This window comes from Yersinia enterocolitica (genome assembly GCA_002082245.2).
In the GTDB taxonomy this organism is placed as follows: Bacteria; Pseudomonadota; Gammaproteobacteria; order Enterobacterales; family Enterobacteriaceae; genus Yersinia; species Yersinia enterocolitica_E.
The window spans coordinates 2133843-2595215 of record NBTC02000002.1 but is presented as its reverse complement, the minus strand read 5'-3'; the positions used below and the strand labels follow the sequence as shown (position 1 = coordinate 2595215).

Sequence of the window (461373 nt, the reverse complement as noted above, 5' to 3'; positions counted from 1 at the left end):
TGTGCCTTATTGCATTCAACTACTGGACGGGCCTTATATAGAGACCAATGCTGAAGTGGTAGCGGCTTTTCGCCCGAAGAATGCCATTATCGATATAAAAAACTAAATTAAAATTTTTTACAACATAAGGCACCATTCTAACCGTGTGGGGAATTTTGTACGGTATAGTCCTATTAATTTTACAAAAAGCTGAAAATATTTTTCTTCCCCAACTCTGGTTTATTACGGTGTCATATGTCTCAAGAACACAATTCATCTCAAGTCGACTTATCGCAACCTCATGTTGCTCAAGAGCATAATCCTAACCGTCGATTGAATAAGCAAGATTATAAAACGCTCACTCTGGCTGCATTAGGGGGCGCTTTGGAATTTTATGACTTCATTATTTTCGTCTTCTTTGCTGCGGTTATCGGCGATCTTTTCTTCCCGGTAGATATGCCTGAGTGGCTGCGCCAGGTGCAGACATTCGGTATTTTTGCGGCCGGTTATCTGGCCCGCCCACTGGGCGGTATCATCATGGCGCATTTTGGCGACCTGGTTGGCCGTAAGAAAATGTTTACTCTCAGTATTCTGTTAATGGCTTTACCTACACTGGCGATCGGTATGTTGCCGACTTATGCTTCGATTGGTATCGCGGCCCCATTACTGCTGCTCTTGATGCGTGTGTTACAAGGTGCGGCAATTGGCGGTGAAGTCCCCGGAGCATGGGTTTTCGTGGCTGAACATGTACCGCGTCGGCGCATTGGGATTGCCTGCGGTACGTTAACGGCGGGCCTGACTGCGGGGATCTTGCTGGGGTCGCTGGTGGCTACTGCTATGAATACCGCCTTAAGTCATCAAGCCATCTTAGACGGTGGCTGGCGCGTGCCATTCTTCCTGGGGGGGATTTTTGGTCTGTTCGCGATGTATCTGCGCCGTTGGTTGCAAGAAACACCTATTTTTAAAGAGATGCAGGCACGTAAAACTTTAGCTGATGAGTTGCCACTGAAATCTGTCGTGGTTAACCATAAGAAAGAAGTGTTTGTTTCCATGCTGTTGACCTGGTTGCTCTCTGCCGGGATCGTGGTGGTTATCCTGATGACCCCGACGTATTTACAAAAGCAGTTCGGTGTACTGCCCGCGCTGGCATTGCAGGCCAATAGTTTGGCGATTGTCGCACTGGTGTGTGGCTGCGTGATTGCCGGGCTGGTCATTGACCGCTTTGGTGCCAGTAAAACCTTTATCGTTGGCAGCCTGATGTTGGCGGCATCGACATGGTCGTTCTACCACACTAATTTAACTGATCCAACTCAACTCATTACGCATTATATGATGGCTGGATTTTGTGTCGGCATTGTCGGTGCGGTACCTTATGTGATGGTCCGTGCATTCCCAGCAGAGGTCCGTTTTACCGGGATATCCTTCTCTTACAATGTGGCCTATGCCATTTTTGGTGGTCTGACACCGATTGTGGTGACCCTATTAATGAAAATGACACCGATGGCCCCGGCCTATTACATGCTGTTGTTATCGCTGGTAGGATTGTTGCTGGGGATTTATCTGCGTAATGATATTAATAGCGATGTGAAAGTGCATCTGCCAAAGAAGGTTTTGGTTGAGTAAGAGAGCGGGTAAATAGATCTCATCTTCAAAAATAGCCCATACAATTTATGGGCTATTTTTTGACCCATATAGTTTAAAATTCATTCTTAAAATTAAAGCCGACCTTCTGTTTGACGCGAGCAGAAGGTTGAGAAATGACTTCAGAGTACAATGTACGAGCACCCTGTTGTTGTAAATATCGGCTCAGTTCTCTGACTGCCGCTGTACCAGCACCTCTTACGGTTCCTTCTCGGCCGGGAAATAAGACATAGTCTGGCAGGGTTGCAGATGCGACCAGTTCAACTTCATCCAGGTTATTAAAACGGTCAGCAAGTACTATCGCGATAACTCTTCCCTGCAGTTTAACAATTACATATATTTCACTGGGGCGATGAAGAGTGAGCCTTCGATTGATAATACCCGTCACAATATTTCCTGCACGAAGCAGTTTTATGCGGGCATCATTCATTTCATCTGTAGCTGCATCTGCACTAGCAGCGAGGTCGGGGTAACTTCGGTCATACTGCTGCTCCCAGTGAGTAATGGTTTCTTTCAGCTTTTTCCGCATCGCTTGGGCATTACTCACTGCTACACCTGAAAGTTTTTCCTCCTCCTCGGGGGTTGGTGTTGGGAGCACTTCTATTTCGAATTCCAATTCAGTTTGCTCGACGGGTTCACCTTGTGAAATGATTATTGGAGTCGTCGGTCTAAAGACGAAAGTCTCTAATAACAACTCATAAATGCCTAATGGTAAGAGCTCCACCTGTGATGGTGATTCATTAGATGAAGAAACAGAACTGTAAGATATATAACTAAGCTGAGCATAATCAAAAGCGGTTTTAATATCGGCAAAGGCATTATTAGTGGTTCTATCGGTTATTTTTTCTGTTATAGCATGGATGAACCTATTTTCTACTGCTGCATGTTCGACGGTGACGCCGGTACTTCCTGTTCTTATTATTGAATCTACTATTTGGCCAAAAAATGCAGTATTCCAGGTTGCTAAGCTATTACCAAACAACAAGGTAAAGTCAGTCATAATTTCCAATGTCCAATCAATACAATGGGGCCTTATTTGACGTATTGGACGAGAGTTAAGTAACGAGTGGAACGAAACCATGCAGGCTTTGGCTACCGCTGGGAGACTGAGAGATTGTCTACGTTGGCTGTTATCCATATAAGTTAATGTCATGTAGTTATCGACATCATCAGGCATCTGTAACTCTTCTTCTTTGGCGGACTTTGGTTTTAGTGGGGGGCTGTTTCCGGCAATATGTAATGTTTTTCCTTTTGTATTATGGTTAAAAAAATCATCTGCACTGAATACAATGCTATTCAATTGTTGGCATTTACCTCGAACAATATAATTATAAATATTTAAAAAAGGAGTAAAAGCACAGAGTATTTTACTTGTTTGTACTAAATCTCTTTTTTCCCAATCTTTATCTCCTGTATCTGCGGTAAGTATGGTTTTTGCGATAACTAAAGGTTTATCTTTATTGTAGTTGGTTATTACTATCTCTGGAGTTGCACTAATGCCATTATCCCAATCAAATAAAATTATTGGGGATATATTTACTAAATTATTTCGCAATGTTTGAATATATTGTACTTGTACAATATCTTTTTTCATTTGTATAATGAAAGATAGGTTGTCGCTGCGTTTATAATATTCAAAATAAAACTTAGTGTTCATTTTTTTGTTGTAGAATTCAATTCTACTATTATTAATGTTAATGTTAGCGCCGTTAAATAGCGATAGAACATAATTATCACCTTCGCCTAAATTCATAGTATTAAAAACCAATAAAATTTGCTTATTCTTCAAGCGTTCATCATTCCAGTATTTTTTAAATACACTAGCGATTTTTATGGTATAACTATTTATAATGACACATTGTTGATCACAATTAAGGCCTTTTATTTCTGCTACCTTGATGCTAGTAATTGCATTACTCATTTCCAGTGCTTTTAAACTATTATCAGTAATGCTTTCTGTTAACTTAAAAAAAGGAGCATTGAAATTATCATTCTTGTAGATTGTTGCTATCATTCCTTGGGGTATGGTTATGGATTGAATACTATCATTATGAATAGGTAGTACTTCTCTGTCCGACTCAAGGATGTTTTCTGTATCGTGATAAAAATCTATTTGTTGATTGGATGCTAAACAAGTAGTGTCACCCTGAAACTGATCTTCTGTATAAAAACAGATTGCCGGTGCTATTTGATATGATTTTATTCTTTTATAAAACCCTGATGATTTTAGTTGCCGTAGATTAATATCATTCTTTAATGTTATTTTTTTACCAGAAAGATCAATATCATCATAAAGGGTTACAATCATGCCCAGCGGGACCGAAATTGATTCTATTTTATTATTGAATGCATCATTATAAGCAGACATTGATTCATTCTCTGCTGAGCAAAATGATTCCCCACTAAAATCTGCTAGCTCATAAAAACAGACTTTCCCCTCACTTGAATAGACTGATTCTGATATTATTAATATAGCGTTTATCAATAGTTTTGTGACTATTCTCATAGGCTAGCCCTTAAGTCTATTAACTTGAATGTTTCATGTTACTTACCTCATCTTGATGTTATATGATTTGTTTTTTCTTTACTCTATCTATTTTAATTCTTCTATTTAATTATTTTGTAATGCTAATTTTAATCAAGTAATCCATTTTTTTAGACGTAATAAGTAAACATAAAAAAGCCCCTGAAACATGAATGCTCCAGGGGGCTTTAAATCTAAATTTCCTAATTAAACTACATGTTGCGCTTGTAAAGTTGGGCTTGGTTCACCAATAGGCAATACGGTACGGCCATATTGTTCGTTCAATACTTCTGCCATTGCCAGGTAAATTGCACTTGCACCACAAATGATGCCTTCGAAACCGGCGAACACCAGCAGTGAATGGTTGCCGGTGAAGTTACCGACGGCCAGCAGCGCAAACAGCAGCGTCAGGCTACCGAAAACAAACTGCAAAGCACGGTTAGCGGGCAAAGTCCCGAAGAACATAAACAGTGTGAAGATGCCCCATAAACCTAAATAAACGCCGAGGAATTGTGCATCAGTTGCGTCAGCCATACCCATCTTAGGTAACATCAGCAAACCGACCAGGCTCAGCCAAAATGCGCCATAGGAGGTAAATGCAGTGGCCGCGAAAGTATTACCCTTCTTATATTCCAGCATACCCGCCAGAATTTGTGCCAGACCGCCGTAAAAAATCCCCATACTCAAAATAACAGAGGTCAGGGGGAAGAAACCTGCATTGTGTAGGTTGAGCAAGACGGTTGTCATCCCAAAACCCATCAGGCCTAACGGGCCAGGATTTGCCAACTTGGTGGTGTTCATAAGTCCTCTGCAATTAACAGAATGCTAAAAAATGGATAGTTATCCGAATAAGTATCAAACGCCTGAATGACCAAAAAGTCGTCGATTCCCTCAGTGCGCGCCGCATCATAATGATCCACGCGGTTGGAAACAATGATCTCGAGGGTGATAAAAAGTAATTTTTTTTCATCTCCCCCCTTGATGCTGCGTTTCGTGGCCCCATCTTATTCCCAACCGCAGGGACTAATCGTGGATCAGCGGACACATGCATCAGTAAAATATTGGGCATGAAAACATTGATTAACAAAATACGGGCAGTTGAAAACAAACAATCCGCCCACATATAGATTAGTAACTTGACCGAATATGACTTTTTAGTGGAGGCGTTTTAGATGGGTAAAATTATTGGTATCGACTTGGGTACTACCAACTCTTGTGTAGCAATTATGGATGGCACTAAAGCTCGTGTGCTGGAAAACAGCGAAGGCGACCGTACTACGCCTTCTATCATCGCTTATACCCAAGATGGTGAGATTCTGGTTGGTCAACCGGCTAAACGTCAGGCTATTACTAACCCACAAAACACACTGTTTGCCATCAAACGTTTGATTGGCCGTCGTTTCCAGGATGAAGAAGCGCAGCGTGATAAAGATATCATGCCGTACAAAATCGTGGCAGCCGACAATGGTGATGCTTGGGTTGAAGTAAAAGGCCAGAAAGTTGCACCACCACAGATTTCTGCTGAAGTTCTGAAGAAAATGAAGAAAACAGCGGAAGATTTTCTGGGTGAACCAGTAACTGAAGCGGTTATCACTGTACCGGCTTACTTCAACGATGCTCAGCGTCAGGCAACGAAAGATGCTGGCCGTATCGCCGGTCTGGAAGTAAAACGTATCATCAACGAACCAACCGCAGCGGCACTGGCCTACGGTTTGGACAAAGAAGTCGGCAACCGTACTATCGCGGTTTATGACCTCGGTGGTGGTACTTTCGATATCTCTATCATCGAAATCGACGAAGTTGACGGTGAAAAAACCTTCGAAGTTCTGGCAACCAATGGTGATACTCACTTGGGTGGTGAAGACTTTGATAGCCGTCTGATCAACTATCTGGTTGACGAATTCAAGAAAGACCAGGGTATGGATCTGCGTACCGATCCACTGGCAATGCAGCGCCTGAAAGAAGCCGCTGAAAAAGCAAAAATCGAGCTGTCTTCAGCTCAACAGACCGACGTTAACCTGCCGTATATCACGGCTGATGGCAGCGGTCCAAAACACATGAACATCAAAGTGACCCGCGCTAAATTGGAGTCACTGGTAGAAGATTTGGTTAATCGTTCTATTGAACCACTGAAAGTGGCTTTACAAGATGCTGGCCTGTCTGTTTCCGATATCCAGGACGTTATCTTGGTTGGTGGTCAGACTCGTATGCCAATGGTTCAGAAGAAAGTTGCTGATTTCTTCGGTAAAGAACCACGCAAAGACGTTAACCCAGATGAAGCTGTAGCCATTGGTGCGGCAGTGCAGGGTGGTGTTCTGTCTGGTGAAGTGAAAGACGTTCTGTTATTGGACGTTACCCCACTGTCACTGGGTATTGAAACCATGGGTGGTGTGATGACCCCACTTATCACTAAAAACACCACTATCCCAACTAAGCACAGCCAGGTGTTCTCTACTGCAGAAGACAACCAGTCTGCGGTAACCATCCATGTGCTTCAGGGGGAGCGTAAACGTGCTCAGGATAACAAGTCTCTGGGTCAGTTCAATTTGGACGGTATCCAGTCTGCTCCTCGCGGTATGGCGCAAATCGAAGTGACTTTCGATATCGACGCCGATGGTATTCTGCATGTGTCTGCTAAAGACAAGAATACCGGTCGTGAGCAGAAGATAACCATCAAGGCATCTTCTGGTTTGAACGAGGAAGAGATCCAGAAAATGGTACGTGATGCAGAAGCTAACGCAGAAGCAGACCGTAAGTTTGAAGAACTGGTTCAGACTCGCAACCAGGCTGACCATCTGATTCACGGCACCCGTAAACAGTTGGAAGAAGCCGGCGACAAACTGCCAGCAGAAGACAAAACTGCGATCGAAGATGCTTTGAAAGCGCTGGAAGCTGCTCTGAAAGGCGAAGACAAAGCTGAAATTGAAGCGAAAACTCAGGCTCTGGTGCAGGTTTCTGGCAAATTGCTAGAAATGGCTCAGCAGCAGCAAGCAGCCGCAGGCGGCGATGCTGGTGACACCAGTGCCAAGAAAGAAGACGACGTGGTAGACGCCGAATTCGAAGAAGTAAAAGACAAAAAATAATCGCCCTTAAGCGGGCACAGCAGTGGTAGGCCTTACTGTTGCTGGAAACCAGCACGGGCGTCGAGGAAACTCTACGCCCGTGCACGCATGTTAAGGGTAGGAAAAAAAGAGAATGGCGAAGAGAGATTATTACGAGGTTTTAGGCGTCAGTAAGGGCGCCGATGAACGTGAAATCAAAAAGGCCTATAAACGCCTGGCAGTAAAGTATCACCCGGACCGTAATCAGGACGAGAACGATACCGGTGAAAATTTTAAAGAAGTTAAAGAAGCTTACGAAATTCTGACTGACCCACAAAAACGTGCAGCATATGATCAATATGGTCATGCAGCCTTTGAACAAGGTGGCATGGGCGGCGGCGGTTTTGGTGGTGGCGGTGGTGCTGATTTTAGCGACATTTTTGGTGATGTTTTCGGTGATATCTTTGGTGGTGGCCGCCGTCAGCGTGCTTCCCGTGGTTCCGATCTACGCTACAACATGGATCTGACACTGGAAGAAGCCGTACGCGGCGTGACTAAAGAAATTCGCATCCCAACGCTGAATGAGTGTGATGTTTGCCACGGTAGTGGCGCTAAGCCGGGGAGTTCACCTGTCACTTGTTCGACTTGCCGTGGTGCAGGTCAGGTACATATGCGCCAAGGGTTCTTTACCGTCCAGCAGGCATGTCCTACTTGTCAGGGTAATGGTCAAATCATTAAAGATCCTTGCAACAAGTGCCATGGGCATGGCCGTGTTGAAAAATCCAAAACACTGTCGGTTAAGATCCCCGCCGGTGTTGATACCGGTGACCGCATTCGCTTAAGTGGCGAAGGTGAAGCGGGTGAACATGGCGCGCCAGCAGGTGATTTATATGTTCAGGTGCAAGTTAAAGCGCACCCAATCTTCGAACGTGAAGGCAATAACCTGTATTGTGAAGTGCCAATTAACTTTGCTATGGCAGCCTTAGGCGGCGAGATTGAAGTCCCAACGCTGGATGGCCGGGTTAAGCTGAAAGTCCCAGCAGAGACCCAAACCGGCAAGCTGTTCCGCATGCGTGGCAAGGGTGTTAAATCTGTGCGTGGCGGAAGTCAGGGTGACCTGTTATGTCGTGTTGTGGTTGAGACACCAGTCCATCTGAGCGAAAAACAGAAACAGCTACTGCGCGAACTGGAAGAGAGTTTCGTCGGTGCTGCGGGTGAGAAAAATAGTCCCCGATCTAAAAGCTTCTTAGATGGCGTTAAGAAATTCTTTGACGATTTGACTCGCTGACCAATGAGTTGTTAATCGGCTAAGAACGTGCAAGAAAACGAAAAATCCTCGATTAACGTCGGGGATTTTTTTCATCGCCAACTAAATATATATGTGAAGTAAATCATTAATAGCTCGGTTTTTTCGATCATTTGATGCCATAAAAACGACTTTTTTCGAGTTGAAGACTATCTTAAAATTGATGCATTGATTCGCCGAGCACAGGCTCACTGTCCGATGTAAGGAGTTATTCATTGTGACAAACATGATCCGTCAATTTTTACGCCAAGAGGCCGCAGGTGGGCTGATTCTAATTTTAGCTGCCACCGTCGCCTTATTTATGGCTAACAGCCCCCTATTTAGCATTTACCAATCATTTCTTGATGTACCGGTATCGGTAAAGATAGCCTCGCTGGATATCAGCAAGCCACTATTACTGTGGATTAATGACGGTTTAATGGCGATATTCTTCCTGATGATTGGGTTGGAGGTTAAGCGCGAACTGATGGAAGGTTCGTTAGCTGGCCGCGATAAAGCGGTTTTTCCGGCCATAGCAGCATTAGGTGGTATGCTGGCACCGGCTTTGATTTATCTATTATTTAACGGTGCTGATGAGGTTACCCGCCAGGGCTGGGCAATTCCTGCGGCTACTGATATCGCCTTTGCGTTAGGGGTGATGGCTCTGTTGGGAAATCGGGTTCCAACCAGTCTTAAAGTCTTTTTACTGGCACTGGCCATTATTGATGACTTGGGTGTCATCATCATTATTGCGTTGTTCTATACCCACGAGGTTTCACTGCAAGCCTTAGGCATAGCTGCTGCGGCTATTGCGCTACTGGCTTACATGAATTGGCGTGGGGTAGGGAAAACCTCTGCCTATCTACTGGTGGGATTGGTATTGTGGGTCTGCATCCTCAAATCAGGTGTGCATGCGACCTTAGCCGGGGTCATTGTCGGCTTTATGATACCGCTGCACACTAAAGATAAGCGTTCACCGTCAGAATCGCTCGAACATGGTTTGCACCCATGGGTTGCTTATTTGATCTTGCCACTGTTTGCGTTTGCCAATGCGGGGGTTTCACTGCAAGGCGTTTCACTCGCTGGATTGACATCGCTATTGCCTCTGGGGATTGCGAGCGGTCTGTTTATTGGTAAGCCACTGGGGATTTTCCTCTTTAGTTGGCTCGCGGTTAAGTTAGGGGTGGCTAAACTACCTGATGCGATAAACTTTAAGCAGATTTTTGCGGTGTCGGTGCTATGCGGTATCGGTTTTACTATGTCGATATTTATCGCGTCGCTGGCATTTGATGGCGCCGATCTCGCTTTGCTTACCTATTCTAAGTTGGGCATATTATTAGGCTCTACCACCGCAGCCATTGTGGGTTATAGCTTGTTGCGTATGGCCTTGCCAGCAACAAGAAAAATAACTCGCTGATTAATATTTGAATGACCAGTGCCGCTCATAAAGGTACTGGTGTTCTACCTGATGGATTTCTAGGCTTACCGTCAGAACAGGGAACGTTTAGTCGTGCATGAGGTTATATACACCCTAAATAATTCGAGTTGCAGGAAGCCGGCAAGTGAAAGGCAGATTGGTTGTAAACCATTTTGAACGCTGCCAATGCACATGCAACTTGAAGTAGGACGGGTATATCTGGCTCGCCGATATGTTAAGGGGATAACAACATGCGAATGTCACATATCAATTTCAATCATCTTTATTACTTTTGGCAGGTCTGTAAAGAAGGTTCAGTCGTCGGTGCAGCAGAAGCATTATTCCTGACGCCACAAACAATTACCGGGCAAATTAAAGCGTTGGAAGAGCGTCTGGGGGGGAAGTTATTTAAGCGACAAGGGCGAGGCTTGGTGCCATCAGAGTTGGGGCAGTTGGTCTTTCGTTATGCGGATAAAATGTTCATGCTTAGCCATGAAATGCTGGATATCGTTAATTATCGCAAAGAATCTAATCTACTTTTCGATGTTGGTGTTGCCGATGCATTATCCAAGCGTTTGGTGAGCCAGGTTCTGGAAACGGCTGTCGTTGAGAACGAAAAGATTCATCTGCGCTGTTTTGAATCGACCCACGAAATGCTGCTGGAGCAGTTGAGTCAGCACAAACTGGATATGATTCTGTCCGATTGTCCGGTTGACTCCAGCCAACAAGAAGGGTTGTTCTCTGTCAAACTGGGCGAATGCAGTGTGAGTTTTTATTGTCGTCAGCCCATCCCTGATTTACCTTTCCCTGCTTGTTTGCAGCAAAAGCGTTTGTTGATACCGGGCCGTCGTTCCATGCTTGGGCGCAAATTGCTGAACTGGATTAACAGTAAAGGGCTACAGGTAGAGATTTTGGGTGAGTTTGATGACGCGGCCCTGATGAATGCTTTCGCTATTTATAACAATGCTATTTTTGTTGCACCGACAATGTACGCTGCTGATACCTACGCTAAAGATGACCAGATAGTCGAAATTGGCCGCTTAGACAGTGTGCAGGAAGAATATTATGTGATTTTTGCCGAGCGTATGATCCAACATCCGGCAGTGCAGCGGGTATGTAACAAAGATTTTTCCGCGCTCTTTAGTGGCTAAATAGCCACGTTACCTTGCAAACTACAGCTGTGTTGATTGCACTCGTTGATAAATATGTCAGCTTATCGGGATTAATGAGTGCCACCCTAGGGGCTGACATAAATGCTGTTACATCGGGCTTATACCAATTTGTCATTTGATGGCTGACTTTCTGCGTTTTGAAGTCTATAGGCTATAAATGGGTCTTGCCGTGAATAGGCTAAATTATAAGCAATTCAAAAAATAGATATAAAAAAACCGGCCTGGGCCGGTCTTTTTACTAAGCAGTCGACGTAATGCAATTACTGCATTGCGTTGATTTGCGCGACTAAGTTAGACTTATGACGTGCTGCTTTGTTTTTGTGGATCAGACCTTTACAGGACTGACGATCCACGATTGGTTGCATTTCATTAAATGCTTTTTGCGCTGTGTCTTTATCGCCAGCTGCGATTGCCGCATACACCTTCTTAATGAAGGTACGCACCATTGAGCGACGGCTAGCGTTATGCTTGCGGCGTTTCTCAGACTGTACGGCGCGTTTCTTAGCTGATTTGATATTAGCCAAGGTCCAACTCCCAAATATATTCTATTGAGGACAATTCAAAGGCCAAGGAATATGCCCTTTCAGCCTTCGTTTGTCAATGGATTTGTGCAAATAAGCGCCGTTTGTACGGGCGGCACTTGCTACGTTGTGATGGAGCGGGATTTTACCAGCTTCGCGCTGCGGAATACAGTCTTTCGAAAGAAAAATCCACAGTTCACTGCCTTGAAGGGATTCGACGGTGGTTCTTGTAAAAATCTCAGCCTGCTTCTGTATTCAAACTCCGTGCGCATTCTACAGGATAAAGTCAGTAAAAGGGATTTTACCTGCACAATATTGGCAAAATGGTATGACTTTCGGTTAAAGGTGCCAATCGCGGGTTAACCTTAACGGCTGTACAAGGTATAATCCGGCGATTTCCACTGTTTTGAGCCAGCTATGGAGCTAATTCGCGGTATACATAATATCCGGGCACGCCACCATGGTTGCGTGCTAACTATCGGTAACTTTGATGGTGTCCATCGTGGACATCAGGCCTTATTGGAGCAGCTAAAGTGTGAAGGTCAGCGCTTGGGTTTGCCCGTAATGGTTATGATATTTGAACCGCAACCACTGGAATTGTTTGCAGCGGACAAAGCACCAGCAAGGCTAACGCGCCTGCGGGATAAAGCCAGATATCTGGCTGAGGCCGGCGTTGATTATCTGTTGTGCGTAAAATTTGATCCGCGTTTTGCGGCTAATACTGCGCAAGCTTTTGTTGCTCAGTTGCTGGTAGAGAAGTTGGGTGTTAAGTTTTTAACTGTTGGTGATGACTTCCGCTTTGGCGCAGAGCGTCAGGGGGATTTTCAACTGTTACAGCAAGCCGGTGCTGAATTTGGTTTCGATGTTATCAGCACAGATAGCTTTTGTGATGGTGGGTTACGCATTAGCAGCACCGCAATTCGTCAGGCACTTTATAATGACGATTTGGTGTTGGCTGAGGCGTTGCTTGGCCACCCCTATAGCATTTCCGGCCGAGTGGTTCATGGTGATGAACTGGGGCGTACGATTGGTTTCCCCACGGCGAATTTGCCATTAAAACGTTTAGTCGCTCCGGTGAAAGGAGTGTATGCGGTTGATGTGTATGGCTTGGGTCCAAAGCCATTACCCGGAGTTGCCAATATTGGTACCCGGCCTACCGTTGCTGGTGTTCGCCAGCAACTAGAGGTTCATCTGCTGGATGTAACTATGGATCTTTATGGGTGCCATATTGACGTGGTGCTCCGCGCGAAACTGCGCAACGAACAGCGTTTTGCTTCGCTCGATGCCCTGAAGCAGCAAATCGCCCATGATGTGGTGACGGCCCGAACATTTTTCGGGCTAAAGACACCGGTTTAATATTTCTAGCCGAAACGGAACCGAGAATCTAATGAGTGACTACAAGAATACCCTGAACTTGCCTGAAACAGGGTTCCCGATGCGCGGCGATCTGGCTAAGCGTGAACCTGACATGCTGAAACGTTGGTATGAGCAGGATCTGTACGGGATTATTCGTACGGCCAAGAAAGGTAAAAAAACCTTTATTTTGCACGACGGCCCTCCTTATGCGAACGGCAACATTCACATTGGTCACTCTGTTAACAAAATTCTCAAAGACATTATTGTTAAATCGAAAGGAATGGCGGGTTACGACTCCCCTTATATTCCAGGGTGGGACTGCCATGGTTTGCCGATCGAGTTAAAAGTTGAACAGTTAATTGGTAAGCCGGGCGAGAAAGTCAGTGCCGCAGAGTTCCGTGCTGCCTGCCGTAAATATGCTGCTGAACAGGTTGAAGGCCAGAAGAAAGACTTCATCCGCCTGGGAGTATTGGGCGATTGGGACCATCCTTATCTGACGATGGATTTCAAAACTGAAGCCAATATCATTCGTGCATTAAGCAAAATCATTGATAACGGCCACCTGCACAAAGGCGCGAAGCCAGTGCATTGGTGTACCGATTGCGGTTCGTCACTGGCTGAAGCAGAAGTTGAATATTACGATAAAACCTCACCTTCTATCGATGTGCGCTTTAATGCCGTCGATGTAGCGGCTGTTGCCGCCAAATTTAATGTTTCGGCGATTAACGGCCCGATTTCACTGGTTATCTGGACGACAACTCCGTGGACCTTGCCCGCTAACCGTGCGATTTCACTGAATGCTGAATACATTTACCAACTTGTCCAGGTCAATGGCGAATGCCTGATTCTGGCAGAAGAGCTGGTTGAAAGCGTCATGAAGCGCGCAGGGATTGCTGAATGGGCGGTATTGGGGAGCTGCAAAGGCTCTGATTTGGAACTGCTGCGTTTCAATCATCCGTTTATGGGCTTTGATGTGCCGGCAATTTTAGGTGATCACGTTACACTGGATGCCGGTACTGGTGCAGTTCACACAGCACCTGGTCACGGCCCGGATGACTTTGTTATCGGTCAGAAATACGGTTTAGAAGTTGCCAACCCGGTTGGTCCGAATGGCTGTTATTTGGCGGGGACGTATCCTACTCTGGACGGCATGTTCGTCTTTAAAGCCAACGATGTGATTGTTGAGCTGCTACGTGAAAAAGGCGCACTGCTGAAAGTTGAAAAACTGGTTCACAGCTACCCGTGCTGCTGGCGTCATAAAACACCTATTATCTTCCGTGCTACACCACAATGGTTTATCAGCATGGATCAGAAAGGCCTGCGTAAGCAGTCGCTGGAAGAGATTAAAGGCGTGCAATGGATCCCCGATTGGGGTCAGGCGCGTATCGAAACCATGGTGGCAAACCGCCCTGATTGGTGTATCTCGCGTCAGCGTACTTGGGGCGTGCCGATGTCCCTGTTTGTGCACAAAGAGACTGAAGCACTACATCCACGTAGCACTGAGCTGATGGAAGAAGTCGCCAAACGCGTTGAGCAAGACGGTATTCAGGCATGGTGGGATCTGGATCCTGCGGAAATCCTCGGTGCTGATGCCGCCGATTACACCAAAGTGCCAGACACCTTGGACGTATGGTTTGACTCCGGTTCAACTCATTCGTCGGTGGTTGACGTGCGTCCTGAATTTGGTGGTCATAGCCCGGATATGTACCTGGAGGGTTCTGATCAACACCGTGGCTGGTTTATGTCTTCACTGATGATAGCAACCGCGATGAAAGGCAAAGCGCCTTATCGCCAAGTGCTGACCCATGGTTTTACCGTTGATGGGCAAGGGCGCAAAATGTCCAAATCCATCGGTAACACGATCAGCCCGCAAGATGTGATGAACAAACTGGGTGGTGACATTCTGCGTCTGTGGGTGGCATCAACCGATTACACCGGTGAGATCGCGGTTTCTGACGAAATCCTGAAACGCTCTGCTGACTCTTATCGCCGTATCCGTAACACTGCGCGCTTCTTGCTGGCGAATCTAAATGGGTTTGATCCTGCGCTGCATCAGGTGAAACCGGAAGATATGGTAGTAGTGGACCGCTGGGCAGTCGGCCGTGCCCAGGCAGCTCAAGCTGAGATCATGGCAGCGTACGAAAGTTACGATTTCCACTTGGTGGTGCAGCGCTTGATGCAGTTCTGCTCGGTTGAAATGGGATCCTTCTATTTGGATATCATTAAAGACCGCCAGTACACCGCGAAAGGCGACAGTGTTGCCCGCCGCAGTTGCCAGACTGCGTTGTTCCATATCGCAGAAGCATTGGTGCGCTGGATGGCACCTATTATGTCCTTTACCGCAGATGAGATCTGGAACCAACTGCCAGGCAGTCGTCCACAGTATGTCTTCACCGAAGAGTGGTATGACGGTCTGTTCGGGTTGGCGGGTGATGAAAGTATGAACGATACTTTCTGGGCCGAGCTGTTAAAAGTCCGTGGCGAAGTCAACAAGGTGTTAGAGCAGGCCCGTAGTGATAAGCGTATCGGTGGTTCATTGGAGGCGGCAGTTACCTTGTTCGCCGAACCTGAACTGGCTGCGCGATTGAACAGTTTGCAAGATGAATTGCGTTTTGTGCTGTTGACCTCAGCTGCGAAAGTTGCCCCTTATGCTGATGCGGGTGATGATGCGCTGCAAAGTGAGTTGATTGCCGGGCTGAAAATCACCTTTAATAAGGCTGATGGTGAGAAGTGCCCGCGTTGCTGGCATTACACTCAAGATGTCGGTTTGGTAGCGGAACATGCTGAATTGTGCGGCCGCTGTGTCACTAACGTTGCCGGAGACGGCGAAGAGCGTAAGTTCGCCTAATGAGTAAACCTATTTGTTCGACCGGATTGCGCTGGTTATGGCTGGCGGTATTGGTGGTTATTTTGGATCTCAGCAGCAAACAGTGGGTCATGACCCACTTTGCCCTGTATGAGTCAGTGCCGGTGATCCCGTTTTTTAACCTGACCTACGCACAGAATTTTGGCGCAGCCTTTAGCTTCCTTGCCGATAAAAGTGGCTGGCAGCGTTGGTTCTTTGCGGGCATAGCTATCGGTATTTCAGTGGTATTAATGGTGCTGATGTATCGCTCTACTGCCAAACAACGCCTGCTCAATTGTGCTTATGCTCTGATTATTGGTGGGGCATTAGGTAACTTATTTGATCGCATGGTGCATGGTGCGGTGATCGATTTTATCGATTTCCACGTCAATAACTGGCATTTCCCAACCTTTAACATCGCCGATACCGCTATCTGTATCGGTGCTGCGTTGGTTATCTTTGAGGGTTTTTTAAGCCCTGCTGAAAAAACGGCCATGAATAAAGGTGAATGAGATGTCCGAGCGTGTACCAGCTAATCAAGTACAAGACCATTTTGTACAAGACCATGTTATACAAGATAAAAGCGCCGTATTGGTGCACTTCATTCTGAAACTGGAAGATGGTTCAACGGCGGAATCAACACATATTCACGGTAAACCTGCGCTGTTTCGTTTAGGTGATGACAGCCTTTCTGATGCACTTGAGCAGCAGTTAATTGGTTTGAAAGTAGGTGATAAGCATGCTTTCACTTTACAACCTGAAGATGCGTTTGGTTTGGAAAGCCCTGATTTGATTCAGTACTTCACCCAGCGTGACTTTGCTCAAACTGGCGTGCCAGATGCCGGTACTATTATGCTATTTACCTCCCGTGATGGCAGTGAAATGCCAGGTGTGGTGCGGGAAGTGGCGGAAGAGTCTATTACTGTTGATTTTAATCACCCGTTGGCAGGGCATTCCATTAGCTTTGAAATTGAAGTGTTGGAGATTGACCCGCAACAGGAGGCAATGCATGCAGATATTGCTGGCTAATCCACGCGGCTTTTGTGCCGGAGTTGATCGGGCTATCAGTATTGTTGAACGCGCGATCGAAATGTATGGCGCGCCAATTTATGTGCGCCATGAAGTGGTACACAACCGTTATGTGGTTGATAGCTTGCGTGAACGTGGTGCTATCTTTATCGAGGAGATTTCAGAAGTGCCAGATGGCTCTATTCTGATTTTCTCGGCCCATGGCGTGTCGCAGGCTGTGCGAGCAGAAGCTCGTGAGCGCAAGCTTACTATGCTGTTTGACGCAACCTGCCCATTGGTGACCAAAGTTCATATGGAAGTCGCACGTGCTAGCCGCAAGGGTAAAGAAGCCATCTTGATAGGCCACGCCGGTCACCCGGAAGTGGAGGGTACCATGGGGCAATACAGCAACCCGAAAGGGGGGATGTATCTGGTTGAATCACCTGATGATGTATGGGCTTTGCAGGTTAAAGATGAGAACAATCTGTGTTTTATGACACAGACGACCTTGTCGGTTGATGATACCTCTGCAATTATCGATGCCTTACTCCAGCGTTTCCCGAAGATTGTCGGTCCACGCAAAGATGATATCTGCTATGCCACGACCAACCGGCAAGAGGCGGTGCGCAATCTGGCTAATGATGCCGATGTGGTCTTAGTGGTTGGCTCGAAAAACTCCTCTAACTCTAATCGGTTGGCTGAGTTGGCACAGCGGATGGGTAAGCCTGCTTATCTCATTGATTCAGCGGCCGATATACAAGAGTTATGGTTACAGGGGGCTGCGTGTATCGGTGTTACCGCTGGCGCATCTGCTCCCGATATTCTGGTACAGCAAGTTATTGCGCGCTTGCAAGCTCTCGGTGCTGGTGGGTCTATCGAACTTAGTGGCCGTGAAGAGAGTATCGTCTTCGAAGTACCTAAAGAATTACGTGTCGATGTAAAACAGATCGACTGATTGATATCGTGCTTCAGCGTTAAAAAGCAGCCCTCAGTGGCTGCTTTTTTATGGGTGTATTTCACCATAACTGCATGAATATGCGAAATAACCGCATTATGCCAGATGAAGTGTTTCCGAGTATTTTACCCTAAATAATTCGAGTTGCAGGAAGGCGGCTTGTGGCGGCCTTAACGAGGCGAGGCCCAAGGGTGGGCCGAGTAACGAACGCAGTCAACGCACATGCAGCTTGAAGTATGACGGGTATGTAAGGAATTAAGTGGTTTCACTGATAAAAGCATGCGTATATCATTTTTTTCTAATACAGATTAAATAGGCTGGCAGAGTCCATAGCGGGCGGCTAATCTGAACCTTAGTCAGGGTAGATGACACAATATGAGAGGAAGTATGACTGATTCAACAATTCGTATCGCTGTTGTCGGCGCGGGTGGCCGTATGGGCCGACAACTTATCCAGGCAATTACTCACACTGAAGGTGTGGTGCTGGGGGCTGCTGTTGAACGTGTCGGATCCACATTAGTGGGGAGCGATGCCGGCGAACTGGCTGGAGCGGGGTTGTTAAACATCACAGTAAGTGATGATTTATCTGACGTAGTTGATCATTTTGATGTGTTGATCGATTTTACCCGGCCTGAAGGCACGCTGGAGCATTTAGCCATTTGTCGTCAATATGGTAAGGCGATGATAATTGGCACTACTGGCTTTGATGATGCAGGTAAAGAAGCCATCAGGGCTGCGGCAACGGACATTGCTATTGTGTTCGCTGCCAATTTCAGTGTTGGGGTTAATGTGGTGCTAAAGCTGCTAGAAAAGGCAGCGAAAGTGATGGGCGACTATACCGATATCGAAATAATCGAGGCACATCATCGGCATAAAGTTGATGCACCTTCAGGTACCGCGCTGGCGATGGGGGAGGCAATTGCTGACTCACTAGGGCGTTCACTGAAAGATTGCGCGGTTTATAGCCGTGAAGGTCATACCGGCGAACGCAAACCCGGCACTATCGGTTTCGCAACCGTGCGTGCTGGCGATATTGTTGGAGAGCATACGGCTATGTTTGCTGATATTGGCGAGCGCGTTGAGATCACACACAAAGCGACCAGCCGTATGACTTTTGCCAATGGTGCGGTTAAATCGGCTATTTGGGTGTCAATGCGGGATAATGGCTTGTTTGATATGCGTGATGTATTGAATTTGAATGAACTTTAAAGGTGTAAAGCACAGCCAGTGATGTGGTTGTTTTTATCATAATCGTTTGATAACAGGGCAATATTTTATTGTCCTTTTTTATTTTTTTTAATAAATAATTATTTCATCAATAATTATTGATATAACCTTTATTTATCTATGTTTTTGTCTATTTTTTTGTCTTTTAATCCCTTCCTTGGTCATTGGTTCTGATTTTTACTGCTCTGGAACGATATTTCTCAGTCACTACACCTCGCAACCGTTTACTATGTTAAGTTAGCATGTGTTTTTACCGCTATAATCCACTCATTTTAATGAGAACGGTAAAAAACAGAGAAAAAATGGCACTTTGGCTAGACAAAAGCGTCACTCATCATTAAAATGCGCCCAATTTGCCAAAAATTAGCTTTGAGGGCGGTTTTTGCATTGATTTAGATCGCTAGATATGAATTAATATGCAAATAATGTGACTGTTTATTCCTTGGAGGATGTTTTGATTAAGTCAGCGCTATTGGTTCTCGAAGACGGAACCCAATTTCACGGTCGGGCCATCGGGGCAGAGGGTACGGCAGTGGGGGAAGTGGTCTTCAATACGTCGATGACCGGTTATCAAGAAATCCTCACTGATCCTTCCTACTCCCGCCAGATCGTTACTCTTACTTATCCTCATATCGGCAATGTCGGCACTAATGCTTCCGACGAAGAATCCTCCGCAGTACACGCCCAAGGTCTTGTTATTCGCGACCTGCCTTTGATTGCCAGCAACTACCGTAATGAAGAAGGCTTAGCTGAGTATCTCAAGCGCCACAACATTGTTGCGATTGCTGATATCGATACGCGTAAGCTGACACGTTTGCTGCGTGAGAAAGGGGCACAAAACGGCTGCATTATTGTGGGTGACTTGTCTGATGCCACTTTAGCACTAGAAAAGGCGAAAGCATTCCCGGGCCTGAAGGGGATGGATCTGGCAAAAGAAGTGAGCACGAAAGAGCGTTATGACTGGTTGCAAGGTAGCTGGACTCTGGAAGGTGACTTACCTGCGGCAACGCCACCAGAAGATTTGCCATTCCATGTGGTGGCATACGACTACGGCGTGAAGCGCAATATTCTGCGCATGCTGGTGGATAGAGGCTGTCGCCTGACGGTAGTTCCGGCACAGACACCGGCAGAAGAGGTGCTGAAGCTGAACCCAGATGGCATTTTCTTATCCAACGGCCCAGGTGACCCAGAGCCATGTGATTATGCTATCGCGGCCATTAAGCGTTTTCTGGAAACCGACATTCCGGTGTTCGGCATCTGTTTAGGCCACCAATTACTGGCGCTGGCCAGTGGTGCAAAAACGGTAAAAATGAAGTTTGGTCACCACGGTGGCAACCATCCGGTGAAAGATTTAGATGCCGATTGCGTGATGATCACCGCACAGAACCACGGTTTTGCGGTAGATGAAACCACATTGCCATCCAACCTGCGAACGACACATGTTTCTTTATTCGATGGTTCTCTGCAAGGGATTCACCGCACTGATAAAGCCGCATTTAGCTTCCAGGGGCACCCAGAGGCCAGCCCAGGTCCGCATGATGCAGCGCCATTGTTTGATCACTTTATCGAACTGATTGAAGCTTACCGCGCAACAACTGCAAGCCGTAACAGTAGCCATACCAATAAATAATCAGGAGCCTCAAACCATGCCAAAACGTACAGATATAAAAAGCATCCTGATTCTGGGCGCTGGCCCAATCGTTATCGGCCAGGCCTGTGAGTTTGACTACTCAGGGGCTCAGGCTTGTAAGGCACTGCGTGAAGAAGGTTACCGTGTCATTCTGGTGAACTCCAATCCGGCAACCATCATGACTGACCCGGAAATGGCCGACGCCACTTATATCGAGCCAATCCACTGGGAAGTGGTACGCAAAATTATTGAAAAAGAGCGTCCAGATGCCGTTTTGCCCACTATGGGTGGCCAAACCGCACTGAACTGTGCGCTGGAGCTGGAACGCAAGGGCGTTCTGGCTGAGTTTGGTGTCACCATGATTGGTGCCACTGCCGATGCTATCGATAAAGCAGAAGACCGCCGTCGCTTTGATATCGCGATGAAGAAAATTGGTTTGGACACTGCACGTTCTGGTATCGCGCACAATATGGAAGAAGCACTGGCCGTAGCGGCTGATGTGGGCTTCCCTTGTATTATCCGCCCTTCCTTTACTATGGGCGGCACCGGCGGCGGTATCGCGTATAACCGTGAAGAGTTTGAAGAGATTTGTGAACGTGGGCTGGATTTATCGCCAACCAAAGAGCTGTTGATCGATGAGTCGCTGATTGGTTGGAAAGAGTATGAGATGGAAGTTGTGCGTGACAAAAACGACAACTGCATCATCGTCTGCTCCATCGAAAACTTCGATGCGATGGGTATCCACACCGGTGACTCGATCACCGTTGCTCCAGCTCAGACGCTGACTGATAAAGAATACCAAATCATGCGTAATGCCTCGATGGCAGTGCTGCGTGAAATCGGCGTAGAAACCGGTGGCTCCAACGTGCAGTTCTCGGTTAACCCGAAAAATGGCCGTTTGATTGTTATCGAAATGAACCCACGGGTATCCCGTTCTTCCGCTCTGGCCTCTAAAGCAACCGGCTTCCCGATTGCTAAAATTGCCGCCAAGCTGGCAGTAGGTTACACGCTGGATGAGTTGATGAATGATATCACTGGTGGTCGCACGCCGGCCTCCTTTGAGCCATCTATCGACTATGTTGTGACCAAAATCCCACGTTTTAACTTCGAAAAATTTGCCGGTGCGAATGACCGTCTGACCACACAGATGAAATCGGTTGGCGAAGTGATGGCAATTGGCCGCACCTTGCAGGAATCGCTGCAAAAAGCCTTGCGCGGTCTGGAAGTGGGCGCGACCGGTTTTGACCCGAAAGTGAGTTTGGATGACCCAGAAGCACTGACAAAAATTCGCCGCGAATTGAAAGAGGCCGGCTCTGATCGTATCTGGTATATCGCCGATGCTTTCCGTGCAGGCATGTCGGTTGATGGCGTTTTCAATCTGACTAACGTTGACCGCTGGTTCCTGGTGCAGATTGAAGAGTTGGTTCGTCTGGAAGAGAGCGTGGCAGAGTGCGGTATCAATGGCCTGAATGCTGATTTTATGCGCCAGTTGAAGCGCAAAGGCTTTGCCGATGCCCGTTTGGCAAAATTGGTCGGCGCGGCGGAAAGTGAAGTGCGTAAGCTGCGTTACAAGCAGGGTTTGCATCCGGTTTACAAGCGTGTAGATACCTGTGCGGCTGAATTCTCTACCGATACCGCCTACATGTACTCAACCTACGAGGAAGAGTGTGAATCCAACCCAACCAGTGATCGTCCGAAAGTGATGGTACTGGGCGGCGGCCCGAACCGTATCGGCCAGGGTATTGAATTCGACTACTGTTGTGTACATGCGTCACTGGCGCTGCGTGAAGACGGTTACGAGACCATCATGGTGAACTGTAACCCTGAAACGGTTTCGACCGACTACGATACCTCTGATCGCCTCTATTTCGAATCTGTCACCCTGGAAGATGTGTTGGAAATCGTGCGTATTGAGAAGCCGCAAGGCGTTATCGTACAGTACGGTGGTCAGACTCCATTGAAATTAGCACGTGAACTGGAAGCTGCCGGTGTTCCTGTTATCGGTACCAGCCCGGATGCTATCGACCGTGCAGAAGACCGTGAGCGTTTCCAACAGGCGGTAAATCGTCTGGGCTTGAAACAGCCCGCGAACGCGACGGTTGCTACTATCGAACAAGCCGTAGAGAAAGCCACGGGTCTGGGTTATCCGCTAGTGGTCCGCCCATCGTATGTCTTGGGTGGTCGCGCGATGGAAATCGTTTATGACGAAGTTGACTTGCGCCGCTACTTCCAAAATGCAGTGAGTGTCTCCAACGATGCACCCGTGCTGTTGGATCGTTTCCTCGATGACGCTGTTGAAGTGGATGTTGATGCCATTTGCGACGGTGAGCGCGTGTTGATCGGTGGCATTATGGAGCACATTGAGCAAGCAGGGGTGCACTCCGGTGACTCAGCCTGTTCATTGCCCGCTTACACCCTGAGTAAAGAAATTCAGGATGTGATGCGCCAACAAGTTGAAAAACTGGCGTTTGAACTCTGCGTGCGCGGTTTAATGAATGTGCAGTTTGCCGTAAAGAATAACGAAGTTTATCTGATTGAAGTTAACCCTCGAGCAGCCCGTACCGTACCATTTGTGTCTAAAGCCACCGGTATGCCACTGGCAAAAATCGCCGCACGCGTGATGGTGGGGCAGTCATTGGCAGAGCAGGGTATTCTGGAAGAAATTATCCCGCCTTATTACTCGGTAAAAGAAGTGGTATTGCCGTTTAACAAGTTCCCAGGTGTGGATCCGATTTTAGGACCAGAAATGCGTTCTACCGGTGAAGTGATGGGGGTCGGCCGGACCTTCGCTGAAGCTTTCTCTAAAGCCATGCTGGGCAGTCAATCTGGTATGAAAAAGAGTGGCCGCGCATTGTTATCGGTTCGTGAGGGAGATAAACACCGGGTGGTTGACTTGGCTGCCAAGTTGCTCAAACAGGGCTTTGAATTGGATGCAACCCACGGTACTGCGGTGGTTCTAGGCGAGGCAGGGATAAATCCACGCTTAGTCAACAAGGTACATGAAGGCCGTCCACACATTCAGGACCGTATCAAGAATGGCGAATATACTTATATTGTGAATACAACGGCAGGGCGTCAGGCGATTGAAGATTCTAAACTGATCCGCCGTAGTGCTTTGCAATATAAAGTGCATTACGACACCACCTTGAATGGTGGCTTCGCAACCGCAATGGCTTTGAATGCGGACCCTACCGAGCAAGTGATTTCAGTACAAGAAATGCATGCCAAGATTAAGAATATGAAAGCTTAATTTGGGCGCTAAGAAAGGGGGCGATGGAAACATCGCCCTTTTTTATGCTTACTATTTATAAAATCGCGCTTTTTACCCGCATAAACAGTATTTTTTATGCGCAGAAGTATTATTCATAAACGATAGTATTGTTCATAAACAATATTGGTGAAGATCAATGTTCGTGCGGGTTGTGGATAGTAGCTTATAGCCAGGCGTTAACAATCGGCGCAGCTAGCTTAATGCAACTTTGATACCCAGGCCGATCAACAGGCCGCCCAGTAATTTATCGACAACTTTTTGCACTTTCGCCAAACCGCGGCGTACGGGCGCACTTTGAATCAGAATTACCAGTAGGGGCCACCAGATAACGGCCAGTAGCCAGATGATTGAGGCGTACCACAGTTTCTCACCCACGCCGGAGTCTATCTGTAATATTTGTGTGAAAACGGCGAGAAAGAAAAGAGTCGCTTTGGGATTCAATAAATTGCAAAGATATCCCTGCAAGAATGCGGCTTTCAGCGTGACGGGATATTGTGCAGTGTTATCGATACTAAGCTTACTATCTCCTCGTGATAGCAGTGCCTGGATACCAATCCAGATCAAATAACAGGCTCCGGCATATTTCAGCAGGTTGAATAGCCATGGTGTGGTAGTGATAACAACTGCCAGGCCAGCCACGCAATAAGACATATGTGTCGCAACACCCAAAATTACACCAAGGGCTGTCATCATGGCTGCGGGGCGGCGATAGCGGGCAGCATTTTTGATTACCAGAAAGAAATCTGGCCCAGGGGAGAGCATGCCCAAGGTAGCAAGGGTGGCAACAAATATAGAGGTTTCAAGCATAAGGATTACCGAGTGATAGTGGTGCTGTCTGGCGATCATAACGCCACTTGGCTCCCTCTGCATTATTCTTATTTGTTATCTGTGGTGGTTTGGTTATCAGTAGTGATGGGATTGCAACAGATGTCTTTTACTTTTTGACGGATAGCGATGCACGAATATGAGCCTGGAAAATGTAATAAACAGTGATGTTTCGCATCAACAGCAGCGAGAGATTACGCGATTGTGCATCAAATGCGCCCTAATGCTGTTGCAGCATGGGGCAGAAAGTATGCTAGTTGAGCAGCTATCTGCACGGCTTGGTATGGCTCTGGGGATGGACAGCGTTGAGAGTTCTATCTCGGCTAACGCAATCGTGTTGACCACTATCAGCGAAGGTAACTGCCTGACATCTACCCGTAAAAATACCGATCGTGGCATCAATATGCAGGTAGTCACTGAAGTGCAGCATATTGTGATTATGGCGGAGCATCGCTTATTGGATGCAAAAGATGTGGAAAAACGCTTCGAGCATATCAAACCTCTGCGTTATCCGCGCTGGCTGGTCGTTGTGATGGTGGCGCTCTCTTGTGGTTGTTTCAGTAAATTAAACGGTGGTGGTTGGGATGCGTTTTCCATTAGCTTTTTAGCCAGTGGGTTGGCGATGTTTGTTCGCCAGAGTCTGACGATTAATCATATGAATCCGCTGATTAATTTCTGCATCACTGCTTTTGTTGCCACATCCGCATCCGGTTTGTTGATGCGTTTACCGTTTTTCCAGGAAGCATCCAGCGTGGCGATGGCGGCCAGCGTACTGCTACTCGTGCCTGGGTTCCCGTTGATTAATGCGGTAGCCGATATGTTTAAGGGCCACGTTAATACCGGTTTGGCCCGTTGGGCGATGGCAAGTTTATTAACGTTATCAACCTGTATTGGGGTGATATTCGCGATGGCGTTATGGGGATTGCGGGGGTGGTAATGAATTTACTCTGGGCATTATTACAAGACATGGTGTTGGCGGCTATCCCGGCACTGGGTTTTGCTATGGTATTTAATGTGCCGGTGCGGGCATTGCGTTACTGCGCATTGCTGGGAGCGGTCGGGCACGGTTCGCGTATGTTAATGATCCATTTTGGTATGAATATCGAGCTGGCTTCATTATTGGCTTCAATTATGATTGGCGTCATCGGGATTAACTGGTCACGCTGGTTGCTGGCACATCCAAAAGTTTTCACTGTCGCGGCTGTTATTCCTATGTTTCCGGGTATTTCCGCCTATACCGCAATGATATCGGTCGTTGAGATTTCTCACTTGGGTTATAGCGAAGCGTTAATGTCCACGATGGTGACCAATTTCTTGAAAGCGTCATTTATTGTTGGAGCGTTGTCGATTGGTTTATCTTTGCCAGGATTATGGTTATATCGCAAACGTCCTGGTGTATAAGACTTTTTTTCTGCTCTGTTCTTGTATCAGGCTAAGAGCAATCTTATATGTGTGATTAGCCTGCTTATCGCTATCGACGCTTGATTAGGCTTTACGTATAGTGTGAGCAATTTTTCGGTACTGGCTCTTGTAGCCTACAGGGTTTAAAAATGATTATCAGCCTGATCGCTGCGTTGGCGGCGGATCGCGTTATTGGTATGGAAAACGCCATGCCATGGCACCTACCGGCTGATTTAGCGTGGTTCAAACGTAACACGTTAAATAAACCGGTAATTATGGGTCGTAAGACCTTCGAATCAATCGGTCGTCCTTTGCCGGGGCGGTTGAATATTGTTATCAGTAGCCAGCCGGGTACTGATGAGCGCGTGACCTGGGCTACGTCAATTGAAGAAGCTCTCTCTTTCGCAGGCGACGTAGAAGAAGTTATGGTTATGGGGGGCGGACGGGTCTATAAGCAATTCTTAGCTCGCGCGAATCGTATGTATCTTACCCATATCGATGCGGAAGTAGGGGGGGATACTCATTTCCCTGACTATGAGCCGGATGAGTGGGAAAGCACATTCAGTGAGTTTCATGACGCAGATGAAGCGAACTCGCACAGCTATTGTTTTGAGATCCTTGAGCGCCGCTGATTATTGCTACCATCCCAAATAAGACCTGTCTGCCTCAAACAAGAACGTCACCAAAAATAAAGGCGCATATTATGCGCCTTTATTTTTTAACATCTAATTATCAGTATATTACAGATAACTAAAGGGATCTTTTGCCGCTGCTATTTCATCAGTGTTACTTACTTCTGCTTCCACTTTGAATGCATGCTGTGTGAAATAGCGTTTATCTTCCCAGCGTAGCAGCGTTAAATCGCCGCCCCAGCAACAGCCGGTATCCAAGCCATAAATACCTTCAGGAACACCTTTCCCTTCCAGCGATGCCCAGTGACCAAAAATAATTGAATAGTCAGGGGAGACCAATCTTGGCAACTCGAACCAAGGCTTGAGTGGAGCGGGGGCATTTTCTGGCGTATCTTTACAGATCATATCCAACTGCCCGTTCGGGAAACAAAAACGCATGCGGGTCAGTGCATTAGTACTAAAACGCAAGCGTGCTAGCCCGGATAGCTCTGGTGACCAGTTATTCGGCATATCGCCGTACATGGCATCGAGGAAGAGTGGATAGCTATCACTACTTAATACCGCCTCCACTTCACGTGCACACATTTGGGCGGTTTCAATATCCCATTGAGGTGTTATCCCGGCATGAGCCATGATCAATTTTAATTCATCATCAACTTGTAAGACCGGTTGGCGACGCAGCCAATTAATCAACTCATCAGCATCCGGCGCCTCAAGCAGTGGAGTAATACGATCTTTGGGTTTATTACGGCTGATACCGGCATAAACGGCCAGTAAATGCAGGTCATGGTTACCCAGAACCATACGAACAGCAGGCCCTAATGAGCGGACATAACGTAAAACATCCAGTGATGCTGGGCCACGGGCAACTAAATCACCGGTTAACCACAAAGTATCCTGCTGCGGATCAAAGCTCACCTGTGCTAATAGCGCAAGCAGCTCATCGAGGCAGCCATGAACATCGCCAATAAGATAAGTAGACATAGTTGAAAGGTCAGAGTTAATGGATCAGTGCTGGGATCGCTAAGCGGAACACCGGAATTGCAGTACGGAAGGGCTGACCAAGGTGATCAACCATCTCATAATGCCCTTCCATGGTACCCAGCGGGGTTTCCAGTACAGCACCGCTGGTGTATTGAAACTCATTACCTGGCTGGATCAACGGCTGTTCGCCGATGACCCCTTCACCCTGAACTTCAGTCTGCCGGCCATTACTATTAGTGATTAACCAATAACGGCCAATCAGTTGCACATTTGAACGACCCAAATTGCGTATCGTCACGGTATAGGCGAAGACGAAACGTTCTTCATCAGGTATCGACTGGGTTTCCACATAGATACTCTGCACCTGTACACAAACGCGGGGCTGTTCAATCATAATGTGCTCCTGCTTATTCTTGCGGTGTCGATTGAGCTGAAAGCCAGTTAGCCAGCTTACAGTATTGCGCTACCGAAATATTCTCTGCCCGTAATATCGGGTCAATACCTAATTCGATTAACTGCTCTGGAGTGAATAGATCACCTAAGCTGTTACGCACGGTTTTTCTGCGCTGATTAAATGCTTGCGTGGTAATGCGGCTAAGCATACGAACGTCACCAACCGGATTCGGCATGTTGACATGCGGAATCAAGCGCACCACGGCCGAATCAACTTTTGGCGCGGGGGTAAACGCCGTTGGCGGTACTTCTAGCACCGGGATAACATTGCAATAGTATTGCGCCATCACCGTCAGTCGGCCATACGCTTTACTATTAGGTCCTGCGACCAGACGATTAACCACTTCTTTTTGCAACATGAAATGCATGTCACGAATAGCATCAGTATAGCTGAAAAGATGGAACATCAGCGGGGTGGAAATGTTGTATGGCAAGTTACCAAACACACGTAATGGCTGCCCTGCAAGCTCTGCTAACTCAGAAAAATTAACTTTCATCGCATCTTGTTGATGGATGGTTAGCTTGTCTTTCAGTTGCGGATGGCTGGCTAAACGAGCCGCCAGATCGCGATCAAGCTCGATCACCGTCATATGATCCATACGCGCAGCAACAGGTTCAGTCAATGCCCCTAAACCGGGACCTATTTCAACTACGGCTTCGCCAGGAACGGGGTGAATTGCAGAAACAATACTGTCGATGACAAACTGATCGTTTAAAAAGTTTTGTCCAAAGCGTTTGCGGGCAAAATGCCCTTGGTGGACTCTATTATTCATTGCTGTTATTTATCATTTTAATGGCTAAGTTTAATGCCGTAATGAAACTGCCAACATCGGCAGAACCGGTTGCGGCGAGTTCTAAAGCGGTACCGTGATCCACAGAAGTGCGGATAAAAGGCAAACCGAGAGTGATATTTACTGCTCGGCCAAACCCTTGATACTTCAGCACTGGCAATCCTTGATCATGATACATCGCCAGAACCGCATCTGCATGTTGTAGATATTTAGGCTGAAATAGGGTGTCTGCTGGTAGAGGGCCGATAAGATTTATACCTTGCTGACGCAGTGCATCTAGTGCAGGAATAATGGTATCGATCTCTTCATGGCCCATATGGCCACCTTCACCTGCGTGAGGATTCAGTCCGCACACGTAAATCTGTGGTTGGCTAATGCCAAATTTGGTTTTCAGGTCACTATCAAGAATGGTGATCACTTCATGCAGGCTAGCTTGAGTGATTGCGCCAGGTACGGCCAGCAGAGGTAAGTGGGTTGTCGCCAATGCCACACGTAACTCTTCAGTTGCCAGCATCATCACTACCCGTGGGCAGAGGCTGCGATCTGCAAAAAACTCGGTGTGTCCGATAAAAGGGATGCCAGCATCATTGATAATACTTTTTTGTACCGGGCCGGTGACCAATGCAGAAAATTCCCCGCTTATCGCGCCATCACAAGCCTTGGCCAATGTTTCCACAACATAGTGGCTGTTTTGGATGTCGAGTTTGCCGGGGATCACTTCTGTGGCCGTTTTTACTGGTAAGATAGTCAGTGACCCCGCTTGTTGCGCTAACGCAGGCTTGCTGGCTTGATATTCACGCAACTGCAAAGGCAGGTTAAGCTGACGGGCCCGAGCAAGTAGCAAGGCCGGATCGGCACACACCACTAACTCAACAGGCCAATCCTGTTGAGCCAGGGCGACGACTAAATCGGGCCCGACCCCGGCTGGCTCACCGGGGGTAATAACAATACGATTATTATGGTTGTGCATTACTACCATCAAGAATTTTTACATAAGCAGCAGCACGCTGCTCTTGCATCCAAGTTTGAGCTTCTTCAGCAAATTTACGGCTAAAGAGCATACGGTATGCCTTGTCTTTTTGTGCTGCATCAGTCTTGTCTACCTGACGTGTATCGACAACCTGAATTAAGTGCCAGCCGAAAGAAGAGTGAACCGGTGCACTGATCTCACCTTTTTGCAGTTTCATCAGCGCATCACGGAACGCCGGGTCATAAATATCTGGTGATGCCCAACCTAAATCACCGCCTTGCATTGCAGAACCAGGATCCTGAGAGATCTCTTTGGCAATAGTGGCGAAGCTGGATTTACCACTCTTAATATCTGCCGCCGCTGCCGCTAACTTGGCACGAGCCTGATCGTCGGTCATTACCGGTGAAGGTTTCAGCAAGATGTGGCGGGCGTGAACTTCAGTCACGGAAACGGTCTTATCCGCACCACGGATATCATTTACTTTCAGGATGTGGAAACCGACACCAGAACGGATTGGCCCGACAACATCACCTTTGTTCGCAGTTTGTAATCTTTCAGCAAACAAAGAAGGCAGTTCCTGTAATTTGCCCCAACCCATCTGGCCGCCTTTCAGCGCCTGAGAGTCCGCCGAGTTGGCGATAGCCAATTTACCAAAATCAGCGCCGCCTTTAATGTCGGAGACTAATTTGTTAGCCAGCTCTTCAGCCTGATCAACTTGCTGCTGAGAGGGATTTTCTGGCAATGGGATAAGAATGTGGCTGAGGTTCAGTTCAGCATCACCGCTGGTCTGGTTCCCAACTTGTTTGGCCAGTGACTCAACTTCCTGTGGCAGGATAGTTATTCGGCGGCGTACTTCGTTGTTACGCACTTCAGAAGTCAGCATCTCTTTACGGATCTGCTCGCGGTAAGTGTCATAATTCAGGCCATCAGCAGCCAGACGACTACGCATCTGAGCCGGAGTCATGCGGTTTTGCGCAGCGATATCAGCAATGGCTTTATCCAATGCTTCATCACTGATAGTAATGCCCATCTTCTTCGCCATCTGTAACTGGATATTATCCATGATCAGACGCTCAAGAATCTGATGACGTAACGTCGCATCATCAGGAACTTGTTGCCCAGACTGCTGTGCATTCAGTTTCACGGATTGTAACAGACCGTCAACGTCACTTTGCAAAACGACGCCGTTATCAACCACTGCGGCAACTTTATCAACTTCTTGTGGTGCTGCGAACGCGGTATTGGCACAGACAACCAATCCGAGAATAAGCGTTCTCCAGTTCTTCATACCTTTTCCATTTATGTAATCCGCTTTAGCGGGTTAAAATTCACTGTATTCAGTGTGTTACACAGTATCAGAATGCACTTTGATAAGGCAGAATGCCTGAGCGCAGCATTTGTGCAGTACCCAGGTTGTGGTCGCTGCTCAGACCACGTAATTCAATGTTAAAACCAATCTTGTTATCATACTTACTGGCTTCTGTTTGTGAATTCCAGCCAGTAATTTTACGTTCATAGCCCACGTTTATAGCCCAGCAACACGTGTTGTATTGTAAACCAACTAACTGGCTAGCGGGCTGATTGGCTTTGGTATCGTAGTAATAAGCACCGACTAGTGCCCAACGATCCGCAATCGGCCAACTGGCGGTAGCACCAATCTGAGAAATGCCTTGCTGATAACCAGGACTTTTTACATTCGGTACTGCTGCCTGAATATATTCTGGGCTGGCATAGCGGTAATTCAATTGAATCATACGCTCTGAGTCTTTTCTATACTCCATTACCGCGTTACCCAGGGTCAAACTCCCCAGACGGGTATCATACTGCACGCCACCTTTTAGACCCACTTGATCACTGATACGCCAGAATGTATCACCAGCCCAAACAAGGCTACCAGTATCATCACTGTTATCAATTGTTTCGCTATTACCGGTACGCGAACGGCTGAAGTAATAGATTTGACCCACAGAAGCATTAAAACGTTCAACCAGCGCATCATCATATATGCGTGAAGTTAAACCGGTAGATACCTGATTCGCAGACGCTATACGGTCCAAGCCACTATAGGTACGGTCACGGAACAGTCCCGAGTAGTCTGACTGCATCAGCGTGGTGTCGTAAATATAGATATCATCCTGATTGCGGTATGGAACATAGAGATACTGCATCCGTGGTTCGAGTGTCTGGGTGAAGCCTTCACTCCAATCCATTGGCCGATCAAATACCACTTTGCCATCAATTTTAAATTGCGGCATCACCCGGTTAATCGAGTCTTTCAGGTCAGGAACCGTCGCATCCTGCCCATTCTGGTTTTTGTAATTATTGGCAAATCCTGTCGGGATATCCTGCTGATAATGGGTTGCCAGTAATTTGGCTTCGGTATTCAGGCTACCCCAACCGTTGGACAGTGGTAGGTTAATCGCCGGTTCAATGTGGAAGCGGCTGGCTTCTGGGTTTTCTGGATTGACGCTGGTGAATTTGGCGGCTTGACCGTAAACATGCAGATCAAACGGGCCAATATCATTTTTATAGTAGTTCATATCCAACTGAGGTTGGGCCCGGTAAGCATTATTATTACCGGCGTCAGTAAAGACTTGGAACTGTTTAGAGGCCAAGGTGGCATCCCAGTTTTGATCAGCATAGCCAACGCTGAATATTTGGGTTGCATAGCCGTCAGTGGTCGATCCGTATTGCGACGTTAAATCAGTAAAGTAATCTGGGTCACTAACACGGGTATAGTTGACGTTGAAACGCCAGACTTTATCCATCACACCGGAATGGCCCCAGTAGTACAACCAGCGGGTGGCATCTTTATCGGTACCATCGGTGCCGTGGTATAAGCGATCACTCGGTAGCCAGTCTAATGCCATGGTGCCGCTGCCCGGAGCCAGCAAGTAGCGGAACTCGTTTTGCCACTGTAACCCACGCCGTTCCATGTAGTGAGGCGTAATTGTAGCATCGAAGTTGGGCGCAATATTCCAGTAGTATGGCAGCATAAATTCGATGCCGTTATTACTGGTATATTTAGCATTAGGGATCAGGAAGCCTGAGCGGCGTTTATCACCAACCGGTAATTGCATATAAGGACTGTAGAACACCGGTACTTTGCCAATCTTAAAGCGGGCATTCCAGATTTCTGCTACTTCTTCTTCGCGGTCATGAATAACCTCAGAGCCCACGACACTCCAGCTATTATCACCTGGTAGACAGGAGGTAAACGTCCCATTTTCTAAAATGGTGTAACGGTTCTGACCTCGTAACTTCATTAAATCCGCATCACCACGCCCTTGACGGCCGACCATCTGATATTTGCCTTTATCCATATCAGTGTCTTTGGTATTCAAGTTTGACCAGCCTTTCGGGCCTTTCAGCTTGATTTGCGGATCGTCATAATTAACGTCGCCAGTGGCCGTGACAGTACGAACTGGGATAGCTTCACCGGGTTTTTGTACCTGCGTCAGTTCAACCTGATTCGCGGTCAGGGTGCTATTGCCTTGCTGGACAATGACATTGCCGGTGAACAAGGCATTATCGGGATAATTGGCTTCGGTTTTATCCGCATTAATACGGACCGGTAGCTGATTCGGATCACCGCTGACCAATGGCTGATCATAGGTGGGTACACCAAGCATACATTGCTCAGCGAGGCCGGCCAGCGATTGCTGGCTATATAGTGCCGTCCATATCAATGTGGCCAGCAGTGTTGGGAATCTTTTTTTCATACGCGGTTTTGGTGTTCCGTCATCGGGGGGCATCATGCCGGCAAACGGTCTGAGACTATATTACTCATCACAGTTGCGCTAGCGTTAAATCCGGCCGTTTGCACGTCTCGTTGTTAGGCGCTGAGCTGAATGCCGAGTATGATAATGCAAATTTTGACTGACGGCATGATGAATTGAGGAGTATATGCGGTATTGGGGAAAACTGCTCGGTCTGGTATTGGGCTTAATGTCTGGTGCTGGTTTCTGGGGTGTGGTACTGGGGTTGCTTGTCGGCCATATGGTAGACAGGGTGCGAAGCACGAAGCGCCGCGGCTATTTTGCCGATCAACAAACACGACAATTAATTTTTTTCCGCGCCACTTTTCAGGTCATGGGGCATTTAACCAAGGCCAAAGGGCGGGTTACGGAAGTTGATATTCAACTCGCCAGCCAGTTGATGGATCGAATGCAATTGCACGGTGAAGCTCGAACTGCCGCACAGCAAGCGTTTCGCGAAGGGAAAGAAAGTGATTTCCCGTTGCGTGAAAGATTGCAGGAATTACGTGGTGTCTGCTTTGGGCGTTTTGATTTAATTCGGATGTTTCTGGAAATTCAATTACAGGCCGCATTTGCTGATGGATCTTTGCATCCTAACGAGCGGCAAGTGTTGTATGTCATTGCTGAAGAGTTAGGGATTTCGCGCGGCCAGTTTGATCAGTTCTTGAGCATGATTGAAGGCGGCCGTCAATTTGGTGGTCACGGCGGTTGGCAGGGCCAGCAAGGTGGATATTCTCAGGGGGGCTATCAGCAAGCCTCGAATGGCCCGACTTTAGAGGATGCCTGCAAAGTGCTGGGTATTAGCAATACTGACGACAGTGTGACCATCAAGCGTGCTTACCGTAAGTTAATGGGGGAACATCATCCAGATAAGTTGGTGGCAAAAGGTCTGCCACCTGAAATGATGGAGATGGCGAAGCAAAAAGCCCAAGAGATTCAAGCTGCGTATGATTTGATTAAGCGCGAAAAGGGATTTAAATAGGTTTTGTTTCAACAGTGCCCACCTCAGATCGGCGTTAATGCGCCGTTCTGAGGTAATTTCGGGCCAATACTCTTACGACAAAAATTAAAATTCCGCCTCACATTTAAAATGCATCGCCGTTCCAAACTCAGGGTGAGTAATACACAGCTCCTGCGCATGTAACTGCAAGCGGGATGCCATCGCTTTGGCCTCTGGATGGGCGTAGAAGCCATCACCAAGGATTGGGTGACCCATCGCCAGCATATGGACCCGTAATTGGTGTGAGCGCCCTGTGATGGGCGATAACTTCACTCGCGTGCTGCCATCAGTATCGCGTGACAGCACCAGATACTCAGTTTGTGCAGATTTACCGGTTTCATAACAGACTTTCTGCTTTGGCCGGTTTGGCCAGTCACAGATTAACGGCAGATCTATCAGCCCTTCATCTTCGGCCAGATGCCCCCAGACGCGGGCAATATAAGACTTTTTCGGTTCACGTTCGCGAAATTGGCGCTTCAGCTCGCGCTCAGCCGCTTTGGTCAGTGCCACGATAATTACGCCACTGGTGGCCATATCCAGCCGATGAACGGACTCTGCCGCCGGAAATTCAGCCTGAATACGAGTCATCACACTGTCTTTATTCTCCGGTGCGCGACCGGGCACAGAAAGTAGCCCACTAGGTTTGTTGACCACCATGATGTGCACATCCTGAAACAGGATGTGCAGCCAAGGGTCGCGTGGGGGATTATAGGGTTCCATTGGTGCTCCATTTATGCCCTGCATTGTTCAAGTCGCAGGTGTGTTGGCTGCTCTCGTTAACCCGAATCATTTGACTGCATAAGCTCATCGGGATTAATGAGCCTCATCCTTGAGGCTAGCATAAATGCTATTCAAATCGGTTCCCAACCGATTTGTCTCTCCTTTGCCGCCTGCCTGCATCTTGAGATCTATGGGGTATATTGCAGAAACTGATTATTACTCAGGATTACTGATGTGTGACCACCACCAGGCGGATAGCATCTAAACGCCAGCCCGCTTGATTGAGGTTTTCCAGCACCATTTTACGGTTATGCTCCAGTGCTTCTATTTCGTCATCACGAATATTTGGGTTAACCGCTTTCAGGGCTTCCAAACGTGCCAGTTCGGTACTCAGCTTATCATCAGCTTCGTGCTTGGCCGATTCAATCAACAGTTTTGCCTGCTCTTCAACCAGTGCCTCTGCTTGTTGCAACATGGCGTGGACTTCTTGTTGCACTGCATTGACCAGCTTGCTGGAGGTATGACGGTTTACCGCATTCAACTGACGGTTAAAGGTTTCAAATTCAACCTGTGCCGCCAGATTGGTGCCATTTCTGTCCATCAGCATCCGCACTGGGGTGGGTGGCAAGAAGCGGGTTAATTGCAGGTGTTTTGGCGCTTGAGCTTCTACCACATAAACCAATTCAGCCAGCAGTGTTCCTACTGGTAATGCTTTGTTTTTCAATAAAGAAACCGCACAGCTTCCGGTATCGCCGGACAAGATCAAATCCAAACCATTACGGATGATCGGGTGCTCCCAACTCACAAACTGGGCATCTTCCCGCGATAACGCCTGTTCACGATCGAATGTCACGGTACAGCCGTCTTGCGGCAGCCCAGGGAAGTCCGGTACCAGCATATGATCAGAGGGGGTCAGTACGATCAGGTTATCACTGCGATCTTCTTGGTTAATCCCGACAATATCGAACAGGTTAAGTGCGAAACTAACCAAATTAACGTCATTATCTTGATCTGCAATGATCTGCGCCAGTTGTTGACCATGCTCGCCACCGTTGGAATGCATCTCCAGTAGCCGATCACGACCTTGTTCCAGTTGCAGTTTCAGCTCTTCGTGCTGTAGACGGCAGGCGTGAATAAATTCATCTAACCCTTCTTGTTCACTTGGCGTTGCCAGATAGCCGATCAGTTCTTGATAGCCGCTGTCATAAATGGTGCGCCCGGTCGGACAGGTGTGCTCAAAAGCATCCAAACCTTCATGATACCAACGCACCAATATCGCCTGTGCGGTATGTTCCAGATAAGGCACCATGATCTGGATTTCGCGGTTTTGACCGATACGGTCCAGACGGCCAATACGCTGTTCCAGCAGGTCCGGGTTAAACGGCAGGTCGAACATCACCAACTGGCAGGCAAACTGGAAATTACGGCCTTCTGAACCTATCTCAGAACACAGTAATACCTGAGCGCCATCTTCTTCAGAGGCAAAATAGGCCGCAGCACGGTCACGCTCTATCAGTGATAAACCTTCATAGAACACGGCGGCGCGAATAGCTTCACGTTCACGTAGCACTTGTTCAAGCTGTAAGGCAGTGGCTGCCTGGGCACAGATAACCAACACTTTCTCATTGCGGTTAGCAATCAGATAGTTAAGTAACCACTCTACCCGTGGGTCAAAGTTCCACCAGGTGGCATTTTCGCCTTCAAACTCCTGATAGATTTGTTCCGGGTAAAGCATATCTTTGGCGCGCGCTTCCAACGTTTTTTTGGCACCCATGATGCCTGATACTTTAATCGCCGTCTGATATTGGGTTGGCAATGGCAGTTTGATTTGATGCAGGACGCGGTGCGGGAAGCCTTTCACCCCATTGCGGGTATTACGGAACAAGATCCGGCTGGTACCATGTCTGTCCATCAGCATTGTTACCAACTCTTGGCGAGCGGCTTCGCTATCTTCACTTTGGCTATTTGCCGCTTTCAGCAAGGGCTCAATATCCTGCTCATCAATGAGTTCGCCCAACAGATTCAGTTTATCGTCAGTTAAGCGCTCACCACCCAGCAGCAGCGTCACAGCATCTGCAATCGGACGATACTTCTGCTGTTCATTGACGAATTCTTCGTAATCGTGGAAGCGATCGGGATCCAGCAAACGCAGACGAGCAAAATGGCTCTGCTGGCCCAATTGCTCTGGTGTTGCGGTCAACAGCAGCACACCTGGGATATTCTCAGCCAATTGTTCAATGACTTGATATTCACGACTTGGGGCTTCTTCGCTCCAGGCCAGATGGTGCGCCTCATCCACCACCAACAGATCCCAAGACGCATCTGCCAGTTGTTCCAGCCGTTGTTTATTGCGGCGCACAAAATCCAGTGAACAGATAACCATCTGCTCGGTTTCAAACGGATTGGTGCTGTCAAGCAGGGCTTCGGAGTAGCGGCTGTCATCAAACAGTGAGAAGCGCAAATTGAAGCGGCGCAACATTTCCACCAACCACTGATGTTGCAGGCTTTCCGGCACTACAATCAGGATACGTTCAGCACGGCCTGATAACAGTTGTTGGTGAATGATCATCCCGGCTTCGATGGTTTTACCTAAACCCACTTCATCGGCCAGTAATACCCTTGGTGCATGGCGCTGACCCACTTCATAGGCGATATGTAATTGGTGTGGGATCAGGCTGGCACGGATACCGCGTAACCCACTCCATGGCAGACGGAACTGCTCACTTTGATATTTACGAGCGCGAAAACGCAGGGCAAAGCGATCCATACGATCGATCTGACCGGCAAATAGCCGATCCTGCGGTTTGCTAAACGTCAGTTTGCTATCGAGCAACACTTCACGCATTGAGACGCCGGTTTCCTCAGTGTCCAAACGGGTGCCGATATAAGTAATCAGCCCATTTTCATGAGTCACTTCTTCCACTTTTAGCTGCCAGCCTTCGTGGTTGGTGATGGTATCGCCCGGATTGAACATGACGCGGGTGATTGGCGAATCATTTCTAGCGTAAAGGCGGTTTTCACCGGTTGCGGGAAACAGTAAGGTAATCATGCGTACGTCGATGGCAACGACAGTACCCAATCCAAGTTCGCTTTCTGTGTCGCTGATCCAGCGTTGACCAAGTGTAAAAGGCATAAATTATCGGCTCGATTTTTTGTTGGACAGTTAAGGAAATGCTTTTTAAATTATCTGGTTATAAATAATTAGTGGCAGCCAAATATCATAAAACCACTGGCAATAGTCTACCCGCCGCACAGGCGATGCGGCCTGAGAGTCTGTCTGAAAATGTGGCATCTACAGGCAGCACCCAATAAGAAGGAGTATTACGGCTAGCGGTTATGTAAATGTGATTAATGCGAATTTTGGCAAGGGCGCTATGGTAATGGAAGCGGAGCGTTTCGTCACCTGTAAAATACCCGTCATACTTCAAGCTGCATGTGCGTTGGCGGCCGCAGTTTACCCCAGTCACTTACTGCTCTTGATCTTAAAATTAATAAGCTCTTGGGGACTCGCTCACTTGCTGCCTTCCTGCAACTCGAATTATCTAGGGTATAAGGTATCAGAATAGCCCCATCTGACCTGTTATTAACGTTGTGAAGTCATCGTGCATAAAAGGAAGTATAGCGTCTGCTACCGGTTGCAACTGTCGTGTCAGGTAGTGATCGTAGTCGATAGGGGATTGCCGAATCTCAAGGGGTTCGGGGCCAGCGGTGGTCATGACATAGCTTATCCAGCCCCCATTTTGATATTGCAGCGGGCGACCGAGTTTGCGGTTAAACTCATCCGCCAAGCGTGCCGCTCTGGCGTGTGGTGGCACATTGCGCTGATAGTCATCTAGCCGTCGGCGCAGGCGTTTGCGGTAAACAAGCTGCTCGTCTAATTCGCCACTAAGGGTGCGTGCTACGTAGTCCCGCAGATAATCCTGATAGGGTTGCCGCTGAAAAATGCGCAGATACAATTCTCGCTGAAATTGCTGGGCCAGTGGTGTCCAATCAGTGCGCACGGTTTCCAGCCCTTTGTACACCATCTGATCACCCTCAGAGGTAGAAATCAACCCGGCATAGCGTTTTTTACTGCCTTGCTCGGCACCCCGGATGGTAGGCATCAGAAAACGCCGATAGTGAGTTTCAAATTCCAGTTCCAGGGCGCAGGGTAGATTAAAGGTTTGTTGTATATGATCTTTCCACCATAGATTGACCTGACGTACTAACTCTTTACCTATCTGTGATGCCTGCTCTTCACTGTGAGCATTTTTCAGCCAGACGAAGGTTGAATCGGTATCACCATAAATCACCTGATAACCCTGTACTTCAATGAGCTCGCGGGTCTGGCGCATGATGTCATGGCCGCGCAAGGTGATCGATGAGGCCAGTCTGGGATCGAAAAAGCGGCAGCCGCTGGAACCCAATACGCCATAAAAGGCGTTCATAATGATCTTCAGTGCTTGTGATAACGGTTTGTTTTTCTGACGTTTAGCCGCTTCCCGGCCCTGCCAGATTTGGTTAACGATGGCGGGCAAACAGTGTTTCTCGCGCGAGAACCAGGCACCGCGAAACCCCGGCACCGAGTGCTGTTCATCAGGCAGAGCCATACCTGCCACTAAACCGACCGGATCGATTAAAAAGGTGCGAATAATCGACGGATACAGGCTTTTATAGTCAAGTACCAATACCGAGTCATATAAGCCGGGTTGGGAGTCCATCACAAAACCACCGGGGCTGTGCTCTTCTGGTAACTCACCTAAATTGGGGGCGACGTAACCGATGCGGTGCATACGCGGCAGGTAAAGATGGGTAAACGCCGCCACGGAGCCACCGCTACGATCCGCTGCTAACCCCGTCACTGTGGCGCGTTCCAGCAGGAAGCTGAGCAGCTCGGTCTTGGCAAAAATCCGCGTCACCAGCTCGCAATCTTTCAGGTTATAGCGCGCCAGTGCCGGTTTGTCATGGGCGAAACGTTGATTGATTTCATCCATTCGTTGATAGGGGCTGTCGCTGGCTTTGCCTTCGCCCAGCAGGGTTTGCGAAACAGATTCCAGACTAAATGACGGGAAATTCCAGGTGGCGGATTTTAGCGCCTCGATGCCGTCGATAATCAGCCGACCGGCTGCCGAGGCAAAAAAGTGCCCTTGTTTAAAGCCGTGTTCACGCCATTCCAGCAGGTTACCACCACGGCCAAAGCGCAGTGGGATCTGATAACGGTCAGCGTGTTTTTGCAGAACACGTAAGTCGAACTGCACCAGATTCCAGCCGATAATGGCATCGGGATCATGCACTGCCAGCCACTGGTTTAGTTTTTCCAACAACTGCGGGCGGCTGGCGACGTATTCCAGATTGAAATCCAGCGCCGCACTTTCAACCGTATCACCGTTAGGTGGCCCCAACATGTAAACCTGGCGCTGGCCGCAACCCTCCAGCCCAATACAGTACAGCTCGCCATGTTCGCTGGTTTCGATATCCAGCGACAGCAGTTTTAGTGTTGGACGATAATCCTCGGCCGGTTTCATTTGGGTGTTAAGCAGCGGGCCATGGTTATTGTCATCACCGCTGAACCACACCGGCGCGGTAATAAATCGTTCCATCAGAAACCGTTCTGGTGGGCGAATATCGCCTTCATAGACATTCACACCACTTTCGCGCAGCAGTTTTTCCAAACGAATTAATTGACGATGTTGACTGCAATACAGGCCCAGCACTGGGCGTTGGTGGAAGTCAGTCAGTTCAAGTGGGCGCAACTGCCAGCGGCGTTCATCACGCAGCACGGTTTCAGCCCGTTGCCGTTGTTCGGCCGGGATAAATGCCACTGAGGGTTGCGGCGGCAGCCTGACCTGCTGTGGCCCTTCATCGGTGGCTAACCAGAATTCAACTTCGGTGCCTGCCTGCGTGTCGCGCCAGTGGCGAGTGAGCAGGAAGCCCTGACGGTGTTGCGCCACGGTGCTAACCTTTATAGGTAATGTACAGGCTATTTTATTTGTCATTTTGAACTTGGGCAGTGCTCGATATCCTCACGTACTACGTGTACGCTCCGGTTTCTCCGCGCTGTCCGCATCCAAACTGACTGCAACAATAACGCCTGAGAATTTATGCTATCTTAGTATGGTTATTTATACAGTATTTGTCTATTTTAATGATGATTTCCATTCGCTCCATGTATACCCAAAGTCATTGGAGTTGCAGGTAGGCAGCAAGTGGTCTAATCCCGATGAGTCTATTCATTTTAAGGTCAACGGCCAGTAAGTGATTTGGGTGAGTAAGCGCAGCTAACAACCCTGCGGCTTCAAGGACGAAGGGGAAATTTGTTGATTGACTCATTTCACGACACACCGGACAATCCTCCGCCCTGAACCTTGGGTGTTACCAACGGACAACTTTATGGAAGCCTATTTATTACATTTATTGACGCAATCTCTGGCTTTCACGCTATTTATCGTCATGTTCGTCACTTTTCTCGAATCATTAGCGCTGGTGGGGATGTTACTTCCCGGCACGGTGATGATGACCAGTGTGGGGGCGTTGATTGGCAGCGGCGAAGTCGGTTTTTACTCGGCCTGGGCCGCTGCAACTGTCGGCTGCCTATTGGGGGATTGGATCTCGTATTTTATCGGTCGGCGCTTCAAAGAACCACTGCACCGTTGGTCCTTCCTGAAAAAGCATAAGTCGATGCTGGATAAAACCGAACACGCATTGCATAACCACAGTATGGCAACCGTCCTACTTGGGCGCTTTATCGGCCCGGCACGGCCGATTGTCCCGATGGTGGCTGGTATGTTAAACCTGCCACCGGCAAAATTTGCCTTGCCCAACGTGATTGGTTGCCTGACCTGGCCACCGCTCTACTTCTTCCCAGGCATACTGGCAGGTGTTGCTATTGATATCCCACCGAGCGCCAATAGCTATATGTTTAAGTGGTTGCTATTTGTGGTGGTGATGCTGATTTGGCTGGCACTGTGGCTATCATGGCGCTGGTGGCGGTTTGGCAAGCGTAGCCCGGACCGCCTGAGCCAATGGTTGCCACTGGCTCGCCTGCGCTGGGTGACCGTGCTGGCTATGGTGGCGGCGATTGCCAGCTTTGCCTGGCTGCATATGCAGCCCATTATGCCGATTTATCGTCATTTGTTGTGGAAGGTCCTCGCTGGGTAATCCCCCTTGGGTATACAAGTTATTATGGTCGGGTAGTAATGCCCAACACACTGGCTTCGGGGGCGGTGCCGTTAACCAGCGCTTGTGTCGGGCCGTCGTAGTAAATACGGCCATCGACAATGAGCAATGTCCGATCGGCGATGCGGGCAGCATCATCCAAATTGTGTGACACCATCAGTAATGTCAGTTGCCGGTGGGTACAGACATGATCGACCAATTGCAGCATCTCATTGCGCAACGCAGGATCGAGCGCGGAAAATGGCTCATCCAGTAGCAGGATTGGCTGACTGCGCACTAAACAGCGTGCCAATGCTACCCGCTGACGTTGGCCGCCGGAAAGTTGTGCGGGTAGTCTCTCAAGGCAATCTTCCAGTCCAACCTGCTGGGTAATCTGGCGTAACAGTAACTTTTGCTCATGGCTGAGTTTCAACCCCGGATGTAAACCCAACCCGATATTCTGTGTGACGGTCAAATGTGAGAACAGGTTGTTCTCCTGAAACAGCATCGATACTGGCCGCTCGGCGGGGGCTGTTGCCGTGTGATCCTGATTATTCAGTAGCATACGGCCACTGGCGGGGGCGAGAAAACCAGCAATCAGGCTTAACAGGGTACTTTTGCCAGCACCACTTGGGCCAAGAATCGCCACCCGCTCACCGGGCTGAATATGCAAATCGAAACGCATCGGTAAGTGGTCGTATAAATAGGTGATTTTCTCAAGCTTTAACATGGCGGCTCGGCAGTCGTTCAATAAGAGTAAACAGCAAGAAACAGAGTAACAACAGCAGTAGGGCGGTAACTGCGCCGTCGTTGCTGCGATAAGAACCTATCTGCTGGTAAAGGTAAAACGGCAGCGTGCGGAAGTGCTCATTGCCAAACAGTGCCACCACACCAAAATCACCAATCGATAGCACACAGGCAAAGGCAAGTGCTTGAGCCAGCGGGTGTTTTAGTGCCCTTAACTCAATCAGGCGCACACGGTGCCAGCCACGAATATCCAGTGATAAACACAGCGGCGTGTAGCGTTCAGCCAGATCCCGCATTGGGTTATCCAACACTTTTAGTGCGTAGGGCACAGCCATCAGTGCGTTGGTGAGGATCACCAGCCCGTAAGGGGATTGTGGCAAGCCAAAGGTATCGTTGAGCAATAAAAAGAAGCCGGTCGCCAGGACAATGCCCGGCATCGCCAGAATCACCATACCACTGACTTCCAGTGCCTGCCCACAGGCCATCCGTTGGCGCAGTTTCAGTTCACGGCTGCTCCACAACAACATCATCGTGAGTGTCACGCACAGCAACCCCGCCCCGATAGCGATAGTCAATGAGGTAAAGAAGGCTTGCCATAGCGCAGTTTGTTGTAGCACCGCCAGCATAGTTTGATTACTGCCATCAATCACTACCGCTAGCAATGGCGGCACCATCAATAGCAAAGCAGTACCAATTAACAGGGTGTCGCTGATGCGAGACCAATAGCTATCCTGCTGACTACGCCAGATTTGACTGTGAGTATTACCTACCGCCAATACTGTGTTTAACCGCAGGCTTAGCACCACTAAACCCAGACAGCAACCCAGTTGGATTAGCGCTAATAAGGCCGCACGCCCCAGATCGTAGTCATAACTGAGTGCCTGATAGATGGCCAACTCGATAGTGGTGGCTTGCGGCCCGCCACCCAGTGACAGCACGGTGGCAAAACTGGCAAAACAGAGCATAAAAATCAGCGCCGCGGTTGGCAGAATTTGGCGGCGCAGATAGGGCCATTCAACCCAGCGCAAGTGCTGCCAGCCATTCATCCCCAGTTGTGCGGCTAACTGGCGTTGTTCAACGGCGATGCTTTCCAGTGACTGCAATAGCAAGCGAGTCGCCAGTGGCATATTGAAGAAGATATGCGCCAGCAAAATGCCCTGTAAACCATAAGGTGAGAAGCGGTAATCAACCCCCAGCCAGCTAAACAGGGTCGCCAGCCAACCCTGACGGCCATAAACCGTCAGAATACCAAACAGCGCCACTAACACCGGTAGCACCAGTGTCATAGCGCATAAACGCAACATCAGTTGTCGGCCGGGAAAGCGGCGGCGATACAGGGCTCGCGCTAAGAAAATGGCAGGGATGACTGACAGCAGGGCGGATAAGAATGCCTGCCAAAAGGTAAAGCGGATCACATGCCACAAATAGCGGTCATGCCAGATACTGTGCCAGTCTGCCGCAGGCGCGTGACGCCAGATAGCGGTGAACGCCAGTAAGGCGACACCGACTATCAGTAAGGCAGCCAGTAGCCCTGGCCACAACCATGGAGGGATCAGTGGCTGACGGCGGATTGCCATGCCTGAATCCATTTGCCGCGATTATCTGCCACATCTTTAGCATCAAATTGCAACGCTTTTTGCGGCACGGTAAGGGTTTCAAACCCAGCCGGTAAATCCATTTTAATCACCGGATACATCCAATTACCGGTGGGAATATGGTTCTGGAATGCTGGCGTCACAATAAATTGCATAAAGCGCTGTGCCAGTTGCGGCTGTTTGCTCGAGGCAACCAAGCCTGCGACTTCGACTTGCAGATAGTGGCCTTCGCTAAAATTAGCCGCTGCATAGTTGCTTTTCTTCTCTTCAATCAGATGATAAGCCGGGGAAGTGGTATAGCTCAGCACCAAATCCCCTTCACCTTTCAGGAACAAGCCATAAGCTTCGCTCCAACCCTTGGTAACGGTGACGGTTTTTTTCGCCAGTTGCTGCCACGCCTGCGGCGCTTTATCACCATACACTTTCTGCATCCACAGCATCAGACCAAGACCCGGGGTACTGGTGCGCGGGTCTTGATAAATCACTTTCCACGGCTCTTTGCTATCAACTAATTCTTGCAAGCTCTTTGGCGGATTTTTCAGTTTATCTTTGTTATACACAAAGGCGAAATAGCCATAATCGTACGGGACGAAAGTCTTATTCTGCCACTTCTCCGGGAGAGTAAGGTTCGCGGTATCCACCTGACTTGGTGCGAATAATCCAGTTTGTTCTGCCGCCTGCACCAGATTATTATCCAATCCTAAAATCACGTCAGCCTGACTGTTTTTACCTTCCATCCGCAGGCGATTAAGTAATGAAACACCGTCTTCCAGCGCCACAAATTTAAGCTGGCAATCACACTCGGCTTCAAAGGCTTTTTTAATCGCAGGCCCTGGACCCCAGTCGGCGGCAAAGGAGTCATAGGTGTAAACCGTCAGTGTCGGTTTATCGGCGGCCACCGCAGCGGCAGATAGCAAAAACAAGCAGGGAATAATGCGTTTAAACACTTTGCACTCCTTAACAATAAAGGTGGCAAAGGTATCTGAGGCGGTAAATAACAGCGATATCATGATAATGCAGCGTTATTTTTCTCAAATCCCTCCGCCGGGGTTAGCCGGATCAGGTTCGACGGGTTTGCTCTCAGCGAAAAACTTGCTGCGGTTAGGTTGATCCGGTGTTGGGCAGTACTCGAAATCCTCACGTACTACTTGTACGCTCCGGTTTCTGCGTGCTGTCCGCCTCCGACTGAACCTACCTCGCGACGTTTTTGTTTCATTGTTAATGGAACGAACCAGCATGAATTCTGGACACGACCACAACAGTTTTTCCGCACCCCGTTGAGACGGTGCCATTGTAGAGACTAATCTGGGCGGATGAAAGCAGGTTAGCCCTCTGGTGGGGTAAACCAGGCCGATTTGAAATCAAACCAGCCGAGCGTGTTCATGCGCACCCCGCGCATACTGTGCTGCCCATATAATTCTAACCAATGATGGAACAGCGGGTGGAATTGATTCTGGCTAACCAACCGTTGGCTCCAATCCGCCATCGGCAGGGTATTATTTCGCCATAATTCAACATCCTGATGCAGTTTTTCATCCAAACAATGTTGTAGTAGCGGCAGTTCGTACAGGGTGGCAAACAGGGAGAACTCCAGTGGCAGATAGAAATTCGCGCTGCCAAGCCAGATATCACTCTGTGCATCGCCCTGATACCAACTGACATAATCCAGCACTTGTATCACCAGTGTGACGCCGTGTGCGGCCAACAATGTGGTTAATGTTTGGCTGATGGCGTCAAATTCGGAATGCTCGCTGTAAAATGTCAGCGTCAATTCGGTCAGCCCTGCGGGCTTTGGCTCAAGGGTAGTTAGCCGGTTGTGATGCCAGCGGGGCAGCATGCCGTAGGCCGGTGACCAGTAGCGTTGATAGAAAGGATCTGCATGGCTGAGCAGGGCGACCGGTGTTATCAACTCACACAACCAGCGGCGGATCTCTGGGTTACTGGTCTGAGGCGATCGCTGATCAAACAGTAAAAAATAGCAGCCTTCCTCCAGCCGACTTTCCAGCTCGTTTTTACTGGTATCGTCAGCCTGCAATTGCACACCGGAATAAACCAGCTCCTCAGACAACTCAGGTAGCACCCAGATATTGACCTCATCAATCAGTGCGCGGAAACCAAAATAGTTATCAAAAGCCTGTATCTTCAACTGATTATGGTGATTTCTAATCACCGAGTAGGGGCCGGTACCAATAGGATGGCGGCGGAAGTCGGGTTGATTCTCCCATTCTTGCGGCAAAATCATGGCGTGAACACTACCCAACAACCATGGCAACCAGTGATCCGGGCAACTTAGATGGATATCAATCACATAGGGCGTTGGTGAGCGCACGGCGGTGATATGAGAGAACAGGGGCTGCGGAATCAGCCGGGTCAGGCTGCTGATGACATCATCCATTTCCAGTTCACGCCCATGGTGAAAATGGATGGCAGGGCGCAAATAAAAACGCCAATGCAACGGGCTAATAGCTTGCCAGTGATGGGATAAATCCGGTTCCAGTTCCCCATTTTCCTCATTTATGCGTGTCAGGCCATTAAAAATCTGCCGCACCATATGCGTTTCGGAGCGGCGCAACGCGGTACCGGGCAGCAGGTTTTGTAGCGGGCGATAATAGAGCACCCGCAGGATGTGTTTTCCTTGGCGGAAACTGCGTCCCAACTGGGATAGCAGCATTTGGCGCACTGCTTTTTTATCCCCTACCAACTGCACTAACTGATCGATATGGTCCTGTTCCAGCAGCTCTTCGGCCCGCTGTTGTTGCAGTGCCAACCCGGAGTAGAGGAAGGCCAGTTGTGAGCGTTTACCGCGACCCGCTTCAGCCTGCCAGCTTAGCCAACCCTCTTGTTGCATGCTACCCAGCAAGGATCGTACATGGCGGCGTGAACAACTGAGCACGTCTGCCAGCTCCTGCAAGGTGGTTTCCGTCGGCTGGCCATTAAAACGTTGCCAGAGGCGAATAAACTGCTGTTGTAGACGTGAGGCAGACATAAAAGAGGAACTCCACGGCAAATTTCATCAATTTTTCTTTCCCTATATTACGCAGATACTGATTGCCAATGAAAGCGGGTTATCGTGGCAATGCCGCCAACGGGAGGAATAAATGATTTTTAATTTACAGCGTTATTCCACCCATGACGGCCCCGGTATTCGCAGTGTGGTATTCATGAAAGGCTGTTCGCTGAGTTGCCGTTGGTGCCAAAACCCGGAAAGTCGATCACGTAAAGCGGAGGTGCTATTTGACTCGCGCCTGTGCTTATCAGGTTGTGAGTTATGCCAACAGACCTGCCCGCAGGCAATAGAGCGCATTGACGATTGCATTGTTATCACGCGCCAACGGCTGGAAGAGGATGACCTTCAGGCACTCACCGTGCGTTGCCCGAGTGGTGCACTGACGGTGTGTGGTAGCCCGATTGATATTGATACCACTATGGCAACACTGTTGCGCGATATGCCGTTTTATCGGCGCAGTGGCGGTGGTGTGACGCTATCCGGTGGTGAGCCATTTATGCAACCCGATGTAGCGGCTGAGTTATTGCAACGCTGTCATCTGCTTGGTATCCACACGGCGGTTGAGTCTTGTCTGCATACGCCGTGGCATTACATCGCGCCCTCTTTGCCGTGGCTGGATCTGATGCTGGCGGATTTAAAGCACACGGATGAAAACCGTTTTCGCCAGTGGACTGGAGGTTCGGCTAAACGGGTGATGGACAACTTTCGTCAGTTAGCGGCAGCGGGCACCAACATCACAGTACGGGTGCCGTTGATCCCAGATTTCAATGCAGATCGCCACTCTATACAAGGGATCGTCGATTTTGCGGCTGATGAGATAGGCGTTAAAGAGATTCACTTTTTGCCTTACCACACGTTGGGTATCAACAAATATTCGCTGCTGGGTGAAGAGTATCGGGCAGCAAGCACACCGTTGGACGCTCCTGAACTGCTTCACTTCGCGGAAAGCTATGCCCGTGATAAAGGCTTGACCGCAATTTTACGAGGATAATGCTATGACCACCCTTGATTTGGTAACGCTAAGCGAACGGACGAAACAGCATAAAAACGCACTGATCCACATTGTGAAGCCGCCGGTTTGTACCGAACGAGCTCAGCATTATACCGAGGCTTATCAGCAGCATCAGGACAAACCTCTCCCCGTCAGGCGCGCGCTGGCGCTGGCGCATCACTTACAGCTTCGCACCGTCTGGATCAAAAATGATGAGCTGATTATCGGTAATCAGGCCAGCCAACTGCGCGCCGCGCCAATTTTCCCTGAATACACCGTGAGTTGGATTGAAAACGAAATTGATGAGCTGGCCGATCGCCCCGGTGCGGGTTTCTCGGTCAGTGCAGCAGATAAAGCGGTATTGCACCGTATCTGCCCGTGGTGGCGCGGCCAAACAGTGCAGGACCGCTGCTACGGCATGTTTACCGATGAGCAAAAAGCGTTATTGGCTACCGGCATTATAAAAGCCGAAGGTAATATGACCTCCGGCGATGCGCATTTGGCGGTTAACTTCCCGTTATTGCTGGAAAAAGGACTGGATGGTCTGCGCAGCAAAGTGGCAAGTCGCCGCGAACGGTTACAACTGACGGACTGGAGTGACCTGCATAAAGAGCAATTCCTTAAAGCCATTGATATTTCATTGGCGGCGCTGAGCGAACATATCGAACGTTATGCGGCGGTTGCGCGGCAAATGGCAGAAGAAGAGAGCCGTGATTGGCGGCGCATTGAGTTACAAACTATCGCCACAAACTGCGAACTGATTGCTCACCAACCGCCACAGACCTTCTGGCAAGCCTTGCAGTTGTGCTATTTCATCCAATTGATGCTGCAAATTGAATCTAACGGCCACTCGGTTTCCTTTGGCCGCCTCGACCAATACCTCTATCCGTGGTATCGCCGTGACGTGGAGCTGGAAAATACCCTCAGCCGCGAAAAAGCCATTGAGATGTTGCATAGCTGCTGGCTCAAGTTGCTGGAAGTGAACAAGATCCGTTCCGGTTCGCACTCCAAAGCCTCGGCGGGCAGCCCGTTGTATCAGAATGTCACTATTGGTGGGCAGAAGCTGGTGCAGGGTAAAGCGATTGATGCGGTTAACCCGCTCTCTTATGCGGTGTTGGAGTCTTGCGGCCGTTTACGTTCAACTCAGCCGAATCTCAGCGTGCGCTACCATGCCGGTATCAGTGATGATTTCCTCGATGCCTGTGTGCAAGTCATTCGCTGCGGCTTTGGTATGCCTGCGTTTAATAATGACGAAATTGTTATTCCTGAATTTATCAAATTGGGTGTAGAGCCACAGGATGTTTACGATTACGCTGCCATCGGTTGCATTGAAACTGCGGTGGGGGGGAAATGGGGCTATCGCTGTACTGGCATGAGTTTTATTAATTTTGCTCGCGTGATGCTAGCGGCGCTGGAGCAAGGTAAAGATGCGACCTCTGGGCAAGTATTCTTGCCGCAAGAGCAGGGGTTATCGAAGGGTAACTTCACTGATTTCTCACAAGTGATGGCGCAATGGGATCAGCAGATTCGTTACTACACGCGAAAATCCATCGAAATTGAGTGTGTGGTAGATACGGTGTTGGAAGAGAATGCCCACGATATTGTCTGTTCTGCACTGGTGGATGACTGTATTGAGCGCGGTAAAAGTATTAAGCAGGGCGGCGCGCGTTATGACTGGGTTTCCGGCTTGCAGGTGGGCATTGCCAATTTGGGTAATAGTCTGGCAGCGGTACGAAAACTGGTGTTTGAACAACAGCTTATCGGACAGCAGCAACTGGCAACGGCGTTAACAAATGACTTTGCTGGCCTGAACGGTGAGCAATTACGCCAACATCTGATTAATTCAGCACCGAAATACGGTAATGATGTTGATGATGTAGACCAACTGCTGGTGCGCGCTTATCAGACGTATATTGATGAGTTGAAGCAATATCACAATACCCGCTTTGGTCGCGGCCCGATAGGCGGTACCTATTACGCCGGGACGTCCTCTATCTCTGCTAACGTGCCGTTTGGTGCGGCAACGATGGCAACACCGGATGGCCGTAAAGCGCACAGCCCGCTGGCGGAGGGAGCAAGCCCTGCTTCTGGTACTGATCATCTGGGGCCAACTGCGGTGTTTAACTCCCTGTCAAAACTGCCGACAGCCTCTATTCTGGGCGGGGTGCTACTGAATCAAAAACTGAATCCGTCAACTTTGGATAACCCGCGTGATCGCGAAAAGCTGATGATGATGTTGCGTACCTTCTTCGAGGAGTATCTGGGCTGGCATGTGCAATACAACATTGTATCGCGTGAGATATTGCTCGATGCCAAGCAGCACCCAGACCGCTACCGTGATCTGGTGGTGCGGGTTGCCGGTTACTCGGCATTCTTTACCGCGCTATCGCCAGATGCACAAGACGATATCATCGCCCGAACAGAGCACACTTTGTGAGCTGTGGTAGATGATAATTGATGTTGATGTCTGTTAAATGAACCAAGTCTTGCCTTGCTGTGTACCAAAAATTTCTGAGTAATGGTGACTTTCACCAGCCAGTAGGCTTAACAACCTGCTGGCTTTTTTTATCCTGCCTCCTTGAGGCTACAGCGTTGTTAGCTGCGTTCACGCACCCGAATCACTTACTTGAGTAAGCTCATCGGGATTTGTTCGCTTGCTGCCTAGCTATAGCCCCAATGACTTTGGATAATATCCTGTCTCCTTGAGGCTACAGCGTTGTTAGCTGCGTTCACGCACCCGAATCACTTACTTGAGTAAGCTCATCGGGATTTGTTCGCTTGCTGCCTAGCTATAGCCCCAATGACTTTGGATAATATCCTGTCTCCTTGAGGCTGAAACACGGTCAGCCGTATCCATTATTCGGATGTGAAATTTATGCGGCTGATATACTTTTCTCTATATAAATCTACCCGCTTCTGTAGCATAGCGTTTAATTGTTATTTCTGGCGCTGGAGCCTGGAATGAAATCTGCTTTGATCTTTTCCCGCCGTATTAACCCGGTGTTTCTCGCTTTCTTCGTGGTGGCTTTTCTTTCCGGTATCGCCGGCGCGTTACAGGCACCGACATTAAGCTTGTTCTTAAGCACTGAAGTGAAAGTACGCCCACTGTGGGTGGGATTGTTTTATACCGTCAATGCCATTGCCGGGATTACCGTCAGCTTTGTACTGGCCAAACGATCAGATTTACGTGGTGACCGCCGCAAGCTAATTATGGTCTGCTACTTGATGGCGGTGGGGAACTGCCTGCTATTTGCTTTTAATCGTGACTATCTGACGCTAATCACTGCCGGTGTGCTGCTGGCAGCAGTAGCAAATACCGCCATGCCGCAGATTTTCGCCTTAGCGCGAGAATATGCCGATAGCTCGGCGCGGGAAGTGGTGATGTTTAGTTCGATTATGCGTGCGCAGCTTTCATTGGCTTGGGTTATCGGCCCGCCGCTGTCGTTTATGTTAGCGCTGAATTATGGCTTTACGCTGATGTTCAGTATCGCCGCCGGTATTTTTGTCCTCAGTGCGCTGGTGGTGTGGTTTATTTTGCCCTCGGTGCAGCGAGCAGAGCCAGTAGTAGATGCGCCAGCGGTGGTGCAGGGCAGTTTGTTTGCCGATAAAGACGTTTTGTTGCTGTTTATTGCTTCAATGTTGATGTGGACCTGCAACACCATGTACATCATTGATATGCCTCTGTATATCACAGCAAGCTTGGGATTGCCTGAGCGGTTGGCTGGTCTGTTGATGGGGACTGCTGCCGGGTTGGAAATCCCTATTATGCTGCTGGCGGGTTACTCGGTCAGGCGTTTTGGTAAGCGCAAAATTATGCTGTTTGCGGTGCTGGCGGGTGTGCTGTTTTATACCGGATTGGTGTTATTCAAATTCAAAACTGCACTGATGCTATTGCAGATTTTTAATGCCATTTTTATTGGTATTGTCGCCGGGATTGGCATGCTCTATTTTCAGGATTTAATGCCAGGCAGAGCCGGGGCAGCAACCACGCTGTTTACCAATAGCATTTCCACTGGGGTGATTCTGGCGGGGATTCTGCAAGGGGTATTGACCGAAACCTGGGGCCATAATTCGGTATATGTGGTGGCGATGGGATTAGCTATTCTGGCGTTAATCATCTGTGCACGGGTGAGAGAGGCATAGCGCCCGGAAGGGCGCTAAGGGTAATGACTAACCTATTTGGCAGCAATATTCCCCCAGCCTGAAGTGAGCAGGGGGAGAGTGGCAGTCGCGCTTTATTCGACCGGTTTTAATCGCGCAACAAAGTGGCGCAGAACCGGGGGTTCGTAGGTAAAGGTTAAGCCTTTGATATCATGAGCGCGTGACTTGAGCGAGATCAGGGCATCAGCGATGTAATCCATATGGTCGTTGGTGTAGACCCGGCGCGGGATAGTCAGACGCAGCAGTTCCAGCGGTGACGGTTTTTGTTTACCCGTTTCTGGATCTCGTCCCAACAGTAGCGAGCCAATTTCCACACTGCGGATACCCGCCTCCAGATACAGTGCGTTATTTAAGGCTTGGGCTGGGAATTGCTCCGCCGGAATATGTGGCAGCAGAATCTTGGCATCGACAAATACCGCGTGGCCGCCGGTAGGATACTGAATTGGAATCCCGCCCGCCCGCAGGCGTTCACCCAAATATTCGACTTGTCCGATGCGGTACTTCAGGAAGTCCTCGTTCATCCCTTCTTCCAGCCCGATAGCCAGCGCTTCCATATCACGACCGGCTAAACCGCCATAGGTGACAAACCCTTCCATTGGTACACAACGGATGCGAACATCGTCAAACAGGTGTTCATCGGTACGGAAACAACACAGCCCGCCAATATTCACCATGGGATCTTTTTTGGCAGACATGGTTAACATATCACCATATTGGTACATCTCCAGAATGATCTCTTTGACCGACTTATCTGCGTAACCCGGCTCTCTTTGTTTGATAAACCAGGCATTCTCACAGAAGCGAGCCGAGTCGATCACTACTGGAATATTGTGCTGCTGAGCGATGCGATACACTTCACGCATATTGCTCATGGAAATAGGTTGGCCGCCGGAGCTATTACAGGTCACGGTGGTAATAATAGAAATTACGTTTTCTTCACCATGTTCAGCGATGGTTGCCTTTAACTGATCTAAATCGAAATCCCCTTTCCAGTCATAATACGTAACGGTATCAAAGGCTTTCGGTGTGACTACGTTAATTGCCTTCGCGCCGTTCATCTCAACATGGGCGGCAGTGGTATCAAAGTGGAAGTTGGAAATAAAGACCGGTTTCTTGCCACCACCGGTTTTTTGTTTTTTCGCAATCAGGCAAGGGAATAATATTTGCTCCGCGCCACGCCCCTGATGGGTTGGGATAGTAAATGGATAGCCAATCAGTTTCTTCACTTGGTCACACAAGTGATAGTAGTTACGCGAACCGGCATAGGCCTCATCGCCCATCATTAATCCGGCCCATTGGCGGTCACTCATCGCACCGGTGCCAGAGTCGGTGAGCAAATCAATATAGACATCTTCACTCGGCAGTAAGAATGGGTTATAGCCTGCCTCGATTAATGCTTTCTCACGATCTTCCCGGTTGGTCATCCGAATATTTTCAACCATTTTAATACGGAAGGGCTCTGGGATACGTTTCATGGCTTATGACTCCAAATACCCTTGGAACTTGAAGTCGCAGCTAACGTCTCTGCAACGCCAATCATTTTGGGTATTTTTATTATTAATATTTAAAATGCAGTCATATTTTGGCGAGTGAAAATAGCCATTCACATTACCAATGACGGCAACAAAATAAAGAGATGAGTTTTTTCAGCCTAAGCTGAATAAGCAATGGGGGAGTTAACGCGGGAAATCGTTGGCGAGGCGGTAATCTATATTAAACCAGGCTCGGCTATCGCCGGAGATGCGTGCTTCGTAACGCAGTATAATGCGTATCATAAGGCGCCCTCTAGTTGTGGATGGTGAATAATAGCATACCTTGGTTGAAAAAATAAAAAGTGACCGCCAGCACAAAATATAATCAAATAAATCAATATCAGAATAATTAATATCTAGTTAAAATAATGACTTGAGAATATATCATGTAACATATTGATTGATATGGGATTTGTTTTGTGAATAATGAAAAAAGGAAGGGTGCGTTTTAAAATGGGATTTTTATCTATTTTGAATTGTTGGGTCAGGGCTTACCTGACACCAACAATATACTCACAAAATGAACTTAAAATAAATTAACGTAAAAATGCTGGTTGCTGTTTTTCATATGCAGAAATATTACTTTCATGCTGCAACGTCAGGCCAATACTGTCCAAACCATTAATCATACAATGGCGGCGGAAGCTGTCTATTTCAAAAGAATAACTATTGCCACCGGCATTCACTGTTTGCTGTTCCAAATCAACAATAAACTCGATGCCTTCATTATCGTTAACCAATTGGAATAAGGTATCGATATCTGCTTCGCTTAAGGTCACTGGTAATAATTGGTTATTAAACGAGTTACCGTAAAATATATCAGCGAAACTAGGGGCAATAACCACTTTGAAACCGAAGTCGGTCAATGCCCACGGCGCGTGTTCCCGTGAGGAGCCACAACCGAAATTCTCACGCGCTAACAAAATGGTTGCACCCAGATAGCGGGGTTGGTTCAGCACAAATTCAGGGTTTGGCACTTTGCCTGCGTCGTCGAGAAAACGCCAATCGTTAAACAAGTGTTGGCCAAAGCCAGTGCGCGTCACTTTTTGTAAAAATTGTTTTGGGATAATCGCGTCGGTATCGACGTTTGCCGCATCCAACGGAGCAACCAAACCCGTGTGTTGAGTAAATTTAGCCATAATGGTGTCTCCGGTTAGTGGGTGGCGGCTTCTAAGTCGCGAACATCAGCAAAATGACCACTGACAGCGGCGGCGGCGGCCATTGCCGGGCTAACCAAATGTGTGCGGCCACCACGGCCCTGACGGCCTTCAAAGTTACGGTTGCTGGTGGAGGCACAACGCTCTCCGGGTTCCAGACGGTCGTTGTTCATCGCCAAACACATGGAACAACCAGGCAAACGCCACTCAAAACCGGCCTCGATAAAGATCTTATCCAAACCTTCCGCTTCTGCCTGCGCTTTTACCGGGCCTGAGCCGGGTACCACAATAGCTTGCACGCCAGTCGCGACTTTACGACCTTGCGCCACCGCTGCTGCGGCACGCAAATCTTCAATGCGTGAGTTAGTGCAGGAACCGATAAAGACTTTATCAATGGCTACCTCGGTCAACTTAATGCCGGGGCGCAAATCCATATATGCCAACGCTTTTTCCGCCGAGGCACGTTCAACGGGATCACTGAAGGACTCAGGCGCAGGAATCATGTCATTAACCGCAATAACCTGGCCCGGGTTGGTGCCCCAAGTGACTTGTGGCGCGATGTCGGCGGCATCCAGGGTGACGATAGTGTCAAATTTAGCATCAGCATCAGATTTCAAGCTGCGCCAATAGGCCACGCCTTGTTCCCACTGCTCGCCAGTTGGGGCGAACTGACGACCTTTCAGGTAGTCGAAAGTGGTGTCATCCGGGGCGACTAAACCGGCTTTAGCACCCATCTCGATCGCCATATTACATAATGTCATCCGGCCTTCCATGCTCAGCGCTGCAATCGCGCTGCCACAGAACTCCACAACATGGCCGGTGCCGCCCGCGCTGCCGGTTTTGCCGATAATCGCCAAGACGATGTCTTTGGCGGTAATCCCTGCACCGACAGTGCCGTTAACTTCGATTTTCATGGTTTTGGCACGGCCCTGTTTCAGGGTCTGGGTTGCCAGCACATGCTCAACTTCTGAAGTGCCGATACCGAAGGCCAATGAGCCGAATGCACCATGGGTCGCGGTATGTGAGTCACCACAGACGATAGTCATGCCCGGTAAAGTCATACCTTGTTCAGGGCCAATCACATGGACGATGCCTTGGAACGGATGATTCAGGTCATATAAAGAGACACCGAACTCAGCACAGTTCTTAATCAGCTCCTGCATCTGAATCCGCGCCATTTCGCCGCTGGCATTGATATCTTTGGTCTGGGTTGAAACGTTGTGGTCCATCGTGGCAAAGGTTTTACCCGGCTGACGCACCGGACGACCCATGGCGCGCAAACCATCAAAGGCTTGCGGCGAAGTAACTTCATGCACCAGATGGCGGTCGATGTACAACAATGGGGTTTCATTTGGCGCTTCGTAAACGATGTGCGCATCGTACAATTTTTGATATAAGGTCTTGCCCATTTTACACCCCCTCCATCACGAATTTAGCGATAATATCGCCCATTTCGTTGGTACCGATGGCTTTACCTTCGCCTGCCAAATCAGCCGTGCGATAGCCTTGTTCCAATGCCTGATTGATCGCATGCTCAATAGCATCGGCGGCATCGTCTTTACCTAAACTGAAACGCAACAGCAGAGTTAATGACAAAATCTGGGCAATTGGGTTGGCGATATTTTTGCCCGCGATATCGGGTGCGGAGCCACCTGCGGGTTCGTATAAACCGAAACCTTGTTCGTTCAGGCTGGCCGACGGCAACATCCCCATTGAACCCGTTATCATGGCGCACTCATCAGACAAAATATCGCCAAACAAGTTAGAACACAGCAATACATCAAACTGGGCAGGGTCTTTGATCAACTGCATGGTGGCGTTATCGATATACATATGGGACAACGCAACATCTGGGTAATCGGCCGCAATGGCAGTTACCACTTCACGCCACAGAATAGAGCTTTGCAACACATTGGCTTTATCAATAGAAGTAACTTTGCCACGACGTTTACGCGCAGATTCAAAGGCAATACGGGCAATACGTTCAATCTCAAAGCGATGATAAACTTCGGTATCAAAAGCACGCTCGTGCTGGCCTTGGCCTTCACGGCCTTTGGGTTGGCCGAAGTAGATACCGCCGGTTAATTCACGCACACACAGAATATCAAAACCTTTGGCAGCAATATCGCTGCGCAATGGGCAGAAGTCTTCTAACCCTTGATACAACCGCGCCGGGCGCAAGTTGCTGAATAATTTGAAGTGCTTGCGCAAAGGCAACAACGCACCACGCTCGGGTTGTTCAGCCGGTGGCAAATGTTCCCATTTCGGGCCGCCTACCGAGCCAAACAAGATAGCATCAGCCTGCTCACATCCGCTGACTGTCGCTGCCGGTAACGGGCTGCCGTGACGGTCGATGGCTGCACCACCTACATCATAAACGCTAGTTGAAATCTTGATGCCGAAACGTTGACGCACCGCATCCAATACTTTATTTGCCTGAGTCATTACTTCAGGGCCAATACCGTCTCCGGGCAAAACGGCAATATGATAAGTCTTAGTCATGTTCACACCATTTCCTGATTATTTTGTTGCAAGCGCTGCTTCTCAATCTCTACCTGATGAGCGCGGCAGATGTTATTTAATACGTGAACCAACGCTTTAGCGGATGACTCGACAATATCTGTTGCCAGACCCACGCCGTGGAAGCGGCGGCCCTTATGATCAACCACGATATCAACCTGACCCAATGCGTCTTTACCCTGACCGTTGGCAGACAGTTGATATTTCACCAGTTCAATTTCATAACCGGTAATGCGATTGATGGCCTGATACACCGCATCAACCGGGCCATTACCTGTGGCCGCTTCTGATTTAATGTCTTCGCCACAGACCAATTTCACGGATGCTGTTGCCATTACGCTGGAACCCGACTGCACGCTGAAATAGTCTAAACGGTAGTGTTCCGGCTCTTCCTGTTGTTTATTAATGAAGGCTAACGCTTCTAAATCGTAATCAAATACCTGGCCCTTTTTATCTGCCAGCTTCAGGAATGCGTCGTACAAAGAGTCCAAATTGTAATCTTTATCCTGATAACCCATCTCTTCCATACGGTGTTTGACCGCCGCGCGACCAGAACGGGAGGTCAGGTTCAACTGCACTTCTTTCAAGCCAATGGATTGTGGTGTCATGATTTCGTAGTTTTCACGATTTTTCAGCACGCCATCCTGATGAATACCGGATGAGTGAGCGAAAGCATTACTGCCGACAATGGCTTTGTTAGCGGGTATTGGCATGTTGCATAACTTACTGACCAACTGGCTGGTGCGGTAAATCTCTTGATGATTGATATTGGTATGCACGCCCAACATCTTTTCACGCACTTTGATAGCCATGATCACTTCTTCCAGTGAACAGTTACCGGCGCGTTCGCCCAAACCATTAATCGTGCCTTCTACCTGACGCGCACCGGCTTGTACTGCGGTGATGGAGTTGGCAACGGACATGCCCAAATCGTCATGGCAATGCACCGAGATAATGGCTTTATCAATATTTGGCACCCGCTCATACAAGTCGGTGATAATTCCGCCGAATTGATAAGGAGTGGTGTAACCGACAGTATCAGGGATATTGATGGTAGTCGCGCCGGCATTAATCGCAGCTTCTACGATGCGGCACAGGTTATCAATAGGGGTACGGCCAGCATCTTCACAAGAGAATTCAACATCATTGGTATAGTTGCGAGCGCGTTTCACCGAGTGCACTGCCATCGCCAACACATCATCAAATGAGCGCTTTAATTTGGATTCGATATGTAAGGTGGATGTCGCCAAGAACACATGAATACGGAAGGCTTCAGCAATACGTAAAGCTTCGGCGGCGACATCAATATCTTTGTCTACACAGCGAGCCAGAGCACACACGCGGCTGTTTTTGACTTGCTGAGCGATGGTGCGCACTGACTCAAAATCGCCAGGGGAGGAAACCGGGAAACCGACTTCCATTACATCGACACCCATTCTTTCCAGTGCAAGCGCGATTTGCAGCTTCTCTTTAACACTCAGGCTGGCTTGCAATGCTTGTTCACCGTCGCGCAATGTTGTATCGAAAATAATGACTTGTTGGCTCATGGGTTGTTCCTTGTCGTGTTTACATTTGCGCTTAGCGGGTAAAAAAAAACCCGCGCATTTGCGCGGGCTTGTTAATCTTGATGACTGAATCAGTTCTGATTTCCGTCCACCAACATACCGCGCAAGTGAGATGCGTTAAGTAGTAGGCTTAGTAGGCGGGTTGAGTAGAACATAATTTTTCAGTTTCTCATGGGTTAAAATAGTGCGTTGCCTAAATTGATACGTGAATTTTGTGGTCATGTCAACTTTTGTTTAAAATGGCCAGTTCAACTGGTTGCACGGGTTATCAATTCCTTATAACGACACAAAAAACCTAAAAATTAAAAATATAGGATTTTTAATCTAAAAATAGATGCTGATGATTTTGTTTTATTTGGCATAGTCTTAATAATATGGATTATTGTGCTTTTTTGATATTTGGATCATAAATTCTCTAGCTAGAGAGGTGAACATCAGTTTTGGGACGTTATATTTAAGTCTCCCAGAGATGGAATGAGGTAAGTAAGAGTAATCCATAATTATAAATTCACAATAAGCCTTATTATCTTCCTATTATATATTTGTTGAATATAAATATTCATCACTCTAATAAATGCTATTATTTATTGGCTTTAGATGTTATGAATATGGCGTGAATTCATACTTAAGTGTGGTTAGATCTAATCCACTATTTAATATATTCATACTAATAAATAAGAACTAATAAGTTTCAATTGATGAATTTATTATTTATTAATGGCATAGTTGTCAACTATCCCATTTTGTGATGTGATCATCTTGTTGATTTTATTACTGGTGCTTATAATTTGATGGTTTGATATTCCTGATGTAAATTACTGTATGAGCATATATAAGATACTTTATGTGAATATCTTGTTCACGCACTTATCTATGGGCGTTATTGACTGAAAGGTAGGGAGGGAATTAATACTTTTGCATTTATACAAGGATGAGACTCATTTTACCTGACAAGAGTAATGATGAGAACATTGGCATCGTTAATAGTAAGAGAATAAAGATATTTTGAGGTATGTAAAAGTATCAGCAGGATTCTTCTATTAATCATGTCATCTGCATAAAGATCAGTGGAGTTAAGCATGCTTGAACACAACTTAGTAGCCGACGACCAAGTAACTAAAAAAGAAGGTAGTGATGTTCACTTAAGAAGTGTCGATCTCAATTTATTAACGGTTTTTGATGCGGTGATGCAAATGCATAATGTAACACGTGCAGCCCAGTCACTGGGGATGTCCCAGCCTGCGGTGAGTAACGCAGTCGCTCGCTTGAAAGTGATGTTTAATGATGAGCTGTTTGTTCGTTATGGCCGTGGTATCCAGCCTACCGCCAGGGCTCGTCAGTTGTTTGGCCCGGTTAGACAAGCTCTGCAATTAGTTCAAAATGAGTTACCCGGTGCGGGCTTTGAAGCCAAAAAAAGTGGGCGAATCTTTAATCTATCTATTTGTAGCCCGTTAGATATTAGATTGACGGCACAAATAATAGAAAGTGTTAAGCAATTAGCGCCTAATGTTCAACTCATTATCAAATCCTATTTGAATGATAATATTGAGCATCAGTTACGTTATCAAGAGACCGAGTTTGTGATAGGTTATACCAAGTTTGAGCGCCCAGACTTCCATTACTTATCAATATCTAATGATGAGTCCGTTTTGGCGGTCTCAAAAAATCACCCCCGTATTGATAATTCAATTACGCAAGAACAGCTCCTTTCAGAGTCACACGCGGTAGTGTCATTGGATAAAGTAGGTTCTTTCAGTGAGCATTATTATGAATCAGAGATAAGTGCTCAAACTATTGTATATGAAAGTACCGATATGAATAGTGTGCTTAATATTGTATCCCAAACTTGCTTTGTGGCGATTGCTCCTCGCTGGCTTGTTCAAACATACAGTGAAGCACTTAATCTGAAACTTATCTCTTTACCTTGGAAGGAAACATGCCGCCCATGTTATCTCACGTGGCACGAATCTACTGATAGAGATAAAGGCCATCAGTGGATGAAAGAGTTACTCAGCCAATTGGATACTCCTGAGTAATTACTTTTGTTAACCCCTGCTGCTGGAATCATATTATTTTCAGTGGCAGGTAAAGGTAACAACTAAATTAAAACATGTTTTGTTTCCAGCCATTGGTCAGTTCAATACAACGTTATTGCCGTGTTTACCCCTCACTCTTATGGTTCTAAACGCTCTCTTTTTCATCAAAGTCAATTTCAGCTCACACTTCTACTCTGAATTTTGTTTGCCATAGCCAATAGAGCAGGTAGACTGCGCGAAAAAAAGTGAACACATGTAAGCTGAATGCCAATTAGTGGTAAGTTACAGTACACTTTAATGAATAATCAATACCCAATAGATTTCAAGGTGTAGCAAGGCGGTAAATGAAAGGCTCCCAATGAACGGACTCCGTCATGTGATTTGGATGAGCACCCGCCATCACACAGTAGCAACTTGGAAGACAGCAAGTATATAGCGAGCGGCGATGTTATGACCCACACATTAGAGCAATACCACCTTGTGCGCCGTCTGCGCCAACAAATCAGCCACCGTGCTGACCAGATAGCTTTGCGTGAATGGTCACCCGAGGGTGAAAAACAACTAAGCTGGCAGCAGGTTGACACGCATGTCACCCGGATTTCAGCAGCTTTGTTATCCCTCGGGGTTGCCATTCAGGAGCGTATTGGGATTTTTGCCAACAACAGTATGACTTGGTCGTTGGCGGATTTAGCTATTTTACAGTTGCGTGGCGTCAGCGTCCCACTGTATGCCACCAATACCAGCACTCAGGCTGCTTATGTGCTCAATGATGCCGATGTGCGTATTTTATTTGTCGGTGGACAGACACAATTTGATGTTGCTGCAACACTAAAGCCGCTGTGCCCGCAACTTGCTCAAATTATTGTATTAGACCCCGCAGTCGATTTGCGCGGTTGTGAATATGCCCAACACTTAGCTGATTTTGAGCAACAACCTGATGCGGTCCAACAGCACCTACTCACTACGCGTATAGATAGTTGCGACTTAAATGATTTATTCACACTGATTTATACCTCGGGTACCACGGGTGAACCTAAAGGTGTGATGCTGGATTACCGTAATATGGCAGCCCAGCTTTATTTGCACGATCAGCGCTTAACCCTGACAGCAGAGGATGTCTCTCTTAGTTTCCTGCCGTTATCCCATGTGTTTGAGCGGGCGTGGAGCTTCTATGTAATGCATACCGGCGCGCAAAATGTCTATATCAGCGACACTGATTGGGTGCGCTCGGCAATGCAGGCAGTAAAGCCGACAGTGATGTGTGCCGTCCCTCGTTTTTACGAGAAGGTATTCAGTGCCATCAATGACAAAGTTGCTCTGGCAAAATGGCATCGCCGGCTATTGTTTCGCTGGGCGGTAGGTCGGGGTGAGCGCAAATTCCAAAGCCTGCAACGTGGGGAAACATTATCATTGCTATCCGAACAGATGTACCAGTTGGCGGATCGTCTGGTGTTGAGGAAATTGCGAGGGGTGTTGGGGGGTAGAGTGCGCTTTTTACCGGCCGCCGGTGCTCGGTTAGATGACAATATCATCCTGTTTTTCCAGTCCATCGGTATCAACATTAAGTACGGCTATGGCATGACCGAAACCTGTGCCACCGTCTCTTGTTGGGAAGAGCACGACTTCCGGTTCGGCTCTATCGGTAAGCCATTACCGGGGATTGATGTGCGTTTGGGCGCAGAGAATGAAATTCAGGTACGTGGCCCGATTGTGATGCGTGGTTACTTTAATAAACCGCAACAGACGGCAGAGTCGTTCACCGAAGATGGTTGGCTCAAAACGGGGGATGCCGGGGCGTTGGATGCTCAGGGTAATTTGTTTATCACCGAACGGCTGAAAGATTTGATGAAAACCTCCGGCGGCAAATACATTGCGCCGCAAATGATTGAGGGCACACTCGGTCAGGATCGTTTCATTGAGCAGGTCGCGATTATTGCCGATACGCGCAAATTTGTCTCAGCGCTGATTGTGCCCTGTTTTGAATCACTTGAAGAGTATGCCCGTTCGATAAACCTGAAATACCATGACCGGTTAGAGTTGTTACGCCATAGCCATATTGTCGGTTTGTTTGAACAAAGACTGAAAGATATGCAAAAAGAGTTGGCGATGTTCGAGCAGGTTAAGCGCTTTACGTTGTTACCACAGGCATTCACCATGGAAACCGGTGAACTGACACCGACGATGAAATTGCGTCGCAAAATCATTCTCCAGCGTTATCAGAATGAAATTGATTCGATGTACCGTGATTAATCGATAGTGTTATTACGTTGCTGTCTGTTGTTAACAGGCAGCCGCTGTTTTTCTGAACGTTCAGCACTTTCGCCACCTGGCTCGGTATCGCCCCCTGTTTTTCTTCCTCCGATGCATAAAAATTATCAGCCTAATTAAGTTCTATGATTGGTCATCTTGGCGGTGTTTAAACGAAGGTCACTCCTTAACAGGCAGTGTTTTATGTTTGGAATGTAAGCAAAAACAGAGCACGACCAACAGAATTGTCTTTAGCGCAGCGAATTGCCATTTGCCTGCCAGAAAATCTGACGTTATGTTAATAAGTTGGTTACGTTAAAAATAATAAATATAGGAATCAGGGCGTAGTGCCTTTCCTACAGGATCCCGTGGAAATGACTTCCCGTTATCCAATGAGCAAACAAAGCCTGGAGGCAAAACCCATGGAGATGTTGTCAGGAGCCGAGATGGTTGTCCGGTCGTTAATCGACCAGGGCGTGAAGCATGTATTCGGTTATCCCGGCGGGGCCGTACTTGATATCTACGATGCCCTGCATACGGTCGGCGGCATCGATCACGTGCTGGTACGCCATGAACAAGGCGCGGTTCACATGGCCGATGGTTATGCTCGGGCAACCGGTGAGGTTGGCGTGGTGCTAGTCACTTCCGGCCCTGGGGCGACCAATGCCATTACCGGTATTGCTACCGCGTATATGGATTCTGTACCGATGGTGGTGCTTTCCGGTCAGGTACCTAGCTCATTGATAGGTTACGATGCTTTTCAGGAATGTGACATGGTGGGGATCTCCCGCCCAGTGGTGAAACACAGTTTTCTGGTGAAGCGCACTGAAGATATTCCAATGGTACTGAAAAAAGCCTTCTATCTGGCATCGACTGGCCGCCCAGGTCCGGTCGTTATAGATTTGCCAAAAGATATCGTTGGCCCTGCGGTAAAAATGCCTTACGCCTACCCGGATCAGGTTAGCTTGCGCTCTTATAACCCCACGGTACAAGGCCATCGTGGGCAGATTAAACGCGCGCTGCAAACTATTCTGACGGCTAAAAAACCCATCATGTATGTCGGCGGTGGGGCGATTAATTCTGCCTGCCACGAAGAGCTGCTAGCTCTTGCTGAGCAACTGAATTTGCCGGTGACCAGCTCTTTGATGGGGCTGGGGAGCTTCCCAGGCACTCATCGCCAAAGCGTGGGTATGTTGGGGATGCACGGGACATTCGAAGCCAATATGGCGATGCACAATACGGATCTGATTTTTGCCGTTGGCGTGCGCTTTGATGACCGAACCACCAATAATCTGGCGAAATACTGTCCGAATGCCACTGTGGTACACATTGATATCGACCCGACTTCAATTTCGAAAACCGTAAATGCCGATATTCCGATTGTTGGTGATGCCAAACAAGTCTTGGTACAGATGCTGGAGCTGCTGTCTCAGATTGATTGCACACAAGATTGCGATAGTTTACGTGATTGGTGGCAATCCATCGAACAATGGCGTGCCCGTAATTGTCTGAGTTACAACAAAGACAGTGGAAAAATCAAGCCGCAGGCAGTGATCGAAACCCTACATCGCCTCACCAGCGGTGATGCTTATGTCACCTCTGATGTCGGTCAACACCAGATGTTCGCCGCACTTTATTATCCGTTTGATAAACCACGCCGTTGGATTAACTCAGGAGGCCTTGGGACGATGGGCTTTGGCCTGCCGGCAGCGCTTGGCGTTAAACTGGCGTTACCAGACGAAACGGTAGTTTGCGTTACCGGTGATGGTAGCATCCAGATGAATATTCAGGAGTTATCTACTGCACTGCAATATAACTTGCCAGTGCTCGTGCTGAACCTGAACAACCGCTATCTCGGCATGGTGAAACAGTGGCAGGATATGATCTACTCTGGCCGCCACTCACAGTCTTATATGGATTCGCTGCCTGACTTCGTCAAATTGGCTGAAGCCTATGGTCATATTGGTGTTTCCATCCGCACGCCGGATGAGTTGGAAAGCAAACTGGCTGATGCCCTGACACAATTATCCGAGACCAAGCGTTTGGTATTTGTAGATGTGACGGTTGATGAAACGGAGCATGTTTACCCGATGCAGATTCGTGGTGGTGGCATGGACGAAATGTGGCTTAGCAAAACGGAGAGGACATAATTATGCGCCGCCGGATTTTATCAGTTCTACTGGAAAACGAATCAGGTGCCCTCTCAAGAGTGGTGGGCCTGTTTTCTCAACGTGGTTATAACATTGAGAGTTTAACGGTTGCGCCGACCGACGATCCTACACTTTCCCGCATGACGATTCAGACTGTAGGTGATGCCAAAGTTCTGGAGCAGATAGAAAAACAGCTACATAAATTGGTGGATGTACTGCGCGTCAGTGAGCTGGTTTCTGGCTCGCATGTTGAACGTGAGATTATGCTGGTAAAGTTGCAGGCCAGTGGTTACGGGCGTGAGGAAGTGAAACGATGTGCGGAAATATTCCGTGGGCAAATTGTGGATGTTACCGCCACGCTCTACACCGTCCAACTGGCGGGCACCAGTGATAAACTGGATGCATTCCTCAATGCGGTGCGGGAAGTGGCAGAAATTGTTGAAGTTGCCCGCTCAGGCATTGTCGGTGTGTCACGTGGTGACAAGATTATGCGTTAATGAAACTTATTAACACTGACTAATCTCCAATAATCAGGCTCGGCAGGTGTGTCGGGCTTTTTTTTTCTTATTTTTTAACCGAGATAGCGTTATAGGGCGGTTAAAGCGGTTGCTCAATAGTGAGTTCTGCGGTTAGATCTACGTTGTGCTATATCCGTAGTTAAACTATGTCTATAAATCGTGTGTTTTAGCCTGTAACACTGCGGTTTATTGGCGTATTGAGAAATGCTGGGATATTTAGCTCTGGCAGACATCATGCCTTTCATCACTTTATTGGGTTTATAAGGGGTTAATGTGAAACTGGATGAAATCGCGCGTCTTGCGGGTGTTTCGCGTACAACGGCCAGTTATGTCATTAATGGCAAAGCGAAACAGTACCGAGTCAGCGATAAAACAGTAGACAAAGTTATGGCGGTTGTCAGGGAACATAACTATCACCCAAATGCTGTTGCGGCAGGATTGCGCGCGGGCAGAACCCGCTCCATCGGTTTGGTGATCCCGGATCTTGAGAATACCAGCTATACCCGCATTGCAAATTATCTGGAACGCCAGGCGCGCCAGCGCGGTTATCAACTGTTGATAGCCTGCTCGGAAGATCAACCAGATAACGAGATGCGTTGTATCGAACACCTGTTACAGCGTCAGGTTGATGCCATTATCGTTTCTACCGCATTGCCCCCTGAGCACCCTTTTTACCAGCGCTGGGCTAATGATCCATTGCCAATAATTGCATTGGATCGGGCGCTAGATCGGGAGCATTTCATTAGCGTCGTCGGCGCGGATCAAGAAGATGCACTGATGTTGGCACAAGAACTGCGTGCCTTCCCGGCGGAATCTGTATTGTATTTAGGCGCGCTGCCGGAACTATCAGTCAGTTTCTTGCGTGAGATGGGATTCCGTGAGGCGTGGAAAGATGATCCACGTAAAGTCGATTACCTGTATGCCAATAGCTACGAGCGCGAAGCTGCCGGTGTGCTGTTTGCGCAGTGGCTTAAGACCCACCCAATGCCACAGGCGTTGTTTACCACCTCATTCCAGCTACTACAGGGCGTTATGGATGTTACCTTAAAGCAAAGTGGGCGTTTACCCAGTAATCTGGCGATTGCTACTTTTGGTGATAACGAGCTGCTGGACTTCCTTGAGTGCCCAGTACTGGCGGTGGCACAGCGTCATCGCGATGTTGCCGAGCGCGTACTGGAGCTGGTATTAGCCAGTCTGGATGAGCCACATAAACCGAAACCGGGTTTAACCCGTATTCGCCGCAACTTGTTCCGCCGTGGCAGTTTGAGCCGCAAGTAACCGGGTAATAAACATTTCGGTTAGGACGCTTAATACCCAATAGATTTTATGGTGCAGGAGGCAGCAGCGGCCTCAATGAGGTGAGGCCCATGGATGGGCCGAATAGTGAGCACAGCCAACACACCTGCACCATGAAAGATGGCGGGTATTCAAATATAGCCCGCCACGCGGAACAATCGACGGCAATATTCCAGGAAATAGCCGTAAGCCACACCCATCGCCATTGAAACCAACGCGTTACTGGTAACCGCTGTAGTGATTTGCTCTAAATCAGCCCCGACCGACCACAAAATTATGGCATAAACTGGAGACTGGAAGCTGACATAGGCCAGTAAGTCTGCCAGATTCCTTGCCCAAAAATACTTGCCGGCATGATGACGCGCAAAGCGGATAAAAGCATCCCGATACACCCCATAAGGCCAGGCAATAAGGATATTGACCGGTATTGAAACCAGGCGAGAAGAAAGAGACTGCTGGAAGGTCATTCCCGAGATCACGATTTCAATTATCATGCCGATGACAAAACAATACACTACCAGTGCAAAAGTATCGGCTGCGGCACTACGCAGACGGGACCCAGTTGAAAACATTGTCATTAACTCCCTACTTGGGGGAAAAATCTGCCAAAACGCCAATTGATGAGATTATTGGCAGGGTTTATATATTGCTAATCATTTTAATGGCAGGTGATTGTATTGCTTTTTTGCTTTTAATGTAGTTTACAGTGCTATTGTTTGTAATATAACCAGCTCAAAATTTTTATTTTTAACATTTGGCTGATTTTTATACTTTGTACTGTGAGGAATTGAGCTTTTGGTGGTTTTTTAAATGGTAAGGTATCTTGTTTTACTTTAAAAACAGATAGTTGTGTTTCTCCGTTATCAGCAGAGGGGGGCCGGCAAAGGTCAGTCAAATTTAAAATAATGAGTGAGACAAAAACTAAATCATTCAATTTTGCTAATTTAAGATTTATCTGTCTGAAGGCATTCATATTTCAGTGATACTCGGAAATAGACACCAATAATTTATTTCAAAATAGATTAATCCCCGTCGGTTAATTGAAGTAAAATGTCGCGCCAGTAACACTTGTTGTTCTCAAGGTTATTATTGTGTTGCTGTGGGTTTTGCCGTCGATTACCGCTGTTTTTCCTTAGGAGACGCCAGCGGCAGCGGGTTTTGTGCTCAGGCTGTTTATTTTTAGACCGTACAATTTTCATACTAAAAATGAGACATTCCTTGCAGAAGGAAATAATGAGACAATTAATCGACAATTAATTATTTATTTAAGTAGCTGGAATTACTGGCGGAAAAATAGCCCGTTTATCATGACGTTAATTTCTATTACAACCACTAAAATAGCCCCTTCTACGAGATATATCTCAAAAACGGCCCATAAATATTGTCAAAGCGCATCGGCTCTGGCTTGACAAGGTTTTCATACCATCCGTAAACTCTTTAATGTGGGGATTTGTGGGGTAAAGTGGCGAATTGGGTCATGAAGGGGTAACTCAGTCATGTTTCGTGGTGCAACGATGGTTAACCTCGACAGTAAAGGGCGGCTTGCCGTACCTACCCGTTATCGGGATTTACTGAATGAGGAATCGCAGGGCCAGATGGTCTGTACCATAGACCTTCACCAACCATGCCTGTTGCTTTATCCACTCCCTGAATGGGAAATCATTGAACAAAAATTATCCCGTCTGTCGAGCATGAATCCGGCTGAACGTCGGGTTCAGCGTTTGCTGTTAGGGCACGCCAGTGAATGTCAGATGGATGGTGCTGGGCGCTTACTGATCGCAGGAACACTGCGACAGCATGCCGGGCTGAATAAAGAAGTGATGCTGGTTGGGCAGTTCAACAAGTTTGAACTGTGGGATGAACAGACCTGGTATCAACAAGTCAAGGATGACATCGACGCAGAACAGTCCACTCAGGAACCATTGTCTGAGCGGCTACAGGACTTATCGCTATAAGCATGGTAGATAACAACAAAATTGTAGATAACAACTACAAGCATACAAGCGTATTGCTGGATGAGGCGGTAAATGGCCTGAACATCCGCGATAACGGCATCTATATTGACGGAACTTTTGGCCGTGGTGGCCATTCGCGTCTGATTCTGTCCCAGCTTGGGCCAGAAGGGCGTCTGATTGCAATTGACCGTGACCCACAAGCTATCGAAGCGGCAAAATCTATTACAGATCCGCGTTTCTCTATCGTACACGGTCCTTTTTCCGAGTTAGCACATTATGTGCGAGAGCTGGACTTAGTGGGCCGGATTGACGGTGTATTGCTGGATCTCGGGGTTTCATCACCACAGTTGGATGACCCTGAGCGTGGTTTCTCTTTCATGCGTGACGGGCCGTTGGATATGCGCATGGACCCCTCCCGTGGATTATCAGCTGCTGAATGGTTGATGAAAGCCAGCGCTGATGATATCGCGTGGGTGCTGAAAACCTTTGGTGAAGAGCGTTTTGCCAAGCGTCTGGCCAAAGCCATTGTTGAGCGCAACCTTACTCAACCGATGACTCGTACCAAAGAGCTGGCGGATTTGATTGCCAACGCCAGCCCATTTCGCGAAAAGCACAAACATCCTGCTACCCGTAGCTTCCAGGCTATTCGTATCTATATCAATAGTGAGTTGGAAGAGATTGAGCGCGCACTTGATGGCGCACTTGAAGTCCTGGCCCCTGCGGGCCGTTTGTCAGTAATTAGCTTCCACTCTCTTGAAGATCGTATTGTTAAAAACTTTATTCGTCATCACAGCCGTGGACCACAGGTGCCGGCGGGGTTGCCATTGACGGAAGCGCAGTTGCGCAGCATGGGTGGGCGCACATTGAAATCGGTTGGCAAGATGATGCCTCCAGATGCTGAAGTGGCTGAAAACCCACGGGCACGAAGCTCGGTATTGCGTTTTGCCGAGAGGATTAAAGAGTGATAGGCAGCGAACGCCACGGTTTAGTTGGGGTCATCGGCGGTGATTTAATCCGCAATGCGAAGATCCCGTTGATTTTACTGATCGCGGTGTTGGTATCTGCTGTTTTCGTGGTAACCACCGCCCACCGTACACGCTTGTTGACCGCAGAGCGTGAGCAGTTGGTGCTGGAGCGGGACGCGCTCGATATCGAGTGGCGTAACCTGATTCTGGAAGAGAATGCGTTGGGTGACCACAGTCGTGTGGAAAGTATCGCGACTGACAAATTGAAAATGCAACATGTTGATCCATCACAAGAAAATATTGTGGTTAAACAATAAATTTCTCCAATAAATAAAGGAATGAGTCGCCACCATGACGCCTAGCAGCCAAGGTAACGGATGAAAGCAACGCGCCCCGGGAAGTTAAAGCGCCAGGAAGAACAAGCCAGCTTTATTAGCTGGCGTTTTGCGTTGCTGTGCGGCTGTATTTTATTGGCATTGGTCGGTTTGATGTTACGTACTGCATACCTGCAAGTGATTAACCCTGACAGACTGGTGCGTGAGGGTGATATGCGCTCGTTACGGGTACAGGAAGTGCCGACAGCCCGTGGCATGATCAGTGACCGTTCAGGTCGCCCGTTGGCGGTTAGCGTGCCGGTTAATGCGGTTTGGGCAGATCCGAAAGAGCTGACCGAGCGCGGGGGTATTACGTTAGATACTCGCTGGAAAGCGCTATCGGATGCACTGGAAATCCCACTGGATCAATTGGCGGCCCGGATTAATGCTAACCCGAAGGGACGTTTCGTTTATCTGGCGCGTCAGGTTAATCCCGCGATTGGCGACTATATCCATAAACTGAAACTCCCCGGTATCTATTTGCGCCAGGAATCACGCCGTTACTATCCGGCAGGCCAAGTGATGGCACACATTATCGGTGTGACCAACATCGATAGCCAAGGTATCGAAGGGGTTGAGAAAAGCTTTGACCGTTGGCTTACCGGGCAACCGGGTGAACGTACGGTACGTAAAGACCGCTATGGCCGTGTCATTGAGGATATCTCTTCTGTCGATAGTCAGGCAGCACATAATCTGGTGTTGAGTGTTGATGAGCGTTTACAGGCGCTGGTGTATCGCGAATTGAACAATGCGGTGGCATTCAACAAAGCAGAATCAGGCACTGCGGTGCTGGTAGATGTGAGTACCGGCGAAGTATTAGCCATGGCGAATAGCCCGTCTTATAACCCGAATAACCTGACCGGAACGCCGAAAGATGCTATGCGTAACCGGGCGATAACCGATATTTTTGAACCCGGCTCCACAGTGAAGCCCATGGTAGTGATGACGGCATTGCAGCATGGCGTTGTGAAAGAAAACAGTGTGCTGAACACCTTGCCGTACTTTGTTAACGGTCACCAGATTAAAGACGTGGCCCGTTATGCAGAACTATCTGTGACCGGGATCTTGCAGAAGTCGAGTAACGTCGGCGTTTCTAAGCTGGCGTTAGCGATGCCATCCTCAGCGTTAGTAGATACTTACTCACGGTTTGGGTTTGGGAAAGCGACCAATTTGGGGTTGGTCGGAGAAAGCAGTGGCTTATATCCTAAAAAACAACGGTGGTCTGACATAGAGAGGGCCACCTTCTCTTTCGGCTACGGGCTAATGGTAACACCGTTACAACTAGCGCGAGTCTATGCAACCATCGGCAGCATGGGGATTTATCGCCCGCTGTCGATCACTAAAGTTGACCCGCCAGTGGCCGGTGAACGCGTTTTCCCAGAACCGTTGGTTCGTACCGTGGTTCATATGATGGAAAGCGTGGCATTACCTGGCGGCGGGGGCACCAAAGCCGCCATTAAAGGCTACCGTATTGCCATTAAAACCGGTACCGCCAAGAAAGTTGGCCCGGACGGTAAATATATGGACCGATACCTCGCTTACACCGCCGGCGTAGCGCCCGCGAGTAACCCTCGATTTGCTCTGGTTGTGGTCATCAATGACCCGCAGGCAGGGAAATATTACGGTGGTGCGGTTTCTGCACCGGTGTTCGGTGCCATCATGGGCGGCGTCCTGCGTACCATGAACATTGAGCCAGATGCGTTACCCACCGGTGATAAAAGCGAATTAGTGATTAATACAAAAGAGGGTTCAGGTGGCAGATCGTAACTTGCGCGACTTACTCGCTCCTTGGGGGCTAGACGTCCCGGAGCGGGCGCTACGGGAAATGACATTAGACAGCCGTGTTGCCGCTGCCGGGGATTTGTTTGTCGCCATTGTCGGCCACCAGACGGACGGGCGTCGCTATATCCCGCAAGCCATTGCACAAGGTGTTGCGGCAGTGGTCGCTGAAGCCGATGGTGTAGCGCCGGATGCCAGTGTGGTAGAGATGCACGGCATTCCTGTTATTTATTTGCGTAATTTGAATCAACATTTATCCAAGCTGGCGGGGCAATTCTACCATCAGCCGGGTACAGCATTACGTTTGGTCGGTGTGACGGGGACCAACGGCAAAACCACCACCACCCAACTACTGGCACAATGGAGTCAGGCACTGGGGGAAACCAGCGCGGTAATGGGTACAGTTGGCAATGGTCTGTTAGGGCAAGTGATTCCGACGGAAAATACCACCGGTTCAGCGGTTGATATTCAACATTTACTGCGCAATTTGGTTGAGCAAGGGGCTACTTTTGCGGCGATGGAAGTTTCTTCCCACGGTTTGATTCAGAACCGCGTAGCCGCATTGCCGTTTGCAGCAGCAGTGTTTACTAACTTAAGCCGCGATCATCTGGATTATCACGGTAATATGGCGGGTTATGAGGCGGCAAAATGGTTGCTGTTCTCCACCCATCAATCCGAACATAAAATTATCAATGCTGATGACGAAGTCGGTCGCCGCTGGTTAGGGCAGTTGCCGCAAGCTGTTGCTGTCAGCATGGAAGACAAAGTTCCTACGGGCTGGAATGGCCCATGGTTATCGGCGAGTAACGTTGATTATCACGATAACGGTGCCAGCATCACTTTTGACTCAAGCTGGGGCGAAGGCCAATTAGAAAGCCGTCTGATGGGGGCGTTTAACGTCAGTAATCTGCTGGTGGCACTGTCAACCCTCCTTTCTCTGGGGTATCCGTTAGCACAATTATTAGCAACAGCACCAAGCCTGCAACCGGTGTGCGGGCGTATGGAAGTGTTTAACGCGCCCGGTAAGCCGACGGTGGTCGTGGATTATGCCCACACCCCGGATGCCTTGGAAAAGGCCCTGGCTGCGGCCCGCTTACACTGTAAAGGCCAGTTGTGGTGTGTGTTTGGTTGCGGTGGTGATCGTGACAAAGGTAAACGCCCACTTATGGGCGGTATCGCAGAACAACTGGCGGATCGGGTGGTCATCACCGACGATAACCCGCGCAGTGAAGAGCCGCAGGCTATCGTGGCGGATATTCTCAGTGGCTTGCTGGATGCCGGGCATGCATTGGCAATTCATGGCCGTGCTGAAGCGGTGACCAGTGCCATTATGCAAGCCAAAGAAGAAGATGTCGTGCTGGTGGCGGGTAAAGGACATGAAGATTACCAATTAGTGGGTAATCGCCGCTTGGATTATTCAGACAGAGTTACCGTCGCCCGTTTATTGGGGGTGATGGCATGATTAAGGTCTCACTGCATTTCCTGTCTACGCTGCTTAATGCTGAATATATTGGCAGTGAAAACGTCGACATCACCGAAGTGACCATTGATACCCGTAAGGTCACACCGGGGTGTTTGTTCGTGGCGCTGAAAGGCGAGCGTTTTGATGGGCATGATTTTGCAGAAGATGCTGTTGCCGCAGGTGCAGGCGCTTTGCTGGTAAGTAAACGCTTACTGGTGGGAGCCCCTCAGTTAGTGGTCAAAGACACTCGTCTGGCACTGGGGCAATTTGCTGCGTGGGTGCGTGAGCAAGTGCCTGCTCGGGTGGTGGCTTTAACCGGCTCATCCGGTAAAACCTCGGTAAAAGAAATGGTTGCCGCCATTTTGCGTCAATGCGGCAATGTGCTGTATACCGCCGGTAACTTCAATAACGATATTGGGGTGCCACTGACTTTACTGCGTTTGACGCCTGAACATGATTTTGCCGTGATTGAGTTGGGTGCTAATCATGTGGGCGAAATCGCCTACACCACGGATTTAAGCCGCCCTGAAAGTGCTTTGGTTAATAATTTAGCGGCCGCTCATCTGGAAGGTTTTGGTTCACTGGCAGGGGTGGCGAAGGCCAAAGGTGAAATTTTTGCCGGGTTGCCTGCTAACGGGACGGCAATTATTAATGCTGACAGCAATGACTGGCCGCATTGGCAGGAAATGCTGCACAACAAGCGCGTTTGGTATTTTTCACCTCGCGGCGCAGAAGATATCGATTTCTATGCCAGTGATGTGCGTATTACACCACAGGCGACACATTTTACCCTGCATTCGCCATTTGGCACTATAGCCATCGAATTACCACTGCCGGGGCGGCACAATATTGCTAACGCCTTGGCTGCAACGGCGTTAGCCATGTCGGTTGGCGCTGATTTAGCTGCCGTCCGCCAAGGGCTGGCACAATTACAAGCTGTACCGGGCCGTTTATTCCCGATTCAATTATCGGCAGGTAAATTGCTGCTCGATGACTCCTACAACGCCAACGTCGGTTCTATGACTGCCGCGGCCCAAGTGTTGGCAGATATGCCCGGCTACCGTGTGTTGGTGGTGGGGGATATGGCCGAATTGGGTGATACCGCTGTGGATTGTCATCGCCAGGTGGGTGAGGCGGCCAGACAGGCGGGAGTCGATAAAGTGCTGAGTGTTGGCACATTGAGTCAAACACTGAGTGATGCGAGCGGTAACGGCGAACATTTTCAGGATAAGAACACATTGGCAGCCCGTGTGAGTGAATTGCTGCTCGAACATCCGGTTATCACCGTCTTAATTAAAGGTTCACGTAGCGCCGCCATGGAAAATGTCGTGCGTGCGTTACAGGAGAATGCATCATGTTAGTTTGGTTGGCTGAATACTTAGTAAAATTTTACTCGGGCTTTAACGTCTTTTCCTATTTGACGTTCCGAGCGATTGTCAGTCTGTTGACGGCACTGTTTATTTCTTTGTGGATGGGGCCGCACCTGATTGCTTATTTGCAGAAATTGCAGATTGGCCAGGTAGTACGTAACGATGGGCCAGAGTCACACTTCAGTAAACGCGGCACGCCGACCATGGGCGGCCTGATGATTCTGTTCTCTATCACCATTTCAGTGCTGATGTGGGCTTACCCCTCCAATCCGTATGTCTGGTGTGTACTATTCATTCTTATCGGTTATGGCATCGTCGGCTTTATCGATGATTATCGCAAAGTAGTGCGTAAAAACACTAAAGGGTTGATCGCCCGCTGGAAGTATTTCTGGCAGTCAGTGATTGCCCTAGCTGCAGCATTCGCCATGTACAGCATCGGTAAAGACACCGCGGCTACCGAGCTGGTGGTGCCATTTTTCAAAGACGTCATGCCGCAACTGGGTTTGATGTATATCTTGCTGGCTTACTTTGTGATTGTCGGTACCAGTAACGCGGTGAACCTGACTGACGGATTAGATGGTTTGGCCATTATGCCGACCGTGTTCGTCGCCGGTGGTTTTGCCTTGGTTGCCTGGGCGACAGGTAACGTGAATTTCGCCGCATACCTGCACATTCCTTATCTACGCCATGCCGGTGAACTGGTGATTGTCTGTACCGCGATTGTGGGGGCTGGGCTGGGCTTCTTATGGTTTAACACCTATCCGGCACAGGTCTTTATGGGGGATGTCGGCTCGTTGGCCTTGGGCGGTGCGTTAGGCACCATCGCGGTGTTACTGCGCCAAGAGTTCTTATTGGTGATTATGGGCGGGGTATTCGTGGTTGAAACGCTGTCGGTGATCCTACAGGTAGGTTCCTTTAAGTTGCGTGGGCAGCGTATTTTCCGCATGGCCCCGATTCATCACCATTACGAACTTAAAGGCTGGCCAGAACCACGGGTTATCGTGCGTTTCTGGATTATCTCGCTGATGCTGGTGCTGATTGGCCTAGCGACGCTGAAGGTGCGGTAATTATGGCTGATTATCAGGGTAAAAAAGTAGTCATTATCGGGCTGGGGCTAACCGGCCTTTCCTGCGTTGATTTCTTTATGGCGCGTGGTGTTACGCCGCGTGTGATGGATACCCGTATTAATCCACCAGGCCTGGATAAATTGCCTGAAAGCGTTGAGCGCCATGTCGGTGACCTTCATCAGCAGTGGTTATTAGATGCAGATTTGATTGTGGCCAGCCCAGGCATCGCGCTGGCACATCCTGCCTTGAGTGACGCTGCCGAGGCCGGTGTCGAGATTGTCGGCGATATCGAGCTGTTCTGCCGTGAGAATCAGGCGCCTGTAGTGGCGATTACCGGCTCTAACGGTAAAAGCACGGTGACCACGCTGGTGGGCGAGATGGCTAAAGCGGCGGGCTGGCAGGTAGGCGTCGGTGGCAATATCGGTGTTCCGGCACTGACGTTATTGAAACAAGAAAACCAACTGGTAGTACTAGAGCTGTCGAGCTTCCAGTTGGAAACCACTTCAAGCTTGCATGCCAGTGCGGCCACCATCTTGAACGTAACAGAAGATCATACTGACCGTTATCCGTTCGGTTTGCAGCAATATCGCGCAGCTAAACTGCGAGTTTATGAAAACGCTAAAGTCTGTGTGGTGAATGCCGATGACGCGCTTACCATGCCGGTGCGTGGCGCTGATAGCCGCTGTATTAGCTTTGGTGTGGATGTGGGTGACTACCATCTGAATAAGCAGCAGGGAGAAATCTGGCTGCGGGTTCGGGGTGAAAAAGTCTTGAATACCCGCGAAATGAAATTGACCGGTCGCCATAACTATACCAATGCGTTGGCAGCACTGGCGCTGGCTGATGCTGTGGGGATTCCCCGCTCGTCAAGTTTGAAAGCATTGACCACCTTTACCGGTTTATCACACCGCTTCCAACTAGTGTTTGAGCACAATGGCGTGCGTTGGATTAATGACTCTAAAGCCACCAATGTTGGCAGTACGGAAGCAGCGTTGGATGGCTTGCAGGTTGACGGTACCTTGCATTTATTGTTGGGCGGCGACGGTAAATCCGCTGATTTCTCTGGGTTGACGCGTTTTCTACAAGGCGACCATATCAAAATTTACTGCTTTGGCCGTGATGGTGAGCAACTGGCTGAACTGCGCCCTGAGGTCTCTCAGCTTACCGAGACGATGGAACAGGCCATGGTACTGCTGGCGCAGAGACTGGCTCCGGGGGATATGGTGTTGCTGTCTCCTGCTTGCGCCAGTTTGGACCAATTCCGCAGTTTTGAACAACGTGGTGATGAGTTTGCTCGCCTGGCAGAGGAGTTGGGCTGATGCGCATGCCGGGGCTGGGGCTGTTTAATACCGTAAAACATTTTGTGATGGGATCGCGCGAAAGCGACACCACCAGCATGGTGCTTTACGACAGAACCTTGCTGTGGCTGACATTCGGTTTGGCGATTATCGGTTTTGTGATGGTGACATCGGCATCAATGCCGATTGGTCAGCGTCTGGCTAGTGATCCCTTCTTATTTGCCAAACGTGATGCTCTCTATCTGGCACTGGCATTGGGTTTGTCGCTAGTGACATTACGTATCCCGATGGAGGTTTGGCAGCGCTATAGCAATATTATGTTGCTGATTTCGATAGTAATGTTGCTGGTAGTGTTGGTGGTGGGTAGCTCGGTAAACGGGGCATCACGCTGGATTTCATTGGGGCCGCTGCGTATTCAGCCAGCGGAATTATCCAAGCTGTCACTGTTTTGTTATCTGGCCAGCTATCTGGTGCGTAAGGTTGAAGAGGTTCGCAGTAATTTCTGGGGCTTCTGTAAACCGATGGGGGTCATGGTTATTCTGGCGGTGTTACTGCTGGCACAGCCTGATCTAGGCACGGTGGTGGTGCTGTTTATTACCACGCTGGCGATGCTGTTTCTAGCTGGCGCGAAAATGTGGCAGTTTTTGGCGATTATCGGCTCTGGTGTGTTTGCGGTTTGTCTGCTGATTGTTGCTGAACCCTACCGTATGCGCCGTGTGACATCCTTCTGGAATCCATGGGCGGATCCGTTCGGTAGTGGTTATCAGTTAACCCAGTCGCTGATGGCTTTTGGCCGTGGTGAATTCTGGGGGCAAGGCTTAGGTAACTCAGTGCAGAAACTGGAGTATTTACCGGAAGCGCATACCGACTTTATTTTCTCGATTTTAGGCGAGGAGCTGGGGTATTTCGGTGTGGTTCTGGCACTGTTAATGGTATTCTTCGTCGCTTTTCGTGCTATGTCCATCGGCCGTCGCGCGTTGGAGATAGATCAGCGATTTTCTGGCTTTTTGGCTTGCTCAATTGGCGTCTGGTTCAGTTTTCAGGCTCTGGTTAACGTTGGGGCTGCTGCCGGAATGTTGCCGACTAAAGGGTTGACCTTACCACTGATCAGTTACGGTGGTTCGAGCTTGATTATTATGTCAACGGCAATTGTGCTGTTGCTACGCATTGATTTTGAAACACGCCTGGCAAAAGCCCAGGCGTTTGTAAGGAGTGCCCGATGAGTGGCAAGACCAAGCGTTTAATGGTGATGGCTGGTGGCACCGGGGGGCATGTCTTCCCCGGATTGGCCGTGGCACATCATCTGATGGCGCAAGGCTGGCAGGTGCGTTGGCTCGGCACCGCAGACCGAATGGAAGCGTCATTGGTACCCCAAAATGGCATTGAGATTGATTTCATCCAGATTTCTGGTCTACGCGGCAAGGGGCTAATGGCGCAACTGATGGCACCAGTGCGGATTTATCGTGCGGTGCGTCAGGCCAAGAAAATCATGCGTGACTACCAGCCGGACGTGGTGCTAGGCATGGGCGGTTATGTTTCCGGTCCCGGTGGTTTGGCGGCATGGCTGTGCGGTATTCCAGTGGTGTTGCATGAGCAAAATGGCATTGCCGGTTTGACTAATCGCTGGCTAGCCAGAATTGCCAAAAAGGTGTTACAGGCCTTCCCCGGCGCATTCCCAAATGCTGATGTGGTGGGTAATCCGGTTCGTACCGATGTTCTTGCGCTGCCATTGCCGGCGCAACGTTTGGTCGGCCGTGAAGGCCCGGTTCGTGTGTTGGTTATCGGTGGTAGCCAAGGCGCGCGGGTGCTAAATCAGACAATGCCGCAGGTTGCCGCACAGTTGGGTGAGAAAGTCACGCTGTGGCATCAGGTAGGTAAAGGCGCATTGCCAGAGGTATTACAGGCATACCAGCAAGTCGGGCAGGGCGATGATAAGCATAAAATTACTGAGTTTATCGACGATATGGCAGCCGCTTATAGTTGGGCCGATGTGGTGGTGTGCCGTTCAGGTGCGCTGACGGTCAGTGAAATTGCCGCCGCAGGTTTACCGGCGATTTTTGTGCCGTTTCAGCATAAAGACCGGCAGCAATATTGGAATGCACTGCCTCTGGAAAAGGCCGGTGCGGCCAAGATTATCGAGCAGCCGCAATTTAGCGCCGAGGCGGTCAGCAGCTTATTGGAACAGTGGGATCGAGCAACCTTACTGACTATGGCTGAACAGGCAAGGTCCGTGGCTATCCCGGACGCTACTGAGCGCGTAGCTGCTGAAGTGGTCGCGGCCAGTAAGTAATAGTAAAAATAGATAATGAACAGCAGGTAGTTAGGTTAATGCGGGCTGTGAATATGCAACAGACAAAAAAGTGAAGAGAAACGTGAATACACAACAACTGGCGAAACTACGAACTATCGTGCCCGAGATGCGTCGCGTCCGGCACATTCACTTTGTTGGCATCGGTGGTGCCGGCATGGGTGGTATCGCTGAAGTGTTGGCTAACGAAGGTTATCAGATTAGCGGTTCAGATTTGGCACCTAACCCGGTCACTCAGCATTTGGCCTCTTTGGGCGCACAAATCTATTTCCATCACCGTCCTGAAAACGTTCTGGACGCCAGTGTGGTCGTGGTTTCAACTGCAATCTCTGCGGATAATCCAGAGATAGTTGCGGCTCGCGAGGCGCGTATTCCGGTGATCCGCCGCGCAGAAATGCTGGCAGAGTTGATGCGTTTCCGTCATGGCATTGCGGTTGCAGGCACTCACGGCAAAACCACCACCACGGCGATGGTTTCCAGTATCTATGCTGAAGCCGGTCTGGATCCAACCTTTGTTAACGGCGGGTTGGTGAAAGCGGCAGGGACCCATGCTCGTCTTGGGTCCAGCCGTTACCTGATAGCAGAAGCCGATGAAAGTGATGCGTCATTTTTGCATCTGCAACCGATGGTGGCGATTGTCACCAATATCGAAGCCGACCATATGGATACTTATCAGGGCGACTTTGAGAACTTAAAACAGACGTTTATTAACTTTTTGCATAACTTGCCATTCTATGGCCGTGCGGTGATGTGTATTGACGATCCCGTGGTGCGCGAGTTGCTACCGCGAGTAGGCCGCCACATTACCACCTACGGTTTCAGTGATGATGCCGATGTGCAGATCGCCAGCTACCGGCAGGAAGGCCCACAGGGGCACTTCACGCTCAAACGCTTGGATAAGCCATTGATGACGGTGACCTTGAATGCACCGGGTCGTCATAACGCGCTGAATGCAGCGGCGGCGGTGGCTGTGGCGACAGAAGAAGGTATTGAAGACGAAGATATTCTGCGCGCGTTGGCAGGGTTCCAGGGGACTGGTCGCCGCTTTGATTTCCTCGGCAACTTCCCGCTGGCACCGGTCAATGGCAAAGAAGGCAGTGCGATGCTGGTTGATGACTACGGCCATCATCCAACTGAAGTGGATGCCACTATTAAAGCTGCGCGCGCGGGTTGGCCGGATAAGCGCATCGTGATGGTTTTCCAGCCGCACCGTTATACCCGTACCCGTGACCTGTACGACGACTTCGCCAATGTGTTATCGCAGGTTGATGTGCTACTGATGTTGGATGTGTACGCTGCCGGTGAACCGCCGATCCCTGGGGCTGATAGCCGCTCGTTGTGCCGCACCATCCGTAATCGTGGCAAGTTAGACCCAATTTTGGTTTCAGACAGTGAAACCGTGCCTGAAATTTTGGCGCAAGTGCTGAACGGCGATGACCTGATTCTGATTCAGGGCGCAGGTAACATTGGTAAAATTGCCCGTAAATTGGCTGAGCTTAAATTGCAGCCACAGATAAAAGATGAGGAACATCATGGCTGAGAAAGTCGCGGTACTGCTGGGTGGTACCTCCGCTGAACGTGAAGTGTCATTGCTATCAGGTCAGGCGGTATTAGCGGGCTTGAGAGAAGCAGGTATCGATGCCCATGGGATTGATACCCGAGACTTCCCAGTGACTCAGCTTAAAGAACAGGGCTTCGATAAGGTCTTTATCGCTTTACATGGCCGTGGTGGTGAAGATGGCACCTTGCAAGGGGTACTGGAATTCCTGCAACTGCCTTATACCGGCAGTGGCGTGATGGCGTCAGCCCTGACGATGGACAAATTACGCACCAAATTGGTGTGGCAGGCTTCAGGTCTGCCGATTTCGCCTTATGTCGCGTTGAATCATCAACAGTTTGAAACACTTTCGTCAGAGGAATTAGCGGCGGGTGTCGCTAAGCTTGGCCTGCCATTAATTGTTAAGCCAAGCCACGAAGGCTCCAGTGTTGGCATGAGTAAGGTTGATCACGTCGATCAATTGCAGAGTGCCTTGGTTGAAGCTTTCCGTCACGACAGTGATGTGCTGATAGAGCAATGGTTGAGTGGCCCGGAATACACCGTCGCGATCCTCGGTGATGATGTTTTACCATCAATCCGTATTCAGGCCCCCGGCGTGTTCTATGATTATGAAGCCAAGTATCTGTCTGACGAAACACAATATTTTTGCCCAAGCGGTTTGAGCAATGAGTTGGAGCAACAATTGGCGACGCTGGCATTGCAGGCTTATCAGGCGCTGGGTTGCAGCGGTTGGGGCCGGGTAGATGTCATGCAAGACAGTGACGGCAGTTTTTACCTGCTTGAAGTGAACACTTCACCGGGTATGACTAGCCACAGTTTAGTGCCGATGGCAGCCCGCCAGTCAGGGTTGAGTTTCTCCCAACTGGTCGCTCGAATTTTGATGTTGGCTGACTGATATGTCGCAAGCTGCCCTGAATGCGCGTGAACGTGCGGCTGAAAACAGCGTGGCCCGACGCAGTAACGGAGGCCAACTAGCAGGTCTGATTTTCCTGCTAATGGTTCTGGGTACCATGCTCTGGGGTGGGTGGGTCGTAGTGGGGTGGATGAAAGATGCCAGCCGACTGCCACTGTCAAAACTGGTGGTGACCGGTGAGCGCCATTACACCACCAATGATGATATTCGCCAGGCAATTCTGGCATTAGGCGCACCGGGTACCTTTATGACGCAGGATGTGAACATCATCCAGCAGCAGATTGAAAGGTTGCCTTGGATTCAGCAGGCCAGTGTGCGTAAACAGTGGCCGGATGAGCTGAAAATCCATCTGGTGGAGTATGTGCCTTTTGCTCGCTGGAATGATTTGCATATGGTTGATGAGCAAGGGCGGTCATTTAGTGTGCCGTCCGAGCGGGTCGGCACACAGAAATTGCCATTACTGTATGGTCCGGAAGGCAGTGAACAGGATGTCCTGGAAGGCTACCGGGCAATAAATAAGGTGTTAGCGGCCAATAAATATCAGCTAAAGATGGTGGCGATGAGCGCCAGGCATTCTTGGCAGTTGGCCTTAGATAATGATGTTCGGCTGGAGCTGGGACGGGATGACCGGATGGGGCGTTTGCAACGTTTCATCGAGTTATATCCGATGTTGCAACAGCAGCCAGATAAACGAGTCAGTTATGTTGATTTGCGATATGAGACAGGGGCTGCAATAGGTTGGGCTCCGGTATTTATCGGCAGTCAGGGTGGTGAGCCACCAATAAATGGCCAGCAGAACAGTAATCCGCAACAGAATCAGGCACAGGCAAAACAACAATGATCAAGTCGACGGACAGAAAACTGGTAGTAGGTCTTGAGATCGGCACGGCAAAGGTCTCCGCATTGGTAGGGGAAGTTCTGCCCGATGGCATGGTCAATATTATTGGGGTCGGCAGTTGCCCATCCCGTGGCATGGATAAGGGTGGGGTTAATGATCTTGAATCGGTAGTGAAATGCGTGCAGCGCGCTATCGATCAGGCTGAGTTAATGGCGGATTGCCAAATTTCATCTGTTTATTTGGCGTTATCGGGTAAACATATCAGTTGCCAGAATGAAATAGGGATGGTTCCTATTTCAGAAGAAGAAGTAACTCAGGAAGATGTAGAGAACGTAGTGCATACCGCGAAGTCGGTGCGTGTGCGTGATGAGCATCGTATCCTGCACGTTATTCCACAGGAATATGCCATCGATTATCAGGAAGGCATCAAAAATCCTGTTGGTCTGTCTGGCGTGCGGATGCAGGCTAAAGTGCACCTGATTACCTGCCATAACGATATGGCGAAGAATATTGTTAAAGCGGTGGAACGTTGTGGTCTGAAAGTGGACCAACTGATTTTCGCCGGTTTGGCAGCAAGTTATGCAGTATTGACTGAAGATGAGCGTGAGCTGGGGGTCTGTGTCGTTGATATCGGCGGTGGCACCATGGATATGGCGGTTTATACCGGTGGCGCTTTACGGCACACCAAAGTTATCCCTTACGCCGGGAACGTGGTCACCAGCGACATAGCTTATGCTTTTGGTACGCCGCCTACAGATGCGGAAGCGATTAAAGTTCGGCACGGCTGTGCGCTCGGGTCGATAGTCAGCAAGGACGAAAGTGTAGAAGTGCCAAGTGTTGGCGGACGCCCTCCCCGTAGTCTGCAAAGACAGACACTCGCTGAGGTTATAGAACCACGCTACACCGAGTTGCTGAATTTAGTTAATGACGAGATTTTACAATTGCAGGAGCAGTTGCGTCAGCAAGGCGTGAAGCATCATCTGGCAGCCGGTATCGTGCTGACTGGCGGTGCTGCACAAATTGATGGGCTGGCTGAATGCGCACAACGGGTGTTCCATGCCCAGGTTCGTATCGGTCAACCGCTCAATATCACCGGGCTGACGGATTATGCACAGGAACCTTATTACTCCACTGCTGTTGGGTTATTGCATTACGGTAAAGAATCTCATCTCAGTGGTGAGTCAGAAGTAGAAAAACGTGCCTCAGTGGGCAATTGGTTTAAACGTATCAATAGCTGGCTGAGAAAAGAGTTTTAATGTTTCAACAAAGAGATCATGCTGAACATATTTTTTGATCTCGAAGCGACAGGCACAAAACGGAGAGAAACTATGTTTGAACCTATGGAACTAACCAATGACGCGGTGATTAAAGTCATCGGCGTCGGTGGTGGCGGTGGTAATGCCGTCGAACACATGGTGCGCGAGCGCATCGAAGGTGTTGAATTCTTCGCCGTTAATACAGACGCTCAGGCGCTACGTAAGACGGCTGTTGGCCAAACCATCCAAATTGGTAGCGGTATTACCAAAGGGTTGGGTGCTGGCGCGAACCCAGAAGTGGGTCGTAATTCAGCCGAAGAAGACCGTGAAGCTCTGCGTGCAGCTCTTGAAGGCGCGGACATGGTCTTTATCGCCGCAGGTATGGGTGGTGGTACCGGTACTGGTGCTGCTCCTGTTGTTGCCGAAGTGGCAAAAGAACTGGGTATTCTGACAGTCGCCGTGGTTACCAAGCCTTTCAACTTCGAAGGCAAGAAACGCATGGCATTTGCTGAGCAGGGTATTGCTGAGTTGTCCAAGCATGTGGACTCACTGATCACTATCCCGAATGACAAATTATTGAAAGTTCTGGGGCGTGGCATCTCTTTACTGGATGCATTCGGTGCAGCGAACGACGTATTAAAAGGTGCTGTTCAGGGGATCGCCGAATTGATTACCCGCCCAGGCCTGATGAACGTTGACTTTGCCGACGTGCGCACAGTGATGTCCGAAATGGGTTATGCCATGATGGGCTCCGGTGTGGCTTGTGGTGAAGATCGTGCAGAAGAAGCAGCAGAAATGGCTATCTCCAGCCCGTTGTTGGAAGATATCGACCTGTCTGGTGCTCGTGGTGTGTTGGTTAACATCACTGCTGGTTTCGATTTACGTTTGGATGAGTTCGAAACTGTGGGTAATACTATCCGTGCATTCGCGTCCGACAATGCCACCGTTGTTATCGGTACATCGTTAGACCCGGAAATGAACGACGAACTGCGCGTAACTGTTGTTGCGACCGGTATCGGCATGGATAAACGCCCAGAAATTACGCTGGTTACCAACAAGCAGACTCAGCCTGTGATGGACCATCGTTACCAGCAGCATGGCATGTCACCTTTACCTCAGGAAGTTAAACCTGCGGCTAAAGTGGTCAATGACCCGACTGCTCAAACCAATAAAGAGCCCGATTATTTGGATATCCCGGCATTTTTGCGTAAGCAAGCCGATTAATTTTCGAATATTTGGAATCTCCGCTCTTTGTGCTAAACTGTCCCACCGATCTTGTTATAAGCTTGGTCGGTAGGATGGATAACATTGCGAGATAAAACGATGATCAAACAAAGGACTTTAAAACGTATTGTTCAGGCGACTGGCGTCGGTTTGCACACCGGTAAGAAAGTCACGCTGACAATGCGACCCGCGCCGGCTAATACCGGGGTCATCTATCGTCGCACTGACTTGAATCCACCGGTTGATTTTCCGGCAGATGCAAAATCCGTGCGTGATACCATGCTCTGTACTTGCCTGGTCAATGAGCATGACGTGCGTATTTCTACTGTTGAGCATCTCAACGCTGCTTTGGCAGGGTTAGGGATTGATAACATTATTATTGAAGTTAACGCTCCCGAAGTGCCGATTATGGACGGTAGTGCCAGTCCATTCGTGTACTTGCTGCTGGATGCCGGTATCGAAGAGTTAAACTCTGCGAAGAAATTCCTGCGTCTGAAAGAGACTGTGCGGGTTGAAGACGGTGATAAATGGGCTGAATTGTCTCCATTCAATGGATTCCGTTTAGATTTTACCATTGATTTTAATCACCCGGCGATTGACTCAAGTACTCAGCGTTACCGTCTGGATTTCTCGGCCGATTCATTCGTCCGTCAAATCAGTCGTGCGCGTACTTTTGGTTTCATGCGTGATATCGAATATTTACAGTCCCGTGGTTTGTGCCTGGGCGGTAGTTTCGATTGTGCCATTGTGGTAGATGATTACCGCGTGCTTAATGAAGATGGCTTACGCTTTGAAGATGAGTTTGTTCGTCACAAAATGCTGGACGCGATTGGCGACCTGTTTATGTGTGGCCACAATATTATTGGCGCATTTACTGCGTTCAAATCGGGTCACGCCTTAAATAACAAGTTGTTGCAGGCTGTTTTAGCTAAGCAAGAAGCTTGGGAATTTGTGACGTTCCAAGACGAAGCCGAAATGCCACTGGCATTTAAAGCTCCGTCTACAGTATTAGCTTACTAAGTACTTTTGTACCCAAACTCATTGGCATTACAGCCAGCTAACATCGCTGTAAGTTCAAGTGTGAAGGGAAAAGCTACTTATCACTTTTGGTTGCGTTGGCACTCTCTCCGGCCAACGCAGCCAATCGTTCCAATATTATCCTAAGTTTTTCAGGGCTACGGCTCGCTAATCCTCTTAATTCCTTAGCACTTTCCAGACTTAAATGACGTAATGGCGGCGATTTTTCAGGATCTTGCGCCGATTTTGCCACATCTTGCGTAATGTTATGGCCCTTGGCCATTAACGACGGATTAATCCTGATGTCGATTGAAGACAATGATGGTAGAATTTGTGCTCGTAGTGCAGAGAGCAGAGCGGGTTGTTCATAACGTAAGCGCATTAACCAGCTAGCGTTCGCAGTCTCTAGCACTAAAACACTCTGTCGATAGTTAGCGACACGGCACCACGGCTGCATTTGTGAAGGGAGCAATCCTTTTACCGCACGGTTAAGTTTTAACAGTGCAGTAGCGCGTTGTTGTACGTTATGTAGCGGTCCGTTTTCTGCTGCAATGGCATCATCGAACAGAACATCTAATAATTGTGGGCGGTTTTCACGCATTGACAAGGCTCCGGCGGATTTTAAACTTGTGATCGGTATTCTAAATCGTTGGCGACAATTTGGTAGACGTTATTTCTGGCCGCATCTCTTGTTAGGGATGGTAGCGGCGAGTCTTGGCGTGCCATCAAACCTGTCTGGCGTTCCAGATCAAACTGCAATACCGAATACATCATCAAGCCAAAGCCGTCAGAATTACGGTGTGACAAACTTTAACAGTTTGGCATTGTTGCATGATATGCATCGCCGTCCTTCATTCAGCGTAGACTACTGGCAACAGCATGCACTGCGCACGGTTATTCGTCACCTCTCATTTGCGTTGGCACCTCAGGTCGCTTATGCGCGGGTGCAAGAAGTTACAGCAGTCGAGCAAGCTCAGCCATCACAAATTCAGCAGCTTGCACTGTTGGATACCCTCAATGCGCTGTTGACACATGAGTTTAAGCCACCGGCTATCATTCGTTACACCGAGCAAGTTAAGCGGCCTGTTCTTTCGTTACACAAACCTGGACTCTGGCTTGCACAAGTGCAAGGCATCCGTGCCGGGCCTCCTATCCTATACCTTAAATAATTCGAGTTGCAGGAAGGCGGCAAGCGAGAGACAAATAGGTCCGGAACCGATTTGAACAGCATTTATGCTAGCCCGTAGGGTGAACCTCATTAATCTCGATGAGCTTACATAAGTAAGTGATTCGGGTGATTGAATGTAGCCAACGCACATGCAGCTTGAAGTATGACGGGTATAAGCTAATTATTCTCTTGGTTTACCTCAATTTTATACAACCTTTGGCCGCCGGTTTGGTGGTCTTGTAAGAGATATTAAGAATCATGCTAATCAAATTATTAACCAAAGTCTTTGGCAGCCGTAACGATCGTACTCTGCGCCGTATGCGCAAAGTGGTTGATCAAATCAGCCGTATGGAACCAGAAATTGAAAAACTGACCGATGCTGAGTTGCGTGCCAAAACAGATGAATTCCGCGAGCGTCTGGCAAAAGGCGCGGTGCTGGAAACCTTGATCCCTGAAGCTTTTGCGGTTGTTCGTGAATCAAGTAAACGCGTGTTTGGTATGCGTCACTTCGACGTGCAGTTGCTCGGCGGTATGGTATTGAATGAGCGTTGCATCGCAGAAATGCGTACCGGTGAAGGTAAAACGCTGACTGCAACGCTGCCAGCTTACCTGAATGCGTTGAGTGGCCGTGGTGTTCACGTGGTTACCGTCAATGACTATTTGGCTCAACGTGACGCCGAAAATAACCGCCCATTGTTCGAGTTCCTCGGTCTAAGCGTCGGTATCAACTTGCCGAATATGACAGCACCAGCCAAGCGTGCCGCTTATGCTGCTGACATCACTTATGGTACTAACAACGAATACGGTTTTGACTATCTGCGCGATAACATGGCTTTCAGCCCGGAAGAGCGTGTGCAGCGTAAATTGCACTATGCGCTGGTGGATGAGGTTGACTCCATCTTGATCGATGAGGCCCGTACCCCGCTGATTATCTCTGGTCCGGCGGAAGACAGTTCCGAGATGTATATTCGGGTTAACAAACTTATTCCAAAACTGATTCGTCAGGAAAAAGAAGACTCGGACACCTTCCAGGGTGAAGGCCACTTCTCGGTCGATGAAAAATCACGTCAGGTTCACTTAACTGAACGTGGCCTGATTCTGATTGAACAAATGTTAGTGGAAGCGGGCATCATGGAAGAAGGCGAGTCGCTGTACTCTCCAACCAACATTATGCTGATGCATCACGTCACGGCCGCGCTGCGCGCCCATGTGCTGTTTGCCCGTGATGTTGACTACATTGTGAAAGATGGTGAAGTTATCATCGTCGACGAACACACCGGCCGTACCATGCAAGGGCGCCGTTGGTCAGATGGCTTGCATCAGGCTGTTGAAGCAAAAGAAGGTGTGGAAATCCAGAACGAAAACCAAACACTGGCTTCCATTACCTTCCAGAACTATTTCCGTCTTTATGAAAAACTGGCCGGGATGACCGGTACGGCGGATACCGAAGCGTTTGAATTTAGCTCAATCTACAAGCTCGATACCATTGTTGTACCCACTAACCGCCCAATGATTCGTAAGGATTTAGCTGATTTGGTCTATATGACTGAACAGGAAAAAATTGGTGCGATTATCGAAGATATCCGTGAGCGTACTGCGAACGGTCAGCCAGTATTGGTTGGTACTATCTCGATTGAGAAATCTGAAGTGGTATCTGCCGAATTGACCAAAGCGGGCATTGAGCACAAAGTTCTGAACGCCAAGTTCCATGCCATGGAAGCAGAGATAGTCTCTCAGGCGGGTCAACCAGGTGCGGTAACTATCGCTACCAACATGGCTGGTCGTGGTACCGATATCGTGTTGGGGGGGAGCTGGCAGAGTGAGATTGCTTTGCTGGAAGATCCGACCGAAGATCAAATTGCCGCCATTAAGGCCGCCTGGCAGATTCGCCATGATGCCGTGCTGGCATCTGGTGGTTTACACATTATTGGTACCGAGCGTCATGAGTCACGCCGTATTGATAACCAGTTACGTGGTCGTGCGGGCCGTCAGGGTGATGCCGGTTCTTCACGCTTCTACTTATCAATGGAAGATGCCTTGATGCGTATTTTTGCCTCTGACCGTGTGTCTGGCATGATGCGTAAATTGGGTATGAAACCGGGCGAAGCCATTGAACATCCATGGGTGACGAAGGCCATTGCTAACGCACAGCGTAAAGTTGAAAGTCGTAACTTCGATATTCGTAAGCAATTGCTTGAATATGATGATGTCGCCAGTGATCAGCGTCGTGCCATCTATAGCCAGCGTAATGAACTGCTGGACGTATCTGATGTTAGCGAAACCATTAACAGCATTCGTGAAGATGTATTCAAAACAGTTATCGACAGCTACATTCCTACCCAGTCACTGGAAGAAATGTGGGATGTTGAAGGCCTTGAACTGCGCCTGAAAAATGATTTCGACTTGGATATGCCAATTGCACAATGGTTGCAAGATGAGCCACAACTGCATGAAGAAACGTTACGTGAGCGTATTCTTCAACAAGCAATTGAGGTGTATCACCGCAAAGAAGAAGTTGTTGGCATCGATATGATGCGTAACTTCGAAAAAGGCGTGATGCTACAAACGCTCGACTCCTTGTGGAAAGAACACTTGGCTGCAATGGATTATCTGCGTCAGGGGATCCATCTACGTGGTTATGCGCAAAAAGATCCTAAACAGGAATATAAGCGTGAATCTTTCGCCATGTTCGCTGCCATGTTGGAATCACTAAAATATGAAGTGATCAGTGTGCTGAGCAAAGTACAAGTGCGGATGCCAGAAGAGGTAGAAGCGCTGGAAGTACAACGTCGTGAAGAAGCCGAGCGTTTGGCGAAACAGCAGCAACTAAGCCATCAGTCTGACAACAGTGCCTTGATGTCAAAGGATGAAGTCAATGTAGCCGCTAGCCTTGAGCGTAAAGTGGGTCGTAATGATCCGTGCCCATGTGGTTCAGGCAAAAAATACAAACAGTGTCACGGCAGCCTACAGTAATACTTAAGGCCATTGGTAATACTGAAAATGAGGGCGGCTTAAAAACCGCCCTTTATTTTGTCGTTCTTTTTAGGACAGATACCAAGAGGCCATATAACTTACTGTTTATGCTCTGATCAGGAGAAAGAGAATTGAAACATTTACAGATAGCGGTAGGGATTATCCGCAACGCCCAGCAGGAGATTTTTATTACTCAGCGCGCTGCTGATTCTCATATGGCAGGTTTTTGGGAGTTTCCCGGTGGTAAGGTTGAGCAGGGTGAAACAGCGGAACTTGCTTTAAAACGTGAGCTGTCAGAAGAAGTAGGGATCGTGGTACAAGAGGCTGTGTTACTCAACGTCTTGGAGCATACTTTTACCGACCGTATCGTGACATTAAGTTTCTATATGGTTGAAACGTGGGATGGTGAACCCTTTGGCCGCGAAGGGCAACCCATTCGCTGGGTTAGGCAATCCGAATTGGTTGCCGAGGAGTTTCCGCCAGCGAATGCCGCAATCATTGCATTACTCACCCGATAACTCCGTGTTGCGCTTAATAAAATTTTAATTAATATAATGGGAAGGGAGCAAAATAGGATTGCTCCCCAATGATATGCGCATCAATGCGTTGGGGGTTCTTCCTCACTCCATTCATCACTGTCAGATAACTCGCCATGGCTTGAAATACGCTTTTCTTCGTCAGCCCACTCGCCTAGGTCGATCAGTTGACAGCGTTTGCAGCAGAAAGGGCGATATGGGCTTTGCTCTCCCCAGATAACGATTTTCCCACAGGTAGGGCAGTTAACTTCGATTTCTTCTAAGTCCATATTCTCTCCTTAAAAACCAACTGATTGATTGCCACATCAGCAGCAGGCTAATTCAAACGATAAACGGGCCGGAACGGTACCATTTTCACTGTCGAGCGGTAAAAAGCGAATAGCATACCGTGTTTTATGACCAGAAATTTGTGGGTATAGTTGTGGGTCTAATGGCAAGCGCAGCCGGAGTAGGTCAGCACCTTCGGCATTATCTTGAAAGAATCCATTCAAGCTGATTTGTGCCCGTAACGGACCCGACTGGCGAATTAAATCTAAAATGATGGTCAGAGACTGATTGAGTGGCGCTAAGCTTACCAGCAATTTATCAATATGTTGGTCACGCTGCTCCTGTGGTTGATGTAGCCAGGTATGTAACGTGGGTAAATCAAAGCTACAGTAGCCACCGGGAATACTAAGACGTTGGCGAACGACAGCGATTAAGCGGTCTTCTTTTAATGATTGCCCGATACGTGGCGCGGACATTAATACTGTGGCATGGCTTTTTAGTTTACTGCGCAAGGAGTCCACTCGCGACATATCCACACCGGGTATATCGGCCCATTGCTGTAACTTCTGTTGTTGGCGCTCAAGCTCTTTGAGCAAATCAGTGCGGACTTCGCCGCGATCCAAAACTTCAATCAAATCGCATGCGGCGCGAAAAAACGTTAATGCAGTGGCAATATTATCTAACGAACGTTGGCTTTCTAATTGTTGTAATAAAAATTCTATTCTCAGCCAGGTACGCATTTTTTCATTCAGCGGATGTTCAAAAAGTATTGTTGAGGTGAGGTCACTCATTGGTGTAGATCCTGTTGGGCCGCGGCTGCCAATATTAAATACTGTTGGTGTAATGAAGCAACTTGCGAGGCGATAATGGATGGATCGCCGCTATTGTCAATAATATCATCGGCACAGGCTAGCCGTTGTTGCCGCGAAACCTGTGACGCTAAAATATGTTCTGCCTGTTGGCGGGTAATACCATCTCTTGCCATCGTGCGCGTGAGTTGTATTTCAGGTGCTACATCTACCACTAACACACGATTAGCACGGTGCTGTAAACCATTTTCAAGCAACAAAGGAACAATCCAAAGTGCATATGGTTTATCAATATTCGCTAATTGGTGCTCAGTTTCTTGCTGAATAAGTGGATGCAACAGTGAATTTAACCATGCTTTTTCCTGCGGCTCACTGAAAATTTTTGCGCGTAATGCACTTCGGTTTAATGAACCATCTGCTTGCAAAATAGTTTCGCCATAGCGGGATGCGATAGCTGCCAATGCTGGCATACCCAGTTCAACAACCTGGCGAGCGATAATGTCAGCATCAACAAGGGGCACCCCAAAATCGGCGAATGCATCTGCTACGGTACTTTTGCCGCTGCCAATCCCGCCGGTGAGAGCCACAATATAGGTCATTGCCTAGCCTTGTATACTGTCAGTGAGTGGTCGAATTGTATCTGAAAGCAGGTGGGAAGAGATAGTAAGGTATGCATTCTGTTTGAGCTACGTGGAAAAATAAGTGAAGTGAACGCGCAGATAAAAGAGTAGTTGCTATTCTCCAAGTAATTTGTGGGATTATAGCGTAAATAAAGGTGGATTCGCAGTCTTGCCGTAGAATTATTCATGCGTATGATAGCTTCACTGGGATGGCGTGATTTACGCCCGATCACTTTTTGCGATCTATCGCCACTAACCAGGAAATAATAAGCCATGCGTATTGAAGAAGGTTTGAAATTAGGTTTTAAAGATGTGTTAATCCGCCCTAAACGTTCCACACTGAAAAGCCGCTCTGAAGTAGAGCTCGAGCGCCAGTTTACCTTCAAACATTCAGGTTGGAATTGGTCTGGTGTACCTATCATCGCTGCTAATATGGATACTGTTGGCACCTTCCGCATGGCTGAAGTTTTGGCATCATTTGATGTGCTTACCGCAGTTCATAAGCACTACACGGTTGAACAATGGGCTGAATTTGTAAAACGGGTTCCTGAATCTGTATTGCGTCATGTCATGGTGTCGACAGGGACTTCCTCTGCCGATTTCGACAAAATGAAGCAAATTCTGGCATTATCACCGGCACTGAAATTCATCTGTATCGATGTAGCTAATGGCTACTCTGAGCATTTTGTTTCCTTCCTGCAAAAAGCTCGCGAAGCCTGCCCGGACAAAGTGATTTGTGCTGGCAATGTGGTGACTGGTGAGATGGTAGAAGAGCTTATCCTTTCTGGTGCAGATATTGTTAAAGTGGGTATTGGTCCAGGTTCTGTTTGTACCACGCGAGTTAAGACCGGTGTTGGTTATCCACAGCTATCTGCTGTGATCGAGTGTGCCGATGCTGCTCACGGTTTGGGTGGACAGATTGTCAGTGATGGCGGCTGCTCTGCACCGGGCGATGTGGCTAAAGCTTTCGGTGGTGGTGCTGATTTCGTGATGCTGGGTGGCATGCTAGCAGGGCACGATGAGTGTGAAGGCCGCGTGGTGGAAGAAAATGGCGAGAAATTCATGCTGTTCTACGGTATGAGTTCAGAGTCTGCTATGAAACGCCACGTAGGCGGAGTCGCTGAATATCGCGCCGCAGAAGGTAAAACAGTTAAACTGCCATTACGCGGTTCCGTTGATAACACGGTGCGCGACATTATGGGTGGCTTGCGTTCTGCTTGTACCTACGTGGGTGCTTCGCATTTAAAAGAACTGACCAAGCGCACCACCTTTATCCGAGTTGCAGAGCAAGAAAACCGCGTTTTTGGCAGTAACTGATTACGGATGGAAACAGGGCGTTATTTAACGCCCTGTTTCGACCTCCCTTTCCCCACGATACTTCGCCCTTAATACCCGTATTACCCAATAACATCCCCTAGTTGAAATATCGGTAAATACATTGCGATCACTAGAACCCCGACGATGCTGCCAATAATCAACATCAACAGTGGTTCCAACATTTGTGTGAGATTATCGGCTAAATCCTGTGTTTTTTGCCGATGCCAACCTGCTAGTTTTTCTAATAACACATCCAACGCGCCAGATTCTTCCCCCACCCGAACCATTTGTTGGCATAGCGGCGGGAATAGATGATGTTGTGCAAGAGCGATATGCAGAGGCTCACCTTGGCTGATCTGTTGTTGAATATGTTTTAATGCTTGCTGATAGGTACAGTTATTGATGGAAAGGAGTGCGGCATCCAATCCGGCAGTTAGCGGTAATCCGGCATGTTGAGTGATAGCTAATGTTTGAAAAATTTGGCTAAGGCAACTTCCTCGGATTAATGTGGAGATGAGTGGGAGACGTAATAACAGTGTTTGCTCCCATTGTTGCACGTGCGCCTGACGCCGCCGCGCATAAAGGTATCCTATACATATTGATGTTAATAACACCGCAATATATGGCCCGTAAGTAGTAAGAAATACTGACATCAGCAGCAGCGTGGCAGTCAGTGTGGGTAATGGTGTATCAAATGATTGATAGATTTGTGCAAATTCAGGCAGCACCATGACCAGCATAACGAGGCTAACAACCATCGCGATAACGCAGACAAATATTGGATATTTGAGTGCCTTAATTACTTTCTTTTGTAATTTTTGTTGCCGTTCTTGGTGCTGTACCAACTGAATACAGCACTGTTCAAGGTTACCTGTCAGCTCCCCCATTGCAATCACTGGGGGGTATAATCGGGGGAACGTGTGTGGGTAACTCGCCATCGCTTCAGATAGTGATTGGCCCTGTGAAACCAGTTGGCTTATGTCCTGCAATAAGCAGCGCCACGGTAATGCATCTATCTCTTTCGCTAGCAGTTGCAGGCTATTAACCAAAGGCAGTCCGGCTTGCAGTAGTGTCGCCAATTGGCGAGTAACAGCCACCAGGTGCTCACCTTGCCAATAACTCATTGATAATCGCTTACCACCCTTAACGTTTAATGGTTGTAACCCTTGGCGGAACATTTGTTCATAAACAATATTTCGCTCTGTTGCCAATTGTGCTCCAGTCTGTAACTGTCCTGTAGTATCAATGGCTTTCCAGTAAAATAAACGTTGATGACTCACAGGATTGCCTCGAATTCTTTCAGAGTTCCCACAACACGATTAATTTCACTAAGCGTAGTAACACCGCTTTCAACTAATGCCAAACCAGCAGAAAGTAATGTTACTTGTTCTTGCTCTTGTGCAATCTGAGTGAGCTTTGCCGGGCTGACATTGTTGAGCAAAGCTTGCTGGATTGGCGGGGTGACACTTAACATTTCGTAAATACCTGTGCGACCATAGTAACCTGCGCAACAGTGTTCACAGCCCACGGCGAGATAATGTTGCAATGGACTCGCCCAAACACCTGCCGGAACCTGAAAAAGAGTGGGAGATGCCTGGCGACAGTGCAGGCAGAGCCTGCGAACCAGTCGTTGGGCGATAACTAACGTCAGGCTCGATGCAATTAAGTGACGTTCTATTCCCATTTGTGTCAGGCGTATTAGGGTTTCAGATGTTGAGTTGGTATGCAGTGTTGAAAGTACCAGATGCCCCGTTAATGCGGCCTTAACCGCTATCTCGGCAGTTTCATTGTCGCGAATCTCGCCGAGCATAATCACATCAGGATCCTGGCGTAGCATCGCGCGTAATACGCAAGAGAAATCCAATCCAATTCTATTGTTAGTCTGAGTCTGATTTATGCCATCAACCTGGATCTCTATAGGATCTTCAACACTACAGATGTTTCTTTGCGGTTGATTGAGTTGGTCTAAACTGCAATAGAGCGTCACAGTTTTTCCACTTCCGGTAGGCCCAGTCACCAGAACTAAACCTTGCGGAGCAGATAATGCGCGCGTGAGTTGTTGGTGGGCCATGGTTGTCAGACCCAGACTGGCCAGCGTTGGTTGTTGATGAATATTCAGTATACGCAGTACCACTTTTTCACCGAACTGTACGGGGAGGGTGGCTATTCTTATGGAGTAGCGGGTGCCATTTAACACTAAAGCTAGCTGGCCATCCTGCGGTAACCGTTTTTCCGCGATATTCAATTTAGCCATAACTTTTAGGCAACTGCTGATACGGCTGGTTAATTCAGTTGTTGGAGGTGGGGATTCGTGTAAAACACCATCAATTCTTAAACGAATACGATAATGATGCTGATAAGGTTCAAAATGGATATCTGAGGAACGTTTCTGAATCGCCAATCTGAGTGTTTGCGTTATAAATTGAATAACGGGAATATCACTTTCATTATCCAGCAACGTCTCATCTAAATCCTGTTGTGGCAGAGAAGCTGAGCCTCCTCCTTGTCGTTTCCTCTCTTGTCGCGATACGCCTTGGCTATTTTCGGTAGATTCTACTTCTAGGTTTAGGTGCTCTTTTGCTGATGGCTCAAGGTTTAATAACTGTTCAATCTTAGCCTCAGGCCAGTATTCTACGGTAATTTTACGACCACAGGTAAAACGCAGAGCAGTTAATAATTCGTCATTCACTGGTTTGGATGACGCTATAGCGAGGTTTTTGCCATCGAGTTTTAAGGCTATTGCCCTATAACGACGACAGAGTTTGTGTAATTCAGCGCTGATTCGCTCGGGTTGGTGTGCCATGAATTCAGTCATTGGATTAGGCCTTATCATTGAAACGGAACACGGTCTTACAGCTATCAGCAAGGTTGTTATCTACGGTGGTACATGTTCTGGTCCAGACAATATTTCCACTACTACTAAGTGTGGGGGTCATCGAGAGAGTCAGGTCAGCAAGGGTATGTTGACCCGTAAGTGTAATCACACCTTGATCAATGGTTGTTGCACTGACATAACGCGATGGTTGCCCAGCCGGTACGCCGTTATTGCCCGCATTACAGCTATCGAACTTGGCATGCTCCAGAGCACAAAGTTCTACCGCCATTTTGTAGGGCACGATGGCTTGTAACATATCGGTGAGGGCTGCTTTTTGGATATAGCGCTGATAGGAAGGAATACCAATACCGCTAAGTACAGCAATGATGGCGATGGCAACCATTAATTCAATTAAGGTAAAACCCTGTTGCTTATTCATTTGTCACTCTCCTTGTGTGTGAGAAAACAAGGGAAGGGTGCAACTTTTTAATTGATGGCAACAGGGGCATTACATTGATTTGCGAAGCAGGCTGTCGAATATTTAGGTTGTTACAGTGAAGTCACAGATAACTTCGGCGATGCTCGCAAAAACAGAATTAGAGTCTGCTAATGGCTATCATCGGCCGAAGATAATTTGGTAGGCTTATTTAAATCGCATGGACAGGTCTAAAGCTGTCACGTGTTTTGTTAGTGCACCGACTGAGATGAAATCAATACCGGTTTCGGCATAGCTTCGCAGTGTTTCTAGCGTAACGTTGCCAGAAACTTCCAGTTGAGCACTCTCTTGGGTCTTAGCCAACTCATTACGCATGTGCACAGCATCACGCATCATTGGAATGGTAAAATTATCCAACATAATGATATCGGCACCAGCGGTTAATGCTTGTTGCAATTCATCAAGGGATTCAACTTCAACTTCGACGGGAACATCGGAATGAATCCAAAATGCTTTAGCAACAGCTTCTTTGATAGAGCCAGCAGCAATAATGTGATTTTCCTTGATAAGGAAAGCATCAGATAAGCCGAGTCGATGATTATTACCGCCACCGCAGAGGACGGCATATTTTAAGGCGGTACGCAGCCCTGGCAAGGTTTTCCTGGTATCGAGTAATTGTGTATGCAACCCAGAGAGCTCCGCCACATAACGGCTGACCTCGGTAGCGACACCGGATAAGGTTTGCAAGAAATTAAGTGCGGTGCGTTCACCGGTAAGTAGGATACGGGCAGGGCCAGTCAGATGGCAAAGTGTCTGATTAGCTATCAACTTGTCTCCATCGTTGACTAACCATTCAACTGTCACTTGGGCGCCAAGTTGAATAAACACTTCATTTAGCCAGCGCTGACCACAAAAGATACCAGCTTCGCGCGTAATAATCGTGGCATTAGCCTGTTTATCTGCTGGGAGTAATTGTGCGGTGAGGTCGCGATCTGCATTGACCTCACCACCCAGGTCTTCGCTCAAAGCTTGGGCAACAGTGAAAGGGATATCACATTGAATTCGTTCCAATAGCTCGGCACGGCGGCTGTCGGCATTATAGCTGCGGGTCGGCATATAAAACTCCGAAATGGCGGATAGATAATAGTTCAAACATGCTACTCTGTTGCTGGCTGAAGTGCCATAAAAGAGCCAGTTGAAGTGTACTATTAGGGGGCTTAGATAAACAATGCAGTTAGAAAATGGCTGGATTTTAGGGGTTAAACGGGTCGTTTCTCCCCATTTTGATCAACGGCCAGAATGCGAGGTACCTTCGCTGCTGGTAATTCATAATATCAGTTTGCCCCCTGGTGAATTTGGTGGCCCATATATCGATCAGCTTTTCACTGGCACACTAAATGCCGATGAACATCCTTATTTTGCTGATATTGTTCACTTGCGAGTTTCAGCCCACTGTCTGATTCGTCGTAATGGTGAAATTATTCAATATGTTCCGTTTGATCAACGCGCTTGGCATGCTGGAGTCTCAAGCTTTGGCGGGCGTGAGCGGTGTAACGATTTTTCTATTGGGATCGAGCTGGAAGGAACGGATGTGTTACCGTTTACGCCCGCACAATATCGGAGTTTGAATGAGATAAGTGTGCTGTTATTTGCTCATTATCCGATAACTGTTGATCGGGTGACGGGCCATAGTGACATTGCGCCACAACGTAAAACCGACCCTGGCCCCGCTTTTGATTGGGCTTTGTATCAGCAGAGTTTAGTGAAGTTAACATCGCCATCGTGATGCTGGTGATTCAGTCTTCACCACAGGTTTGTTGTCGAGCAGCTCAGCTGCTTGTTGCCTGGTTTTATAGTGTGGTTTATACATGCCGGGAGGCATATGCCCTGTTTCCAGGGCTGGTTAAGTGCAAAGGGAGAATAAGAGCTAATGACACTGTTTACGCTGTTGCTGGTGCTAGCATGGGAGCGCTTGTTTAAACTCGGCGAACATTGGCAGTTAGACCACCGCCTTGAAGTCGTATTCACGCGTTTACACCGTTTTTCGTTGGCACAAACTATTTTGCTGACTGCCGTGTGGATGGCCTTGGTATGGCTGATTTTGCAGTTAGTGCAGAATATCTTGTTTGGTTTCCCCCTGTTGTTGATTTGGATTCTGATTTGCCTGCTATGCATTGGTGCCGGGGGGATTCGTAAACACTATCGAGCCTACCTTAAAGCTGCCCGCCAAAATGATGCCCATGCCACCGATAAAATGGCAGAAGAGTTAGCATTAATCCATGGTTTACCCATGGATAGCGGAGAGAAAGCTCGCTTACAATCCCTACAAAATGCCTTGTTGTGGATAAACTTCCGTTACTATTTAGCGCCTATCTTCTGGTTTGTTGTATGTGTTAACTATGGCCCCGTGGCGCTAGCAGGCTATGCGATGTTACGCGGATATCAAACCTGGTTAGCCCGACACCATACACCTTTACAGCGTTCTCAATCTGGTATTGATCGTCTGTTACATTGGCTGGACTGGATACCTGTGCGGTTGGTGGGTGTGGCATATGCCTTGTTGGGGCACGGCGAAAGAGCATTACCAGCTTGGTTTGCCTCATTAGGCGATTTCAGAACTCAGCAGTATCAGGTTCTGACCCAATTAGCGCAGTACTCTTTGGCTCGTGAGCCTCATTTAGACCCAGTACAGACGCCAAGGTCTGCGGTCTCGTTAGCACGAAAAGTGACACTAACGGTGATTGTAGTAGTGGCTTTACTGACCATTTATGGTGCACTAGTTTAGTTTTCTGATTTATGGCACTGGCCGGAGAGTTTGTGCTCGGCCAGTACGGTCTTAACGAAATATGATTAATTAGCCCGCATACCTCATCCCCATCTCATATCTGATCTTTTCCTTCACTATTAGTTCTGTATTCATGGATATTCTCTCCGTTTTGGATCAAAAACAGTCATTGAAGATGGATTATTGCTGTTCAATCGGGGAGATATCAGAAGTTAATGGTTATAGAGATGCACAAATGTACCATCGCCATCAAAGTCTGAACCAGACGGCAAAAAAGGAAACGTGACAAATTCAATACATAAGTAATATCAAACTGTTCATTATCTGGTTTGTACTGTTGGGGCGCACAGCACTATAGGATCAATGGGTTATGGAAGATGGCGAGTCAGTCGAACACGGTTTTGTTAAACAATAAAATAAACGGGTCAGCGCTGTGGCTGACCCATTAGCTATGATGTCGTCAGATTCCCGAGAGAAATCTGCTATCAGGATTTGGCGCGTTGGTTACGATTTTTCAGGATGTAGCCAATAGCCAGTAGCAATACCCAAGCTGGAATCAATAGCACAGAAATCTGGATACCCGGTGTCAGATACATAATGACCAAAATGCCGGTGAGGAACAGCAAGCACAGGTAGTTGCTGAACGGATACCAGAAGGCTTTGAACTGTGGGATCACACCTTGGCGGTTTTTAGCGGCACGGAATTTAAGGTGCGCAAGGCTAATCATCGCCCAGTTGATCACCAGCGCCGATACTACCAGTGCCATCAGTAATTCGAAGGCTCGGCCTGGGATCAGATAGTTAATCAGTACGCAGAAAGCGGTGGCAAATGCAGAGACGGCGATAGCAATAACAGGTACCCCGCGACCATCGACTTTTAGCAGCATTTTCGGGCCGTTGCCTTGTTTGGCTAAACCAAACAACATGCGGCTGTTACAGTAAACACAACTGTTATAGACCGACAATGCTGCTGTCAGTACCACGATATTCAATACAGTTGCGACCACATTGCTGTTCAGTGCATGGAAGATCAGTACAAATGGACTACCGCCTTCGACCACTTTTCCCCACGGGTAGAGTGATAATAAGATTGCCAGAGAACCAATATAGAACAGCAAGATACGGTAGATAACCTGATTGGTTGCTTTGGGGATGCTTTGGGCTGGGTTTTCGGCTTCTGCGGCGGTAATCCCGACTAACTCAAGGCCACCGAAGGAGAACATGATCACCGCCATTGCCATAACCAAGCCCATGACACCGTTAGGGAAGAAGCCGCCTTGTGCCCACAAGTTAGTCACTGTGGCTTCCGGGCCGCCTTGCCCGCTAAGTAGTAACCATCCACCGAACAGAATCATTGCAATGATAGCGACCACTTTAATGATGGCGAACCAAAACTCCATTTCACCATACACTTTGACATTTGCCAGGTTGATGGCATTGATAGCTAAGAAGAATACTGCCGCTGACACCCATGTTGGGATCTCCGGCCACCAATATTGTACATAGATACCTACGGCGGTCAGTTCGGCCATCGCCACTAACACATATAGTACCCAGTAGTTCCAACCAGAAGCGAAACCGGCAAAGTTCCCCCAATATTTGTAAGCAAAGTGGCTAAAAGAACCCGCGACTGGTTCTTCGACTACCATTTCTCCTAACTGGCGCATAATCAGAAACGCGATAAAGCCGCCGATTGCATACCCCAGTAGCACTGAAGGCCCCGCCATTTGAATGGTTTGCGCGATACCAAGGAATAATCCGGTACCAATTGCGCCACCTAAGGCAATAAGCTGTATGTGGCGGTTTTTAAGCCCCCGCTTTAGCTCTGCACCTTCCTGTTGAACACTCATTGTTGCATCCTCTGTCGTTGTCACTTTTAGCGGGCAAACCCGTCATCTTTCAAACTGCAAATATATTGGCTGTACTCGTTACTCAGCCCATCCTTGGAATAATCTCTTACCGCCTTCCCGCAACTTGAAATCTATTGGGTATAAATAGGTGCCGCTTGCTATGCGTAAGGTTTTGATTACATTATTTGTATTATTTTGTTTACGGTGGCTTTTCTGGGAATTTTCTCTTTAGGCTACCGTTTAAAAGAGAATAGTGGTAGGCGAGAATTATTGCATCTGCTTTTTATTTTAATCGGTGAAGTTTTAGCCAAAACAGCAAGAAAAATGTTGATGCGTGATCAAGCTGTTGTTTTGAGGAAAAGCAGGAATGTGCTTTTTTGGGTTGAAAAGCCACCAGTAAGCCATTTTTATAATGGTCATACCAGTTTTAAGGCGAGAGACAGAGGGATACAGACTTCTCTTGTTTTTGTTTGAATATAAATTCAAATTTACAGGATTTATATTCACAAATAAAATCACTTTAACGCTTCAGCTTGCCTAATTACCCGTTTCATAAAAGTTAAAACTCGAGGCTGCCAGGTAATGGTATTACCACTGCTACGTTATCACTTTGCATTGCTTTATCAGTGAAGTTGTTAAAATGTGCTGGGTTTCATGATTTTGGTCAAGGTCCGTATGGACAGCTAGTGAATACTTTGTTACTTTATCGTCACGTTTTTGAAATTGGTATTACCAATTGACTCCGCGCTACTCGCAGAGACGATTCACTCAATACGGCTTACAGCGCGACTTACAACAAATTATGGCCTACAACAAAATACGTCAGCCCAAATTATCAGATGTCATCGAGCAGCAGCTCGAATACCTGATCTTGGAAGGGACGCTGCGTCCGGGGGAGAAATTACTGCCTGAACGCGAGTTGGCGAAGCAATTTGATGTTTCCCGACCTTCTTTGCGAGAAGCAATTCAGCGCTTAGAAGCTAAGGGACTGCTGTTGCGTCGTCAGGGGGGCGGGACTTTCGTGCAAACCAATCTGTGGCAAAGCTTTAGCGATCCGCTGGCAGAGCTACTGGCTGACCATCCAGAATCACAATTCGATCTGTTAGAAACCCGTCATGCTCTCGAAGGTGTTGCTGCCTATTATGCAGCATTGCGCGGCACTGATGAAGATCTGCAACGTATCCGTGAATGCCATACTGTTATTCAGCAAGCGCAGGATAACGGCGATTTAGATGCTGAGGCAGATGCCGTTATGCAGTATCAAGTGGCTGTCACAGAGGCTGCGCATAATGTGGTTTTGCTGCATTTACTGCGTTGCATGGGGCCGATGCTGGAACAAAACGTAAGACAGAACTTTGAATTGCTTTACTCGCGCCGCGAAATGCTGGCAACAGTAAGCAGTCACCGCGCCGGGATTTTTGAGGCGATTGTGGCACGCGAGCCAGAGAAAGCCCGCGAAGCTTCACACCGTCACTTGGCGTTTATCGAGGAAATTCTGTTGGATCTTAGTCGGGAGCACAGTCGCCGTGAGCGATCTTTGCGTCGGCTCCAACAGCGCAAGGACTAGAAACGAATCATTCAGGTTGCGCCTCTGCAAGACCTCAATAACTCGTTTTATACCCCTCGTACTTGAAGCTACAGGGTTGTCAGCTGCGTGAACTCACCCGAATCACTGACTTGGGTCAGCTCATCGAGATTCGTTCTCTGGCAGCGCTGCCGTAACTCCAATTTCGTTGGGTAGTTATTCTCATTTGAGAATTATTAGCGGCAACTATACCCAAAATAATTCGAGTTGTAGGTAGGCGGCAAGGGAATGACAAATCGGTCGTAGGCCGATTTGAACAGCATTTATGCTAGCCCGTAGGGTGAGTCTCAAAGAGACTCATTAATCCTCAGGAGCTTACTTGGGTAAGTGACTGGGGTGAGAGAGTACAGCCAACGCCTCTACAGCTTGAAGTATGACGGGGACAAACTGATGGGCCTATCTTCCGGTGTTTTCACCAGGGCACGTGCTTTAGCCTGGGGTTAAAGCACAGGAAGATAGGCTCCAAATAAACCATTAGAAACAGATAAGGAATACCACCATGTCAGAACGTTTAAATAATGACGTGGATCCGATCGAAACCCGCGACTGGCTACAGGCGATCGAATCGGTCATCCGTGAAGAGGGTGTTGAGCGTGCTCAGTATCTGATTGATCAGGTTTTGGGCGAAGCCCGTAAAGGTGGCGTGAGCGTTGCGGCAGGTTCTGCCAACCGTGATTACATCAACACCATCGCGGTAGAAGACGAACCCGCTTACCCTGGCAACCTGGAGCTTGAGCGTCGTATTCGTAGCGCTATCCGTTGGAATGCTGTGATGACCGTGTTGCGTGCGTCGAAGAAAGATCTGGATTTGGGCGGCCACATGGCATCCTTCCAGTCTTCCGCTACCTTCTACGAGGTTTGCTTCAACCACTTCTTCCGTGCTCGTAACCAAAAAGACGGCGGCGATCTGGTTTACTTCCAGGGCCACATTTCTCCAGGTGTTTACGCGCGTGCTTTCCTTGAAGGCCGCCTGACTCAAGAGCAAATGGATAACTTCCGTCAGGAAGTCGATGGTAAGGGTCTGTCTTCTTACCCGCATCCGAAACTGATGCCTGAATTCTGGCAGTTCCCAACTGTATCGATGGGCCTTGGCCCAATCAGTGCAATCTATCAGGCCAAGTTCCTGAAATACCTCCATCACCGTGGTCTGAAAGACACTGCAGCACAGACCGTGTACGCCTTCTTGGGCGACGGCGAGATGGATGAGCCGGAATCCAAAGGTGCGATCACCATCGCGACCCGTGAAAAACTGGATAACCTGGTCTTCGTTATCAACTGTAACTTGCAGCGCCTGGATGGCCCGGTTACCGGTAACGGCAAGATTATCAATGAGCTGGATGGTATCTTCAATGGTGCTGGCTGGCAGGTTCTGAAAGTGATTTGGGGTAGTCGTTGGGATGAGCTGCTGCGTAAAGATACCAGCGGTAAACTGATCCAATTGATGAACGAAACCCTGGATGGCGACTACCAGACCTTTAAATCCAAAGACGGCGCTTATGTCCGCGAACACTTCTTTGGCCGTTTCCCTGAAACTGCTGCATTAGTGAAAGACATGAGCGACGATGAGATCTGGTCTCTGAACCGTGGCGGTCATGATCCGAAGAAAGTCTTTGCCGCACTGAAGAAAGCACAAGAAACCACCGGTAAACCAACTGTTATCCTGGCCCACACCATTAAAGGTTACGGCATGGGCGAAACAGCAGAAGGTAAAAATATTGCTCACCAGGTGAAGAAAATGAACATGGAAGGGGTTCACCACTTCCGCGATCGTTTCAATGTACCAGTTGCCGATGCTGATATCGAAAAACTGCCTTACATTACCTTCGAGAAAGATTCCGAAGAGTACAAATATCTGCATGAACGTCGTCAGGCGCTGGAAGGCTATGTGCCAACCCGCATGCCTAAGTTCACCGAGAAGCTGGAAATCCCTGCGTTGTCAGATTTCAGCTCCTTGCTGGAAGAGCAGAACAAAGAGATCTCTACCACTATCGCCTTCGTGCGTGTGCTGAACGTGATGCTGAAGAACAAATCTATCAAAGACAGAATTGTTCCAATCATTGCTGACGAAGCGCGTACTTTTGGTATGGAAGGTCTGTTCCGTCAGATTGGTATTTACAGCCCGAATGGTCAGCAGTACACCCCGCAAGACCGTGAGCAGGTTGCTTACTACAAAGAAGACGAAAAAGGCCAGATCCTGCAAGAAGGGATCAACGAACTGGGTGCTGCCTCTTCATGGCTGGCTGCTGCGACCTCATACAGCACCAATGATCTGCCAATGATCCCGTTCTACATCTACTACTCCATGTTTGGTTTCCAACGTATCGGTGACCTGTGCTGGGCTGCGGGTGACCAACAGGCGCGTGGCTTCCTGATCGGTGGTACTTCAGGTCGTACTACTCTGAATGGCGAAGGTCTGCAACATGAAGATGGTCATAGCCACATTCAGTCACTGACTATCCCGAACTGTATCTCTTACGATCCGGCCTATGCTTATGAAGTTGCTGTCATCATGCATGACGGTCTGGAGCGTATGTACGGTGAAGCGCAGGAAAACGTCTATTACTACCTGACCACGCTGAACGAAAACTACCACATGCCAGCAATGCCACAGGGCGCAGAAGAAGGTATCCGTAAAGGTATCTACAAACTGGAAACTGTTGCAGGTAGCAAAGGCAAAGTGCAGTTGATGAGTTCAGGTGCAATCCTGCGTCACGTTCGCGAAGCGGCTCAGATTCTGGCTAACGACTACGGTGTTGGTTCTGACGTGTACAGCGTAACTTCATTCACTGAACTGGCTCGTGACGGTCAGGATTGTGAGCGTTGGAACATGCTGCACCCAACAGAAACGCCACGCGTTCCTTATGTGGCTCAAGTCATGAACGACGCACCAGCAGTTGCTTCAACTGACTACATGAAGCTGTTCGCTGAACAAATTCGTAACTTCATTCCTGCCAGCGAGTTCCGCGTTCTGGGTACAGATGGTTTCGGCCGCTCTGACAGCCGTGAGAACCTGCGTCACCACTTCGAAGTTGATGCTTCTTACGTTGTGGTTGCAGCTCTGGGTGAATTGGCTAAACGCGGTGACATCGACGCCAGCGTAGTTGCACAAGCAATTACCAAGTTTGGTATCGACGCCGATAAAGTTAACCCGCGTCTGGCATAAGAGGTAAAGAACAAATGGCTATTGAAATTAACGTACCAGACATCGGTGCAGATGAAGTGGAAGTCACCGAAATTATGGTGAAAGTAGGCGATACCGTTGAAGCGGAACAGTCGCTTATCACCGTTGAAGGTGATAAAGCTTCCATGGAAGTCCCATCACCGCAGGCGGGCGTAGTTAAAGAAATCAAAATTGCAGTTGGCGATACTGTCGCGACCGGCAAACTGATGATGATCTTCGAAGCAACAGGTGCCGCTGCGGCGCCTGCAACAGCCGAAGAAAAGCCAGCAGCCCCGGCTCAGGCAGCGGCTTCTGTGGCCAGCGCGGCGAAAGACGTTGCGGTGCCGGATATCGGTTCTGACGAAGTTGAAGTCACCGAGATTATGGTCAACGTGGGCGACACTGTTGCGGCTGAACAATCGCTGATCACTGTAGAGGGCGATAAAGCCTCTATGGAAGTGCCAGCGCCATTCGCCGGTACCGTTAAAGAGATCAAAATCAGCACTGGCGATAAAGTCAGCACCGGTTCTCTTATCATGGTATTTGAAGTAGCAGGTGCTGCGGCACCCGCTGCGGCAACTGAGTCAGCACCGGCAGCAGCACCGGCGGCGGCAACAGCCTCTGCGGTTAAAAATGTCGACGTGCCAGACATCGGCGATGATGAAGTTGAAGTGACTGAAGTGATGGTTAAAGTCGGGGATAAAGTTGCCGCTGAACAATCACTGATCACCGTTGAAGGCGATAAGGCTTCAATGGAAGTGCCAGCACCATTTGCCGGTACCGTTAAAGAAATCAAAATCAACACTGGCGACAAAGTTAAAACCGGCTCGCTGATTATGGTGTTCGAAGTGGAAGGCGCAGCCCCTGCTGCCGCGCCTGCCCAGCAAGCGGCTCCTGCTGCTGCACCGGCTAAAGCGGCCAGCGCTCCTGGCGCGAAAGCTGAGAGCAAAGGCGAGTTCGCTGAGAATGACGCTTACGTGCATGCCACGCCGGTTATCCGCCGTTTAGCGCGTGAATTTGGCGTAAACCTGGCGAAAGTGAAAGGTACCGGCCGTAAAGGTCGTATCCTGCGCGAAGACGTTCAGGCCTACGTGAAAGATGCGGTCAAACGTGCTGAAACAGCACCAACTGCTGCCACTGGCGGCGGTCTGCCGGGCATGCTGCCTTGGCCGAAAGTTGATTTCAGCAAGTTCGGTGAGATTGAAGAAGTTGAATTAGGCCGTATCCAGAAAATCTCTGGTGCGAACCTGAGCCGTAACTGGGTCATGATCCCACATGTAACTCACTTCGACAAAACCGATATCACCGATCTGGAAGCGTTCCGTAAGCTGCAGAACGACGAAGCTGCCAAGCGTAAGCTGGACGTGAAGTTCACCCCAGTGGTGTTCATCATGAAAGCTGTTGCTGCTGCTCTCGAGCAGATGCCACGTTTCAACAGCTCACTGTCCGAAGACGGTCAGAAGCTGACACTGAAAAAGTACATCAACATCGGTGTCGCGGTAGATACGCCAAATGGTCTGGTCGTTCCGGTATTCAAGGATGTGAACAAGAAAAGCATCACTGAACTGTCCCGTGAACTGATGGCTATCTCCAAGAAAGCTCGTGATGGTAAGCTGACCGCTGGCGAAATGCAGGGCGGTTGCTTCACCATCTCCAGCCTGGGCGGTATCGGGACAACTCACTTCGCGCCGATTGTTAACGCGCCGGAAGTGGCTATTCTGGGTGTATCCAAGTCTGCGATAGAGCCAGTCTGGAACGGTAAAGAGTTCCAGCCGCGTCTGATGATGCCGATGTCGCTCTCCTTCGACCACCGTGTGATTGACGGTGCTGATGGTGCGCGCTTTATCACCATCATCAACAACATGCTGGCCGACATTCGTCGTCTGGTGATGTAATCGTCAAGGCCGGCTTAGCGCCGGCCTTGTTATACCTTTCGTTCTTGAAGTCGCAGGGGTGTTAACGCGCCTACAGTTTGAAAGATGAAGGGTATTTCGCCGGACAAACAATTAAGAGGTCATGATGAGTACTGAAATTAAAACTCAGGTCGTGGTACTTGGGGCAGGTCCAGCAGGGTACTCTGCTGCTTTTCGTTGCGCGGATTTAGGTTTGGAAACCATTCTGGTTGAGCGTTACTCTACTTTGGGTGGTGTTTGCCTGAATGTGGGTTGTATCCCTTCCAAGGCATTGTTGCACGTTGCCAAAGTTATCGAAGAAGCTAAGGCGCTGGCTGAACACGGTATCGTTTTTGGTGAGCCTAAAACTGACATTGATAAAGTCCGTGTCTGGAAAGAGAAAGTTATCAATCAGTTGACCGGTGGTTTGGCAGGTATGGCTAAAGGCCGTAAAGTCAAAGTGGTTAATGGTTTTGGTAAATTTACTGGCGCGAATACCTTAGTGGTTGAAGGCGAAAATGGCCCAACTACCATTACCTTCGATAACGCGATTATCGCGGCCGGTTCTCGCCCAATCCAACTGCCATTTATTCCTCATGAAGACCCACGTGTTTGGGACTCAACTGATGCACTGGCACTGAAAACCGTACCTGAACGTCTGCTGGTTATGGGCGGTGGCATCATCGGTCTGGAAATGGGTACGGTTTACCATGCGCTGGGCTCGAAAATTGATGTGGTAGAAATGGCTGACCAGGTTATTCCGGCTGCTGATAAAGACGTGGTGAAAGTTTTCACCAAGCGCATCAGCAAGCAGTTCAACCTGATGCTGGAAACCAAAGTGACGGCGGTAGAAGCCAAAGAAGACGGTATCTATGTCACGATGGAAGGCAAAAAAGCGCCAGCAGAACCACAGCGCTATGATGCCGTTCTGGTGGCTATTGGCCGTGTACCTAACGGCAAATTGCTGGATGCCGGTCAGGCTGGTGTAGAAGTTGATGAGCGTGGCTTTATCCACGTTGATAAACAACTGCGTACCAACGTGCCGCATATCTTTGCTATCGGTGACATCGTGGGTCAGCCAATGCTGGCACATAAAGGTGTGCACGAAGGTCATGTTGCTGCTGAAGTTATCTCCGGCCTGAAACATTACTTCGATCCGAAAGTCATTCCATCTATTGCGTACACTGAACCTGAAGTCGCATGGGTGGGTCTGACTGAGAAAGAAGCGAAAGAAAAAGGCATCAGTTTTGAGACCTCCACCTTCCCGTGGGCGGCATCGGGCCGTGCTATCGCTTCAGATTGCGCAGACGGTATGACTAAACTTATCTTCGACAAAGAAACTCACCGTATCATCGGTGGTGCCATTGTTGGGACTAACGGTGGTGAACTGTTAGGTGAAATCGGTCTGGCGATCGAGATGGGTTGTGATGCGGAAGATATCGCGTTGACCATCCATGCTCACCCTACCTTGCATGAATCTGTCGGTCTGGCTGCGGAAATCTACGAAGGTAGCATTACCGACTTGCCTAATCCGAAAGCGAAAAAGAAATAATTTTCGCTAATACAGCAAGATAATGAAGCGGCTCCTTAACAGGGGCCGTTTTTTTGTTTAAAGGTTTTTATCACTCAGGTATTTTTTATCGATCAAAAATCGATCCCGCCCGTAGTTGACTGGGCGAGATATGAAAGGTCCGCCGCAGTGCGGTGGCAAAGTTGGCTGGGCTGGTATAACCAGCAATGGCGGCGGCTTGATCGATACTGACTCCTTCTTTCTGTAATGCCAGCATGGCCCGCTTTAAACGACAATGGCGCAGATATTCAAATACCGTAATGTGGTAACTTTCACGAAAACGTCGCTGCAAGGTACTCTGGCTCATATTCACCAGACCGGCTAATTCACTCATCGATAGGTGGTCAGCCTCACCACTTTCCAGCCAGTCACGTACCTGCTGGACTCGGTTCAATCCACGTAATGAGATTTTATTTTGCTGTTGAGCTTGCTGCTCCAGTGAACTGAACGCTTCAATGATCAGCCCAATACATTGTGTTTCCCATTGCAACCGCTCCAGCGGCGTTGAAAAGGGTGGGGCGCTCGCTATTTTCTGAGCAATGGCTTGCGAGTGAACTGATGGGCGCCATAAATGAATCGCCAGATGCTGTTGGGTAAAGTTATACAACGTATCCCATGCACCGGCTTGTGGCAGCAAATCGCCATACAGCCATTCACGGTCAAAAGTCAGTGTTAATGTGCGCTCGTGACTGTTGTTTTTACCGTGGCGAGTAAACAGGGTGCTTTCAGTTAATGAGACCAGCGAGGCATCGCCTTTTTCCTGCAAATGCAACTGTTGACCGCCGAATGAGATATGCGCGCTGCCACTAACCACAATAGCCAGTTTCAGTGCTGGATTAAGCCGGTTTTGTGTCTTGATATCACAGAGGTTGGTGACATTCGCGGTATGTAAAATCAGATGTGGGTTCAGACGCAATACTTGAAAGTCGCCAAACAATACCGGGTCAGTGGACAATGATTTCACGCTGCTCAGTTGATAATCACTGGCAACCAGATTCGATTGTTGCACAATTTGTTCACGATAAATCGGTTTGGATGAGGGAGAGACATTGCGTAATTTGTTTTGCTTCACCGTCGACATGACGAACTCTCTACTGACATTATGACAACATTGACGTTCTGACAAACAGATTTGCTGTTTGCACAAACCTTTTCCCTATATGCAAATGTAACAATTAACGCGATGAATTGATAATGGAAATAATTATCAATCTTGTTCGCCTTTATCGCCCAACGAATAGATTGCCAGAGATTTTACTCTGCGGATATTTGCTGTGGGCTTTTTTGCATCAGGGGAAAGTGTAATGAAAGTAAAATGGCAACGGCGTTCTCTGACGACATTGATCGGTATTTGCATATCGACTCCGCTCTGGGCACAAACTCAAGCGACAAATCAAGCTGAGTCCACAGCAGCGACACAGACGACAGCGCAAACAACCGCCACCACATCGCAGCAAGAGCCTGCTGTGGCCGGTGGGTCGGCAACCACCGGAGATACGCTGGTGGTGACCGCTCAACAGCAAGTTCGTCAGGCGCTGGGGGCATCCACTATCACCGCAGAAGATATCCGCAAACGGCCACCCGCGAATGACCTGTCCGAAATTATCCGCACCATGCCGGGTGTTAATCTTTCCGGTAACTCTGCCAGTGGTCAGCGTGGCAATAATCGCCAAATTGATATTCGTGGCATGGGACCTGAAAATACGCTGATTATGATTGATGGCATACCGGTCTCCAGCCGTAATGCGGTGCGTTATGGCTGGCGTGGTGAACGTGATACCCGTGGTGATACCAACTGGGTTCCCGCGAATATGGTTGAGAAAATAGAAGTTTTACGCGGGCCGTCAGCGGCACGCTATGGCAACGGTGCAGCCGGTGGTGTAGTGAATATCATCACCAAACAGCCGGACAAAGAACTACATGGTAGCTGGAACGCCTACATGAACCTGCCGCAGCACAGTGAGGAAGGCGCGACTCGTCGTACCGATTTCAGTCTGTTGGGGCCGCTAAGTGATACCGTCAGTTTCCGCTTGTATGGCGGATACAATAAAACCGATGCTGATGATTGGGATATTAACCAAGGCCATGAATCTGCCCGTACCGGTAACCAGGCCGGTACACTGCCTGCTGGCCGTGAAGGGGTACGAAATAAAGATATCAACGGGTTACTGCGTTGGGAATTTGCCCAAGGCCAATCTCTGGAGTTCGAGGCAGGTTATAGCCGCCAGGGAAATATTTATGCCGGTGATACACAAAACACAAACAGCAATGCCATAGTTCGCAGCTTATACGGTGCGGAAACTAACGTGATGTACCGCGATAATTTCTCGCTAACACACCGTGGCTTTTGGGATAACGGCGTCAGTACAACCTCCTATTTTCAGTATGAAGATACGCGCAACTCACGAATTAATGAGGGGCTGGCGGGCGGTACAGAAGGCATATTCTCAAATAAATATTTCAGTACTATCAAGCTGGACAACTATCTGGCCCACTCCGAGGTTAACCTGCCATTTGAATTGGGCGTTAATCAGGTGCTGACCGTGGGGGCGGAATGGAATGACCAGAAAATGAACGATCCAAGCTCTAATACCCAAACGACGAGTGAGGGTGGCAGTGTCAGCGGCTTGACGGGGACTGGGCGTAATACTCGTAGCTCGGCGCAGATAGCCTCGGTATTTGTTGAGGATAATATCGAGTTGACGGATACCACCATGCTCACCCCAGCACTGCGCTTTGATCATCACAGCACCGCGGGAAGCAACTGGAGTCCGGGCCTGAATCTGTCACAGGAACTGGGTGATTACTTCACCATGAAAATGGGTATTGCCCGTTCTTATAAAGCGCCAAATCTCTATCAAACCAACCCTAACTATCTGTTATATAGCCGTGGTCAAGGTTGCTATGGCGGTGGCGGCAGTTGCTACCTGATGGGTAATGATTCTCTGTCTGCTGAAACCAGCGTAAACAAAGAGATCGGGTTCGAGTTCCACGATGACGGCATTATTGCCGGTATCACTTACTTCCGTAATGATTATCGTAATAAGATCGAGCCGGGTTTGGTCTCCCTCGGGACTGCCAGTGGTGGTACCGGTGCTTATGCTAATTCCGATATCTTCAAGTGGAGTAACGTGCCGAAAGCGTTGGTGGAAGGGTTGGAAGGTAATCTGACCGTGCCCTTCACTGAGACAGTACAGTGGAGCAGCAATCTGACCTACATGCTGGAGTCGAAGAACAAAAGCACCGGCGATTACTTATCGATCACGCCGGAGTTTACTTTGAATAGTTCACTGAACTGGCAGGCAACTGATGATTTGTCACTGCTATCCACGGTGACCTGGTATGGGCGTCAGAAGCCGAAAAAATATGACTATCAAGGTCTGCCGGTTACGGGTACGGCACGCAATGAAGTCAGCCCATATGCCATCTTTGGTCTCAGTGCTAGCTATACAGTGACAAAAAATGTCAGTGTCACCACTGGGATTGAAAACCTGTTCGACAAACGCCAGTTCCGTGCCGGGAATGCTCAGAGCGTAGCCGGTATCGCGGGTGCAGGGGCAGCGACTTACAATGAGCCGGGCCGGACCTATTTTGTTAGCTTGAATACCCAATTCTAAATGCCCTTCATACTTGGGGCATAGAGTCTTTTATCAAAGCAGAAACAGTGGTTATCGGCTGTTTCTGCTTCATTTATCGCCACAATATCTTCCCTTCGTTATTTATCACCCTAAAAGTCATATCAATAGCACGAGATTCTCATAGAGAGATGGTATCCATTCATTTACTGTGGTTATCATACAGCGGTGTTTTTGCGGATATTGCCCTACGGTGAGAGGCTAACTGAGAGCCATTATCAATACTTCAGGTGATTACACTGCGCTCAACGATTCAGCAAAAATTTAATGTTGCTTTTATGTGAACGAATTAACACTGAGTTCAAATACTGGTATGCTGGCTGGGCAAACTGGGCATCTTACTTACACCTACTGCATCAGTGATGATGGCTGGTGGCTACTGATAGCCTGGAAATATACCCAATAGATTTCAAGGTGCAGGAAGGCGGCCAACGAGAGAGTCCCGATGAGCTTACATAAGTAAGTGATTCGGGTGAGCGAGAGCAGCCAACACATCTGCGGTTTGAAAGATGATGGGTATAAATGACAATAAAAGCGAGGAGAGAGTCGTGCTAGAAGAATACCGTAAGCACGTAGCCGAGCGTGCTGCTGAGGGTATCGTCCCCAAGCCATTAGATGCATCACAAATGGCCGCGCTGGTTGAATCATTAAAAAATCCGCCGGCGGGCGAAGAAGAATTTTTGTTAGATCTGCTGATCAACCGTGTTCCACCCGGTGTTGATGAAGCAGCCTACGTTAAAGCCGGTTTCCTGGCGGCGATTGCCAAGGGTGAAGCCAACTCCCCTCTGATTAACGCTGAAAAAGCGATTGAACTGCTTGGCACTATGCAGGGCGGTTATAACATTCATCCGCTGATTGATGCGTTAGATAACGAAAAGCTGGCACCGATTGCGGGCAAAGCGTTATCTCACACCTTGCTGATGTTTGATAACTTCTACGATGTGGAAGAAAAAGCCAAAGCGGGTAACCCACACGCCAAGAAGGTGATGCAATCCTGGGCTGATGCCGAATGGTATCTCTCCCGACCGCCTTTGGCCGAAAAAATCACGGTCACCGTATTCAAAGTAACCGGTGAAACCAATACCGATGATTTGTCCCCGGCGCAAGATGCCTGGTCGCGCCCTGATATTCCACTACATGCCTTGGCGATGCTGAAAAATGCCCGTGAAGGCATTCACCCAGATCAACCGGGTAGCGTTGGCCCGATCAAACAGATCGAAGAACTGAACAAAATCGGTTTCCCGCTGGCCTACGTCGGTGATGTAGTCGGTACCGGTTCTTCCCGTAAATCCGCCACTAACTCGGTGCTGTGGTTTATGGGCGACGACATCCCTTACGTGCCGAACAAGCGCGGCGGCGGTGTGGTGCTGGGCAGCAAAATTGCCCCGATCTTCTTTAACACGATGGAAGATGCCGGTGCTTTGCCAATCGAAGTGGATGTTGCCAATCTAAACATGGGCGACGTGATTGATATCTTCCCGTATCTCGGCGAAGTACGCCGCCATGATACTGGTGAGATACTCGCGACCTTCGAGCTGAAAACTGACGTGTTGCTGGACGAAGTCCGTGCTGGTGGGCGTATTCCACTGATTGTTGGCCGTGGCTTGACCACTAAAGCTCGTGAGTCGCTGGGTCTGCCAGTCAGCGAAGTATTCCGTGTGGCGAAGCCGGTTGCCAAAAGCAATAAAGGCTTCTCGCTGGCACAGAAAATGGTTGGCCGCGCATGTGGTGTTGAAGGTGTGCGCCCAGGCGAATACTGCGAACCTAAGATGACCTCGGTCGGTTCACAAGACACCACCGGCCCGATGACCCGTGATGAACTGAAAGACCTGGCCTGTCTGGGCTTCTCCGCTGATTTGGTGATGCAGTCATTCTGTCATACTGCCGCTTATCCTAAGCCCGTTGATGTGACCACTCACCATACTTTGCCTGATTTCATTATGAACCGTGGTGGCGTATCGCTGCGTCCTGGTGATGGCATCATCCACTCGTGGTTGAACCGCATGCTGTTGCCAGATACGGTTGGTACCGGTGGTGATTCCCATACTCGTTTCCCGATTGGGATCTCCTTCCCGGCAGGTTCTGGTTTGGTGGCCTTTGCGGCCGCAACAGGTGTAATGCCTTTGGACATGCCTGAATCGGTGCTGGTGCGTTTTAAAGGTAAAATGCAGCCGGGTATCACTCTGCGTGATCTGGTGCATGCAATTCCTTACTACGCGATTCAGGAAGGCCTGCTGACGGTTGAGAAGCAAGGCAAGAAGAACATCTTCTCTGGCCGAATTCTGGAAATTGAAGGCCTGCCAGAGCTGAAAGTCGAGCAAGCGTTCGAACTGGCTGATGCCTCTGCTGAGCGTTCTGCTGCCGGTTGTACCATTAAACTGGATAAAGCGCCGATTATCGAATACCTGCAATCCAATATCGTCTTGTTGAAGTGGATGATTGCGGAAGGCTACGGTGACCGTCGTACGTTGGAGCGCCGTGTTAATGGTATGGAAAGCTGGCTGGCGAATCCAAATCTATTGGAAGGCGACGCCGATGCGGAATATGCAGCGGTGATCGAAATCGATCTGGCTGATATCACGCAACCTATTCTGTGTGCGCCAAACGATCCAGATGATGCCCGCTTATTGTCTGATGTGGCGAATAGCAAGATCGATGAAGTGTTTATCGGTTCTTGCATGACCAACATCGGCCATTTCCGCGCGGCAGGTAAGTTGCTGGATCAACACAAAGGCCAATTGCCAACACGTTTGTGGGTTGCACCGCCGACCAAAATGGATGCCGCGCAGTTGACCGAAGAGGGCTACTACAGCGTCTTTGGTAAGAGTGGTGCCCGTATTGAGATTCCGGGCTGTTCACTGTGTATGGGTAACCAGGCTCGTGTGGCTGATGGTGCGACAGTGGTTTCTACGTCAACCCGTAACTTCCCGAATCGCTTGGGGAATGGGGCAAATGTCTATCTGGCGTCGGCTGAACTGGCGGCGATTGCATCACTGCTGGGGCGTCTGCCAACGCCTGAGGAATATCAAACTTATATGGCTCAGGTTGATAAGACCGCAGAGGATACTTATCGCTACCTGAACTTCGATCAGTTGAGCCAATATACGGACAAAGCTGACGGTGTTATCTTCCAAACCGCAGTCTAAACAGCTATACCCTTTGTCTTTGGAGTTACAGGGCTGTTAGCTTGCCGCCTATCTGTAACACCAATTACTTTGGGTATGATGTATAATACGTATCTGACGGGAGGCCTATGGCCTCCCGTTTCTATTTTAAACAAACCGTCTGGTAGTGAAATCTTAGTGGTATTTACCGGCTTTGCGAGCTTGCGCCAAGTGGGTGGGCTAAATACGGTTACAATAATTATAAGAGCATCAGGAGGGCATGCTATGGACTATGAATTCTTGCGTGATTTAACAGGGCAAGTGCTGGTCAGATTCTCCATGGGACATGAAGTGATCGGCCATTGGCTCAATGAAGAGATTAAGGGCGACCTGGCGAAACTCGATCAAATTGAAGCTGCCGCTATGGAAGTGAAAGGCAGTGAGCGCCAGTGGCAGTTGACCGGCCATGAATATACCTTGTGGCTGGATGGGGAAGAAGTGATGGTGCGTGCCAATCAACTGGATCTAGACGGCGATGAGATGGAAGAGGGCATGAATTACTATGATGAAGAAAGCCTCTGTCTGTGCGGGTTAGAGGACTTTCTGCTGGTATTGAAAGGCTATCGTAACTTCATTACTTCTAAATAAAATATTTACTCAAAGAACTTGGAGTTGCTGCCAACCTGCGGCTTCAAGTCCGAAGGGGATTGCGGCTGGCAGACCAGCACAGCAGAGAACCTACCACCACCATCGCCACTCCAGGCCAGAAAGCGGCTGAGGGCAGGGTATTGAGCCACAAGCTGGCAATCAATATCGATAGCAGTGGTGTGAAGTAGGATAGAGCAGCCACTAATGTGGCATTGCCCTTTTTCATGGCAATATCCCAACACAGATAGGCCAGCGCAGTGTTGGCTCCCATAAGTAACAGTTCAAATGTTGCCCGTGTGGTGAAATGCAACTTGCCGGGGGTCAGCATAAAGAACATGACCCACAAACACAGGGCGCAGGCGAGTAAAAACAGCGGCAACGCCCCTGGTCCACGGCTGTACAAACGGACCAGATTGGAATAAGCCGCCCAGGTAAACGCCGCGATGAGTGCCAGGCTGTAGGCCAGAGGGTTACTGCGAACATTGGTGCTCAATACGTTGATATCTAGTCCGTTTCCACCGCTGACTACCCAGATTACACCGAATAGAGCAAGTGCAACTCCCAGCCATAACCACCAACGGGCACGCAGCTTAAGTAATGGAACCGCTAACAGCAAGGTTAAACTCGGCCACAGGTAATTGATCAAGCCAATTTCCAGTGTCTGCTGACGGTCATTAGCCATACCAATAGCCAAAGCGAACGCCACCATATACACCACAAATAGTAAACCACAACCGTACAGATAAGCTGGATGCTGTCCACGTAACGTAGGTTTACCCGCCACCAACCACACCAAAACTCCACTCAGGCTGTAAATTGCCGCTCCGGCCCCAAACGGACCCAAGGTTTCAGATAGTCCGCGCGTTAAAGCGACACTCATGCTCCAAAGCAGGATTGCAATAATGCCATATAGGGTGGGGAGGCGGTTCATTCGCGGGGTCATTCCTTGAGTTGGAGGTATTAACCGGGCAAAAAGAGTTATGCCCGATTAATCGGTTTCTTGTCTGACTTATTACTGATTAATAACATATAAATACAGTGGTATTACCGGCAACGTATCACATTTCTGGCACATTGCGGCCATAGTAGATTTCCTGCATCTCTTTATATAACAGGCGAGTAATACGTTCTCTTTCTGCGGCACTCAGCTCTTCCGGCTTGGCGTTAAACAGATAATGCTTCAAATCGAAGTCTTTCAACATCATCTTGGTATGAAAGATGTTTTCTTGATAAACATTCACATCCATCATGTGATACAGCGACTTCATATCGTCAGACATGAAATTCTGAATCGAGTTGATCTTATGATCGATAAAATGCTTTATCCCATTGATATCACGGGTAAAACCTCGCACGCGATAATCCATCGTAACAATGTCGGACTCCAACTGATGGATAAGGTAATTCAGGGCTTTCAGCGGTGAAATCACTCCGCAGGTAGAGACTTCGATATCTGCGCGGAAAGTGCATAACCCCGCTTCAGGGTGGCTTTCTGGGTAGGTATGAACGCAGATATGGCTCTTGTCCAAATGGGCAACCACTGCATTTGGCAGCGGGCCGGGGTGCTCAGAGGTATCAACATCGCGCGGATCGACCGGTTCTTCGCTGACGAGAATGGTAACACTCGCCCCCTGAGGGTCGTAATCCTGACGTGCGACATTCAATATATTTGCGCCAATGATCGAGCAGGTTTCGCTCAAGATCTCGGTCAGGCGGTTGGCGTTGTACTGTTCGTCAATGTAGGCGATATAGCCATCGCGGTCGTCTGCGGTCTCGGCATAACAAATATCGTAAATACAAAAACTCAGGCTTTTGGTCAGGTTGTTGAAGCCGTGTAGTTTAAGCTTGGACAATTTAGTTCACCTCCTTATTTGGCTGTTAAGGCATCCAGCAGATACTGCGGCAAGGCAAAGCTGCCGACATGAATGGCTGGGTTATAGTAGCGGCAGTTTAGGCCTGCTTCAGCAAAACGCTGTTGTAGCGTGGCAAGATCCAACTGACGCAGCGAGGGGTTCTGAGTCGCCCACGCGAAGGTCATAATACCGCCATAATAGGTCGGAATTGCGGCCTGATAAAAACTGACATCACTGAAATAGTGGTTAAGCTTATTGTGGCTGCCGACGGCTTCATCCTGTTGTAGGAAGCATACGCCGTTTTGCGCCACAAAAATGCCGCCTTGGTTCAGGCTACGGGCACATCCCTCGTAGAAAACTGAGGTAAACAGGCTTTCTCCTGGGCCGATGGGATCGGTACAGTCGGAGATGATGACATCGAATTTTTCAGTGCTCTGGTTAACGAAATTAACACCATCATCAATAACTAATGTGAAACGAGGATCGTCATAGGCACCCGCACTGTGATTCGGCAGATATTGGCGGCAGAACTCCACGACACCGGCGTCAATTTCCACCATGGTAATCTGTTCGATATTTTTATGGCGGCTGACTTCACGCAGCATGGCACCATCACCACCACCGATGATAAGTACCTTCTTCACCTGACCGTGGGCCAGTAACGGCACATGAGTCATCATTTCGTGATAGATAAACTCATCGCGCTCGGTCGTCTGAACCACGCCATCCAGTGCCATGACACGGCCCAGCACGGGATTTTCAAAAATCACCAGATCCTGATGCTCGGTTTTCTCGTGGTACAGCACATTTTCTACTGAAAAATACTGACCGAAGTTGGCATGCAATGTTTCATACCATAGTTCTTTCTGTGACATGTTCGGGGCTTCTCCTTCGCAGTAACAGCCATGAAAAATGGGGGCAACATCATAGCCAACTCTGGATGAGGTTGCACGGTGGAATTTCAGACTGAAAGGATAAAGGCGGGATTGTTAGTTCGCGTAAGCCAATAAACTCAACGAGTCACGGGCCAGAGACTTGCATTTGGTAGGAACTGGAATAGCAATACCACGCAGGTCGCGATAACTCTCTTCGCCCAACGCTTTCATATTAAAGCTATTATAGTTACGCAGGTCCCAGCGATTTTGCTGAGCAAAATAGACGATAGCCCGTTTGATTTCGTTATTGGGTAATTCGTTATAACCACAATCATTTTTCAGATAGACAAATACCGCAGTCAGATCCGCAAGATCTTCTGCTTCGGATTCACTTAATGCAGAACTGGCAGATGAAAATCCGCACAGAGTAAGCAGCAGCATAACTAACGTTGTTCTTTTCATAGCGGAAACAGGCTTGTTCATTGTTAACAGACGTTATCACACTGTGATGGTTCAGAGTAAATTTTATTATACCCTTCGTAGTTGAAGCCGCAGGGTTGTTAGCGATGCAGGTGACTCTCCCGCACCATGCGCCTTGCCAGGCGAGGTTACTGCAAGCAGATTTATCACCAGAATCACTTACCTGATTTGGATTGATTCACCAAGTGATTGATTACGTCTTGACCTTCCTGTAAGGGGAGGGTTTAAGCTCACAGACTGCTGTTTTTGTGTCTTGCAGGCACTCACTCATTATCAAGATGGAGACGACCATGCATCGCCGTGATTTTATTAAGTTAACGGCAGCTCTTGGAGCCGCCACTTCACTGCCGTTATGGAGCCGCGCGGCCTTGGCCGCAGATTTCTCACCACTGCCTATTCCACCTCTGCTCCAGCCCGATGCCAATAGCAAAATTAATTTGAATATCCAGACTGGTACTGTGGCCTGGCTACCCTCCGCAGCAACGCAGACCTGGGGTTATAATGGCAATCTACTGGGGCCTGCCATCCGTTTGCAACGAGGCAAACCGGTCACTATTGATATCACTAATTCCCTACCAGAAGCGACCACGGTGCACTGGCACGGACTGGAAATCCCCGGCGAAGTGGACGGTGGTCCACAGGCACTGATTCAACCCGGCACAACCCGGCAGGTTGTTTTTAGTGTCGATCAACCGGCGGCTACCTGCTGGTTCCATCCCCACACTCATGGGAAGACTGGCCAGCAAGTGGCCATGGGCTTAGGCGGATTGGTCCTGATCGATGACAGTGAGAGCGAGAAACTTCCTCTGCCAAAGCTGTGGGGTGTAGATGATATTCCGGTTATTTTGCAGGATAAATTACTGGGTAAAGATGGGCAGATTGATTATCAGTTAGATGTGATAACGGCGGCTGTTGGTTGGTTTGGCGATCGGATGTTTACCAATGGAGCACACTATCCGCAGCAAATCACCCCACGCGGTTGGGTGCGGCTAAGGCTGCTCAATGGCTGTAATGCCCGCTCCCTTAATTTGGCACTCAGCGATGGCCGCCCGATGTATGTGATTGCCAGCGACGGTGGCTTACTGGCCGAACCGGTAGCCGTGCGTGAGTTGCCAATACTGATGGGTGAACGTTTTGAGGTGCTGGTGGATACCGCTGATGGTAAGCCGCTTGATCTGGTTACTTTGCCAGTGAAACAGATGGGTATGACCCTGGCCCCGTTCGATAAGCCATTACCGGTATTGCGCATTCAGCCATCACTGGCCGCCGGTAGCAAGGTGCTCCCGGATTCGCTGGTTGTGGTACCGGCATTAGCCGATGCCACTGGCCTGCAAGAGCGCTGGTTCCAACTGATGATGGATCCGAAATTGGATATGTTAGGGATGCAAGCGCTGATGAGCCGTTATGGTATGCAAGCAATGGCTGGCATGAACATGGGTAACGGTGCCATGAATGGCATGGATCACAGTAATATGGCCGGTATGGAGAGTGGCAATATGAAAGGCATGGCGAGTGGCGCGATGAAAGGTGCGGCAGCTTTTGATTTCAGCCATGCCAATATGATTAACGGCAAACCGTTCTCGATGACTGAACCGGCGTTTGACGCGAAGCTCGGGAAATTCGAGAAGTGGACCGTTTCTGGTGAAGGCGACATGATGTTACATCCTTTCCATGTCCACGGGACACAGTTCCGTATTTTGACAGAAAACGGCAAACCACCGGCAGAGCATCGCCGTGGCTGGAAAGATATTGTACGAGTGGAAGGTGCTCGCAGTGAGATATTAGTGCGTTTTAGTCACCTCGCACCAGCCAGTATGCCTTATATGGCCCACTGCCATCTGTTGGAACATGAAGATACTGGCATGATGTTGGGTTTTACCGTCAGCGCTTAGGGGGTATCAACAGGTTATGTGTGCGGCGGGTGAGTCCGTCGCAACATCGCTTAGGCTATGGTAAACTCAGCGGCTTTCTTGTGGCAAGTAACGTAAAAAAGCGACGTAAATACTTATGAAACACACTGTAGAAGTCATGATTTCCGAGCAGGAAGTCAAAGCCCGAATTGCCGAATTAGGCCGCCAAATCTCCGAACACTACCGCGACAGCGGCAGTGAAATGGTGCTGGTCGGGTTGCTCCGTGGCTCATTTATGTTTATGGCTGACTTATGCCGTGCCATTGATGTTTCCCATGAAGTCGATTTTATGACGGCCTCCAGCTACGGCAATGGCATGAGTACCACGCGAGATGTGAAAATCCTGAAAGATTTAGATGAAGATATCCGTGGTAAGGATGTGCTGATTGTTGAAGATATAATCGACTCCGGTAATACATTAAGTAAAGTGCGTGAAATTCTGCAATTGCGTGGGCCAAAATCATTGGCTATCTGCACGTTGCTGGATAAACCAGAGCGTCGCGAAGTTCAGGTGCCGGTTGAGTGGGTCGGCTTCGCCATTCCTGATGAATTTGTGGTGGGTTACGGTATCGATTATGCTCAAAGATATAGACATCTTCCTTATGTAGGAAAGGTTGTCATGTTTGACGAGTGATCAGGAACGGCTACTGTGCGTCGCCATTTTGAGATTACGCAGTACTTAGAATCCTCACGTACTACGTGTACGCTCCGGTTGTTGCGTGCTGGGCGCACTCAAACTGACTTAGCTCGCTACGCCTTATTTGCCGCTGGTCACTGCACGTCAATATTTTGAGTTCGAGTGTCTTTAGCAGCATTTAGGGATGGGAGAGGGTGTGCTTGAACACCCTCCCTGGCGACTGTTCAGTCTTTTCTATTAGGTTGCAGTAACTTTGCCATCGCTTCACGGTAAAGGACTTCAAGGCTACTGAGGCTGGTGGCCGAGACTTTCAAATCAGTCAGTTTGCCATCTTCAATACCATAGACCCAGCCGTGAATCATGGCTTTCTGCCCACGCTTCCAGGCGGACCGGACAATAGTCGAATGACCCAGGTTATAGACTTGTTCTACGACATTGATTTTACATAACATATCGCTGCGTTCTTCTTGTGGTAGCTCACCCAGCAGTGAGCTGTGCTTATACCAAAGATCACGAATATGCAGTAACCAGTTATCGATAAGGCCCATCTCTTCACCTTTGATCGCCGCTTCGACACCGCCACAACCAAGGTGACCACAGATAATGATGTGTTCGACCTGCAAAACATCGATGGCGTATTGCACCACGGACAAGCAGTTGAGATCCGTATGGATAACCAGATTGGCTACATTGCGGTGAACGAATAATTCACCCGCTTTTAGACCAGTTAGTTGCTCTGCGGGGACGCGGCTGTCTGAACAGCCAATCCACAGAAAACGGGGTTTCTGGGCTTGCGCCAGGTGTTCAAAAAAATCGGGGTCATCTTTACTGATAGAGTTTGACCACATGTCATTATTCGCGAGGAGCTTCTCTATTTCTTTCATTAATGTAAATAGCCTGTAATGAACGGATTGCGATAAGATAATATACGGCAAGGATGACGATTTTGAAATCGGAACAGTGACCCTGTTGATCGCGCAATTTTCGTCTGCGTAACATCTTCTCGGTATCGACCCATGATCCCTTCTGCTCCCCGTAACTTGCCCTGACAGGCGAGCTAAGCAAGGCATGGGTATGCTGTTATCGCTGAGAAACTCATAGAATAAGGTTCTTTTTTACTTATGACATATGCACTGGAAATAACGCAACTAACCAAAACCTATGCAGGTGGCGTTCAGGCACTACGTGGCATTGATCTGCGCGTAGAGGCAGGTGATTTTTATGCCCTGCTTGGGCCGAATGGTGCGGGTAAATCGACCACCATTGGTATTATCAGTTCATTAGTGAACAAAACGTCCGGTAAGGTACAAGTTTTTGGTTACGATATTGATAACGATATCGTGAATGCCAAACGCCAACTTGGGTTAGTACCACAGGAGTTTAACTTCAACCCATTCGAGACGGTGTTGCAGATTGTGATTACCCAAGCGGGGTATTACGGCGTCACGCGGCGTGAGGCGTTACAACGTGCCGAGAAATACCTCACTCAGTTGGATTTGTGGAGCAAACGCAATGAGCGCGCTATCCGGCTGTCGGGCGGGATGAAGCGCCGTTTGATGATTGCGCGTGCGCTGATGCATGAGCCGAAGTTGCTAATCCTTGATGAACCTACCGCTGGGGTGGATATCGAGTTACGCCGCTCGATGTGGGGGTTCCTGAAAGAGCTGAATGCGCAGGGGACCACCATTATTCTGACTACTCACTATCTGGAAGAAGCAGAAATGCTGTGCCGTAACATTGGTATTATCCAGAATGGTGAACTGGTGGAAAATACCACCATGAAGCAGTTGCTTGGCAAACTTGAGTCAGAAACCTTTATTTTTGATTTGGGTATTAAAAGCCCGCTACCTAAGCTGGAAGGTTATGGCTATCGTCTGACGGACACCTCAACGCTGGAGGTTGATGTTAAGCGTGAGCAAGGTCTGAATGGTTTATTCAGTCAATTGAACGCTCAGGGAATTCAGGTACAAAGTATGCGCAACAAGGCTAACCGTCTGGAAGAGCTATTTGTCACCTTGGTTAATGGTAACGGGGGAGAGAAAGCATGACCCGCCTATATTGGGTAGCATTACAGAGTATTTGGATCAAAGAAATCACGCGTTTTGCTCGTATCTGGATTCAAACACTGGTACCACCGGTGATTACTATGTCGCTCTATTTCGTTATTTTCGGCAACCTGATTGGTGCCCGAATTGGTGATATGGGCGGTTTTAATTATATGCAATTTATCGTTCCCGGCTTGATTATGATGGCGGTTATCACCAACTCATATGCCAACGTCGCTGCATCGTTCTTTGGTGCTAAATTCCAGCGCAGTATTGAAGAGTTGCTGGTAGCACCGGTACCCACACATATTGTGATTATCGGTTATGTCGGTGGTGGGGTCGCCCGTGGGATCTGTGTCGGTATTCTGGTAACGATTATCTCACTGTTCTTCGTACCGTTGCATGTCCACTCTTGGTCAATGATTGCACTGACATTGATGCTGACGGCCATTCTGTTTTCCCTCGGTGGGTTACTGAATGCGGTATTTGCCAAAACGTTCGATGATATCAGCCTGGTGCCTACTTTTGTGCTGACCCCCTTGACGTATCTGGGCGGGGTCTTTTACTCGCTATCATTACTGCCCCCTTTTTGGCAGGCGGTATCGAAACTAAATCCCATTGTGTACATGATAAGCGGGTTTCGTTATGGCTTCCTTGGGATTTCTGATGTGCCATTGGTATTGACCATTGGTGTTTTGGTGGTATTCATCGCGGTGTTTTATGCGTGGGCTTGGTATTTGATAGAGCGTGGTCGTGGGCTACGCACCTAATACCCTTCGGCCTTGACGTTACAGCGGTGTTGGCTACGTTCACTTACCCGAATCACTTACTACTGTAAGCTCATCGGGATGCGCTGACTTGCCGCCTTGCTGTAACGCCAATGACTTTGGGTATTCTTTTCGGCCTTGACGTTACAGCGGTGTTGGCTACGTTCACTTACCCGAATCACTTACTGCTGTAAGCTCATCGGGATGCGCTGACTTGCCGCCTTGCTGTAACGCCAATGATTTTGGCTATTAGCAGAGATTGATCGTGAATTATTAGTTAGTTAATTGTTGTTAATACTGGAATTTAAACGTAATAAATAATGTCCCCATCTAATATCGTCTTTCTCAACTTCTGGCGTCTTGTGCTATGCTGGCGCACCAGATTTTCCCCTTTTCAATTCAGCGCCAAATGCGCATAAGTAGAACGATAATGTGGCATAAAAACAGAATAGCTATTGGGATGCTACTCGGTCTTGTCATGTCGGTAATGATACCGGCAACCCATGCAGATCTCTTACCTGATGAAGCAACACTTACGCCTAAATATATGGTTGCACAGCGTGATAGCGAAATATATTCACTGGTTGGTGAGAAGGTCATTCCTGTCGGTGAGATTAAAGAAGATCAACTTATTCAGGTTTTACCCGCCGCGGCAGAATACTATGAATTTAAATTTGGTAATGGCATCGGCTTTATTGATAAGGACGATTTAGAAGATATCAACAAAGCACGAAAAACCAACGATATCTTGGGTGATTTGAATAAACCCCTGCCCAATCAAAATATATTGATCAAGCGCGAAACTCCTGTCTATCTGGCGGCGGATGTGCGCAGTGAGCAGTTTGCTACGCTGGTAGATAACTTGCGTTATCCTATCGTGGGTAAATTGAAAGACCGGTTAGGGAATACCTGGTATCAGGTCAATATTGGTGATCGCTTAGGCTATGTCAGTAGCGTCGATGCTGAAATCGATAACGGCATCCCGATCCTGACCTATCACCATATGTTGAAGAATGAGGAGAATAAACGTTTCCTCAATACATCAACCACCACCTCTGATGCGGCATTCAGTAACCAGATGACCTATCTCAAGCAGACAGGTTACGACACGATTTCGCTCTATCAGCTTGAAGGTTATCTCAATAACAAGATTAATCTGCCCGCAAAAGTTGTAGTACTGACCTTTGACGATGGTCTTAAATCGGTCCACCGCTACGCATATCCTATATTGAAAGAAAATGGCTTCCGGGCTACGGCGTTTATTATTTCATCACGAATTAAGCGCCATCCACAAAAATGGAACCCTGATTCATTACAGTTTATGAGTATCTCTGAATTGAAAGAGATTCAGGATGTATTTGATGTTCAGTCTCATACTCATTTTTTACACCGGACTGATAATAAACGTAACCCTATCTTATTGAGCCGTTCTTATCACAATATTGTTTTTGATTTTGAACACTCACGACGAGCGTTATCTCAATTTAATCCGCACGTGATCTTTCTGTCATATCCCTTTGGTGGCTTTAACCAAACCGCTATCGATGCGGCTAAAAATGCCGGTTTCCATTTGGCGGTGACCACCATACAAGGCAAGGTTAAACCCGGTGATAATCCGTATACCCTCAAACGGCTTTATATTCTGCGTACTGATTCAATACCGACTATGGCAGAGCGTATTGCCAATGAACCTGGCCAGCCGGTTGCCCCTGCACCTGCGGTGATGGAGTCGGATTAACAACTCGATGGTATGAAGAGGATATGAAAGATGGTGCTCTGGTAAGGCACCATTTTTTATCTTGAAAGACCAAGAATACAGGTGAGCAAACGTGGCTAACCTGAGCCTTCAGTAAGAAGGATATTACCCAAAGTAATTGGAGTCGCAGGTAGGCCAGCAAGTAAACGCATCCCGAGGAGCTGACTGAAGTCAGTGATTCGGGTAAGTGAACGTAGCTAACACCCCTGCGGCTTCAAGTACAAAGGGTAATTAAGCGACTTGAACCGGTACCGCTTTAGCTTTGCGTTGCAGTTGATTCTGACCTTCAAAATACGCCACTTTAGGGTGGTGCAATCGGGCATCAGCATCAGACATCTGTACGTAGGAACAGATGATCAGCTTATCACCGACACAAGCACAACGCGCCGCGGCACCGTTCACCGAGATAATCCGTGAACCGCGTTCGGCGGCGATAGCATAAGTGGAAAAACGCTGACCATTATCAACGTTATAAATATCAATGGCTTCGTATTCCAGAATGCCAGCGGCTTCCAGAAAATCCTGATCGATAGCGCAGGAACCTTCATAGTGCAAATCAGCTTGAGTGACTTTGACCCGATGCAGTTTGCCTTGCAACATAGTGCGTATCATAACTCTTACCTTTGACCCCGGTTATTACCCAGAATAAGTCTGGCATCCTATCCCATCATCGATTGATTTAGGGAGAAGCATCCAGTTTTGCTGATTTTATACCGCTTGTCTATGGCTCAGCGATTGAGTGATAAAAACAGGAGACTAAAACGGGTCTGCGGCTAGCGGAACAGGGACTTGCTATCAAGCCCCCGATCCCATCGGTCTATCGGTTGCTTGTGCAGACTTTGGTCGCAGATATAGGCATACTGGGTCGCCACTAGGGGTGGAGATTGTGTATTTATTGGTGTTAATGTTCATTCTTATATTTAATATAAATTCGTCATTTTTATCAGTAATAGTGAAATGTTGCTCTTGGTTATTAGACCCCTTAGGCTGAGAAAATCTCTCTTCATATCCTGGTGCTGCTAACTGTTTTAATTGATTAAATGCTTTTGCTATGTTGCCGCGAATTTCCTCCGGGTTCATTGCATCGGTATTATTCAGAGGATGGTACAGTTGATAGAGACAATCCAATGCTTCAGCATGATGGGTACAACAGAAAAAGTCCTTTATTATCTCCCATAAACTCATCGATGGTGGTAGTGTTTTTTCCGCTATATTTGCGATGACTGAGTGACTAATCTCAGTGGAAAACAGATGATTTCCAACCCTAATTCCCATCTTCAACCCCCTTTTATTTATGCGATGTATTACATACAAAAGGCAGAGAAAATGCTTTCGGGTTAACACCTTGTTTGGTGAAGAATAAGAGGAGCAGGGAAGGGGGATGTGCGGTGAAAACCGGGCTCGGCCGCTATTCACCGCAGTCAGGGGTTAACTACGCAAATCAACCTGTTGGTTATCAATCAGGCGTGCTTTACCCAGCCAGGCGGCCAGCAGGATAACGGCTTGTTTACTGTCGATGGTCAATGGTTGCAAAGTGTGGGCATCGCGGATAAACAGTTCATCCGGGGTAAAACCGGCATGACGTAATTGCTCTGCGGTGTCAGCCAGCAAATCATCAATCTGCCTTTCACCCAAGATCAGTTTCTCGGCCAGAGCTTGCATTATCTTATTGAGCTGCGGGGCGATTTTTCGCTCTTCAGCCGTCAGATAGCCATTGCGGGAACTCAGTGCCAGACCATCTTTCGCCCGCACAATCGGCACCCCGACAACATTGATGTCATAGCCCATATCCGCCACCATTTTACGGATCAGTGCCAGTTGCTGATAATCTTTTTCACCAAAACAGGCAACATCTGGTTGCACCAGATTGAACAGTTTGCTGACGATAGTGGATACACCACGGAAATGACCAGGGCGACTGGCACCTTCTAAAATAGTAGACAGGGCAGGGACGTCGACATAGGTCTGGCTTTCCAGACCGGATGGATAGACATCGACTGCCGCAGGGGCGAATACCAGATCCACACCGTGACGGGTCAACTTCTCGCAATCTTCCTGCAAAGTGCGTGGGTAGCGAGCTAAATCATCCGGGCGTTCAAATTGCAGCGGATTGACAAAAATACTCACGACCACCACATCGGCACGGGTTTTGGCATCTTCCACTAATGTCATATGCCCTTCATGCAGGTTACCCATGGTTGGTACCAGTGCAACTCGCTTTCCTTCCTGACGCCAACGGCGAATTTGCTGACGCAATAGCGGCAGGGTTTCAATAATCAGCATTCTTCTCTCCGATACCGGTCATCTTTCAAATTGCAGGTGTGTTGGCTGCGGTGATTACTCGACCCATTCATGGGCCTCGCCTCTGCTTGCCGCCTTCCTGCATCTTGAAATCTATTGGGTATAAATAGGATGTAATAGCAGCGTATTATCCGCAAAATTTACTGGAATGTATGTTCTTCCGCCGGATATAGGCCACTTTCAACTTCCTGAATATACAGCTTAATGGCGGCGCGAATATCACCGGCACTTTGTGCCAGGAAATTCTTACTGAATTTAGGGGTATGACCGCCAGTAATGCCCAGCGCATCGTGCATAACCAGTATCTGCCCGTCAGTGACATTACCAGCACCAATACCAATCACCGGAATAGCCAGCTCTTCGCTAACCCGTTTTGCCAGTTCTACTGGCACGCATTCCAGTACCAATAATTGCGCCCCCGCGAGTTCAAGTGCCAGTGCATCTTTCAGTAGCTGATTTGCTGCTACTTCTTCGCGGCCTTGTACTTTGTAGCCACCGAAGATATTAACTGACTGCGGGGTTAATCCCAGATGCCCGCATACCGGAACGGCACGTTCAGCGAGCATGCGCACGGTATCACATAACCAGCTACCGCCTTCCAGTTTGACCATATTGGCGCCGGCGCGCATCAACTCTGCGGCATTAGTAAATGTTTGCTCTGGTGTGGCATAACTCATGAAGGGCATATCTGCCAATAATAGGCAATGAGGCGCACCTCGGCGCACCGCACGGGTGTGATAAGCCACATCCGCGGTGGTTACTGGCAGAGTCGAGTCGAAGCCTTGTAACGTCATACCGAGCGAATCACCCACCAGCAGTACCTCAATACCTTGCTCGACAAACAACTGGGCAAAACTGGCATCATAGGCTGTCAGTGTGGCGAACTTACGCTTTTCTTGTTTCCATTGACGCAAGTGGCTCATGGTGGTGGCTTTCATCACTCTTTTCTCCTGAGACAAGGGGTTAAGATGGTGGGGATATCAGATAGGGATGCTATATGTTGAATTTGGCAAGTATGAGTTACCAAGGCACCAGACCGTTTTTATCCACCCATTTAAGGCGTTCTGATAATGCTTCGCCATCGGGGAAAATCAGGTCAGGTGCGATATCAGCCAGCGGATAGAGCATAAACTCGCGCTCTTTCAAACCATAGTGCGGCACAGTCAGGCGATCGGTTGTTATCACCTGTGAGCCATACAGCATGATATCCAGGTCCAGCGTTCGTGGCCCCCAGCGTTGTTCTTTCCTTACCCGGCCCTGATTGCGTTCAATGGCTTGAGTGTGGTCCAGCAGTTGCTCGGGTGGTAGTGAGGTATCTAACGCTACCACGGCATTAAGAAAATCTGGCTGATCTTGTGGGCCTAACGGTTTGGTGCGATAAAATGGCGAACATGCAACTAACCGGGTGCGTGGCAGATGCTCCAACGCTTCCAGGGCGGTTTTAACCTGTTGCAGTGGCATAGCCTGATTGCTGCCTAACGCGATATAGACCCGGATCATGATGCGAATTATGCCCCTTCTTTACGTGGTGCTGGCTTACGTGGGCGGCGGGGACGAGAGCGTCGTGGTGCCGGATCAGCCCCTAACGTATTCAGCATGGTTTTCTGCTGTAGCGGTGTGGCTTCCTGGAACTCCCCCCACCATTGTGTCAAACGCTGCAACTCATGGTTATTTTCCACTTCAGCCCGCAGCGCTAACAGATCATAAGCAGCACGGAATTTCGGATGTTCCATCAACTTGTGCGCACGTTTACCCTGACGGCGAGACAGGCGCAGTTGCAGCAGCCAGATATCTCGTACCAGTGAGGTAATACGTTTTGGAACGGCCAGCGAACGGCACTCTTCATCCAGCACATCATTCATTGCCAGCGCAAAGGCATCGTAATACGCCAAACCGCTTTCCTGCGTCAGTTTTTGCGCATGTTCAATCAACGGATACCAAAGCATAGCCGCAAATAAGAACGCTGGGTTGACGCGTTGATCATTATGCAAACGATGGTCAGTATTTTTTAGTACCTGAACCAGAATGCGCTCCATCGGAGAGTCATGCTGCTCAGTGAAATTGCGTGCAATCAATGGGAATAATGGTTGGAACAACTGATATTCACACAGTTTTAAATAGGTTTTATAACCATAACCCGATTGCAACAGTTTGAGTGATTCTTCAAACAGGCGCGCTGGCGGGATCTCGTGCAGTAATGAGGCCAGACGTGGGATCGGCTCAGCGGTTTCCTGGCTGATCGTCATATCCAATTTGGCGGCAAAACGCACTGCACGCAGCATGCGCACGGGATCTTCACGGTAACGAGTTTCAGGATCACCAATCAGCCGGATAATGCCTTCTTTCAGATCACGCAAGCCACCGGTGTAATCACGCAGGGCAAAATCAGAAATACCGTAGTAGAGGCTGTTAATGGTGAAATCACGGCGCTGAGCATCATCTTCGATGGTGCCAAAAATATTGTCACGCAGCAGCATGCCATTTTGCGCTTGCTGGGAAGAGTTCTTGTCGCTATCTTCCGCCGGTTGTTGCTCATGGTGACCACGGAAAGTGGCAACTTCAATGATCTCAGGGCCAAACATGACATGGGCCAGGCGAAAACGGCGGCCAACCAGACGACAGTTACGGAATAATTTCCGCACTTGTTCTGGTGTCGCGCTGGTGGTGATATCAAAATCTTTCGGTTTTTTGCCCAGTAACAGGTCGCGGACGCCGCCGCCAACCAGATAGGCTTCATAGCCTGATTTATTCAGGCGATAGAGAACCTTCAGCGCATTATCGCTGATTTCTCTACGGGAAATATTGTGCTGATCTCGCGGAATAATCGTCATCGCACTCTGTTGTGAAGCAGGCACCGCATGATTCTTGCGGCCAGTATTTGTTCTGGCAGGCCTTTTCTCTTTGCGGGCCACGCTATCTTCACCGGGCACTTTATCTTTACGGGCACTACCATCACGGGCCGTATCATCACGGACAGCTTTGTTATCGCGTTCTGATTTATCATCGCGAATCAGTACCTTACGGCAGAAATTGGCTACTCGGGTAAAAATGGTACACCTCGATAGTGGCTAATAAATAACAGAACTACAGAAAAACAGCGGCTAATCATAGCTCACCGTGCTTACTTTGAGAATGCCGTTGTGTTTTCAGTGACTGCTATTGTCCCGTGAAGCGGAATTGCTGCCAACGTCCAATTTTCGACTGCAAAACGTAATAATAACGGTAAATCAAGATCTTGCCAGCATTCTGGCAGCGGTTGATGTAAAAACTTCAATGCATCAACCAAAATCGGGCGCGGATCGCCATCCGGTAGCGGTGTTGCATGGTTTTGCTTGGATAACTTATTACCGTCATGATTCAGTGCCAATGGCAAGTGCAAATAGCTCGGAACGGGCTGTTGTAACTGTTGGTAGAAGGCTATTTGGCGCACGGTAGGTTCAATCAAATCAGCCCCACGCACAATTTCTGTCACGCCTTGAAAAGCATCATCAACCACCACAGCTAAATTATAAGCAAACAAGCCATCTCTGCGGCGGATAATAAAATCCTCTTGTGCCAGCGCAGATTCAACATGCAACTCACCCAGTAATTTATCATAAAAGGCATAAATCGGCTGTGTCTGTCGCAAACGAATGGCGGCACTATCAGCAGGTAAATGGCGGTCACGGCAATAACCGTCGTAGAATCCCCCTAGCTGTTGAATGCGGCTGCGTGTACACGTGCAGTAATAACTCAGGCCCTGCTGTTTCAACCAGTCTAATGTGGCGCGATAGGCTTCATGACGCTGGGACTGATAGATAACCTGACTGTCCCAATGGAGGCCATAGTGATCTAATGCCGCCAGGATACGGGAAGCAGCTCCGGGAATTTCTCGAGGGGGGTCAATATCTTCAATGCGAACTAGCCAGTTCCCGCGTTGAGCACGGGCTTGCAGGTAACTTCCGAGTGCGGCAATCAGTGAACCAAAATGTAAATCACCAGACGGGGATGGGGCAAAACGGCCCACGTACTTATGTTGCCGAACATCGTGTTGCTGAACATAATGTTGCAGCACACTGGGCTGTTGAGTACTGATATCTTCGGACATAAAAAGGGAAGGGAATTCCGCGTAATAGATACGGTGCCGGAGGTGACTCTGGCACCGTGTTATACCCTTCATATTTGGAGTTGTAGGGTTGTTAGCTACGCCTCTCGCCCGAATTACTTACGTTTGTTAGCGCATCGGGATTCGTTCGCTTGCTGCCTATCTACAACGCCAATTTCATTGGGTATGCAGTTAGCCTGCCATCTGCTTTTCGCGGATTTCGGCCAGGGTTTTACAGTCAATGCACAAATCTGCAGTTGGCCGTGCTTCCAGACGACGGATACCAATTTCTACGCCACAAGACTCGCAGAAACCGAAATCGTCATCCTCGACTTTTTTCAGCGTTTTTTCGATCTTTTTAATCAGTTTACGCTCGCGGTCGCGGTTACGAAGTTCAAGACTAAACTCTTCTTCCTGCGCAGCACGGTCTACCGGATCAGGGAAATTAGCGGCTTCGTCTTGCATGTGCGATACAGTACGATCCACTTCATCCCTGAGCTGGTTGCGCCATGCTTCAAGAATCAGCTTGAAATGCGACAGCTGGGCGGCATTCATATACTCTTCGCCTGGCTTCTCTTGGTACGGTTCTACCCCAGCGATGGCGAGAATGCTCAAGGACGAGGTTTTACGTTTTTGCCCTTCTTGCATGATGCTTCTCCTACATTCATACGCACTATCGAAATCCCCAATACGGGGAAAAATCAGGCCGCTATAAATACCAGAAGGAAGGTAGGTTAGCAATTATTCCTGTCGCCTGCTTGACAATGGTGTGAAGGAAGGCGTATTTGGCGAACAACTTTCTCCAATAATCGCTTCTTTATTCAGCGCTTGTTGGTGAGAGCGTTTCAGCCAGTAATAACGGTATGCGGGCGTCCAGCGCAATACCGTCAGGCGATAGTTGAAAACCGTAGCAAATAACCTCCACTCCTGCTTGCTGAGCCTGGGCCAGCAATTCTGCATAGCGATTGTCAATGTGTCGGGCCGCAGCGACTTGCCTGATGCCCGTATGCAATACGGCAAAAAAAAGTACCGCCCGGTGACCGTCGGCAACCATGCTTTGTAACTCCCTGAGATGCTTCTGACCCCGTAGGGTGACGGCATCCGGGAAATACCCACACTGTTGCTGTAATAAGGTAACCGACTTGACTTCAATATAGCAGTTAGACCTATTTTCTGCCTGCAATAACAAGTCTATACGGCTGTTCTCGTCTCCATATTTAATCTCTCTTTTGACAGAAGTGTAACCAGATAATTCAACAATATGGTTTTTATCTATCGCAGAGCTGACTAACTCATTGGCCCGTAAGGTATTTACGCAAATCCAATCACCACTTTGGGTGTGCGTTAACTCCCAACTGTGGGGATACTTACGTTTCGGGTTATCTGAGGTCGAATACCAAACTGTATCACCGGGCGTCGCGCAACCCGTCATTGCCCCAGTATTAGCGCAATGAATGGTTAATGATTCTCCAGCGGGTGTCACAATATCAGCTAAAAAGCGTTTATACCGCAGGATAAGTGTGGCGGGCTGTAACCGTGGGTTAAAAGATAACAATTGAGGGTTAGACGTCATCAAATTTCCTTTCGCCGCCAGCCAGCGGCCAGCTTTGTATCAGGGTATAGCGGGTGCGACCGCGCACCAATACTGACTCATACAGTGAGAAGTGGTCTACGCACAAGCGTTGATTATTGGTTTTGGCCGGTATAGCTACCGGGCGGGTAGCGCCACGCAACAAGGTCACATGGGGGTGGAATGGCAGTGATGTTTGGGCGCAACCACTGCGCGCAGCCTGAGATCGCAGCAACTGCGCCAACTGCAACAGGCCCCGGGGCGGATTTTTACAGCCAAGCCATATCACGCCCGAACCAGGCCAATGGCCGACATCATCTAAGGTTACGCTGAAGCCAGTCTGGCTGATACGCCCGGCTTGCTGCTGCAATACCTGTGCTTTAGCGGCACTTATATCGCCAAGAAATGCCAGTGTCAGGTGCATATTAGCGGCTTCGATAGGGCGACCGGCCTCGGGTGGGAAGCTCGCCGCCCGCCATTGCACAATATCCTGCTGCATGGTTTCAGGCAGTGTCAGGGCAAAGAACATGCGACGGAAACTTGTTTTAGTTTTATCAATGGTATTTATCATCTGGTTGGCATAATCACTCGGCTAAATACGCTCTACGGCCATGATGTTACAATGACTGATGATGAAAGTAGAGCATGGAGACAAATGTGGTGGTGAACCAGAAAGAGCGTGATGCGACAGTGATTGCTTTACCGGTAAGTGAAGTGCTCAGCGAGATACTCTCTGCGTTGCAAACCTCATCGCAAGTCTTACTCCATGCCCCGACCGGCGCGGGAAAATCGACCTGGTTACCGCTGCAAATCCTGCAATACAGTGGGTTGCCAGGGCGGATTATCATGCTGGAACCACGGCGGCTGGCGGCGAAAAATGTGGCTTACCGCCTGGCGCAACAACTGGGGGCACAACCCGGCCAGACGGTAGGCTATCGGATGCGTGCTGAAAGCAAAAGCGGGCCAGATACGCGTTTGGAAGTAGTAACCGAAGGCATTTTGACGCGCATGCTCCAGCAGGATGCTGAGCTAACGGGCGTCTCGCTGGTGATCCTCGATGAATTCCATGAACGCAGTTTGCAAGCTGATTTAGCGCTGGCGCTATTGCTGGATGTACAGCAGGGGCTGCGCGATGACCTAAAACTGTTAATCATGTCCGCGACTCTGGACAACCAGCGTCTTTCCTCGCTACTTCCTTGCGCGCCAGCCATTGTCTCGGCTGGGCGCAGCTTTCCCGTCGATCGTTGCTATCAGCCGCTATCAAGCCATGAGCGGCTTGAAGATGGGGTTGCCAGTCGGGTTAAGCGTTTATTAAATGAGCAAACCGGTTCTTTATTACTATTTTTACCCGGTGTCGGTGAAATCCATCGCGTGATGGAGCGCTTGCACGGTGCCGTAGCCAACGACACAGATCTTTGCCCGCTGTATGGTGCGCTGCCGCTCAATGAACAGCAGAAAGCGATTCAACCGGCTCTCGCCGGACGGCGCAAAGTGGTGCTGGCGACTAATATTGCCGAAACCAGTTTGACCATTGAAGGTATTCGGCTGGTGGTGGACAGTGGCCTGGAGCGGGTAGCGTGTTTTGATGTGAAAAATGGCCTGACCCGATTAGTCACCCAGCGTATCAGTCAGGCCTCAATGATTCAGCGTGCCGGGCGTGCCGGGCGGCTGGAACCGGGTATCTGCTGGCATTTGTTTGCTAAAGAGCAAGCCGATCGAGCAGCGGAATACAGTGAGCCGGAAATCCTCAACAGCGATCTATGCAGCTTATGGTTGGAACTGCTGAATTGGGGCTGTCAGGATGTGGCACAACTGAGCTGGCTGGATCAACCGCCGCAGGCGGCACTCATTGTCGCGCGCGAATTATTGATGCGACTCGGGGCCATCGACACCCATGGCCACCTTAGTGCTACGGGGCGCAGTATGGCGAGTTTAGGTTGTGAACCGCGTTTGGCGGCCATGTTGTGCTTTGCCGCTGAACAAAGCCCCGATGCGTTGGCAACGGCGGCATTGCTGGCCGCCATTTTGGAAGAACCACCCCGTTCTGGTCAGATTGATTTACACGATTGGCTTAGTCGGCCGCAACCTCACTGGCAGCGCCGGGCACGGCAATTGACGCAAAGAGTCAACCGCCGTTCAGGCAACGTGGACAGTAATCTCGCCGGCCAATTGCTGGCACTGGCTTACCCTGATCGCATCGCGCAGCAGAGAGGGCTGGATGGTCGCTACCTGTTGGCTAACGGTATGGGGGCTGCAATGGCTCAGGATGAGGCGCTGTCACGTACCCCCTGGCTAGTGGCCGCCAACTTATTACAAAGCAACAGCGGGCCGGATGCGCGTATTTTGCTGGCATTGCCGATTGATGTTGAACAACTGGTAAAACAATTACCCCGGTTAGTCGACGAGCGGACGGTGGTGGAATGGGATGAAGAAAAGGGTACGCTGCGGGCCTGGCGACGCTGGCAAATCGGGCGTTTGACCTTACGGGCGCAACCGTTAGCCAAGCCGAGCGATGAGGCATTGCAATCGGCATTACTTAACTGGATACGCGAGCAAGGGTTGCAGGTACTCAATTGGGATGAGCATGCCGAGCAGTTACGCGTTCGATTACAATGTGCTGCCCGCTGGCTACCTGAGGAGCCTTGGCCTGCGATGGATGATGACAGTTTGCTGAGCAAACTTGAGCTGTGGTTACAGCCGTCGCTGTCCGGCGTGCGGGCTTTCCGCGGATTGCGGCAAGTGAATATTAGCGAGGCATTAACCCGCTTGTTGAGCTGGCAGTTACGTCAACGGCTGGATACTGAGCTGCCAACTCATTACACTGTGCCCACGGGGAGCCGCCTGCCAATCCGTTATTATGTCGAGCGGCCACCGGTACTGGCGGTGCGTTTGCAGGAGGTCTTTGGCGAACAACACAGCCCGATGCTGGCCTGCGGGCGGGTGGCGGTGGTGTTAGAACTGCTCTCCCCGGCACATCGGCCATTACAGATTACGGGTGATCTAGCCGCTTTCTGGCAAGGCGCATATCGGGAGGTACAAAAAGAGATGAAAGGGCGTTATCCCAAACATGTCTGGCCGGATGACCCTGCCAATACCCGGCCAACCCGCAGGACCAAGAAGTATCAGAGCCAATAATTTCAGATGTTTCCCCTTTCTATTCGATAAATTGGGGAACACATTAAGCCGCAATAATCGCCAATGCGCGTGGAGATAAATACATGTCTGGGGATGACCGCGAGCCAATAGGGCGCAAGGGCAAGAAAGCCCTACCCAAAGTCGCATCGAAACGGCCACTGCGCCGGCGGCGTGATGAAGATGAGTTCGAAGAAGAAGACTATTTAGATGACGAAGAGCACGACGATGATGACTACGATGACGAGGAAGAGCCGATGCCAAGAAAGGTAGCATCACGTCCGCCCCGTAAAAAACGCCGCTGGCTCGGCTTATTTATCAAACTGTTTTTAGTCGGTGCCGTGGTGCTGGCTATTTATGGGGTTTACCTCGATTCGCAAATTCGCAGCCGCATCGATGGCAAAGTTTGGCAACTGCCAGCCGCTGTGTATGGCCGCATGGTTAACCTTGAACCGGGGATGTCCTACAGCAAAAAAGAGATGGTCGATTTGCTGGAAGGGATGCAATACCGGCAGGTTACCCGTATGACCCGTCCAGGTGAATTCACGGTTCAGGGCGATAGTATTGATATCTTGCGCCGCCCATTTGATTTCCCTGATGCGAAAGAGGGCCAGATCCGCGCGCGTTTGGTGTTTAAAAACGATCGTCTGGCCCAGATCCAAAATCTGGATAATCAGCGTGATTTCGGTTTCCTGCGCCTTGATCCTAAGTTGATTACCATGCTGCAATCACCTAACGGTGAACAGCGTCTGTTTGTGCCGCGTGCCGGTTTCCCTGATTTGTTAGTCGATACTTTGCTGGCAACCGAAGACCGCCATTTCTATGAGCACGATGGCATCAGCCCGTACTCCATTGGCCGCGCAGTAGTCGCTAACCTGACTGCCGGTAAAGCGGTGCAGGGCGGCAGTACCCTGACGCAGCAATTGGTGAAAAACCTGTTCCTGACCAACGAGCGTTCACTGTGGCGCAAACTTAACGAAGCCTATATGGCTCTGTTGGTGGATTACCGTTACAGCAAAGATCGGATTCTGGAACTGTATCTGAACGAAGTGTATCTCGGTCAAAGTGGTAGCGATCAGATTCGTGGTTTCCCGCTGGCAAGCCTGTATTACTTTGGTCGCCCGGTAAATGAACTGAGCCTTGATCAGCAAGCGATGCTGGTGGGTATGGTGAAGGGGGCGTCGCTGTATAACCCATGGCGTAACCCAACGCTGGCACTTGAACGTCGCAATCTGGTGTTGCGCCTGTTACAGAATCAAGGTGTGATTGACGCAGAGCTTTACACCATGCTTAGTGCCCGCCCGCTGGGGGTACAGCCAAAAGGCGGTGTTATTACTCCCCAGCCAGCCTTTATGCAGATGGTGCGTCAGGAACTGCAACAGAAACTGGGTGACAAGATTAACGATCTATCTGGTGTGAAGATCTTCACCACACTGGATCCAGTTTCACAAGATGCAGCAGAAAAAGCCATTGAAGACGGCATTCCGGCGCTGAAAGCCGCTCGTCATTTGGATGATCTGGAAGCGGCGATGGTGATTGTTGACCGCTTCAGTGGCGAAGTTCGTGCCATGGTGGGCGGCGCACAGCCGCAGTATGCAGGCTTTAACCGTGCAATGCAGGCTCGTCGTTTAGTCGGTTCTCTTGCCAAGCCACCCACTTATCTGACGGCATTGAGTGAGCCAGATAAATACCGCCTTAACACTTGGTTATCTGATCAACCGTTGTCGATCAAATTACCAAACGGTTCATCATGGCAGCCAAAAAACTATGATCGCCAGTTCCGTGGTCAGGTGATGTTGGTTGATGGGCTGGCTAACTCGCTGAACGTGCCGACGGTGAATCTGGGAATGTCGGTTGGGTTGGATCAAATCAGTGCGATGTTGCAGCGATTAGGGATCCCGAAAGCCGCTATTACTCCAGTTCCGGCCATGTTACTGGGGGCGATTGACCTGACTCCGGTTGAAGTGGCACAGGAGTATCAGACTATCGCCAGTGGCGGTAACCGTGCACCGTTATCGGCGGTGCGTTCGGTTATTGCCGAAGATGGCACCGTGCTGTATCAGAGCTTCCCACAGGCGGAACGTATGGTACCTGCTCAGGCGGCCTATTTGACACTTTATGCGATGCAACAAGGGGTGGCCCGTGGTACCTCTCGTTCGCTGTCAGTGAAATTCTCCAAATACACACTGGCGGCCAAAACCGGTACTACCAACGACCTGCGTGATAGCTGGTTTGCCGGTATTGATGGTAAGGAAGTGGCGATTGCCTGGGTTGGTCGTGACAATAACGGCCCGGCAAAACTGACCGGAGCTAATGGTGCGCTAACCTTGTATCGCCGCTATCTGGAGAACCAGACTCCACTGCCGTTGGTGTTGCAACCACCGGAAGGGATTAGCGAGATGAGCATTGATTCGGCGGGTAACTTTGTCTGTGGTGAGGCTGGTGGTATGCGCACCATTCCTGTCTGGACTGAAAACCCACAGGGGTTGTGTAAGGCGGCTCAGCCCGCTTCGCCACCACAAGCCGAAGGCGACGGTGTTGCCGGCTGGATAAAAGATATGTTCGGCCAGTAACAGTTAACCCACTGGCACGGTTATCGCGACCGTGCCAGTCTATTCATGCTCCACAGCTCCACTGTTTTGCCTCCGCACCTTATCCCCTCATTTCTTACTACTCAATCGGCTGGCTTAGCGCTTGCAGTTCGTCGCAGGTTACGCATAAACTACCTGCTTTGATAATTATTTCACTTTGATAATTATTATCGTTTCGATTCACTTTCTCGCTATTTTTCGATAACGTTCGGGTCGCAATAATTGTTAAACCCGTTAACTTTTAATCGCAGGGCACCATCTTGGACCAACAGGCAAGCCAATCCAGCACCTTTATCCTCCGTGAGCTGAGTTTTTCGGTTCCCGGCCGAACCTTATTACAGCCACTGTCACTGACATTCCCACAAGGCAAAGTCTGCGGACTTATCGGCCATAATGGTTCCGGTAAATCAACACTATTAAAAATGCTGGGTCGCCATCAGCCACCATCAAGTGGCGAAGCCTTACTCAATGATGTGCCATTAGCACTGTGGGACAGCAAAGCGTTTGCCCGTGAAGTTGCTTATTTGCCACAACAGTTACCGGCGGCTGAAGGGATGACGGTACGTGAATTGGTGGCGATTGGCCGCTATCCGTGGCATGGCGCGTTAGGCCGTTTTCGTCAGGAAGACCGCCAACAAGTGGAAGAGGCAATTGCATTGGTCGATTTAAAACCCTTGGCTAGCCGGTTGGTTGACAGTTTATCCGGTGGTGAACGGCAGCGTGCCTGGTTGGCCATGCTGGTGGCACAAAATAGCCGCTGCCTATTGCTCGATGAACCGACTTCGGCACTGGATATTGCGCACCAGGTAGAGGTATTAGGGTTAATTCAACATCTCAGTCGTGAACGCGGATTGACGGTCATTGCTGTGTTGCATGATATCAATATGGCCGCCCGTTATTGCGACCACTTAGTGGCATTGCGTGGCGGGGAGATGATTGCACAAGGGCCGGCTGACAGCCTGATGCAGGGAGAGGTATTGGAGCAAATCTACGGTATCCCAATGGGGATATTACCGCATCCGGCCGGTGGTGCGCCGGTAAGCTTCGTGTACTAATGACAACACATTTATCCATGGTTGAATCTCATTGCGCGATGCCAGATCACTCTCGGCGCAGACTGCTTACCGCATTAGCACTATCGCCGTTACTGCTGTCATTGCCCAGTTGGGCGCAGAATAGCGGCAAGATTGATGCTAATCGAGTTGTCACGTTAGAGTGGTTACCCACTGAGTTACTGTTGGCATTGGGGGTTACACCTTATGGTGTGGCTGACACCCATAATTACCGACTATGGGTTGAAGATCCTGAATTGCCTGCCAGTGTTATTGATGTGGGGCAGCGTACTGAACCTAACCTGGAACTGCTACAGCAAATGGCACCGTCGCTAATCCTGATGTCGCAAGGCTTTGGCCCTTCGCCGGAAAAACTCGCTCCTATCGCTCCCTCGATGAGTTTTGCCTTTAATGAAGAGGGCAGTTCACCGCTGGCAGTTGGCCGGAACTCATTGCGCACGCTGGGCCAACGGCTAGGGCTAGAAACGGTTGCGGAGCAGCATATTGCTGACTTTACCCACTTTATGCAGGTAGCTCGTCAACGTCTTTATCACACCAGCCAGGCACCACTACTGATGTTTACTCTGTTGGACACTCGCCATGCGCTGGTTATCGGCAAAGGCAGCCTATTCCAAGATGTATTGGACCAATTGAAGATTGAAAATGCCTGGCAGGGAGAAACCAATCTCTGGGGTAGCTCGGTTGTGGGTATTGAACGTTTAGCGACCATAAAACAGGGGCGCGCCATCTGCTTCGATCATGGTAATCGTGAAATGTTACAACAGGTTGCTGGCACTCCGTTGTGGCAATCTATGTCATTTGTGCGTCAAAACCAATTACGAATATTGCCGCCGGTGTGGTTCTACGGCTCAACGTTGTCTGCCATGCGTTTTGTGCGTCTTTTGGAGCAGGCATGGGGTAATGCATCATGATGGCAACCCATCCACGCAAGAGCGGGTTACTGCCCATTGGATTACTTGGGCTGTTATTGATAATTGCCGTGGCACTGACTCTATATAATCTGCGCCAATTATTGCCCGTTTCATTATGGGCTGAAGCGTTATGGCGGCCAGACAACAATGATGTGCGCCAGATGTTATTCCATTACAGCCAGTTACCTAGGTTGGTCGTCGCACTGCTCACCGGTGCTGGGTTAGGGTTAGTCGGTGTTTTATTCCAGCAAGTGCTGCGTAATCCATTGGCCGAACCCGCCACACTCGGTGTCGCGGCGGGTGCCCAACTTGGGCTGACAGTCGCTACCCTATGGATGTTACCCGGTGGCGAATTGACCCGCCAACTGGCAGCAATGGCTGGTGGTATGGTCATCGGTGCGTTGGTATTTGGTGTCGCTTGGGGAAAACGACTCTCGCCTGTCACTCTGATTCTGGCTGGCCTGGTTCTTGGTTTGTACTGTGGTGCAGTTAATGGTCTGTTGGCACTATTTAACTATGACCAGTTGCAGGGGCTGTTCTTATGGAGCAGTGGCGCACTGAATCAGCAGGATTGGAGTACGGTGCAATTTATTCTGCCACGCTTAGTGATTACCTGCATATTGGCAGCTTTACTGATACGCCCATTAACCCTATTGGGGCTAGATGATGGCATTGCTCGTAATCTAGGACTGGGGTTATCACTGGCGCGGTTGAGTGCGCTGGGCGTGGCAATTATTTTCAGTGCGATGTTAGTTAATGCAGTCGGAGTCATTGGGTTTATCGGTCTATTTGCGCCACTGTTGGCGAAAATTTTTGGTGCGCGGCGGTTATCTCAGCGCTTGATACTGGCACCGGTAGTCGGGGCGTTACTGCTCTGGGTTACCGATCAGAGCATCATCTGGCTGACGCAAGTCTGGCGGGAGATCCCTACCGGTGCGGCGACCGCCTTGATTGGTGCACCACTACTGTTGTGGCTACTACCACGTTTACACAGTGCGACCGCACCCAATATGGATTTTGGCGATAATGTTCCTGCTGAACGACAGCATTTAGGATTATGGATAAGTGTTGGTTTGCTGTTACTGCTGGCTGGGTTGACGGTAGCGCTTATGCTCGGCCGCGACAATCAGGGCTGGAGTTGGATTACCGGTGATGAACTTCAGGCAGTGTTACATTGGCGCTGGCCACGTGTGCTCGCGGCATTATCGGCCGGTATGATGCTGGCGGTGGCGGGGACCTTAATCCAAAAACTGACGGGTAACCCAATGGCTAGCCCCGAAGTTCTGGGTATCAGCTCTGGTGCTTCTTTCGGGGTGGTGGTCATGATGTTTATCGTGCCAGGTAATGCGTTGCTATGGTTGCTACCCGCCGGGAGCTTAGGGGCTGCGGCCACGTTATTGTTGATTCTGGTGGTTGCTGGTCGTGGCGGGTTCTCTCCAGGCAGAATGCTATTAGCAGGGATTGCACTGAGCACCGCCTTTACCACGGTAATCACTATGTTACTGGCCAGTGGCGACCCACGTATGCGCGGCTTGCTGGCGTGGATTTCTGGCTCTACCTACTCGGTTAATGGAACACAGGCAGTAACAACCGGTTTAGTTGCTTTGGTGCTGATTACATTAGCGCCACTGTGCCGCAGATGGTTAATGATTTTGCCATTGGGCAGTGTCACAGCCAGAGCACTGGGTATGGCGCTTGCACCTAGCCGGTTAGCCATTTTGTTATTGGCTGCCATCTTAACTGCCGCGGCTACCCTGACAGTTGGACCTTTAAGTTTTGTCGGGCTGATGGCACCACATATGGCGCGTATGATGGGCTTTCGCCGAGCCATTCCACAACTGTTTATCGCGGCTATTTTAGGTGGACTGCTGATGGTATTTGCCGACTGGTGTGGCCGCATGCTGTTGTTCCCGAACCAAATCCCCGCAGGGTTGTTGGCAACATTTATTGGTGCTCCTTACTTTGTTTATTTATTGCGTAAACAAGGGCGGTAAGCGGTTATTATGTCAATAATCTGCTTCGTTTGAATATGGATTCTGAACTGTAGTTAGATTTTTTATCAAATATATCATCGAGCTATTAATTATGAGTCGATGATATAGAGGATATTGGGTTAATTTATAGTAATATTATTTAATGATTATTGTATTTAAAATTATTATAAATAAAAATACTACATGCATTGTTAATTGTATTTAAACTCAGTTAAATTTAATAAGTAATAAAGTATTGCTCATGAGTTTTTATATGATAGTGTGAAAGAATCAGGCAGAAAATCCACCGCGTTACTTAGACGCTAATTGTGATTGTCAATTTGATAGTTACCTGTATATTATCAAACTAAATAATGCAATGTAAATTATTTTTAAGTTATTAGTTTGTCTGATTATTCTACTCATTATTTAGTGGTAATTAAATTGGAGAGAAATAAGATGACTGAATTAATTCATGAAAAAAGTAAGTTTTTTCTGCATGGAGTTAATGACAAGGTGTTGATTAATATCTTGTTAATATATGGCCTGATAGTGACAGGCTTTGGTGTGTTACTCATTTCCGATGTATTAACTTTTTCTCTGACGACGCACATTGATACTGTTCAACCAGTAACCCGTAATATAATAGATTATCACCCAGTTGAAGTTAAAATGCCTACACTTCCTATGGGGCCAAGTTGGAATGGTAGTAGTGGTGGTGATATTCCACAGTATGTAGAAATATCAGAATTACTTTATACCGTTAATCGGCATTAAATTAATTAAGCGCATTAAACCTCTGGGCTTTAATTTATAACCACCTCCAGCGTTTTGGCGGTGGTTATAGTATCTATAGATATTAAAGTTTGGCAAAGCACCGGCGGGCAGCATCGACGGTTCTCTGGATATCCTCTTTGCTATGTGCGACGGACATAAAACCGGCTTCAAACGCAGAAGGGGCCAGATAGACGCCTTCTGCCAGCATCAAATGGAAGAAACGTTTAAAGCGTTCAACATCACAATTCATGACATCCTGATAGCAGGTGACCGTTGGTGAATTGCTAAAGAAGATACCAAACATGCCACCAACGTGGTTAACCACCAGCGGGATATTCTCTGCTTGTGCTGCATCGAGCAGGCCAGTTGCCAGTAAATCGGTTAACTCGGTCAGGGTTTCATGAATACCTACCTGTGCCACTTCAGTTAAACAGGCATAACCCGCCGCCATAGCGATAGGGTTCCCGGAGAGAGTTCCCGCCTGATAAACTGGTCCAGTCGGTGCCAGTGCCTCCATGACATCACGGCGACCACCGAAAGCACCCACCGGCATACCACCACCGATAATTTTCCCCAGACAGGTTAAGTCAGGAATGACATGGTAGTAATCCTGCGCCCCGGCTAATGCCACCCGGAAACCCGTCATGACCTCATCAATAATCAGCAATGCACCAAATTCATCACATAGATCACGCAGCCCCGGTAGGAATTCTGGCTGCGGTAGTATGCAGTTCATATTGCCAGCGACAGGTTCAACAATGATACAGGCGATTTCTTGTGGGTATTGCTCAAAGGCTTCACGTACAGAGGCGAGATCGTTATAAATACAGGTCAGAGTGTGCTTAGCGAAATCAGCCGGTACCCCCGGAGAGTTTGGCTGACCGAGGGTCAATGCGCCAGAGCCTGCTTTTACTAATAGGCAGTCGGCGTGGCCGTGATAGCAGCCTTCAAACTTGATGATTTTATCGCGCGCAGTGAAACCTCGGGCTAGACGAATGGCGCTCATGGTGGCTTCGGTACCGGAGTTAACCATCCGTACCATATCCATGGTTGGCACTAATTCTGTCACCAACTCAGCCATTTTGACTTCCATCGCTGTCGGTGCGCCAAAGCTTAGGCCGCGCTCGACTGCTTCAATTACGGCCTGACGAATGGCGGGATGATTGTGACCAAGCACCATCGGACCCCAGGAGCCGACATAATCGATGTAAGCTTTACCATCGACATCAAATAGATAAGCGCCGTCAGCACGTTCAATAAACAATGGAACGCCACCGACACCGGTGAATGCACGCACCGGAGAGTTAACCCCGCCTGGGATCACCTGCTGTGCCTGGGCATACAGACTTTCGGACTTACTCATAAACTGGCTCCTGAATTGGGCTTGATGACATTGGCTGAGATGATATTATATTAAATAACAGTGAGTTATATAAAATTAATGTTGTTAACATCAGCTATGACCATAGACAATGGTGCCTATTCTAAAGAACTGGCCGCGGTTATCAAATGATTGGGCATAATTAACTGCTAGCTTGCGCGACGTGCCGCATATTCGAAACTTTCATCGCTAAACTTACATTCTAAGCCAGAGTGTTTCATCGACGTTTAAGCAGGCACATCATGATGATGTAGTCTAAACTCAGACTACTGTTCATTTGTATTACTTATTATTCAATTGATAAATAGACTAATCATGACTGATTCAACGCAACCAATGCCTGCTGAAGGCGTTACTGAACTCAAACGGGGTCGTTTTATCCGAGCATTGGTTAATCGTGATAAAACGCCGTTGGTTATTCTTATTATGGCTGGTGTGGTCGGGGTTGTTACCGGTTTGCTGGCTGTGGCTTTTGATCGCGGCGTCGATTGGATCCAACAACAAAGGTTGGCAACGCTGGCCAAAGTCGCGGATTACGCAATTTTGGTATGGCCGTTGGCTTTCGTTATGTCGGCGTTGCTGGCGATGGTAGGTTATTTTTTGGTGCGTCGTTTTGCTCCTGAGGCTGGTGGTTCAGGTATTCCTGAAATCGAAGGGGCAATGGAGGAGATGCGGCCAGTGCGCTGGTGGCGGGTTATTCCGGTTAAATTTATTGGCGGCCTTGGAACATTAGGGGCGGGCATGGTGTTAGGCCGGGAAGGGCCGATGGTACAGATGGGGGGTAATAGCGGGCGGATGATTGTCGATATCTTTCGTCTGCACAGCCCTGAAGCACGTCACTCATTGCTGGCAACAGGTGCAGCTGCCGGGTTGTCTGCGGCCTTCAATGCCCCGCTGGCGGGGATTTTGTTCGTTATTGAAGAGATGCGCTCTCAGTTCCGCTACAGTCTGGTGTCAATCAAAGCCGTATTTGTCGGGGTGATAACATCTACTATCGTCTACCGCTATTTTAACGGTGAACATGCGGTTATTGATGTCGGTAAAATGAGCGAAGTGCCACTGGACACATTATGGCTTTACCTTGTGCTGGGGATTATTTTCGGTGCCATCGGTGTGATGTTCAATGCGTTAATATTCCGCACGCAGGATATGTTCATGCGTTTCCACGGTGGTGATTGGCGCAAGTTAGTTTTGCTTGGCGGCCTGCTGGGAGGAATGTGTGGTTTATTGGCATTGTTTCATGGCGAGGCTGTGGGGGGTGGTTTTGCATTAATTCCTATTGCGACAGCCGGTAACTTCAGTATCGGCATGTTGCTATTCATTTTTATTGCTCGAGTTATTACGACACTATTGTGCTTTGGTTCTGGTGCACCTGGCGGGATATTTGCCCCAATGTTGGCTTTAGGAACTATTTTGGGTACTGCTTTTGGTTTGTCCTGCGCGTATTTTTTCCCCGAATACGGCATTGAGGCCGGGACTTTTGCTATTGCCGGGATGGGGGCGCTGTTTGCTGCATCGGTACGTGCACCACTGACTGGGATAGTTTTGGTGTTGGAGATGACCGATAATTATCAGCTTATTTTACCAATGATAGTGACCTGCTTGGGCGCCACATTAATAGCACAATTTATGGGGGGTAAGCCCTTGTATTCAGCTATTTTAGCCCGCACATTACAAAGACAAGAGCAGGCTGCATCTGCGAGTGAACAACAACAACCGGTGGTTGAAAATGATACTCAAACAGGTAGATAATATATAACATTAGCCAGCAATACTTGAATGAATTACTCAGGTATTAGATAATTGATGATTAGATCAGGCTGCCATTGTAGTAACCTGCAACTCGAACACCGGTTGGGAGTGATGAGTATGAGCGATGAAACAGTACTGCCCCTACAGTTTACTGAGGCAGCAGCTAAGAAAGTTAAACTGCTGATTTCTGATGAGGAAAATCCGAATCTGAAGCTGCGGGTTTATATTACCGGTGGCGGATGCAGCGGGTTCCAGTATGGTTTTACTTTCGATGATCAAATCAACGATGGGGATATGACCATCGAAAAGCAAGGCGTGGAATTGGTTGTTGATCCGATGAGCCTGCAATATCTGGTCGGCGGTGCGGTGGATTATACCGAAGGGTTGGAAGGCTCACGCTTTATTGTGACGAACCCGAATGCGAAAAGTACCTGTGGTTGCGGTTCTTCTTTCAGCATTTAATTTATCCTGTGTCCTTGATGCTACAACGACGTTAGCTGTATTCACTTAACCGAACCACTGAATTGCAGCTCATCGGGATTAGTGAGCCTCATTTTGAAGGCACACTCTACGGGCTAGCATCAATGCTGTTCAAATCGCTTCTGACTGATTTGTCGTTCGTTTACTGCCCTGCTGTAACACCAATGACTTTGGGTATAATTAGTCCACTCAATTTCCGATAAAAAACCGCAACTTTAATAGTTGCGGTTTTTTTCATCTGAATATTACCATTCTACAGTGATCAACTGTGTCATCTGGCTGTTACTGGTTTGGCTGAGTAATGAGCCATCTGTCGCAATAAAAGAATGGCTGATTTTAGGTTCGCTAACCAAGCCACCTCCTCGTTGGCAGTGTATTTGTGGATAATTTACTTTTGCATCGTTAGCTATGTGTTCATTTTGATTCGGTGATTGCACCTGACAAGATGGCACGATAGTTAAGCTTAATTCTATTGTGCCGCTTAGCCAGCGACGGACTGGCAATGAATGCCAGCCAAAACGTAAACAAAAAATATTTCATGATTTATGACTGCATTTTTATCTGTCGGTGTCCCATTCAGCCAGCTAAATGGGGATATCCTGCTTATTGACGCCGCAGCGTTGTTAGCTATCAGGGCCAATTATTTTGGATAGATATATCGGCTAATTATTTAAAAACTTGAAGATTTAGATCATACAAATTAGACCAATCACTCTATTAGTGCTCTATTTCAAATGTGGGTAGTTTTAAACGCCAGCGGATAGCTGCAAGCCGGATACCGAGCGTAATCACCATGCCCAGCATCATTGCTTGTTGTAAGGGCATACCAAAAGTATAGAACGCGGTAGCATGAACGATACCACCAATAATGCAGGCGGTAGCATAAATTTCAGTGCGCAGGATCATTGGGATCTCGCGGGCTAATACATCGCGGATAATCCCACCGCCGACTCCGGTTATAACACCCATACAGATAGCCACTAACGGGCTGGCACCAGCCGCAAAGGCTTTATTGACGCCGATACCGACGAATACTGCCAGACCAATAGCATCAAGCACCGGCAGGATCCATTTAGGTGTTCGACGAGGTTGACGCACCAACAAAATGGTTGCCAGACAGGTCACCATTGCAACCACTAAGTCAGTAGGATCTTTCACCCAAAAAACCGGGCCATTGGCCAAGGCCATATCGCGGATTGTTCCCCCACCGACAGCCGTCACCACCCCTAAAACCAGCACACCAAACGGGTCCATACGCAACTTCCCCGCTAGCAATACACCAGAGATAGCAAATACCGCAGTACCTAAAATATCCAGCCAATAAACCAGCATTAATGTGACTCCGCCACGGGGGATTGAAAGCTGGCCATTTGTTGGCACAACTGTTCAGCGGCCAGCAGGATACGCGGACCCGAACGATTAAACCAGTCCTCATTCAGCGTTATAACAGGAATTGCAAGCTGAGGTTGCCAGAAGGCTCTGACATTATCAGCTTGTGGCTGGTCACCGCTGACTACGATCACCTGTGGTTGGCGTGTCATGACTTGTTCCCGACTGACTTGAGGCCAAGGAACACGACTGCCAGCAAAAATATTTTCTCCACCACACAGGGAAATAACCTCACTTTGTAACGTATGCCCAGAGCTGGTAAACAGCGGCTGAGTACCAAACTGTAAAAAGGTACGCAAGGGCGTGTTACGGGCATTGTGGCGACGTAATTCAGTAACCTTCTGACGGAGTTGAGCTGCGGCTTGGTGGGCCTGTTCAGGATGCTGGCTGTATTGCGCCAATTTATCCAGATCACCAGCAATTTGATCAATATTTACCGGATCAGAATAGAAGATTGGAATACCAAAGGCGGCGAGTTGATCAAGCGGGCGTTGTGGATTACCGCCACGCCACGCGAGGATCAAGTCTGGCTTTAATGCCAAAATACGTTCGACATTCACGCCTTGCCAGGATGCAACTTGCTCAAGCTTTTTAGCCGCTTCCGGGTAATCAGAGTAAGCACTTACTGCAACCAGTTTATCGCCTAATCCCGCGGCATAAGCCAGTTCAGTGGTGCTGGGGGATAAGCTGATAATCCGCTCTACTGCCACTGCGTATGGTGCAAACAGGGCAAACGAAAACAGGCCGAGCAACAACGTTATTGCTGCTCGTGATAGGGAGAAAATACGGGAACGGACCATTAATTGCGGTTAGCCAGTGTGGTTAACATGGCTTCGATCATAAGCGTCGACTGCTGAGCGGCGACCACTAAGAACTCTTCAAAGCTCAGATGAGACTCCTGATCAGCCACATCAGAAATCGCACGAACCACAACGAAAGGTGTCTTGAACAGATGACAAACATGGCCGATAGCGGCGGCTTCCATCTCGACTGCTGCCACCGACGGGAAGGCCGCGCGGATACGGGCCAGGGGGGCTGAACCATTAATAAAGGCATCGCCGCTGCAAATCAGGCCGCGTACTGCATGTAAGTTCAATTGATTAATGCAGCTTTCTGCCAGTGCAATCAACTCAGCATCAGCAATGAAAGCGGGAGGGCAACCGGCCATTTGGCCTGCTTCATAGCCGAATGCGGTCACATCAGCATCGTGATAGCGAACTTCGTTAGAAACAACGATATCACCCACTTTCAAACTGGAGGCTAAACCACCCGCAGAGCCGGTATTGATTACCACGTCTGGCTGGCAATGCTCTAACAGCAATGTTGTTCCCATGGCCGCAGAGACTTTACCAATGCCGGATTTTAGTAATGCGACATCAACGCCATTGAGTTTACCGGTGTAAATTTCGCAACCTGCTCGTGTCAAGGTTTGGCGATTTTCAATTTTATCACGCAGCAACGTAACTTCTTGCTCCATCGCACCAATAATGCCTACTTTCATATGGATACCCGCTGATTTTAAAGAGTGGATTAGGTTGTAATTATCAACGCACAGTTTATCAGTTAAGTGAGATATCCGGGTAGCTCAGCAAAGATAATGCGTAATGTGCCGCAGTTCATGCGTAATCAATTGCATCTGTTGGCGGGAGTCGGTATCACTGTTTATATTAAATGATCAGGGGGATAACATGTCCGGGATCGACTTTAAGCAGAAAATCAGTTTTCAGCGGCCGTTTGGTAAATCCAGTTCGGCGGAAGATGAATATGAGATTACCCGAGTATTTGAAAGTGATCGGGGTCGGATTGTGAATTCTGCCGCCATTCGGCGTTTGCAGCAAAAAACACAGGTCTTCCCACTGGAACGTAATGCCGCTGTTCGTAGCCGTTTAACCCACTCGTTGGAAGTGCAACAAGTGGGGCGTTATATTGCCAAAGAGATCCTTAATCGGTTTAAGCAGGATAAAAAAATCACAGCTTATGGGCTGGATAAGCTGCTTGATCCCTTTGAAAGCATAGTGGAAATGGCTTGCCTGATGCATGACATCGGTAATCCTCCCTTTGGCCATTTTGGTGAATCAGCTATCAATAACTGGTTTACAAAACAGATGGACCCTAACGGCGGTGGTGCGGAACCTCGTGGTAAGGATCATTGTCAGGTTAATGCATTAAGGCTGCGGGAAGGGGAAACAGAACTTAATATCCTGCGCAGTAAAATCCGCCATGACCTAAGCCAGTTTGAAGGTAACGCACAAGCCATTCGGTTGGTTTACAGTTTATTAAAACTGAATCTGACTTATGCTCAGGTAGGATGCATTCTTAAATATACCAAACCGGCGTATTGGTCAGGCGATATTCCTGCTTCTCATCACTATTTGATGAAGAAACCAGGGTTTTATCTGGCTGAAGAAGACTATGTTAAAGATTTACGTCGTGAACTCAATATGGGAGAGTTCAATCGTTTCCCTCTGACATATATTATGGAAGCTGCGGATGATATTTCTTATTGTATTGCTGACTTAGAAGATGCAGTAGAAAAAAGTATTTTCAGCGTTGAACAACTTTATGATCATATGATGCAAGAGTGGGGCGAAGTTACCCATGGCGACTTGTTTGATAAAGTTGTTGGTGGCGCATTCCGGCAATTAGGTCGCGGGCAAGGCCGGCGCAGTTCGGAAGATCAATTCTTTATGTATTTACGGGTAAATACTGTCGGGAAGTTAGTTCCCCATGCAGCACAACGGTTTATTGAAAATTTACCCACGGTATTTTCTGGCTCGTTCAATCAGGCATTATTAGAAGACTCCAGCCCCGCGTGTAAATTACTGCAAATTTTTAAAAAGGTGGCAGTAAAACATGTGTTTAATCATCCTGAAGTAGAACAGCTTGAATTACAAGGATATAGAGTTATTAGTGGGCTACTTGATATTTACAGCCCATTATTATCTATGCCGCAAACGGCCTTTACACAGTTAGTGGCAGAAGACAGCCACCGCCAGTATCCTATTGAGACGCGGTTGTTCCATAAATTGTCTACTAAGCATCGCTTGGCTTATGCGGAATCGACAGAGCGGTTACGTAATTTATCGTCAGAACAACATGAGATCTATGAATATTATTATCGTGCTCGTTTAATTCAGGATTATATCAGTGGGATGACGGATCTTTATGCTTATGATGAATATCGGCGATTGATGGCTGCGGAATAGTATCCAAGCAAAGTGAGTTGTCCGTTTAATTAACTGTAGTTTTGTAAAGACGGACAATATTTTTTACTATTCCGATTATTGGTTCTATGAACTTCATCCCCCATATTTAATCTTACTATGCAAGACGGCTATATCCTTCTCTTGGCGTTGCCGCGTAGTGAGTGGCTTTCGTTACTCGACCCATCCCTATCGTTGAGCTTTAGTTCGCTCATTAGGATTCGCGCGATTGCTCACTGACTGCTACGTCAATTATTTTGGATATAAGTCAGTTATACCCTTTGTCTCTGAAGCTGCTAGGTTGTTAGCCGCAACTTCAATTTCTTTGGGTATATATACCATTTATTGACCCCTTATTAATTGTACAGCGAGAACCAGAATACATGAAAAAAACAACTTTAGTGTTAAGTGCACTGGCATTGAGCATCGGTTTAGCCATGGGGCCGGTTTCTTCTGCTATTTCGGCAGAGACGGCCTCTTCTAGCAGCCAGCAGCTCCCTAGCCTGGCGCCAATGCTAGAGAAAGTGATGCCTTCTGTTGTGAGCATCAACGTGGAGGGTAGCACCCAGGTTAGCAACTCCGGTGCTGGTGGCGTGCCACCACAGTTCCAGCAGTTCTTTGGTGATGACTCGCCGTTCTGTCAAGACGGTTCACCGTTCCAAGGCTCCCCGATGTGTCAGGGCGGGCAGGGTGGCAAAGGGGGATCACCTAGCAAGCAGGATTTCCGAGCGCTCGGTTCAGGTGTCATTATTGACGCTGCCAAAGGTTATGTCGTTACCAATAACCACGTGGTAGATAATGCGACTAAAATCAGCGTTAAACTGAGCGATGGCCGTAGCTATGAAGCAAAAGTGATCGGTAAAGATCCGCGAACTGATATCGCGTTATTGCAGTTAAAAGATTTTAAAAATCTGACTGCAATTAAAATCGCAGATTCTGATCAATTGCGTGTGGGTGATTATACCGTTGCTATCGGTAACCCATATGGTCTGGGTGAAACCGTAACATCCGGTATCGTGTCTGCTTTGGGGCGCAGTGGTCTGAACGTGGAAAACTACGAAAACTTTATCCAGACTGATGCCGCGATTAACCGTGGTAACTCCGGTGGCGCATTGATCAACCTGAACGGTGAGCTGATTGGTATCAACACTGCGATCCTGGCACCAGATGGCGGTAACATCGGTATTGGTTTCGCTATCCCAAGTAACATGGTGAAAAACCTGACATCTCAAATGGTTGAATTTGGTCAGGTGAAACGTGGTGAATTGGGCATTATGGGCACCGAACTGAACTCTGAGCTGGCCAAAGCCATGAATGTTGATGCACAGAAAGGTGCCTTTATCAGTCAGGTCTTGCCAAAATCTGCGGCGGCCAAAGCCGGGATCAAAGCTGGTGACGTGATTGTCAGCATGAATGGTAAAGCAATCAATAGCTTCGCAGGTTTCCGTGCTGAGATTGGTACTCTGCCAGTGGGCAGTAAAATGACCTTAGGTCTGCTACGTGACGGTAAACCTGTCAATGTGGAAGTGACCTTAGAGCAGAGCAGCCAAACTCAGGTTGATTCCGGTAATCTCTATACTGGAATTGAAGGTGCGGAGCTGAGCAACTCTGATGTTAATGGTAAAAAAGGTGTGAAAGTTGATAGCGTGAAAGCCGGCACTGCCGCTGCACGTATTGGCCTGAAAAAAGGCGATATCATCATGGGGATTAACCAGCAGTCAGTTCAAAATCTGGGTGAGCTGCGGAAGATTCTCGATACCAAACCATCAGTGCTGGCGCTGAATATTCAGCGTGGTGACACTTCACTCTATTTATTAATGCAGTAATCGGCATTAATAACGCCAAAAGGGCGCAGTTCATTATGACTGTGCCCTTTTTTTATGTTGAAGCGGGGGTGTGCTAAGCAGTACCTAAATAGCTTTTGGCAGCATAGCGAACATTCTCTATCTCATCTAATAATTCAAGCCATTCAGGTTGCAAGCCTTGTAAATCTGTTTGCTGGCGCAATTGCTGCTCAATTGTCATGCACAATTGCTTCAGTCGCGGCACACCGCTACATGCACAACTGCCATGGAACTTATGAATTAGGTTCAGAATATCGTTGTCATGACTACCTGCCAATATAGCCTGCACGCGACCTATCACTTGCGGCATAAATTCTAATAACATAGTTAACAGGTCTCTGGCGAGAGCCTCTTTATTGGCTGCTTGCCTGACTGCCAGTGGCCAATCTATCGCCCCGTCACATTCAGATTGAAGTACCGGCAAGTGAGCAGCCTGCACCAGAAGGGGGGCTGAACTATCATGCTGAAAGCGGGAAAGTGCCTGAATTAATCGAGCTTCATCAATCGGTTTTGCCAGATAGTCAGCCATCCCCAGTTTTAACAACTGTTCTTGCTGGCCTCTTACGGCGTGGGCGGTGACTGCAATAATGGGGGTATCCAGATGATGGGACATCTGATGAATGACTTCGCTGGCACGGATACCATCAATTTCAGGCATTTGAATATCCATTAAGATGATATCCAGCGTGTTTTCTCGGGCATAGGCAATGGCTTTTGCGCCACTGTCACACAACACGGTCTCTTCGACCTGTTCTTCAAGCAGGGTGCCAATGAGTTTTAGGTTAGCTGGATTGTCGTCAACTGCCATTACCTTAAACGGTAATTTAGCCAACTTGTCCGCTTGCTCCACTACGGGTAATTCACTGTGAGGTTCTTCAGATAACAGCAATGGAATCAATCTATTCGATGACAAAGGTTTGACCAGACATGCTTTGGCACCGAGCTGTTTAAGTTGCTCAGCCTCCACCTGTGACTGGCTTGGTAGAGCCAGAATTACGCGCTCGGAAATTTTCAGCGCCGCTACCAGTTTATCTTGATGAACCGCCATATTATTACGGAACGGAATGGGTACCCCCACCAGCAGGAAATCATAATGTTGGCGCGGTAATTGCGCTAACGTCGGGCTATGAGTGACCTGCAAGGGCGTGACACTCAGAATATCTAGCGTGGCCCTTGCTGCACAAGTATTGCGCTCAACATAGGCGAGTGTTTTCCCCTCTAAGTACGACATATCAGGATGGCGATAAGAGAGGGTTTCGTTAAGATCCAGTGTGAGATGGAACCTAAAGGTTGAGCCGCGATCTACTTGGCTGTGAAAGCTAATATCGCCCCCCATCTCTTTGACCAATCTTTCGGTAATGACCAATCCAAGGCCGGTCCCTCCGTGTCGACGCGAGATACTGGCATCCGCCTGACGAAAAGCCTGGAATAGCTGAGCCTGTTGGGATTCAGAAATACCAATGCCCGTATCGTGAATCTCTACTACCAGAGTGACTTGTTGTGCTGTCTTCGCCTGCACAGCAACCAGAATATCGATATTGCCCTGTTCGGTGAATTTAATCGCATTACCGAGCAAGTTCGTGACAATTTGCTGCAAACGCATCGCATCCCCGACTACCTGCTCGGGGACATCATTATTAACATGCAGTGTCAGCTCCAGCCCTTTCTCATGTGCGGTGTGTGCCAGTAAGATAATGACTTCATCCAGTGCACCACGTAGTGGGAAGGGAATGTGTTCAAGAATGAGTTTTTCGGCCTCCAGTTTGGAGAAGTCGAGAACATCATTAATGATGCATAACAGGTTGTTGGCTGAACGTTGGATAGTCTGCAAATAGTCAGTTTGTGTGGGGGTTAGCGAAGTTTTCAACGTTTGGCGCGTAAAACCAATGACACCATTTAGCGGAGTTCGTAGCTCGTGAGACATGTTAGCCAGAAACTCCGACTTAATGCGTGCCGCTTCCTGTGCCCGCTTTTTTGCCAGCCCCAGCTCAACATTTTGTATCTCCATCTGTTCCAGTGTTTCGCGTAAATCAGATGTCGCTTGATCGATATTTTGCTGCATCTCTTCGTGATAGGCCGCCAACGACATCGCCATCGAATTGATACCATTTTTCAGAATATTCAGCTCGCCGAGCATATGTCCTTCGACCCGGCTATCCAATTGCCCTCGACGAATACGGTCAACAGCATTCACCATGTTACGGATTGGGCCGGTAACATCGCGCATCAAACGATAAGCAAACAAAATCGCTACACACATGCAAAACAGCAACAGCAGGGTTGAAATAAAGATCTCTTTGTATTGCTGCAAACGCACCGATTGTAAATCCAAATCTATGGCGATATAGCCTAGTGGCTGATGGGTTATATCCGAATCCGAGACTCTGTCACTGGATAAGTTGGATTCCGAGACAATAGGCATTCGCATAATCAGCGAGTCGCCGCGATAAGAGAGCATCAGCGACTCAGGGATAGAATCACCTTTAGGTAACCTTAATTGTGAGGAATTGTAATTATAGTTAGATGTGACAAAAAGATTGTTATCTGCGTCGAAAACGGATATTGACCGAACAATATTCGAGTGACGGCGATGAAGCAGGTTAATCAACTGACGGACAGTATCGCGGTTACGAAAGGTCATGCCATATTCACTGGCAACCGCCAACGGTTCGATAATATTAGTGCCTGCATTAACTATTTGTTTTTGAAGCTCATTATAACGATTTACCATAAAGGAAGTACTGAGTAACAGCCCAAGAAGCAGCGTGGGGGCCAGGATTAAAATCATCATGCGCGCGCGAAGACTGTATTTGGTCATGGTATTCCAATGTGGGAGAATCGGCAGCTTACAAAACCAGTGCTTGATCAATCAATATGGCGCAATTCTACTCTCCAAACCGACGTGTGACGACCCGACAAACGATAACTGTGACAGTAAATTCTCTTGATCCCTTTGGTCAGGGGGTTGCACGCGATAAAGGCAAAGCTATTTTTATCCCCGGGGTTCTACCGGGAGAGCAAGCTGAAATTGAGCTGATCGAGCAAAAACGCCAGTATGGTCGCGGTAAACTTAAACGTTTGTTGAACCAATGTAGCGAAAGAGTGGTTCCTCCTTGCCCTCACTTTGGAATTTGTGGAGGCTGTCAGCAGCAGCACGCTTGTAGCCAATTGCAACAAGATAGCAAAGTAGATTCGCTCAGGCGACTGCTGGTGCAGGCAACGGGGGGTTGCCCTGCATTAGACTCGGTTATCTGTGGGCCAGAGTATGGTTATCGGCGGCGGGCGAGGTTGGGGTTGCTCTATCAGCCAAAACAGCAGCGATTACAAATGGGCTTCCATCAAACTGAATCTCACGACTTGGTTAGCATAAAACATTGTCCCGTCCTGCGGCCTGAATTGGAGCGCCTGCTACATCCGCTCTATCAATGTTTATCTGCCTTACAGGCTGTGCGCCGGTTAGGGCATGTGGAACTGGTACTGGCTGATAATGGGCCGTTGCTGGTTTTACGCCACCTTGATACCCTTAATGAGGTAGATCGTGCAGCGCTTATAGATTTTGCTCTGCGGGAGGGGGTTGCCGTTTATCTGGCTGCCGACAGCGAGAATCTGGAAAAACTCTTTGGTGAGGACCCCTATTACCAGATAGACGGTCTACGCTTAGCATTTCATCCACGGGATTTTATTCAGGTCAATGATACGGTCAACCAACAAATGGTGGCTCAGGCTCTGGCATGGCTTGATGTACAACCTGACGAGCGGGTACTGGATCTCTTCTGCGGTATGGGTAATTTTACATTGCCGCTAGCAAAGCGTGCGCGTGAAGTTGTCGGGGTGGAAGGAGTTGCGGAGCTGGTGGCGAATGGGCAGTATAATGCGCAGAACAATGCATTAGCCAACGTGTCATTTTTTCATGAAAATCTGGAATCCGATATCAGTCGTCAGCCGTGGGCGATACAAGGATTCGATAAAGTATTATTAGACCCCGCTCGCGCAGGTGCTGCCGGGGTGATGTCACATATAGTCAAACTGGCGCCAAAGCGGGTGGTGTATGTTTCGTGTAATCCCACTACGCTGGCACGGGATAGTCAGGTGTTGTTAGCCGCCGGTTACCGTCTTGCTCAGGTGCGAATGTTGGATATGTTTCCCCACACCGGGCATCTTGAATCTATGGCGCTGTTCATGCAGGAGCCAGGGGTCGCAAAGTAGGGAGAAGTTATGGTTGCGGTACGAAGTGCACATTTGAATCCGGCGGGTGAGTTTGCTCTCGACGACTGGATCGCCAGCTTGGGGCTTCCTAATCCGCAGTCAGGTGAGCGATTGGCCGAAACCTGGCGTTACTGTGAGCAACAGACGCAAAACCATCCTGATGCCTCGTTATTGTTGTGGCGCGGTCTTGAAATGGTTGAGATTCTTTCCACTCTGAGCATGGATAACGACAGTATGCGCGCGGCGCTACTGTTCCCGCTGGTGGATGCCAATGTGGTGGATGAAACCACCCTGACTGAGCAATTTGGCAAGGGTATCACCTATCTGGTGCATGGCGTGCGTGACATGGACGCTATCCGCCAATTAAAAGCGACTCACAACGACTCCATGAGCTCTGAGCAAGTGGATAACGTGCGCCGTATGCTGCTGGCGATGGTGGAAGATTTTCGCTGCGTGGTCATCAAACTGGCTGAGCGTATTGCTCATTTGCGTGAAGTGAAAGATGCACCGGAAGACGAACGCGTGCTGGCGGCCAAAGAGTGTTCCAATATTTATGCCCCGCTGGCTAACCGCTTGGGTATTGGTCAGATTAAGTGGGAGTTGGAAGACTTCTGCTTCCGCTATCTGCATCCCGATGAATATAAACAAATTGCTAAATTGCTTCATGAGCGTCGTATTGATCGTGAACAATTCATTGATGATTTTGTCGCTTCATTGCACAAAGCAATGGCGGATGAAGGTATCAAAGCTGATATTTATGGCCGACCAAAGCATATCTACAGTATTTGGCGCAAGATGCAGAAAAAGTCGTTGGCCTTCGATGAGTTATTCGATGTGCGCGCTGTGCGAGTGGTCGTCGAGCGTTTGCAGGACTGCTATGCCGCATTGGGGATTGTGCATACTCATTTCCGTCATTTGCCTGATGAGTTTGATGATTACGTCGCTAACCCTAAACCCAATGGCTATCAGTCAATTCATACTGTAGTCCTCGGGCCACGTGGGAAAACGCTGGAGATTCAGATTCGTACCCGCCAGATGCATGAAGATGCTGAATTGGGGGTTGCCGCCCACTGGAAGTACAAAGAAGGTGCTGTGGCGGCGGGGCGTTCTGGCTATGAAGGGCGCATTGCCTGGTTACGTAAGCTGATTGCCTGGCAGGAAGAGATGGCAGATTCTGGCGAGATGCTGGATGAAGTGCGCAGTCAGGTATTTGACGATCGGGTCTATGTGTTTACCCCGAAAGGCGATGTTATTGATTTACCTGCCGGTTCTACCCCACTCGACTTTGCTTATCATATTCACAGTGATGTGGGGCACCGCTGCATAGGTGCTAAAATCAGTGGCCGAATTGTGCCGTTTACCTATCAGTTACAGATGGGTGATCAGATTGAAATTATCACCCAGAAGCAACCCAACCCAAGCCGTGACTGGCTGAATCCTAACCTCGGTTATGTCACTACTAGTCGTGGGCGATCCAAGATCCATAACTGGTTTAGAAAACAAGATAGAGACAAGAATATTCTTGCTGGCCGGCAGATGCTGGACAACGAATTGGAACATATGGATATCAGCCTAAAAGAGGCTGAGAAGCTGCTAGTTCCGCGCTATAACATGAATTCGATGGATGAAGTGTTGGCGGCCATTGGCGGTGGTGATATTCGTCTGAATCAGATGGTCAACTTCCTGCAAGGCAAGCTGAACAAACCAACAGCGGAAGAGGCTGATTTAGAGGCATTGCGCCATCTGAATAATAAGCATCAGCCACCACCACGCAACGCCAGCAAAGACAGCGGGCGCATTGTGGTCGAAGGTGTTGGCAATCTGATGCACCATATTGCCCGTTGCTGCCAACCGATTCCCGGTGATGAGATTATTGGTTTTATTACCCAGGGGCGGGGGATATCCATTCATCGTGCTGATTGTGAACAACTGGCTGAATTGCAGTCTCATGCACCAGAGCGGATTGTTGATGCGGTTTGGGGTGAAAGCTACTCCAGTGGCTATTCATTAGTAGTGCGGGTGACCGCCAATGATCGCAGTGGCTTGTTACGTGATATCACCACCATACTGGCGAACGAAAAGGTCAATGTATTAGGGGTTGCCAGCCGCAGCGATACTAAAAAGATGCTCGCTACCATCGATATGGATATCGAGATTTACAACTTGCAGGTGCTGGGCAGGGTGTTAGCCAAGCTGAATCAGTTGCCGGATGTGATAGATGCCCGTCGGCTCCACGGCAATTAAGTTTTTGATCTGGACGGCTACTGCGCTTTGGCATATTGATATTGGGCAGTGCTCGCCCTCCTCACGTACTGCGTGTACGCTCCGGGGGCTGTGCGCTGGCCGCAATCAATCTGCCTGCGCTCGCTACGCCTCGAATTTTAAACAGCAAAAAAGTGAATAAATTGAGATGACCCAGCCAGTAACTACCCCTGATATCACCGCCTTAGCTCTGCAACGTTTGTTGGATATTATGCGTACCTTGCGTGACCCGGAGCACGGCTGTCCGTGGGATCGTAAACAGACGTTTGACACCATCGCTCCCTATACATTAGAAGAAACCTATGAGGTGCTTGACGCGATTCAGCGCAAGGATTTTGATGATTTACGTGATGAACTGGGCGATTTGCTGTTTCAGGTGGTGTTTTATGCCCAAATGGGGCAGGAACAGGGGTTGTTTGCGTTTGATGATGTTTGTCATGCCATCAGCGACAAACTGGAGCGTCGTCACCCGCATGTATTCCCTAATGCTGCGCTAAACGCCACTGACGTAGCGATTGGCAGTGAAGCGGCGCTGGCGGGTTGGGAATCGCGTAAAGCCGAGGAAAGAGCGGAGAAAGCCCTGTATTCGGCACTGGATGATATTCCCGATGCACTACCAGCATTGATGAAAGCCCATAAAATCCAAAAGCGCTGCGCAGTGGTTGGTTTTGATTGGGACACACTTGGTCCGGTTTTGGACAAAGTCTATGAAGAGATCGATGAAGTGATGTTCGAAGCTCGCCAAGCGGTGGTGGATGAAGAAAAACTGGGGGAAGAAATTGGCGATTTGCTGTTTGCTACGGTTAACTTATCTCGTCATTTAGGCCATAAAGCTGAAAATGCCTTACAGGCAGCTAACCGCAAGTTTGAACGTCGTTTTCGTCAGGTAGAACAAATAGTTATGGCATCAGGGAAGAGCATGGAGAGCGCGACGCTGGAAGAAATGGAAGCCGCCTGGCAGCAAGTTAAAAAGCAAGAAACTGAAATTTAAGGTGTTTTAATTCATTTGGCGGATGGTTGTTGGATTTTAATTACGTTAATATATTGAATTATAATGGATAGCAAGACGATGTTCCGTGCGGTTTTGGTAGCGAAAATGGCCACTGGCGCGGAGATAGTTTGTAGCGAAACCAAGGTTCGAGTATACTACTTTCCCGTCTTGGTTCTTCCATCGTCTTTAAACCTAAACTCTCAGGTTCAGCATGACAACTAATTATATTTTTGTGACCGGCGGGGTCGTATCCTCTCTGGGTAAAGGCATTGCCGCAGCCTCTCTGGCGGCTATACTTGAAGCCCGTGGCCTCAACGTTACCATCATGAAACTGGACCCGTACATCAACGTGGATCCGGGCACCATGAGCCCGACTCAACACGGGGAAGTTTTCGTCACCGAAGATGGTGCTGAAACCGATCTGGATTTAGGGCATTACGAGCGTTTCATTCGCACCAAAATGACCCGTCGTAACAACTTCACCACTGGCCGTATCTATTCTGAAGTTCTGCGTAAAGAACGCCGTGGCGACTATCTGGGTGCGACTATCCAGGTTATCCCTCATATTACCAATGCTATCAAAGAGCGCATCATCGAAGGCGGCGAAGGCCACGATGTGGTTTTGGTTGAAATTGGTGGCACCGTGGGCGATATCGAATCCTTGCCATTCCTGGAAGCTATTCGCCAGATGGCAGTTGATGTTGGCCGCGAGCACACGCTTTATATGCATCTGACGTTGGTTCCTTACCTGGCAGCTGCCGGTGAAGTGAAAACTAAGCCAACGCAACATTCGGTAAAAGAGCTACTTTCCATAGGTATTCAGCCAGATGTGCTGATATGCCGTTCTGATCGCGCAGTTCCTGCTAATGAACGGGCCAAAATTGCCTTGTTCTGTAATGTGCCAGAAAAAGCGGTTATCTCCCTAAAAGATGTTGATTCCATTTATAAAATCCCAGGGCTATTGAAATCACAGGGCCTTGACGATTATATTTGTAAACGATTCAGCTTAACTTGTCCTGAAGCAAATCTTGCTGAATGGGAACAGGTATTATACGAAGAGTCGAATCCAGGTGGCGAAGTGACCATCGGGATGATCGGTAAATACGTAGAATTGCCGGATGCTTATAAATCTGTGATTGAAGCACTCAAACACGGTGGGCTGAAAAATCGCCTGACTGTGAACATCAAGCTGATTGATTCGCAAGATGTTGAGACACGCGGCGAAGAGATGCTGAAAGGACTGGATGCTATTCTGATCCCCGGTGGCTTTGGTTACCGTGGTGTGGAAGGCAAGGTTCTGGCAGCGCGTTATGCCCGTGAACACAATATTCCTTATCTGGGTATTTGCCTGGGTATGCAAGTTGCACTGATGGAGTTTGCCCGCAACGTAGCGGGGATGGAAAACGCAAACTCCACCGAATTTGTGCCAGACTGTAAGTATCCGGTGGTTGCATTAATCACCGAATGGCGTGATGAAGACGGCAACGTTGAAGTACGCACGGAAGAGAGCGATTTGGGCGGTACCATGCGGGTGGGTGGGCAACAATGTCACCTGACCGAAGGTAGCCTGGTACGTCAGATGTATGGCGAACCTACCATCGTTGAGCGCCATCGTCATCGCTATGAAGTAAACAACATGTTGTTGAAGCAGATTGAATCCGCCGGGTTACGTGTAGCAGGGCGTTCTGCGGATAACAAACTGGTGGAAATTATTGAGTTACCAAACCACCCGTGGTTTGTAGCTTGTCAGTTCCATCCAGAATTTACTTCGACGCCACGTGATGGTCACCCGTTGTTCGCCGGCTTTGTTAAAGCGGCTGGTGATTATCAGAAGCGCCAGGTGAAATAAAATATTTGGTAGAAGGGGCGGCAGTGATGTCGCCCCCTCTGTCTGGAGTTTTAGTTTAACTTGTACTGAGGAAAATCTAATGTCCAAAATCGTTAAAGTCATCGGTCGCGAAATCATCGACTCCCGTGGTAACCCAACTGTAGAAGCTGAAGTTCATCTGGAAGGCGGTTTTGTTGGTTTGGCTGCGGCACCATCAGGTGCTTCTACCGGTTCCCGTGAAGCACTGGAACTGCGTGACGGTGACAAATCCCGTTTCCTGGGCAAAGGCGTTCTGAAAGCCGTTGCAGCAGTAAATGGCCCAATTGCTCAGGCAGTTATGGGTAAAGATGCTAAAGACCAGGCTAACATCGATAAAATCATGATCGATCTGGATGGTACTGAGAACAAATCCCAGTTTGGTGCTAACGCCATCCTGGCTGTTTCTCTGGCAGCAGCGAAAGCAGCAGCAGCGTCTAAAGGCATGCCTTTGTACGAGCACATTGCTGAACTGAACGGCACCCCAGGCAAATTCTCTATGCCACTGCCTATGATGAACATCATCAACGGCGGCGAACATGCTGATAACAACGTTGATATTCAAGAGTTTATGATTCAGCCAGTAGGCGCGAAAACTCTGAAAGAAGCGGTTCGCATCGGTTCAGAAGTGTTCCATACTTTGGCTAAAGTTCTGAAGTCTAAAGGCATGAGCACTGCGGTAGGCGACGAAGGCGGTTATGCACCAAATCTGGGTTCTAACGCCGAAGCACTGGCTGTTATCGCTGAAGCGGTAAAACAAGCAGGCTACGTGTTGGGCAAAGACGTTACTCTGGCTATGGACTGTGCGGCATCTGAGTTCTACAAAGATGGCAAATATGTTCTGGCTGGTGAAGGCAATAAAGCGTTCACTTCTGAAGAGTTCACTCACTTCCTGGAAGACCTGACCAAACAGTACCCAATCGTCTCCATCGAAGATGGCTTGGACGAATCTGACTGGGCTGGCTTCAAATACCAGACCGAAGTTCTGGGCGACAAAATTCAGCTGGTTGGTGACGACCTGTTTGTAACCAACACCAAGATCCTGAAAGAAGGTATCGAGAAAGGTGTTGCTAACTCTATCTTGATCAAATTCAACCAGATCGGTTCTCTGACCGAAACTCTGGCTGCTATCAAGATGGCGAAAGATGCAGGTTACACCGCGGTTATCTCTCACCGTTCAGGCGAAACCGAAGATGCTACCATTGCCGACCTGGCAGTAGGTACCGCAGCAGGCCAAATCAAAACTGGTTCAATGAGCCGTTCTGACCGTGTTGCTAAATACAACCAGCTTATTCGGATTGAGGAAGCGCTGGGTGACCGCGCACCATTCAACGGTCTGAAAGAAGTGAAAGGCCAGTAATTACTGCGCGTTACCTTCAGTAAAACAGTTTGTTGATAAAGCCCGCCTTAATAGGCGGGTTTTTTTATGGGATATGGCGGGGCAAGCTTCGGTAATATGCTGGCCGTGAGCTGTCATTGTTACAAATTAGCCTGTTATTACCACTTACTTACCTCTGCGGGATTAATCTGAATCTCACCCACCCCACACATCGGCTTCACATCTCTTACACCGCTGCCGTGCAGATAATTCATCACCCGTTATCATTAATGTGTACCCGAATGATTCGACAATAATGCATAAAGGAAGATAACGGATGAAACTGAAATACTTAATGTTGCCAGCGATGCTTTTTACCAGCAGTGTGCTGGCTGCAGGCGTTACTGTGACCATGAACGAAGCACTCCCTGAAGGTAATGGTAAAGCTCTGGGCACGGTGACAGTGACTGAAACACCTTATGGTTTATTGTTCACGCCCAATTTGACCGGGCTGGTGGCGGGGATTCATGGATTCCATCTGCATGAAAACCCAAGTTGTGCACCAGGGCAGAAAGACGGCAAACCCGTGCCAGCCCTTGCTGCTGGCGGCCATTTTGATCCACAAAAAACTGCCGTACACCTTGGCCCTTATAATGACAAAGGGCATCTGGGGGATTTGCCGGGACTGGTTGTGAATGCTGATGGCAGCGCGACTTATCAGGTATTGGCTCCACGGCTGAAATCACTCTCTGAACTGAAGCAGCATGCCCTGATGATCCATGCCGGTGGCGACAACTATGCCGATCATCCAATGCCGTTAGGCGGTGGTGGTGCGCGCATGGCTTGTGGCGTGATTGAGTAATACTCTGATACAGACAAACTGGCAGCATAAGCGTTGCCAGTTTGGTCACAGTCAGAGAATCTGCGATAATCGCCGATTGGCTTGAATGAATATAGAGAAACTGATGCTGTACCCGATTAATGAGATGTTCCAAACCTTGCAAGGCGAGGGTTACTTCACCGGTGTACCGGCGATCTTTGTGCGTTTGCAGGGCTGCCCGGTAGGTTGTAGCTGGTGCGATACCAAACACACTTGGGAAAAGGAAGCCGATCGGGAAGTCGATATGCAGCGCATTATGGTTAAAACCGCAGAAAGTGATGCCTGGGGGGAGGCCAGCGCACAGCAGCTATTAGATATTTTCTCTCAGCAGGGATATACCGCACGCCACGTTGTCATCACTGGTGGAGAACCCGCTATTTACGACTTGTTCCCCTTAACCTCATTGTTGGAGCAGGCCGGTTATAGCTGCCAGATTGAAACCAGCGGCACGCATGATGTGCGGTGTTCAGCGACGACCTGGGTGACGGTTTCGCCAAAAGTGAATATGCGCAGTGGCCTGAAAGTATTGCCTCAGGCATTGCAACGCGCCGATGAAATCAAACATCCGGTTGGCCGCATGCGTGATATCGAGGCATTAGAGGCACTGCTTGCCACGCTGGATGACGACAAAAAGCGGATTATTGCGCTACAACCCATCAGCCAGAAAGACGACGCCACTAAGCTCTGTATCGAAATTTGTATTGCCAAGAATTGGCGGTTGTCGATGCAGACGCATAAGTATTTAAATATCGCTTAATCCCCTTCGTCCTTGCCGCCGCAGCCGTGTTGCGGCGCTCATTCACCCAAATCACTTACTCATGTAAGCTCATTGGGATTCATTCACTTGCTGTCTTGCTGCAACATTAATGACTTTGGGGATCCCCTTCGTCCTTGCCGCCGCAGCCGTGTTGCGGCGCTCATTACTCGGCCCGTCCATGGGCCTCGCCTCTGTGAGGCCGCTGCAAGCAGCGTTCAAATCTGCTCCCGACAGATTTGTCACCCAAATCACTTACTCATGTAAGCTCATTGGGATTATGAGCCTTATAACAGGCTCACCCTGCGGGCCAGCGCATGCTGCCTTGCTGCAACATCAATGACTTTGGGGATCGATTTATTCGCCGCGATAAACGCAGCCCGCAGAACAGGTCTCTTTCACCATTACTGCGCTCAGTTCTGGTAGCTGCGGTTTAAGCTGTTGCCAAATCCAACTGGCCAGCACTTCACTGGTCGGGTTTTCCAAACCAGGAATATCATTCAGATAGTAGTGATCCAGTCGTTCCCAAATAGGTTTAAATGCTGCTTTCAGATCAGCAAAATCCATCACCCAGCCGGAGTGATCATCGACTTCACCGGTAACCTCGATACGGACCATAAATGAATGACCGTGCAAACGGCCACACTTATGACCTTCCGCAACATGGGGCAGTCGGTGAGCGGCTTCAAATTGAAAATCTTTAAATAGGGTGGTGCTCATAGTCCTGACCTTATTGACTCAAAAAACCGCCGCATAGTACCGGAAAGCACCTCTGCTGGCTATGAAAGCGCACAACGGGGAGCGCTTCTTGGCCCCTGCCAATCCAGTCTTTTACCCGTAGCTTACTGATTTATATGTAGACGTAGTAAATTAATAGCTTGATATGGGTTAGTGAAAATTTTCTTAATAAGTTGAACACTTTAACTCATATCCATTACCTGAAAAACCGCTTAGTCGTTTTGGTTATTTATTATTTCTATCGCTTCTTTAATTGTTATTATCGGGATGGTTAACCTTACAAACATTAAGAAATATGTGCTGAAAATAGATCGACTGACACTGGCTAAAGCTTAAGGGAATGCGTACTGCAATGACGACTCAGGTTCCTCCTACTTCTTTACTTCCGCTATCGCCGGAGCAGTTAGCCCGCTTACAGGCGGCGGTTGGTGAGTTTTCCCCAACCCAAATGGCATGGTTGTCCGGTTATTTCTGGGGCATGGTTAATCAACAGCCAGGTGTGGCTGCAACCCCAGCGGCAGTGGCTCCGCCAGCGCTGACGATTACCCTTATTTCTGCCTCTCAGACAGGTAATGCACGCCGCTTGGCGGAACAGCTACGTGATGACCTTCTGGCGGCTAAACTTAATGTCAATTTGGTCAATGCGGGTGATTATAAGTTTAAGCAAATTGCACAAGAACGCCTATTAATTGTCGTTGCCTCCACTCAGGGCGAAGGTGAACCCGCGGAAGAAGCGGTTGCATTGCACAAATACTTATTCTCTAAAAAAGCGCCTAAGTTGCCGGAAACCGCCTTTGCTGTGTTTGGATTAGGGGACACCTCTTACGAGCACTTTTGCCAAGCAGGTAAAGATTTCGACAGCAAATTGGCGGAACTTGGTGCTCAGCGCTTATTGGATCGTGTCGATGCGGATGTGGAATATCAGGAATCGGCACAGCAGTGGCGTCAGCAGATCGTTGCAGTGTTACAGGCTCGGGTGCCGGCACAATCGGCAACTGCGGCGGCGGTAACGCAAAGTGGTGTCGTGGATGAAATAACGTCCAGCCCATACAGCAAAACGGCACCACTGACCGCGCAATTATCGGTACAGCAGAAAGTGACAGGCCGTAACTCCGAAAAAGATGTCCGCCACATTGAAATAGATTTAGCCGATTCAGGTCTGCGTTACCAACCCGGTGATGCACTGGGGGTCTGGTTTGATAATGACCCGGCCCTGGTAGACGAGCTACTCGCTCTGTTGTGGCTTAAAGGCGACGAACAGGTCAGTGTCGACGGGCAGAATCTGCCACTGGCACAGGCATTGCGCAGCCATTTTGAACTGACACAAAATACGACGCTGATCGTTGATAAGTATGCGGCACTTTCCCGTGATGAGAAGCTGATTGCGCTGCTGGCAGATAAACCGGCGCTGCAACAATATGCCAAAAATACCCCGATCGTTGATATGGTTAGACAGGCCCCGTCTGATCTCAATGCTGATCAGTTGATTGCGCTGTTACGGCCACTGACGCCGCGTTTGTACTCCATTGCTTCCTCACAGGCTGAGACTGAAAACGAAGTACATATCACTGTGGGTGTGGTGCGCTATGACATTGATGGGCGACCACGTACTGGAGGGGCGTCAGGGTATTTGGCTGATCGGCTGGAAGTGGAGGGTGATATTCGTGTCTTTATCGAACATAACGATAACTTCCGCCTGCCTGCTAACCCGGAAACGCCAGTTATCATGATTGGCCCCGGTACCGGTATTGCACCTTTCCGCGCCTTTATGCAACAGCGTGAGGCCGATGGTGCGAGTGGCAAGAATTGGTTGTTCTTTGGCAACCCTCATTTCACCGAGGATTTCCTCTATCAGGTTGAATGGCAGCGCTATGTTAAAGACGGCTTGCTGACCCGCATTGATCTGGCTTGGTCGCGCGATCAGGCCCATAAAATATACGTACAAGACAAACTGCGTGCACAGGGCGCAGAACTGTGGAACTGGATACAACAAGGTGCCCACATTTACGTCTGTGGCGATGCTAACCGCATGGCCAAAGACGTTGAGCAGGTTTTACTGGACGTGGTGGCTCTGCACGGTGCAATGGATACCGAGCAGGCTGATGAATATTTAAGTGAGCTGCGCCTGGCGCGCCGTTATCAGCGGGATGTGTACTGATGAATGAAAAACACCCAGGACCATTAGTCGTTACTGGAAAACTGTCTGATGGCGAACGTATGAAGTCGGAAAGCAATTTCCTGCGTGGGACCATTGCCAAAGACTTGAATGACGGTCTAACGGGTGGTTTCAATGGCGACAACTTCCTGTTAATCCGCTTTCACGGTATGTACCAGCAGGATGACCGTGATATCCGCGCCGAACGCGCCGAGCAGAAGCTGGAACCACGTCATGCCATGATGCTACGTTGCCGCTTGCCGGGGGGGATTATTACCCCACAGCAATGGTTGGGAATTGATAAGTTTGCGGCGGATAACACCTTATACGGCAGTATCCGTATCACCAATCGCCAGACATTCCAGTTCCATGGCATTCTGAAAGGTAATGTTAAACCGGCCCATCAGTTGCTTAATCAATTGGGGCTGGATGCGTTGGCGACGGCAAACGATGTAAACCGTAATGTACTGTGTACGTCGAACCCGGTGGAATCGGTGCTACATCAGGAAGCCTACGAATGGGCGAAAAAGATTTCTGAGCATTTGCTGCCGCGTACTCGCGCTTATGCCGAAATTTGGTTGGATGCGGAAAAAGTGGCGACCACCGATGAGGAGCCGATTCTCGGCGCGACCTATTTACCGCGTAAATTTAAAACCACAGTTGTTATTCCGCCGCAAAATGATGTGGATCTACACGCCAACGATCTCAACTTTGTGGCTGTCGCTGATAAAGGCAAACTGATTGGTTTTAACGTGTTAGTAGGCGGTGGGTTATCCATTGCTCATGGTGATAAGAATACCTATCCCCGTAAAGCGAGTGAATTTGGTTACATTCCGCTGCAACACACGCTGGCTATCGCTGAAGCGGTTGTTACCACGCAGCGGGATTGGGGCAATCGTACTGATCGCAAAAATGCTAAAACCAAATATACGTTGGAGCGAGTAGGGGTAGAAACGTTCAAAGCGGAAGTTGAAAAGCGCGCAGGCGTCAGTTTCGGGGCTATTAAACCTTATCAATTTACTGGTCGTGGCGATCGTATTGGCTGGGTCAAAGGGATCGATAAAAAATGGCATTTAACCCTGTTTATCGAAAATGGCCGTTTGCTAGATTATCCTGGCCGTAGCCTGAAAACCGGTGTGGCAGAAATTGCTAAAATCCATCAGGGTGATTTCCGCTTAACTGCGAATCAGAACCTGATTGTGGCAGGGGTGCCGGAAAAAGATAAAGCCCGTATTGAGGCGCTGGCCCGTGAGCATGGCTTGATAGATGACAGTGTCAGCCCGCAGCGTGAGAACTCCATGGCGTGTGTTTCATTCCCAACCTGCCCATTGGCTATGGCAGAAGCTGAACGCTTCCTGCCAGAGTTTGTTACCCGTATTGAAGGTATTTTGCAGCAACACGGTTTGCCCAATGAACATATTGTGATGCGAGTTACTGGCTGCCCGAACGGCTGTGGCCGTGCTTTACTGGCAGAAGTAGGGCTGGTGGGTAAAGCCGTTGGTCGTTATAACCTGCATCTGGGTGGCAACCGGGAAGGCACTCGGATACCGCGGATGTATCGTGAAAACATCACCGAAGATGAAATTCTGTCAATTACCGATCAGTTGGTTGGGCGCTGGGCAAAAGAGCGCCATGCTGATGAAGGTTTCGGTGACTTTGTGATTCGCGTTGGTGTGATTGCTCCAGTGATTGATTCAGCCCGTGATTTTTATGACGTACAGGAGGCGGTGTGAGCCAATTTAACTTGAGTGAACTTAATGCCCTGCCGAAAGCAGAACAAGCGGCGGCACTGGCACTGGTTAACGGTCAACTTGAGCATTTAACCGCGCAAGAACGGGTGAGCTGGGCATTGGAAAATCTACCGGGCGAGTTTGTACTTTCTTCCAGCTTTGGTATTCAGGCCGCCGTTTGTTTGCATCTTGTTACGCGGCAACGTTCTGATATTCCAGTAATTATTACTGATACCGGTTACCTATTCCCAGAAACTTATCAGTTTATTGATGACTTGACTGAGAAGCTTCAACTTAACTTACAGGTATTTCGTGCCCCTCATAGCTCGGCTTGGCAGGAAGCCCGTTACGGTAAATTGTGGGAGCAAGGAGTCGAGGGTATTGAACGTTACAATGACCTGAACAAAGTGGAACCCATGAATCGGGCGTTGGAAACGCTGGGGGCTCAAACGTGGTTTGCTGGTCTTCGCCGTGAACAATCAGGCAGCCGGGCGCAGCTACCGGTGTTAGCCATTCAGCGCGGTGTCTTCAAGTTGCTACCGATTATCGATTGGGACAATCGGCAGATTTACCAATATCTGACTCAAAATGGCCTGAGCTATCACCCTCTTTGGGAACAGGGTTATTTATCGGTCGGGGATACTCACACCACCCGTAAATGGGAACCGGGAATGAGCGAAGAGGAAACTCGCTTCTTTGGTTTGAAACGCGAATGCGGCCTGCATGAAGGCTGAGGCTAATATCAACGCTATTGATAGCCCTGTGAGTGTTACAGCTCAGTGAGTGAAAAGTAGACCGCCCCCGATGGGCGCTCCGGCGATTGATGCGTAACGGCTACACCCAACTGCACGTTCTCCCTTTATTTGAATTTGTCTGTGGTCTGAGGGCGCTGCCTGCGCCCTCATTTTCATTATCTATTAGCTGATGATTCTCTCACGTGCCAATTCAGCCAGAAATTGGCTACGGTTCTTATAACCCCGGTGTGTGGCGATAAACTTATCAATGGCGGTCAGCAGATTTTGCGACATGGTCAGATTGAATTTGACCGCCTTACTTTCATATTTGGCCGGATCAATCTCAACAAACCCCAAAATCCCCCCTTCTTCTTTTAACCGGGGATCCCCAATGTAACGTTGTGGATCTTTCGGGGGCGTGGGTAATGGAAAACCTTCATCCATCAGTGCTTCAATATGAACAGCAAAGGCTTCTTCGGCATTTTTACTGATATCGGCAAAGGTATTGCCAGCAAAGAAACAACCGTCAAGATCGGGAAAATATCCATCGAATCCTTCAGTGGTACTGAAAATAAAAATAGGGTAGATCATGGTTAACTCCCTAAGCGTTTATACCCGCCATCATTCAAACCGTATGTGTGGAGGCGGTTCCCAGTGGGTGATTTCACACCTTCCAGCAACTTGAATGATTTAGGGTATGCGGCTTTGTTTAAATCAATTTAATTCCGGCAATCTGCTGAGCCTGCCGCAGAACACCTTTGGATGTATCCTTGCGCGGATGGGGCAGCGTAATGATCTTGCGTACACCCGGTTTGCACATCGTGACATGGCTACCGCCATTGGTTTTTTTACAACCCCTGATTTGCCAGCCCGTATCCTGCAATCGCTTTATTAATTCGCCACTCTCCATGTGACCTCCTGGTGAGTCGCTGGTGGGTATCATACCTACCAGCGAGATTGAGTCAATTAATTATGGGTGCCATACCCACCAAGAGTTATACGTGAAAAGCACGAAAAAGGGCGATCATAATGATCACCCTGACGTTGAATTTATTGGTTTTTATCGGTGTTTTGCGCGAAGTTACGCAAAGCCCATATTATTTTTTATCGGCAGCGAGCGCTTGTATCAGGGGCAACAATATTTTCACACTATCGTGTGAACGTTTACTAATACGACCCGGTAAGTACTTATCCAGATAATTTAAGTTATCTAGCTGGCTTTGATGACGGGTTATACCTTGAGGAAAGTGGCTACTGATGGCCCGTTGCTGACAACCCTCTTTGTTACCCAGGCTGTAGTTGCTTGCTTCGACAGACAACACCGGTAATCCGGCGCTATAGAAGATATTTTTATCCGCCCTACAGGGGGAGCTAATCTGGTTTTTAACTGTGGCGGCAGTAATGCCATACCGACGTGCCAACGCAAGTGCTTGATCCCTTGCAGCAATGGCTGTGGGCTGGTTACTGGCATTAAAATAGAGCCGGTCACCGGTTATCAGACTATCTAAGTTGATCACTAGCAGTGTGTTGGCTTTCTCCGTTTTACTCATTCGTTGCAGATAGTTCTCGGCACCTTGTGCACCTATCTCCTCGGCGCTGAGTGCCACAAAACGCAAATCATAGCGCAATGGTGTGTCTTTCAGATGTTCAGCCAGTTCCAGCATAACGCCGACCCCTGCCGCATTGTCATCGACCCCTTGTAGCGTCAGCCCACCCAGATTCTTATCTAAATCTTTATCACTTTGCGGTGTGTAGGTATCAAAGTGCGCCATGATAATTATCTGTTTCTGGTCATCCGCTTTGCCAGTCACCTGCTTTTTATCGAGAGTTGTCATGTTGCGAGCGGCAATCACCGAGGTGGCAGTCAGTGTGTGCCAGCTTGGTTTACCGTTTTTACTGGTATACAGATAACGGGTATTAAAACCCCGCAGGTTGCTTTGATAACCCATTTGCTGAAAACGGTGGTTGATATACTCAGCAGCCAGTAATTCTGCCGGGCTACCCGCCATACGGCCGGGAAAGTAGGTGCTGATATGGCGGATTTGTTGTTCAGCGATTCGACCAACGGCCTGAGTCGTAGCGGCATGCAACGGTAAGACGGTACTGAAACACAGGTTGAATAGTGCCCACTTTAGGCGACGGCGGGAAAACATACCGAAATATCCTTGTTATAGTCTGGGCCATGCCTCGCAGCATGGACAATACAGCTCTTTCCGGTGCTTAGTATGAAACTGTCTACACCAATAGACAATTTGTATACTTCCTAAAGTGTAGAAATTTTATGTCAGTAAGTAAGAAAATCGCCCTGAGTGCGAATTGGCTAACTTAGCTGCAAGCCATGCTGTTACGCCTATATATCATTATGGAACTTGTAATTACTTTTCGTCATTTCATAAGGCCATGCCCCCCCCCTATAGTCACCCTACGCTTTATCATGTAATTGAAGGACGTTGTGGACTATCTACCTCTATTTGCCGACTTGAAACAGCGCCCAGTATTGGTTGTTGGCGGCGGCGAAGTCGCTGCGCGAAAAATTGAATTACTCCACCGCGCGGGTGCACAGGTGAGGGTAGTGGCACAGACTCTTTCATCTGAACTGGAACAACAGCATCAGGATGGCCGCATTAACTGGCTGGCAAAGGTTTTCTTGCCGGAACAGTTGGATGATGTTTTTTTGGTGATTGCCGCCACGAACGATACCGTGCTGAATGCCGCTGTTTTTACTGCTGCGGATCAGCGACATCTTTTGGCTAACGTGGTTGATGACCAACCCCGCTGCTCGTTTATCTTCCCGTCGATTGTCGATCGCTCCCCTCTGGTGGTGGCTATCTCCTCTGCCGGTCAAGCTCCGGTGCTGGCGCGTTTACTACGTGAGAAGTTAGAGGCCCTGCTACCGGCCAGCCTGAGTGATATGGCCGCCGTTGCCGGGCGCTGGCGTGGTCGGGTTAAACAGCATATCGCCTCGATGGGAGAGCGCCGTCGCTTTTGGGAAAATGCGTTTAGTGGCCGCTTTGCGAGTCTGATTAGCCGTGGTCAGTTAGCCCAAGCCGAAGAGGAATTACAACGAGAGCTGGAGGGGCAGCGCAGCACTCAGGGTGAGGTTGCTTTGGTGGGGGCGGGGCCTGGTTGTGCAGGTTTGCTGACATTACGTGGTCTGCAAGTGATTCAGCAGGCTGATGTGGTGTTATATGACCATTTAGTCAGCCCGGAAGTGTTGGATCTGGTACGGCGTGACGCTGAACGTATCTGTGTCGGCAAACGGGCAGGAGCACACTCGGTAGCACAGGAAGAAACCAATCAATTACTTGTCTCGCTGGCGCAGCAGGGGAAACGGGTAGTGCGGCTGAAAGGCGGTGATCCGTTTATCTTTGGCCGTGGTGGTGAAGAGCTGCAAATGCTGGCGCGTGCGGGCATCGCGTTTCAGGTGGTGCCGGGAGTGACGGCGGCAAGTGGGGCGACAGCCTATGCGGGTATCCCCCTGACGCATCGTGACTATGCTCAGAGCGTGACCTTTATTACCGGGCATTGCCGCGCCGATGGCGATGATTTGGATTGGCAGGCACTGGCTCGAGGCCGCCAAACTTTGGCGATTTATATGGGAACAGTGAAAGCCGCCGAGATTAGCCGTCAGCTCATAGCCCATGGTCGGGCAAGCACCACCCCTGTAGCGGTAATTGGCCGGGGAACCCGTGCTGACCAACAAGTTCTGACGGGCACACTGGCCCAACTGGAATCATTAGCACATCAGGCGCCGACCCCAGCACTGCTGGTTATCGGTGAAGTGGTGGATTTACATCACCAAATCGCCTGGTTTGGGCAACAACCACAGACTGAACAGGCTATCAGCCCGTCAGTCGTGAATTTGGCATAAAGGATCTGTTATGGACGAAAAACGACTCACTCATTTGCGGCAATTGGAGGCGGAGAGTATCCATATCATCCGTGAAGTGGCCGCTGAATTCGGTAATCCGGTGATGCTCTATTCTATCGGTAAGGATTCCTCTGTGATGCTGCATTTGGCGCGCAAGGCATTCTTCCCCGGTAATTTGCCATTCCCGTTATTGCATGTGGATACCGGTTGGAAATTTCGCGAGATGTATGAATTTCGCGACCGTACCGCTAAAGCATTTGGCTGCGAGCTACTGGTCCACCGCAACCCGGAAGGGGTAGCGATGGGCATTAACCCGTTTGTTCACGGCAGCGCCAAACACACTGATATCATGAAAACCGAAGGCTTGAAGCAAGCGCTGAACAAATACGGTTTTGATGCTGCATTTGGTGGCGCCCGGCGTGACGAAGAGAAATCCCGCGCCAAAGAGCGTATTTATTCGTTCCGTGACCGCTTCCATCGCTGGGATCCAAAAAATCAGCGCCCGGAACTGTGGCACAACTACAACGGCCAAATTAACAAAGGCGAAAGTATCCGCGTGTTCCCGCTGTCCAACTGGACTGAGCTGGATATTTGGCAATATATCTTCTTGGAAAAAATCGACATTGTTCCACTGTATCTGGCAAAGCCTCGTCCGGTGGTTGAGCGTGATGGCATGTTACTGATGGTGGATGACGACCGAATTGATTTACAACCGGGTGAAGTCATTACTCAGAAGATGGTGCGTTTTCGCACCTTGGGCTGTTGGCCATTGACTGGCGCGGTAGAGTCCGAGGCTGAAACTTTACCTGCCATCATCGAAGAGATGCTTATCTCTACTACCAGTGAACGCCAGGGTCGAATGATCGACCGTGACCAATCCGGCTCGATGGAGCTTAAAAAGCGTCAGGGATATTTCTGAGGAGCGCCCAATGAGCACGAAATTACAAGATCAGCCCGTTGTTGATGAGCTGCCAGTTTCAGAGAACAAATCGATGATTTTACAAAACACCTCTATCGCCCAGCAGATTGCCAACGAGGGGGGAGTAGAAGCTTACCTGCATGCCCAACAGCATAAAACGATGTTGCGTTTTCTGACCTGCGGCAGTGTGGATGACGGTAAGAGCACCCTGATTGGGCGTTTACTGCATGATACCCGCCAAATCTATGAAGATCAGTTATCAACGCTGCACACTGACAGTAAACGTATTGGCACTCAGGGTGAAAAATTGGATTTGGCGTTATTGGTTGATGGCTTGCAGGCCGAGCGTGAGCAGGGCATCACCATTGATGTGGCTTATCGCTATTTCTCAACCGAGAAACGCAAATTTATCATCGCAGATACGCCTGGGCATGAGCAATACACCCGCAATATGGCGACCGGGGCTTCTACCTGCGATCTGGCGATTTTGTTGATCGATGCCCGCAAAGGGGTGTTGGATCAAACTCGCCGTCACAGCTTTATCGCTACATTGCTGGGGATCCGCCATTTGGTAGTGGCGGTGAATAAGATGGATTTGGTGGAATATCAGGAAAGCGTCTTCGAACAATTTAAAGAAGATTACCTGAGTTTTGCCGAGCAATTACCCACGGATCTCGACATCAAGTTTGTCCCTCTATCTGCGCTGGATGGCGATAATGTGGCATCACCGAGCGAGAAAATGAATTGGTATTCCGGCCCGACACTACTGGAAGTGCTGGAAAGTGTTGATGTGGTCAATGCCAGCCGGCAGCAGCCGCTGCGCTTCCCGGTGCAGTATGTTAACCGGCCAAACCTGGATTTTCGTGGTTATTCTGGCACCTTGTCTGCCGGTGTGGTGCGCGTTGGGCAGAGAGTAAAAGTGCTGCCGTCCGGTGTGGAATCAAGTGTGGCGCGCATTGTTACTTTTGATGGTGACTTGGAGCAAGCCATCCCTGGCGAAGCCATAACCTTGGTGCTGACTGATGAAGTGGATATCAGCCGTGGCGATTTATTGGTTGATGCCAGTGAAACCTTAACAGCGGCGCAAAATGCGCTGGTGGATGTGGTGTGGATGGCGGAACAGCCGTTAGTGGCTGGACAAAGTTATGACATCAAAGTAGCGGGGAAAAAGACCCGTGCGCGGGTGGAAAATATTCAATATCAGGTGGAAATCAACTCATTGACCCAGCGGGTAGTTGACAGCCTGCCGCTTAATGGTATTGGTTTGGTTGAACTGGCATTTGATGAACCGCTGGTGCTCGACAGCTATCAACGCAACCGGGATACCGGTGGCATGATCTTTATTGATCGGCTGACTAATGTCACTGTTGGTGCGGGGTTAATCCGCGAAACGCTGGCGTCGGTTTATCAGGAAAATACTGAATTCAGTACGTTTGAGCTAGAACTGAATGCTTTGGTTCGCCGCCATTTCCCACACTGGGGCGCGCGTGATCTGTTAGGGGGTAAATAACTTGTACGCCGATCCGTTGAAAACGCATGATGTTAATGAATCGGGCGCTCTGCCAGCTGATGAGAATATCATCTGGCATCCCCATGCGGTGACCCGAGAGGATCGGGAGCAACAGCATGGGCACCAAGGGGTGGTGCTGTGGTTTACCGGTTTATCTGGCTCAGGGAAATCTACCCTTGCCGGTGCGCTGGAACAGGCACTGTTTGCTCGCGGTGTTAGCACTTACTTACTGGATGGCGACAATGTGCGCCATGGTTTATGCCGTGATTTGGGTTTTTCTGATACTGACCGGCGCGAGAATATTCGTCGCGTCGGGGAGGTGGCCAAACTGATGGTAGATGCCGGGTTGGTGGTGCTGACGGCGTTTATCTCACCTCATCGGGTTGAGCGGGAAATGGTGCGCGATATGTTGGCATCAGGCCAGTTTATTGAGGTATTTGTCGATACACCGTTGGCTATTTGTGAGGCCCGTGACCCTAAAGGTTTGTACAAAAAAGCCCGTGCTGGCGAGCTGAAAAATTTTACTGGCATCGACTCTATTTATGAATCACCCGAACACGCTGATATTCATTTGCCGGGTGAACAATTAGTAACAAATTTGATTGAACAATTGTTAGACGTACTGCGTGGTCGAGCTATTATCAAATCCTAAATGATACCCTTTGTACTTGAAGCTACAGGGCCGTTAGCTGCACGCATTCACCCGAATCACTTGACTGTGTAAGCGCATCGGGATGTATTAGCTTGCTGCCTACCTGTAACGCTAATTACGCTGGGTATCTATACTAATGGCTATCGGCAAAACGCCCTTAGAGCGTGCTGGTAAACTGTGCCCACAGGATTGCTATGCAGAATATCACCCAAATTATTATCGACGAACAGCGGGAAAGGGAGGAGCCGTCATACTCCTTTCTCGGTGGCGTTACAGGCTTTGTTTTCTATTGGCTGGCGTTTGCGATACCTTTCTTTGTCTATGGTCCCAATACCGTCTTCTTCCTGCTGTACACTTGGCCGTTCTTTCTGGCCCTGATGCCGGTTTCAGTGTTGGTAGGTATTGCCTTGAGTGTGTTATCGCGCGGTAATCTCTTATTTACCATTGGTGGGAGTGGTATTGCAGTATTGTGTTTATTCTGGATGCTGTTTTCATTTCTTACTGGTTGGTGAGCAAATCGGCGGGCTATTCGGTTTCACCTGATAATAACCCGCTTCAATTTGTAACATCTTCAATGGGTAACCGTTTACCCTTGCGCTGAAAGCACCTTACTGAGAAATGCCTGAGTTCGCGGATTAGTAGGGGCGGTAAAGATTTTTTCCGGTTGCCCCTCTTCCTGTATCACCCCTTGATCAATAAACAGCACCCGGTCGGCCACATCTCGGGCAAAGCCCATTTCATGAGTCACTACCACCATGGTCATCCCTTCCAGTGCTAATGCTTTCATCACCGCTAGCACTTCACCGACTAACTCCGGGTCCAGTGCTGAAGTCGGTTCGTCAAACAACATGATTTTAGGTTCCATTGCCAAGGCTCGGGCAATGGCAACGCGTTGCTGTTGACCGCCAGAAAGACTGCTGGGATAGGCATCAATCTTATCGAGTAATCCCACCTTGCGTAACAACAATTCAGCCCGTTCTATGGCTTGTGCTCGTGGCAGCTTTTTAACATCCATAGGTGCCATGGTTAGGTTTTCCAACACCGTCATATGAGGGAAGAGATTAAAACGTTGGAACACCATGCCGACACTTTCGCGCATCCGGTTGAGATCGGTTTTCGGCTTATGGATCTCAAAACCATTAACGGTTATTTCTCCCCCGGATAACGTCTCCAACGCATTAATACAGCGCAAAAAGGTGCTTTTACCCGAACCGGATGGGCCAATGATGCAAACCACTTCTTTTGGCTGAATATCGCAAGAAATGCCACGCAACACATGGGTTTCGCCAAATTGTTTTTGTAGGTTATGTACGTGAATCACTTTTACCGAACCTCTTTTCCATATGCCGCACTAATAGCGAAAGTAAGAATGTGATAACCCAATAAACCAGTGAGATAGTCAGGTAGGGTTCCCAATAAGTCGCATAGGCACCAGAAACGGTGCGAGCAGCATAGGCTAAGTCAGCCAGGCCAATCGCAGAGGCCAGCGATGAATCTTTTACGATAGCGATGGCATTGTTACCCAGTGGCGGTAACATCCGGCGGAAAGCCTGAGGCAGAATAACCTTGCGCATCGTTTTGCCGTAGCTCATTCCCAATGAGCGCGAGGCTTCCATCTGGCCGCGATCAATTGACTGAATACCCGCGCGGAAAATCTCAGAAACATAAGCACCCGCGTTCAGCGTGATAGCCACGACACAGGATAAAAAAGCACCGTAATCTGAGCGCAGCATTCTGGCAAAATCAGAAGACATAATGCCATTGGTGACCAGAATGCCATCCCGTGGGTTAATAAACAGTGGCACCAGCGCGAAATGCACCACCATTATCTGCACAAATAAGGGGGTGCCGCGAATAGCACTAATATAGATGCGTACTGGCCATTGAACGAAATAGTACAATACTGGCTTCCAGATACCGTGAGGCGCTTGCGCCAGACGGCCCAGACCGAGGGTTAACCCCCAGGTTGTGCCCAAAATCACACAGATAATGGTGCACTTAATTGTCATCCAGGCACCGTCCATAAACAGTGGGGCGTATTCCTGAATGATTTCCCAACGAAATCCTGACATAGGGTGATCCGGTCAATCAAGCCACCGCGCATTCACGCAGCGGTGGCGTATATAAGAAAGGGTTATTTTGCTGGCTGGGTTGCGGCTGGCAGTGTTGGTACCTGTGCATCAAACCATTTTTCATAGATTTTGGCGTAAGTGCCGTCAGCAATGATTTTCTGCAAACCACTGTTGATTTTGGTGCGCAATTCTTCATTACCTTTCGCCACCGCAATACCGAAATATTGGCGCTCAAACTTGGTATCGGAAACCAGTTCAAATTCTTTTTCCGGGTGAGTTTTCAGGTAGAACTTGGCGACACCTACATCACCTACGGCGGCAGCGATGCCATCTTCGTAGAGTTCTTGCAGCATCAGTGGCGTGTTATCAAAGCGTTTGATCGCAGTGCTGTTTTTACCCAGAACATCGGATACCACGATGTCGCCGGTGCTTGAGTTCACCACGCCAACATTCAGATCTTTCAGTGCCGCAATGGAATCAACTTTAGAGCCTTTAGCCACGACGATAGTTTGTTCGGCAGGGAAATAAGGATCTGAAAAATCAACCATTTGTTTACGTTTATCGGTAATGGTGATACCCGAAATGATGATATCGCGATCACCGGAGCCTAATGTGGCAAAAATCCCTTCCCAAGGCGTATTCACCAATTTGACCTGAAAACCTTCAGCTTTACCGATAGCTTTGATGATATCTATATCAAAACCTTCCAGTTGTTTTTGGCTATTTTCATACTCAAATGGGCGGTAGGTACCACCGGAACCGACAACATAAGTCGGCTCGGCTGCAACAACGCTACCCGCAGACAATACGGCGGCCAGACAAGTTCCGACCAGCATTAAACGTTTAAACATGTGAATCTCCCGGTAAAAAGTAGCAACGAGTTAAGGTACATTTTTTATTTATGCAGTTTGAGTGCATAAAAATAAACTTTTATACATATAAACTCAACTGTAATGGGGTTTATTTGTTTTTGACGAGATTAAATATGCATTTTTAACTTGAGTGTTGGTATAAGCTAATGCCAAAAACAGTTTTTGCAGTGTTTATCTCTGCATGATTTGCAGGGGGGCAATAAGAGGTAGTGACAGCAGGACTTACCGTGCACTCAAAACCAGCAACTAATGACATTTTGTAGATTTGCATGGTATTTTTGCCGGAAATCATCCTTAATCTGAGCTTTATGACCTATTTCCTTCACAGAGTGGAGTCCGACGAAAAGTTGTGGGATGATTATACCCGTCATACTTCAAGTTGCATGTGTGTTGGCTGTCTTCGTTCACCCCAGTCACTTACTTGTGTAAGCTCCTGAGGACTCGCTCAGTTGCTGCCTTCCTGCAACTCGAATTATTTACGGTATAGGCAGTTTTTCAGGGGGCGGGAATGGGAAAACTTACACTACTATTGCTGATTTTACTTGGCTGGTTACAGTATTCACTGTGGTTGGGCAAGAATGGTGTTCATGATTTTGTTCGGGTTAAGGATGACGTGGCGCTGCAAGAGGCCAATAACGGCAAACTTAAAGCTCGGAACGATCAGCTATTTGCTGAAATTGATGATTTAAATGGTGGTCAAGAGGCTATCGAAGAACGCGCACGTAACGAACTGGGCATGATCAAGCCTGGCGAAAGTTTCTATCGTCTGGTTCCTGACCAATCCAGACGTAATGCGGGTATCCCTTCGTCGTCAAATAACGCGCAATAATAAATAATGAGTAATTTTGCAGTTTCCCTTCCTGATATCATTGCGGTATTACCGGCTGCAGGTATTGGCAGCCGTATGCAGGCTGATTGCCCTAAACAGTATTTAACTGTGGCTGGCAAGACAATCATTGAACATGCTATTTTTTCTTTGCTTCGGCATCCACGTGTCCAGCGGATTATTGTGGCAATACATCCTCAGGATACGCAGTTTTCAACGTTACCTATTGCGCAGGACCCGCGGATCACGCTTGTTCACGGTGGTGAGCAGCGGGCTGATTCGGTGATGGCTGGCTTACAATGTGCAGGGCAGACTGAGTGGGTGCTGGTTCATGATGCGGCTCGTCCTTGTTTGCATCTCGATGACCTTGAAAGGTTGTTGTCGATTATCGACCATAGCCATGTCGGGGGTATTCTGGCAGCACCAGTACGTGACACCATGAAGCGCAGTGAGGCCGTTGTCCAAATTGGCGATCATCCGGCCATTGCCCATACTGTAGGTCGTCAAGCGCTGTGGCATGCCCTGACACCTCAACTTTTCCCGCTTGAGTTATTAAAAACATGCTTGGCCCGCGCCTTGCGCGAAGGGGCGGTGGTCACTGATGAAGCTTCTGCATTAGAACATTGCGGCTATCATCCGATATTAGTGTCTGGTCGTTCGGATAATATCAAAGTGACGCGCCCTGAAGATCTGGCCTTGGCCGAGTTTTATTTAACCCAACGTCAATAGCCCAATTAATGGGTGTTGCAGCCAGTAAATTCCAGCAGGCTTGGCCCAGTCATTGTGATTCTGGTGAGTAAGAGCGGCTAATGCTGCTGCAACCTCAAGTAATAAAGGCATTATAAGGAGTGCAATTAATGCGAATTGGTCATGGTTTCGATGTTCATAAATTTGGCGGAGCTGGCCCACTTATTATCGGCGGTGTGCGTATCCCATATGAGATGGGCCTATTGGCACATTCCGACGGTGATGTCGCATTACATGCTGCTACCGATGCAATATTGGGGGCGGCTGCGTTAGGTGATATCGGCAAATTATTCCCTGATACCGATCCGGCATTTAAAGGTGCTGATAGCCGTGCTTTGCTGCGTGAAGCTTATCGCCGTATTCTGGCGAAAGGCTACCGGCTGGGTAATCTGGACATTACCATTATTGCCCAGGCACCTAAAATGGCTCCCCATATCCCGCAAATGCGCGTGCATTTGGCGGAAGACCTACAATGTCATATGGATGATATCAACGTAAAAGCTACCACCACGGAACAACTTGGTTTTACTGGCCGTGGTGAAGGTATTGCATGTGAAGCAGTGGCGCTTTTGGTTAAAGCATAACAGGGTTAAGGCATAACGATGGACATGGAAAATCTAACCTGGCTGCACGGCAAACCCAAAGCGAGTGGCATTTTAAAAGCCAATCCCGAAGATTTTGTGGTGGTTGAGGACTTAGGCTTTGAACCTGATGGCGAAGGCGAACATTTGCTGATCCGTATTCGCAAAAATGGCTGTAATACGCAATTTGTTGCTGACTATCTGGCGCGTTTTGCCAAGCTTCATCCGCGTTTAGTGAGCTATGCGGGTTTGAAAGATCGCCACGCTGTCACAGAGCAGTGGTTCTGTTTGCACCTACCGGGCAAAGAAGCACCGGATCTCGCTACGTTCGAGCTGGAAGGGTGTGAAGTGCTGGAAGCTGTGCGGCAGAAACGTAAGCTGCGTATCGGTTCACTGAAAGGCAATGCTTTTACCCTGGTGTTGCGTCATATCACTGATCGTCAGGATGTAGAACAACGGTTGCAGCAAATTGCCGCACAGGGAGTGCCCAACTATTTTGGCAGCCAACGGTTTGGCCGTGGTGGTAATAATCTGGTGCAGGCTCGTCTGTGGGCGAATAATGAGATTCGGGTCAAAGAGCGCAGTAAACGCAGCTTTTACTTGTCCGCTAGCCGTAGTGCAATGTTCAACCTGATTAGCAGTTGCCGTCTGGCGCAACAGCAAGCAACCACGGTGCTGACAGGCGATGCTTTACAGTTAACTGGTCGTGGCAGTTGGTTTGTGGCCAGTGCTGATGAATTGGTGGCGTTACAGCAGCGTGTTGATGCGGGTGAATTGAATGTGACGGCCCCACTGCCAGGCGACGGCGAACTGGGTACGCAGGATGAAGCATTGGCTTTTGAGCAGTCATGTATAGCGGATCAAAGTGAATTACTGGCGTTGATTAAGCGTGAACGTGTTGAGGGTGCTCGCCGGGCTGTACTGCTAAAGCCACAGAATATGGTGTGGAGCTGGTGGGATGACGTAACCCTTGAACTCAGCTTCTGGCTACCCGCGGGCAGTTTTGCCACCAGTGTGGTAAGGGAAATAATGAATCAGGATAATGCCGATGCTGCGGATATTGCTGAGTAACGACGACGGTATTTCTGCGCCAGGGATACAAGCGCTCGCCGCTGCATTGCGCGAGTTTGCGCAGGTACAAATCGTCGCCCCAGATCGTAATCGCAGCGGTTCTTCCAATGCACTGACTTTGGACTGTGCATTACGCATTACCACATTATCCAATGGCGATATTGCCGTGCAGCAAGGTACTCCGACAGATTGTGTCTATCTCGGAGTAAATGCGTTAATGCGCCCCCGGCCCGACATTGTGGTTTCCGGTATCAACGCAGGCCCGAACCTGGGGGATGATGTTATCTATTCCGGCACGGTGGCCGCCGCAATGGAAGGGCGGCATTTAGGCTTTCCTGCTCTGGCCGTGTCACTCAACGGTCATCAGCATTATGCTACGGCAGCAGCAGTCACTTGCCGTTTATTGCGTGCTTTACAACAAAAGCCGTTGCGTACCGGTAAGATACTTAATATTAATGTACCTGACTTACCCTTATCTGAAATTAAAGGTATTCGAGTCACACGTTGTGGTAGTCGCCATCCAGCAGAGCAGGTATTTTGTCAGCAGGACCCACGGGGGCAAGATCTCTATTGGATTGGGCCGCCGGGGGAGAAATTTGATGTAGCACCGGACACTGATTTTGCTGCGATTGAACAAGGTTATGTTTCTATAACACCACTTCAAGTTGATTTAACCGCCTATGCGGCGCAAGACGTGGTTGAAAACTGGTTAGCCAACATTACTGGTTAAAACACCTAGGGTGACGAGGAATGGTAAATAAACGCATGCAGACATTGTTGATGCTGTTACGTCAGCAAGGTATTCACGACGAGCGCTTGTTACAGGCGATCGAAGCGGTGCCGCGCGAGCGTTTTGTTGATGAGGCGTTGTCCCATAAGGCATATGAGAATACAGCTCTACCTATAGGTTCAGGGCAAACTATTTCTCAGCCGTACATGGTGGCACGGATGACCGAATTGTTGCAATTGACACCGACTTCTCGGGTATTAGAGATAGGTACCGGTTCTGGCTATCAGACCGCAATTTTGGCGCATTTAGTCGAACATGTCTGTTCAGTTGAACGAATCAAAGGGTTACAGTGGCAGGCAAAGCGTCGCCTAAAGCAACTGGATCTGCATAATGTCTCCACCCGCCATGGTGATGGCTGGTTAGGTTGGGCATCACGCGGGCCATTTGATGCGATCATTGTCACAGCAGCTCCACCAGAAATTCCAAGTGCCTTACTTGAACAATTGGATGAAGGTGGGATATTAGTTCTTCCCGTTGGGGAGCAGGCTCAAACCTTGAAATGTGTGCAACGCCGTAACAATGAATTCCAAATTGAGACGGTAGAGGCCGTGCGTTTTGTTCCTTTGGTTAAAGGTGAATTGGCCTGAATAAATGCCTTTAGACCCATCATACTTCAAGCTGCATGTGCGTTGGCTGCGCTCAATTGCCGCCTTCCTGCAACTTGAATTATTTAGGGTGTATTTCAGTCTTAATCTTTAACTAAAGTCGAAGTGCAGTTTTTTTGTGCTAAAGATTGGCCGAAAATCAGTAATATAAATTTTATGGTATGGCAGGCGCGGTATTGATAGCATGCGCGCTTCTGTATCTTGTTTCTTCAGTGCGAGTCAGCATGTGTCTTGGCCTGCACTGTGGAACCTTTTAATACTCGAAAATGAGTGGAATAGTCATATTCGGCATGGCGTTTTAACAGTCGTTAACTGACCACTTTAACTACAGTGTAAAAGGTATTTTGGATATATCGCTTATTATTGCTGTCATGGGGGAAGCATGAGCACGGGAAGCCCAATGATTACATTACGCCGGGTAGCGGCATGTACGGTTATGAGTTTATGGTTGGTAGGTTGTAGTAATGACTCCTCAACATCTGCGCCAATCAGCAGTGTTGGCGGTGATCGTTCAGGGACCATGCTAAGTGGCTCGGATACGAATAGTTCCGGTAGCCGCATCGTTTATAACCGTAGTTACAACAGTATCCCCAAGGGAAGTTACAACGGTAATACCTATACCGTTAAGCGTGGTGACACGCTGTTTTATATTGCCTGGATAACCGGGAATGACTTCCGTGATCTGGCAGCAAAAAACAATATTGCTGAGCCATATAGCCTGAATGTTGGACAATCTATCCAGTTGGGTAATGGGTCGGGTGGTGGAATGTTAGCCGCGACCGATGCCACATCAGGTGGAATGACAAAACCGCCGGCAAATATTCAGAACACAACTACAACGGTTGATTCTCAATCAACTAGCGCGTATTCTGGAAACTCGGGTAAACAGAATGTTGGTAAAATGTTACCAGCGTCAGGGGCAGTTGTCGCATCGACCGCACCTGTTACCGCGCCAAGCAGTACCATCAGTGATCCAACCAGTAATGGTGGTCCAGTCAGTAGCTGGAAATGGCCAACTGAGGGTAAAACGATCGATAGCTTCTCGGCTTCCGAAGGGGGCAATAAAGGGATAGATATCGCCGGTTCTCGTGGGCAACCCATCTTCGCTACAGCAAACGGGCGAGTTGTGTATGCTGGGAACGCACTGCGTGGTTACGGTAATCTTATTATCATCAAACATAATGATGATTACCTGAGCGCCTACGCTCATAACGATACAATGCTGGTCCGGGAACAAGAAGAAGTGAAGGCGGGTCAAAAAATAGCAACCATGGGTAGCACCGGAACCAGTTCAGTTAGATTGCATTTTGAAATTCGTTACAAGGGGAAATCCGTAAACCCGCTGCGTTACCTTCCGCAGCGATAGATTGGGCAGAATACGCTGTATTCTGCTCGCCGGATTCACGGGTAGGAGCAGCATATGAGCCAAAATACGCTGAAAGTTAACGAGTTGCATGAAGATGCTGATTTTGATGAAAACAGTACGGAAACTGAAATTTTCGACGAAAAAGCATTAGTAGAGGATGAACCTACTGAAAGCGAGTTAGCAGAAGATGAGCTGTTGGCGCAAGGTGTTACCCAGCGAGTGCTGGACGCGACGCAGCTCTATCTTGGTGAGATTGGTTATTCGCCGCTGTTAACCGCAGAAGAAGAGGTTTATTTTGCCCGGCGTGCATTGCGCGGTGATGTGCCTTCACGTCGGCGTATGATTGAAAGTAACTTGCGGTTGGTGGTGAAGATCGCCCGCCGTTACAGTAATCGCGGTTTAGCACTGCTGGATTTGATTGAAGAGGGAAACCTCGGTCTTATTCGGGCGGTGGAAAAATTTGATCCTGAACGCGGTTTCCGTTTCTCCACTTATGCCACTTGGTGGATTCGTCAAACGATTGAACGGGCGATAATGAACCAAACCCGGACCATCCGTTTACCTATCCATATCGTTAAAGAATTAAACGTTTATTTGCGTACTGCACGAGAACTTTCTCATAAATTGGATCATGAACCGAGCGCTGAAGAGATTGCTGAGCAACTCGACAAACCGGTTGATGACGTGAGCCGTATGTTACGTCTGAACGAACGTATCACTTCTGTTGATACACCGTTAGGCGGCGACTCAGAGAAAGCCTTGTTAGATATTCTGTCCGACGAAAATGAAAATGGTCCAGAAGATACAACGCAAGATGACGATATGAAGCAAAGTATCGTTAAATGGCTGTTTGAATTGAATGCTAAACAGCGCGAAGTGCTGGCCCGTCGTTTTGGTCTTTTAGGATATGAAGCAGCAACGCTGGAAGATGTTGGCCGTGAAATTGGTTTGACGCGTGAGCGTGTCCGCCAGATTCAGGTTGAAGGCTTACGTCGTTTGCGGGAAATTTTGCAAACACAAGGCTTGAGCATTGAGGCGTTGTTCCGTGAATAAATTTACCCGCCTTTCTGCAACACGAAATAGTTAGGGTATAGATAGTTATTCTTATAAAACACAAAAACGGTGAACAGATGTTCACCGTTTTTTTATGCCCGTTTACACCATATTCTTCAGGCGATAAATCCATTCCAATGCCTGACGTGGTGATAATGAGTCTGGGTCCAGTGCTTCCAATGCTTCAACCGCAGGTGGTGTCTCTTCATTTAACAACGTCAGTTGTGAGCCATCAATCTTACTGGCTGCGGCATTATTAGACAGGGACTCGAGCTCTTTCAGTTTTTGCCGTGCCCGCTTAATCACATCACGTGGTACACCGGCCAGGGCTGCGACTGCCAGACCATAACTTTTACTGGCTGCCCCATCCTGCACACTGTGCATGAAGGCGATAGTTTCGCCATGTTCCAGAGCATCAAGGTGGACGTTTACCACACCTTCCATTTTTTCCGGTAGGGTGGTTAACTCAAAGTAATGAGTGGCGAACAGCGTCATCGCTTTAATACGGCTCGCCAGATTTTCAGCACAAGCCCAGGCTAATGAAAGGCCATCATAAGTGGATGTACCGCGACCAATCTCATCCATCAGCACAAGACTTTGCTCCGTGGCGTTATGCAGGATATTGGCTGTTTCCGTCATTTCGACCATGAAGGTGGAACGGCCTGAAGCCAGATCGTCAGCGGCACCTACGCGGGTAAATATGCGATCAACCGGGCCAATGATAGCGCTTTCCGCCGGAACATAACTCCCCATGTGTGCCAACAAAACTATTAAGGCTGTTTGGCGCATATAGGTACTTTTACCCCCCATATTCGGGCCGGTAATGATCAGCATCCGCCGCTGAGGTGATAACGTCAGCGGGTTAGAAATAAAGGGCTCACTGAGAACCTGCTCGACGACCGGATGGCGGCCAGCGGTAATTTTAATCCCCGGTTTATCACTCAGGGTTGGGCAGTTGTAGTTGAGTGTTTCCGCTCTTTCAGCCAGATTCGCCAGTACATCCAGTTCCGCCAACGCATTAGCACTGATTTGCAATTCAGGCAGATGTGGCAACAGAAGATCGAAAATCTCTTCATATAACCCTTTTTCAATCGCCAGCGCTTTGCCTTTAGAGGTCAGAACCTTGTCTTCATACTCTTTCAGTTCTGGAATGATATAGCGCTCAGCATTCTTCAGGGTTTGTCTACGGACATAATGAATCGGAACCAAGTGGCTCTGACCACGACTTACCTGAATGTAATAGCCGTGGACGCCATTAAAACCGACCTTCAGTGTATCCAGGCCCAGCTTTTCACGCTCACGGATCTCCAGCCGATCCAGATAATCGGTAGCACCATCGGCCAGAGCTCGCCATTCATCGAGTTCAGAATTATAACCCGGCGCAATGACACCACCATCACGTACTAACACTGGCGGTGCTTCTACAATTGCCCGCACCAACAGATCCTGTAATTCATCAAACTGACCGACTTGTGACAACAAATTTTGCACGTGGGGAACATCCACCGATTGCAGTAGACGGTGAATCTCCGGCAATTGCTGGAAAGCATGGCGCATCCGCGCTAAATCTCTTGGGCGCGCAGTGCGCAGCGCCAAACGAGCCAGAATACGTTCTAAGTCGCCTACCTGACGCAACGGCGTTTGCAGTTCGGCGGTGATATCTTGTAAGCCGCCGATTGCTTGTTGGCGATCGCTTAATACCTTGATATCGCGAACCGGCATATGCAGCCAGCGTTTTAGCATGCGGCTGCCCATTGCGGTCACACTGCAATCGAGAATAGCAGCTAACGTATTTTCAGACCCACCAGACAGGTTCTGGGTCAGTTCAAGGTTACGACGGGTCGCGGCATCCATAACAATGCCATCTTGCTGGCGCTCCATGGTTAAACCGCGGATATGGGGTAGAGAGGTACGTTGGGTATCTTTGACATATTGCAGTAGGCAACCCGCAGCGCGCAGTGCTTGATGGGCTTGCTCTACACCAAACCCGATTAAATCACGGGTGCCGAATTGCAGATTAAGCTGCTGACGGGCGGTTTCTAGCTCAAACTCCCATAATGGACGGCGGCGCAAGCCATGCCGGTGTTCTATCAACGACATCTGCTCAAAGTTTTCTGGGTAAAGTAACTCTGCGGGATGCGTTCGCTGCAACTCGGCAGCCATGGTTTCAAGATCTGCGGGTTGTGCAACCCTAAAACGACCGGAGCTGATATCTAACGTCGCATAGCCAAAACCGCGCGCATCCTGCCAGATAGCCGCCAGCAGATTATCCTGACGTTCTTGTAGCAGAGCTTCATCACTGACAGTACCTGGTGTCACGATACGCACTACTTTACGCTCAACTGGCCCTTTACTGGTGGCGGGATCACCGATTTGCTCGCAAATTGCGGCAGACTCACCTAACTGGACCAGCTTCGCCAGATAGTTTTCTATCGAATGATAAGGTACCCCAGCCATCGGAATAGGCTCACCTGCGGAGGCTCCGCGTTTAGTGAGTGAGATATCCAGTAGCTGTGAAGCTCGCTTGGCATCACTGTAGAACAGTTCGTAAAAATCCCCCATCCGGTAGAACAATAGAATGTCAGGATGCTGGGCCTTGAGCCGAAGATACTGCTGCATCATCGGGGTGTGAGAATCGAGTTTATCGGTATTATTCATGTGGTTATGATTTATAGTCCATTGAATTTAAAGTTAATTGTGATTTTTATTATTATCGTTAGCTATCACATGATTTTACGGTTAACACGGAAATCTCGCTATCAATGCCGGCACAACAGCCGATAAAAATAAGCTATGAGCTTGAAACAGAAGGGCTGTAATTACAACCATTCATCAAGTCCTTTTTCCAGCCGATATACTAGCCCAGCAGCCCCAAAACTGACATAGGTAAAACTCGAGGCTGCCCGCAAACGGTGTAATAAGCCCCTTGATTTAGGGGCCAGGTGATTTGTGATTGCTGATAAGGTCGGCGTTATTGAAAGGCTGGGTTGGCGGGGAATAAAGCGCGAGCAGTTTGGTACAACTGATCGGCGTAAGCTGTTTCCTTCTGATACCGAGCAATCATGATCAGACTTTGATAAACATTCGGATCATTGTGTAATTGAATATACTGCTCGGCCCATACCCTAAATTGGCGTAATAACATGGGGTCAGGATGCTGGTTAAATCGCAATAATAGATTAACATTTCTTATATATTGATACCTTTCCCACTGGATATAGGGATTGGTCAGGCTATCTAAAGGCTGCATGTTAACCAAGCCACTTCTCTCGGCCAGTGTGAGTACCCGGCCAGTTTTAAAGCCTGTCACCATAAACACCAGTGTGCATAGCGCCGATAAAATCACGGCAGTGTGCAGCCAGCGTTGCCAGCAAGTTGGCTTCGATGTGGTGGGTTGCAGCATATTTTCTGTAACCATCAGGCGGCCAAGTAAAATCAGCACCAGCCAGTGGGCTGCTGATTGATAAAGAGGGAACTCCGTCATCAAATGCAACGCGATCGGCAACGTGAGAACCCACAGAGGGAAAACGGTTTTTGGTTGCATTAAGAGTGGCTTCACATAGCCGATAGCCAATAGCAACATCCCGATCAGTGCGGCAATGCCACCCTCAACCCAACCATAAAGCACTTCATTATGAGGGTGGGAAGGATAGGTTAAGTAAGTCGGTACCCGCCAATGCTGCGCCAACTCATGGGCAAAACTTGACTCAAAGCTACCATATCCCCAACCCTGCCATGGGTGCTGCTGTATCATCTGCCAGGTATATTGCAGTATCAGCCAGCGCTCGGTGTTGCTGGCATCTTTGGATACATGCATACCGATATTCATCTGTTCCAACAGATAAACGGCGACCAGTAAACTCAGCAGGCTACTCAGCCACACCCAGGCTATCTGTCGCTGACGCCAGTAATATAGCGACAGTAATAGCAAGGTTGTTATCCCGCCAACCCAACCGATCCTTGATTGCAACAGCACCAATAAGCCTGGGAATAGCAGCAGGGTAAGTGTGCTGATGCCTCGAACGGCCCGCTTGCTTGATAACATAAACAGATAGATTGCAATGCTATAACCGGTTGCCAGGTAACTGGCCAGTACATTGGTTTGCTGGAATATGCCATAAGGCCGCTGTGCACTATCAAATTCCATCCAATTATCGGATGTAAAAACAAAAAATTGCAACAGAGTCAGCACAGCTTGCCCCCAGGCCGACAAGAGGATGATCACCAGCCATCTCTGTCGCAGGGCTACATTCAGTTTCAGGCGGAACAACCCCAGTAGCAGTATTATCCCACCCCACAGGCCTAAAATCCGCGGTAACCAGGCAACGACATGCTGTAATGAGGCAGGAAATAGCCCCGGCAGGCTTATCATCAAGGCGCCAAACAGCAGCCACAAACGGCCAGGAGAATTTACAATCTGAGTGGCTTCAGTATGGGGTAAATAGAGTGTTATCGTCAGCAGTGCCATCATGGCCCAGATGATTATATTGGCAGGAAGATGAAGCCCAGCCCCTCCTCGGTTGATTTCATAGTGCATCATGGTGACAAAGGTAATGGACATCAGCGCCATAACAACAAGGTTGAGCACTGGTACTGAAAGAGTGGGTCTTATAGATGGGGGTAAACAAAGTTTCATTTTTCTATCAACAAGTTACATATATAGCTAACATCCTGTTGTACGGAAACAGGTTAACTAATTGTCCAATATTGGGGTTATAACAGCTCAATGGGATAGTGTCTGGCAGCAATTAAAGCTGAATCTTTATCGCTATTCAAATTTATCTCGTTGAAAAATAATGTTTTTATTCTAAGATGATGGCCGTTTCATTTTTTTTCTGGCTGAGTAACAAACCAGCGTAATGAGTTCATCACTTTGGTTTCTGACATTCTGGCCCTGTCTTCCTCGACTAGCTTCATTAATACCAATCTTGCCGTATAAATATCCAAGTGCGCTTTATCGGCAAGTTCTCTGGTTTTTGGCCAATTGATAACAGGTGGTGGCGACTCAGTAAACTGCTCCATTAACGAATTACAGTGGTCCTCCAGAATACCCATCACTTCTTCTTTTCTCTGATTCTTCGGTTTCATTGTTATTTACCCTATTAAATTTATATGTTGAGAATGTATAACTTTAAATTTCCTATATTCTTTATTTCTAATCAGTTCTTCCTACATATTATGTGGATATTTCCTACGCTATCGGTAATTGTTCTTACATTAACGTGGTTGTGTTCTCATTCCTTTTTATATGTTTTTATATTCTGTATTTTGTCACCCAGTATCTTACGCTCAGGATTTAACTTTTTGTCATTTTTGCCGCATAAGGAAAATAGGGTTATTAATTTGCATGTGAAATAAATGATATTTTAAGTAATTTAATAAAAACCTTTAAAATCAATCTATTGATTTATTTTTTATGGGTTTTGTTGAGATTTAACATATAAAAAAACCAAGCTAACCTAAGAAGGAATCAAAGGGTTCTCGGGTGTTTATACCATTATTACTAAGGTTTTTCTGCTTCTTAGGCTGAAATGTTAAGGATTTAATGTCGATTATAGATTGGGTCATGAAATAAGCAATCATTAATTTTGAAAAATCGCTCTTTAGCGATCAAATGTGTCGGGATGCTTATTTTTGGAGTGTTATATGTCGAGGGTATAATGTTTATCGATCAATCTTATCGATTTTATTTCGTTACTGTAATCAATTAAGTTAAACACTCTGAATTATAGTTATTTGAATTAAATGACTATCAACTAGATGCCTATATTTGTATTATCTGCCTCGAACAAAATAAGGGCTTTAAACGTTATTTGAATTTTTTTCTTAATGTGCAGGCGTTACCAATGCCTACATATTGACTTTATGGCTCTGTGCAGTTCTCAGCTTGTCCTTTGGTATTTTAACGGCAAGAAGCAACATGCATTTGTATTTTAAAACAACTTCTACGCGGTATTTACTTTGATTTTTTCAAAGCAAATCAGTGTATTAAATTTTAATTGTGTATAAAGGAATCACGTAATGAAACTGAATAAAACAATCTTGGCTGCTGCTCTGGTATTAGGTTTTGCTTCTATGGCTAACGCTGCTGATCAAGGCCAGGGTACTGTGACTTTCAATGGTTCAATCATTGATGCACCTTGCTCAATCGCATCAGGTTCTGATTCTCAGACTGTTGAAATGGGTCAGATCTCTAACGTACTTCTGCAGAATGGCGGCAAATCAAACCCTGCCAAAAAGTTCGACATCAAACTGGAAAACTGTGACATCGCTACTCTGAAAACTGTAACCACTACTTTTAGCGGTGCAGAATCAGAAGCAGTACCTGGCCTGCTGGGCATCACTGGTCTGGCTGAAGGCGCTGGTATCGCCATCGTTGATGGTACTGGTTCTGTTGTGAAACTGGGTCAAGCAACTGCTGAACAGACTCTGATCACCGGCAACAACACTTTGGCATTCTCTGCTTACCTGCAGGGCAGCACAGCTTCTGACGCTATCAAACCAGGTAGCTTCTCAAGCGTAGCTAACTTCATGCTGGCTTACCAATAAGCCCCCCTTTTTTAATTGGACATGCGGATTTATCCGCATGTCTTTTCTCTTGAGAAAGATACGTATTGGATGAGTTAGGTGATTTATGTCCAGGTCTTTTTTTTTGATAGTGCCTCCTTCCTTACTGATGGCGTTATTGCTGAGTTTACCGGTAACGGCAGATCCCATGAAAACAGCCTGGGGCCGCGTGAGTATGGAAGGAAGTATTACTGATACTGCTTGTGCGATAGAGCCCGGAAGCTTGGAACAGACCATCGATATGGCGATTTTGCCTATTGGTAAATTGGTTCAGAACGGTGCAGGGGATGAACACCCGTTTGAGATTCGGTTGCTGCATTGCACGATAGCTCACCCTGATCCAGATAAGTCGAACCAGCAGCATTTTGTTGTGACATTTGACGGTGCCGCAGACGGTAATAATTTTGCAGTTAATGGTGAAGCCGAAGGAGTGGCAATGCAAATTATTGATGATAAAGGCAATGTTTCGACGCCAGGGGTGGCATCACCGGAGATCAATATAATTCCTGCTGATATGAAACTCAATTATGCCCTGCGGTTAGTGGGCAATGGTAAGACACTGCGTGCTGGAACTTATCATTCTAGCGTTCGTTTCAAATTGGATTATTACTGATTTCAATGAGTAAGGTGACATATCCCATGGTATCCGCTCGTTCCATCACCTCCGGTTTTGCCCGTCGTGATTTATTGCGAATTTTGATTGCAGTTGCATTAAGTGGCAATGCTTATGGAGCGCAAGCCCGTGATGATATTCAGTTTAATACCGATGTGCTGGATACCAAGGATCGCGCTAATTTTGACCTGAGTCAGTTCTCCCAACGCGGCTACATCATGCCTGGGCACTATAACTTATTGGTTAGTATGAATAAGCAGGAGCTCAGCGAACAGCCGGTTGTGTTCTACGTCTCAGAAAAAGATCCTAATAAAAGTGAGGCCTGTTTAACACCCCAGTTAATTGAGTTGCTGGCATTGAAAGAAGACAGCTTCCAAAAGCTGACCTGGTCGCGTAATGGGGAGTGTCTCGATATCAGCAGCTTACCCGGTCTGACCGTGGAAGGTGATTTGGCGAAGTCAGCACTGTACCTGAGTGTGCCGCAAGCCTGGCTGGAATACAGCGAACCCGATTGGGATCCCCCTTCTCGTTGGGAGGATGGTATTCCCGGAGTGCTGTTCGATTACAACTTGTTAGGGCAATTGAACCGCCAGGAAACGAACAATACCAATAACAATACGTTAAGCGGAAACGGGACCACCGGCGCTAACTTGGGTGCCTGGCGATTCCGTGCTGATTGGCAAACGCGGGTTGACCAATCATCGGGTTCATCGACTGAGCGTCAGTGGGATTGGAGCCGCTATTACGCCTATCGCGCTATCCCGAATTTGGGTGCCAAGTTGACGCTGGGTGAAGATTTTCTGAACTCCGCCATCTTTGATAGCTTCCGCTTTAGCGGCGCTAGTCTGGCGACCGATGACAATATGTTACCGCCTAATTTGCGTGGCTATGCCCCTGAAATTACTGGTGTTGCCCGTACCAACGCGCGAGTTGTTGTGAGTCAGCAAGGGCGTGTGTTGAGTGAAACACTGGTCGCGGCCGGTCCTTTCCGTATTCAGAACTTGAACAGTTTTGTTTCCGGCACGCTGGATGTGCGAGTCGAGGAACTTGACGGACAAGTTCAACAATTCCAAGTGAATACCGCCAGTATTCCTTATCTGACCCGCCCTGGCATGGTGCGCTATCGCATGGCTGCCGGTAAGCCTTCGGATATCGGACGTCGGTCTGAAGGGCCAGTATTTGGTACCGGGGAATTCTCCTGGGGGATCAATAGCGGCTGGTCATTGTTTGGTGGTGGGATCAGTGGTGAAAACGAATATCAAGCGGCATCCATCGGGGTTGGCCGTGATTTGATGGAATTTGGTGCCGTATCGGTTGATATGACCCAATCTTGGGCCAATTTACCCGAGCAAGGTACGTTGAGTGGCGGCTCTTACCGAGTCAACTATTCGAAAAACTTTCAGGAAACAGGCAGTCAGGTGACATTTGCTGGCTATCGCTTCTCTGAACGTAACTTTATGAGCATGACTGAATATCTCGACGCGCGTTATCGCAACAATGACGTGGGTGGCAATAAAGAGATGTACACCATCAGCTTCAACCAGCAATTTCAAGATCTGGGGCTGAGCGCGTATCTGAACTATAGCCATCAGACCTATTGGGATCGCTCGGCGAATGACCGCTATAACCTGTCGCTCTCGCGTTATTTTGATATCGGTAAAGTGAAAAACGTCAGTTTGACCTTCTCGGCTTACCGTAACCGCTATAACGAAAGCAATGACGATGGCGTGTATCTCTCCATGTCGATGCCGTTTGGTAACAGCGCAACAATCAGTTATAGCGCGACGGTGAGTGGCCGTGAACACAGTCAGCGAGTGGGTTATACCGATCGTCTGGATGCTCACAACAACTACCAGATCAATACCGGCGTAGCACGTAGCGGCGCGCTAGTCAGTGGTAACTATAACCACATAGGTAATAGTGCGGATATCAATGCCAACGCCAGCTATCAGGAAGGACAATACTCTTCTGTTGGTTTAGGTATTCAGGGCGGGGCAACTATCACCCCTGAAGGCGGGGCTTTGCATCGGGTTAATACCCTTGGCGGCACTCGCTTGTTACTCGATACCCAAGGGGTATCCGGCGTTCCGGTTCAGGGATATGGCTCATCGATACGGACCAACCAGTTTGGTAAAGCTGTGGTTGGTGATGTGAATAGCTACTACCGCAATCGGGCCAGTATAGATATCGATAACCTGGCAGACGATGTTGAAGCCAGAGGAACCATAGCCCAGGTCACATTGACTGAAGGTGCTATTGGTTATCGCCGCTTTAATGTGATTTCCGGCGAAAAAGCGATGGCCATGATACGTATGGCAGATGGCACATCACCGCCATTTGGGGCCACCGTGTTAAATGAAAATCAGCAAGAGACCGGCATTGTTAATGACGACGGTTCCACCTATCTCAGTGGGATCAAAGCCGGTGAAACCATGTCAGTACACTGGAATGGGAAGGCGCAATGCAGCATCACTCTGCCGCAGGCTCTTTCTCCAGCAATACTGGCGAATCTACTGTTGCCTTGCCAGCCAATAGCGACGGGGGATAAACCTCCGGTGTCGCAGTAGAAAGGTTTGGTAATGAACCTGCGGGTAACCGCCCGTTCAGCTAAGTGAAAACGATCGGCGCCACCAGGTTCTGACAAGATTAATTCGAAGGAAAAGGTAATGAAATTGAATAACAAACTGCGTATCACCGCGATTTTGGTGACGGCACTTATGGCTCAGCAAGCAACAGCAGCGATTGCACTGGATAGAACCCGGGCGATTCTTAATGGCGGCGATAAGTCGATCAGCTTGAACATCAGCAACCAGAATAAGGAGCTACCTTATCTGGCGCAGGGATGGATTGAAGATGAGCAGGGTAACAAAATCAATTCACCGTTGACGGTAGTTCCACCGGTTCAGCGAGTAGAGCCTGGCGCGATGAGTCAGTTAAAAATACAAAGCTTGCCTGCTGTGAGTCAGTTGGCGCAAGACCGGGAAACCTTGTTCTATTTTAACCTGCGTGAAATTCCACCGCGGTCGGACAAACCCAATACTTTGCAGATTGCACTGCAAACGCGCATCAAACTTTTCTACCGCCCAGTTAGCATCGTGCCACAAAAGGCTGATATGTCGACACCTTGGCAAGAGAAGTTACAGCTGACTCGTCAGGGTGATCGTTATCAGGTTAATAACCCAACGCCGTATTACATCACGTTGGTCGATGCCAGTGACGACAAAGCCGGGAAAACAGCAGCCGACTTCAAGCCGCTGATGATCGCACCAAAAGCGCAAAGCATGTTGGATGTCAGTGCCGCCGCATTGGGCAGCAAACCGGTACTAACTTATGTCAATGATTTTGGCGGTCGTCCCAAGCTGATATTTAGCTGTTCGGGGAGCACGTGTTCTGTGGTTGAAAGCATCAAGTAACGGTGTATTTCAGGGCGCTGCATAAGAAGAATACTGGGCGGGTGTCAGGCTGAACGATGAATAAGGAATATGGGATGACTGTTGTTTGTAAGGGAATAGTTACCCGGCGGGCCATGACGTCCATCTTTGGGATGACAGCCATCGTAGGGACAGCGGCCGCAGTGATGACTATGTTGTTAAGTAGCTCAGCATGGGCATTAAATAAGTCTGCGACAGTCAATGTCTCAGTCACTATTTTTGCCGCACCGCCTTGCGAGATTAACGGTAACAATACTATCAACGTTAATTTTGGCGATACCGTCCTGACATCAAATATTGATGGTAGCAACTACATGCAGCCGGTGAATTATACGTTGAACTGTACTTCGGCCGCCTCTAATGCACTGAAATTAAGCATTAATGGTAATGGGGCAAATTTTGATACCAGTGTCTTGAAAACGAGTAATTCAGGTCTGGGGATCAAGTTGATACGTAATGGGCAGTCATTCCCACTGAATACGGCATCCAACTTTACCTATCCGAATGTTCCTGTATTGCAGGCGGTACCGGTTAAACAAACAAATGCAACGTTGAGCACGGGCTATTTTTCCGGCTCAGCGACCCTGGTTGTGGAGTACCAGTAATGAAAATTAATTCACTGATTTCACGCTGTTCCATTGCGGTGGTACTGACTCTCGGCAGTACGTTGGCCTATGCGGACAACATGCTGTTCTCCGGCACATTAATTAATCCTCCGCCCTGCGTGATTAACAATACCGGCACTATCCTTGTCGGTTTTGGCAATGATGTTCTGACTTCGCGGGTTGATGGCACTCAGTATATGCAGCCGGTGACCTATACATTGAATTGTACTGGGGCTGTATCCAATGCGCTGAAAATGACAATTAAAGGAAATGGTGCTGGTTTTGATTCCAGTGTCTTGAGCACGAATAATTCGGCGCTGGGGATCAAATTGCTACGTAATGATCAAGCATTGTCACTGAATAGTGCTTTCACCTTTTCCTATCCGACTATCCCGGTGCTGAAGGCCGTACCGGTCAAACAACCCGGTGCAACGTTGAGCGCGGGAGATTTTTACGGTACAGCGACCATGGTTGTGGAGTATCAGTAATGAAAAACGGATCACTGATATCGCGTTGTTCCATTGCGGTGGTACTGACACTGAGTAGCACGCTGGTGTATGCGGATGACGTATTGTTCACGGGGACATTAATTAACCCCGCCCCTTGTGTGATTAATGGGGGAAATACGATAGATGTGCCTTTCGGGGAAAATCTGGGCGTGAACAAGATCGATGGTATTAATTATACCCGGGATGTGCCTTACAGCATGACCTGCGAAACAACCAGTAGCAGTTTGGAATTAGGTCTAACGATTGTCAGTGCATCGGTTACTACATTTGACTCCGCAGCGATACAAACCGATGTTCAGGATCTGGGTATTCGTTTACTGAAAAACGGTGTTCCTTTTGCACTTAATACCCGTGTTGCTTATGACAAAAATAACCCACCGGTACTTAAGGCCGTACCTGTTAAAGCTGCTGGGGCAACATTAAGTGAAGGAAGTTTTGAGGCTACCGCTACTTTATTAGTGGATTATCAATAGGATCAAATGATGACTAATTTAAATCTGCTGATGCGCCGTGGGCGAGCTATTTTAAGTATTCTAATTCTGAATTTATTTTGGATGATACCGGTATCGGCCGCTGACAATATGCGTTTTCATGGTGCCTTGGTCGCAGAGCCTTGCACTATTCGTCCCGGTGATGAAGCTATTAGTTTGAATTTTGGCACTATCGTCGATAAATATCTGTATTCGAATCAGCGTACATCAGGTAAACAGTTTCAACTACATCTGGTCGATTGCGATATCAGCTTAGGTACGACAGCCAATATTGTATTTACTGGTAATGATAGTGTTAATTTACCTGGGTTATTGGCGGTTGATGGCAGTGATGTTGGAATCGCCATTGGTCTTGAAACAATGGCGGGGACACCTCTGTATCTGAATCAGTCGAGTGACGATATTGCACTTGATACAGGAAATAACGTTATTACCTTGAAAGCTTATGTTCGGGGTGAACCCGAGGCGATATCTCAACGTACTATTAAGCGCGGTGAGTTCAATGCGGTCGCAACATTTAATCTGCAATATTATTAATGGGATCTCCCCTCTAATCTTATTTCAATACGAATATGTTAACGCTGAAAATCATTATCAACAGCTTAAATGCCGATATGCGGATAGAGACAATGGAACTTAAACGAATGACAAAGCCTAATATGCGACTAAGTCATAAATATTGCTGGCTAATTGCTTGCGTACTGTTTTTATTTCCGCTTTATAGTCAGGCCAGTGCCTGGGTTTCGACGCAAACACGAACCGGCGGTCAATATACCGGAACATTCTCCTGGCCGACGGAGGAGTTGAGCAACGTACTTTGTACCTCCTCATCTTGTTCTGTGGCGATATGTCACTACTCCACTCTTGAAGCTGAGCGGTGTGTTAACCCGAGTGGGGCATCAACGCGAGTCATTGTTTCTCAAGGAGCAACGGCGCAGACCATGCGAGATGCGTTTGTCAGTCGCAATGGCGCTTCTGGAAGTTGGAGCACCACGACCCCGGTTTTGAGTTCATCAAACACCTGTTTTGGCATTCTCTATTGGCAAGGGGTTGGTGATTTAAACTTTACCGGTAATCAGATCCCAGGCTCTTATTGTGGTGCGGTTCCTCCAACGCCAGAAACCTGTGAGGTTACCAATGATGTCTATATCAACCACGGCTCGCTTAATCAGCAAAATGTCGATGGTGCGATAAAAAGTGAACCGCTCATTATCAACTGTACAGCCAGAACATCGGTGAAATTAACGCTGGTCGGCGGGAAAAATATTAATCTTGGGCAAAATGGCAATCTGACTTCGACCTTAAAAGTGTCAGGGCAAGACTTATCCAATGGCGTGACGGTAACGGCAGCGATAGGCAACACCCCTTTCCAGATCGAATCAACACTTCATGCGCCAGCATTGCCTGACGCAGGTACATTTAGCGGGAGTGGAGTGGTTATTATGTCCTATCTCTAAATGTAGAATTATATGCATTCATTATTTGAGTGCATGATGATTATGAATATGAAATAGTGTTTTAAATTCGCTATTTTCATATTCATAAGTTGGGTGGTTTTACTGTTGTTTATATATGGCAGGGGGCTCCCATGGCATTTATTTATATATTATTTGAAATTAAATAAATGTTATCTTTAAGTTGTAATGTGTTGTACTAATATAGTATAACGCTGTTGCGTTAGATTAGTTAGGTATTAGGCTATAACCTAAATAATTCGAGTTGCAAGAAGGCAGCAAGGGAGATAATCCCGATGAGTTTACATGAGTAAGCGATTCGGGTTATTGAGCGTAGCCAACACACATGCAGCTTGAAGTATGACGGGTATACAACCTAAAAATGAAACGCATACTTCAATGGGCTATTAAATAAATAGGCTATAAATTTTTCTTTTAAGGATTTTCTCATGAAAAAAATGAACATGGCAGTTGCAAATACAATCGTTGGCGGTACTGGTCAAACTTGTAAAGATACTTTCCAGTGGCAGACTAGCGGTACAACTGCAACTTGCATGGCAGTAACTACTTGTACTGACAAACACGGTAAAGTATTAAGCACTACTTCTGCACCTAGCAACATTGCTAACTGCCGTTAATTAAGTATTTGTTAATTTTTATCGATATTTAATAGTATCCCAGGCAAGTGCGGGAGGGATTTCTGTACTTGCCTGACTTATTTATTCAAATGTGTCATCGATGCTTAAATTCAAGAATTTTCGCATTAATTGAATGTTAGAAAGATTATTTCGTGGGCATAAATGTTATTTGATTCTGTTTATGTCTTACCTGAACTCTGATTGTGAATAGAACTGAATCTATGTCTACTGAAAAAAATATGTTTAGGAGTAAGGGATTTTTTATAGGCTATACACTGTTAGTTATCCTTATTTCTTCATTGATAACAACGGCCTATTTCCACTATTTCGTTCTTAATCAGGATGAACAGGAAACCCTATTCGCTGTCAGCAACAGTGAAGTTGAAAACAGCCCAATCAAAGACGATAAAACTATTATTGAGATCTTCTCTTATGGCTGCCATTACTGCGCCATCAATGAAGAGAATGTCACCCAATTAGAAAACCGCATGCCAGAAGGGACGCGTTTTGTTCGCCTGCATATCAGCAGTGATAAAACCACCGGCTTGGGGCGTTTTGCACCTATTTTCGCCACTTTATCCGTCATGGGTATTGAACCGCAGCATCGCCAAAGTGCCTACAAAGCGGTACTGGAAGACAACATTGACCTGAGTGATAACAGCCAACTCGAAACCTGGCTAAAAGCCAATGGCATTGATGTTGCCCAATATCAGCAAGTAAGCCAGTCAGCTGAAGTTAAAGAATTGATCGCGTATATGACGGCAGTGACTGCGCATTACAAGATAGACGCCACCCCGAGCTTTATTGTCGGTAAAAAATGGATAGCGTTGCAGGACAGGGAATTCCCAGCGTTCTCAGATCATCTCTTGTCATTACTCGAGCACGATAAGGCGCTGGAGAAATAATGAGACTGTTAGCCGTATGGGGTTACTTTGCCTGGAGAAACCAGCTCGACAAGCTGGCTTTGAGTGGGCGGTTACTTGCCCGCGGGCAAGCCAGGCTGGCTTGCTGGCTGTTACGGCACGGTGATTATCGTTTCTTACTGATGCTCGGTGCTTTGCGCCGGGCTTTAGGCTTGATGCCAAAGCGACAGAAGAATCTGGCGCGAGTGGCGGCGGCGAACAGCCAGTGTTTATTGAATGGTGACAATAGTCCATCAGCACAGAATTTTATGCGTACCGCCCAGCGCCGTCAGGTATTGGAGCTGGCAGCGACTTATGGCCAAAACCGGCGGGTTTTAGCTCAGTTAGCAGCATGTACTCAGCAGTTAGATAGCCAGGTTCGTGCACTGCATGAGGCCGGCTCACCGGTTATTTTAGCGCCGCTGCATATGGTTTCTGATGTGCTCGCTGGCATGGTGGGGGCTAATGCTTATCCGGGGCAGGCGACCGTGGTGGTATCAGCCAGTGCCGAGGCGTATGAAGAGCAGGCGCGGCAGATGGGCGGGGTGAATATTTCCTATTGTTCCATCCATGCTGACAGCCGTGCAATCGCCGGTAACTTGATGGAAGCCATCATGGAAGCGGCCGAGCATAAGCGCAATATTATGATTTTCCCAGATATTACGCCGGATTACACCGTCAATAACCAGATGGCTGAAACGGCAAAAATACCCTGCCAATTGTTCAACCGCCCAGCCAATTTACACAGTGGCATTATTCGCCTTGCCAGAGCACTTTCAGCGCAGGTGGTTTTTTATTATCTGTACTACGACAAAGAAATAAAAATAAATATTTATCCTGCACTTAGCGCGCGAGAAGTGAAAAGTAAATTACCCGAATTGATTGAAACATCAATGACGCAACATCCGCAAGATTGGCTGTTATGGCACTCACATTCGTTATTTTTTATTAACGAATAATGGCACTCATAAAGAATAGTAGAAAATGGAAAAGATAATCCCGACCCAGGTTTTTCAAAGCGAAACCAATGAATGCGGTTTAGCCTGTATTGCGATGCTGGCACAGACGCAAGGCATCAACGCGCCGTTGGAAAGCTTACGGGAGCGTTATCCTGCCTCGGCGCATGGCACCTCATTGGCTACGCTTTGTACTATTTTATCTGAATTGGCGATACCCGCTTACCCGGTGGTGTTTGAACATCAGGAGCTGTCTGCCTTACCACTGCCCGCCATTCTGCATTATGGCGCGAACCACTACGTGTTACTTGCTTACCGTAAAGGCAACTATGTCTGTGTGATGAATCCGGCAATCGGTCAGCAATTGTTGCCAATGGATGCTTTGAAAGCGGAAATTAGCGGTTATGCCTTGGTGTTGGATCCAGAAACACCGGCAGACCCAGAGGCGGTGAAGAAAATTGAACACAGTACGCGATTGAGCGCACTGGACTGCATGAGCTTGAAAGAGACCGCCAGTGTTCGTGGCATCTACTGGCTGATGACGCTGGCATTTTTGATCTCGCTGACGCTGTTTATCATGCCGACCATGGTCAGTAGCGCCATTAATGACGTATTTTCTTCTGCAGGTGATAAAGACTTCCCCTATTTCTATTTCCTATTGGCTTTTGTGGTCTCAACGTCACTTGCTTTTTGCGTGCGATACATCACCGAGCGTTATATCAAACACTTTGTGGTGCTAAATAGTGTCGCCGGCTTCTCCCGTTTGCTCAGTCATTCACTTAACTTTTTTGATAAACGCGCACCGGGTGATATTTTCAGCCGCTTCTCCAACTGGCAAATGGCGGCTACGCAAAAAATAGAACTGGATAACGGCCTGCGTACCGACTGGATAATCGGTGCTATTGCGCTGGCGGTGATGTGCTATATGAGTCCGGTGCTGGCGATGGTTTCTGCCGTCGGCGTGATGCTGATGGGGCTTATCAGTATTTGGGCCATCTACCGTGACCGTTATTACACCCAACAGTTACAAGTAAAAGGTGCTGAGCAAAGTGATTTTATTCTGGAAACCATTCAGGGATTTTCCACTATTAAATCAGCCGGTTTGGCCAGTCAACGCCAAGGGGTGTTTGCCGGTCTGGCACTTTCATTATTCAGTGCGTTACAGAAGAAAAAAATTTACGATCAGGTCAAAAATAGTCTGTATCAACTGATCGGCAGCCTGGAAATGGTGTTCTTTATGCTGCTGGCGTTGCCGTTGTTGAAGCAGGGGACGCTGAGTTTGGGGGAATTCTTTGCCTATAGCTTTGTCCGTGAGATCTTTACCTCGTATATCACCAAGATCTTCTATGCGATTTTGCAGAAAAACCAACTGCATGTCATTGATATCCGTGCCCGTGATCTGTTCCCTGCTGGGGAGGCAACACCCTCAAGCAGCGATTCACCGATCCCACCGGCGATCCCGGCATTTACCCGCCAATTGGTCTATCAGAATATCCGTTTTGCCTATGACGCCAGTCAGCCGGTATTGCGCAATTTGTCGCTGTCACTGACGCGTGGGCAAAGTGTGGCGATCATCGGGGAATCTGGTGCGGGCAAAAGTACTTTGTTGAAAGTGATGGCGGGGTTGATGCCACCACAGCAAGGGCAGGTATTGGTGGATGGGGAGCCGGTAGATTTTCAGCAGGCCCATGCCTTGTTCTTCCTGCAAAGCCAGGAAGATATCCTGTTTAATGCCTCGGTATTACAAAACATCACTTTGTTTGATGGGCATGTCGATGCTGAAAAACGTCAACGTATTGAACGTTCACTCCAAGGGCTGCAATTAACCCCGGTTATCGATAAGTTGCCCGGTGGCCTCAGCGCTTTGGTACGTGAAAGCCATGCCGCACTCTCTTTAGGCCAGCGTCAGCGGTTATTGCTGGCCAGAGCGATGTACAGCGATTGCCCGGTATTGGTGTTAGATGAACCTACTGCCAATCTGGATGAAGATACCGCCCATCAGGTGATGCAGACCTTATTGGCACATTGCCGGGAATATCAGAAAACACTGATCACCGTGACACACAGTGAAAGTGTCTTACCCATGTTTGACAGTGTTTTCCGCTTAAATGACGGTCAGTTGGCGCGTTTTGCGCAATCTGCGGCATTAAGCCGCCTGACACCGGTTGCAGGTTAATTATGCGTATAAACATAGTGAACAACAGACCACGGTTACTCTTGATCCTGCTTATTACACTGCTGTTAGTTATCGGCGGTGGGGTAGTGCTGTGGTTATCTAATAGCGAGCAGGACGTACCGCAATTAAGCGAAACTATTGGTCGCGGTGATATCGAACGAAACGTCATGGCAACCGGCAGCTTAAAACCCTCATTGCAGGTGAATGTCGGCGCGCAGGTCAACGGGCAGCTAACCAAACTCTATGTTAAACAGGGCGATCGCGTCACTCGTGGCCAATTGTTAGCTGAAATAGACCCGACCTTGCAGCAAAACGAGTTACGTAAATCGGAAGCTGAATTACAGAGCGCGCAGGCACAAAAGCAGGCAAGCCAAGCATTGTTACGCCAATATCTACTTGAATTTCGCCGTCAACAGACTTTGGCAACGGAAGGTTCTGGTGTGAAAAGTGCGCTAGAAAAAGCACAGGCGCAATACGACAGCCAGTTAGCACAATTGCACGTTAACGAAGCGCAAATTGTGCAAAGCCAAATGTCACTGGAAACCGCCAAAGCCAATCTGGGTTTTACCCGCATCATGGCGCCGATTGACGGCGAAGTACTGGGGATTGTCACCAAAGAGGGGCAAACCATTGTTTCCTCGCAAACCGTGCCGACAATTTTGGTGCTGGCGAATGTCGATACCATGACGGTTCACACCCGTATTTCAGAAACCGATATTCTCAAAGTCAGCGTTGGGCAGCCACTATGGTTCTATGTGGTCGCTGACCCCGAGCGCCGCTATGAGAGCCGGATGGATGCTATTCAGGAAGCGTCGGCAGAAAGCTTGCGCGAAGAGAGTTCCGTCACATCTAACAGTCAGCAACCTTCTGCCGTCTATTACAACGGCATATTCAGCATTGCCAACCGTGAGCGACTATTGCGCACATCAATGACGGCGCAGGTATTCATTATCACCGCGCAGGCGAAAAATGTGTTGCGAGTACCGCTATCAGCGCTGGGGAGTCAACAGTCAGATAAACGCTATCAGGTTCAGGTCATCCAAGGCAAACAAACGGTGGTTCGTGAGGTATTGCTCGGTCTGCGTAATGATCAATATGCCGAAGTAAAAGAAGGCTTACAGCCAGGTGATCAGGTGGTGCTAATGGGTGCACCTTCGGGAGTCACTAATGCGCGCTAATACCATTGATTCACCATGTCCGTTGATCGAACTTAATGGCATTTATCGCCATTTTGCGTCGGGTAGCCAATCGGTCGCGGTCCTTAAAGATATCTCGCTGTCTATTGGTAGCGGCGAAATGGTGGCGATCATCGGTGCTTCCGGGTCAGGTAAATCGACGCTAATGAATATCATTGGTTGCCTTGATAAGCCAACGCAGGGGGAGATGTCGATTCATAACATCTCTACCCGGCAGGCCAGCAGTGAGCAACTGGCGCAATTAAGAAGCCAGTACATCGGTTTTATTTTTCAGCGCTACCACCTGATGCCATATCTGACGGCAACGGAGAATGTGGTCATTCCGGCACTTTACACTGCTATGCCATCTGCTGAGCGTCAGGAGCGTGCGACCTATTTATTGCGCCGCTTAGGCCTTGGTCAGCACCTGTTACACAAACCAGCACAGCTCTCGGGCGGGCAACAGCAGCGTGTCAGTATTGCCCGCGCTCTGATGAATGGTGCCGGTATTATTTTGGCCGATGAGCCGACCGGTGCGCTCGACAGAGCCAGTGGGCAAGAGTTGATGGGAATATTGCATGGCCTGCATCAGTCCGGCCACACCATTATTATCGTGACCCATGATCGTAATATCGCTAATCAGGCCCAGCGCATTATTGAGATAAGCGACGGTGAAATCATTGCTGATCGCCATAATGAGGCGTCTGAGACGGAGGCTGTTCACGCCGCGTTACCCGCCACACTGGCAACGGGTCGGCCACACTGGTGGTTGAGTGTCAGGGAAGCTATCAAAATGGCCTGGCGCTCACTGCTCGGGCATCGTATCCGTGCTTTCTTATCGATGTTGGGCATCATTATCGGCATCTCATCGGTGGTCTCTTCCATGGCGGTGGGCGAAGGTGCGCGTCAAGAAATTCTAAGTGAAATCAGTCAACTGGGTACCAGTAATCTGGATATTCGTCCCGGATTGGGCTGGGATAAACCGCGCCCTGATTTTGAGCGCGCACTCACGCAGGCAGATGTGGCATTACTTAGCCAACAACCCTATGTCGATAGCGTGTCACCGGTGGTGAGCAAGATGGTTGCCGCGGTGCGTGGCGACAAACAAGTGATGATTTCGCTCTCTGGGGTCAGTAACGGTTTCTTTCAAGTAAAAGGGCTAAGTTTTACTGTGGGCGATGGTTTTACCCAGCACCACGTCAATGCGCGTGAGCCGGTGGTTATCTTGCAACCTGAACTCAGTGACACCCTGTTTGCTGTTGGGGAAAATCCGATTGGCGAAATTGTTCAACTCGATGGTATTCCTCTGCGGGTGATCGGGATCGCCAAGCGTAATGGTTCGTCATTTGGCGGGTTATTGGCCGCTTGGATGCCTTATACCTCACTCACCGAGCGCATTTCAGGTGATATTCCACTCGAATCAATCACCGTGCGGGTACGTGAGGGTTACAACCTGAATGAGGTGCAGCGCGAGGTTGAAACGCTGCTGGATATGGCCCACGGCCAGCGGGACTTTTTCATTCTAAGCAATGACCAGATGAGCAAAGCGATTCAGAAAACCTCTGATTCGATGACATTGTTAATCACTTCCATTGCCGCGATTTCGTTGCTGGTGGGTGGGGTTGGGGTGATGAATATTATGCTGGTGTCAGTGACTGAACGGACCCATGAAATTGGTATTCGCTTGTCAGTTGGTGCTCGCCCCAGCGACATCATGATCCAGTTTCTGATTGAAGCGGTGGTTATCTGTACTCTCGGCGGCTTGATTGGGATTATCGGTTCGGCGCTGGCGGGGGTGATTTTCTCGTGGGTTACCCAAGAATTTACTATGATTTTTACCTGGCCGCCGTTAGTGCTGGCGTGCAGTTTCTCTGCGCTTATCGGGCTAGGGTTTGGTTTTTTCCCGGCGCGCAATGCCGCCCGTTTGCACCCAACCGAGGCACTGGCACGAGAATGAGCAGACTGATTAATGTAGGACTTATCATGCTGCTGTTAACCGGCTGCGGTTCATCACTGAAAAGCGATTATCAGCGCCCCATGCTGTCGGTTCCCGAGGAGTGGCGGGTTAAAGATACTGGCGGGGGTTACCTGCATCACAGTGTGCACTGGTGGGAAAATTTCGATGATCCACAACTGTCTGACAGCATCAGTCGGATGTTGGTCAGTAATAATGACTTAGCTGCTGCTGGCCTGAAGTTACAGCAGGCGCGCCTGACGGCAGGGCTGACCAATACCAATTTGACACCGGATATCACCATGACCGGTGCGGGCAGTAATACCCGTTCGCTGAATGAAAATACCCAGCCGCGAGAAAGCTATAGCACCTCGCTTGGTCTGAGTTACGAGCTGGATTTGTGGGGCAAACTGGCCCGCGCCCGTGAGCAATCCGCCTGGCTGGTCAATGCGACCGAACAAGATCGACAAGAAACTGCACTGTCACTGATTGGGACCACTGCGGATCTCTATTGGCAGATTGCTAAATTTAACCAGCAGTTGGGCTACCAACAGGCGGCGTTAGCTATTTCGCAAGATACGCTCAACATTGTGCGCTCGCGTCTGGCGGCGGGGGATGCCAGTGAAATTGAACTATTGCAGGCACAACAAGCCCTGCTGGATAGACAAAATCAGTATCAAAATCTCGAACAACTGCGGGAAGCTGCACGTAATGCCATGGCACTGCTGTTTAACCGCGCGCCTGATTATCGTCAGGCCGAACGCAAGTCATTGGATTTACAACAGCAAGTTGCGATAGCGGAAAGTTTACCGTTACAGGTGATTGCTCAACGGCCTGATGTGCAGGCTGCCGAATGGCGCTTGCGTGCAGCCTTGGCCGGATCTGATGTTGCCAAGCTGAATTTCTACCCGACCCTTTCGCTAGGAGCGAGTTTAGATGCCGGTAGCGCGGTGTTTTCACAATGGTTTAGCAACCCGAGCCGGACACTCAGTGTCAACAGCGCGCTGCCTTTCCTCCAGTGGAACACTGTGCAGCTCACCATCGAGCAGTCAAAGCTGGAAGTGAAATTGGCGGCTGTTGATTTTCGCAGCAAGGTTTATAGCGCCTTGAAAGATGTCGATGACGCGATGACGGCACGGCTGAGCTATCAGCAACAAAAACAGAATCAGTGGCAAAACCTGCAACTCAGCCAACGTCGGCTAATCCTGACTAACAGCCAATATCAAGCAGGTGCCGTCTCATTTCAGACCTTACTGGATGCGCAGGATGCCCTGCTGACCAGTGAAACCAATTTGCTCGAACTTCAATATAACTACCTAAATGCCACCATGAAACTGTGGTTGGCGCTAGGGGGGGGTGTTGATAACAGCAGGGAAAGTAAAGGAATTAAATCATGACAAATACAAATAAACAGCGCCGCGTGGTGGTAACCGGCTATGGCAGCGTGACCCCGATGGGCATGACGGCACAGCAGAGCTGGGCGGCGATTATGGACTATCAATTGGGTTATCGTTATTACGATAAATCTGAGCAGGGTATCAAGTCGCGCTTTTTTGGTTTGCTTGAGGCTGAGCCGAATCTGAAATCAGTGCCTGCGGCTATCCGCCGCCGCCTACCGCGTTATGCCCGTTTGGTACTGGCGGCAGCGAAAGAGGCGATGGGGATGGCCTTCGCCGAGCAATCTCCTGAGGCTTATTATGACTTGTTGGACTGCGGAACCATCATTGGTAGCGGTTGGGCGGGGCAGGATGAAACACATGATAACTATGAAGGTTATCTGGCAACCGGGCTGGGTACGCCTTTTGGCTGCTTCCTCTCAATGCCTAATGCGGGCACTGCGGCGTGCAGCCTGTACTGGGGGTTACGCGGCTATCAGAACTCCCCGATTGCTGCCTGCGCTACCGGGACCATTGCCATCGGTGATGCATTTGAAATTATCCGTAGTGGTCGGGCGTCAATGATGCTGGTAGGGGCGGGTGAATCATTGCGCAGCGATGCCGCAGTATGGAATATCGATATTCTGGGTGCACTGGCGCGCGAGCAAGACGATATCACCAAAGCCAGTTGCCCGTTTAGTTTGGATCGCAACGGCTTTGTGCTGTCTGAAGGTGCGGCGGTACTGTGCTTGGAAGAACGAGAAGGTGCGATTGCACGCGGTGCGACCATCCTCGGTGAGATCAAAGGTTACGGTAACTACTCTGATGCATTTGATTTCACCGCACCGGCGGAAGATCGGGTGGCGCGGGTGAAGACTATCCGTCACGCCTTGCAACAGGCCGGTTTGAGTGCTGATGAGATTGATTATGTGAACTTGCACGGCACCTCGACCCAGCTTAACGATCTCAATGAGACTCAGGCCATTAAACAGGCCTTTGGCGAAGCGGCTTATACCACGCCACTGTCCAGTACCAAATCTTATTCCGGCCATCTGATTGCGGCGGCGGGCAGTTTTGAATCCATTATCTGTCTGCAAGCGCTTGAGCATCAGATAATGCCCGCCACCTGTAATTTGAAAAATGCTGATCCACAGTGCGACCTTGATTACATCAGCGAGGGGCATCGACCTAAAGCACTGCGCAATACCCTAAACCTGAGTTTCGGTTTTGGGGGCGCCAATGCCGCCTTGGTTATCGGGCTGGATTGAGCATGATATTCAACTACACCCTCAGTGATGCACAGCGTTGGGCTGCGTTTTCCGGCGATTACAATCCGATCCATTTTGATCTGCAACATGCACAACGGTTCGGCCAACAGGCACTTACCGTACATGGTATGCGTGCGATGTTAGATATCAAATATCAGCTCAGTGCTGGGTTATTACCCTGCTTGCCTGCAACGGATTTTCTGCGTTTTAACACCCGTTTACGTCAGCCGGTTCTGTGCAATACCCCCTACTACCTGCAACTCGAGCAAGGGGCTAGCCAGGCCAGTGGCAATCTGGTGGATATTGGCAGCGGCGAAAACTGTTTTAACAGCAAATTGCGCAGCGCACCGGCGTTGGTATTGTCAGAAAGCGAGCATTGGTCGGTCCTCTCGGCGGATAACCTTCATCAGTTAAGCCAACAGTATCCAGGAGATGCCACGCAACCTGCTGAATGTTGGGGTTTTTTCGATGCGTTGCTGTTTAAGTTATTAGTCGCCGCCCCACAAACACTAGCCACCGCAAAACAGGTGTTACCGGGCATTCAGGCTGACACCTTGATTGATGTCTTTAAGCATGTGCCAGTCATCCAGACTCACCATGACGTGCATTTCAGTGCTGAATTTATGGGCGTCAATAACCCAAATTTATTTGTCCGTGGCGCATTGCGCTACAGCATCGAGCCAACACTTATCGTCGGTAATGCCGATGATGGTTGGGTATTGCGCGCCGCTATTCAGGCCCGCTTAGATGCTGGGGCATTAATTACCACCGCTGTAACATTAAAAACGTGGCCATTAGCCGCGCACTAAATAAGGATAAGACCATGGAAAAGTATCAACACGTCTATGACACCGTTTGTGAAATGTTATCTGACGCCAAAGATCTGGAAATGTCGGCATTGTCGCCGGATATGCCGCTGCATCAGCTAAAACTCGACAGCCTTGATTATGTCGAGCTGATGGTGCTGGCAAAGCGCGAATTCGGGGCGACGCTGAATGCGGAAATGTTTATGGAAAATCCAGATATGACTTTAGGCGAGCTTTGCCAGAAGTTGGCAGAACAGAAGAAATAATATTATGAGTAGGCAATGGGTATTAATTACCGGTGGCAGTCGTGGTATTGGCCGTGCTTTGGTCGAAGAACTGGCCAAAGAGTGGAATGTGGTCTTTACCTGGCGCAGCGGTGAGCAACAGAGTCACGATGTGATAGAAAGCTGTGCCGGCCTGCCTGGCTGGGTAACCCACTATCGTTGTGATGGTAGCGATGAAGCGGATGTCGACCACCTCGCGCCACAACTGCTGGAGAAGTATGGTGCGCCCGGCGCGGTAATCCATAATGCGGGTATTACTGGTGATGGCCTGCATATTCAGCAAAATGGCGATAACTGGCGCAATGTGATGAACACCAATTTGAACGCTATCTTCTATTGGAATAAGCACCTATTGCCGCCGATGATCATGCAGGGCGAGGGCGCAGTTTTGCTGATGTCGTCGGTAACCGCTATCAAAGGCAATGTCGGGCAGAGCGCATATGGTGCCAGTAAAGCCGCAATGATTGGCCTTGGTCGCTCATTGGCGCTGGAGATGGGGCGTTTTGGTATTCGGGTTAATTGCCTGCTGCCGGGGATAATCGACAGCGATATGACGCGCGCGATGCCTGCCGATGCCTTAAAAGGCTTACGTAAACAGATACCACTACGGCGTTTAGGTGATGCGCAAGAAGTCGCCCGTGTCAGTGCTTTTATGATAGGCAATGACAGCCGCTATATGACCGGGCAAACACTGGTATTGGACGGCGGATTGACCGCCTAATTCAGGTAGCCTGTTCAAATACACTTGGCCTGACCCCATCTTGAATTTCGTATGGATGGCGGGCAAAATCCCACTTTTCGCGGTGTTGTTATCAACGTGTTTGTTGGGTAATCGGGGGGCCAGCCCCCCTTTATATCGTAGGTCGACACAGGATAACGGCGGTTACACCCAACCCTGGGTGCGGAACATTTTTAGCACCGAGACAAAGGCCATCATCTCTTCCGGCGTCCCTAACGTGAGGCGGTTCCAACCCACAGCGGGGGGAAATTCACGCCCGACAAACACGTGATATTGTTTCATGCGGTTTTGATAGGTTTTCACATCCCCGTTCACCTGATGAAAAACAAAGTTTGCCTGCGACGGAACATAGGATAATTTCAGTTCGTCCAGGGTCTGAGTAACAATTCGACGCGCCTGATCGGCTGACTGGCGGCTGTATTGTACAAAGGCTTTGTCTTGCAACGAGGCTAAAGCCGCCGCTGCGCCGGCGGTATTGGTGTTATCCAGCGAAACAAAGTTTTCCACCGCGGCTATCAGTTCTGGATGCGCGATACCATAACCTACCCGAAGGCCCGCTAGCGCGTAAATTTTGGAGAATGTCCGGGTGACCAACAGATTTTTGTGGCCGGCTTGAACCAGCCCGATAGCACTGCGAAATGCAGGATCGCTGACAAACTCGGCATAAGCCTCGTCGATGATAAACAAGGTTTCCGGTGAGGCATTTTTAATCCAGGCTTCAATAAGGTTTGCCGGGGTAATGGTCGCGGTAGGGTTATTCGGATTACACAGATAGACGATTGAACGCCCTTTGAAGCTGGCGACTTTCTGCTGCATTACAGGCAGGTCAAATGCCATTTCTTTGGTCAGAACGACTTTCTCAATGGGAATGTCAAAAGGCTTGGCATAGAGTTCGGCGTAGTTAAATGTAGGGTCCGGCACCACGAGCTGGATTGGTGTATTCGCAAGTTCAGCTTGGCGGATAACCGCTTGAATGACGGCCTGAATCGTCTCTGATGAGCCATTCCCCAGCGAGATATTCTCGGTTTTGAGTTGGTATTCTGTGGCGATATTAGCAATCAATTGTTCGCGGGCAGCATCGGGGTAGCGAAATGCAGTCGGCAACGCGGCGATAATAGCCTGATGCGCTTTTGGTGACATTCCTAACGAGTTTTCATTAAAATTCAACAGCAGTGGCTGCTGTTCAGTAGGGATCCGCGGTTGTGCGTTTATCTTAGAACTTTTGGCCTGAGCCGTTGAAATAAAGTTACCCAGTGTTAATCCGCCCAGTAATAGACCGGATGATTTTAACAGTGTACGACGATCCATGCTAACTTCCCCTGTATACCCCTTTACTTGTAGTTATAGGTGTATTAGCGACGTTCACTCACCCGAATGGCTTACTGACGTAAGTTGAACTGGATTAATGAGCCTTTTTGAGATTCACCCTACGGGCATGGCATACATACTGTTCAAATCAGTTCATAACCGATTCTCCCTTCACCTACCGCTCACCTGCAACTACAACTTCTTTGGGTATAACGCTCTGTTACATTTTGTTATAAGTGGGATGAGCATAGCCTGAGGCCTTATTTTTAAGCAATAACTTTTATCATAAACTCATTTTTTACCAGTAACTTACAAGATTATTCTTATCACTATCGGCGAATTCAATTTAGTTTGGGTTATTGGCTATTCATGGCGAAGATATCCGTTACAAAATGGATAATAGCCCCTCAACATACCAACGGGTATTGCGGGGGTAATACTCGTTATTGACGCGGAATATATCCCCCTATCGGCCTTTTCCGACCCGTCATCGTGATGCTGCTCACAATAATTTGTGCAGTTGCCTAAAAAAACACGCCTTTATTGCCAATTTTGCAGCCAATCTCCTAATGACTAATGCAAGGTTATCTTCAATACTGATAAGGTGAAATGACATTCCATTTAAATAGATCCGATGTTTTATTATTTTAAGTGAGCTAAATCATCATAAAAAATAGGGGTTTACTGCGTTAACTGACCAGAGACTCAATGAATTATAAAGGCAGGTAATCAGGTGAAAATAATATCAGTAGATGTAACCGTTTTTTCTTATCCGACTCGGCGTGTTTCTGATACCGCAGGGCACTCGCATCCAGGCGCAGAGTCCTTAGCCAAAATGGCCATGCTGACGCTGACCACTGACGAAGGTGATTGCGGTTATGCATTTGCACCACCGGAAGTGATTCGCCCGCACATCGTCAATAGCTTCTTTAAAAAAGTTCTGATTGGGCAAAACCCGTTTGACCGCGAACGGTTATGGAATGATCTGGTGCATTGGCAGCGCGGCAGTGCCAATCAGTTAACCGACCGGGCGCTGGCCATTGCCGAGCAAGCTATTTGGGATTTGTTGGGGCGCAAACTGGGCCAGCCAGTCTATAAATTACTGGGCGGATATCGCGACAAAGTATTGGCTTACGGTAGCACCATGTGTGGTGATGAGTTAGCTGATGGATTGTCGACCCCGGATGAGTATGCGCGCTTTGCCGAGCAACTGGTCGCCCGTGGCTATAAGGGTATTAAGCTGCATACCTGGATGCCGCCAGTCTCTTTTGCGCCAAGTCCGCAGATGGATGTTCGTGCTTGTGCGGCGGTGCGTGAAGCCGTCGGCCCGGATATTGCTTTGATGCTGGATGGCTACCATTGGTACAGCCGCAGTGACGCCCTCTATATTGGTCGCGAACTGCAAAAACTTAATTTCAGTTGGTTCGAAGAGCCGATGGAAGAGCAGAGCATGGCCTCTTACTGCTGGCTGCGGGAAAACCTACAAATTGACATTATCGGACCTGAAAGTCTGGCCGGTAAATACTTTAGCCGCGCTGATTGGGTGAAGGCCGGTGCCTGCGATATTTTACGCGCTGGCGTCCAAGGCGTGGGCGGTATCACACCTTGTCTGAAAGTGGCTTATCTGGCGGAATCGTTCGGCATGGATTGTGAAATCCACGGCAATGGTGCGCCGAATCTGGCGGTAGTCGGTGCAATCCGTAACTGCCGTTGGTATGAGCGTGGGTTGTTGCATCCATTCCTGGATTATGACGAGCCTGCCGCTTATCTCAACAGCATCATTGACCCGATGGACAGTGATGGCTATGTCTCTCTGCCAACGAGAGCAGGCTTGGGCGAAGATATTAATTTCGATTATATCGCCGCCAATACCCTTAGTGCTTGAAGCCGCGGCGGTGCGAACTGCCTACCTGCGACTCCAATCACTTTGGGGATAACTCTATTGTATCGACCTATAAAAACAAGCATTCAGATCTAGCCTTTTCTTACCGGAGATGGTCCATGAACGCGATAATAATAGTAAGAACACTCCTCTTTACCCTACTGATCACCCTGACGTCGACCGGCGTCAGTGTCGCTAAAACACCTGATGACCAACTGATTGTTGGCATGAATATGAATAACCTGCTGTCGCTCGATCCGGCAGCCATGACCGGCAATGATGCTGTCGCTATCATTGTTAACCTGTACGACTCTTTGGTGGAACTGGATCCACACACTCCCAGTAAGGTGCTGCCCGGTGCTGCCACCGAGTGGAAAATCAGTGACGACGGCAAGTTGATCACCTTTACGTTGCGTGAGGGTATGAAGTTTCACTCCGGCAATCCCGTGACGGCGGCAGATTTTGCCTGGTCGATGAACCGCTTGATGCATCTGAATCTGGCACAGGCCACCACCTGGAAATCCTACGGTTTTACCGCCGATAACGTGGAGCAATTGATCCGCGCCAAAGATCCACTGACGGTAGAAATTGAGTTACCGAAACCCACCGATCCCAAGCTGGTAATTTATTCATTAGGTACCTTAGGCAGTGGGTCGATTCTTGATCGCGCCACCGTCATGCAGCATGAGAAAAACGGTGACTGGGGTAATGGCTGGCTAACCACCAATGAAGCGGGTTCTGGCCCATTCAAACTGGATGTTTGGCAGGCAAAAGATGTGTTACGTATCAGCCGGGTAGATAATTACTGGCAAGGTGACGCCAAAATGAAGCGGGTGATATTCCGCCACATGACTGAGTCGCAGGCGCTGCGCTTAATGATTGAAAAAGGCGATATCGATATCGCCAGTGGGATGTCGGTACCGGATATCAATGCGCTGAAAAGTAACCCGCAAATCCAGGTTGATGAGGTCCAGCGTGGCACTATTTATTATGTCGCGATGAGCCTGAAAGAGCCGCATTTCGCTAACCCTAAAGTACGAGAAGCTGTGCGCTATCTTGTTGATTATGATGGTATTAATAAAACGATTATGCCAGGTTATGGCATCTTCCATCAGCGGCCAATCCAGAAGGGTATGGATGTCACGCTACCGGATCCCGGCTACAAGTTGGATGTGGCTAAAGCTAAAGCATTGTTAGCGGAAGCCGGCTATCCCGACGGTTTCACCACCACCCTGCGGGTATTGTCTGATCCGCCGTTTATTAATGTCGCCACCTCGGTTCAATCGACACTGGCACAGGCAGGGATTCAGGCCAAAATTCTGACGGGCACCGGTAATCAGGTGTATGGCGCAATGCGTGATCGTCAGTTCGATATGCTGGTGGGTCGTGGTGGTGGTGGTGTCGATCCGCACCCGCACTCCAGCCTGCGTTCCATTGCTTATAACCCCGATAACAGCGATGCCGCCAAACTGACCAACTTCCAGGGTTGGCGCACTTCATTCTATGATCAACAACTCAACTCGCTGATCGACAACGCGTTAATCGAGAAAGATCCGGCTAAACAGAAGCAGATGTACATTGAAGTTCAGCAGCGTTATGACGCGCTATTCCCAGCCATTTTGCCGATTTCCCAAATGGTTGATTCGGTCGTCGTGCGTAAAGACGTGATGGATTATGTACCACATCCGTCGACCACAACCCGCCTGTTACAGGTGTATAAGCAGCGTTAAACCGCTGCATGTTGGGGGAGATAGCATGAATGTTTCAGATTGGATGGCTCCGCACGGGATCGTGCGGCGTTTATCGAAGCGCTTTTTGCAGGTGGCCGTAACCTTATTCGGTTTATTGATTCTTACTTTTATTATTGGTCGGGTGATGCCGATTGATCCGGTACTGGCGATTGTAGGTCAGGATGCGGATCAAAGTACCTATCAGCAGGTCTACCTGCAACTGGGGCTGGATAAGCCGCTATGGTCACAGTTCTTTATCTATTTTAACTCACTGATCCACGGTGATCTGGGCAATGCCTTACTCACCGGCCGTCCGGTAGTGGATGACATTATCCGGGTCTTCCCAGCCACCATTGAGCTGGCAACCATGGCGATTCTGGTCGGGGCTGGTCTCGGTATCCCGTTGGGGGTCATGGCGGCAGCACGTCGCGGCAAGTTTGCCGACTATGTGGTGCGGTTTATTAGTCTGGCGGGTTACTCAACTCCGATTTTCTGGGTGGGCATGATGGGCCTGTTGGTGTTCTACGCCTGGCTAAACTGGGTGGGGGGGGCAGGTCGGGTAGATATGGCCTACGACGGTTTAGTTGATCGCCGCACTGGCTTATTGTTGATTGATTCGGCGCTGGCAGGGGAGTGGGAGGTGTTTCGCAGCGCGGTAAACCATCTGGTGCTGCCCGCTACCATTCTCGGTTTCCACTCGCTGGCCTATATCAGCCGTATGACCCGCAGTTTTATGCTGGCGCAGTTGTCACAGGAATACATTATTACCGCCAAAGTGAAAGGATTGTCGGAGTTTCAGGTGCTGTGGGGCCATGCATTCCGCAATATTCTGGTGCAATTGCTGACCGTGGTGGCACTGGCCTACGGCTCATTACTGGAAGGCGCAGTCTTGATCGAAACCGTCTTTTCATGGCCCGGTTTTGGCTCTTATCTGACGGGCAGTCTGTTATTGGGTGACATGAATGCGGTGATGGGCTGTGTATTACTGGTGGGGCTGATCTTTGTTTCACTGAATTTACTGTCTGACATGCTGTATCAGATCTTCGACCCGAGGACGAATCAATGATGCTTTCCTCCGAACCCGATAATGTCGTAGCGCGCCCTGAGATGAAACCTCAGGGATGGAAGCGCGGGCTACGGCGGGTAGTTAATTTCTTCCGTTTGTTAATGGGTAACCCGCTGACGGCTATTGGTGTCGCTATCATCGGTTTGCTGTTAGTGGTGGCATTCTTGGCTCCATGGCTGGCGACCCATGATCCATTGGCGCAAGATCTCAATAACTCACTACAGGCACCCGGTAGCCAACATTGGTTTGGCACCGATGAGTTTGGCCGTGATCAGTACAGCCGGTTGATTTATGGTGCCCGTACCACGCTGTATATCGTGGCGCTGGTGTCAGTGACTGTGGGACCAATCGGCCTGTTATTGGGGGTGGTAGCGGGTTACTTCGGCGGTAAAGTCGACAGTATCCTGATGCGTATTACCGATATTTTTATCTCATTCCCGAGCCTGGTGTTGGCGCTGGCTTTTGTCGCGGCATTAGGCCCCGGTCTGGAGCATGTGGTTATTGCTATTACCCTGACGGCATGGCCGCCGATTGCCCGTCTGGCAAGGGCGGAAACCCTCTCTTTGCGTAATGCGGACTTTGTTTCTGCGGTGAAATTGCAGGGCGCGTCGCCACTGCGGATCTTGCTGCGTCACATTGTGCCGCTGTGCCTGCCGTCGGTAATCATCCGTATCACCATGAATATGGCCGGTATCATTCTGACTGCTGCTGGTCTGGGCTTCCTTGGTTTGGGGGCTCAGCCACCGGACCCTGAGTGGGGAGCGATGATCTCCAGTGGCCGCCGTTACATGATGGAGTGTTGGTGGCTGGTGACAATTCCTGGTCTGGCGATTCTGCTGAACAGCCTGGCATTCAACTTCCTAGGAGATGGCCTACGTGACATTCTTGACCCCAGAACAGAATAAATCAGTGCCTTTGCTGGAAGTGGATGACCTGCGGGTTAGCTTCGTCAATGGCAAACAGGTGACCGACGCGGTGCGTGGTGTTTCGTTTTCCCTTGGTAAGGAGAAACTGGCGATTGTCGGTGAGTCCGGCTCGGGTAAATCTACGGTTGGGCGGGCGCTGCTCAAGCTGCATCCGGCCAGTGCACAGATCCACGCCAATAGGTTGCGCTTTGCCGAAGTGGATTTGCTGAAGGCCAGTGAAGCCCATATGCGTGAAGTGCGCGGTAAGCGTATGTCGATGATTATGCAGGATCCAAAATACTCGCTCAATCCGGTGGTGTGCGTGGGTGATCAGGTGGCAGAGGCCTATCTGGCGCACCATAAAGTCTCGCGACAGGAAGCGCGCGAGCGCGTATTGGCGATGTTTGATGTGGTGCGTATCCGTCAGCCACAAAGGGTGTATCACCTCTATCCACACGAGGTATCCGGCGGGCAGGGGCAGCGCATCATGATAGCGATGATGCTGATAACCGGGCCGGAAATGGTGATCGCCGATGAGCCAACCTCGGCACTGGATGTCTCGGTGCGTTTGCAGGTATTGGCGATGCTGGATGATTTGGTGCAAGAGCGTGGCTTGGGGCTGATCTTTATTAGTCATGATATCAATCTGGTGCGCAGTTTCTGCGATCGGGTGCTGGTGATGTATGCCGGTAGGGTCGTGGAGTCGATCGCGGCCTGTGACCTTGATCAGGCGCAACACCCCTATACCCGTGGTTTGCTAAATGCATTACCGGATATCGGTAACCGCCGTGATCGCTTGCCGGTTATGGTGCGTGATCCGGCCTGGATGAATGGTTAAGGAGCCTGTTATGTCTGCAAATGCGATGATTGAAATCAATAACCTTAACCTTATTTTTGGCGAAGGCAGCCAGCAGAATCAGGTGTTGTTTGATGTTAATCTGACGGTGAATAACGGTGAGATTTTTGGCTTGGTTGGGGAGTCCGGTTCGGGTAAAACCACAGTGCTGAAATGCCTGGCGGGGCTGTTTAACCATTGGAGCGGTCAGCTAACCTTGAATCAGATCCCCTTGGCACACCGGATTGAGCGTGAGCGCTGCCGCCATGTTCAGATGGTGTTTCAGGATCCCTATGGTTCGCTGCACCCGCGTCATACCATCGAATACATTTTGTCTGAGCCACTGATTATCCATGGCATTGGTGATCGCGACCAACGGATCGACACTATTTTAGATAAAGTGGGCCTCAACCGGCAGTTTCGCCAGCGCTATCCCCATCAGCTCTCGGGTGGGCAGCGCCAGCGCGTCGCCATTGCGCGGGCATTGATTCTTGAGCCGCGGGTATTGCTGCTGGATGAACCGACCTCGGCTCTGGATGTGTCGGTGCAGGCAGAGATCCTAAATCTGCTGGCTGAGTTGCAACAGCGGGAGAAACTAACCTATCTGATGGTGACTCATGATCTGGGGGTCATTGCTCACCTTTGCCATCGGGTTGCGGTGATGCAACATGGCCGGATTCTGGAAACACTGAACACTGAGGATTTGACCACTGATTGCGAAAAAACCGCTTATACCCATATGCTGGTAGATGCCAGCCGCCACTATAGCCGTGATTTGGCGCAAAAAGCTGCCGAGATGTCGTAATCGCGTCAGGCGCTTCTGCGAGGGAGCGCCTGCGCCTCAGGACTCATCAGCCATCTTCTTAAGCCACTGAATAAAGGCGTTAATCTTCGGCCATTGCCGGTCGGATAATGTTGAAATGTAATAGCGTTGTTCACATCTGACTTCCATGTCGGGGAACGGCATAATCAACTCTTGGTTTTCCAACCGTTTATTGACCAGCTTTTTACGGCCCATCGCCACCCCAACATGATTTATGGCTGCGATAATCGCCAAATCGGAGCGATCAAACCCCATGCTGCGCTGGGTGGGATCAAGATCAAAACCGATTTGCTGACTCCAGCTATTCCACTCACTGCGATCGGAATCATAGCTCCAGGCTTGCCGATCGTGCAGTAAGGTGCACTGCCGCAGATTGATCAGATTGCCGTGTAACTGATGTTTTTCCGCATATTCCGGGCTGCATACGGGGACCATCGATTCATCCATCAGGTGCTGATATGACAGTTTCTCCGGCGTTTTATCATCGAAATAAATCGCTAAATCAATGCCGCCGCCCTGAAAGTTAACATTCTCATTGCCGGTCAGAATATTCAGGCTAATGGCCGGATAGCGATGGGCAAAGTCCGCCAATTTTGGTACCAGCCAACATTGGGCGATGGATGGCCGGGAATAGACGGTTAATGTACCGGACAACTCCTGATTTTTTATCTCCAAAATTTCCTGATTCAGGTACTCCAGCGACGATTTAAGTACCCAAAAGACGCGTTCCCCTCGCTGGTGAGTTCCACTTTACGATGAAAACGCTGGAACAGTTTGAACCCCAACTCCTCTTCCAAACTATTGATCCGGTGGCTAACGGCACTGGGGCTGATGGATAACTCATCAGCCGTCAGCGCAAATGAGCTGTGCCGCGCGGCAATTTCAAAGGTATAGAGTTTGGATAGCTGATAACCATTAAGCAGCTTATTACGGGTGATATAGCTTTTTTCCGGGTACATGGCGGCGGCTCAGATAATCATTTTTGACTCAATAGCATATCGTATTTATTGCTGGAGCAGATATTTAGGGTTATCTAATGTGATGCAAACCTGAATAAATCATAAAACTTTGACTGATATTACCTATTTGGGTCAATCTAGCTCATCTTAAGCTGGATTTTCATCATTTGTCAGCCCCGGCTAATTCTTATTCAATAGTGATAGAACTTATTATTAGATGAGGTTGGCTATGGACTCACAAATATGGGTAGTGGGTACGTTATTATCAAGTATCATTATTATCATCTTCACCATTGTAAAACTGAAAATACATCCTTTTCTGGCGCTATTATTAGCCAGTTTTTATGTCGGGCTATTAATGGGCATGAATCCGATTGAGATGGTTAATTCCATTGAAAGTGGGATTGGCGGGACGCTGGGCTTTTTAGCCGCAGTGATCGGGCTGGGCACCATTTTAGGCAAAATGATGGAGATATCGGGTGCGGCAGAGCGTATCGGTATCACCTTACAACGTTGCCGCTGGCTATCACCTGATGTCACGATGGTGTTAGTTGGGTTGATCTGTGGCATTACGCTATTTGTTGAAGTGGGTGTGGTGTTATTGATTCCACTGGCTTTTTCCATCGCAAGAAAGACCAATACTTCGCTATTAAAACTGGCAATCCCGTTGTGTACGGCGCTAATGGCCGTTCACTGTGTGGTACCACCGCATCCGGCAGCCATGTATGTCACCAATGCCTTAGGGGCTGACATTGGCACTGTGATTGTCTACGGGCTGGTGGTTGGGCTGTCAGCATCATTAATTGGTGGGCCGTTATTCTTACGGCTAGTGGGTAATCGACTGCCCTTTAAAGCGGTACCGCAAGCGTTCTCTGAAATTAAAGTGCGCAATGAAGATGAATTACCCTCTCTGGGGGCAACTCTATTTACCGTATTACTGCCCATTATTCTGATGTTGGCGAAAACCGCCGCAGAACTGAATATGGAAAAAGGCACTCCGTTATATTCAGTATTATCGTTTATCGGTAACCCCATTACCGCCATGTTTATTGCCGCGTTTGTGGCCTACTACATGCTGGGCATTCGCCAAAATATGGGTATGAGTGCGCTGCTGGCTAAAACCGAAGATGGTTTCTCCTCGATTGCTAATATCCTGTTGATTATCGGTGCCGGTGGGGCTTTTAACGGCATATTAAAAGCCAGTGGTTTGGCAGATACGCTGGCAGTGATTTTATCCAATCTGGATATGCACCCGATTCTACTGGCCTGGTTGGTGGCCTTGATTCTGCATGCGGCGGTTGGCTCGGCTACGGTAGCAATGATGGGGGCGACGGCGATAGTGGCACCGATATTACCAATGTATCCCAATGTCAGCCCAGAAATTATCACCTTAGCGATTGGCTCCGGTGCCATTGGTTTCACCATCGTCACTGACTCGCTATTCTGGTTGGTAAAGCAATACTGCGGTGCCACCCTTAATGAGACCTTTAAATATTACACCACCGCGACGTTCATCGCCTCGGTGATCGCATTAGGTACGACCTTCCTACTTTCTTACATTATATGACCGAAAAGAGACATGCTATGAAACACACTGAAATTGATAAATTAATTACCGACTTTCCTTTGGTCAAAAAGCTTATCAATTTAGAGGAGGTCACTTGGTTTAACCCGTTATCGACCACATTGGCAGAGGGATTGCCATATGTTGGATTAACGCCGTGGGATGTGGCGGATGCCGAGGCACGGTTGCAACGCTTTGCGCCCTATCTGTGTCAGGCATTCCCTGAAACACAAAAAACCCACGGTATTATTGAATCTGATATCGTGGCGATTCCCACCATGAAAGAGACGTTGCAACAGCGATACGGCGTTGAAATTAGCGGTCGACTGCTATTAAAAAAAGATAGCCACCTGCCGATTTCTGGTTCGATTAAAGCGCGTGGCGGCATTTATGAAGTGTTAACCCATGCTGAAAAGTTGGCGCTACAGGCTGGGTTATTGGCCGAAACCGATGATTACAGCAAACTGTTCTCAGATGATTTCCGCCAATTTTTCAGCCAGTACAGTATTGCGGTGGGGTCTACCGGTAATCTGGGGATGTCGATTGGCATCATGAGTGCCAAGCTGGGGTTCAGTGTCAGCGTGCATATGTCTGCCGATGCGCGTGAATGGAAAAAACGCAAACTGCGGGAACACGGTGTAAATGTAGTTGAGTATGCACAGGACTACGGCGTGGCGGTGGCACAAGGGCGCAAAGAGGCAGAATCTGATCCGAATTGCTTCTTTATCGACGATGAGAACTCGCCAACACTCTTTTTGGGCTACTCGGTGGCAGGCAGCCGGCTGAAAAAACAGTTTGCCGAGCAGCAGATTGTGGTTGATGAAAACCATCCGCTGTTCGTTTATCTGCCTTGTGGGGTTGGTGGTGGCCCTGGCGGGGTTGCTTTCGGCCTGAAGCTAGCGTTTGGTGACCATGTGCACTGCATTTTTGCCGAACCGAGTCATTCGCCGTGCATGCTATTAGGTGTCTATACTGGCCGGCATGATGGTATCTCCGTGCAGGATATTGGTATCGACAACATCACCGCCGCAGATGGTTTGGCGGTAGGGCGGGCATCAGGATTTGTTGGCCGCGCTATGGAACATTTACTGGACGGTTTCTATACCTTAAGTGATGCTGAGATGTACGATCTGCTCGGCTTGCTAAATCGCGATGAAGGTATTCAGTTGGAGCCTTCGGCACTGGCTGGAATGCCGGGTGCGGCGCGGGTAAATCAGTGTTCTGACTATTTAAGTAATAACCACTTTAGTGCTGAGAAAATGCAGAATGCGACCCATCTGGTTTGGGCTACCGGCGGTGGGATGGTACCTGCCGAAGAGATGAAAAAGTATCTCGCAACAGCAAAGATTTGATTTCATGAGATGATAACAATATAAAAACGGGGTAAATGATTACCCCGTTTTTATATGGGGGATTATGTTATCGGCTGGGCGTCGCCAGCGATGGGAGATAGATCAACATCGTTGCCGCCTTCTTACATCATAAAAGCAATTTGATCATGATAGCTCTCAGGGATCTGTTTGGTCGGTTATTGCGTTGCGGTAATGTGTGGTGCGACATCTTTATATCTATATTATTGATAGGGGAATTTAACTAAATCATCGCGCCATGGCGGATGAAAAGGTAAAGGGATGTCGCAATGGAAAGAATGGCGTTAGCTGCCGGTGGTGTCGCTGCTCAAAAATCGCCCGGTAGAATTATGCTCGCGGGCGGCGCGCTTGGCGTGGTTTTCGGCGATATCGGTACCAGCCCTCTCTATACACTGAAAACCGTCCTGTTGCTGTCAGGAAATAACCCGACACCTGCAGTGATAATGGGTTTGTTATCACTGATTATCTGGACACTTATTCTGGTTACCTCGGTAAAGTATGCCGTTTTCGCCATGCGTATTGATAACAATGGTGAAGGGGGCATTATGGCCTTAATGTCGCTGTTGGTACGTAAGGGGAAGGGGAACAAGTGGGTTATTTTTTCTGCTTTACTCGGAGCGGCATTAATTTACGGTGATGGTGCCATTACGCCAGCGATATCTGTACTCTCAGCCCTTGAAGGTCTGAAAATTGTTCTCCCAGACGCTCAACCCTATATTTTACCTGTGACAGTTATTATTTTGGTTGCGTTATTTGCTCTTCAGCCTTTTGGTACCGCAAAAATAGGCAAAGTTTTTGGCCCCATTATGGCACTGTGGTTTTTCGCTATTGCGGGGCTGGGAATATGGGGGATAGTTCAACACCCAGCAGTGTTGCTGGCTATTAATCCATACTATGGCATCAAGTTCTTGTTTTCCCATGGCTTTGCCAGCTTTCTGGTATTAGGCGGTATTTTCCTGTGTGTCACGGGGGCGGAAGCCTTATATGCGGACATGGGGCATTTTGGTAAAAAACCTATCTGGATGGCGTGGTTCGGTTTGGTTTTTCCCAGCCTGTTACTTAATTATGCCGGTCAGTCGGCGCTGATTTTAGCCGGTGCTGATATTTCACATAATATCTTCTTCCGCTTGTGCCCGCCGATAATGCAACTTCCGTTGGTGATTCTGGCGACACTCGCGACCATTATTGCCAGTCAGGCGATTATTACCGGCGCGTTTTCCATGACTCGCCAAGCGATTCAATTAGGGTGGCTACCTCGTTTGCGGATTAAGCAGACAGCCGCTGAGAGCTACGGGCAAATTTATATTGGCACGATCAATTGGCTATTAATGATAGTGACTATATTTCTGGCTGTATTCTTTAAATCCTCTGAAAACCTGGCCGCAGCTTACGGTATTGCAGTGTCGTTAACGATGTTGATGACGTCTGGTTTGTTATTTGTCGCTATGCGCAAGATATGGCGTTGGAATTTACCAACCAGTATGTTAGTGGCGGGGGGATTTCTGATTATCGATACCAGCTTTTTAATCGCTAATCTCATCAAAGTGTTGGACGGCGGTTATATCCCGCTGCTGCTGGCGACCGTGGTCTGTACAGTGATGTTGGTATGGCACCGAGGGGTTAAAGCAACCTCACTCGCTATCAGCGAGAAAGTGGTGGGAAGCGATGAATTCTTTAGTAAAATCCGCGATAAAAATATCCCTCGAGTATCGGGTTCTGCGGTGTTTTTGACCCGCACTCAGAATGAGATTCCCCCAGTCATGCGCTGGCATGTGGCCCGTAATCGCGCCCTACAGCAGAAGGTGTTATCACTGACGATCACTATTTTGAATGTTCCACGGGCGGAGGCGGCAGAGCGGCTGGTGATGACCGAGCAAGCGCCAGATTATTGGCGCGGAACGGCACAATACGGTTTTATGGAGCGGCCGCATATACCGGCATTATTACAACGTATTGCCGATATGGATTGTCAGTTTGAGCTGGATGATGTGACCTATTATTTAGGCCATGAAACCATTGTGGGCCGTGAAGATGGCAGGGGATTACCGGCATGGCAACGAAGCAGCTTTGCTTTTATGGTCAGAAATTGCACTCATGTGACTGATTACTATCATTTACCCAGCGATCAGGTGGTAGAGATTAGCCGGCGGGTCGCTATCTAGCCAATTAAAAGCCGCCAGCGTAAAATTTTCCACTGGCGGCTGAGTATGTTACTGCGGTTTAACGTTTAGCCCTTACTGCCCCGGGCGGCAATAATCGTATCGGCGACATTACGTGGTGCTTCAGCATAGTGCTTGAACTCCATGGTATAGGTGGCACGGCCTTGCGACATGGAACGCAGCACGGTGGAGTAACCGAACATTTCGGATAACGGCACTTCTGCGCGGATAATCTTCCCGCCGCCAATCATCTCTTCCATGCCTTGTACCAAGCCACGGCGAGAAGAAAGGTCACCCATCACGTTACCGGCGTACTCTTCCGGTGTTTCTACTTCCACACTCATCACCGGTTCCAGAATCACTGGTGACGCCTGTTTGACCGCTTCTTTAAAACCAAAGATGGCGGCCATTTTAAACGCCAGTTCCGATGAATCCACTTCGTGATAGGAACCGAAAGTCAGTGTTACTTTCACATCCACTACCGGATAACCGGCCAATACACCGGTATTGGTGGCTTCGAGTACACCTTTCTCTACCGCACCGATATATTCACGCGGGACCACACCGCCTTTAGTTGCATCAACAAACGCAAAGCCGCTGCCCGCTTCCTGCGGTTCGAGGGTAAAGACCACATGGCCATATTGCCCCTTACCGCCAGACTGCCGCACAAATTTGCCTTCGACGTCAGTCACGGTTTTACGCACAGTTTCACGGTAGGTCACCTGTGGTTTACCGATATTGGCTTCCACACCGAACTCACGTTTCATCCGATCGACAATTATCTCCAGATGTAGCTCGCCCATACCGGAAATAATAGTCTGGCCTGATTCCTCGTCAGTACGGATACGGAACGACGGATCTTCTGATGCCAACCGTTGCAATGCGATCCCCATTTTCTCCTGATCGACTTTGGTCTTCGGTTCAATCGCTTGCGAAATCACTGGTTCGGGGAACTCCATCCGTACCAAGGTAATCACGGCATCCGGGTCACATAACGTCTCGCCGGTGGTGACATCTTTCAAACCGACACAGGCCGCAATATCACCGGCGCAGATTTCATCGACTTCAATGCGGTTGTTGGCATGCATCTGAACAATACGGCCAATACGCTCTTTCTTGCCGCGAATCGGGTTATAAACGCTATCACCTTTTCGCAACACACCGGAGTAAACCCGCACGAATGTTAACTGGCCGACGTAGGGGTCAGTCATCAGTTTAAATGCAAGTGCCGAGAATTTTTCATTATCATCGGCGCGGCGACTGACTTCATTGCCCTCTTCATCAGTGCCACTGACCGGTGGGATATCGACCGGTGACGGCATTAGTTCAACCACCGCATCCAGCATCCGCTGCACACCCTTGTTTTTAAAGGCACTGCCGCACATCATGGGCTGTATTTCGCCCGCAATGGTACGGATACGCAAACCTTGGGTGACCTCTTCCAGCGTCAGGTCACCGGTCTCCAGATACTCGGTCATTAGCGCCTCAGAGGCTTCAGCCGCTTCAGCGACCATCTTTTCGCGCCACTCATTGGCGGTTGCCAGCAAGTTTTCCGGGATCGGGGCGTAACTGAATGTCATACCCTGAGAGGCTTCATCCCAGATAATGGCCCGCATCAAACGAAGATCTACCACACCGATAAAGTGCTCTTCACTGCCGATCGGAATCACAATCGGCACTGGATTGGCCTTCAGGCGGTCAATCATCATCTGCCTAACGCGGAAGAAATCAGCACCTGGGCGGTCCATCTTATTGACGAAAGCCAATCGTGGCACGCGGTATTTGTTGGCCTGACGCCAGACCGTTTCTGATTGTGGCTGTACGCCACCTACCGCGTCATACACCATGACTGCACCGTCGAGTACCCGCATGGAGCGTTCCACCTCAATGGTGAAATCCACGTGCCCGGGGGTGTCGATAATATTAATACGGTGTTCCGGTAAGGTACGGTCCATACCTTTCCAGAAGCAGGTCACGGCAGCCGATGTAATGGTAATGCCACGTTCCTGCTCCTGAGCCATCCAGTCAGTTGTCGCGCCACCATCATGTACTTCACCCAGCTTATGACTGACGCCGGTGTAGAACAGAATACGCTCAGTGGTGGTTGTTTTACCGGCGTCGATGTGGGCGGAGATACCGATGTTGCGATAGCGCTCGATAGGAGTTTTACGTGCCATATTAAGTCCTTAAAAGATAATGGCAATTTCGGGGCGGGCGGTTTGCTGCTCTGCCGGGAAGTTGTTAAGTTATGATCTTGGTTGATCAATCGGTCGAGAGCAGTATAGTCCAATTGTACGAATATACACGTACAATTTGATTATTTGTTCTTAAAATATGCAATAATGGCGGCGTACAACGGCTGAGGTAGCTTTCAGCATGGCATGAGAATTAATTGTAGGGTCGAGATGGCGTATAGGCTATATTGCGGCGCGCTAAGCTGTGTAGCGGTAGCCAAACCAGGCGTGCTGGCCTGTCACTTATCTATAGGAATACTATGATTGCAAATCACCCTGAGCGTGAGCAGATCCGGCTGGAAAATGTGCTGACGGCTTTAGGTAATCCGCTGCGGTTAGCGGTAGTACGTAGGTTGGCGGCTGGTGGGGAGCATGCATGTGGCACCTTAGTGCAAGGGTTGTCTAAATCCACCCTGACCCATCATTGGCGCGTATTACGGGAAAGCGGTGTTATCTGGCAGCGGCCTTGCGGGCGCGAGAGTTTGCTATCACTGCGACGCGATGATATTGATGCCCGTTTCCCCGGTTTATTGGATGTGTTGTTGAGCGCGGTGGAGAATGATGCAACCACCGATGAATCAACGGCGAAGCATCTGCCGGAGTGAGTTGAGGGCGACAGTGGCTATTTGCCGCCCTTAGTCAAAAGGTTAAATCTCTTGGGCGTGCGCCAAAACAAAATCTTCCGCTTCTTTCGACCACAAACCGTCGGTTTTACGCAAAATAGCCTGGAGTTGCTGTAATAACGGCAGCTCTTGTGATTGACTCATCAACTCACTTAATGATGTCAGCGGGATATTTTTACCGGTATAGACCAATTTCTTACCACCAATAATCTGCGGTAGATTTAAGGTGGTCTCTGCCGCGTCATTTAAACCCAGAATATGGGAGACCACTTTGCCGGCATTCACCTTCTTCGCTTCAATTAATTTTACTGCTTCGCGCATATCATCGGTATTACCGCCAGAGGTACCGACATAATGGGTAAATGAATAATGGATATCGTAGAAATTAACCGATGCCATAAAATTCTTATCCTGCGGGCCGGCAAAGAAATTAAAGCAGCCGTCCGGTGCCAATAAGCTTGAAGCCAGGGTGACTAATTCTGCGGAGGGTACGAAGACAAATATATCGTCGTAGCCTTTTCCGCCAGTCAAAGCCATTAAACGTTCAAACTGATCCTCTGTTTGTTTGGTATTGAGATAATGTACTGCTGTTGATGATTCGCTCGGATACAGGCGGGCGGCATAATCTAGTTTTTGCTGGTGACGGTCAGTTATCACCAGTAATTGTGGATTGACTGGCCCGTGCAGCGCGTAATCAATGGCCAATAATCCCATCGGACCAGTACCGCCGAGAATTAGCACATTCCCACCAGGTTTTATGCCCATCTTATGCTGGTATGTGCCGGGAATAAGATGGTAATTGGCGTTAAATGCGCCGATAACACAAGAAAGCGGTTCTACCAAGGATCCTTCGAAATAGCTTTCACCTTCATAAGGCAGCAGACAGTCTTGTTCCATCACCTCATTAGGGATAACCACATGGGTGGCTTCGCCGCCGACATAAGGGAATGAATAGCCTGGGCAGTCAGGGCGGTCGGGTAATTGCAAGTTGGCTTGAATCACATAACGGCTGCCGGGTTTAAATTTATGCTGCCATTTTTTACCCACTTGTAAAATATCGCCGCAAAATTCATGGCCGATAATAATCGGATTTTCTGCCACATTATCCGGCACCTTTTTATGCTCAGCCCCCAGATTGGCCTCTTTCCACGAAGAAAGACAAATACTGTCGGTCACTACCGTGGCCAGAATTTCATCATCATTTATTTCCGGTAAGGTGAAGCTTTCCAGTCGTAGGTCATTCTTACCATATAAACGCAATGCTTTGGTCTTCATTTGGAACCACCTCAATCATTTTTAAATATAAAAAAACAGCAGATCGAATAAAAAATCTCCCCGGCATAAATCAGGAAAGAATGCCAAGCCATGAGCCTAAAATACCAAGGCCAAACAAGGAGAAGATAAGCCAGATAGGGTTAATTTTACGTTTGAGTAATCGCATCATTAACAGGGTTAGTGCCAGTGCCAACAGGCCGGGACAGAGCTGATCCAGAATGTTTTGCACCGTCATGGTTACCGTGCTGCCGTCCTGTGCCGGTGTTTTCGAAATCACCAGTGGCACATTGATGCTGGTCCATTTGGTGACCAAAACCCCCATGATAAACAGGCCCAGAATGGACGCGCCTTCCGTCAGCTTTTGTAGCAGATTGCCGCCAAGGTCTTTGACGATATTGACCCCCTTGGTAAAGCCGTATTGCAGGCCGAACCATTTCAATGCCAGACGAACAGAGTTGAAGGATAAGAAGAACAGTATCGGGCCTAGTACATTGCCATTTAGCGCCAGCGAGGCCCCCAAGGCTGCGGTGATTGGGCGTAAGGTTCCCCAGATCAATGGGTCACCGACTCCGGCCAATGGCCCCATTAGCCCGACTTTCAGACTATTAATTGCCCCTTCATCAATGTCGGCCCCATTGGCTCGCGCTTCTTCCATCGCCGCCGTCACCCCGATAACCGGGCCACAGACGGCGGGAGTGGTGTTGAAGAACACTAAATGACGTTTTAAGGCAGCAACCTGATCTTCTTTCAGTGGGTACAAACGCTTGATTGCGGGCACCATGTCATAGCAAAAACCTAAGCCGTGGATACGTTCATAGTTAAAAGAGGCTTGTTGTAAGTTACTGCGTAAGAACATTTTAAACAGATCAGAGCGAGTTAATTGTTTGTGAGGTGTGCTCATTTCAGCGTCTCCTAATCTTCTAATTCATCAAGTTTGGCGTGGCTGGCTGACGTCGCAGGAGCCGCCGGTTTCTGATACAGAGGATTTAACTGGATATATAGCAAGGCAATAATCAGGCCGATGCCACCGAAGGCGAGCAGGCTGAAACCAAGGTAGCCACCGACAATAAAACCGAGGAAGAAGAAGGGCATAAGGTATTTCACGCCCATCATGTTGAGTACCATGGCATAACCGACCACCACAATAAATCCGCCCGCGATTTGTAACCCATGGGTGACTACGGTTGGAATCGCGCTGAGCATGTGACTGACGGTATCGGCACTGACAAAGATGGATACGATCAAAACCGGTATCGCCACGCGCAGAGCCTGAACCAGTAGGGCTGAGACATGCATTAAGTCGATCATGGCAAAGTTGGCTTTTTCTGCGGCCCTATCTGCTGCGTGCTGGAAAACCACGGTAATGGTACGGGCGAACACTGTCAGCACCTGACCGGCTGCCGCCACGGGTAGGGCGATAGCAATCCCGGTGGCAATGTTTTGATGGCCGACAATCACCAGAATGGTTGAGATAATACTGGCGAGGGCGGAATCGGGGGATTGCGCCGCACCGACGTTCATCCACCCGAGGGCGATCAATTCCAAGGTACCGCCGAGAATCACGCCGGTGGTCATATCACCGAGGATCAGGCCAGTAATGGTACAGGCGATTAATGGCCGATGAGTTTGAAATTCATCCAGCACACTGCCCATACCGGCGATGCATGAGAAAATAAAGATTAAGATTATCTGTACTAAACTTATTTCCATGGTGGACCCCTTTCGGCAATATACTCCTATTAACCCTGGCCACTATCGCCATGGATTATCATTAAATAGTTTCATTGCCCAGGTTGAGTAAGCGGATTTAAATGTTTAATAAAACCTGAGTTATTATTTGTCGGTTGTGTTAAATGTCGTTATTTAGACTCCAGTTCACGTATTTTTTAATCACATCTACCTGAGGGTCGGAAGTGACTACCCGTAAATCCAAATGTACGCCACGTTCAGCTAATGCATAAAAGGCTTTAATATCCTCCTGGTCAACTGATACTGCTTTAGTTAATTGCCTTTTACCTTGTTTAAATGCCATGCCACCAATATTAATAACTTCAATCTTCACGCCTTGATCCACCAGGCGCAAAACATCGGTCGGATTGGTAAATAAATAAAAAACCGTATCATTACTGTAATTAGGATTGTGGTAAACCGCGACGGCTTTTTCTATATTAACCACGTTTACTTTTATTCCCGGAGGTGCTGCCTGTTTTAATAACGTTTTACGAATATCATCGTTATAGACTTCGTCGCTACAGATAATAATCCGCCCAGCTTTGGCCTCTTTCGCCCATACCGTGGTGACCTGACCGTGAATCAGCCGGTCGTCAATTCTTGCCAGATTGATTTTCATATAAAGTCGGCCTCTTCTTCTTCGACATTCTGTAAGTGATGGAATGACTGCACACACTGCGCGCCGATTTCCAGTAAGTAATCAGCCAGTTCTCTTACTGCCATCGAGTGCTGGTTATCGGCAATCTCCAGTGCCAGTGGTAGTGATAACCCACTGATAACTTGAATGTTGTGATTGTTGAATGCCAACCGTGCGGCAGCGTTGTATGGGCTGCCACCTTGCAAATCAACCGCAATCAGCCAAGAGCAACTGTCACTATGTGCCATCACATCCTGCATTTTTGTCACTAAATCTTCGGCATTTTCACCACGGTTAAATAACAGCGGGGTAATATTTTGTGTTTCGCCATACACCATATTGACGGAGTTAAGCATTGAAACCGCTAAATCACCATGAGCACAAAAAATGACACTAACCATCATACCTCCTGTTTAGCCTCGGGTTTTACCACCGGCAATGTTGTAGGTAACGCCGGTAATATAGCTGGCACGTTCGGATAATAAGTAAGTCACAAAATCAGCCACTTCTGATAGTTTTCCAGCCCGGCCAATTGGAATGGCATTCTTGGTATAACCGTCACGTAACTGCTCAACTGTTATATTACGGGTGTAGGCCAGTGCTTCTTCATAATCCAGGGTGCGCAAACCGGTTTTCTCCAAAATACCCGGCGCGACGCCCACCACACGAATACCGTATTTTCCCAGTTCTTTGGCCCAGGAGCGGGTAAAACTATATAGTGCGGCTTTAGTTGCGGCATAACAGCTTTGTCCTTCAGAGCCTTCTAATCCACTTTCCGACGTGAGATTAATAATGACACCGCGTTTGTTCTCAACCATATTGCGTGCCACGGCTTGTGACATCAGATACACCCCTTTCTGATTCACATTTACCATTTTTTCAAATTCGTTATCTTTCAGCTCATATTGGCTGTGGCTCTGTTTCGGATCGACCAGCAGACGGGGGAGATTAATCCCGGCATTATTAACTAATGCATCAATATGCCCATGTTGGGTTAGAATATTATCAATTGCAGTCTGTACACTGCTACGGTCTGAAATATCCAATTGAATAAAACTCAGCTGTGGATTATTTTTAATGTCACCGTCAAGTTTATTAACATCGGCTAATTGCACCTTGGCACCTGCCGCCAGTAACTCTTCCACAATAGCGTAGCCAATCCCTGATGCACCACCGGTTACAATGACAACTTTATCTTTTAAATTAAGCCAATCGTTCATAGAATTTCCCTGCTGTTCTGAATTTTGCTAATACTCAGCCATACACCCTAAGGCGCAATTAATTGAGTTTTTTGATATAAAGAGGAAAAGTTAATCATGACTGACAGTAAACTTTTCCTCATGGTATTTCTTTAGCTGAACTTTATGCCGTTAGTTTGAGTATCTCCTCGGCAGTTTCTTTCGTGGTCACCAGACTATTAATATACTTTCCTTTAATTGCTCCGATGATCCCGCTGATTTTTTCATGGGAATGCGCAATACCGATGGAATAACGGGCTTTTTTAATTTTCTCTAAGTCGATAGTGATCGTCTTATCGCTAATGTAGGTTTCCACCGGGTTGCCCTGCAAATCGTAAAAACGCGAACAAATATCGCCAGCAACCTGTCGGTCATTAAAGTGATCAATAACATCACTGCCATAAAAAGCGCGCCAGGTGGAATTCCCCGAGATATTGGGTGAACCAATACCGAATATAGCGATATCCAGCCGCTGCCAATAGTCAGCGATAGCCTGATAATGCTGAGATTGCACAATGCCATCACGGATAACACTTTTCTCCAGAATTGCCGGGAAATCGATCAACAATGACTCGCCTTTTAATTTCATTGCGGCGCTATAAACCAGGGTATTCACATGATAACGGCTTTCCAGTTTACCTGAGGGGCCACCCACCATCGGGATACAGGTTAACTGACGCGATACCGGTGATATATCCATTTGCTCAATCAGGGTGGCAATCGCACTGCCCCAAGAGAAGCCGAGGATATCGCCATTTTCAATAATTCGGTTTAACAATGCGGCACACTGTTTTGCCATTAATATCAACTGATGTTCTGGCGATTGATCATGTTCTGAAGAGACGACAATCGCCTCACGTAATTTAAAACGCGACTTCAACTGCTGTTCCAGTAACAGATTCTCGTTATAGTTATAATTGATTGAAATAGTAACAATGCCCTGTTCGCGTACTTTTTTTAGCATTCGGCTGATACTGGTGCGATAAATACCGAGCGCGCGTGCTATCTCCGCTTGCGTGAAGTTTTGCTCGTAATACATTTGTGCAATTTTCACCATCAGGCGCAGATCGTCGCTCTTTTCCATTTTCAACCTCTTGCACATTTGTGCAAATGTCATTAAGTTATCTATGGCTTGATATAATCACTTTCCATTTTTGAAGTCAAAAGCACAATATAACGAATAACTCTCAATATCTTCCATAAAAAACCAATTCAAGCGCTATTACCCACTTTAGTTATCGCACAGATGTGCATTCATATTTAATGAATTGATTTATATTAAATAAATTGAAATAGGGTTTTTGTGTGCCGCAACGATCTTGACGACAAAATTTGGATTGTGATCACATTTTTATTTTGTGTGATATGGTTGGTTTTGCACATATGTGCAAAATGGCGCGGTTATAGCACTAACCCCGGTAATACTTATCCGAGGTTAGTCAGGGAAAGGGACTAATTCAGTAACGGTTTGTAGTGATGGGGCTGGCGCATGGTGACCAGATCTTTACGGCGCACGACATTGGTTGGGTAGGGGCTGCCGGCGAGAGACGCGGTATTAATGGTTTGTGTTACGGCTTGCGTTTCTTGCCACAGCAGCCGCTCAAGACGTGGGAAAGTGAAGGTTTCCGGCCCGAATATTCCGCTATATCCTCCTTGCTGATTGAGGTCATCGACAGCATTGGCAAAGGCCAAATAAAGATTATTTTCCCCCGCGCGGGTTCTGAATAAGTGCCAGTGTAGCGGGTCGGCTCCCATTGGAATCGGATAATTTTGCACCACGACACTGCCCGCATGCGCAGCAGTGAACCCCGCAGGAAGTGCGGCGGAACAGGCGATAATATCGCATCCCATCAGGGCCAAAATACGCGCTGATTCGGGCAACAGTGCATCATGGCCCAGTAGCAATCCGACCCTTCCGAGCGCAGTATCAAATACGCACCAGTGCTCCCCAGCGCTAGCCCACGCTTGATGTGCTCGAGACAGATGTATTTGCCGATAGGTGCCAATGACCCCCTCCGGCCCCAACAGAATCTGGGTGTTGTAGCACTTATCTTGCTGTTTTTCGGCCATTCCTACTACCAGATATACCCGTAACTTTATAGCCAGACGAGCCAGCGCCTGCACCGCGGGACTTTCTGATGTTTGGGCCTGAACCGCACCCGCGAGATAACCGGTCAGGGATAACTCCGGGAACACGATAAGCTCACTGCCTTGCTGTAACACCGCCTCTTCTGTCAGGGCGGTAATTGCTGCCAAATTATCCTCCACCCGTTCTGTTGGGGAGAACTGCGCTACCGTGATCCGGCTCTGCTTACCGGGCGGCAACGGCCGTTGCCCGTAAAGCCCAAAGAAATCCTGTGGGTTCCACAAAAAACTGTCACTTAATAGCGCGTGATAATAGTCAGGGCGGCGCTGGTCAAACACTAACTCGCCTAACACTTGACGCTGACGGCTACGGCTGATGTCAATTTCGGCATAAGCAATCCCATCGCCGCCATCCACCACCGCAGCAATGTTGCCATCAGGCTCAATGATGCAACTGCCACCGCTAAATTGCACGCCGCGCTCTAATCCCCAGCGGTTGCTTTCCAACAGATAGCAGCCATTTTCCATGGCCCGGCTGATCCAGTAAGGGGCCGGAGTGCGCTCTGCCAGCCAGTTGCTGATATGGCAAATGACATCAACGCCATCCAGTGCCAGCAGACGGGCCGTTTCGGGAAAATGAATATCCATACACACCAGCATGCCAATACGTCCCAGCGGTGTATCAAACACTTGATGCCCGACGTCACCCGCAGCAGCCCATTTAGGCTCTGAAATATAGGGGTGGCTTTTGCGATGGCAGCCAATCACCCCCTGCGGCCCGATGAGTACTGCACTGTTGTAATACAGCGCTGTTTGCGGATCCACTTCTGGCATCCCTAAGACGATATAGCATTGATAACGCTGCGCCAGTTGCGCAAAGCGAGCGGTGCTCTCACCGGGGACGGTTTCGACCATGGGCGCAATCTCTTGTCGATCAAACCAACAGTAACCGGTGGTCGCCATTTCTGGCGTGGTAATCAGACGAGCACCTTTCTGTGCCGCCTGTTCTACCAATGCCAGTAACTGACGCAAATTCGCTTCTTTGGCAAACATTAAGGGTTCAAATTGAATTGCGGCTGCAAGAAAAGGCGTTATCGACATGATGATCCTCATAAATAATAAATTTTAGGTTCGGCATATAGCGGCAATTAAACTCAATTCTTCCGGTGATTGGCAGCCGCTGGTGTGGTCCAAGAGAAAATATCGTTGGCTTGAATCAATGCGCACGAGATCTCTTCGACGGTAATGCGCTTATCCATGGCCTGATGGCGCAGGATGTCGTAAGCCTGCTCTTCACCAATGCTGTGCATCCGCATCAGGATCGCTTTGGCCTCACTGACCTGGCGAACCCCCAGCACTTTTTTCTCCAGCCGTTCGATTCGATCACTCATCAGCCGCTGCTGTTGGGCATGGTGTAAAGCAAACACCATGGCTGACAATAAGCCTGAGGCGCGAATGGGAGTGGTTATCGAGGTGCCCGCGCCCATATTGAGTGCTTGATCAATAAATGTCGGATTTTCATAGGTAATAACTGCTATCAGGGCATGTTTGTTAGGGTTGAGCCATGACACATCTGGTTCCGGGTTATCTGACTGTAATGCATAGAAAATCAGATCCGTATCGGCGGGGAGTTGCTCAGGGATAGGCCAGAAAGCCTGAACCTTAAACCCCATTCGGCGTAAATGATTGGTGAGGGTGGCACCGTCTTCGTCGTCGGGATGTAACACCACACAACGGATCCCACGACTGAGTAATAGGGCGGTTGCACTGATTCTGCTATCGCTAGGTCGCATGTGGATACCCCACGGTCGTTAACTTCGTGACCCAATCGCCCTGAATCTGATTAGTCATATAGGGGTCGGGTTCGACGATACGGCGAGACTCCTGCACGACGGTAAATTGCCCATGCTCATTCGCCATACCAATGCGTGGATACAGTCCGGTATGTTGATTCAGCGGGTCAATACGAATGCGGCCTTGAGGGGCATCAAATTGGCTCCCATGCAGTGCGGCAGACAGCGGGAAGATATGGTCGCTGCCGCATTCTGCCATGGCTTTGGCAAACAGATTCACCTGGCTGTAAGTGGCTTCCCAATTCATGTCGGTGGTGAGTTCCGGCCCGAATTGTTGATGGAATTGTTTAAGTGCTGATTGATTTGCTTTGGTGCTAATGCTTTGGAAATAGGGAGCTGAACTGAAATGGCCCTGTGCCACTTGTGCCCCCATAATGGCAATCTCGGTTTCTGATGTATTCAAGCTGCCAATTGGCATGCGGCCAGGATCCAGCCCCGCAGCCTGATAAGCCTGATACAAAAAGGGGACTGTTTGACCTACCACGGTACTGAAGATGAAGTCGGGCTGCTTTTTGGTTATCTCCTCAATGATGGGCAGAAACGCCTCATAAGGTGCATTCAGATCTAAATAGCGCTCGCCAATAACCGCGCCATCGTGGCGTTGCAGAATTAACTCCTGCATGTTGCGATTACATTCATAAGGGTAAATATAACGGGAGCCAATCAAATAAACCCGCGCGCCAAACTGCCCGGTGAGATAGTCCGCCAGTTGTACACAGTTTTGATTAGGTGCCGCGCCGCCGTAAAAGATATTCTCCGAAAACTCAAAGCCTTCATACAGTTGTGAGTAGAACAGCAGCCGACGGTACTTTTCGACGATGGGTGACATGGCTTTACGGCTACTGGAGGTGTAGCCGCCAAAAATCACATTAACCTCATGTTCGACGATCAATTGTTCGGCCAAGGCACGGAACTGCGTATCGTCAGATTGTGGGTCAAAATGAATCGCATTCAGTGGCCTGCCGTTGATGCCGCCATTTTGGTTAATTTCGGCAATAGCCTGTGTTGCTCCCCGCCATTGCGACAGCTCTTGTGCCGCCGTCACACCGCTGAAGGAGTACAGTAAGCCAATGTTGACCGGTGTATCTGAACTCATAGGCACCTGCTTATCCAAACTCGATGAATACCCGTCATACTTCAAGCTGCAGGGGTGTTGGCTGCCCTCGTTACTGGGCCTCGCCTCTGCGAGGCCGCTGCAAACAGCGTTCAAATTGGTTCCTGACCGATTTGTCACTCACTTGCCGCCTTCCTGCAACTCGAATTATTTAGGGTCTAGAATTTTTACTGTGCTAGCTGTTTTTACTGCGCTAAAAGTTCTTTGTTAAGCATCGCGCCGACGGTGTATTTCGGGTCGACCATGTTGCCCAGCCGCACTTTGCCGCATTGGCTCAGTAACATGTAGGCATCCCACTGTTCGAAGCCAAAATCGGCCACCAGCCAGTAAATCAGGTCGCGATAAGCAATACGGGTGGCATCCTCTAACGGGCGCGCACTGCCGATACTCATGATGGTTTCGGCGTTCTCCATTCGTGGCCAGGAGAGTTGCCAGTTCTTAATCAAATCCACTTTGATGGTGGTGATTGAGGCGAACTCCACCGCGGTGCCGCAAATCTCCCCATCCCCCTGACAGGCATGAGCATCACCAATAAACAGGCGTCCTCCGGGGGCGCGCACCGGCAGATAAGTAATGCTCCCCGGCCCGATATCCGGGACATCCATATTCCCGCCGTGATTATCCGGCGTGAGTGAATTGATTGAGTCAATTTCTGGCGACACACTTAGGGTGCCAATGTGGGGTTTATAGGGCAGGGTATGGCGCTCGCTCCAGTAGACCTTTTCGCTATCGAGCTTAATCATGCGCACTTTTTCTGGTAGTGGGTCATTGAGCATGGCGGTTAGATCTGTTCCGGTCAGCCCGCCAAAATGGGGGATCATCGCACAGATGCCGTGCGGGTTAACGCCACGCGGCAACATGGATTCGATATAAACTGCGATCACATCCCCTTTCTCGGCACCATTGACCATGATCGGGCCATTTTGTGGGTTGAGAAAGGGCATTTTGAGCAGTTGGCTCGGAATATCTTGCTCTGAGCTAATGGCACCTTCAAAGGCATCGCGGGTATCGACAATCACCCGATCACCGGGTTCAATGGTCAGCACCGGTGTTGAGTAGGGGCCGATAGTATAGTGAAACTCTTTTTGCATCTCTTCGGTCAGATGATGGGTCACCGGTTTACGTCCAGCACCGACACCGCGTTTGACCATGATTGATTCTTCCAGCCATTTCATTAGCAATTCTCCACGTAATATACTCGTCATACTTCAAGCTGCATGTGCGCTGGCTGCCATCACTCACCCAATATATTGATTTATCTAAACTAATTGGGTTGGTTTCGTTGCCACTTTCCTGAAGCTCGAACTATTTAGGGTATAGCGGCATCCGGTTACAAAGCCAGATGACGGCGCATTAAAAGATCATCAGAAAGTTGTTGTTGGGTCAGGTTTTCTACTATTTGGCCTTTGTCCATCACTGCGCACCGTTGTGCGGCCCGCTGGATCATTGCGATATCCTGTTCAACCAGAATCACTGCCACATGCAGTTCGCGGGCAATGCGCACCAGAGTATCGGCAATGATATTGACGATAGAGGGCTGAACACCTTCCGAGGGTTCATCCAACAGTAATACTTTGGGTGAGCCGACCAAGGCTCTGGCGATAGCCAATTGTTGTTGCTCGCCGCCACTCATGGTGCCGGCTTTTTGTTTGAGTCTTTGGCGCAAGATGGGGAAGTAATCCAGCACCCGCTCCAGCAAGTCTTTAGCAAACTCACGGTGTTCTCGTACAAACTGCATGCCGACTTGCAGGTTCTCCGCCACCGTCAGACCAGCAAACACTTCACGTCCTTGCGGGACGTAACCAATCCCCAAGCGGGCACGGCGCTGCGGTGAGGCTAGGGTGATGTCAGTCTCGCCCAACAAAATGCTGCCTTGTTTCGTCGGTACCGCACCAATTAAAGTGCGCATCAGTGTGGTTTTCCCCACCCCATTGCGGCCAATCAAACCTAAGACTTCTGCGGCGTGCAGTTGCAGTGTTACGCCATTAAGCACTTGCCCACCGCCATAACCGCCGGTCAGCCCCTCTATTTGCAACACCACGTTATTCATACCGCTTTCCCCAAATAGATATCCGCCACATCCTCACGGGCCAGCACGTCGGCGGCATTGCCGTCAGCAAAAACCTGCCCGCCATGGAGGACCGTGACTTGTGAGGCAATCTGGCGCACGAATGTCATGTCGTGTTCCACGACCATCAGCGTCAGACCATCACTCTGCATCTGCTTAATCAGCTCACCAGTGAGATAGGTTTCATCAATAGATAAGCCTGCCACTGGCTCATCAAGCATTAGCAACGTCGGTTGCAGCGACACGGCCATCGCAATTTCCAGCCACTGTTTTTTGCCGTGAGACAAGTTACCGGCCAACTGATGGTATTCAGAGCTGAGCTTAAAGCGCTCGAGTAGCTCATCGACACTGACCGCTTGTGAGCGAACCTCTGGGCGTAAGTGGCTGAGTGATAATTGCAAATGTTGCTCAACGGTCAATTCAGGGAAAATACCGGGGATCTGAAACTTAATGCTCATGCCCATCCTGATGCGCTGGAAGGGGGCTAAAGTATTCAGCCGACGATTGAAGAAACGGATATCCCCATCACTTGGCGTATGTTCACCAGTCAGTAATTTGAAAAAGGTACTTTTACCGGCGCCATTCGGGCCAATGACACAGCGCACTTCACCGCGACGTATTTGCAAATCGACCTTATTGATAACCTGAATGCCACCGAAGCGCTTACTCAGCCCACGGGTTTCGAGGATCAGATCCTGTGATGCCTGATTCATAGCGATTCCCCTTTCTTCTGACGTGCGGCAGATAAGCGGGTGATTTTTTCTGCCAGCCAAGGTAATAGACCATTAGGGGCGGCCAGCACGACAAACAGCAGAATGGCCCCCAGCAGGATCATGGCGTATTCGCTGCCATAGATAGCCAACCATTGGGATAACCACACCAGCAGGGCTGTGATGACCACAGTGCCGAAAATGTTTTTACGCCCAGCGGTCGCTACCCAGATAACCGGCATCGCGGCGGCAGTTAGCCCCATGGAAGAGGGGGTAATGTAAGAACCCCACAGGGTATAAAGTGCGCCGGATAACCCGGAGAGCACGCCACCCAGCACGAACACCAGTAATTGGTAGCGGCGGATATCAATACCGAGCATTTCTGCCCGACGTGGGTTCTCACGAATAGAGGCCAGTGTCAGGCCAAAATCGGAGCGCAATAAGCGCCGAACAGCCCAATAAACCCCCGCGAGCAGCACGATAATCAGGTAGTAGAACGCATTGCCTTCCAGTGTCAGTAATTCGCCGCCAAACCACGGTAGGGAGAGTGGCGGCATACCTGACATACCATTAAACCCATTCAGTCGCGCGCTGCCGATAGCCCATTGCGGGCCTGCGGTCTGGGACATAAAGGTTTCCAATACCAGCGTGAAAGAGAGCGTCACAATGCCGATAAAAATACCGGTCACCCCGCCGTAAAACATCAGATAGCCCAGTGCCGCCGCCACGGTGGCAGCCACTAGCAGTGCCATGACCAGCCCCGACCAGGTGGAGAGTACCCCATCGCCAAAATTCAGCGTCATCACGCCATAGGTGTAACCGGCAAGGCCAAAGAAGGCGGTCTGCCCGAAAGATAAAATGCCGCCATGCCCCCACATTGCGGCCAATCCGATGGCACAGAAGGTCCAGAGTAGGAAGTAGGAGAAGTCGCCTATCATGGCGCTATCGACCACTAACGGCAGCGCGAGTGCGCCGGCCAGAATTAACATTGCCGCCAGCCGAGTGGTGGAGGGCGTGCGTTGCTTCACCGTCGATAAATTAACAGAGGTCATTGTCACATTAGGCTCCTAGCGGTTACGGGTAAACAGGCTGCCAATACCGTTAGGCAGTAAGCGGATAACCAAGACAGCGGTGACCAGTAAGCCAATTTGCCCCGCCAGTTGCCCATACCAGGAGTTCAGCCCGGTTTGTATCGCACCTAAGGCAATCGCTGCAGGAATGGTGCCAACAAGTACATTGGCGCCACCGACCACTACCGAAACAAAGGCTTGAACAATAAAGCTGCTGCCCATGGTGGGTACGGCGGTTAGCGTCGGGGCATAAATGGCCCCTGCGAGCCCCGCCAGCCCTGCGCCCAGCGCGAATGTCAGGGTATAAATACGATCAGTTTCTAACCCCAGGCAGGAGGCCATGCGGGCGTTTTGAATGGTAGCTCTGGCACAGACGCCGTAATTGGTGTGGAAGAACAGCCAATAGAGCACCATTAATATGGCAATGGCGAAAAAGGGCAGTAATGCGCGGTAAGTGGCAAACGAGTATTCGCCAAGGGTGAAAGAGCCGAAAGGCGTAGACAATCCCTCCAGTGATGGACCGGCGATCAGCAACATACTTTGCTGCACAATCAGGCTGATAGCCCACGTCGCCACCACCGAATCATACAAACGGCCATAGAGATGGCGCACCACAAGGCGCTCGACCACCCCGCCGAAGAACGCCGCCGCTAAGGTACCGGCGAGCATGGCAAAAGGCAGTGGCAAGCCTGCTTTGTTCATCAGGATGGTGACATAAGCACCACACATAATGAATTCGCCATGTGCCAGATTTATCACGCCCATCATGCCAAAAATAACCGCCAGCCCTAGTGCTGCCAGCACCAGATAGGCGAAGTTATCGCCAAACTGATAAATCACCGAATAGAGAAAGGATAGCGTTAACATCGTTTGGCAATCCCTGGTGTCCTGATTGACACTATTGAAAATGGATAACACAGGGAAGCCCGCTCAAGCGGCGACTTCCCTATAAAATAGCCCGTTCAAACTGCTGACAAAGTCAAATGAAGGGGAAACGTGCCGCTGGGATCGCTCTTAGTTTCAAATACAAGTGCGTAAGCCACCGGAGCGCCCCGAGGTGTGGTCCCCCCTTCACTCACCAAGCTATCAATAGCTTTGTCATTAGCGTGGTTTAGGCCTTTTTCGGCGGAGATGATGGTGTGTATTGGCTGTTATCCGGTTTCACCGGCAAGTTACAACCGGCCTCACCCAACCAATACGGTTTGATATCGGCCCACACTTTCGGGATCTCGATTGAGTGGTCATCTTTGACATGAGCCAGATAGATGGTGTGGCTCAAATGATGGCTTTTCGGATCGATACAGACTTTTCCTGAAGGGCCATCAGTACAGATATCACCACTTTCCAGTGATTTACGCACCGCGTCCATATCGGTGCTGCCCGCTTTTTCTACCGCCGCTTTGTACAGATAAACTGCGTCGTAGGCATTGGCCGCTTCCTGATTGATGTACGGTTCATTCGGGAATTTGGCGTGAAAACGCTGTTTGAAATCATTACTGGCGGGGCTATCCACCTCTTCAATGTAGTTAGCCGTGATATACATATCTTTCAGTGCCGGGGCTTTAAAGCGTTTGTGCTCATAAGCTTGGCCGACGTTAACTGAACTCCCCATCGGCAAGTTCAATTTTGCTGCGGCTTGTTGCTCGTAATAAGAAGATTGGTTCGCTCCGACCAGCAAAGTCATCACGAAATCAGGTTTGGCTTTCTGGATGTTCTGAATGGTTTGACCAAATTGCGAAACACTCAGCGGAATAAACTCCTCACCCACCATGGTGCCGCCATTCTCTTCCACAATTTTGCGTACCCATTCAGCTGAGATTTGCCCGAAGTTATAGTCGGCAGCAATGGTGTAAACTTTTTTGCCGTACTTCTCCATCATCCATGGGATCAGGGTTGAGAACTGCTGTTCAGGCACGGCGCCGGTGACGAAAACATTGGAGTCACACACGCCGCCTTCATACTGATTGTTATACCAGTAGAGCTGCTTTTCACGGTCCATTATCGGGCGGATAGCTTCGCGTGAGGCACTGGAAAACGCCCCGAATATCACATCTACTTTGTCATTTTTAATTAAGCGGCGAGCCATTTGTTGAAAGCGGGTGTTATCGGATTGCGTATCGTATTTGACCAACTCGATTGGGCGTCCGAGTATGCCGCCTTTGGCATTGATTTCTTCTACTGCCAGTTCTGTAGCATGAATTTTGGGAATAACCGGCAAAGCAAAGTTACCGGAAGCATCTTCCAATAAACCAATTTTCACCGGTTTTTCTGCCGCGATCGTCATACCTGAGTAGGTCACGGCAAATGCAGTTGCCAGCGCGATTGAGAGCGCAGCGTAATGACATTTTATTCTTGACCGTTTTATTCTGGACATAAGTACCCCTGATATTGGTTAAAAAAGTGGGTCTGAAAAAAAGCCAAAAAAAAAGCCCGGCAAAGTCAGATGACATTGCGAGGGCTCTATTGCCATAACCACAAGCCGACAACGTTGGCGTTCTTGCGGAGAAGTCAGGGTCACTATAAAAAGTAATCAGAGTTATTGTCAACGAAGAATTTCCAATAAAAATCAAATAGTAAAATTGAAATTCGTTGCACTAAATCAGGGCTTTACGTTGCACGTAAATGGTTCATTCGTTTGGGGCTGGTGGGGGGCGCTAACTGTGGATGATGAAAAGCAAAATGGCGAGATTATCCATGTAGAGCATAGTGAAGAGAATGGCGGAGGTTAATAAATTGCACCAGTGGGGTGCTTAAAAACTATTCGAAATTTTATCTGCTTTTTATCTGTAAATTTTTTATTTGTAAACTTTTTATTTGTAATAAATCCAACCCCGGCGAAACCACCGAGGTTGGATTTTAATGTTAACCGCAGCGGTTACATCTTGATGCCTGGATCTGTTGGAAGAAATCATTACCTTTATCATCTACCAAGATAAAGGCTGGGAAGTCTTCCACTTCAATTTTCCAGATGGCTTCCATACCCAGTTCAGGATATTCCACACACTCCAGACTCTTAATGCTGTTTTGTGCCAATACTGCGGCTGGGCCGCCAATGCTGCCCAAATAGAAGCCGCCGTGTTTGTGACAGGCATCGGTCACTTGCTGGCTACGGTTGCCTTTTGCCAGCATGATCATGCTGCCGCCGTGGGATTGCAGGAGGTCCACGTAGGAATCCATGCGGCCCGCGGTGGTTGGCCCGAGGGAGCCTGATGCATAACCTTCTGGCGTTTTGGCCGGCCCGGCGTAGTAGATCGGATGATCTTTAATGTATTGCGGCAAACCTTCACCGTTATCCAACCGTTCTTTTAATTTTGCATGGGCAATATCACGGCCAACAATAATCGTCCCACTCAGTGACAGGCGGGTTGATACCGGATACTGAGACAGCTCTTTTAAGATATCGGCCATTGGGCGGTTAAGGTCGATTTTAACCACTTTGCCTTCGGTGCTCTGGCGCAAATGCTCAGGAATATATTTCCCTGGGTTTTGCTCTAGCCTTTCCAGCCAAATCCCTTTGCGGTTAATCTTGCCTTTAATATTACGGTCGGCAGAGCAGGAGACCCCCATCCCGACAGGGCAGGATGCACCATGACGCGGCAAACGCACCACCCGCACATCATGAGCAAAGTATTTGCCGCCGAACTGCGCGCCTAAACCTAAGTCCTGTGCCGCTTCCAGTAGCTCTTGTTCCAGCGCGGTATCACGGAAAGCTTGCCCGTGCTCATTCCCTTCAGTCGGCAGACCATCATAATATTTGGTTGAGGCTAATTTGACGGTCTTGAGGGTACTTTCAGCCGACGTCCCACCAATCACAAAGGCGATATGGTATGGCGGGCAGGCCGCGGTACCCAAGGTGCGCATTTTCTCGACCAGATACTCTTTCAGCTTGCCCGGAGACAGCAGCGCCTTGGTTTCCTGATACAGATAGGTCTTGTTGGCTGAGCCACCACCTTTGGTGACGAACAGGAATTTGTAGTCCTCGCCTTCAGTGCTGTACAGGTCAATTTGTGCTGGCAGGTTGGTGCCGGTGTTCACTTCTTGGTACATATCCAGCGCCGCGTTTTGCGAGTAGCGCAGGTTATCTTCAATAAAGGTGTTATACACGCCGCGTGACAGGGCTTCTGCGTCATTGCCACCGGTCCAAACACGTTGGCCTTTTTTGCCGACGATAATTGCGGTGCCGGTATCCTGACAGGTCGGTAAAATCCCTTTGGCGGAAATTTCCGAATTACGCAGGAATTGCAGAGCAACATATTTGTCATTTTCGCTCGCTTCTGGGTCATCCAAAATAGCGGCAACTTGCTTTTGGTGAGCGGGGCGTAGCAGGAATGAGGCGTCGTGGAAAGCGTGTTGGGCGAGGAGGGTCAGGGCTTCTGGCTCGACTTTTAGCATGTCGTGGCCTTCAAACTGGGTAACCGAGACGTGATTATTACTGACAAGGTAATACTCAGTATCATCTTCCTTTAACGGGAAGGGATCCTGATAGTGGAACGGTTTGTTTGACATATTTTTCTCACATTCAACATCAGTTAGCGAAAGCGTTCGATAACAGAAACAATCGTTAGTAATCGATAGAAGAACCAAGCCGATATTTTTTAGTATGACTTTAACAAGAATTTTACTATAGATTGTCAGTGCGAGGCGACGGCTCCACCCTCTTTATAAAGGGTGGATCTCATTTTCCGCACTTATCGGTGGTTCTGGCAGGATGATGGTGGGACACTATTATATCCTTCATACTTGAAACTGCCGGAGTGTTAGCTACGTTCACTCACCCGAATCACTGACTTATGTCAGCTCATCGGGATTCGCTTTCTTGCTGCCTACCTGTAACTCCAATTATTTTGGCTATAACTTGATGATGTTATTGTGTTTTTCACTAAATTCTGCCTGTGATGCAACTACATGACTCTGCTTAACGCCTCGGCAATGCACTTAAACTTGTCAAAACGCGCTCTCAATATCTGGTGTTTTTCAGCATTGGGTAGCAGGCGAGTGATAGGCGGCGGGCTGGCAGTGATGGCGTCCTCAAAACCGCGATAATAGCCGCTTCCCACTGCCGCACACAGGGCCGCAGCCCGGCAACCGGATTGCTGAATATCGACAATTTCTAATGGCAAATTACTGGCATCACAAAACATTTGCATCCAGATGGCCGAGTGAGTGGGGCCGCCGCTGAAACGGATGCAGTCGGTGTTATCGCCCAGCGCCAGAATCTGGTCCTGATGCAACAGATGCGAAAAAACAATCCCCTGATAAATCGCGTAAACAATATCCTGGCGAGTATGGTGCCCGCTCAGCCCTAACAGACCGCCGCTAAGATTGGCACTGTAATTGGAGCCGTATAGCCACGGGAAAAACAGCAAATCTTCCGACTTCGCATAACCCAACTCAGCCCATTGATTGAGTGTTTGATAGCTGTCGGGCAAATCTGGTAGGAATTGCTGTACAAACCACGCCAGATTACTGGCGGAGGTTGGGCTGCCTTCGTGAACAAAGTAGGTACCGGGGATGCAATATTTCCCCCACACATAAGGGTAGTCAGATGGCTGTACGCCTTCGAATACCCGGGTAGCTATTGACCAGGTTCCTGCCACAGCACTGAGCTGGTGGCTATCATGCAAGCCGGAGGTTAACGCCGCACCGACTACATCAAACATACCACCGTATACCGCAATACCGGGTCTTAAGCCACAGGCCTGTGCCGCCTGTTGACTGACATAGCCTGCCAGATCCGCAGAGCCAATAATCGGTGCGGTTTTCTCGGCGACTTCCTCAATGGCGAATATCTTCATCAGTTGCGGATCAAAATTGCCGCTGTATTGGTTATAAAGATTACTGCCAGAGATATTAGTCTCTTCAATGGTGAACTCGCCTGTCAGGCGATAGCTGATATAGTCATGTGCCATTAACACATAACCGCTGCGGTGATAGTTTTCCGGTTCGTTCTCTTTAAGCCAACGCAGTAGGGCTGCCGGATGGGATGGCCACAGTTGTTGTAGGCTGAGTGCATAAGCTTGGTTTGCTTTGCCTTCTTTTTGCCAGCGGCTAACCAAAGTTTGCGCGCGGGAATCGGAAGAAACAATGCCATGGCGCACCGGTTGGCCCTGTTTATCTACCAAATACAATCCTTTACCGTGAGCAGAGAAGCTGATGCCGTGAATTTGCTCGGCCGCCACACCAGCCACCGCCTGCGCATTATTGAGGGTCTGGCGGATAACCTGGCAAGTCGCCGCCCATAGTGCTTCCATATTGCGCTCACAAAACCCTACCTGTGGGCTAAGCACCGGCAAAGCCTGCTCTGTAACCGCAATTTCGCACCCTTCGGCGGTATAAATCCCGGCCTTGGTTACCGTGCCGCCAAGGTCAATGCCGAGAAAATAGTGGCTCATTATGGCTCCTTAGCATGCAGCCGGTAAGGTATCGTTACCCCAACCAGCCAGCCGCATTTTGTCTTCAATCCAGTGGCGGGCATGGATGATGTCTAGCAACGGTTCGGCTGATTTCTCGGTCCACATTTCAATCAGAAAGGTGCCGCGATAGTTCAGACGCCGCAGGGTTTTAAACAGACTAACAAAGTCGACACAGCCTTCACCGAAGGGCACATCACGAAACTGACCAGGGCAATCTGTGGTGACGGCAAAAGTATCTTTCAGATGGATAGCCGCAATTCGGTCAATGCCACTTGCCAGTTCAGTATCCACTTCATTGCCCCAGGCGGTGAGGTTGCCAATGTCGGGATACACGGTAAACCACGGCGAGCCAATTTTGCGGTCCAACGCCTTCCACTTGCTGATGGAATTCATAAACTGTGTGTCCATGATCTCTACCGCACACATCACTTGTGCCGCCGCTGCCTGCTGTGCTGCCCATGCCATACCTTGTTCAAAACGGCGGATGGTTTCGCTGTCTTGTGGCTCGTAATAAACGTCATAACCCGCCAGTTGAATGGTGCGAATACCCAGATCTTGCGCCAGCCGGATGGCTTGCAACATGATAGTGTGTGCTTGCTCACGGGTGGCAGCATCACGGCTGCCAAAGGGATAGCGGCGATGTGCCGACAGGCACAGTGTTGGAATTCTCACCCCGGTTTGCTGGATAGCGCTAATAACTGCCATGCGCTCCTCGCGGCTCCAATTTAACCGGGCCAGCCGCTCGTCGCTTTCATCAACCGACATCTCGACAAAGTCGAAACCGCAGGACTTTGCTACCGCCAGCTTTTCAACCCAACTGGTGCCCACAGGCAGTGCTTTTTCATAGATTCCTAATGGGTGAATTCGCATTATTCTGTTTTCCCTATGGCCATCTTACTGAAATTTTTCAATCGGTTATTTTTCATGGCACGTTTGGCTTTCCATTTCTCTTTGAAGAACTTAAAGGCCAGCGCGAAGATAAGCGTGATCCCCCAAACCGCCAGATTGAAGTGCAGGCTGACACCCAGTAGGCTCAGGCCGGTGGCGATGACCTGCAATACCAGTAGCGCACAAAACACATGGCTAACTTTCCCTACTCCGCCGAAGGGATTGGTCCCACCCAGCACGATAGCCAACACGGTCAGTAACAGATAAGAGTCGCCATATCCCATGCGTGCTGAGTTAAAACGCGACATCATAATCAGGCCGGCTAACACACATAACAGGCTGGAGATGGAGTAGATAGCAATCATCACGCGGTCAGTACGGATACCACTGAACCAGGTGGCGTTGATATTACTGCCGCACATATAGATAGTTTTACCTAGCCGTGTTTTACCTAATATCAGTGCCAACAGCAGTGAGGCGACGACAAAAATAATCATCGGGATAGGGATGCCCATCACCACCTCTGATCCCATGCTGCGCACAATGGGCGGCATACCACTGAGTGCGGCCCCTTTGGTCAGATAAACACCGATCCCGCTAATAATGGTCATGCTGCCCAATGTCACCAGAATCGGGTGCGCGCCGATGCGAGCGATCATCAGCCCGGTTAGCGTGCCGATAATGACGGCAATCAGCGCCGCCCCCAACAGGGCAATCACCAGCCACATCAATTGTGTCGCGGTGCTGGCATCCGCCGGAACATATTGAATAAGCAACCAGGCCATAAACAGGCCGGTGAGGTTAGCTGTGCCGATGATGGACAGATTTAGCCCGCCGCTGAGCATCGGCACAAACATGGCAAAGGTCAGCAGCCCTAACTCCGGCAATTGGAAAGCGATGCTCAAAAAGGTGTTCGTGGTAAAGAAGTGACCGGGCATAGCCAGACTGAAAGCCAGTGTTGCCAGACAGCAAATACTCAGTAAACCGGAGATGGTGCCGTCGATATGGAAAAACGTGTTCTTTTTCATAAAAAGCCCCTGTCAGACAAAGCCAACATCAGTTTCTTTGCGTTTCTTGTAATGGGTGACGCAAATGGCGGCGACGATCACCACGCCAATCACAATGTTGACGAAGTAACTGGAAACGCCGATCAGGTTGAGGCCATTTTTCAGAATACCAATGAGGAAGACGCCCATCAGTGTGCCAACCACCGAGCCGCGCCCACCAGACAAACTGGCACCCCCTAACACGGCTGCGGCCAGAACATCCAACTCGCCGCCCACCAGTGCACTTGGTACCACCTCACTCATTCGGTAGGTCTGCAACATGCCACCGATTGCTGCCGTTGCCCCTAAATAGCCATAGGCGAACAGATAAAGCAGTGACACGCGAATACCGATACGGCGCGCGGATTCAGGGCTACCGCCGACGGCATATAATTGACGACCAATATGAGTTTTATTCAGTAGCAGCCAGGTGAGTAGGGCAATAGCGAGCATAATGACCAGCGGCAAGCCAATTTGGTAACTCTCGCCATCAACGCTAAAGGGCAGAATGGATCGCTGGGTTATCCACCAGTCCGGCAAGTCATAAATACTGTGGCCGTTGGTTATCCACATCAGGATGCCAAACAGTACCGATTGCATACTGATGGTGATAATGATGGAAACGATATTTAGATAGTAAATCAGTATCGCATTAACGAAACCGAGCAACACGCCGATGGAGATAGCGATAACCAGGCACAATAGCGGGCTGGCAATCACGTCATTGAGTAGCAGTGATGCCACCACGTATTGCACCACCGAGGCCACGGCAGCAAAGGAAATATCGATACCGCCGGTCACCAGTACTACAAAAAGCCCGAGGGCAAAGACGCCGGTGACGGCATAGCTTTCCGTCAGATCCAGCAGGTTTTGAATGGACAGAAACTCACTGCTAAGCAGGGAGAACAGGGCCAGCATAATGACGATAACCCAGGCTAGCCACCCTTCAACGGATTGCGGTTTGAGTCTGCTGATATTAGGCATTGATGGCCTCCGCAAGCTGTTGCTCAGTCATTTGATTCGGGATCAATTCATTGACGATGCGCCCCTGTTTCATATGCAGGATGCGATCACAGTTGTAATAGGCTTCTGGCACTTCGTCGGAGATAAGCAGTACCGAAATACCGACACCTGATAGGCGGTGAATTAGCTTGTAAATACTGTCTTTCGCACCGATATCGACGCCCACGGTAGGGGAGTCAAGAATCAGTACTTTCGGTTTGGTCAGAATCCATTTGGCCAGCACCACTTTTTGCTGATTACCGCCGGATAATGTTGACAGTGGGTTATCGGGGTTGGTGACTTTAATGTCTAAATCTTTTACCCATTCCTGCACCAGCGCCGCTTTTTTCGTTTCATCAAGTAGGTAGAGCGGGGTGCGAATACGTTGCAATATTGACAGCATCATGTTGTCGGCGACCGATTGCGGTAGCACGGCGCCGAGTGTCAGGCGGTCTTCAGAGACGTAACCAATCCCCAGCTCGATGGCGCGGGTATTATCTTTGATGTGAACCGGTTTGCCATCAATAGCAATCTCGCCGCTATCAGGGTGGGTGATGCCAAATAGACTCAACGCCAGTTCTGTGCGCCCGGCCCCGAGCAAGCCACAAAGCCCTAGCACCTCACCGCGATGCAGACTAAAGGAAATATTCTCAAACTGCCCTTTGCGGCTGAGCTTATCTAACTGCAATACCACTTTGCCCAGTTCGGCATTCGGTAATTTCTGCTCATGGGTAATGGTTAAACCGGTCATCAGCTCGGTAATCCGCCCCACGGAAAGAGTGCTTGCCGGCCAGGTTCCCACTTTCTCGCCATCACGAATGACGGTAATTCGGTCCGAAATCTCTTTCACTTCATCCAACCGGTGGCTGACAAACACCACGGTGATGTTCTTGTCGCGCAGGTAATTCACCGTGCGCAGCAACTGATTCACTTCTGTTCGGGTGAGAGACGCAGTTGGCTCATCCATAATCACCAAACGGGCATCAGCAACCAATGCGCGACAAATAGCAACCTGCTGACGTTGAGCAATAGGTAAGTTTTGTACCAGCGCATCGGGGTCGATGGTAAAGGCCAATTCTTGTAAAACCTGGCAAGCTTTCTGTTTGAGTTTGGTTTTGCTAAACCAACCGAAGTAACCTTTCAGGTTGTATTCGAAAGCAATGTTTTCCGCCACCGTCAGGTTAGGGAACAGCGACAAGTCTTGATAGATAACCTGCACCCCCAAATCGCGAGCGCGATCAGGGGTTAAACGCGGGTACGATTTATCGTCGATAATAATTTCACTACCGTCATCAGGGGCATACACACCACTGATGGTTTTTATCAGCGTACTTTTGCCACAGCCATTGGCCCCAGCTAAACAGTGCACTTCACCTTTATTCAACGTCAGAGTGATATTTTTGAGTGCCTGATGTCCGCCAAAGCTTTTTGATAGCTCTTTTAGCGTGATAAGCGGCACTCCTTTATCAGCATCAGAAATATTAGTCATAGTGCTGTTCCCCGGAAAACGGCCTCAATGCTGCGGGCCGAAATAAGCACCGAGCAGTGCCCGGCGCTGTTTTTTAGTTTGGATTGTGTTTACAGACCAAGTTTGACCAGACGCTTGGTGTTTTCTACATCCAGTTTTTCCGGGTTATCACTGAGGATGGTATTCCCCTTGGTTTTGATTTCACCCATATCGCCCAGTTTGACGCCGTCTTTAATTGGCTCGCCGTTCATCATGGCGGTGGCTACCTGCACGAATACCTTACCGGCCACCATTGGATTGGAAATATAACCGCCATCAATCGCACCTTTCTCTAACAGCTTGATACCTTGACCCGGAGTAAAGGTACCGAATACGCAGGTGGTGTCGTTTTTCTTACGTTTATCAATCGCGCGGCCAGCGCCAATCGGACCTTGTGAACCGAAGGACATAATACCTTTTAGATCTTTATGTTTAGAGAGCAAGTCATTGGCGGTACGCATGGAGTCATCCACCGACTCAGCAACGCCGAAACGGTCTTCAACCAGGAGCATTTTTGGATAATGTGCTTTTTGATAAGCAATCGCGGCATCGGCCCACTCATTCACCAGTGGCACAGTCAAACTACCGACAAACATGGCATATTTGCCTTCCTCACCCATGCATTGCGCCATATCTTTCATATGGTTAGCGCCCATGCTTTGGGTGTCTAATAGCTCAAAGTCCCAGTCGGCATTGATTTGGCCTGGTGATTCGTGAGTAATGACTTTAATGCCTGCTTCCTGCGCCCGTTTCAGTACTGGCTCCAGCACTTTGGCATCATTTGGCACCACACCAATCACATCGACTTTTTTGGCAATCAAGTCTTCAATAGCACGAACTTGCTCGGCGGGGTCTGCGGTGGTTGGCCCGACTTGCCAGGCATTGACGCCGAGAGCCTGACCTTCTGCTTTAATACCCTGTTCCATCACATTGAACCAAGGAATACCCCCCACTTTAACCACTACCCCCATAGTGAATGGTTTATTGGCTTTTTGTGGCACTTTACTGTCATCCGCCCAAGCGGCATGGGAAGCAATTAATGTGGTTATTAAGCAGGGTAAGATTAACTTTTTCATTATTAAATCCTCTGAAAGAACAATTTTAGAAAGCATCAAGACGTCCTGCTTTGTATATATAAAGAGAGAAAACAAAGCAGCTTGGCTTATTCTTATTGTGTGACTGTTTCACTGGTGTTGACGCTATTATTCCGATGAATAATTTTGTTATTTATCTGATTCAATAATATTTAATTTTGGATTGTCACTGCGATAGTTTTGCGAACTTAATCTATTAGTAATAAGAATATCGACTTCATCTAACATGCATATTTTACAAAATGCATACTGGTCAAATTTACTAGAGTCGGCCAATAATATTTTTTGGCCCGAGACTTGTAACATAACTTGTTTTAACTTGGCGTTAATGTCGTTGCCATCACGCACCCCACTTTCCTGATTAATCCCTTGGCAAGAGAAGAAAAAAGTATTGATCTGGAAATTGCGGATAGCATTCTCCGCCACCGGACCATGGAAGTCATCATGGCGGGCAGAATACTCACCGCCAATACCAATGATGCGCACTTTGTCACGGCAGGCCAGTGCCTGGATAATCTTCACTGAGTTGGTGACGACGGTAATCTCAATGTCTGGGATTTGGCGTGCCAGAAACCAGCAAGAGCTACTGTTATCCAGTAAAATACAGTCGCCCGGATGGATAAATTGTAATGCTGCTTTAGCAATTTTCATTTTAGTATCAGGGTGTTCCTCCGTACGTTTACGGAAGGATTCGGCCCGATCAATAGCATTAAGGCTGTAGTGGGTCTCTTTAATATCAATGACGGAGAGATCAGGGCCATCCAGTGCCACCGCGCCACCAAAGCTACGGATCAGTTTTTGCTTTTTTTCCAGCACCGTCAGGTCACGGCGAATAGTTTCTTGCGAAACCTGGCATAATACCGATAACTCAGTTACCAGCGCCGAGCCTTGCTGCTGCACATGGCTACAGATGATTTTATAGCGTTCGGCTTGTAACATATTTACCTCAAAAATTGTCTTAGCGCTTAATGCTAAAAAGCACCCGTAGCACTCATGCTGCTATACCTGAAGTTGTTGGTATTGCAGGTAGCACGTCTGCGGCTTCAAATACGATGATGATATATTGGTATTTATCTGCTGTTTATACAGTGACTGAATTCAAGTATTGCTTTAAGGGGTGTTTTCCTCTGAGATTGTGTGGTGAGAATCACATATATTAATATGTTATTCATTTAATTATCATAAATAATGTGATTCATGCCTCATGTTAAGGGCTTCTTTGCCTTACGAATGGTCAATACTGGTAATAAAAACACACATTCGGGCATGACAATAATGCCCGTTTGTGACCGAATTCAACCGATTCTTTTTGTTTGATGATTAACTCGCCTTTCATCCTCTTTAATTTAGCGATAAATAGAGTTAGGTTAGTTTGCAGCTAGATATTATTTTTGGGGATAGATAAAGCCTGGGCTGAAGAATAGATTTTGAATGACGGATTTAAGTTGGTTATTTTTAATTAACAGTTTTCTTATTTATTAAGCTCATTACCAATGATGGCTATTTATAGCGAGTTGCTTGTTTAATCACGGCCATTAAATAATCTAACGACATCATGTGCGTTATTGGTGATTGTTAATTGCCGTACTGAATATTATTTCATGAGGTAGCATCATGTTAGAACAGTTAAAACAACAGGTTTTTGACGCTAATTTAGCATTACCAAAATATAAACTCGTGACTTTTACCTGGGGTAATGTCAGCGGTATTGATCGTGAGCTCGGGTTGGTGGTAATTAAGCCCTCTGGTGTTGAATACGAGGCCATGAGTGTGAATGACATGGTGGTGGTGGATTTGGCAAGCGGTAAGGTGGTGGAGGGAAATAAAAAACCGTCTTCCGATACCGATACCCATCTGGTGCTATACCGGGCCTTTCCCGAAATAGGTGGTATTGTCCACACCCATTCTCGCCATGCCACCATTTGGGCGCAGGCGGGTAAGTCGCTCTCAGCATTAGGCACCACTCATGCTGATTATTTCTATGGCCCCATCCCATGCACCCGCCTTATGACTGATGCCGAAATTGCTGGCGACTATGAGTATGAAACCGGCAATGTCATTGTCGAAACCTTTGCCCATCAGGCGTTAAGTGCGGGGGAAATACCGGCGGTTTTGGTCAATGGTCATGGCCCGTTTGCCTGGGGTAGCAATGCGGCCAGTGCGGTGCATAACGCGGTAGTGCTGGAAGAAATTGCTTATATGAACCTGTTTACTCATCAACTTCGGCCTGCGGTGGCTAATATGCAGCAAACATTGTTGGATAAACACTATCTGCGCAAGCATGGCGCAAAAGCCTATTACGGTCAGTAAGGTGAATGGCAGCTTAGTGGCGTAGAGCAAGTCTGCGCCATCAGTTACTCTGCATCGACATTGGAGATGACCTGTTCTACATCATCCAGCGTCCCGATTTTTACCTCTCCCGTTCGGCACATTTTACTTTTGTCGATCAGTAAGATGGATTGCGTGGCCCGTTTTAACAGCATGGTCTTGAATTCGGCATTAAACGGGTTTGAATCCCATAAGGTGCCGTCGGCATCAATACCTTCGCACGAGAAAATAAACAGATCAATTTCGATGGTTTTTAGCAGTGAAAAGAGTGCGGGATTAACGTAGCAGGCATATTTACGTTGTAAGCGACCACCGGCACTGATCAACTCAATATTTTGGTGTTTCACCAATTCCTGGCAAATCCGTACACTATTGGTAAACACCGTTATATCGATATCGGGCAGCTTTTTGGCTAAATACCAGCAGGTGGAACTGGCATCCAATGCGATCACCATGCCACTGTCAATCAGTGACAGGGCATGGTCGGCAATGCTGGCTTTGCTGGATAGGTGACTTTTTAGCCGGGTGGTGAAAGGATCGCCGCTGTCTTTGGTGGCACGCTTAATGCTTTTGGCGCGCCCGTGCTGGCGGATGATCAGCCCTTGCGCCTGTAACTCGTTCAAGTCACGGCGAATGGTCTCTTGGCTGACCTCAAGTAACTGAGCCAGATCTGCGGTTGTCAGCGTTTCATGCTGTTTGATATGTTGCAGGATTTTCTGGTGACGAGATGCTTTCATGATCCTCTCCGTCAGCAAAGCCATGTATACATTGATTGATATTAATATATTGGTTAATACCAACACATCGGTTAATACCAACAAAGAGTACATGGCTAAAGGGATGAGGTTACGTGATCACGGGTTTAAAAAACAGGCGTCACCCCCTTCTTTAATAGAATATTACCGTATTTGGCGGTCTCTCCGGTGATGACGATGGCATAGGCTTGCTGAGCGCGCTGATAAAACGCAAAACGATCAATACGTTCCACTGGCAACGCTTCCTGGCTACCAAACAGGGCATGTAAATAGCGTTTTTCAACCGCGGCATCAAGGGTGTCGCCTGCCACCGCGGCCATCATTACCAATGGTGGTGCGTAGCTGTCCAGTTCAAATAACGGAATAGTGGCCGCTAGCAATGCGCTAACAGATAAACCATCGGCATGAATCACCAACGGGCCACCGTTTTTTCCAATCGCGTGCGCTGGGAAATGGGCATCCGAAAAGATTATTTCATCACCGTGCCCCATCTCTGCCAGCGTTTTTAGCAGTTGTGGTGACAGTAATGGCGAAATGGTTTTAAGCATGAATGGCTCCTTCAGTAATGGGATATGGGCTGTCGCTCAGTGCCTGATAAAGCGGTTGTTGCTCGCCTGGCTGATAGTATTGATAGCGGTAATTGACCTGCTCCCGCGCTTGTTCAGCACTGCGGTAATAGCCAGTGCCACTCCAGACAAACAACGCCGCCCCCAGAACCGTGGTTTCAGCTTCATCAATTACTTTGATGGGCAGATTGAGCACATCGGCTTTGATCTGGTTCCACAAGGTATTACGGCTACCACCACCAACCAGCAGCAGTTCGCGGGTACGGAATTCACCAATCTCTTCGAGTAATGACAGATTGCTTTTTAACTGCCAGGTAAGGCTTTCCAACGCAGAACGGTAAAAATGCCCGCGCCGCGCCGCCAGCGAGACCCCTTGCCAGCCGCCCGATTGATGATGCTGAGCACTGCCCAGTAGGTTGCAATTCATACGTATGCCGTTTGCCCCAGGTACGATAGCCTCAGCTTCACTAATCATTTGCTGGTAGACCTCGGCACTGGCTTCGTTATGCCAATACAACTGCCGCACCCATTCCAGTACCCCTGAAGCTAGCCATTGCAAACCTGGGTTAAACAACCTTGGGCAGCTATCAAGTTCACAAGTGGAACCGGCAAATTGTGGCAATAGTGTCGTATTCACTTTTGGGGTCCGAACCATCAGGATTTCCCAGGTACCGGATGACAGTACCGGTTGATCCAAATCAGCACCCGAACCAAATAGTGCAAACTGAGTATCGTGACCGGCTGATATTACCGGCAAACCCGCGGGTAACCCTAACTCAGCGGCGATATCTGGCAGTAGCTGACCAATGATTTCACCGGCGGCCACCATCGGTGGGAATAAATCAGCGTGAATACCGATCTTTTGTAAAATCGTGCTGCTGAATTGCTCACGTTTGACATCCAACAGTTGGCTGGTGCCAGCCATGGTGCGGTCGGTGGTAAATTCCCCGGTGAGGCGATGGTTGATTAAAGATGAAATAAACAGCCAGGCATGGGCTTGTTCAACTAAATCGGGTCGATTTTCCTGTAGCCAAATCAACTTGTATAAGGTGTTAAAACTGAACTGACCGATACCGGATATTTGTTGTAACTTTTCTGCAGACATATAGCGGGAGATACTCTCCATCACCGCCACGGTACGTGGGCATTTCCAACTGATAATGGGGTACAGCATTTTGCCGTTGGCATCCACCAATGCACCGTCTACGCCGAAGGTAGTAACAGTCATGCCATGGATCTTATCCTGATGAATCTGTGGCAGTAATTGGCGGCAACACTGAGCGAAACTGTGCAAGATGCCATCGAGCGGCCACAACTGCCATTGCGGATTAGCCGGATCGGGTTGGCTGTGGTTCGGCATCACAGCTTTCGCCACCACCACACCTTGAGGATCGACTGCGATCGCCCGGATATTAGTTGCGCCGCAATCTAAAACAATGACCACATCGCGCTTCATAAATGCTCCTGTTACTGCTGTTAGGCAGAAAATGTCTTGCCACGGGGGCGGATAACGCGGAACGAAGGGAATATGGGGCGTCGAGGCGGTAACGACATGAGCCGCTAAATCCTCGGGGCACGATAAACCCTTCGTTCACCTTGCTGACAGCAAGGGTTGTTTTATGACTCAGGTAAGGAGTGCTCCACACCTGAGACCCTGCTCAAACATCACATTATCTTTTGTATAGTGGGCCGTAATTTTGGCAGGCACGGTAATCCTGCCCTTCGATATCCATACCGTGCGCGCCCCACGCAGTTGGCCGGTAAACACTCTCTTCTTCGACGTTATGCATGCATACCGGGATGCGTAACATCGAGGCGAGTGTAATCAGGTCCGCCCCGACATGGCCGATGGTCAGCACGCCATGGTTAGCTCCCCAGTTCGCCATTACCGAATAAACATCGCTGAATGGCCCTTTGCCGGTCAGGCGTGGAGCAAACCAGGTGGTTGGCCAACTTGAATCGGTTCGCTTGTCCAGGGTGTCGTGAACGGATTTCGGTAATTCGACACTCCAGCCCTCGGCAATTTGCAAGACCGGCCCGACGCCTTTAATCAGATTGATACGGCTCATGGTGAATGGCACCCCACCACGGGTCAGGAAACGCGAAGAGAAGCCACCGCCACGGAAGTATTCATGGATAGCAGGGCACCATTCGGTTGCCGCCAGACAAGCATCGGCTTCTTGCTGGCTCACTTGCCAGTGCGGTTTGATGGTCGGTTTACCTTGCGCATCGTTTTGGCGGCAAGTGCCGTCCAACGCGGCAGAGCCGGAGTTAATCAGATGGATAATGCCGTGTTCGGCAACCCCCTCCAGTTGGTGGCCGGTAACCCGCTGTACCGCTTCCGGTGACCAGTAGGTACGGACATCCGCAAAGATCTGCGCGGTGCCGGTCAGGGTATGGCCAAATAGCATCGCCACGCCGTTCAAACTGTCGTTTTCGGTGGCGACAACCATCGGTTCGCGCACGCCGTTCCAGTCGAACGAACTATTCAGCAAGGCTTCAGCGGTATCGCCATTTGGATATTGATCGGTCCAGTGGCGCTGACCCTGGAAACCGGCAGCAATAGCGTTATAGCCTAAGGCTTCTTCACCAAAACCTTTCGTTGCCAGTGTTGGATTACCTTGCATCATGTCGCGGATACATAACGCCATTTGCAGGCTTTCACGCAGTACCGCGCGGCTGCTTTCCGGTGAACGGCGGTATTGTTCTGCGTTTTTATCCGGTCCGTATTTGAAGTTTTTATCTGCCCATGACAACGCCAGTTCTAGCTCTTGCTCGTCATAGATTTTTTGATCAATGCGGCGGCGCAACTCTGTCATATCGACCGCTTGCACTTTCATTCCTAACCAGGATTCAAAGAAGTTATGGTCAACAATGGAGCCGGCAATCCCCATGGATACCCCACCGAGAGAGAGGTAACTTTTGCCCTTTAAGCTGGCAACGGCTAAACCTGCGCGAGTAAAGCGCAGCAGTTTTTCCTGCACATCGGCAGGGATGCGGGTGTCATTAGCATCCTGCACGTCATGGCCGTAAATGGAGAAGGCTGGCAATCCTTTTTGATTGTGCGCCGCCAGTGCTGCTGCCAGATAGACCGCGCCAGGGCGTTCGGTACCATTAAAGCCCCAAATAGCTTTCGGGCGGAACGGGTCCATATCAATGGTTTCGCTGCCGTAGCACCAACAAGGTGTCACCGTGATGGTTAGGCCAATATTCTGTGCGCTGAATTTATCGTCACAGGCGGCGGATTCTGCCATTCCGGCAATGCAGGTATCAGCAATGACACATTCAACGGGCGTGCCGCAAGGATGGTGTACCACCTCTTGCAGAAACTCTGCGGTGGCACGGGCCATTTTCATGGTTTGCTCTTCCAACGATTCACGCACACCCATTCTGCGTCCATCAATGACTGGGCGAATGCCAATTTTAGGTAATTGAATTGTCTTTTTCATTATTAGTCCTTGTGTTCAGTAGCAAAAATTTAATGTTAATTTGTCCGTTACCCGTATTATTAATTAACAGGAACTGTTTTGTACTTGGCGAAAATAAATATAATGGCAAAACATAAAGCAGGAATAATTTCAGCCGTAGGTATATTCCCTGCCGCATCGCTAACTAATCCCATGATCGGGGTGACGATACCACCACCGACAATGGTCATAACAATAATAGATGCGCCATATTTAGTGTCTTGATTTAGATTCTTAATGCCTAATGAGAATATGGTTGGGTATTGGATTGACATAAACATACTGCACAGGGTAAGTGCTAATAATCCAATGTGTCCGCCGAAGGCCGCAGAGATAATACATAACAACATAGAGATAAATGCATAAGCCGCTAAAACTTTCTCTGGTGCGAAACGAGTAATTAACCAGGTGCCACTGAATCGACCGATAAAGAAACATACCATAGTGGCCGTTAAATAATTAGCCGCATATCCCGGTGTGATATTCGGTAACTCTTCAATGGCATAACGAATTAAATAGCTCCAACATGCGGTTTGTGCGCCGACATAACAGAACTGTGCTAATACCGCCCAGCGCCAATGTGTTATCTTTAATAACCGTGGTAGTGATGCAAAGAAAGAACCGTTATGCGAATCATCCGATTCACTTTTTATTGCCGGGAAACGAGTGATTAAAATTAATAGCGCAACAAAAATAACGACCGCAACAATAATCAGATAGGGTAATTGAACAGCTTTTACTAAACTATGATGATAGCTATTCAAATCCTCAGCAGACAATTTATCCAGCACTTCCTGTGTTTGGTGGGGCACATTGGAGAGTATTAAACTTTGGCCGAACACTACCGCAATAATGGCCCCGAAAGAGTTAAAGGTCTGTGCCAAGTTAATACGGAAGTGACCGGTTTTTTCTGGCCCCAATACAGTGACAAAAGGATTGGCAGCCGTTTCAAGGCAACCTAAACCGGCAGCGATAATAAATAATCCGATTAAAAACAAGGTGTAATTCATCGTTTCGGCCGCAGGCCAGAACAATGCCGCCCCGAAGGCATAGAACAGTAATCCAGTAATAATCCCCGCCTTATAGCTAAACCTTTTCATCAATATCCCGGCAGGTATTGGGATTAAGAAGTAGCCAAAATAGAAGGAGGATTGAATCAGCCCTGCTTGAAAGTTGGTCAGGGTGAAAGCCTGTTGAAATTGAGGTAATAAAATATCATTTAGGTTGTTTGCTACTGCCCAAAGGAAGAACAGTGAACACAGTAATGCGAAAGGAATCAGATACCTTTTTTTATTTTCTGCCTCGTCACTTACCGAGGCGGAAATTTTAGTGCTATCTGTTTGTATTAAAATATTTCCCATGATGCCCTCGTCAGATACTTCACTAGTCCGAAAGTTTGTAATGTTCGACGGAATTATTTTTGTTTAATGAGTGATACTTTCTCTGGCGAGCCACAACTGCCTGAGTGACAAATTTAAATATCCTCATTGCGATAAGTCCCGTTCTTTATAAGGTAAAAATCGCTAAAAAGTATGAGCTGAATCACATTGGTAACTCAATGCTGATATTTTGTGATGATAGTCACTTTAAATAAAAACATTTCATGACCGTTTGAAATGAATTGTGTTTCAAACACACATAGGTAATGACCGATTTTTCTATTTCTGTCACAAACGGTCAGTTGTCGAGAAATATCCCGGCATTTAATCATTCAGCGTCACTTGACCGTTTGCCCATATTGTTTTTTCAAACGGACATTTAATGAAAATAAATAAGATCTAAATTACGATGAAGTCATGAATAGTCATGACATGGCTCACATTTTGGTGTGCTTTATTTTTCAGTTGAATTAAATGAGCGAAAGATATATCCACAGTTGTTAACGCTTATTCGCCTACATCCATTATTCAATGCATTTTTATATTTAGGTATTTGCATCTTAAGAGAGGAACAAATGAAGAGAGAAGCACTGGCGCGCGATATTATCAATACTTGCCTGGAAATGACCCGTTTAGGGTTGAATCAAGGGACTGCTGGCAATGTTAGTGTGCGTTACCAGGATGGATTTTTGATTACGCCCTCCGGTATTGCCTACGACAAACTGACGGAGTCGCATATTGTTTATATCGATGCCAGCGGCCACCATGAGCCTGGCAAAGTCCCTTCCAGTGAGTGGCGTTTTCATCAGGCGGTTTATCATACTCGGGCAGACGCCAATGCGGTGGTACACAACCACTCAGTCCATTGCACCGCAGTATCGATTCTTAACCGCCCGATCTCGGCGATTCATTACATGATTGCCGCTGCCGGTGGCGATGATATCCCCTGTGCGCCCTACGCCACTTTTGGTACCAAAGCGCTGTCTGAACATGTCGCCGTGGCGATGAGGCACCGCAAGGCCACGCTGTTGCAGCACCATGGCCTGATTGCTTGTGAGGAGAATTTGGCCAAAGCGTTGTGGCTTGCTCATGAAGTTGAGGTGTTGGCAACACTGCTGCTGGCTATCTTGCCGATTGTCGATGAGGTGCCGGTGTTATCCAAAGAAGAGATCAGCGTGGTACTGGAGAAATTCAAAACCTACGGTTTACGGGTTGAAGATTAGCGTGCGGGTTAAAATACCGAGAGGAATCAGTCATGAACAGAATGATTTTAAACGAAATGGCGTGGTTTGGGCGCGGTTCACTGGATGCGCTCACCGATGAAGTGACACTGCGGGGATATAAAAAGGCGTTAGTGGTCACCGACAAAATACTGATGGAGTGCGGTGTTGCGGCTTGCCTAATCAGCCGCTTGCAACAGGCCGGTCTGGATTTTGCTGTCTTTGATGCGGTAACGCCCAACCCGACAATCGCCATCGTACAACAAGGTGTGGCTGTTTTTCGCCAAAGCGAGGCGGATTATCTCATCGCGCTGGGCGGCGGTTCGCCACAAGATACCAGCAAGGCCATCGGCATTATTATCAATAATCCTGAGTTTGCTGATGTGCGCAGTTTGGAAGGGGTGGCTGACACCCGCAACGTTTGTGTACCTATTCTGGCCATTCCAACCACCGCCGGTACTGCGGCAGAAGTGACCATTAACTATGTAATTACTGATGAAGAGCGGCGGCGCAAATTTGTTTGCGTCGATCCTCATGCTATTCCGGCAGTGGCATTTATTGATGCTGACATGATGGACAGTATGCCAGCGGCCCTGAAAGCCGCGACCGGAGTTGATGCGTTGACCCACGCCATCGAAGGTTATCTGACTAAAGGGGCTTGGGAACTGACGGATGCTTTGCATCTTAAAGCCATTGAAGTCATCAGTCGTTCATTGCGGGCTTCCGTGCAAGGTGATGCCGCCGCCACCGAAGATATGGCTCTTGGGCAGTATATCGCTGGAATGGGGTTCTCAAACGTAGGGCTGGGGTTGGTTCATGGTATGGCACACCCTCTGGGGGCGTTTTACAACATGCCACACGGTGTCGCCAACGCCATTTTACTGCCTTATATCATGCGTTATAACGCCGCTTATACCGGTGAACGCTTGCGTCAAATCGCGATGGCGATGGGCCTCGACAATGCCCTGAGTGGGTCATTGGCACAGGTTCGTGAGCAAACCATTCAGGCAGTAATTGAATTGAACCGTGATATTGGCATTCCGTCATCCCTGAGTGCGGTGGGTTTGCTGGCTGATGATATTCCCGCGCTGGCAGCAGCAGCCTTCGCGGATGTATGTACCGGCGGGAACCCGCGTGAAGCGTCGATTGATGAAATTATGGCGCTGTATCATCAGGCTTGTTAAACCGAACGGTTATTTGTCACAGATTCATCATAAAGCAGTGAGGAGAAGGCAATCCCCACTGCTTTATTGATACCAGACAACACCCGCACTCCCCATAAGAGGTAGGCTCATAACTGCGGGGAGAACTGTTTATCATCCTAACTATAATAACTGCTGTAGCTGGGCCACTGCGCTCTCATTCATGACACAACCTCTCCCGCAGAATTACTCATTTTTTTGAATTAATCGGATTTCATCTATCACAGATGTTGTCCATTTTCTGGAATGCAACCAAGTGGGAATCTTATGAAAGAGACCAACGAATCCCGGCTATTAACGGCAGAAGTCACGCGCCGAAAACTGGTCCAAACGACGCTTATCGGCAGTCTTGCCATGGCAACCGGGGCCTTTTCGCTCCCGTTCTCCCGCGCCGCCCGTGCGGTGCAATCGGCAATAAATCCGCTCAATGATGACAAAGTGATCTGGAGTGCTTGTACTGTCAACTGCGGTAGCCGCTGCCCGCTACGTATGCATGTCGTTGATGGCGAAATCAAATATGTCGAAACCGACAACACTGGCAATGATGATTTTGATGGCTTGCATCAGGTGCGTGCCTGTTTGCGTGGCCGCTCCATGCGCCGCCGGGTATACAACCCTGACCGTCTGAAATACCCAATGAAGCGTATTGGCGCGCGTGGGGAAGGCAAATTCAAGCGCATCTCATGGGAAGAGGCATTCGACACCCTTGCGGGCAGCATGCAAAGTATCATTAAGGAATATGGTAACGAAGCTATCTATCTGAATTACGGCACCGGCACTTTAGGTGGCACCATGACCCGCTCATGGCCACCGGGATCGACGCTATTGGCGCGGCTGATGAATTGCTGTGGTGGCTACCTTAATCATTATGGTGACTACAGTACTGCGCAAATCGCTGCTGGCCTGAATTACACTTATGGTGGCTGGGCTGATGGTAACAGCCCGTCCGATATCGAAAACAGCAAGCTGGTGGTGCTGTTTGGTAACAATCCGGCTGAAACGCGCATGAGTGGTGGTGGGGTCACCTACTATCTGGAGCAAGCGCGGGAGAAATCCGATGCCAAGATGATAGTGATTGATCCACGCTATACCGATACCGCAGCAGGTCGGGAAGATGAATGGATCCCGCTGCGGCCCGGTACCGATGCGGCACTGGCATCGGCCTTGGCCTATGTGATGATTAGCGAGAATCTGGTCGATCAGCCGTTCCTCGATAAATATTGTGTCGGTTATGATGAGAAAACCTTGCCGGCAGATGCGCCAAAAAATAGCCACTACAAAGCCTATATTTTAGGGCAGGGTGCAGATGAAACCGCCAAAACACCACAATGGGCGCAAGCCATCACCGGTGTTCCAGCCGCAAGAATCATTAAACTGGGGCGTGAAATAGGGTCGGTGAAACCGGCTTATATTGCGCAAGGGTGGGGGCCGCAGCGCCATTCCAACGGCGAAAATACCAGTCGGGCCATTGCCATGTTGGCTATCCTGACGGGGAACGTTGGCATTAATGGCGGTAATTCAGGTGCCCGCGAAGGCTCTTACGGTTTGCCGTTTGTCCGCATGCCAACACTGGAAAACCCAGTTAAAACCAGTATCTCGATGTTCCTGTGGACTGACGCGATTGAGCGCGGGCCAGAAATGACCGCTACCCGTGATGGTGTGCGCGGTAAAGATAAGCTGGATGTACCGATCAAGTTTATCTGGAATTACGCCAGTAACTGTTTGATTAATCAGCATTCAGAAATCAACCGTACCCACGACATTCTGCAAGATGATAAAAAATGTGAAATGGTGGTGGTTATCGATAATCACATGACTTCGTCAGCCAAATACGCCGATATCATCCTGCCTGACTGTACCGCCTCTGAGCAGATGGACTTCTGCCTTGACGCTTCCAGCGGCAATATGGCGTATGTGATTTTTGCCGATCAAGTCATCAAACCGCGTTTTGAATGCAAAAATATCTATGAAATGACCACTGAACTGGCAAAACGCATGGGGGTGGAGCAGCAATTTACCGAAGGGCGCACGCAAGAAGAGTGGTTGCGTCATCTCTACCAACAATCGCAACAGGCCATTCCTGAACTGCCTTCTTTTGAGGCGTTCCGCGAACAGGGTATCTTTAAAAAACGCGATCCGGCGGGGCATCATGTTGCCTATAAAGCGTTCCGCGCAGACCCTATTGCCAATCCGTTAACCACACCATCGGGAAAAATTGAGATTTACTCTGCCGAACTGGCACAAATTGCCGCCACGTGGGAACTGCAACAAGACGATGTTATCGATCCGCTGCCGGTCTATGCCGCAGGTTTTGAAAGCTACGATGACCCGCTCAATCAGCAGTATCCATTACAGTTAACGGGTTTCCACTACAAAGCCAGAACCCACTCCACCTACGGCAACGTCGATGTTTTAAAAGCGTCCTGCCGTCAGGAGATGTGGATTAACCCAATGGATGCCCGCGAGCGTGAGATCAAAAATGGCGATATGGTGCGTATTTTCAATGGCCGAGGCGAAGTTCAGATTAACGCCAAAGTCACGCCGCGCATGATGCCGGGGGTTGTGGCACTGGGTGAGGGGGCATGGTATAGCCCAGATGAGAAACGCATTGATCGCGCGGGCAGTATTAACGTATTGACCACTCAGCGACCTTCTCCGTTGGCGAAAGGGAATCCATCCCATACCAACCTCGTTCAAGTTACCAAGGCATAAGGAGCTGACTGATGACAACGCAATATGGTTTTTACATCGACTCCAGCCGTTGCACTGGGTGCAAAACTTGCGAGTTGGCTTGCAAGGATTTCAAAAACTTGTCTACCGATGTCAGCTTCCGGCGTATCTACGAATATGCCGGTGGGGATTGGCAGCAAGATAACGGCGCATGGCACCAAAATGTGTTCGCTTACTATCTCTCTATCGCCTGTAATCACTGTAGTGATCCCGCCTGTACCAAAGTATGTCCGAGTGGCGCAATGCATAAGCGTGATGATGGTTTCGTTGTGGTAAACGAAGACATTTGCATCGGTTGCCGCTATTGCCATATGGCATGCCCATACGGTGCGCCGCAATATGACGAAGCAAAAGGGCATATGACCAAGTGTGACGGCTGCTATGAAAGAGTCGCTGCCGGTAAGAAACCGATTTGTGTCGATTCTTGCCCACTGCGGGCACTGGATATGGCCCCTATTGATGAATTACGCGAGAAATACGGTGATTTGGCCGAAGTCGCACCATTGCCAGCAGCCCATTTCACGCTGCCGAATATCGTAGTGAAACCTAATGCCAACAGCCGTCCGGTCAGAGATACCACCGGTCATCTGGCAAATCCGAAGGAGGTATAATATGGGCATGGGATTGCATGAATGGCCACTAATGGTCTTTACGGTACTGGGGCAGTGCGTGGTCGGCGGCTTTATAGTGCTGGGGCTGGCGCTGATATTCGGTGGTTTGAGTCACGGGCAGCAACAGCGAATTCACCGCAGCATGTTGGTACTGTGGGTGCTGATGGCACTGGCTTTTATCGCCTCGACACTGCATTTAGGCTCGCCAATGCGAGCATTCAATTCATTAAGCCGCATTGGCGAGTCGGCGCTCAGTAATGAAATAGCCGCCGGTTCACTGTTCTTTGCGGTGGCAGGTTTTTACTGGTTGTTGGCCGTATTGGGTAAAATGCCAGCGGTACTCGGCAAAGTCTGGCTAGTGGTCGCCATGGTGCTGGGCGTGGTATTTGTCTATGCCATGTGTCGAGTCTATTCCATTGATACTGTTCCTACTTGGGACAACCTCTATACTCCGCTAGGTTTTGTTCTTACCACCTTGATTGGCGGCCCGATGTTGGGTTATTTGTTGTTACAACTGGCCGGGATTAATGGGCGAATGATGCTGCAACTACCGATGATCAGTGTATTGGCACTGATTATCAGTATTGCCAGTGTCATTATGCAGGCGGCCAGTTTGTCGACGATTTACAGCTCGGTACAGCAAGCTTCAGAGCTTATTCCCCACTATGGCACACTGATGGTATGGCGTTTGGTGCTACTGGTTCTGGGGCTGGGTTGCTGGATTTGTCCGTTAATCAGAGGCCGCACACCGACGACGCTCGGCATGGTCTTCGCTATGCTGCTTATCTTTGCGGGTGAGCTAATTGGCCGTGGCGTGTTTTACGGGTTGCATATGACAGTCGGAATGGCAATCGGAGGTTAAATATAGCCTGATGGCGACTGAGCAAAGCCCATGCTGGGTTTACGTCCAACGTGGCTTTGTTCGCAATGCTTCACCCGTTTGATGGCGAATTGATCGCGCTCCTGAGGTAACAAAATGGTTGAAAACAATATGACTTATCAACAAATTGCGCTGACTGGCCACGTATTGGGTGCGCTGTTTTATTGTGAACCGGACAGTCCGGCGTGCGGTGATATTGTGGCGCAACTCAGCAGCGATGAGTGGGTAGCCCAGTGGCCTTATGGCCTGGAAACTCAACTAATGCCCATTGCCGCTTTATTGGCGCAAGACAAGTCAGATGAAACCCTGGAAGAGGCTTGGCAGCGGCTGTTTATTGGCCCATATGCACTGCCCGCTCCCCCGTGGGGATCGGTTTATCTGGATAAAGAAAATGTCCTGTTTGGCGACTCGACGCTCAAACTGCGTGATTGGATGGCGCAGCAGCAAGTGGAGGTGACACTGGAGCAGCAAGAGCCAGAGGATCATTTCGGCTTATTGCTGATGATGGCCGCCTGGCTGGCAGAACATCAACCAGCGGATTTACCGGTTTTACTGGCAGAGCACCTGTTGCCGTGGGGGTATCGTTACCTCGCCTTGCTGCAATCTGATGCCAGACACCCGTTTTATCAGGGGCTAGCTGAGTTAACGACCCTGACATTGACCCACTGGCAACACGAATTACAGGTGACGCCTGCGGTGATTGAGTTATATCGCTGAGTATTAAGAAAATATAGCCTTGTTATTAATATAGATATTATTTTCAGTATATTAACACTGGCTTTCTTTGGTCCAGTCTTCTATTAGGAGGGCTGTAGCCATTGAAAAAGCTTTGTCGTTTGTCACCAAAATGGCTCCAAGGCTGAGTGCATGGGCTGCAATTAATTGATCTAGAGCTCCCATGATATGTCCCTTTTTTTCCATTTTTGCACGTAGTTTGCCATAGCATTCTGCAGCTTCGCTATCCCACGCTTGCAGGGTTACCGAGTCCAGAAAGGCTGCTACCATCGTTTTTAGCGCTTTGTTTTGACGTTTTGCTACTCCGTAGAGCAATTCAGCTTCTGTAATACTGGAAATACAGACATCAGAAGGTTTCACGTGCTGTATGCTGAGCAAAACATTAGGATGACGTCGAAATAAATGGCTCACTGTATTGGTATCAAGCATATACATGGCGCTACTTTATCCCGTCGAATGGGTCACGGTTTGCTGTACCTTGCTGACGTTCATTGATACTCAAGAAATCAGCAGGTACGCGTGTTTTATTGATTAACTGAAGCAGTTGGCTCCAGTCATCCGGTTTAGCTGGTTGCTTCGATAAGATTATATTTCCATTTTCGTCACGGCGAATATAGACTTGATCAGTATCAAACTCGAACTCAACGGGTAACCTAACTGCCTGATTTCTACCATTTTTAAATAACTTCGCAACTCTATCCATCATTTACTCCTTGTTTCTTGGCCTATGCCTTAGCATATGCTCGTTTTTGTTCTGTGCCAAGGGCTAAATTGCTTTTCCCTAATATGTAATTTCTCACTTATCTTTTAACTCTCTTTTTGACTAATTTGTGACCGGCTTCTACTTTCCTTGCACTCACATTGGACAAGCTGCGGGGCGTTTGTATTATTACATTGAATATAAATTTAATAGTGAATATATATTCAATGCGGAGAAAAATAATGAAAAATACCCTACTGAAATCCTGTCTTACCGCAGCATTGATCTCAATGGCGGGTGTTGCTGGTGCCGCCAGTAACGGCCTGATCGCCATTATCACCCCATCCCACGATAACCCGTTCTTTAAAGCGGAGGCGGAAGGTGCTAAAGCCAAAGCGACGGAACTGGGATACACCGTACTGGTGGCTTCCCATGATGATGATGTGAACAAACAAAACCAACTGCTGGAAACTGCCATCGCTCGTAAGGCTAAAGCGATCATTCTGGATAACGCCGGATCAGATGCCACTATCGGGCCATTGAAAAAAGCCAAAGCGGCCGGTATTCCGACTTTCCTGATTGACCGTGAAATCAATGAAACCGGAATCGCAGTATCGCAAATTGTGTCGAACAATTATCAGGGTGCGCAACTCGGCGCTGAGAAATTCGTTACGTTGATGGGGGGCAAAGGCAAATATGTTGAATTGCTCGGCCGTGAGTCCGATACCAACGCTCATGTTCGTTCACAGGGTTATCACGACGTGATCGACGAACATAGCGACATGAAGATGGTTGCCCAACAGACTGCAAACTGGAGCCAGACTGAAGCATTCAACCGTATGGAGTCCATTTTGCAGGCTAACCCAGATATCACTGGGGTGATTTCCGGCAACGACACCATGGCACTCGGTGCAGAAGCGGCATTGAAAGCTGCGGGGCGTAATGATGTCATCGTCGTCGGCTTTGACGGCAGTGACTATGTTCGCGACTCCATCATCAACAAAGGCAATATCAAAGCCACTGTATTACAGCCGGGTTGGGCACAAGCTCAGATGGCGGTGGTGCAGGCTGATAAATATCTGAAAACCGGCAAAACCGGGTTGGAAGAAAAGCAACTGATGGATTGCGTATTGATTGATGAAAACAATGCCAAGAATCTGAATGTCTTTGCACTGAAACAATAATCGCGACTGAAACACCCATCTTATAATCACCGGTTATTAAAACCATGGTTTAAGAATGAGGGGCGTAATCGCCCCTCCTGACAGGAGGCAGTATGTGGTTCAGTGCCTTATCGAAAGCAGGCGGTTTGTTGGTTATCAGTACGGTGCTGGTGGCTTGTACCGTGGTTGATTTGGATGAAAACGGTAAACCGATTCTGCCAGTCGATCCTAACGCGGTGGTCAGTGACTATAACCAGCCACCGGACAAAGTCGCCTCCACCATTTGGGTGAGTAAAGTTATGCCGTTTGCCAATAGCAATGCGCTCAGTTGGCAGCAGGTAAAGCAGCAACAAAGTCAGCCAGCAGCAGGGAAAAATAGCCAAAGTCGTTTTGTTCGTTTTAACGGCAAAGTGGTGGCGGTAGACACAGAAGGGCGGGAAGGGTTGATTCGTTTGGCCATTGACGGTGATGAACAAGTGCTGCAAGTGGGGCCAATCGTCAAAGGTAATGCCATTCGTGATGCATCAACGTTTATCCGCTTCGAAGATTTTAAAAATCAGGTGCAATACGCCCAGCTCTCTAAAGCATTAAGCAAGCGTGCTTTGCAGGATGTGGCAAAACCCGATGCCAGTTGGGTCGGGCAGCAAGTCGAGGTATTGGCAGCGGTGACACTCACCCCTACCGGTCTGAGCAATGGTGTGCCGCTCAGTTTGAATAAGGAGAGCCACTAATGGATCACAGACCTGACATCGTCATGCGTGCTGAGGACATTTCAATGCGTTTTCCTGGCACATTGGCGCTAGATGCCGTCAGTTATAACGTTTATCGCGGCAAAGTGAATGTGATTATCGGCGAAAATGGCGCCGGAAAATCTACCTTAATGAAGATCTTGGCTGGGGTACAGCAACAAACATCCGGCCAAATCTACCTGAATGGTAACGCGGTGAGTATTGCCAATACTCGTGAGGCTGCGGCGCTGGGTATTGGCATGGTTCATCAGGAGCTGAACCTGTCGGAAAACCTCAATGTTGCGGAAAACATCTTTCTGGGGCGTGAGATTCAGCAAGGCTTGAAACCCATTAATCAGGCAGCGCAGGAGCTGATTGCTGAACAGTTAATGGTGCGTCTTGATCAGGTTATTTCGCCGAAAGAAATGGTATCAAACCTGAAAGTAGGCCAACAGCAATTGATTGAAATCGCCAAAGCACTGGCAGAACAGGCGGATATTCTGATTCTGGATGAGCCGACGTCGGCGTTGAGTAAAACCGAAGTTGATATCCTGTTTCGGGTTATTCGCGAACTGACGCGACAGGGTGTTTCCATCGTCTACATCTCACATCGTTTGGAAGAGTTGATGGCGATTGGTGACTACATCACTATTTTGCGTGATGGCCGTTTTCAGGCTGAAGCTGCGGTAAAAGATATTGATGTACCGTGGATTGTGCGTGAAATGCTGGGCAGTGACCCGGTTTCCAGTTTTCTTCACCCGGACCGTACATTTGGTGCGCCGATGATGGAGGTTGATAACGTCACGTTAATCAATGAATCCGGCAACACGGTAGTGAATCAGGTCTCATTGCAAGTGCGGGCGGGTGAAATTGTCGGCATCTATGGGTTGATGGGGGCCGGTCGTACCGAATTGTTTGAATGTTTGCTGGGCACGCAGCAGAGCTATCTTGGCACTATCCGGCTCAATGGCACGTCGATTAATGCCAAGACCTCAACCGCAGAGCGCATTCGTCTGGGAATGAGCCTGGTACCGGAAGACCGTAAAAAAACCGGTATTTTCCCTGTGTCATCGGTGGCCAATAACCTGACCATTTCCAGCTTATGGCGTCGGTTAAAACACAGCTTCACTATCTGGCAAGAGAGTGAGTCACAAGTGGTGGCATCGGTTATCGGGGATTTGTCGATCAAAGTCTCTTCACCGGAAGTAGAGATTCAGGCTCTCAGTGGCGGTAATCAGCAAAAGGTGGTGATAGGGCGCTCATTACTGACCAGTCCAAACATTTTGCTGTTGGATGAGCCAACGCGAGGCATTGATGTCGGTGCGAAAGCTGATGTGTTTGAAATGATGGTGAAACTCTCTGAGCAGGGGATTGGTATTTTGTTCTCAACCTCTGATCTGAAAGAGATCATGGCGGTATCTGACCGCATACTGGTGATGTCGAATGGCAAGCTGACCGCGAACTTATCCCGTCAGTCGGCCAGTGAATCGGCATTGGTTACGGCAAGTGCACAAGGGTTCGAATGATGAAAGCAACAACTGGCACTGCGTTGGCGAGTCACCGGCCCGGTGGCGCGTCGTGGTCACGGGAAAATATGCTGCTGCTTCTGCTCAAGATGCGCACCTTTATTGCCCTGTTTTTGATTCTTGGTTTCTTCTCCGTGATGGTACCGGGCTTTCTGGCGACAGGCAGCTTGATCATTATGGTGAAGCATATCGCTATCAATGCCTTCCTCGCACTGGGCATCACGTTTGTCATTATCACCGCAGGGATTGACCTCTCTATCGGGGCAACCTTGGGGTTGTGCGGCATGATTGCGGGCTGGATGATCACCCAAGGTATTGTATTACCGATGTTTGGTATTGCCATTTTCCCCAGTGTTTGGGTGGTGGTCCCGGTGGTATTGGTCATCGGAGCACTGATTGGCGCGGTCAATGGTTGGATCATAACCCGCTATAACGTCGCGCCGTTTATCTGCACCCTCGGCACCATGTATGTGGTTCGTGGTGCGGCGATGCTGATTTCTGGCGGTGAAACCTTCCCAGGCTTACAGGGCAATCCACAACTTGGAAACACCGGTTTTGATCTGCTCGGGTCCGGCACGTTACTGGGTTTGCCGATCGCTATCTGGATCATGTTCATTTTGGCTCTGGTGATTGCCTATGTAGCGCGTCGCCTACCTTTTGGTCGCCATGTCTACGCTATCGGTGATAACGAGAGAGCAGCCGAACTGTCTGGTGTCAAAGTCCGGCAGGTCAAAGTTTGGGTTTACACCATTTCCGGTTTCTGTGCGGCAATTGCCGGGATCATTGTTTCCGCTCAATTGGTGGCCAGCCACCCTGCGAACGGCAGCGGCTTTGAGATGAATGCGATAGCGGCCGTGGTATTGGGGGGAACTTCTCTGGCCGGTGGCCGTGGCACCATCCTCGGCACACTGATCGGCGCATTTGTTATCGGTATTTTGGCTGACGGGCTGGTGATGATGGGGGTCAGTGAATTCTGGCAAATGGTTATTAAAGGTATCGTAATTATTGTGGCTGTGATTATCGACCAGATGCAAAACCGTATGCAGCATAAAGCAGCAATTGTGTCGCAAAAAGCCAACGTAGTTGCGCAAGTGGGCAAAAGCGAGCAGGCATAAAGAACCCATAACGGCTAATGGGCTGATGGGGTAACACCGTGCCCTAAGCCGCAGAACACTGAAGAGGTAACGCCGGAGGAGGCTTTCCGGTCAGGCTTGATGAAAGCTATTTTTTAGCACCATCAAGAATAAATATTCGCCAATGAGTAAAAATTCAATGGCGAAGGAAAATATAAGAGAGGTAATGTCATGAATCCGTATTCACTGTCAATCGATGAGCTGGTGAGAAAGGCGCGGGCTATCCGCCGCCGGATCGTCCTGCTTAATGCGAACAGCCCCGCAGGGGGGCATACCGGTGCTGATCTTTCGCAGGTAGAGATTCTGACCGCACTCTATTTCCGCATCCTTAATTGCGCACCTGACCGGTTAACTGATCCTGAGCGCGATATCTATGTGCAATCTAAGGGCCATGCCGTTGGCGGCTATTACTGTTGTCTGGCGGAAGCGGGTTATTTCCCAGAGGAATGGTTGGCAACTTATCAACACGCTAACTCTCATCTGCCGGGCCATCCGGTAAAACACAAAACGCCGGGGATCGAATTAAATACCGGCGCGCTAGGACATGGTTTGCCGGTCGCAGTCGGGATCGCATTAGCGGCAAAACGCGCCAACAGCAAACGCCGAGTGTTTGTTCTGACCGGCGACGGTGAATTAGCCGAAGGCAGTAACTGGGAAGCGGCATTAGTGGCTGCTCACTATCAGTTAGACAATCTGATAATCATTAACGATAAAAACAAACTCCAACTGGCGGGCACCACCAAGTCAATTATGAATACCGACCCGTTGGCGGATAAATGGCGTGCATTTGGTTTAGAAGTAACGGAATGCCAGGGTAATAACATGCAATCGGTGGTGGAAACACTGGAGGCATTACAACCCAAGGGTAAACCCAATGTGGTGATTGCCAACACCGAAAAAGGTGCCGGTATCTCCTTTATTCAAGGGCGCGTGGAGTGGCACCACCGGGTGCCGAAAGGTGCTGAAATTGATCTGGCACTGGAGGAATTGAGCGATGAGTAATGCAGAACATTTGGCCTCAGTGATGGTTGAGCAGTTTATCAAAGCCGTGGATAACGGTGTTGATCTGGTTCCGGTGGTGGCTGATTCCACTTCGACGGCGAAAATCGGGCCGTTTACTGCTCGCTTCCCTGATCGTGTGGTTAACGTAGGTATTGCCGAACAAGCGATGGTCGGCACCGCCGTGGGCTTATCCATGGGCGGGAAAGTTGCAGTAACCTGTAATGCCGCGCCATTCCTGATTTCACGCTCCAATGAGCAGCTAAAAATCGATGTTTGCTACAACAATAGCAATGTTAAGTTGTTCGGTCTCAATTCTGGCGCCAGTTACGGGCCGCTGGCCAGTACTCATCACTGTATCGATGATATTTCTATCTTACGTGGTTTTGGCAATATCGAAATTTATGCTCCCTCTGACCCACAAGAGTGCCGTCAAATAATTGATTATGCTATCGCCCATCAGGGACCGGTCTATATTCGTCTGGACGGCAAATCCTTGCCACAACTCCATGATGAGCACTACCACTTTGTTCCGGGGCAGATTGATGTCTTGCAGGATGGTCAGGATATTGCTCTGGTAGCGATGGGTTCTACAGTGCATGAGGCTGTAAGCGCTGCCGCGATACTGGCGGATAACAACGTTTCTGCTGCGGTGGTCAACGTTTCTTCTATTCGTCCGTGTGATACTCAGCAACTGTTAGCCATTCTCCAGAAGAGTCAGCGGGTGATTACCATCGAAGAGCACAACATTAATGGTGGTGTGGGCAGTTTGGTGGCTGAAGTGTTGGCCGAAGCGGGCAGTGGGATCCCATTGGTGAGATTAGGTATTCCTGATGGCGGCTATGCGATTGCTGCCGACAGGGCAGATATGCGTGCCTATCATGGTTTTGATGCGGCAGGCATTGTAGCGCATGCTCTGCGGTTTTGCCGAGGAGAGTAATCATGTCAACGCCGATTATTCTGGCTATTGATGAAGGCACCACCAATGCCAAAGCCATTGCAGTGGACACTGCCGGGCAGATTCTGGCGAAGGCTTCAGTGCCTCTTCTGTTGAATCACCCAAGGCCTGGTTGGGCAGAGCAGGACCCGCTGGCTATCTGGCAGGCGGTCTCTTTGGCAATCGAAGGCTGTCTGAACCAGTTGGCAGGTGCGCGGGTGGCCGGTGTTGCCATCAGTAACCAGCGTGAGTCGGTGCTGATTTGGGAGCGGGAGACCGGCACACCACTGACGCCAGTGGTGAGTTGGCAATGTCGGCGCTCAGAGCTTTTCTGTCAAACGCTGAGCCAGTTACCGGAGGCGGCAATGATTGCCGAACGCACTGGATTGCCGATTGATCCGCTGTTTCCGGCCGCCAAGGTTCACGGCATGCTGGCAGAAATCCCACGTGGTGTGGAACGTGCGGCTCACGGTGAACTGTGCGTCGGAACCATCGACTGTTGGTTAACCTGGCAGCTCAGTGGCGGCCAAAGTTTCTCGACCGATTTCTCCAATGCAGCCCGTACCCAACTGTTTAATATTCATTCCGGCCAATGGGATCCTGACCTGCTGGCGCTATTTGGTATTCCCAGTCTTTGTCTGCCTGCGGTATTACCCTCGGCGGCTATCCACGGACATACCGGTAATCCCGGTATTATTGGCTTGCCACAGGGGATACCGATTGTGGCACAAATCGGCGACTCCCACGCTGCACTCTATGGGCAGGGCGGTGACCGTGCGGGCGAAATCAAAGCGACCTATGGTACCGGCTCTTCCCTGATGACTACCGTGAAGCAGGCGGTAACACAGAGCAATGGCCTGAGTACCACCATTGCCTGGCATGACGGTGAACTACGTTACGCCCTCGAAGGCAATATCACGCATACCGGTTCGGGGGTGGCGTGGGTTTCACGCATGCTAGGTATCACGGATTTAGCGCACTTGACCGAGATGGCGCAAAGTCAGTCAGGTAATCAGGGCGTCTATTTTGTTCCAGCCCTCTCGGGATTAGGGGCGCCTTATTGGGATAGCCAGGCTCGTGGTCTGTTCTGCGGCTTGACCGATGCTACCACCCCTGCGGTATTAGTCCGCGCCGGGTTAGAGTCGGTCGCCTACCAAATAGCCGACGTCTTTTTTGCTATGGAGCGGGCTGGCAACCATCGTCTTGAACGGCTGCGGGTAGATGGTGGAGCGACCAGCAACCGCTGGTTGATGCAATTTCAAGCCGACCTGTTGCAGCGCACGTTGATACGCAACCATACCGCCGAAGTATCGGCACTGGGGGCGGCATATTTAGGCGGGAAAACCCTTGGCTGGTGGCAGGATAACCAGCAATTAGCCGCACTTCCCCGTGAAGTGGAATACATCGAACCGCGCGCTCAAAGTGCGGAGATGCAAGATAACTATAGCCTCTGGCAAACGGCCATCGCGCGTGCGCGTTTTCAGCCGAAATAACCCACACTAGGAGTAAGCATATGTCAGCAATACCTCGTAAGTTAACTTTCGCGGTGATTATCGGCAACCGGGGGTTTTTCCCAAGCTATCTGGTGGCTGACGCGCGCCGTGATGCTCAGGCGCTGTTTGATAGACTGGGCATCAACATCATTATGCTCAATGAAGAGCAAACCCCCTTGGGGGGGGTTGAAAACTGGCGTGATGCCAACGTGTGTGCCGAGTTATTCCGTAAGCACAGCGAAGAGATCCATGGTGTAGTGGTGATTCTGCCCAACTTTGGTGATGAAAAAAGTGTCTCAGATGCTATTCGCCTTTCGGGCCTTAAAGTACCGGTATTAGTACAGGCTGAAGAAGATGCGCTGGATAAAATGGGGCTAGCGACGCGTCGCGACAGCTTCTGCGGCAAAATCTCGTTATGTAACAATCTGCGCCAATATGGCATTCCATTCACATTGACCAAGCAGCATGTTTGTAGTCTAAACAGCGAAATATTTAGCCACGACGTCGAACAATTTGTACAACTGTGCCGTGTGGTGCATGCCATGAAACGGGTGCGTGTCGGGGCTATTGGTGCTCGTCCAACTAACTTTAATACTGTGCGCTACAGCGAGAAGTTATTGGAGAATTTGGGCATTACTGTTGAAACGCTCGATTTATCCGAAGTGTTCTTCCGCGTCGCTAATCTCAGTGATAACGATATTCGTGTTGGTGAAAAACTGGCGCTGTTAAAAGCCAACGGTGACACCAGTGCCATCCCACAAGATAAGTTACACAAAATGGCGAAACTGTTTGTGGTTATCAGTGAATGGATCATCGCCAACGATATCGATACCACCGCCATGCAGTGCTGGACCTCGCTGCAACAGAATTTGGGTATCAACGTCTGTTCCATTATGAGCGTGATGTCCGGGCAACTGATGCCAAGTGCCTGTGAAGTGGATGTAATGGGGGCACTATCGATGTATGCACTGGCGAGTTGCTCACTGGCGCCGGCCTCAATTGCTGACTGGAATAATAACTTTGGCGCAGAACGTGATAAATGTGTGTTATTCCACTGTGGCAACTTTGCCAGTGAAAGTCTGGAAAGCTCAACCATGGGCACCGCTGATATTATCGGAACAACTGTAGGTTGCGAGAATACCTGTGGTGCTGTCCATGGCCGCATGAAATCCGGGCCATTGACCTATTTCCGCCTCTCTTCTGATGATTTTACCGGTCGGGTTCGGGCTTATGTCGGTGAAGGCCGTTCTGTCAGTGACGAGTTAGATACCGTGGGTTGCCGTGCGGTAGTGGAAGTGCCACAGCTGGAAAGCTTACTTACGCATATCTGTAATAATGGTTTCGAACACCATGTGGCAATGAACCATTCAGCGACGGCTCAGGTATTGCAAGAAGCATTCAGTAAGTATCTGGGAGTTGATTGTTACTGGCATGGGAAGTCGCCGCTTTAGTTTCAATGACATTATCAAATGCCGCACCAGGGAGGGCGCGGTGAATCATTATGGTGATTATTAACCGAGCACAGTCGCTTTAAAGTAAGGTTTCGGCGGTTAACCTGTCGGTAATCAATACATCAACATAGTTACCCGTCAGTGCACCACGAATGGCAGCACTTTTCCCTACCCCTCCTGCCAGCGCTACCACTCGGGGGCAGGCACGCAGTTGTGGTAGCGACATACCAATCACTGGATCTTCTTCATCGCTAAGTACCGCATCGCCAGCAGCATCAAAATAATGCAGACATAAATCACCCACGGCCCCACGCTCTGCCAGTAACTTGAGCATCTCTTCGTGATAATAGTTACCGGAGTTTCTCAATAGCTGTGATGGCTCCAGATCACCAATTCCCACCAATGCCAGATCAACTTCGGCAAATTTATTCACTACATCGGCAACTTCACCACTGGATATCAAGCGTGCGCGGTCTTCTGTCGAACGTTCAATACTTTGAGCGGGCAGCAAGTAAGCCGGACAATTTAAAATATTGGCTAATGCTTGAGTTAACAAGGTGGCTTGCACATTACCATTGGGGCCAACCCCTCCCAGTAATTGGATAACCCCGCTGGTTTTGATGTTAAGCGGATGAAGATTATCAACCATCGCCCGGATAGTGCTACTCCACGAAGAGATCCCCACCATATCGTTTGGGCGAATACTGGTTTGCATGTAATGGGCAGCAGCAGAACCAATAGCTTGCTTTATTTGGACTGGGTTGGCGTCATCAGCAATATCCACCACAATGGCCTGATCGATTCCATAGTGTTTTTGAATCCGTGATTCGATACCAATAAACATATTGGCAGGCTGAATCACGCTGATTTTCACCACTCCTTCTTTAACGCAGCGGGTGATCGCTCGGGAGACAAAAGATTGAGATAAATGCAGGCTGTCAGCAATTTCAGATTGCTTCATACCTTCGCTGTAATACAGCGTGGCTATTTTCACCAGCAACCGTTGCTCATCTTGTCTCGACATGGTTCCGTCCCGCTAATTATCTGATGCTGGTATTTTTATTCAAAGCTGAATAAATAACAAGCTGTACCGAATTTTAACGTCAGAGAGGCTGTACAAACAAACTGATACCCCTATGACCCCGAGTTACGGGGCGTTAGGTGTGTCTGTTGCAGACGATTCCTCTGTTTTTTCTACTTCTTCTTGTTGGTCAGGAGGCGGCATAACATCGTGGATCATTTGCTCGTCAAAGCTAGGGTTCAGCGCTGGTGACAGTGGGGAACTGACCAGGCTGTCCGGTATTGCCATGTGTGGAACCGGGGCATCGTTAACGAATTCGTCCTGATCTTGTTTCACCGTTCTGCTCAGTGTTATCAGGCTCACACCACACAGTACGAAGAATGCATATAGAATATTGCCACCCAATGGCTGAATCAGGGCACCTACAGCGAGCGGCCCAATACTGGCGCCAACGCCAAATGACATCAGTAAGCATGCCGCCAGTGACACTCGCCGCTCTGGTGCAATCAGGTCATTAGCCAGAGCGACCACCAGTGGGTAGAGGGTGAACTGCAACATGCTGACGACAAACCCCAGACCCAGTAAAAAATGGAACGAGATATGGGGCACCAGGGCCAGCGGCAGTGCAGTTAATGCCAGTAATAATGCGTTAATACGGATCAGTAGCGTGCGGTTATAGCGATCGGACAACCAACTGAGAGGAAGTTGGGCCACTAAACCGGCAAAGATAGATAATGCCATAAACAGGCCGGTCTCCTGCGTTGATAGCGATTGCAGGCTGGCATAGACCGGTGCCAGACCATAGAAGGAGCCGACAATCATGCCAATTACCAAAGTTGATGCCAGTATTTTGGGAATTGAACTGATAAAGAATTTCAGCTCCATAGGGGCTGGGGACATTTGTTGGGCATTACTGCGCGTTGTTAGGGCTACAGGCACCAGGCAAAGGGCAAAAAATAGCGCAATAATCATCAGGGTGCTCAGACCCAACTCAGGTTGGAGCATTAATACCACCTGACCTAACGCCATACCGGCATAGGTTGCAGCCATATAAACACCAAACACGATACCGCGTTGATTAGAGGCTGCCTGATCATTGAGCCAACTTTCCAGCACCATAAACTGACACATCATACAGAGGCCAATAATCAAGCGCAGAACTACCCATGCGGGGATGTATTCAGTAAGTCCATGGCTTAACACGGCTGCCGTGATAATACCGGCACAGGCGACATAAGCGCGAATATGGCCTACGCGGGCAATCAGAAAATGGCCAACCTTGCCACCGATCACCAGACCAATATAATTTGCGGCAATAATTGCCCCAATTAATGCACCTGAGACATGGATGGCGGTCAACCTTAGCGAAATATAGGTCGTCAATAAGCCTGAACCCAGCAACATCAAAACGGTTGCACTATAAAGTGGGAAAAAGGCGTTAAGCGTTTTTTTCACTATCTCGTCCTTAGTTCATCATCCCGGATAACTATCCAGTACCCCTGATGCAACTTGCCGCATCCTACGTTGCCGATAAATTCAAACAGCCCTTTTGATACTAACAGCTAAGCCTGTGAGGTAAAGCTTTGTACGGGAAAGCGCTTTTTTTCATTCCTCCTTGCGAGAGGTTTCGCATAACTGACAGTGGTTGTCGTTACGGGCTAAAGAAGTGCTACTATCGGCGGCGGGAGATTTTATTAGAGTAGGGGGCAACAATGAGCGAGAAACAATTACGCCAGCTCAGTATTGCAATCGGGAATAAGCTAAAGGCCCGTGGTGCCTGGGTGACCTGTGCTGAGTCCTGTACAGGGGGTTGGGTGGCCAAAGCATTAACTGATATTGCGGGGAGTTCAGCGTACTTTGACCGTGGTTTCGTGACATACAGTAATGCAGCCAAACACGATTTGCTCGGTGTGGACGAAATCACGTTAGCAAATTATGGTGCTGTGAGTGAAGCCGTAGTACGAGAGATGGCGCTCGGAGCATTGAGAGAAGCGAATGCTGACTTCGCGGTATCTATTAGTGGCATTGCCGGGCCTGATGGTGGCAGTGCGGATAAACCGGTTGGTACGGTATGGTTTGCTTTCGCGGCACGTGAAGGGCAGATTTTGGCATGCAAACAGATTTTCCCCGGTGATCGCGATGCAGTAAGGCTGCAAGCGGCTGTTTTCGCGCTACAAACACTATTCGATGATTTTCTGTAAAAATAGGCTTGATACTGTATGATTGTACAGTATAATTAGCGGTAATTTCCTGCATAAAACAACATTCAGTGGTAATGGTAGGGGTAACCCCTGCATACCAGAGAGGGAGTAAAAATGGCTATTGATGAGAATAAACAAAAGGCGTTAGCAGCAGCACTGGGCCAAATTGAAAAACAATTCGGTAAAGGCTCTATTATGCGCCTTGGCGAAGACCGCTCAATGGATGTTGAAACCATCTCTACCGGTTCCCTTTCTCTTGATATCGCATTGGGAGCCGGTGGCTTGCCAATGGGGCGTATTGTTGAGATTTATGGTCCTGAGTCATCAGGTAAAACAACGCTAACGTTACAGGTTATTGCTTCCGCACAGCGTGAAGGCAAGACTTGTGCATTTATCGATGCTGAGCATGCTCTTGACCCAATTTATGCCAAAAAATTAGGTGTAGATATTGATAACCTGCTTTGTTCTCAGCCAGATACTGGTGAGCAAGCATTGGAAATCTGTGATGCATTGACTCGTTCTGGTGCTGTTGACGTTATCATCGTTGACTCGGTTGCTGCATTGACGCCTAAAGCCGAGATTGAAGGCGAAATCGGTGACTCTCACATGGGCCTTGCGGCACGTATGATGAGCCAGGCTATGCGTAAGCTGGCGGGTAACTTGAAGAATGCGAATACCTTACTGATCTTCATTAACCAGATTCGTATGAAGATCGGCGTTATGTTTGGTAACCCTGAAACTACCACCGGTGGTAACGCACTTAAATTTTACGCGTCTGTGCGTTTGGATATTCGCCGTATTGGCGCAGTAAAAGAAGGCGATGTAGTTGTTGGTAGCGAAACTCGCGTTAAAGTTGTGAAAAACAAAATTGCAGCGCCATTTAAACAAGCTGAATTCCAGATTCTGTACGGTGAAGGCATCAATATTAACGGCGAACTCGTTGATTTGGGTGTTAAACACAAACTGATTGAGAAAGCAGGTGCATGGTATAGCTACAACGGCGACAAAATTGGTCAAGGTAAAGCGAATGCCAGCAACTATTTAAAAGAAAACCCAGCGGTTGCGGCAGAGTTGGATAAAAAACTGCGTGAAATGCTACTTAACGGTGGGAACGGCGAACAACCTGTAGCAACAGCAGCATTTGCCGATGAGACTGATGAAACTAGCGAAGAGTTTTAATTAATAAGGTTAAAACAGCGCGTTAGTATCAGCAGATTAAGTAGTTAACAAGCGGCCCATTAATTGGGCCGCTTGAGTAAGTAAATAGCAATTCGTATTCAGCTCTCCACTCCTGCTCATATCCAAAATAATCAGAGCCCGTACCTACCTGCAACGCCGAGAGAGAAGGCTGTTACCCAAAATAATTTGATTACAGCAAGGTAGCCAACGAATGAGTTCCGATGAACTGACCCTTGTCAGTAATTCGGGCGAGTGAGAGCCGCTAACACAGCAGTAACCTCAAGTAAGAAGGGTATATGAATGACCTGTTAAGCCGTGCCATGAGATTACTCTCTCAGCGTGATCATAGTGAATCGGAGTTGCGCCGTAAGCTTGCAGCCCAGCCTTTTTCGGCAAAAGGGAATTGGGGTAGGCGCACCAGCGGTGAAAATAGCAAACCTGTCGAAGATATTGATCCTCAAGCTATCGAACAAGTTATTGCTTATTGCTATCAACACGATTGGTTAGACGATTCCCGCTTTGCCACCAGTTATATTAATAGCCGTAGTCGGAAAGGATATGGGGCACAGCGCATCCGTTCGGAATTGATGCAAAAAGGGGTCGATAAAGAACTAATTCAAGCTGCTTTTGAAATCAGTGAAATCGACTGGTGTCTGCTCGCAAAAGAAGTCGCACAGCGTAAATTTAGTGAAACTTTACCTCTTGAGTGGAAAGAAAAGGCGAAAGTTCAGCGTTATCTCCTCTATCGTGGCTTCTTCCAAGAAGAAATTCAGTCGATTTACAATGATTTTGTCGAATGAATGCACGCGGGATTTTACTTCCCCTCGAAGAAAATTTATCTTATTCCCACTTTTTGTTCGTGAGCTTACCCACTGCGTTATCAATAATTGATGCGCAATATGCTTGCGGGCCATTCTTTTAGCTTGTTTCCGGGGCAATTATGAGCAAGAGCACCGCTGAGATTCGTCAAGCGTTTCTCGATTTCTTCCATAGCAAGGGACACCAGGTTGTATCAAGCAGCTCTTTGGTTCCCAATAATGACCCGACGCTGTTGTTTACCAATGCGGGGATGAACCAGTTCAAGGACGTTTTCTTAGGTTTGGATAAACGGGCCTATTCTCGTGCAACGACCTCTCAACGTTGTGTGCGTGCAGGTGGTAAGCATAACGATCTGGAAAACGTAGGTTATACCGCGCGTCATCACACATTTTTCGAAATGTTGGGTAACTTCAGCTTTGGTGATTATTTCAAACATGATGCTATCAGTTTCGCTTGGGAATTATTGACCAGCGAACAGTGGTTTAACTTACCAAAAGAAAAACTTTGGGTAACCGTCTACGAAACCGATGATGAAGCCTATGAAATCTGGGCTAACGACGTTGGTGTTCCTCGTGAACGTATCATTCGTATCGGTGATAACAAAGGTGGTGCTTTTGCGTCAGATAACTTCTGGCAAATGGGTGATACCGGTCCATGTGGTCCATGCACAGAGATTTTCTTTGATCATGGTGACCATATCTGGGGCGGACCTCCTGGGTCGGCAGAAGAAGATGGCGATCGCTATATTGAGATCTGGAATCTCGTCTTCATGCAGTTTAACCGCCAGTCAGATGGCACTATGCTGCCATTGCCTAAGCCCTCGGTTGATACCGGTATGGGGCTTGAGCGTATTGCTGCGGTATTACAACACGTTAATTCTAACTATGAGATTGACCTGTTCCGCGATTTGATTAAAGCGGTGGCGCAAGCCACTGGTGCAACCGATCTTTCCAGCAAGTCGCTGCGTGTCATCGCTGACCATATTCGATCTTGTGCCTTCCTGATTTCTGATGGGGTTATCCCGTCAAATGAAAACCGTGGTTATGTTTTGCGTCGTATTATTCGCCGCGCTATTCGCCATGGCAACATGTTGGGGGCTAAAGAGACTTTCTTCTACAAATTAGTTGCTCCGTTGATTGCCGTGATGGGATCTGCTGCTGCTGAATTGAAACAACAGCAGGCGATGGTTGAACAAGTTCTGAAAACTGAAGAAGAGCAGTTTGCGCGCACCTTAGAGCGTGGCTTAGCCCTGCTGGATGAAGAGCTCAGTAAATTGACCGGTGACACCCTCGACGGTGAGACGGCTTTCCGCTTATATGATACTTACGGCTTCCCGGTTGATTTAACTGCTGATGTTTGTCGTGAGCGTAATCTGAAAGTGGATGAAGCTGGTTTTGAACAAGCGATGGAAGCTCAGCGTCGTCGTGCCCGCGAATCCAGTGGTTTTGGTGCAGATTATAATAGTATGATCCGTGTTGATAGCGCGAGCCAGTTCTCGGGTTATGACCATGTTCATCAACAAGCTACCGTTACCGCATTGTTCCGCAACGGGGTAGCCGTTGATGAAATTAATGCCGGTGAAGAGGCAGTTGTTGTCTTGAATCAAACACCATTTTATGGTGAGTCTGGTGGTCAGGTTGGTGACAAAGGCGAACTTAAAAATGCTACCTCCACCTTCGTGGTTGCGGACACTCAGAAATACGGTCAGGCTATCGGTCACTTGGGGCAATTGACTCAAGGCACTCTGCGAGTTAACCACAGTATTGATGCTCAGGTTGACGTCGCACGTCGTAATCGCATTCGGTTGAACCACTCCGCAACCCATTTACTGCATGCGGCATTGCGTAAAACGCTGGGTGAGCACGTAGCTCAGAAAGGCTCGTTAGTTAACGACAAGTATTTGCGTTTTGACTTCTCTCATTTTGAAGCGATGAAGCCAGAACAAATTCGTCAGGTAGAAGATCTGGTCAACGAGCAGATTCGCCGTAACTTGCCAGTCCAGACAGAAGTGATGGAACTGGATGCGGCCAAAGAAAAAGGGGCGATGGCCCTGTTTGGTGAGAAGTATGACGACCAGGTACGAGTATTAACCATGGGCGATTTCTCAACTGAGCTGTGTGGCGGTATTCACGCCAGCCGCACTGGTGATATTGGCTTGTTCCGCATCCTGTCTGAATCAGGTACGGCGGCAGGTATCCGCCGTATCGAGGCAGTCACAGGAGAGGGGGCTATTGCACTGCTACACCAGCAAACTGACCTGCTGGCGGATGTTGCTCATCTGGTGAAGGGTGATACCCATAATTTGGCAGATAAAGTCCGTGCCGTGTTAGATCGCAGTAAACTGCTGGAACGTGAACTCCAGCAACTGAAAGATCAACAAGCCGCTCAAGAAAGTGCGTCATTGTCATCAAGTGCGAAATTGGTTAACGGTGTGAAGTTACTCGTTAGTCAGTTAGACAATGTTGAACCAAAAATGCTGCGTACCATGGTTGATGATCTTAAAAATCAACTGGGGTCGGCCATTATTGTGCTGGCAACAACAGCGGATGATAAGGTCAGCCTGATTGTTGGTGTAACCAAAGATCTTACCGGAAAAGTAAAAGCAGGTGAGTTAATCGCAGATATTGCCCTGCAAGTGGGCGGTAAAGGCGGTGGACGGCCTGATATGGCACAAGCGGGTGGTACTGATGTTCTGGCATTGCCAGCGGCATTGGCAAGCGTAGACGCTTGGGTAGCTTCCCGGTTATAAGCAAGTAATGACCTATTAAATCAATACGCCATATCTCTATGCTGGGTATGGCGTTTTTCAATTTTCATGTCATAGTTCGAAAACAAAGTTAAACGCAAAGTTGTTTGCTTCAGCTAAACTTGTATTAGTTAGATACTCGACCAAGCTACTTACATTTTATGTGAATGTGATGGCTTACGTTTTCACGGTGTATGATGGATAATGGCGGGGAAACTGAGAGACCCGACTCTTTTAATTTTTCAAGGAGCAAAGAATGCTTATTCTGACTCGTCGAGTTGGTGAAACACTCATGATTGGCGATGAGGTTACGGTTACTGTATTAGGGGTTAAAGGCAACCAAGTTCGAATTGGTGTAAATGCTCCGAAAGAGGTTTCTGTTCACCGTGAAGAGATCTACCAGCGCATCCAAGCAGAAAAGTCTCAACCGACGACTTACTGATTTTGAAGCAGCGTCTCGTGTTATACGAGACGCTACTGCTGTCTATTCTCCTCAGTTCTGCTGTTTTATCTCCTTTTAACCTTCTTCTCCCTGTAATAATTTTCTATTTTCAATCTCTTTAATTGGCCGCTGGTGAGAGTTTTATTTTTTCCTCTATCGAATTACGCCGCAATAAACACTATCTTGCCTGTTGATAAAACACTCTTTTTGACGTCAAACTGGTCATGTTGTGTGTGAATTGTGCAAATGAACGTGAGTTGGGAAAAATTGTTTGACTTATAAGTGCGGGAAAGTAATATGTGCGCCACGCAGTGCCGATGAGCTTCTTCAAAAGCAAGTCAGGCACAATTCGAAAGAAGCGTATGGTGAGGTGGCCGAGAGGCTGAAGGCGCTCCCCTGCTAAGGGAGTATACGGTCAAAAGCTGTATCGAGGGTTCGAATCCCTCCCTCACCGCCATTTACTATGCACCCATAGCTCAGCTGGATAGAGTACTCGGCTACGAACCGAGCGGTCGGAAGTTCGAATCTTCCTGGGTGCACCATATTTTGCAGTATGGTGAAATAGTCAAATGAACATCAGGTAGTGTCAAAGAATTAATTGCACCCATAGCTCAGCTGGATAGAGTACTCGGCTACGAACCGAGCGGTCGGAAGTTCGAATCTTCCTGGGTGCACCATCTTCTAGGTCATACATCTTGTTGTTAAGTTTCACTTGCTGAAACGCCTCCGTAAAATTAGAAATAAAAATCGCACCCATAGCTCAGCTGGATAGAGTACTCGGCTACGAACCGAGCGGTCGGAAGTTCGAATCTTCCTGGGTGCACCATATTAAGAAACCTCGCTACGGCGGGGTTTTCTGCTTTTTAGCAGCAGATAATTCGTAGAACCGAGCGGTTGGAAGTTCGAGCCGAGCGCAGCGAGACAACGTTGCTTTAGCAACGGCCCGTAGGGCGAGGCGTAAGCCGAGTCATCTTCCTGGGTGCACCATATTAAGAAACCTCGCTACGGCGGGGTTTTCTGCTTTTTAGTTTTTGCTTCATGTTCCCTATAGCCCAGCAAAACGAAATACCTGAATTCTCTTATCTCGTAATCAACGCTTCAACTCATTGGTTTCTTCTATATCAAATAGCAACTTTATTAAGCTGAATTTATTATTTATCAAGTAAATTCATGCAATTATACAGTAAGCGACAATTTAGTTAGTTTGCGATAAAGTAGCTTTTCATTTATTCCTAGGCGCGGGGCCACGATGTACGATCGCTACGAAGGCCTGATTTTTGATATGGATGGCACCATTCTGGACACTGAGTCCACACATCGTCAGGCCTGGCGTCAGGTGCTAACGCCTTATGGTATGCATTTCGATGATCAAGCGATGGTGGCTTTGAATGGCGCACCGACTTGGCGAATTGCCCAGGCAATCATCGCTAATCATCAATCTGATTTGGATCCTCATTTATTGGCCACTGAGAAAACAGCATTAGTGAAGACGATGCTGTTGGATAATGTGAAGCCTCTACCGCTCATAGACGTGGTTAAAGCCTATCATGGGCGTATACCTATGGCTGTAGGGACAGGAAGCGAGCATGCTATGGCAGAGATGCTCTTGTGTCATCTGGGTCTGCGCGGTTATTTCGCGGCCGTTGTCGGTGCTGATGATGTCACCAAACATAAACCAGAGCCTGAGACATTTTTACGCTGTGCGCAGTTACTCGGCGTGCAGCCAGATAAATGTGTCGTCTTCGAAGATGCTGACTTTGGTGTTGAAGCGGCTAAAAGGGCCAATATGGCAATAGTTGATGTGCGCCTGTTGTGAGTAGTACGCTAGCTATTGCTTCTTTATTCGGGAGTAGCTTCCTCAGTGCGACGCTCTTACCCGGAAATTCTGAAATTCTGTTAGTCACTCTATTAACGGCAGGTAGTGCGCCGGCAATGATGCTGGTGTTATCTGCCACTGTCGGAAATACCCTTGGGGGGCTAACAAATGTTGTTATAGGACGTTTATTACCGGAGCTAAAGCCACAGCGGGGGATGAGTACAGCATTAGGCTGGCTCCAACGTTTTGGCCCAGCGGCTTTGTTATTGAGCTGGCTACCGATAGTGGGCGATTTGATGTGTGTGTTGGCAGGCTGGTTGCGAATGCCCTGGGGTCTTGTGGCTTTTTTTCTGTGTTTGGGAAAAGCATTACGTTATATCGTATTAACGGTAATTACGTTGCAAGGAATCGCCTGGTGGCAGTAAAGAATGTGACAAACTTACATAGTCACCTCGATGCAGTTTCAGTATGCTGGCGAGTTATGGTTTTCAAGAGCGGGAGGTCGATTTGATCCCGGATGTATCACACGCGCTAACTTGGCTGGAAGCGCACCCTAAAGCCCTGAAAGGGATCCGTCGCGGTATCGAGCGGGAAACATTGAGAGTGACTGCCGATGGCCAATTAGCCTCGACGGGTCATCCAGAGTCATTGGGTGCAGCCCTGACACATCAATGGATTACCACTGATTTTGCTGAGGCATTGTTGGAATTCATTACTCCAGTCGATGGTGATATTGACCATTTGCTGACTTTTTTACGTGATATCCACCGTTATACGGCACGTAAACTGGGTGATGAACGTATGTGGCCGCTCAGTATGCCTTGCTTTATTGAGGCTGAGCAGGATATTGAATTGGCTAAGTATGGTTCTTCTAATATTGGCCGTTTCAAAACACTTTACCGTGAAGGTTTAAAAAACCGTTACGGTGCGTTGATGCAAACTATCTCTGGAGTGCACTATAACTTCTCTTTGCCGCTGGAGTTTTGGCAGGCATGGGCAGGTGTCACCGATGAAAAAAGCGGTAAGGAAGAGATCTCAGCGGGCTATTTCCGACTGATTCGCAACTACTACCGTTTTGGTTGGGTTATTCCATATCTGTTTGGTGCTTCACCGGCGATTTGCTCATCGTTCCTGCAAGGGCGCGAGACGGCATTACCCTTCGAGCGTAATGATAAGGGGATGTGTTATTTGCCCTATGCCACCTCTTTACGTCTGAGTGATTTGGGTTATACCAATAAATCACAAAGCAATTTGGGTATCACGTTTAATGACCTGCACACCTATGTTGCTGGGCTGAAACGTGCGATCCAAACGCCATCAGAAGAGTACGCAGCACTGGGGCTAAAAGACGGTGACCGTCATCTGCAATTGAATACCAATGTATTGCAGATTGAAAATGAATTGTATGCCCCTATTCGGCCAAAACGGGTTACCCGGGCTGGCGAATCACCGTCAGATGCTTTGCTACGTGGCGGCATTGAATATATCGAAGTGCGCTCTCTGGACATTAACCCATTCTCACCGATTGGCGTTGATGCAGTACAGGCACGGTTCCTCGATCTATTCCTGATTTGGTGTGTATTGGCCGATGCGCCTGAAATGAGCAGTGATGAACTACTGTGTACCCGTAAGAACTGGAATCGGGTTATTTTAGAAGGGCGTAAGCCGGGGCAGACGATTGGCAGGGGATGCAACGATACCCGTGAACCGCTGGAAAAGGTCGGAAAAGATCTGTTTGCAGACCTGCGCCGTGTTGCAGAAGTGCTGGATGGCAAAGACAGTACTGAATATCAACAAGTTTGTGATGAGCTTGTGGCGTATTTTGATGATCCAAGCCTGACATTCTCCGCGCGTATTTTGCAAGCGATGAAAGAAGGTGGTATTGGTGGTATTGGCCTTGAACTCGCGGAGCGATACAAGGAGATGCTGCAAAATGAACCATTGGAATTACTGACAGAAGAGCAATTAAGCGCAGAGCGAGATGCTTCATGGCAGCGCCAGCGTGATCTGGAACTCAAAGATCAACTAAGCTTTGAAGAATATTTGCTGCTTCATGGCGGCCAATAAAAAGAAAAGGCCACATTGCTGTGGCCAAATTAACATCTCTGATAACAGGGATGATGATAACAAATGCGCGTCTTTCACATATTAAGACGCACAGGATTCGAAAAAGTTTCACGGATTGCGAAAAAAGATCAGATAAAAAATTATTTTTTTATGAGGAGGTGACTAAATGCCATTATTGGATAGCTTTACCGTAGACCATACCATTATGAAAGCACCGGCTGTGCGTGTTGCTAAGACGATGAAAACCCCTCATGGCGACGAGATAACTGTATTTGATTTGCGCTTCTGTGTGCCAAATAAAGAAGTGATGCCGGAACGCGGGATTCATACACTGGAGCATCTATTTGCCGGTTTTATGCGTAACCACCTCAATGGCAACGGTGTTGAGATTATCGATATCTCGCCAATGGGATGCCGTACCGGTTTCTATATGAGCCTGATTGGTACGCCGGATGAGCAACGTGTTGCTAATGCCTGGAAAGCGGCAATGGCGGATGTGTTGAAGGTAACCGACCAACGGAAAATTCCTGAACTGAATGAGTATCAGTGCGGTACTTATCATATGCACTCACTGGAGGAGGCTCAGGCGATTGCCAAAGGTATCCTTGATCGTGATGTACGTATCAATCACAACGAAGAACTGGCGCTGCCGAAAGAAAAACTATCTGAATTACATATTTAGTTTTCGATAGGCTAATGCAAAAAAGACGCTGATAAGGCGTCTTTTTTATGTTCGCTAGCCGCATTGGTTACGCAGTTATGCGGAGCTGCCTTGAGACACTATGGGGGCGACTCGCACCTGTTTAATCATGTTCTCTTGTACATCCAGAACATCAATTAGGTAATTGCCGATACGGACCTGAGCACCTACCTGTGGGATCTCTTGTAGCTCTTCCAGCAGCATGCCATTGATGGTACGGGCATCGATCGGAAGTGACCAGTTGAATGCTTTGTTCAGTTCGCGAACGCTGGCGCTACCATCAATGAGTACTGAACCATCGCTTTGCGGATTGACCTCTTCTGCCAGTGTTGGGGACATTGACGTGGTAAAGTCGCCAACGATCTCTTCCAAAATATCTTCAACTGTCACCAACCCTTGAATATCACCATATTCATCGACAATCATGCCGACTTTCTCTTTATTTCTCTGGAATTTCACCAGTTGCACATTCAGTGGTGTGCCTTCTGGAATAAAGTAAATTTCATCAGCTGCGCGCAGCAAATTCTCTTTATTGAACTCTTTTTTCTCCGTCATCAATCGATAGGCTTCCCGCACACGTAACATGCCGATGGCATCGTCCAATGACTGGCGATACAACACGATGCGCCCATGTGGTGAGTGGGTTAACTGGCGCATGATTGACTTCCAGTCATCATTGATGTCAATACCGACCACTTCATTGCGTGGCACCATGATGTCGCTAACGGTAACTTTTTCCAAGTCCAGTACCGATATCAACATATCTTGATTACGGCGGGATATTTGTGAGTGGGATTCATTCACAATACTGCGCAATTCATCTTTGCTGACGGCATCGCTTCTGTGAACATTCCCTCTAATGCCACACAGACGCATCAGCGCGCGCGTAATGGTATTTAACAACCATACCAGTGGCAGCATAATTTTCTGTAGGGGAACCAGTAAGAAACTGCTGGGGAAGGCGACACGTTCAGGATAAAGTGCCGCGATAGTTTTCGGCATCACCTCAGCAAAAATCAACACCACAAAAGTCAGCACTCCGGTTGCTATTGCGACTCCGGCATTCCCGTATAAGCGGATACCAACAATAGTTGCCAAGGCGGATGCCAAAATATTAACCAGGTTGTTGCCGATTAACACCAGACTTATCAGGCGGTCGGGACGTCTTAGTAGTTTCTCAACTCGCCGTGCGGCGCGATTACCCTGTTTGGATAAATGGCGCAAACGATAGCGGTTAAGGGTCATCATACCGGTTTCGGAGGCAGAAAAATAAGCCGAGACCACGACCATAATGACCAGAATAATGATCAGCGTGCTAGTTGATACGTGATCCAACACTGTATTCCTTAATGGCGATGGTGGCTCTGTCAGTTCAACTGATCCATACGCTGATGATGGAGAGGATGATTAAGGAACTATAATTTCCTGCACCAAGCGGCTGCCAAAATAGGCCAGCGTAAGTAGAAATGCACCAGCGAAGCTGAACCAAATCACTCTACGCCCACGCCAGCCTTCATGGTAATGGCCCCATAATAGAACAATATAGACAAACCAGGCCATGATCGATAACACCGCTTTATGGACGTTTTCTTTACTAAATATGTTGTCCATATAAAGTAAACCAGTACACAGCGTCAGTGTCAGTAATACCACCCCAATTTGGGTGATATGGAACATTTTACGCTCAATACTCATTAATGGTGGCATGTCTGCATTAAATGTCAGTTTTTTATTCTTTAACTGATAATCGAGCCAAGCCAGTTGTAATGCATATAACGCTGCGATAATAAGTGTCGCGTAAGCAAAAAGCGCCAACCCAATGTGAACGAATATGGTGGGGCTGGTTTCCAGATGAGTAATAAACTCGCCCGGTAGCAAACTGGCAAGGGCCAGGTTGATCATGGCGAAGCTATAGACAATCGGCAGCAAGAACCAACCGCGCCCCCGTGAGGCGACGATAGTCATGATAGTGCAGATCATCAACCCCACGATGGAGCCAATATTCAATAAAGTGAGGTTTTGGCCCCCACCGACATCAAAAATCTGATGCTTCAGAGCAATAGCATGGCACACTAGAGCCACGACGGCTGAAACCAGCGCTAACCGCCGGTAAGCACTATTTTTCTGCACCAAGCTTGGGACAATCAGGCCCAGGCTGAGCAAATAAGCGATCAAAGCCAAAATGGAGAACACGGGCATAGCGGTATATGAGCATCGGCTAAGTGAATTAGATAGCCAGTATAGCGTTGAGCGCGTTCCTCTCCAACCGTTCTCCGACGTGAGAGCAGAGATCGTTTAAGCTTCGTGTTATAATCCCCCCATTGTGTCGCCAGAGCGGCCTGTTTCCACGTTGAGTATGAGACAATGTTTGAGAACTTAACTGATCGATTGTCGCGCACACTGCGCAATATCAGCGGCCGTGGCCGGCTGACAGAAGAAAATATTAAAGAAACGCTGCGTGAAGTGCGCATGGCGTTACTGGAAGCTGACGTAGCCCTGCCGGTGGTTCGTGACTTTATCAACCGGGTAAAAGAGCGTGCTGTCGGGCATGAGGTGAATAAAAGCCTCACACCAGGCCAAGAATTCGTCAAAATAGTTAAAAATGAACTTATCACCGCCATGGGTGAGGTCAATAACGAACTGAATCTGGCAGCTCAACCGCCAGCAGTGGTGTTAATGGCCGGTCTGCAAGGGGCGGGTAAAACCACCAGTGTGGCCAAACTGGGTAAGTTCCTTAAAGAGAAACAGAAGAAAAAAGTGCTGGTTGTGTCTGCCGACGTGTATCGCCCTGCGGCGATCAAACAGTTGGAGACGCTGGCCCAGGGTGTTGATATTGATTTCTTCCCGTCTGATGTACAAGAAAAGCCGATTGATATTGTTAATCGTGCCCTGCAACAGGCAAAACTTAAGTTTTATGATGTTCTGATTGTCGATACCGCCGGTCGCTTGCACGTCGATGAAGCGATGATGGACGAGATCAAACAGATTCATGCCGCGATTAATCCGGTTGAAACCTTGTTTGTCGTCGATGCAATGACCGGTCAGGATGCTGCAAACACGGCGAAAGCATTCAACGAAGCGTTGCCGCTCACGGGTGTGGTGCTGACCAAAGTTGATGGTGATGCTCGTGGTGGTGCGGCTCTGTCTATCCGCCATATTACCGGCAAGCCGATTAAATTCTTGGGCGTGGGTGAAAAGTCCGACGCACTGGAACCATTCCACCCGGATCGCGTGGCTTCACGCATTCTGGGGATGGGCGACGTGCTGTCGCTGATTGAAGATATCGAAAGCAAAGTTGACCGTGCACAGGCGGAGAAACTAGCCACCAAGCTGAAAAAAGGTGATGGTTTCGATCTCAACGACTTCCTTGATCAGTTGAAGCAAATGCGCAATATGGGCGGTATGGCCAGCATGTTGAGTAAAATGCCGGGTGCCGGTCAGTTGCCAGAAAACGTGAAATCGCAGATGGACGATAAGGTGACGGTACGTATGGAGGCCATCATCAATTCGATGACGCTGAAAGAACGTGCTAAACCAGAGATCATCAAAGGCTCGCGTAAGCGCCGTATTGCTACTGGTTCTGGCGTGCAGGTACAGGATGTTAACCGCTTACTTAAGCAGTTTGATGAAATGCAGCGCATGATGAAGAAAATGAAGAATGGTGGCTTGGCTAAAATGATGCGTGGCATGAAGGGTATGATGCCACCGGGTTTCCCAGGCCGCTAAACGTCATACCCAAAGTGATTGGGGTTTCAGGTAGGCGGCCAGTAAACTAATCACGATGAACTTACTCAAGTAAATGATTCGGGTTAGTGCGCGCAGCCAACAACCCTGTGGTTTCAAGTACGAAGGGTATATTTCACGCAGTGGTGTTAACCGTGTGAGATGAGTAATGATTTCCCGCTGAAAACGGCGGTAAACGAAGAAAACTGTACTCATTCCAAAACTAGCGCACAGGAATCTACGCTTTAGATTGCTTTTTGCGCCAAAATGAGTAAAATTTTCGGGCTTTTTATATTGCAACTGGACCCCGTTCCCCGATGGGGTCCAGTTGTTTTATTAACTAAAGAGGATGTTATGGTAACAATTCGTTTGGCTCGTGGCGGCGCTAAAAAGCGTCCGTTCTATCAAGTAGTAGTGACCGACAGCCGTAATGCTCGTGACGGTCGTTTTATCGAACGTGTAGGCTTCTTTAACCCGATCGCAGCTGGTCAGGCTGAAGCTCTGCGTTTGGACCTGGACCGTATCGAACATTGGGTTGGCCTGGGTGCAACAGTTTCTGATCGCGTATCTGCGCTGATCAAAGACGCTAAGAAAGCAGCTTAATCTGTCGCGGTGGTGGTTATTATGAGCAAGCAACTCAATCCAGTGGTTCCCGATCAGCCGATTGTACTCGGTAAAATGGGTTCAACTTACGGCATTCGCGGTTGGCTCAGAGTATTTTCATCCACCGAAAACGCCGAAAGCATTTTTGATTACCAGCCGTGGTTTATCCAGCAGGCCGGTAAGTGGCAGCATGTCGAGTTGGAAGACTGGAAGCGCCACAGTCAAGATCTGATCATCAAAGTTAAAGGTGTTGACGATCGGGATGCCGCGAATTTACTGACTAATTGCGAAATTATCGTAGATTCCAAGCAACTACCCGCACTAGAAGAGGATGATTACTACTGGAAAGACCTTATGGGCTGTCAGGTAGTAACAACCACGGGTTACGAACTGGGTAAAATCATCGATATGATGGAAACCGGTTCTAACGATGTGATGGTAGTGAAGGCAAACCTGAAAGATGCATTCGGTATGAAGGAGCGGTTGGTCCCGTTTCTTCATGGGCAGGTTATCAAGAAAGTCGATCTCACTGCTCAACGTGTTGAGGTAGATTGGGATCCTGGTTTTTGACCTCCGAATTAAACGGCAAAAGTGAGTGGAACAAAACGATGTGGATCGGTGTTATTAGCCTGTTTCCCGAGATGTTCCGCGCAATAACCGATTACGGGGTAACTGGCCGGGCAGTAAAAAATGGCCTGCTGAGCGTGCAGTGTTGGAGTCCTCGTGACTTTACCTACGATCGGCATCGTACCGTGGATGACCGCCCATACGGCGGTGGCCCGGGAATGCTGATGATGGTGCAACCGCTAAGGGAAGCCATTCATGCAGCAAAAGCAGCGGCAGGCGAGGGAGCAAAGGTGATTTATCTGTCACCTCAAGGGCGCAAACTGGACCAACAGGGTGTTTGCGAATTGGCTACCAATCAGAAGATGATTCTGGTATGTGGTCGGTACGAAGGTGTTGATGAGCGCGTACTGAAAACCGAAATTGATGAAGAATGGTCAATTGGTGATTACGTTCTCAGCGGTGGAGAGCTGCCGGCAATGGCTCTGATAGATTCAGTATCCCGCTTTATCCCGGGAGTGCTAGGTCATCAGGCTTCAGCAGAGGAAGATTCCTTTGTTGATGGATTGCTGGATTGCCCACACTACACTCGTCCTGAGGTGTTAGAAGGGATGGAAGTTCCGCCAGTATTACTGTCGGGCAACCATGCCGAGATTCGTCGCTGGCGCTTAAAGCAGTCGCTGGGCCGTACCTGGCTTAGAAGACCTGAACTTCTAGAAAGCCTAGCTCTGACTGACGAGCAAATGGTGTTGCTGGCTGAGTTCCAACGGGAACACAAGCCCTGAAGCAACAGAACTATGAAAGGAGTGTTGTGCCGCGTGCCAACTTCCTGATATATCAGTTTACCTAGGGTAAGAGACTTATTATGAGCAATATTATCAAGCAAATCGAACAAGAGCAGATGAAGCAGGACGTACCTGCATTCCGTCCGGGTGATTCCGTGGAAGTGAAGGTATGGGTTGTTGAAGGTTCTAAAAAGCGTCTGCAGGCATTCGAGGGCGTGGTTATCGCTATTCGTAACCGCGGTCTGCATTCTGCGTTCACCGTTCGTAAAATTTCCAACGGCGAAGGTGTTGAGCGTGTATTCCAAACTCACTCCCCAGTAATCGACAGCATTACTGTGAAACGTCGTGGTGCCGTTCGTCAAGCGAAACTGTACTATCTGCGTGAGCGTACTGGTAAGTCTGCTCGTATTAAAGAGCGTCTTAACTAAGATACAGCTAGCGCTGCATCCAAAAGTTAATAGTTATGAAGGGGTTAGCCATCGGCTGACCCCTTTTTTTATTTCAATGATGACAAAAAAACGACAGAGATTTCAGCGCGATAAGTGGGGGAAGGCGAACTGAGATAATTAGCGTGGCATCACACCACGCTAAAGAGACTAATAGATGATTACAGGCCGTAAACCAGAGTTATTGATGTTGTGGTATCAGTATTTTTAGGCGCGCTGGCAGGTGGCTTAGTGTTATAAGTCACAACATAAGCCAGGCGCAGTGCGAAACTTTTATTGATGGCAACATTTAACGCAGTTTCAGAGTTCAGTGTAGTTTCTTCGTTCGCTAATGCGGAAACCCCTTCGCTAAACACCGTATTATCAGTTAGTTGATAGGTATAGTTCGCACCGCCATAAGCCAATGCTTTAGTGGCTCGACCACCACCATAAAATTCATCGTGGCGAACACCGGGACCAAATTCCACCCGTAGGTTGTGCAACGGTGTGGTCATAATCTGGCGGCCATAACCGGTAGTTAATACCGACCGGGAATCAAAACCGTTGTAGCGATCATTCAGCCAACTGGCTTGCCCGAACAGGTAGTTACTGTCAGTCAGATTATAGCGGGTACGCCCGCCTAGCTGGTAACGTTCGGAAGAGCGTTGATTGTTAGCGCTGGTATTACGTGCGGCTCCCCACAAACTATAGGCGGTGTTAGGTTGGAACCAGGTTAACGTTGAGTTAGCGGTCAACGTTGAGTTAGTGGTATTACCTGATTGTGCGGTATAGCCAGCCTCGACAGTACCATCAAAGCTCTTCTTGGCTGTAGCTGGATCATCTAAGGCAGTAAAAACAGTCCCATCAGCAAGAACTGAAGTGCTGATGAGGGATAAAGCGATTGCGCTGAGATAAAACGGCAACGCCCTGGTATGACGCAAAGAAAACATAATAGGCCCATGGTGAAAAAAATGATTTTTGTGCTGCGGCCCGCATTGTAGCAGTTGTGATCCAACTAAATCAGAAGATATTTCGGATTGAATAATTAATTATAATAAGAAGGTTTTTCCGATGAGTTAATTCTTAAAATGTAATAAAAAGAGTGTATCAACTTTTTACTGTGAGTAATAAAATAATAAAAACAGATATTTTGTTCACAGCATGAAATTCTTATGCCACAAAATTAAAGAGGCCAGTTCACAATGGACTGGCCTCTTTGCATATCATCTGTATACCGAGTAATTACATAAAGGTCGTTACCAGTAGGTAACCGGTGATACACGAGCTAATAACACCGATAAGACCTGGGATGATAAAACTATGGTTAATGATAAATTTACCAATCTTGGTGGTACCTGAACGGTCAAAACCGATGCAAGCAAGGTCGCTTGGATAAGTTGGCAGAACAAAGTAGCCATAAGCTGCAGGGAAGAAGGCAATCAACATTTTAGGATCAACACCAAGTTGCAGGCCCATTGGTGCGATGGCGGCTAATGCTGCCGCTTGGCTGTTTACCAGTTTGGAAACCAAGAACAGAACAATGGCATAAGTCCAAGGCTTACTTTTCACGACATCTTCCAATACCAGTTTCAAATCACCCATATGGGCTTGGAAGAAGGTATCACTCATCCAGGCAACACCGAATACCGAGAAGATAGCAACCATGCCAGCTTTAAATACGGCACCGTTAGAGATATCACTGGGTTTAACTTTACAGCCCATCAATATAACCGCACCAGCTATCAGCATCATCATCTGAATAACCAGGTTCATTGACAGTGACTGCAATTTGCCCTTAACTTCAAAGGCTGGTCGCAGATCAGCAAAAGCGCCCAGTAATACCACTATTGCGATAGCTGCGAAGAATATCCAGGTAGACCAGTAGGCTTGTTTCGGGAAAACCTGATTCAATAATGTATCTGTTGAACCATAGATAAAGGAGCGTTGCTCTGGATCTTTAATTCTCTCTTGAAAATCAGGGTCTTTATCCAGGTCTTTACCACGACGCAGACTCCACAAGGCTGCCATTAGTACCCCAACTAAAGAGGCTGGGACTGATACGGCCAGAATCTCCAGAATGCTGTAAGCATGGCCGATACCGTGGTTGGCACCAATAATTGATACTAATGATACGACAGCTACCGATACGGGTGAGGCGGTAATAGCCATTTGTGAAGCAACGGATGCAACAGCCATTGGTCGTTCCGGGCGAATACTTTTCTTAATGGCAATATCAGAAATAATCGGGAACATGGTATAAACAACGTGCCCGGTGCCACATAAAAAGGTTAATGACCAGGTTGTAAATGGAGCTAGTAGCGTAATATGCTGAGGGTGCCGACGTAATAAGCGCTCGGCAAATTGCATCATTACATTTAATCCACCGGCAGTTTGTAATACAGATGCACAACCAATAACAGCTAATATGGTGAGCATGACATCTACTGGTGGTTTCCCTGGTTCAAGCCCAAAGATAAAGGTTAGAATAAATAAGCCGATACCACTTATTAACCCCAGCCCCATACCTCCGTAGCGTGTCCCCAGTAGTAGACATATAATTATAATTATAAATTGTAGTGTTATCATAACGTTCCCTTGCTTCCAACATGAATGAAATTCGGTTAGGTATTTGCTGGTTTTAAGCAATGAGCATGGCTCTTACTCGACTTTCTCTATCAGAGCACAGATTGTATTGATTAAAACTTGGCTAATATCAAGGGAGTATTGTTTAGTTATGTAATTAATTAAATCTGAGATCTGCCTCTATTTTTATATCAGCCCAGACTTTTCTAATTAATTAAAGTGGCGTGAGGAGGGAATTATGGGATATATGGTCTGATTGTGAAAATAATGTATAAATATTGTATTCAATTAATGTGTTAATTTTCTAATAACACTTATTATTTCCCGTTTTAACACATTAATATTATCAATTGGATCATAACTTGAGGGCGGTTTTCCTTTTGCGTTGGCACCGCCATGCTGTTAATGATTGGCATGCATTGATAAAGCGTACAATCGGTCGGGGAATTTTCTGTGATTTTTAACTGCCACATCTCTCAACTAATACCTAATTTCTCCTTCAGTGATTTTAAGTAGCGGCGACTCACCGGGATATGCCTACCGCTACGGGTAATCACTTCGGCTGAGCCGTTATCCATCAGTTGAATTTCTCCCAGTTGTTCAGTATTCACCATATATTGACGGTGGCAGCGGATAAATGGTGTTTTTTCTTCGAGTGTTTTGAGTGACAACTGGGTATAGCCTGATTGCACTGTCCCGACGACATGCACCCCGCTAAGCTCAGAGCTTAGATATTCTACTTCTTCAATTTTCAGCAAAAAAATACGGTTATGACCGGAACAGGGGATATGCCGCAGCATGGGTTCAGTGATTTTATGTAAATTATTATTTACGGTAAGGCCGCGTCTTAAGCGTATTAGCGTTTTTGCCAGCCGTTGATAATCGAGTGGTTTTAACAGATAGTCAAAGGCGTGCTCTTCAAATGCACGGATAGCATATTCATCGTAAGCGGTAACAAACACGATGTGTGGCATGTTTTCTGGATTCAACATTGATGCCAATTCCAGGCCATTAATTCTTGGCATTTGGATGTCGAGAAACACCACGTCGGGCTGTAAGCGCTGGATTGCAGGGATTGCTTCCAGTGCATTACTGCATTCGGCGACGATCTCAATATCGTGTTCTTCACTTAGTCTTTCGCGTAAATCTTCACGCGCAGGTTGCTCATCGTCGACGATGATGACTCTTAACATACAGCCTCCACAAATTTTCCGCATTCTATCATGGCCTCCGAGGGAGGTTGGGACCATCTGCGGAAACTGCGACTTACCGCAAAAGTCGGACAGAAATAGGGCGGTAAAAGTGTGGTAATTATTTATTTACACATATGGATTGAAAACTTTACACGCCATGGTATTGTGTACCCCATCAAACGATAAATACGCTAAACGACATCCGCTAAACAGAGATAGGGTAAAGAATATGATCATGCAAAAAGATGCGCTCAATAATGTCCATATCAGTGCTGAACAAATACTGATAACCCCGGAAGAACTGAAAAACCAGTTTCCTTTGAGCGACAATGATCAGTATGCGATTGAATCCGCTCGCAAAACCATTGCTGACATTGTTCAAGGACGAGATCCACGTTTATTAGTCGTTTGTGGCCCATGTTCGATCCACGATGTGGATGCTGCTCTGGATTATGCGCGTCGTTTGAAAACACTCTCTGCGGAGTTGAGTGATAGCTTATATATCGTTATGCGTGTCTATTTTGAAAAACCAAGAACTACTGTCGGTTGGAAAGGCCTTATCAACGACCCGGCAATGGATGGCTCTTTCGATGTGGAAGCTGGCTTACATATTGCCCGTCGATTACTGCTGGATTTAGTGGGTATGGGGTTGCCGTTGGCAACTGAGGCACTGGATCCGAATAGCCCGCAATACCTGGGTGATTTGTTCAGTTGGTCAGCAATTGGTGCGCGTACCACTGAATCACAAACTCACCGTGAAATGGCATCTGGTTTATCCATGCCAGTTGGATTCAAGAATGGTACTGATGGCAGTTTGGGCACCGCAATCAATGCAATGCGTGCTGCGGCTATGCCACATCGCTTTATGGGAATTAACCAATCCGGTCAGGTTTGTTTGTTGCAAACCCAGGGCAATCCACACGGTCATGTGATTTTACGTGGTGGCAAAACCCCTAACTACAGTGCACAAGATGTCGCTCAGTGTGAAAAACAGATGCAGGATGCGGGACTCACTCCATCCTTAATGATAGATTGCAGTCATGGTAATTCGAATAAAGACTACCGTCGCCAGACTGCCGTCGCTGAATCTGTGGTTGAACAGATCAAGGCGGGTAATCGTTCTATCACCGGTGTGATGTTGGAAAGCCACATCCACGAAGGGAATCAGTCATCTGAACAACCCCGTACTGCTATGCACTACGGGGTTTCAGTGACCGATGCCTGTATTAACTGGGAAAGCACCGAAACCTTGTTACGTGGCATGCATCAAGAATTGCGTTCAGTGCTGGCGGCACGGACTGTAGAGGAAGAGTAAGTATGGTGGCTGAACTGACCGCTTTACGCGATCAAATTGATGAAGTCGATAAAGCCCTGTTGGACTTGCTGGCTAAACGCCTGCATTTAGTGGCAGAAGTAGGTGAAGTTAAAAGCCGTTATGGTTTACCTATTTATGTTCCAGATCGTGAGGCTTTGATGTTGGCCTCACGCCGACAGGAAGCTGAGGCTTTAGGTGTACCGCCGGATTTGATTGAAGACGTATTGCGTCGGATAATGCGAGAGTCTTATACCAGCGAGAATGACAAAGGTTTTAAAACCTTGTGCCCACAATTGCGGCCCGTAGTCATTATCGGTGGGCAAGGGCAGATGGGGCGTTTATTTAGCCGCATGCTGGGCTTGTCTGGTTACCAGGTGAAAACACTGGAGCAAGAGGACTGGCCACAGGCTGAGTCCATTCTGGCGGATGCTGGTATGGTGATTGTTAGTGTACCCATCCATATCACTGAAGAAGTGATTGGGCGATTGCCAAAATTACCGCCAGATTGCATTTTATTGGATCTCGCTTCGGTGAAAAACAAGCCGCTGCAAGCCATGCTGGCTGCTCATGAAGGGCCGGTTGTGGGTCTGCATCCGATGTTTGGCCCTGATGTGGGCAGTCTGGCGAAGCAAGTGGTGGTGTATTGTGATGGTCGCGACCCGCAAGCATACCAGTGGCTGTTGGAGCAGTTACAGGTATGGGGGGCAAGATTACACCGCATCAGCGCTGTCGAACATGATCAGAATATGGCATTTATTCAGGCATTACGGCATTTTGCGACCTTTGCCTATGGGCTACATCTGGCTGAGGAAAACGTGCAGCTAGAGCAATTGTTGGCACTGTCTTCACCGATTTATCGTCTGGAACTGGCGATGGTTGGGCGGTTGTTTGCGCAAGACCCACAGCTTTATGCCGATATTATTATGTCTTCGGAAGATAATCTGGCGCTAATTAAACGTTATTACAAACGCTTTGGTGAAGCGATTACTTTGCTCGAGCAGAGTGATAAACAAGCCTTTGTCCAAAGTTTTCAGAAAGTTGAGCACTGGTTTGGCGATTATGCAGAGCGTTTTCTGGTGGAGAGCCGTTCATTGCTGCGTCAGGCGAACGATAGCCGGCTATAATCATACCCGTCATTGGTTGCACTTGTTACTCGGCCCATCCTTGGGCCTTGTAAATCCTAAGCGTTGTGAATCTCTAAAGCTGCGTTAACTTGGATTGACCGGAATCACGTTCTCGCTTGGGTAGCAACCCAATATTTTCAATGAACGGGTAATAGGTGCTAAGTCTGCCAGCGCTTTTTGCATCGAATCGGACCGTAAATTAGCCTGCACATCAATATAAAACATCTCTTCCCACGGATTGCCATTAATCGGGCGGGATTCCAGTTTCGTCATGATGATACCGTGGTCTCGCAGCACTAATAGTGCTTCAACCAGTGCCCCTGATTGCTGACCCGTCGCCATAATTAAGGTGGTTTTGGCCGGTATCTGCTCTGAAACTTCAATGGACTTACGGGCAAGAACAATGAAGCGAGTGATATTTTGTTGCTGATTCGCCAGATTATGTTCCAGCACCTGCAAATTATACAGTGCACCACCGGCTTCACTACCCAGAGCGGCGGCTGTTGGCGAGTTCATTTGTGCCACTTTTTCCATCGCCGCAGCAGTGCTTTCGCAATACTCAATTTTCCAATGAGGGAAACGATTAATGAACTGGCTGCACTGCTGGAAAGGTTGTGGGTGACTGTATACGGTTTCGATTTTGCTCAGGTCAGTTTCAGTTGCAACCAGAACACAGTGGTCAATAGGGTTGGTTATTTCCCCTACGATGAACAAACTGGTGTGTTGCAGCAAATCATAAACGTCGTTAATAGAGCCGGAACTGGTGTTCTCTATCGGTAAGACGGCGTAATCCGCTTGCCCGGTTTCTACCTGAGTGAAAATATCTTGGAATTTCTGACAACCACATTCAATCAGTTGCTCAAAATGACGAGCGGCATATTGACGTGCAGCCAGATGTGAATAAGAGCCTTTTGGGCCCAGGAAAGCGATACGGGCAGAATGCAGGGCGGTTTGATTAAGCTGATGTTGTAACAGTGCCTGCTGAGTTAAGACCGAGTCTTCGATAATAAGTTGGAACAGACGAGTGACATAGAATCCGTCGAGGTCATAGGGCTTAGCGGCAGTTATCAAGGCATCCAGTAAGTCACGTTCACGCTCTTTATCGCGAATAGGACGATGATGGAGCTGCTTAGCTTTAGCGACATCCACTGCTAATTCACGCCGCTCTGCCAGCAAGGCGAGCAGTTTTAAGTCTAGTGCGCTGATGCGTTCACGTAGCACCAGTAATGGATTATCGGTCATAGGGATTTGCCTTATTTTTCTGAATGATTATACCCTAAATAATTCGAGCAGCAGGAAGGTAGCCAATGCACATGCAGCTTGAAGTATGACGAGGATATACACATAAAAAAAGCCTCCCGCTTGGGAGGCTTTGTTGTTCGTCTTCGCATTCTTTATCACACGACGAAACGCCTCCCAATCAGGGGAAGGTAAAAAAGAATGCGAAGAAAAACACTTTATTGATCATCGTTACTGGTTACCTGTTTTACTCGTAAGTGTGTTGCCACGAAAAAAATAGTAAAGAAAGTCAGTTCTTAAAACTGATCAGACTCTAAATTAACCGCCAGCCTGAATTGCTGTCAATAAAAAACGCGCCCAAAGGCGCGTTAGATCCGAAATGAGATGGATGGCTCCGGCTATTGTTCTTGCTCGGACTCTTCTTCCTCTACATCTACTGATTCCAGATTAGCTTCTTTAACACTACTTGCTGCGCGGCGAGCTTCACCTTTGTGCTGCACTTTATTTAATTGGCGTTCTAGTTTGGTGATAAGCTCATTAATTGCAGCATACATATCATCATGTTTGGCACTGGCAACCAATGGCCCCATTGGTGTACTGATAGTTGCATCGGCAACAAATCCTTGTGGACCTTTAGACAGTACGATGTGCGGGTTTATTAACTGGGCCTGCCATTTATCCAGTTTGGTGAGACGGTCTTCAACATGCTTGCGAATTGCTGGGGTAATATCCATTTGCTTACTGGTAATGTTGACTGTCATATGACTTACCTCTCTGTCTGCTCCGTCTTGGATAACTTCAGCATACCTCTCTTTCTCACAAAATGTATGATCAAGGTCACTTTTTTTTGTCACTTTTTGCAAAGGTCATGGGAACTGTGATTCAACGTCAGGAATAGCGGCTGGGGGCTTGAATCATTGATTATAATGCCGCATTATTGATAAGTTATATTGCCTGCATTCAGTTAAAAACGGCGTTATTTTTCTGTTTTAGATAGCATATTAGCGCGATAGTCTGATGCAGTGAGTTTTCTCGGCCTACACCAGTAAAGTGAACATCTGCCGTAAGGCAAGAATTGAAAACGGCAGCCTAGGCTGCCGTTTGTTATTTTATCGAGCCAGACAATATCAGGCTGGGTTCGCTGCAATTATCTTGGCAACTTTGTCTGCCTCGGCATTGAGTTGCAGTTGTTTATAAGCATTTTCCATCAATGGCAACGCATCACGGGTTGCTTGAGTATCAGGATAATCTCTCAACATTTGTTCTACACGGTTAACTACCGCGACGTAAGCGCCTCGTTTAGTGTAATATTGCGCCACGGCCAGTTCATGCTTGGCCAGACGATTTTTCAAGAACGTCAGGCGTTTTTGCGCATCAGTTGCGTACTGGCTGTTCGGATAGTTTTGAATCAACTGGTTAAAATCGCGGAATGCGGCCTTGGCATGTTGCGGGTCGCGGTCTGAACGATCAATCCCGAAGAAACCTTGCAATGCGCTGTCATCCAGAGCCATGTCAGTCAAACCACGCATATATAATACGTAATCGATGTTAGGATGTGTTGGATTGAGGCGCATAAAGCGATCGATTGAGGCTTGCGCCAACGGCAGATCAGCAGATTTATAATACGCATAAATCAAATCAAGCTGAACTTGTTGGGAGTAAGGCCCGAAAGGATAGCGGTTATCTAACGCTTCTAGTTGCGTAATAGCTCCCTTAAAGTTACCGTCCTGCAGTTTTTGCTGAGCGGTAGCATAGAGCTCAGAAGGCGGGTTATCGGGAACCACGTCCTTGTTACTGGAGCAACCGGTCAGCACCAGGCTCAACGTGGCGGCAGCCACCAGATATTTCATACGCGTCATGACGTTTTGATTATCCTCGAAGTGTTATTCCGGGAGACTGTCCGTTAAGCTCCCGACAAAGATCTAGATACAATAGCACATTATATTAAACGGCATCGCCGTCAAAACCCAACGTTAACGAACAAGAAGCTGCATATGGCACAACAAGTACAACTCAGCGCAACGGTGGCCGAATCTCAACTCGGTCAACGGTTAGATCAGGCTTTGGCCGAATTGTTCCCTGATTATTCAAGATCTCGCATAAAAGAGTGGATTTTGGAAGACAGGGTTACAGTCGACGGTAAAACAATTAATAAGCCTAAAGAAAAAGTGTTGGGTGGTGAGCTCGTCGCCATTGACGCGCAAATTGAGGAAGATGCCCGCTGGGCGCCTCAAGACATCCCACTGGATATCGTCTATGAAGATAACGATATTTTGGTCATTAATAAACCCCGTGGTTTAGTTGTGCATCCCGGAGCCGGCAACCCAGATGGTACGGTTCTGAATGCGCTGCTCTATTATTATCCTGAAATCATGGATGTCCCGCGCGCGGGTATCGTTCATCGCCTGGATAAAGATACTACTGGTTTGATGGTAGTAGCAAAAACGGTTCCGGCACAAACGCGTTTGGTTGAAGCACTGCAAGCGCGTGAAATTACCCGTGAATATGAAGCCGTAGCCATTGGCAATATGACTGCGGGCGGTCGGGTCGATGAGCCAATTTCTCGTCATTCCACCAAGCGTACTCACATGGCTGTGCACCCAATGGGTAAACCAGCAACTACCCATTACCGGATTATGGAGCATTTCCGCGCCCATACCCGCCTGCGTTTGCGTTTAGAAACGGGCCGTACCCATCAGATCCGCGTGCATATGTCTCATATTAACCATCCACTGGTGGGTGATCAGTTTTATGGTGGCCGTCCGCGCCCACCTAGAGGCGCCTCTGATTCCTTTATTTCCATTCTGCGTGGTTTTGATCGTCAGGCATTGCATGCAACCATGCTGCGTTTGTATCACCCTATCAGTGGTATCCAAATGGAATGGCATGCAGCATTACCAGAAGATATGGTTGAGCTGATAAATGCGCTGAAGGCTGATACTGAAGAATTCAAAGACCAGATGGATTGGTAATGAGTCCCCAACTGATACTTCCAGACTGGCCGATGCCTGCCGGTGTTAAGGCATGTAGCACCACCCGTCACGGTGGTATCAGCGAATCGCCTTATGATTCATTAAACCTTGGTACCCATGTTGGTGATGTTGCAGCCAGTGTGACAGCTAATCGCCAGCGATTAGTTGAACTGGCTGGCTTGCCGCAAATGCCTGTTTGGTTGGAGCAGGTGCATGGTACTCGTGTCCTGCATCTGGATGGTAAGGCGGTAGCTGATGTACAGGCAGACGCGGCTTATAGCCGGGTTGCCGGGCAAGTTTGTACCGTAATGACCGCAGATTGCCTACCGGTCCTGTTTTGTTCATTAGCAGGCGATGAAGTTGCGGCCGCACATGCTGGTTGGCGCGGTTTATGTGCTGGCGTCCTTGAACAGACGCTGGCGCAGTTCAACGCGGCCCCTGCTTCTATTATTGCCTGGTTAGGCCCAGCCATTGGCCCACAGCAGTTCGAAGTGGGTGAAGAGGTGAAACAGGCCTTTATCAATATCGACCCAGCATCCGCCTCTGCTTTTGTTCCCTCAGGCACTAAATATCTCGCTGACATCTATCTATTGGCTCATTTGCGGCTACAGGCTGCAGGCATTCACGCTATTTATGGCGGTAATCGCTGTACTGTGAGTGAAAAACAGCAATTTTTCTCTTATCGGCGCGATGGAATCACTGGACGTATGGCAAGTTTAGTCTGGCTGATATAACCTACTGAATTAGGACGATCCGCTGACGCATAACGAATTACTTTAAATATAGTGTCGAAATAACCTTGAAAATTTGAGGGATGACCTCATCTAATCTCCAGTAGCAATTTTGACCAATATCGGAGGTGTTATGCGTCTGGATCGTCTTACTAGCAAATTCCAGCTTGCCCTCGCCGATGCCCAGTCTTTAGCGCTTGGGCGCGACAACCAGTTTATTGAACCGTTACATTTGATGAGCGCACTGCTCAATCAGGATGGGGGGACGGTTCGCCCATTGTTGACCTCGGCGGGTATTAATGTTGCCAGTTTGCGCAGCGACATTGAGCAGGCTTTAGGTCGTCTTCCACAAGTTGAAGGTACCGGCGGTGATGTTCAACCATCAAACGAGCTGGTACGTGTATTGAATCTTTGTGACAAGTTAGCGCAAAAGCGTGCAGATAAGTTTATCTCTTCAGAACTGTTCGTGTTGGCAGTGCTTGAAGACCGCGGCACCTTAACTGACATGTTAAAGGCTGCCGGTGCAACAACTGATAAAATAGATAAGGCAATTGAAAATATGCGTGGTGGTGACAAAGTCGATGATCCAGGCGCCGAAGATCAGCGTCAGGTGTTGAAAAAATTCACTATCGACCTGACTGAGCGTGCAGAGCAGGGGAAACTTGATCCGGTGATTGGCCGTGATGAAGAGATTCGCCGTACTATTCAGGTGTTACAACGTCGTACCAAAAACAACCCGGTATTAATTGGTGAACCCGGTGTCGGTAAAACCGCCATCGTGGAAGGGTTGGCACAACGTATCGTCAATGGCGAAGTGCCTGAAGGCCTGAAACATAAACGTGTGCTGTCATTAGATATGGGCTCACTGATTGCCGGTGCTAAGTATCGTGGTGAATTTGAAGAGCGTCTAAAAGGCGTGTTGAACGATTTATCAAAACAAGAAGGTAGTGTGATCTTGTTTATTGATGAATTGCATACCATGGTTGGCGCTGGGAAAGGCGATGGGGCGATGGATGCTGGTAACATGCTGAAACCTGCGTTAGCGCGCGGTGAACTGCATTGCGTCGGTGCGACCACCCTGGACGAATATCGCCAGTATATAGAGAAGGATGCGGCGCTGGAGCGGCGTTTCCAGAAAGTCTATGTTGCGGAACCGACAGTCGAAGACACCATTGCTATTTTGCGCGGGCTTAAAGAGCGATATGAACTGCATCACCATGTGCAGATCACCGACCCGGCAATTGTTGCCGCGGCAACACTGTCGCACCGTTATATTTCGGATCGCCAGTTACCGGATAAAGCCATTGACCTGATCGATGAAGCCGGTTCCAGTATCCGTATGCAAATGGATTCAAAACCAGAATCATTGGATCGGCTGGAGCGCCGAATTATCCAATTGAAACTGGAACAGCAAGCGCTGAACAAAGAATCCGATGACGCCAGTAAAAAACGGCTGGAAATGCTCAATACCGAATTAGAGCAGAAAGAGCGTGAGTATTCTGAGCTGGAAGAAGAGTGGAAAGCTGAAAAAGCCTCACTGACTGGGACTCAGAATATTAAGACTGAGTTGGAACAGGCCAAAATTACCTTAGAACAGGCTCGACGTGTGGGTGACTTGGCTCGGATGTCAGAACTTCAGTACGGTAAAATCCCTGAGTTGGAAAAACAGCTAGCGGCAGCCAATGCGCTGGAAGGGAAAACCATGAAGTTGCTGCGCAATCGTGTCACTGAGGTTGAGATTGCTGATGTCCTGGCGCGCTGGACGGGTATTCCGGTATCACGCATGCTGGAAAGTGAACGCGATAAACTGCTGCGCATGGAACAAGACCTGCATAAACGTGTCATTGGTCAGGATGAAGCAGTCGAAGCAGTATCCAATGCTATCCGCCGTAGTCGTGCTGGGTTATCAGATCCGAACCGGCCAATTGGTTCCTTCTTATTCTTAGGCCCGACGGGGGTAGGTAAAACTGAATTATGTAAAGCATTGGCCACGTTCTTGTTCGACAGCGACGATGCCATGGTGCGTATTGATATGTCAGAGTTTATGGAGAAACACTCCGTATCTCGGCTGGTTGGTGCACCTCCGGGCTACGTTGGCTATGAGGAAGGTGGTTATCTGACGGAAGCGGTGCGCCGTCGTCCTTATTCTGTAATCTTGTTAGATGAAGTGGAAAAAGCACATCCTGATGTGTTCAACATCTTGTTGCAGGTATTGGATGATGGTCGCTTGACTGACGGGCAGGGGAGAACGGTTGATTTCCGTAACACGGTTGTCATCATGACCTCTAACCTCGGTTCAGATTTGATTCAGGAACGTTTCGGTGAAAGAAGTTATACCGAAATGAAGAATATGGTGATGGAGGTTGTTAGCCATCACTTCCGTCCTGAATTTATTAACCGTATAGATGAGGTGGTTGTCTTCCATCCGCTTGGTCGAGCACATCTGGCCTCAATTGCCAGTATTCAACTGGAGCGGCTGTATAAACGTCTGGAAGAGCGTGGCTATCAGGTTACCATTACTCAACCTGCGTTGGAGTTCCTGGGGGAAACCGGCTTTGACCCTGTTTATGGTGCACGGCCATTGAAACGCGCGATTCAGCAGGAAATCGAGAACCCGCTGGCGCAGCAGATACTTTCCGGCAAATTAATCCCGGGAGTACCTGTTACTTTAGATGTGGAAAACGGGCATATCATTGCCAGACAGTAATCGTTAATCCTCAAGGGGGCGAGAAATCGCCCCCTTTTTGTTTTCTTTTTCGCCATATTTGCGATTTTTGCCGTATTAATGAGCGGTTGAAAAGTTTTTTCAAATTAGGGGTTGCAGGCTGGCAGGAACTCCCTATAATGCGCCTCCACTGACCGGGAACAACGAAACATACTTCGCCGGGTCAGGAAGCGAAAAGAATGATTTTGACTTCGAAAGAAACCAAAGAAACTCTTGACTCTTCAGCGGGAAAGCGTATTATCTGCCTCCCGCGTTACCGTAAGATTCGCCGAAAGGCAAACGGGTAACGAACGCTCTTTAACAATTTATCAGACAATCTGTGTGGGCACTCGCAAGACGATATCGAAGCCTGTTTCGACAGGCAGAAAAAATATAAAAGTCTTGAAGAGTGACCAAAGCAGTACACATTTGAACTTCGGTTCGAATGCTTATTTGCAGAAAGTAATCTTTGAGCATCGCTGCTTTTATTAGCAGCAAATCAAACAAATCTTAAATTGAAGAGTTTGATCATGGCTCAGATTGAACGCTGGCGGCAGGCCTAACACATGCAAGTCGAGCGGCAGCGGGAAGTAGTTTACTACTTTGCCGGCGAGCGGCGGACGGGTGAGTAATGTCTGGGAAACTGCCTGATGGAGGGGGATAACTACTGGAAACGGTAGCTAATACCGCATGACCTCGCAAGAGCAAAGTGGGGGACCTTAGGGCCTCACGCCATCGGATGTGCCCAGATGGGATTAGCTAGTAGGTGGGGTAATGGCTCACCTAGGCGACGATCCCTAGCTGGTCTGAGAGGATGACCAGCCACACTGGAACTGAGACACGGTCCAGACTCCTACGGGAGGCAGCAGTGGGGAATATTGCACAATGGGCGCAAGCCTGATGCAGCCATGCCGCGTGTGTGAAGAAGGCCTTCGGGTTGTAAAGCACTTTCAGCGAGGAGGAAGGCAGTCGTGTTAATAGCACGGTTGATTGACGTTACTCGCAGAAGAAGCACCGGCTAACTCCGTGCCAGCAGCCGCGGTAATACGGAGGGTGCAAGCGTTAATCGGAATTACTGGGCGTAAAGCGCACGCAGGCGGTTTGTTAAGTCAGATGTGAAATCCCCGCGCTTAACGTGGGAACTGCATTTGAAACTGGCAAGCTAGAGTCTTGTAGAGGGGGGTAGAATTCCAGGTGTAGCGGTGAAATGCGTAGAGATCTGGAGGAATACCGGTGGCGAAGGCGGCCCCCTGGACAAAGACTGACGCTCAGGTGCGAAAGCGTGGGGAGCAAACAGGATTAGATACCCTGGTAGTCCACGCTGTAAACGATGTCGACTTGGAGGTTGTGCCCTTGAGGCGTGGCTTCCGGAGCTAACGCGTTAAGTCGACCGCCTGGGGAGTACGGCCGCAAGGTTAAAACTCAAATGAATTGACGGGGGCCCGCACAAGCGGTGGAGCATGTGGTTTAATTCGATGCAACGCGAAGAACCTTACCTACTCTTGACATCCACAGAACTTAGCAGAGATGCTTCGGTGCCTTCGGGAACTGTGAGACAGGTGCTGCATGGCTGTCGTCAGCTCGTGTTGTGAAATGTTGGGTTAAGTCCCGCAACGAGCGCAACCCTTATCCTTTGTTGCCAGCACGTAATGGTGGGAACTCAAGGGAGACTGCCGGTGATAAACCGGAGGAAGGTGGGGATGACGTCAAGTCATCATGGCCCTTACGAGTAGGGCTACACACGTGCTACAATGGCAGATACAAAGTGAAGCGAACTCGCGAGAGCAAGCGGACCACATAAAGTCTGTCGTAGTCCGGATTGGAGTCTGCAACTCGACTCCATGAAGTCGGAATCGCTAGTAATCGTAGATCAGAATGCTACGGTGAATACGTTCCCGGGCCTTGTACACACCGCCCGTCACACCATGGGAGTGGGTTGCAAAAGAAGTAGGTAGCTTAACCTTCGGGAGGGCGCTTACCACTTTGTGATTCATGACTGGGGTGAAGTCGTAACAAGGTAACCGTAGGGGAACCTGCGGTTGGATCACCTCCTTACCTAACGATACGCATTGCGTAGTGTCCACACAGATTGTCTGATGAATGTAAATGAGCAAGAGCACCTGTTGATGAGGGTGATGATTGTGTAATAAGACCTCGGTATCGAGTTTTTACTGCATCAGTCGTTCGAATGTGTCACCACATTTTCACCTTTACACAAAAATACTGAATCAGTGATTCAGTAGAAATTTTTGTGTCCCCATCGTCTAGAGGCCTAGGACACTGCCCTTTCACGGCTGTAACAGGGGTTCGAATCCCCTTGGGGACGCCACTCCGATAATGTGTGAAAGACATTATCAACTGAATATCTTAAAGATGACTTTAACGAGTCGTGTTTAAGATATTGCTCTTTAACAATCTGGAACAAGCTGAAAATTGAAACATTACAGCCGAAATTTATCTCTCCGTAGATGTACTGAGATAAAGAGTAACCTGTAATAGAGTCTCTCAAATAATCGCAATGCCAATGGGTAATCATTGTTGCAGTGTGAGCGAGAAGACACTCAGCAAGGCGTACAGCGCACAGCAACCGGAGTGAACTTAACGTTCATGAGGATTGCGCGCACTGCACAACATAGCAGAGTGTGTTCACAGCCACACCAATAACGAAAAACACCTTTGGGTTGTGAGGTTAAGCGACTAAGCGTACACGGTGGATGCCTAGGCAGTCAGAGGCGATGAAGGGCGTGCTAATCTGCGAAAAGCGTCGGTAAGCTGATATGAAGCGTTATAACCGACGATACCCGAATGGGGAAACCCAGTGCAATTCGTTGCACTATTGCATGGTGAATACATAGCCATGCAAGGCGAACCGGGGGAACTGAAACATCTAAGTACCCCGAGGAAAAGAAATCAACCGAGATTCCCCCAGTAGCGGCGAGCGAACGGGGAAGAGCCCAGAGTCTGAATCAGTTTGTGTGTTAGTGGAAGCGTCTGGAAAGTCGCACGGTACAGGGTGATAGTCCCGTACACCAAAACACACTTGCTGTGAACTCGATGAGTAGGGCGGGACACGTGACATCCTGTCTGAATATGGGGGGACCATCCTCCAAGGCTAAATACTCCTGACTGACCGATAGTGAACCAGTACCGTGAGGGAAAGGCGAAAAGAACCCCGGCGAGGGGAGTGAAATAGAACCTGAAACCGTGTACGTACAAGCAGTGGGAGCCTACTTTGTTGGGTGACTGCGTACCTTTTGTATAATGGGTCAGCGACTTATATTTTGTAGCAAGGTTAACCGAATAGGGGAGCCGTAGGGAAACCGAGTCTTAACTGGGCGTCTAGTTGCAAGGTATAGACCCGAAACCCGGTGATCTAGCCATGGGCAGGTTGAAGGTTGGGTAACACTAACTGGAGGACCGAACCGACTAATGTTGAAAAATTAGCGGATGACTTGTGGCTGGGGGTGAAAGGCCAATCAAACCGGGAGATAGCTGGTTCTCCCCGAAAGCTATTTAGGTAGCGCCTCGTGAACTCATCTTCGGGGGTAGAGCACTGTTTCGGCTAGGGGGTCATCCCGACTTACCAAACCGATGCAAACTCCGAATACCGAAGAATGTTATCACGGGAGACACACGGCGGGTGCTAACGTCCGTCGTGAAGAGGGAAACAACCCAGACCGCCAGCTAAGGTCCCAAAGTCATGGTTAAGTGGGAAACGATGTGGGAAGGCATAGACAGCCAGGATGTTGGCTTAGAAGCAGCCATCATTTAAAGAAAGCGTAATAGCTCACTGGTCGAGTCGGCCTGCGCGGAAGATGTAACGGGGCTAAACCATGCACCGAAGCTGCGGCAGCGACGCTTAGGCGTTGTTGGGTAGGGGAGCGTTCTGTAAGCCGTTGAAGGTGACCTGTGAGGGTTGCTGGAGGTATCAGAAGTGCGAATGCTGACATAAGTAACGATAATGCGGGTGAAAAACCCGCACGCCGGAAGACCAAGGGTTCCTGTCCAACGTTAATCGGGGCAGGGTGAGTCGACCCCTAAGGCGAGGCTGAAAAGCGTAGTCGATGGGAAACAGGTTAATATTCCTGTACTTGGTGTTACTGCGAAGGGGGGACGGAGAAGGCTAGGCTAGCCGGGCGACGGTTGTCCCGGTTTAAGCATGTAGGCGGAGTGACTTGGTAAATCCGGTTGCTTATCAACGCTGAGGTGTGATGACGAGCCACTACGGTGGTGAAGTAGTTGATGCCAAGCTTCCAGGAAAAGCCTCTAAGCATCAGGTAACATTAAATCGTACCCCAAACCGACACAGGTGGTCAGGTAGAGAATACTCAGGCGCTTGAGAGAACTCGGGTGAAGGAACTAGGCAAAATGGTGCCGTAACTTCGGGAGAAGGCACGCTGGCATTAGGTAAAGAGACTTGCTCTCGGCGCCGAAGCCAGTCGCAGATACCAGCTGGCTGCAACTGTTTAATAAAAACACAGCACTGTGCAAACACGAAAGTGGACGTATACGGTGTGACGCCTGCCCGGTGCTGGAAGGTTAATTGATGGGGTCAGCCGCAAGGCGAAGCTCTTGATCGAAGCCCCAGTAAACGGCGGCCGTAACTATAACGGTCCTAAGGTAGCGAAATTCCTTGTCGGGTAAGTTCCGACCTGCACGAATGGCGTAATGATGGCCAGGCTGTCTCCACCCGAGACTCAGTGAAATTGAACTCGCTGTGAAGATGCAGTGTACCCGCGGCAAGACGGAAAGACCCCGTGAACCTTTACTATAGCTTGACACTGAACATTGAGCCTTGATGTGTAGGATAGGTGGGAGGCATTGAAGTGTGGACGCCAGTCTGCATGGAGCCAACCTTGAAATACCACCCTTTAATGTTTGATGTTCTAACTCGGCCCCGTGATCCGGGGTGAGGACAGTGTCTGGTGGGTAGTTTGACTGGGGCGGTCTCCTCCCAAAGAGTAACGGAGGAGCACGAAGGTTAGCTAATCACGGTCGGACATCGTGAGGTTAGTGCAAAGGCATAAGCTAGCTTGACTGCGAGAGTGACGGCTCGAGCAGGTACGAAAGTAGGTCTTAGTGATCCGGTGGTTCTGAATGGAAGGGCCATCGCTCAACGGATAAAAGGTACTCCGGGGATAACAGGCTGATACCGCCCAAGAGTTCATATCGACGGCGGTGTTTGGCACCTCGATGTCGGCTCATCACATCCTGGGGCTGAAGTAGGTCCCAAGGGTATGGCTGTTCGCCATTTAAAGTGGTACGCGAGCTGGGTTTAGAACGTCGTGAGACAGTTCGGTCCCTATCTGCCGTGGGCGTTGGAAGATTGAGAGGGGCTGCTCCTAGTACGAGAGGACCGGAGTGGACGAATCACTGGTGTTCGGGTTGTCATGCCAATGGCATTGCCCGGTAGCTAAATTCGGAAGAGATAACCGCTGAAAGCATCTAAGCGGGAAACTTGCCTCGAGATGAGTCTTCCCTGGGGCTTTAAGCCCCCTGAAGGAACGTTAAAGACTATGACGTTGATAGGCTGGGTGTGTAAGTGCAGCGATGCATTGAGCTAACCAGTACTAATGATCCGTGAGGCTTAACCTTACAACACCAAAGGTGTTTTAGATTTGAGAGATAGAAATTTTCAGCGAAGTTCCGAGATTGGGCTGGCTGGCTGTGTGTAGGATTACATAGCGGGTTAGTTTAGACAGAATTTGCCTGGCGGCCATAGCGCGGTGGTCCCACCTGATCCCATGCCGAACTCAGAAGTGAAACGCCGTAGCGCCGATGGTAGTGTGGGGTCTCCCCATGCGAGAGTAGGACACTGCCAGGCATCAAATAAGCAAAAGAGGCTACCCTAACGGGTGGCCTTTTTTGTTTGTCTGTTGTGCAGGTTCGACTTGAGCATGATATGCGACAAACTGCGAATGCAGTTTGAACAGCGCTTGCGCTGGCCCCGGAGGGGGGAGACTCATCCTCAAGATGAGACGAATATTGTAGGAAAAAAGCGTCAGGAGCGATTTTAACGTTGCTGCAACGGCCCGAAGGGCGAATGGTAGGAATGCCATTCGTATACTGCCAGGCATCAAATAAAGCCGAGACCCCATGCCAAAAGCGTGGGGTTTTTGCTATGGGCAGAATAGTGAAATAGGTATAAATAGTGACCTTAGAGTGGTTGCGTCGCAGGGCTCATAGTCAGACGAGTCAAATATTGCAGGGGCAGGTGAGTCAAATCCGGCCGTCACAGCGATGAATAAAACAAAAGGCTACCTTGATAGGTGGCTTTTTTTGTTTATGGATTTAGCTGTGAGGATTTGAACCAGGTAAGTAAGGTTTTATCGTAGGAATAGCGTGTTTATTGCTGTAGTGGGGTCAGTTTGCCGCTTGATAAAGGCTGTAACCTGTCATTGCACCGGCGACGTCCCAGGCAAAATCCTTCCAGCTCCAGCCAGTCCCACCTTGACGACTATCATATAACTCCTTACCCGCCCCGATCCCGATAGAAAACAGCAGGCCAAAATTACGGCTCTTGGCATCGGACCAATTTTGATGTTCACCATAGGCAGTGCCAGCGGCGGCTAAAACGGCGGAGGCAAAGAAATGTTGTGCCTTATCTTTCCCAGTCCAATTATCATTAGCCATATGCGTGCATGCAGAACTGAGAAAAAACAGTGGGGCGATAAGTAATGGGCGAAGATAAGGTGGGCACCACATGCCGTCTCTCCTCTGGCTAGATACAAAAAACCCGGCATGTAACCGGGCTTTCATATTTATAGAATGCGGCTAATCAGCCGATCGATACGGATCCTGCGCAAACGACGGATCAATTTGCGAACCTTGACTGGATATTGCTGAATATTCTCAAGCTCAAGGTAATGTGAAACAACTTTAGTATGAGTACGGATACACTCCAGCTCTTTAGCGCGCTGCTCGTGCATCTCATGCTTAGGATCGTGGATCAAAATGGCATTTTCCAGATCCAAACGCCATGCGCGTGGATTCAGGTTATTACCGGTAATCAACTGCCAATTATTATCAACCCACATTCCTTTCAGATGATAAGTATTGTCGCCATCTTTCCACAGGCGCACGATTAATTGCCCGCTATCGACAAAACGCTGTAAGCGACTCAGGAAGCGACGCAGGTTGATTTCGTATAAGTAAGGTAACGCGCCAATAATCTTAAACGGTTGATCTTCTGGAATATAAAAGTCATTTGCTGTTTTGTCACCAACAATAATCTCGACCTGTTTGCCTTCACGCAGTAGATAAATGATATTGCGGACTAACAGTGCTGGCAGATTAAAGTAAGGTGTACAAATAGTGAGTCGTTCGTCAGCGGAGGCCATTAAATGATGAATCGTTTTATTCAGTTGACTCTTTTTGCCTAAGCCAACCAATGGGGTGACGGCTAGTTCATCATTACTCGCTTGTGCCGGAAATTGATAGCCGATGTCGCGCAGTGACGAGCGAAACTGTCGGGTCTCATTTTTAATCTCAGGATTGGTCGGCCGATCAGCACGATCCAAGCGTTGCACCGCTCCTGCACTTAGCATCCGTTGTTTCACGTAATCGACCATAATTTCGGCCAATGATGGGTTCGTGATTAATTGGTATCGGTCATAACGATACTTATCGTTTTGATAGAGGTAGACATCATTGATACTGGCACCACTGTAAATCACAGTATCATCAATGATAAAACCTTTCAGATGCAACACGCCAAGTGCTTCGCGAGTATTGACTGGAACACCGTAAATCGGAACGCAAACATTCGGATGATTGGCCGCCATTTCACAGTACCAATCAGCATTGGTATTGACCGCTGCGGCTCCAATACGCCCACGTTGTGCGCGGTGCCAGTCTACCAGCACGCAAATCTCCAGTTCTGGGCGCTGAAGCTTAGCCTGATAGAGGGCATTCATTACGTCCCGGCCTGCATCATCCTGCTCCAGGTAGAGCGCCACCAGATAAATACGTTTGGTCGCCAGGCCTATTAAATCCAGCAGAGTGGAGCGGAAAACCTTGGGGCAATAAAGTGTTTGGACATCATCAACTGACTGAGGGAGTTTGGGCAGTTGTGCAAGGTGTTGTTGATGTTTACTACGTTTGAATTTTGACAACATCACAGTGCGCTTCTTCTCTTGTTATTTGATGGCAGAACCGCCATATCCTAAAAAACACTAATCCATTGAGTTGGGCGATAATACCACTACTTTCGCGGATTGTGCGCAAGTTTTGCCTGCCAAAGACCGAATCGTTTGGGGTTGTGGTATATATCACGGTGATTCATGTAACTGAAATCAAAGTGTCAGCTCCAGATTAACGATCCCATCTTCCATCTGTACATCAATACTAAAACCGAGTTTTTTAGCTAAACCGATCATGCCACGGTTGTTGGGCATGGTGACTGCGGTTAACCGTGTTAACCCATGGCTGCGAGTATACTGAATCATCTTTTCTAATAGTTCCCGCCCCAGACCCAGCCCTTTAAGGTCTGAGCGCACCAACACGGCAAACTCGGCGTCAATATTGTCAGGGTCAGACAATGCGCGCGTGACGCCAATAATTTCAGGGCCATTATTTTTTTGGCGCACAGCGACAAATGCCATTTCTCGATCATAGTCAATCTGCGTCATATTCGCCAAATCATCATGGCTGAATTCATTTATTTCACTGAAGTAGCGATAGTAGAGATCTTCTTTAGTGACTTGATCAATAAACAATTTTAGTAGTGGTTCATCTTCTGGCAAAATTGGGCGGAACAGACAGTGAGAACCATCTTTAAGTTCGACCTTTTGTTCCAACTCGTGTGGATAGGGACGGATCGCCAACCGTGCCTGCGGATCGCCGCTGACAGGTGCCAGTTGCATCGAAACATCCAACAGCGTGAATTCGCTGCCTGACGCAAGTACCGGGTGAATATCTAACCGGCTGATTTCGGGGCAATCGAGAATTAGATTAGAGACTTGTACCAGTAAACGGCTCAAGCCAGGGATGTCCAAGGGTTGTAATGATCCACGGCTGCGAATTTTGCCGCCTTTGACCGCTTGTATAATCAGGTAGCGGGCCAGTGCCATATTGAGTGGCGGCAGCGCGACGGCGGCCTGAGTTTCATGATGCCATTCGATGCCACCTTCACCTAACATGATCAACGGGCCGAAAATCGCATCTTGCTCTACTGCAATTCGCAATTCCTGAGCGCCTGCGCGGTTCGCCATACTTTGCACCAGCAACCCGTGGATACGGGCTTGCGGATAAGTGCGCCTTACCCGGTCAAGAATATCGTCAGCAGCCCGCTGTACTTCAATTGCGGTACGAAGATACAGCATTACGCCCTGGACTTCTGACTTGTGCGGGATATCCGGCGAGCGTAGTTTGATGGCAACCGGATAGCCCAATCGTTCGGCGATATGCACCGCTTCTACGCTATCACTGGCAATCCAGGTTGGCAGTGTGCTGAGGCCATAAGCTTCAAGTATCGGTTGTACTTCATGGGTATCAAGCTGGGTGGCACCTTCTGCCAGCGCCTGGCGAATCAACTGATGCACGTGGGCGGTGTTGGCGGTGAGGCCGACAGGCAGCGCAGGTGTCTCTTTCAATTGCTTCTGGTTACGGCGATATTCCACCATATGCATAAAGGCAGTAATCGCCCCTTCCGGTGTGCGATAGGTGGGGATCCCGGCTTCGGTGAACAGTCGGCGTGCATCTTGCGATGAATATTCACCACACCAGTTAGTGAGCAGAGTAAGGCGCTTGCCGCGTGGGTGCTGACGGATAGCGGAAATCAGTAATTCTGCTGTTTTGCTCCCTGGCGCAGCAGCGCTCGGGGAATGAATCAGCAATAGCGCATCGTAGTCGGTACTGTCGAGTAGCGGTTTAAGCGCTGCCAGATAGCGCTCAGCGCTGGCATCATCGCGCAAGTCTATGGGGTTACGTAAGGAAACAAAAGAGGGTAGCACGGCACTCAGCGCCGATTGGGTGGTATCAGACAGTGTTGCCAACTTGCCATTACGGCTGATCAGCTCATCCAGCGCCATGGCCGCCGGGGCGGAACCATTGCTGACGATCAATAACCGTTCACCCCGTAGTGGGTGCATGTGGCTGAGTGTTTCGACGGCGGAGAATAGCTCGTGAGTATCCTGCACCCGCAGCAGGCCTGCCCGCTGAATCGCCGCATCATAAGCCGCGTCCAGCCCTTGCTGACCATTTAGCAACTGCTGAGCACGCTGTGTGCGGCCACTTTTGACCACCAGAATCGGTTTATTGCGCGAAGCGCTGCGCGAGGCGGATAAAAACCGGCGCGCATCACTGATATGTTCGATATACAGCATAATGGCACTGGTTTTGCCATCTCTGGCCAGGAAATCGAGTAAGTCATCGACATCAATATCCAGGCTGTCACCCAGCGCAATAAAATACGAGAAGCCAACTTCCCGCTGCTGCGCCCAGTCGAGAATGGTGTTGGCTACCGCGGCTGATTGAGAGATAAATGCCAGCCGCCCTTTCTTGATGGGAACGGGTGAGAAACTGGCATTTAACCCTTGCCACGGAGCCAGCAAACCCAGGCTGTTGGGGCCAAGTAAGCGCATATGATGGCGTTGCGCGCAGGCTTTCAGCTCTGGGAACTGTTCGGTTGCGGCAGACAGAATGATGACTGCTTTACAACCACGGATGCCGAGATCTTCCAACAGGGCCAAATTGCGGCTGTCATGAGTACACAAAATCGCCAGATCGGGCGTAATCGGCAGGCTAGCGATATCTGCGTAAGCCAATACACCACATACTGCTTTATGGGTTGGGGTCACCGGTAGAATAGGGCCATTGAAGCCGCCATCCAGCAAATTACGCATCATCAGGAAACCGGCGCGATCCGGTTTTTCAGAAGCGCCGATAACCGCAATAGACTTCGGGCGTAGTAGTGCTTCTAATCCACGTTGGCTCATCGTTTATCCCCGTTATCTTTCAAGTTGCAGGTGTGTTGGCTGCGCTCACTCAGCCTGCGGGCTCGCATCAATACTGTTCAAACTGGTTCCAGAACGATTCGCCGCCTTTCTGCGCCCTGAAATCTATTGGGTATAAGTTAAAGACAGCTTATCTGATTTTATGTGCTTTCTTCGACAGTTGCTGTGACTCGCCCCACTGGATGGTGAGGTTTTCCCGCTAAATATTGCTGGCGGAAATAGAGGAAATGGGCCGTTAATTGGTCTGCGGCCTGAATATCACCCGCTTGTTGTAGCAGAGCAGCGGCGACTTCGACCGTGCAGTGTTGCTCTGGGCGTGGGGCTTCGCGTAACAGATAATCCGAGCTATTAGTGACATTGAGTGACAGCATCGGCAGGTCAGCCAGATAGGGACTTTTGCGGAACATCTTTTTGGCTTCGTTCCAGGTGCCGTCCAGCAGTATAAATAGCGGAGGCTTATCGCTAATGGGCAAGTGATTAAGTATCTGCCGTGGCGGTTCAGCGTATTTTTCTGGGAATACGACATATGGCTGACGCGCAGGGTCGCCAATGGCCGCCAGCAATGCAGGGTCAACTTCAGTGCGCGCCCAGAGAAAGGCTTGGGTGTCGGGTAGAATATCTGCGATCAAGCGGCCGGTATTGCTGGGTTTTAGGGGTTCGGTATCAAACATAATCAGGCAAAAGCGGCTGGCGGCTGGCTGCGGTTTTATGGTATCGCACAAACAAAAACGCTCTGCCAACAGGCAGCCCTGACAACGTATTGCGCGACAGCCACGGGCACGATAGGCGCGCGTGGATGCGGCTAAACGCTGCCGGCGTAAACGCAGTACGGCATTTTCCGTCGTGAGGATCGTATCTAATAAAGCATGGTCAGTGATCAATATTTCAGTCACGACGGACTCCTGATGAAATAGCGCTATTCTAATCAACCCATACGCTTAGTCATACCATAAAACAAAAAAACAATGCCCCGACAACAAACTGTCAGGGCATCAATCTCACCGGGCGACTACGTTGCGCCGAGACGCGATAAATGAGTTAAACTAGCTTATCGGGCGGCTGGCTCTACTGATAATTGCTCATCTAGCCAATGATCAAAAGGCGCTTTTGGCAATGCGCCACTGAGCATGTCGACCCTTTTACCGTTGCGGTACAGCATAATAGTAGGAATGCTGCGGATACGGAAACGGGTACTAAGCTCGGGTTCGGCTTCGGTGTTAACTTTGACGAAACGGACTTTTCCGGCGCGTTCTGCGGCAACATCTTCAAAGATAGGCGCGAAGCTGCGGCAAGGCCCGCACCACGGAGCCCAGAAGTCGATGACCACCGGCAGGTCATCTTGCAGCAATTTATCCAGCGTTTCAGTGGTGGCGTTAATCACCTCGCCATCAAATAAAGAGTGGCCGCAGCGCCCACATTTAGCGCCGTCATCAATACGTTCTTCCGGTAGGCGGTTAGTCGCCATACAAGCTGTACATACCGTATTCATAAATTAGCCTTTATTTAGTGTCTCAATAGATAGAAGAGAAAACATCGCTGACTTGTTTCCTTGTTGTTATCTATTATGGAGATAAATGGGATAAGTGCCAAAAAGGTTTATTCGATGAATACGATAGTTGCTAGCTTTTAGCGCTTGCTTATGGCTAACCGGGCGGACATCAGGTAATCTTCGCGCCCTGCGCGTTGGTGGAGAAGACAATGAACGATTCATTTAGTGGCAAAAACGGCAAAGTTAAAGTGATGTACGTCCGCAGTGACGAAAGCAGCAGTGACGACCGTAACAACAATAACCGTAGTAAAAACCAGCGTCCGGCAAGCAAAGGTCGTCCAGGTGACAATGCGAGTCGGGGCAGTTCATCGCGTAATAATGATTCACGTCGTAATGATTCCGGCCGTAATGAACGCGTGAGTCCTAGCCGCCCGGCACGTTCTGAAGGCAATGGCCCTTACGATTCACCGTGGAAAACGGTATCCCGTGCGCCATCAGAAGAGCCAGAGTTTGATCATGGTGGCATCAGCGGTAAAAGTCATGTAGATCCGGCGCAATTGCGCCGTCAGCGGGCTGAAGAAACACGTGTTTATGGTGAGAATGCTTGTAAGGCATTGTTTGAAAGCCGCCCAGACGCTATCGTCCGCGCCTGGTTTGTGCAGTCAGTTACCCCTCGTTTTCGCGAAGCGTTGAAATGGATGGCGGCTAACCGCAAGGCTTATCATGTGGTTGAAGAAGAGGAGCTGGCGAAGGCTTCTGGCACTGAACACCATGGTGGTGTGTGCTTCCTTATCAAGAAACGTCAGGGTCTGGATGCAGAAACCTATCTGCAACAGCAGACTCAGGCTAAAGATTGTGTACTGGCGCTGGAAGATGTGGGTAACCCACATAACCTCGGCGGCATTATGCGGACCTGTGCGCATTTCGGTATTAACGGCGTGTTGTTGCAAGATCCGGCGATGCTGGAATCGGGTGCTGCAGTGCGTACGGCTGAAGGTGGTGCGGAGCATATCAAGGCTATCAATGCAGACGATTTCCTCTCGGTATTGGATACCTTCCGTAAAGCCGGTTACACCATCGTGACCACATCGAGTCATAAAGGTGTCAGTCTGTCAAAAGCTGAACTGCCTGCCAAAATGGTGCTGGTATTAGGTCAAGAGAGTGATGGCCTGACCGACAGTGCCTGGCAGCAGGGCGATATGAGTGTGTCTATCGGCGGTACTGGCCGGGTAGAAAGCCTGAATGTGTCAGTGGCAACCGGTATTTTGCTGTCGGAGTGGTGGCGTCAGAATAGCGCCCAATAATACCCTGGTCCTTGCAGCAGCAGGGTTGTTAGCGGCATTGCTTGCTGCCTACCTGCAACTCCAATGACTTTGGGTATATCATTGAGCTAGAAAAATAAAAAAGGGCGCTGATGATAAGTCAGTGCCCTTTTTGTTGCTCAGCGTTAGCCGCTAGTGCGCACCGCCGCCGCCACCGGAGGTAAAGGGTGGCTTGGCAAACCACACCAGCGCCAGCAGCAGCAGGAATACCCCCGCCGAGAGCCAGAAGATCTCATTTGCTGAGATAATCAGCCCCTGATTGGTAATTTCCCGTGCCAGATAAGCCGAGGCTTGTTGCTGATTCATCCCCAGTTTTTCCAACTCCTGATACATCAATGTCGCATTCGGGTTGAACGGGTTAACAAACTCGGTCAGTTGCGAATGGTGCATCGATTCTCTTTGCGTCCAGAGCGTCGTGGTGATGGAGGTACCAATCGATCCCGCCAAGGTTCGCAGGAAGTTAGACAAACTGGATGCTGCGGCCATGCGCTCTGGCGGCAAGCCAGATAACGTAATGGCGGTCAGTGGCATAAAGAAGCAGGCAATAGCAAAGCCTTGCACAAATTGTGGCCACGCCGATGCACCAAAATCCATTCCCGGTTCGAATGTGTAAGCCCGCCAGTAGAAACATACCGCATACATAATGAAGCTGAAGGTGACTAACTGTCGCATATCAATTCGATGAGAGAAGCGGCCAATGATCGGTGATAACAGCACCGGCAATATGCCTACCGGCGCAGATGCCAAGCCAGCCCAGGTGGCGGTGTAGCCATATACCTCCTGTAGTAGTTGTGGCAGCAAGACAATAGCGCCAAAGTACAACATATAGGCCAGGCTGATACACAAGCAACCAATGGTAAAGTTTCTCGATTTGAATAACGAGAGATCAATCACTGGGTGGTCGTCGGTTAGTTCCCAGACTATCAAGAAGGTAATGGCAATCACGGCAATGACCGTCAGGACGATAATCTCGGTCGAGTTAAACCAATCCAGCTCCTTACCTTGGTCAAGCATGATTTGTAACGCGCCGATCCCAACCACCAATAGCACCAGCCCCACCGTATCAATGGGTTTGATTTCAGTTTTGGTCTCACGCCCTTTTAAGGTACTGCCTGCGACCAGAATAACCACCAGCCCGATAGGGATGTTGATAAAGAAGATCCAGCCCCAGTGATAGTTATCGCTGATATAACCGCCGAGGATCGGCCCAAATATCGGGGCCACGACAATTGTCATCGACCACAATGCCAAGGCCATACTTCGCTTCGCTGGCGGATAATTATTCAGTAACAGGCTTTGCGATAGCGGAATCAATGGCCCTGCGACCAATCCCTGAATCACCCGGAAGAAGATAAGCATCCCCAGGCTGTTGGAAATACCACACAACCATGAAGCCAGAGCAAATAGTCCGGTTGCCCACAGGAACAGGCGCACTTCACCAATGCGCTTGGCCAGCCAGCCGGTGATGGGGATCGAAATAGCATTTGCCACCCCGAACGAAGTAATAACCCAAGTGCCTTGCGAATTGGATGAGCCTAAATCACCGGCAATAGTAGGAATAGCCACGTTTGCAATGGTGGAGTCCAACACCTGCATGAAGGTTGCTAATGATAGCGCGACCGTCATCCAGGCGAGTTGGGCACCCTCAAGCGGTTTTTGTGCCACAGAGGCCTCCGGCGCGCTTAACTTGCATTTGCATCAACATTAACCCGCATTCGCATGAACAATGTCGCTAATCATTTGATTAACCGGTGCTAAATCCAGTGACAGCGCGTTAGTTACAAATGCAGGTTCTTTACGCACATTTTGTGCCAGCACTTGGCCGTCGGTATTGGCGGTATCCACTCTAACCGTGGTAGACAGGCCAATACGCAGCGGATGTTCAGCCAGTTGTTTGTTATCCAGTTCGATACGGACTGGCAGGCGCTGAACCACTTTAATCCAGTTACCGGTGGCATTTTGCGCCGGTAACAGTGAGAAGGCGCTGCCGGTCCCCATGTCCAGACCAACCACTTTCCCCTGATAAACCACGTCATCACCATAGAAATCAGTTATGACTGTGGCGCTTTGGCCAATGCGCATATTCGCTAACTGTGTCTCTTTAAAGTTAGCGTCAACCCACATCTGGTTTGCCGGGATAACTGCCATTAATGGCGCGCCATTGGCAATTTCAGCACCCACTTGCACACTGCGGCGTGAAACAAAACCGTCTACCGGGCTGACAACTTTGGTCCGTTGCAAGGAGAGCCAGGCATCACGTAACTTGGCCGCAGCCTGCTCGACAGCCGGTTGTTTTTCTAATGGGGTATTTAAAACCAATGCCTGATTGGCATTGTATTGTGCAATCGCAACATCCAGCGAAGCCTGTGCGGCATCGACGGCATCACGGGCGTGTTGCAGCTCTTCACGGCCAATGACATTAGCCGAACCGAGCACCACACGGCGTTGTAGGTCATTTTGTGATTTACTCAGTTCAGTTTTTTTCAGGGCAATATTCGCCTGATACTGCTTACTGTTAATCATGAGCTGGTGGGTTTGACGCACACTGTTAGCCAGTGCGGTTTTTGCCTGCTCAAACGCCTGTTCGGCATCAGTTGGGTCAAGAGCCAGCAGTACATCGCCACTTTTAACAAAATCTGTATTTTCGAAATTGACACTGACTACGCTGCCGGGAACCTGCGACATGATCTGTATCTGGTTGCCTGAAATATAAGCATTATCAGTCTCTTGATGATGACGTAACACCAAGAACCAATAAATAAAATAGGCCACGCCAAGGATGATAAAAATAACCGTCAGGAGAAGAAGTATGCGTTTACGTTGCTTCTTCTTGTTCTGCGGTTGTTGCGGGATTTGAGCTTCCGCGCTTGTACTCATGGTCTTCCCCACATTTTATATTGTTTTATTTTGTGAACCCTCATTGACCGGGGCCTGATGACCACCACCCAATGAACGGATCAAACTAATCTTGGCCTGCAATAAATGGTTGCTGGCGCTAAGTTCCGATTGTTGCTGTTGTAGATATTGTGATTCGGTTACCAACAGCTCATCACTGCCGATAATCCCAGTTTTATAACGGACGTTGGGCTGCAATATCCGGGTATTAGCCGAGTAAATCAATCGTCAGTTCAGCCCTTAAAAAATGGCGAACAAAGGCGTGAGTCTCCAGCTATGTGGGGATCGCATAGTTGTTTACTTGGATCAAGTAATGCGCCTGGATAGATATATTGGAATTACTGCTCCGGTACTTCCATTTGATCTAAACGAGACAGTAACTTGCGCGTCAGCGTTTCAAGCTGTTGCTGTTCGTCAGCGTCTAGGGTTGACCAAAGAAAATGCAGACATTTATGTTGTGGGGGCAGCAGCTGATTCAAAAACTCAACGCCCGCCTCGGTCAGATGCAAATGCAAACAACGGCGGTCATTGTGGCTTTCGCGGCGCTCAATCCAACCTTTCTTTTCCAGTTCGTCAGCAATGCGGGTCGCATTGGTGCGCGAAGAACCCAGTGCCGCACTCAGTTCAGACGGTTGGATACTGCGACTTTCCTGCGCATCCAGCGTAATTAATGCCATAAATAAGGTTTCGTTAATTCCTTGTGCTTTCAGCATCTTGTTGCGATTTTCTAGCAACTTACTGTGCATATGCATACACAAGCGTGTCAGTAGAATTTCCTGATAAGGGAAATCTTTCTGGCGTTTGGCACGAAAATTAAGCATCTGTTCTATAGGACTAAACGAACTTTCCATTATAATGAGCCTCATTAATTTCAAATGGTACAGTAACGATAGTGACTAATAATGTAAACGGTATAATTCGAGAAAAATTTAGCAATTCGTGTTATTCAGTCACTGTTTGTAGTAATTAGTATCACTAATTGTAAGGTTATTGTGTTTTAGCTCACAATTCAGGCAATCTCTTATCCCAAAATCATGAGCAATTTGAATGTCAGTCCATAGCTGATCGCGCCAAATAACGTGGCGAAGATAATACTGTTGGTTTTATAAAAGCAGCCACAGATAACCAGAAAGCCAATCAGTGTCGGCATGAGTTTCTGCGGGTTATGCATAATTTCTGGTGTACTGGAAACCACCAATAACGCACAGATAGAAGCAATCCCAATGCTGTCCAACAGCAGTGAAACTCTGCCTCGTTGCAGACCCGCTTGTTTACGTGCTGGTCCCAGGCGCAGTGGCAAATAACGAAACAGGTAATTTACTGTCCCCACCACTAACCCAATAATCAGGACATCTGAATTCATGGTGTCGGCTCCTGCTCGTTATTTTCACTGTGTTCGGTCACCACTTCTGGTGTGGGTTGCAGCAGGGCGGCCAGGCACCCTGCGCCAATTCCGGCCAAAATCGCCACCGGAATAGAGAACAACACGGCGCCGAGCAATGCGCCACTCAGCGAGGCGATAACGGTTAGGCTGTATTGGCGTTTAAATGAGGCCAGCAGAAAGCTCAAGAACAACGCCGGTAACATAAAGGAGAGGGAGGCCTCAATAGCGGGATAATTCTCCAACGGGCCATTGCCAAACATGGCACCGATTGCGGTACCTGCCACCCAAGATAGCCAAGAGGTAAACGCGATACCGAGCATCCAGTTTTCGCTCCAGCGTCGCTCTTCTTTCATTAACTTGGTGGTGGCAGCAGCAAACACTTCATCGGTCAAACCAAATGCCCACAGCGCGGTTTTTTTACCGGATAATTTGGTCAGAATACGGTGTTTGAGTGCCGGTCCATACAAGATATGACGGATATCCATTGCCATCACGGTTAAGGCGGAAACCCATAATGACATCCCGGCGCTGAGCAGTGCGGTAATAACGAATTGGCTGGCACCGGCATAAATGATGCAAGAGAAGAAAATACCTTCCAGCGGGGTAAAACCCAGTTTTACCGAACTCAGACCAAAGGCGAAGGCGACGGGTAAATAGCCGATAACGATAGGCAGGCTATCGGTAATGCCCTCCGTAAAGGTGGCGGTTGACCGGGTAGCTGGCGGAGAGTCGGTGATTTGGCTTGGCATAAGATCTTTGGGTTACAGGGCAAAATAACAAGTTAGGTAACATTACCAGAGTGGTAATTTTCTTAATACCCTATAACCCAAATTTATATCTGCATTGATTATTAGTTAGCTAACTAATTAAGGTCACTCAACGGGTTGATTAGCGGGAGGATCAAAGCGTTTACCGGCCAGCCACGTCGTAATATTTAGTATGCACAGCACCAAACCGGCCATTGCCACACCATACCAGCCGGCATGTTGGTATGCTGCTGCTGAAATCAGCGAACCTAACGCCCCGCCGATAAAGTAAGTGGTCATATAACCGGCGGTTAAGCGATTTCTGGCTTCCGGCATCATGCGATATATCACGCTCTGATTGGTGACATGCACCCCCTGAACCGCCAGATCCAACACCACAATGCCGATAATCAGCGCGATGATGGAATGCTGCCCCAGGGCGATAGGTATCCAAGACAACAGCAGTAATCCCAAACCAACACTGGTGGTGATGCGGGCTTTACCTTTATCCGCCAATTGGCCCGCTTTGGTCGCCATCAACGCGCCAGCAGCACCGACCAGGCCAAATAGCCCGATAGTAGCTTCTGAATAGCCGAAGGGGGGAGAAGCCAGTAAGAAGGCCATCGACGTCCACAACACACTAAAGTTGGCAAACGAGAGCGCGCCGAGCAAGGCACGGGTGCGCAGCACGGGTGTGCGAATAAACAGCGAGAATATTGAACCAAGCAGCTGGCCGTAATTTAAACCGGTATGTTGTTTATAGCGCGGCAGGTAGCGCCACAATACCAATGCCATGACGAACATCAGCGCGCTGGCGACCCAATAAATGGTGCGCCAACCGCCAATGGAGGCCAGTGCTCCTGCCACGGTTCGTGCCAGCAAAATCCCCAGCAGCAGACCACTCATAATAATACCGACCACCTTACCGCGTTTTTCCGGCGCAGCCAGAGTGGCCGCCAGCGGCACCAGTAATTGTGCCACCACTGAGAACAAACCAGTGAGCGCGGTGCCAACAATCATCATAGTGAGGTTTTGTGACATTGCGGTAATCAGCATGCCGCCAGCAGCCAGCAAGGTCATGCCCACAATCAGCCCACGGCGTTCAAACATATCCCCTAGCGGCACCAGGAACATTAATCCCACAGCATAGCCCAACTGGGCCGCAGTAACGATAAATCCAGCTTGATTGACCGAGAGATTAAAGGCTTGTGCGATGGTTTCCAGCAGTGGCTGGGCATAGTAGTTGCTGGCAACAGCCAGTCCGGTTGCGACCGACATCAACACGATCAATGCCGGACTTAACCCGGAGTTTTCAGCTTTTTGTGTCATAAGGAATTATTCTGAATTGATAAGAGCGACAGTATTAGATAATTAGGAATGATAAACCAAGGGATAAATTTTATCTCAGTTCAGATCGGGTTTTAGTTGATACTCGATCGGTGATCACTTTGCTTCAACCAAGCAGGCTAATCGAACCGTGGCCGACTCGCTGGCGAATGACAGATAGCACTCAGCATGAAAATTATCTTATTACTGCGGTGGGCTTGTGTGCTATTTTCCGCAAAAATGCTTATGCTGAAACGATAGTTTCATTGGCCGGAGAAGGGTATGAAACAGATTGATGAACGTTTGCGGGCGCATTATGCACAGTTGACCCCGCAGGAGCAGCGCGTTACTGATTTTATTTTTGATCATTTTGACGACCTGATTAGCTATAACAGTGCTGAATTGGCGCGCTTGAGTGGGGTGTCTAAGGCCACGGTTAGCCGGCTGTTTAAGCGCTTGGGGTACGCCAGTTATCGGGAAATGCGTGAAGAAGTACGCACCTTGCGTCAAAGCGGTATGCCATTGACCGATAGTCGTGATGCGGTACAAGGGAACACCTTGCTGGCGCGCCACTATAAGCAAGAAATGGCGAATTTAACGCATTGGGTGAGTCAGTTGGATAGCCGTCAGTTAGCCGAGGTTATCGATGCGATGATACGTGCGCCGCGTATCTTATTATTGGGGCTACGAAACAGTTACCCGGTTGCTCTGCATTTACGTCAACAGTTGTTGCAGGTGCGCCAGCACGTGCAGTTGGTGCCACAAGCGGGGCAGACGCTGGCAGAGGAGTTGGTGGATGTCACGCCGCGTGATTTAGTTATTGTGGTGGCATTTCGCCGCCGGCCAAAAGTTATCCGCGAGATCCTGCTACAAATGCAGGTACAAGGCGTGCCGACGCTGCTGATTTGTGAGCCGCAAGCTCAGTCAATATTGCCGTTAGCACGTTGGCGGTTGACTACGCCGCTCGACAGCGTATCGGCTTTTGATAGCTACTCTTCGGCCATGAGTCTGGCAAATTTACTGAGTAATGCTTTATTGCATGAAATGCTCGCACAGGGCCGTCAGCGAATTCATCAAATCGCTGATTTATATGATGATTTAGGAGAGTTAGAGCAACGGTAGTTTGTTCGCCATATAAGTCAAAAGGCTATCGTTTAGTTCAGTGTCCGAAGGGGTAACACTCTTCTGGCTGTTGCGACAGCTTATGTCACTTTCACCTCCCGGCGGCGCGCTAACGCCTTCTTTTTATCAATTAATGCACTTTTGTGGTGCATTTTGATTGTTGATTTGCACCTTGATTGTGAGTCTCTCTCTTCGATTTATTCCTTGTGATTCGTGTAGTGAGCCTAAATATGGGCCTCTCGTCATAGGTTATCATTGGCATAGTAGTTGCAACGATGGTTTCAGTGTTTGCTTTTAAAGAACCCATCGTTTCATTACTGGGTTATCGGAGATATGCTATGAACATGAAAAAGCGGATGTTGGCCTTGCTGGGTGCTGCACTGATATGGGTTCAGGCTCCTTCGGTGTTAGCCGATCAGTTAGAGCAAATTCAGCAGCGTGGTGTGTTGCGGGTCGCCGTTCCACAGGATTTCCCGCCATTTGGCTCGGTTGGTACGGATCTTCAGCCGCAGGGTTATGACATCGACATGGCACATTATTTGGCCGATAAGATGAAACTAAAGTTGCAACTGGTGCCGGTGACCAGTGCCAACCGAGTGCCTTATCTGCAAACGGATAAAGTGGATTTAGTGATTTCCAGCTTGGGTAAAAATCCTGAACGGGAAAAAGCTATCGCATTTAGCCGTGCCTATGCACCGTTTTTCTTGGGTGTATTTGGTGCTAAAGACGATGCACTGAAGCAACCAGAACAATTGGCAGGTAAAACGGTGGGGGTAACCCGTGGTGCAGTGGAAGATATGGTGCTGAGTGAGTTAGCCCCTAAAGATGCTCAGATTAAACGGTATGAAGATAACAACACTACGCTGTCAGCCTACCTGTCTGGTCAGGTGAATTATTTGGCGACGGGCAATTTGGTGGTCAGTGCACTGGTTCGCCAGAATCCAACCCAGGCACCGGTGGCGAAGTTTATGCTGAAAGATTCACCGTGTTATATCGGTTTGCGTCAGGGAGAAACGGCTCTGAAAGCCAAAGTGGATGCACTGATTGGGGAAGCATTGCAGGATAACACGCTAAATGGTTTGTCCGAGAAATGGTTGAAGGCGCCGTTACCGGCTGATTTGGGTGCATAACAGGAGTTGGCTATGACCTATCAGCTTAATTTCTCTGCTTTGTGGCCTTATCTGCCTGAACTATTGTCGGGCCTGTTGACCACCATTGAGCTGACGGCTATGGCCACCCTCGGCGGTATTGCGCTGGGGATAGCGGGAGCCGCAATTCGCTGTGGTGATAGGGTTATATTGCGCCGGATATGGGGTGGTTATGTAGAAATTGTGCGTAATACCCCATTCGTGGTGCAACTGTTTTTTATTGTGTTTGGTTTACCGGCACTTGGCTTGAAACTTAGTGCCGGTCAGGCAGCCTTATTGGCGATGACTATCAATCTGGGCGCTTATAGCACGGAGATTATTCGTGCCGGGATTCAAGCCAGCGCTAAAGGCCAGTGGGAGGCGGGGCGGGTATTAGGGTTACGCCGTAGTCAGACTTTTTTCCGCGTGATCCTACCGCCGTCGTTACAGCGCATTTATCCGGCGCTGGTAAGCCAGTGCATTATTGTGATGCTCGGTTCTGCGGTGGTATCACAGGTGTCATTTGAAGAACTGACATTTGCCGCCAACCTGATTCAGTCGCGCACCTTCCTCAGTTTTGAAGTCTATCTGGTGACCACCTTGCTCTATTTGTTGTTAGCCATCGCAATGCGCCAATTACTGCTGGCGGTTGGCCGTCGATTCTTTGGGAGCCATAACTCATGATGTTTACTGACTGGGATATCATCCGTAACTTGTTATTGGCCACCCGCTGGACGCTGTTACTGTCACTAACGGCCTTTTTTGGCGGCACATTAGTGACATTACCATTGATGTTGATGCGCTTGAGTCGTTGGTGTTGGGCAGCTCGTTTTGTCCGTCTATATACCGAATTGTTTCAGGGTACGCCGTTGCTGATGCAACTGTTTCTGGCCTTCTTCGGCTTAGCGCTGTTGGGTATTGATGTTAGCCCGTGGGCGGCTGCGGCGATGGCTTTGACACTGTTTACCAGTGCCTTTCTGGTGGATATCTGGTGTGGCAGTATTGCAGCGTTGCCGAAAGGCCAGTGGGAGGCCTCCCGCTGTCTGGGTCTGAGTTTCAGCCAGACGTTATTGCGGGTGATTGTGCCGCAGGCGATGCGTATCGCAATTGCACCGACCGTGGGTTTCTCGGTGCAGGTTATCAAGGGCACAGCACTGGCATCGATCATTGGTTTTGTCGAATTAACCAAAGCGGGCACCATGCTCAATAATGTCACTTATCAGCCGTTTAAAGTTTTTGGCTTAGTGGCGCTGGGCTATTTCCTGATGTGTTATCCGTTGTCGCGTTACAGCCATTATCTGGAGAGGAAATTTCATGCCGCTGATCACCATTAATCAGGTTCAAAAATACTATGGCCAGAATCATGTACTTAAAGGCGTAGATCTGGATATCGAGATGGGCGAAGTGATCTCGATAATTGGCCGCAGTGGTTCAGGTAAAAGTACCTTATTGCGTTGTATCAACGGGCTGGAGGGATATCAGGACGGCAGTATCAAGTTGGGCGGTATGACGGTAACGGATCGTGATTCGCAGGCGCGGGAGATTAGCCGCTCGGTAGGCATGGTGTTCCAGAGTTTTAATCTGTTCCCACATATGACAGCGTTGGAGAATGTGATGCTGGCACCGCGTCGGGTACTGAAAAAGAGCACGACCGCGTGCCGTGAACTGGCGGCGTTGATGCTGGAAAAAGTTGGGCTGGCCGACCGGCTCGATTATTACCCGGCTAATCTTTCCGGTGGGCAGCAGCAGCGTGTGGCGATTGCCCGTGCGCTGGCGATGCAGCCGAAGGTATTGCTGTGCGATGAGATCACCTCGGCTTTGGATCCTGAGTTAGTGGGGGAAGTGTTGAAAGTCCTCGAACAGTTGGCGGCAGAAGGTATGACACTGATTCTGGTGACCCATGAGATGAATTTTGCCCGTGAAGTGGGTGACCGGGTGGTGTTTATGCATCAAGGGCGGGTGTGGGAGCAGGGCGAAAGTCGCGCCTTATTTGCTAATCCACAAACTACTGAATTAAAACAGTTTATATCATCGGTCCGTGGTTTGTAGGCCACATTTCACTGAATTATTTAAGGATGGAGATTTTCTATGTCGGCAATAAACCCTAATCCGCTGTTTTGTCAGATTAACCCACCGGCACGGTTGCTGATGGGGCCGGGGCCGATCAATGCCGATCCCCGGGTATTGCGGGCGATGGCCAGTCAGTTGATCGGGCAATACGATCCGGCGATGACAGAGTATATGAATCAGGTGATGGCGCTATATCGTGGGGTTTTCCGCACTGAGAATCAGTGGACGATGTTGATCGATGGCACCTCTCGTGCGGGTATTGAGGCGGTTCTGCTGTCGGCCATCCGCCCTGGCGATAAAGTTCTGGTGCCGGTTTTTGGCCGTTTTGGTCACTTATTGTGTGAAATTGCCCGCCGTTGCCGGGCCGAAGTCCACACTATCGAGGTGGCGTGGGGCGAGGTATTCAGCCCAGAGATGATTGAAGATGCTATCAAGAAAGTACACCCACGGCTGCTATTGACGGTGCAGGGCGATACTTCAACCACCATGTTGCAGCCGCTGGCTGAGTTGGGCGAGATCTGTCGCCGCCATCAAGTGTTGTTTTATACCGATGCGACTGCATCGCTGGGGGGGAACCTATTGGAAACTGACGCCTGGGGGTTGGACGCAGTATCTGCCGGGTTGCAAAAGTGCCTTGGCGGGCCATCAGGCAGTGCTCCGGTGACCCTCAGCCCACAATTCGCTGAGCAAATTCGGCGGCGCAAATGTATTGAGCAGGGGATCCGTACTCAGGATCATGCTGATGGCGACGAAGAGATGATCTATTCCAATTACTTTGATTTGGGCATGATCATGGATTATTGGGGGCCGGAGCGCCTGAATCATCATACCGAAGCCACCAGTATGCTGTTTGCGGCACGGGAATGCGCACGAGTAATACTGGAAGAGGGATTGGATAACGGTATTGCCCGTCATGCTTTGCATGGTGCAGCGTTGTTGGCGGGCATTCAGGGAATGGGGCTGGCGGTGTTCGGTGATATGAAGCACCGCATGAACAATGTGTTGGGGGTGGTTATTCCGACCGGTGTTCCTGGTGAGCAAGTGCGGCAACTGATGCTAAATGATTTTGGTATCGAGATTGGTACCTCATTCGGGCCGCTAAATGGCAAAATTTGGCGCATCGGCACTATGGGATATAACGCGCGTAAAGATTGTGTGATGCAAACGCTGGTGGCATTGGAGGCGGTATTAAACCGTTTAGGTTTTGCCACGGTTCAGGGCAACGGATTGCAAAGCGCGTGGAATGTCTATCAAGCTGAGAGTGATAAACCGGCTATTGATCCACTAAACGGAGCGAACTGATGGCTGTTACCCTGCCGGATGCCGAGGCAGAGCAGGCTGCATTACGGGTCTTGGCCCGTTGTGATGTGCTGGCGGCAATCAGTGAATCAGCGGATGCGCTGACGCGGGTGTACCTGTCTCCTGAACATTTGCGGGCAAATCAGCAAGTGGGTGAATGGATGCAGGCGGTCGGGATGCGCGTGTGGCAGGATGCAGTTGGTAATATTTGCGGCCGTTATGAAGGGCTGCAACCTGATGCGCCGGCCCTATTGTTAGGCTCTCATCTTGATACGGTGCGCAACGCCGGCCGTTACGATGGCATGCTAGGTGTATTAAGTGCGCTAGAAGTGGTGGGGTATTTGTATCGTCAGCAGCAGCGGCTGCCGGTGGCCATTGAGGTGATTGGTTTTGCCGATGAAGAGGGTACGCGCTTTGGTATCACCCTGCTGGGTAGTAAAGGTATCACTGGGCGCTGGCCGGCCGATTGGTTGAGTAAAACCGATGCTGAGGGTGTCAGTGTGGCGCAGGGCATGGAGAATCTTGATTTTGACCCGGCGGCTATTGTCAGTGCGCGACGTGAGGTGAGTGATTTTTGTGCTTATCTGGAGCTGCATATTGAACAGGGGCCGTGTTTAGAAAAGGCCGATTTGGCATTGGGTGTGGTGACGGCAATCAATGGCGCGCGCCGTCTGAATTGCCGATTTATTGGCTTAGCGGGCCACGCTGGTACGGTGCCGATGGGGCAGCGGCAAGATGCATTGGCCGGTGCGGCGCAATGGATTGGTGCCGTTGAACAGTTGACTGCTTGCTATGGTGAACATTTAGTGGCGACAGTTGGAACACTCAGTTGTTCGCCAGGTGCTGTGAATGTGATTGCCGCAGAGGTGGTTCTGACGCTGGATATTCGTGGCCCGCAAGACTGTCACGTGGACCAGTTACTGGCCAGCTTGTTGGCGCAGGCGCAAGTGATAGCAGCACAGCGCGGCCTGACTTTTTCATCAGAAGAGTTTTACCGTATCAGTGCTACCGAATGTGATATGGCTTTGCGCCAGCGAATCAACGCCAGTATTGATCGGGTACAGGGGCGCTCATTATTGCTGCCCAGCGGTGCGGGGCATGATGCCATTGCTGTTGCTGAGTGCTGGCCAGTAGGGATGTTGTTTGTGCGCTGCAAAGGAGGGGTAAGCCATCATCCTGATGAATCCGTCATGCATAGTGATATTGCGCTAGCCATTCAGGCTTATCTGGAAACGGTGCTATCCTGGCAGCGGGTTTAATACACTTGGGGAGCACTTTTGCGGCACGGCTCCCCCTGGTTTTACCTTTACAACAATAAAAAATCATCAACATCGCGCCATGCCGGAAAGGCTTCGCGATAGCTCTGCAATGTTTCTAAAGACAACTCAGCATCCAGTTGCGCAGCCAGTCCCGGTTCTGCTTGCGCCAACACCTCACCTTGAGCATCCAGAATCACACTGTCGCCCTGGTAGTGATGGCCGTTATCATCATCGCCGACCCGATTACATCCGGCGACGTAAGCCTGATTTTCTATCGCGCGCGCTGTCAGTAAACTTTGCCAGTGTTTGGCGCGAGGAGCTGGCCAGTTAGCGACATAGAGTGCTAAATCATAATCTTGCAAATTGCGTGACCACACCGGAAAACGCAGGTCATAGCAAACTTGCATCAAAATTCGCCAGCCGCGCCATTCCACCACCTTGCGCTCTTTGCCCGCTTGATAGTGGTGGTGCTCACCGGCCATGCGGAATAAGTGGCGTTTGTCATAATGATGAACGCGCCCATTCGGTTCAACCAGCAGGAAGCGGTTCACCGCACCCTCGGTGGTTTTCAGCGCCACACTGCCGCCAATCAGGGCATCAGTAACCGTGGCCCAATGGCGTAACCAGTTGATGACCTCACCTTCTGATAATGCATTTTCAGCCGCATTCATGGCAAAACCGGTGGTAAACATCTCTGGCAACACAATCACATCACGCTGCCGGAGTGGCTCCAACAGCATGTCAAAATGGCGCAGATTTGCCTGTGCATCCAACCATACCAATGGCTGTTGCAGCAGGGTCAGTTTTAAAGTTGACACAATCGCTCCGCCGCAGCATCCAGCGTGGCATCCTGTTTGGCGAAGCACAGCCGGATTAGTTTATGGGGAAACGGGCCTTCACAAAATACCGATAACGGTATCGCGGCCACGCCGACATGTTCGGTTAACCATTGGCAGAATTCAACATCATCAAGATCAGAAACCGCGCTGTAATCGGCCAACAGGAAATAGGTGCCTTCACTCGGCAGAATTTTCAGGCGGCTGGTGGACAGCGCATTAACGAAGCGATCACGACGGGCGCGATAAAAATCGGGCAGTTGCTGCCAGTGCTCTGGTTGGGCATTGAGCATATCCGCCAATGCGAGCTGAACCGGCGTGCAAACCGAAAAGGTCAGATATTGATGAATTTTACGTACTTCGGCACTGATAGCGACGGGGGCGATGCAATACCCCACTTTCCAACCGGTCATATGGAAGGTTTTGCCGAAAGAGGACACTGCAATGGCGCGTTGGCGCAGGTGCGGATGAGCCAGCACACTGGCATGGCCTGTGGCGCTAAAGCAGATGTGTTCGTACACCTCATCGCTCAGCACATAGATATTACGTTCAGCAATCACTTGCCACAGTTGTTCAAAGTCTTCCGCCCGCCAAACAGTCGCTGAAGGGTTATGCGGCGTATTGACGATAACCAGACGAGTACGTTCAGAAACCAGATCAGCAAATTCAGACCAGTCGGTGGCGAATGTCGGGGGTTTCAGTGCTATGCGCTTGAGTATGCCGCCCGCCAGTTTAACTACCGGTGCATAGCTGTCGTAACTGGGGTCAAAGCAGATAACTTCGTCGCCTGGGCGCACCAGGGCGGTAATGGCGGCAAACAGGGCTTCGCTGGCACCGGTAGTGATGGTGATTTCGCTGTCGGCATCGGGCTGCCAGCCGTAGATTTTAGCCGTTTTCTCCGCAATTGCATTGCGCAGCGGCGCCACGCCGGTCATTGGGGCATATTGGTTTGCACCTTGACTGACATGATAGGCCAATTGCTGTTTCAAATAGTCTGGGCCATCAAAATCGGGGAACCCTTGCGATAAGTTAATCGCTTGGTGTTTTTGCGCCAATGCACTCATTTGCGTAAAGATTGTAGTGCCTTGTGCCGGCAATTTACTGTCTGGAATAAAGGATAAAGTGCTCATGGCAGATGAATACTCCTGGCGCTGTATGTTGCCGTCAATATAACACGATGTTAAGATTTGGCAATCAAGACGCTTAGATGTTTAAACGGCTAAATGCCGTAATTCGCTAAGCATAGATAAAAATGTACTAAAGCTGATCGTCGGGCAAATTGCGGTTGCTAAATGTGATGACCCACCTACACCACAACAGGGATATGCAATGACAGAAAATGTACAACTTGGCGCGCTGTTAGCCGCCTGCCACTGGATCGGGGAGAAGGGCTGGTGCCCAGCGACTGGTGGTAATATGTCCCTGCGGCTGGACTCGACTCATTGTCTGGTTACCGAATCGGGTAAAGATAAAGGCAGCCTCACCGCTGACGATTTTCTACTGGTAGAAACCGCCAACAACCATGTTCCCAGTGGGCGCACACCCTCGGCAGAGACCGGGCTACATACCTTGCTTTATCGTCGGTATCCAGAGATCAATGCGGTGTTACATACTCACTCGGTGAATGCCACTGTGCTATCTCGGGTTGAGCGTAGCCATGAATTAGTATTGCAAGGCTATGAAATGCAGAAATCACTATCGGGTCAGCGTAGTCATTTGGATGCGGTTGCCATCCCTATTTTTGATAATGATCAGGATATTCCGGCGCTGGCCCAACGGGTTGCCGCACTGGCAGATAATAACCCGCTACACTACGGATTCTTGGTGCGCGGTCATGGCCTGTATTGCTGGGGAAATAGCGTGGTGGAAGCCCGTCGTCATCTGGAAGGGCTGGAATTCTTGTTCCAGTGTGAACTGCAACGCCGCTTGTTTGATCTCAATCCTAACGTGGGGGCTAAATGATCCAGGCTATTGTTACCGATATTGAAGGCACCACCAGTGACATCCGCTTTGTCCATCAGGTGCTGTTCCCCTATGCCCGCGAGCGACTGACGCCCTATTTGCGTGCACATCAGCAGGATGAAGAGATTGCCGTAGCGCTAACCAGTTTGCGCCATGAACTTGCACAGCCGGATGCTGATATTGAAACATTGATTACCGCGTTACATGGTTTTATGGATGAAGACCGTAAATCCACGGCGTTGAAAGCGATTCAAGGCATTATCTGGCGCACCGGTTATCTGCAAGGGGACTTTCGTGGTCATCTTTACCCAGAAGTGGCCCGGCAATTGGCCGACTGGCAGCAACAGGGTTTGGGGTTATATGTCTACTCTTCCGGCTCGGTTGCTGCGCAGAAACTGTTGTTTGGTTACAGCGATGCAGGGGATTTACGCCCGCTATTCAGTGGCTATTTTGATACCCATGTTGGGGGGAAACGTGAGGTGAGCTCTTATCAGAATATTGCTAGTCAATTAGCTATCGCCCCACAAGCACTGCTGTTTTTATCTGATATCCGTCAGGAGTTGGATGCTGCGCAACTGGCGGGTTGGCAAACTTGCCAACTGATTCGCGACTTTCCTGATAACGAAAGCCGCCACCCACAGGTGAGCCGTTTTGATCAAATCGTTTTGGAGGATTTTACAGCATGAGCGGATTAACGATTTTTAGTGATGAGCAGCCGGAGCAACCGCTGTGGCAAAGCCGTGATGCTGAAGAGATCCAGCAGCAACTGACTGCTATTGGTGTGCGCTTTGAGCGCTGGCAGGCAGATCGTGAACTGGGTGAAAATCCACAGCCGGAGGCGGTGATTGCAGCTTATCAACATGAGATTGACCGGCTGGTGGCGGAGAAGGGTTATCAGAGTTGGGATGTGATTAGCATGCGGCCTGATAACGCTCAGCGGGAAGTGTTGCGTGAGAAGTTTTTATCAGAACATACCCACGGTGAAGATGAAGTGCGCTTTTTCGTTGCAGGTGCAGGGTTGTTCTGTTTGCATCTGAACGGTAAAATTTATCAAATACTTTGTGAAAAGAATGACTTACTTTCTGTCCCTGCCGATACTCGCCACTGGTTTGATATGGGGTCTGCACCGAATTTCACGGCTATTCGGGTATTTGATAATCCTGAGGGGTGGGTGGCACATTTTACTGGCGATAAGATAGCCGATGCTTATCCACGTTTGGATTGATCACCTTCTTACTTGAAGCCGCAGCTAACACCGCTGCGGCTTCAATTGCTTTGGGGATAAAATTACAAACATTGCTAATTCTTAGCTTGGAAGAAGCCTGCCGCCACTTGTTCTGGGCTAATGACGCCGCTGTCTAATACCCAACCACTGATCAATGCTGCCGGTGTGACATCAAATGCCGGGTTATACACAGCGGCATCTTCTGGTGCCCAATGGCAACAGCCAAAGCTGCCTGAGACACCGGTCACTTCACTGGCGGCACGCTGCTCGATTGGGATCGCTGCACCATTCGGGCAGTTTGGATCGTGAGTAGTGTGCGGGGCGGCAACATAGAACGGAATATTGTGATAGTGGGCCAACACCGCCAAACTGTAAGTGCCTATTTTATTTGCCACATCGCCGTTGGCGGCAATGCGATCCGCACCAACCCAGATAGCATCCACTTTGCCCTGAGCCATCAGGCTGGCAGCCATCGAATCACAAATCAATTGATATGGAATACCTAACTCACCTAACTCCCAGGCGGTTAAGCGGCCGCCTTGTAGTAAAGGACGGGTTTCATCGACCCACACCTGCTGAATATTACCTTGCTGATGGGCTTTCAATAATACGCCGATAGCGGTACCAATGCCTGCCGTAGCGAGGCCACCGGTATTGCAGTGGGTTAGCAAGTTACTGCCCGGTTTAACCAGTGCCGCCCCATGCCGGGCAATGCGCTCGCACAATTCTCGGTCTTCATCCACCAAATGTAGCGCTTCGCGGACCAAAGTATCGACCCAGTTGGCTTGTAGCAAAGCCTGCTGCATCCGTGCCAGATTATTCATCAAGTTGACTGCCGTCGGGCGGGATTCACGCAGCGCGATGACTGCCTGCTCAAGTTGAGCTTGCGGCAAACCACGTTCTGCCAGTAAAGCCAATAATAAACTTGCTGACAGTCCAATGAGCGGTGCACCACGGACTCGCAATGTTTGGATATGACCAATCAGTAACTCTACCGTATCAGCTAATAGCCACTCCTGACGCTGTGGTAATGCCTGCTGATCGAGTATCCAGAGCTGGTTATCGATAATTCTTAAGCTGGTGGTTTGTAAATCGAGCCTGTTAAGCGTCTGCATTGTCAGTTAAATCCATGTTGCGTTATTGCATCTGGTTTCTTATTCTGCCAACATATCTTACGGATGTGTAGACGTCTATATGGTTTTACGCCTAAATACGGATTTTTTAGCTCTAACAGAGAATAATTTCACAGCTAAGCAAGTGGTTGGCGGTGAGTGAACCAGAATCGGGTAAAGAATAAAGAGGTCGAAGATGTCGCGCTACCATACATTTACTGCTGCGGATGCTGTTGAATATGCTCGCCAATTTGGTCAGGTTGCTAATCCACTGACCTTAGTGATGGCCGATGAAATTGGGGATGGCAATCTCAATCTGGTGTTTAAAATCCGTGATGCGGCCGGCGTCAGTCGGGTGATTGTCAAGCAGGCACTGCCTTATGTGCGCTGCGTTGGGGAGTCTTGGCCGTTGACCTTGGATCGCGCTAGAATTGAAGCGCAAACCCTGCTGACACACAGCCAATTTTGCCCGCAACACACGGTCAATGTGCTGCATCACGATGCTGAATTGGCGGTTATGGTGCAAGAGGACTTATCTGATCACCATATCTGGCGCAGTGAACTGCTGGCAGGTAAACACTATCCGCAAGCGGCGGGACAACTGGCTGAATATTTGGCGCAAACCTTATTCCATACCTCAGATTTTTATCAGTCGGCACAAGCCAAAAAAGCGGCAGTGAGCTGCTATACCAATCCAGAGTTGTGCCAGATTACTGAGGATCTATTCTTTACTGACCCTTATATTGATCATGAACGTAATAATTTTGATCCGGCATTACTCCCTGATGTACTGGCTCTGCGCCAGGATAATGCTCTCAAGGTGGCGGTGGCCTCACTTAAACATCGCTTCTTGAGTAAGGCCGAAGCATTGCTGCACGGGGATATTCATAGTGGTTCTATCTTCGTTGCTGAGGGGCGTTTGAAAACTATTGATGCCGAATTTGGTTTCTATGGCCCAATCGGCTTTGATGTGGGTACCGCACTAGGGAATTTACTGCTCAATTACTGTGGACTACCCGGCTTGGCCGGCCCCCGTGATGCCGCAGCTAGCCGCGAGCAACGGCTGAAAGATGTGCATATTATCTGGCAAACATTTTCTAGCCGTTTCGTGGCGTTAAGTCAGGAAAAAACGCAGGATTTAGCCTTAGCGACCGAAGGATATGTACAACAGTTCCTGCAACAGGTTTGGCAAGACGCGATAGGGTTTTGTGGTACTGAATTAATTCGGCGTACCATTGGCCTGGCACATGTTGCTGATCTGGATAGTATCGCTGATGAAGAGATGCGCCGGGAATGTCAGCGTCATGCGTTGAGTTTGGGGCGTAGTTTGATATTGGCCGCATCACACATTGATAACATTGATAATTTGATTGCTCGCATCAGGCAGAATGGATAGCAAAAATTATTCATGGTACTCGGTGATGGTCTGAACCAGAATATAGTGACCCCGTTAAGTAATGCGGGGCTTTTTATTATTTAAATTACTATATCTAATTATAATTATAAAAAGCATTGTTCATATTTAAGTGATTAGCGGGTATTTAGGCTGTTTTAAAATACGATTAATGTTTTTTATTGTTATTATTAGTATTCCATGTGGCTTATTATTTCTTTTACTGTAATTGTAGTTGGTGTTATTTGGCTGGCTGGCTATTATTTTAATGTGTGTTTTCATTTTGTTAAGTTATTACTTCACTCCCTATTTAAATTCTAATTACTTTGATTATTTATTTGTATGTGAATCTATTATTGTTTCATGTCGATAATGAAATATCTACCATAAATAACTATTTGTTATACGTGTGAGATGAATATTAGTCTGAACCAACAGAGGTTACTCTTTGGGATGTTGGTATTTATTAATTTGTCATGCCATTTTACATTCTATTTTATGTTTATTTAATCACTTTATTAACTTGCTAACTAAAATCAACTATGTGGGCCAGTATTAAATGACGGAGGTTCTTATTATTTAAACTGGCGTGATCATCATGCTAAGCAGGCGTATTTTATGCGACATTTTTATTATCCAGAAAAATTACGGTATCAGACTAAACTGAGTTCCACAGTAATCATGTTTGCCCTTTTTTTTTGCTCACAGGTAGTCGCCGCTCCTCAGGTCATAAATGTACCGAATGCGGGTGTGATTAGTAACGAAATACGGCAAACAACGCCGGTGCCATTGCGTGTGCCACAGGAAGCTGAAATCAAACTTCCACCTTTGCTCCCTCCTACATCGTTTGGCGGTTCTACCTCGGCGGGAAGAATCATGTTACGTGAGGTTAGATTCGAGGGTGATACCCAGTTATTACGGCACAGTAACGGAAATAATAAAGCACTACGCGCCGTAATTACGCCTTGGTTGGGGCAACAATTAACCTTTAATGATTTACAAGCCATGACGTTAGCGGTAACTCGCTTTTATCGACAACAAGGATTTGTTGCCACTCAGGCAATATTGCCACCACAAACTATCCGTGAAGGTGTTGTCATAGTTCGTATTATTGCTGGCAGATTAGATAAACCGGAGATTAATAATCAGAGCCGGTTGAATACTGATTTTGCTACTGCGGTGATTGAAAGTAATAGTTGTAGCAAAGAAGTGGGTTTTGTTGGCAATAAAGATTGTGCCGCTTCTCCGGCTGAGTTATCCCGCCTTGAACGCACCACCCTTATTCTTAATGGAATTCCGGGGGTTGATGCTGCTTTGGCATTAAAACCGGGAACTCAATCGGGAATGACGAGAGTTTATGCTGATATATCCCCAGGACAGACTGCGATGGGATATCTCGGTGTGGATAACCAGGGTAATGATTATTCTGGTCATAATCGGTTATTAGTCGGTGGGGTACTCAATAATATGACCGGCTGGGGTGATCAACTACGTACTGATTTGATTTTATCCAGCTCGGTAGATGTATTCAATGGCATGTTGGATTACAACTTCCCCATTAATACTTATGGCACCCGTGCAGCGCTTAATTATAGTTATCTGGATTATACCCTAAAGGGGCCTTTCGAAATATTGGATGCTCATGGCCATTCTAACACTTGGGGCATTAATTTACGCCATCCGTGGATCCGTAATTCGGCAGCTAGAATTGATGTGAATACCGGTTATTATCAGAGCAGAATGCGTGATTCACTGATTATGCTGCCAGAACAAAAGCGCAATCTGGATGCCGGTGAGTTTGGTCTTGGTGGTACGTTTACCGCAGTACCTAGAGGACTCAGTAATTTTACTTTACTGGGTACGGCAGGCCATCTGTCATTGGATGACGAATTCAGTCAAAGCATGAATTCCTTAACTGGTATTGGTGGCACTTTTGCCCGTTTTAATTATCGTGCCGGTCATGATCAGGGTTTTGGCCCTTATTTCACCTTTTTCAACCAATTTACCGGTCAAATAGCCAGTAAGAATCTTGATAGCTCACAAAAACTGTTATTAGGTGGGCCGCTGGCGGTGCGCGCCTATGGCATTGGTGAAGGGGCGGTGGATAAAGGCACTCTTTTCACTACCGAATTACGCACCCATTGGCAACTCTTACTTCCCACATGGGCAGGAACTGGGAATCAAATCACCTTCGCGGCATTTTTTGACCAAGGGTGGGGCTCTTACTATCGCCAGCCTATCGCGGGCCTGACGGGGAATAATATTAACCTGTCTGGCTTTGGTGCCTATATCACACTCTTTCGTCCGGCAGATTACACCTTGAATCTGACTTGGGCACATCGAACCGGCCAGGCTGCAATTGCACAACCGGATAACGACCAACTTTGGCTTAGCGCTTACAAGATGTTTTAGCGCTTATTGGCATATTTGTCAGATTTAATGGACGTGAATAATGAACAGTAAATTATACAAACTTATTTTCTGCCGTCGGTTGGGATGTTTAATTGCTGTCGGAGAGTTTACCCGAGCTTACGGACGGTCCTTTTCGTCTGGCGGCAAAAAAGTCATTAATGACAATAATACAAAAGCTGGAATATTAAGCCACCTGGTCATCATGACGGGATTAGCTCTTGGCATATTACCGCTACGGGTATTCGCCCATCCCTCACTGCCGGTTAACGGCAATATTATTATCGGTCAAGGTGTGTTGAATGTTCACAACACCACCCTTACCGTGACTCAGCAAAGCGATAAGTTGGCAATCAATTGGGGCAGCTTTGATATCGCGCAGGGGAACAGCGTTATTTATAACCAGCCAGGGCAGCAGAGTATTGCGCTGAACCGGGTGCTTGGTCGCGATGCATCGCAGATATATGGCAGCCTAAAAGCGAATGGACAGGTCTTTTTACTTAATCCGAATGGCATTCTGTTTGGAAAAGGTGCGCAAGTTGATGTTGGTGGTTTGGTTGCCAGTACTAAATCCATGTCAAATCAGGATTTTATTTCTGGGCGCTATACGTTGACCAGCCGAAAACATGAAGGCAAGTTGGTTAATCAGGCTAATTTGCACACCACCACTGGTGGCTATATCGCGCTGATTGGCCAGCAGGTTGATAATCAGGCTTCCGGTGTTATCGCGTCGCCGCAAGGAAAAGTAGCATTAGCGAGCGGGAGTCGTGTCACCCTTAATCTGGATCACGGCAGCTTGCTGAGTGTGCAAGTCCAGGGTGAACAGGTCAGTACTTTGTTGCAAAACGGCGGGCTGATTCAGGCTGATGGCGGGGTTATCCAACTGACAGCGCGCGGCAAAGAGATGTTAATGAATACTGTGATTGATAATACCGGTATTTTGCAGGCGCATAGTTTATCTGAAAAAAATGGCGTTATTTACCTCGATGGCGGCAGTGAAGGGGTGGTGAGCCAGCAAGGTGTTATTGATGTCAGTAGTGCGCAGGGCCGTGGCGGGAATGTTATCTTGCAAGGTGAAAAGATACATTTGGTCGAAACGAGCAAAATTGATGCTCGCGGGGCTGAGGGCGGTAGCAAAGTCCTGGTCGGGGGCGATTGGCAGGGTAAAAATAATGCGATAAAAAATGCCCGAGCAGTCGTCATGGATAAAGGTGCGGATATTGATGTTTCTGCTTCAAACCACGGGTCGGGTGGTACCGCCGTGCTCTGGTCAGAAGATTACACTGGCTTCTATGGCAATATTTATGCTCGTGGTGGGCTACAGTCAGGTAATGGTGGGCAGGTAGAGACATCCAGTAACCGTAATTTACAGGCTTTTGGTCAGGTTGATACTGCGGCTATTCATGGTAGTCAGGGGAGTTGGTTACTTGATCCCGCAGAGGTAAGTATTGTTGGTAGTGGTGCTGAAAGCGGGGTAATGGTTCAGATTGGGGACATTCCTGCTGGATATGTGAAAAATACCCAGGTTTTCGCTCCGACGGTCAAGGTAGCGCAAATATTGAATAGCAGTATCAATACTCAACTCGATCGCGGCACCAATGTGACGGTGACTACCACTAATCACACTTTAACCAATTGCCGCTGGTGCAATATTACGCTAGAGGCTGATATCAATAAAACAGCGGGTGGCGATGCTACGCTGACGTTACATGCTGACGGCAATGTTGTTATTAACAATAATATTACCGCTAATCTTGGCAAGCTGAATCTTAATTTATTAGCGGGTAATTCTACTGCCGACTCTGTTATTACATTAAATAATAGTGATGTGTTGTTAAATAAAGGGGATTTATTGGCAAAACATGCCAATGATAACAGTGCGACTCGTATTATTATTATGGGTGGGAAATATGATGTCGGCAATCTCACTCTTGAAGGAAATGCTGGGGTGGCATCGCAAATTGGGGTGAGTATCAGTCATGCTGCTAATATTTCTGTAGCAGGTGAAACGCGTATAGCGGGTGAAAGTAGTAATGCTAATGGGCAAGGGTGGCGGGGTATTGATATATCTGAGGATTCAGTCTTGACTGGTTCGGGTAATATTTTATTTGCTCTTAAGTCCAATTCTAAAAGTTCGTGGGTAGGCACATTTACGAATGCAACCATTACCGGTGATAAAGATATCACATTCCTGGTAAATACCAATGGTAGTGCATATGGTGGAATGGATTTTATTAATGGCAGTATTTATTCTAAGTCTGGCAATGTTTTATTTGATATCAATGGTGATATCTTTACCCAGACTAATCTTGGGTTACGGATAAAGGAATCACAAGTTAATGGAAATAGTGTTAAATTAAATATCAATATCACTGGAGTTGATGGTTTATTACTTAGAGATAGTAACCTTACGGCGACTGCCGGTAATATTGATGTTGATGCCACTACTACCAATAAAGGGCTGTGGATCTCAGGTAACACTAATATAAATGCCAGTGGCGATATTAATCTGAAAGGTGTAACCACGAACTCTACAGTTGCGGGTGCTGATGCCATCAGGATAAGTGGTAACTCCAGTAGTGTTCAGGTCAATATGACTGCCGGTGGTAATATATCGCTGGTGGCGGTTAATGAAGGAACGGAAATCGGTACCACAGTTGTTGCGGATTTTGCCAATATAAAAGCACAGGAAGGAGATTTTAATTTAAATATCAGTGGGGTCAAAGGCAGTCCTTTCAATAATGTCACTATCAGTGCCGATAATATTTTGATGAATGGTAATATCATCGGTAATGAAGTTGTATTGATGAAGAATACAGTTCTTACTGCTAAAAATGATATTAGAACCAATTTAACCTCCGCCGCACATAAAGCCTTCGGGTTCAGCGGTAATGGTGCGATGACGGCAGGCCAATATATACTATTAGTTGCCAATACCTCAGCACTCGCTGTGGAGGCGGTGACAATAAATGGGACCTCATCTAACAAAGTAAATATCACTGCGGGGAAAGATATATCAATAGAAGCCAATAATCATGGCAATACTTCAGGGGCGGGTATTGGTATTGATGGGGCTAATATTGAAACTAAAAACGGAAACTTCACAGTAAATAACAATGGTTCAAAAGGCATAACCTGGGCCAATTTAGATCTCACAGCAAATGAGGTTAACGTTGTCTCTAACTCGACTAGCTCTGCCGGATTGGCAATACGTGAATCTAATATTACTGCTACAACAGGTGATATTAATGCCAATGTAACCTCCGAAAAAGAAGGTATTTTGATTAAGCCAAATACCATTTTTAATGCTAAGAAAGATATTAATCTGACGGGAGTTGCCACCGGTGATGGCGGAGGGATTTTTATTCAAGGGGATTCAAATACGTCACATAATAATCTTAATGCACAAGGAAATATCACCTTAAATGGTAAGGCTGATATGGGGGCTGCTACGCGAGCATCTGTCTATCTATTAAATACGACGCTGACATCAACTGAGCACAATATTGATATCAATGGTCTGTCTCAGGGGTCGAGACATGTTTATTTTACTGATGTAGAACTTAATGCTACTGCGGGGAATGTTACTGTTTATTCTGAAACACTGGCCGCTTTACCGACTTCATTAAGCACTGCATTAAGTTTGGGGGGGAATATCAGTATAAAAGCCAAAAATGGTTCGATGATCGGTAAAGCATTTAATACGACGCAGGGCTCAGGCGTTGGTTTTAGAGCCAATAGTACCTTGTCGGTTGAAGGGAATATTGCGTTTCAAGGCGAGACAGAAGGCAATGGTGCTACCCGCAAAGGGATTGATTTTAATGGGGTGAATACACTCAATATTGCTAAAGGTAGCCAATTATCTCTCCTCGGTGAAAATAAAGGGGCACCAGCGACTGCTGGCGGAGGGGGTATTACCCATACAGATGCAGCTCAGTTAACGATAAACAATAATGGTTCTTTCAAAATGGAAGGGCGCTCAACCAGCGGTGTCGGCATTAACTTTCCTGCCAGTAATAATAGCGTGATATTAAGTGGCGAGGGTGACACTCTCATTAGCGGCAGTAGTGTCGAAGGTATTGGGGTTGCTATTTCCGGTGTGGTTAATAACGGTACCGGCCCGGTCACGATTGAAGGAACCAGTATTGATAGCGCCGGTGTTCACCTCTTCAGTGCCGAGCATCAAATTAATCATATTAATGTCACCGGGAGTTCAACCCATGCCGAAGGTCTGCGCATTAGCGGCAATGCCACTATTACTGATACCACTCTGACCGGAGAATCAATTAATGGCAATGGTGTGAAAATTGATCCACTGCCGGGTTCTAATATTGTCACTCATGCCGTGTTAGATAATGCCACGCTCAATGGCAGTAGTACTAATGGCATCGGCGTAGAGATTGCCAATGATATAAAGGGTGTCCATCAGAGTGTTATTAATGGCAGCACCGATGGTGTTGGTTATGGCATGGATATAGCAGAAAATTTATATGTCATCGGCACCAGTGAAACCGATTTGCTGACACTAAATGGGGTGGCAACAACAGATACCGGTACTGGGATAAAACTCAATGGCAATAATGATTTAAGTAATACCAGCTTAAATGGCTCGGCTGTGGATGGTATTGCATTGCATATCATCGGCCCACTGACCAATCAAGGCAATACGGTATTGAACGGCACTGCTTCCGGCAGCGGTATTGGTGTGTGGGTTAATGGCCAACTGAGCGACAGTGTGGTGAATGGGACTGCGGCCAGTGGCATTGGTGTTCAAGTTATGAATGGTGTGCTTGATGACAGCCGCATCAATGGCATCTCCGATTCTGGTTCTGGGGTTGGCGTCAATGGCGACACGGTGCTGAATGATACCGTGCTGGTGGGAAATAGTTCGGATGGTAAAGGGGTGGAGATCGTGGGCCGCCTGTCAGGTAGCCACGGCAGCGCAGTACAGGGTGAAGTGGTTAACGGCACGGGAGTGTATATCGATAGAGATGCCACTCTCACTGGTGGTGGTACGGACGATCTGTTTGCTGTCAACGGTAATGCGATGGGCGATAAAGGCACCGGTGTGCAACTGGAAGGTAATAATACCCTTGATAATACCACGCTAAACGGTAGCGCCACTCAGGGTACCGGTGTTGATATTGCCGGTCCGCTGGTGAATAACGGCAATACTCGCGTGGTGGGTATTGCCACTGGCGGCAACGGGGTGGCGCTGAACGGGGCGATCGCTGGCGGCACGGTTAATGGCAACTCGGACAGGGGGACGGGTGTCAAAGTTGATGGTGATATCCAACTTAATAACACCATCATTAACGGTAACAGCTCTGACGGCAAAGGGGTGGAGATCGCCGGTAACCTCACTGGCCGCAATGGCAGTGCGGTACAGGGCGATACCACTAACGGCACCGGGGTGGACATTGGTAAACAAATCCTCCTGGAGGGCGGTGGCCTGGGTGACCTGCTCAATGTTACCGGCAACGCCACCGGCGAGAATGGCACCGGCGTGCAGTTTGACGGTATCAATCTCCTTGATAACACCACCCTAACGGGGAATGCCACTAACGGCACCGGGGTGGATATTAATGGCTTACTACAAAATGAAGGTAACACCACGATTGGGGGTCAATCGGAGAATGGCAACGGTGTCCAGCTTGGAGGGGCAGTCAGTGGCGGCACAATTAATGGTACATCAGCTAATGGCAGCGGCATCAAGGTGGCAAATGACAGTAATCTGGACCACGCCATCCTCAACGGCAACAGCCCGGACGGTAAGGGGGTGGAGATCGCCGGTAACCTCACTGGCCGCAATGGCAGTGCGGTACAGGGCGATACCACTAACGGCACCGGGGTGGACATTGGTAAACAAATCCTCCTGGAGGGCGGTGGCCTGGGTGATCTGCTCAATGTTACCGGCAACGCCACCGGCGAGAATGGCACCGGCGTGCAGCTTGACGGTATCAATCTCCTTGATAACACCACCCTGACGGGGAATGCCACTAACGGCACCGGGGTGGATATTAATGGCTTACTACAAAATGAAGGTAATACCACGATTGGGGGGCAATCGGAGAATGGCAACGGTGTCCAGCTTGGAGGGGCAGTCAGTGGCGGCACAATTAATGGTACATCAGCTAATGGCAGCGGCATCAAGGTGGCAAATGACAGTAATCTGGACCACGCCATCCTCAACGGTAACAGCCCGGACGGTAAGGGGGTAGAGTTCGCCGCTAATCTGACAGGTGGCAACGGCAGCGTGGTGCAAGGCGATACCACTAATGGCACCGGTGTTGATATTGGTGAAAACGCCTCGCTCAGTGGCCCTGCAGCGGATGATCTGCTGACGGTGATCGGCAATGCTAGCGGTGAGAAAGGCACCGGTGTTCAGTTCGGCGGCAACAATACGCTGAATGACACCACCTTAGGCGGTAATGCCAGCGATGGTCATGGCGTGGAGATCACGGGGCTAGTATTCAACAGCGGCAATACGACGATTAATGGTGATGCCGCAGGTGATGGTCATGGTGTGCATATTGGTGGCCCAATTAGTGGGGGGAGGGTGAACGGCCGTTCCGGTAATACTCATGGTATTTTCCTCAATGATTATGCAGCGATAACTGACATTACGCTTGGCGGGAATACCGGCTCATATAAGCCATCGGTGTTTTTCACCTTGCCGGAGAATATTGGTGACAATGTGATTATCAATGGCAAACCTGTTAATAAAAATAATTTTGGCGGTAAAGTCAGGTCGGCCCCTAACCCCGGTGAGAAATCGACTGGAGATAGTACGCAGGTAGCTCAGTCTCAGGAGGGGGGGGAATCAGCCTCGTTACTCATAAGACGAAATCAAATTCTCGGCGCCCTCGAAACACAAACTTTACCGCCCTCTATCCTGACTGAATATGAGCATGATAGTACAGACCATATCAGCCTCACGGTTTGTATTCCTAAGGGTATAACCTCCGAACAGGTTACCAATGAGCACGAGCTATGCGGGACCCATGTTCTCGGTAAGTGGAACCCCTGACTAAAATATCGGGTCAGGAGTAATGGATTTTTAACTCTCTAAATTTGCTAGAGAAATCGTGATGTCGATGTGACAAGGTGAGCTGACAATGGTGGAAAAAACGGCTGAATTAGCATCAACGGTAGAGCAGTCGACCGCATTTTCATTACCCTATTTCGAGTTTTTAGTGTGTGTGCGGCGCTATGAGGAGGCGGGGCGATTACTGGTCTTGATGTTGGAGCAACTGGACCGCCAATATGGCCGCTGGGATGTTTTTTCGCTTAAGCATCAATCGGTACAGCAACAGGAGCATTACTGTAATCGCCTGGCTGCGGCTATTGGCAACCTACTTTCTGATCCTGGTTTTGTGGTATCCGATAAAGGTTTTTTACAACTGATTAATTTCCATCGCTGGATAGCGTTGATATTTGCCGCATCACCTTTTGGCCATGCGGATCATGTGATTACCAACCTTAATCAAGCGGGGGAGGGATGCGCCCATCCTTTGCGCTTTGAGCACCATAATTTTCTGAAATTTTGCCTGATGTATTTACCTGAATCGGGTATTCCGCTTCAGCCGGATATATTGTGGCAATTTAATCCCCCTGTGGCCGCGGCACTGTTTCTGGCGTTACTGTCGCCACGTATTTTACCCAGCGCTGCTGGGCATGCGAAACGTGAGCGGCTATTAGAGTGGTTACCTGAAAAACTACTAACGCTAGAGAATCTTGAGGGCTTACCTGAACGCATCCTGCACGATGTTTATATGCATTGCAGTTATGCAGATAGAGCAGCAAAACACGCCATAAAACGCAGTATTAATTTTCACTTACGTAACACGCTGCTGCGCAATGGGCTATCTGATAACCACTCCCTCCCACCTGCGCGGGATAAACCATTGATGCTGGTTATCCTGGAGTGGTTTAACAGCGGCCATTCTATTTACCGTACTCACTCCAGTACGTTGCGCGCCGCGCGTGAGCAGTTTTCCACCCATGGCGTCACCATTGTGGGGGCCACTGATGCCATCACCCGTGACGTTTTTGATGATTTTACCGAGGTCCAGCGGGCGGGGGCGGTTGAGGCTATTGTGGCATTGGCGCAACAATTGCGACCGGATGTTATCTACTTCCCCAGTGTCGGGATGTTTCCACTCACCATTGCACTGACTAATTTACGCTTAGCGCCCTTACAGATAATGGCACTAGGCCATCCGGCAACGACCCATTCCAGCTATATTGATGCGGTATTAGTGGAAGAGGATTATCTGGGGGATCCTCAGTGTTTCTCCGAAAAAGTGGTTGCGTTACCCAAGGACTGTCTGCCCTATGTGCCGCCTGCCAATATTTGCCAGCCGGAACCGATACAACATTTCGATGAGCGCCCAGCGGTACATATCGCGGTTTGTGCCTCGGCGATGAAAATTAACCCTCGCTTTATCGATACCTGTGCTGAGATTGCCCGGCAAACATCAACGCCGGTGATATTTCATTTTTTGGTGGGTTTTTGCTGGGGAATTACCCATCGAGTGATGGAAAAAGCCGTTAATGCTGTTATCCCTCAAGCTAAAATCTATGAGCATTTGGCCTATCAGGACTATTTATTGGTCATTAATCAGTGTGACCTGTTTATTAATCCTTTTCCTTTCGGCAATACCAATGGCATCGTCGATACTGTGCGTCAGGGGTTACCCGGTGTTTGCCTGAGTGGGGCTGAAGTACACGAACATATCGATGAGGGATTGTTCCGTCGGCTGGGATTATCTGAGGAGTTGATTGCACATGATTTGGCTGAGTATATTGCGGTTACCGTGCGGCTGATCACCGATATTGAGTGGCGTAATAGCCTACGTCGCCAGTTGTTAACAATTCAGCCTGATAATGTGCTGTTTAGCGGGAAACCTGAGCAATTCGGGCTAATTATTAGAGGCCTGCTTGATGATTGTGGTGCTGAAAGAGGATAAAAAAAGCCTCCTGAATCGGAGGCTTGAGTAGACACTAACATCAATAAGACTTATTTATTACGCTGCTTCAGTTTGCCGTTGTTTGGTTGGCTGCTTTAGTGCGGGCTTGGCTGCCAAGGCATCGGCTGCAAACTCATCGACATTAATTGAGCGCAGGCGACTCTCTTCTGCTTTAGTCAAAATAGCGGCCTCTTCAACATTGATTTTCCCTTCAGCCAGCGCATTTTTTGCCAGCACATCCAGGCGAGTAAATGGCAGGCTTTTACCCGCTTCTTTACTCAGGCGCTTATGAATTGGCTCTGCTGCAATCACATCTTGCAAAGCGGCTTCCAGCAAACCTACTGGATTAAACTCGCTCGGTGTCAGATACTGACCACGACCAATACGGCTGCGGGTTGCTGACGGTACTTGCAGTAACTGCGCCAGTTGATGGTCCAACTGGTCTGACGGTGCCTGATGTACGCGACCAAACGGGAAGACCACCAACCGCATTAACCCGGCAATAACGCCATTTGGGAAGTTACGCAGTAAATCATCCAGAGCCTGCTCTGCCTGATGCAGGGCATCCTGCACACCCCAATGAACCAGCGGCAGATCTTCTTTTTGGCGGCCTTCGTCTTCATAGCGTTTCAACGTTGCTGATGCCAGATACATTTGGCTGAGAATATCCCCCAGACGGGCAGAGATACGTTCACGACGTTTCAGGCTGCCACCCAACACCCCCATTGAGACATCAGACAGTAAAGCTAAATTGGCGCTCAGGCGGTTCAGATGCTGGTAATAACGGCGAGTGCTGTCTTTGGTTGGTGTGGCACTGGTGCGGCCATTGGTCAGCCCCAACCAGAAACTACGGATTTTGCTGCTACCCACATGGCCCAAATGACCGAACAGCGCTTTATCGAAGGCGGCAACATCATTAGATTGTGCTGCTGCCATTTCATCCAGAACAAACGGATGGCAACGGATTGCCCCCTGGCCGAAGATAATCATGCTACGGGTCAGAATGTTAGCGCCTTCAACGGTGATACCGATAGGGGCACCTTGGTAGCCACGGGCTACGAAGTTGGCCGGACCAAGGCAGATCCCTTTACCGCCGGCAATATCCATGGCATCCATCACAGCGCGTTGACCACGGTGGGTACAGTGATATTTAACGATAGCGGATAACACCGCCGGTTTCTCACCTAGCATAATACCGCTGGTAATTAAGGTTGCCGCCGCGTCCATCACATAAGCATTACCGGCGATTCGCGCCAACGGCTCTTCAATCCCTTCCATTTTACCGATTGAGATTTTGAACTGACGACGAATATAGGCGTAAGCACCGATCCCCATCGCCACACTTTTTAAGCTACCAGTGGCATTGGACGGCAAGGTAATCCCGCGGCCAACAGACAGGCATTCCACCAGCATGCGCCAGCCCTGCCCAGCCATTTTTGGCCCGCCGATGATGTAATCAATCGGCACAAAGATATCGTTGCCACGGGTCGGGCCATTTTGGAATGGCACATTCAGTGGGAAGTGACGACGACCAATTTCCACCCCAGGGGTGTTGGTTGGGATCAGCGCACAGGTGATGCCTAAATCAACGGTATCGCCCAACAGATGTTCAGGGTCAGACAGTTTGAACGCCAGCCCGAGCACTGTGGCGATCGGGGCGAGGGTGATATAGCGTTTATTCCAGGTCAGGCGCATGCCCAGTACCTGCTTACCTTGCCATTCGCCCATACAGACGGTGCCGGTATCTGGGATTGCGCCGGCATCAGAACCCGCTTCTGGGCTGGTTAGGGCGAAACAAGGGATCTCGTCGCCACGAGCCAAACCAGGCAAATAATGATTTTTTTGCTCTTCAGTGCCGTAGTGTTGCAGCAATTCGCCGGGGCCGAGAGAGTTAGGTACACCAACAGTGATGGCCAAAATGCCAGACACGCCAGACAGTTTTTGCAGTACACGTGCCTGAGCATAAGCTGAGAAATCAAGGCCGCCGTACTCTTTCTTAATGATCATCGCAAAGAAGCGGTGTTCTTTCAGATACGCCCACAGTTCTGGCGGCAAGTCAGCCAGTTCGTGGGTAATTTGGAAGTCATTAGCCATACGACAGGCTTCTTCTACCGGCCCATCAATAAAAGCTTGTTCTTCGGCAGTTAACTGCGGTTTTGGGTAGTTATGCAGTTTCTTCCAGTCAGGCTGGCCCTGGAATAAATCACCTTCCCACCAAGTGGTACCTGCATCAATCGCTTCTTTTTCGGTGCGTGACATCGCAGGCATGACTTTACGGAACATGCGCAATGCTGGTGCAGAAAACAGTGACTGGCGCAGTGGGGTCAGCGTCAGGGGTAGCAAAACAATCACCAGAGGCAATAATGCCCAGAATGACCATAACTGCAACGCTCCCATCGCGGCGGTGTAAACGACAAGAATCAAACTACTGAGATAGAGGTTCACCTGGTGATAGAACAGCACACCAATAAGAACCAGTAAGGCAACAATGCTAAGAACCATCATAGTGAAGCTCCTGAGATGTAGGAGGTCTGACCTGTTGAGAGATACATTTGTTGTAGTCCATCTCATTATTTTTATCAATACCATTACATGTTATTTACAACTCATCTCACAAACTGCCCGCATTAATAGTTAAAACTCTTATGTCTTATTCATTACAGTGCTTCTCGCTGTTTATGCTATCCGGTACACTGACGGCTGATGAATATCGATGCCATAGAACTATAAAGAGGCTCCCATGTACCAGGATTTAATCCGCAGTGAATTGAATGAAGCAGCAGACACACTGGCAAACTTTTTGAAAGATGATAGCAATATCAATGCTATTGCGAGCGCAGCCGTATTATTGGCTGATTCTTTTAAGGCTGGCGGTAAAGTCTTGTCATGCGGTAATGGCGGTTCCCATTGTGATGCCATGCATTTTGCCGAAGAGTTGACCGGCCGCTACCGCGAGAATCGTCCAGGTTATCCGGCGATTGCTATTTCAGATGTTAGCCATATCTCTTGTGTTAGTAATGATTTTGGTTATGACTATATCTTCTCTCGTTATGTTGAAGCCGTCGGCCGCGCAGGGGATGTATTACTCGGTATTTCCACTTCCGGTAATTCAGCTAATGTCATTAAGGCGATTGATGCTGCTCGTGCCAAAGGGATGAAGGTGATCACCCTGACGGGTAAAGACGGTGGCAAAATGGCGGGTACGGCAGATATCGAAATTCGGGTTCCCCATTTTGGTTATGCCGATCGCATTCAGGAAATTCATATCAAAGTGATTCATATCTTGATTCAATTGATTGAAAAAGAGATGGTTAAAGCCTGATATGTCGTGGTGATCAACGGTATTATCAATCTCGTTGATCACCTAGACGGTGAGCGAGAGCAGCTACAACGCTGCAACACCAAGAGCTAAGATATACGCGGGAGGTTGGTTATGTGCGAATTGCTCGGGATGAGCGCAAATGTTCCCACGGATATTTGCTTTAGCTTTACCGGCCTAGTGCAAAGGGGCGGGGGGACTGGCCCACATAAAGATGGCTGGGGTATTACCTTTTATGAAGGTAATGGTTGCCGCACGTTTAAAGATCCCCAACCCAGTTTTAATTCACCCATAGCCCGTTTGGTACAAGACTACCCGATAAAATCCTGTGCGGTGGTTTCTCATATCCGTCAGGCAAATCGCGGTGAAGTGGCGTTAGAGAATACCCACCCTTTTACCCGCGAAATGTGGGGACGAAACTGGACGTATGCCCATAACGGCCAACTTAAAGGTTATCGTCAATTAGAGACCGGTACTTTCCGGCCTATCGGTCAGACTGACAGCGAATATGCTTTCTGCTGGCTACTTAATCAATTGGCAAAGCGCTACCCTCGTACTCCCAGTAACTGGCCAGCGGTATTCCGCTATATCGCTACCCTATGTGAGCAGTTGCGGGCCAAAGGGGTCTTTAATATGTTGCTCTCGGATGGGCGTTTTGTGATGGCGTTCTGTTCGACCAATCTGTATTGGATTACGCGCCGGGCACCTTTTGGTAAAGCGACCTTACTGGATCAAGATGTTGAGATAGATTTTCAACGCCAGACCACACCCAAAGATGTGGTCACGGTGATTGCGACTCAACCCCTGACAGGTAATGAAACCTGGCACAAAATTGCACCAGGTGAATTTGCATTATTCTGTTTTGGTGAGCGAATTTGATTTGGTGAGCGCATATTGCGATACCGGTGCATTGGAGACTGGCGGGCGGCTGAGTACATACTGCCCGTTGATCACTGCAACGGATGGGGGCATCCGGTTTTTGGTAAAATAGGCATATCCCGGCTGTAATTGCCGCCAGAAGCTGTAATCCGACGAGTTACGGTGGCGTTGCATATTTTGTTCAGTCATACGGAATGGATAGATACTGATATCCACTTTTTCCTGACCAAAGATAAATGCCGTTTGCACGTAGTTAAATATCTCGTCCATATAGGCATCGGTCATTGCATAACAGCCGATTGATTTGCAAGCGCCGTGGATCATCAGATATTTCCCTGAATAACCCTGCGACTTATCATAATCATTTGGGAAGCCAATATTGATTGCCCGATAAAACTTACTGTCAGGTTTTAAATGGCGCATATCAATACTGTAAAAACCTTCCGGGCTTTTAAAATCCCCTTCACGGCGTTTTGGGCCAAGGCCACCTGAAAATTCACAGATGCGATAGCTTTGCACTAAACGATATTCACCTTGTAGCCTGGCGTATAATTCCAGGGTACGTTCTTCTTTGAAAATCTGAATATAGACCGATGACCCGAGTAATTGTTGTTTTAGCTCTTTGGATACTGCCACAGGCTCACTGGCTGAGCTGGTGAAGGATACCGCAGGCAAACCAATTATCACCACAAACGTAAGCATCGCAAACAACCGTGCGATTTTGCCCATTTATTATTCCTACTTATATTATGTAAATTATGCCACTGCATTTTTCGATTTATAGGCGCAGATTATCAGTCGGAAAAATTTTAGCAATATATGTTTTGTATAAAATAACCACAAAGTCGGTAAACATGAATTAACGATACGGTTTTACCGAGTGGATAGATAAATTAGCCGTAAAATATTCGTGTTTGCTTGACCCAGGTCACTGCATTTGTCAGACAGTGCGGAATGAAAATGCTAAAATCGTCCACTGCTGATGGCTTGCACATGTAATCGTTATAACAGCCATTTTACCCTGAAATCATTCAATGTGGGTATCAGTACTCATTACCGCGATGCTTTCAATTAGCGTTTATGTTGATCTAATTGACTGGGTATTAAACCGTCGTTTAACTGAACCATGAAAGTATCTTATCTTTATGTGGCTGTACGCTCTGGGCTAAGTACAGCATTTGATATAACTAATAAAGTCGCTCAAACCTATGATTAAAATAAAGAAAGGACTCGACCTACCCATCGCCGGAGCACCTGTGCAGGTGATAGAGGATGGTCCTGCTATTCGTCATGTGGCTCTGCTCGGTGAAGAGTATGTGGGCATGCGCCCCTCAATGTTGGTGCAAGAAGGTGATTGGGTTAAGAAAGGCCAGGCGCTCTTTGAAGATAAAAAAAATCCAGGGGTGACCTTTACTGCGTTCGCCAGTGGCAGAATTAGCGCTATTAATCGTGGTGAACGCCGGGTGCTACAATCTGTTGTGATAGAGATTGAAGGGGATGAGCAAGTACCTTTCCCACACTATGATGCAGCGGACCTTAATCATCTGAGCAATGAACAGGTGCAAAGCCTATTACTGGCGTCTGGTTTATGGACCGCATTCAGAACCCGCCCGTTTAGTAAAACCCCTGTTCCTAGTAGTCGCCCACGCGCTATTTTTGTCAGTGCAATGGATACCCAACCGCTGGCAGCCAATCCGCAGGTCATTATTGCCACTGAGTCAGACGCCTTTAAGCACGGTTTAACTGTTCTTACGCGTCTAACTGAAGGCAAGGTGCATGTGGGCCATGCCCCGGGGCAGGTGGTTGCCAACCATTCTAATGCCCAGATAACTTATAATGAATTCTCCGGCCCCCATCCTGCGGGTCTGGTTGGTACCCACATCCATTTTCTTGAACCGGTGAGCTTGCGTAAAATGGTGTGGCATGTGGGTTATCAGGATGTGATTGCTATCGGTAAATTATTTACCCGTGGTGAACTCTGTACTGACCGCATCGTTGCGCTGGCGGGTCCACAGGTAAATCAACCGGTATTAGTGCGTACCCGTTTGGGTGCCAGCCTGGCTGAATTAACCGCGGCTAAGTTAAAAGAGGGGGAGAACCGTATTATCTCTGGTTCAGTCCTCAGCGGCACGGCTTTCTCCGCAACTCATGGTTATTTGGGCCGTTTCCACCAGCAAGTATCGGTTATCCGCGAAGGGCGAGAAAAAGAACTATTTGGTTGGGTAATGCCAGGTCGCGATAAATATTCGATCACCCGCACCACGCTGGGCCATTTCTTCAAACGCAAACTGTTTGCTTTCTCAACCGACATGCACGGCGGGGAGCGCGCTATGGTGCCTATTGGCAACTATGAGCGGGTGATGCCACTGGATATCCTGGCAACCCATTTGTTGCGTGATCTGTTATCCGGTGATACCGACAGCGCGCAAGCGCTAGGGTGCCTGGAGTTAGATGAAGAAGATTTGGCTTTATGTACATTTGTCTGCCCCGGTAAGTACGAATACGGTCCGGCACTGCGCGACATATTGACCCAGATTGAGCAGGAAGGATAACTGATGGGCCTGAAAAATTTTCTTGAGAAAATAGAGCACCACTTTGAAGCGGGTGGCAAATTAGAGAAGTACTATCCGCTATATGAAGCCGCAGCCACTATTTTCTATACGCAGGGCAAAGTAACACCGGGTGCTTCCCATGTACGAGATGCAATCGACCTGAAAAGGATGATGATTCTGGTATGGCTGGCGGTATTCCCAGCCATGTTCTGGGGCATGTATAACGTAGGGCTACAGGCCATCCCGGCGCTAAACCAACTCTACAGTGGCGCGGAACTGCAACAGGTTATAGCCAGTGACTGGCATTACTGGTTGGCACAAATGCTAGGGGCGTCATTGGCTCCAGATGCTGGCTGGGCAAGCAAAATGGTGCTGGGGGCGGTTTATTTTCTGCCTATCTATGCCGTTGTGTTTGTGGTCGGTGGTTTTTGGGAAGTGGTATTCTCTATTGTCCGCAAGCATGAAATCAACGAAGGTTTCTTTGTCACCTCGATTCTGTTTGCCCTGATAGTCCCTCCCACATTGCCATTATGGCAAGCAGCACTTGGGATCTCTTTCGGTGTGGTTATTGGTAAAGAGATTTTTGGTGGCACTGGGCGTAACTTCCTCAACCCGGCACTGGCTGGGCGTGCTTTCCTATTCTTTGCTTATCCGGCACAGATATCCGGTGATTTGGTGTGGACTGCCGCTGATGGTTTTTCTGGTGCAACTCCATTGTCACAATGGAGTGTCAACGGTAGCCACAGTTTGGTTAATACCATTACTAATCAGCCTATTACGTGGATGGATGCTTTCCTCGGTAATATTCCCGGATCTATTGGCGAGGTCTCTACGCTGATGATCCTGATTGGCGGTGCCATTATTCTTTTCGGCCGCATCGCCTCGTGGCGGATTGTGGCTGGGGTCATGATTGGCATGATTGCTACGGCCTACCTATTTAACTGGGTTGGTTCCACTACCAATCCGTTATTTGCCATGCCGTGGTATTGGCATCTGGTACTCGGTGGTTTCGCTTTCGGGATGATCTTTATGGCGACCGACCCAGTGTCGGCTTCCTTTACCAATAAAGGGAAATGGTGGTATGGCGGCTTGATTGGTGCGATGTGTGTGTTAATCCGCGTCGCTAATCCAGCTTATCCCGAAGGAATGATGCTGGCGATCCTGTTCGCCAACCTGTTTGCACCGCTGTTTGACTATGTGGTTGTTCAGGCCAACATCAAGCGGAGGAAAGCGCGTGGCGAGTGATAAACCAAGAAATAATGACAGCATCAGCAAAACGTTGCTGGTGGTAATTGTGCTCTGTCTGGTGTGTTCTGTGGTGGTTTCTGGTGCGGCTGTTGGTTTGAAAGCCAAGCAGCAGGAGCAACGGCTATTAGACAAACAGCGCAATATTCTAGCGGTGGCGGGTTTGTTGCAACCAAGAATGCCGGCAGAAGACGTTCAGCGGGAATTTGCGCTGCGCATTGAACCACGGCTGCTGGATTTGCAAAGCGGTGCGTTTATTCAACAAGATCCGGCAACCTTTGATCGTGCTCAGGCACTGCGTAGTGACCAAATGAGCATTGCCCTGACGCCCGCACAGGATATTGCTGGCATCCGCCGGCGCGCGAATGTCGTTGAAATTTATCTGGTACGTGGTGAAAGCGGGCAAATCAACAAGATAGTTCTCCCTGTTTATGGCTCCGGTCTGTGGTCAATGATGTATGCCTTTGTTGCCATCGACACTGACGGCAAAACGGTGCGTGGTATCACCTACTACGATCAGGGTGAGACCCCAGGGCTGGGAGGCGAGGTTGAGAACCCAATTTGGCGTAATCAATGGATTGGTAAGCGGCTATTTGACGAGCAAGGCCAACCGGCTATTCGGATTGTTAAAGGGCGCGCACCGGCTAATGATCCTCATGCGATCGATGGTCTGTCAGGTGCAACCTTGACCTCTAATGGGGTGCAAAACAGCTTTGATTTTTGGCTCGGTGAAAACGGCTTTGGCCCGTTCCTGAAAAAAGTGCGCGAAGGAGCGTTAAAAAATGGCTGATAGCAAAGAGATTAAACGGGTTTTATTTGGGCCGTTATTTGATAACAACCCGATAGCCTTACAGATCCTTGGCGTTTGTTCCGCGCTGGCGGTGACCACCAAGCTGGAAACCGCATTAGTGATGACGCTGGCCGTTACCTTGGTAACGGCGTTCTCCAGTTTCTTTATCTCACTGATTCGCAATCATATTCCAAACAGCGTGCGCATCATTGTTCAGATGGTGATTATTGCCTCGCTGGTGATTGTGGTCGATCAGATCTTACGGGCTTATGCCTATGAGATATCCAAACAGCTATCCGTATTTGTCGGCCTGATTATTACTAACTGTATTGTGATGGGGCGTGCTGAAGCTTATGCGATGAAATCGCCGCCGATTGAAAGCTTTATGGATGGTATTGGTAATGGTTTGGGTTACGGCGTAGTGCTGGTGTTGGTGGGTTTTGTTCGCGAACTGATTGGCTCCGGCAAATTATTTGGAGTAACAGTATTTGAAACCGTCCAGAACGGCGGGTGGTATCAGCCGAACGGATTGTTCCTGTTGGCACCAAGCGCATTCTTTATCATTGGTTTGCTGATTTGGGGTCTACGTACCCTGAAACCTGCGCAGATTGAGAAGGAGTAATTGACGATGGAACATTACATCAGTCTGTTTGTCCGCGCGGTGTTTGTGGAGAATATGGCGTTAGCATTCTTTTTGGGGATGTGTACTTTCCTCGCTGTTTCCAAGAAAGTGTCGACTGCCTTTGGCCTTGGTATCGCGGTAACGGTGGTATTGGGTATCTCAGTACCTGCGAATAATCTGGTTTATAACCTGGTGCTGCGTGATGGCGCATTGGTTGAAGGGGTTGATCTTAGTTTCCTCAACTTCATCACCTTTATTGGTGTTATTGCTGCCATAGTGCAGGTGTTGGAGATGATTCTCGATCGCTATTTCCCGGCACTTTATAACGCATTGGGTATTTTCCTGCCACTGATCACCGTCAACTGCGCCATCTTCGGCGGCGTCTCCTTTATGGCGCAACGAGATTACAACTTCCCTGAGTCCATCGTTTATGGCTTTGGTTCGGGTATCGGTTGGATGCTGGCGATTGTGGCCCTCGCAGGTATTCGCGAAAAAATGAAATATGCCAATGTGCCTGCGGGCTTACAGGGGTTAGGGATCACCTTTATCACAACCGGATTGATGGCCTTAGGGTTTATGTCTTTCTCCGGTGTGAATTTATAAAGGCAGGAATAATTCATGGAAATAATTCTGGGCGTAGTGATGTTCACCCTCATCGTACTGGCATTGACGGTGATGATTCTATTTGCCAAATCAAAATTGGTGAATACCGGTGATATTACCGTTGATGTTAATGATGATGCGGACAAAAGTTTTACCGCTCCGGCAGGGGATAAGCTGCTCAACATGCTTTCCAGCCAAGGTATTTTCGTTTCTTCAGCTTGTGGTGGTGGCGGTTCCTGCGGGCAGTGCCGCGTGACAATTAAAGAAGGTGGCGGGGATATCCTGCCGACGGAACTTTCACATATCTCAAAGCGTGAAGCGAAAGAAGGCTGCCGGTTAGCTTGCCAGGTTAGCGTTAAGCAAAATCTGAAAATTGAATTGCCAGAAGAAATCTTTGGGGTGAAAAAGTGGGAGTGTGAAGTTATCTCTAATGATAATAAAGCCACATTTATCAAAGAACTGAAACTGAAGATTCCAGATGGTGAAGTGGTGCCATTCCGTGCCGGTGGTTTTATCCAAATAGAGGCCGAACCGCATACTGTTAAATACGCGGACTTCGATGTGCCTGATGAATATCGCGGTGATTGGGATAAATTCAATCTGTTCCGGTTCGAGTCAGTGGTCGTTGAACCAACGGTGCGTGCCTACTCGATGGCAAACTACCCGGAAGAGCGTGGCATTATCATGCTTAACGTGCGTATTGCCACGCCACCACCGTCAGTTCCTGATGCACCGCCAGGTATTATGTCCTCTTATATCTGGTCACTAAAACCCGGTGATAAGGTGACTATCTCTGGTCCATTTGGTGAGTTTTTTGCCAAAGATACCGATGCCGAGATGGTCTTTATTGGCGGAGGGGCGGGTATGGCACCGATGCGCTCGCATATTTTTGATCAGCTTAAGCGGCTACATTCGAAGCGTAAAATCAGTTTTTGGTATGGTGCGCGTTCACGGCGTGAAATGTTCTATGAAGAAGATTTTGACCAGTTACAGGCTGAGAATGATAATTTCCGTTGGCACGTTGCATTATCAGACCCACAGCCGGAAGATAATTGGACGGGATATACCGGCTTCATTCATAACGTGTTGTTAGAAAATTACCTTAAAAATCATCCGGCACCGGAAGATTGTGAATTCTATATGTGTGGCCCTCCGATGATGAATGCGGCAGTTATCAAGATGCTGAAGGATCTCGGTGTGGAAGACGACAATATTATGCTTGATGATTTTGGTGGCTGATTTGCCATTACACGGCTTTTTACTGCAATTGGGGATATTGTGCAGAAACAGATAACACATTGGTTCATGGCAGTGGTGGGGATTTTGCTGCTCACAGGATGTGGTCCTGAGCAAGTTAATCTCGAAGGTAAAACCATGGGAACTTCATATTCAATTAAGTATATGAGTGACTCATCCACACCCAGCCCAGAGAAGTTACAGCAGGAAATAGACCGCGAGTTGGAACAGGTTAATGACCAGATGTCGACATATCGGCCCGACTCTGAATTGAGTCGCTTCAATCAAAGTCGTGCCGTGAATACACCTTTCGCGGTTTCAGCGGCGACGGCTAAAGTCGTGCGTGAGGCTATTCGCATTAATCGCCTGACCGATGGGGCGCTGGATGTCACCGTCGGACCTTTGGTTAACTTATGGGGCTTTGGTCCTGAAGGGCGGCCAGATGTTGTTCCTACTGAGGCTGAAATTGCCAAACGTCGGGCATGGGTCGGTATTAATAATCTGGCCGTAGAAAATGGTGCCTTGCTCAAACGGATCCCTGAGTTGTATGTTGATCTATCCTCTATTGCCAAGGGATATGGGGTCGATGTTGTAGCCGAATATCTGGAAACGCAAAATATCACCAACTATATGGTTGATATCGGAGGGGAAGTACGGACTCGTGGCAATAATGGGGAAAATAAACCTTGGCGCATTGCGATAGAAAAACCTGTCGCAGGTTCTGCGCAAAGTGCTCAAGAGGTTATCGAACCTGGACGTATGGCAATAGCAACCTCAGGGGATTATCGTAATTACTTTGAACAGAATGGTGTGCGTTACTCACATACGATTGACCCGGATACTGGCCGACCAATTAACCACCGATTAGTCTCAATTACTGTTTTGGACCCAAGCTGTATGACCGCAGATGGACTGTCGACTGGGTTAGATGTCCTTGGGCCAGAAAGAGGGATGGCACTCGCTAATTTACTGGGTATTCCAGTGTTTATGATAGTAAAAACCGATGAAGGTTTTGAGGAACGCTATTCTGATGCGTTCAAACCTTATCTGCAAAAACGGCCTTGATAGGAGAGGATATGTTGACTGTTTTTATCGCATCCTTTGTCTTTTTTCTATTGGCCATCGGCGGGATGTCGTTAGGTTATATCGTAAAACGTAAAACCTTACAGGGCAGTTGCGGAGGAATAACGGGTTTGGGGATGGAGAAAGTATGTGATTGCCCTGAGCCTTGTGATTCTCGTAAGAAGCGCTTGGCTAAGGAAGCCGCTCGCCAGAAAAAATTGGATCAATACCGTATCCTATAAGATGTGTTATAGATTACGATGCTTTAATGCCGAGCATTCTGTATAAAACGTGGTTATATGCACGACAAGCAAATTTAGACATAACCCCCCAGCCAACTCAGTGTTGACCAGGGGGGTATTTACGCTTTAGTGCTATTCGTGGCTGATTAGTCTACGTCGATAATGCTGTTTTTCATTTTCTGATTTACGTCTATACCATTGTGGTTGTTCTTTACTTATTTATTCTTACTTACTCACTATACTTTTAAAAAGTGCAGGAGAATCAACCATAACTCCATTTGCCTGTAATTCCCTCGCTTTTTTATAATCTTCGGGAGTATTGATGCCGAAGAAAATAATATGTGCGTTGGTATTCCTTCTAAAACAATCCATCGCCTCTTTATCCCAACTTAATACTGCATCAGAACGCCCTTCGCCCAACGTGTATTTTTCTACCACTTGTACTTTTCGATGTAACTCTAAACCATACCAACGTTCTTTATTATCTGCTGGCAATTCACATTTATGATCCATCGTAATATTAGCTAATTGAGTCCGAGTAAAGTTGCGGCTTTCAAATCGATTGATTTTATGTGAGATATCACTGGTTTCATTCACTTTATCCAGTGCTTCCAGATAGTTATCATCCGTAGAGTAAACTCGGGTACGTACGAAGCGATCTTTTTCTCCTTTGCTGGTTGCGGTAAGCGTCTCTTTTAGGGCTTTGGCAAAGGTTATTGGGTCGGCATCGGGCGATTTAATGTCCAGATAGAATGTCGTGTCAGGATACTTCTTCAGCACTTCATCAAGTGTGGGAATACCTGTGTGTGTGCCAGCCTTCGGTTGAATATAATGTTTCTTATCATAGGCAACGCTCGCATCCACTTTAGCCAGTTGTTGTGCAGTATAACCTGAGATGGTACCGGACTTATCTGTCAACTCTTTGAGGTCTATAGGGCGATACAATACCGGAATATTATCTTTCGATAGTTGTAATGTAATCCATATGGCGTCAGCACCATTAGACAGTGCTTTATCGATAGCCGGTAAGGTATTTTCTGGCGCATCAGCCGTTCCTGCACGGTGGGCAATAATTTGTGGCGCTGCAAGGGTAACAGATTGGGCGTTAACAACAAAGGTAGCGGAAAGGAGTAGGGTAGCCATTATATAATTTCGCATAATATATAGTTTCCATTCATTATCTAATAATGAATTTTATGAGGTGAAGGTTAATCATATAACTAACATTTTTCGACCTTGTCGAATTTAATGGTTTTTTATTAAAAATAAATGACAAAATGCAAAAAAAAACCAATAACAGTATTCAATTCTGTTATATACGTAATTAGTTGGTGTTTTGATTAGGATAATTATGACTCATCGCGGTGGTTATCTTGATATGAATAAATAGGGTGGTATTCATCAACGATAGAATTACATACTGATATTGATGATGTTTATTCCCTGTCGCGGAGTGAGAAAATTCTGTATAAATCTTAAAAACCATTAGTTAAGCAGACAAAGATTGTATTAGTGTGAGGTGAGATTTCACTGGGTTGTTGCACCTTTAAGTGCCAGATTTTAAGAAGGAATACTGTGTGTCGAAATTGCGGGTTGGTGTGATTTTTGGTGGTAAATCGGCTGAGCATGAAGTGTCGTTGCAGTCGGCTAAAAACATCGTAGAGGCGATTGATAAGGAAAAGTTTGATGTCACGCTACTGGGTATTGATAAACAGGGGAAATGGCATGTTAACGATGCATCCAGCTATTTGTTAAATGCAGAGAATCCAGCGCTGATCTCCCTGAATCACTCAAACAGAAATGTAGCGTTGATTCCCGGTCAAGAGCGCCAGCAACTGATTGCGGCGGATAATGCCACAGCATTGGCGCAACTGGATGTTATTTTCCCGATAGTACACGGTACATTAGGCGAGGATGGTTCTTTGCAAGGCTTGCTGCGCATGGCCAATATCCCCTTCGTTGGGTCCAGCGTGCTGGGATCTGCGGTCAGCATGGATAAAGATCTCACCAAGCGGTTACTGCGTGATGCCGGGTTGAATATTGCCCCTTTTATTACGCTGACACGGACAAATAAAGATAATTACAGTTTTGAGCAGATAACGGCAAAACTTGGCTTACCTTTATTTATCAAACCGGCAAATCAAGGCTCCTCGGTTGGGGTGAGTAAAGTACGCAATGCGGCTGAATACCAGCAGGCTGTTACGCTTGCGTTTGATTTTGACCATAAGGTATTAGTTGAATCAGCTATTGTTGGGCGCGAGATTGAATGTGCGGTACTGGGTAATGATAACCCTCGAGCTAGCCTGTGTGGTGAAGTGGTCGTCAGTGATGAATTTTACTCCTACGATACCAAGTATATTAATGAAACCGGTGCTCAGGTGGTTATCCCTGCAGTGATAGACAATGCAGCCAGCGACAATATTCGCGCAGTAGCATTAGCCGCGTTTCGTACGCTTGAATGCCGTGGTCTGGCACGGGTAGATGTCTTTTTAACGCCAGAAAATACCGTTATTATAAATGAAATCAATACACTACCTGGTTTCACTAATATCAGTATGTACCCCAAACTCTGGCGCGCCACGGGAGTCGGTTCTACAGAGTTGATCACAACACTGATTGAACTGGCGTTAGAACGGCATCAGCAAGATAAGTCATTGAAGAGTTCTATTTTTAGCGACCACTAAATGAAGATTGTGGTTGAACCCAGCGGTTGCCTGTAGGCAGCCGTTGCGTTTGGTGATCAGTTCGATCTGCGCGGCAAACGGGCTGGTGTGATTCTTTCGAGAGGTAATGTGGATTTAGGCCGTCTAGCCAGCTTTATCGGCGGGACTTGCTGATATTGGAGAGGACTGAGTAAACAGATAGCAGGCTAGCCTCCGATAAGCAATCTGAGGCGGGTTGAGGATTAGGATAATCTTGAATTTTTCCGATTTAACTGTATCCTTATACAGTGGTTTGGTTGGGGAAAGATAACATGCGTAAGATTATTCATGTCGATATGGATTGCTTCTTCGCGGCAGTGGAAATGCGCGACGATCCCAGTTTGCGTGATATTCCCATCGCGATTGGCGGCAGCCGCGATCGGCGTGGAGTGATCAGTACGGCCAATTACCCTGCCAGACGTTATGGTGTTCGTAGTGCTATGCCAACGGCGATGGCACTTAAACTCTGCCCACAGCTTAAAGTTATTCCTGGCAGAATGGCGGCTTATAAAGAGGCGTCGCTGCATATCCGTGAAATTTTCGCTCGCTATACCCCGCTGATTGAGCCGCTCTCGCTGGATGAAGCCTATCTGGATGTTTCTGATTGCTCTGCATGCAGTGGTTCTGCCACTTTAATTGCTCAGGAAATCCGTCAAGCGATTTCTGATGAACTGAGTCTGACCGCCTCCGCCGGTATTGCCCCGATAAAATTTCTGGCCAAAATTGCGTCAGATCTGAATAAACCGAATGGTCAATATGTCATCACCCCTAATCAGATTCAGCCTTTCCTGCATGATTTGCCGTTGAGTAAGATTCCTGGCGTGGGGAAAGTGACCGCTAAACGTTTACAAGAACTCGGGTTGGTTACTTGCGGCGAGGTACAAAACTATCCGCAGGCTGAACTATTAAAGCGTTTTGGCAAATTCGGTCATGTGTTGTGGGAGCGTAGCCACGGTATTGATGAGCGGGAAATATCCCCGGACAGATTGCGTAAATCGGTCGGTGTTGAAAGAACGCTGGCGGAAGATATTCATGACTGGGAAAGTTGTGAGGCATTGATTGAACAGCTTTATATTGAACTGGAAACTCGATTACGTAAAGTGAGGCCGGATCTGCATATTGCGCGTCAGGGTATTAAATTGAAATTTCATGATTTTCAACAAACTACGCAGGAGCATGTCTGGCCGGAACTGAATAAGACTGATCTGCTACAAGTGGCGCGCACTGCATGGAATGAACGGCGAGCCGGGCGGGGAGTTCGCTTGGTAGGGCTACATGTCACTTTACTGGATCCACAACTTGAGCGGCAATTATTGCTTAGTTGGGAATAGTATATGCAATAAAAAACGGCGGGTCGAAGCACCGCCGTTATCACATAAAGATCAATCAGATTTGTTTATGCCCGTTCTGGAATGGCTTTTAGCAGGGCGGTCAGTAACTGCCAATATTGACCCACGCTTTCGATATGAACTTGTTCATCCGGTGAATGTGGGCCGGTCATGGTTGGCCCAATCGACACCATATCCATATCCGGGTAAGGTTTTTTGAATAAACCACACTCCAGACCCGCGTGGATAACCATGATGTTCGGTGTTTTGTTGAACAGTTTTTGGTATGTTTCCCGCACCAATGCCATGACAGGAGAGGTTGGGTCCGGCTGCCAGCCAGGGTAACCGCCTTTCGGTAGCGTTTGTGCACCAGCCAACTGACCAATTGCCGTCAGCATGCTCACCACGTAATCTTTGCCGCTGTCGATCAGGGAACGAATCAGACAGATGATTTCTGCTTCGTTCTCATTCATGGTAACCACACCGACATTCAGTGAGGTCTCAACCACGCCTTTAACGGCATCACTCATGCGAATTACACCGTTTGGCGTGGCATTCAGCAGTGCCACTAAACGCTGCTGTGTGTCTTTAGTCAGCGCTTTTGTCTCAGTGGATACCGGTTCGAGCAGGAGTGCCAGATTTTTTTCCACCGCCGCCAGCTCGTTTTTCAACGTTGCCAGATACGCCTGACTAAGGCTTTTCAATTGATCGACTTTATCTGCACTAACTGCCAGGATCACCGAACCCTCACGCGGGATAGCGTTACGCAATGTACCGCCATTGAGATCCAATACGCGCAGATCCAGATCTTTTGCGTGTTCAAACAGGAAGCGGGCCAGCAGCTTGTTGGCATTGCCTAAACCTAAATGGATATCCGCACCGGAGTGACCACCTTTAAGGCCTTTTAAGGTCAGTTTCAGGGTTTGGAACCCAGCAGGAACGGCTTCGCGCTTCAGGGCCAGAGTGGTGATAAAATCAATACCACCAGCGCAACCCATATAGATTTCACCTTCCTGTTCAGAATCGGTATTAATCAGAATATCGGCTTTCAACCAATTAGGTTGCAGGCCGAAGGCACCATCCATACCGGCTTCTTCGGTCATGGTCAGTAACACTTCCAGTGGGCCATGTTCAACGCTGTCATCAGACAATACGGCCAGCGCAGAAGCCATACCAATGCCGTTATCCGCACCCAATGTGGTGCCACGGGCTTTAACCCATTCACCGTCGATATATGGTTGGATAGGATCTTTGGTAAAGTCATGTACCGTATCATTATTCTTCTGCGGAACCATATCCAGATGAGCTTGCAGCGCAACTGGCTTACGGTTCTCCATCCCTTTGGTAGCAGGCTTACGCAGCAAGATATTACCGACCTTGTCACGCTCAGCGTGCAGACCTTTTTCTTTGGCCCACGTCATAATGTGCTGCGCCAGCGCTTCTTCATGGTAAGACGGATGGGGGATTGAGCAGATTTTTGCGAAAATATCCCACAACGGCTGAGGCGAAAGTTGAGACAGTTCAGACACTGTAAGTCTCCTGTAACAGCATGCTCATATCGGCAACCTCAGGATGAAGATGTCAGAGATGCTATCGGGTTGATGACTAAAGATTTTAAGGGTAGTGACAAACCGCCATCGGAATGGCGAGATGGTTTGAGAATATCACTTTCATCGGCATTACGCGCGTTTCGCCGCACAATTACCGCATTAGACCCGATTAATTAACCCGATAATTGCTGGTTTTTATCCGGCTGGCTCACTATAATCTCGCGCAACCTTTTTTCCCCTTCTGATACATGGCAAGCCACTCCTTTACTGGCTGGGATTACACTTTATGAGCGAAAAATACGTCGTTACCTGGGATATGTTGCAAATTCACGCCCGCAAACTGGCACAGCGTTTACTGCCAGCCGATCAATGGAAAGGGATTATTGCGGTAAGCCGTGGTGGTTTGGTGCCAGCGGGTATTCTGGCGCGTGAGCTGGGTATTCGTTATGTCGACACCGTTTGCATCGCCAGTTATAACCATGATAACCAAGGCGAGCTTAAAGTCCTGAAACGTGCTGAAGGTGACGGCGAAGGCTTTATTGTGATTGATGATTTGGTTGATACTGGCGGCACTGCGAAAGCTATCCGTGAGATGTATCCGAAGGCACACTTTGTTACTATTTTCGCCAAACCTGCTGGTCGCCCATTAGTTGATGATTATGTGGTTGATATTCCTCAGGGCACCTGGATTGAGCAGCCGTGGGATATGGCTGTAACCTTTGTTGCTCCTTTAAGCGGTAAGTAATTTAGTTGGCTTTAAACGCCTGGTCAGCTCCGGGCGTTTCATTTTCTCCGCAGTATGAGTACACTTGACCCCATCTGACCAGCCCTTATCGGGCCTGAATCACGGCTTATGGAGGCTATCGTTACCATGGCACAAGCCAACCTCTCTGAAATTCTGTTTAAACCAAAGTTCAAACATCCTGAAACTTCAACTCTCGTGCGGCATGCTCACTGCAACCATCCTATGACGGTACATTCTGCCTTGGATGGTGATACCACCAGCCATTGGTATCGGATGATCAACCGTTTGATATGGACCTGGCGCGGTGTTGACCCCCTTGAAATAGAAGAAGTGTTGTCACGCATTGCCTGTTCAAAGGCAGAACACAGCGATAACGAACTGCTAGATACCGTGGTGGGCTATCGCAATGGTAACTGGATTTATGAGTGGGCTCATCAGGGGATGCTGTGGCAGCAAAAAGCCATGGAAGAGAGCGACCCGATGAATGCTGGTCAATACTGGTTAAATGCGGCCAATTTATACAGCATTGCGGGTTACCCACATCTGAAAGGTGATGAGCTGGCCGAGCAAGTCGAGGTGTTATCAAACCGCGCCTATGAAGCCGCCGCTGAACACCTGCCGTATAACCTGAAAGAGCTTAATTTCGCGATTTCAGATGGCGGTACGCTGGCGGGGTTCCTGCATATGCCGACTGTTGGCAGTGCGCCATTCCCAACGGTATTGATGTGTGGTGGGTTGGATACATTGCAAAGTGACTATCATCGCCTGTTCCGTGACTATCTGGCCCCGAAAGGGATAGCCATGTTGACGGTGGACATGCCATCGGTGGGGGCTTCGTCGCGTTGGAAGTTAACGCAGGACACCAGTTATCTGCATCAGCAAGTATTGCAGGCATTGCCGGATATCCCTTGGGTTGATCATCAGCGAGTCAGTGTTTTCGGTTTCCGTTTCGGTGCCAACGTAGCGGTGCGCCTGGGGTATTTAGAGCCGCAGCGGGTGCGTGCTGTGGCATGCCTTGGGCCGATTGTGCATTATCTTCTGTGTAACGCTGACAGCCAGCGCCAGGTGCCAGATATGTATATGGATGTTATGGCCAGCCGATTGGGAATGGCTGATGCGGCAGATGAAACGCTTAGAACAGAAATGAACCGCTATTCGCTGAAAACACAGGGGTTGCTGGGGCGGCGTTGCCAAACACCTATGTTGGCGGGCTACTGGGAAAATGATCCATTCAGCCCGAAAGAAGAGGCGAAGTTAATCTGTTCTTCCTCGGCGGATGGCAAGCTATTACCTATATCATCAACGCCGCTGTACGACAATTTCCACCGTGCATTATTGCAAGCCAGTGAGTGGTTAGAAGATAAAATGCGTTAATGAGTTGCTAATTTTTAACAGTTTGCTAAAAAGGATCGTCTATATAAGGAGATTTAAGAATGACGTCGACCAGTGCTCATCCTAAAAGTAAGCTTATGAAACGTTTTGCCGCTTTAGGACCATATCTGCGTGAAGGGCAGTGCCAGAGTGACCATTTTTTCTTTGACTGTTTAGCTGTTTGCGTCAATGTGAAGCTTGCCCCCGAGAAACGTGAGTTTTGGGGCTGGTGGATAGAGTTGGAACCGGCAGAAGACCATTTTACCTACGTTTACCAGTTCGGCCTGTTTAATAAAGAAGGCAGTTGGAAAGCGGAAAAGATTAAAGATCCTGAAATACAAGAGAAACTGGAGACCACGCTGCGTGGTTTCCATAAACGCCTTGCTGAGATGTTGACTTCAATTGAAATGAGATTGGAGCCAGCGCAGCATTTTAGCGATCAGCCGCTGAAGTTGTCCGCTTAGAAGTCTGTTTGTTAATGCCTAATTAAATAGAATATTCCCCCTTTAGCACAATAAAAGGGGGAATTTCTCATTCTGACTGTTGGCATTATGCCTCCCGCCTGCTACAAAGACCCATCCCCTTCGTACATAGAGCCGCAGGGTTGTTAGCGACGTTCATTCACCCGAGTCACATTTGTTCTTACATGAATAAGCTCATCGGGATGAGTTCGCTGGCAGCCATACTGCAACTCCAATTACTTTGGGTATATATTGTTTCTTTAATTCATCCCAATGGCAGAAAAATTATGAGTGGCAGCCAGACATTGGTTGTGAAATTGGGGACGAGTGTTCTGACCGGCGGTTCCCGTCGTCTTAACCGTGCCCATATTGTTGAACTGGTGCGCCAATGTGCCCAGCAACACGCAAAAGGTCATCGTATTGTTATTGTCACCTCCGGGGCGATTGCCGCCGGGCGTGAACACTTGGGTTATCCAGAATTGCCTGCCACTATTGCCTCAAAGCAACTGTTAGCCGCAGTCGGGCAAAGCCGGCTAATCCAGCTCTGGGAACAGCTGTTTTCCATCTATGGCATCCATATCGGTCAGATGTTACTGACCCGTGCTGATTTGGAAGACAGAGAGCGTTTTCTCAATGCCCGTGACACCATGAATGCCTTGCTGGATAACCGCATCGTGCCGGTAATCAATGAGAATGATGCTGTCGCCACCGCTGAAATCAAAGTAGGCGATAACGATAATCTCTCGGCACTGGCAGCCATTCTTGCCGGTGCCGATAAGCTACTGTTACTGACCGATCAGGCGGGGTTATACACGGCTGATCCGCGTAACAATCCTGAAGCTGAGCTTATTCGCGAAGTGCATGGTATCGATGATGCTTTGCGCGGAGTTGCTGGCGATAGTGTCTCAGGCCTTGGCACTGGTGGTATGGCCACTAAACTGCAAGCAGCAGATGTTGCCTGCCGCGCTGGTATTGATGTGATTATTGCCGCGGGCAGTCAGTCCGGTGTTATTGCGAATGTGATTGATGGCACGCCGGTTGGTACTCGCTTCCATGCACTGGAAACCCCGTTGGAAAACCGTAAACGCTGGATTTTTGGTGCACCGCCAGCGGGTGAAATTACGGTCGATGATGGGGCTGTAGCCGCTATTATGGAGCGCGGCAGTTCGCTGCTGCCCAAAGGTATTCGCAGTGTTCAAGGGGATTTCTCCCGTGGTGAAGTGATCCGTATCCGCAATCTTGGCGGGCGGGATTTGGCCCACGGTGTATCACGCTATAACAGCGATGCGCTGCGCATGTTAGCGGGGCATCACTCGCAACAAATCAGTGAAATCCTCGGGTACGAATATGGCCCGGTGGCGGTTCATCGTGACGATATGATTGTTAGCTAAGGAGCGAGCATGAGCATGCTGGAACAGATGGGGAAAGCCGCCAAACAGGCTTCCTGGCAGTTGGCAATGTTGAGCACGGCAAAGAAAAATCAGGCGCTGGCAGTAATAGCTAACCTGTTGGAATCTGAAAGTCAGGCTATTTTGCATGCCAACGAGCAAGATATGCAGGCTGCACGTGATACGGGCATGAGTGAGGCGCTGCTCGATCGGCTGTTATTGACCCCGGCACGCTTAGCGGCTATTGCTAATGATGTGCGTCAGGTATGCCGCCTGAATGACCCTGTGGGCCGCGTTATTGATGGCAGCCTACTTGACAGTGGCTTAAAGCTGGAACGCCGCCGTGTGCCTCTGGGGGTGATTGGTGTCATTTATGAAGCGCGTCCTAACGTTACGATTGATGTCGCCAGCCTCTGCTTGAAAACCGGCAATGCCGTGATTTTGCGGGGTGGCAAAGAGACTCATCACACTAATCAGGCAACCGTGAAGGTTATCCAGCAGGCACTGGAACAGTGCGGCTTACCCGCGGCGGCAGTGCAGGCGATTGAAAGCCCTGATCGGGAATTGGTAAATCAGTTACTGCGTATGGATCGCTATGTCGATATGTTGATTCCACGGGGTGGGGCTGGTTTACATAAACTGTGCCGTGAGCAATCAACCATTCCGGTGATTACCGGTGGTATTGGGGTTTGTCATACCTTTGTGGATGAAAGTGCTGATTTTGAGAAAGCGTTATTAGTGATTGAAAACGCCAAAGTTCAGCGGCCAAGTGCGTGTAACTCATTGGAAACCTTGCTGGTTCATCAAGCTATTGCAGAGCGCTTCCTGCCTGTACTCAGTACCCGAATGCATGCCTTTGGCGTGACACTGCATGCCAGCCCGCAGGCGCTGCCGTATCTGACCGAAGGTAAGGCCAAGGTAGTGGCTGTTGAAGCTGCTGATTATGACGATGAATGGTTATCTCTGGATTTGAATGTGGAGATTGTGGCTAATATCAATGCTGCTATTGACCATATTCGCGAGCATGGCACCAGCCATTCTGATGCTATTCTGACCCGCTCACTCAGTAGCGCGGAACATTTTGTCCGGGCGGTGGATTCATCGGCAGTTTATGTCAATGCCAGCACCCGTTTCACCGATGGCGGCCAGTTTGGTTTAGGCGCTGAAGTGGCAGTAAGTACGCAAAAACTTCATGCCCGTGGCCCGATGGGGTTGGATGCATTGACAACCTATAAGTGGATTGGCTATGGCGACGATTTAGTGCGTAGCTAATTACCAGATAGAACATATACAGTAAAACGACATCTGGCTGCTGCTGTCGTTTTATTTTTTTCTCTGGTTAATCTCCCTGTGAAGTATCAGCCTTTAAGTGTGAAATAGATCATTATTCGATGTAACGCGTTTATGGCTATTCATCAATTTACCTACCCAAAAATAGACAACCAAACACTTGTTGGGTTGCTTCTGCGTGTATTGTTATCCTCTTGATTATCTATCTTTATTTTTAGTGGAATATCCTTCCTGTCAGAATATTACTATTTAAAACTTATTTTCCTATCGGAAGAACTTGAGTTACCTCACAGAAAATGTGCTGTAACTGCTTGAAAACACGCTTACGATCGTTCTCTCAACTTTGAAATAGAGTAATAAAATACGCTTTACTCTATTTAGTCAAAATAATAAAACAAGCACATGTTTAAAAACAAACAAGTGTTCATTATGACCAGCCGAGAAAAACAAATATTGCAGCTTCTGAGACGAGATCCATTGATCCCCCAGCAAGAAATTGCCGATATTCTAGGCATTAGTCGCTCGGGGGTGGCGGGTCACATTATGAATCTAATGCAAAAAGGTTATATCAAAGGAAAGGGATATATATTATCTGAGCACAGTTATGTGGTGGTGGTTGGCTCGGTAAATATGGATGTTTGTGGTTATGCAGCCAGTAAGCTCATTTATGAAGATTCCAACCCAGGGAAAATAAAATGCACCCCAGGCGGTGTTGGGCGAAATATTGCTGAAAATATTGCGCTATTAGGCAAAGAGTGCCATCTCATCTCGGTGGTGGGAGATGATTTTTATGGTGCGACCCTGATTGATGAGGCTAAACGCGCCGGTGTCAATGTCAGTAATTGCCACAGTTTGCACGGTGAAAATACCTCTACTTATGTTTCGTTACTCGATGATGGTGGCGAAATGTTGGTGGCGATTAATGATATGCGCATATTAGAAAAACTAACGCCGTCATTATTAGCAACCACCAAAGAGATAATTCAACACGCGGGAATATTAGTCGTCGACTGTAATTTAACCGAAGAAGCCCTCTCATGGATATTTACCAATGCCGGTAATGTTCCTGTATTCGTCGATACGGTTTCAGCATTCAAAGCACCCAGAATTAAAAACTGGTTATCCCATATTCACACGCTGAAACCTAATCGTCTGGAAGCAGAGATACTCAGTGGCATGAAAATTAACAGCCACGATGATATTCCGGTGGTGGCGCACTGGTTTCACCAACAAGGCGTCCAGCGCCTGGCATTAAGTATGGGAAAAGAGGGGGTTTATTTCAGTGAAATTGATGGACAGGTTGGCTGGTCATTGCCACTGAATATCAACATTGTGAATGTTACCGGGGCCGGAGACGCGATGATGTCTGGTTTAGCAAGTTGCTGGCTGGATGACATGGAATTTGCTGAGAGTATCCGTTTTGCTCAAGGGTGCTCAGCATTAACGCTCTCTTCGGAACTGACTAATAACCCCAATCTGTCAAATGGCAGTGTTAAAAAACTATTGGAATTACAACCATGACAAATAACGCAATGGCACAATCTTATTTAGATATATCACCAGAGGTTGCACAGGCTTTGGCGCAAAATAAAGCCGTCGTCGCATTAGAATCTACCATTATTTCTCATGGGATGCCTTACCCACAAAATGTAGAAACAGCGTTACTGGTAGAGCAGAAAATTCGTGAGAATGGCGCTGTGCCTGCCACTATTGCCGTTATAAACGGCCGGATGAAAGCGGGCCTATCCCGTGACGAAATAGAATTGCTGGGCAAGGAAGGCCATAGCATTATGAAAGTCAGCCGTCGTGATTTGCCTTTTGTGATAGCAAATGGACAACATGGTGCTACAACAGTGGCTTCCACCATGATTATTGCACAAATGGCGAAGATTAAGGTTTTTGCGACCGGCGGTATTGGTGGTGTACACCGTGGTGCGGCCACCACATTTGATATTTCCGCCGATTTACAGGAGTTGGCGAAAACTAATGTGACGGTGGTTTGCGCCGGCGCTAAATCTATTTTGGACTTAGGTCTAACCATGGAATATCTGGAAACTAATGGGGTGCCGGTTATTGGTTATCAGACTCGGTCACTGCCCGCTTTTTTCTGTCGGACCAGCCCGTTTGAGGTCAGTATTACCTTAGACAGTGCTGAGCAAATTGCGGCAGCAATGAATGCCAAATGGAGTATCGGCCTGCGTGGAGGAATGGTTGTTGCCAACCCCATCCCACCACAATATGCTTTACCCGAAGAGATGATCAATGCTGCCATTGATCAGGCAGTAAAAGAATCAGAAGAGCAGGGGGTTATTGGTAAAGAAAGTACGCCATTCCTGTTGGCCAGAGTAGCTGAATTAACCGGTGGTGACAGTTTAAACGCTAACATACAGTTGGTATTTAATAATGCGCAGTTAGCTGCCAAAATTGCCTGCTCCTATCAGAGCATTATTTAATAAAGAACGGTAACACGCTTTAAATATTGTCCTTATTACAAAATACTTGCTCATATCTTTGAGGTGCCCTGACACATTTGTTGTCCGAGGGGCACCTTTTCGAGCATGAGCTATCTATATAGGAACTTCGAGGTACTTCGGGGGGGTTATGGATTTATTGCGTAGTTTGGCGGGGATATGCATTTTATTGTTTATCGCCTATGTTTTTTCAGTAAATAAAAGAAAGATAAGATTACGGACCGTCGGGGCTGCATTATTATTGCAAATAACATTGGGTGCAGTCATGCTCTATGTTCCTGCTGGAAAGTGGTTTATCTCTTCGATTGCTAATACAGTGAATAGAGTTATTTCATATAGTGACGCAGGTAGCGCATTTATTTTTGGTGGTTTAGTTAGCCCAAAAATGAATGAGTTATTTGATGGCGCCGGTTTTGTTTTTGCTTTTCATGTCCTGCCGGCCATTATTTTCATCACTTCATTAATTTCTATTCTTTACTATCTCGGCATTATGGGATGGCTAATTAATATTCTCGGTTCTATATTTCAAAAGTTACTCGGTATCAGTAAAGTAGAGTCATTTGCCGCTGTCACCACTATCTTCCTTGGTCAGAATGAGATCCCAGCGGTAGTTAAACCCTTTATTAATAAGATGAACAGCAATGAACTGTTTACCGTCATCTGTAGCGGTATGGCGTCCATTGCAGGTTCTATGTTGGTGGGCTATGCCGGGCTTGGGGTCCCGATTGAATATTTATTGGCTGCTTCGTTAATGGCTATCCCTGGCGGGATATTATTTGCGCGTATTATCAGCCCGGCGACAGAAGAGTCAAAAGTTGAATTCAACGAGATGACATTCAGTGACAAACGCCCTGCCAGTATTATTGAAGCGGCAGCCAGTGGCGCGATGCTGGGATTGAAAATTGCGGTCGGGGTTGCCACCGTCGTGATGGCATTTGTTGCATTGATTGCGTTAATTAACGGCATTATTGGCGGAATTGGCGGCATCTTTGGTTTCGAACAGCTCAGTCTGGAAAGTATCCTTGGCTATGTGTTCTCGCCTCTGGCTTATATTATGGGCGTATCTTGGGAACATGCTTCACTGGCGGGTGGTTTTATCGGCCAGAAATTAGCCATTAATGAGTTCGTAGCCTATTTGAGTTTCTCTCCTTATCTGAAAGAAACCATAGCGACATTAGATGTAAAAACGATTGCAGTTATCTCTTTTGCGTTGTGTGGTTTTGCCAACTTTGGCTCAATTGCTGTCGTGGTGGGCGCTTTCAGTGCTGTTGCACCCGAAAGATCATCTGAAATTGCGCGCTTAGGATTCCGTGCACTACTGGCGGCAACATTATCTAATCTGATGAGTGCCACAATCGCCGGGCTATTTATTGGTTTGGGGAGTTTATTACCGGGCTAGGCTTATTGATATTTCTTCTGGTGCATTAATCTACTGATAAAAAGGATTAATGCACTAATCAACCCTTTAATCTAGCGGATGGCGCTTGAGATAGTAACTGACTTTATAATCAACCGGATTAAAGGTTATCACCGAAAAATCTACCACGACTCCGTCAGTTCCATTGGATACGGCGAGTAATTGCAGCAGCAGGGTACGTGGATCGCAATGGAGTTGCAGGGCAAACTCCTGACTGGCGACAATAGGTAAAAATGTCTGCCGGCAACCTTCAATCTGATAATTAGCATGTTTTTCAATAAAGTCATATTTAGATGATTCAAGATGATGGTAAGTTAAATCCGGCATCAGAGAGACTGGCAGATAACTCTCTTCTATCTGAATAATCTGTTTGTCAGCATAACGTAATCGTTTGATATAATATATTTTATCGTCTTGATTGATGTTTAACTGACTGGCAATGTCTTGCGATGCCCTAATAATTTTGAACTCAGAAACTTCAGTATGTGGTGTCTTGCCGAGCATTTTCATCTGTTCGGTGAAACTGTTCAGATGATTATTATCATGTTTAAGATCTTTCCCGATAATAAATGTCCCTCGCCCTTGTTGCCGTTCCAGTAAACCATCTTGAATTAAGACATCCAGTGCTTTTCTGACTGTCATTCGTGATGCACCAAAACGCTCTGCTAACTGAATTTCTGATGGTAAGCAATCACCCAGCGAAATATCCTGATGATTTATTAATTTTCGAATATTTGTTACCAGATTTTTATATACCATTTTTATACCTATTCAGAGGGCGGCTTGTATCATGAATATTTTTGTAATTCATTGATAATTAATTATTAAAATTTCATTGGTATAAAAAATGACTCAAATGTCTAATTTGAGCGTTAATAATGTACAAGTCAGACTGATGATTTAATGCTGCCTGGATCACAAATTTTTATCAATTGCCACGTTCTCTCTCTAGTGCTCTCCGTTTAAGATTAGTTGTAAAGGATATTGGTCTGGTTCAGTCCAACAGCGTATTCAAAGCCTATGCGGGTTTCTTATATCTTGAAATCCTGGGGTGGAAATTAAACTTTCGGTTTTTTTATAAAAATAATTAAAGTAATTCAAGCATCTGCCGATAACCATACTGATACTTATATGCTCATTAAAATAATCTGGGTAGCCAGAGCAATAAATTAAAGATGGGGAATGGCAGGTGAGCGAAACGTCTAAAGAAAATTTTGTCAAAACGAATAAATTAGCGATCTGTGCAATTCTTCGAGATTTAAAGAAGAACGATACCGCAGTGATGGTTATGCATGCGCGCGGACAATTTATCAGCCGTATTCTGGATGTGGTACCTGAGACGAATCAGTTTATTTTTGATTTTGGTAGTGTAGAACACGAGAACCGTCTGGCCCTTGCTGCTAATCAATTGACTATTATTGCAGAACCTACGGGCGCAAAAATTGAATTTACTTGTAATTCACTGAAAGAAATAAAATATTTATCACTACCTGCCTTTAGCTCGGCTATTCCTGAGCAGCTTTATTTTATCCAACGGCGGGAATATTTTCGTGTAAACATTCCTCAATGGCCCCCTTATTATTGTTCTGGGAAATTTACTGATGGCAGTAATTTCTCGTACACATTAGGGGATATTTCCCTGGGGGGCATGGGTCTGTATGCAGTGAAAGGCAGTGAGTTCCCCCTTCAGGAATGCGGTATATTACGAGATGCCTCAGTGGATTTATGTGGTTTTGGTGTTTTTAAGCTGGACCTGCAGTTTATCCGGGCCATTGATAAACAGGTAGTGAATAACAAAGGTGAAACCCTCACAGTACAACGCTTGAGTTTTAAATTTCCTCGTCTGAGTCCAATCCAAGAAAAAGGGCTGCAACGCGCCATTTTTGAGTTAGAGAAACAGCAAACTGCCAAGGCACGAAAATTTCAAGACAGCATCTAGTTTCTGAAAGTATGGGGTGATTACCAACAGTCTGTGTAATAGTGGCAAGGCGGCAGGTATTTAAATTACAGTACCTGCTGTTAATGTAACCTTTTGATTTATTTCTCTCATTTTATGCCCTGATCCTTAATTTCTCCTTTGGGCTATAGTTAATACTATTCAGCTTTTTTGCTGTCGTACGTTTATTGCGTATCGTCAGCCTTTACTCGCCCCTTTTTTATGACTGGATACTTTGGTGTATCCGTCTTTTGCTTTCCACCTTCACTCGGCATTTTTGACAGCATTCTGCCTGTAAGGCGTTTTCTGCTCAATATCACGCGGCTCGCACGGCTCAGGAAGCTCACCTGAGCAATCCGTTTGGATACGCCTTTTAACGGCTATTCCCGACTTTTCATTATGCAGATTGCCATCAGACTGTATGAGCACCCGACCAGAAAGGTACCTATGAAATTATTTCTAAAGGCTATTCTTGGATCACCCACCGCAGCGACTCCCCCTTGGCATGATACTGCACCTGTAAGGGATGAGCTATTCAGTGTGGAGCGATTGGAACAGCATGCTGAGAGCCTTGCCAAAGCGCAGTCGATAACTACCCACCCACCACGGGTATCTACTCTGCATGCCCGCCTGAATGATAATGCCAATACGCTGCTGGCAGCATATCGGGCCAGTGCCGCAGAACTGGAAAAGGGCCGCGCAGTAGTCCCTGCGGCTGAGTGGCTGTTGGATAATTATCATCTGGTTGAAGAGCAGATCCGCGAGATCCGTGATGATTTGCCGCCGGGTTATTACCGTCAATTGCCGAAGCTGGCCGACGGCCCCTTCGCTGGCTATCCACGGGTATTTGGCATTACCTGGGCTTTTGTGGCGCACACTGACAGCCATCTGGACCCGGATGTATTATGCCGTTTTATTATGGCGTATCAGCGTGTTCAACCGCTGACTATTGGTGAACTCTGGGCGGTGGCGATTACGCTGCGTATTGTGCTGATAGAGAATTTACGCCGTCTGGCTGATCAGATAACTCAAGGTCGTAAAGATCGGGCAGATGCTGAGGCGCTGGCGAATCGCTTATTGGACGCCGGCGATAGCCGATTGGCTCTGGAGTCTGATATTACGGTGCGATCCAGTGAGCCTTTATCTGAGCAATTTGCATCTCAATTGGCAAAGCGGTTACGTGATCAAGACCCACGCACCACGCCAGCATTGGGCTGGCTGGAAGATCGCCTTCAATTACAAGGGCTATCGATTAGTGAAGTTGTACAACGAGCTCAACTACGGCAGGGGTCATCTAACGTTTCGGTCCGAAATGTTATTACCAGTATGCGGTTGATCTCGGATATTGACTGGGCTGATCTGTTTGAGAGTGTAAGCCTGGTCGATGAATGCTTACGCCAGGGCAGCACCTTCGCCAGTATGGATTTTCAAACCCGCAATTTGTACCGCAGTGCCATCGAACAATTATGCCGAGGTTCCACCTTCACTGAACTGGAAATTGCCGCTCTTGCCCTGCAAGTCGCACAGACTTCAGCCGAGGCCGCGGAGCCAGAGAATGTCGAACGCTGCCGTGACCCAGGCTATCACTTGATTGGGGCGGGAAGGCGTGAATTAGAGAATCAACTCAGATTCAGTCCTTCAATACGTTTGTGGTTTAGCCGCTTGAGCGTCAGCTTTGGTGTTGGCGGTTTTATGGCGGCCATTTTCCTGGTCACTGCCGGATTACTGGCATTGGTGCTGTGGGCACTCTCTTTCCCCGGACTGGCGACGGGCTGGCTGGTATTATTTACCTTAATCGCATTTATCCCTGCGACAGATGTGGCAACTGCCCTGGTAAACCGCGTTATCACCTGGAGCTTTGGTGCCACGATTTTACCGGGATTGGAGCTAACCAGTGGCGTACCGGATGGATTGCGTACCTTGGTGGTGGTGCCCACGTTGCTCACCAGTAAAAGCGATTTATTGGAGCAAATCGAGCAGCTAGAAGTCCATCATTTATCGGGGGCTACAGGTTCTCTTACCTTTGCTCTGTTGTTGGATGGGGTTGATGCAGACCAGCAAGTCATACCGAGTGATGGTCCACTACTGCTATTAGCCGATGAGGCTATTGCACGGCTTAATCAACGATATGGCCCCGGTCCTGCCGGGCCGCGCTTTCTGCTGTTGTACCGTCAGCGAAGGTTTAATGAAAGTGAAAACCGTTGGATGGGCTGGGAGCGTAAACGGGGCAAGTTGCATGAACTTAACCGCCTGTTACGGGGGGCGACGGACACCTCATTTATTGCCACCGCCGCCGGTGAACCACAGGTGCCAACCGATGTGCGTTATGTCATTACGCTGGATGCCGATACCCGACTGCCGCGCGATGCTGCCCTGCGCTTGATTGGCAAAATGGCGCATCCGCTGAACCAACCACGCTTTAGTGCAGACCAGCAGCGGGTCATCGATGGTTATGGCATCCTTCAGCCGCGTGTGACGCTGGCATTGCCGATGGGCAAAGGTGGATCGTTATACCAACGGGTATTTTCTGGTCCTGGGGGGATGGACCCTTACGCTGCCGCAGTTTCAGATGTTTATCAGGATATGTTTGGCGAAGGCTCTTATACCGGCAAAGGTATTTATGATGTTGATGCGTTTGAAGCCTCGCTGGCCGGCAGGGTGCCAGAAAATGCCTTACTCAGCCATGATCTGTTTGAGGGGATTTTTGCCCGTGCCGGATTGGCTTCGGATATTGAAGTAGTGGAAGAGTCACCCGCCCGCTATGACGTAATTACCAAGCGTCAGCATCGCTGGACGCGGGGTGACTGGCAATTATTGCGTTGGGTGGTCAGGAACGACAAAGACAGCAAAAATGTTCCATTGCTGGGCCGTTGGAAAATGGTGGATAACTTGCGCCGCTCACTGGTTGCTCCCTTTGCGCTAATGTTGCTGGGTTGCAGTTGGATGCTACCCATGCCTGCTGCGTGGGTTGGGGTGCTGGTAGTCATCTTGCTGATCGCGTTCCCCTCTTTTCTACCCATTTTGTTCTCATTATGGCCGGCTCAGAATACTCGGCTGAGTAACCATTTACGCTCTTTACTCGATGATACTAAACGAGCAGGCAGTCAGACGTTGTTGTCATTGATTTTCCTGGCTGACCACGCCTGGCAGATGGTTGATGCTATTGGCCGCACGCTAATTCGCCTATTTATTACCCATCGTAATTTACTGGAGTGGACCACCGCCGCACAATCTGCCGGTAAACCCCACCCCGGTGTCGCCGGTTTTTATCGCCATATGGCGGGTGGAACGCTATTAGGTTTGCTGATGGCCGCCATTGCATTGATGGTTTCGCCCTTGGCCTGGCCACTGATTTTACCCTTTGCCATTATATGGTTTTTCGCTCCGGCCATCGCGTTGTGGGTCAGTCGCTCCCATCAGGTAGCACAACATAAACCGATAACGGCGGAAGATATCCCCGAGTTGCGTCTGACCGCCCGGCGCACTTGGCGCTTCTTTGAAACCTTTGTTACGCCTGATGAAAACATGCTGCCGCCTGATAACTTTCAGGAAGATCCAAAACCTGTGGTGGCACACCGCACTTCACCGACCAATATGGGATTGTATTTACTCTCGACTGTGGCTGCTCGCGATTTTGGTTGGGCGGGTACCTATCGCACCTTGATGCGGCTGGAAGCAACCTTTGAAACCTTTCATAAACTGGCGCGTTTCCGCGGGCATTTCTTTAACTGGTATGGCACGCAGGATCTACGGGCGCTGGAACCGGCTTATGTTTCTTCGGTCGACAGTGGCAACCTGGCCGGGCATTTGATTGTGCTGGCCAATACCTGTGAAGAGTGGGCGGCAGAACCGCTGGCGACTAACGGCGCTAAGGGGTTGATGGATAACCTGTTGTTGGCCGAGATATCCTTTAACGCGTTACCCGCGGGTGATGCTGATTTTAAACGTAAGCTGTGGGCAGTTTTAGAACAAATCCGTATGGATTTAAAGGGAGTCGGTGACACTGAAATGTTACCGCTGTCGTTAAAACCGTTATTGGTCAAAGCCTCAGCGATGGTGCATGGTGTCGCACGCTCTATTGATGATAATGCATTTATTGATTTGAGTTATTGGATTGAAGTACTGATTTTGGCGGCCGCTGAACATGAATATGACCAGCAACTCACGCAGGAGATGCAGGAGCAAGTTAATGATCGGTTGTTGAAATTGGCTGCTGAATCCCGCCATATGGCGCTGGCGATGGATTTTGCTTTCCTGCTTGATCCCGAGCGTAAATTATTATCCATCGGTTATTCGTTGGTGGATAACAGCCTTGATCCGAGTTGCTACGACTTACTGGCCTCAGAGGCTCGCCTTGCCAGTCTATTTGCTATCGCCAAAGGCGATGTACCGACCCGTCATTGGTTCCGTCTGGGGCGAGCGGCGACCCCGATTGGTAAAGGGGCTGCGCTGATTTCATGGTCTGGCTCGATGTTCGAATACCTGATGCCCTCACTGGTGATGCGCGCGCCGGCGGGCAGCTTGCTGGAACAAACGAATCAACTGGTGGTTGAACGGCAGCAGGTTTATGGCCGCAGCTTGAATATCCCGTGGGGCATTTCTGAGTCGGCGTACAGTGCACGTGATATCGAGTTTACTTATCAATATTCTAACTTTGGTGTCCCTGGGTTGGGGTTAAAACGTGGTTTATCAGAAAATACCGTAATCGCGCCTTATGCTACCGGGCTGGCAGCTATGATTGATCCACACGGTGCGCTGCAAAACTATGAAAAACTGGCGGAGATGGGTGCGTTAGGCCGCTATGGTTACTATGAAGCACTGGATTTCACCCGCTCGCGCTTACCGGAACATCAGCAGGTGGTAATTGTACGCAACTATATGGCGCACCATCAGGGAATGACCATTGTTGCTATTGCCAATACCTTACAGCAAGGACGGATGCGCAACCGTTTTCACCATGAGCCAATGATTCAGGCTTGCGAATTACTGTTGCAGGAGCGGATGCCTCGCAATGTGGCGATTGCTTATCCTCGGACCGAGGAGGTGTTGCTTTCAGCGGTGGCAGACAGTGCATTACCAACCATTCGCCGCTTGTCCTCACCGGTTATTGGAGCACCCGTGACTCACCTGTTATCCAATGGCCGTTATGCTGTGATGCTGACCAGCGCGGGGGCTGGCTACAGCCGATGGCTGGATGTCGCGGTCACTCGCTGGCGGGAAGATACTACTTGTGATGATTACGGCTCCTTTATTTTCCTGCGTGATTTGCGCAGTGGCCGCAGTTGGTCTGCCGGGGCGCAACTGGCCGCCAGTGATAATTCCCATCGTGAGGTGATTTTCAGTGAGGATCATGCCGAATTTATCTGCCGCGACGGTACGCTGACCAGCACCATGGATGTGCTTATCTCCAGTGAAGATGATGGTGAAGTACGGCGGATCTCGTTACTTAACACGGGTCGCCGTGCGCGGGAGATTGAACTGACCTCTTATGCTGAAGTGGTACTCACTGCGGCCGCAGCAGACAGTGCGCATCCGGCATTCGCCAAAATGTTTGTGGTTACTGAATATCTGGCGGAATTGGGTGCATTAATTGCGACGCGGCGGCCCAGAACAGCACAAGAACCGCAAGTCTGGGCGGCGCATTTCTTGGTTGCTGATGGCCTGCCGATGAGTGAGCTGCAATATGAATCGGATCGGGCCAAGTTTATTGGTCGCGGTAACCGGGTTATTAGCTCGGCTGCCATGCAAGTGGGAGTGGCACTGTCAAATACCGTGGGTACAGTGCTGGATCCGATATTCTCACTGCGCCAGAGCTTGCTGGTACCGGCGGGCAAGACGGTTACGGTTTCCTTCTGGACACTGATTGCTTCATCGAAAGAAGCTTTGCTGGATATGGTGGATAAACACCGGGACCGCAGTGCGTATGATCGTGCTAAAACATTGGCTTGGACCCAGGCTCAGGTGCAGTTACGCCATTTGGAGATTAAAGCTGAGGAGGCGGCAGATTTTCAGCAACTGGCCGCGCCTATTTTGTATGCCGATGCCCGCTTCCGTTCGCCATCGACAACTATCATACGTGGTGCAGGGGTCCAATCAGTATTATGGACTCAATCCATATCGGGTGATTTGCCGATAGTTCTGCTGCGTATTGATGATATCGAAGACATTGATCAGGTGCGGCAATTACTGCGCGCACATGAATACTGGCGCATGAAACGTTTGGCGGTTGATCTGGTTATCATCAATGAACGGGCGTCTTCTTATGTACAAGATTTGCAAATCGCTATAGAAACCGCAGTGCGCAGTAGCCAGTCACGGCCACACTTGGGTGATCAGCTACGACAAGGTTCGGCCTATGCCTTGCGTGCTGATCTGATGAGTGCAGAGACTCGATCGCTACTCCGTTCGGTTGCTCGGGTGGTGTTATCAGCCCGTTATGGCACATTGGGTAATCAACTCAACCATCTGTTATTCACTCTGGACAAGAAAATTGTTCCTTCAGATAAAAAGCTGTTCGCATCGGATAAAAAGTTATTCACATCAGATAAGCGCCTGTTAGCACAGGATAAAAAGTTATTAACAGCAGATAAGAAAGTCAGTTTCTCACTGGTCAAACCGGTTAACTTGCCGACGGCAACCTTATTACCCTTACCTGAAAATCTGGAGTTCTTTAATGGTCTGGGAGGGTTTGGCTTGCAAGGGCAGGAATATATAACTTGCCTGAATGATGGGGAAAATACCCCCGCGCCCTGGGTGAATGTGATTTCCAATCAGACCTTCGGTTTTCAGGTTTCGGCTACCGGTAGTGGCTATACCTGGGCTGAAAATAGCCGAGAAAACCAGATAACGCCGTGGCTCAATGATCCCGTTATCGATTCGTCTGGCGAATGCCTGTATCTGCGCGATGAAGACTCTGGGCTGCTCTGGAGTCCTACGGCACAGCCGATCCGCGATGGTGGCACCTATATCGCTCGCCACGGTCATGGCTATAGTCGGTTTGAGCATCAGGCTAATGGTATTGGCATGACGCTGCTGCAATTTGTGCCGCTGGCGGATCCTATCAAGATATCCCGTCTGACATTGCGCAATATGTCGGATAAACCACGGCGTATCTCGGTGACCGCCTATGCCGAATGGGTACTGGCGACTTCTCGCGGGGCTACCGGGCCATTTATTATTACCGAAATGGATGAACCAACCGGTGCCATGTTGGCGCGAAATCCCTGGAGCACCGCCTTCCCCGGCAGAGTTTCCTTCGCTGACTTAAATGGACAGCAAACTAGCTGGACCGCCGATCGTAGCGAGTTCCTCGGACATTATCGAGACAGCTCTGCACCGTTAGCCCTATCGGCAATAATACCGCTTTCCGGTACGACCGGTGCCGGGTTTGATCCCTGTAGTGCGCTGCAACAAACGATTGAACTGGCGGTGGGTGAACAGGTCGAGGTGGTGTGGTTTATCGGCCAGTGTGCTTCAGTGAGTGAGGCACAAGCTTTAATTACCCGTTACCGTACGGCAAATCTGGATGCGGTGTTGAGTGACGTCACCGATTACTGGCGTACCTTGCTGAAGGCTATCCAAGTGAAAACGCCGGATCGGCAGATGGATATCATGCTCAACGGCTGGCTGCTTTATCAAACGCTGGCATGCCGTGTTTGGGCAAGGTCGGCATTTTATCAGGCCAGTGGCGCTTATGGTTTCCGCGATCAATTACAAGACGGCATGGCGCTAACCTTTGTTCAACCGGATACGACGCGACATCACCTATTGCGCGCCGCCGGGCGACAATTTATCGAAGGTGATGTACAGCACTGGTGGTTGCCTCACTCCGGGCAGGGGGTGCGAACTCGCATCTCTGATGACCGGGTTTGGCTCTCTTTTGCCACCGCCACGTATATTCTTGCAAGCGGTGATAGCGGTGTGCTGGATGAAACAGTACCGTACCTCGAAGGGCCGATATTGCACCCAGGCGAACACGATGCTTTCTTCCAGCCACTGGTGGCACAGGAAAGCGCCTCACTGTTTGAACATTGTGCCAAAGGGTTGGATCAATGCATTGAATTGACCGGAGAGCTTGGTTTACCGCTGATGGGGACCGGTGACTGGAATGATGGCATGAATCGAGTCGGTGAAGGGGGAAAAGGGGAGAGTGTTTGGTTGGGTTGGTTGCTGGTGGCAACGCTGAAAATGCTCATTCCGTTAGCGAGCGAGCGTGACCCTCGACGGGCCAGGCAGTGGCAGGAACATCTCAGTGGTTTAATCGAGGCATTAGAGCGGGAAGCATGGGATGGCGACTGGTATCGCCGTGCAACCTTTGATAATGGCAGTTGGCTGGGATCTAAAGCGTGCAACGAGTGCCGTATTGACTCTATTGCCCAGTCGTGGGCGGTGCTATCGGGGGCCGCCGACCCACTACGAGCCGTACAAGCAATGGCTTCACTGGAACAACATCTTATTCGTCCCGATGATGGGATGGCACTGCTATTCACTCCGCCTTTTGACAAAACGCCAGATGATCCTGGTTATATCAAAGGCTATCCGCCTGGTTTACGGGAAAACGGGGGGCAATATAGCCATGCTGCCATGTGGGTGATTTTAGCCTTTGCTGAATTAGGTGAGGGGGATAAGGCCCGCAACCTGTTTGCATTGCTCAATCCGATAAATCATGGCAATACCCCTGCGGGGATTGCGCGTTACAAAGTCGAACCCTATGTGGTCGCAGCCGATGTCTATTCAGTCGCACCTCATGTTGGGCGCGGTGGCTGGACGTGGTATACCGGTTCTGCGGGCTGGATGCAGCGCGCGGGTATGGAAGGTATTCTGGGGATCCGGCGTGAAGGCGGGGAACTGGTGATTAATCCTTGCATACCCGCCAGTTGGCCGGGATTTGAGGCGACGGTTAATCTGGCTAACACGCGCTATGTTATTCGTGTTGAAAGTCCGGCCCAGCGCTGTCAGGGGATTAGTTCGGCGACATTGAATGGTTTGGCACTCGCTTATCAATCCGACGGGGTACGAGTTGCTCTGGATGGTGGCGAATACGAACTGATTATTATTTTATAACCAATATCGATTCAGTCGGGGTAGTCAATTAGCACTATCTTGACTGAACAAAATAAAAACTGAAAAATATGTTGAATTATCATGCAACTGCCCCAATATTATACACTTGTCACTAAGGAGGTTGCGCATGGGAATTAGCGAAGAAGAGAGTATCCGCCGTCTGACTGATGAGAAAAGCTCTATTGGTCATTCGGCTAAATGGGTGGCAATCATTTCTGCCATCTATTTCATTATAATGCTGTTTTATCAGCATGAGTTAGGTGTGTTAACACTGGCGGGCGGGATTTTTGTTGTATCGTTTTCCATTTGGATGAAGAAACGCCAAAAAGTGAAATCTTACAAAAACCAACTGCAACAGATGGGCGACGATAAAGCAGTTTAACGCAGGCCACCATCTGATGAACCGTTAGTCCGATGTTCCGGCTTTTATTTTTCGTTTGCAGTGATGCAAGCGCTATCTGCTTATTTTCTTTCGCCTTGTAGTCGCCTGTTTATCCCTATGGTTTTCTTGCCAGTGATTTGGACATATTAAATCCTGTTACTACAAATGCCATTTGCTCATACAATCTTTTCGCTTGTGGATTATCCGCAGCGACCCGCAGTTTTATCTCAAATATGCCCTGAGCGACCAGTATATTTTCTAATTCCTGTAAACACGCAGAACCATAGCCTTTACGCTGATGTTGCGGCAGAACATAGAAATCTTTAATAAAAGCTGCGCTATCATTGTTAGCCTGGCCGTACCATAAATAGCCCACCAGTGCATTATTATCGCTCTCGCCATCCTTATTTTCGATGCAATACAGACGGTCACCGGGAGTATTAACACCCTCTGGTAAGTAACCATCAAAAATTTGCGTTGCATGATCCAATGCTTGCTCGATGCTATAACCACTATTGGATGATAAATCTTGCGCATACTCACTAATAAAGAGATTCCGATAGTCGTTTAGCTCTTCGGTATGCATTGCTCTGAGTGTGACCATAATATTCCCTTGGTATTTGAAGTGCTAAGGGGGTTAGCGGCGCTCTCACCCCTGAATAAGCTTATGGAGATGCGTTTACTTGCGGTCTGCCTACAACTCCAATAGCTTTGTGTATATAGTAGATTTAGTTTGAGATAAACATAGTAACGTTTTGTAGGAAATAGGATACATAAATTAAATCAGAAGGTTAAACCATAAAAGGGGATGTAATGACCATGCAGAATAGCCATAAAGATGCCGTTGAGCGGCAATTTGGCGATCAAGCCAATGCTTATCTGACCAGTGCGGTTCACGCTCAAGGTAAAGATTTACAGCATCTGGCTACACTATTGCAATCTGATGGCGATGCCCGTTTACTTGACCTTGGATGTGGTGCCGGACATGCCAGTTTTACCGCTGCGGCAGTGGTGAAATCTGTAGTTTCTTATGATCTTTCAGCGCAAATGTTGCAAGTGGTCAGTCAGGCGGCAACAGATAAAGAACTGACTAATATTGAAGTACAGCAAGGATTAGCAGAGTCATTGCCGTTTAATGATCAGAGTTTTGATATTGTTATCAGCCGTTATTCTGCCCATCATTGGCATGATGTCGGCCAAGCGTTACGAGAAGTTAAACGTGTATTACGCCCCGGCGGAAAGATAATCTTTATGGATGTAGTTTCCCCCGGTCATCCGGTGCTGGATATTTATTTACAGACCGTGGAGGTGTTACGTGATACCTCACATGTGCGAAATTACTCTCCCGGCGAATGGCTGGCACTAGTGACCGATGCCGGGTTAGTGATAAATGAAGTCACCTCCGATAGACTCTATTTGGAGTTCAGTAGTTGGATTGCCAGAATGCGTACTCCACAGCATTTTGCTATCGCGATCCGTGAGTTACAAAAATCAGCATCTGATGGTGTAATCAAGCATTATGAGATCCAAACTGATGGTTCATTTACCAGTGATATTATGATGATTGTAGCAAAGCGTGACTGATACCCGTCACCTTTCAAGCCGCCTGCATCTTGCAATATATAGGGTCTACCAGCAGGCGGCGGTGTTAATGCATCGACGATTTCCCATAAATATTTGTGATTTATTTTTCTAATGACACAAATTAATTTATTTTCTCCTTATTACTCTCACAATGATTGAGCTTCTTTACATTGCATTACGTCACCTTGCGTTGGTCCGCCCATAATTAACCTCAGCAAGACGTTACATATAACCCGTCAGTTGGAGCATATTATGAAACTATTACCTGTTATCATCGCTGCACTTATTACTACCACCTCATTCGCCACTCTGGCCGCGCAAGAAATTAGCTCAGAACAAGCCACTAAATTGCAAAGTATGGGGGTGATTTCTCTTTCTAATGTTAGCGGTTCACCCATGGATGTGGAATCAGCATTGAATACCAAAGCGAGCGCTGATGGTGCCAGCCACTATCGGGTCATTGGTATCAGTAACCCTGGTGATTCCAGCCATTACAACGCCAGTGCCGAGATTTATCGTTAATGTTCTAAGCCTAAGTTAGTGTGAGTGAAATATTTAGATACTATATTGATATGGCAATATTTTTTTAATCAGACTCTAAAAATAGGTTAACAATAATGGGTCATTGTTAACCTAAGACTGTACATTTCATTATTACCCATCGGTACTATCAATTTATCTGCTAAAAATAATTAACTCTTAGAGCAATCTTAATGCGCTCTTAATAAATATAAGGTGTTATTGTGGTCCATTCGGGTTTCCGAGGAGAGGCTATGCTAAACACTGTCCGGCGTAATTTTAAAAGTCAGTTTTCCTATTTACAGCGCTTTATTGCCTCACCACGTACCGTTGGTACGTTAGCTCCTTCTTCGCCTTGGTTATGTCAGGCGATGTTGAATCAGGTAGATTGGACCCAAAACCTTAATATTGCTGAATTAGGGGCTGCTGATGGTGTGCTGACAAAGCGTATTTTGTCACATATGTCAGCAAAGTCTCACTTACAGGCCTACGAGATTCAGCCACACTTTGTTCATGCATTACACCAGATTAAAGATTTACGTTTGCAGGTAGCTGATCGTTCAGCCGAACAGTTGGATCAGAATTACGATGTGGTATTTTGTTGTTTGCCATTACTCTCGATCCCAACCAAAATCAGTATTAGAATATTGCAGCAAACTCAGCAGCGCTTACGCGCTAACAGCGGAGTGTTAGTCTTATTTCAATACAGCCACCTTTCCGAGCCACTGTTATCTCGTTATTTCACGTGGAAAAAGATACGCGTGGTACGTAATTTCCCTCCTGCATTGGTGTATATTTGTCAGCCCCGTTAATGGTCTAACCTTGATAGTCACCTCATATTACCTGTGCAATAGCCTCTGGTTTGCCAGAGGATTATCAGGTAAAAAGCCCAATCGTATTGATCAAATACACGCTTGAGTGTGACTTTCAGCGACTTTTCGCTCTCATCCAAATGCCTTCCCAATTCAATTGAGCTGATAGATAAGTAGGTTGTACTGGCAGGTTTACGTTTCGATCAGTTTGATGCTTTCGCCGGTAAAGGGCGGCCTTTCGTCATCAATCCCGATAGCTCTGATAGTCAATTGGTCCCTCGTACCGGTGTGGTCTATAAGCTGACACCGAAAGTTTCTCTTTATGACGCTTACAGTGGATCCTTCAAACCTAATTTGTCTATTGCCAACCAGATTGATTGCCACCGCAGCAGGGGTAATCTTGGGCGGTTGGCAGTAAAGTAGAATGGCTAATGGTGTATCGTTAATTTTACGATGCTGTAAAGTTTGCACTACCTTTAATTATCGGTATGATTCGCATCTACAGTGTAGAGCTGAGTGTTAATACTATTTAGCTGGTCGACAATAGTGGCCAGTTTTTTGATGCCGAGAATTTATCCTCAGAAGTTGATGCGAAAGGACTTTCAAGTAATGACACAGACTATCTTCATGGTAGGCGCGCGCGGTGCGGGTAAGACAACGGTAGGGAAGGCGTTGGCACAGGCGTTGGGATATCGTTTTATAGATACTGATCTGTTTATGCGGCAAACCTCACAGTTGAGTGTTGCTGAAGTGGTTGCTCGCGAAGGCTGGGAGGGTTTCCGCCAGCGGGAAAGTATGGCTCTACAGGCTGTCACTGCGCCTAAAACTGTTGTTGCAACCGGTGGCGGTGCGGTGCTCGCTCTTGAGAATCGTACTTTTATGCGTAAGCATGGGCAGGTTATCTATTTACGCGCATCAGCGAATGTGTTGGCTGAACGATTAGCCGAAGCCCCGGAAGATGCCCAGCGACCAAGTCTTACAGGTAAACCGATCGTAGAGGAAATGCAGGATGTGCTGGCTAGCCGGGAAGCTCTGTATCAAGAGGTTGCCCACTATGTGCTGGATGCGACTCAAGCGCCGCAAGATGTTGTTGAACAAATTTTGCAGCTTCTGACTGATGAAACCGTAAAGTAGCTGGGAAAGTAAGCGTAATTTATCCGATGAATAATTAGCCCACCTGATTGCCTGATAATTATACGAAGCGTACAATTATCACCTACGTAATCATTTCAGCGTAAATCGTTTGCGTTGATAAATGCCCCTTAAGGCAAGGCCGATCAAGGCGGGCCGATGAAAACCTTCAAATCCTTTATTCACCAACACACCAATTTTATGCCAGCGTTCTGGTCAATATTGATTGTGATTTTTGAAACCTCGCTGGCGCTGTACATCTTACGCAACCTCTAATACCACTCTTATTTCGATAAATGAACCTTCACGACAACTGTGAAGGTGTTTGCTATGGCTAATTTTCAACCATATGGCAGCTATTTACCGGCCCCAATAGGGCTATTTGCCGCTAAATTGTACGCTTTATCCACAACTTCGGGAGTGAATCCGGCGATGATCCCATTTCGCCATAATAATCAGTGACAGAGCGTTTATAGAAACCCTAATATGAAAGCTCAATCTTGATTAAGACGCGGGTACAAAACTATGCTGAAATTTAATGAGTATTTTACCGGGAAAGTGAAATCTATTGGTTTTGACAGTGACAGCATTGGGCAAGCTAGCGTTGGGGTGATGGAAAAGGGAGAGTACACCTTCAGTACGGCTAAAGCGGAAGAAATGACGGTGATCACCGGCTGCTTAAAAGTACTGATTCCTGGTTCGGCTGGCTGGGAAGTGTTTAAGCCAGGTGAAACCTTCTACATTCCAGGGGAAAGTGAGTTTAACCTGCAAGTTGCTGAAGCATCTTCGTATCTGTGTAAATATTTGAGCTAAAGAATTCAGATACTCGCCCTCTCATCGCGAAAGGGCGATATCAGCTTAAGCTGTGTTATGCACCTAAGTTAGTGCTGAGCCTCGCCACCCAAGGCTTCAATCAGATTTTTAATTAAGGCGGCCAGTTCACTGGTCATCAGAATAAAATCGGCATCGAAGCGCTGCGCAAAATCATCCCGATCAATATCATCATTCTGTTCACGCAGCGTGTCAGCGAATTTCAGACGCTTAAGTGAGCCATCATCGGACAGAACCAATTGAACGCGTTCCTGCCAATCCAGTGCCAGTTTAGTGACCAGCTTGCCCGCTTCAATATGTACTGCGATTTCATCACTGAATAGATCCTGCTTCTTGCAACGGATCACGCCGCCGTCTTCCAGAATGGCTTTCAACTCAGCTTCATCCATCAGCGCAAATCCGGCGGGCAATTCTTTACTACGCACCCACTCGGTTAACGTCAGCTCGATAGGGTTTTCTAAGGTCAGTGGTACCACCGGCAAGGAACCCAGACTTTTACGCAACAATGCCAAGGTGTCTTCAGCCCGTTTAGCGCTGGCAGCATCAACCATAATCAGATCGTTGACGGTATCAATCCACAAAAAGGTTTGGTTAAAGCGACTGAATGCGCGTGGCAATAAACTGTGCAAAACTTCATCTTTTAATGCGTCTTTTTCAGTTTTTTTCAGTTTACGATGCTGTTCACCTTCCAGGCGCTCAATTTTGGCTTGCAACTCTTGCTTAATCACTGGTGATGGCAAGATTTTCTCTTCTTTGCGGGCACAAATGACAATCTGGCCATTAACCGTATGGGTTAATGCATCGCTATGCGACCCCATCGGTGATACCCAGCCCGTTTTTGCCATATCCTGACTGCCACACGGCGTGAAACTGAGGGCGCTTAACTGTTTCTCCATTTCATCCGCAGATAGTGAAACTTCCCGGCTCAAACGGTAAACCATTAAATTCTTAAACCACAACATAGTGTTATCCCTGGCTCGGGCGCGCCTGGAGCGCGCGAGTTAATCAAACGCAGGGCGGCATGATAACGAATTGACGCCTCGGCCCCTAGTAAAAAGAATAAGAAAAAAACAGAGCCAACCGCTCATCGGCTGAGCGCTATTTTAATCCACAGGGATCCAAACACGACATAATGCAAAATAGCGGGCGACAAAGATTGTGTCACTGGGGTGTATTGTCCAAACTGAAAGAAGAAGATTTTTATTGTCGTCACGTTTTTGGCAAGCAGGGCCTTATTTTTTGATAAAATCGGTTATCACCAACAATGAATTTTCCTGTCAATGAGGTAAAGCGCTATGCGCATTGGTATAGATCTGGGTGGCACCAAAATAGAGGTCATCGCATTGGCCAACGACGGGCAGGAGTTATTTCGTAAACGGGTTGATACACCCCGCCACGATTATCAAAATACCTTGCAGGCGATTGCAACGTTAGTTGCAGATGCGGAGCAGGCGACGGGCCAGCAGGGGAGTGTGGGGGTGGGTATCCCAGGGACTCTCTCTCCGTTTACAGGCAAAGTAAAAAATGCCAATTCAGTGTGGCTGAATGGTCAGATGGTAGATAAGGATTTATCAGAACTACTCTCCCGCCCAGTGCGATTGGCAAATGATGCTAACTGTTTGGCGGTATCAGAGGCTACCGATGGTGCGGGGGCGGGGAAACATCTGGTATTTGCGGCCATTATTGGTACCGGCTGTGGCTCTGGTATTGCTATTGATGGCCGGGTACATGCCGGCGGCAATGGTATTGCGGGTGAATGGGGCCATAACCCTTTACCGTGGCAAAATGATGAAGAGCGGCAATATCAACAGGAAGTAGCCTGCTATTGCGGTAAAAAAGGGTGTATTGAGACTTTTGTCTCCGGCACCGGCTTTGCGACAGATTATTTTCGTATGAGTGGCAAGCAGCTTAAAGGCCACGAAATTATCGCCTTAGTAGCACAAGGGGATGCCATCGCAGAGCAAGCAATGAGTCATTATGAACAACGCTTTGCCAAGTCGTTAGCCCATGTCATTAACCTGTTTGACCCAGATGTGGTGGTATTAGGAGGTGGCATGAGCAATGTTGAGCGGCTATATGCAACCTTGCCCGCGCTAATCAGCCCATGGGTATTTGGTGGTGAGTGCCAGACCCCGGTGCGTAAAGCACTTCATGGCGATTCTAGTGGTGTGCGTGGGGCCGCTTGGTTGTGGCCTGCTATTACCCAGCATCCTTGACACTACAGCGTTGTTAGCGGCTCTCGCGCACCCGAATCACTTACTTGTGTAAGCTCATCGGGACTTACTCGTTTGCTGCCTAGCTGTAATGCCAATGCTTTTGGGTAATACTCTTTGTCCTTGACACGACAGCATTGTTAGCAGCTCTCGCGCACCCGAATCACTTACTTGTGTAAGCTCATCGGGACTTACTCGTTTGCTGTTAATGACGTTTTAATATGCGGTTTTACTTTAGCTGCGTGACACTATTTTATCTGAAAGATACTGTCTAAGCGGCTAACGCCCAGTCCGTTGACTTTCTTCACTTTAATCTGCACTGGAATCCGGTCTTTCATTGCTTCAACATGGCTGATGACTCCAATGGTTTTGCCCGACGCATTCAGGCTATCCAGAGCATCCAGTGCAGTATCCAGTGTTTCAGCATCGAGCGTACCAAAGCCTTCATCAAGAAACAGAGAGTCAATGCTGGTTTTATGGCTGACCAGATCCGACAGCGCCAGAGCAAGCGCCAAACTGACTAAAAAGCTTTCGCCCCCAGACAAGGTGCGGGTATCTCGTATTGCATCCGCCTGCCAGGTATCCACAACTTGCAGCTCTAATGCATCGCTGGTTTTGCGTTGTAACAAATAGCGGCCATGTAAGCGGCTGAGCTGGTTGTTTGCCAGATAGACCAGATGATCGAGTGTCAGACCCTGAGCAAATTTGCGGAATTTATCACCCTCTTTGGAACCAATTAAATAATTGAGATAGCTCCAATCTTCATATTGCTGCTGACTGTGCTCAATTTGCTCAAACAGTGCATGCTGGTTACTACGGCGCGCTGTGTCGCTTTCTAACTGATTGCGTAACTCGCCTTGCCGTAATGTATTGGCCTTTAGTTGCATCAACAATTGCTCTGATTGCTGTTGCAATACTACCAATTCAGATGCTTTATCGACACCCGCCGGACACTGCTGTAATAGTTGCTCCAGCGCTTCACTGGCATGTTGCTGGCGGATGTTGACTTGTTGTTGTCGTTCGCTCAATTGCTGTTTTAATTGCTGCAAACGTTGCCTTTCCTCTTCATCCAGCAGTGCGGCGTTTAAGGCGGCTTCGTCCTCGAACTCGCTGATCGCCAGTGCTTGCTGTAATTGAGCTTGAGCGGTGGCAGCGCGCTGCTGATTATGCTGATATTGTTGCTCTAAGCCCGCCAGCTCCCCCGTTAATCGGTTTAGCTGGGACTGAGTCTGTTGCAGGATTTCTGCCGCATTCTGTTGTATCAACTCAGCTTGCTGTTGTTGTTGGCGCAACACCTGACGAGCCTCAGTAGTACTGATATCACCAAACAGTGCCTGACGTTGCTGACTCTGTTGTTGTAATAGGGTTTCAGCCTGTTGGTGTTGTTGGGTGAGCGCCGATAACTGGTCAATGCACTCTTGTAAATGGCGACGCTCTTCTTCAATCCGCGTTTCCAGTGTTTTTTGCCCCAGAACCAACTGTTGTTGTTCTTGCTGATTCTGCTGCCAACGCTGGTGTTCCTCTTCCCGCAGAGTCAGCCAACTCTGCTGCTGGTCTGCTGCTGGTACTGATAATGATAAATCAGCCAAACTATTATTGAAGTCTTGGCGCATCTGAGTTAAATCATCTTGCTGGCGTTGATGCTGTAACTGCAGTTTCTGTTGGGCTTGCTGAGTATCTTGCTGGCGCTGAGTGATTAATGCCAGTTGTTGCAAGTGTTTTTGCTGCTGTTGTTCTGCTTGAGCCAGAGCATCTTTAGCTTGTTGGTATTGCTGGTTTATTCGCTCATATTCAGCCAATTTCCGCTGGCAGTGTTGCTCTGATTGTTCCTGCTGTTCCAGCCAATCCATTAATGCTGCATGTTCATGTAATGCAAATGTCAACGCCAGAGGTTGCGCCAGCAGCTGCCAGCGCTGTTGATAATCGGCCAATTGCTGGCGGCTGTGCTGTAACTCTTGCTCTAGATGCTGCTGCTGTTGCTGCATACTGTTTTTTTGTGCGCTTAATTCTGAGCCTTCAGTGGCGAGTTGTTCAACCTGACGGCGCAGTTTCTCGAGGCGTTCGGCTGTTTCCGACGGTTTTACCGCCTGATACTCAGTGATAGCGGGGTGATCCAATGCGCCACATAGTGGGCAGGCATCTCCCGGTTGGAGTTTGGCTCTTTCCGCTTCCAGTCTGACTATCTGATTTTCGCGTTCCCACAAGGCTTCCAGATCAGCATGATGTTGTTTTTGATGTTTGTAGCGCTGACGTTTTTCTTCTAACTGCTGTTCAAGCTGTTTTAATTGCTGCTGTTGGCTGGTGAATTGTTGCTGTTGTTTATCGTGCTGTGCCTGAACTTGTTGTGCTAAAGGCGATAATGTGGCGAGTTGTTGCCGGGCCGGTCGCTGTTGCTGCAACTCGTCAAGTTGTTGGCGCAATTGTGTTGTGGGCTGTTGCTGCTCGAATGCTGCTAATTGCTGCTGGATGCTACCTGCTTGCGAGGCCGCGTGTACTAATACGGCCTGTTGCTGTTTATCCTGCTCATTTAATGTGGTCGCTTGCTGTTGCAAGCTGCTCAGTAATAAGGCTTGCTGCTGTAATTGCTGCTCGTTAGCCACTGACTGCTGGTGCTGTATGTGCAATTGGCGGAACTGTTCGCGCCATAACGGTAGGTACTTAACCCAGTGTTGATGGTGGGGATATTGCTGTGCATATTCAGCTAATTGTTGCAGGCGCTGATGCGTCTTTAGCAACTGCTGCTCATTTAACTCAAGTTGCTGTCTACCTTGTTGTTCTTTGCCGCGCAATTGCTGCAATTGAGTGGCAAATTGCGCTAATGAGTGCTGTTGTTGCGCGATAAGGTTATCCAGCGGTACCACTTTTTGCTCAATCAGTGTTTCTTGTTCATGCTGCTTGGCCGCCTGTTGTTGGCGTGCGGTATTGGCTTGTTCCAGAGCTTGAGCCAGGGGGGTTAGTTGGCTCTGAAGCTGTTGCTGCTGTTGGGTCAGCGCGGTGATACGCAGTTGTGTCTGTTGTGCATCCTGTTGGCTGAGTGAGCAGTCACGCAGTAAAGGGCGCAACTTCTCAGCCGGTTCACTACGGGCCAGCCGGTGTAATTCAGGTTGTGCCTGCTGATATTCTTGTTCAATAATTGTTTGCTGCTGCTGATATTCTTGTAGATTCTGTTGCTGTCTTTGCCAGCCGGTTAACCAGTTTATTTGGTTTTGACTCGCTGATTGTGCTGAAACAAGCTGCTTTTCTTGTTGGTGGAGATCATCGATTTGTTGCGTTAATGCCAAGCGCTGTTCTTCATTGAGCAGTTCAATACCACTGGCACGTTGATGTAAAGCATCCAGATTGGCCTTGGCCTGTTTATGTTGCTCAAAGACATATTCAGATAGCCGCCCGTAGATATCAGTCCCCGTTAGCTCTTCCAATAATTCGGCACGGTCATTGGCATCGGCATTGAGAAAAGCAGCAAACTGCCCTTGCGATAACATCATTGATTTAGTGAAACGGCCAAAATCCAGGCCGGTGATCGCTGCAACCATCTCCAACTTATCACGCACTTTATCGGCCAGGATTTTACCGCTGTCGCATAGCGCCAACTCAACTTTAGGGGCTTGCAGATTGCCTTCCGGGCTGTTTTTTGCCCGCCGCTGGCTCCAGAATGCACGATAGCAGATGCCTTTTACTTCAAACTCAACTTCGGCTAGTGACTCCGCTGTGTGGCGTGTCATTAGCTCATTTTGGCTGGGCGTGACAGTCAAACGTGGTGTTTGGTGGTATAGCGCAAGGCATATGGCATCCAGCAGTGTGGTTTTGCCTGCGCCTGTCGGGCCAGTGATAGCGAATAAACCGTTGCTGGCAAAAGGTTCGGCGGTGAAATCTATCTTCCACTCCCCTTGCAGAGAATTAATGTTTTTTAGACGTAAGCTTAAAATCCTCATGCAGGCTGCTCCTGTGCGGCATCTTTATCTTGCGTGATGTCATCAACCACCTGATTGAACATTTGACGCATCCGCTGTTGGCGCGGCTCGGCTAAGTCTGGCTCCAGCGCCAGCCTGCGTTCAAACACATCGGTAACACTCAGCTCATTGAGTGTCTCTTTTTCCTGCCGCTCGATACTGTTGTTACGTTGTTCTTTACTGCGACGTAACAATACAATTTCAACCGGTAGCTCTGTGGTCAGAGCCTGAATACGGCGTTGGATATCAGTAAGATAGTCTTGGGTGGCAACTTCTATATCTAGCCATACGGGTAAGCCTTGATGCTCAGAGAATTGAGCCAGTTGCTGCTCTATTTGCGCTAAATCCCCTTTAATTAATTGCATTGGCTGAAATTGTGGGATGAAGAGAGGGGTAACTGATGCCAGTGCCTGTTGGTGGAATTCCACCAGATAGACGCTTTTCTCCTTGCTCAATTCATCAAAACTGAGAGCAATGGGGGAGCCGCTATAACGGATATGTTCAGTTTTAGCCACTTGCTGGGCGCGATGAATATGGCCTAAAGCAATGTAATCTGCTGGTGGAAATGCCTGCGCGGGGAAAGCATCCAATGTACCAATATAGATATCGCGAACCGAGTCTGTCGTGGTGACGCCAACGGTAGTCAGGTGCCCGGTGGCAATAATGGGCAGTAGCAAACCCAGTTCGGTACGCAATTCAACCGCCCGCTGATACAGTGCCTGGTAGTGGCCCGCGATCGCTTCTTGTAAAGCCAGTTGTTTTTGCCCTCCAGATTCACCCGCCTGACTGGTGACTAAGTCCCTTGGCCGTAAAAACGGGATCGCACACAGCAGAGCCGCAGGTTGATGTTGGCGGTCTTTTAGAATAATGATTTGTTGATCGAGATTGCTGTTGGCGCACGAAATAACGGTGGTATTGAGATAAGAGAGCAAACCCCGTGATTCATTCAGTGTTGACACAGAATCGTGATTACCCCCCAATACCACTAACTGACAGCCAGTGGGTTGGAGCTCAACCACGAAACGGTTATATAGCTCACGGGCGTAACTGGGCGGGGAGCCAGTATCAAAGATATCACCTGCTACAATTAGCGCATCTACCTGATTTTCTTCGATCTGATTAATGAGCCAGTGCAGAAATGCCTGATGCTCAGCAGCGCGGCTTTTAGTGAAGAAATGCTGGCCTAAATGCCAATCAGAGGTATGAATAATGCGCATAAATCTCCCGCACGGCAGGTTATCAGTCAAAGATAATGGCGCTGATTATAAACGCTGCCCGCCGGATGTCGCGGCTAAAAAAAGGCTAGGAGGAAAATCTCCGAGACGTCTCGCAAACTTGACTGCTGTGTTTTGCAATTATCATGAAATTTATCACTATGCTTATTGCTAGTAGAAGCGTGATGTTTTTCATAAAAATGTCACAAAACTGACGCATAATGGCTCCCGAAATCAAATAGTGACCACTAACATACTGGCAGGGTTGATGATGGCAAGACGCATACTTGTGGTGGAAGATGAAGCGCCAATCCGTGAGATGGTGTGCTTTGTGTTGGAACAGAATGGTTACCAACCATTAGAAGCCGAAGATTATGACAGCGCAGTAACTCGTCTGTCGGAGCCTTTCCCTGATTTAGTGTTGTTGGACTGGATGTTACCTGGCGGCTCGGGTATTCAGTTCATTAAACATATGAAACGTGAAGCGTTGACCAGAGATATTCCGGTGATGATGCTGACGGCCCGTGGCGAAGAAGAGGATAGGGTGCGCGGTTTGGAAGTGGGCGCAGATGACTATATTACCAAGCCGTTTTCGCCGAAGGAGCTGGTTGCGCGTATTAAAGCAGTGATGCGCCGAATATCGCCGATGGCTGTTGAGGAAGTTATTGAAATGCAAGGGCTAAGCCTTGATCCTTCCTCACATCGGGTTATGGCCAATGAGCAAGCGCTGGATATGGGGCCGACCGAGTTTAAGTTATTGCACTTCTTTATGACCCACCCGGAGCGCGTTTACAGCCGTGAACAGTTGCTTAATTATGTTTGGGGCACTAACGTTTATGTAGAAGATCGTACGGTTGACGTGCATATTCGTCGGCTACGCAAGGCGCTTGAAATTGATGGTCATGACAGAATGGTACAAACTGTCCGGGGAACTGGATACCGTTTCTCAACGCGCTACTGAGTTTTCAGTGCCGGAGAATTCGTTGTGTTAGAACGCTTATCATGGAAAACGCTGGCTCTCGAGCTGGCTCTTTTTTGTCTGCCTGCATTACTCCTGGGTGCCTTCATCGGCTATCTTCCGTGGCTATTGCTGATTTCAGCTGTCGCGGCGCTGGTTTGGAATTTCTATAATCAACTTAAGTTATCTCACTGGTTGTGGTTAGACCGTAGCATGACACCACCTGCTGGTCGCTGGAGCTGGGAGCCTTTATTTTACGGCTTGTACCAAATGCAGTTGCGAAATCGTCGGCGTCGGCGCGAACTGGCTTTGCTTATCAAACGTTTCCGCAGTGGTGCCGAATCATTGCCTGACGCGGTAGTTATTACCACAATTGATGGCAATATCTTCTGGTGTAACGGTTTAGCTCAGCAGTTGTTAGGGTTTCGTTGGCCGGAGGATAACGGCCAACATATCCTTAATTTATTGCGCTACCCAGAATTCAGCCAATATCTGCAACAACAAGAGTTCTCCCGCCCGTTGACTCTGCAACTGAACAATGGTTATTACGTCGAATTTCGTGTGATGCCTTATTCAGAAGGGCAATTATTGATGGTTGCCCGTGATGTTACCCAGATGCGGCAGTTGGAAGGTGCAAGGCGTAATTTCTTTGCCAACGTCAGTCATGAATTGCGTACGCCACTGACGGTGTTGCAAGGTTATCTGGAAATGATGAATGACCAAGAGCTGGTTGGGCCATTACGGGATAAAGCACTGGGGACCATGCAAGAGCAGACTAAGCGAATGGATGGATTGGTAAAACAGCTCTTGACGCTATCACGAATTGAAGCGGCACCTAATGTGGATATGAATGAGCGGGTGGATATTCCGTTGATGCTGAAAGTGTTACAGCATGAAGTTCAGGCTCTCAGTAACGGACGACATGAGATTACCTTCCGGGTTAACGACCAATTAAAAGTGTTTGGTAACGAAGACCAACTGCGCAGTGCGGTATCAAATCTGGTTTATAACGCCGTCAATCACACGCCTGTTGGTACCCAAATTGAGGTGTGTTGGCAGCAAACGCCACAAGGTGCACAATTTCAGGTCAGCGATAATGGGCCGGGAATCGGTCCTGAACATGTTCCACGGCTAACGGAGCGGTTCTATCGGGTGGATAAAGCCCGATCACGGCAAACGGGGGGCAGTGGATTAGGGCTGGCAATTGTGAAACATGCATTGAGTCATCACGATGCACGTTTAGAGGTCATGAGCGAAGTCGGTCTGGGGACTCGATTTATCTTTACCTTGCCGAATCGATTGATTGTTCCCGCAGTTTTAGCCGAGAATGCAGTCAAATCCTAAAAACTGCATGGATACCAAGCTGATGAAATGGGCAAAACTGACGTTGTTGCATGTCATGCTATGGTTTAGCCATGCCGTTTTAGCGCAACCTGAAGCGGTATTTTCCCCTCCGGTTGCTGTTTTGCCGATGGCTTCCGTGCCTGCCACCAATACCTTATCAGGCAACCTCTCCAGTGTGGGTTCTGACACCTTAGCCAATCTGATGTCCTTGTGGGCAGATGATTTTAATCATCACTATCCTGGTGTTAATTTGCAAATTCAGGCGGCAGGTTCCTCTACTGCCCCTGCGGCGTTAGCTGTCGGTGCCGCCCAGCTTGGTCCGATGAGCCGCCCAATGAAAGCGGGTGAGATCAACGCATTTATTCAACGTTATGGCTATCCGCCACTGGCAGTTCCTGTGGCAGTTGATGCATTGGTGGTGTTTGTTCATCAGGATAACCCACTGAACAAACTGACTTTACCTCAGCTTGATGCTATTTTTTCGCAAAATCGCCGATGTGGAGAGCCACACCAGATTCAGCGCTTTGGTGAGTTGGGATTGGAAGGGGCGTGGGCGGCGCGTTCCTTACAACGTTATAGCCGGAACTCAGCTTCGGGGACCTATGGATACTTCAAACATAAGGTACTGTGCGATGGTGATTTTATAAATAATGTCAATGAGTTGCCAGGGTCCGCCTCTGTGGTACAGGCGGTGGCTGGCTCATTGAATGGCATTGGCTATGCCAGTATTGGTTTTCGTAACAGTGGTGTTAAACCGTTGTCACTGGCGGCGGTGGGGCAAGATTTTGTGATGCCAACTCCTGAGAATGTTAAAGATGGCCGCTACCCTTTATCACGTTATCTGTATATTTATATCAATAAAGCTCCGGGCCAGCCACTGGAGCCATTGACTGCGGCGTTCCTTGAGCGGGTTCTATCACCTGAGGGGCAAAAGAGGGTCACCCATGACGGTTATCTCCCCCTGCCTCCCGAGATACTGATTCACACCCGAAAAGCGTTAGGTTTTACTGATTAAGGTGTTTCAGTCGTCGTTTTTTGCCTATGCAATCTTGCATCATTTCTGTGCGTAAAATGATCAACCTCTCCTGAGTATTCGTCACCAGATTGGCGGTAAATTGTTAACGACTGGCTACAAATAATACAAATCATATGGCGTGTATTTCTTAAAACATGGCATGATTAACTGGTTTGATAACATTATCTGGATGATGGCTCTGCTTTTATGATCCCGACTTGCCTTTCTCCGCTATAAACGGTCTACTTAGCGCCGTTGTTGGCCTATTCCACCTGCAAATAACTTCAAAAACACTGCATACTGACGAAATAGATTGCTTATTAACCGCCGGAGTTTGCGTTTATCAGAGCTTTGTATCGTTTCGATCACGTAGGAAAGACCACAACTTAGAACTTTTCCTTTTGGTCATTTAACTAGGCAACGCACATCACTATGAGTCATCGTTTATCGTCTAAAGATATTATGGCATTAGGTTTTATGACCTTCGCCTTATTCGTTGGAGCTGGCAACATCATCTTCCCGCCGATGGTTGGTTTACAATCGGGTGAACATGTATGGTGGGCAGCTCTTGGCTTCCTGATAACCGCGGTTGGCTTACCGGTTATTACCATTATCGCACTGGCCCGGGTGGGCGGGGGGATTGATGCCCTGAGTAGCCCAATTGGCCGTAGTGCTGGTTTGGTACTGGCTACCGTCTGTTATTTGGCTGTCGGCCCACTGTTTGCCACGCCACGAACCGCAACAGTTTCCTTCGAAGTGGGCATCGCCCCTTTGACTGGTGATGGCCCGTTGCCGCTGTTTATTTATAGTGTGGTTTATTTCGCGCTGGTGATTGGCATTTCGCTCTATCCGGGGCGTTTGCTGGACACCGTCGGTCATATTCTGGCCCCACTGAAAATTCTGGCGCTTGCTATCTTGGGTATCGCGGCGTTGATTTGGCCTGCCGGTCCGTTGATTTCAGCCACTGATGCCTATCAGAACGTGCCTTTCTCCTCCGGTTTCGTTAATGGTTATCTGACCATGGATACCTTAGGTGCCTTGGTCTTTGGTATCGTTATCGTCAATGCGGCCCGTTCGCGTGGAGTGGTTTCCGCAGGGCTGCTGACGCGCTATACCATTTGGGCAGGATTGATTGCCGGTATCGGTTTGACGCTCGTTTACTTGAGCTTGTTTAAACTTGGCAGTGGCAGTGGCAGCCTGACGCCTGACGCACAGAATGGCGCAGTCGTGTTGCATGCTTATGTTCAGCACACCTTTGGTGGTTTGGGCAGTGTGTTCCTGGCCGCATTGATTTTCATTGCCTGTATGGTGACCGCTGTGGGCCTAACGTGTGCCTGTGCTGAATTCTTTGCTCAGTACTTGCCGCTGTCTTATCGGGCGCTGGTATTCATTCTCGGTATCTTCTCAATGATGGTATCGAATTTGGGCTTGAGTCACCTAATTCAGATTTCCATTCCGGTACTGACAGCTATATATCCACCATGCATCGTGCTGGTTTTGATGAGCTTTACTTTGCGCTGGTGGCATCATGCCTCACGTATCGTGGCTCCGGTTATGCTGGTTAGTTTGCTGTTCGGTATTCTTGATGCGGTGAAGGCTTCTACGTTCGCGCACTTCCTGCCTGAATGGACTCAGCATCTGCCATTGGCTGAACAAGGTCTGGCGTGGTTATCGCCTTCCCTGCTGGTATTCGTCGTCGTAGGGTTGTACGATCGCCTCTGCTGTCGCCAGGAAGTTGCTGCTAAGCAATAACGGCACAGTTATAGGATTTTTTTAGCCACGGCTCATCCCCGTGGCTTTTTGCTGAAAAAAGACGGGGCAATGTACATGGAATTACCAGTCAAAAATAAGCTGAAACGGGGCCTGACGACCCGTCATATCCGCTTTATGGCATTAGGGTCAGCAATAGGTACCGGCTTATTCTATGGTTCGGCTGATGCGATAAGAATGGCAGGGCCTAGTGTGTTATTGGCATACCTGATCGGTGGCGTGGTGGCATTTATCATTATGCGTGCGTTGGGTGAGATGTCAGTGAATAACCCACAGGCCAGTTCTTTCTCGCGCTATGCACAAGATTACCTTGGGCCAATGGCGGGCTATATCACCGGCTGGACGTATTGCTTTGAGATTTTGATTGTTGCTATTGCTGATGTGACCGCCTTCGGTATCTATATGGGGGTCTGGTTCCCGGACGTGCCTCATTGGGTATGGGTGCTGAGTGTGGTGCTGATTATTGGCGCAGTTAATATGATGAGTGTCAAAGTCTTCGGTGAGCTGGAGTTCTGGTTCTCATTCTTTAAAGTTGCCACCATCATCATCATGATTCTGGCCGGGTTTGGTATCATTATTTGGGGTATTGGTAACGGTGGACAGCCGACCGGTATTCATAATTTATGGACTAACGGCGGCTTCTTCAGTAACGGTTTCGTCGGCATGATCCTATCATTGCAACTGGTGATGTTTGCTTATGGTGGTATTGAGATTATCGGTATTACCGCCGGAGAAGCGGAAAATCCAAAAAGCTCCATTCCGAAAGCAATTAACTCAGTGCCGTGGCGTATCCTGGTGTTCTACGTCGGGACCCTGTTTGTCATCATGTCTATCTACCCTTGGAATCAGGTGGGCACGAACGGTAGCCCATTTGTACTGACCTTCCAGCATATGGGGATTACCGTTGCGGCAGGTATTCTCAATTTTGTGGTGATCACCGCTTCATTATCTGCCATTAACAGTGATGTCTTTGGTGTCGGGCGTATGTTGAACGGAATGGCGGAACAGGGCCACGCACCAAAAGCCTTTGCGGCAATATCCAAGCGTGGTGTGCCTTGGGTGACGGTGTTGGTGATGATGTTTGCCATGCTGATTGCGGTTTATCTGAACTACATCATGCCGGAAAATGTATTCCTGGTTATCGCATCGCTGGCGACTTTTGCCACTGTATGGGTATGGATCATGATTTTGTTTTCCCAGATTGGTTTCCGGCGTTCATTAAGCAAAGAACAGATTAAGGCGCTGGATTTCCCACTGCGTGGCGGCACCTTTACTTCGGTGCTGGCAATCATTTTCCTGGTGTTTATCATCGCTCTGATTGGCTGGTTCCCGACAACCCGCATTTCACTGTATGTAGGGTTAGTGTGGATTGCATTGCTGTTGGTGGGGTATTACTTGAAAGTGCGCCATCAAAAGAAACAGCTAGAGCTTGCCAAAGAAACTGAGTAATACTGAGTCAATACCTACTATCAAGCCGGGAGATTTCTCGGCTTTTTTTGCTCTATACAATCTGGGGCATTCTGCTATTTACCTACATACTTCTCCTCCCCCAATCTCATCCCTGATATTTATAGTGACAGATGAGGGGGAAGCAGCCACTACATGACATTATTTATATCGGCGAGCTGTATATTCAGATAAATCGCCTATCTCAGGTGAATGTGTCGCGGCGTTAATGTCTGCACCAGATAGCCTTAACAGGAATGGTTTTGGTTAACGCAGGAGAATTTTATGCTTAGTGGTTGGCATCTTCCGGTCCCGCCTTTTGTTCGTCAGCGAGGCGACGCATTACAGATTACTTTATGGTTGCATGGCGAATGGTTGCATGGCGACACATTACCAGCACAGGTTTTCTTACGCTGCGAACCGGATAATGAAGAATGGCTACTGACGATGAAAGGCCAACAGCGTGATGGCTTTTGGTGTTATCGCGCGACGCTGCCTTTACATGAAGGGCAACCTACACGGCGCTACTGTTTTAAACTGTTATGGGATGACGACCAACAATGGTTCGGCCCGCTGGGATTCTCGCGGGTTCCTCCGGCGCAACTGGCTCAGTTTGCCATTGATATGCCCGACAGTGGCCCTGACTGGGTGGCCGACCAAGTCTTTTATCAGATATTCCCCGATCGGTTTGCCAGTAGTCAGGGTGGGCACGGCGTGCAAAATGCGAGTTATCATCATCACGCTGCGGGTCATTCGGTGGCTCGTCGTGCATGGCAACAACCATTGGATGACACTAATGCCGCTTCAACATTCTATGGCGGTGACCTGGCGGGTATCAGCCAAAAAATCCCTTATTTGCAACAGCTTGGCGTTACTGCGTTGTATCTAAATCCAATTTTTACCGCACCCAGCGTACATAAATATGATACGCAAGATTATTATCAGATAGATCCCTATCTGGGCGGCGAGGCGGCTTTTCTGCAATTACGTCTGGCTACCCGTGAGGCCGGCATAAAATTGGTACTTGATGGGGTGTTTAATCATACCGGTGATTCCCATCATTGGTTTGATAGGCACCAGCAAGGGGATAATGGGGCTTGTCATCATCAGGACTCACCTTATCGGGGCTGGTTTAATTTCTTCCCCGATGGGCGAGCGTTGGATTGGAAAGGTAATGCCAGCTTGCCAAAACTCAACTTCGCGAGTGAGGACGTGGTAAATCAAATCTATCGGGGCGACGATAGTGTGGTGCGTTATTGGTTACGCCCCCCTTACAGCATTGATGGTTGGCGGTTAGATGTGGTGCATATGTTGGGGGAGGAGGGCGGAGCAAAAGGGAATTTGCGCCATTTAGCCGGTATTTATCAGGCAGCAAAAGAAGAAAATCCGCAGGCCTATATTCTGGGGGAACACTTTGGTGATGCACGTAATTGGTTACATGCCGGTGTAGAAGATTCGGCAATGAATTACATGGGTTTTGCATTACCGGTGCGTGGCTTTTTAGCGGGCCAGGATGTGGCTTATCATCCAATAAAACTCAACGCTGAGGATTGTGCCTACTGGATGGATGAGTACCGAGCCGGATTGCCGCACGGCCATCAGTTGCGTTTATTTAATCAACTGGACAGCCATGATACTGCTCGTTTTATCACGCTACTAAATAATGATAAAGCCCGGATGCAGATGGCGTTGGTGTGGTTATTTAGCTGGATTGGTGTGCCTTGCTTATTTTATGGCGATGAAATTGGTGTTGATGGTGGCAATGATCCGTTCTGCCGCAAACCCTTCCCGTGGGATCAGGCTCAGTGGGATAATGACCTATTGAAGTTATGCCAACGACTGGCGGCTCTACGGCACAAAAGCATGGCGCTGCGGCGTGGTGGTTGTCAGGTGGTTTATGCCAATGGTGACACTTTGGTGTTTATTCGTAGCTACCAACGTGAACGAGTGATGGTCGCGATACAACGTATTAGTGATATCAATGTTTCGTTGCCAGCATCCCCTTTACTCAATGTCGCTAAGTGGCTGCGTCTGGAAGGCTCATCTGAGCTGGATGGCACTGAGTCAGGCGTCAATCTGCACTTGGCTGGCGAGAGTGTCACTTTGTGGCGTGGTGTTGGTGAGCGCTAACTTAATCGTTAGCCAGCAGTGATAGCGATTAAAAGCGGCCAAGCGCCGCTTTTCCTTTTGTTGAGATATTATATATATGATAGGTGATCGTATGGCTAACCAAACAGTGGGCAGGTAATATTCAGCAAAGGGAAAATGATATGAGCACAATTAAACGAAAGGCATTGATCATTGGCGCCTCAAGAGGTTTGGGACTGGGGCTGGTTGACGAACTTAATCGCCGTGGTTGGTCAGTGACTGCGACGACACGCGGTGCTGCGAAAGATACCGCAGCCCATGCCGCCCATTGGCTAACATTGGATATTAATAAACCTGAAAGTATTAAGCAGTTTTTGCCACAGGTACAGGGGCAGATATTCGACCTCATATTTGTTAATGCGGGTATCTCTGGGCCGCAGCATCAATCAGCTCTTGAGGCGCAACCGGAAGATATTCTGGAATTATTCCAAACTAATGCCGTTTCACCTATCCGTATCGCTCAGCATCTGCTGACACAACGTAATCCAACTCAAAGTGTATTGGCCTTTATGTCTTCTCAGTTGGGGAGTATTGGTCACAATGCCTCCGGCCATAAACCTCTCTATTCAGCCAGTAAAGCCGCACTGAATATGATGACCCGTAGTTTGGTTGCTGAAGTGGCCGATCCGGCTCTGACGGTGCTATCGATTCATCCCGGTTGGGTAAAAACGGATATGGGCGGGGATGCGGCACCCCTGACTATTGCGACCAGTGTGAAGGGTGTGGTCGACCAAATTGAGCACGCTTCGGGTAAAGGGGGGCATGGATTTATCGATTATCAGGGGCAGTCATTACCCTGGTGATATATACCCGTCATACTTCAAGCTGCATGTGCGTTGGCTGCTTTCGTTCACCCGAATCACTTACCTGAGTAAGCTCATCGGGATTTACTCGATTGCCGCCTTCCTGTAACTCGAATTATTTAGGGTATATAATGAAGTGGTAAATTCCTCCATCGATATATTGATGGAGGATGAGTTACATTAGTAAGCCATTACTATCAGTAACCGATGGCGGCACCGGCAGGGCGACGGACATCGTTAGCGCCGTACAGGTAACCTTCACGAACTTTGCCGGAAACTGCCGAGTCATTCCCCGAGTTGGCCGGGCTGACACCCTCCACTCCGGCCAAACCCACCAGAATCAGTTCGGCTGCACCCCATGGGTTCTGTTCGACCATCTTATATCCCATGTTTTTCAGCAGATTAAGGCTATCTGCGGATACGCCACGTTGTTCGTAATATACCTCATCAGGTAGCCATTGGTGATGGATGCGTGGTGCATCTACCGCCTCTTGTGGTGCCATGCCATGATCAATGACATTGAGGGCTGTTTGCAGGGTGATGGTGATAATTCGGGAGCCACCCGGAGAGCCTAACACCATAAATGTCTTACCGTCTTTGGTCACTAATGTTGGGCTCATAGACGATAGTGGGCGCTTACCGGGGGCGATGGAGTTGGTTGCCCCCTGTACTAAACCATACAGGTTTTGCTCGCCCACTTTGACGGTGAAATCATCCATTTCATCATTCAGGAAGAAGCCAGTACCTGGGGCAATCACCACGGCACCAAAGCGGCCGTTAACCGTGTAGGTGGTGGAGACCGCATTACCTTCATTATCGACGATAGAGTAGTGGGTAGTTTCTGGTTTTTCATGAGGTTGCATCCCCGGTTGTACTTCTACCGAAGGTGTCGCTTTGTTGGCAACGATTTGCTTGCGGATATCGGCGGCGTAGCTTTTGCTCAACAGGCGATCAATCGGATTCTTAACAAACTCGGGGTCACCGAGGAAAGTATTGCGGTCCATATAGGCATGGCGCATGGCTTCTGTCAGGGTATGAATGTAAGCAGCCGAATTAAAACCCATGCTTTTTAAGTCATAGCCTTCAAGCACATTCAAGGTTTCACATAATGTCACTCCACCGGAACTGGGTGGTGGTGAGGAAACAAATTTATAACCGCGATAACTACAAGTAATAGGGGCAGTTTCAGTGATTTTATAGTTGGCGAAATCAGCGGCAGTGAGGATACCTCCGCCTTTTTTGGCCGCGGCTTCTACCGCTTGAGGTATTTTACCTTGATAGAAAGCATCCGGCCCTTGCTCCGAGATTGCGCTCAGGGTTTCAGCCAGATCAGCCTGAACTAAACGATCTCCCGGTTGCAGTGCTTCACCATCTTTGCGCAAGAAAATACGCGCGGATTCAGGGTCTTGACGGAAACGTTTGACGGTAGTGTCCAGAATGTCAGTATCGGCACGCGTCAGTACAAAGCCCTCACGGGCCAGTTTGATTGCTGGAGCCATCACTTGCTGGCGCGTCAATTTACCGTATTTCTTCTGCGCGCTATCCATTCCCAATACCGTGCCAGGGACGCCGGCTGCCAGATAACCATACAAGCTGGCATCTTTAGTGACTTTTCCCTCTTTATCTAAATACATATCGGCGTTGGCAGCCGCTGGTGCAGTTTCACGGAAGTTTATAAATGTGTCAGTTCCATCGGCAAGGTGAATGGTCATAAAACCACCCCCACCGATATTGCCACAGCATGGGTTTACGACAGCCTGTGCATATCCCACCGCCACTGCGGCATCAACGGCATTGCCACCCATTTTTAAAATATCAGTCCCCACTTGTGAAGCGAGATATTGCGAGGTCACCACCATGCCATGTTTTGCTTCCACCGCCGGTGTAGAGGCCGCATGCAGTGTACCACTGACCAGTAAAGCCAATACAGCCAAGGGTTTGTTCCATTTTTTTAACAACATTCTGACTCCTGTTAGTTCCTGCCCGCCAGGGATGACCTGATCATTTTTGTCTGGCAGCTTAAAAGCGCTGCTTATGGTGTGTGCAAAAAACACACCAGTAATAATTAATAGCAGAATTAATGTTTATGGCTGCTAATTAATTGGCGGCGAAAGGAGAATTTGTCAGTTGTTGCCTGGCAGATAGGTTGATTTATGCTTGAAAGGAGCCAAGATAAATAAAAATAACTTATTGAAAATAAATAAGTATTTACGGGTTTGATACGCTGGGAATGGAAAAGATTATTATATAGACTCTGCGGCGGGTGCTTGAAGCTGTCTGCTTTGGGCATCGTTTGAACCAGTGCTGTAAGTGCCTTGGTAAAAACAGTTGTTGTCATAAAGCAGATAGGAAAAAGCCCCGTACTGAGGTTAATCAATACGAGGCTCCCTAATGCCTAGCAACATTACGGTAGCTTCTTACCTGCTGAAAGGCAAGGCAAGGAGGCTGAATATGCCACAAAAATATCCCCTTCTTACTTGAAGTTACAGCGTTGTTAGCTGCTCTCGTTTACCCGAATCACTTACTTATGTAAGCTCATCGGGATTTACTCGTTTGCCGCCTAGCTGCAACTCCAATTACTTTGGGGATATATCAGTATTGTTGGTATGTCGTCGTTTGGTTTTATATCAGTATAAAAAAAGCCAGTCAGGGTGAACTGACTGGCTTGATACCCCCGAGTAAATCAGGGGCGGCATAAACTGTTATTACAGTTTAGAGGCGTTTTCAGACAGGTATTTAGCTACGCCATCTGGTGATGCGCCCATACCTGCTTTACCTTTCTCCCACTGAGCAGGGCAAACTTCGCCGTGTTCTTCGTGGAATTGCAGTGCATCAACAGTACGGATCATTTCGTCGATGTTACGGCCGATTGGCAGGTCGTTAACGATTTGGCTGCGAACGATACCATTTTTGTCGATCAGGAATGAACCGCGCAGTGCAACGCCAGCTTCTGGGTGTTCAATGCCGTAGGCTTTCTGAATTTCACGTTTGATATCAGCAACCATTGGGTATTTAACTTCACCAATGCCGCCTTTATCAACTGGGGTTTTACGCCATGCGTTGTGCACAAACTCAGAGTCAAAAGAAACACCAACAACTTCAACGCCACGTTTCTGGAATTCTTCGTAACGGTGGTCGAAAGCGATCAACTCTGAAGGACAAACGAAAGTGAAGTCCATTGGCCAGAAGAACAGGACGGCAGGGCGGCCGTTCAGGTGTTTTTTCAGGTTGAAGTTTTCAACGATTTCGCCGCTACCAAGAACAGCAGCTGCTGTAAAATCAGGGGCTTGACGAGTTACCAGAACCATAAATTACTCCTGTTAATAGGGATGGATTAACCAGTTGTCTTAAAAGTATCGGCACAGCATAGGTATTTAAGCGCAATGAATAAAGGGATAAATACCAATCGCTGTGATAGATTTTACCTATCGTTACGACGTTTTTAGTTTCGTAGTCTTGCTAAGATACCCATTCTGGCAGAAAGCGCAAGTGACTTAGTAGCAATAACCATACAAATAAAGATGTTTTAAGCTAGATTTGTTGGCGTTGTGCCTGCAACATCATGGCAGGATAAAACGCCCAAAACAGTTGTTCTAACGGCTGATAGTGTTGTTCTATATCCTGAAAAGAGCCAGCAAGTGCTGCCAGTTTGGGCCGCCGATTAGCCATACCTTGTAACACATCAGCTATAAAGGGTAGTTCAGCATAGCGTTCCAGCCAACGCTCCTGCCACAGATAGGCATTAAGGTGCTGAAAGCGCGCGGGTGTCTGTGGTAAATGGGGCACAATCTGGTTTTGCGCATGCTGGATAAACCCGGGCAGCGTGTAGTCCGGCACCAGTTTATCCCAATTACGTGCCAGAAAATGATCCCACAGCACATCCAGAGTGATAGGGGCAACTCGGCGGTAATCAGCACTAAAATAGCGACGGGCTTCTTTGACCAGCGGCTGTGCGTCGGTCATGACATCAACGCGGCGATGCATCATAATCCCAGCCACAATCTCAGGGGCATATTCATCTTGTGGATTACCACGGACGAAATCTGCCAGCAGATTGCCCAGTAGGGAACTGTCAGCCAGTGTGGCTAAATGGAGGTGAGCGAGAAAATTCATCTGCAAAGTATATCCCTTCTTACTTGAAGTTGCAGCGGTGTTAGCTGCCGTCATTACGCGGTCAATTTCCTGGCCCACCTCTGCGAAGCTACTGTAAGCCGTGCTCAAATCCGCATCTGGCAGATTTGCCAACTGAATCACTGGTGGGAGTCAGCTTATCGAGATGCGTTCATTTACTGCCTGGCTGCGACGACAATTATTTTGGCTATAGCAAATGACCACCAATTGTCCTTATTTCTTGCAGCCAGCCCTTGAGGGCTCTAGACTAGCGGCCTGTTTTTGTGAACCGGCTCCAATCATACTCGTGAGCTGGGTCTGTTCTGATATCAAGTGGAAAGCTATGCGTGTTGCCGATTTTTCTTTTGAGCTGCCGGAATCTCTGATTGCCCATTACCCCCAGCCCCAGCGTAGCGGTTGCCGCTTACTGTCACTGGATGGCCCGACGGGAACGTTAACGCACGGCATTTTCACCGATTTGCTGGATAAACTGACGCCCGGCGATCTGCTGGTATTTAACAATACCCGCGTTATTCCAGCGCGCTTGTTTGGCCGTAAAGCCAGTGGCGGTAAGCTTGAAGTGTTAGTAGAACGTGTTTTGGACGATCATCGTGTACTGGCCCATGTAAAAGCCTCCAAAGCACCTAAACCGGGCGCTGAACTGCTGTTGGGCGATGACGAAAGTATTCGAGCCACGATGTTGGCACGCCATGACACCTTGTTCGAGTTGCGTTTTGACGATGAGCGGGATGTTTTTACTATCCTAAATGCCGTCGGCCATATGCCTTTGCCTCCTTATATTGACCGCCCTGATGAAGATGCTGACCGTGAATTGTACCAAACAGTCTACAGTGAGCGCCCTGGGGCAGTCGCCGCACCAACGGCCGGTTTACATTTTGATGAGCCAATGCTGGCCGCACTGCGCGAGAAAGGCATTGAGATGGCTTTCGTTACGCTACATGTCGGCGCGGGGACGTTCCAACCCGTGCGTGTAGACACCATTGAAGAGCACATCATGCATTCCGAGTATGCAGAGGTACCTCAAGATGTGGTAGATGCTGTTTTGGCTTGTAAGGCGCGTGGCAATCGTGTCGTGGCGGTTGGGACCACCTCGGTACGCTCATTGGAAAGTGCCGCTAAGGCGGCAGAGAACAGCCTGATTGCTCCGTTCTTTGGTGACACCCGTATCTTTATCTACCCGGGTTATCACTACCAGGTTGTGGATGCTTTAGTGACCAACTTCCATTTACCTGAATCAACATTAATAATGTTGGTGTCTGCTTTCGCTGGGTATAAAAATACCATGAATGCATACCAGCAAGCGGTGGCGGAACAATACCGCTTTTTCAGTTACGGCGATGCGATGTTTATCAGCCGTAATCCACGGGCACCGCAAGAGACGGTTAACCTGTAAATTTTAGGTCACACATATTGTGTGATCCGGCAATAACAACATTAGACTGTTTCTCTAATGCTGGAGGTTATGTGAAGTACGAATTACAAACAACTGATGGGCGCGCCCGTCGTGGTCGTCTAATCTTTGAACGTGGCGTGGTAGAAACCCCGGCATTTATGCCTGTTGGCACCTATGGCACAGTTAAAGGGATGACACCGGAAGAAGTAAAAGAGACCGGTGCGCAGATTTTGCTGGGTAACACTTTTCACCTGTGGTTGCGTCCAGGTCAGGAAATCATGAAGTTGCATGGTGACTTACATGATTTCATGCAGTGGCATGGCCCGATTCTGACTGACTCCGGCGGCTTCCAGGTATTCAGCTTGGGTGCGATGCGCAAAATCAAAGAAGAAGGGGTGACGTTCCAAAACCCGATCAACGGCGATAAAGTGTTCCTTAGCCCAGAAAAATCAATGGAAATTCAGTACGATCTCGGCTCCGATATCGTGATGATTTTTGATGAATGCACCCCCTATCCCGCGGACTGGGATTATGCCAAGCGTTCGATGGAGATGTCATTGCGCTGGGCTGCCCGTAGTCGCCAACGCTTTGATGAACTGAACAATAAAAATGCATTGTTTGGTATTATTCAGGGTGGCGTTTACGAAGATTTACGTGATGTGTCAGTAAAAGGGCTGGTAGATATCGGTTTTGATGGTTACGCTGTGGGCGGTTTGGCGGTGGGTGAGCCAAAAGAAGATATGCATCGTATTTTGGAGCATGTTTGCCCGCAGATTCCGGCGGATAAACCACGTTATCTGATGGGCGTGGGGAAACCAGAGGATCTGGTAGAAGGTGTGCGCCGTGGTATCGACATGTTTGACTGTGTGATGCCTACGCGTAATGCCCGTAACGGCCATTTGTTCGTGACGGACGGTGTGGTAAAAATCCGTAATGCCAAGCATAAGAATGATGTTGCAACGTTGGATGAACATTGTGATTGCTACACTTGTCGCAATTATAGTCGTGCCTACTTGCATCATCTTGACCGTTGCAACGAAATACTGGGTGCGCGACTGAATACTATTCATAACCTGCGTTACTACCAACGCTTAATGGCGGGTTTACGTCAGGCTATTGAAGAGGGTAAATTAGAGGTCTTCGTTGAAGATTTCTATGGTCGGATTGGGAAACCTGTTCCGCCATTAAATGCCTGATTTTAAAATTATTGCCTTTGTATTTGTAGATCTAACAGTTACGATTTACCGTTTCTGTTTTATCGCACTGATTTCACATTACTGATATTGATAACAATGAGGGAATTTTAATGAGTCTTTTCATTTCCGATGCTGTCGCATCCGCTGGGGCTCCGGCTCAAAGCAGCCCGTACTCCCTGGTGATTATGCTGGTGGTATTTGGTCTTATTTTCTACTTCATGATCCTGCGTCCACAGCAAAAACGTGCCAAAGAACACAAAAAACTGATGGATTCTATTGGTAAAGGTGATGAAGTGCTAACCACGGGTGGTTTACTTGGTCGTGTAACTAAAGTTGCGGAAACGGGTTATATCGTAATCGCACTGAACGACACCACTGAAGTGATGATCAAACGTGACTTCGTTGCTGCCGTTTTACCGAAAGGTACAATGAAGGCTCTGTAATTTTCGATTTTCCCGAAGGGAATTGCCGTGTTAAACCGTTATCCTTTGTGGAAGTATCTGATGCTGATCGTTGTGATCTTCATCGGTCTGCTATACGCACTTCCCAACCTTTATGGTGAGGATCCGGCTGTTCAAATCACTGGTGCGCGAGGAATCGCCGCCAGTGAAACAACGCTGGTCCAAGTCCGTGACGTTTTAGAAAAAGACAACATAGCGAGCAAGTCTATTGCGCTGGAGAACGGTGCAATCCTGGCTCGCTTTAGAGATCCTGACGTCCAGTTGCGTGCCCGTGAGGCACTGATGGCTGCGATGGGTGACAAATACGTTATCGCGCTGAATCTGGCTCCGGCAACACCCTCTTGGCTTGCCAAGTTAGGTGCAGAGCCGATGAAGCTGGGTCTTGACCTGCGCGGCGGTGTGCACTTCCTGATGGAAGTGGATATGGATACTGCGCTGGGCAAACTGCAAGAGCAAACGATGGATACCTTGCGCACAGATCTGCGTGAGAAAAATATCCCGTATGCCACGGTGCGTAAGCTTGATAACTATGGTGTTGAAGTGCGTTTTCGCGACGATAAAACCCGCGATGATGCCGTCAGCTACCTCTCTTCTCGCCACCGTGATCTGGTCATTGGCTCCAATGGTAGCAATACCTTAAAGGCAGTGATGACTGATGACCGTCTGCGGGAAGCGCGTGAATATGCAGTTCAACAAAACATTACTATCCTGCGTAACCGGGTTAACCAGTTAGGTGTAGCCGAGCCGTTGGTTCAGCGCCAGGGATCGGATCGTATTGTGGTTGAATTACCGGGTATTCAGGATACCGCGCGTGCCAAAGAGATTCTTGGTGCGACGGCAACACTTGAATTCCGTCTGGTAAATAGCAATGTTGATGCCTCTGTTGCTGCCTCCGGTCGGGTACCGGGTGATTCAGAAGTCAAAAATACCCGTGAAGGTCGCCCGGTTGTCTTGTACAAGCGCGTTATCCTGACCGGTGACCATATTACTGACTCAACCTCCAGCACCGACGAATATAACCAAGCTCAGGTTAATATCTCGCTCGATAGCGCCGGTGGTTCTCTGATGTCTAATTTTACCAAAGACAACATCGGCAAGCCGATGGCGACTTTGTTCGTAGAATATAAAGACAGCGGCAAAAAAGATGCTAATGGCCGAGCGATTCTGGTTAAGCAGGAAGAAGTTATCAACGTAGCGACTATTCAGTCACGCTTGGGTAACAGCTTCCGTATTACTGGCATTGATAACCCGGCTGAAGCTCGTCAGCTTTCCCTGTTGCTGCGTGCTGGTGCTCTGATTGCACCTATCCAGATTGTGGAAGAGCGTACTATCGGGCCAACTTTGGGGTCACAGAACATCACCCAAGGTCTGGAAGCTTGCTTGTGGGGCCTGGCGGTATCTATCCTGTTTATGGTGATTTACTACCGTAAATTTGGTGTGATTGCCAGTACGGCGCTATTGGCTAACCTGGTGTTGATCGTGGGTGTGATGTCCTTGTTACCGGGGGCGACATTAACCATGCCGGGTATTGCCGGGATCGTATTGACATTGGCGGTAGCAGTTGATGCTAACGTACTAATTAATGAGCGAATAAAAGAAGAGTTCAGGAACGGGCGGACGATCCAGCAAGCGATTCATGAAGGGTACAAAGGTGCCTTCTCAAGTATCGTCGATGCGAACGTAACGACGCTTATCACGGCAATTATTCTTTATGCTGTGGGTACCGGTTCGATTAAAGGCTTTGCCATTACAACGGCAATCGGTGTTATAACGTCAATGTTCACCGCTATAGTCGGTACTCGTGCCATCGTCAACCTGCTTTACGGCGGCAAGCGCATTAACAAGCTGTCTATTTGAGGAGTACGTTGTGGCACAGGATTATACTGTTGAACAACTGAACTATGGCCGTAAAGTCTATGACTTTATGCGCTGGGATTACGTCGCTTTCGGCGTCTCGTTGTTGCTGTTGGTGGCATCGATTGTGGTGATGTCCACTAAAGGGTTCAACTGGGGTCTGGATTTCACCGGTGGTACGGTGATTGAAATTAACCTGGAAAAACCTGCGGATCTGGATCAACTGCGTGACACGTTGGAAAAAGCGGGCTTTGAATCGCCAATTCTGCAAAACTTTGGTAGCACCCGTGATGTGATGGTACGTATGCCACCCGCCACCGGAACTGCCGGGCAGGAATTGGGCAACAAAGTCATCTCTGTTATTAATGAGTCAGTTGATAAGAATGCTTCGGTAAAACGTATCGAATTCGTCGGGCCAAGTGTGGGCAGCGATTTAGCCCAGGCAGGCGGCATGGCGTTGATAGTCGCGTTACTGTGTATTCTAGTTTATGTTGGTTTCCGTTTTGAATGGCGTCTGGCGCTGGGGGCGGTTATCGCTTTGGCCCATGACGTGGTCATTACCATGGGGATCTTGTCGTTATTCCAGATTGAGATCGATCTGACCATCATTGCTTCATTGATGTCGGTTATTGGTTACTCACTAAACGACAGTATCGTGGTATCGGATCGTATTCGTGAGAACTTCCGCAAAATCCGTCGCGGTACGCCTTATGAAATCATGAACGTGTCTCTGACCCAGACCTTAAGTCGTACTATTATGACCTCTGCAACTACGCTGATGGTGGTATTGATGCTGTTCATCTTCGGTGGTGCGATGCTGCAAGGCTTCTCACTGACGATGTTGATCGGTGTTTCCATCGGTACCGTTTCATCCATCTACGTTGCGTCCGCGCTGGCGTTGAAACTGGGTATGAAACGTGAACACATGTTGCAGCAGAAAGTTGAGAAAGAAGGCGCAGACCAACCTTCAATCCTGCCTTAAGTTGTAAGTGGTAGTACGAAAAGAAAGCCCTGATACAATTAGTATCAGGGCTTTTTTATTCGTGTATTAACCTAATGCTTCCGCCCCATTTATTTGCAGTGTAAATATTATCGCGTTATCTTTATTTTATTGAGTAATTTGTTTTCTCTATGAATATTTATTTAATTTTTATCCATGGTTTAATTGAGTAAGAGTAAAAAATCATTAATTTTATTTTTATAAAAACTATATAAGTAATTCGATAGTTAATTATTTTAATATTATTTATTATTCTAACTTGATTTATATGCTTAATGTAGTTGGATGATGTGAGTAAATTATCGGAGAATATATGAGTGATGTGAATTTTAACGGAGTTTACATAGCTAATGATATGATATATAAGTGTTTTGATGATATTCTACAAGGAAGCGATGATTGTGATTTTGTGTGTGGTGTTAAACGTGAGCTTAATGATATTTTTGAATCATTTAAGATTAAATATGATTTTAATCAAAAGTCAAAGTTTAATGAATTTGAGATCAATTTGGGTAAAAGTGATAATGAAATTGATCTTGTAACACTCATTAATAATTATATGGGGAGTGAGAATAAGCTTACGAGTAGAGTAAATGGTATTCATTATAATTTTATTAAAAGTATTAACTTGAATTTTAATCAATCAACACTTAGTAAAAAATATGAACTTACTTTAAATCATAACGGTCGTTATGATTTAATAAAAAGAGAGTCGCCAACCTCCGTGGTTAAAAGTGCCGGTTATAATGATTTTATTTCTTACCTAAATATATCAGTTGGAACTCCAAGTGAGCAGGTAATAAACGTAAAGTCTTTAAAAAATGAAAATGTGGGGTTTGAATATTGTCAGGGTGATGAAATAGTAGATATATGCAGTGCAAATTTCCCTAAGTGGAAGGATGTTATAATTACTCATGGAAGAGGTGGGTTGAGTAATAGTGAATGGAATGAAAATTATAATTCAATCAAATCGGAAAACTCTGGAAAAGGATGTAAATTTTGGAATGAATATTATACGTTAACAATAACTAATACTACATTACCGCAAGCTTTAGAGAATGATTTAATTTATCTTAAAAATAGAATAATCCCAAGTATATCCGATATGATTAAAGTGGTAATGGATAAAGCATACCCCCCTTCAAAGGGATTATGGGGGCGATTAATTGATTTTATTGTTGCTCATTTATTTCCTTCACTATCTAAGGAAGTAAATGAGAAAATGATTAAGTCTAAAAGTGAACTTGAAGATTTTTATTTGTTACTATTGGGTGCAAAAAAAGAAGTGCAAGATGCAGAGCAAAATATAGACAAAGCCCCCTGTATTTATCACTTGGCCCTTCAGTTATTAAAACAATGCATACCTGCGCAATACCCTTTCGACCCTCTCAATATATTATCCCCAGATCGTAAAGTTTGGTTAGCACTGCAAAAGGAATGGCTAGAGCCGCTAAAGCCACCAAACCAGAACCCGCTCAATAGTTGAATAAAGATAAACTGCCGTTTCCGCACTTTGTTGTCGTGGCAGTTCGCGGTAAACTGGGGCTAAGTTTTGGCTCACTCATCAGGAAGCACTATGCATTGCCCGTTTTGTGCCGCTGTGGATACTAAAGTCATTGACTCCCGTCTGGTGAGCGATGGTTCGCAAGTGCGCCGTCGCCGCCAGTGTTTAGATTGTAATGAACGTTTTACCACTTTTGAAGTGGCAGAACTGGTGCTACCGCGCGTGGTTAAAAGTGATGATGTGCGCGAACCCTTCAACGAAGATAAATTACGGCGTGGCATGCTGAAAGCATTAGAAAAGCGTCCGGTTAGCTCTGATGATGTCGAAACAGCAATAAGTCATATCAAATCCCAATTGCGCGCCACGGGCGAGCGGGAAGTTCCGACGAAAATGGTGGGTAACCTGGTGATGGAAGCCCTCAAACGGCTCGATAAAGTGGCCTATATTCGCTTCGCCTCGGTCTATCGTAGCTTTGAAGATATTCGTGAATTCGGTGAAGAAATTGCCCGTTTGCAGGATTAATTCGCGCCAAATGGTTATTTAGCGAGGGTCGCGCAGCCATAAAGCGGCGCAATAAACGTAAGGAAAGCCATGCAGACTGATGAGTTCTATATGGCCCGCGCTTTTGAACTCGCGCGGTTAGGGCGGTTTACTACCTCGCCAAACCCAAATGTTGGGTGTGTGTTGGTGCGTGATGGTGAAATTGTCGGCGAAGGGTATCATCTGCGTGCCGGAGAGCCACACGCCGAAGTACATGCATTACACATGGCGGGTGAAAAAGCGCGCGGTGCAACGGCTTATGTCACCCTTGAGCCTTGTAGTCACCACGGGCGCACGCCGCCTTGTGCGGATGCACTGGTGGCCGCTGGTGTAACCCGAGTCGTGGCGGCAATGCAGGACCCCAATCCGCAAGTTGCCGGGCGCGGGTTATATAAATTGAAACAGGCCGGGGTTGCAGTCGACCACGGTTTGATGTTGGCGGAAGCTGAAGCCGTGAATCTTGGTTTCCTAAAGCGGATGCGTACCGGTTTTCCTTATTTGCAATTGAAAATGGCGGCATCATTAGATGGACGTACCGCGATGGCCTCGGGTGAAAGCCAGTGGATTACGTCGCCACAGGCACGCCAGGATGTGCAGCGTTTTCGAGCTGAGAGTTCGGCGATTCTCAGTACCAGTGCCACCGTAATAGCGGATGACCCTTCGCTCACGGTGCGCTGGTCGGAGTTAGATGCCCAAACGCAAGCCTTGTATCCCCAAGATTCGCTGCGCCCACCGGTTCGGATTATATTGGATAGCCATAACCGTGTAACGCCTGAACACCAAGTGACACAACAAAATGGCCCATGCTGGCTGGCGCGCGTTGAGGCGGATCAGCAGCCATGGCCAGATAATGTCGAGCAGTTATTGTTACCTCGCCATGGTAATGGTGTGGATTTGGTATTATTGATGATGCAACTTGGCAAGCGGCAAATTAACTCAGTGTGGGTTGAAGCCGGGCCACAACTGGCAGGCGCACTATTACAGGCCGGTGTGGTTGATGAGTTAATTCTGTATATCGCGCCAAAACTGTTGGGTAGCGATGCCCGCGGATTGTGCCAGTTGGCTGGATTAACGCATTTAGCACAAGCCCCTGAATTTGTCTTCAGTGATGTACGTCAGGTGGGGCCAGACTTACGTTTGCGTTTGAAACCGAAGTATTAATTGAATTTTCCGGCAGAGTTTCCCGAAGCTCAATCATCGTCTTGCCAAGCGTTTTGTAAATGCGCAGGGGCGGGGCGTGAAAGAATATGATAGAATCCGCCCCCCTGCGGGGTATGAACCCATATTGAGGAAAGCTATGAACGTTATCGAAGGTGTTGTTGCTACTCCTAATGCCCGCGTGGCGATTGCAATTGCGCGTTTTAACAACTTTATCAACGACAGTCTGCTGGAAGGTGCAATTGATGCCCTGAAGCGCATTGGTCAGGTAGCTGATGACAACATTACTGTTGTTTGGGTACCGGGTGCCTATGAGTTGCCGCTGGTTGCCAATGTATTAGCAAAAACAAATCGTTACGATGCGGTAATTGCGCTGGGTACGGTTATCCGTGGGGGAACTGCGCACTTTGAATATGTTGCTGGTGAAGCGAGTTCTGGCTTGGCAAGTGTCGCCATGAATAGCGATATTCCAGTCGCTTTCGGTGTGCTGACCACAGAAAGTATTGAGCAGGCAATTGAGCGTGCTGGTACTAAAGCGGGTAATAAAGGTGCAGAAGCTGCCCTGACCGCACTTGAAATGATTAATGTAATCAAAGCTATTAAAGGCTGAATTTAGTTAAGGGGAATTCCGTGAAACCTGCTGCTCGTCGCCGCGCTCGTGAGTGCGCTGTTCAAGCGCTTTACTCTTGGCAGTTGTCTAAAAACGACATCGCTGATGTTGAATTACAGTTCCTGTCGGAGCAGGATGTCAAAGATGTAGACATCTCCTATTTTCGCGAATTGCTGTCAGGGGTCGCAGTTAATGCCACATCTTTGGATGCGTTAATGACACCTTTTCTTTCCCGCCAGCTCGAGGAATTAGGTCAGGTTGAAAGAGCTATTCTGCGTATTGCACTGTTTGAACTGAGCAAACGTAATGATGTCCCTTATAAAGTGGCAATCAATGAAGCTATCGAACTGGCCAAAACTTTCGGTGCGGAAGATAGTCACAAGTTCGTAAATGGCGTGCTGGATAAAGTAGCTCCGACAGTACGTAAAAAGAAATAATATACCCAAAGTCATTGGCAGCGCTAACACCGCGTCAAGTGAAGAGGGATATGATTAAGGCCGGGAACCGGCCTTAATCATATATCGGTAAACACTCCTGGAATTGTATTATGGCATGTGGCGAATTTGACCTCATTGCCCGCTACTTTGACCGGTTTAGAAGTAATCGCCGGGATGTAGAGCTGGGTATTGGAGACGACTGCGCACTTCTCACAGTGGCAGAAAAACAGCTGTTGGCCATCAGTACGGATACACTGGTGTCGGGCGTTCATTTCCTACCGGATATCGATCCGGCCGATCTTGGTTACAAATCTTTAGCGGTAAACCTTAGCGATTTAGCTGCAATGGGTGCCGATCCTGCCTGGTTATCTCTTGCTCTAACCCTACCCAATGTAAATGAAGACTGGTTGCAGGCATTCAGTGATAGCTTATTTGATCAGCTTAACTATTACGGTATGCAACTGATTGGTGGTGATACGACTCGTGGGCCATTGAGTCTAACGCTGACCATTCAAGGGTTGGTACCGGAAGGGCGGGCATTGACCCGAGCTGGTGCGCGAATTGGTGACTGGATTTATGTTACCGGTACGTTGGGTGACAGTGCCGCAGGACTGGCGATTTTGCAAAATGCGTTGCGAGTTGATAACGAAGCCGATAGGTCTGCATTAATTCACCGTCATTTGCGGCCACAGCCACGCGTGCTGCAAGGGCAGGCATTGCGCGACCTTGCCAGCTCTGCCATTGATATCTCCGATGGGTTGATTTCTGATCTGCAACATATCCTGAAAGCGAGCAATTGTGGGGCGCGTATTGAGTTGGATGCATTGCCTTACTCTGATGCGCTAACACGTCAGGTTGACGCTGAACAGGCTCTACGCTGGGCGTTGAGTGGTGGTGAAGATTATGAGTTGTGCTTTACCGTACCTGAGATAAACCGTGGTGCACTGGATGTCGCGCTCAGTAATACCGGCGCAGGCTATACTTGTATTGGGCAGGTAGGCCCGCAATCGGAAGGTGTTAAATTCTTCCGTGAAGGTAAGGCAGTACAACTGGATTTTCGTGGTTTTGATCACTTCTCAACAGGTAAATCCCATGGATGAAGCCAAACGCCGTTTGCGGTTAACCAATCCTTGGCATTTGCTGGCCACCGGCTTTGGTAGTGGTTTATCACCATGGGCACCCGGTACCATGGGGTCAATTGCGGCAATCCCATTCTGGCTGCTATTGATCCAGCTCCCATGGCAGCTTTATTCTTTGGCTGTGATGTTCAGCATCTGCATTGGTGTCTACATTTGTCATCGTACCGCCAAAGATATGCAGGTTCATGACCATGGCAGTATCGTTTGGGATGAATTTGTCGGCATGTGGATAACCCTGATGGCATTGCCCGTCAATCATTGGCAATGGGTCGCTGCGGGTTTTGTCGCGTTCCGAGTTTTTGATATCTGGAAGCCTTGGCCGATTCGCTGGTTTGATCGCAATGTCCATGGTGGCATGGGGATCATGATCGATGACATTATTGCCGGGGTGATTGCGGCTGCTATTATTTTTGTCGTGGGGCATTACTGGCCAGCAGATCTGTTCTACTGATACCCGTCATCTTTCAAGTTGCAGGTGTGTTGGCTGCATTCGCTTACCCGAATCACTGACTCATGTCAGCTCATCGGGATGCACTTACTTGCCGCCTTCCTGCACCTTGAAATCTATAGGGTATATGTGTGGTCATCTTTCAAGTTGCAGGTGAAATTCGAACCAAGGGAAACACTCCGTTCGGGTCGTAGTGGCGCGAGCCACCGGAGCGGCTGTAGGAGTGGTCGGCCTTGGCTCAATCTGCGTAAATTAAGTTGTTATCACGCCAGCCACGTTTCAATCTGGCGTTGTATACCCGCAGCATCTAACCCAAACTCAGCGCGCATTTCCTCTTGTTCACCTTGTGGCACAAAGCTGTCCGATAAACCGAGATTCAGTACCGACACTAATTGCCGTTTCGCCATCAGCAATTCATTCACACCACTACCCGCACCACCCATGATGGCGTTCTCTTCCACGGTGACTAATACCTCATGGCTGGCAGCCATTTCCAGTACCAACGCCTCATCCAATGGCTTTACAAAACGCATATCCACCAAGGTGGCATTGAGGTTATCGGCCACGAGCTGTGTCTGAGCCAGTAAAGTACCAAAGCACAATATGGCAATCTTTTCACCTTCACGACGCACAATACCTTTACCTATCGGCATGATCTCTAACGGTTTCAGGTCGGTACCGGTGCCGTTGCCGCGTGGGTAACGTACCGCCGCAGGGCCGTTGTGGTGATAACCGGTGTGAAGCATCTGACGGCACTCGTTTTCATCGCTTGGGGTCATGATGATCATATTTGGAATGCAGCGCATGAATGAGAGGTCAAACGCACCCTGATGGGTTTGGCCATCCGCGCCCACCAGGCCACCACGGTCAATAGCAAATAGAACGGGCAGGTTTTGGATGGCAACATCGTGAATCAGTTGGTCATATGCTCGTTGCAGGAAGGTGGAGTAGATAGCCACAATCGGTTTGTAGCCCCCAATGGCTAACCCTGCGGCAAAGGTCACTGCATGTTGCTCAGCGATAGCCACATCGAAATATTGCTGGGGGTATTCACGAGAGAAACGCACCATCCCAGAGCCTTCGCGCATAGCAGGGGTGACGGCCATTAACTGGCTGTCTTTGGCGGCGGTTTCACATAACCACTCACCAAAAATCTTGGAGTAAGTCGGCAGGCTACCCTGGCTTTTCGGCAAAGTACCGGAGGCGGGATCAAACTTCGGCACAGCATGCCAGCCAATCGGATCTTTCTCAGCCGGTGCGTAGCCTTTGCCCTTTTTAGTCATGATGTGCAGCAGCTGCGGGCCTTTCAGGTCACGCATGTTTTTCAACGTTTGTGCCAATGCTTGTACATCGTGCCCATCAACCGGGCCAATATAATTAAAGCCTAACTCTTCGAATAAGGTACTTGGCACCACCATCCCTTTTAGGTGCTCTTCAGTCCGTTTCAACAGGTCTTTAATCGGTGGTAAGCCAGAAAATGCCTTTTTGCCACCTTCACGCAGGCTGGCATAGAGCTTACCCGATAATAACTGAGCCAGATGATTGTTCAAACCACCGACATTTTCTGAGATAGACATCTCGTTATCGTTGAGGATAACCAGCATGTCTGAGTGAATATCACCGGCATGATTCATTGCTTCGAAAGCCATACCCGCCGTAATAGCACCGTCACCGATAACACAAACAGTCCGCCGCCCTTTACCTTCCCGTTCAGCTGCGACAGCCATCCCCAGGCCTGCACTGATTGAGGTTGAGGAATGGCCAACCGAGAGCACATCATATTCACTTTCACCACGCCAAGGGAAAGGATGTAAACCATCTTTCTGGCGAATAGTACCGATCTGTTCGCGACGACCGGTTAATATTTTGTGAGGATAAGCTTGATGGCCTACGTCCCACACCAGATGGTCGAAAGGTGTGTTGTAGACGTAATGCAACGCGACAGTTAGCTCGACTACGCCCAGCCCGGAAGCAAAGTGCCCACTGGAGCGACTGACGGACGCGAGCAAATACTGGCGTAGTTCATCACATAACTTCGGCAGGCTTTCTTTGGGCAACATGCGCAGTTCTTCAGGATTTTCTGCAAGTGCCAATGTCGGGTATTTGGCTATATCAAGGCTCATTCGATGCTCATATCAAAAGTGGGTGCATACCCTTAGAATCTGTTGCAGCAGGAGGGTTCGCTTTACCTGACTGCAACGCTAAGTTCTTGGGGTATAACAGCGTTTATTAACGGTCAGTATATTTCTAATTATCACGCTCAATAATAAAACAGGCTAACGCCTGCAACGGCGCTATGTTATAGGATTGTTCTGACAAGGTATTCAGGGCGCTGAGCGCTTCCTGATACAGATCCATCGCTTTAGCTTTAGCGCAATCTAACCCCAGCAGTGCTGGATAAGTGCTTTTGCCGAGTTGTTGATCTGAACCCTGACGTTTACCAATTGTAGCTGTATCGCCAATAACGTCTAAGATATCGTCCTGAACCTGGAAGGCCAGACCAATGGCCTCACTGTACCTGTCAAGTAACGGTAACGCTTCGCGCCCTGGTGTGCCCGCAGCCAATGCACCGAGGCGAACCGCGGCACGGATCAATGCGCCGGTTTTGTGGCGGTGGATGCGTTCAAGCTCTTCCAGTGAAATCTGGCGCGCTTCGGCTTCCAGATCCAATGCCTGACCCCCACACATCCCCGCGACACCGCTGGCCTTAGCTAATTCGGCAATCATTGATAAGCGATCTTTATCTGCCACATCGGGCATCTGCGCTTCAGCCAGAATAGAGAACGCGAGCGTTTGCAGTGCGTCCCCCGCCAGAATGGCATTGGCCTCACCAAATTTCACATGGCAAGTCGGCTGCCCACGACGTAAATCATCGTCATCCATCGCCGGTAAATCATCATGAATCAATGAATAGGCATGGATACATTCAATTGCCGCCGCAGGAGCATCTAAATTAGTCAGCGACAGACCAAACATTTGGCCGGTGGCGTAAACCAGATAAGGGCGCAGCCGCTTACCGCCGAGCACGGCACCATAACGCATAGCGGCGACTAAGTCGCTGTCGCCAAAGGGTAGCGGAGCAATAAAATCAAGCAGCGCCTGATTGACCCGTTGCTGATGAGCTGCAAGTTGATGATGAAAATCAGCAGATGAGTGGGCGATAGACATAAGGCTATTCAGTATCCGGGGTGAAAGGTGCCAAGGGTGCATCTACATCATCACTGAGAAGAACTTGCACTCGCTGTTCCGCTTGTAACAAGGTTTGCTGCCCCTGGCGGGCCAGTTGCACACCCCGTTCGAATTCGTTTAACGCTTCTTCCAGCGCTAATTCACCGGACTCCAGGCGGGTCACAATCTGTTCCAGTTCACTGAGAGATGTCTCAAAACTGGTCACTTTGGTTTCTGGTGTTGCGGGTTTTTTCGCCATAGCTCTATTCGACTCGATATTTTTATGAAACGTAACATTAATGGTGCGTAACGCATTCCTGCTAATGAGGTTTTTTCTGAGAGTAACTCACCATACCAATTACATTCGGGCCAAAAAATTATTACCGGCTATTCTAGCGGATAATGAAGGGGAAATCGTGACGTTTAAGTCGGGTTTTTAGTACGCAGTGGCACGTCTAATAGTGATATACTCCTCGGCTTGCATGTTTTCGCTAAAGCCTTTGACTGTTGCTATCAATAGCAGCGCCATCACTCCATAACCAGACAACTAAAGACTGCCATGAAGTTTATCATTAAATTGTTCCCAGAAATCACCATCAAGAGTCAATCTGTGCGATTGCGCTTCATTAAGATCCTCACTACGAATATCCGCAATGTACTGAAAAACCTTGAGGACGATACCCTCGCGGTAGTCCGTCATTGGGATCATATTGAAATTCGTACCAAAGATGACAATCTTGGCCCGGTTATCTGTGATGCGTTGACCCGCGTGCCGGGGATTCACCATATTCTCGAAGTAGAAGATCGCAGCTACACCGATATGCACAATATTTTTGAGCAGACGCTGGAAGCCTATCGCGAGACACTGATCGGGAAAACTTTCTGTGTGCGGGTGAAGCGCCGCGGTAAGCATGAATTTTCGTCAGGTGATGTTGAACGCTATGTTGGCGGCGGTCTGAATCAGCATATTGAAAGTGCAAAAGTTAAACTGACCCATCCTCAGGTTACGGTTCATTTAGAAATTGATCAGGACAAACTGACACTGATCAAGGCGCGTCATGAAGGGTTGAGTGGCTTCCCGATCGGCACACAAGAAGATGTGTTATCGCTGATTTCAGGCGGTTTTGACTCGGGTGTGTCCAGCTATATGCTGATGCGTCGTGGTTGCCGCGTGCATTATTGCTTCTTCAATCTCGGCGGCTCGGCCCATGAAATTGGTGTCAAGCAAGTAGCTCATTATCTGTGGAACCGTTTTGGCAGCTCCCATCGGGTGCGTTTTGTTGCCATTGATTTTGAACCGGTTGTCGGCGAAATCCTCGAAAAAGTCGAAGATGGTCAGATGGGCGTGGTACTCAAGCGCATGATGGTGCGTGCGGCATCGCAGGTTGCAGAACGTTATGGTGTGCAGGCACTGGTTACCGGTGAAGCTCTGGGGCAAGTTTCCAGCCAAACATTAACCAATCTGCGGTTAATTGATAATGCTTCAGACACCCTGATTTTGCGCCCACTGATTTCCCATGATAAAGAGCACATCATTAATCTGGCGCGGCAAATAGGCACTGAAGATTTCGCAAAAACCATGCCGGAATATTGCGGCGTGATTTCGAAAAGCCCGACGGTGAAAGCGGTTAAAGCCAAGATTGAAGAAGAGGAGTCCCACTTTGATTTCTCTATTCTGGACCGGGTCGTCAGCGAAGCCAAAAACGTTGATATTCGTGAAATTGCCGAGCAAAGCCGTGAGCAGGTTGTTGAGGTTGAAACTGTTGCTGAACTGGCCGATACCGATGTGTTGCTGGATATTCGCGCACCGGATGAGCAGGACGAAAAGCCGCTTAACGTGGGCAGTGTAGAAGTTCACGCATTACCGTTCTATAAACTGAGTTCGCAATTCGCCAGTCTGGATCAGAGCAAGACTTATCTGCTGTATTGCGATCGCGGGGTGATGAGTCGTTTGCAGGCGCTTTACTTGCGTGAGCAGGGGTATACAAACGTAAAAGTGTACCGCCCTTAAATTATTATATTTAACGGCTACTGCGCTTTGCCATTCTGGACTTGCGCAGTGCTCGCCGCCGTCACGTACTACGTGTACGCTCCGTTGGCTGTGCGCTGGGCGCATCCAGACTGACTTTGCTCGCTACGCCTCGTTGGGGATAGTTAACGGCTACTGCGTGTGTGGATTTTGAGCTTGCGCAGTGGTTGCTATGTTCATATTCACTATATACCCAAAGTAATTGGAGTTGCAGGTAGGCAGCCAGCAAACTCATCCCGATGAGCGCACGACGGTAAGTGATTCGGAGTAGTGCGCGTAGCTAACAACCCTGCGGCTTCAAGTCCGAAGGGTATAGTTATAAATACCTGGCGGTAGTACCAACTGCCAGGCGATTTCTTCGGCCTTTTCCCTGCCGAGCAGCAAAAATACGATCTTCAGTGCGAAATCGAGGGAAGTACCCGGCCCTTGGCTGGTGACCAAATTCACCCGCCGATCATAAACTACCCGCTGATCCATCCATTTAGTGGCATCGATTTTATCTTTCAGTGCTGGGAAGCCGGTCATATTGCCAACAGGGAACAAATTGTGATGCTCAAGTACCAAGGCGGGAGCAGCGCAAATGGCGGCCACCAGTCGTCCTTCATTATGGGTTTGACGCACAGTAGCAACCAGCAGTGGGCTATCGCGAAAACATTCCGCACCTTTTATGCCACCAGGCAGGACCACCACATCAAATTTCTGATCCGCCACATCCACTAAACGGGTATCTGCCAGCAAGCGGACACCGCGTGAACAGACAATTTCCAATGCTCCATCACTGGCGACACTGGCGGTTGTTACCTCGATACCGGCGCGCACCAGAACATCAATAGTGGTGACCGCCTCGGTCTCTTCGCTACCAGGAGCCAGGCAAACCAGCGCCGATACGCTCATACTCATTTTCCTTACGTTTTATTAAATCATATAAGTGGGCATTTTCCGGCAACGTCATACCGTGGTTGCGCGCACGCCGCAGTAAATAACCAGTAATGTAATCTATCTCGGTATGCCGCTGGCAGCGTAAATCCTGCAATAACGACGAGGTATTATCTGCGGTACTCTGGATAACATCGTTAACATAACTTAACAGGCTGCTGGTTGAGGTGTGGTAGCCCTCCATCTCCATCACACTGGCTACCTCGGCACATAAACTGCTAATCAGCTCCGGGTAGCGCTGCAAGTCACCATTGCGGCAGTTATACAGCCCTGTGAGCGGGTTAATTACACAGTTTACCGCCAGTTTTTGCCAACAAGCTGCTGATATATCGTTATGCCAGGCGACATCCGGCAGTGCCTGATGTAGTACATCGGCCAGATGGCTGATATCTATTGCCGTTGGCGAGGTTGGGCCAATATGTGTAATCCCACTGGCAACATGGACTATCGTGTTGCCGTCATGCCGGGCTGCATGAGTGGTTACACCATGCAGGAAGGTATACTCATGGCGCGGCAGTTCGTCCTCTGTGCCCATACCATTATGCAGCAGTAAAATTTTACACTCAGGGTTAAGCTTGGGTAATAGGGCGATGACAGCGCTGGATACTTGCCACGCCTTTAAGCACACCAGTAATAATTCACTTTTCGACAAGTGCTCTGGATCATTAGTCGGCAGGTTCTGGTTGAACGCCTCATTGCTTAACGTAATAACATTGACTGAACAAAAGGGCTGTGGCACACGGAGCCAGCCTTGTACATCATGGCCTTGCTGATACAGCGCTGATAGCCATAACTGCCCGAGAGCTCCGCAACCAAGCACAGTAATTTTCATTGAAACCCCCTTGGTGTAAGCGGAAAGCACACTGCATCGTTCTAAATGTTATGCTTTGATTATACCCTAAATAATTCGAGTTGCAGGAAGGCGGTAAGCGAGTGAACCCCCAAGAGCTTACATAAGTAAGTGACTGGGGTGATTGAGCGCGGCCAACGTACATGCAGCTTGAAGTATGACGGGGATATAGACTTTTTAGTCATTAAACGCAGGGCTAGCAACAAATCGGGTCCGCTAATAATGGCGGCTTCGTTGAGTAATTGTCTGCGGCATGGCTTTGTCTGCGTAGATAAAGCGGTTATTATGCTTGCCAGTCATCTTATCAGGAGGAGGGAATATGCCATCTTTCGACATCGTATCTGAAATTGATATGCAGGAAGTGCGTAACGCAGTTGAAAACGCCACCCGTGATCTGGCGAACCGTTGGGATTTTCGTAATGTTCCGGCGAGTTTTGAGCTAAATGAAAAGAACGAAAGTATCAAAGTCGTCAGTGAATCTGATTTTCAGGTTGAGCAGTTGTTGGATATCTTACGTGCTCAATTGAGCAAGCGTGGTATTGAAGGTGCTGCATTAGAAATCCCGGAAGAGATGGAGCGCAGTGGGAAAACCTACAGTGTGGACGCCAAGCTGAAACAAGGGATCGAAAGTGTCCAGGCTAAGAAGCTGGTTAAGCTGATTAAAGACAGCAAGCTGAAAGTTCAGGCACAAATTCAGGGCGAACAAGTCCGGGTAACAGGTAAGGCACGTGATGATTTACAGAGTGTCATGGCCTTGATTCGTGGTGCTGATCTGGGGCAGCCGTTCCAGTTCAATAACTTCCGCGACTGATATTGAGTTAACGAGCCAGGTACAAAGGTGTTGATAGCCTTTGTACCTTAGCGCTCTCTTATACCGCGTTAACTAACTGCTCTAACTGGTTGCGATTAGTCTGTTTGGTATCAACTTTGATATATGCACTGCGTTCGGCCATCACTACAACCGCTTCTGTCACCCCTGGTTGAGCCTTGAGCCGCTGTTCCAATGCTGAGTCTTTCACCGCCAATTCAGATAAGGTAATGCGCAGGCTACTGACATAGGGGGGTTCTTGCATAGTTGCACTGACTGCAAACCACACTAGCGCAATCACCGCACCGCCAGCAAACACCATACTTGCCCCTTCCATGCCAAATAGCCATCCCCCCAAGCTGCCGCCAATAGCCACGCCAATAAATTGACTGGTGGAATAGATCCCCATTGCCGTGCCTTTATACCCGGCTGGTGACTCTTTACTGATCAACGAGGGTAAAATAGCCTCCATCACATTGAACGCAATGAAGAATAATTGCACTCCAGCAATAATCACCCAGAGGTTGTGACCGGCAGACCACAGCACTACTTCGGCGGCAAACAGCACCGCAACGCAGCCCATAAAGACCTGTTTCATGCGGCGTTTGACTTCAGCATAAATAATGAACGGCACCACCGCTGCGAATGAAATCAGCATTGTCACCAGATACACTTTCCAGTGTTGAGCCGGGACTAAACCTGCGCTGGCCATAATCTGCGGTAATGCAACAAAGCTCGACATCAGCAAAATATGCAGGCACATAATGCCAAAATTGAGCTTAAGCAACCGGCTGTTACTTAACACCTTACTGACGCTACCTTTAACAATACTGGACTCGCGGTTAAGTACATGGTTATCAGCATCCGGCACCACAGCTAATGTAATGACAATACCTAATAGCGCCAGTATGGCGATAGCCCAGAACAGGGCATGCAGGCCAAAGGCATGGGTGACGATAGGCCCGAGCACCATGGCAATCGCAAAGGTAATACCAAAACTGACACCGATAAATGCCATGGCTTTGGTACGATTTTGTTCACGGGTCAAATCAGATAGCAGCGCCATGACGGCAGCGGCAATGGCACCGGAGCCTTGTAGCGCGCGGCCCAGAATAATGCCCCAAATAGAGTCACTCATGGCAGCAATCACACTACCAAGGGCAAAAATTAACAGGCCGCCCACGATCAGCGGTTTGCGGCCAATACGATCGGAAACTAATCCAAAGGGGATCTGAAAAATAGCTTGAGCCAGTCCGTAGATGCCAATGGCTATGCCGATTAGAGCTTCGCTGGCGCCAGACAGTGCCATACCATAGGTGGTGAGAACCGGCAAAACCATAAACATGCCCAGCATGCGCAGTGAGAAAACGCTGCCCAGCCCCCAGGTTGCCCGAAGCTCAAGCGGAGTCATTTTATTGTCGTTCATTACACCTCAAAAAACATTCTGCACGATATCGTCATCTTTCAAGGTGCCGGTGTGTTGGCCGCACTTTGAAATCTATAGGGTGTATTGTAATGATGTTAATAGGGGCCGGTAAATCTATTGATGTTTAGAATGTATTACAGGCGAGATTTTAGGTGAAAGCAGGGTAGGGCAGAAAGAGAAAGTGGCTGGCAGGAACAGGCCCATCAGCCACTCTATTTGTGTCTATCAATGTGGTAGGTGTTACCCGACGTAAGTCAGTAATCCAACCGAGGAAGGGACATTGAAATCGACTGACATCATGACGCTCAATGACGTAATAGCAATGATTGAGAAGACAAAAAGTTTTCTCGCCCATACGCTGTCATTGGTCGCTTTGTAGCCACGTAATGCCATTCCCAGCCACCAGACACTGACCGCCGCTGCGACAACCAGATACTTATAACCGGCATAACCACTTAATGTCAGCATCAGGGTCGCAACCATAAACGCCAGAATATACAGGGTAATATGGTTTTTGGTGACCGATATGCCTTTTATTACCGGCAGAACCGGAATGTTGGCAGCCTGATAATCCTTAAAGCGGAAAATTGCTATGGCATAGGAGTGCGGCATCTGCCACAGACTGAAAATCAGCAGCAAAATCAATGCACCCATATCGAACTGGCCGGTGACCGCACAGTAACCAATTACTGGTGGTGCGGCTCCTGACAAGCTGCCGATCAATGTTCCGTAGACTGACTTGCGTTTCATGTAGAGGCTATAAACCCCGACATAGATAACGAAACCGATAATCGCCAGCATCATTGCTAATAGATTGGCGGCCACGTAGAGCAACAGCATGCCAACAATACCCAGTACGGACGCATAAATCAGGCTCACTTTCGGATCGATAAGCCCTTTGACCAGGACACGATTCTTCGTTCTCTCCATGATGCTATCGATATCACGGTCGATATAGTTGTTAAATACGCACCCGGAGGCAACAACTAACGAGACACCGATCAGGGTGGCGAGAAAAAGGGGGTAATCAATCACGCCTTTGGAAGCGAGGAGAAATCCCCCAACGACAGAAATTAAATTGCCGAAAATAATTCCTGGTTTAGTTACTTGCAGGTATTGCTTAATCATCACATGCAGCTCTTCAGTCAACCATCATATTGATGTTGAGGTTGTACATAATCCAGAGTGAGCCCACTACAACGATTGCGATAATCATAGCGGTGAACAGGAACGCCACCAGATTCCAACGTTCTTCAGACGATCCATTCATATGCAGGAAGTACACCAGATGCACAATAATCTGCACCACAGCTAAACCGACCACTGTGGCCAGAATAGTTGTATGAGAGGCGGTACCGCTCATCACCATAGCGAATGGAATAACTGTCAGAATCACCGATAGAATGAAGCCAATAAGATATGACTTCAAGCTACCGTGGCTGGCTCCACCGTGAGTCGTTGTTGGGTGACTAGATGTTGGATGACTCATTACATGACTCCTAACAGATAGACAACGGTGAATACGCAGATCCACACCACGTCCAGGAAGTGCCAGAACAAGCTCAGACACATCAGACGGGTGCGGTTGGTTTCATTCAATCCGCGTTTTGCTACTTGAATCATCATAATGATGATCCAGACCAGACCTGCGGTAACGTGAATACCGTGGGTGGCAACCAGTGCGAAGAAGCTAGACAGGAACGCACTGCGATCCGGGCCATAGCCTTCAGCAATCAGGTGATGGAATTCATAGATTTCCATTGCCACAAAGCCCAGACCGAACAAGAAGGTCAGACCCAACCAGGTGTTGACCTGGTTTTTATGGCCTTTGTTCATGCCCAGCATCGCAATGCCGTAAGTAATACTACTGAACAACAACAGGAAGGTTTCGACCAGAACAAAGTTCAAATCGAAGATATCCCGCCCTGAAGGACCGCCAGCGGTCCCGTTTACCAGCACTGCATAGGTTGCGAACAATGTCGCAAACAAAATACAGTCGCTCATCAGGTAGATCCAGAAGCCGAAGACTTTCGTCGCTCCCGCATCGTGATGCCCATGCTCTGCATGGGCGACGTTGTGGTTAGTCAGAGTTTCAGTTGACATGATTCACGCCTGCTTTGCTGATTTGTTCATGATGAAGATCCTCAATGCGCTCAACTTCTGCAACTGGCACATAGTAATCAACATCCTCGTCGAAGCTCTTCACAATCCAGGTAACAATCATGCCGACGAAGCCAATAATGGCCAGCCACCAGATGTACCAGATCATGGCAAAGCCGAAGATCAAGCTGAAGCCAGCAATAATCACACCTGCACCGGTATTCTTCGGCATGTGGATTTCTTCGTATTTCGCCGGACGTTTGTACGCTTCGCCTTTCTCTTTCATATCCCAGAACTCGTCACGGTCGACGACGTTAGGCACTACGGCGAAGTTATAGAACGGCGGTGGGGAAGAGGTAGACCACTCCAGCGTACGGCCACCCCATGGGTCACCGGTCAAGTCACGATTTTGTTCGCGGTCACGGATACTGACGAAGACCTGAATAACCTGACACAAAATACCGCAGGCAATCAGTACTGCACCACCAGCAGCCACCATCAACATCGCGTGGAATTCTGGATTGATATCTTGGCTCAGACGACGGGTCATACCCATAAAGCCCAGAACATACAGCGGCATAAAGGCTACGAAGAAACCGATTATCCAGAACCAGAAGGCACGGATACCCCATTTCTCATTAAGCGTAAAGCCAAAGGACTTAGGCCACCAGTAAGTCAGGCCAGCAAAGCAACCGAACACCACACCACCGATAATTACGTTATGGAAGTGGGCAATCAGGAACAGGCTGTTGTGCAGTACGAAGTTCGCACCTGGAACCGCCAGCAGAACCCCGGTCATCCCACCGATAGAGAAGGTGATGATGAAGCCAATGGTCCACAGCATTGCAGAGTGAAACTGAATACGGCCCTGATACATGGTGAACAACCAGTTGAAGATTTTCACCCCAGTTGGGATGGAAATGATCATCGTAGCTATACCGAAGAAGGCGTTAACGTTGGCACCGGATCCCATAGTAAAGAAGTGGTGTAGCCAAACGATAAATGACAATACGGTGATAGCGATGGTTGCCCAAACTAAAGAGGTGTAACCAAACAGACGTTTTTTAGAGAAGGTCGCAGTAACCTCGGAGAACACCCCGAACACCGGCAGGACCAAAATGTACACTTCTGGATGGCCCCAGGCCCAAATCAAGTTGATGTACATCATCATGTTGCCACCCATATCATTGGTAAAGAAATGGGTGCCAAGGTAACGGTCCAGAGTCAGTAACGCGACAGTTACGGTCAGGATCGGGAAGGAAACGATAATCAAAATGTTGGTGCAAAGTGCCGCCCATGTGAAGACAGGCATCTTCATCATCGACATGCCAGGTGCACGCATTTTCAAAATAGTGGCGAAGAAGTTAACACCGGTCAACAAAGTCCCCAGACCGGAGATTTGTAGACTCCATATCCAGTAATCTACCCCGACACCTGGGTTGTACTCTTTACCTGATAGTGGCGGATAGGCCAACCAACCGGTTCCCGCGAATTCACCGACCCCCAGAGAGATGTTAATTAACACCACCCCGACCACAAAGAACCAGAAGCTCAATGAGTTCAGGAACGGGAAGGCAACGTCACGAGCACCGATTTGTAGCGGTACGACCACGTTCATCAAACCCACAACAAAAGGCATCGCCATGAAGAAAATCATGATAACGCCGTGAGCGGTGAAGATCTGATCATAGTGATGAGGTGGCAGGAAGCCGGCCTCACCAGCGGAAGCAAGTGCTTGCTGGCTACGCATCATGATAGCGTCGGCAAAACCACGCAACAGCATGACCATGGCGACCAGGATATACATGATACCGATTTTTTTATGGTCAACCGAAGTCAGCCATTCGCTCCATAACCATTTCCATTTGCCGAAATAGGTCAGAGCAGCAACAAGAGCCAGCCCACCTAGGACAATTGCAGCAACGGTAACCATAATGATTGGTTCGTGTAGCGGAACCGCATCAAGTGTTAATTTTCCCAACATCGTTTTATTCCTCGGCTCCGGCGTGAGCGGCGTGTTCGCCCATATCCATGCCCTGGCTCATATCCATACCTGAATGGGTATCATCGCCTTTCTGGTGCATGTTCATATCGCCCATAAACTTGCCAATAATTCCTTTAAACAGCTCCGGTTTAACACTGGAGAAATACTCAACCGGGTTATTTTCGCTCGGTTCAGCCAGTTTATTGAAATCGTCAGTGGTATTCAGGGTGTTCGGCGATTTTTTCACCTGTGCGACCCACTGGTTGAACTCTTCCTGCGTCGGTGTTGCGATTGCAGTGAATTTCATACCAGAGAAGCCTTTGCCACTGAAGCTACTGGAAATACCATTATATTTACCAGGTTCGTTAGCAATCAGATGCAGTTTGGTTTGCATCCCGGCCATCGCATAAATCTGCCCGCCTAACTGAGGGATAAAGAACGAGTTCATTACTGAGTTAGAAGTGATTTTGAAATTCACCGGAACGTCAGTAGGGAAGGCCAGTTCATTAACTGTAGCAATACCTTGTTCTGGATAGATAAACAGCCATTTCCAGTCAAGGGAAACCACTTCAATAGTGATCGGTTCTTTACCAGCCACTACGATAGGTTTGAACGGGTCAAGTTCGTGGGAGGTTTTCCAGGTTATCGTCGCCAAAATAGCGATGATAATGATTGGAACAGCCCAGACAACAAGCTCAATTTTGTTGGAATGGGACCAGTTTGGGGTGTAGGTCGCACTTTTGTTGGACGCGCGGAACTTCCATGCAAAAGCAAACGCCATAAAAATAACCGGAACCACGACGATCAACATTAAACCGATAGCAGTAAGTATCAGTGTTTTTTGTTCGACTCCGATTGCGCCTTTGGGGTTCATCAATGCCATATCGCAACCACTGAGCATTACAGTGGCTGCAAATAAAGACAACATACCCATATTTTTAATGTATTTCTTAAGTCTCATCTAACGACCTCAATTACAAAAGGGCTCTATTGTCGTTTCATGTGTGCGGGCATTTTACGGGAAGGTTGCAAGACTGTAAACATGCTTAAGATTGTGTCAGCGGCTTGTTGACACTTTATGTTAAGGGGGTCACAGATGTTGCCTTGCGCGGTAATTTACTAATAGCAACAATATGTTGGCGGTAGGACATAGCTGCCAGACTGCGGATGTTAAGGAAAAACAACAGTAATTAGCCTTTTACTCATGGGAAATACTGATTTTAAATTCGTAGATAGACTTATTTTATGTAAATAATATGTGGTGTAAAAGTAAATTAAAATATATTCCGAGGTGATCTAAATAGCCACCTCGGAATCATTTAGCTAGAAATTATATTTAATAGAGTAAATGATGGCATCTTGTAAAAAGTCTTCCCCCAACTTGTTATAAGCATAGCGGTACTGAATACCGGTGGTAAATTGCTTAATCGGTGTCCACCACAGTGAAATGGCACCATTCACACCGTTACGGCCGCCATTGCCTGCTGCATAGCGTTCTGCACGGTTGAATTCAAGCTCGTTCCAGTTGGTAATACTGAATTTTTCATCAAACGCGGTGAAGTCATAACCTGCAACCCAACCCACCACATAACCGTTATTACCTGAATAATAGGTTTGATCAACATAATGTAATGCCACGAAAGGCTTCATCCACACGCCCGCTAGCGTTGCGTTATAGCCAATACCGTACAGGGTGTTCACTTCGTGGAAGTTACTGTAATCATTACCTTCAGCACTCGGTAGCGAGTAAGTACCATAGACGTGACCGTACAGATTGAAACCGGTATCACCTAAATAGTAGCGGCCAGTAGTTTTAAAGGTGTAGCGCTGATTATCGCCGGGTTGTGCTGTTTTTGAATTAAATGGGTTTTCTAGATCAAAGAAACCATAGACCTCCCCCCAGCTATAACCTGCACCCCCTTCTAACTCGATATAAGCGAAGTCATCTTTATGTGATGAACCCCCTGATTTATGCGTAGTGCTTCGGGTCCAGTCAAGATAGTTCATGCTGATATTACCAAAACCCCACTGGTATTCAGCTTGTGCAACTGGAGCCAAAGTGACTGTTGTCAGCGCGAGCGCACCGATAAGAATTTTACGCATAAATGCCTCTGTGTAGTTGAAAGATGTCAGGGGAAACAAAAGGACACAGTCCTTAACAAAAAGTGCGCTCATCATAGTCCCACAGCACGAAAGGATAAATAGTTGAAAGTGATGCGGATCTCACTTTGTGAATAGCAATGTGCAACTGTTACTTAAATATGTGACTCATATCAATAAGTGAGCAAGGAAGGATTCAGGTGGCTTATTTTACTGGCATAAAAAAGGCCGGTATAAGTACCGGCCTTTGTCATCTAATGCAGTTTATTAGGCTAATTTTTCGCGCCTGAGTGCCAGATAATCTAATATTCCACCCAGAAGCATCCCGACTACGCTGAGCTGAATACCGCGTAACAACAACATATCAGCTACGTGTGGAGCGGCGGTCCAATCCAATGCGTTACTTATCAGTAAAATTAGCCATATAGCTAACAATATGCAGCCAACCGTCAACAAGCGTAGCGCCCAGCGATAAGCGGTTTTAAAAGCAGTTCGAGGCATAAATTCATCAGTTTTCTGGGTGTGTTCCAGCGTTTGGCGACAAATATACAGTAGGAATAGGCCTGGAATGGCTGCCGCAATAGAGAATAGATAGAACAATGGCCAGCCATGTGTTTCAACAAACCATCCAGCAATCGGGCCAACATAAACGCGCCCAACGGCGGACAGCGCCGATAACAGGGCAAATTGTGTCGCGGAGAATGACTTGTTACACAATGTCATCAGCAATGCGACAAAGGCCGCAGTTCCCATGCCACCACACAGATTCTCCAGGAAGATGGCACTGCCCATGGAGAAGATATTCTTGTCAGTGATGGATAACAGCCAATAACCCACATTCGAGATAGCTTGTAAAATACCGAATATCATCAACGCGCGGAACAAGCTCAGGCGTTGCATTAACAGGCCGCCATACAGTGCGCCAATAATTGTGGCAATCAGTCCTAATGATTTATTCACCAACCCGACTTCACCGGCATCAAACCCAACGCCACGGATCAGAAAAGTGGTACTCAAACTCGCGGCAAAGGCATCGCCCATTTTGTACAACACAATTAACAGCAGAATCAGCCATGCATTGTTGCGGCCAAAGAAATCACGCAATGGGGCGACGATCGCCTGTTCCAACGTTTTTGGTGGCGCGATACGGATATCAGGTTCAGGAGCTAATAAGGTAGCAAACACCCCAATTAACATTAACCCGGCCATTAACCAGTAAGTGGATTGCCAGCCAAGATAGCGATCCGCTATCCATAGCGCCAGCCCGCCAGACACCAGCATTGCGAGACGATAACCCAGTACAGAAACTGCGGCACCAGTACCGCGCTCTTCTGCGGTGAGCAAGTCGGTTTTATAGGCATCAAAAACAATATCTTGCGATGCCGAACAGAAGGCGACCAACACGGCAATTGCCGCCAACCACCATAAATGCTTCGCCGGCTCCATAAAGCCCATGGCAATAATCGCGGCGATTAATAACAGTTGGCTTATCACCAACCAACCGCGCCGACGGCCAAGAAACGAGGGAGTGTAGCGGTCCATCAAGGGGGACCAGAGGAACTTGAAGACGTAGGCCTGACCAACCAGAGAGAAGATACCAATGGTTTTCAGATCGACGTTCTCAACCGTCATCCATGCTTGCAGCGTACCACCGGTAAGGGCCAAGGGAAGGCCGGAAGCAAACCCCAACAACAGAAGAATAAGGGAGTTACGTTGGGTAAAAAGGTTTGAATAGCGATTGGGCATGTGAGACCTACATGCTCTGCCCCAAGGTCGGGGCAAAGCATTCTGTTAAGCAGTAATAATGATATTAAGCAAACAACCGATTAGCGGGCATTTTGTTTGATAAAGCCGCTGACGCTAGTATCTTGCGCCATATCTGCAATAACATCGCTCAACACCGTATTAACGGCATTGGTGATTTTTTCGTTAGTTGCAGTAAATGCGCCCTGAACGTTGTAGCTGGCACGGTAGTTTTTAACCTGTTTATTACCATTTTTTGCGGTCGCAGTAATGGAAATATCCGCTTTAGTGGTGATGTTGTAGCGCAGGTTACCTTCCTGTACATCGGCAAACAGTTGGTTTACTACAATCTGCAAATCAACTGGAGCATCGGTACCAATCATATAGCCACGAGCAGTCATCTGTTTTTCCAACACTTCCTGTAACAGGAAGCGCAGGTCACGGGATGGGGTTAATACCACCAGTTGGCCTTCACGATTTACTTTAGCCAGTGCAGCATCTTGACGCTGGTCTGCACCATTAATGCTGATAGTAATCCCCATCAGAGTTGGATCTTGTGGTGGTAATACCACCTTCGGGGTGACATTCAGAGTGTTGTTACTGGCAGCACAACCCGCCAGTATAAAAACAGCCAACAGCGGGAAAAGAATTTTCTTTAGCATGTTCACTTTCTCAATAGTTATGGAATTCTTTAATAATCAGAGCGGGATAGCTGCCATGTTATTTTGCGAATGTGCAGTCGCGCCATCATAGCACTGAGATTGGCTGGTGGAAGATCCTGATGTAGAGAAATTCAGCAAAAAAAGTGATTTTTCGCCCTGTGACCTTTCATTTCGCTTAAAGACCTTACAAGTAACCTTTTCCCCTGACTATCAGATTAGCCTTATACCTTAAATGAGCAGAAGGGAGATATTCGGGATATTTTGTATCTGAAATGTTATAAAACAGCGAAAATCAACTAATATTGCAGTAGGTAGTGGGTTTGCAATAGATAGGTATTGGGTTTGGAATAGATAGGTAGTAGGCAGCTTTCTGCCTCAGCGGTAAGGAGATCATGATGATTTTGATTCGGGAACAAATTGAAGAAAAACTAAAAGTGGCATTTGAACCGGATCATTTGGAGGTGATTAATGAAAGTTATCGCCACAATGTTCCAGCCGGTTCTGAAAGTCATTTTAAAATTGTGATCGTCAGCGATAAATTTCAAGATCAGCGCTTTCTCAGTCGCCATCGTGCGATTTATAGTGTGTTGGCTGATGAGCTGGCCGGCACTGTTCATGCATTGGCTTTACATACCTACACGCTGAAAGAGTGGGCGGGGTTACAAGACACGGTACCAACTTCTCCATCTTGTCGTGGCGCAGGTACATTGGCTTAAGTGACAGTATTAATCCAAAACAGGCTGGATAACAGTAGTAATTCCGGCCTGATTTAGGGTATTAGTAGGTGAGAATTTAGCAAGCGGCCTCAGGGCCGTTTGTGTTTCTGTATAGGCGACACATTTATTTCCTTAGTGCGCCACAGTAGTTTTAGCTGAGGGAACGATTCACGCGTGAATTTTACCGCGACAACATTCGCTTGCTTTCCTCGACTCATAACCTGTGCGCCGCTATAATGTCGCGTCTTATTTTTCCGGAATGGTTTCGGGACGCTTCTGACATCTGGGATACTCGGTTCTGTATAATGCGGCCGTCCCGGTTCTTAGAGGGTGTTTTCAGAGTTAGCATCATTTAATGGTGTTGCTTTGTTTGCAGCTTCTGGAGTTGACCGAGCACTGTGATTTTTTTGAGGTAACAAGATGCAAGTTTCTGTTGAAACCACTCAAGGCCTTGGCCGCCGTGTAACAATTACTGTTGCTGCTGACAGCATTGAGAAAGCAGTAAAAAGCGAATTAGTGAAAGCCGCTAAAAGTGTTCGTATCGACGGTTTCCGTAAAGGCCATGTGCCGATGAACATCGTTGAACAGCGTTACGGCGCATCTGTTCGCCAGGATGTTCTGGGTGACCTGATGCAACGTAATTTCGTTGATGCGATCATTAAAGAAAAAATCAACCCAGCTGGTGCACCAAACTATGTGCCTGGTGAATTCAAGCAGGGCGAAGATTTTACTTATTCCGTTGAGTTTGAAGTGTACCCAGAAGTTGAGTTGAAAGATCTGGAAAGCATTGAAGTAGAAAAGCCAGTTGTTGAAGTAAACGACGCTGACGTTGATACCATGCTGGAAACTCTGCGTAAGCAACAAGCTACCTGGAAAGAAACTGACGCTGCTGCGACTGCAGAAGATCGCGCAACTCTGGATTTCACCGGCTCTATCGACGGTGAAGAGTTTGAAGGTGGTAAAGCGTCTGATTTCGTACTGGCAATGGGCCAGGGTCGTATGATCCCAGGTTTCGAAGAAGGTGTTATCGGCCATAAAGCCGGTGAAGAATTCACCATCGACGTAAACTTCCCAGAAGATTACCACGCAGAAAACCTGAAAGGTAAATCAGCTAAATTTGACATCGTGTTGAAGAAAGTTGAAGTGCGTGAGCTGCCAGAACTGACTGAAGAATTCATCAAGCGTTTCGGCGTTGCTGATGGTTCAGTAGCAGGTCTGCGTGCTGAAGTGCGCAAAAACATGGAGCGTGAGCTGAAAGGCGCAGTGCGCAACCGTGTTAAAACTCAGGCAATTGACGGTCTGGTCAGCGCTAACGAAATTGACGTTCCAGCGGCACTGGTTGAAGGTGAAATCGACGTTCTGCGCCGTCAGGCTGCACAGCGTTTTGGTGGTAACGAGAAACAAGCTGCTGAACTGCCACGTGAATTGTTCGAAGAACAAGCTAAACGTCGCGTAGTTGTTGGTTTGTTGCTGGGCGAAGTTATCAGCCAGCACGAGCTGAAAGCGGATGAAGATCGCGTTAAAGCACTGATCGAAGAAATGGCATCTGCTTACGAAGATCCACAAGAAGTGATTGAGTTCTACAGCAAAAATAAAGAGCTGATGAACAATATGCGTAACGTTGCTCTGG

383 protein-coding genes, 5 tRNA genes, 3 rRNA genes, 1 other RNA gene and 10 pseudogenes (2 of these 402 running past the window's edge) are annotated in these 461373 nt (G+C 48.5%); 242 read left to right on the top strand and 160 right to left on the bottom strand.

The window, feature by feature from the left end:
• Both A6J66_013300 and A6J66_013295 read left to right on the top strand, forming a co-directional pair.
• A protein-coding gene (locus A6J66_013300) for a molybdopterin adenylyltransferase (protein PNM25076.1) crosses the window boundary here: on the top strand, positions 1-106 show its end. 482 nt of this gene lie to the left of the window's left edge; the window shows 106 of its 588 coding nt (coding positions 483-588); its start codon lies beyond the left edge, outside the window; the stop codon is at positions 104-106.
• A 128-nt stretch (positions 107-234) separates the two neighbouring features.
• The gene (locus A6J66_013295) at positions 235-1602 is read left to right on the top strand and encodes an MFS transporter (GenBank protein ID PNM25075.1); all 1368 of its coding nucleotides are present in this window, start codon (positions 235-237) and stop codon (positions 1600-1602) included.
• 73 nt (positions 1603-1675) lie between these two features.
• Here A6J66_013295 and A6J66_013290 read toward each other — a convergent pair whose 3' ends face one another.
• Together A6J66_013290 and A6J66_013285 are read right to left on the bottom strand one after the other, a co-directional pair.
• Positions 1676-4126: a hypothetical protein gene (locus A6J66_013290; GenBank protein PNM25074.1), complete on the bottom strand. Its 2451-nt coding sequence runs from the start codon at positions 4124-4126 to the stop codon at positions 1676-1678.
• Between the two features lie 225 nt (positions 4127-4351).
• Positions 4352-4945, bottom strand: a complete 594-nt coding sequence (locus tag A6J66_013285; GenBank protein ID PNM25073.1) for a hypothetical protein — start codon at positions 4943-4945, stop codon at positions 4352-4354.
• Positions 4946-5316: 371 nt separating this feature from the next.
• Between A6J66_013285 and A6J66_013280 the strand changes: the two genes are divergently transcribed.
• The 4 genes from A6J66_013280 to A6J66_013265 all read left to right on the top strand — a co-directional run bounded on the left by A6J66_013280 (position 5317) and on the right by A6J66_013265 (position 11038).
• Complete coding sequence (locus tag A6J66_013280; protein PNM25072.1) at positions 5317-7227, top strand: molecular chaperone DnaK; 1911 nt, start codon at positions 5317-5319, stop codon at positions 7225-7227.
• A gap of 112 nt (positions 7228-7339) precedes the next feature.
• Positions 7340-8473, top strand: coding sequence for a molecular chaperone DnaJ (gene dnaJ / locus A6J66_013275; GenBank protein ID PNM25071.1), 1134 nt, complete (start codon positions 7340-7342; stop codon positions 8471-8473).
• A 235-nt stretch (positions 8474-8708) separates the two neighbouring features.
• Positions 8709-9887 (top strand): Na+/H+ antiporter NhaA, encoded by a 1179-nt coding sequence (gene nhaA, locus A6J66_013270; protein PNM25070.1) that lies wholly within the window; start codon positions 8709-8711, stop codon positions 9885-9887.
• 251 nt (positions 9888-10138) lie between these two features.
• Entirely contained in the window at positions 10139-11038 is a 900-nt protein-coding gene (locus tag A6J66_013265) for a transcriptional activator NhaR (protein ID PNM25069.1), read from the top strand.
• A 281-nt stretch (positions 11039-11319) separates the two neighbouring features.
• Here A6J66_013265 and A6J66_013260 read toward each other — a convergent pair whose 3' ends face one another.
• Positions 11320-11583, bottom strand: coding sequence for a 30S ribosomal protein S20 (locus A6J66_013260; GenBank protein ID PNM25068.1), 264 nt, complete (start codon positions 11581-11583; stop codon positions 11320-11322).
• 51 nt (positions 11584-11634) lie between these two features.
• On the opposite strand from A6J66_013260, the pseudogene A6J66_013255 reads away from it, so the two are divergent.
• The 9 genes and pseudogenes from A6J66_013255 to carB all read left to right on the top strand — a co-directional run bounded on the left by A6J66_013255 (position 11635) and on the right by carB (position 23851).
• Positions 11635-11923 (top strand): annotated as a pseudogene (locus A6J66_013255) (hypothetical protein).
• A 74-nt stretch (positions 11924-11997) separates the two neighbouring features.
• Positions 11998-12936, top strand: a complete 939-nt coding sequence (locus A6J66_013250; protein ID PNM25067.1) for a bifunctional riboflavin kinase/FAD synthetase — start codon at positions 11998-12000, stop codon at positions 12934-12936.
• A gap of 31 nt (positions 12937-12967) precedes the next feature.
• Entirely contained in the window at positions 12968-15784 is a 2817-nt protein-coding gene (locus tag A6J66_013245; protein PNM25066.1) for an isoleucine--tRNA ligase, read from the top strand.
• Positions 15784-16293: a lipoprotein signal peptidase gene (gene lspA, locus A6J66_013240; protein PNM25065.1), complete on the top strand. Its 510-nt coding sequence runs from the start codon at positions 15784-15786 to the stop codon at positions 16291-16293. The genes A6J66_013245 and lspA overlap by 1 nt, the downstream gene beginning before the upstream one ends.
• Before the next feature lie 58 nt (positions 16294-16351).
• Positions 16352-16810, top strand: a complete 459-nt coding sequence (locus A6J66_013235) for a peptidylprolyl isomerase (protein PNM27006.1) — start codon at positions 16352-16354, stop codon at positions 16808-16810.
• Positions 16791-17744: a 4-hydroxy-3-methylbut-2-enyl diphosphate reductase gene (locus A6J66_013230; protein PNM25064.1), complete on the top strand. Its 954-nt coding sequence runs from the start codon at positions 16791-16793 to the stop codon at positions 17742-17744. Before A6J66_013235 ends, A6J66_013230 begins: the two co-directional genes overlap by 20 nt.
• A 387-nt stretch (positions 17745-18131) precedes the next feature.
• Positions 18132-18953 (top strand): 4-hydroxy-tetrahydrodipicolinate reductase, encoded by an 822-nt coding sequence (locus A6J66_013225; GenBank protein PNM25063.1) that lies wholly within the window; start codon positions 18132-18134, stop codon positions 18951-18953.
• A 472-nt stretch (positions 18954-19425) separates the two neighbouring features.
• Positions 19426-20601, top strand: a complete 1176-nt coding sequence (locus A6J66_013220) for a carbamoyl-phosphate synthase small subunit (protein ID PNM25062.1) — start codon at positions 19426-19428, stop codon at positions 20599-20601.
• Between the two features lie 16 nt (positions 20602-20617).
• Positions 20618-23851 (top strand): carbamoyl-phosphate synthase large subunit, encoded by a 3234-nt coding sequence (gene carB / locus A6J66_013215; GenBank protein PNM25061.1) that lies wholly within the window; start codon positions 20618-20620, stop codon positions 23849-23851.
• A 213-nt stretch (positions 23852-24064) separates the two neighbouring features.
• Here the strand turns inward: carB and A6J66_013210 are convergent, their stop codons facing one another.
• Positions 24065-24679 (bottom strand): lysine transporter LysE, encoded by a 615-nt coding sequence (locus A6J66_013210; protein PNM25060.1) that lies wholly within the window; start codon positions 24677-24679, stop codon positions 24065-24067.
• A gap of 157 nt (positions 24680-24836) precedes the next feature.
• On the opposite strand from A6J66_013210, the gene A6J66_013205 reads away from it, so the two are divergent.
• The 3 genes from A6J66_013205 (at position 24837) to A6J66_013195 (ending at position 26730) form a co-directional block, all read left to right on the top strand.
• The gene (locus tag A6J66_013205) at positions 24837-25634 is read left to right on the top strand and encodes a hypothetical protein (protein PNM25059.1); all 798 of its coding nucleotides are present in this window, start codon (positions 24837-24839) and stop codon (positions 25632-25634) included.
• Complete coding sequence (locus A6J66_013200; protein ID PNM27005.1) at positions 25628-26098, top strand: hypothetical protein; 471 nt, start codon at positions 25628-25630, stop codon at positions 26096-26098. The genes A6J66_013205 and A6J66_013200 overlap by 7 nt, the downstream gene beginning before the upstream one ends.
• 149 nt (positions 26099-26247) lie before the next feature.
• Positions 26248-26730, top strand: a complete 483-nt coding sequence (locus A6J66_013195; protein PNM25058.1) for a type 3 dihydrofolate reductase — start codon at positions 26248-26250, stop codon at positions 26728-26730.
• A 108-nt stretch (positions 26731-26838) separates the two neighbouring features.
• On the opposite strand, the gene apaH is transcribed toward A6J66_013195, so the two are convergent.
• The 6 genes from apaH to A6J66_013165 form a co-directional block, all read right to left on the bottom strand.
• Positions 26839-27714 (bottom strand): bis(5'-nucleosyl)-tetraphosphatase (symmetrical), encoded by an 876-nt coding sequence (gene apaH / locus A6J66_013190; protein ID PNM25057.1) that lies wholly within the window; start codon positions 27712-27714, stop codon positions 26839-26841.
• Positions 27715-27730: 16 nt separating this feature from the next.
• Positions 27731-28108, bottom strand: coding sequence for a Co2+/Mg2+ efflux protein ApaG (locus tag A6J66_013185; GenBank protein PNM25056.1), 378 nt, complete (start codon positions 28106-28108; stop codon positions 27731-27733).
• A gap of 13 nt (positions 28109-28121) precedes the next feature.
• On the bottom strand, positions 28122-28940 hold the full coding sequence (gene ksgA, locus A6J66_013180; protein PNM25055.1) for a 16S rRNA (adenine(1518)-N(6)/adenine(1519)-N(6))-dimethyltransferase RsmA: 819 nt from the start codon (positions 28938-28940) through the stop codon (positions 28122-28124).
• On the bottom strand, positions 28933-29928 hold the full coding sequence (pdxA, locus tag A6J66_013175; GenBank protein PNM25054.1) for a 4-hydroxythreonine-4-phosphate dehydrogenase PdxA: 996 nt from the start codon (positions 29926-29928) through the stop codon (positions 28933-28935). The genes ksgA and pdxA overlap by 8 nt, the downstream gene beginning before the upstream one ends.
• Positions 29915-31216: a peptidylprolyl isomerase SurA gene (locus A6J66_013170; GenBank protein PNM25053.1), complete on the bottom strand. Its 1302-nt coding sequence runs from the start codon at positions 31214-31216 to the stop codon at positions 29915-29917. The genes pdxA and A6J66_013170 overlap by 14 nt, the downstream gene beginning before the upstream one ends.
• 67 nt (positions 31217-31283) lie before the next feature.
• Entirely contained in the window at positions 31284-33650 is a 2367-nt protein-coding gene (locus A6J66_013165; protein ID PNM25052.1) for an LPS assembly protein LptD, read from the bottom strand.
• Positions 33651-33834: 184 nt separating this feature from the next.
• Between A6J66_013165 and A6J66_013160 the strand changes: the two genes are divergently transcribed.
• Positions 33835-34668 (top strand): co-chaperone DjlA, encoded by an 834-nt coding sequence (locus A6J66_013160; protein ID PNM25051.1) that lies wholly within the window; start codon positions 33835-33837, stop codon positions 34666-34668.
• Between the two features lie 84 nt (positions 34669-34752).
• On the opposite strand, the gene A6J66_013155 is transcribed toward A6J66_013160, so the two are convergent.
• The 3 genes from A6J66_013155 to A6J66_013145 form a co-directional block, all read right to left on the bottom strand.
• Entirely contained in the window at positions 34753-35406 is a 654-nt protein-coding gene (locus A6J66_013155; protein PNM25050.1) for a bifunctional tRNA pseudouridine(32) synthase/23S rRNA pseudouridine(746) synthase RluA, read from the bottom strand.
• A gap of 226 nt (positions 35407-35632) precedes the next feature.
• Complete coding sequence (locus A6J66_013150) at positions 35633-38539, bottom strand: RNA polymerase-associated protein RapA (protein ID PNM25049.1); 2907 nt, start codon at positions 38537-38539, stop codon at positions 35633-35635.
• A 424-nt stretch (positions 38540-38963) separates the two neighbouring features.
• Positions 38964-41336 carry a DNA polymerase II gene (locus A6J66_013145; GenBank protein ID PNM25048.1) on the bottom strand — a complete coding sequence of 791 codons (2373 nt, stop codon included), beginning with the start codon at positions 41334-41336 and terminating at the stop codon, positions 38964-38966.
• 1 nt (position 41337) lies between these two features.
• Between A6J66_013145 and A6J66_013140 the strand changes: the two genes are divergently transcribed.
• Both A6J66_013140 and A6J66_013135 read left to right on the top strand, forming a co-directional pair.
• Positions 41338-41640 (top strand): hypothetical protein, encoded by a 303-nt coding sequence (locus A6J66_013140; protein ID PNM25047.1) that lies wholly within the window; start codon positions 41338-41340, stop codon positions 41638-41640.
• A gap of 135 nt (positions 41641-41775) precedes the next feature.
• Entirely contained in the window at positions 41776-42543 is a 768-nt protein-coding gene (locus tag A6J66_013135) for a DedA family protein (protein ID PNM25046.1), read from the top strand.
• A 22-nt stretch (positions 42544-42565) separates the two neighbouring features.
• Here A6J66_013135 and thiQ read toward each other — a convergent pair whose 3' ends face one another.
• The 5 genes from thiQ to A6J66_013110 all read right to left on the bottom strand — a co-directional run bounded on the left by thiQ (position 42566) and on the right by A6J66_013110 (position 47868).
• The gene (thiQ, locus tag A6J66_013130; protein PNM25045.1) at positions 42566-43270 is read right to left on the bottom strand and encodes a thiamine ABC transporter ATP-binding protein ThiQ; all 705 of its coding nucleotides are present in this window, start codon (positions 43268-43270) and stop codon (positions 42566-42568) included.
• Positions 43257-44864 (bottom strand): thiamine/thiamine pyrophosphate ABC transporter permease ThiP, encoded by a 1608-nt coding sequence (gene thiP / locus A6J66_013125; GenBank protein PNM25044.1) that lies wholly within the window; start codon positions 44862-44864, stop codon positions 43257-43259. The genes thiQ and thiP overlap by 14 nt, the downstream gene beginning before the upstream one ends.
• Positions 44840-45829 carry a thiamine ABC transporter substrate binding subunit gene (locus A6J66_013120; GenBank protein PNM27004.1) on the bottom strand — a complete coding sequence of 330 codons (990 nt, stop codon included), beginning with the start codon at positions 45827-45829 and terminating at the stop codon, positions 44840-44842. The genes thiP and A6J66_013120 overlap by 25 nt, the downstream gene beginning before the upstream one ends.
• 84 nt (positions 45830-45913) lie before the next feature.
• The gene (locus A6J66_013115) at positions 45914-46120 is read right to left on the bottom strand and encodes a hypothetical protein (GenBank protein PNM25043.1); all 207 of its coding nucleotides are present in this window, start codon (positions 46118-46120) and stop codon (positions 45914-45916) included.
• A gap of 86 nt (positions 46121-46206) precedes the next feature.
• Positions 46207-47868 (bottom strand): HTH-type transcriptional regulator SgrR, encoded by a 1662-nt coding sequence (locus A6J66_013110; protein ID PNM25042.1) that lies wholly within the window; start codon positions 47866-47868, stop codon positions 46207-46209.
• Positions 47869-47980: 112 nt separating this feature from the next.
• Between A6J66_013110 and A6J66_013105 the strand changes: the two genes are divergently transcribed.
• The 3 genes from A6J66_013105 (at position 47981) to A6J66_013095 (ending at position 53023) form a co-directional block, all read left to right on the top strand.
• Complete coding sequence (locus tag A6J66_013105; GenBank protein PNM25041.1) at positions 47981-48880, top strand: glycyl-radical enzyme activating protein; 900 nt, start codon at positions 47981-47983, stop codon at positions 48878-48880.
• Between the two features lie 4 nt (positions 48881-48884).
• Entirely contained in the window at positions 48885-51317 is a 2433-nt protein-coding gene (locus A6J66_013100) for a formate C-acetyltransferase/glycerol dehydratase family glycyl radical enzyme (GenBank protein ID PNM25040.1), read from the top strand.
• Between the two features lie 524 nt (positions 51318-51841).
• On the top strand, positions 51842-53023 hold the full coding sequence (locus A6J66_013095; GenBank protein ID PNM25039.1) for an MFS transporter: 1182 nt from the start codon (positions 51842-51844) through the stop codon (positions 53021-53023).
• Between the two features lie 92 nt (positions 53024-53115).
• Here the strand turns inward: A6J66_013095 and tnaA are convergent, their stop codons facing one another.
• From tnaA to A6J66_013065, 6 genes are all read right to left on the bottom strand, one after another.
• Complete coding sequence (gene tnaA, locus A6J66_013090; protein ID PNM25038.1) at positions 53116-54516, bottom strand: tryptophanase; 1401 nt, start codon at positions 54514-54516, stop codon at positions 53116-53118.
• Between the two features lie 201 nt (positions 54517-54717).
• Positions 54718-54816 carry a tryptophanase leader peptide gene (tnaC, locus tag A6J66_013085; GenBank protein ID PNM25037.1) on the bottom strand — a complete coding sequence of 33 codons (99 nt, stop codon included), beginning with the start codon at positions 54814-54816 and terminating at the stop codon, positions 54718-54720.
• A gap of 293 nt (positions 54817-55109) precedes the next feature.
• Entirely contained in the window at positions 55110-55712 is a 603-nt protein-coding gene (gene leuD / locus A6J66_013080; protein PNM25036.1) for a 3-isopropylmalate dehydratase small subunit, read from the bottom strand.
• A gap of 14 nt (positions 55713-55726) precedes the next feature.
• Entirely contained in the window at positions 55727-57139 is a 1413-nt protein-coding gene (leuC, locus tag A6J66_013075) for a 3-isopropylmalate dehydratase large subunit (protein ID PNM25035.1), read from the bottom strand.
• A 1-nt stretch (position 57140) separates the two neighbouring features.
• Complete coding sequence (gene leuB / locus A6J66_013070) at positions 57141-58232, bottom strand: 3-isopropylmalate dehydrogenase (protein ID PNM25034.1); 1092 nt, start codon at positions 58230-58232, stop codon at positions 57141-57143.
• 2 nt (positions 58233-58234) lie between these two features.
• Complete coding sequence (locus A6J66_013065; protein PNM25033.1) at positions 58235-59797, bottom strand: 2-isopropylmalate synthase; 1563 nt, start codon at positions 59795-59797, stop codon at positions 58235-58237.
• A 1097-nt stretch (positions 59798-60894) separates the two neighbouring features.
• On the opposite strand from A6J66_013065, the gene A6J66_013060 reads away from it, so the two are divergent.
• The 5 genes from A6J66_013060 (at position 60895) to A6J66_013040 (ending at position 68044) form a co-directional block, all read left to right on the top strand.
• Positions 60895-61851, top strand: a complete 957-nt coding sequence (locus A6J66_013060; protein ID PNM25032.1) for a transcriptional regulator LeuO — start codon at positions 60895-60897, stop codon at positions 61849-61851.
• Between the two features lie 450 nt (positions 61852-62301).
• Positions 62302-64101, top strand: a complete 1800-nt coding sequence (locus A6J66_013055; GenBank protein PNM25031.1) for a long-chain fatty acid--CoA ligase — start codon at positions 62302-62304, stop codon at positions 64099-64101.
• Between the two features lie 419 nt (positions 64102-64520).
• A complete protein-coding gene (locus A6J66_013050; GenBank protein PNM27003.1) occupies positions 64521-66248 on the top strand; it encodes an acetolactate synthase 3 large subunit in 1728 nt (575 codons plus the stop codon).
• A gap of 2 nt (positions 66249-66250) precedes the next feature.
• Complete coding sequence (locus tag A6J66_013045; GenBank protein ID PNM25030.1) at positions 66251-66745, top strand: acetolactate synthase small subunit; 495 nt, start codon at positions 66251-66253, stop codon at positions 66743-66745.
• A gap of 294 nt (positions 66746-67039) precedes the next feature.
• The gene (locus A6J66_013040; protein PNM25029.1) at positions 67040-68044 is read left to right on the top strand and encodes a catabolite repressor/activator; all 1005 of its coding nucleotides are present in this window, start codon (positions 67040-67042) and stop codon (positions 68042-68044) included.
• 149 nt (positions 68045-68193) lie between these two features.
• On the opposite strand, the gene A6J66_013035 is transcribed toward A6J66_013040, so the two are convergent.
• Positions 68194-68640 (bottom strand): L-alanine exporter AlaE, encoded by a 447-nt coding sequence (locus A6J66_013035; protein PNM25028.1) that lies wholly within the window; start codon positions 68638-68640, stop codon positions 68194-68196.
• A 131-nt stretch (positions 68641-68771) separates the two neighbouring features.
• Positions 68772-69035 (bottom strand): hypothetical protein, encoded by a 264-nt coding sequence (locus A6J66_013030; GenBank protein ID PNM25027.1) that lies wholly within the window; start codon positions 69033-69035, stop codon positions 68772-68774.
• Positions 69036-69558: 523 nt separating this feature from the next.
• On the opposite strand from A6J66_013030, the gene A6J66_013025 reads away from it, so the two are divergent.
• The 16 genes from A6J66_013025 to lpxC all read left to right on the top strand — a co-directional run bounded on the left by A6J66_013025 (position 69559) and on the right by lpxC (position 87449).
• Positions 69559-70017, top strand: coding sequence for a transcriptional regulator MraZ (locus tag A6J66_013025; GenBank protein PNM25026.1), 459 nt, complete (start codon positions 69559-69561; stop codon positions 70015-70017).
• Between the two features lie 2 nt (positions 70018-70019).
• Positions 70020-70982 (top strand): 16S rRNA (cytosine(1402)-N(4))-methyltransferase, encoded by a 963-nt coding sequence (locus tag A6J66_013020; GenBank protein PNM25025.1) that lies wholly within the window; start codon positions 70020-70022, stop codon positions 70980-70982.
• On the top strand, positions 70979-71299 hold the full coding sequence (locus A6J66_013015; GenBank protein PNM25024.1) for a cell division protein FtsL: 321 nt from the start codon (positions 70979-70981) through the stop codon (positions 71297-71299). The genes A6J66_013020 and A6J66_013015 overlap by 4 nt, the downstream gene beginning before the upstream one ends.
• Positions 71300-71359: 60 nt before the next feature.
• Positions 71360-73123 (top strand): peptidoglycan glycosyltransferase FtsI, encoded by a 1764-nt coding sequence (locus A6J66_013010; protein ID PNM25023.1) that lies wholly within the window; start codon positions 71360-71362, stop codon positions 73121-73123.
• 1 nt (position 73124) lies between these two features.
• Positions 73125-74597, top strand: a complete 1473-nt coding sequence (locus tag A6J66_013005) for a UDP-N-acetylmuramoyl-L-alanyl-D-glutamate--2,6-diaminopimelate ligase (GenBank protein PNM27002.1) — start codon at positions 73125-73127, stop codon at positions 74595-74597.
• Positions 74594-75958 (top strand): UDP-N-acetylmuramoyl-tripeptide--D-alanyl-D-alanine ligase, encoded by a 1365-nt coding sequence (locus A6J66_013000; protein ID PNM25022.1) that lies wholly within the window; start codon positions 74594-74596, stop codon positions 75956-75958. The genes A6J66_013005 and A6J66_013000 overlap by 4 nt, the downstream gene beginning before the upstream one ends.
• Entirely contained in the window at positions 75952-77034 is a 1083-nt protein-coding gene (locus A6J66_012995; protein PNM25021.1) for a phospho-N-acetylmuramoyl-pentapeptide-transferase, read from the top strand. Before A6J66_013000 ends, A6J66_012995 begins: the two co-directional genes overlap by 7 nt.
• Before the next feature lie 2 nt (positions 77035-77036).
• The gene (locus A6J66_012990; GenBank protein ID PNM25020.1) at positions 77037-78353 is read left to right on the top strand and encodes a UDP-N-acetylmuramoyl-L-alanine--D-glutamate ligase; all 1317 of its coding nucleotides are present in this window, start codon (positions 77037-77039) and stop codon (positions 78351-78353) included.
• Positions 78353-79555, top strand: coding sequence for a cell division protein FtsW (locus A6J66_012985; GenBank protein ID PNM25019.1), 1203 nt, complete (start codon positions 78353-78355; stop codon positions 79553-79555). The genes A6J66_012990 and A6J66_012985 overlap by 1 nt, the downstream gene beginning before the upstream one ends.
• The gene (murG, locus tag A6J66_012980; GenBank protein PNM25018.1) at positions 79552-80622 is read left to right on the top strand and encodes an undecaprenyldiphospho-muramoylpentapeptide beta-N-acetylglucosaminyltransferase; all 1071 of its coding nucleotides are present in this window, start codon (positions 79552-79554) and stop codon (positions 80620-80622) included. Before A6J66_012985 ends, murG begins: the two co-directional genes overlap by 4 nt.
• An 82-nt stretch (positions 80623-80704) precedes the next feature.
• A complete protein-coding gene (locus A6J66_012975) occupies positions 80705-82180 on the top strand; it encodes a UDP-N-acetylmuramate--L-alanine ligase (protein ID PNM25017.1) in 1476 nt (491 codons plus the stop codon).
• Complete coding sequence (gene ddl, locus A6J66_012970; GenBank protein ID PNM25016.1) at positions 82173-83093, top strand: D-alanine--D-alanine ligase; 921 nt, start codon at positions 82173-82175, stop codon at positions 83091-83093. Before A6J66_012975 ends, ddl begins: the two co-directional genes overlap by 8 nt.
• A 1-nt stretch (position 83094) precedes the next feature.
• On the top strand, positions 83095-83952 hold the full coding sequence (locus tag A6J66_012965) for a cell division protein FtsQ (protein PNM25015.1): 858 nt from the start codon (positions 83095-83097) through the stop codon (positions 83950-83952).
• Positions 83949-85205 (top strand): cell division protein FtsA, encoded by a 1257-nt coding sequence (locus tag A6J66_012960; GenBank protein ID PNM25014.1) that lies wholly within the window; start codon positions 83949-83951, stop codon positions 85203-85205. Before A6J66_012965 ends, A6J66_012960 begins: the two co-directional genes overlap by 4 nt.
• A gap of 72 nt (positions 85206-85277) precedes the next feature.
• A complete protein-coding gene (ftsZ, locus tag A6J66_012955; protein PNM25013.1) occupies positions 85278-86429 on the top strand; it encodes a cell division protein FtsZ in 1152 nt (383 codons plus the stop codon).
• Between the two features lie 99 nt (positions 86430-86528).
• Positions 86529-87449, top strand: coding sequence for a UDP-3-O-acyl-N-acetylglucosamine deacetylase (gene lpxC, locus A6J66_012950; GenBank protein PNM25012.1), 921 nt, complete (start codon positions 86529-86531; stop codon positions 87447-87449).
• 73 nt (positions 87450-87522) lie between these two features.
• Here the strand turns inward: lpxC and A6J66_012945 are convergent, their stop codons facing one another.
• On the bottom strand, positions 87523-88053 hold the full coding sequence (locus A6J66_012945) for a DUF721 domain-containing protein (GenBank protein ID PNM25011.1): 531 nt from the start codon (positions 88051-88053) through the stop codon (positions 87523-87525).
• Positions 88054-88075: 22 nt separating this feature from the next.
• Here A6J66_012945 and A6J66_012940 point away from each other — a divergent pair, with 22 nt between their 5' ends.
• From A6J66_012940 to A6J66_012930, 3 genes are all read left to right on the top strand, one after another.
• The gene (locus A6J66_012940; GenBank protein PNM25010.1) at positions 88076-88615 is read left to right on the top strand and encodes a secA regulator SecM; all 540 of its coding nucleotides are present in this window, start codon (positions 88076-88078) and stop codon (positions 88613-88615) included.
• Between the two features lie 257 nt (positions 88616-88872).
• Entirely contained in the window at positions 88873-91587 is a 2715-nt protein-coding gene (locus A6J66_012935) for a preprotein translocase subunit SecA (protein PNM25009.1), read from the top strand.
• A 131-nt stretch (positions 91588-91718) separates the two neighbouring features.
• Entirely contained in the window at positions 91719-92105 is a 387-nt protein-coding gene (locus tag A6J66_012930; protein ID PNM25008.1) for an 8-oxo-dGTP diphosphatase MutT, read from the top strand.
• 80 nt (positions 92106-92185) lie between these two features.
• On the opposite strand, the gene A6J66_012925 is transcribed toward A6J66_012930, so the two are convergent.
• From A6J66_012925 to A6J66_012910, 4 genes and pseudogenes are all read right to left on the bottom strand, one after another.
• Entirely contained in the window at positions 92186-92392 is a 207-nt protein-coding gene (locus A6J66_012925; protein PNM25007.1) for a DNA gyrase inhibitor YacG, read from the bottom strand.
• A 36-nt stretch (positions 92393-92428) separates the two neighbouring features.
• The gene (locus A6J66_012920; GenBank protein PNM25006.1) at positions 92429-93181 is read right to left on the bottom strand and encodes a cell division protein ZapD; all 753 of its coding nucleotides are present in this window, start codon (positions 93179-93181) and stop codon (positions 92429-92431) included.
• Complete coding sequence (locus tag A6J66_012915; GenBank protein PNM25005.1) at positions 93178-93798, bottom strand: dephospho-CoA kinase; 621 nt, start codon at positions 93796-93798, stop codon at positions 93178-93180. Before A6J66_012915 ends, A6J66_012920 begins: the two co-directional genes overlap by 4 nt.
• Before the next feature lie 3 nt (positions 93799-93801).
• Positions 93802-94007: pseudogene (locus A6J66_012910) on the bottom strand (hypothetical protein).
• 85 nt (positions 94008-94092) lie between these two features.
• On the opposite strand from A6J66_012910, the gene A6J66_012905 reads away from it, so the two are divergent.
• The gene (locus tag A6J66_012905) at positions 94093-95136 is read left to right on the top strand and encodes a GMP reductase (protein ID PNM25004.1); all 1044 of its coding nucleotides are present in this window, start codon (positions 94093-94095) and stop codon (positions 95134-95136) included.
• An 80-nt stretch (positions 95137-95216) separates the two neighbouring features.
• Here the strand turns inward: A6J66_012905 and A6J66_012900 are convergent, their stop codons facing one another.
• From A6J66_012900 to A6J66_012885, 4 genes are all read right to left on the bottom strand, one after another.
• Entirely contained in the window at positions 95217-96416 is a 1200-nt protein-coding gene (locus A6J66_012900) for a type IV pilin biogenesis protein (protein ID PNM25003.1), read from the bottom strand.
• The gene (locus A6J66_012895; protein ID PNM27001.1) at positions 96413-97939 is read right to left on the bottom strand and encodes a type II secretion system protein GspE; all 1527 of its coding nucleotides are present in this window, start codon (positions 97937-97939) and stop codon (positions 96413-96415) included. Before A6J66_012895 ends, A6J66_012900 begins: the two co-directional genes overlap by 4 nt.
• 16 nt (positions 97940-97955) lie before the next feature.
• Positions 97956-98390, bottom strand: coding sequence for a prepilin peptidase-dependent pilin (locus A6J66_012890; protein ID PNM25002.1), 435 nt, complete (start codon positions 98388-98390; stop codon positions 97956-97958).
• 204 nt (positions 98391-98594) lie between these two features.
• A complete protein-coding gene (locus A6J66_012885; GenBank protein PNM25001.1) occupies positions 98595-99503 on the bottom strand; it encodes a carboxylating nicotinate-nucleotide diphosphorylase in 909 nt (302 codons plus the stop codon).
• A gap of 112 nt (positions 99504-99615) precedes the next feature.
• On the opposite strand from A6J66_012885, the gene A6J66_012880 reads away from it, so the two are divergent.
• Together A6J66_012880 and A6J66_012875 are read left to right on the top strand one after the other, a co-directional pair.
• Entirely contained in the window at positions 99616-100173 is a 558-nt protein-coding gene (locus A6J66_012880; protein PNM25000.1) for a 1,6-anhydro-N-acetylmuramyl-L-alanine amidase AmpD, read from the top strand.
• 144 nt (positions 100174-100317) lie between these two features.
• Entirely contained in the window at positions 100318-101172 is an 855-nt protein-coding gene (locus tag A6J66_012875) for a regulatory signaling modulator protein AmpE (protein ID PNM24999.1), read from the top strand.
• Between the two features lie 485 nt (positions 101173-101657).
• Here the strand turns inward: A6J66_012875 and A6J66_012870 are convergent, their stop codons facing one another.
• Both A6J66_012870 and A6J66_012865 read right to left on the bottom strand, forming a co-directional pair.
• A complete protein-coding gene (locus tag A6J66_012870; GenBank protein ID PNM24998.1) occupies positions 101658-103022 on the bottom strand; it encodes an amino acid permease in 1365 nt (454 codons plus the stop codon).
• Between the two features lie 303 nt (positions 103023-103325).
• Positions 103326-103529, bottom strand: a complete 204-nt coding sequence (locus A6J66_012865; GenBank protein PNM24997.1) for a hypothetical protein — start codon at positions 103527-103529, stop codon at positions 103326-103328.
• Positions 103530-103824: 295 nt separating this feature from the next.
• On the opposite strand from A6J66_012865, the gene A6J66_012860 reads away from it, so the two are divergent.
• From A6J66_012860 to lpdA, 4 genes are all read left to right on the top strand, one after another.
• Entirely contained in the window at positions 103825-104589 is a 765-nt protein-coding gene (locus A6J66_012860) for a pyruvate dehydrogenase complex transcriptional repressor PdhR (GenBank protein ID PNM24996.1), read from the top strand.
• Positions 104590-105106: 517 nt separating this feature from the next.
• On the top strand, positions 105107-107770 hold the full coding sequence (gene aceE / locus A6J66_012855; protein PNM24995.1) for a pyruvate dehydrogenase (acetyl-transferring), homodimeric type: 2664 nt from the start codon (positions 105107-105109) through the stop codon (positions 107768-107770).
• Positions 107771-107784: 14 nt separating this feature from the next.
• Positions 107785-109662 (top strand): pyruvate dehydrogenase complex dihydrolipoyllysine-residue acetyltransferase, encoded by a 1878-nt coding sequence (aceF, locus tag A6J66_012850; protein ID PNM24994.1) that lies wholly within the window; start codon positions 107785-107787, stop codon positions 109660-109662.
• A gap of 121 nt (positions 109663-109783) precedes the next feature.
• Positions 109784-111211, top strand: coding sequence for a dihydrolipoyl dehydrogenase (gene lpdA / locus A6J66_012845; GenBank protein ID PNM24993.1), 1428 nt, complete (start codon positions 109784-109786; stop codon positions 111209-111211).
• An 85-nt stretch (positions 111212-111296) separates the two neighbouring features.
• Here lpdA and A6J66_012840 read toward each other — a convergent pair whose 3' ends face one another.
• Positions 111297-112310 (bottom strand): AraC family transcriptional regulator, encoded by a 1014-nt coding sequence (locus tag A6J66_012840; protein PNM24992.1) that lies wholly within the window; start codon positions 112308-112310, stop codon positions 111297-111299.
• 259 nt (positions 112311-112569) lie between these two features.
• On the opposite strand from A6J66_012840, the gene A6J66_012835 reads away from it, so the two are divergent.
• Entirely contained in the window at positions 112570-114846 is a 2277-nt protein-coding gene (locus A6J66_012835) for a TonB-dependent siderophore receptor (GenBank protein ID PNM27000.1), read from the top strand.
• 366 nt (positions 114847-115212) lie between these two features.
• Here A6J66_012835 and A6J66_012830 read toward each other — a convergent pair whose 3' ends face one another.
• Positions 115213-115425 carry a hypothetical protein gene (locus tag A6J66_012830; protein ID PNM26999.1) on the bottom strand — a complete coding sequence of 71 codons (213 nt, stop codon included), beginning with the start codon at positions 115423-115425 and terminating at the stop codon, positions 115213-115215.
• On the opposite strand from A6J66_012830, the gene acnB reads away from it, so the two are divergent.
• Together acnB and A6J66_012820 are read left to right on the top strand one after the other, a co-directional pair.
• Entirely contained in the window at positions 115413-118010 is a 2598-nt protein-coding gene (acnB, locus tag A6J66_012825; GenBank protein ID PNM24991.1) for a bifunctional aconitate hydratase 2/2-methylisocitrate dehydratase, read from the top strand. The two genes, A6J66_012830 and acnB, sit on opposite strands and share 13 nt — an antisense overlap.
• A 243-nt stretch (positions 118011-118253) precedes the next feature.
• A complete protein-coding gene (locus A6J66_012820; protein PNM24990.1) occupies positions 118254-118616 on the top strand; it encodes a hypothetical protein in 363 nt (120 codons plus the stop codon).
• A 43-nt stretch (positions 118617-118659) separates the two neighbouring features.
• Here A6J66_012820 and A6J66_012815 read toward each other — a convergent pair whose 3' ends face one another.
• The 4 genes from A6J66_012815 to A6J66_012800 form a co-directional block, all read right to left on the bottom strand.
• Complete coding sequence (locus A6J66_012815; protein PNM24989.1) at positions 118660-119547, bottom strand: drug/metabolite DMT transporter permease; 888 nt, start codon at positions 119545-119547, stop codon at positions 118660-118662.
• A gap of 127 nt (positions 119548-119674) precedes the next feature.
• Positions 119675-120469 (bottom strand): adenosylmethionine decarboxylase, encoded by a 795-nt coding sequence (locus A6J66_012810; GenBank protein ID PNM24988.1) that lies wholly within the window; start codon positions 120467-120469, stop codon positions 119675-119677.
• A 14-nt stretch (positions 120470-120483) separates the two neighbouring features.
• Positions 120484-121344 carry a polyamine aminopropyltransferase gene (locus tag A6J66_012805; GenBank protein ID PNM24987.1) on the bottom strand — a complete coding sequence of 287 codons (861 nt, stop codon included), beginning with the start codon at positions 121342-121344 and terminating at the stop codon, positions 120484-120486.
• 114 nt (positions 121345-121458) lie between these two features.
• Complete coding sequence (locus A6J66_012800; protein PNM24986.1) at positions 121459-121806, bottom strand: hypothetical protein; 348 nt, start codon at positions 121804-121806, stop codon at positions 121459-121461.
• A 308-nt stretch (positions 121807-122114) separates the two neighbouring features.
• Between A6J66_012800 and A6J66_012795 the strand changes: the two genes are divergently transcribed.
• Together A6J66_012795 and A6J66_012790 are read left to right on the top strand one after the other, a co-directional pair.
• Positions 122115-123716 carry a multicopper oxidase CueO gene (locus A6J66_012795; GenBank protein PNM24985.1) on the top strand — a complete coding sequence of 534 codons (1602 nt, stop codon included), beginning with the start codon at positions 122115-122117 and terminating at the stop codon, positions 123714-123716.
• 115 nt (positions 123717-123831) lie between these two features.
• On the top strand, positions 123832-124368 hold the full coding sequence (locus tag A6J66_012790) for a hypoxanthine phosphoribosyltransferase (protein ID PNM24984.1): 537 nt from the start codon (positions 123832-123834) through the stop codon (positions 124366-124368).
• 227 nt (positions 124369-124595) lie between these two features.
• Here the strand turns inward: A6J66_012790 and A6J66_012785 are convergent, their stop codons facing one another.
• Entirely contained in the window at positions 124596-125255 is a 660-nt protein-coding gene (locus A6J66_012785) for a carbonate dehydratase (GenBank protein PNM24983.1), read from the bottom strand.
• Between the two features lie 237 nt (positions 125256-125492).
• On the opposite strand from A6J66_012785, the gene A6J66_012780 reads away from it, so the two are divergent.
• From A6J66_012780 to A6J66_012770, 3 genes are all read left to right on the top strand, one after another.
• Positions 125493-126419, top strand: coding sequence for an ABC transporter ATP-binding protein (locus A6J66_012780; protein PNM24982.1), 927 nt, complete (start codon positions 125493-125495; stop codon positions 126417-126419).
• On the top strand, positions 126416-127186 hold the full coding sequence (locus tag A6J66_012775; GenBank protein ID PNM24981.1) for an ABC transporter permease: 771 nt from the start codon (positions 126416-126418) through the stop codon (positions 127184-127186). Before A6J66_012780 ends, A6J66_012775 begins: the two co-directional genes overlap by 4 nt.
• A gap of 427 nt (positions 127187-127613) precedes the next feature.
• Positions 127614-128921, top strand: a complete 1308-nt coding sequence (locus A6J66_012770) for a hypothetical protein (protein PNM24980.1) — start codon at positions 127614-127616, stop codon at positions 128919-128921.
• Between the two features lie 249 nt (positions 128922-129170).
• Here the strand turns inward: A6J66_012770 and panD are convergent, their stop codons facing one another.
• The 10 genes from panD to A6J66_012720 all read right to left on the bottom strand — a co-directional run bounded on the left by panD (position 129171) and on the right by A6J66_012720 (position 137465).
• Positions 129171-129551, bottom strand: coding sequence for an aspartate 1-decarboxylase (gene panD, locus A6J66_012765; protein PNM24979.1), 381 nt, complete (start codon positions 129549-129551; stop codon positions 129171-129173).
• Between the two features lie 183 nt (positions 129552-129734).
• Complete coding sequence (locus A6J66_012760; GenBank protein PNM24978.1) at positions 129735-130214, bottom strand: hypothetical protein; 480 nt, start codon at positions 130212-130214, stop codon at positions 129735-129737.
• Positions 130215-130367: 153 nt separating this feature from the next.
• A complete protein-coding gene (locus tag A6J66_012755) occupies positions 130368-131222 on the bottom strand; it encodes a pantoate--beta-alanine ligase (protein ID PNM24977.1) in 855 nt (284 codons plus the stop codon).
• 158 nt (positions 131223-131380) lie between these two features.
• Positions 131381-132181, bottom strand: a complete 801-nt coding sequence (panB, locus tag A6J66_012750; GenBank protein PNM24976.1) for a 3-methyl-2-oxobutanoate hydroxymethyltransferase — start codon at positions 132179-132181, stop codon at positions 131381-131383.
• Between the two features lie 79 nt (positions 132182-132260).
• Positions 132261-132740, bottom strand: coding sequence for a 2-amino-4-hydroxy-6-hydroxymethyldihydropteridine diphosphokinase (gene folK / locus A6J66_012745; GenBank protein PNM24975.1), 480 nt, complete (start codon positions 132738-132740; stop codon positions 132261-132263).
• A gap of 8 nt (positions 132741-132748) precedes the next feature.
• A complete protein-coding gene (locus tag A6J66_012740) occupies positions 132749-134290 on the bottom strand; it encodes a polynucleotide adenylyltransferase (GenBank protein PNM24974.1) in 1542 nt (513 codons plus the stop codon).
• A gap of 71 nt (positions 134291-134361) precedes the next feature.
• Positions 134362-135291, bottom strand: a complete 930-nt coding sequence (locus A6J66_012735; protein PNM26998.1) for a tRNA glutamyl-Q(34) synthetase GluQRS — start codon at positions 135289-135291, stop codon at positions 134362-134364.
• A gap of 225 nt (positions 135292-135516) precedes the next feature.
• A complete protein-coding gene (dksA, locus tag A6J66_012730) occupies positions 135517-135972 on the bottom strand; it encodes an RNA polymerase-binding transcription factor DksA (protein ID PNM24973.1) in 456 nt (151 codons plus the stop codon).
• 169 nt (positions 135973-136141) lie between these two features.
• Positions 136142-136879, bottom strand: a complete 738-nt coding sequence (locus tag A6J66_012725) for a DNA/RNA nuclease SfsA (GenBank protein PNM26997.1) — start codon at positions 136877-136879, stop codon at positions 136142-136144.
• Between the two features lie 7 nt (positions 136880-136886).
• A complete protein-coding gene (locus tag A6J66_012720; protein PNM24972.1) occupies positions 136887-137465 on the bottom strand; it encodes an RNA 2',3'-cyclic phosphodiesterase in 579 nt (192 codons plus the stop codon).
• A 74-nt stretch (positions 137466-137539) separates the two neighbouring features.
• Here A6J66_012720 and A6J66_012715 point away from each other — a divergent pair, with 74 nt between their 5' ends.
• The 6 genes from A6J66_012715 (at position 137540) to A6J66_012690 (ending at position 147351) form a co-directional block, all read left to right on the top strand.
• A complete protein-coding gene (locus A6J66_012715) occupies positions 137540-140029 on the top strand; it encodes an ATP-dependent helicase HrpB (protein ID PNM24971.1) in 2490 nt (829 codons plus the stop codon).
• An 83-nt stretch (positions 140030-140112) separates the two neighbouring features.
• Positions 140113-142599, top strand: a complete 2487-nt coding sequence (gene mrcB, locus A6J66_012710; GenBank protein ID PNM24970.1) for a penicillin-binding protein 1B — start codon at positions 140113-140115, stop codon at positions 142597-142599.
• Between the two features lie 278 nt (positions 142600-142877).
• On the top strand, positions 142878-143672 hold the full coding sequence (locus A6J66_012705) for an iron-hydroxamate transporter ATP-binding subunit (protein ID PNM24969.1): 795 nt from the start codon (positions 142878-142880) through the stop codon (positions 143670-143672).
• A complete protein-coding gene (locus tag A6J66_012700; GenBank protein PNM24968.1) occupies positions 143672-144601 on the top strand; it encodes an iron-hydroxamate transporter substrate-binding subunit in 930 nt (309 codons plus the stop codon). Before A6J66_012705 ends, A6J66_012700 begins: the two co-directional genes overlap by 1 nt.
• Entirely contained in the window at positions 144598-146595 is a 1998-nt protein-coding gene (locus tag A6J66_012695; protein PNM24967.1) for a Fe(3+)-hydroxamate ABC transporter permease FhuB, read from the top strand. Before A6J66_012700 ends, A6J66_012695 begins: the two co-directional genes overlap by 4 nt.
• 438 nt (positions 146596-147033) lie before the next feature.
• Positions 147034-147351, top strand: coding sequence for a nuclease (locus A6J66_012690; protein PNM24966.1), 318 nt, complete (start codon positions 147034-147036; stop codon positions 147349-147351).
• A gap of 82 nt (positions 147352-147433) precedes the next feature.
• Here the strand turns inward: A6J66_012690 and hemL are convergent, their stop codons facing one another.
• Entirely contained in the window at positions 147434-148714 is a 1281-nt protein-coding gene (hemL, locus tag A6J66_012685; protein ID PNM24965.1) for a glutamate-1-semialdehyde-2,1-aminomutase, read from the bottom strand.
• A 333-nt stretch (positions 148715-149047) separates the two neighbouring features.
• On the opposite strand from hemL, the gene A6J66_012680 reads away from it, so the two are divergent.
• Together A6J66_012680 and A6J66_012675 are read left to right on the top strand one after the other, a co-directional pair.
• The gene (locus A6J66_012680) at positions 149048-150484 is read left to right on the top strand and encodes a H(+)/Cl(-) exchange transporter ClcA (GenBank protein PNM24964.1); all 1437 of its coding nucleotides are present in this window, start codon (positions 149048-149050) and stop codon (positions 150482-150484) included.
• Between the two features lie 117 nt (positions 150485-150601).
• Positions 150602-150946 carry an iron-sulfur cluster insertion protein ErpA gene (locus A6J66_012675; protein ID PNM24963.1) on the top strand — a complete coding sequence of 115 codons (345 nt, stop codon included), beginning with the start codon at positions 150602-150604 and terminating at the stop codon, positions 150944-150946.
• A 735-nt stretch (positions 150947-151681) separates the two neighbouring features.
• Here the strand turns inward: A6J66_012675 and A6J66_012670 are convergent.
• From A6J66_012670 to A6J66_012660, 3 genes are read right to left on the bottom strand one after another with little or no spacing between them, the layout of a single operon-like run.
• On the bottom strand, positions 151682-152296 hold the full coding sequence (locus A6J66_012670; GenBank protein ID PNM24962.1) for a hypothetical protein: 615 nt from the start codon (positions 152294-152296) through the stop codon (positions 151682-151684).
• Entirely contained in the window at positions 152296-153153 is an 858-nt protein-coding gene (locus A6J66_012665) for a vitamin B12 ABC transporter substrate-binding protein BtuF (GenBank protein PNM24961.1), read from the bottom strand. Before A6J66_012665 ends, A6J66_012670 begins: the two co-directional genes overlap by 1 nt.
• On the bottom strand, positions 153153-153854 hold the full coding sequence (locus tag A6J66_012660) for a 5'-methylthioadenosine/adenosylhomocysteine nucleosidase (GenBank protein PNM24960.1): 702 nt from the start codon (positions 153852-153854) through the stop codon (positions 153153-153155). The genes A6J66_012665 and A6J66_012660 overlap by 1 nt, the downstream gene beginning before the upstream one ends.
• Before the next feature lie 187 nt (positions 153855-154041).
• Between A6J66_012660 and A6J66_012655 the strand changes: the two genes are divergently transcribed.
• Both A6J66_012655 and A6J66_012650 read left to right on the top strand, forming a co-directional pair.
• The gene (locus tag A6J66_012655) at positions 154042-155559 is read left to right on the top strand and encodes a dGTPase (GenBank protein ID PNM24959.1); all 1518 of its coding nucleotides are present in this window, start codon (positions 154042-154044) and stop codon (positions 155557-155559) included.
• 380 nt (positions 155560-155939) lie between these two features.
• Complete coding sequence (locus tag A6J66_012650) at positions 155940-157382, top strand: serine endoprotease DegP (GenBank protein PNM24958.1); 1443 nt, start codon at positions 155940-155942, stop codon at positions 157380-157382.
• A gap of 73 nt (positions 157383-157455) precedes the next feature.
• Here A6J66_012650 and A6J66_012645 read toward each other — a convergent pair whose 3' ends face one another.
• A complete protein-coding gene (locus A6J66_012645) occupies positions 157456-160218 on the bottom strand; it encodes a two-component sensor histidine kinase BarA (protein PNM24957.1) in 2763 nt (920 codons plus the stop codon).
• 56 nt (positions 160219-160274) lie between these two features.
• On the opposite strand from A6J66_012645, the gene A6J66_012640 reads away from it, so the two are divergent.
• From A6J66_012640 to A6J66_012610, 7 genes are all read left to right on the top strand, one after another.
• Positions 160275-161606: a 23S rRNA (uracil(1939)-C(5))-methyltransferase RlmD gene (locus tag A6J66_012640; GenBank protein PNM24956.1), complete on the top strand. Its 1332-nt coding sequence runs from the start codon at positions 160275-160277 to the stop codon at positions 161604-161606.
• 9 nt (positions 161607-161615) lie between these two features.
• Positions 161616-163850 carry a GTP diphosphokinase gene (locus tag A6J66_012635; GenBank protein ID PNM24955.1) on the top strand — a complete coding sequence of 745 codons (2235 nt, stop codon included), beginning with the start codon at positions 161616-161618 and terminating at the stop codon, positions 163848-163850.
• A 166-nt stretch (positions 163851-164016) separates the two neighbouring features.
• Positions 164017-164859 carry a nucleoside triphosphate pyrophosphohydrolase gene (locus A6J66_012630; GenBank protein PNM24954.1) on the top strand — a complete coding sequence of 281 codons (843 nt, stop codon included), beginning with the start codon at positions 164017-164019 and terminating at the stop codon, positions 164857-164859.
• Between the two features lie 211 nt (positions 164860-165070).
• On the top strand, positions 165071-166708 hold the full coding sequence (gene pyrG / locus A6J66_012625; GenBank protein ID PNM24953.1) for a CTP synthase (glutamine hydrolyzing): 1638 nt from the start codon (positions 165071-165073) through the stop codon (positions 166706-166708).
• Positions 166709-166787: 79 nt separating this feature from the next.
• On the top strand, positions 166788-168083 hold the full coding sequence (locus tag A6J66_012620; protein PNM24952.1) for a phosphopyruvate hydratase: 1296 nt from the start codon (positions 166788-166790) through the stop codon (positions 168081-168083).
• Between the two features lie 295 nt (positions 168084-168378).
• Positions 168379-168903, top strand: a complete 525-nt coding sequence (locus A6J66_012615; protein PNM24951.1) for a superoxide dismutase [Cu-Zn] SodC1 — start codon at positions 168379-168381, stop codon at positions 168901-168903.
• Between the two features lie 103 nt (positions 168904-169006).
• Positions 169007-169678 carry a 7-carboxy-7-deazaguanine synthase QueE gene (locus A6J66_012610; protein PNM24950.1) on the top strand — a complete coding sequence of 224 codons (672 nt, stop codon included), beginning with the start codon at positions 169007-169009 and terminating at the stop codon, positions 169676-169678.
• A 69-nt stretch (positions 169679-169747) separates the two neighbouring features.
• Here the strand turns inward: A6J66_012610 and A6J66_012605 are convergent, their stop codons facing one another.
• Positions 169748-169930 carry a hypothetical protein gene (locus tag A6J66_012605; protein ID PNM24949.1) on the bottom strand — a complete coding sequence of 61 codons (183 nt, stop codon included), beginning with the start codon at positions 169928-169930 and terminating at the stop codon, positions 169748-169750.
• 102 nt (positions 169931-170032) lie between these two features.
• The gene (queD, locus tag A6J66_012600) at positions 170033-170395 is read right to left on the bottom strand and encodes a 6-carboxytetrahydropterin synthase QueD (GenBank protein ID PNM24948.1); all 363 of its coding nucleotides are present in this window, start codon (positions 170393-170395) and stop codon (positions 170033-170035) included.
• A gap of 370 nt (positions 170396-170765) precedes the next feature.
• Here queD and cysJ point away from each other — a divergent pair, with 370 nt between their 5' ends.
• From cysJ to A6J66_012585, 3 genes are read left to right on the top strand one after another with little or no spacing between them, the layout of a single operon-like run.
• Positions 170766-172571 carry an NADPH-dependent assimilatory sulfite reductase flavoprotein subunit gene (cysJ, locus tag A6J66_012595; GenBank protein PNM24947.1) on the top strand — a complete coding sequence of 602 codons (1806 nt, stop codon included), beginning with the start codon at positions 170766-170768 and terminating at the stop codon, positions 172569-172571.
• A complete protein-coding gene (locus A6J66_012590) occupies positions 172571-174301 on the top strand; it encodes an NADPH-dependent assimilatory sulfite reductase hemoprotein subunit (GenBank protein PNM24946.1) in 1731 nt (576 codons plus the stop codon). Before cysJ ends, A6J66_012590 begins: the two co-directional genes overlap by 1 nt.
• On the top strand, positions 174298-175032 hold the full coding sequence (locus tag A6J66_012585; protein PNM24945.1) for a phosphoadenylyl-sulfate reductase: 735 nt from the start codon (positions 174298-174300) through the stop codon (positions 175030-175032). Before A6J66_012590 ends, A6J66_012585 begins: the two co-directional genes overlap by 4 nt.
• A gap of 183 nt (positions 175033-175215) precedes the next feature.
• On the opposite strand, the gene A6J66_012580 is transcribed toward A6J66_012585, so the two are convergent.
• Positions 175216-175623: a HicB family protein gene (locus A6J66_012580; GenBank protein PNM24944.1), complete on the bottom strand. Its 408-nt coding sequence runs from the start codon at positions 175621-175623 to the stop codon at positions 175216-175218.
• A gap of 118 nt (positions 175624-175741) precedes the next feature.
• Positions 175742-175942 (bottom strand): type II toxin-antitoxin system HicA family toxin, encoded by a 201-nt coding sequence (locus A6J66_012575; protein PNM24943.1) that lies wholly within the window; start codon positions 175940-175942, stop codon positions 175742-175744.
• Positions 175943-175964: 22 nt separating this feature from the next.
• Between A6J66_012575 and A6J66_012570 the strand changes: the two are divergent.
• Positions 175965-176232, top strand: a pseudogene (locus A6J66_012570) (hypothetical protein).
• On the opposite strand, the gene A6J66_012565 reads toward A6J66_012570, so the two are convergent.
• Positions 176130-177185, bottom strand: a complete 1056-nt coding sequence (locus A6J66_012565) for an aminopeptidase (protein PNM24942.1) — start codon at positions 177183-177185, stop codon at positions 176130-176132. The pseudogene A6J66_012570 and the gene A6J66_012565 overlap by 103 nt on opposite strands.
• Positions 177186-177484: 299 nt before the next feature.
• On the opposite strand from A6J66_012565, the gene cobA reads away from it, so the two are divergent.
• From cobA to A6J66_012540, 5 genes are all read left to right on the top strand, one after another.
• A complete protein-coding gene (gene cobA, locus A6J66_012560; protein ID PNM24941.1) occupies positions 177485-178903 on the top strand; it encodes a uroporphyrinogen-III C-methyltransferase in 1419 nt (472 codons plus the stop codon).
• 10 nt (positions 178904-178913) lie between these two features.
• A complete protein-coding gene (locus tag A6J66_012555; GenBank protein PNM24940.1) occupies positions 178914-179822 on the top strand; it encodes a sulfate adenylyltransferase subunit CysD in 909 nt (302 codons plus the stop codon).
• Positions 179823-179895: 73 nt separating this feature from the next.
• Positions 179896-181332 carry a sulfate adenylyltransferase subunit CysN gene (locus tag A6J66_012550; protein PNM26995.1) on the top strand — a complete coding sequence of 479 codons (1437 nt, stop codon included), beginning with the start codon at positions 179896-179898 and terminating at the stop codon, positions 181330-181332.
• 49 nt (positions 181333-181381) lie between these two features.
• Positions 181382-181984 carry an adenylyl-sulfate kinase gene (cysC, locus tag A6J66_012545; GenBank protein PNM26996.1) on the top strand — a complete coding sequence of 201 codons (603 nt, stop codon included), beginning with the start codon at positions 181382-181384 and terminating at the stop codon, positions 181982-181984.
• Between the two features lie 194 nt (positions 181985-182178).
• Complete coding sequence (locus A6J66_012540; protein ID PNM24939.1) at positions 182179-182496, top strand: DUF3561 domain-containing protein; 318 nt, start codon at positions 182179-182181, stop codon at positions 182494-182496.
• Positions 182497-182570: 74 nt separating this feature from the next.
• Here the strand turns inward: A6J66_012540 and A6J66_012535 are convergent, their stop codons facing one another.
• The 3 genes from A6J66_012535 to A6J66_012525 form a co-directional block, all read right to left on the bottom strand.
• The gene (locus tag A6J66_012535) at positions 182571-183305 is read right to left on the bottom strand and encodes an amino acid ABC transporter ATP-binding protein (protein PNM24938.1); all 735 of its coding nucleotides are present in this window, start codon (positions 183303-183305) and stop codon (positions 182571-182573) included.
• Positions 183289-184056, bottom strand: coding sequence for an amino acid ABC transporter permease (locus tag A6J66_012530; GenBank protein ID PNM24937.1), 768 nt, complete (start codon positions 184054-184056; stop codon positions 183289-183291). The genes A6J66_012535 and A6J66_012530 overlap by 17 nt, the downstream gene beginning before the upstream one ends.
• Before the next feature lie 62 nt (positions 184057-184118).
• Complete coding sequence (locus A6J66_012525) at positions 184119-184907, bottom strand: basic amino acid ABC transporter substrate-binding protein (GenBank protein PNM24936.1); 789 nt, start codon at positions 184905-184907, stop codon at positions 184119-184121.
• 529 nt (positions 184908-185436) lie between these two features.
• Between A6J66_012525 and A6J66_012520 the strand changes: the two genes are divergently transcribed.
• The 8 genes from A6J66_012520 (at position 185437) to A6J66_012485 (ending at position 191967) form a co-directional block, all read left to right on the top strand.
• Positions 185437-185757 (top strand): cell division protein FtsB, encoded by a 321-nt coding sequence (locus A6J66_012520; GenBank protein ID PNM24935.1) that lies wholly within the window; start codon positions 185437-185439, stop codon positions 185755-185757.
• A 6-nt stretch (positions 185758-185763) separates the two neighbouring features.
• Positions 185764-186483: a 2-C-methyl-D-erythritol 4-phosphate cytidylyltransferase gene (locus A6J66_012515; GenBank protein ID PNM24934.1), complete on the top strand. Its 720-nt coding sequence runs from the start codon at positions 185764-185766 to the stop codon at positions 186481-186483.
• Positions 186484-186611: 128 nt separating this feature from the next.
• On the top strand, positions 186612-187085 hold the full coding sequence (locus tag A6J66_012510; GenBank protein ID PNM24933.1) for a 2-C-methyl-D-erythritol 2,4-cyclodiphosphate synthase: 474 nt from the start codon (positions 186612-186614) through the stop codon (positions 187083-187085).
• Positions 187086-187103: 18 nt separating this feature from the next.
• Complete coding sequence (locus A6J66_012505; protein PNM24932.1) at positions 187104-188153, top strand: tRNA pseudouridine(13) synthase TruD; 1050 nt, start codon at positions 187104-187106, stop codon at positions 188151-188153.
• Positions 188131-188883, top strand: a complete 753-nt coding sequence (locus A6J66_012500) for a 5'/3'-nucleotidase SurE (GenBank protein ID PNM24931.1) — start codon at positions 188131-188133, stop codon at positions 188881-188883. The genes A6J66_012505 and A6J66_012500 overlap by 23 nt, the downstream gene beginning before the upstream one ends.
• 20 nt (positions 188884-188903) lie before the next feature.
• Positions 188904-189530: a protein-L-isoaspartate(D-aspartate) O-methyltransferase gene (gene pcm, locus A6J66_012495; protein ID PNM24930.1), complete on the top strand. Its 627-nt coding sequence runs from the start codon at positions 188904-188906 to the stop codon at positions 189528-189530.
• 400 nt (positions 189531-189930) lie between these two features.
• Complete coding sequence (locus A6J66_012490) at positions 189931-190914, top strand: murein hydrolase activator NlpD (GenBank protein PNM24929.1); 984 nt, start codon at positions 189931-189933, stop codon at positions 190912-190914.
• Positions 190915-190968: 54 nt separating this feature from the next.
• Positions 190969-191967 carry an RNA polymerase sigma factor RpoS gene (locus A6J66_012485; GenBank protein PNM24928.1) on the top strand — a complete coding sequence of 333 codons (999 nt, stop codon included), beginning with the start codon at positions 190969-190971 and terminating at the stop codon, positions 191965-191967.
• 102 nt (positions 191968-192069) lie between these two features.
• Here A6J66_012485 and mutS read toward each other — a convergent pair whose 3' ends face one another.
• The 3 genes from mutS to A6J66_012470 form a co-directional block, all read right to left on the bottom strand.
• A complete protein-coding gene (gene mutS, locus A6J66_012480; protein PNM24927.1) occupies positions 192070-194625 on the bottom strand; it encodes a DNA mismatch repair protein MutS in 2556 nt (851 codons plus the stop codon).
• 313 nt (positions 194626-194938) lie between these two features.
• A complete protein-coding gene (locus tag A6J66_012475; protein ID PNM24926.1) occupies positions 194939-196603 on the bottom strand; it encodes a hypothetical protein in 1665 nt (554 codons plus the stop codon).
• Between the two features lie 188 nt (positions 196604-196791).
• Positions 196792-197055 (bottom strand): faeA-like family protein, encoded by a 264-nt coding sequence (locus tag A6J66_012470; protein PNM24925.1) that lies wholly within the window; start codon positions 197053-197055, stop codon positions 196792-196794.
• Between the two features lie 933 nt (positions 197056-197988).
• Here A6J66_012470 and A6J66_012465 point away from each other — a divergent pair.
• The 20 genes from A6J66_012465 to A6J66_012370 all read left to right on the top strand — a co-directional run bounded on the left by A6J66_012465 (position 197989) and on the right by A6J66_012370 (position 217893).
• Positions 197989-198516: a fimbria A protein gene (locus A6J66_012465; protein ID PNM24924.1), complete on the top strand. Its 528-nt coding sequence runs from the start codon at positions 197989-197991 to the stop codon at positions 198514-198516.
• Positions 198517-198601: 85 nt separating this feature from the next.
• Positions 198602-199147, top strand: a complete 546-nt coding sequence (locus A6J66_012460; protein PNM24923.1) for a type 1 fimbrial protein — start codon at positions 198602-198604, stop codon at positions 199145-199147.
• A gap of 5 nt (positions 199148-199152) precedes the next feature.
• Positions 199153-201714, top strand: coding sequence for an outer membrane usher protein (locus A6J66_012455; GenBank protein ID PNM24922.1), 2562 nt, complete (start codon positions 199153-199155; stop codon positions 201712-201714).
• A gap of 78 nt (positions 201715-201792) precedes the next feature.
• Positions 201793-202560 (top strand): molecular chaperone, encoded by a 768-nt coding sequence (locus A6J66_012450; GenBank protein PNM24921.1) that lies wholly within the window; start codon positions 201793-201795, stop codon positions 202558-202560.
• A gap of 56 nt (positions 202561-202616) precedes the next feature.
• Positions 202617-203183: an exotoxin gene (locus tag A6J66_012445; GenBank protein ID PNM24920.1), complete on the top strand. Its 567-nt coding sequence runs from the start codon at positions 202617-202619 to the stop codon at positions 203181-203183.
• Complete coding sequence (locus A6J66_012440) at positions 203183-203671, top strand: exotoxin (protein PNM24919.1); 489 nt, start codon at positions 203183-203185, stop codon at positions 203669-203671. Before A6J66_012445 ends, A6J66_012440 begins: the two co-directional genes overlap by 1 nt.
• Entirely contained in the window at positions 203671-204165 is a 495-nt protein-coding gene (locus A6J66_012435; GenBank protein PNM24918.1) for a pilus assembly protein, read from the top strand. Before A6J66_012440 ends, A6J66_012435 begins: the two co-directional genes overlap by 1 nt.
• A gap of 9 nt (positions 204166-204174) precedes the next feature.
• Complete coding sequence (locus A6J66_012430; GenBank protein PNM24917.1) at positions 204175-204720, top strand: type 1 fimbrial protein; 546 nt, start codon at positions 204175-204177, stop codon at positions 204718-204720.
• Between the two features lie 92 nt (positions 204721-204812).
• A complete protein-coding gene (locus A6J66_012425; protein ID PNM26994.1) occupies positions 204813-205640 on the top strand; it encodes an exotoxin in 828 nt (275 codons plus the stop codon).
• A gap of 446 nt (positions 205641-206086) precedes the next feature.
• The gene (locus tag A6J66_012420; GenBank protein PNM24916.1) at positions 206087-206275 is read left to right on the top strand and encodes a DUF4762 domain-containing protein; all 189 of its coding nucleotides are present in this window, start codon (positions 206087-206089) and stop codon (positions 206273-206275) included.
• 239 nt (positions 206276-206514) lie between these two features.
• Positions 206515-207180: a thiol:disulfide interchange protein gene (locus A6J66_012415; protein ID PNM26993.1), complete on the top strand. Its 666-nt coding sequence runs from the start codon at positions 206515-206517 to the stop codon at positions 207178-207180.
• On the top strand, positions 207180-208136 hold the full coding sequence (locus tag A6J66_012410) for an ABC transporter (protein PNM24915.1): 957 nt from the start codon (positions 207180-207182) through the stop codon (positions 208134-208136). The genes A6J66_012415 and A6J66_012410 overlap by 1 nt, the downstream gene beginning before the upstream one ends.
• Positions 208137-208161: 25 nt before the next feature.
• On the top strand, positions 208162-210309 hold the full coding sequence (locus A6J66_012405) for an ABC transporter ATP-binding protein (protein ID PNM24914.1): 2148 nt from the start codon (positions 208162-208164) through the stop codon (positions 210307-210309).
• A gap of 2 nt (positions 210310-210311) precedes the next feature.
• Positions 210312-211487 (top strand): efflux RND transporter periplasmic adaptor subunit, encoded by a 1176-nt coding sequence (locus tag A6J66_012400; protein PNM24913.1) that lies wholly within the window; start codon positions 210312-210314, stop codon positions 211485-211487.
• Entirely contained in the window at positions 211477-213441 is a 1965-nt protein-coding gene (locus A6J66_012395; GenBank protein ID PNM24912.1) for a macrolide ABC transporter permease/ATP-binding protein MacB, read from the top strand. The genes A6J66_012400 and A6J66_012395 overlap by 11 nt, the downstream gene beginning before the upstream one ends.
• Complete coding sequence (locus tag A6J66_012390) at positions 213438-214835, top strand: RND transporter (GenBank protein ID PNM24911.1); 1398 nt, start codon at positions 213438-213440, stop codon at positions 214833-214835. Before A6J66_012395 ends, A6J66_012390 begins: the two co-directional genes overlap by 4 nt.
• Positions 214832-216082: a beta-ketoacyl-[acyl-carrier-protein] synthase family protein gene (locus A6J66_012385; protein ID PNM24910.1), complete on the top strand. Its 1251-nt coding sequence runs from the start codon at positions 214832-214834 to the stop codon at positions 216080-216082. The genes A6J66_012390 and A6J66_012385 overlap by 4 nt, the downstream gene beginning before the upstream one ends.
• A complete protein-coding gene (locus A6J66_012380) occupies positions 216079-216891 on the top strand; it encodes a hypothetical protein (GenBank protein PNM24909.1) in 813 nt (270 codons plus the stop codon). Before A6J66_012385 ends, A6J66_012380 begins: the two co-directional genes overlap by 4 nt.
• Positions 216892-216905: 14 nt before the next feature.
• Positions 216906-217154, top strand: a complete 249-nt coding sequence (locus tag A6J66_012375) for an acyl carrier protein (protein PNM24908.1) — start codon at positions 216906-216908, stop codon at positions 217152-217154.
• Between the two features lie 4 nt (positions 217155-217158).
• Positions 217159-217893 carry an SDR family NAD(P)-dependent oxidoreductase gene (locus tag A6J66_012370; protein PNM24907.1) on the top strand — a complete coding sequence of 245 codons (735 nt, stop codon included), beginning with the start codon at positions 217159-217161 and terminating at the stop codon, positions 217891-217893.
• A gap of 162 nt (positions 217894-218055) precedes the next feature.
• Here the strand turns inward: A6J66_012370 and A6J66_012365 are convergent, their stop codons facing one another.
• Positions 218056-219219, bottom strand: a complete 1164-nt coding sequence (locus A6J66_012365) for a histidinol-phosphate aminotransferase family protein (GenBank protein ID PNM24906.1) — start codon at positions 219217-219219, stop codon at positions 218056-218058.
• Positions 219220-219952: 733 nt separating this feature from the next.
• Here A6J66_012365 and A6J66_012360 point away from each other — a divergent pair.
• The 6 genes from A6J66_012360 (at position 219953) to A6J66_012335 (ending at position 226442) form a co-directional block, all read left to right on the top strand.
• Entirely contained in the window at positions 219953-221104 is a 1152-nt protein-coding gene (locus A6J66_012360) for an enolase (GenBank protein PNM24905.1), read from the top strand.
• A gap of 116 nt (positions 221105-221220) precedes the next feature.
• Positions 221221-222831 carry an ABC transporter substrate-binding protein gene (locus A6J66_012355; GenBank protein ID PNM24904.1) on the top strand — a complete coding sequence of 537 codons (1611 nt, stop codon included), beginning with the start codon at positions 221221-221223 and terminating at the stop codon, positions 222829-222831.
• A gap of 25 nt (positions 222832-222856) precedes the next feature.
• Entirely contained in the window at positions 222857-223897 is a 1041-nt protein-coding gene (locus A6J66_012350; GenBank protein PNM24903.1) for an ABC transporter permease, read from the top strand.
• On the top strand, positions 223894-224802 hold the full coding sequence (locus A6J66_012345) for an ABC transporter permease (GenBank protein ID PNM24902.1): 909 nt from the start codon (positions 223894-223896) through the stop codon (positions 224800-224802). The genes A6J66_012350 and A6J66_012345 overlap by 4 nt, the downstream gene beginning before the upstream one ends.
• On the top strand, positions 224765-225640 hold the full coding sequence (locus A6J66_012340) for an ABC transporter ATP-binding protein (GenBank protein ID PNM24901.1): 876 nt from the start codon (positions 224765-224767) through the stop codon (positions 225638-225640). Before A6J66_012345 ends, A6J66_012340 begins: the two co-directional genes overlap by 38 nt.
• Before the next feature lie 25 nt (positions 225641-225665).
• Positions 225666-226442, top strand: a complete 777-nt coding sequence (locus A6J66_012335) for an ABC transporter ATP-binding protein (protein PNM26992.1) — start codon at positions 225666-225668, stop codon at positions 226440-226442.
• 36 nt (positions 226443-226478) lie between these two features.
• Here the strand turns inward: A6J66_012335 and A6J66_012330 are convergent.
• Positions 226479-227419, bottom strand: a pseudogene (locus A6J66_012330) (DNA-binding transcriptional regulator DsdC).
• A gap of 229 nt (positions 227420-227648) precedes the next feature.
• Between A6J66_012330 and A6J66_012325 the strand changes: the two are divergent.
• The 3 genes from A6J66_012325 to A6J66_012315 all read left to right on the top strand — a co-directional run bounded on the left by A6J66_012325 (position 227649) and on the right by A6J66_012315 (position 232515).
• The gene (locus tag A6J66_012325) at positions 227649-228986 is read left to right on the top strand and encodes a D-serine transporter DsdX (GenBank protein PNM24900.1); all 1338 of its coding nucleotides are present in this window, start codon (positions 227649-227651) and stop codon (positions 228984-228986) included.
• Between the two features lie 17 nt (positions 228987-229003).
• Positions 229004-230335 carry a D-serine ammonia-lyase gene (locus A6J66_012320; GenBank protein ID PNM24899.1) on the top strand — a complete coding sequence of 444 codons (1332 nt, stop codon included), beginning with the start codon at positions 229004-229006 and terminating at the stop codon, positions 230333-230335.
• 296 nt (positions 230336-230631) lie between these two features.
• The gene (locus tag A6J66_012315) at positions 230632-232515 is read left to right on the top strand and encodes a potassium transporter Kup (protein PNM26991.1); all 1884 of its coding nucleotides are present in this window, start codon (positions 230632-230634) and stop codon (positions 232513-232515) included.
• 65 nt (positions 232516-232580) lie between these two features.
• On the opposite strand, the gene fusA is transcribed toward A6J66_012315, so the two are convergent.
• A complete protein-coding gene (gene fusA, locus A6J66_012310) occupies positions 232581-234689 on the bottom strand; it encodes an elongation factor G (GenBank protein PNM24898.1) in 2109 nt (702 codons plus the stop codon).
• A gap of 317 nt (positions 234690-235006) precedes the next feature.
• Here fusA and A6J66_012305 point away from each other — a divergent pair, with 317 nt between their 5' ends.
• The gene (locus A6J66_012305; protein PNM24897.1) at positions 235007-235351 is read left to right on the top strand and encodes a transcriptional regulator; all 345 of its coding nucleotides are present in this window, start codon (positions 235007-235009) and stop codon (positions 235349-235351) included.
• Between the two features lie 42 nt (positions 235352-235393).
• On the opposite strand, the gene A6J66_012300 is transcribed toward A6J66_012305, so the two are convergent.
• The 10 genes from A6J66_012300 to A6J66_012255 form a co-directional block, all read right to left on the bottom strand.
• Entirely contained in the window at positions 235394-236644 is a 1251-nt protein-coding gene (locus tag A6J66_012300) for an L-sorbose 1-phosphate reductase (protein PNM24896.1), read from the bottom strand.
• Positions 236645-236714: 70 nt separating this feature from the next.
• On the bottom strand, positions 236715-237545 hold the full coding sequence (locus A6J66_012295) for a PTS mannose transporter subunit IID (GenBank protein ID PNM24895.1): 831 nt from the start codon (positions 237543-237545) through the stop codon (positions 236715-236717).
• An 11-nt stretch (positions 237546-237556) separates the two neighbouring features.
• A complete protein-coding gene (locus A6J66_012290; protein PNM24894.1) occupies positions 237557-238384 on the bottom strand; it encodes a PTS mannose/fructose/sorbose transporter subunit IIC in 828 nt (275 codons plus the stop codon).
• Positions 238385-238493: 109 nt separating this feature from the next.
• On the bottom strand, positions 238494-238994 hold the full coding sequence (locus A6J66_012285; GenBank protein ID PNM24893.1) for a PTS fructose transporter subunit IIB: 501 nt from the start codon (positions 238992-238994) through the stop codon (positions 238494-238496).
• Positions 238991-239413: a PTS sorbose transporter subunit IIA gene (locus A6J66_012280; protein ID PNM24892.1), complete on the bottom strand. Its 423-nt coding sequence runs from the start codon at positions 239411-239413 to the stop codon at positions 238991-238993. Before A6J66_012280 ends, A6J66_012285 begins: the two co-directional genes overlap by 4 nt.
• A gap of 12 nt (positions 239414-239425) precedes the next feature.
• Positions 239426-240232 (bottom strand): SDR family NAD(P)-dependent oxidoreductase, encoded by an 807-nt coding sequence (locus tag A6J66_012275; GenBank protein PNM24891.1) that lies wholly within the window; start codon positions 240230-240232, stop codon positions 239426-239428.
• A 142-nt stretch (positions 240233-240374) separates the two neighbouring features.
• Positions 240375-241334 carry a sugar-binding transcriptional regulator gene (locus A6J66_012270; GenBank protein ID PNM24890.1) on the bottom strand — a complete coding sequence of 320 codons (960 nt, stop codon included), beginning with the start codon at positions 241332-241334 and terminating at the stop codon, positions 240375-240377.
• Between the two features lie 368 nt (positions 241335-241702).
• Entirely contained in the window at positions 241703-243436 is a 1734-nt protein-coding gene (locus A6J66_012265; GenBank protein PNM24889.1) for an amidohydrolase, read from the bottom strand.
• 53 nt (positions 243437-243489) lie between these two features.
• Positions 243490-244128 carry an ANTAR domain-containing protein gene (locus A6J66_012260; GenBank protein PNM24888.1) on the bottom strand — a complete coding sequence of 213 codons (639 nt, stop codon included), beginning with the start codon at positions 244126-244128 and terminating at the stop codon, positions 243490-243492.
• Entirely contained in the window at positions 244118-245284 is a 1167-nt protein-coding gene (locus tag A6J66_012255) for an amino acid ABC transporter substrate-binding protein (protein PNM24887.1), read from the bottom strand. Before A6J66_012255 ends, A6J66_012260 begins: the two co-directional genes overlap by 11 nt.
• On the opposite strand from A6J66_012255, the gene A6J66_012250 reads away from it, so the two are divergent.
• Positions 245262-245513, top strand: a complete 252-nt coding sequence (locus A6J66_012250; GenBank protein ID PNM24886.1) for a hypothetical protein — start codon at positions 245262-245264, stop codon at positions 245511-245513. The genes A6J66_012255 and A6J66_012250 overlap by 23 nt on opposite strands.
• Here A6J66_012250 and A6J66_012245 read toward each other — a convergent pair.
• The 14 genes from A6J66_012245 to A6J66_012180 form a co-directional block, all read right to left on the bottom strand.
• Positions 245488-246477, bottom strand: a complete 990-nt coding sequence (locus A6J66_012245; GenBank protein PNM24885.1) for an acetamidase — start codon at positions 246475-246477, stop codon at positions 245488-245490. The genes A6J66_012250 and A6J66_012245 overlap by 26 nt on opposite strands.
• A 155-nt stretch (positions 246478-246632) precedes the next feature.
• On the bottom strand, positions 246633-247352 hold the full coding sequence (locus A6J66_012240) for an ABC transporter ATP-binding protein (GenBank protein ID PNM24884.1): 720 nt from the start codon (positions 247350-247352) through the stop codon (positions 246633-246635).
• Positions 247349-248083, bottom strand: a complete 735-nt coding sequence (locus tag A6J66_012235; protein ID PNM24883.1) for an ABC transporter ATP-binding protein — start codon at positions 248081-248083, stop codon at positions 247349-247351. Before A6J66_012235 ends, A6J66_012240 begins: the two co-directional genes overlap by 4 nt.
• Positions 248080-249138, bottom strand: a complete 1059-nt coding sequence (locus A6J66_012230) for an ABC transporter permease (protein ID PNM24882.1) — start codon at positions 249136-249138, stop codon at positions 248080-248082. Before A6J66_012230 ends, A6J66_012235 begins: the two co-directional genes overlap by 4 nt.
• A gap of 9 nt (positions 249139-249147) precedes the next feature.
• Positions 249148-250017, bottom strand: coding sequence for a branched-chain amino acid ABC transporter permease (locus A6J66_012225; protein ID PNM24881.1), 870 nt, complete (start codon positions 250015-250017; stop codon positions 249148-249150).
• A gap of 244 nt (positions 250018-250261) precedes the next feature.
• Positions 250262-251428, bottom strand: a complete 1167-nt coding sequence (locus tag A6J66_012220) for an urea ABC transporter substrate-binding protein (protein PNM26990.1) — start codon at positions 251426-251428, stop codon at positions 250262-250264.
• Positions 251429-252012: 584 nt separating this feature from the next.
• Entirely contained in the window at positions 252013-253656 is a 1644-nt protein-coding gene (locus tag A6J66_012215) for a fumarate hydratase (GenBank protein ID PNM24880.1), read from the bottom strand.
• A 395-nt stretch (positions 253657-254051) separates the two neighbouring features.
• Positions 254052-255542 (bottom strand): carbohydrate kinase, encoded by a 1491-nt coding sequence (locus tag A6J66_012210; protein ID PNM24879.1) that lies wholly within the window; start codon positions 255540-255542, stop codon positions 254052-254054.
• Between the two features lie 9 nt (positions 255543-255551).
• A complete protein-coding gene (locus A6J66_012205; protein PNM24878.1) occupies positions 255552-256433 on the bottom strand; it encodes an L-ribulose-5-phosphate 3-epimerase in 882 nt (293 codons plus the stop codon).
• Positions 256433-257479: an ABC transporter permease gene (locus A6J66_012200; protein ID PNM24877.1), complete on the bottom strand. Its 1047-nt coding sequence runs from the start codon at positions 257477-257479 to the stop codon at positions 256433-256435. Before A6J66_012200 ends, A6J66_012205 begins: the two co-directional genes overlap by 1 nt.
• A 12-nt stretch (positions 257480-257491) precedes the next feature.
• On the bottom strand, positions 257492-258481 hold the full coding sequence (locus tag A6J66_012195; GenBank protein ID PNM24876.1) for an ABC transporter permease: 990 nt from the start codon (positions 258479-258481) through the stop codon (positions 257492-257494).
• The gene (locus A6J66_012190) at positions 258474-259988 is read right to left on the bottom strand and encodes a sugar ABC transporter ATP-binding protein (GenBank protein ID PNM24875.1); all 1515 of its coding nucleotides are present in this window, start codon (positions 259986-259988) and stop codon (positions 258474-258476) included. Before A6J66_012190 ends, A6J66_012195 begins: the two co-directional genes overlap by 8 nt.
• A gap of 89 nt (positions 259989-260077) precedes the next feature.
• The gene (locus A6J66_012185; protein PNM24874.1) at positions 260078-261082 is read right to left on the bottom strand and encodes an autoinducer 2 ABC transporter substrate-binding protein; all 1005 of its coding nucleotides are present in this window, start codon (positions 261080-261082) and stop codon (positions 260078-260080) included.
• 147 nt (positions 261083-261229) lie between these two features.
• Positions 261230-262039, bottom strand: coding sequence for a DeoR/GlpR transcriptional regulator (locus tag A6J66_012180; GenBank protein PNM24873.1), 810 nt, complete (start codon positions 262037-262039; stop codon positions 261230-261232).
• A gap of 675 nt (positions 262040-262714) precedes the next feature.
• Between A6J66_012180 and A6J66_012175 the strand changes: the two genes are divergently transcribed.
• Positions 262715-263410 carry an L-ribulose-5-phosphate 4-epimerase gene (locus A6J66_012175; GenBank protein ID PNM24872.1) on the top strand — a complete coding sequence of 232 codons (696 nt, stop codon included), beginning with the start codon at positions 262715-262717 and terminating at the stop codon, positions 263408-263410.
• A 44-nt stretch (positions 263411-263454) separates the two neighbouring features.
• Here A6J66_012175 and A6J66_012170 read toward each other — a convergent pair whose 3' ends face one another.
• The 5 genes from A6J66_012170 to fucP all read right to left on the bottom strand — a co-directional run bounded on the left by A6J66_012170 (position 263455) and on the right by fucP (position 269577).
• Positions 263455-264165: an HTH domain-containing protein gene (locus tag A6J66_012170; GenBank protein PNM24871.1), complete on the bottom strand. Its 711-nt coding sequence runs from the start codon at positions 264163-264165 to the stop codon at positions 263455-263457.
• A gap of 125 nt (positions 264166-264290) precedes the next feature.
• A complete protein-coding gene (locus A6J66_012165; protein ID PNM24870.1) occupies positions 264291-264731 on the bottom strand; it encodes an L-fucose mutarotase in 441 nt (146 codons plus the stop codon).
• Positions 264724-266205: an L-fuculokinase gene (locus A6J66_012160; GenBank protein PNM24869.1), complete on the bottom strand. Its 1482-nt coding sequence runs from the start codon at positions 266203-266205 to the stop codon at positions 264724-264726. Before A6J66_012160 ends, A6J66_012165 begins: the two co-directional genes overlap by 8 nt.
• Before the next feature lie 214 nt (positions 266206-266419).
• Entirely contained in the window at positions 266420-268198 is a 1779-nt protein-coding gene (gene fucI / locus A6J66_012155; GenBank protein PNM24868.1) for an L-fucose isomerase, read from the bottom strand.
• Between the two features lie 59 nt (positions 268199-268257).
• Positions 268258-269577, bottom strand: a complete 1320-nt coding sequence (gene fucP / locus A6J66_012150; protein ID PNM24867.1) for an L-fucose:H+ symporter permease — start codon at positions 269575-269577, stop codon at positions 268258-268260.
• A 593-nt stretch (positions 269578-270170) separates the two neighbouring features.
• Between fucP and A6J66_012145 the strand changes: the two genes are divergently transcribed.
• The 6 genes from A6J66_012145 (at position 270171) to A6J66_012120 (ending at position 276955) form a co-directional block, all read left to right on the top strand.
• Complete coding sequence (locus A6J66_012145; GenBank protein ID PNM24866.1) at positions 270171-270818, top strand: L-fuculose-phosphate aldolase; 648 nt, start codon at positions 270171-270173, stop codon at positions 270816-270818.
• 32 nt (positions 270819-270850) lie between these two features.
• Positions 270851-271999 (top strand): lactaldehyde reductase, encoded by a 1149-nt coding sequence (locus A6J66_012140; protein PNM24865.1) that lies wholly within the window; start codon positions 270851-270853, stop codon positions 271997-271999.
• 285 nt (positions 272000-272284) lie between these two features.
• Entirely contained in the window at positions 272285-274729 is a 2445-nt protein-coding gene (locus tag A6J66_012135) for a dimethylsulfoxide reductase subunit A (protein PNM24864.1), read from the top strand.
• Between the two features lie 11 nt (positions 274730-274740).
• A complete protein-coding gene (gene dmsB, locus A6J66_012130; GenBank protein ID PNM24863.1) occupies positions 274741-275358 on the top strand; it encodes a dimethylsulfoxide reductase, chain B in 618 nt (205 codons plus the stop codon).
• A gap of 1 nt (position 275359) precedes the next feature.
• Positions 275360-276220: a dimethylsulfoxide reductase gene (locus A6J66_012125; GenBank protein PNM24862.1), complete on the top strand. Its 861-nt coding sequence runs from the start codon at positions 275360-275362 to the stop codon at positions 276218-276220.
• A 129-nt stretch (positions 276221-276349) separates the two neighbouring features.
• Positions 276350-276955, top strand: coding sequence for a Tat proofreading chaperone DmsD (locus A6J66_012120; GenBank protein PNM26989.1), 606 nt, complete (start codon positions 276350-276352; stop codon positions 276953-276955).
• 51 nt (positions 276956-277006) lie between these two features.
• Here the strand turns inward: A6J66_012120 and A6J66_012115 are convergent, their stop codons facing one another.
• Complete coding sequence (locus A6J66_012115) at positions 277007-277408, bottom strand: PIN domain-containing protein (protein ID PNM24861.1); 402 nt, start codon at positions 277406-277408, stop codon at positions 277007-277009.
• Positions 277409-277412: 4 nt separating this feature from the next.
• Positions 277413-277676: an AbrB/MazE/SpoVT family DNA-binding domain-containing protein gene (locus A6J66_012110; GenBank protein ID PNM24860.1), complete on the bottom strand. Its 264-nt coding sequence runs from the start codon at positions 277674-277676 to the stop codon at positions 277413-277415.
• 206 nt (positions 277677-277882) lie between these two features.
• Between A6J66_012110 and A6J66_012105 the strand changes: the two genes are divergently transcribed.
• The 8 genes from A6J66_012105 (at position 277883) to A6J66_012070 (ending at position 287103) form a co-directional block, all read left to right on the top strand.
• A complete protein-coding gene (locus tag A6J66_012105) occupies positions 277883-278857 on the top strand; it encodes a D-ribose ABC transporter substrate-binding protein (GenBank protein ID PNM26988.1) in 975 nt (324 codons plus the stop codon).
• Positions 278858-278949: 92 nt separating this feature from the next.
• Entirely contained in the window at positions 278950-279567 is a 618-nt protein-coding gene (locus tag A6J66_012100) for a DUF2291 domain-containing protein (protein PNM24859.1), read from the top strand.
• The gene (locus A6J66_012095; protein PNM24858.1) at positions 279567-281090 is read left to right on the top strand and encodes a sugar ABC transporter ATP-binding protein; all 1524 of its coding nucleotides are present in this window, start codon (positions 279567-279569) and stop codon (positions 281088-281090) included. Before A6J66_012100 ends, A6J66_012095 begins: the two co-directional genes overlap by 1 nt.
• On the top strand, positions 281087-282205 hold the full coding sequence (locus A6J66_012090; GenBank protein ID PNM24857.1) for an ABC transporter permease: 1119 nt from the start codon (positions 281087-281089) through the stop codon (positions 282203-282205). The genes A6J66_012095 and A6J66_012090 overlap by 4 nt, the downstream gene beginning before the upstream one ends.
• A 189-nt stretch (positions 282206-282394) precedes the next feature.
• Entirely contained in the window at positions 282395-283225 is an 831-nt protein-coding gene (locus A6J66_012085; GenBank protein ID PNM24856.1) for a transketolase, read from the top strand.
• On the top strand, positions 283218-284162 hold the full coding sequence (locus tag A6J66_012080; GenBank protein PNM24855.1) for a transketolase: 945 nt from the start codon (positions 283218-283220) through the stop codon (positions 284160-284162). The genes A6J66_012085 and A6J66_012080 overlap by 8 nt, the downstream gene beginning before the upstream one ends.
• A 2-nt stretch (positions 284163-284164) precedes the next feature.
• A complete protein-coding gene (locus A6J66_012075) occupies positions 284165-285652 on the top strand; it encodes a glycerol kinase (GenBank protein PNM24854.1) in 1488 nt (495 codons plus the stop codon).
• Positions 285653-285672: 20 nt separating this feature from the next.
• Positions 285673-287103, top strand: coding sequence for a fucose isomerase (locus A6J66_012070; protein ID PNM24853.1), 1431 nt, complete (start codon positions 285673-285675; stop codon positions 287101-287103).
• A 79-nt stretch (positions 287104-287182) separates the two neighbouring features.
• Here A6J66_012070 and A6J66_012065 read toward each other — a convergent pair whose 3' ends face one another.
• Both A6J66_012065 and A6J66_012060 read right to left on the bottom strand, forming a co-directional pair.
• Positions 287183-288127 carry a sugar-binding transcriptional regulator gene (locus A6J66_012065; GenBank protein ID PNM24852.1) on the bottom strand — a complete coding sequence of 315 codons (945 nt, stop codon included), beginning with the start codon at positions 288125-288127 and terminating at the stop codon, positions 287183-287185.
• 123 nt (positions 288128-288250) lie between these two features.
• The gene (locus A6J66_012060; GenBank protein PNM24851.1) at positions 288251-289579 is read right to left on the bottom strand and encodes an MFS transporter; all 1329 of its coding nucleotides are present in this window, start codon (positions 289577-289579) and stop codon (positions 288251-288253) included.
• Positions 289580-289836: 257 nt separating this feature from the next.
• Here A6J66_012060 and A6J66_012055 point away from each other — a divergent pair, with 257 nt between their 5' ends.
• The 14 genes from A6J66_012055 (at position 289837) to A6J66_011990 (ending at position 300076) form a co-directional block, all read left to right on the top strand.
• Entirely contained in the window at positions 289837-290325 is a 489-nt protein-coding gene (locus A6J66_012055) for a hypothetical protein (protein ID PNM24850.1), read from the top strand.
• A gap of 114 nt (positions 290326-290439) precedes the next feature.
• A complete protein-coding gene (gene recA, locus A6J66_012050; GenBank protein ID PNM24849.1) occupies positions 290440-291504 on the top strand; it encodes a recombinase RecA in 1065 nt (354 codons plus the stop codon).
• A gap of 296 nt (positions 291505-291800) precedes the next feature.
• Positions 291801-292304: a recombination regulator RecX gene (locus tag A6J66_012045; protein ID PNM24848.1), complete on the top strand. Its 504-nt coding sequence runs from the start codon at positions 291801-291803 to the stop codon at positions 292302-292304.
• 140 nt (positions 292305-292444) lie between these two features.
• Positions 292445-295072 carry an alanine--tRNA ligase gene (locus tag A6J66_012040; GenBank protein PNM24847.1) on the top strand — a complete coding sequence of 876 codons (2628 nt, stop codon included), beginning with the start codon at positions 292445-292447 and terminating at the stop codon, positions 295070-295072.
• Positions 295073-295325: 253 nt separating this feature from the next.
• Positions 295326-295511 carry a carbon storage regulator gene (csrA, locus tag A6J66_012035; protein ID PNM24846.1) on the top strand — a complete coding sequence of 62 codons (186 nt, stop codon included), beginning with the start codon at positions 295326-295328 and terminating at the stop codon, positions 295509-295511.
• Between the two features lie 364 nt (positions 295512-295875).
• Positions 295876-295968 (top strand) — tRNA-Ser (locus A6J66_012030).
• Positions 295969-295976: 8 nt separating this feature from the next.
• Positions 295977-296053: transfer RNA gene (locus A6J66_012025), tRNA-Arg, on the top strand.
• 58 nt (positions 296054-296111) lie between these two features.
• Positions 296112-296188: transfer RNA gene (locus A6J66_012020), tRNA-Arg, on the top strand.
• Between the two features lie 72 nt (positions 296189-296260).
• Positions 296261-296337: transfer RNA gene (locus A6J66_012015), tRNA-Arg, on the top strand.
• 27 nt (positions 296338-296364) lie between these two features.
• Positions 296365-296498: non-coding RNA, RtT sRNA (locus A6J66_012010), on the top strand.
• 262 nt (positions 296499-296760) lie between these two features.
• Positions 296761-297327 (top strand): fructose-1-phosphate/6-phosphogluconate phosphatase, encoded by a 567-nt coding sequence (locus A6J66_012005; GenBank protein PNM24845.1) that lies wholly within the window; start codon positions 296761-296763, stop codon positions 297325-297327.
• Positions 297324-297752 carry a DedA family protein gene (locus A6J66_012000; GenBank protein PNM24844.1) on the top strand — a complete coding sequence of 143 codons (429 nt, stop codon included), beginning with the start codon at positions 297324-297326 and terminating at the stop codon, positions 297750-297752. Before A6J66_012005 ends, A6J66_012000 begins: the two co-directional genes overlap by 4 nt.
• 82 nt (positions 297753-297834) lie before the next feature.
• Positions 297835-299394, top strand: coding sequence for a glutamate--cysteine ligase (gene gshA, locus A6J66_011995; protein PNM26987.1), 1560 nt, complete (start codon positions 297835-297837; stop codon positions 299392-299394).
• A gap of 166 nt (positions 299395-299560) precedes the next feature.
• Positions 299561-300076, top strand: a complete 516-nt coding sequence (locus tag A6J66_011990) for an S-ribosylhomocysteine lyase (protein ID PNM24843.1) — start codon at positions 299561-299563, stop codon at positions 300074-300076.
• Positions 300077-300151: 75 nt separating this feature from the next.
• On the opposite strand, the gene A6J66_011985 is transcribed toward A6J66_011990, so the two are convergent.
• Positions 300152-301432, bottom strand: coding sequence for a DUF21 domain-containing protein (locus A6J66_011985; GenBank protein PNM24842.1), 1281 nt, complete (start codon positions 301430-301432; stop codon positions 300152-300154).
• Positions 301433-301501: 69 nt separating this feature from the next.
• Positions 301502-302293, bottom strand: a complete 792-nt coding sequence (locus A6J66_011980) for an inner membrane protein YpjD (GenBank protein ID PNM24841.1) — start codon at positions 302291-302293, stop codon at positions 301502-301504.
• A gap of 165 nt (positions 302294-302458) precedes the next feature.
• On the opposite strand from A6J66_011980, the gene A6J66_011975 reads away from it, so the two are divergent.
• Positions 302459-303820, top strand: coding sequence for a signal recognition particle protein (locus A6J66_011975; GenBank protein PNM24840.1), 1362 nt, complete (start codon positions 302459-302461; stop codon positions 303818-303820).
• 3 nt (positions 303821-303823) lie between these two features.
• Here A6J66_011975 and A6J66_011970 read toward each other — a convergent pair whose 3' ends face one another.
• Complete coding sequence (locus A6J66_011970; GenBank protein ID PNM24839.1) at positions 303824-304117, bottom strand: hypothetical protein; 294 nt, start codon at positions 304115-304117, stop codon at positions 303824-303826.
• Between the two features lie 54 nt (positions 304118-304171).
• Here A6J66_011970 and A6J66_011965 point away from each other — a divergent pair, with 54 nt between their 5' ends.
• The 4 genes from A6J66_011965 (at position 304172) to rplS (ending at position 306197) form a co-directional block, all read left to right on the top strand.
• The gene (locus A6J66_011965) at positions 304172-304420 is read left to right on the top strand and encodes a 30S ribosomal protein S16 (protein PNM24838.1); all 249 of its coding nucleotides are present in this window, start codon (positions 304172-304174) and stop codon (positions 304418-304420) included.
• Positions 304421-304441: 21 nt separating this feature from the next.
• Positions 304442-304990, top strand: a complete 549-nt coding sequence (gene rimM, locus A6J66_011960) for a ribosome maturation factor RimM (protein PNM24837.1) — start codon at positions 304442-304444, stop codon at positions 304988-304990.
• 38 nt (positions 304991-305028) lie between these two features.
• Complete coding sequence (gene trmD, locus A6J66_011955) at positions 305029-305769, top strand: tRNA (guanosine(37)-N1)-methyltransferase TrmD (GenBank protein ID PNM24836.1); 741 nt, start codon at positions 305029-305031, stop codon at positions 305767-305769.
• An 80-nt stretch (positions 305770-305849) separates the two neighbouring features.
• Positions 305850-306197 carry a 50S ribosomal protein L19 gene (gene rplS, locus A6J66_011950; protein PNM24835.1) on the top strand — a complete coding sequence of 116 codons (348 nt, stop codon included), beginning with the start codon at positions 305850-305852 and terminating at the stop codon, positions 306195-306197.
• Between the two features lie 179 nt (positions 306198-306376).
• On the opposite strand, the gene A6J66_011945 is transcribed toward rplS, so the two are convergent.
• The 3 genes from A6J66_011945 to A6J66_011935 form a co-directional block, all read right to left on the bottom strand.
• Positions 306377-307144, bottom strand: a complete 768-nt coding sequence (locus A6J66_011945; protein PNM24834.1) for a DUF481 domain-containing protein — start codon at positions 307142-307144, stop codon at positions 306377-306379.
• 292 nt (positions 307145-307436) lie between these two features.
• Positions 307437-308780, bottom strand: a complete 1344-nt coding sequence (locus tag A6J66_011940; GenBank protein ID PNM24833.1) for an anaerobic C4-dicarboxylate transporter — start codon at positions 308778-308780, stop codon at positions 307437-307439.
• Positions 308781-309253: 473 nt separating this feature from the next.
• Positions 309254-309970: a two-component system response regulator YehT gene (locus A6J66_011935; GenBank protein ID PNM24832.1), complete on the bottom strand. Its 717-nt coding sequence runs from the start codon at positions 309968-309970 to the stop codon at positions 309254-309256.
• Between the two features lie 235 nt (positions 309971-310205).
• On the opposite strand from A6J66_011935, the gene A6J66_011930 reads away from it, so the two are divergent.
• Together A6J66_011930 and tyrA are read left to right on the top strand one after the other, a co-directional pair.
• Positions 310206-311285: a 3-deoxy-7-phosphoheptulonate synthase gene (locus A6J66_011930; GenBank protein ID PNM24831.1), complete on the top strand. Its 1080-nt coding sequence runs from the start codon at positions 310206-310208 to the stop codon at positions 311283-311285.
• Positions 311286-311287: 2 nt separating this feature from the next.
• Positions 311288-312409: a bifunctional chorismate mutase/prephenate dehydrogenase gene (gene tyrA / locus A6J66_011925; protein ID PNM24830.1), complete on the top strand. Its 1122-nt coding sequence runs from the start codon at positions 311288-311290 to the stop codon at positions 312407-312409.
• 84 nt (positions 312410-312493) lie between these two features.
• On the opposite strand, the gene pheA is transcribed toward tyrA, so the two are convergent.
• The 3 genes from pheA to A6J66_011910 form a co-directional block, all read right to left on the bottom strand.
• Positions 312494-313651: a prephenate dehydratase gene (pheA, locus tag A6J66_011920; GenBank protein PNM24829.1), complete on the bottom strand. Its 1158-nt coding sequence runs from the start codon at positions 313649-313651 to the stop codon at positions 312494-312496.
• A gap of 395 nt (positions 313652-314046) precedes the next feature.
• Positions 314047-314409, bottom strand: a complete 363-nt coding sequence (gene raiA / locus A6J66_011915) for a ribosome-associated translation inhibitor RaiA (GenBank protein ID PNM24828.1) — start codon at positions 314407-314409, stop codon at positions 314047-314049.
• Positions 314410-314775: 366 nt separating this feature from the next.
• Positions 314776-315507: an outer membrane protein assembly factor BamD gene (locus A6J66_011910; protein PNM24827.1), complete on the bottom strand. Its 732-nt coding sequence runs from the start codon at positions 315505-315507 to the stop codon at positions 314776-314778.
• A 26-nt stretch (positions 315508-315533) separates the two neighbouring features.
• On the opposite strand from A6J66_011910, the pseudogene A6J66_011905 reads away from it, so the two are divergent.
• The 4 genes and pseudogenes from A6J66_011905 to A6J66_011890 all read left to right on the top strand — a co-directional run bounded on the left by A6J66_011905 (position 315534) and on the right by A6J66_011890 (position 320058).
• Positions 315534-315731 (top strand): annotated as a pseudogene (locus A6J66_011905) (hypothetical protein).
• Complete coding sequence (locus tag A6J66_011900) at positions 315643-316620, top strand: 23S rRNA pseudouridine(1911/1915/1917) synthase RluD (GenBank protein PNM24826.1); 978 nt, start codon at positions 315643-315645, stop codon at positions 316618-316620. The pseudogene A6J66_011905 and the gene A6J66_011900 overlap by 89 nt, the downstream one beginning before the upstream one ends.
• A complete protein-coding gene (locus A6J66_011895; protein ID PNM24825.1) occupies positions 316620-317354 on the top strand; it encodes a peptidoglycan editing factor PgeF in 735 nt (244 codons plus the stop codon). Before A6J66_011900 ends, A6J66_011895 begins: the two co-directional genes overlap by 1 nt.
• Before the next feature lie 130 nt (positions 317355-317484).
• Positions 317485-320058 (top strand): ATP-dependent chaperone ClpB, encoded by a 2574-nt coding sequence (locus A6J66_011890; GenBank protein ID PNM24824.1) that lies wholly within the window; start codon positions 317485-317487, stop codon positions 320056-320058.
• Positions 320059-320384: 326 nt separating this feature from the next.
• Here the strand turns inward: A6J66_011890 and A6J66_011885 are convergent.
• A pseudogene (locus tag A6J66_011885) lies at positions 320385-320562 on the bottom strand (hypothetical protein).
• Positions 320563-320567: 5 nt separating this feature from the next.
• On the opposite strand from A6J66_011885, the gene A6J66_011880 reads away from it, so the two are divergent.
• The 4 genes from A6J66_011880 (at position 320568) to rrf (ending at position 325879) form a co-directional block, all read left to right on the top strand.
• Positions 320568-322113 (top strand): 16S ribosomal RNA (locus A6J66_011880).
• Between the two features lie 195 nt (positions 322114-322308).
• Positions 322309-322384, top strand: a tRNA-Glu gene (locus A6J66_011875).
• 349 nt (positions 322385-322733) lie between these two features.
• Positions 322734-325671, top strand: a 23S ribosomal RNA gene (locus A6J66_011870).
• 92 nt (positions 325672-325763) lie between these two features.
• Positions 325764-325879, top strand: a 5S ribosomal RNA gene (gene rrf, locus A6J66_011865).
• Together the 16S, 23S and 5S rRNA genes with 1 tRNA gene alongside form the textbook arrangement of a ribosomal RNA operon.
• Before the next feature lie 19 nt (positions 325880-325898).
• Here the strand turns inward: rrf and A6J66_011860 are convergent.
• The 6 genes from A6J66_011860 to A6J66_011835 form a co-directional block, all read right to left on the bottom strand.
• The gene (locus A6J66_011860; GenBank protein ID PNM24823.1) at positions 325899-326114 is read right to left on the bottom strand and encodes a hypothetical protein; all 216 of its coding nucleotides are present in this window, start codon (positions 326112-326114) and stop codon (positions 325899-325901) included.
• 304 nt (positions 326115-326418) lie between these two features.
• Positions 326419-326760: a hypothetical protein gene (locus A6J66_011855; GenBank protein PNM24822.1), complete on the bottom strand. Its 342-nt coding sequence runs from the start codon at positions 326758-326760 to the stop codon at positions 326419-326421.
• A 56-nt stretch (positions 326761-326816) separates the two neighbouring features.
• The gene (locus A6J66_011850) at positions 326817-328175 is read right to left on the bottom strand and encodes a CDP-diacylglycerol--serine O-phosphatidyltransferase (protein PNM24821.1); all 1359 of its coding nucleotides are present in this window, start codon (positions 328173-328175) and stop codon (positions 326817-326819) included.
• A gap of 174 nt (positions 328176-328349) precedes the next feature.
• Positions 328350-330992 (bottom strand): GNAT family N-acetyltransferase, encoded by a 2643-nt coding sequence (locus A6J66_011845; protein ID PNM24820.1) that lies wholly within the window; start codon positions 330990-330992, stop codon positions 328350-328352.
• A gap of 158 nt (positions 330993-331150) precedes the next feature.
• Positions 331151-331894: a DTW domain-containing protein gene (locus A6J66_011840; GenBank protein PNM26986.1), complete on the bottom strand. Its 744-nt coding sequence runs from the start codon at positions 331892-331894 to the stop codon at positions 331151-331153.
• Positions 331895-332058: 164 nt separating this feature from the next.
• Positions 332059-332499: a thioredoxin TrxC gene (locus A6J66_011835; protein ID PNM24819.1), complete on the bottom strand. Its 441-nt coding sequence runs from the start codon at positions 332497-332499 to the stop codon at positions 332059-332061.
• A gap of 209 nt (positions 332500-332708) precedes the next feature.
• On the opposite strand from A6J66_011835, the gene A6J66_011830 reads away from it, so the two are divergent.
• A complete protein-coding gene (locus A6J66_011830; protein PNM24818.1) occupies positions 332709-333803 on the top strand; it encodes a tRNA/rRNA methyltransferase in 1095 nt (364 codons plus the stop codon).
• Between the two features lie 150 nt (positions 333804-333953).
• On the opposite strand, the gene emrB is transcribed toward A6J66_011830, so the two are convergent.
• From emrB to A6J66_011795, 7 genes and pseudogenes are all read right to left on the bottom strand, one after another.
• Positions 333954-335486, bottom strand: a complete 1533-nt coding sequence (gene emrB, locus A6J66_011825; protein PNM24817.1) for a multidrug efflux MFS transporter subunit EmrB — start codon at positions 335484-335486, stop codon at positions 333954-333956.
• Positions 335487-335525: 39 nt separating this feature from the next.
• Positions 335526-336698 (bottom strand): multidrug export protein EmrA, encoded by a 1173-nt coding sequence (locus A6J66_011820; protein PNM24816.1) that lies wholly within the window; start codon positions 336696-336698, stop codon positions 335526-335528.
• A 15-nt stretch (positions 336699-336713) separates the two neighbouring features.
• Positions 336714-336887, bottom strand: a pseudogene (locus tag A6J66_011815) (transporter).
• Between the two features lie 167 nt (positions 336888-337054).
• On the bottom strand, positions 337055-337567 hold the full coding sequence (locus A6J66_011810) for a transcriptional repressor MprA (protein ID PNM24815.1): 513 nt from the start codon (positions 337565-337567) through the stop codon (positions 337055-337057).
• Positions 337568-337737: 170 nt separating this feature from the next.
• On the bottom strand, positions 337738-338079 hold the full coding sequence (locus A6J66_011805) for an L-valine transporter subunit YgaH (GenBank protein PNM24814.1): 342 nt from the start codon (positions 338077-338079) through the stop codon (positions 337738-337740).
• Positions 338076-338849 carry a branched-chain amino acid ABC transporter permease gene (locus A6J66_011800; GenBank protein ID PNM24813.1) on the bottom strand — a complete coding sequence of 258 codons (774 nt, stop codon included), beginning with the start codon at positions 338847-338849 and terminating at the stop codon, positions 338076-338078. Before A6J66_011800 ends, A6J66_011805 begins: the two co-directional genes overlap by 4 nt.
• A 123-nt stretch (positions 338850-338972) precedes the next feature.
• Entirely contained in the window at positions 338973-340175 is a 1203-nt protein-coding gene (locus A6J66_011795) for an MFS transporter (GenBank protein PNM24812.1), read from the bottom strand.
• Positions 340176-340454: 279 nt separating this feature from the next.
• Between A6J66_011795 and A6J66_011790 the strand changes: the two genes are divergently transcribed.
• From A6J66_011790 to A6J66_011760, 7 genes are all read left to right on the top strand, one after another.
• The gene (locus A6J66_011790) at positions 340455-341294 is read left to right on the top strand and encodes a MurR/RpiR family transcriptional regulator (protein PNM24811.1); all 840 of its coding nucleotides are present in this window, start codon (positions 340455-340457) and stop codon (positions 341292-341294) included.
• A gap of 338 nt (positions 341295-341632) precedes the next feature.
• The gene (locus A6J66_011785; GenBank protein ID PNM24810.1) at positions 341633-342424 is read left to right on the top strand and encodes an amino acid ABC transporter substrate-binding protein; all 792 of its coding nucleotides are present in this window, start codon (positions 341633-341635) and stop codon (positions 342422-342424) included.
• A 12-nt stretch (positions 342425-342436) separates the two neighbouring features.
• Positions 342437-343105, top strand: a complete 669-nt coding sequence (locus tag A6J66_011780; protein ID PNM24809.1) for an amino acid ABC transporter permease — start codon at positions 342437-342439, stop codon at positions 343103-343105.
• Positions 343102-343755, top strand: a complete 654-nt coding sequence (locus A6J66_011775) for an amino acid ABC transporter permease (protein PNM24808.1) — start codon at positions 343102-343104, stop codon at positions 343753-343755. Before A6J66_011780 ends, A6J66_011775 begins: the two co-directional genes overlap by 4 nt.
• Positions 343736-344470: an amino acid ABC transporter ATP-binding protein gene (locus A6J66_011770; protein ID PNM24807.1), complete on the top strand. Its 735-nt coding sequence runs from the start codon at positions 343736-343738 to the stop codon at positions 344468-344470. The genes A6J66_011775 and A6J66_011770 overlap by 20 nt, the downstream gene beginning before the upstream one ends.
• A 39-nt stretch (positions 344471-344509) precedes the next feature.
• On the top strand, positions 344510-345793 hold the full coding sequence (locus A6J66_011765; GenBank protein PNM24806.1) for an aminotransferase: 1284 nt from the start codon (positions 344510-344512) through the stop codon (positions 345791-345793).
• Complete coding sequence (locus tag A6J66_011760) at positions 345793-347049, top strand: allantoate amidohydrolase (GenBank protein PNM24805.1); 1257 nt, start codon at positions 345793-345795, stop codon at positions 347047-347049. Before A6J66_011765 ends, A6J66_011760 begins: the two co-directional genes overlap by 1 nt.
• A 47-nt stretch (positions 347050-347096) precedes the next feature.
• Here A6J66_011760 and A6J66_011755 read toward each other — a convergent pair whose 3' ends face one another.
• Both A6J66_011755 and A6J66_011750 read right to left on the bottom strand, forming a co-directional pair.
• On the bottom strand, positions 347097-347867 hold the full coding sequence (locus A6J66_011755; GenBank protein ID PNM24804.1) for an amidohydrolase: 771 nt from the start codon (positions 347865-347867) through the stop codon (positions 347097-347099).
• A complete protein-coding gene (locus A6J66_011750; protein PNM24803.1) occupies positions 347855-349015 on the bottom strand; it encodes a pyridoxal phosphate-dependent aminotransferase in 1161 nt (386 codons plus the stop codon). The genes A6J66_011755 and A6J66_011750 overlap by 13 nt, the downstream gene beginning before the upstream one ends.
• 199 nt (positions 349016-349214) lie before the next feature.
• Between A6J66_011750 and A6J66_011745 the strand changes: the two genes are divergently transcribed.
• Genes A6J66_011745 through A6J66_011735 form a run of 3 tightly spaced genes read left to right on the top strand, consistent with a single transcriptional unit; the run spans position 349215 to position 351072 of the window.
• Complete coding sequence (locus A6J66_011745; GenBank protein ID PNM24802.1) at positions 349215-349847, top strand: methylthioribulose 1-phosphate dehydratase; 633 nt, start codon at positions 349215-349217, stop codon at positions 349845-349847.
• Positions 349844-350533 (top strand): acireductone synthase, encoded by a 690-nt coding sequence (gene mtnC / locus A6J66_011740; protein ID PNM24801.1) that lies wholly within the window; start codon positions 349844-349846, stop codon positions 350531-350533. The genes A6J66_011745 and mtnC overlap by 4 nt, the downstream gene beginning before the upstream one ends.
• Positions 350530-351072 (top strand): acireductone dioxygenase, encoded by a 543-nt coding sequence (locus A6J66_011735; GenBank protein PNM24800.1) that lies wholly within the window; start codon positions 350530-350532, stop codon positions 351070-351072. The genes mtnC and A6J66_011735 overlap by 4 nt, the downstream gene beginning before the upstream one ends.
• 74 nt (positions 351073-351146) lie before the next feature.
• Here A6J66_011735 and mtnA read toward each other — a convergent pair whose 3' ends face one another.
• The gene (mtnA, locus tag A6J66_011730; protein PNM24799.1) at positions 351147-352187 is read right to left on the bottom strand and encodes an S-methyl-5-thioribose-1-phosphate isomerase; all 1041 of its coding nucleotides are present in this window, start codon (positions 352185-352187) and stop codon (positions 351147-351149) included.
• Between the two features lie 193 nt (positions 352188-352380).
• Here mtnA and A6J66_011725 point away from each other — a divergent pair, with 193 nt between their 5' ends.
• The 4 genes from A6J66_011725 to A6J66_011710 all read left to right on the top strand — a co-directional run bounded on the left by A6J66_011725 (position 352381) and on the right by A6J66_011710 (position 364958).
• Positions 352381-353580 (top strand): S-methyl-5-thioribose kinase, encoded by a 1200-nt coding sequence (locus A6J66_011725; GenBank protein ID PNM24798.1) that lies wholly within the window; start codon positions 352381-352383, stop codon positions 353578-353580.
• 615 nt (positions 353581-354195) lie between these two features.
• Positions 354196-355989, top strand: coding sequence for a ShlB/FhaC/HecB family hemolysin secretion/activation protein (locus A6J66_011720; GenBank protein ID PNM24797.1), 1794 nt, complete (start codon positions 354196-354198; stop codon positions 355987-355989).
• Positions 355990-356029: 40 nt separating this feature from the next.
• On the top strand, positions 356030-363016 hold the full coding sequence (locus tag A6J66_011715) for an adhesin (protein ID PNM24796.1): 6987 nt from the start codon (positions 356030-356032) through the stop codon (positions 363014-363016).
• A gap of 88 nt (positions 363017-363104) precedes the next feature.
• Positions 363105-364958 (top strand): glycosyltransferase, encoded by a 1854-nt coding sequence (locus tag A6J66_011710; protein PNM24795.1) that lies wholly within the window; start codon positions 363105-363107, stop codon positions 364956-364958.
• Between the two features lie 57 nt (positions 364959-365015).
• Here the strand turns inward: A6J66_011710 and fadE are convergent, their stop codons facing one another.
• Positions 365016-367463, bottom strand: a complete 2448-nt coding sequence (gene fadE / locus A6J66_011705; GenBank protein PNM24794.1) for an acyl-CoA dehydrogenase — start codon at positions 367461-367463, stop codon at positions 365016-365018.
• 235 nt (positions 367464-367698) lie between these two features.
• Here fadE and gmhA point away from each other — a divergent pair, with 235 nt between their 5' ends.
• Together gmhA and A6J66_011695 are read left to right on the top strand one after the other, a co-directional pair.
• Entirely contained in the window at positions 367699-368280 is a 582-nt protein-coding gene (gene gmhA / locus A6J66_011700) for a D-sedoheptulose 7-phosphate isomerase (GenBank protein PNM24793.1), read from the top strand.
• A 111-nt stretch (positions 368281-368391) separates the two neighbouring features.
• The gene (locus tag A6J66_011695) at positions 368392-369156 is read left to right on the top strand and encodes a class II glutamine amidotransferase (protein ID PNM24792.1); all 765 of its coding nucleotides are present in this window, start codon (positions 368392-368394) and stop codon (positions 369154-369156) included.
• Here A6J66_011695 and A6J66_011690 read toward each other — a convergent pair.
• A complete protein-coding gene (locus tag A6J66_011690; GenBank protein ID PNM24791.1) occupies positions 369130-369885 on the bottom strand; it encodes a transpeptidase in 756 nt (251 codons plus the stop codon). The genes A6J66_011695 and A6J66_011690 overlap by 27 nt on opposite strands.
• Positions 369886-370364: 479 nt before the next feature.
• On the opposite strand from A6J66_011690, the gene A6J66_011685 reads away from it, so the two are divergent.
• The 8 genes from A6J66_011685 to A6J66_011650 are packed head-to-tail and all read left to right on the top strand — an operon-like array spanning position 370365 to position 377508.
• Positions 370365-371708 carry a Na(+)-translocating NADH-quinone reductase subunit A gene (locus A6J66_011685; GenBank protein ID PNM24790.1) on the top strand — a complete coding sequence of 448 codons (1344 nt, stop codon included), beginning with the start codon at positions 370365-370367 and terminating at the stop codon, positions 371706-371708.
• A gap of 3 nt (positions 371709-371711) precedes the next feature.
• Positions 371712-372953, top strand: coding sequence for an NADH:ubiquinone reductase (Na(+)-transporting) subunit B (locus A6J66_011680; GenBank protein PNM24789.1), 1242 nt, complete (start codon positions 371712-371714; stop codon positions 372951-372953).
• Complete coding sequence (locus A6J66_011675) at positions 372943-373743, top strand: Na(+)-translocating NADH-quinone reductase subunit C (GenBank protein PNM24788.1); 801 nt, start codon at positions 372943-372945, stop codon at positions 373741-373743. Before A6J66_011680 ends, A6J66_011675 begins: the two co-directional genes overlap by 11 nt.
• Positions 373736-374365, top strand: a complete 630-nt coding sequence (locus A6J66_011670) for an NADH:ubiquinone reductase (Na(+)-transporting) subunit D (protein ID PNM24787.1) — start codon at positions 373736-373738, stop codon at positions 374363-374365. The genes A6J66_011675 and A6J66_011670 overlap by 8 nt, the downstream gene beginning before the upstream one ends.
• A 6-nt stretch (positions 374366-374371) precedes the next feature.
• Complete coding sequence (gene nqrE, locus A6J66_011665) at positions 374372-374968, top strand: NADH:ubiquinone reductase (Na(+)-transporting) subunit E (protein ID PNM24786.1); 597 nt, start codon at positions 374372-374374, stop codon at positions 374966-374968.
• Positions 374969-374983: 15 nt separating this feature from the next.
• Positions 374984-376207: an NADH:ubiquinone reductase (Na(+)-transporting) subunit F gene (gene nqrF / locus A6J66_011660; GenBank protein PNM24785.1), complete on the top strand. Its 1224-nt coding sequence runs from the start codon at positions 374984-374986 to the stop codon at positions 376205-376207.
• A 39-nt stretch (positions 376208-376246) separates the two neighbouring features.
• Positions 376247-377269 carry an FAD:protein FMN transferase gene (locus A6J66_011655; protein ID PNM24784.1) on the top strand — a complete coding sequence of 341 codons (1023 nt, stop codon included), beginning with the start codon at positions 376247-376249 and terminating at the stop codon, positions 377267-377269.
• Positions 377270-377280: 11 nt separating this feature from the next.
• On the top strand, positions 377281-377508 hold the full coding sequence (locus A6J66_011650; GenBank protein ID PNM24783.1) for a (Na+)-NQR maturation NqrM: 228 nt from the start codon (positions 377281-377283) through the stop codon (positions 377506-377508).
• A 225-nt stretch (positions 377509-377733) separates the two neighbouring features.
• Here A6J66_011650 and A6J66_011645 read toward each other — a convergent pair whose 3' ends face one another.
• The gene (locus A6J66_011645; GenBank protein ID PNM24782.1) at positions 377734-378666 is read right to left on the bottom strand and encodes a glycerophosphodiester phosphodiesterase; all 933 of its coding nucleotides are present in this window, start codon (positions 378664-378666) and stop codon (positions 377734-377736) included.
• Positions 378667-379085: 419 nt separating this feature from the next.
• Here A6J66_011645 and A6J66_011640 point away from each other — a divergent pair, with 419 nt between their 5' ends.
• The 3 genes and pseudogenes from A6J66_011640 (at position 379086) to A6J66_011630 (ending at position 381541) form a co-directional block, all read left to right on the top strand.
• On the top strand, positions 379086-380192 hold the full coding sequence (locus A6J66_011640; protein PNM24781.1) for a D-alanine--D-alanine ligase: 1107 nt from the start codon (positions 379086-379088) through the stop codon (positions 380190-380192).
• Positions 380193-380345 (top strand): annotated as a pseudogene (locus tag A6J66_011635) (serine dehydratase).
• A 137-nt stretch (positions 380346-380482) separates the two neighbouring features.
• A complete protein-coding gene (locus A6J66_011630) occupies positions 380483-381541 on the top strand; it encodes a DNA polymerase IV (GenBank protein PNM24780.1) in 1059 nt (352 codons plus the stop codon).
• Between the two features lie 65 nt (positions 381542-381606).
• On the opposite strand, the gene A6J66_011625 is transcribed toward A6J66_011630, so the two are convergent.
• Positions 381607-383067, bottom strand: a complete 1461-nt coding sequence (locus tag A6J66_011625) for a beta-Ala-His dipeptidase (GenBank protein PNM24779.1) — start codon at positions 383065-383067, stop codon at positions 381607-381609.
• A gap of 307 nt (positions 383068-383374) precedes the next feature.
• On the opposite strand from A6J66_011625, the gene A6J66_011620 reads away from it, so the two are divergent.
• The 8 genes from A6J66_011620 (at position 383375) to A6J66_011585 (ending at position 392213) form a co-directional block, all read left to right on the top strand.
• Entirely contained in the window at positions 383375-383833 is a 459-nt protein-coding gene (locus A6J66_011620; GenBank protein ID PNM24778.1) for a xanthine phosphoribosyltransferase, read from the top strand.
• Between the two features lie 126 nt (positions 383834-383959).
• Complete coding sequence (locus tag A6J66_011615) at positions 383960-385207, top strand: esterase FrsA (protein PNM24777.1); 1248 nt, start codon at positions 383960-383962, stop codon at positions 385205-385207.
• 59 nt (positions 385208-385266) lie between these two features.
• Positions 385267-385668, top strand: coding sequence for a Crl family RNA polymerase assembly factor (locus A6J66_011610; protein PNM24776.1), 402 nt, complete (start codon positions 385267-385269; stop codon positions 385666-385668).
• A 284-nt stretch (positions 385669-385952) separates the two neighbouring features.
• Entirely contained in the window at positions 385953-387056 is a 1104-nt protein-coding gene (locus A6J66_011605; protein PNM26985.1) for a glutamate 5-kinase, read from the top strand.
• A gap of 9 nt (positions 387057-387065) precedes the next feature.
• Positions 387066-388325, top strand: coding sequence for a glutamate-5-semialdehyde dehydrogenase (gene proA / locus A6J66_011600; GenBank protein ID PNM24775.1), 1260 nt, complete (start codon positions 387066-387068; stop codon positions 388323-388325).
• Between the two features lie 420 nt (positions 388326-388745).
• The gene (locus A6J66_011595; protein ID PNM24774.1) at positions 388746-389864 is read left to right on the top strand and encodes an HTH domain-containing protein; all 1119 of its coding nucleotides are present in this window, start codon (positions 388746-388748) and stop codon (positions 389862-389864) included.
• On the top strand, positions 389861-390796 hold the full coding sequence (locus A6J66_011590) for a pseudouridine-5'-phosphate glycosidase (protein PNM24773.1): 936 nt from the start codon (positions 389861-389863) through the stop codon (positions 390794-390796). Before A6J66_011595 ends, A6J66_011590 begins: the two co-directional genes overlap by 4 nt.
• Positions 390797-390944: 148 nt before the next feature.
• Positions 390945-392213 (top strand): NupC/NupG family nucleoside CNT transporter, encoded by a 1269-nt coding sequence (locus tag A6J66_011585; protein PNM24772.1) that lies wholly within the window; start codon positions 390945-390947, stop codon positions 392211-392213.
• A gap of 66 nt (positions 392214-392279) precedes the next feature.
• Here A6J66_011585 and A6J66_011580 read toward each other — a convergent pair whose 3' ends face one another.
• Positions 392280-392990: a GntR family transcriptional regulator gene (locus A6J66_011580; protein PNM24771.1), complete on the bottom strand. Its 711-nt coding sequence runs from the start codon at positions 392988-392990 to the stop codon at positions 392280-392282.
• Between the two features lie 430 nt (positions 392991-393420).
• Between A6J66_011580 and A6J66_011575 the strand changes: the two genes are divergently transcribed.
• The 3 genes from A6J66_011575 to A6J66_011565 all read left to right on the top strand — a co-directional run bounded on the left by A6J66_011575 (position 393421) and on the right by A6J66_011565 (position 403612).
• Positions 393421-394170, top strand: a complete 750-nt coding sequence (locus tag A6J66_011575; GenBank protein PNM24770.1) for a flagellar brake protein — start codon at positions 393421-393423, stop codon at positions 394168-394170.
• Between the two features lie 444 nt (positions 394171-394614).
• Entirely contained in the window at positions 394615-403230 is an 8616-nt protein-coding gene (locus A6J66_011570; protein PNM24769.1) for a glycosyl transferase, read from the top strand.
• 127 nt (positions 403231-403357) lie between these two features.
• Entirely contained in the window at positions 403358-403612 is a 255-nt protein-coding gene (locus tag A6J66_011565) for a hypothetical protein (protein PNM24768.1), read from the top strand.
• A 115-nt stretch (positions 403613-403727) separates the two neighbouring features.
• Here A6J66_011565 and A6J66_011560 read toward each other — a convergent pair whose 3' ends face one another.
• Positions 403728-404216 carry an N-acetyltransferase gene (locus A6J66_011560; GenBank protein ID PNM24767.1) on the bottom strand — a complete coding sequence of 163 codons (489 nt, stop codon included), beginning with the start codon at positions 404214-404216 and terminating at the stop codon, positions 403728-403730.
• A gap of 209 nt (positions 404217-404425) precedes the next feature.
• On the opposite strand from A6J66_011560, the gene A6J66_011555 reads away from it, so the two are divergent.
• The 6 genes and pseudogenes from A6J66_011555 (at position 404426) to A6J66_011530 (ending at position 408471) form a co-directional block, all read left to right on the top strand.
• Positions 404426-405196, top strand: a complete 771-nt coding sequence (locus A6J66_011555; protein PNM24766.1) for a class I SAM-dependent methyltransferase — start codon at positions 404426-404428, stop codon at positions 405194-405196.
• Positions 405197-405448: 252 nt separating this feature from the next.
• Complete coding sequence (locus tag A6J66_011550) at positions 405449-405718, top strand: DUF1471 domain-containing protein (protein ID PNM24765.1); 270 nt, start codon at positions 405449-405451, stop codon at positions 405716-405718.
• A 251-nt stretch (positions 405719-405969) separates the two neighbouring features.
• A complete protein-coding gene (locus A6J66_011545) occupies positions 405970-406527 on the top strand; it encodes a methyltransferase (GenBank protein PNM24764.1) in 558 nt (185 codons plus the stop codon).
• Between the two features lie 144 nt (positions 406528-406671).
• Positions 406672-406922: pseudogene (locus A6J66_011540) on the top strand (TonB-dependent siderophore receptor).
• Between the two features lie 214 nt (positions 406923-407136).
• Complete coding sequence (locus A6J66_011535) at positions 407137-407661, top strand: shikimate kinase AroL (protein PNM24763.1); 525 nt, start codon at positions 407137-407139, stop codon at positions 407659-407661.
• 522 nt (positions 407662-408183) lie between these two features.
• The gene (locus A6J66_011530) at positions 408184-408471 is read left to right on the top strand and encodes a pyrimidine/purine nucleoside phosphorylase (protein ID PNM24762.1); all 288 of its coding nucleotides are present in this window, start codon (positions 408184-408186) and stop codon (positions 408469-408471) included.
• A 68-nt stretch (positions 408472-408539) separates the two neighbouring features.
• Here the strand turns inward: A6J66_011530 and A6J66_011525 are convergent, their stop codons facing one another.
• A complete protein-coding gene (locus A6J66_011525; protein PNM24761.1) occupies positions 408540-409451 on the bottom strand; it encodes a recombination-associated protein RdgC in 912 nt (303 codons plus the stop codon).
• 333 nt (positions 409452-409784) lie between these two features.
• On the opposite strand from A6J66_011525, the gene A6J66_011520 reads away from it, so the two are divergent.
• Complete coding sequence (locus A6J66_011520; protein ID PNM24760.1) at positions 409785-410705, top strand: fructokinase; 921 nt, start codon at positions 409785-409787, stop codon at positions 410703-410705.
• A 245-nt stretch (positions 410706-410950) separates the two neighbouring features.
• Here A6J66_011520 and A6J66_011515 read toward each other — a convergent pair whose 3' ends face one another.
• Together A6J66_011515 and A6J66_011510 are read right to left on the bottom strand one after the other, a co-directional pair.
• Positions 410951-414634, bottom strand: a complete 3684-nt coding sequence (locus A6J66_011515) for an ATP-dependent dsDNA exonuclease (GenBank protein PNM24759.1) — start codon at positions 414632-414634, stop codon at positions 410951-410953.
• Positions 414631-415869, bottom strand: a complete 1239-nt coding sequence (locus tag A6J66_011510; protein PNM24758.1) for an exonuclease subunit SbcD — start codon at positions 415867-415869, stop codon at positions 414631-414633. Before A6J66_011510 ends, A6J66_011515 begins: the two co-directional genes overlap by 4 nt.
• 268 nt (positions 415870-416137) lie before the next feature.
• Between A6J66_011510 and phoB the strand changes: the two genes are divergently transcribed.
• From phoB to A6J66_011475, 7 genes are all read left to right on the top strand, one after another.
• Positions 416138-416827 carry a phosphate regulon transcriptional regulatory protein PhoB gene (gene phoB / locus A6J66_011505; protein PNM24757.1) on the top strand — a complete coding sequence of 230 codons (690 nt, stop codon included), beginning with the start codon at positions 416138-416140 and terminating at the stop codon, positions 416825-416827.
• 24 nt (positions 416828-416851) lie between these two features.
• Positions 416852-418168 carry a two-component system sensor histidine kinase PhoR gene (gene phoR / locus A6J66_011500; GenBank protein ID PNM24756.1) on the top strand — a complete coding sequence of 439 codons (1317 nt, stop codon included), beginning with the start codon at positions 416852-416854 and terminating at the stop codon, positions 418166-418168.
• 22 nt (positions 418169-418190) lie between these two features.
• Positions 418191-419183, top strand: a complete 993-nt coding sequence (locus tag A6J66_011495; protein PNM24755.1) for a phosphate ABC transporter substrate-binding protein — start codon at positions 418191-418193, stop codon at positions 419181-419183.
• Between the two features lie 432 nt (positions 419184-419615).
• Positions 419616-420935 carry a branched-chain amino acid transport system II carrier protein gene (gene brnQ, locus A6J66_011490; protein ID PNM24754.1) on the top strand — a complete coding sequence of 440 codons (1320 nt, stop codon included), beginning with the start codon at positions 419616-419618 and terminating at the stop codon, positions 420933-420935.
• A 75-nt stretch (positions 420936-421010) separates the two neighbouring features.
• The gene (locus A6J66_011485) at positions 421011-422402 is read left to right on the top strand and encodes a proline-specific permease ProY (protein PNM24753.1); all 1392 of its coding nucleotides are present in this window, start codon (positions 421011-421013) and stop codon (positions 422400-422402) included.
• A 282-nt stretch (positions 422403-422684) separates the two neighbouring features.
• Positions 422685-424529, top strand: coding sequence for a maltodextrin glucosidase (locus tag A6J66_011480; GenBank protein PNM24752.1), 1845 nt, complete (start codon positions 422685-422687; stop codon positions 424527-424529).
• A gap of 140 nt (positions 424530-424669) precedes the next feature.
• Positions 424670-425350 carry a short-chain dehydrogenase gene (locus A6J66_011475; protein ID PNM24751.1) on the top strand — a complete coding sequence of 227 codons (681 nt, stop codon included), beginning with the start codon at positions 424670-424672 and terminating at the stop codon, positions 425348-425350.
• 197 nt (positions 425351-425547) lie between these two features.
• Here A6J66_011475 and ggt read toward each other — a convergent pair whose 3' ends face one another.
• The 3 genes from ggt to A6J66_011460 form a co-directional block, all read right to left on the bottom strand.
• Complete coding sequence (ggt, locus tag A6J66_011470) at positions 425548-427311, bottom strand: gamma-glutamyltransferase (GenBank protein PNM24750.1); 1764 nt, start codon at positions 427309-427311, stop codon at positions 425548-425550.
• A 744-nt stretch (positions 427312-428055) separates the two neighbouring features.
• A complete protein-coding gene (locus A6J66_011465) occupies positions 428056-428658 on the bottom strand; it encodes a peroxiredoxin (protein PNM24749.1) in 603 nt (200 codons plus the stop codon).
• A gap of 223 nt (positions 428659-428881) precedes the next feature.
• The gene (locus tag A6J66_011460) at positions 428882-429463 is read right to left on the bottom strand and encodes a DUF479 domain-containing protein (protein ID PNM26984.1); all 582 of its coding nucleotides are present in this window, start codon (positions 429461-429463) and stop codon (positions 428882-428884) included.
• 340 nt (positions 429464-429803) lie between these two features.
• On the opposite strand from A6J66_011460, the gene queA reads away from it, so the two are divergent.
• From queA to A6J66_011400, 12 genes are all read left to right on the top strand, one after another.
• Positions 429804-430874, top strand: a complete 1071-nt coding sequence (gene queA / locus A6J66_011455) for a tRNA preQ1(34) S-adenosylmethionine ribosyltransferase-isomerase QueA (protein PNM24748.1) — start codon at positions 429804-429806, stop codon at positions 430872-430874.
• A 71-nt stretch (positions 430875-430945) separates the two neighbouring features.
• Entirely contained in the window at positions 430946-432070 is a 1125-nt protein-coding gene (locus A6J66_011450) for a tRNA guanosine(34) transglycosylase Tgt (GenBank protein ID PNM24747.1), read from the top strand.
• A gap of 110 nt (positions 432071-432180) precedes the next feature.
• Entirely contained in the window at positions 432181-432513 is a 333-nt protein-coding gene (locus tag A6J66_011445; protein PNM24746.1) for a preprotein translocase subunit YajC, read from the top strand.
• A 27-nt stretch (positions 432514-432540) separates the two neighbouring features.
• Positions 432541-434388, top strand: coding sequence for a protein translocase subunit SecD (gene secD, locus A6J66_011440; protein ID PNM24745.1), 1848 nt, complete (start codon positions 432541-432543; stop codon positions 434386-434388).
• Between the two features lie 10 nt (positions 434389-434398).
• Complete coding sequence (locus A6J66_011435) at positions 434399-435367, top strand: protein translocase subunit SecF (protein PNM24744.1); 969 nt, start codon at positions 434399-434401, stop codon at positions 435365-435367.
• A gap of 331 nt (positions 435368-435698) precedes the next feature.
• The gene (locus A6J66_011430; protein PNM24743.1) at positions 435699-436871 is read left to right on the top strand and encodes a hypothetical protein; all 1173 of its coding nucleotides are present in this window, start codon (positions 435699-435701) and stop codon (positions 436869-436871) included.
• Positions 436872-436961: 90 nt separating this feature from the next.
• A complete protein-coding gene (locus A6J66_011425; protein ID PNM24742.1) occupies positions 436962-437411 on the top strand; it encodes a transcriptional regulator NrdR in 450 nt (149 codons plus the stop codon).
• Between the two features lie 69 nt (positions 437412-437480).
• Positions 437481-438590 (top strand): bifunctional diaminohydroxyphosphoribosylaminopyrimidine deaminase/5-amino-6-(5-phosphoribosylamino)uracil reductase RibD, encoded by a 1110-nt coding sequence (locus tag A6J66_011420; GenBank protein ID PNM24741.1) that lies wholly within the window; start codon positions 437481-437483, stop codon positions 438588-438590.
• A 136-nt stretch (positions 438591-438726) separates the two neighbouring features.
• Positions 438727-439197: a 6,7-dimethyl-8-ribityllumazine synthase gene (locus A6J66_011415; protein PNM24740.1), complete on the top strand. Its 471-nt coding sequence runs from the start codon at positions 438727-438729 to the stop codon at positions 439195-439197.
• Positions 439198-439217: 20 nt separating this feature from the next.
• Positions 439218-439634 (top strand): transcription antitermination factor NusB, encoded by a 417-nt coding sequence (locus A6J66_011410; GenBank protein ID PNM24739.1) that lies wholly within the window; start codon positions 439218-439220, stop codon positions 439632-439634.
• 110 nt (positions 439635-439744) lie between these two features.
• The gene (locus tag A6J66_011405) at positions 439745-440734 is read left to right on the top strand and encodes a thiamine-phosphate kinase (protein ID PNM24738.1); all 990 of its coding nucleotides are present in this window, start codon (positions 439745-439747) and stop codon (positions 440732-440734) included.
• Positions 440727-441224 carry a phosphatidylglycerophosphatase A gene (locus A6J66_011400; protein PNM24737.1) on the top strand — a complete coding sequence of 166 codons (498 nt, stop codon included), beginning with the start codon at positions 440727-440729 and terminating at the stop codon, positions 441222-441224. The genes A6J66_011405 and A6J66_011400 overlap by 8 nt, the downstream gene beginning before the upstream one ends.
• A 260-nt stretch (positions 441225-441484) precedes the next feature.
• Here A6J66_011400 and A6J66_011395 read toward each other — a convergent pair whose 3' ends face one another.
• From A6J66_011395 to A6J66_011385, 3 genes are all read right to left on the bottom strand, one after another.
• Positions 441485-443344 (bottom strand): 1-deoxy-D-xylulose-5-phosphate synthase, encoded by a 1860-nt coding sequence (locus tag A6J66_011395; protein PNM24736.1) that lies wholly within the window; start codon positions 443342-443344, stop codon positions 441485-441487.
• Between the two features lie 124 nt (positions 443345-443468).
• On the bottom strand, positions 443469-444389 hold the full coding sequence (locus tag A6J66_011390) for a (2E,6E)-farnesyl diphosphate synthase (GenBank protein PNM24735.1): 921 nt from the start codon (positions 444387-444389) through the stop codon (positions 443469-443471).
• Positions 444390-444393: 4 nt separating this feature from the next.
• The gene (locus A6J66_011385) at positions 444394-444648 is read right to left on the bottom strand and encodes an exodeoxyribonuclease VII small subunit (GenBank protein PNM24734.1); all 255 of its coding nucleotides are present in this window, start codon (positions 444646-444648) and stop codon (positions 444394-444396) included.
• A 300-nt stretch (positions 444649-444948) separates the two neighbouring features.
• Between A6J66_011385 and A6J66_011380 the strand changes: the two genes are divergently transcribed.
• Positions 444949-446400 (top strand): tRNA 4-thiouridine(8) synthase ThiI, encoded by a 1452-nt coding sequence (locus tag A6J66_011380; protein PNM24733.1) that lies wholly within the window; start codon positions 444949-444951, stop codon positions 446398-446400.
• 61 nt (positions 446401-446461) lie between these two features.
• Here the strand turns inward: A6J66_011380 and A6J66_011375 are convergent, their stop codons facing one another.
• The 4 genes from A6J66_011375 to A6J66_011360 all read right to left on the bottom strand — a co-directional run bounded on the left by A6J66_011375 (position 446462) and on the right by A6J66_011360 (position 448349).
• Positions 446462-446653, bottom strand: coding sequence for a hypothetical protein (locus tag A6J66_011375; GenBank protein ID PNM24732.1), 192 nt, complete (start codon positions 446651-446653; stop codon positions 446462-446464).
• 62 nt (positions 446654-446715) lie between these two features.
• On the bottom strand, positions 446716-447312 hold the full coding sequence (locus A6J66_011370) for a protein deglycase YajL (protein PNM24731.1): 597 nt from the start codon (positions 447310-447312) through the stop codon (positions 446716-446718).
• Positions 447275-448186, bottom strand: coding sequence for a 2-dehydropantoate 2-reductase (locus A6J66_011365; GenBank protein PNM24730.1), 912 nt, complete (start codon positions 448184-448186; stop codon positions 447275-447277). Before A6J66_011365 ends, A6J66_011370 begins: the two co-directional genes overlap by 38 nt.
• Complete coding sequence (locus A6J66_011360) at positions 448113-448349, bottom strand: hypothetical protein (protein ID PNM24729.1); 237 nt, start codon at positions 448347-448349, stop codon at positions 448113-448115. The genes A6J66_011365 and A6J66_011360 overlap by 74 nt, the downstream gene beginning before the upstream one ends.
• 174 nt (positions 448350-448523) lie before the next feature.
• On the opposite strand from A6J66_011360, the gene A6J66_011355 reads away from it, so the two are divergent.
• A complete protein-coding gene (locus tag A6J66_011355; protein PNM24728.1) occupies positions 448524-449015 on the top strand; it encodes a YajQ family cyclic di-GMP-binding protein in 492 nt (163 codons plus the stop codon).
• A 58-nt stretch (positions 449016-449073) separates the two neighbouring features.
• On the opposite strand, the gene A6J66_011350 is transcribed toward A6J66_011355, so the two are convergent.
• The 9 genes from A6J66_011350 to A6J66_011310 form a co-directional block, all read right to left on the bottom strand.
• On the bottom strand, positions 449074-450438 hold the full coding sequence (locus tag A6J66_011350; GenBank protein ID PNM24727.1) for an MFS transporter: 1365 nt from the start codon (positions 450436-450438) through the stop codon (positions 449074-449076).
• 240 nt (positions 450439-450678) lie between these two features.
• Positions 450679-451569 (bottom strand): protoheme IX farnesyltransferase, encoded by an 891-nt coding sequence (locus A6J66_011345; protein PNM24726.1) that lies wholly within the window; start codon positions 451567-451569, stop codon positions 450679-450681.
• 10 nt (positions 451570-451579) lie between these two features.
• On the bottom strand, positions 451580-451927 hold the full coding sequence (locus A6J66_011340; protein PNM24725.1) for a cytochrome o ubiquinol oxidase subunit IV: 348 nt from the start codon (positions 451925-451927) through the stop codon (positions 451580-451582).
• Positions 451927-452541, bottom strand: coding sequence for a cytochrome o ubiquinol oxidase subunit III (locus A6J66_011335; GenBank protein PNM24724.1), 615 nt, complete (start codon positions 452539-452541; stop codon positions 451927-451929). Before A6J66_011335 ends, A6J66_011340 begins: the two co-directional genes overlap by 1 nt.
• Positions 452531-454522: a cytochrome o ubiquinol oxidase subunit I gene (locus A6J66_011330; GenBank protein PNM24723.1), complete on the bottom strand. Its 1992-nt coding sequence runs from the start codon at positions 454520-454522 to the stop codon at positions 452531-452533. Before A6J66_011330 ends, A6J66_011335 begins: the two co-directional genes overlap by 11 nt.
• Before the next feature lie 4 nt (positions 454523-454526).
• Positions 454527-455483: a cytochrome o ubiquinol oxidase subunit II gene (locus A6J66_011325; protein PNM24722.1), complete on the bottom strand. Its 957-nt coding sequence runs from the start codon at positions 455481-455483 to the stop codon at positions 454527-454529.
• Between the two features lie 362 nt (positions 455484-455845).
• Positions 455846-456625 carry a hypothetical protein gene (locus A6J66_011320; GenBank protein PNM24721.1) on the bottom strand — a complete coding sequence of 260 codons (780 nt, stop codon included), beginning with the start codon at positions 456623-456625 and terminating at the stop codon, positions 455846-455848.
• A gap of 264 nt (positions 456626-456889) precedes the next feature.
• Complete coding sequence (locus A6J66_011315; GenBank protein ID PNM24720.1) at positions 456890-458368, bottom strand: muropeptide transporter AmpG; 1479 nt, start codon at positions 458366-458368, stop codon at positions 456890-456892.
• Between the two features lie 80 nt (positions 458369-458448).
• Positions 458449-459027: a hypothetical protein gene (locus A6J66_011310; protein ID PNM24719.1), complete on the bottom strand. Its 579-nt coding sequence runs from the start codon at positions 459025-459027 to the stop codon at positions 458449-458451.
• A gap of 395 nt (positions 459028-459422) precedes the next feature.
• Here A6J66_011310 and A6J66_011305 point away from each other — a divergent pair, with 395 nt between their 5' ends.
• The 3 genes and pseudogenes from A6J66_011305 to A6J66_011295 form a co-directional block, all read left to right on the top strand.
• Complete coding sequence (locus A6J66_011305) at positions 459423-459743, top strand: BolA family transcriptional regulator (GenBank protein ID PNM24718.1); 321 nt, start codon at positions 459423-459425, stop codon at positions 459741-459743.
• A gap of 200 nt (positions 459744-459943) precedes the next feature.
• Positions 459944-460209 (top strand): annotated as a pseudogene (locus tag A6J66_011300) (hypothetical protein).
• On the top strand, positions 460164-461373 hold the 5' portion of the coding sequence (locus tag A6J66_011295; GenBank protein ID PNM24717.1) for a trigger factor. Its footprint extends 95 nt past the window's final position; only the first 1210 of its 1305 coding nucleotides appear in the window; the start codon lies at positions 460164-460166; its stop codon lies off the right edge, out of view. The pseudogene A6J66_011300 and the gene A6J66_011295 overlap by 46 nt, the downstream one beginning before the upstream one ends.

Coding starts and splice junctions, on each gene's coding strand:
- A6J66_012755 (PNM24977.1), bottom strand. CDS start 131,222: ATGCTGATTATTGAAACCCTGCCGCTATTGCGTCAGCAAATTCGCCGT.
- A6J66_011350 (PNM24727.1), bottom strand. CDS start 450,438: ATGAACGACAATAAAATGACTCCGCTTGAGCTTCGGGCAACCTGGGGG.
- A6J66_011650 (PNM24783.1), top strand. CDS start 377,281: ATGTTGACTGTTTTTATCGCATCCTTTGTCTTTTTTCTATTGGCCATC.
- A6J66_012565 (PNM24942.1), bottom strand. CDS start 177,185: ATGTTTTCCCGCCGTCGCCTAAAGTGGGCACTATTCAACCTGTGTTTC.
- A6J66_012580 (PNM24944.1), bottom strand. CDS start 175,623: ATGATCTACCCTATTTTTATTTTCAGTACCACTGAAGGATTCGATGGA.
- A6J66_011335 (PNM24724.1), bottom strand. CDS start 452,541: ATGTCAACTGAAACTCTGACTAACCACAACGTCGCCCATGCAGAGCAT.
- A6J66_011615 (PNM24777.1), top strand. CDS start 383,960: ATGGCACAAGCCAACCTCTCTGAAATTCTGTTTAAACCAAAGTTCAAA.
- thiQ (PNM25045.1), bottom strand. CDS start 43,270: ATGTTAAAGCTTGAGAAAATCACCTATTTATACGACCACTTACCGATG.
- A6J66_011945 (PNM24834.1), bottom strand. CDS start 307,144: ATGTTTTCTTTGCGTCATACCAGGGCGTTGCCGTTTTATCTCAGCGCA.
- A6J66_012160 (PNM24869.1), bottom strand. CDS start 266,205: ATGAAGCGCGATGTGGTCATTGTTTTAGATTGCGGCGCAACTAATATC.
- A6J66_012055 (PNM24850.1), top strand. CDS start 289,837: ATGAGCGAGAAACAATTACGCCAGCTCAGTATTGCAATCGGGAATAAG.
- A6J66_013055 (PNM25031.1), top strand. CDS start 62,302: ATGACCCACACATTAGAGCAATACCACCTTGTGCGCCGTCTGCGCCAA.
- A6J66_013030 (PNM25027.1), bottom strand. CDS start 69,035: ATGAATGCCTTCAGACAGATAAATCTTAAATTAGCAAAATTGAATGAT.
- A6J66_012215 (PNM24880.1), bottom strand. CDS start 253,656: ATGTCAAACAAACCGTTCCACTATCAGGATCCCTTCCCGTTAAAGGAA.
- A6J66_011785 (PNM24810.1), top strand. CDS start 341,633: ATGAACATGAAAAAGCGGATGTTGGCCTTGCTGGGTGCTGCACTGATA.
- A6J66_012045 (PNM24848.1), top strand. CDS start 291,801: ATGAATGACCTGTTAAGCCGTGCCATGAGATTACTCTCTCAGCGTGAT.
- A6J66_012345 (PNM24902.1), top strand. CDS start 223,894: ATGATGCTTTCCTCCGAACCCGATAATGTCGTAGCGCGCCCTGAGATG.
- A6J66_013045 (PNM25030.1), top strand. CDS start 66,251: ATGCGCCGCCGGATTTTATCAGTTCTACTGGAAAACGAATCAGGTGCC.
- A6J66_011400 (PNM24737.1), top strand. CDS start 440,727: ATGGATGAAGCCAAACGCCGTTTGCGGTTAACCAATCCTTGGCATTTG.
- A6J66_011680 (PNM24789.1), top strand. CDS start 371,712: ATGGGCCTGAAAAATTTTCTTGAGAAAATAGAGCACCACTTTGAAGCG.
- A6J66_012785 (PNM24983.1), bottom strand. CDS start 125,255: ATGAAAGAAATAGAGAAGCTCCTCGCGAATAATGACATGTGGTCAAAC.
- A6J66_012085 (PNM24856.1), top strand. CDS start 282,395: ATGAATCCGTATTCACTGTCAATCGATGAGCTGGTGAGAAAGGCGCGG.
- A6J66_012470 (PNM24925.1), bottom strand. CDS start 197,055: ATGAAACCGAAGAATCAGAGAAAAGAAGAAGTGATGGGTATTCTGGAG.
- apaH (PNM25057.1), bottom strand. CDS start 27,714: ATGTCTACTTATCTTATTGGCGATGTTCATGGCTGCCTCGATGAGCTG.
- A6J66_011380 (PNM24733.1), top strand. CDS start 444,949: ATGAAGTTTATCATTAAATTGTTCCCAGAAATCACCATCAAGAGTCAA.
- A6J66_012270 (PNM24890.1), bottom strand. CDS start 241,334: ATGGAAAAGAGCGACGATCTGCGCCTGATGGTGAAAATTGCACAAATG.
- A6J66_011320 (PNM24721.1), bottom strand. CDS start 456,625: ATGCGTAAAATTCTTATCGGTGCGCTCGCGCTGACAACAGTCACTTTG.
- A6J66_012075 (PNM24854.1), top strand. CDS start 284,165: ATGTCAACGCCGATTATTCTGGCTATTGATGAAGGCACCACCAATGCC.
- A6J66_011405 (PNM24738.1), top strand. CDS start 439,745: ATGGCATGTGGCGAATTTGACCTCATTGCCCGCTACTTTGACCGGTTT.
- A6J66_011695 (PNM24792.1), top strand. CDS start 368,392: ATGTGCGAATTGCTCGGGATGAGCGCAAATGTTCCCACGGATATTTGC.
- A6J66_012670 (PNM24962.1), bottom strand. CDS start 152,296: ATGCTGGTTTATTGGCTGGATATTTTAGGTACTGCGGTATTTGCTATC.
- A6J66_011845 (PNM24820.1), bottom strand. CDS start 330,992: ATGAGCCAACGTGGATTAGAAGCACTACTACGCCCGAAGTCTATTGCG.
- A6J66_012555 (PNM24940.1), top strand. CDS start 178,914: ATGGACGAAAAACGACTCACTCATTTGCGGCAATTGGAGGCGGAGAGT.
- A6J66_012640 (PNM24956.1), top strand. CDS start 160,275: ATGGCGCAATTCTACTCTCCAAACCGACGTGTGACGACCCGACAAACG.
- A6J66_012660 (PNM24960.1), bottom strand. CDS start 153,854: ATGAAAGTAGGCATTATTGGTGCGATGGAGCAAGAAGTTACGTTGCTG.
- A6J66_012815 (PNM24989.1), bottom strand. CDS start 119,547: ATGAACCGCCTCCCCACCCTATATGGCATTATTGCAATCCTGCTTTGG.
- fucP (PNM24867.1), bottom strand. CDS start 269,577: ATGGGAAATATTTTAATACAAACAGATAGCACTAAAATTTCCGCCTCG.
- A6J66_012795 (PNM24985.1), top strand. CDS start 122,115: ATGCATCGCCGTGATTTTATTAAGTTAACGGCAGCTCTTGGAGCCGCC.
- pheA (PNM24829.1), bottom strand. CDS start 313,651: ATGACCGATAATCCATTACTGGTGCTACGTGAACGCATCAGCGCACTA.
- A6J66_012510 (PNM24933.1), top strand. CDS start 186,612: ATGCGAATTGGTCATGGTTTCGATGTTCATAAATTTGGCGGAGCTGGC.
- A6J66_013155 (PNM25050.1), bottom strand. CDS start 35,406: ATGGAACCCTATAATCCCCCACGCGACCCTTGGCTGCACATCCTGTTT.
- A6J66_011710 (PNM24795.1), top strand. CDS start 363,105: ATGGTGGAAAAAACGGCTGAATTAGCATCAACGGTAGAGCAGTCGACC.
- A6J66_011480 (PNM24752.1), top strand. CDS start 422,685: ATGCTTAGTGGTTGGCATCTTCCGGTCCCGCCTTTTGTTCGTCAGCGA.
- A6J66_012420 (PNM24916.1), top strand. CDS start 206,087: ATGAAAAAAATGAACATGGCAGTTGCAAATACAATCGTTGGCGGTACT.
- A6J66_013185 (PNM25056.1), bottom strand. CDS start 28,108: ATGATTGAACAGCCCCGCGTTTGTGTACAGGTGCAGAGTATCTATGTG.
- A6J66_013245 (PNM25066.1), top strand. CDS start 12,968: ATGAGTGACTACAAGAATACCCTGAACTTGCCTGAAACAGGGTTCCCG.
- A6J66_012175 (PNM24872.1), top strand. CDS start 262,715: ATGTTAGAACAGTTAAAACAACAGGTTTTTGACGCTAATTTAGCATTA.
- A6J66_011495 (PNM24755.1), top strand. CDS start 418,191: ATGAAATGGGCAAAACTGACGTTGTTGCATGTCATGCTATGGTTTAGC.
- folK (PNM24975.1), bottom strand. CDS start 132,740: ATGATCCGGGTCTATATCGCGTTAGGCAGCAATCAGGCTATGCCACTG.
- A6J66_012100 (PNM24859.1), top strand. CDS start 278,950: ATGTGGTTCAGTGCCTTATCGAAAGCAGGCGGTTTGTTGGTTATCAGT.
- A6J66_012285 (PNM24893.1), bottom strand. CDS start 238,994: ATGAAAATCAATCTGGCAAGAATTGACGACCGGCTGATTCACGGTCAG.
- A6J66_011940 (PNM24833.1), bottom strand. CDS start 308,780: ATGATAACACTACAATTTATAATTATAATTATATGTCTACTACTGGGG.
- A6J66_011535 (PNM24763.1), top strand. CDS start 407,137: ATGACACAGACTATCTTCATGGTAGGCGCGCGCGGTGCGGGTAAGACA.
- ggt (PNM24750.1), bottom strand. CDS start 427,311: ATGTTGTTAAAAAAATGGAACAAACCCTTGGCTGTATTGGCTTTACTG.
- leuC (PNM25035.1), bottom strand. CDS start 57,139: ATGGGCAAGACCTTATATCAAAAATTGTACGATGCGCACATCGTTTAC.
- A6J66_012405 (PNM24914.1), top strand. CDS start 208,162: ATGGAAAAGATAATCCCGACCCAGGTTTTTCAAAGCGAAACCAATGAA.
- A6J66_013160 (PNM25051.1), top strand. CDS start 33,835: ATGCGGTATTGGGGAAAACTGCTCGGTCTGGTATTGGGCTTAATGTCT.
- A6J66_012630 (PNM24954.1), top strand. CDS start 164,017: ATGACCCAGCCAGTAACTACCCCTGATATCACCGCCTTAGCTCTGCAA.
- A6J66_012365 (PNM24906.1), bottom strand. CDS start 219,219: ATGGATCGTCGTACACTGTTAAAATCATCCGGTCTATTACTGGGCGGA.
- A6J66_013230 (PNM25064.1), top strand. CDS start 16,791: ATGCAGATATTGCTGGCTAATCCACGCGGCTTTTGTGCCGGAGTTGAT.
- A6J66_011780 (PNM24809.1), top strand. CDS start 342,437: ATGACCTATCAGCTTAATTTCTCTGCTTTGTGGCCTTATCTGCCTGAA.
- A6J66_011310 (PNM24719.1), bottom strand. CDS start 459,027: ATGCTAAAGAAAATTCTTTTCCCGCTGTTGGCTGTTTTTATACTGGCG.
- nqrF (PNM24785.1), top strand. CDS start 374,984: ATGGAAATAATTCTGGGCGTAGTGATGTTCACCCTCATCGTACTGGCA.
- dksA (PNM24973.1), bottom strand. CDS start 135,972: ATGCAAGAAGGGCAAAAACGTAAAACCTCGTCCTTGAGCATTCTCGCC.
- A6J66_011860 (PNM24823.1), bottom strand. CDS start 326,114: ATGGCATTCCTACCATTCGCCCTTCGGGCCGTTGCAGCAACGTTAAAA.
- A6J66_011980 (PNM24841.1), bottom strand. CDS start 302,293: ATGCCCGTGTTCTCCATTTTGGCTTTGATCGCTTATTTGCTCAGCCTG.
- hemL (PNM24965.1), bottom strand. CDS start 148,714: ATGAGTAAGTCCGAAAGTCTGTATGCCCAGGCACAGCAGGTGATCCCA.
- A6J66_011425 (PNM24742.1), top strand. CDS start 436,962: ATGCATTGCCCGTTTTGTGCCGCTGTGGATACTAAAGTCATTGACTCC.
- A6J66_012095 (PNM24858.1), top strand. CDS start 279,567: ATGGATCACAGACCTGACATCGTCATGCGTGCTGAGGACATTTCAATG.
- rimM (PNM24837.1), top strand. CDS start 304,442: ATGAGCAAGCAACTCAATCCAGTGGTTCCCGATCAGCCGATTGTACTC.
- A6J66_011420 (PNM24741.1), top strand. CDS start 437,481: ATGCAGACTGATGAGTTCTATATGGCCCGCGCTTTTGAACTCGCGCGG.
- A6J66_011560 (PNM24767.1), bottom strand. CDS start 404,216: ATGGTCACACTCAGAGCAATGCATACCGAAGAGCTAAACGACTATCGG.
- gmhA (PNM24793.1), top strand. CDS start 367,699: ATGTACCAGGATTTAATCCGCAGTGAATTGAATGAAGCAGCAGACACA.
- A6J66_012190 (PNM24875.1), bottom strand. CDS start 259,988: ATGACTAATATTTCTGATGCTGATAAAGGAGTGCCGCTTATCACGCTA.
- A6J66_011835 (PNM24819.1), bottom strand. CDS start 332,499: ATGAATACGGTATGTACAGCTTGTATGGCGACTAACCGCCTACCGGAA.
- A6J66_012935 (PNM25009.1), top strand. CDS start 88,873: ATGCTAATCAAATTATTAACCAAAGTCTTTGGCAGCCGTAACGATCGT.
- A6J66_011415 (PNM24740.1), top strand. CDS start 438,727: ATGAACGTTATCGAAGGTGTTGTTGCTACTCCTAATGCCCGCGTGGCG.
- A6J66_012665 (PNM24961.1), bottom strand. CDS start 153,153: ATGGTCCGTTCCCGTATTTTCTCCCTATCACGAGCAGCAATAACGTTG.
- A6J66_012255 (PNM24887.1), bottom strand. CDS start 245,284: ATGAGTTCAGATACACCGGTCAACATTGGCTTACTGTACTCCTTCAGC.
- mtnC (PNM24801.1), top strand. CDS start 349,844: ATGATCCAGGCTATTGTTACCGATATTGAAGGCACCACCAGTGACATC.
- A6J66_011520 (PNM24760.1), top strand. CDS start 409,785: ATGCGCATTGGTATAGATCTGGGTGGCACCAAAATAGAGGTCATCGCA.
- dnaJ (PNM25071.1), top strand. CDS start 7,340: ATGGCGAAGAGAGATTATTACGAGGTTTTAGGCGTCAGTAAGGGCGCC.
- A6J66_012240 (PNM24884.1), bottom strand. CDS start 247,352: ATGAATAACGTGGTGTTGCAAATAGAGGGGCTGACCGGCGGTTATGGC.
- A6J66_012550 (PNM26995.1), top strand. CDS start 179,896: ATGATTTTACAAAACACCTCTATCGCCCAGCAGATTGCCAACGAGGGG.
- A6J66_012090 (PNM24857.1), top strand. CDS start 281,087: ATGATGAAAGCAACAACTGGCACTGCGTTGGCGAGTCACCGGCCCGGT.
- A6J66_012430 (PNM24917.1), top strand. CDS start 204,175: ATGACTAATTTAAATCTGCTGATGCGCCGTGGGCGAGCTATTTTAAGT.
- A6J66_011895 (PNM24825.1), top strand. CDS start 316,620: ATGAGTCCCCAACTGATACTTCCAGACTGGCCGATGCCTGCCGGTGTT.
- A6J66_012770 (PNM24980.1), top strand. CDS start 127,614: ATGTGGCATAAAAACAGAATAGCTATTGGGATGCTACTCGGTCTTGTC.
- A6J66_012655 (PNM24959.1), top strand. CDS start 154,042: ATGTCCGGGATCGACTTTAAGCAGAAAATCAGTTTTCAGCGGCCGTTT.
- A6J66_013060 (PNM25032.1), top strand. CDS start 60,895: ATGCTTGAACACAACTTAGTAGCCGACGACCAAGTAACTAAAAAAGAA.
- A6J66_012445 (PNM24920.1), top strand. CDS start 202,617: ATGAATAAGGAATATGGGATGACTGTTGTTTGTAAGGGAATAGTTACC.
- mtnA (PNM24799.1), bottom strand. CDS start 352,187: ATGCAGACGCTTAACAGGCTCGATTTACAAACCACCAGCTTAAGAATT.
- queA (PNM24748.1), top strand. CDS start 429,804: ATGCGTGTTGCCGATTTTTCTTTTGAGCTGCCGGAATCTCTGATTGCC.
- A6J66_012485 (PNM24928.1), top strand. CDS start 190,969: ATGAGCCAAAATACGCTGAAAGTTAACGAGTTGCATGAAGATGCTGAT.
- A6J66_013065 (PNM25033.1), bottom strand. CDS start 59,797: ATGAGCCAACAAGTCATTATTTTCGATACAACATTGCGCGACGGTGAA.
- A6J66_011305 (PNM24718.1), top strand. CDS start 459,423: ATGATTTTGATTCGGGAACAAATTGAAGAAAAACTAAAAGTGGCATTT.
- panD (PNM24979.1), bottom strand. CDS start 129,551: ATGATACGCACTATGTTGCAAGGCAAACTGCATCGGGTCAAAGTCACT.
- A6J66_012195 (PNM24876.1), bottom strand. CDS start 258,481: ATGCCTAATATCAGCAGACTCAAACCGCAATCCGTTGAAGGGTGGCTA.
- raiA (PNM24828.1), bottom strand. CDS start 314,409: ATGACAGTCAACATTACCAGTAAGCAAATGGATATTACCCCAGCAATT.
- A6J66_012340 (PNM24901.1), top strand. CDS start 224,765: ATGGCCTACGTGACATTCTTGACCCCAGAACAGAATAAATCAGTGCCT.
- A6J66_011340 (PNM24725.1), bottom strand. CDS start 451,927: ATGAGTCATCCAACATCTAGTCACCCAACAACGACTCACGGTGGAGCC.
- A6J66_012715 (PNM24971.1), top strand. CDS start 137,540: ATGGAGACAAATGTGGTGGTGAACCAGAAAGAGCGTGATGCGACAGTG.
- A6J66_012840 (PNM24992.1), bottom strand. CDS start 112,310: ATGTCGACGGTGAAGCAAAACAAATTACGCAATGTCTCTCCCTCATCC.
- A6J66_011595 (PNM24774.1), top strand. CDS start 388,746: ATGTTTAAAAACAAACAAGTGTTCATTATGACCAGCCGAGAAAAACAA.
- A6J66_012265 (PNM24889.1), bottom strand. CDS start 243,436: ATGTCGATAACGCCTTTTCTTGCAGCCGCAATTCAATTTGAACCCTTA.
- A6J66_012680 (PNM24964.1), top strand. CDS start 149,048: ATGACTGATTCAACGCAACCAATGCCTGCTGAAGGCGTTACTGAACTC.
- A6J66_011690 (PNM24791.1), bottom strand. CDS start 369,885: ATGGGCAAAATCGCACGGTTGTTTGCGATGCTTACGTTTGTGGTGATA.
- A6J66_012320 (PNM24899.1), top strand. CDS start 229,004: ATGAAACACACTGAAATTGATAAATTAATTACCGACTTTCCTTTGGTC.
- A6J66_012915 (PNM25005.1), bottom strand. CDS start 93,798: ATGACCTATATTGTGGCTCTCACCGGCGGGATTGGCAGCGGCAAAAGT.
- A6J66_012870 (PNM24998.1), bottom strand. CDS start 103,022: ATGAGTGTTCAACAGGAAGGTGCAGAGCTAAAGCGGGGGCTTAAAAAC.
- A6J66_012895 (PNM27001.1), bottom strand. CDS start 97,939: ATGGCACACCAACCCGAGCGAATCAGCGCTGAATTACACAAACTCTGT.
- aceF (PNM24994.1), top strand. CDS start 107,785: ATGGCTATTGAAATTAACGTACCAGACATCGGTGCAGATGAAGTGGAA.
- A6J66_011330 (PNM24723.1), bottom strand. CDS start 454,522: ATGTTGGGAAAATTAACACTTGATGCGGTTCCGCTACACGAACCAATC.
- fadE (PNM24794.1), bottom strand. CDS start 367,463: ATGATGGTTCTTAGCATTGTTGCCTTACTGGTTCTTATTGGTGTGCTG.
- A6J66_013000 (PNM25022.1), top strand. CDS start 74,594: ATGATTAAGGTCTCACTGCATTTCCTGTCTACGCTGCTTAATGCTGAA.
- A6J66_011745 (PNM24802.1), top strand. CDS start 349,215: ATGACAGAAAATGTACAACTTGGCGCGCTGTTAGCCGCCTGCCACTGG.
- A6J66_011645 (PNM24782.1), bottom strand. CDS start 378,666: ATGCGAAATTATATAATGGCTACCCTACTCCTTTCCGCTACCTTTGTT.
- A6J66_012185 (PNM24874.1), bottom strand. CDS start 261,082: ATGAAAAAGTTAATCTTACCCTGCTTAATAACCACATTAATTGCTTCC.
- fusA (PNM24898.1), bottom strand. CDS start 234,689: ATGGCACGTAAAACTCCTATCGAGCGCTATCGCAACATCGGTATCTCC.
- A6J66_012460 (PNM24923.1), top strand. CDS start 198,602: ATGTCCAGGTCTTTTTTTTTGATAGTGCCTCCTTCCTTACTGATGGCG.
- A6J66_011565 (PNM24768.1), top strand. CDS start 403,358: ATGGGAATTAGCGAAGAAGAGAGTATCCGCCGTCTGACTGATGAGAAA.
- A6J66_013165 (PNM25052.1), bottom strand. CDS start 33,650: ATGAAAAAAAGATTCCCAACACTGCTGGCCACATTGATATGGACGGCA.
- A6J66_012425 (PNM26994.1), top strand. CDS start 204,813: ATGGAACTTAAACGAATGACAAAGCCTAATATGCGACTAAGTCATAAA.
- A6J66_013020 (PNM25025.1), top strand. CDS start 70,020: ATGGTAGATAACAACAAAATTGTAGATAACAACTACAAGCATACAAGC.
- A6J66_011670 (PNM24787.1), top strand. CDS start 373,736: ATGGCTGATAGCAAAGAGATTAAACGGGTTTTATTTGGGCCGTTATTT.
- A6J66_012610 (PNM24950.1), top strand. CDS start 169,007: ATGCTGTACCCGATTAATGAGATGTTCCAAACCTTGCAAGGCGAGGGT.
- cysJ (PNM24947.1), top strand. CDS start 170,766: ATGACGACTCAGGTTCCTCCTACTTCTTTACTTCCGCTATCGCCGGAG.
- A6J66_012200 (PNM24877.1), bottom strand. CDS start 257,479: ATGAAAAAGAACACGTTTTTCCATATCGACGGCACCATCTCCGGTTTA.
- phoB (PNM24757.1), top strand. CDS start 416,138: ATGGCAAGACGCATACTTGTGGTGGAAGATGAAGCGCCAATCCGTGAG.
- A6J66_012995 (PNM25021.1), top strand. CDS start 75,952: ATGTTAGTTTGGTTGGCTGAATACTTAGTAAAATTTTACTCGGGCTTT.
- A6J66_011585 (PNM24772.1), top strand. CDS start 390,945: ATGGATTTATTGCGTAGTTTGGCGGGGATATGCATTTTATTGTTTATC.
- A6J66_011965 (PNM24838.1), top strand. CDS start 304,172: ATGGTAACAATTCGTTTGGCTCGTGGCGGCGCTAAAAAGCGTCCGTTC.
- A6J66_012165 (PNM24870.1), bottom strand. CDS start 264,731: ATGCTTAAAACCATTTCGCCATTACTGTCACCACAACTGCTAAAAACG.
- A6J66_011900 (PNM24826.1), top strand. CDS start 315,643: ATGGCACAACAAGTACAACTCAGCGCAACGGTGGCCGAATCTCAACTC.
- A6J66_011810 (PNM24815.1), bottom strand. CDS start 337,567: ATGGAAAGTTCGTTTAGTCCTATAGAACAGATGCTTAATTTTCGTGCC.
- thiP (PNM25044.1), bottom strand. CDS start 44,864: ATGGCAATCCGCCGTCAGCCACTGATCCCTCCATGGTTGTGGCCAGGG.
- A6J66_012775 (PNM24981.1), top strand. CDS start 126,416: ATGACCCGCCTATATTGGGTAGCATTACAGAGTATTTGGATCAAAGAA.
- A6J66_011525 (PNM24761.1), bottom strand. CDS start 409,451: ATGTTGTGGTTTAAGAATTTAATGGTTTACCGTTTGAGCCGGGAAGTT.
- A6J66_012390 (PNM24911.1), top strand. CDS start 213,438: ATGAGCAGACTGATTAATGTAGGACTTATCATGCTGCTGTTAACCGGC.
- A6J66_012925 (PNM25007.1), bottom strand. CDS start 92,392: ATGGACTTAGAAGAAATCGAAGTTAACTGCCCTACCTGTGGGAAAATC.
- A6J66_012805 (PNM24987.1), bottom strand. CDS start 121,344: ATGTCACAGAAAGAACTATGGTATGAAACATTGCATGCCAACTTCGGT.
- A6J66_012690 (PNM24966.1), top strand. CDS start 147,034: ATGACTGAATTAATTCATGAAAAAAGTAAGTTTTTTCTGCATGGAGTT.
- A6J66_012180 (PNM24873.1), bottom strand. CDS start 262,039: ATGTTACAAGCCGAACGCTATAAAATCATCTGTAGCCATGTGCAGCAG.
- A6J66_012080 (PNM24855.1), top strand. CDS start 283,218: ATGAGTAATGCAGAACATTTGGCCTCAGTGATGGTTGAGCAGTTTATC.
- A6J66_011570 (PNM24769.1), top strand. CDS start 394,615: ATGAAATTATTTCTAAAGGCTATTCTTGGATCACCCACCGCAGCGACT.
- A6J66_011720 (PNM24797.1), top strand. CDS start 354,196: ATGCGACATTTTTATTATCCAGAAAAATTACGGTATCAGACTAAACTG.
- A6J66_012540 (PNM24939.1), top strand. CDS start 182,179: ATGCAGAATATCACCCAAATTATTATCGACGAACAGCGGGAAAGGGAG.
- dmsB (PNM24863.1), top strand. CDS start 274,741: ATGACAACGCAATATGGTTTTTACATCGACTCCAGCCGTTGCACTGGG.
- lpdA (PNM24993.1), top strand. CDS start 109,784: ATGATGAGTACTGAAATTAAAACTCAGGTCGTGGTACTTGGGGCAGGT.
- ksgA (PNM25055.1), bottom strand. CDS start 28,940: ATGAATAATAGAGTCCACCAAGGGCATTTTGCCCGCAAACGCTTTGGA.
- A6J66_012375 (PNM24908.1), top strand. CDS start 216,906: ATGGAAAAGTATCAACACGTCTATGACACCGTTTGTGAAATGTTATCT.
- A6J66_012780 (PNM24982.1), top strand. CDS start 125,493: ATGACATATGCACTGGAAATAACGCAACTAACCAAAACCTATGCAGGT.
- A6J66_012065 (PNM24852.1), bottom strand. CDS start 288,127: ATGTCGAGACAAGATGAGCAACGGTTGCTGGTGAAAATAGCCACGCTG.
- A6J66_011545 (PNM24764.1), top strand. CDS start 405,970: ATGCTAAACACTGTCCGGCGTAATTTTAAAAGTCAGTTTTCCTATTTA.
- A6J66_012500 (PNM24931.1), top strand. CDS start 188,131: ATGCTGCGGATATTGCTGAGTAACGACGACGGTATTTCTGCGCCAGGG.
- A6J66_011460 (PNM26984.1), bottom strand. CDS start 429,463: ATGAATTTTCTCGCTCACCTCCATTTAGCCACACTGGCTGACAGTTCC.
- A6J66_011760 (PNM24805.1), top strand. CDS start 345,793: ATGGCTGTTACCCTGCCGGATGCCGAGGCAGAGCAGGCTGCATTACGG.
- A6J66_013225 (PNM25063.1), top strand. CDS start 18,132: ATGACTGATTCAACAATTCGTATCGCTGTTGTCGGCGCGGGTGGCCGT.
- A6J66_012120 (PNM26989.1), top strand. CDS start 276,350: ATGACTTATCAACAAATTGCGCTGACTGGCCACGTATTGGGTGCGCTG.
- A6J66_013010 (PNM25023.1), top strand. CDS start 71,360: ATGAAAGCAACGCGCCCCGGGAAGTTAAAGCGCCAGGAAGAACAAGCC.
- A6J66_011445 (PNM24746.1), top strand. CDS start 432,181: ATGAGTCTTTTCATTTCCGATGCTGTCGCATCCGCTGGGGCTCCGGCT.
- A6J66_012005 (PNM24845.1), top strand. CDS start 296,761: ATGTACGATCGCTACGAAGGCCTGATTTTTGATATGGATGGCACCATT.
- A6J66_012720 (PNM24972.1), bottom strand. CDS start 137,465: ATGATAAATACCATTGATAAAACTAAAACAAGTTTCCGTCGCATGTTC.
- A6J66_012400 (PNM24913.1), top strand. CDS start 210,312: ATGCGTATAAACATAGTGAACAACAGACCACGGTTACTCTTGATCCTG.
- A6J66_013285 (PNM25073.1), bottom strand. CDS start 4,945: ATGAACACCACCAAGTTGGCAAATCCTGGCCCGTTAGGCCTGATGGGT.
- A6J66_011315 (PNM24720.1), bottom strand. CDS start 458,368: ATGCCCAATCGCTATTCAAACCTTTTTACCCAACGTAACTCCCTTATT.
- A6J66_012355 (PNM24904.1), top strand. CDS start 221,221: ATGAACGCGATAATAATAGTAAGAACACTCCTCTTTACCCTACTGATC.
- A6J66_011725 (PNM24798.1), top strand. CDS start 352,381: ATGTCGCGCTACCATACATTTACTGCTGCGGATGCTGTTGAATATGCT.
- A6J66_011770 (PNM24807.1), top strand. CDS start 343,736: ATGCCGCTGATCACCATTAATCAGGTTCAAAAATACTATGGCCAGAAT.
- pdxA (PNM25054.1), bottom strand. CDS start 29,928: ATGCACAACCATAATAATCGTATTGTTATTACCCCCGGTGAGCCAGCC.
- A6J66_012110 (PNM24860.1), bottom strand. CDS start 277,676: ATGGATAGAGTTGCGAAGTTATTTAAAAATGGTAGAAATCAGGCAGTT.
- A6J66_012145 (PNM24866.1), top strand. CDS start 270,171: ATGAAGAGAGAAGCACTGGCGCGCGATATTATCAATACTTGCCTGGAA.
- A6J66_011685 (PNM24790.1), top strand. CDS start 370,365: ATGATTAAAATAAAGAAAGGACTCGACCTACCCATCGCCGGAGCACCT.
- A6J66_012920 (PNM25006.1), bottom strand. CDS start 93,181: ATGAGTGACCTCACCTCAACAATACTTTTTGAACATCCGCTGAATGAA.
- A6J66_011385 (PNM24734.1), bottom strand. CDS start 444,648: ATGGCGAAAAAACCCGCAACACCAGAAACCAAAGTGACCAGTTTTGAG.
- A6J66_011715 (PNM24796.1), top strand. CDS start 356,030: ATGAACAGTAAATTATACAAACTTATTTTCTGCCGTCGGTTGGGATGT.
- A6J66_011975 (PNM24840.1), top strand. CDS start 302,459: ATGTTTGAGAACTTAACTGATCGATTGTCGCGCACACTGCGCAATATC.
- A6J66_012395 (PNM24912.1), top strand. CDS start 211,477: ATGCGCGCTAATACCATTGATTCACCATGTCCGTTGATCGAACTTAAT.
- A6J66_012590 (PNM24946.1), top strand. CDS start 172,571: ATGAATGAAAAACACCCAGGACCATTAGTCGTTACTGGAAAACTGTCT.
- recA (PNM24849.1), top strand. CDS start 290,440: ATGGCTATTGATGAGAATAAACAAAAGGCGTTAGCAGCAGCACTGGGC.
- carB (PNM25061.1), top strand. CDS start 20,618: ATGCCAAAACGTACAGATATAAAAAGCATCCTGATTCTGGGCGCTGGC.
- trmD (PNM24836.1), top strand. CDS start 305,029: ATGTGGATCGGTGTTATTAGCCTGTTTCCCGAGATGTTCCGCGCAATA.
- tyrA (PNM24830.1), top strand. CDS start 311,288: ATGGTGGCTGAACTGACCGCTTTACGCGATCAAATTGATGAAGTCGAT.
- A6J66_012615 (PNM24951.1), top strand. CDS start 168,379: ATGAAACTGAAATACTTAATGTTGCCAGCGATGCTTTTTACCAGCAGT.
- A6J66_011930 (PNM24831.1), top strand. CDS start 310,206: ATGCAAAAAGATGCGCTCAATAATGTCCATATCAGTGCTGAACAAATA.
- A6J66_012205 (PNM24878.1), bottom strand. CDS start 256,433: ATGCGAATTCACCCATTAGGAATCTATGAAAAAGCACTGCCTGTGGGC.
- A6J66_012370 (PNM24907.1), top strand. CDS start 217,159: ATGAGTAGGCAATGGGTATTAATTACCGGTGGCAGTCGTGGTATTGGC.
- A6J66_011360 (PNM24729.1), bottom strand. CDS start 448,349: ATGTACGTTGGCCGCGCTCAATCACCCCAGTCACTTACTTATGTAAGC.
- A6J66_012905 (PNM25004.1), top strand. CDS start 94,093: ATGCGTATTGAAGAAGGTTTGAAATTAGGTTTTAAAGATGTGTTAATC.
- A6J66_011530 (PNM24762.1), top strand. CDS start 408,184: ATGCTGAAATTTAATGAGTATTTTACCGGGAAAGTGAAATCTATTGGT.
- A6J66_012245 (PNM24885.1), bottom strand. CDS start 246,477: ATGAAATGGCTGGAAGAATCAATCATGGTCAAACGCGGTGTCGGTGCT.
- A6J66_013100 (PNM25040.1), top strand. CDS start 48,885: ATGACCACCCTTGATTTGGTAACGCTAAGCGAACGGACGAAACAGCAT.
- ftsZ (PNM25013.1), top strand. CDS start 85,278: ATGTTTGAACCTATGGAACTAACCAATGACGCGGTGATTAAAGTCATC.
- A6J66_011375 (PNM24732.1), bottom strand. CDS start 446,653: ATGAGTTTGCTGGCTGCCTACCTGCAACTCCAATTACTTTGGGTATAT.
- tnaC (PNM25037.1), bottom strand. CDS start 54,816: ATGATACGCATTATACTGCGTTACGAAGCACGCATCTCCGGCGATAGC.
- A6J66_012350 (PNM24903.1), top strand. CDS start 222,857: ATGAATGTTTCAGATTGGATGGCTCCGCACGGGATCGTGCGGCGTTTA.
- A6J66_011465 (PNM24749.1), bottom strand. CDS start 428,658: ATGGTTCTGGTAACTCGTCAAGCCCCTGATTTTACAGCAGCTGCTGTT.
- csrA (PNM24846.1), top strand. CDS start 295,326: ATGCTTATTCTGACTCGTCGAGTTGGTGAAACACTCATGATTGGCGAT.
- A6J66_013105 (PNM25041.1), top strand. CDS start 47,981: ATGATTTTTAATTTACAGCGTTATTCCACCCATGACGGCCCCGGTATT.
- ddl (PNM25016.1), top strand. CDS start 82,173: ATGGCTGAGAAAGTCGCGGTACTGCTGGGTGGTACCTCCGCTGAACGT.
- lspA (PNM25065.1), top strand. CDS start 15,784: ATGAGTAAACCTATTTGTTCGACCGGATTGCGCTGGTTATGGCTGGCG.
- A6J66_012275 (PNM24891.1), bottom strand. CDS start 240,232: ATGAACGATTGGCTTAATTTAAAAGATAAAGTTGTCATTGTAACCGGT.
- A6J66_012455 (PNM24922.1), top strand. CDS start 199,153: ATGAGTAAGGTGACATATCCCATGGTATCCGCTCGTTCCATCACCTCC.
- brnQ (PNM24754.1), top strand. CDS start 419,616: ATGAGTCATCGTTTATCGTCTAAAGATATTATGGCATTAGGTTTTATG.
- A6J66_011750 (PNM24803.1), bottom strand. CDS start 349,015: ATGAGCACTTTATCCTTTATTCCAGACAGTAAATTGCCGGCACAAGGC.
- fucI (PNM24868.1), bottom strand. CDS start 268,198: ATGAAAAAGACAATTCAATTACCTAAAATTGGCATTCGCCCAGTCATT.
- A6J66_012820 (PNM24990.1), top strand. CDS start 118,254: ATGGACTATGAATTCTTGCGTGATTTAACAGGGCAAGTGCTGGTCAGA.
- leuD (PNM25036.1), bottom strand. CDS start 55,712: ATGGCTAAATTTACTCAACACACGGGTTTGGTTGCTCCGTTGGATGCG.
- A6J66_012140 (PNM24865.1), top strand. CDS start 270,851: ATGAACAGAATGATTTTAAACGAAATGGCGTGGTTTGGGCGCGGTTCA.
- A6J66_011610 (PNM24776.1), top strand. CDS start 385,267: ATGACGTCGACCAGTGCTCATCCTAAAAGTAAGCTTATGAAACGTTTT.
- A6J66_011475 (PNM24751.1), top strand. CDS start 424,670: ATGAGCACAATTAAACGAAAGGCATTGATCATTGGCGCCTCAAGAGGT.
- nqrE (PNM24786.1), top strand. CDS start 374,372: ATGGAACATTACATCAGTCTGTTTGTCCGCGCGGTGTTTGTGGAGAAT.
- A6J66_011830 (PNM24818.1), top strand. CDS start 332,709: ATGAACGATTCATTTAGTGGCAAAAACGGCAAAGTTAAAGTGATGTAC.
- A6J66_012490 (PNM24929.1), top strand. CDS start 189,931: ATGAGCACGGGAAGCCCAATGATTACATTACGCCGGGTAGCGGCATGT.
- A6J66_012305 (PNM24897.1), top strand. CDS start 235,007: ATGATTGCAAATCACCCTGAGCGTGAGCAGATCCGGCTGGAAAATGTG.
- A6J66_013210 (PNM25060.1), bottom strand. CDS start 24,679: ATGCTTGAAACCTCTATATTTGTTGCCACCCTTGCTACCTTGGGCATG.
- A6J66_013170 (PNM25053.1), bottom strand. CDS start 31,216: ATGAAGAACTGGAGAACGCTTATTCTCGGATTGGTTGTCTGTGCCAAT.
- A6J66_011605 (PNM26985.1), top strand. CDS start 385,953: ATGAGTGGCAGCCAGACATTGGTTGTGAAATTGGGGACGAGTGTTCTG.
- A6J66_011510 (PNM24758.1), bottom strand. CDS start 415,869: ATGCGCATTATTCATACCTCTGATTGGCATTTAGGCCAGCATTTCTTC.
- A6J66_013115 (PNM25043.1), bottom strand. CDS start 46,120: ATGCTGGTTCGTTCCATTAACAATGAAACAAAAACGTCGCGAGGTAGG.
- A6J66_011790 (PNM24811.1), top strand. CDS start 340,455: ATGAAACAGATTGATGAACGTTTGCGGGCGCATTATGCACAGTTGACC.
- A6J66_011550 (PNM24765.1), top strand. CDS start 405,449: ATGAAACTATTACCTGTTATCATCGCTGCACTTATTACTACCACCTCA.
- A6J66_011800 (PNM24813.1), bottom strand. CDS start 338,849: ATGCCAAGCCAAATCACCGACTCTCCGCCAGCTACCCGGTCAACCGCC.
- A6J66_013295 (PNM25075.1), top strand. CDS start 235: ATGTCTCAAGAACACAATTCATCTCAAGTCGACTTATCGCAACCTCAT.
- A6J66_012125 (PNM24862.1), top strand. CDS start 275,360: ATGGGCATGGGATTGCATGAATGGCCACTAATGGTCTTTACGGTACTG.
- A6J66_012790 (PNM24984.1), top strand. CDS start 123,832: ATGAAACACACTGTAGAAGTCATGATTTCCGAGCAGGAAGTCAAAGCC.
- A6J66_012170 (PNM24871.1), bottom strand. CDS start 264,165: ATGAAAGCATCTCGTCACCAGAAAATCCTGCAACATATCAAACAGCAT.
- mrcB (PNM24970.1), top strand. CDS start 140,113: ATGTCTGGGGATGACCGCGAGCCAATAGGGCGCAAGGGCAAGAAAGCC.
- A6J66_012235 (PNM24883.1), bottom strand. CDS start 248,083: ATGAATCAGGCATCACAGGATCTGATCCTCGAAACCCGTGGGCTGAGT.
- A6J66_011430 (PNM24743.1), top strand. CDS start 435,699: ATGAGTGATGTGAATTTTAACGGAGTTTACATAGCTAATGATATGATA.
- A6J66_012875 (PNM24999.1), top strand. CDS start 100,318: ATGACACTGTTTACGCTGTTGCTGGTGCTAGCATGGGAGCGCTTGTTT.
- A6J66_011805 (PNM24814.1), bottom strand. CDS start 338,079: ATGAATTCAGATGTCCTGATTATTGGGTTAGTGGTGGGGACAGTAAAT.
- A6J66_011395 (PNM24736.1), bottom strand. CDS start 443,344: ATGAGCCTTGATATAGCCAAATACCCGACATTGGCACTTGCAGAAAAT.
- A6J66_012990 (PNM25020.1), top strand. CDS start 77,037: ATGGCTGATTATCAGGGTAAAAAAGTAGTCATTATCGGGCTGGGGCTA.
- A6J66_012210 (PNM24879.1), bottom strand. CDS start 255,542: ATGAGCCACTATTTTCTCGGCATTGACCTTGGCGGCACGGTAACCAAG.
- A6J66_011820 (PNM24816.1), bottom strand. CDS start 336,698: ATGAGTACAAGCGCGGAAGCTCAAATCCCGCAACAACCGCAGAACAAG.
- A6J66_012295 (PNM24895.1), bottom strand. CDS start 237,545: ATGAGCACACCTCACAAACAATTAACTCGCTCTGATCTGTTTAAAATG.
- A6J66_011590 (PNM24773.1), top strand. CDS start 389,861: ATGACAAATAACGCAATGGCACAATCTTATTTAGATATATCACCAGAG.
- pcm (PNM24930.1), top strand. CDS start 188,904: ATGGTAAATAAACGCATGCAGACATTGTTGATGCTGTTACGTCAGCAA.
- A6J66_013050 (PNM27003.1), top strand. CDS start 64,521: ATGGAGATGTTGTCAGGAGCCGAGATGGTTGTCCGGTCGTTAATCGAC.
- A6J66_011555 (PNM24766.1), top strand. CDS start 404,426: ATGACCATGCAGAATAGCCATAAAGATGCCGTTGAGCGGCAATTTGGC.
- A6J66_012505 (PNM24932.1), top strand. CDS start 187,104: ATGGACATGGAAAATCTAACCTGGCTGCACGGCAAACCCAAAGCGAGT.
- aceE (PNM24995.1), top strand. CDS start 105,107: ATGTCAGAACGTTTAAATAATGACGTGGATCCGATCGAAACCCGCGAC.
- A6J66_012515 (PNM24934.1), top strand. CDS start 185,764: ATGAGTAATTTTGCAGTTTCCCTTCCTGATATCATTGCGGTATTACCG.
- A6J66_012960 (PNM25014.1), top strand. CDS start 83,949: ATGATCAAGTCGACGGACAGAAAACTGGTAGTAGGTCTTGAGATCGGC.
- murG (PNM25018.1), top strand. CDS start 79,552: ATGAGTGGCAAGACCAAGCGTTTAATGGTGATGGCTGGTGGCACCGGG.
- A6J66_011990 (PNM24843.1), top strand. CDS start 299,561: ATGCCATTATTGGATAGCTTTACCGTAGACCATACCATTATGAAAGCA.
- A6J66_011365 (PNM24730.1), bottom strand. CDS start 448,186: ATGAAAATTACTGTGCTTGGTTGCGGAGCTCTCGGGCAGTTATGGCTA.
- A6J66_012325 (PNM24900.1), top strand. CDS start 227,649: ATGGACTCACAAATATGGGTAGTGGGTACGTTATTATCAAGTATCATT.
- A6J66_011630 (PNM24780.1), top strand. CDS start 380,483: ATGCGTAAGATTATTCATGTCGATATGGATTGCTTCTTCGCGGCAGTG.
- proA (PNM24775.1), top strand. CDS start 387,066: ATGAGCATGCTGGAACAGATGGGGAAAGCCGCCAAACAGGCTTCCTGG.
- A6J66_011515 (PNM24759.1), bottom strand. CDS start 414,634: ATGAGGATTTTAAGCTTACGTCTAAAAAACATTAATTCTCTGCAAGGG.
- A6J66_011910 (PNM24827.1), bottom strand. CDS start 315,507: ATGACGCGTATGAAATATCTGGTGGCTGCCGCCACGTTGAGCCTGGTG.
- A6J66_013195 (PNM25058.1), top strand. CDS start 26,248: ATGATTATCAGCCTGATCGCTGCGTTGGCGGCGGATCGCGTTATTGGT.
- A6J66_011580 (PNM24771.1), bottom strand. CDS start 392,990: ATGGTATATAAAAATCTGGTAACAAATATTCGAAAATTAATAAATCAT.
- A6J66_012985 (PNM25019.1), top strand. CDS start 78,353: ATGCGCATGCCGGGGCTGGGGCTGTTTAATACCGTAAAACATTTTGTG.
- A6J66_011370 (PNM24731.1), bottom strand. CDS start 447,312: ATGAGCGTATCGGCGCTGGTTTGCCTGGCTCCTGGTAGCGAAGAGACC.
- A6J66_013135 (PNM25046.1), top strand. CDS start 41,776: ATGGAAGCCTATTTATTACATTTATTGACGCAATCTCTGGCTTTCACG.
- A6J66_011485 (PNM24753.1), top strand. CDS start 421,011: ATGGAATTACCAGTCAAAAATAAGCTGAAACGGGGCCTGACGACCCGT.
- A6J66_012070 (PNM24853.1), top strand. CDS start 285,673: ATGTCAGCAATACCTCGTAAGTTAACTTTCGCGGTGATTATCGGCAAC.
- A6J66_012860 (PNM24996.1), top strand. CDS start 103,825: ATGGCCTACAACAAAATACGTCAGCCCAAATTATCAGATGTCATCGAG.
- A6J66_012645 (PNM24957.1), bottom strand. CDS start 160,218: ATGACCAAATACAGTCTTCGCGCGCGCATGATGATTTTAATCCTGGCC.
- A6J66_012760 (PNM24978.1), bottom strand. CDS start 130,214: ATGGGAATTAGGGTTGGAAATCATCTGTTTTCCACTGAGATTAGTCAC.
- A6J66_011620 (PNM24778.1), top strand. CDS start 383,375: ATGAGCGAAAAATACGTCGTTACCTGGGATATGTTGCAAATTCACGCC.
- A6J66_012280 (PNM24892.1), bottom strand. CDS start 239,413: ATGGTTAGTGTCATTTTTTGTGCTCATGGTGATTTAGCGGTTTCAATG.
- A6J66_012475 (PNM24926.1), bottom strand. CDS start 196,603: ATGAAACTTTGTTTACCCCCATCTATAAGACCCACTCTTTCAGTACCA.
- A6J66_012520 (PNM24935.1), top strand. CDS start 185,437: ATGGGAAAACTTACACTACTATTGCTGATTTTACTTGGCTGGTTACAG.
- A6J66_011890 (PNM24824.1), top strand. CDS start 317,485: ATGCGTCTGGATCGTCTTACTAGCAAATTCCAGCTTGCCCTCGCCGAT.
- A6J66_012260 (PNM24888.1), bottom strand. CDS start 244,128: ATGCGACCTAGCGATAGCAGAATCAGTGCAACCGCCCTATTACTCAGT.
- A6J66_012965 (PNM25015.1), top strand. CDS start 83,095: ATGTCGCAAGCTGCCCTGAATGCGCGTGAACGTGCGGCTGAAAACAGC.
- A6J66_012525 (PNM24936.1), bottom strand. CDS start 184,907: ATGTTTAAACGTTTAATGCTGGTCGGAACTTGTCTGGCCGCCGTATTG.
- A6J66_013110 (PNM25042.1), bottom strand. CDS start 47,868: ATGTCTGCCTCACGTCTACAACAGCAGTTTATTCGCCTCTGGCAACGT.
- A6J66_012040 (PNM24847.1), top strand. CDS start 292,445: ATGAGCAAGAGCACCGCTGAGATTCGTCAAGCGTTTCTCGATTTCTTC.
- A6J66_013095 (PNM25039.1), top strand. CDS start 51,842: ATGAAATCTGCTTTGATCTTTTCCCGCCGTATTAACCCGGTGTTTCTC.
- A6J66_012225 (PNM24881.1), bottom strand. CDS start 250,017: ATGTTAACGCTATCCTTTCTCTATTCGGTGATTTATCAGTTTGGCGAT.
- A6J66_013280 (PNM25072.1), top strand. CDS start 5,317: ATGGGTAAAATTATTGGTATCGACTTGGGTACTACCAACTCTTGTGTA.
- A6J66_012620 (PNM24952.1), top strand. CDS start 166,788: ATGTCCAAAATCGTTAAAGTCATCGGTCGCGAAATCATCGACTCCCGT.
- A6J66_011390 (PNM24735.1), bottom strand. CDS start 444,389: ATGTCTATCGCCCACTCATCTGCTGATTTTCATCATCAACTTGCAGCT.
- A6J66_013150 (PNM25049.1), bottom strand. CDS start 38,539: ATGCCTTTTACACTTGGTCAACGCTGGATCAGCGACACAGAAAGCGAA.
- A6J66_012675 (PNM24963.1), top strand. CDS start 150,602: ATGAGCGATGAAACAGTACTGCCCCTACAGTTTACTGAGGCAGCAGCT.
- A6J66_012880 (PNM25000.1), top strand. CDS start 99,616: ATGCAGTTAGAAAATGGCTGGATTTTAGGGGTTAAACGGGTCGTTTCT.
- A6J66_012415 (PNM26993.1), top strand. CDS start 206,515: ATGTTTAGGAGTAAGGGATTTTTTATAGGCTATACACTGTTAGTTATC.
- A6J66_012800 (PNM24986.1), bottom strand. CDS start 121,806: ATGAAAAGAACAACGTTAGTTATGCTGCTGCTTACTCTGTGCGGATTT.
- A6J66_011735 (PNM24800.1), top strand. CDS start 350,530: ATGAGCGGATTAACGATTTTTAGTGATGAGCAGCCGGAGCAACCGCTG.
- A6J66_013035 (PNM25028.1), bottom strand. CDS start 68,640: ATGACAATGTTTTCAACTGGGTCCCGTCTGCGTAGTGCCGCAGCCGAT.
- A6J66_011325 (PNM24722.1), bottom strand. CDS start 455,483: ATGAGACTTAAGAAATACATTAAAAATATGGGTATGTTGTCTTTATTT.
- A6J66_013250 (PNM25067.1), top strand. CDS start 11,998: ATGGAGCTAATTCGCGGTATACATAATATCCGGGCACGCCACCATGGT.
- A6J66_013265 (PNM25069.1), top strand. CDS start 10,139: ATGCGAATGTCACATATCAATTTCAATCATCTTTATTACTTTTGGCAG.
- A6J66_012335 (PNM26992.1), top strand. CDS start 225,666: ATGATTGAAATCAATAACCTTAACCTTATTTTTGGCGAAGGCAGCCAG.
- A6J66_011795 (PNM24812.1), bottom strand. CDS start 340,175: ATGACACAAAAAGCTGAAAACTCCGGGTTAAGTCCGGCATTGATCGTG.
- A6J66_012315 (PNM26991.1), top strand. CDS start 230,632: ATGGCGTTAGCTGCCGGTGGTGTCGCTGCTCAAAAATCGCCCGGTAGA.
- A6J66_012885 (PNM25001.1), bottom strand. CDS start 99,503: ATGCCGACCCGCAGCTATAATGCCGACAGCCGCCGTGCCGAGCTATTG.
- A6J66_013205 (PNM25059.1), top strand. CDS start 24,837: ATGAGCCTGGAAAATGTAATAAACAGTGATGTTTCGCATCAACAGCAG.
- A6J66_012385 (PNM24910.1), top strand. CDS start 214,832: ATGACAAATACAAATAAACAGCGCCGCGTGGTGGTAACCGGCTATGGC.
- mutS (PNM24927.1), bottom strand. CDS start 194,625: ATGAATAATACCGATAAACTCGATTCTCACACCCCGATGATGCAGCAG.
- A6J66_012465 (PNM24924.1), top strand. CDS start 197,989: ATGAAACTGAATAAAACAATCTTGGCTGCTGCTCTGGTATTAGGTTTT.
- lpxC (PNM25012.1), top strand. CDS start 86,529: ATGATCAAACAAAGGACTTTAAAACGTATTGTTCAGGCGACTGGCGTC.
- leuB (PNM25034.1), bottom strand. CDS start 58,232: ATGACTAAGACTTATCATATTGCCGTTTTGCCCGGAGACGGTATTGGC.
- A6J66_012135 (PNM24864.1), top strand. CDS start 272,285: ATGAAAGAGACCAACGAATCCCGGCTATTAACGGCAGAAGTCACGCGC.
- tnaA (PNM25038.1), bottom strand. CDS start 54,516: ATGAAACGTATCCCAGAGCCCTTCCGTATTAAAATGGTTGAAAATATT.
- A6J66_011855 (PNM24822.1), bottom strand. CDS start 326,760: ATGTGGTGCCCACCTTATCTTCGCCCATTACTTATCGCCCCACTGTTT.
- A6J66_012695 (PNM24967.1), top strand. CDS start 144,598: ATGATGGCAACCCATCCACGCAAGAGCGGGTTACTGCCCATTGGATTA.
- A6J66_011765 (PNM24806.1), top strand. CDS start 344,510: ATGTCGGCAATAAACCCTAATCCGCTGTTTTGTCAGATTAACCCACCG.
- A6J66_011355 (PNM24728.1), top strand. CDS start 448,524: ATGCCATCTTTCGACATCGTATCTGAAATTGATATGCAGGAAGTGCGT.
- A6J66_012435 (PNM24918.1), top strand. CDS start 203,671: ATGAAAAACGGATCACTGATATCGCGTTGTTCCATTGCGGTGGTACTG.
- A6J66_013290 (PNM25074.1), bottom strand. CDS start 4,126: ATGAGAATAGTCACAAAACTATTGATAAACGCTATATTAATAATATCA.
- A6J66_012410 (PNM24915.1), top strand. CDS start 207,180: ATGAGACTGTTAGCCGTATGGGGTTACTTTGCCTGGAGAAACCAGCTC.
- A6J66_012635 (PNM24955.1), top strand. CDS start 161,616: ATGGTTGCGGTACGAAGTGCACATTTGAATCCGGCGGGTGAGTTTGCT.
- A6J66_012575 (PNM24943.1), bottom strand. CDS start 175,942: ATGGAGAGTGGCGAATTAATAAAGCGATTGCAGGATACGGGCTGGCAA.
- A6J66_012300 (PNM24896.1), bottom strand. CDS start 236,644: ATGAAGACCAAAGCATTGCGTTTATATGGTAAGAATGACCTACGACTG.
- A6J66_012700 (PNM24968.1), top strand. CDS start 143,672: ATGACAACACATTTATCCATGGTTGAATCTCATTGCGCGATGCCAGAT.
- A6J66_012890 (PNM25002.1), bottom strand. CDS start 98,390: ATGAATAAGCAACAGGGTTTTACCTTAATTGAATTAATGGTTGCCATC.
- A6J66_012530 (PNM24937.1), bottom strand. CDS start 184,056: ATGTCAGGATTTCGTTGGGAAATCATTCAGGAATACGCCCCACTGTTT.
- A6J66_013025 (PNM25026.1), top strand. CDS start 69,559: ATGTTTCGTGGTGCAACGATGGTTAACCTCGACAGTAAAGGGCGGCTT.
- A6J66_011935 (PNM24832.1), bottom strand. CDS start 309,970: ATGTTAAGAGTCATCATCGTCGACGATGAGCAACCTGCGCGTGAAGAT.
- rplS (PNM24835.1), top strand. CDS start 305,850: ATGAGCAATATTATCAAGCAAATCGAACAAGAGCAGATGAAGCAGGAC.
- A6J66_012440 (PNM24919.1), top strand. CDS start 203,183: ATGAAAATTAATTCACTGATTTCACGCTGTTCCATTGCGGTGGTACTG.
- pyrG (PNM24953.1), top strand. CDS start 165,071: ATGACAACTAATTATATTTTTGTGACCGGCGGGGTCGTATCCTCTCTG.
- A6J66_012650 (PNM24958.1), top strand. CDS start 155,940: ATGAAAAAAACAACTTTAGTGTTAAGTGCACTGGCATTGAGCATCGGT.
- A6J66_011775 (PNM24808.1), top strand. CDS start 343,102: ATGATGTTTACTGACTGGGATATCATCCGTAACTTGTTATTGGCCACC.
- queD (PNM24948.1), bottom strand. CDS start 170,395: ATGAGCACCACCCTATTTAAAGATTTTCAATTTGAAGCCGCTCACCGA.
- A6J66_012115 (PNM24861.1), bottom strand. CDS start 277,408: ATGTATATGCTTGATACCAATACAGTGAGCCATTTATTTCGACGTCAT.